The organism is Aurantimonas sp., assembly GCF_964217435.1.
Lineage (GTDB): Bacteria > Pseudomonadota > Alphaproteobacteria > Rhizobiales > Rhizobiaceae > Aurantimonas > Aurantimonas coralicida.
The window spans coordinates 1-334425 of sequence record NZ_CAXPJM010000008.1 but is presented as its reverse complement, the minus strand read 5'-3'; the positions used below and the strand labels follow the sequence as shown (position 1 = coordinate 334425).

The 334425-nt window shown below is 65.7% G+C and carries 331 protein-coding genes, 5 tRNA genes, 1 rRNA gene and 2 pseudogenes; 139 read left to right on the top strand and 200 right to left on the bottom strand.

The window, feature by feature from the left end; all coding sequences use genetic code 11:
• Window positions 1-151: 151 nt before the first annotated feature.
• From ACEQX1_RS04855 to ACEQX1_RS04810, 10 genes are all read right to left on the bottom strand, one after another.
• Window positions 152-418, bottom strand: a complete 267-nt coding sequence (locus tag ACEQX1_RS04855; RefSeq protein ID WP_370194842.1) for a hypothetical protein — start codon at window positions 416-418, stop codon at window positions 152-154.
• Window positions 418-1008 (bottom strand): head-tail connector protein, encoded by a 591-nt coding sequence (locus tag ACEQX1_RS04850; RefSeq protein WP_370194843.1) that lies wholly within the window; start codon window positions 1006-1008, stop codon window positions 418-420. The genes ACEQX1_RS04855 and ACEQX1_RS04850 overlap by 1 nt, the downstream gene beginning before the upstream one ends.
• Window positions 1008-1322, bottom strand: coding sequence for a hypothetical protein (locus tag ACEQX1_RS04845; protein ID WP_370194844.1), 315 nt, complete (start codon window positions 1320-1322; stop codon window positions 1008-1010). Before ACEQX1_RS04845 ends, ACEQX1_RS04850 begins: the two co-directional genes overlap by 1 nt.
• A 28-nt stretch (window positions 1323-1350) precedes the next feature.
• Window positions 1351-1560, bottom strand: coding sequence for a hypothetical protein (locus ACEQX1_RS04840; RefSeq protein ID WP_370194846.1), 210 nt, complete (start codon window positions 1558-1560; stop codon window positions 1351-1353).
• Between the two features lie 66 nt (window positions 1561-1626).
• Window positions 1627-2862, bottom strand: coding sequence for a phage major capsid protein (locus ACEQX1_RS04835; protein WP_370194896.1), 1236 nt, complete (start codon window positions 2860-2862; stop codon window positions 1627-1629).
• Window positions 2863-2979: 117 nt separating this feature from the next.
• Window positions 2980-3672 carry an HK97 family phage prohead protease gene (locus tag ACEQX1_RS04830; protein ID WP_370194848.1) on the bottom strand — a complete coding sequence of 231 codons (693 nt, stop codon included), beginning with the start codon at window positions 3670-3672 and terminating at the stop codon, window positions 2980-2982.
• A gap of 4 nt (window positions 3673-3676) precedes the next feature.
• The gene (locus ACEQX1_RS04825) at window positions 3677-4909 is read right to left on the bottom strand and encodes a phage portal protein (RefSeq protein ID WP_370196555.1); all 1233 of its coding nucleotides are present in this window, start codon (window positions 4907-4909) and stop codon (window positions 3677-3679) included.
• The gene (locus ACEQX1_RS04820; RefSeq protein ID WP_370194850.1) at window positions 4906-6618 is read right to left on the bottom strand and encodes a terminase large subunit; all 1713 of its coding nucleotides are present in this window, start codon (window positions 6616-6618) and stop codon (window positions 4906-4908) included. The genes ACEQX1_RS04825 and ACEQX1_RS04820 overlap by 4 nt, the downstream gene beginning before the upstream one ends.
• Window positions 6587-7051 carry a P27 family phage terminase small subunit gene (locus ACEQX1_RS04815; protein WP_370194851.1) on the bottom strand — a complete coding sequence of 155 codons (465 nt, stop codon included), beginning with the start codon at window positions 7049-7051 and terminating at the stop codon, window positions 6587-6589. Before ACEQX1_RS04815 ends, ACEQX1_RS04820 begins: the two co-directional genes overlap by 32 nt.
• Before the next feature lie 64 nt (window positions 7052-7115).
• Window positions 7116-7466, bottom strand: a complete 351-nt coding sequence (locus ACEQX1_RS04810) for an HNH endonuclease (RefSeq protein ID WP_370194853.1) — start codon at window positions 7464-7466, stop codon at window positions 7116-7118.
• 93 nt (window positions 7467-7559) lie between these two features.
• Here ACEQX1_RS04810 and ACEQX1_RS04805 point away from each other — a divergent pair, with 93 nt between their 5' ends.
• Complete coding sequence (locus tag ACEQX1_RS04805) at window positions 7560-8012, top strand: avidin/streptavidin family protein (RefSeq protein ID WP_370196554.1); 453 nt, start codon at window positions 7560-7562, stop codon at window positions 8010-8012.
• Window positions 8013-8831: 819 nt separating this feature from the next.
• Here ACEQX1_RS04805 and ACEQX1_RS04800 read toward each other — a convergent pair.
• From ACEQX1_RS04800 to ACEQX1_RS04775, 6 genes are read right to left on the bottom strand one after another with little or no spacing between them, the layout of a single operon-like run.
• The gene (locus ACEQX1_RS04800; RefSeq protein WP_370194854.1) at window positions 8832-9512 is read right to left on the bottom strand and encodes a transcription termination/antitermination protein NusG; all 681 of its coding nucleotides are present in this window, start codon (window positions 9510-9512) and stop codon (window positions 8832-8834) included.
• On the bottom strand, window positions 9512-11368 hold the full coding sequence (locus ACEQX1_RS04795; RefSeq protein ID WP_370196553.1) for a DnaB-like helicase C-terminal domain-containing protein: 1857 nt from the start codon (window positions 11366-11368) through the stop codon (window positions 9512-9514). The genes ACEQX1_RS04800 and ACEQX1_RS04795 overlap by 1 nt, the downstream gene beginning before the upstream one ends.
• Entirely contained in the window at window positions 11296-12042 is a 747-nt protein-coding gene (locus ACEQX1_RS04790; RefSeq protein WP_370194855.1) for a DUF1376 domain-containing protein, read from the bottom strand. The genes ACEQX1_RS04795 and ACEQX1_RS04790 overlap by 73 nt, the downstream gene beginning before the upstream one ends.
• Window positions 12039-12254 carry a hypothetical protein gene (locus ACEQX1_RS04785; RefSeq protein WP_370194857.1) on the bottom strand — a complete coding sequence of 72 codons (216 nt, stop codon included), beginning with the start codon at window positions 12252-12254 and terminating at the stop codon, window positions 12039-12041. Before ACEQX1_RS04785 ends, ACEQX1_RS04790 begins: the two co-directional genes overlap by 4 nt.
• On the bottom strand, window positions 12251-12949 hold the full coding sequence (locus ACEQX1_RS04780; protein WP_370196552.1) for a hypothetical protein: 699 nt from the start codon (window positions 12947-12949) through the stop codon (window positions 12251-12253). The genes ACEQX1_RS04785 and ACEQX1_RS04780 overlap by 4 nt, the downstream gene beginning before the upstream one ends.
• On the bottom strand, window positions 12949-13134 hold the full coding sequence (locus ACEQX1_RS04775; protein ID WP_370194860.1) for a helix-turn-helix domain-containing protein: 186 nt from the start codon (window positions 13132-13134) through the stop codon (window positions 12949-12951). The genes ACEQX1_RS04780 and ACEQX1_RS04775 overlap by 1 nt, the downstream gene beginning before the upstream one ends.
• Before the next feature lie 122 nt (window positions 13135-13256).
• Here ACEQX1_RS04775 and ACEQX1_RS04770 point away from each other — a divergent pair, with 122 nt between their 5' ends.
• The 5 genes from ACEQX1_RS04770 to ACEQX1_RS04750 all read left to right on the top strand — a co-directional run bounded on the left by ACEQX1_RS04770 (window position 13257) and on the right by ACEQX1_RS04750 (window position 16384).
• Window positions 13257-13685: an Arc family DNA-binding protein gene (locus ACEQX1_RS04770; protein ID WP_370194861.1), complete on the top strand. Its 429-nt coding sequence runs from the start codon at window positions 13257-13259 to the stop codon at window positions 13683-13685.
• On the top strand, window positions 13682-14872 hold the full coding sequence (locus ACEQX1_RS04765; protein ID WP_370194863.1) for a tyrosine-type recombinase/integrase: 1191 nt from the start codon (window positions 13682-13684) through the stop codon (window positions 14870-14872). Before ACEQX1_RS04770 ends, ACEQX1_RS04765 begins: the two co-directional genes overlap by 4 nt.
• A 299-nt stretch (window positions 14873-15171) precedes the next feature.
• The gene (locus ACEQX1_RS04760) at window positions 15172-15528 is read left to right on the top strand and encodes a hypothetical protein (protein WP_370196551.1); all 357 of its coding nucleotides are present in this window, start codon (window positions 15172-15174) and stop codon (window positions 15526-15528) included.
• 218 nt (window positions 15529-15746) lie between these two features.
• Window positions 15747-16001, top strand: coding sequence for a hypothetical protein (locus ACEQX1_RS04755; RefSeq protein WP_060576900.1), 255 nt, complete (start codon window positions 15747-15749; stop codon window positions 15999-16001).
• Between the two features lie 116 nt (window positions 16002-16117).
• Window positions 16118-16384 (top strand): hypothetical protein, encoded by a 267-nt coding sequence (locus ACEQX1_RS04750; protein ID WP_370196550.1) that lies wholly within the window; start codon window positions 16118-16120, stop codon window positions 16382-16384.
• Window positions 16385-16419: 35 nt separating this feature from the next.
• Here the strand turns inward: ACEQX1_RS04750 and ACEQX1_RS04745 are convergent, their stop codons facing one another.
• Window positions 16420-17820 carry a TrkH family potassium uptake protein gene (locus ACEQX1_RS04745; RefSeq protein ID WP_370194868.1) on the bottom strand — a complete coding sequence of 467 codons (1401 nt, stop codon included), beginning with the start codon at window positions 17818-17820 and terminating at the stop codon, window positions 16420-16422.
• 280 nt (window positions 17821-18100) lie between these two features.
• Between ACEQX1_RS04745 and ACEQX1_RS04740 the strand changes: the two genes are divergently transcribed.
• The 3 genes from ACEQX1_RS04740 to ACEQX1_RS04730 all read left to right on the top strand — a co-directional run bounded on the left by ACEQX1_RS04740 (window position 18101) and on the right by ACEQX1_RS04730 (window position 19157).
• Complete coding sequence (locus ACEQX1_RS04740; protein ID WP_148233791.1) at window positions 18101-18283, top strand: hypothetical protein; 183 nt, start codon at window positions 18101-18103, stop codon at window positions 18281-18283.
• Between the two features lie 125 nt (window positions 18284-18408).
• Entirely contained in the window at window positions 18409-18624 is a 216-nt protein-coding gene (locus tag ACEQX1_RS04735; RefSeq protein ID WP_024350662.1) for a hypothetical protein, read from the top strand.
• A gap of 110 nt (window positions 18625-18734) precedes the next feature.
• The gene (locus tag ACEQX1_RS04730) at window positions 18735-19157 is read left to right on the top strand and encodes a DUF4864 domain-containing protein (RefSeq protein ID WP_370194870.1); all 423 of its coding nucleotides are present in this window, start codon (window positions 18735-18737) and stop codon (window positions 19155-19157) included.
• A gap of 36 nt (window positions 19158-19193) precedes the next feature.
• Here ACEQX1_RS04730 and tgt read toward each other — a convergent pair whose 3' ends face one another.
• The 5 genes from tgt to coaD all read right to left on the bottom strand — a co-directional run bounded on the left by tgt (window position 19194) and on the right by coaD (window position 23109).
• A complete protein-coding gene (gene tgt, locus ACEQX1_RS04725) occupies window positions 19194-20327 on the bottom strand; it encodes a tRNA guanosine(34) transglycosylase Tgt (protein ID WP_370194871.1) in 1134 nt (377 codons plus the stop codon).
• The gene (gene queA, locus ACEQX1_RS04720; RefSeq protein ID WP_370196549.1) at window positions 20324-21415 is read right to left on the bottom strand and encodes a tRNA preQ1(34) S-adenosylmethionine ribosyltransferase-isomerase QueA; all 1092 of its coding nucleotides are present in this window, start codon (window positions 21413-21415) and stop codon (window positions 20324-20326) included. The genes tgt and queA overlap by 4 nt, the downstream gene beginning before the upstream one ends.
• A gap of 20 nt (window positions 21416-21435) precedes the next feature.
• Complete coding sequence (locus ACEQX1_RS04715) at window positions 21436-21906, bottom strand: peptidylprolyl isomerase (RefSeq protein ID WP_024350658.1); 471 nt, start codon at window positions 21904-21906, stop codon at window positions 21436-21438.
• A gap of 125 nt (window positions 21907-22031) precedes the next feature.
• Window positions 22032-22589, bottom strand: coding sequence for a peptidylprolyl isomerase (locus ACEQX1_RS04710; RefSeq protein WP_370194876.1), 558 nt, complete (start codon window positions 22587-22589; stop codon window positions 22032-22034).
• Window positions 22590-22626: 37 nt separating this feature from the next.
• Window positions 22627-23109: a pantetheine-phosphate adenylyltransferase gene (gene coaD / locus ACEQX1_RS04705; RefSeq protein ID WP_228240540.1), complete on the bottom strand. Its 483-nt coding sequence runs from the start codon at window positions 23107-23109 to the stop codon at window positions 22627-22629.
• Between the two features lie 160 nt (window positions 23110-23269).
• On the opposite strand from coaD, the gene ACEQX1_RS04700 reads away from it, so the two are divergent.
• Window positions 23270-23398 (top strand): hypothetical protein, encoded by a 129-nt coding sequence (locus ACEQX1_RS04700; RefSeq protein ID WP_266102134.1) that lies wholly within the window; start codon window positions 23270-23272, stop codon window positions 23396-23398.
• Window positions 23399-23546: 148 nt separating this feature from the next.
• On the opposite strand, the gene gyrA is transcribed toward ACEQX1_RS04700, so the two are convergent.
• Window positions 23547-26318, bottom strand: coding sequence for a DNA gyrase subunit A (gene gyrA / locus ACEQX1_RS04695; protein ID WP_370194900.1), 2772 nt, complete (start codon window positions 26316-26318; stop codon window positions 23547-23549).
• Between the two features lie 350 nt (window positions 26319-26668).
• Between gyrA and ACEQX1_RS04690 the strand changes: the two genes are divergently transcribed.
• Window positions 26669-27319: a MarC family protein gene (locus tag ACEQX1_RS04690; RefSeq protein ID WP_370194878.1), complete on the top strand. Its 651-nt coding sequence runs from the start codon at window positions 26669-26671 to the stop codon at window positions 27317-27319.
• Between the two features lie 158 nt (window positions 27320-27477).
• Here the strand turns inward: ACEQX1_RS04690 and ssb are convergent, their stop codons facing one another.
• Window positions 27478-28005: a single-stranded DNA-binding protein gene (ssb, locus tag ACEQX1_RS04685; RefSeq protein ID WP_370196548.1), complete on the bottom strand. Its 528-nt coding sequence runs from the start codon at window positions 28003-28005 to the stop codon at window positions 27478-27480.
• 271 nt (window positions 28006-28276) lie between these two features.
• Between ssb and uvrA the strand changes: the two are divergent.
• Window positions 28277-31126 (top strand): annotated as a pseudogene (gene uvrA, locus ACEQX1_RS04680) (excinuclease ABC subunit UvrA); the annotation flags it as partial.
• Window positions 31127-31184: 58 nt separating this feature from the next.
• A complete protein-coding gene (locus ACEQX1_RS04675; RefSeq protein ID WP_370194882.1) occupies window positions 31185-31991 on the top strand; it encodes a DUF72 domain-containing protein in 807 nt (268 codons plus the stop codon).
• A gap of 53 nt (window positions 31992-32044) precedes the next feature.
• Here the strand turns inward: ACEQX1_RS04675 and ACEQX1_RS04670 are convergent, their stop codons facing one another.
• Complete coding sequence (locus tag ACEQX1_RS04670; protein ID WP_370196547.1) at window positions 32045-33574, bottom strand: NAD(P)H-hydrate dehydratase; 1530 nt, start codon at window positions 33572-33574, stop codon at window positions 32045-32047.
• Between the two features lie 292 nt (window positions 33575-33866).
• Here ACEQX1_RS04670 and ACEQX1_RS04665 point away from each other — a divergent pair, with 292 nt between their 5' ends.
• From ACEQX1_RS04665 to ACEQX1_RS04650, 4 genes are all read left to right on the top strand, one after another.
• Window positions 33867-34205, top strand: a complete 339-nt coding sequence (locus tag ACEQX1_RS04665; RefSeq protein WP_024350649.1) for a P-II family nitrogen regulator — start codon at window positions 33867-33869, stop codon at window positions 34203-34205.
• A 52-nt stretch (window positions 34206-34257) separates the two neighbouring features.
• The gene (gene glnA / locus ACEQX1_RS04660; protein WP_009209532.1) at window positions 34258-35667 is read left to right on the top strand and encodes a type I glutamate--ammonia ligase; all 1410 of its coding nucleotides are present in this window, start codon (window positions 34258-34260) and stop codon (window positions 35665-35667) included.
• A gap of 341 nt (window positions 35668-36008) precedes the next feature.
• On the top strand, window positions 36009-38033 hold the full coding sequence (gene parE / locus ACEQX1_RS04655) for a DNA topoisomerase IV subunit B (protein ID WP_187389718.1): 2025 nt from the start codon (window positions 36009-36011) through the stop codon (window positions 38031-38033).
• Between the two features lie 50 nt (window positions 38034-38083).
• On the top strand, window positions 38084-38674 hold the full coding sequence (locus ACEQX1_RS04650) for a hypothetical protein (protein ID WP_370194890.1): 591 nt from the start codon (window positions 38084-38086) through the stop codon (window positions 38672-38674).
• 9 nt (window positions 38675-38683) lie between these two features.
• Here ACEQX1_RS04650 and ACEQX1_RS04645 read toward each other — a convergent pair whose 3' ends face one another.
• Window positions 38684-39355 (bottom strand): alpha/beta fold hydrolase, encoded by a 672-nt coding sequence (locus ACEQX1_RS04645; protein ID WP_370194891.1) that lies wholly within the window; start codon window positions 39353-39355, stop codon window positions 38684-38686.
• 178 nt (window positions 39356-39533) lie between these two features.
• Here ACEQX1_RS04645 and ACEQX1_RS04640 point away from each other — a divergent pair, with 178 nt between their 5' ends.
• Window positions 39534-41096: a DEAD/DEAH box helicase gene (locus ACEQX1_RS04640; protein WP_370194892.1), complete on the top strand. Its 1563-nt coding sequence runs from the start codon at window positions 39534-39536 to the stop codon at window positions 41094-41096.
• 21 nt (window positions 41097-41117) lie between these two features.
• On the opposite strand, the gene hflX is transcribed toward ACEQX1_RS04640, so the two are convergent.
• The 8 genes from hflX to dusB form a co-directional block, all read right to left on the bottom strand.
• Window positions 41118-42506 (bottom strand): GTPase HflX, encoded by a 1389-nt coding sequence (hflX, locus tag ACEQX1_RS04635; protein ID WP_370196546.1) that lies wholly within the window; start codon window positions 42504-42506, stop codon window positions 41118-41120.
• The gene (hfq, locus tag ACEQX1_RS04630) at window positions 42507-42755 is read right to left on the bottom strand and encodes an RNA chaperone Hfq (RefSeq protein WP_024350643.1); all 249 of its coding nucleotides are present in this window, start codon (window positions 42753-42755) and stop codon (window positions 42507-42509) included. It lies immediately after the preceding gene.
• A 307-nt stretch (window positions 42756-43062) separates the two neighbouring features.
• On the bottom strand, window positions 43063-44439 hold the full coding sequence (gene trkA / locus ACEQX1_RS04625; RefSeq protein ID WP_024350642.1) for a Trk system potassium transporter TrkA: 1377 nt from the start codon (window positions 44437-44439) through the stop codon (window positions 43063-43065).
• A 142-nt stretch (window positions 44440-44581) separates the two neighbouring features.
• A complete protein-coding gene (locus ACEQX1_RS04620; RefSeq protein WP_187389723.1) occupies window positions 44582-45946 on the bottom strand; it encodes a sigma-54 dependent transcriptional regulator in 1365 nt (454 codons plus the stop codon).
• 19 nt (window positions 45947-45965) lie between these two features.
• Window positions 45966-48185 (bottom strand): ATP-binding protein, encoded by a 2220-nt coding sequence (locus ACEQX1_RS04615; protein ID WP_370196545.1) that lies wholly within the window; start codon window positions 48183-48185, stop codon window positions 45966-45968.
• 78 nt (window positions 48186-48263) lie between these two features.
• Window positions 48264-49709, bottom strand: coding sequence for a nitrogen regulation protein NR(I) (gene ntrC, locus ACEQX1_RS04610; RefSeq protein ID WP_370194943.1), 1446 nt, complete (start codon window positions 49707-49709; stop codon window positions 48264-48266).
• Window positions 49710-49718: 9 nt separating this feature from the next.
• Window positions 49719-50861 (bottom strand): nitrogen regulation protein NR(II), encoded by a 1143-nt coding sequence (locus ACEQX1_RS04605; RefSeq protein ID WP_187389725.1) that lies wholly within the window; start codon window positions 50859-50861, stop codon window positions 49719-49721.
• Window positions 50862-50864: 3 nt separating this feature from the next.
• The gene (dusB, locus tag ACEQX1_RS04600) at window positions 50865-51890 is read right to left on the bottom strand and encodes a tRNA dihydrouridine synthase DusB (RefSeq protein WP_370194944.1); all 1026 of its coding nucleotides are present in this window, start codon (window positions 51888-51890) and stop codon (window positions 50865-50867) included.
• 181 nt (window positions 51891-52071) lie between these two features.
• Here dusB and ACEQX1_RS04595 point away from each other — a divergent pair, with 181 nt between their 5' ends.
• Window positions 52072-53262 (top strand): bifunctional 2-C-methyl-D-erythritol 4-phosphate cytidylyltransferase/2-C-methyl-D-erythritol 2,4-cyclodiphosphate synthase, encoded by a 1191-nt coding sequence (locus ACEQX1_RS04595; RefSeq protein ID WP_370194945.1) that lies wholly within the window; start codon window positions 52072-52074, stop codon window positions 53260-53262.
• Window positions 53259-53768, top strand: a complete 510-nt coding sequence (locus ACEQX1_RS04590) for a CinA family protein (protein ID WP_370194946.1) — start codon at window positions 53259-53261, stop codon at window positions 53766-53768. The genes ACEQX1_RS04595 and ACEQX1_RS04590 overlap by 4 nt, the downstream gene beginning before the upstream one ends.
• Here the strand turns inward: ACEQX1_RS04590 and ACEQX1_RS04585 are convergent.
• The 10 genes from ACEQX1_RS04585 to ACEQX1_RS04540 form a co-directional block, all read right to left on the bottom strand.
• Entirely contained in the window at window positions 53753-54229 is a 477-nt protein-coding gene (locus tag ACEQX1_RS04585; protein WP_187389727.1) for a type II toxin-antitoxin system RatA family toxin, read from the bottom strand. The two genes, ACEQX1_RS04590 and ACEQX1_RS04585, sit on opposite strands and share 16 nt — an antisense overlap.
• An 11-nt stretch (window positions 54230-54240) precedes the next feature.
• Window positions 54241-55215 (bottom strand): lipoyl synthase, encoded by a 975-nt coding sequence (gene lipA / locus ACEQX1_RS04580; RefSeq protein WP_370196562.1) that lies wholly within the window; start codon window positions 55213-55215, stop codon window positions 54241-54243.
• Between the two features lie 71 nt (window positions 55216-55286).
• Complete coding sequence (locus ACEQX1_RS04575; RefSeq protein ID WP_024350632.1) at window positions 55287-55541, bottom strand: GlsB/YeaQ/YmgE family stress response membrane protein; 255 nt, start codon at window positions 55539-55541, stop codon at window positions 55287-55289.
• Window positions 55542-55623: 82 nt separating this feature from the next.
• Window positions 55624-57078 (bottom strand): dihydrolipoyl dehydrogenase, encoded by a 1455-nt coding sequence (gene lpdA / locus ACEQX1_RS04570; protein WP_370194947.1) that lies wholly within the window; start codon window positions 57076-57078, stop codon window positions 55624-55626.
• Between the two features lie 126 nt (window positions 57079-57204).
• Complete coding sequence (locus ACEQX1_RS04565) at window positions 57205-57852, bottom strand: SGNH/GDSL hydrolase family protein (protein ID WP_370194949.1); 648 nt, start codon at window positions 57850-57852, stop codon at window positions 57205-57207.
• Window positions 57853-57861: 9 nt separating this feature from the next.
• Complete coding sequence (locus ACEQX1_RS04560) at window positions 57862-59265, bottom strand: pyruvate dehydrogenase complex dihydrolipoamide acetyltransferase (protein ID WP_370196544.1); 1404 nt, start codon at window positions 59263-59265, stop codon at window positions 57862-57864.
• Window positions 59266-59278: 13 nt separating this feature from the next.
• On the bottom strand, window positions 59279-59761 hold the full coding sequence (locus tag ACEQX1_RS04555) for an SRPBCC domain-containing protein (protein ID WP_370194953.1): 483 nt from the start codon (window positions 59759-59761) through the stop codon (window positions 59279-59281).
• 4 nt (window positions 59762-59765) lie between these two features.
• Complete coding sequence (locus ACEQX1_RS04550; protein WP_370196543.1) at window positions 59766-61208, bottom strand: pyruvate dehydrogenase complex E1 component subunit beta; 1443 nt, start codon at window positions 61206-61208, stop codon at window positions 59766-59768.
• 11 nt (window positions 61209-61219) lie between these two features.
• Window positions 61220-62338 (bottom strand): pyruvate dehydrogenase (acetyl-transferring) E1 component subunit alpha, encoded by a 1119-nt coding sequence (gene pdhA / locus ACEQX1_RS04545; protein WP_370196542.1) that lies wholly within the window; start codon window positions 62336-62338, stop codon window positions 61220-61222.
• A gap of 287 nt (window positions 62339-62625) precedes the next feature.
• Complete coding sequence (locus ACEQX1_RS04540; protein ID WP_187389733.1) at window positions 62626-62934, bottom strand: septum formation initiator family protein; 309 nt, start codon at window positions 62932-62934, stop codon at window positions 62626-62628.
• Window positions 62935-63124: 190 nt separating this feature from the next.
• Between ACEQX1_RS04540 and ACEQX1_RS04535 the strand changes: the two genes are divergently transcribed.
• The gene (locus tag ACEQX1_RS04535) at window positions 63125-64102 is read left to right on the top strand and encodes a formate/nitrite transporter family protein (protein ID WP_370192299.1); all 978 of its coding nucleotides are present in this window, start codon (window positions 63125-63127) and stop codon (window positions 64100-64102) included.
• Window positions 64103-64215: 113 nt separating this feature from the next.
• Window positions 64216-65124, top strand: coding sequence for a formate/nitrite transporter family protein (locus ACEQX1_RS04530; protein WP_370192300.1), 909 nt, complete (start codon window positions 64216-64218; stop codon window positions 65122-65124).
• Between the two features lie 82 nt (window positions 65125-65206).
• On the opposite strand, the gene eno is transcribed toward ACEQX1_RS04530, so the two are convergent.
• The 6 genes and pseudogenes from eno to tpiA form a co-directional block, all read right to left on the bottom strand.
• Entirely contained in the window at window positions 65207-66487 is a 1281-nt protein-coding gene (eno, locus tag ACEQX1_RS04525) for a phosphopyruvate hydratase (RefSeq protein WP_024350622.1), read from the bottom strand.
• Between the two features lie 127 nt (window positions 66488-66614).
• The gene (gene kdsA, locus ACEQX1_RS04520) at window positions 66615-67451 is read right to left on the bottom strand and encodes a 3-deoxy-8-phosphooctulonate synthase (protein WP_370192301.1); all 837 of its coding nucleotides are present in this window, start codon (window positions 67449-67451) and stop codon (window positions 66615-66617) included.
• Complete coding sequence (locus ACEQX1_RS04515) at window positions 67448-68314, bottom strand: VOC family protein (protein WP_370192302.1); 867 nt, start codon at window positions 68312-68314, stop codon at window positions 67448-67450. The genes kdsA and ACEQX1_RS04515 overlap by 4 nt, the downstream gene beginning before the upstream one ends.
• A 158-nt stretch (window positions 68315-68472) precedes the next feature.
• A complete protein-coding gene (locus ACEQX1_RS04510) occupies window positions 68473-70101 on the bottom strand; it encodes a CTP synthase (RefSeq protein ID WP_024350618.1) in 1629 nt (542 codons plus the stop codon).
• A 287-nt stretch (window positions 70102-70388) separates the two neighbouring features.
• Window positions 70389-70883 (bottom strand): annotated as a pseudogene (gene secG, locus ACEQX1_RS04505) (preprotein translocase subunit SecG); the annotation flags it as partial.
• A 116-nt stretch (window positions 70884-70999) separates the two neighbouring features.
• A complete protein-coding gene (tpiA, locus tag ACEQX1_RS04500; RefSeq protein ID WP_370196541.1) occupies window positions 71000-71755 on the bottom strand; it encodes a triose-phosphate isomerase in 756 nt (251 codons plus the stop codon).
• A 182-nt stretch (window positions 71756-71937) separates the two neighbouring features.
• Here tpiA and ACEQX1_RS04495 point away from each other — a divergent pair, with 182 nt between their 5' ends.
• Genes ACEQX1_RS04495 through lexA form a run of 6 tightly spaced genes read left to right on the top strand, consistent with a single transcriptional unit; the run spans window position 71938 to window position 78165 of the window.
• On the top strand, window positions 71938-73827 hold the full coding sequence (locus ACEQX1_RS04495; protein ID WP_370196540.1) for a peptidyl-prolyl cis-trans isomerase: 1890 nt from the start codon (window positions 71938-71940) through the stop codon (window positions 73825-73827).
• Window positions 73824-74855 (top strand): anthranilate phosphoribosyltransferase, encoded by a 1032-nt coding sequence (gene trpD / locus ACEQX1_RS04490; protein WP_370192308.1) that lies wholly within the window; start codon window positions 73824-73826, stop codon window positions 74853-74855. The genes ACEQX1_RS04495 and trpD overlap by 4 nt, the downstream gene beginning before the upstream one ends.
• A complete protein-coding gene (gene trpC, locus ACEQX1_RS04485) occupies window positions 74852-75667 on the top strand; it encodes an indole-3-glycerol phosphate synthase TrpC (RefSeq protein WP_370192309.1) in 816 nt (271 codons plus the stop codon). The genes trpD and trpC overlap by 4 nt, the downstream gene beginning before the upstream one ends.
• The gene (gene moaC, locus ACEQX1_RS04480) at window positions 75664-76164 is read left to right on the top strand and encodes a cyclic pyranopterin monophosphate synthase MoaC (protein WP_370192310.1); all 501 of its coding nucleotides are present in this window, start codon (window positions 75664-75666) and stop codon (window positions 76162-76164) included. Before trpC ends, moaC begins: the two co-directional genes overlap by 4 nt.
• Window positions 76161-77402, top strand: a complete 1242-nt coding sequence (gene glp, locus ACEQX1_RS04475; RefSeq protein WP_370196539.1) for a gephyrin-like molybdotransferase Glp — start codon at window positions 76161-76163, stop codon at window positions 77400-77402. The genes moaC and glp overlap by 4 nt, the downstream gene beginning before the upstream one ends.
• Window positions 77403-77445: 43 nt before the next feature.
• Window positions 77446-78165: a transcriptional repressor LexA gene (lexA, locus tag ACEQX1_RS04470; protein WP_188076808.1), complete on the top strand. Its 720-nt coding sequence runs from the start codon at window positions 77446-77448 to the stop codon at window positions 78163-78165.
• A 94-nt stretch (window positions 78166-78259) separates the two neighbouring features.
• Here the strand turns inward: lexA and ACEQX1_RS04465 are convergent, their stop codons facing one another.
• A complete protein-coding gene (locus tag ACEQX1_RS04465; RefSeq protein WP_370192314.1) occupies window positions 78260-80635 on the bottom strand; it encodes a ComEC/Rec2 family competence protein in 2376 nt (791 codons plus the stop codon).
• A gap of 113 nt (window positions 80636-80748) precedes the next feature.
• Here ACEQX1_RS04465 and gltX point away from each other — a divergent pair, with 113 nt between their 5' ends.
• Window positions 80749-82170, top strand: a complete 1422-nt coding sequence (gene gltX, locus ACEQX1_RS04460; RefSeq protein ID WP_370192316.1) for a glutamate--tRNA ligase — start codon at window positions 80749-80751, stop codon at window positions 82168-82170.
• A gap of 144 nt (window positions 82171-82314) precedes the next feature.
• Window positions 82315-83607 (top strand): citrate synthase, encoded by a 1293-nt coding sequence (gene gltA, locus ACEQX1_RS04455; RefSeq protein WP_009209493.1) that lies wholly within the window; start codon window positions 82315-82317, stop codon window positions 83605-83607.
• Between the two features lie 50 nt (window positions 83608-83657).
• On the opposite strand, the gene lpxB is transcribed toward gltA, so the two are convergent.
• The 14 genes from lpxB to ACEQX1_RS04385 form a co-directional block, all read right to left on the bottom strand.
• Complete coding sequence (gene lpxB / locus ACEQX1_RS04450; protein ID WP_370192317.1) at window positions 83658-84833, bottom strand: lipid-A-disaccharide synthase; 1176 nt, start codon at window positions 84831-84833, stop codon at window positions 83658-83660.
• Window positions 84830-85729 carry an LpxI family protein gene (locus ACEQX1_RS04445; RefSeq protein WP_370192318.1) on the bottom strand — a complete coding sequence of 300 codons (900 nt, stop codon included), beginning with the start codon at window positions 85727-85729 and terminating at the stop codon, window positions 84830-84832. The genes lpxB and ACEQX1_RS04445 overlap by 4 nt, the downstream gene beginning before the upstream one ends.
• 2 nt (window positions 85730-85731) lie before the next feature.
• Window positions 85732-86538 carry an acyl-ACP--UDP-N-acetylglucosamine O-acyltransferase gene (lpxA, locus tag ACEQX1_RS04440; RefSeq protein WP_009209490.1) on the bottom strand — a complete coding sequence of 269 codons (807 nt, stop codon included), beginning with the start codon at window positions 86536-86538 and terminating at the stop codon, window positions 85732-85734.
• 2 nt (window positions 86539-86540) lie between these two features.
• Window positions 86541-87008, bottom strand: coding sequence for a 3-hydroxyacyl-ACP dehydratase FabZ (gene fabZ / locus ACEQX1_RS04435; RefSeq protein WP_370192319.1), 468 nt, complete (start codon window positions 87006-87008; stop codon window positions 86541-86543).
• Window positions 87001-88059 carry a UDP-3-O-(3-hydroxymyristoyl)glucosamine N-acyltransferase gene (lpxD, locus tag ACEQX1_RS04430; RefSeq protein WP_370192320.1) on the bottom strand — a complete coding sequence of 353 codons (1059 nt, stop codon included), beginning with the start codon at window positions 88057-88059 and terminating at the stop codon, window positions 87001-87003. Before lpxD ends, fabZ begins: the two co-directional genes overlap by 8 nt.
• Before the next feature lie 42 nt (window positions 88060-88101).
• Entirely contained in the window at window positions 88102-90558 is a 2457-nt protein-coding gene (gene bamA, locus ACEQX1_RS04425) for an outer membrane protein assembly factor BamA (protein WP_370196538.1), read from the bottom strand.
• 204 nt (window positions 90559-90762) lie between these two features.
• Window positions 90763-91902, bottom strand: coding sequence for an RIP metalloprotease RseP (gene rseP / locus ACEQX1_RS04420; RefSeq protein ID WP_029703115.1), 1140 nt, complete (start codon window positions 91900-91902; stop codon window positions 90763-90765).
• 194 nt (window positions 91903-92096) lie between these two features.
• Window positions 92097-92948, bottom strand: coding sequence for a phosphatidate cytidylyltransferase (locus ACEQX1_RS04415; RefSeq protein ID WP_188076815.1), 852 nt, complete (start codon window positions 92946-92948; stop codon window positions 92097-92099).
• A 4-nt stretch (window positions 92949-92952) separates the two neighbouring features.
• Window positions 92953-93693 carry an isoprenyl transferase gene (locus tag ACEQX1_RS04410; RefSeq protein WP_024350601.1) on the bottom strand — a complete coding sequence of 247 codons (741 nt, stop codon included), beginning with the start codon at window positions 93691-93693 and terminating at the stop codon, window positions 92953-92955.
• 35 nt (window positions 93694-93728) lie between these two features.
• On the bottom strand, window positions 93729-94286 hold the full coding sequence (gene frr, locus ACEQX1_RS04405) for a ribosome recycling factor (RefSeq protein WP_029703112.1): 558 nt from the start codon (window positions 94284-94286) through the stop codon (window positions 93729-93731).
• A 37-nt stretch (window positions 94287-94323) separates the two neighbouring features.
• Window positions 94324-95043: a UMP kinase gene (pyrH, locus tag ACEQX1_RS04400; RefSeq protein WP_024350599.1), complete on the bottom strand. Its 720-nt coding sequence runs from the start codon at window positions 95041-95043 to the stop codon at window positions 94324-94326.
• A 255-nt stretch (window positions 95044-95298) separates the two neighbouring features.
• On the bottom strand, window positions 95299-96225 hold the full coding sequence (tsf, locus tag ACEQX1_RS04395) for a translation elongation factor Ts (RefSeq protein ID WP_228240499.1): 927 nt from the start codon (window positions 96223-96225) through the stop codon (window positions 95299-95301).
• A gap of 141 nt (window positions 96226-96366) precedes the next feature.
• Window positions 96367-97221, bottom strand: a complete 855-nt coding sequence (gene rpsB / locus ACEQX1_RS04390) for a 30S ribosomal protein S2 (protein ID WP_370192326.1) — start codon at window positions 97219-97221, stop codon at window positions 96367-96369.
• A gap of 210 nt (window positions 97222-97431) precedes the next feature.
• Complete coding sequence (locus ACEQX1_RS04385; protein WP_370192327.1) at window positions 97432-98358, bottom strand: EipB family protein; 927 nt, start codon at window positions 98356-98358, stop codon at window positions 97432-97434.
• A 138-nt stretch (window positions 98359-98496) separates the two neighbouring features.
• On the opposite strand from ACEQX1_RS04385, the gene ACEQX1_RS04380 reads away from it, so the two are divergent.
• From ACEQX1_RS04380 to ACEQX1_RS04365, 4 genes are all read left to right on the top strand, one after another.
• Window positions 98497-98964, top strand: coding sequence for a RidA family protein (locus ACEQX1_RS04380; RefSeq protein WP_024350595.1), 468 nt, complete (start codon window positions 98497-98499; stop codon window positions 98962-98964).
• 1 nt (window position 98965) lies between these two features.
• Window positions 98966-99694, top strand: coding sequence for a glycerophosphodiester phosphodiesterase family protein (locus ACEQX1_RS04375; RefSeq protein WP_370192329.1), 729 nt, complete (start codon window positions 98966-98968; stop codon window positions 99692-99694).
• Window positions 99695-99732: 38 nt separating this feature from the next.
• Complete coding sequence (locus ACEQX1_RS04370; RefSeq protein ID WP_370196537.1) at window positions 99733-100962, top strand: GNAT family N-acetyltransferase; 1230 nt, start codon at window positions 99733-99735, stop codon at window positions 100960-100962.
• 77 nt (window positions 100963-101039) lie between these two features.
• Window positions 101040-101462, top strand: coding sequence for an HIT family protein (locus ACEQX1_RS04365; protein WP_370192332.1), 423 nt, complete (start codon window positions 101040-101042; stop codon window positions 101460-101462).
• Between the two features lie 83 nt (window positions 101463-101545).
• Here ACEQX1_RS04365 and clpA read toward each other — a convergent pair whose 3' ends face one another.
• The 3 genes from clpA to ACEQX1_RS04350 all read right to left on the bottom strand — a co-directional run bounded on the left by clpA (window position 101546) and on the right by ACEQX1_RS04350 (window position 104999).
• A complete protein-coding gene (gene clpA, locus ACEQX1_RS04360; protein WP_370196536.1) occupies window positions 101546-104011 on the bottom strand; it encodes an ATP-dependent Clp protease ATP-binding subunit ClpA in 2466 nt (821 codons plus the stop codon).
• 8 nt (window positions 104012-104019) lie between these two features.
• Entirely contained in the window at window positions 104020-104388 is a 369-nt protein-coding gene (gene clpS / locus ACEQX1_RS04355; RefSeq protein WP_009209473.1) for an ATP-dependent Clp protease adapter ClpS, read from the bottom strand.
• A 215-nt stretch (window positions 104389-104603) separates the two neighbouring features.
• Window positions 104604-104999, bottom strand: a complete 396-nt coding sequence (locus tag ACEQX1_RS04350; RefSeq protein WP_370193626.1) for a phasin family protein — start codon at window positions 104997-104999, stop codon at window positions 104604-104606.
• 373 nt (window positions 105000-105372) lie between these two features.
• Between ACEQX1_RS04350 and ACEQX1_RS04345 the strand changes: the two genes are divergently transcribed.
• The gene (locus ACEQX1_RS04345) at window positions 105373-106851 is read left to right on the top strand and encodes a serine hydrolase (RefSeq protein ID WP_370193627.1); all 1479 of its coding nucleotides are present in this window, start codon (window positions 105373-105375) and stop codon (window positions 106849-106851) included.
• A gap of 115 nt (window positions 106852-106966) precedes the next feature.
• Complete coding sequence (locus ACEQX1_RS04340) at window positions 106967-107236, top strand: hypothetical protein (protein ID WP_024350588.1); 270 nt, start codon at window positions 106967-106969, stop codon at window positions 107234-107236.
• 47 nt (window positions 107237-107283) lie between these two features.
• On the opposite strand, the gene ACEQX1_RS04335 is transcribed toward ACEQX1_RS04340, so the two are convergent.
• On the bottom strand, window positions 107284-107721 hold the full coding sequence (locus ACEQX1_RS04335; protein WP_277026132.1) for a DUF1489 family protein: 438 nt from the start codon (window positions 107719-107721) through the stop codon (window positions 107284-107286).
• A gap of 243 nt (window positions 107722-107964) precedes the next feature.
• On the bottom strand, window positions 107965-108090 hold the full coding sequence (locus ACEQX1_RS04330) for a hypothetical protein (RefSeq protein WP_266102132.1): 126 nt from the start codon (window positions 108088-108090) through the stop codon (window positions 107965-107967).
• 266 nt (window positions 108091-108356) lie between these two features.
• On the opposite strand from ACEQX1_RS04330, the gene ACEQX1_RS04325 reads away from it, so the two are divergent.
• Window positions 108357-109040 carry a DUF599 domain-containing protein gene (locus tag ACEQX1_RS04325; RefSeq protein WP_244877510.1) on the top strand — a complete coding sequence of 228 codons (684 nt, stop codon included), beginning with the start codon at window positions 108357-108359 and terminating at the stop codon, window positions 109038-109040.
• Between the two features lie 17 nt (window positions 109041-109057).
• On the opposite strand, the gene ACEQX1_RS04320 is transcribed toward ACEQX1_RS04325, so the two are convergent.
• Genes ACEQX1_RS04320 through ACEQX1_RS04310 form a run of 3 tightly spaced genes read right to left on the bottom strand, consistent with a single transcriptional unit; the run spans window position 109058 to window position 112046 of the window.
• Window positions 109058-109849: a YdcF family protein gene (locus ACEQX1_RS04320; protein ID WP_370193628.1), complete on the bottom strand. Its 792-nt coding sequence runs from the start codon at window positions 109847-109849 to the stop codon at window positions 109058-109060.
• A 17-nt stretch (window positions 109850-109866) separates the two neighbouring features.
• Window positions 109867-111216 carry a mechanosensitive ion channel family protein gene (locus ACEQX1_RS04315; protein ID WP_370193629.1) on the bottom strand — a complete coding sequence of 450 codons (1350 nt, stop codon included), beginning with the start codon at window positions 111214-111216 and terminating at the stop codon, window positions 109867-109869.
• Complete coding sequence (locus ACEQX1_RS04310; RefSeq protein ID WP_024350583.1) at window positions 111216-112046, bottom strand: aldo/keto reductase; 831 nt, start codon at window positions 112044-112046, stop codon at window positions 111216-111218. The genes ACEQX1_RS04315 and ACEQX1_RS04310 overlap by 1 nt, the downstream gene beginning before the upstream one ends.
• A gap of 93 nt (window positions 112047-112139) precedes the next feature.
• On the opposite strand from ACEQX1_RS04310, the gene ACEQX1_RS04305 reads away from it, so the two are divergent.
• A complete protein-coding gene (locus tag ACEQX1_RS04305) occupies window positions 112140-113102 on the top strand; it encodes a heparan-alpha-glucosaminide N-acetyltransferase (protein ID WP_370193630.1) in 963 nt (320 codons plus the stop codon).
• 12 nt (window positions 113103-113114) lie between these two features.
• Here ACEQX1_RS04305 and ACEQX1_RS04300 read toward each other — a convergent pair whose 3' ends face one another.
• The 3 genes from ACEQX1_RS04300 to ACEQX1_RS04290 all read right to left on the bottom strand — a co-directional run bounded on the left by ACEQX1_RS04300 (window position 113115) and on the right by ACEQX1_RS04290 (window position 115335).
• Window positions 113115-113516, bottom strand: coding sequence for a MerR family DNA-binding transcriptional regulator (locus tag ACEQX1_RS04300; RefSeq protein WP_009209463.1), 402 nt, complete (start codon window positions 113514-113516; stop codon window positions 113115-113117).
• Between the two features lie 114 nt (window positions 113517-113630).
• Window positions 113631-115043 (bottom strand): magnesium transporter, encoded by a 1413-nt coding sequence (mgtE, locus tag ACEQX1_RS04295; protein ID WP_188076830.1) that lies wholly within the window; start codon window positions 115041-115043, stop codon window positions 113631-113633.
• Between the two features lie 207 nt (window positions 115044-115250).
• Window positions 115251-115335, bottom strand: a tRNA-Leu gene (locus ACEQX1_RS04290).
• 168 nt (window positions 115336-115503) lie between these two features.
• On the opposite strand from ACEQX1_RS04290, the gene lipB reads away from it, so the two are divergent.
• Complete coding sequence (lipB, locus tag ACEQX1_RS04285) at window positions 115504-116256, top strand: lipoyl(octanoyl) transferase LipB (protein ID WP_370193631.1); 753 nt, start codon at window positions 115504-115506, stop codon at window positions 116254-116256.
• Window positions 116257-116779: 523 nt separating this feature from the next.
• Here lipB and ACEQX1_RS04280 read toward each other — a convergent pair.
• Window positions 116780-117055 carry an acylphosphatase gene (locus ACEQX1_RS04280; protein ID WP_370193632.1) on the bottom strand — a complete coding sequence of 92 codons (276 nt, stop codon included), beginning with the start codon at window positions 117053-117055 and terminating at the stop codon, window positions 116780-116782.
• Window positions 117056-117098: 43 nt separating this feature from the next.
• A complete protein-coding gene (locus ACEQX1_RS04275) occupies window positions 117099-119114 on the bottom strand; it encodes an acetyl-CoA carboxylase biotin carboxylase subunit (protein ID WP_370196535.1) in 2016 nt (671 codons plus the stop codon).
• Window positions 119115-119285: 171 nt separating this feature from the next.
• Here ACEQX1_RS04275 and ACEQX1_RS04270 point away from each other — a divergent pair, with 171 nt between their 5' ends.
• The 3 genes from ACEQX1_RS04270 to ACEQX1_RS04260 all read left to right on the top strand — a co-directional run bounded on the left by ACEQX1_RS04270 (window position 119286) and on the right by ACEQX1_RS04260 (window position 121467).
• Window positions 119286-119642 carry a helix-turn-helix domain-containing protein gene (locus ACEQX1_RS04270; RefSeq protein WP_187391807.1) on the top strand — a complete coding sequence of 119 codons (357 nt, stop codon included), beginning with the start codon at window positions 119286-119288 and terminating at the stop codon, window positions 119640-119642.
• A 64-nt stretch (window positions 119643-119706) separates the two neighbouring features.
• Window positions 119707-120171, top strand: coding sequence for a YaiI/YqxD family protein (locus tag ACEQX1_RS04265; RefSeq protein ID WP_370196561.1), 465 nt, complete (start codon window positions 119707-119709; stop codon window positions 120169-120171).
• Window positions 120172-120555: 384 nt separating this feature from the next.
• Window positions 120556-121467: a diguanylate cyclase gene (locus tag ACEQX1_RS04260; protein ID WP_246716174.1), complete on the top strand. Its 912-nt coding sequence runs from the start codon at window positions 120556-120558 to the stop codon at window positions 121465-121467.
• A gap of 404 nt (window positions 121468-121871) precedes the next feature.
• Here the strand turns inward: ACEQX1_RS04260 and ACEQX1_RS04255 are convergent, their stop codons facing one another.
• Window positions 121872-123236 (bottom strand): PleD family two-component system response regulator, encoded by a 1365-nt coding sequence (locus ACEQX1_RS04255; RefSeq protein WP_277025810.1) that lies wholly within the window; start codon window positions 123234-123236, stop codon window positions 121872-121874.
• Window positions 123237-123245: 9 nt separating this feature from the next.
• Window positions 123246-123617, bottom strand: coding sequence for a response regulator (locus tag ACEQX1_RS04250; RefSeq protein ID WP_024350574.1), 372 nt, complete (start codon window positions 123615-123617; stop codon window positions 123246-123248).
• A gap of 146 nt (window positions 123618-123763) precedes the next feature.
• On the opposite strand from ACEQX1_RS04250, the gene ACEQX1_RS04245 reads away from it, so the two are divergent.
• Entirely contained in the window at window positions 123764-124039 is a 276-nt protein-coding gene (locus ACEQX1_RS04245; protein ID WP_228240475.1) for a DUF3572 domain-containing protein, read from the top strand.
• Window positions 124036-124698, top strand: coding sequence for a hypothetical protein (locus tag ACEQX1_RS04240; protein WP_370196090.1), 663 nt, complete (start codon window positions 124036-124038; stop codon window positions 124696-124698). The genes ACEQX1_RS04245 and ACEQX1_RS04240 overlap by 4 nt, the downstream gene beginning before the upstream one ends.
• Before the next feature lie 153 nt (window positions 124699-124851).
• Here ACEQX1_RS04240 and dnaE read toward each other — a convergent pair whose 3' ends face one another.
• Window positions 124852-128313 carry a DNA polymerase III subunit alpha gene (gene dnaE, locus ACEQX1_RS04235; RefSeq protein WP_370196091.1) on the bottom strand — a complete coding sequence of 1154 codons (3462 nt, stop codon included), beginning with the start codon at window positions 128311-128313 and terminating at the stop codon, window positions 124852-124854.
• A 422-nt stretch (window positions 128314-128735) separates the two neighbouring features.
• Between dnaE and ACEQX1_RS04230 the strand changes: the two genes are divergently transcribed.
• Entirely contained in the window at window positions 128736-129341 is a 606-nt protein-coding gene (locus ACEQX1_RS04230) for a DUF922 domain-containing Zn-dependent protease (protein WP_277025801.1), read from the top strand.
• A gap of 138 nt (window positions 129342-129479) precedes the next feature.
• On the opposite strand, the gene ACEQX1_RS04225 is transcribed toward ACEQX1_RS04230, so the two are convergent.
• Window positions 129480-129800 carry a 2Fe-2S iron-sulfur cluster-binding protein gene (locus ACEQX1_RS04225; RefSeq protein WP_009209451.1) on the bottom strand — a complete coding sequence of 107 codons (321 nt, stop codon included), beginning with the start codon at window positions 129798-129800 and terminating at the stop codon, window positions 129480-129482.
• 169 nt (window positions 129801-129969) lie between these two features.
• Complete coding sequence (locus ACEQX1_RS04220) at window positions 129970-130353, bottom strand: Hpt domain-containing protein (protein ID WP_370196534.1); 384 nt, start codon at window positions 130351-130353, stop codon at window positions 129970-129972.
• Window positions 130354-130770: 417 nt separating this feature from the next.
• On the opposite strand from ACEQX1_RS04220, the gene ACEQX1_RS04215 reads away from it, so the two are divergent.
• Together ACEQX1_RS04215 and ACEQX1_RS04210 are read left to right on the top strand one after the other, a co-directional pair.
• Window positions 130771-138798 (top strand): hypothetical protein, encoded by an 8028-nt coding sequence (locus ACEQX1_RS04215; RefSeq protein ID WP_370196533.1) that lies wholly within the window; start codon window positions 130771-130773, stop codon window positions 138796-138798.
• A 610-nt stretch (window positions 138799-139408) separates the two neighbouring features.
• On the top strand, window positions 139409-140011 hold the full coding sequence (locus ACEQX1_RS04210; RefSeq protein WP_370196095.1) for a transglutaminase-like cysteine peptidase: 603 nt from the start codon (window positions 139409-139411) through the stop codon (window positions 140009-140011).
• 92 nt (window positions 140012-140103) lie between these two features.
• Here ACEQX1_RS04210 and ACEQX1_RS04205 read toward each other — a convergent pair whose 3' ends face one another.
• From ACEQX1_RS04205 to ACEQX1_RS04190, 4 genes are all read right to left on the bottom strand, one after another.
• A complete protein-coding gene (locus ACEQX1_RS04205; protein ID WP_024350566.1) occupies window positions 140104-140313 on the bottom strand; it encodes a DUF3126 family protein in 210 nt (69 codons plus the stop codon).
• 71 nt (window positions 140314-140384) lie between these two features.
• Window positions 140385-141209, bottom strand: coding sequence for a serine O-acetyltransferase (gene cysE / locus ACEQX1_RS04200; RefSeq protein WP_370196097.1), 825 nt, complete (start codon window positions 141207-141209; stop codon window positions 140385-140387).
• A gap of 143 nt (window positions 141210-141352) precedes the next feature.
• A complete protein-coding gene (locus ACEQX1_RS04195; protein ID WP_370196098.1) occupies window positions 141353-142228 on the bottom strand; it encodes an alpha/beta fold hydrolase in 876 nt (291 codons plus the stop codon).
• Window positions 142225-142983 carry an alpha/beta fold hydrolase gene (locus ACEQX1_RS04190; RefSeq protein ID WP_370196109.1) on the bottom strand — a complete coding sequence of 253 codons (759 nt, stop codon included), beginning with the start codon at window positions 142981-142983 and terminating at the stop codon, window positions 142225-142227. The genes ACEQX1_RS04195 and ACEQX1_RS04190 overlap by 4 nt, the downstream gene beginning before the upstream one ends.
• Window positions 142984-143123: 140 nt before the next feature.
• On the opposite strand from ACEQX1_RS04190, the gene ACEQX1_RS04185 reads away from it, so the two are divergent.
• From ACEQX1_RS04185 to ACEQX1_RS04175, 3 genes are all read left to right on the top strand, one after another.
• Complete coding sequence (locus ACEQX1_RS04185) at window positions 143124-143369, top strand: zinc-finger domain-containing protein (RefSeq protein ID WP_024350562.1); 246 nt, start codon at window positions 143124-143126, stop codon at window positions 143367-143369.
• Between the two features lies 1 nt (window position 143370).
• Window positions 143371-144531: an FAD-dependent monooxygenase gene (locus tag ACEQX1_RS04180; RefSeq protein WP_370196560.1), complete on the top strand. Its 1161-nt coding sequence runs from the start codon at window positions 143371-143373 to the stop codon at window positions 144529-144531.
• Window positions 144532-144713: 182 nt separating this feature from the next.
• Window positions 144714-146801: an OmpA family protein gene (locus tag ACEQX1_RS04175; RefSeq protein ID WP_370196532.1), complete on the top strand. Its 2088-nt coding sequence runs from the start codon at window positions 144714-144716 to the stop codon at window positions 146799-146801.
• A 101-nt stretch (window positions 146802-146902) separates the two neighbouring features.
• On the opposite strand, the gene ACEQX1_RS04170 is transcribed toward ACEQX1_RS04175, so the two are convergent.
• From ACEQX1_RS04170 to ACEQX1_RS04150, 5 genes are all read right to left on the bottom strand, one after another.
• Window positions 146903-148021 (bottom strand): AI-2E family transporter, encoded by a 1119-nt coding sequence (locus ACEQX1_RS04170; RefSeq protein WP_210310258.1) that lies wholly within the window; start codon window positions 148019-148021, stop codon window positions 146903-146905.
• A gap of 204 nt (window positions 148022-148225) precedes the next feature.
• Window positions 148226-148972, bottom strand: coding sequence for an amino acid ABC transporter ATP-binding protein (locus tag ACEQX1_RS04165; RefSeq protein ID WP_187391889.1), 747 nt, complete (start codon window positions 148970-148972; stop codon window positions 148226-148228).
• A 53-nt stretch (window positions 148973-149025) separates the two neighbouring features.
• Window positions 149026-150525 carry an amino acid ABC transporter permease gene (locus ACEQX1_RS04160; RefSeq protein ID WP_370196101.1) on the bottom strand — a complete coding sequence of 500 codons (1500 nt, stop codon included), beginning with the start codon at window positions 150523-150525 and terminating at the stop codon, window positions 149026-149028.
• A 17-nt stretch (window positions 150526-150542) separates the two neighbouring features.
• Window positions 150543-151733, bottom strand: coding sequence for an amino acid ABC transporter permease (locus tag ACEQX1_RS04155; RefSeq protein ID WP_370196102.1), 1191 nt, complete (start codon window positions 151731-151733; stop codon window positions 150543-150545).
• A gap of 111 nt (window positions 151734-151844) precedes the next feature.
• On the bottom strand, window positions 151845-152864 hold the full coding sequence (locus ACEQX1_RS04150; protein WP_040325598.1) for an amino acid ABC transporter substrate-binding protein: 1020 nt from the start codon (window positions 152862-152864) through the stop codon (window positions 151845-151847).
• Window positions 152865-153122: 258 nt separating this feature from the next.
• Here ACEQX1_RS04150 and metC point away from each other — a divergent pair, with 258 nt between their 5' ends.
• A complete protein-coding gene (gene metC, locus ACEQX1_RS04145) occupies window positions 153123-154265 on the top strand; it encodes a cystathionine beta-lyase (protein ID WP_370196105.1) in 1143 nt (380 codons plus the stop codon).
• A gap of 80 nt (window positions 154266-154345) precedes the next feature.
• Here metC and ACEQX1_RS04140 read toward each other — a convergent pair whose 3' ends face one another.
• The gene (locus tag ACEQX1_RS04140; RefSeq protein WP_024350553.1) at window positions 154346-154549 is read right to left on the bottom strand and encodes a hypothetical protein; all 204 of its coding nucleotides are present in this window, start codon (window positions 154547-154549) and stop codon (window positions 154346-154348) included.
• Window positions 154550-154914: 365 nt separating this feature from the next.
• Here ACEQX1_RS04140 and cysC point away from each other — a divergent pair, with 365 nt between their 5' ends.
• Window positions 154915-155538: an adenylyl-sulfate kinase gene (gene cysC, locus ACEQX1_RS04135; protein ID WP_187391821.1), complete on the top strand. Its 624-nt coding sequence runs from the start codon at window positions 154915-154917 to the stop codon at window positions 155536-155538.
• A 187-nt stretch (window positions 155539-155725) separates the two neighbouring features.
• Entirely contained in the window at window positions 155726-158305 is a 2580-nt protein-coding gene (locus ACEQX1_RS04130) for a GSCFA domain-containing protein (protein WP_370196107.1), read from the top strand.
• Between the two features lie 19 nt (window positions 158306-158324).
• Here ACEQX1_RS04130 and ACEQX1_RS04125 read toward each other — a convergent pair.
• The 5 genes from ACEQX1_RS04125 to ACEQX1_RS04105 form a co-directional block, all read right to left on the bottom strand.
• A tRNA-Arg gene (locus ACEQX1_RS04125) sits at window positions 158325-158400 on the bottom strand.
• A 36-nt stretch (window positions 158401-158436) separates the two neighbouring features.
• A complete protein-coding gene (locus ACEQX1_RS04120; protein ID WP_024350550.1) occupies window positions 158437-158742 on the bottom strand; it encodes an ETC complex I subunit in 306 nt (101 codons plus the stop codon).
• 66 nt (window positions 158743-158808) lie between these two features.
• Window positions 158809-158885: transfer RNA gene (locus ACEQX1_RS04115), tRNA-Pro, on the bottom strand.
• A 53-nt stretch (window positions 158886-158938) separates the two neighbouring features.
• A complete protein-coding gene (locus ACEQX1_RS04110; protein WP_370195053.1) occupies window positions 158939-159403 on the bottom strand; it encodes a DUF192 domain-containing protein in 465 nt (154 codons plus the stop codon).
• A 15-nt stretch (window positions 159404-159418) separates the two neighbouring features.
• The gene (locus tag ACEQX1_RS04105; protein WP_370196531.1) at window positions 159419-159997 is read right to left on the bottom strand and encodes a cold-shock protein; all 579 of its coding nucleotides are present in this window, start codon (window positions 159995-159997) and stop codon (window positions 159419-159421) included.
• Window positions 159998-160354: 357 nt separating this feature from the next.
• Between ACEQX1_RS04105 and ACEQX1_RS04100 the strand changes: the two genes are divergently transcribed.
• The 3 genes from ACEQX1_RS04100 to ACEQX1_RS04090 all read left to right on the top strand — a co-directional run bounded on the left by ACEQX1_RS04100 (window position 160355) and on the right by ACEQX1_RS04090 (window position 162313).
• Entirely contained in the window at window positions 160355-160795 is a 441-nt protein-coding gene (locus ACEQX1_RS04100; protein ID WP_370196530.1) for a VOC family protein, read from the top strand.
• 228 nt (window positions 160796-161023) lie between these two features.
• Window positions 161024-162055: a YcbK family protein gene (locus tag ACEQX1_RS04095; RefSeq protein ID WP_370195047.1), complete on the top strand. Its 1032-nt coding sequence runs from the start codon at window positions 161024-161026 to the stop codon at window positions 162053-162055.
• A gap of 183 nt (window positions 162056-162238) precedes the next feature.
• A tRNA-Glu gene (locus ACEQX1_RS04090) sits at window positions 162239-162313 on the top strand.
• 259 nt (window positions 162314-162572) lie between these two features.
• On the opposite strand, the gene ACEQX1_RS04085 is transcribed toward ACEQX1_RS04090, so the two are convergent.
• The 4 genes from ACEQX1_RS04085 to ACEQX1_RS04070 all read right to left on the bottom strand — a co-directional run bounded on the left by ACEQX1_RS04085 (window position 162573) and on the right by ACEQX1_RS04070 (window position 166108).
• Window positions 162573-162926 carry a 2Fe-2S iron-sulfur cluster-binding protein gene (locus ACEQX1_RS04085; RefSeq protein WP_370195046.1) on the bottom strand — a complete coding sequence of 118 codons (354 nt, stop codon included), beginning with the start codon at window positions 162924-162926 and terminating at the stop codon, window positions 162573-162575.
• 59 nt (window positions 162927-162985) lie between these two features.
• The gene (locus tag ACEQX1_RS04080) at window positions 162986-164350 is read right to left on the bottom strand and encodes a selenium-binding family protein (protein ID WP_370195044.1); all 1365 of its coding nucleotides are present in this window, start codon (window positions 164348-164350) and stop codon (window positions 162986-162988) included.
• Between the two features lie 613 nt (window positions 164351-164963).
• Window positions 164964-165461, bottom strand: coding sequence for a transcriptional regulator LdtR (ldtR, locus tag ACEQX1_RS04075; protein ID WP_370195042.1), 498 nt, complete (start codon window positions 165459-165461; stop codon window positions 164964-164966).
• A gap of 224 nt (window positions 165462-165685) precedes the next feature.
• Complete coding sequence (locus ACEQX1_RS04070) at window positions 165686-166108, bottom strand: DUF6163 family protein (protein ID WP_024350543.1); 423 nt, start codon at window positions 166106-166108, stop codon at window positions 165686-165688.
• A 281-nt stretch (window positions 166109-166389) separates the two neighbouring features.
• Here ACEQX1_RS04070 and hemB point away from each other — a divergent pair, with 281 nt between their 5' ends.
• The 5 genes from hemB to ACEQX1_RS04045 all read left to right on the top strand — a co-directional run bounded on the left by hemB (window position 166390) and on the right by ACEQX1_RS04045 (window position 171762).
• On the top strand, window positions 166390-167424 hold the full coding sequence (hemB, locus tag ACEQX1_RS04065) for a porphobilinogen synthase (RefSeq protein ID WP_187391828.1): 1035 nt from the start codon (window positions 166390-166392) through the stop codon (window positions 167422-167424).
• Between the two features lie 109 nt (window positions 167425-167533).
• Complete coding sequence (locus tag ACEQX1_RS04060; protein WP_370195039.1) at window positions 167534-168007, top strand: RDD family protein; 474 nt, start codon at window positions 167534-167536, stop codon at window positions 168005-168007.
• A 161-nt stretch (window positions 168008-168168) separates the two neighbouring features.
• On the top strand, window positions 168169-169989 hold the full coding sequence (locus ACEQX1_RS04055; RefSeq protein WP_024350540.1) for an SLC13 family permease: 1821 nt from the start codon (window positions 168169-168171) through the stop codon (window positions 169987-169989).
• A gap of 16 nt (window positions 169990-170005) precedes the next feature.
• Window positions 170006-170755 (top strand): arginyltransferase, encoded by a 750-nt coding sequence (locus ACEQX1_RS04050; RefSeq protein WP_024350539.1) that lies wholly within the window; start codon window positions 170006-170008, stop codon window positions 170753-170755.
• Between the two features lie 77 nt (window positions 170756-170832).
• Window positions 170833-171762: a DMT family transporter gene (locus ACEQX1_RS04045; RefSeq protein ID WP_370193713.1), complete on the top strand. Its 930-nt coding sequence runs from the start codon at window positions 170833-170835 to the stop codon at window positions 171760-171762.
• A 53-nt stretch (window positions 171763-171815) separates the two neighbouring features.
• Here ACEQX1_RS04045 and parC read toward each other — a convergent pair whose 3' ends face one another.
• The gene (parC, locus tag ACEQX1_RS04040) at window positions 171816-174068 is read right to left on the bottom strand and encodes a DNA topoisomerase IV subunit A (protein ID WP_188076852.1); all 2253 of its coding nucleotides are present in this window, start codon (window positions 174066-174068) and stop codon (window positions 171816-171818) included.
• Window positions 174069-174275: 207 nt separating this feature from the next.
• Here parC and ACEQX1_RS04035 point away from each other — a divergent pair, with 207 nt between their 5' ends.
• Window positions 174276-175457, top strand: a complete 1182-nt coding sequence (locus ACEQX1_RS04035; RefSeq protein ID WP_370193714.1) for a hypothetical protein — start codon at window positions 174276-174278, stop codon at window positions 175455-175457.
• 110 nt (window positions 175458-175567) lie between these two features.
• Here ACEQX1_RS04035 and aspS read toward each other — a convergent pair whose 3' ends face one another.
• Window positions 175568-177355, bottom strand: a complete 1788-nt coding sequence (gene aspS, locus ACEQX1_RS04030) for an aspartate--tRNA ligase (RefSeq protein ID WP_370196529.1) — start codon at window positions 177353-177355, stop codon at window positions 175568-175570.
• Between the two features lie 179 nt (window positions 177356-177534).
• Between aspS and rnd the strand changes: the two genes are divergently transcribed.
• The gene (gene rnd, locus ACEQX1_RS04025; protein ID WP_024350534.1) at window positions 177535-178686 is read left to right on the top strand and encodes a ribonuclease D; all 1152 of its coding nucleotides are present in this window, start codon (window positions 177535-177537) and stop codon (window positions 178684-178686) included.
• A 16-nt stretch (window positions 178687-178702) separates the two neighbouring features.
• On the opposite strand, the gene ACEQX1_RS04020 is transcribed toward rnd, so the two are convergent.
• Genes ACEQX1_RS04020 through ACEQX1_RS04000 form a run of 5 tightly spaced genes read right to left on the bottom strand, consistent with a single transcriptional unit; the run spans window position 178703 to window position 185223 of the window.
• On the bottom strand, window positions 178703-180247 hold the full coding sequence (locus tag ACEQX1_RS04020) for a Ppx/GppA family phosphatase (protein ID WP_370193716.1): 1545 nt from the start codon (window positions 180245-180247) through the stop codon (window positions 178703-178705).
• Window positions 180210-182732 carry an RNA degradosome polyphosphate kinase gene (locus tag ACEQX1_RS04015; RefSeq protein ID WP_370196528.1) on the bottom strand — a complete coding sequence of 841 codons (2523 nt, stop codon included), beginning with the start codon at window positions 182730-182732 and terminating at the stop codon, window positions 180210-180212. Before ACEQX1_RS04015 ends, ACEQX1_RS04020 begins: the two co-directional genes overlap by 38 nt.
• Window positions 182733-182755: 23 nt before the next feature.
• Window positions 182756-183448, bottom strand: coding sequence for a DnaA ATPase domain-containing protein (locus ACEQX1_RS04010; RefSeq protein ID WP_370193718.1), 693 nt, complete (start codon window positions 183446-183448; stop codon window positions 182756-182758).
• 12 nt (window positions 183449-183460) lie between these two features.
• Window positions 183461-184621 (bottom strand): AI-2E family transporter, encoded by a 1161-nt coding sequence (locus ACEQX1_RS04005; RefSeq protein WP_370193719.1) that lies wholly within the window; start codon window positions 184619-184621, stop codon window positions 183461-183463.
• Window positions 184618-185223: a CDP-alcohol phosphatidyltransferase family protein gene (locus tag ACEQX1_RS04000; RefSeq protein WP_370196559.1), complete on the bottom strand. Its 606-nt coding sequence runs from the start codon at window positions 185221-185223 to the stop codon at window positions 184618-184620. Before ACEQX1_RS04000 ends, ACEQX1_RS04005 begins: the two co-directional genes overlap by 4 nt.
• Before the next feature lie 92 nt (window positions 185224-185315).
• On the opposite strand from ACEQX1_RS04000, the gene purM reads away from it, so the two are divergent.
• The 4 genes from purM (at window position 185316) to ACEQX1_RS03980 (ending at window position 188925) form a co-directional block, all read left to right on the top strand.
• On the top strand, window positions 185316-186380 hold the full coding sequence (gene purM / locus ACEQX1_RS03995) for a phosphoribosylformylglycinamidine cyclo-ligase (protein WP_370193721.1): 1065 nt from the start codon (window positions 185316-185318) through the stop codon (window positions 186378-186380).
• Window positions 186377-187078: a phosphoribosylglycinamide formyltransferase gene (gene purN, locus ACEQX1_RS03990; protein WP_370193722.1), complete on the top strand. Its 702-nt coding sequence runs from the start codon at window positions 186377-186379 to the stop codon at window positions 187076-187078. The genes purM and purN overlap by 4 nt, the downstream gene beginning before the upstream one ends.
• Window positions 187079-187243: 165 nt before the next feature.
• Window positions 187244-187681, top strand: coding sequence for a PACE efflux transporter (locus tag ACEQX1_RS03985; protein WP_024350527.1), 438 nt, complete (start codon window positions 187244-187246; stop codon window positions 187679-187681).
• A gap of 425 nt (window positions 187682-188106) precedes the next feature.
• A complete protein-coding gene (locus tag ACEQX1_RS03980; RefSeq protein WP_024350526.1) occupies window positions 188107-188925 on the top strand; it encodes an outer membrane protein in 819 nt (272 codons plus the stop codon).
• A gap of 225 nt (window positions 188926-189150) precedes the next feature.
• Here the strand turns inward: ACEQX1_RS03980 and ACEQX1_RS03975 are convergent, their stop codons facing one another.
• Window positions 189151-191265 carry a molybdopterin-dependent oxidoreductase gene (locus ACEQX1_RS03975; protein ID WP_370196527.1) on the bottom strand — a complete coding sequence of 705 codons (2115 nt, stop codon included), beginning with the start codon at window positions 191263-191265 and terminating at the stop codon, window positions 189151-189153.
• A gap of 150 nt (window positions 191266-191415) precedes the next feature.
• Window positions 191416-192528, bottom strand: a complete 1113-nt coding sequence (locus ACEQX1_RS03970; protein ID WP_370193724.1) for an alkene reductase — start codon at window positions 192526-192528, stop codon at window positions 191416-191418.
• A gap of 184 nt (window positions 192529-192712) precedes the next feature.
• Here ACEQX1_RS03970 and ACEQX1_RS03965 point away from each other — a divergent pair, with 184 nt between their 5' ends.
• The 3 genes from ACEQX1_RS03965 (at window position 192713) to ACEQX1_RS03955 (ending at window position 194774) form a co-directional block, all read left to right on the top strand.
• On the top strand, window positions 192713-193558 hold the full coding sequence (locus ACEQX1_RS03965; RefSeq protein ID WP_370193726.1) for a 23S rRNA (adenine(2030)-N(6))-methyltransferase RlmJ: 846 nt from the start codon (window positions 192713-192715) through the stop codon (window positions 193556-193558).
• A 62-nt stretch (window positions 193559-193620) separates the two neighbouring features.
• Window positions 193621-194154: a hypothetical protein gene (locus tag ACEQX1_RS03960; protein ID WP_024350522.1), complete on the top strand. Its 534-nt coding sequence runs from the start codon at window positions 193621-193623 to the stop codon at window positions 194152-194154.
• 14 nt (window positions 194155-194168) lie between these two features.
• Window positions 194169-194774, top strand: a complete 606-nt coding sequence (locus ACEQX1_RS03955) for a glutathione S-transferase (protein ID WP_370193728.1) — start codon at window positions 194169-194171, stop codon at window positions 194772-194774.
• 18 nt (window positions 194775-194792) lie between these two features.
• On the opposite strand, the gene ACEQX1_RS03950 is transcribed toward ACEQX1_RS03955, so the two are convergent.
• On the bottom strand, window positions 194793-195464 hold the full coding sequence (locus tag ACEQX1_RS03950; protein WP_370193729.1) for an outer membrane protein: 672 nt from the start codon (window positions 195462-195464) through the stop codon (window positions 194793-194795).
• A 369-nt stretch (window positions 195465-195833) separates the two neighbouring features.
• Here ACEQX1_RS03950 and uvrC point away from each other — a divergent pair, with 369 nt between their 5' ends.
• From uvrC to ACEQX1_RS03930, 4 genes are all read left to right on the top strand, one after another.
• Window positions 195834-197906, top strand: a complete 2073-nt coding sequence (gene uvrC / locus ACEQX1_RS03945) for an excinuclease ABC subunit UvrC (RefSeq protein ID WP_370196526.1) — start codon at window positions 195834-195836, stop codon at window positions 197904-197906.
• A 91-nt stretch (window positions 197907-197997) separates the two neighbouring features.
• Window positions 197998-198579, top strand: a complete 582-nt coding sequence (gene pgsA, locus ACEQX1_RS03940) for a CDP-diacylglycerol--glycerol-3-phosphate 3-phosphatidyltransferase (protein WP_024350518.1) — start codon at window positions 197998-198000, stop codon at window positions 198577-198579.
• Between the two features lie 71 nt (window positions 198580-198650).
• On the top strand, window positions 198651-198902 hold the full coding sequence (gene moaD / locus ACEQX1_RS03935) for a molybdopterin converting factor subunit 1 (protein WP_024350517.1): 252 nt from the start codon (window positions 198651-198653) through the stop codon (window positions 198900-198902).
• Between the two features lie 2 nt (window positions 198903-198904).
• A complete protein-coding gene (locus tag ACEQX1_RS03930; RefSeq protein ID WP_370196525.1) occupies window positions 198905-199402 on the top strand; it encodes a molybdenum cofactor biosynthesis protein MoaE in 498 nt (165 codons plus the stop codon).
• Window positions 199403-199494: 92 nt separating this feature from the next.
• On the opposite strand, the gene ndk is transcribed toward ACEQX1_RS03930, so the two are convergent.
• Window positions 199495-199917, bottom strand: coding sequence for a nucleoside-diphosphate kinase (gene ndk, locus ACEQX1_RS03925; RefSeq protein WP_009209396.1), 423 nt, complete (start codon window positions 199915-199917; stop codon window positions 199495-199497).
• Between the two features lie 195 nt (window positions 199918-200112).
• Between ndk and ACEQX1_RS03920 the strand changes: the two genes are divergently transcribed.
• From ACEQX1_RS03920 to ACEQX1_RS03910, 3 genes are all read left to right on the top strand, one after another.
• Window positions 200113-200622: a DinB family protein gene (locus tag ACEQX1_RS03920; protein WP_370194903.1), complete on the top strand. Its 510-nt coding sequence runs from the start codon at window positions 200113-200115 to the stop codon at window positions 200620-200622.
• 99 nt (window positions 200623-200721) lie between these two features.
• A complete protein-coding gene (locus ACEQX1_RS03915; protein ID WP_370196524.1) occupies window positions 200722-202632 on the top strand; it encodes an ABC-F family ATP-binding cassette domain-containing protein in 1911 nt (636 codons plus the stop codon).
• Between the two features lie 241 nt (window positions 202633-202873).
• A complete protein-coding gene (locus ACEQX1_RS03910; RefSeq protein WP_370194906.1) occupies window positions 202874-203623 on the top strand; it encodes a hypothetical protein in 750 nt (249 codons plus the stop codon).
• Window positions 203624-203646: 23 nt separating this feature from the next.
• Here ACEQX1_RS03910 and ACEQX1_RS03905 read toward each other — a convergent pair whose 3' ends face one another.
• Together ACEQX1_RS03905 and ACEQX1_RS03900 are read right to left on the bottom strand one after the other, a co-directional pair.
• Window positions 203647-204099: a DNA polymerase III subunit chi gene (locus tag ACEQX1_RS03905; protein ID WP_370194907.1), complete on the bottom strand. Its 453-nt coding sequence runs from the start codon at window positions 204097-204099 to the stop codon at window positions 203647-203649.
• A gap of 12 nt (window positions 204100-204111) precedes the next feature.
• Entirely contained in the window at window positions 204112-205611 is a 1500-nt protein-coding gene (locus ACEQX1_RS03900; RefSeq protein ID WP_370196523.1) for a leucyl aminopeptidase, read from the bottom strand.
• Window positions 205612-205897: 286 nt separating this feature from the next.
• On the opposite strand from ACEQX1_RS03900, the gene ACEQX1_RS03895 reads away from it, so the two are divergent.
• From ACEQX1_RS03895 to rsmA, 6 genes are all read left to right on the top strand, one after another.
• Entirely contained in the window at window positions 205898-207076 is a 1179-nt protein-coding gene (locus ACEQX1_RS03895; RefSeq protein WP_370194909.1) for an LptF/LptG family permease, read from the top strand.
• Entirely contained in the window at window positions 207073-208155 is a 1083-nt protein-coding gene (gene lptG, locus ACEQX1_RS03890; RefSeq protein ID WP_370194911.1) for an LPS export ABC transporter permease LptG, read from the top strand. The genes ACEQX1_RS03895 and lptG overlap by 4 nt, the downstream gene beginning before the upstream one ends.
• Window positions 208156-208298: 143 nt before the next feature.
• Entirely contained in the window at window positions 208299-210746 is a 2448-nt protein-coding gene (locus ACEQX1_RS03885) for an LPS-assembly protein LptD (protein ID WP_370194912.1), read from the top strand.
• 205 nt (window positions 210747-210951) lie between these two features.
• Window positions 210952-211896: a SurA N-terminal domain-containing protein gene (locus ACEQX1_RS03880; RefSeq protein ID WP_024350508.1), complete on the top strand. Its 945-nt coding sequence runs from the start codon at window positions 210952-210954 to the stop codon at window positions 211894-211896.
• Between the two features lie 25 nt (window positions 211897-211921).
• On the top strand, window positions 211922-212956 hold the full coding sequence (gene pdxA / locus ACEQX1_RS03875) for a 4-hydroxythreonine-4-phosphate dehydrogenase PdxA (RefSeq protein ID WP_370194914.1): 1035 nt from the start codon (window positions 211922-211924) through the stop codon (window positions 212954-212956).
• A complete protein-coding gene (gene rsmA, locus ACEQX1_RS03870) occupies window positions 212953-213792 on the top strand; it encodes a 16S rRNA (adenine(1518)-N(6)/adenine(1519)-N(6))-dimethyltransferase RsmA (protein ID WP_370194916.1) in 840 nt (279 codons plus the stop codon). The genes pdxA and rsmA overlap by 4 nt, the downstream gene beginning before the upstream one ends.
• Window positions 213793-213838: 46 nt before the next feature.
• Here rsmA and gmk read toward each other — a convergent pair whose 3' ends face one another.
• From gmk to fabD, 7 genes are all read right to left on the bottom strand, one after another.
• Window positions 213839-214504: a guanylate kinase gene (gene gmk / locus ACEQX1_RS03865; RefSeq protein ID WP_024350505.1), complete on the bottom strand. Its 666-nt coding sequence runs from the start codon at window positions 214502-214504 to the stop codon at window positions 213839-213841.
• On the bottom strand, window positions 214501-215388 hold the full coding sequence (locus ACEQX1_RS03860; RefSeq protein WP_370194917.1) for a YicC/YloC family endoribonuclease: 888 nt from the start codon (window positions 215386-215388) through the stop codon (window positions 214501-214503). The genes gmk and ACEQX1_RS03860 overlap by 4 nt, the downstream gene beginning before the upstream one ends.
• Window positions 215389-215427: 39 nt before the next feature.
• Entirely contained in the window at window positions 215428-216519 is a 1092-nt protein-coding gene (gene mltG, locus ACEQX1_RS03855) for an endolytic transglycosylase MltG (protein ID WP_029703065.1), read from the bottom strand.
• A 103-nt stretch (window positions 216520-216622) separates the two neighbouring features.
• Window positions 216623-217888, bottom strand: coding sequence for a beta-ketoacyl-ACP synthase II (gene fabF / locus ACEQX1_RS03850; RefSeq protein WP_024350503.1), 1266 nt, complete (start codon window positions 217886-217888; stop codon window positions 216623-216625).
• A gap of 40 nt (window positions 217889-217928) precedes the next feature.
• Window positions 217929-218165 carry an acyl carrier protein gene (locus ACEQX1_RS03845; RefSeq protein ID WP_009209380.1) on the bottom strand — a complete coding sequence of 79 codons (237 nt, stop codon included), beginning with the start codon at window positions 218163-218165 and terminating at the stop codon, window positions 217929-217931.
• A 184-nt stretch (window positions 218166-218349) separates the two neighbouring features.
• Window positions 218350-219087: a 3-oxoacyl-[acyl-carrier-protein] reductase gene (gene fabG, locus ACEQX1_RS03840; protein WP_188076882.1), complete on the bottom strand. Its 738-nt coding sequence runs from the start codon at window positions 219085-219087 to the stop codon at window positions 218350-218352.
• A gap of 68 nt (window positions 219088-219155) precedes the next feature.
• Window positions 219156-220088, bottom strand: a complete 933-nt coding sequence (fabD, locus tag ACEQX1_RS03835; protein ID WP_370194173.1) for an ACP S-malonyltransferase — start codon at window positions 220086-220088, stop codon at window positions 219156-219158.
• A 408-nt stretch (window positions 220089-220496) separates the two neighbouring features.
• Here fabD and rpsF point away from each other — a divergent pair, with 408 nt between their 5' ends.
• The 7 genes from rpsF (at window position 220497) to alr (ending at window position 227337) form a co-directional block, all read left to right on the top strand.
• Window positions 220497-220937 carry a 30S ribosomal protein S6 gene (gene rpsF, locus ACEQX1_RS03830; RefSeq protein ID WP_009209377.1) on the top strand — a complete coding sequence of 147 codons (441 nt, stop codon included), beginning with the start codon at window positions 220497-220499 and terminating at the stop codon, window positions 220935-220937.
• Between the two features lie 6 nt (window positions 220938-220943).
• Window positions 220944-221192: a 30S ribosomal protein S18 gene (rpsR, locus tag ACEQX1_RS03825; RefSeq protein WP_024350500.1), complete on the top strand. Its 249-nt coding sequence runs from the start codon at window positions 220944-220946 to the stop codon at window positions 221190-221192.
• A 165-nt stretch (window positions 221193-221357) separates the two neighbouring features.
• Complete coding sequence (locus tag ACEQX1_RS03820) at window positions 221358-222323, top strand: hypothetical protein (protein ID WP_370196522.1); 966 nt, start codon at window positions 221358-221360, stop codon at window positions 222321-222323.
• 33 nt (window positions 222324-222356) lie between these two features.
• Window positions 222357-222965, top strand: a complete 609-nt coding sequence (gene rplI / locus ACEQX1_RS03815; RefSeq protein WP_024350498.1) for a 50S ribosomal protein L9 — start codon at window positions 222357-222359, stop codon at window positions 222963-222965.
• Between the two features lie 215 nt (window positions 222966-223180).
• Window positions 223181-224470: a class I SAM-dependent methyltransferase gene (locus ACEQX1_RS03810; RefSeq protein WP_370194171.1), complete on the top strand. Its 1290-nt coding sequence runs from the start codon at window positions 223181-223183 to the stop codon at window positions 224468-224470.
• Between the two features lie 213 nt (window positions 224471-224683).
• Window positions 224684-226171, top strand: coding sequence for a replicative DNA helicase (locus ACEQX1_RS03805; RefSeq protein WP_370196521.1), 1488 nt, complete (start codon window positions 224684-224686; stop codon window positions 226169-226171).
• An 11-nt stretch (window positions 226172-226182) separates the two neighbouring features.
• A complete protein-coding gene (gene alr, locus ACEQX1_RS03800) occupies window positions 226183-227337 on the top strand; it encodes an alanine racemase (RefSeq protein WP_370192349.1) in 1155 nt (384 codons plus the stop codon).
• Here alr and ACEQX1_RS03795 read toward each other — a convergent pair.
• Entirely contained in the window at window positions 227334-227651 is a 318-nt protein-coding gene (locus tag ACEQX1_RS03795; RefSeq protein WP_370192351.1) for a DUF1294 domain-containing protein, read from the bottom strand. The two genes, alr and ACEQX1_RS03795, sit on opposite strands and share 4 nt — an antisense overlap.
• A 173-nt stretch (window positions 227652-227824) precedes the next feature.
• Between ACEQX1_RS03795 and radA the strand changes: the two genes are divergently transcribed.
• The 4 genes from radA to ACEQX1_RS03775 all read left to right on the top strand — a co-directional run bounded on the left by radA (window position 227825) and on the right by ACEQX1_RS03775 (window position 232298).
• A complete protein-coding gene (gene radA / locus ACEQX1_RS03790) occupies window positions 227825-229213 on the top strand; it encodes a DNA repair protein RadA (protein WP_024350493.1) in 1389 nt (462 codons plus the stop codon).
• A gap of 120 nt (window positions 229214-229333) precedes the next feature.
• Window positions 229334-229948 carry a CvpA family protein gene (locus ACEQX1_RS03785; RefSeq protein ID WP_009209369.1) on the top strand — a complete coding sequence of 205 codons (615 nt, stop codon included), beginning with the start codon at window positions 229334-229336 and terminating at the stop codon, window positions 229946-229948.
• Window positions 229949-230070: 122 nt separating this feature from the next.
• Window positions 230071-231522: an amidophosphoribosyltransferase gene (purF, locus tag ACEQX1_RS03780; protein ID WP_009209368.1), complete on the top strand. Its 1452-nt coding sequence runs from the start codon at window positions 230071-230073 to the stop codon at window positions 231520-231522.
• A 35-nt stretch (window positions 231523-231557) separates the two neighbouring features.
• The gene (locus ACEQX1_RS03775; protein WP_187391867.1) at window positions 231558-232298 is read left to right on the top strand and encodes an SDR family NAD(P)-dependent oxidoreductase; all 741 of its coding nucleotides are present in this window, start codon (window positions 231558-231560) and stop codon (window positions 232296-232298) included.
• Between the two features lie 8 nt (window positions 232299-232306).
• Here ACEQX1_RS03775 and ACEQX1_RS03770 read toward each other — a convergent pair whose 3' ends face one another.
• The 4 genes from ACEQX1_RS03770 to ACEQX1_RS03755 all read right to left on the bottom strand — a co-directional run bounded on the left by ACEQX1_RS03770 (window position 232307) and on the right by ACEQX1_RS03755 (window position 238745).
• Window positions 232307-233137, bottom strand: coding sequence for a phosphatidylcholine/phosphatidylserine synthase (locus ACEQX1_RS03770; protein WP_024350491.1), 831 nt, complete (start codon window positions 233135-233137; stop codon window positions 232307-232309).
• Window positions 233138-233142: 5 nt separating this feature from the next.
• Window positions 233143-233841, bottom strand: coding sequence for a phosphatidylserine decarboxylase (locus tag ACEQX1_RS03765; RefSeq protein WP_187391868.1), 699 nt, complete (start codon window positions 233839-233841; stop codon window positions 233143-233145).
• A 111-nt stretch (window positions 233842-233952) separates the two neighbouring features.
• Entirely contained in the window at window positions 233953-235767 is a 1815-nt protein-coding gene (locus tag ACEQX1_RS03760; protein ID WP_370196558.1) for an ABC transporter ATP-binding protein/permease, read from the bottom strand.
• A gap of 230 nt (window positions 235768-235997) precedes the next feature.
• Window positions 235998-238745: a LysM peptidoglycan-binding domain-containing protein gene (locus ACEQX1_RS03755; RefSeq protein WP_372521421.1), complete on the bottom strand. Its 2748-nt coding sequence runs from the start codon at window positions 238743-238745 to the stop codon at window positions 235998-236000.
• Between the two features lie 415 nt (window positions 238746-239160).
• On the opposite strand from ACEQX1_RS03755, the gene ACEQX1_RS03750 reads away from it, so the two are divergent.
• From ACEQX1_RS03750 to ACEQX1_RS03740, 3 genes are read left to right on the top strand one after another with little or no spacing between them, the layout of a single operon-like run.
• On the top strand, window positions 239161-239403 hold the full coding sequence (locus tag ACEQX1_RS03750; RefSeq protein ID WP_370195223.1) for a hypothetical protein: 243 nt from the start codon (window positions 239161-239163) through the stop codon (window positions 239401-239403).
• Window positions 239403-239810: a thermonuclease family protein gene (locus ACEQX1_RS03745; RefSeq protein ID WP_370196557.1), complete on the top strand. Its 408-nt coding sequence runs from the start codon at window positions 239403-239405 to the stop codon at window positions 239808-239810. The genes ACEQX1_RS03750 and ACEQX1_RS03745 overlap by 1 nt, the downstream gene beginning before the upstream one ends.
• The gene (locus ACEQX1_RS03740) at window positions 239801-240046 is read left to right on the top strand and encodes a hypothetical protein (RefSeq protein ID WP_370196519.1); all 246 of its coding nucleotides are present in this window, start codon (window positions 239801-239803) and stop codon (window positions 240044-240046) included. Before ACEQX1_RS03745 ends, ACEQX1_RS03740 begins: the two co-directional genes overlap by 10 nt.
• A 64-nt stretch (window positions 240047-240110) precedes the next feature.
• Here the strand turns inward: ACEQX1_RS03740 and ACEQX1_RS03735 are convergent, their stop codons facing one another.
• The 5 genes from ACEQX1_RS03735 to ACEQX1_RS03715 are packed head-to-tail and all read right to left on the bottom strand — an operon-like array spanning window position 240111 to window position 241817.
• Window positions 240111-240434 carry a hypothetical protein gene (locus tag ACEQX1_RS03735; RefSeq protein WP_370195220.1) on the bottom strand — a complete coding sequence of 108 codons (324 nt, stop codon included), beginning with the start codon at window positions 240432-240434 and terminating at the stop codon, window positions 240111-240113.
• Between the two features lie 15 nt (window positions 240435-240449).
• A complete protein-coding gene (locus tag ACEQX1_RS03730; RefSeq protein WP_370195219.1) occupies window positions 240450-240923 on the bottom strand; it encodes a hypothetical protein in 474 nt (157 codons plus the stop codon).
• Complete coding sequence (locus ACEQX1_RS03725; RefSeq protein ID WP_370195217.1) at window positions 240899-241144, bottom strand: hypothetical protein; 246 nt, start codon at window positions 241142-241144, stop codon at window positions 240899-240901. The genes ACEQX1_RS03730 and ACEQX1_RS03725 overlap by 25 nt, the downstream gene beginning before the upstream one ends.
• Window positions 241141-241497: a hypothetical protein gene (locus ACEQX1_RS03720; RefSeq protein WP_370196518.1), complete on the bottom strand. Its 357-nt coding sequence runs from the start codon at window positions 241495-241497 to the stop codon at window positions 241141-241143. The genes ACEQX1_RS03725 and ACEQX1_RS03720 overlap by 4 nt, the downstream gene beginning before the upstream one ends.
• A gap of 2 nt (window positions 241498-241499) precedes the next feature.
• Window positions 241500-241817 carry a hypothetical protein gene (locus ACEQX1_RS03715; protein WP_370195213.1) on the bottom strand — a complete coding sequence of 106 codons (318 nt, stop codon included), beginning with the start codon at window positions 241815-241817 and terminating at the stop codon, window positions 241500-241502.
• Window positions 241818-241864: 47 nt separating this feature from the next.
• On the opposite strand from ACEQX1_RS03715, the gene ACEQX1_RS03710 reads away from it, so the two are divergent.
• Window positions 241865-242392 carry an HNH endonuclease signature motif containing protein gene (locus ACEQX1_RS03710; RefSeq protein ID WP_370195211.1) on the top strand — a complete coding sequence of 176 codons (528 nt, stop codon included), beginning with the start codon at window positions 241865-241867 and terminating at the stop codon, window positions 242390-242392.
• On the opposite strand, the gene ACEQX1_RS03705 is transcribed toward ACEQX1_RS03710, so the two are convergent.
• The 17 genes from ACEQX1_RS03705 to ACEQX1_RS03625 all read right to left on the bottom strand — a co-directional run bounded on the left by ACEQX1_RS03705 (window position 242382) and on the right by ACEQX1_RS03625 (window position 254338).
• A complete protein-coding gene (locus ACEQX1_RS03705) occupies window positions 242382-243104 on the bottom strand; it encodes a peptidoglycan-binding protein (RefSeq protein WP_370195209.1) in 723 nt (240 codons plus the stop codon). The two genes, ACEQX1_RS03710 and ACEQX1_RS03705, sit on opposite strands and share 11 nt — an antisense overlap.
• Before the next feature lie 183 nt (window positions 243105-243287).
• Entirely contained in the window at window positions 243288-243578 is a 291-nt protein-coding gene (locus ACEQX1_RS03700) for a hypothetical protein (protein WP_370195206.1), read from the bottom strand.
• A complete protein-coding gene (locus ACEQX1_RS03695; RefSeq protein ID WP_370195205.1) occupies window positions 243575-243988 on the bottom strand; it encodes a hypothetical protein in 414 nt (137 codons plus the stop codon). The genes ACEQX1_RS03700 and ACEQX1_RS03695 overlap by 4 nt, the downstream gene beginning before the upstream one ends.
• The gene (locus ACEQX1_RS03690) at window positions 243988-245028 is read right to left on the bottom strand and encodes a hypothetical protein (protein ID WP_370195203.1); all 1041 of its coding nucleotides are present in this window, start codon (window positions 245026-245028) and stop codon (window positions 243988-243990) included. The genes ACEQX1_RS03695 and ACEQX1_RS03690 overlap by 1 nt, the downstream gene beginning before the upstream one ends.
• Window positions 245025-245930: a hypothetical protein gene (locus tag ACEQX1_RS03685; RefSeq protein ID WP_370195202.1), complete on the bottom strand. Its 906-nt coding sequence runs from the start codon at window positions 245928-245930 to the stop codon at window positions 245025-245027. Before ACEQX1_RS03685 ends, ACEQX1_RS03690 begins: the two co-directional genes overlap by 4 nt.
• Before the next feature lie 19 nt (window positions 245931-245949).
• Window positions 245950-246747, bottom strand: coding sequence for a DUF2612 domain-containing protein (locus ACEQX1_RS03680; RefSeq protein WP_370195201.1), 798 nt, complete (start codon window positions 246745-246747; stop codon window positions 245950-245952).
• Window positions 246744-247631 carry a hypothetical protein gene (locus ACEQX1_RS03675; protein WP_370196516.1) on the bottom strand — a complete coding sequence of 296 codons (888 nt, stop codon included), beginning with the start codon at window positions 247629-247631 and terminating at the stop codon, window positions 246744-246746. Before ACEQX1_RS03675 ends, ACEQX1_RS03680 begins: the two co-directional genes overlap by 4 nt.
• A complete protein-coding gene (locus ACEQX1_RS03670) occupies window positions 247628-248002 on the bottom strand; it encodes a hypothetical protein (protein ID WP_370195197.1) in 375 nt (124 codons plus the stop codon). The genes ACEQX1_RS03675 and ACEQX1_RS03670 overlap by 4 nt, the downstream gene beginning before the upstream one ends.
• Entirely contained in the window at window positions 247999-248670 is a 672-nt protein-coding gene (locus ACEQX1_RS03665) for a Gp138 family membrane-puncturing spike protein (RefSeq protein ID WP_370195196.1), read from the bottom strand. The genes ACEQX1_RS03670 and ACEQX1_RS03665 overlap by 4 nt, the downstream gene beginning before the upstream one ends.
• Complete coding sequence (locus ACEQX1_RS03660; RefSeq protein WP_370195195.1) at window positions 248667-249575, bottom strand: hypothetical protein; 909 nt, start codon at window positions 249573-249575, stop codon at window positions 248667-248669. Before ACEQX1_RS03660 ends, ACEQX1_RS03665 begins: the two co-directional genes overlap by 4 nt.
• Window positions 249575-249895 carry a hypothetical protein gene (locus ACEQX1_RS03655; protein ID WP_370195194.1) on the bottom strand — a complete coding sequence of 107 codons (321 nt, stop codon included), beginning with the start codon at window positions 249893-249895 and terminating at the stop codon, window positions 249575-249577. Before ACEQX1_RS03655 ends, ACEQX1_RS03660 begins: the two co-directional genes overlap by 1 nt.
• Before the next feature lie 18 nt (window positions 249896-249913).
• Window positions 249914-250528: a phage baseplate protein gene (locus ACEQX1_RS03650; protein WP_370195193.1), complete on the bottom strand. Its 615-nt coding sequence runs from the start codon at window positions 250526-250528 to the stop codon at window positions 249914-249916.
• Window positions 250525-252540 carry a tape measure protein gene (locus ACEQX1_RS03645; RefSeq protein ID WP_370196515.1) on the bottom strand — a complete coding sequence of 672 codons (2016 nt, stop codon included), beginning with the start codon at window positions 252538-252540 and terminating at the stop codon, window positions 250525-250527. Before ACEQX1_RS03645 ends, ACEQX1_RS03650 begins: the two co-directional genes overlap by 4 nt.
• A gap of 79 nt (window positions 252541-252619) precedes the next feature.
• Window positions 252620-253030, bottom strand: a complete 411-nt coding sequence (locus ACEQX1_RS03640) for a hypothetical protein (protein ID WP_370194365.1) — start codon at window positions 253028-253030, stop codon at window positions 252620-252622.
• Window positions 253030-253197 (bottom strand): hypothetical protein, encoded by a 168-nt coding sequence (locus ACEQX1_RS03635; protein WP_370194366.1) that lies wholly within the window; start codon window positions 253195-253197, stop codon window positions 253030-253032. Before ACEQX1_RS03635 ends, ACEQX1_RS03640 begins: the two co-directional genes overlap by 1 nt.
• 74 nt (window positions 253198-253271) lie before the next feature.
• Window positions 253272-253568 carry a hypothetical protein gene (locus ACEQX1_RS03630; protein WP_370194367.1) on the bottom strand — a complete coding sequence of 99 codons (297 nt, stop codon included), beginning with the start codon at window positions 253566-253568 and terminating at the stop codon, window positions 253272-253274.
• Entirely contained in the window at window positions 253568-254338 is a 771-nt protein-coding gene (locus ACEQX1_RS03625) for an antA/AntB antirepressor family protein (RefSeq protein WP_370194368.1), read from the bottom strand. Before ACEQX1_RS03625 ends, ACEQX1_RS03630 begins: the two co-directional genes overlap by 1 nt.
• Before the next feature lie 347 nt (window positions 254339-254685).
• Here ACEQX1_RS03625 and ACEQX1_RS03620 point away from each other — a divergent pair, with 347 nt between their 5' ends.
• Window positions 254686-255078, top strand: coding sequence for an Arc family DNA-binding protein (locus ACEQX1_RS03620; RefSeq protein ID WP_370194369.1), 393 nt, complete (start codon window positions 254686-254688; stop codon window positions 255076-255078).
• Between the two features lie 925 nt (window positions 255079-256003).
• On the opposite strand, the gene ACEQX1_RS03615 is transcribed toward ACEQX1_RS03620, so the two are convergent.
• From ACEQX1_RS03615 to ACEQX1_RS03605, 3 genes are read right to left on the bottom strand one after another with little or no spacing between them, the layout of a single operon-like run.
• Window positions 256004-256438: a phage tail assembly chaperone gene (locus ACEQX1_RS03615; RefSeq protein WP_370194370.1), complete on the bottom strand. Its 435-nt coding sequence runs from the start codon at window positions 256436-256438 to the stop codon at window positions 256004-256006.
• Between the two features lie 8 nt (window positions 256439-256446).
• Window positions 256447-256875 (bottom strand): phage protein, encoded by a 429-nt coding sequence (locus tag ACEQX1_RS03610; protein ID WP_370194371.1) that lies wholly within the window; start codon window positions 256873-256875, stop codon window positions 256447-256449.
• Window positions 256876-256890: 15 nt separating this feature from the next.
• Window positions 256891-258054 (bottom strand): DUF3383 family protein, encoded by a 1164-nt coding sequence (locus ACEQX1_RS03605; protein WP_370196514.1) that lies wholly within the window; start codon window positions 258052-258054, stop codon window positions 256891-256893.
• A gap of 207 nt (window positions 258055-258261) precedes the next feature.
• Between ACEQX1_RS03605 and ACEQX1_RS03600 the strand changes: the two genes are divergently transcribed.
• On the top strand, window positions 258262-258813 hold the full coding sequence (locus ACEQX1_RS03600) for an HNH endonuclease (protein ID WP_370194373.1): 552 nt from the start codon (window positions 258262-258264) through the stop codon (window positions 258811-258813).
• Here ACEQX1_RS03600 and ACEQX1_RS03595 read toward each other — a convergent pair.
• Genes ACEQX1_RS03595 through ACEQX1_RS03560 form a run of 8 tightly spaced genes read right to left on the bottom strand, consistent with a single transcriptional unit; the run spans window position 258810 to window position 263476 of the window.
• On the bottom strand, window positions 258810-259304 hold the full coding sequence (locus ACEQX1_RS03595; RefSeq protein ID WP_370194374.1) for a hypothetical protein: 495 nt from the start codon (window positions 259302-259304) through the stop codon (window positions 258810-258812). The genes ACEQX1_RS03600 and ACEQX1_RS03595 overlap by 4 nt on opposite strands.
• The gene (locus ACEQX1_RS03590; protein WP_370194375.1) at window positions 259301-259639 is read right to left on the bottom strand and encodes a head-tail adaptor protein; all 339 of its coding nucleotides are present in this window, start codon (window positions 259637-259639) and stop codon (window positions 259301-259303) included. The genes ACEQX1_RS03595 and ACEQX1_RS03590 overlap by 4 nt, the downstream gene beginning before the upstream one ends.
• The gene (locus ACEQX1_RS03585) at window positions 259632-260123 is read right to left on the bottom strand and encodes a hypothetical protein (protein ID WP_370194376.1); all 492 of its coding nucleotides are present in this window, start codon (window positions 260121-260123) and stop codon (window positions 259632-259634) included. Before ACEQX1_RS03585 ends, ACEQX1_RS03590 begins: the two co-directional genes overlap by 8 nt.
• Entirely contained in the window at window positions 260123-260530 is a 408-nt protein-coding gene (locus ACEQX1_RS03580) for a DUF4054 domain-containing protein (protein ID WP_370194377.1), read from the bottom strand. The genes ACEQX1_RS03585 and ACEQX1_RS03580 overlap by 1 nt, the downstream gene beginning before the upstream one ends.
• Window positions 260531-260533: 3 nt before the next feature.
• The gene (locus tag ACEQX1_RS03575; protein WP_370194378.1) at window positions 260534-260911 is read right to left on the bottom strand and encodes a hypothetical protein; all 378 of its coding nucleotides are present in this window, start codon (window positions 260909-260911) and stop codon (window positions 260534-260536) included.
• Between the two features lie 3 nt (window positions 260912-260914).
• A complete protein-coding gene (locus tag ACEQX1_RS03570; RefSeq protein ID WP_370194379.1) occupies window positions 260915-261844 on the bottom strand; it encodes a DUF2184 domain-containing protein in 930 nt (309 codons plus the stop codon).
• A gap of 12 nt (window positions 261845-261856) precedes the next feature.
• The gene (locus tag ACEQX1_RS03565) at window positions 261857-262318 is read right to left on the bottom strand and encodes a hypothetical protein (protein WP_370194380.1); all 462 of its coding nucleotides are present in this window, start codon (window positions 262316-262318) and stop codon (window positions 261857-261859) included.
• A gap of 3 nt (window positions 262319-262321) precedes the next feature.
• Entirely contained in the window at window positions 262322-263476 is a 1155-nt protein-coding gene (locus ACEQX1_RS03560) for a DUF2213 domain-containing protein (RefSeq protein WP_370194381.1), read from the bottom strand.
• Window positions 263477-263511: 35 nt separating this feature from the next.
• On the opposite strand from ACEQX1_RS03560, the gene ACEQX1_RS03555 reads away from it, so the two are divergent.
• Complete coding sequence (locus tag ACEQX1_RS03555; protein ID WP_370194382.1) at window positions 263512-263790, top strand: hypothetical protein; 279 nt, start codon at window positions 263512-263514, stop codon at window positions 263788-263790.
• On the opposite strand, the gene ACEQX1_RS03550 is transcribed toward ACEQX1_RS03555, so the two are convergent.
• Genes ACEQX1_RS03550 through ACEQX1_RS03530 form a run of 5 tightly spaced genes read right to left on the bottom strand, consistent with a single transcriptional unit; the run spans window position 263787 to window position 268584 of the window.
• Window positions 263787-264614, bottom strand: coding sequence for a minor capsid protein (locus ACEQX1_RS03550; RefSeq protein ID WP_370194383.1), 828 nt, complete (start codon window positions 264612-264614; stop codon window positions 263787-263789). The two genes, ACEQX1_RS03555 and ACEQX1_RS03550, sit on opposite strands and share 4 nt — an antisense overlap.
• Window position 264615: 1 nt before the next feature.
• The gene (locus tag ACEQX1_RS03545; protein ID WP_370194384.1) at window positions 264616-264819 is read right to left on the bottom strand and encodes a hypothetical protein; all 204 of its coding nucleotides are present in this window, start codon (window positions 264817-264819) and stop codon (window positions 264616-264618) included.
• Window positions 264820-264821: 2 nt separating this feature from the next.
• Window positions 264822-266666, bottom strand: coding sequence for an anti-CBASS protein Acb1 family protein (locus tag ACEQX1_RS03540; protein ID WP_370194385.1), 1845 nt, complete (start codon window positions 266664-266666; stop codon window positions 264822-264824).
• Between the two features lie 3 nt (window positions 266667-266669).
• A complete protein-coding gene (gene terL / locus ACEQX1_RS03535; protein WP_370194386.1) occupies window positions 266670-268148 on the bottom strand; it encodes a phage terminase large subunit in 1479 nt (492 codons plus the stop codon).
• Window positions 268108-268584: a hypothetical protein gene (locus tag ACEQX1_RS03530; RefSeq protein WP_370194387.1), complete on the bottom strand. Its 477-nt coding sequence runs from the start codon at window positions 268582-268584 to the stop codon at window positions 268108-268110. The genes terL and ACEQX1_RS03530 overlap by 41 nt, the downstream gene beginning before the upstream one ends.
• 216 nt (window positions 268585-268800) lie before the next feature.
• Here ACEQX1_RS03530 and ACEQX1_RS03525 point away from each other — a divergent pair, with 216 nt between their 5' ends.
• The gene (locus ACEQX1_RS03525) at window positions 268801-269004 is read left to right on the top strand and encodes a hypothetical protein (RefSeq protein ID WP_370194388.1); all 204 of its coding nucleotides are present in this window, start codon (window positions 268801-268803) and stop codon (window positions 269002-269004) included.
• A gap of 49 nt (window positions 269005-269053) precedes the next feature.
• Here the strand turns inward: ACEQX1_RS03525 and ACEQX1_RS03520 are convergent, their stop codons facing one another.
• On the bottom strand, window positions 269054-269350 hold the full coding sequence (locus ACEQX1_RS03520; protein WP_370194389.1) for a hypothetical protein: 297 nt from the start codon (window positions 269348-269350) through the stop codon (window positions 269054-269056).
• Between the two features lie 63 nt (window positions 269351-269413).
• Here ACEQX1_RS03520 and ACEQX1_RS03515 point away from each other — a divergent pair, with 63 nt between their 5' ends.
• Window positions 269414-269611, top strand: coding sequence for a hypothetical protein (locus ACEQX1_RS03515; RefSeq protein ID WP_370194390.1), 198 nt, complete (start codon window positions 269414-269416; stop codon window positions 269609-269611).
• Between the two features lie 830 nt (window positions 269612-270441).
• On the opposite strand, the gene ACEQX1_RS03510 is transcribed toward ACEQX1_RS03515, so the two are convergent.
• From ACEQX1_RS03510 to ACEQX1_RS03425, 18 genes are all read right to left on the bottom strand, one after another.
• Window positions 270442-270645 (bottom strand): hypothetical protein, encoded by a 204-nt coding sequence (locus ACEQX1_RS03510; protein ID WP_370194391.1) that lies wholly within the window; start codon window positions 270643-270645, stop codon window positions 270442-270444.
• Window positions 270645-271310: a hypothetical protein gene (locus ACEQX1_RS03505; RefSeq protein WP_370194392.1), complete on the bottom strand. Its 666-nt coding sequence runs from the start codon at window positions 271308-271310 to the stop codon at window positions 270645-270647. Before ACEQX1_RS03505 ends, ACEQX1_RS03510 begins: the two co-directional genes overlap by 1 nt.
• A complete protein-coding gene (locus tag ACEQX1_RS03500; protein WP_370194393.1) occupies window positions 271307-271831 on the bottom strand; it encodes a hypothetical protein in 525 nt (174 codons plus the stop codon). Before ACEQX1_RS03500 ends, ACEQX1_RS03505 begins: the two co-directional genes overlap by 4 nt.
• Window positions 271828-272727 carry a site-specific integrase gene (locus tag ACEQX1_RS03495; RefSeq protein WP_370196556.1) on the bottom strand — a complete coding sequence of 300 codons (900 nt, stop codon included), beginning with the start codon at window positions 272725-272727 and terminating at the stop codon, window positions 271828-271830. Before ACEQX1_RS03495 ends, ACEQX1_RS03500 begins: the two co-directional genes overlap by 4 nt.
• Before the next feature lie 50 nt (window positions 272728-272777).
• On the bottom strand, window positions 272778-273143 hold the full coding sequence (locus tag ACEQX1_RS03490; protein WP_370194395.1) for a hypothetical protein: 366 nt from the start codon (window positions 273141-273143) through the stop codon (window positions 272778-272780).
• Window positions 273143-274636: a replicative DNA helicase gene (locus tag ACEQX1_RS03485; RefSeq protein WP_370196513.1), complete on the bottom strand. Its 1494-nt coding sequence runs from the start codon at window positions 274634-274636 to the stop codon at window positions 273143-273145. Before ACEQX1_RS03485 ends, ACEQX1_RS03490 begins: the two co-directional genes overlap by 1 nt.
• On the bottom strand, window positions 274633-275715 hold the full coding sequence (locus ACEQX1_RS03480; RefSeq protein ID WP_370194397.1) for a hypothetical protein: 1083 nt from the start codon (window positions 275713-275715) through the stop codon (window positions 274633-274635). Before ACEQX1_RS03480 ends, ACEQX1_RS03485 begins: the two co-directional genes overlap by 4 nt.
• A complete protein-coding gene (locus ACEQX1_RS03475) occupies window positions 275712-276308 on the bottom strand; it encodes a hypothetical protein (protein ID WP_370194398.1) in 597 nt (198 codons plus the stop codon). Before ACEQX1_RS03475 ends, ACEQX1_RS03480 begins: the two co-directional genes overlap by 4 nt.
• Window positions 276305-276967, bottom strand: a complete 663-nt coding sequence (locus tag ACEQX1_RS03470) for a methyltransferase (RefSeq protein WP_370194399.1) — start codon at window positions 276965-276967, stop codon at window positions 276305-276307. The genes ACEQX1_RS03475 and ACEQX1_RS03470 overlap by 4 nt, the downstream gene beginning before the upstream one ends.
• Window positions 276967-277449, bottom strand: coding sequence for a hypothetical protein (locus ACEQX1_RS03465; RefSeq protein WP_370194400.1), 483 nt, complete (start codon window positions 277447-277449; stop codon window positions 276967-276969). Before ACEQX1_RS03465 ends, ACEQX1_RS03470 begins: the two co-directional genes overlap by 1 nt.
• Window positions 277449-278012, bottom strand: coding sequence for a hypothetical protein (locus ACEQX1_RS03460; RefSeq protein WP_370194401.1), 564 nt, complete (start codon window positions 278010-278012; stop codon window positions 277449-277451). The genes ACEQX1_RS03465 and ACEQX1_RS03460 overlap by 1 nt, the downstream gene beginning before the upstream one ends.
• 319 nt (window positions 278013-278331) lie before the next feature.
• Window positions 278332-278856: a hypothetical protein gene (locus ACEQX1_RS03455; RefSeq protein WP_370194402.1), complete on the bottom strand. Its 525-nt coding sequence runs from the start codon at window positions 278854-278856 to the stop codon at window positions 278332-278334.
• A gap of 35 nt (window positions 278857-278891) precedes the next feature.
• Window positions 278892-279200 (bottom strand): hypothetical protein, encoded by a 309-nt coding sequence (locus tag ACEQX1_RS03450; protein ID WP_370194403.1) that lies wholly within the window; start codon window positions 279198-279200, stop codon window positions 278892-278894.
• Window positions 279201-279203: 3 nt separating this feature from the next.
• Complete coding sequence (locus tag ACEQX1_RS03445; RefSeq protein ID WP_370194404.1) at window positions 279204-279326, bottom strand: hypothetical protein; 123 nt, start codon at window positions 279324-279326, stop codon at window positions 279204-279206.
• Entirely contained in the window at window positions 279323-279538 is a 216-nt protein-coding gene (locus ACEQX1_RS03440; protein ID WP_370194405.1) for a DUF551 domain-containing protein, read from the bottom strand. Before ACEQX1_RS03440 ends, ACEQX1_RS03445 begins: the two co-directional genes overlap by 4 nt.
• Window positions 279535-279786 (bottom strand): hypothetical protein, encoded by a 252-nt coding sequence (locus ACEQX1_RS03435; RefSeq protein ID WP_370194406.1) that lies wholly within the window; start codon window positions 279784-279786, stop codon window positions 279535-279537. The genes ACEQX1_RS03440 and ACEQX1_RS03435 overlap by 4 nt, the downstream gene beginning before the upstream one ends.
• The gene (locus tag ACEQX1_RS03430) at window positions 279783-280493 is read right to left on the bottom strand and encodes an HNH endonuclease (protein ID WP_370196512.1); all 711 of its coding nucleotides are present in this window, start codon (window positions 280491-280493) and stop codon (window positions 279783-279785) included. Before ACEQX1_RS03430 ends, ACEQX1_RS03435 begins: the two co-directional genes overlap by 4 nt.
• Window positions 280493-280744, bottom strand: a complete 252-nt coding sequence (locus ACEQX1_RS03425) for a helix-turn-helix domain-containing protein (RefSeq protein ID WP_370194408.1) — start codon at window positions 280742-280744, stop codon at window positions 280493-280495. Before ACEQX1_RS03425 ends, ACEQX1_RS03430 begins: the two co-directional genes overlap by 1 nt.
• Between ACEQX1_RS03425 and ACEQX1_RS03420 the strand changes: the two genes are divergently transcribed.
• From ACEQX1_RS03420 to ACEQX1_RS03320, 21 genes are all read left to right on the top strand, one after another.
• Entirely contained in the window at window positions 280728-281561 is an 834-nt protein-coding gene (locus tag ACEQX1_RS03420) for a helix-turn-helix domain-containing protein (protein WP_370194409.1), read from the top strand. The two genes, ACEQX1_RS03425 and ACEQX1_RS03420, sit on opposite strands and share 17 nt — an antisense overlap.
• Window positions 281562-281833: 272 nt before the next feature.
• Entirely contained in the window at window positions 281834-282103 is a 270-nt protein-coding gene (locus ACEQX1_RS03415) for a hypothetical protein (protein WP_370194410.1), read from the top strand.
• Between the two features lie 781 nt (window positions 282104-282884).
• Entirely contained in the window at window positions 282885-283232 is a 348-nt protein-coding gene (locus ACEQX1_RS03410; RefSeq protein ID WP_370196511.1) for a hypothetical protein, read from the top strand.
• 33 nt (window positions 283233-283265) lie between these two features.
• Window positions 283266-284561 carry a hypothetical protein gene (locus ACEQX1_RS03405; RefSeq protein ID WP_370194412.1) on the top strand — a complete coding sequence of 432 codons (1296 nt, stop codon included), beginning with the start codon at window positions 283266-283268 and terminating at the stop codon, window positions 284559-284561.
• 23 nt (window positions 284562-284584) lie between these two features.
• Window positions 284585-285007: a hypothetical protein gene (locus ACEQX1_RS03400; protein ID WP_370194413.1), complete on the top strand. Its 423-nt coding sequence runs from the start codon at window positions 284585-284587 to the stop codon at window positions 285005-285007.
• 4 nt (window positions 285008-285011) lie between these two features.
• Entirely contained in the window at window positions 285012-285197 is a 186-nt protein-coding gene (locus ACEQX1_RS03395; RefSeq protein ID WP_370194414.1) for a hypothetical protein, read from the top strand.
• Window positions 285198-285357: 160 nt separating this feature from the next.
• Complete coding sequence (locus tag ACEQX1_RS03390) at window positions 285358-285684, top strand: hypothetical protein (RefSeq protein WP_370194415.1); 327 nt, start codon at window positions 285358-285360, stop codon at window positions 285682-285684.
• The gene (locus ACEQX1_RS03385) at window positions 285681-286010 is read left to right on the top strand and encodes a hypothetical protein (RefSeq protein WP_370194416.1); all 330 of its coding nucleotides are present in this window, start codon (window positions 285681-285683) and stop codon (window positions 286008-286010) included. Before ACEQX1_RS03390 ends, ACEQX1_RS03385 begins: the two co-directional genes overlap by 4 nt.
• Window positions 286007-286945: a PD-(D/E)XK nuclease-like domain-containing protein gene (locus ACEQX1_RS03380; protein WP_370194417.1), complete on the top strand. Its 939-nt coding sequence runs from the start codon at window positions 286007-286009 to the stop codon at window positions 286943-286945. The genes ACEQX1_RS03385 and ACEQX1_RS03380 overlap by 4 nt, the downstream gene beginning before the upstream one ends.
• A complete protein-coding gene (locus ACEQX1_RS03375) occupies window positions 286945-287637 on the top strand; it encodes an exonuclease domain-containing protein (RefSeq protein ID WP_370194418.1) in 693 nt (230 codons plus the stop codon). Before ACEQX1_RS03380 ends, ACEQX1_RS03375 begins: the two co-directional genes overlap by 1 nt.
• Window positions 287634-288911, top strand: a complete 1278-nt coding sequence (locus ACEQX1_RS03370) for a hypothetical protein (protein ID WP_370194419.1) — start codon at window positions 287634-287636, stop codon at window positions 288909-288911. The genes ACEQX1_RS03375 and ACEQX1_RS03370 overlap by 4 nt, the downstream gene beginning before the upstream one ends.
• Entirely contained in the window at window positions 288904-289341 is a 438-nt protein-coding gene (locus ACEQX1_RS03365) for an ASCH domain-containing protein (protein WP_370194420.1), read from the top strand. The genes ACEQX1_RS03370 and ACEQX1_RS03365 overlap by 8 nt, the downstream gene beginning before the upstream one ends.
• On the top strand, window positions 289342-289809 hold the full coding sequence (locus tag ACEQX1_RS03360) for a hypothetical protein (RefSeq protein WP_370194421.1): 468 nt from the start codon (window positions 289342-289344) through the stop codon (window positions 289807-289809).
• Window positions 289809-290198, top strand: a complete 390-nt coding sequence (locus ACEQX1_RS03355; RefSeq protein ID WP_370194422.1) for a hypothetical protein — start codon at window positions 289809-289811, stop codon at window positions 290196-290198. The genes ACEQX1_RS03360 and ACEQX1_RS03355 overlap by 1 nt, the downstream gene beginning before the upstream one ends.
• Entirely contained in the window at window positions 290195-290554 is a 360-nt protein-coding gene (locus tag ACEQX1_RS03350) for a hypothetical protein (RefSeq protein ID WP_370194423.1), read from the top strand. The genes ACEQX1_RS03355 and ACEQX1_RS03350 overlap by 4 nt, the downstream gene beginning before the upstream one ends.
• Window positions 290555-290731: 177 nt before the next feature.
• Entirely contained in the window at window positions 290732-291799 is a 1068-nt protein-coding gene (locus tag ACEQX1_RS03345; RefSeq protein ID WP_370194424.1) for a tyrosine-type recombinase/integrase, read from the top strand.
• A gap of 121 nt (window positions 291800-291920) precedes the next feature.
• Window positions 291921-292010: transfer RNA gene (locus tag ACEQX1_RS03340), tRNA-Ser, on the top strand.
• Window positions 292011-292390: 380 nt separating this feature from the next.
• Window positions 292391-293077, top strand: a complete 687-nt coding sequence (locus ACEQX1_RS03335) for a transcriptional regulator domain-containing protein (protein WP_370194425.1) — start codon at window positions 292391-292393, stop codon at window positions 293075-293077.
• 89 nt (window positions 293078-293166) lie between these two features.
• A complete protein-coding gene (locus ACEQX1_RS03330) occupies window positions 293167-293373 on the top strand; it encodes a hypothetical protein (RefSeq protein WP_370194426.1) in 207 nt (68 codons plus the stop codon).
• Window positions 293374-293906: 533 nt separating this feature from the next.
• Entirely contained in the window at window positions 293907-295052 is a 1146-nt protein-coding gene (locus ACEQX1_RS03325; protein WP_370194427.1) for a hypothetical protein, read from the top strand.
• A 3-nt stretch (window positions 295053-295055) separates the two neighbouring features.
• Complete coding sequence (locus ACEQX1_RS03320) at window positions 295056-296510, top strand: phage/plasmid primase, P4 family (protein WP_370194428.1); 1455 nt, start codon at window positions 295056-295058, stop codon at window positions 296508-296510.
• A gap of 193 nt (window positions 296511-296703) precedes the next feature.
• Here ACEQX1_RS03320 and ACEQX1_RS03315 read toward each other — a convergent pair whose 3' ends face one another.
• From ACEQX1_RS03315 to ACEQX1_RS03300, 4 genes are all read right to left on the bottom strand, one after another.
• A complete protein-coding gene (locus tag ACEQX1_RS03315; protein WP_370194429.1) occupies window positions 296704-297870 on the bottom strand; it encodes a hypothetical protein in 1167 nt (388 codons plus the stop codon).
• Window positions 297867-298301 carry a response regulator gene (locus ACEQX1_RS03310; RefSeq protein WP_370194430.1) on the bottom strand — a complete coding sequence of 145 codons (435 nt, stop codon included), beginning with the start codon at window positions 298299-298301 and terminating at the stop codon, window positions 297867-297869. The genes ACEQX1_RS03315 and ACEQX1_RS03310 overlap by 4 nt, the downstream gene beginning before the upstream one ends.
• Window positions 298295-301249 carry a hypothetical protein gene (locus ACEQX1_RS03305; RefSeq protein WP_370196510.1) on the bottom strand — a complete coding sequence of 985 codons (2955 nt, stop codon included), beginning with the start codon at window positions 301247-301249 and terminating at the stop codon, window positions 298295-298297. Before ACEQX1_RS03305 ends, ACEQX1_RS03310 begins: the two co-directional genes overlap by 7 nt.
• 301 nt (window positions 301250-301550) lie before the next feature.
• Window positions 301551-302765, bottom strand: a complete 1215-nt coding sequence (locus ACEQX1_RS03300; protein WP_370196509.1) for a tyrosine-type recombinase/integrase — start codon at window positions 302763-302765, stop codon at window positions 301551-301553.
• 1007 nt (window positions 302766-303772) lie between these two features.
• Here ACEQX1_RS03300 and ACEQX1_RS03295 point away from each other — a divergent pair.
• The 5 genes from ACEQX1_RS03295 to ACEQX1_RS03275 are packed head-to-tail and all read left to right on the top strand — an operon-like array spanning window position 303773 to window position 311820.
• Entirely contained in the window at window positions 303773-307219 is a 3447-nt protein-coding gene (locus ACEQX1_RS03295; RefSeq protein WP_370194433.1) for an AAA family ATPase, read from the top strand.
• The gene (locus tag ACEQX1_RS03290) at window positions 307219-308175 is read left to right on the top strand and encodes a hypothetical protein (protein ID WP_370194434.1); all 957 of its coding nucleotides are present in this window, start codon (window positions 307219-307221) and stop codon (window positions 308173-308175) included. Before ACEQX1_RS03295 ends, ACEQX1_RS03290 begins: the two co-directional genes overlap by 1 nt.
• 24 nt (window positions 308176-308199) lie before the next feature.
• Complete coding sequence (locus ACEQX1_RS03285) at window positions 308200-309513, top strand: hypothetical protein (protein ID WP_370196508.1); 1314 nt, start codon at window positions 308200-308202, stop codon at window positions 309511-309513.
• Between the two features lie 3 nt (window positions 309514-309516).
• Window positions 309517-309951: a hypothetical protein gene (locus ACEQX1_RS03280; protein WP_370196507.1), complete on the top strand. Its 435-nt coding sequence runs from the start codon at window positions 309517-309519 to the stop codon at window positions 309949-309951.
• 9 nt (window positions 309952-309960) lie between these two features.
• Window positions 309961-311820, top strand: a complete 1860-nt coding sequence (locus ACEQX1_RS03275; RefSeq protein ID WP_370194437.1) for a GMC family oxidoreductase — start codon at window positions 309961-309963, stop codon at window positions 311818-311820.
• Window positions 311821-312323: 503 nt separating this feature from the next.
• Here the strand turns inward: ACEQX1_RS03275 and ACEQX1_RS03270 are convergent.
• Both ACEQX1_RS03270 and ACEQX1_RS03265 read right to left on the bottom strand, forming a co-directional pair.
• On the bottom strand, window positions 312324-313643 hold the full coding sequence (locus tag ACEQX1_RS03270) for an MmgE/PrpD family protein (RefSeq protein WP_370194438.1): 1320 nt from the start codon (window positions 313641-313643) through the stop codon (window positions 312324-312326).
• Window positions 313643-314800, bottom strand: a complete 1158-nt coding sequence (locus ACEQX1_RS03265; protein WP_370196506.1) for an acyl-CoA dehydrogenase family protein — start codon at window positions 314798-314800, stop codon at window positions 313643-313645. The genes ACEQX1_RS03270 and ACEQX1_RS03265 overlap by 1 nt, the downstream gene beginning before the upstream one ends.
• 370 nt (window positions 314801-315170) lie before the next feature.
• On the opposite strand from ACEQX1_RS03265, the gene ACEQX1_RS03260 reads away from it, so the two are divergent.
• Window positions 315171-315968, top strand: a complete 798-nt coding sequence (locus tag ACEQX1_RS03260) for a CoA ester lyase (protein ID WP_370194439.1) — start codon at window positions 315171-315173, stop codon at window positions 315966-315968.
• Between the two features lie 20 nt (window positions 315969-315988).
• On the opposite strand, the gene ACEQX1_RS03255 is transcribed toward ACEQX1_RS03260, so the two are convergent.
• Window positions 315989-316807: a MaoC family dehydratase N-terminal domain-containing protein gene (locus ACEQX1_RS03255; RefSeq protein ID WP_370194440.1), complete on the bottom strand. Its 819-nt coding sequence runs from the start codon at window positions 316805-316807 to the stop codon at window positions 315989-315991.
• Between the two features lie 154 nt (window positions 316808-316961).
• Window positions 316962-317915 carry a LysR substrate-binding domain-containing protein gene (locus ACEQX1_RS03250; RefSeq protein ID WP_370194441.1) on the bottom strand — a complete coding sequence of 318 codons (954 nt, stop codon included), beginning with the start codon at window positions 317913-317915 and terminating at the stop codon, window positions 316962-316964.
• 102 nt (window positions 317916-318017) lie between these two features.
• On the opposite strand from ACEQX1_RS03250, the gene ACEQX1_RS03245 reads away from it, so the two are divergent.
• The 9 genes from ACEQX1_RS03245 (at window position 318018) to ACEQX1_RS03205 (ending at window position 326844) form a co-directional block, all read left to right on the top strand.
• Window positions 318018-318920, top strand: coding sequence for a LysR family transcriptional regulator (locus tag ACEQX1_RS03245; protein WP_188076903.1), 903 nt, complete (start codon window positions 318018-318020; stop codon window positions 318918-318920).
• Between the two features lie 158 nt (window positions 318921-319078).
• Window positions 319079-320416: an amidase gene (locus ACEQX1_RS03240; RefSeq protein ID WP_370194442.1), complete on the top strand. Its 1338-nt coding sequence runs from the start codon at window positions 319079-319081 to the stop codon at window positions 320414-320416.
• Window positions 320413-321591: a CaiB/BaiF CoA transferase family protein gene (locus tag ACEQX1_RS03235; RefSeq protein WP_370194443.1), complete on the top strand. Its 1179-nt coding sequence runs from the start codon at window positions 320413-320415 to the stop codon at window positions 321589-321591. Before ACEQX1_RS03240 ends, ACEQX1_RS03235 begins: the two co-directional genes overlap by 4 nt.
• A 3-nt stretch (window positions 321592-321594) precedes the next feature.
• Window positions 321595-322407: an enoyl-CoA hydratase gene (locus tag ACEQX1_RS03230; RefSeq protein ID WP_370194444.1), complete on the top strand. Its 813-nt coding sequence runs from the start codon at window positions 321595-321597 to the stop codon at window positions 322405-322407.
• A gap of 28 nt (window positions 322408-322435) precedes the next feature.
• Window positions 322436-323437 (top strand): ABC transporter substrate-binding protein, encoded by a 1002-nt coding sequence (locus tag ACEQX1_RS03225; RefSeq protein ID WP_370194445.1) that lies wholly within the window; start codon window positions 322436-322438, stop codon window positions 323435-323437.
• 66 nt (window positions 323438-323503) lie between these two features.
• The gene (locus ACEQX1_RS03220) at window positions 323504-324397 is read left to right on the top strand and encodes an ABC transporter permease (RefSeq protein WP_187392594.1); all 894 of its coding nucleotides are present in this window, start codon (window positions 323504-323506) and stop codon (window positions 324395-324397) included.
• A 13-nt stretch (window positions 324398-324410) separates the two neighbouring features.
• Window positions 324411-325190 carry an ABC transporter ATP-binding protein gene (locus tag ACEQX1_RS03215; protein WP_370194446.1) on the top strand — a complete coding sequence of 260 codons (780 nt, stop codon included), beginning with the start codon at window positions 324411-324413 and terminating at the stop codon, window positions 325188-325190.
• Window positions 325187-326074, top strand: a complete 888-nt coding sequence (locus tag ACEQX1_RS03210; protein ID WP_370194447.1) for a polysaccharide deacetylase family protein — start codon at window positions 325187-325189, stop codon at window positions 326072-326074. Before ACEQX1_RS03215 ends, ACEQX1_RS03210 begins: the two co-directional genes overlap by 4 nt.
• On the top strand, window positions 326074-326844 hold the full coding sequence (locus tag ACEQX1_RS03205; protein WP_370194448.1) for a short-chain dehydrogenase/reductase: 771 nt from the start codon (window positions 326074-326076) through the stop codon (window positions 326842-326844). The genes ACEQX1_RS03210 and ACEQX1_RS03205 overlap by 1 nt, the downstream gene beginning before the upstream one ends.
• Before the next feature lie 34 nt (window positions 326845-326878).
• On the opposite strand, the gene hydA is transcribed toward ACEQX1_RS03205, so the two are convergent.
• The 8 genes from hydA to rrf all read right to left on the bottom strand — a co-directional run.
• Window positions 326879-328306 carry a dihydropyrimidinase gene (gene hydA / locus ACEQX1_RS03200; protein WP_370194449.1) on the bottom strand — a complete coding sequence of 476 codons (1428 nt, stop codon included), beginning with the start codon at window positions 328304-328306 and terminating at the stop codon, window positions 326879-326881.
• Window positions 328307-328384: 78 nt separating this feature from the next.
• Entirely contained in the window at window positions 328385-329605 is a 1221-nt protein-coding gene (locus tag ACEQX1_RS03195) for a cysteine desulfurase-like protein (protein ID WP_370194450.1), read from the bottom strand.
• Between the two features lie 50 nt (window positions 329606-329655).
• A complete protein-coding gene (locus tag ACEQX1_RS03190) occupies window positions 329656-330399 on the bottom strand; it encodes an amino acid ABC transporter ATP-binding protein (RefSeq protein ID WP_024350449.1) in 744 nt (247 codons plus the stop codon).
• Window positions 330399-331073, bottom strand: a complete 675-nt coding sequence (locus ACEQX1_RS03185) for an amino acid ABC transporter permease (protein WP_009209351.1) — start codon at window positions 331071-331073, stop codon at window positions 330399-330401. The genes ACEQX1_RS03190 and ACEQX1_RS03185 overlap by 1 nt, the downstream gene beginning before the upstream one ends.
• A 66-nt stretch (window positions 331074-331139) precedes the next feature.
• Window positions 331140-331934 carry a transporter substrate-binding domain-containing protein gene (locus ACEQX1_RS03180; protein WP_024350447.1) on the bottom strand — a complete coding sequence of 265 codons (795 nt, stop codon included), beginning with the start codon at window positions 331932-331934 and terminating at the stop codon, window positions 331140-331142.
• Window positions 331935-332460: 526 nt separating this feature from the next.
• Window positions 332461-333156 carry a GntR family transcriptional regulator gene (locus tag ACEQX1_RS03175; RefSeq protein WP_370194451.1) on the bottom strand — a complete coding sequence of 232 codons (696 nt, stop codon included), beginning with the start codon at window positions 333154-333156 and terminating at the stop codon, window positions 332461-332463.
• Window positions 333157-333306: 150 nt separating this feature from the next.
• Window positions 333307-334191 carry an aldose 1-epimerase family protein gene (locus ACEQX1_RS03170; protein WP_370196505.1) on the bottom strand — a complete coding sequence of 295 codons (885 nt, stop codon included), beginning with the start codon at window positions 334189-334191 and terminating at the stop codon, window positions 333307-333309.
• Window positions 334192-334318: 127 nt separating this feature from the next.
• Window positions 334319-334425, bottom strand: a 5S ribosomal RNA gene (rrf, locus tag ACEQX1_RS03165); the annotation flags it as partial.

Sequence of the window (334425 nt, the reverse complement as noted above, 5' to 3'; positions counted from 1 at the left end):
GTTCCGCCACCAGTGCGCTCTACGTACAGCGACGCAACGTCCTGTATGTCCCACGTATAGACCGGGAGGCCAACGTCGCTCGGCACGAACGGCGACACCCCCCCGCCCCGACGCACCGACAGGCCGGTAAGAGACAGGCCAAGGCCGAGCATTAGGCGAGGCCGACAATGTCGGTCGCCGTCGAAGCCGCGCGCACCTGAGTGACCCGAACGGGCAGCGTGGTTCCGGCAGCGACGCCAACGAAGGTCACATCATCACCGCCGTCTGCGGGACGAACGACCAGATCGCCAGCGCCACCAACGTAGAGGCCGCGCGTGACATAGGCGAGGTCGGCATCGGCAGCCGTGATGGCGAAAAGGGTTCCGCTCGAAGCGCTCGAACCCATCGAGTGGCTTCGGTAATTGTCGATGATCGGCATCAGATTGTCATCCTTCGATAGGGCGCGATCAGCGCGTTGACCGTCAAGCTCATGTCGATCCGACCAGAGCCCCGCTCCGAGACGGTGGCACGGTTCTCATACAGATCGCCGACCATCAGCAGGATCGCAGAACGCAGCGATGCCGGAACGTCAGCAGGTTCATCGCCGAAGCCAGCAGTGAACGTCACGCGGACAGACCCCGCGTCCATGCGCGCCGAAGGCCAGACGGTATCCAGCGAGGCTGCAACGTAGGCGCTCATGTGGTCGGATAGGATGCGGAACGATCCGCTGTCCACCGTCTGCTCAACGCCATCGGCATCGTCGTATGTGACCGCTGCTGCCGAGACGTTCGGCAGAGGCAGTCGAAGGATTCGACAGAAGCCGTCGAAGTCCTGGCGCCATTCCTGATTGATCAGCGCGCGGCCGAGGGCGCCGCTGTAGCCGTCGAGGTGCGCCGTAGCTGCCTCGATGTAGGCGGTGATCAGGCTGTTCTCGTCGTCATGATCGACGCGGAGGTGCTGCTTCACGTCGGCCAGCGCGACGGGGAGCGCCGCCGGCGCCGTGATGAGAACCGGCGGACGCGAGATCATTACGCTGCCGCCACTGCGGCGGTAGCCGCGCTCGTTTCGGACGCGGAGCCGGTCCAGTTCGTGCCGGTAACCGTCACAGTGATGACCGCGCCCACATCGTCGGCAACGAGGTCATAGGTCGATCCGGTCGCGCCTTCTATCGCCGCGGCGTCGCGCTCCCACTGATAGGTCAGCACCGGCGCCTCTCGACCGGTCCAAGTACCGCCGACCGCAGTCAGGGTCTCGCCCTCTGTCGCAGTGCCAGTGATGCTCGGCGCGACCGTGTTCTCGGGTGCGAGAGGTAAGCCGCCAGTGGCGCCGATGAAGCCAGCCATCGTGCGCTGCTTTGAATACCGCATAGCCCTAGCGCCTCTTGCTTTTCGATGCCCGCGCGGCCTTGTTCGCCGGGGCTGCTTCCATCTTGTTTTTCAGCGCCGGCTCTGCCTTCTTGCCCGGCTCCTTGAGGACGCCATTCCGCACAAGCGCAGCGGCCTCGCCCTCCGAAATTTCACGCTCGTCGCCGGGCATATACATCCGGTCCCCGAGGTGCTGTCGGATCACTTCGTACTTCATGGCAGTGACTCCTTCGGTTCATGAAGAGGGCGCCCCGTAGGCCGCCCTCCGTGATGAGCCGAACGATTAGGCGACGAAGCCCAGATCGCCGTAGATGAAGGCCTCGGGCCGATACACGGCCAGCGCCAGACGCTCTTCGGCGAGGATCGTGACGAGGTTCTTCGTGAAGTCGTCGTTCACGTAGCCCGTTTCGACGCGAGCATCCCAGCGATCGAAGACCTGCGCGCCGAGCTGGAACGCGCCGGTCAGGAACTTGTCGATCGAGATGGCCTGGGTCGTCACCACCGGCAGGCTCCAGAGCGTCGGCTGAGCCGTGCCCTGCGGAACGCCGATGATGTAGTCGCCTCCGGCATTCTTGGTCAGTTCGATGCGCGCCCAATCGGTGGGGTGCATGACGTGACCGGTCGCCGGGTATTCGGCCAGCGCCGCCTGGAGCATAGCGAGACGCATCGTGTCGATGGCCGTCGCCGCCGAAGGCGTGAACGGTGCCGAGTAGGCAGTCGCCTGCGGGATGATGCCGTTCAGGTTCTGGCCGGTGCCGTCGCCGTTGAGAAGCTGCGCTTCCTCGACATAGGCGAGGCCGTACAGCAGACGCTGGTCGATGATCGAGCGAATCTGCGACACGTCCGACAGAGCCTGACGCGAAGCCTTCATCCAGTGCGCGATCACCTTCGCCGAGGTCGAGACCAGATCGAACTTCAGATCCGATTCCGGCTTGGCAGCGCCTTCCGCGACCGGCGCCGCGCTGTTCGTGAAGCCCGTCTCCTTGACGTACTCCAGCGTGTTGCCGTCCATCTGGCCCTGGGTGAGCAGATCGCGGACAGTCATGCGGCGCTGCGCGAGCGGCATAATGCCCGGCAGCCGGGTCTGGTTTACCGCGTCGCCGACCGAGCCGGCGGCATCGGTGGTTGCCGTGGTCAGCGTCGCCTTGACGTTGAGATCGGCAGCGCGGGCGCTCTTGGAGAAGCCGGTTGCCTCGAATGCCTTGTAGCCCTCGCTCTCGACGAACTGCTCACCGATCGACTTGCGACGCTCGTGCTCATCGCCACCGCCGCGGGACATCTTCTGCTCAATGCCCGAAGCCTGTTCGGCCAGCTCGTTCATCTTGACGAGGGCTTCATCGACCGTCTGCTTCAGCGAGGCCGACAGTTCTTCGCCGGCCTTGGCCTTGCCGAGCGCTTCCTCGGCGACCGCCTTCACCTTGTCGACGGCTTCGCTGTGTGCGGCCTTGACTTCGGCTGCGAGCTGCTCGGCCGTCTTCTGGCCGCCACCGTTCGGCTTGTCCGGTGCCTCGAAGGCAATGCGGGGCAGAAAGCGGTGGGTGTCTGCGAAACTGGCGACGCGCGCCAGGGAGCCGCCGGTCAGGGCAGCGTGCTTGAGTTCCGTCACGGGAACCTCCTTACTTGGGGAAAATGGCCGTCAGGCCGTGAGAGCGCGCAGGAATGCGAGCCCGTCGTTCTCCGCTTCGGCAGGTTCCCCCTGCCCCTTCAGGTGGACGCGCGCGGCACGCTCCGCCTGTGAATTCGAGAAGCCCAATCCCTTGAGCCAAGTCTCGAATTCGCGCTCTGTCAGCCGGTCCCCGGCCTTCAGACGATCGTTGAGTTCATGCGCCGCCTTCGCAGCTTTCACGCTGGAGACGACGGCATTCTCATTGGCGCCGATCGACACGACGGACACCTCATGCAGATCGAGCTTTTCCAGCGTCCAGATCCCGGTATCCGTGTCGACGGAGTATTCCTTGATGCGATAGCCGATCGACAGGCCATCGATGTCGCCTTCCTTCAGAAGCGCATAGGCTTCCTTGGCGCGCTGCACGTTCATGTTCAGCTTGCCACGCATCAGCAGGCCGCGGTCGTCTTCCTCGGCAGCAAGCCACTTGCCGATCGGCTCCGATGGGTCGTGCTGCCAGAACATCTTCGGCATCGTGCCCTTGGCCGAATGAGCCGCAAGGCTCTCTGCGTAGGCACCGGCCGCGATCACGTCGCCGTAGCTGTCGGGCTCGCCGCCGAAGGTCGAACCGTAGCCCTCGAATTCGCCGCTCTTGTCCAGCGCCTTGATGTCGAGCACCGGCGCCGCCTGCTTGATCAGCAGGGCTGCATCCTTGGTCTTCATCTCGTCAATTCCCTTGAGGCTGCGGTAGCGCTGCTGGCGCCTGCCCGGCGTCAGTGATCGGCACGTTCTGGGACTGCATCCGGGGCACGTCGCCACCTTCGACCGGCGGCAGGTTCTCGCGAGAACGGACCTCGTTGATGGTCATCGCGCCCATTTGCGTCATCTCGCGATAGAACTCGGCACGGCCCTTGCTGTCGGCCCGTAGAAGGCCTTCGATGTTGAACTCGATGATAATGCCGGCAGCGCGATCTGCGGGCGTCAGAAGCTGTTTCTCGAAAGCCTGCTCTATGCGCTTGAGCCGATGGCGAAGCGAGAACTTCAGGAAGCCGAGCGTCTGCTGTTCAAGGCCGGTGCCCCAACTTGTCGACTTCTCGGTGTGGCCGATCATGAACGGCGGCACCCCGAAGAACCGGCAGATCTCTTCGACAGAGAAGGACCTGCTCTCCAGCATCTGTGCGTCTTCGGCGCTCAGCGAAACCGTGCTGAGATCGGTGTCGCCTTCCAGGATGAAGGGGCGCCCGGCGTTGACCGCGCCGAGGTACTTCTCAGCGAGGCGGGTTTCGGTGAGATCGCGCTGTTCCTTCGTAAGCCAGTTCTTGAACTTCAGCACGACCGAAGGGCGGAGGCCATTGCGGAACATGCTGGCCGCGGCTCGATCCGTCGCGGTCGCCAGAGAAAATGCGTTGCGCCCGAACTGAAGCGTTGACATGCCACTGATGGAGTCGCCGCCCGGCCCGCGAACATGCAGGATATTCGTCTCTGCTTCAGTGAACTGGCGGCCTTTGTCATCGGTCCAGCGGTACTCGAGAGCGCCGCTTGGGAGCCGACGAACCGCCATCCTGTCCGGCGGAATCGGGACCAGCGAGACGATGCGAGCGCCCTCGCGGCGAACCCTTGCGTAAGAATTGCCACGCAGCTCGATCGACGAGCACAGGAAATCGAGGAAGTCGACCGCCGTCTGCTCGAAGTTCGGGCTGTCATGGAGAATGCGATAGAGCGGGTGATTGCGCGCCACCTCGCGGGCGCCGTCTGCTCGTGTGCGATAGACCATCAACGGCAACGAGGCGACGGTGCCGCAAAGCAGATTGCGACAGGCCCACACGGCCGACAGCGAGAGCGCGGTGTGGTCGTTGACCACCTCGCCCGCATCGCCGCGATGAGAGCCATCAACCCATGCGTCGGGTTCTCGAATGACGAGGCTGCGAACATAGTTCGCCATCTTGCGAAGCACGTTCACGCCGCATCCACCAAGCTTGCGAAGAAGTCGTTCATCTTGCCGGCTCCCTCGTCAATCGTCATCCATCGAGCCAGCGCCATCATGTGCGCCACCGGCCCGTCGATCTTGTTCTCTGGCCGGTTCTTGCGAGGATAGACGTTGTCCTTCGCATCCGGCTTGGCGACTACGTTGGACAGCATCCACGTGAACACCGGATCGCCGTTGTGGGCGATCTTCCGCGACCGGATCAGGCCGTCCATCTGCTTCATCGCAGGCGAGAAGTTCAGCACCAGAGGCCGGACTTCGACGACCGGAACGCCCTCTTGCGAAAGCTCCGACATCATCATCATCGCCTGGTGCGGATCGAAGGCGATCTCCTCGACCTGGAACTGTTTCGCCAGCCCGAGCAGGTCATCGCGGATCGTCACATAGTCGATCATGTCGCCATCGGTTTGGGTCAGCCAGCCGGCTTTCTCCCATCCGCGATAGTGCTCGTTCTCGCCCTGCTCGATTGTCGCTTCCGGCAGGTAGTAGCGCCCGAAACGGGCGAAGCCGTCGCCGTGCTGGAACGTGATCTCGACGGCGGCAATGTCGATCGTCGAGGCAAGGTCGACACCGATGCGGCACGGCTGGCCGGCGAAGTCTTCGATCTTGAGCGAAGGGTCTGCGCTCTCCGTCCAGCGCTGGATGTTGAAGTAGGCGTCTCGCGCCTGCACCCAGAGGTTCAGATGCTTGGTCTTGAAGATGCCGACCTTGCGCGGGTTGTTGATCGCGTCGCGCTGCCGAGCGCGCAGGAACTCGCCCTTCACGCTCACATCGAGGTTTGGGTTCGCCTTGCGGAGAGCGGCTTCGCTCGTCCAGTCGTCATCGGGATCCACTGTGTAAATCAGAGCGAAGAGTTCGTTGTTCTCGACCAGCCCTTCCAACACCTTCTGCGCGTCTTCCATAGCCGCGAAGCATGGCCCGGCAAGGTTGTCGCCCGCAGTCGTGATGATTAGCAGCAGCGGCTGCTCACGGGCGCCCATGCCCGTCTCCATCGTGTCGACCTGAACGTCTGTGTCGTGCTCGTGGTACTCGTCGATGATCGCGCAGGTCGGGGAAGAACCATCGCCCGGCTTGCCGATCACCGGCTCAAACTTCGATCCGTTCCCCAGGATATGCAGGTTCGATGCATTGACCGAGAGGCCAAACGCCGACTGAAGCGCTGGGGTTTTCTGCGCCATCAGGCGCGCAGGCCCGAACACCTCCCAAGCCTGCCGCTCTGTCGTAGCGCCCGAATAGACCTCTGCGCCATGTTCGCCGTCCGCTGTCAGCATGTAGAGGCCGACACCGGCAGCCCATGTCGACTTTGCGTTCTTGCGCGGCTCCAGAATGAGCGCCTTGCGGAACCGCCGTAGACCGTCCCGCTTGCGGACCCAGCCGAACAGAGCCGATGTCTTGAAGCACTGCCATGGCTCAAGCTGGAGCTTCAGCCCCTTGCGAGCCCACTCGCCTTTCGAATGAGGCAGCAGCTCCAGAAACCGACAGACCTTCTCAGCCTTCGCCGGATCGAACCGGTAGGGGAACGCCTTGTCCTTCTGCTTCGCAAGGTCGTCGAGATGCCGCTGGCAAGCGAGCCGCACCCATTTGCAGGCAAGGGTCTTGCCGGCGGCGACATCGCGGGCGTAGCTGTTGGCCCTGCCGACGTAACTCGCCGGCTTATCCGAGCGCGTTGAACGGGTTGTCTTCATTGCGCTTCGATGCCGATACCCTGGATTTTGCCGCCGGCCCGAGCCCCAATTCAGCGCGCAGCGATTGCGCCCGCTTCATCGCGTCCGATCGCATTGCCACTTCCGGCCGTGGGCGGAACATCGTGTCGCCGGCTGCCGTCGTCGTGGTGTAGGTTCGCCCGAGGTCTTCAATGATGCCGGTGGTGATCTCGACTTCCTCGACGCACGAGGCGTAGTCGGCGATGACGTTTCCCCACTCCAGGCTCAGCGTGCCCATGCGCTCCATCGAGGCGCAGGTCTCGAAGAAGATCACCGTCGCCCGCTCTGAAAGCCAGTCCGCGGGCTGCGGTGTGCCGACTTCCGCCTGCGGCTCATCCGGGTTCATGCGGCACTTCTGCGCCGTGCCCGACACGACCTTCAGGTGCGTCGGTTTGCGTGGTCGTCCACCGGCCATGTTCGGGTTCCAGTTTTGCACGTGCAGAAAAGAGTGTACCGCACCGGTCTTTAGCGAAGAGACCCTAGACTTTAGACGGCCCCCCGGTTGCTCGTTCGTCGGACTGGATCGGTCCATCGTGGCATGGCTGGCAGACCGCTTCCCAGTTGTCCCGCTCCCAGAACAGTGTCTTGTCGCCTTTGTGTGCGATCCGATGATGGACGACGGTTGCAGAGACTACGCGCCCCGAAGCCTCGCACCGCGCGCATAGAGGGTGAGCATCGAGGAAGGTGCGTCGTGCCTTCTGCCATCGGCTGTCATAGCCGCGTGATGCAGCGGAGCCGCGCCATCTGTCGTTGGCTTTGTCTCTCTCCCTCTTGGCTTCTCTTCCAGATAATGAGCCGAAAGTGCGATGCGTCGACGGGCGATATGGCACGAACTGACCTTCTGACGAACGCGTATTTGTCCATCGACTTTGCCAGCCGAAGCCGGTTATATTACCTTAAGTAATCACGCTCGGGAGGTTCTCATGATGGGTATAAGACTCGCAGCTTGTATGGTCTTGCTCGCTTCGCCGGCGCTTGCGGAATCGGCGCCAGACCCATCGTCGATCTTTCCCGGAAAGTGGTGGAATGAGCGGTGTTCGACGATCGACTTAACCGTCACAGAGACAGCGCCCGATCAGTTCGAAGTCGGCGGGACGTTCACAACCGGTGTAGGGTCGGGAGTAGGAAATTCTGTCCCGATCACGGGCTATGTCGCGGGTGATCTGATTGCGTTCTCTGCCGCACTCGGAGCTACTGGCTCACTTACGAGTTGGTCAGGACAACACACGCTGAATGGCGGAGAGGATGTCATCTTAACTCAGTGGCTACTAGCCGCAAATCTGTCTGATGACGAAGACGAAAAAGAGACGCTCTGGAGATCGCTTTGGACGGGTTCGGACAATTTCAAAAAGACAAAGCCATCCGACTGCAAATGAGGCTAACATTCTCGCGGCAGAGATTCTTCTATATTCGTCGGGCGTAAAATATGCAGATGAGGGACTTGCTGATTGGATCCGGTATTGGACTAGCAGCTCTTAGCTGGGGCATAACGGCTGAGCTACGCATCCAACGCTTCAGCGAGAAGATCGAAGAACAGCAAGAAAAAATTGGTCTCATAGCAGTCGCGCCGGCTGTTCAACGTCAAGGCGAGCCCAGCCCAATCGAAAACCCTCTCCATAAAGCATGCGCCGATTTGGCAATCCGATCATCCGACGCTAGCGCTGCAATCAAAATATCCGTTGTATCCGACATTGAGAGGCTTATGGCGAACTTGGGATGCAATGACGTTTTGCGGAAGCAAACCGATTGACCGTACCGGTCGGCGAAACTTGCACACCATACCGGTGGATAAGCTGCCTCGTCCCAAACGTTCCCTTGCGTTCCAGCCTGCCGCAATCAATCCTGCGGTCGTGACCATAGGAGATGCAAGTGGCAAAGAAGCAATCAAGTTCAAGCACGTCGACGCTGGCATCTAAGGTGCTTAGCGGAGCGAAGAAGGCTACGGCTGCTGATTCCAAGAAGCTCGCAGCCTCAGTCCTGTCTCAGGATGAGAAGAAGGGGCAGAAGTAAGCTCAGCACCGTTAGTGAAATGCGAGGCGCAGACTCCGTCTAGATACTGCGTCTCGCCATTTGTAGATGCAAGAGGCCCGCCGAAGCGAGCCCATAAACCTTCAGGAGTGCCGGTCCACTTGGCGGGATGGCTGGGTCCGGGTGATGCCGCAATGGCAGGGACCCGGATCGTCCTGTAACCATATCTACTCCGCTGCCACGAGGATTTCAAGCGGCACCTCCAGTTCGTCCACAAGACCGCCGAACAACGCCAAGGCCACCTTTGCCTTATTGCCTGCGATCGACTTCACCGGAACTGTCTGGCCGGCGAATGGGCCATCAATGACCTCAACCAGATCGCCCTCGGCAAACTCATGGTGGGTGTGCATGAAGCGGTGCGCGGCCGGCGAATTGAGGCCGCTCCCGGTGGAGCGTAGGAGCGCACGCATGGCAGGCGCCGGGATCTGTACCGGCGTACCGCTGATGCCGACCACGGCGCTGATGACCGGCAGGTTGAACAGGTCGAACCAGAGCGGAAGTCCGGGTCGGAAGCCCGCGAACACATACCGCGGGGCCACGGCATAGCTGCGAAGCTCCTTCTCCTTTGAGAACTTGCTGCGCCGGCGCCATTCGTGGCGTGTCGGAACGTATGTCGGCAGCCCGTAACGCTCCAGAATGACCTGCGCGACAAACTCCTTCTGAGGCGGCACCTGCAGCGCGTACCAGTGGAGCGCGTCGGCCATCGCCAGCAGCTCGTCCAGCCGCGGCTTTGCCGTCTCGCGCAGCCGAAGGCGTGAAGAGGGACGCTCCCTCGCCTTCTGGCGCGTCGGCACTTCCACGGATTCCTTGGCCTTAGCCGATGTCGGGCACCATGAGATCTTCCGCATCAGGCCGCCTCCGCCGATGTGCCAAGGCGCGAATAGGTCTGCGGGATCTCCTCGAACCGGCGACAGGCGCCGAGGAACTCGAACTTCACCGTGCCCGGCTCTCCGCAGCGCGGCTGGAAGCGGATCTTCTTCGAGATCACCAGCGTCTGGTCCCGCGCATAGTCGCGGTAGACGACGAGGCCGGCATCGGCCTTGTTGCGCCAATGTGCGGAGCCCGCGAGGTCGTATAGCGTCGGGATCGGCTCTCGGCTTTCTCCCGGTGCTGCCCGGATCTTGGTCGGGTGGACGATGATCCAGACGGTGACATCGTGGTGCGCAGCAAAGCGTTTGCACTTCGAAATGAACTGGCTGATGAATTCGGTCTCCGTCAGCTTCGTGGGCCGGCTGGCCTCGATCTCGTTGTACGGGTCGATGATCAGGTGGCGGACACCCTGGCGGATGACGGCGGCCTTGGCGCGATCCAGAACCCAGTCGATTGCCGGGGTGTGGTCCTTGGCATTTATGAACACGAAGCGGTCCCTCACCCACGCCATCGCGTCGGCGAGTTCCTTCGGGGTCATGCGCTGCGTCGGGCCATCGTGGAATGGGAAGCCCGCCCAGATCTCGCAGAGGTCGGCGATATGGTTGGCGTCTCCCGTCTCCGGTGAGAAGACAGCCCAGCGGTCGCCGTTCATCCGCGCTGTCTGGACCGCCACCTGATCGAGCCAGCGGCTCTTGCCGTGGTTCGGAATGCCGGTGACGACGATGAACTGCCCCGGCTGATAACGGAAGGCGCGGTCCATCTCGGGGAAGCCCGTGGACTTCGGCTGAGGGCCGCGGCCGTGGTAGAGGTCCAGCACCTCGTCAGCGAAGTCTCCGGCATCGTGCAGGCCGTCGATTGGCCATGGCTCCGCATCCGTCACGCATTGGCGCACTGCGTCGGCGCCGTGATGCAACAGCGTGTCGTTGGCGTCCTTATCTTGGATGTCGTCTCGGTTCGGAAAGCGCACCCGCCAGCAGCGATCCTTGCCAAGACGGCGCGCGAGCTCGTTGGCCAGCATCTCGCCCGGGCCGTCCATGTCGGTGGCGATGAAGACGCGGCTGACAGCCTCCAGAGCGTCGGCGTGCGTCGCCAGTGGCTCGTATCGCCGTTCGCTCGCCTCGGGCTTCGACGGGGCGCCATTGGGCAGCGAGACCACACGCTCGAAGCCGGCCTCGATGAAACTCAGCACGTCGATCTCGCCTTCGCAGATGATCAGGTCCTGCCCGACGACGATGCTGTCCGCGTTGTAGAGGACCGGCTCTGGGTCCTTCTCCTGGCGGAAGTGCTTCTCCGCCGAGCGGTATTTCACGTTCCGCAGGGCGCCGGCCCACTCATAGGGGAACGCGATACAATCCAGTTCACCGTTGGTCTGCGGAAACCAGATCTTGGTCCGATAGATGCCGGCCGCCATGACGGTCTCAGCCGAGATGCCGCGTCCGGAGAACCATTCGAGCAGCTTGTCCGGCCGCTGCGGGTTCTCCACCGGCTCGGGACGGCGGTAGCTGCGAGAACCACGAGTATTGGCTGATGGCCGATGGTCCCGGCCACCGGTCGCCCCGGCGAAGCCGCAGTGGTGGCAGTTCCAGACCGCCCTGCCCTCCGGCTCCACCGTCACCGACAGGCACGGTTCTGTCTTCTTGCGCCGCTGGTGCGAGCATGCCGGGCAGATCACCTTGTGGGTTCCGGCAGCCGCCGAGCGGAGCTTGATGCCCTGCTCTCCGAGAGCGCTGATCACGTCTGTCATGGGGATTATCGCGCCGTTCAAAACGATTGCCTCATCTGGCGTTCGACGGGATCTGTCGACCAGCCGGGTTTGATCGCTTCGCCGATCCACGGCACCGGATCGGCGACCCGATCCACCTCCGCCTGCCGGATTTTCGTCAGGACGACACGGCAGTCGTCGCGGCTGGCCTTCAGCCATTTGCCGATCAGCGCCCGGCAGCGGCTATCCGGTTTTCCGGTCTGCCGGATGAGGGACCTGATGCCTTCGTCGAACAGCTCTTTTCGGATGTCCGGCGGCGCGTTTGCGCCCGATCCGTCAGGATCGGAATAAGAACCGTCAGGTTCTTCTCTGGCTTCTGGCTTCTGGAACGCGCGCGTATAGCTTGAACTTTGCTGCAGCTCTTGCTGGCCCGGCACATTGATATTGCTGCGCTTTTTCCGGACTTCGGCAGATTTTACTCCGCCTCTCGATCCGTTTTCGGCGCGTTTTCGAGAGGTTTTCGAGGAGTTTTCGCGCTCTTTCTGGAAGCGCGCGTTCGTCAAACGGCCGTCGGCAAGACGGATGATCTTGCCGCTCACGATCAGTTTGTCACGCAGGATGCGATACCGGCGGAGCGACACCTGCATCCATCCAGCGATCAGGCGCTCATTGTCCACGACCGGCTCACCGCTCTGGTACATGAGATCGAGGAGCGTGGTGTACGCTCCCCGCTCCTCCAGGCTGAGGCCCATGTAGCCGTTGAGCGCATCCGAGTGGTAGCGCTTGTGCCACGGGTTGCTGCTCACGGCCGCGCCTCCGGATGCTGAACGGAAAGGACGGTGCAAGACGCAGGCTCACCGAGCCGCCGATCAGACGGCAGGTAGAGGTCCATGAAGCGTCGCCACGCTGCACCCGCGGCTCTTGCATCCTCGAAGGACGCCGTCTTCTCGACGAGAGCCTTGGCAGCGAGATAATCGTCGAATGCCTCGCGCTGCCTTTGATCGCTGCTGGTAATCATGCTGCGGCCCTCGCGTCCGCTTCGACGAATACGGCCCGCACGTGATCCGCTGCGGCCTGGAGGTCCGCGTCGTTGACCTCATTCGGTGCGAGCCGGTCGCGGATGCTTGCAGCGATCTGCTCGCGCTCCGTGAGACCGTCGTCGACGATCGCGTTGACGATCATCTTGCCGATTTCGTTGATATGGCGCCGCTGCCGCTTGGCGGCGTCCCGCGCCGTCACCATCTGCGACGTCAGGTCGAGGAGGTTGCCGACCGGCTCGCCGCACTCGACGAGGTAAGCGACGATGCAGCGGATCCGCTCTTCGTCGACATACCCGCCATCAAAAGGCCGGCGCTGCATTTCCTCCATCGCCATTTCGCGGATGGCGCCAAGACGCTCCATCTCGGAGTCCAGCCAACAGTGTGATGCGCTCTCCCCTTGGCACCGGGGCATGTTCACGATGGAGAGGTACGCTCCCATGGCCGCAATGAGACCGTCCACGAGGATGATCATCTCGCCGCATTCCATCTCTCGGATCTTCGCGGCTTCGGCTGGGTACTCAGCTTCGAAGCGGTAGGGTTCAGTTGCGATCCTGCCGGTTGCCGTGGTATTGGTTCCGTCGTTCATTTCCTGATCCATTTCCTGGTGGGTTGAACCTTGGCTCGGCGAGGACTGCCATCCCGCCGGGCCTTTTGCTTTCTGAGCCGCCGCCATCACGCCGCGGTCTCCATGAAGAAGGCTGCGAGCTTGGAACGTTCGATGACCCACCGACCGCCAACTTTGCGTGCGGGGAGTTCGCCCTTCTCCAGCATGTGAAATGTCGAACGGGAACTGCGGCTTATGATCTTCGCGATTTCGGCAGCGCCCCAAACGAGGTCGATGGTCGTCGAGCTTTCCATGTGATCCGTTCATCCTTTCTCAATCCCGCTCCATTACGGTGATGTGACATTACCGTAATTGCGTTGCTCGTCAAGCGCAGCCACATTACGGTGATTGCGAACGTTTACGCAGGAGATGGAAGATGGCCGCCGGAAGCAGACACGGACGCGGAGCCGATCAGGTGTCGCTTCGATTGCCAGAGGGTATGAGAGACTCGCTTAAGCGGATCGCCGACCTGAATGCGAGATCGATGAACGCCGAGATCATTGACCGGCTGGAAAAATCTCTTACCCGGTGGTTCTATATCGACCTACCACAAGATCTTTTTGATAAGATTGGAAGGTTACCGGCACCGCTTTTGAACGAACTAGAAGAAACTGTCACTGCTTATGCCATAAATCGTGTTGAAGACACTCTAGAAAGGCACGATTACTCCCGGATGAATATGCTCCACGATTTCAACAAGCTGCTGAAGGATCTACCTGACAGCCAGAGGGCCAAGCTAGAAGCAGAGTTTGCGCGTCTTCTGAAACGTGCTGGTCTTGACGAAAAAGACGACAAAGAAGAATGAGCGTCCGCAAGCGTTCCTGGACGACCGCTACCGGCGTTGCCAAAACCGCCTGGATTGTCGACTACACGGACGGCGCCGGCAGGCGCCGGCTGAAAACATTCAAGCTGAAGAAGGAAGCCGATGCCTTCGCCGCCACTGCGACGGTCGAGGTTCGGGATGGCGTCCATGTCGCCGACAGCGCCAGCGCCACGGTCGGGGCAGCAAGCGCTCTATGGCTCAAGTCAGCCGAACGCCGCGTTGAGCGGGGCACCCTCGCCCAATATGGCCAGCACGTGAAGCTGCACATCAACCCACTACTCGGGACCACCCTGCTGTCCCGGCTAACTGTGCCCGTCGTGCGGCAGTTTGAGGAAGACCTCCTCGACGCAGATCGATCACCGGCTATGGTGCGCAAGGTGCTAGTCACGCTCGGCTCGCTGATCGCCGATGCGCAGGAGCGCGGACTTGTAGTGAGGAACGCCGTCAGAGAGAAAGGTCGCACCCGACAGAGGGGCCGAGACCGTCGCCTGGACAGACGCCAGAAGGGCCGCCTGAAGGTCGGAGTGGACATCCCGACGAGGGAAGAGATCAAGAGGCTCGTGAGTGCTCTGGAAGGCCGCTGGCGCCCGATCTTGCTCACGGCCATCTTTACTGGCCTGCGCGCATCCGAGCTTCGCGGTCTGCGGTGGAGCGATGTGGATCTGGACCGCGGCGTAATCCACGTCCGCCAGCGAGCGGATTACCTGAACGAGATCGGCAGCCCGAAATCAGAGGCAGGCGAACGGGCGGTCCCTGCCCCGCCCATCGTCATCAACGCACTGCGCGAATGGAGGCTGGCTTGTCCGAAGGGCGGAGCCGGCCTGACGTTCCCGAATGGCGCCGGCAAGGTCGAGAGCCACGCAAACATCGTTCAACGCGGATTGCAGCCCGCCATGATCGCGGCAGGCGTCACCACGGTCGAACCATCGCCGGACGGGAAGGACATCATCGTGGCGAAGTACCCGGGCCTTCACGCGCTGCGCCACTTCTACGCGTCCTGGTGCATCAATCGGAAGGAAGATGGCGGGCTCGGCCTGCCGCCGAAATCGGTTCAGGAGCGCCTCGGACACTCGTCGATTGCGCTGACGATGGACACCTATTCCCACCTGTTCCCGGCGAGCGATACGGCCGAAGAGATGGCCGCTGCCGAGGCCTCGCTTCTGGCATGAACGCGACACAGATGCGACATAGACAGGCCAGCGCCATATAACGCAGGGAGTATTTGCGGACTTTTAATCTGTAGGTCCAGGGTTCGAGTCCCTGCGCGCTCACCACAATTCTAGCACCACAATTACTGATGCATCGGACGCAGATTTCGCGCGCCGGTCCTTCGGTTTCCTGAACCGAAAACATGTTTCTGACGGTCGTCAGTACACGAGTACGGCGCCCTTTCGTTGCCGAAACAACCCCTGATTGACTCTCGGATAGCTCCGCCACAGTGTCGCCTTGTTTAGAATCGGAGATACATGTGAAGCGAGTTTTATCTATTGCTTGCGTGGGGTTAGCTGTCACAGGCTGCGCAAAGCGGCCCGATGCGATTCTACCGGTCGACGTGCCGATGGCTGCATACGGCAACCTGAATTGCGAGGCTCTCTTGCAAGAGCATCTCCGTGAGCAAAGCGCTCTTGCGACCATCTCGCAGCAGCAGAATCAGGCCGCTACCGGCGATGCGGTTGGAGTGTTTATGCTCGGGGTCCCCGTTTCGAGTACGTTCGGCGGGGACAAGGAAGGTCAGGTCGCTGTGAGCAAGGGCAAGGTCAACGCGATCGACGCAAATCTGCGCGCCAAGAATTGCCGCGCTTCAGCCGCGGGTGCGGCGAGTTAGGGATCGAGATGTCGGCGCCGCGCCAATGCGGCGCCGATTTTACCCTTACAGGTCGAGGGCTTCTGCGAGCACCGGCTCCCTGTAAAATTCGTCACTTGCCTCGTTCGGAACCGGCAATCGACCGAGTCCTCTCGCGACCGGCGCTAGTACCGGTCGCATGCCAGGCCGAAGAGGCGTAATCGGTACGGTCGAAGGTGATCACCACCGAGGGAACGACCATGTCCGCCAGCAAGCTCTTCATCGTGCAGCAATTCGTCAAGCAGGGCCGCCGCCTCGGCAATGGCCAGACGATGCAGTTCAAGACCGCCGAGGAAGCCCGCCAGCGCGCCGATCGCGACGGAACGCGCCTCGGCCATGTCGTCGGCGTCGTGGCGGTCGAGCAGACCGTCGACGTGGAGACCGGCGAGGTTCTGGAAGAGCCGGTCGTGCTGACCCGCCACGGCGAGGTGCCGGCCGAGGTCGCCGGCGAGTAGCACCGACCGCTTCGCGACACGCCATCGGGCGCGGCAACGTCGGTCTCCATTGCGCGGGCGGCCCGGTGCCAGCGTCGTTCTCGCTTTCCATTGGAGCCGAAGCGCCGGCCCGCACGTTGCTGCGCGAGAACCGGGGCAACCTGTTCGACGGATTCGTCGGCAGCGCGTTGCCCGACATCGTTCGCCAAGGGGGAGCCGACATGGACAATCGCGAGGAAAGCCCGCGCGAGCGCAGCCGCAACCACGCCGCGATCGGGTGGCTGGCCGTGATCGTCACCCTGGCCGCGATCGGCGCCTTCGTCCTCGCCGAAGGCAGTGGCGATCCGTCCGACGGCCTGCAGCCGGGGGCCGCGGCGCCCGCCCCGACCGAACCGGCGCAGTGACCGGTCCCGCCGAGCGCGCGAAACGTTCGGCCGTCTCAGTCCACCCAGACGGATGGGAACAGCAGGATCAGCACGGTCACCAGTTCGAGGCGGCCGAGCAGCATGTTGATCGAGAGAATCCACAGCGCCGGATCGGGCAGACTGCCGAAATTGCCCGCGGGCCCGATGATCTGGCCGAAGGCCGGGCCGACATTGGCGACGGTGGCCAGCGACCCGGTGAAGGCGGTGGTGAGGTCCAACCCGCACATCGACAGCGCCACCGTGCCGGTGAGCAGCGTGCCGAAGAACAGGAAGAAGAAGATCGTCACCGTCTGCAGGACATCGGTCGAGATCACCTGATTGCCGTAGCGCAGCCGTTGCACCGCATGCGGGCGCACCAGCCGGTGCAGGCTGGCCCGCACCAGGAGATAGAGGATCACCAGCCGGTTGGCCTTCACGCCCCCCGAGGTCGACCCGGCGCAGCCGCCGATGAACATCGCCGTGAAGAAGATGCCGATCGCCGCGTTCGACCACAGCGTATAGTCCTCCGACGCATAGCCGGTGGTGGTGATCACCGAGACCAGGTTGAAGGTGGACGAGATCAGCGCCTCGCCGAACGGCGTGTCGTTGATCGTCCGCCGGCTGGCCGCCAGCGTCAGGCTGAGCACCGCGCAGATCACCAGGAATACCGGGATCTGCGGATCGCGCCAGCGCTGGAAGCGCCGTGGCAGGAAGGCGCGGATATAGATGACGAAGGGCAGCGCCCCGAGAATCATGAAGACTGTCGCGGCGATCAGGATGGCGTCGCTCTCGAAAAAGCCCATCGAAGCGTCGTGGGTGGAGAAGCCGCCGGTCGCCACGGTCGTCATGGCATGATTGATCGCGTCGAACGCGCCCATGCCGAGCATCACATAGGTCGCCATGCAGGCGATGGTCAGCGCCACATAGGCGCCGAGCAGTCCGGCGGCGAGTTGGTTCACCCGGGGCAGGACCTTGTCCGAACGGTCGGAGTTTTCCATCTGGAACAGCGACAGGCCGCCGGCGCCGAGCGACGGCAGGATCAGGATCGCCATGCCGATGATCCCGATGCCGCCCATCCACTGCATCAGCGAGCGCCACATCAAGAGCCCGCGCGGCAGGACGTCGAGACCGGAGATCGCCGTGCCACCCGTCGTGGTGAGGCCCGACATCGCCTCGAAGAAGGCGCCGGCATAGGAGAGCTCCAGCGACGAGAAATACAACGGCAGCGACGCGACCGTCGGCGCGAAGACCCAGATGGTCGTGACCAGCAGGAATCCATATCGCTGGCTCAGCCGGGCCTGGCTCTTCCTCCGCGTCGCCGTCGCCACGAGGGTGCAGAACGCCCCGATAAGGAAGGCCGAGCCGATGAATACCTGCCAGTCGTCGTTCTCGTCGCCGAGATCGACCAGGGCCGGCACGAGCATGGCAGCCGCCACAGCCAGCCCGAAGATCGCCGCGACATGAAAAATGGACTGAAGAATGCCGGCTCCCCCAAGCAGCTTGCGGCATCCGATCCGGCTGCCGAGCGATAGGATTGTCTAGCCAAGCCTGCGCGGATGAGCAATCTGCCCTGTGCCGGCCCGCCCCCATGCCAGTCAGCGGCGGAGAAACCTCTTTGCGATGACGGCCTTGGCTCCCGCGCCGCGGCATGCCGCCCTCTTGCTTTGGCGGCCGCAAAGGCCGACACCGTGCATATTCCCAAGAAGGACGAATTCCATGGCGTTGCCACGCATGACCCCCGAGAGCCGCGCGCTGCTCGTTCAGCTCAAGCGCGAGCCGGTCGATCTCCCCGCGACGGGCCTCATTCCCGACCTCAAGCAGCTCGGCTTCATCGAGCACCGCGATTCCAAATGGCGCCCGACCCGCACGGGCAAGGATTATCTCAAGACGCAGCGCTGAGGTTCTTCCGGCGGGCGCCAACGCCCGCCAAGCCCGGTCCCGCCGGCTGATCCGGCGGTAACCCGGCATCTGCATCGGAAGGGCCGTTCCTTGTCTTGATGCGCGTCTGCGCTCAATTACGAGGGATGACCCTCGCACCCCAAAGCCCAGAGCATCAGCACATTCTCGACCGGATCCAGACCGGCGCGGATGCGCTGAACCGTGCCCTCGAAGACGCCGCAGCCGCCGGATTGCGGATCGATCTCCGCCTCACCGATGCGCCGGTCCGGGTCGTGGCGGCACTGGCCACCCATGAGGAAGGCCGTCGTCCCTGCGACCTCAACTCGGCCAATGACGGCTGAGAGGTCATCCGACGCAATGTAGTGGCCGGCCTCACGGTAAGTTGCGTGGCGGCCGCTTCCCCCTTGCGGCGTTCGCGCCGATCCTTTCGGTCCGACGGAAGGAGTGCAGGATGCGACGACGCGTGATTTTGGCCGCAGCGGCGGCATTGACCTGGACCGCCGCCTTTGCCGGGCCGGCCGCGGCCGGCGATGCCGAGGACATCCAGGCGACGATAGGCGCCCAGCTCGACGCCTTCCGCGCCGGCGACGGTGCCGAAGCCTATTCCCATGCAGCCCCGAACGTCCGGGCTCTCTTCCCCTCGCCGCGATCCTTCATGGCGATGGTGAAGCAGGGCTACGATCCGGTCTATCGGTCCGAGAGCGCCGTCTTCGGCGCGTTGAAGCCAGAGGGCGCCGGCTTTCGCCAGGAGGTGAACCTCACCGATTCGCGCGGGCGAAGCTGGGTGGCGAGCTATACGCTGGAGCGCCAGCCGGACAGCACGATGAAGATCACCGGCTGCACGATCCGCAAGGGCGACGATCTGGCCGTCTGACGTGGCGCCGAGGGGCTGCCGCCTGCTTGTGCCGGCTCAGCCGTATGGCGGCAGGTCGCCGCGCGCCCAGCCGGCCTTGGTGGCGGCGGCAAAGTCCTCGAAGCCGCCCGCCTCGATCGCCGCGCGCATGCCGGCCATCAGCGACTGGTAATAGGCCAAATTGTTCCAGGTCAGCAGCATCGAGGCCAGCGCTTCGTTGGAGCGCACCAGATGGTGCAGATAGGCGCGCGAATAATCGCGGGATGCCGGGCAGTTGGAGGCTTCGTCCAGCGGCCGCGGGTCGTCGGCATGGCGGGCGTTCTTCAGATTGACCTTGCCGAAGCGCGTATAGGCGAGACCGTGGCGACCGGCCCGGGTCGGCATGACGCAGTCGAACATGTCGATGCCCCGCGCCACCGATTGCAAGATGTCGTCCGGCGTGCCGACGCCCATCAGGTAGCGCGGCTTTTCCGTCGGCATCACCGGCAGCGTCTCGTCGAGGGTCGCCAGCATCACGTCCTGTGGCTCGCCGACCGCCAGTCCGCCGACCGCGTAGCCCTTCAGGTCCATCGCCGCCAGCCGTTCGGCCGAACGGACCCGCAGGTCGATCAGGTCACCGCCCTGGACGATGCCGAACATCGCCTTGCCCGGCTGGTTGCCGAAGGCCTTTGCCGAGCGTTCGGCCCAGCGCAGCGACATTTCCATGGCGCGCTCGATCTCCGCGCGCTCGGCCGGCAGGCGGATGCATTCGTCGAGCTGCATCTGGATGTCGGAATCCAGAAGTCCCTGGATCTCGATCGAGCGTTCGGGCGTCAGCTCATGCTTCGAGCCGTCGATATGCGAGCGAAACCGCACGCCCGTCTCGTCGAGCTCGCGCAGGCTGGCGAGCGACATCACCTGGAAGCCGCCCGAATCGGTCAGGATCGGATGCGGCCAGAGCGCGAAGTCATGCAGGCCACCCAGCCGGGCGACGCGCTCGGCGCCGGGCCGCAGCATCAGATGGTAGACATTGCCGAGGATGATGTCGGAGCCGAGGTCACGCACCTGGTCGAGATACATCGCCTTGACCGTGCCGGCGGTGCCGACCGGCATGAAGGCCGGCGTGCGCACTTCGCCGCGCGGCATGGTGATGACACCCCGACGGGCCTTGCCGTCGGTGGCGATCAGCTTGAACTGGAAGGTCTCGCTCATGCCGCGGCCCGGTCGAGCAGGCAGGCGTCGCCATAGGAATAGAAGCGATACTCGTTGGCGATGGCGTGGGCGTAGGCGGATTTCATCGTGTCGATCCCGCTGAATGCGCTGACCAGCATGAACAGGGTCGAGCGCGGCAGGTGGAAATTGGTCATCAGCCGGTCGACCGCCCGGAAGCGGTAGCCCGGCGTGATGAAGATGTCGGTGGGGCCGGAGAAGGGCCGGATCGTCCCATCGGCGTCGGCCGCGCTCTCCAGGAGCCGCAGCGATGTCGTGCCGACGGACACGATGCGGCGACCCGCGCGGCGCGCCGCGTTCAGCCGTTCGGCGCTCTCCTCGGTGACGCGGCCGATCTCGCTGTGCATGCGGTGGTCCGCCGTGTCCTCGGCCTTGACCGGCAGGAACGTCCCCGCGCCCACATGCAGCGTCAGATATTCCGTGGCGATATCGCGGGCGGCAAGGCGCGCGAACAGATCGGGGGTGAAATGCAGTCCCGCCGTCGGCGCTGCGACGGCGCCGTCCTCGCGGGCATAGACGGTCTGGTAGTCGGTGCGGTCCTGGGAATCGTCGGGACGCTTCGAGGCGATATAGGGCGGCAGCGGAATATGCCCGACGGCAGCGATTGCCTCGTCCAGCGCCGGGCCGGACAGATCGAAGCGCAGCGAGGCTTCGCCGCCCTCGCCGCGGGTTTCCACCGTGGCTTCCAGCGTGCCGGCGAGGCAGGCATTGCCGCCATGGCCAAATGCGATGCGGTCGCCGACCTTGACCCGCTTGCCGGGTCGCACGAAGGCCACCCAGCGGTCCGGCGCCTCGCGCATGTGCAGGGTGGCAGAGATCTGGGCAACGCCCTCGCCCTCAACCGAGCCCGGGCGCCGGCGCAGCCCTTCGAGCTGCGCCGGGATCACCTTGGTGTCGTTGAAGACCAGGACATCGCCCGGTGTCAGCAGCGACGGCAGGTCGCCGACCGTCTGATCGGCCAGCGCACCGGCCGGATCGACGCAGAGCAGGCGCGCGCTCTCACGCGGAGAGACCGGCCGGAGCGCGATCCGCTCCGGCGGCAGCTCGAAATCGAACAGGTCGACGCGCATGCCGGATCGTGTCGCCGGGCCTAGAGGTCGGCTGCGACGCGCATGGTGGTGATGGAGTCCGGATCCTGGACCGGCTCGCCCTTCTTGATCTTGTCGACGTTGTCCATGCCCTCGATGACCTCGCCCCAGACACTGTACTGGCGGTCGAGCCACGGCGCGCGGTCGAAGCAGATGTAGAACTGCGAATTGGCGGAGTTCGGGTTGGCGGTGCGGGCCGCGGAGACCGTGCCACGCTTGTGCGGCTCGGCGGAGAACTCGGCGCGCAGGTCCGGCTTGTCGGAGCCGCCGGCGCCGGTGCCCGTCGGGTCGCCGGTCTGGGCCATGAAGCCGTCGATGACGCGGTGGAAGACGACGCCGTCGTAGAAGCCCTCGCGAGCCAGTTCCTTGACGCGGGCGACATGGTTCGGAGCCAGATCGGGCCGCAGCTTGATGACCACCTGGCCCTTGGTCGTCTCGAGGACCAGCGTATCTTCCGGATTGTCGTAGGCCATCTCGTTCTCCTTCGATTCAAACATGCAAAACAGGCGGCTCCGATCACCGGAACCGCCATTCATGCCCTTACTTGGGCGGATTCGCCTGTGGGCACAAGCCTCGGCGAACCGCGGGAGCGTCAACCTCAGCCGGCGTCGCCGCCGACGGTGACCTTGACCATCGCATCGGGCTCGTCGACCGAGCCGTTCTGGGCCGGATCGCCCTTCTTGATCGCGTCGACGGTCTCCATGCCCGAGACGACGTCGCCGACCACGGTGTACTGGCCGTCGAGGAAGTCGCCGTCGGCGAGCATGATGAAGAACTGCGAATTGGCCGAGTTCGGGTCCTGCGAGCGCGCCATGCCGACGGTGCCGCGGTCGAAGGTCTCGTCCGAGAACTCCGCCTTCAGGTCCGGCTTGTCGGAACCGCCCATGCCGGTGCCCGTCGGATCGCCGGTCTGGGCCATGAAGCCCTCGATGACGCGGTGGAAGACGACGCCGTCATAGAAGCCTTCCTTGGCGAGTTCCTTGATCCGCTCGACATGGCTGGGGGCGAGGTCGGGCCGCAGCTGGATGTCGATGTCGCCATTCTTGGTGGTGATCACCAGCATGTTGTCCGGATCGGACGACTGGGCGCCAGCAGGCATGGCAAAGGCGGTGGCGGCCAGGGAAACGGCCAGTCCCAGCGATGCGAAAATCTTCATGTCGGACTTACTCCAGCTCTCGCGCCTGCGCTCGGCGTCAGGCGGTCTTTCCTCGTATCGCCTCGGCGACATTGGCAGGAACGAACGCACTCACGTCCCCTCCCATGCGGGCGATCTGCCGAACCAATGTGGCGGTTATGGGCCTTGTCGCAGGCGACGCGGGAAAGAACACCGTCGTCACCTCGGGCCGCATGACGCCGTTCATGCCCGACATCTGCATCTCGTAATTCAGGTCGGTGCCGTCGCGCAGGCCGCGCACGATCGCCGTCGCGCCGGCCTCGACCGCCGCATCCACCGCCAGGTTGTCGAAGGCGACGACGCGCAGCTCGGCATTCGACGTGCCACCGGCGCAATCGGCAATCAGCCGGGCCCGCTCGTCGAAGCTGAACATCGGCGTCTTGCCCGGATGCACGCCGATGCCGACGACGACCGCGTCGAAGACCGCCAGCGCCTGGCGGAGAATGTCGAGATGGCCGTTGGTCATCGGGTCGAACGACCCGGGATAGAAGGCGCGTGTCATGTCGTCCTGTCCCCTCGCATGCGGCATTCGTGAGACGCCGCGGACCGCCCGCCGATGAACGGATGATGAACCACGGCTTCCGGCATCGTTCAGCGAAACGCTGCTATCTGGAACGAATTGCAACGCGGTCCGTTGTCAAGTCGAATAATGGAGAAACACGATGCTGGTCTTCGCCCTGTCCATCGCCATGGTCGTCACCCTCGCAACGGCGACCGCGATCACCCTGCACAATGAATCCCAGGCGCAGCGCCTCCGCGTGACCGCCAATCGCACGCGCACCATGCGCTGAGCCGGTTCGGCCGTTGACGGAGCCGGGTGTTGAAGCACCGGTTCCGGAGTAAGCGACGAACGGACTGGCCTGTAGCCGAGCCCTGATGCGAAAAGGACTGCCGCGATACGATCGCGGCAGTCCTTTTTTCGTTGCACGGGCGGCGGGTCTATTCCTGCGGCGGAACATCACCGTCGGGCGCGGCATCGTCCGGACCCGTTCCGTCCGGCGTCGAACCGTCGATGCCGCCGTCTTCGATGTCCCCGTCGATCATGTCCGCCTCGGCTTCGCCGGCCTCGTCGGCGCCCTGATCAGGGATGCGCTCGACCGAGACGACGCGCTCGCCGTCGGCCGTCTTGAAGATGGTGACGCCGCGTGTCGCGCGACCGGCGGTGCGAATGCCCTCGACCGGCACGCGGATGAGCTGGCCGCGATCGGTGACCAGCAGGATCTGGTCGCCGCTCTCCACGGGGAAGCCCGCCATGAGCTGGCCGATCTCGGAGGCCCGGCTGGTGTCGGTGGCACGGATGCCCTTGCCGCCACGGCCGATCACCCGGAACTCGTAGGACGACGACCGCTTGCCGTAGCCGAACTCGCTGACCGTGAGGATCATCTCTTCCGCGGCGCTCAGATAGGCGTAGCGCTCCTGATCGATGGCGACGTCGCCGGCGCCCTCTTCCTCGACTGTCGGTTCTGCGGTGAGATCGGCATCGGACGCGCCTTCGACGGCACGGCGCATCTTCAGATACGAGGCGCGTTCGGCCGGGGTCGCATCGACATGGCGCAGGATTGCCATGGAGATGACCCGGTCGCCCTCGCCCAGCGAGATGCCGCGCACGCCGACCGAGTTACGGCCGGCGAAGACGCGCACGTCTGTCGCCTGGAAGCGGATGCACTGGCCCGACGCCGCGGTCAGAAGAACGTCGTCGTCCTCCGAGCACGTCGCGACGGCAAGGATCTCGTCGCCGTCCTCGTCGAGCTTCATGGCGATCTTGCCGTTGCGGTTGACCTGGGTGAAGTCGGACAGCTTGTTCCGGCGCACCGTGCCGCGGGTCGTGGCGAACATGACGTTCAGCTCGGCGGCTGCGTCCGGATCGCTCGGCAGCGGCAGGATCGAGGTGATCCGCTCGCCCTTTTCCAGCGGCAGCATGTTGATCAGCGCCTTGCCGCGCGACTGCGGCGAGGCCAGCGGCAGCCGCCAGACCTTCTCCTTGTAGACGATGCCGCGCGACGAGAAGAACAGCACCGGCGTATGGGTGTTGGCGACGAACAGCCGGGTGACCGAATCCTCGTCGTTCTTCAGCGACATGCCGGCGCGGCCCTTGCCGCCGCGACGTTGCGACCGGTAGGTCGCCAGCGGTACGCGCTTGATGTAGCCGCCGTGGCTGACGGTGACGACCATGTCCTCGCGCGGGATCAGGTCCTCGTCGTCCATGTCCGCCGCGCCCTCGGAGAGCTCGGTGCGGCGCGGCGTCGCGAATTCGTCGCGAACCGCGATCAGCTCTTCCTTGATGATCTCGCGAACGCGGACGCGCGACGACAGGATCTCCAGATATTCCCGGATCTCCTCGCCGATCTTGTTCAGCTCGTCGCCGATCTCGTCGCGGCCGAGCGCCGTCAGGCGCTGCAGGCGCAGGTCGAGAATGGCGCGGGCCTGTGCCTCGGACAGACGATAGGTGCCCTCTTCGGTGATGCGGTGGCGCGGATCGTCGATCAGCCGGATCAGCGGCGCCACGTCCTTGGCTTCCCAGGCGCGGGTCATCAGCTGCTCGCGGGCGGTCGCCGGATCGGGCGCGGCCCGGATCAGCTTGATCACCTCGTCGATATTGGCGACGGCGATGGCCAGGCCGACGAGGACATGGGCGCGCTCGCGCGCCTTGCGCAGCAGGTACTTGGTGCGCCGGTTGACCACTTCCTCGCGGAACGAGATGAAGGCCGACAGCATGTCGGGCAGCGTCATCTGCTCGGGACGGCCGCCATTCAGCGCGACCATGTTGGCGCCGAAGGTCGTCTGCAACGGCGTGAAGCGGTAGAGCTGGTTCAGGATGACGTCGGACGACGCATCGCGCTTCAACTCGACGACGACGCGGTAGCCGTCGCGGTCACTCTCGTCGCGAATGTCGGAGATGCCCTCGATCCGCTTCTCGCGGACCAGATCGGCCATCTTCTCGATCATCGTCGACTTGTTGACCTGGAACGGCACCTCGGTGATGACGATCGCCTCGCGATCGTTGCGCATCGGCTCGACATGCGCCTTGCCGCGCATCAGGATTGAGCCGCGACCGGTCGAATAGGCCGACAGGATGCCTGCACGGCCCAGGACGATGGCGCCGGTGGGGAAGTCGGGCCCCGGAATGAAACCCATCAGCTCTTCCAGCGTGATCGCCGGATTGTCGATCATCGCCACGCAGCCATCGACGATCTCGCCGAGATTGTGCGGCGGGATGTTCGTCGCCATGCCGACGGCGATGCCGCCGGAGCCGTTGACCAGGAGGTTCGGGAACCGCGCCGGCAGGACGACCGGCTCCTGCTCGCGACCGTCGTAATTGTCCTGGAAGTTGACGGTTTCCTTGTCGATGTCGGCGAGCAGCGCCTCCGACACCTTGTACAGGCGCGTCTCGGTGTAGCGCATGGCGGCCGGCGGATCGCCGTCGATCGAGCCGAAATTGCCCTGCCCCTCGATGAGCGGCGCGCGCAGCGACCAGTCCTGCGCCATCCGGACCAAGGCGTCGTAGATCGAGGAATCGCCGTGCGGATGGTACTTACCCATCACCTCACCGACGACACCGGCAGACTTGCGGTACGGTCGGTTGAAGGTCAGGCCCATGCCGTGCATCGCGTAGAGGATGCGCCGATGCACCGGCTTCAGTCCGTCGCGCACATCGGGAAGCGCACGGCTGACGATCACGCTCATGGCGTAATCGAGATAGCTGCGCTGCATTTCCTCGATGATCGAGATGGAATCGATACCGGTGGGTCGCTCCGGCGGCGTCGTGATGTCGTCTTCGGCCAAGACTGTGTCCCGATTGACTCAAAATTCGTGTTCTGCCTATAGCCCGAACAGCCCGCAGGAGCAATTGCAGCGCCCATTTGCGCGGCCTCGAAAGGCCAATGTTGCCAGCCGCTTACGCGCTATCCAAAAGAAACCGCGACATGCGCCCGGCGCCCAGCCGCCGAAAACCCGGCTGCGCGGCGGGAATCAGCCGATTCGGCGGTTTTCCACCCGACGGCCTTTGACCGGCTGGCGCCACCTGTTATCGATGGCCAAGGCTTCACGGGATCGCGGAACCCATGTTCGATCTTCTCCTGTCGGGGTTCGTCACCCTCTTCGTCATCATCGACCCGCTCGGGCTGGTGCCGCTGTTCCTCGCCCTGACGCCGGAGATGAACGAGAAGGAGCGCCAGCGGACCGCGCTGCGCGCCTGCCTGATCGCCTTCGCGATCCTGACGGTCTTCGCCCTCTTCGGCCTCGGCATCCTGCGCACGCTCGGCATCACCCTCGGCGCCTTCCGGGTCGCCGGTGGCCTGTTCCTGTTCTGGATCGCCTTCGAGCTGGTGTTCGAGAAGCGCAATGAGCGCAAGCAGCGCAGCGCCAACAAGGCCGTGGACGATCCCGACGCCGCCGACGTCGCCGCCTTCCCGATGGCGATCCCGCTGATCGCCGGTCCGGGCGCCATCTCGGCGGTGATCCTGCTGTCGGGCTCGCTGCCCAGCCTCGGTGGTCAGGCGGCGCTGGTCGGGGTGATCTTCACGGCGCTCACCGTCAGCTTCGCCTTCCTTGCCCTCGCCCACCGGGTCGACCGGTTCCTCGGCGTTACCGGGCGCGCGGTGATCTCACGGCTGCTCGGCGTTCTCCTGGCCGCCCTCGCGGTGCAGTTCGTCGCCGACGGCGCCGCGGAGCTCATCCGCACCAGCCAGCAAGGCGCGACGGCCCTGAGCTGATCGCGACGCGACGCCGGCAGGGCACCATGGGCCTCGGCGCGTCACGTCGGGCGGAGCGCTCCGCAGTCCGTCGCCACGTCCCGTTCGCCCCATCCTCACAACGAAAAGGGCACCCGGCTTTCGCCGGATGCCCTCTCATTCTGCGATCGGTTTGGCGATCAGAACGGGATTTCGTCGTCGAGGTCACGGGACGAGCCGCCACCGCCGCCGCCGCCATAGCCCCGGTCGCCGCCGCCACCGCCGCCCTGCTCGATACGGCCACCGCCGCCGCCGCCGCCGCCGCGGTCATAACCGCCGCCACCGCCAGCACCGCCACCGCCGCCGCCGCCTTCGTTGCGGCCGTCGAGCATCTGCAGCTCGCCGCGGAACTTCTGCAGCACGACCTCGGTGGTGTAGCGCTTCTGGCCCGACTGGTCTTCCCAGCTGCGGGTCTGCAGCGCACCCTCGATATAGATCTTCGAGCCCTTCTTCAGGAACTGCTCGGCGACCTTCACCAGGTTCTCGTTGAAGATCACGACGTTGTGCCATTCGGTGCGTTCGCGACGCTCGCCCGACTGGCGGTCGCGCCAGGATTCCGAGGTCGCGATCCGCAGATTGACGACGGCGTCGCCGGAATTCAGGCGGCGGATCTCGGGATCGGCCCCGAGATTGCCCACCAGAATGACCTTGTTGACACTGCCTGCCATGACGAAACTCCAAATCTGAAAATCGGCGCGACCCTATCCGACCGCGCGACTGGACGAAAGCAGCCCGGGCCCGTCGTCCACCGCCTTGTCCGCCGCCGCTGAACCGCGATCTTCGGGCGGCGCCATTGCGCCGGCTCGGCCTTGACTGGAACAAAAAAAGAACATCATCTGACCGGAGTCAAGCAGAACGGTTCGGACCCCGCCTTGGAAGAGTCCGGTCCCGCACCTAAGTAGGGTCCGTTTCCCACCCGCAAGGACTGCATTTCGCGTCATGGCCGAACTCAAGACGATCTCCATTCGCGGCGCGCGCGAACACAATCTCAAGAATGTCGACCTGGAGATTCCGCGCGACAAGCTGATCGTGATGACCGGCCTGTCGGGTTCGGGAAAGTCGTCGCTCGCCTTCGACACCATCTATGCCGAGGGCCAGCGCCGCTATGTCGAGAGCCTGTCCGCCTATGCGCGGCAGTTCCTTGAAATGATGCAGAAGCCCGACGTCGACCAGATCGAGGGTCTGTCGCCGGCCATCTCCATCGAGCAGAAGACGACGTCGAAGAACCCGCGCTCGACCGTGGGCACGGTCACCGAGATCTACGATTATCTGCGCCTGCTCTTCGCCCGGGTCGGCGTGCCCTATTCGCCGGCCACCGGCCTGCCGATCGAGAGCCAGACCGTCAGCCAGATGGTCGACCGGGTCATGGCGCTGGAGGAAGGCACGCGGCTCTATCTGCTGGCGCCCATCGTGCGCGGCCGCAAGGGCGAGTACCGCAAGGAACTGGCCGAGCTCCAGAAGAAGGGCTTCCAGCGCGTTCGCATCGACGGCGAGTTCCACGACATCGCCGACGCTCCGGCGCTGGACAAGAAGTACAAGCACGATATCGACGTGGTCGTCGACCGCATCGTGGTGCGTGACGACCTGTCGTCGCGGCTGGCCGATTCCATTGAGACCGCGCTCGGTCTTGCGGACGGTCTGGCGATTGCCGAATTCGCCGACGGCGTCGACGAGAACGGCCATGCCAAACAGCTCGTCTTCTCGGAAAAATTCGCCTGCCCGGTCTCCGGCTTCACCATCCCCGAGATCGAGCCGCGGCTGTTTTCCTTCAACAATCCCTTCGGCGCCTGCCCGCGTTGCGACGGCATCGGCTCGCAGCAGGCCGTCGACCCCAAGCTGGTCGTGCCGAACGACGCCCTGACCCTGAAGGGCGGCGCCATCGCGCCTTGGGCAAAATCCTCCTCGCCCTATTACGGCCAGACCCTCGATGCGCTCGGCCGGCAATACGGCTTCAAGCAGAGCGATCGCTGGACCGAGCTGTCGGAGGAGGCCCGCAACGCCATTCTCCACGGCACCGGCAAGCAGAAGATTGAGTTCCGCTACAATGACGGCCTGCGCTCCTACAAGACCACCAAGGTCTTCGAGGGCGTCGTCACCAATCTGGCGCGTCGCTGGAAGGAGACGGAATCGGCCTGGATGCGCGAGGAGATCGAGCGCTTCATGTCGGCGACCCCCTGCCCGGCCTGCAACGGCTACCGGCTGAAGCCCGAGGCGCTGGCGGTGAAGATCGCCGGCTGCCATGTCGGCGAGATCACCGAGCAGTCGATCCGCGCCGCCGCCGGCTGGTTCGAGGAGCTGCCGTCCAAGCTCACCGACAAGCAGAACGAGATCGCCGTCCGCATCCTCAAGGAGATCCGCGAGCGGCTGCGCTTCCTCAACGATGTCGGCCTCGACTATCTGACACTCTCGCGGGCCTCAGGCACGTTGTCGGGCGGCGAGAGCCAGCGCATCCGGCTGGCTTCGCAGATCGGCTCGGGACTGACCGGCGTTCTCTATGTCCTGGACGAGCCCTCGATCGGCTTGCACCAGCGCGACAATGCGCGGCTCCTGGAAACGCTCAAGCATCTCCGCGACATCGGCAACACCGTGATCGTCGTCGAGCATGACGAGGACGCCATCCTCACCGCCGACCATGTGGTCGATATCGGTCCGGCTGCCGGCGTCCATGGCGGCGAGATCATCGCCGCCGGCACGCCGGGCGAGGTCATGGCCAATCCGCGCTCGCTGACCGGTCGCTATCTGTCGGGCGACCTCGGCGTGCCGGTGCCGGAGAAGCGCCGCAAGCCGCAGAAGGGCAAGCAGCTCAAGGTCGTCGGCGCGCGCGGCAACAATCTCAAGAACGTCTCGGCCGAGATCCCGCTCGGCCTGTTCAACTGCGTCACCGGCGTGTCGGGCGGCGGCAAGTCCACCTTCCTGATCGAGACGCTCTACAAGGCGGCATCGCGGCGCATTTCCAACGGTCGCGACATTCCCGCCGAGCACGACCGGGTCGAGGGGCTGGAGCATCTCGACAAGGTCATCGACATCGACCAGTCGCCCATCGGCCGGACGCCGCGCTCGAACCCGGCGACCTATACCGGCGCCTTCACGCCGATCCGCGACTGGTTCGCCGGCCTGCCCGAAGCCAAGGCCCGCGGCTACCAGCCCGGCCGCTTCTCCTTCAACGTCAAGGGCGGCCGCTGCGAGGCGTGCCAGGGCGACGGCGTCATCAAGATCGAGATGCACTTCCTGCCCGATGTCTACGTCACCTGCGACGTCTGCCACGGCAAGCGCTACAATCGCGAAACGCTGGAGGTCACCTTCAAGGAGAAGTCGATCGCTGACGTTCTCGACATGACGGTCGAGGAAGGCGTCGACTTCTTCGCGGCCGTCCCGGTCGTGCGCGACAAGCTTGCGACGCTGAAGGAGGTCGGGCTCGGCTACATCAAGGTCGGCCAGCAGGCGACCACCCTGTCCGGCGGCGAGGCGCAGCGCGTCAAGCTGGCCAAGGAGCTGTCGCGCAAGGCGACCGGCCGCACGCTTTATATCCTCGACGAGCCGACCACCGGCCTGCATTTCCACGACGTCGCCAAGCTTCTGGAAGTGCTGCACGACCTCGTCGACCGCGGCAACACGATCGTCGTCATCGAGCACAATCTCGAGGTCATCAAGACCGCCGACTGGGTCGTCGACATCGGACCCGAGGGCGGCGATGGCGGCGGCGAGATCGTCGCCACAGGCACGCCCGAGGACGTGGTCAAGGTCGAGCGCTCCTATACCGGCCATTTCCTGCGCGAGCTGCTGGAGCGGCGGCCGGGCATCAAGCGCGAGGCGGCCGAATAGCGACCGCGGCTGAGAGGGGACCGACATGGCAGGACGCGGCACGATCCGCACGGGCATCGGCGGCTGGACCTTCGAGCCCTGGGAAGGAAGTTTCTACCCGGACGACCTGCCGAAGAAGCGTCAGCTCGAATATGCCGCATCGAAGCTGAAAACGATCGAGGTCAATGGCACCTTCTACCGGAGCCAGAAGCCGGAGACCTTCGCCAAATGGGCGAGCGAGGCGCCAGAGGGCTTCGTCTTCTCGCTGAAGGCGCCGCGCTATGCGGTGAACCGCAAGGTTCTGGCCGAGGGCGGCGAATCCATCCAGCGTTTCGTGGAGTCCGGCATTGCCGAACTCGGCGACAAGCTGGGACCGCTGCTGTGGCAGCTGGCCGCCACCAAGCAGTTCGACCCGGACGATTTCGGCGCCTTCCTGAAACTGCTGCCGGCCAGCGCCGGCGGCATCGCCCTGCGCAATGTCGTGGAACTGCGTCACGAGAGCTTCGCCTGCCCGCAGGCCGTGCAGATGTGCCGCGAGGCCGGCGTCGCCATCGTCTATGCCGAGAGCGCCGACTACCCCGAGATCGCCGACGTCACCGCCGATTTCGTCTATGCCCGGCTGCAGAAGGGCGACGCCGGGATCGCGACCGGCTATCCGGCCGACGCGCTCGATGCCTGGGCGGAGCGCGCCAGGCACTGGGCGTCGGGCGGCCAGCCCGCCGACCTGCCGCGGCACGATCCGGAGACGGTCGCGGCAGAGGCGCCGCGCGACGTCTTCGTCTATTTCATCCGCGAGGGAAAAGTCCGCGCGCCGCAGGCCGCGATGGCGCTGCAGGAGCGCCTGGACGACTGAGCCGTCACGCCTGCGCCACTCTCGTTGACATGAGCGCCGCGCGCTCCGGTCCGTCAGGCTGACGGCACCGCCGCCAGTTCGGCATGGACCCGCGGCAGCATCGGCGCCAGATCCTCGGCGATCAGGCCGGGCCCGAAATGCTCGGCGGCACGAGCGTGCATCCAGACCCCAGCGCAGGCAGCCTCGAAGCTCGGGGCGCCCTGCGCCAGTTGCGCGGCGACGATCCCCGACAGAACGTCGCCGCTGCCGGCGGTCGCCAGCCAAGGAGTACCGTTGGCATTGATCGCGGCCCGCCCGTCCGGTGCGGCGATGACCGTATCGCGCCCCTTCAGGATGATGACGGCGCCGGCGCGCCGGGCCGCACTCCGCGTCCGCTCCAGCTTCGACAGGCTCTCGTCGCTCGCAAGGTCGGGAAACAGCCGCTTGAACTCGCCGGCATGGGGCGTCAGCACCAGCGGCGTCCCGTCGTCGCTTGCCGCCGCCTTTGCCGCGGCAAACAGCGTCTCCGGTTCATCCTGGAACGACGTGATCCCGTCGGCATCGAGCACCAGCCGCCGGCCTGCTGCGAGAACCGTACGGGCGTAGCAACGCGCATCCTCGCCGATCCCGAAACCGGGTCCGAGCACGAAGGCGTTGGTGCGCGCATCGCTCAAGAGTGCGTCGAGATCCGCAGCATCGTTGCAGCGCTCCAGCATGATGGCGGTCAGATGCGCGGCATGGGCCATCAGCGCCGCGCCCGGCGCATAGACGGTGACGAGCCCTGCCCCGCCGCGCAGCGCGGCCATGGCGGCCAGCCGGGCTGCCCCGGTCCGGGCCATGCCGCCGGAAAACACCACGGCATGGCCGCGATCGTATTTGTGACCGGCATCGCGCGGCGATGTCGCCGGGTTGCGGAACAGGCCCGGCCCGTTGGCGAAGACCCGCGGCGCGATCATTTCGAGGACGGCGTCGGAGATGCCGATGTCGGCAACAACCACACGGCCGCAGGCGCTTCGCCCTGGCTCCAGCAGATGGCCCGGCTTTCGCCGGAAGAACGTCACCGTAAGATCGGCCCGGAGCGCCGTGCCCAGCGGCTCGCCGCTCGCACCGGAAATGCCCGACGGCAGATCGATGGCGACGACCGGTATCTGCACGGCGTTCACTGCCGCGATGGCCCGCGCCGCCTCGCCCTCCACGGGACGCGCCAGCCCGGCGCCGAACAGGCCGTCGACGACGAGATCGAAACCAGCATCCGGAGCAAAAGCCTCGAGCTTCTGCCACGGGCCGCCATAGCCGGCGGCCGCCAGTGCCGCATCGCCGTTGAGCGTATCCGGCGCGACGAGGCTGTAGACCGTCGGCTCGCAGCCGGCCTCGCTCAAGAGCCGCGCGGCGGCCCAGGCATCGCCGCCATTGTTGCCGGGACCGGCCAGCACCGCGATGCGCCGCGCCTTCGGAAAGGATCGGCGGATGGCCCCCGCCACCGCGGCCGCCGCCCGCTCCATCAATGCGATCCCGGCCATGCCACCGGCGATCGTCAGACGGTCGGCCTCGGCCATCTGCACCGGGTCGAGCAGCGCCAGATCATGTGCAGCAATTTTCGTCATGGAGTGTGCCTAATAAATGGACATTCTGATCACGGGATGTGCAGTCTGGGTGACATGGCGGGTGCCCTCGTGTAGCCATTCCGAGCACAGAGCAATCGGCGCTCCTGGGAGCCATCCACCGTGGATCATAGGACAGGAAGGCGCCGGTAACCGAAATTTCCGCTTTCCCGATCGTTCCGGTGGACTATTTCGAAGCGTTCACCGTAGGAGGTCGTCTTTGGCACGCGACCTGCTACAGCGGGTTCGACGGGCCGGCGGCCCGTGACGGGGACAACGTCGAGAAGGAATGTCGATGAAGAAGGTTGAGGCCATCATCAAGCCCTTCAAGCTGGATGAGGTGAAGGAGGCCCTGCAGGAAGTGGGGCTTCAGGGCATCACCGTCACAGAGGCCAAGGGATTCGGGCGGCAGAAGGGCCATACGGAACTCTACCGCGGGGCCGAATACGTCGTCGATTTTCTGCCGAAGGTGAAGGTCGAGATCGTCCTTGCGGACGAGACCGTCGCTGCCGCCGTGGAAGCCATCCGCAAGGCGGCCCAGACCGGCCGCATCGGCGATGGCAAGATCTTCGTCTCCAACATCGAGGAAGCGATCCGCATCCGGACCGGCGAAGCCGGCACCGACGCGATCTGATCCAGCAGCTTCCCACACACAGTCTCAGAGTTCGATAATAGGAAGGACCGCCATGACGAGCGCCAACGACATCCTGAAGCAGGTCAAGGACAACGACGTGAAATTCGTCGACCTGCGCTTCACCGACCCCAAGGGCAAGTCCCAGCACGTGACCATGGACGTCACCCTGGTCGACGAGGACCTGTTCTCCGAGGGCACGATGTTCGACGGTTCGTCGATCGCCGGCTGGAAGGCGATCAACGAGTCCGACATGGTTCTCATGCCGGATCCCGAGACGGCCTACATGGACCCGTTCTTCGCCCAGTCGACCATGGCGATCGTCTGCGACATTCTCGACCCGGTCTCCGGCGAGGCCTACAACCGCGACCCGCGCTCGACCGCCAAGAAGGCCGAAGCCTACCTGACCCAGTCGGGCACCGGCGACACGGCGTTCTTCGGTCCGGAAGCCGAGTTCTTCATCTTCGACGACGTCCGCTACAAGGCCGACCCGTACAACACCGGCTTCAAGCTCGACTCCACCGAGCTGCCGTCGAATGACGACGCCGAGTACGAGACAGGCAATCTCGGCCACCGTCCGCGCATCAAGGGCGGCTACTTCCCGCTGCCTCCGATCGATTCCTGCCAGGACATGCGCTCGGAAATGCTCACCGTCATGGCCGAGATGGGCGTCGCGGTCGAGAAGCATCACCACGAGGTCGCCGCGGCCCAGCACGAGCTTGGCATCAAGTTCGACACGCTGACCCGCAACGCCGACAAGATGCAGATCTACAAATACGTCATCCACCAGGTGGCGAACGCCTACGGCAAGACGGCGACCTTCATGCCGAAGCCGGTCTTCGGCGACAACGGCTCGGGCATGCACGTCCACCAGTCGATCTGGAAGAACGGCAAGCCGACCTTCGCCGGCGACGAATATGCCGGTCTGTCGGAGAGCGCGCTGTTCTACATCGGCGGCATCATCAAGCACGCCAAGGCCCTGAACGCCTTCACCAACCCGTCGACCAACTCGTTCAAGCGCCTGGTCCCGGGCTACGAGGCTCCGGTGCTGCTGGCCTATTCGGCCCGCAACCGCTCGGCCTCCTGCCGCATCCCGTTCGGCCAGTCGCCGAAGGCCAAGCGCGTCGAGGTCCGCTTCCCCGATCCGACCGCCAATCCGTATCTCGCCTTCGCGGCGATGCTGATGGCCGGCCTCGACGGCATCAAGAACAAGATCCACCCGGGCTCGGCCATGGACAAGGATCTGTACGACCTGCCGCCGGAAGAGCTGAAGGAAATCCCGACGGTCTGCCGCTCGCTGCGCGAGGCGATGGAAGCGCTGGATACCGATCGCGACTTCCTCAAGGCCGGTGGCGTCTTCGACGACGACCAGATCGACGCCTTCATCGACCTGAAGATGGCCGAGGTCCTGCGTTTCGAGATGACCCCGCATCCGGTCGAGTTCGACATGTACTACTCGGTCTGATCCGAACCGGTCGCCGGCTGCCGGCGGCGACCATCGGGTCTTCACGGACCGAACGGGAGGGGGTGCCATCGGCGCCCCCTTTTTGTTGCAGTGAAGACGCTGGTCATGCGGGGCGCCGGAGACGCTGCCCCGGAGCCGTTCGGGCGGCGGCCATCTCACCTGTCCCGGTCGCAACGCCGGAAACCGTGGATAAATCCGACAATCGGCGCTTTCCCTGCCCCCGGCAGAACCGGGCGCTTGAAGAACATTTCGTGAAAGTATAGGCATCACGGCATGGTTTACGAGCGCTCGACCCCAACGACGCGCGTCATGTGGCGATCCGCCAGGGAGTTCGCCGCGCGATGAGCGACGATCTGTTTTCCGGCAACGCCGCGCGCCAGCCGCGAGCGCCGAAGCCCAGCGCCAAGCCGCGCCCGGCAGCCAATCTCCAGGAACCGGCCGAATACACCGCGGCGGACATCGAGGTTCTCGAAGGGCTCGAGCCGGTCCGTCGTCGTCCCGGCATGTATATCGGCGGCACCGACGAAAAGGCGCTGCATCACCTCTTCGCCGAGGTCATCGACAATTCGATGGACGAGGCGACCGCGGGGCATGCCAATTTCATCGAGGTGGCGCTGGAAGCCGACGGCACCCTGTCGGTCGCCGACAACGGGCGCGGCATCCCCATCGATCCGCATCCCAAATATCGCGACAAGTCGGCGCTCGAAGTCATCATGACGACGCTGCATGCCGGCGGTAAGTTCGATTCCAAGGTCTACGAGACCTCCGGCGGCCTGCACGGCGTCGGCGTGTCCGTCGTCAACGCCCTGTCCGAGACGCTCGAGGTCGAGGTCGCCCGCAACCGCAGGCTCTATCGCCAGACCTATTCGCGCGGCCACGCCCAGACCGGGCTGGAGGAGATCGGCGACGTCCAGAACCGCCGCGGCACGCGGATCCGGTTCCGGCCTGACCCGGAGATTTTCGGCGCCGGCGCCCGCTTCCGTCCGGAACGGCTGCTCGCCATGGCGCGGTCCAAGGCCTATCTCTTCGGCGGCGTCGAGATCCGCTGGGCCTGCGACCCGTCGCTGCTGCCGGTCGACGGCAGCGTGCCGTCCCGCGATACCTTCCACTTCCCCGGCGGCCTGAAGGACTATCTCGACGGAACGCTCGACAAGCAGGGCCGCGTCACCTCGCAGATCTTCGCCGGGCGCACCGAGAAGGTCTCCGGCCACGGCGCGGTCGAATGGGCGGTGAGCTGGACCGCCGACGACGGCTTCGTCCGCTCCTACTGCAACACCATCCCGACGCCGGAGGGCGGCACCCACGAAGCGGGCCTCCGCTCGGTGCTGCTGCGCGGCCTCAAGGCCTTCGCCGAGGTGTCCGGCAACAAGCGTGCCGCCGTGATCACCGGCGACGACATCATGCTGACGGCGTCGGCGATGCTGTCGGTCTTCATCCGCGAGCCGGAATTCGTCGGCCAGACCAAGGACCGGCTGGCCACGGCCGAGGCCCAGCGTATCGTCGAGCAGTCGATGCGCGATTCCTTCGACATCTGGCTCGCCTCCTCGCCGCAGGACGCGGCGCGGCTGATCGACTGGGTGGTCGAGCGCGCCGACGAGCGGCTGCGCCGCCGCCAGGAAAAGGAAGTCAGCCGCAAGAGCGCGACCCGCAAGCTGCGCCTGCCTGGCAAGCTGGCCGACTGCTCGCAGAGCGGTTCGGTCAATGCCGAGATCTTCATCGTCGAGGGTGATTCCGCCGGCGGCTCGGCCAAGCAGGCCCGCGACCGCAAGGTGCAGGCGATCCTGCCTTTGCGCGGCAAGATCCTGAACGTCGCTTCGGCGGGCCGCGAGAAGTTCGGCGCCAACCAGCAGCTCGCCGATCTCATCCAGGCTTTGGGCTGCGGCACGCGGTCGAAATACCGCGAAGAGGATCTGCGCTACGAGCGCGTGATCATCATGACCGACGCCGACGTCGACGGCGCCCATATCGCCTCGCTGCTGATCACCTTCTTCTACCAGGAGATGCCGGAGCTGATCCGCGGCGGTCACCTCTTCCTCGCCGTGCCGCCGCTCTACAAGCTGACCCAGGGCGGCAAGACCGCCTATGCCCGCGACGACGCCGACCGTGAACGCCTGATCGCACGTGACTTCAAGGGCCGCGGCAAGGTGGAGATTTCGCGCTTCAAGGGTCTCGGCGAGATGCTGCCAGCGCAGCTCAAGGAAACCACCATGGACCCGCGCAAGCGCACGCTGCTGCGCGTCCACATGGATGAAACGCCCGAAGCCGGCACCTCCGGGGCGGTCAATGCGCTGATGGGCAACAAGCCCGAGGCGCGCTTCCGCTTCCTGCAGGACCGCGCCGCCTTCGTCGAGGATCTGGACATCTGACGGGCACGCCCCGTAAGAGAGCGACCAGATCCGGCACAGGGAGTCCGAAGATGGTCATTCGTTCCGCAAGCACCTTCGCCGGCGTCAGCCTGGCGGCCCTCATGATGGTCCAGAACGCGGCTCTGGCGCAGGCGACCGACGCCGCACCCGCCGCGGCCCCGGCTGCCGAACAGGCCGCCCCCGCCGCCTCGGCTGCCACGAATGAAGCCGCCCCCGCAGCACCCGCGACCGCTGCACCGGCGGCCGGCGGCGCCAACGATCCGGCGGCCGCTGCCGAAGCGCTCTCGCCGCTGATCGAGGACGTGCAGATCGTCGGCCCGTGGTCGGACGGCGACGTCCAGGGCGTTTGGCGCACGATCATGGTCCAGTCCCCGGCCGACGAGACGGATTACCATTTCTTCGTCCAGCAGCTCGAAGGCAGCGGCACCAATCTGACGCTGCGCTCCAGCACCGAGATCCGGGAACTCAACCAGATCGAGGGCGCCGTCGTCGGCTACCGGGCCGACGAACCGAGCGAGACCGAGCCCAACAGCCTGTCGCTGTTCTTCGATCTCCTGCCCTCGGATGGCGAGATCGCCGAGACCTACGAACTGCACTTCTTCCCGGACCAGCCTTACATGTTCGGCCCGGCGACCAACTGAGCCGGCGGCTCAGCCTGCGGCGGCCTCGGCGAGGCTGCGCCGCAGGATCTCGCTGGTGCGGTCCGGCCGCTCCATCGTCACCATGTGCCCGGTCGCCGGCAGCATCTCCAGCCGCGCGCCCGGGATCGCCGCGGCCATTTCGCGCGCGCGCTCCGGGGGGATGATCGCATCCGCCTCCCCGGCGACGACCGTCACCGGAACCTTGATCGTCGGAAGTCGGTCGCTCTGGTCCGGCCGGTCGATGATCGCCTGCTGCTGGCGAACGAAACCCTCGACACCGATTGACGTGGCCATTTGAACGATGCGCTCCCTGAGCGTCGCACTCGCCGTCTCCGGCGCGACGAGGCGCTCACAGAGCAGACGCGCGACCGGCTCGATCCCCTCTTCCCGTGCCGTCGCGATGAGCTGGTGGCGCATGGCGGTCTGCTCGGGCGTGTCGGCGCGGTGGCTCGTCGCCATCAGGGCCGCCGCCAGCACGCGCTCCGGCGCCAGTCGCAGCACCTCCAGCGCCACGTAGCCGCCCATGGACAGACCGCAGAGCGCGAACCTGTCGGGCGCATCGGCAAGGAGCCGCTCCGCCATGGCGGTGACCGACGCGTCGCTGGTGGTATCGGCGATCCGGATCGGATGTCCGGCCAGGGCCGCGATCTGATCGCGATACAGGTCGTCGGTGCACAACAAGCCCGGAATCATGACAATTGAGACGAAATTCACGATTTCTGCCCTGTAAATCCCGGTGAAAAGCCCCATTTGGGGCGTATCGGTTGACTCGCGCTCGTGCTCGCCCTATCGCCCCCATGAGATGGGCTTTCAAACGCTACCGAACGCAACCTCCCATTTACCCAAGAGAACAGCTAGCTTGAAACTCTTTTCCGAACTCGGCCTGAGCGCCAAGGTTCTGGCTGCCGTACATGCAGCCGGATACAATGAACCGACGCCGATTCAGGAACAGGCCATTCCGCATGCGCTTGAGCGCCGCGATGTCCTGGGAATTGCGCAGACGGGAACCGGCAAGACCGCGTCCTTCGTCCTGCCGATGTTGACCATGCTCGAGAAGGGGCGCGCGCGGGCCCGCATGCCCCGCACCCTGATCATAGAGCCGACGCGCGAACTCGCCGCGCAGGTCGCCGAATCCTTTACCCGCTACGGTCTCGACCAGAAGCTCAATGTCGCGCTGCTGATCGGTGGCGTCTCCTTCGCAGATCAGGATCGCAAGATCGACCGCGGCGCCGACGTCCTGATCGCCACGCCGGGCCGCCTGCTCGACCATTTCGAGCGCGGCAAGCTGCTGATGACCGCGGTGGAAGTGCTCGTCATCGACGAAGCCGACCGCATGCTGGACATGGGCTTCATCCCGGACATCGAGCGCATCTGCAAGCTGCTGCCGGTCTCGCGTCAGACCCTGTTCTTCTCGGCCACCATGCCGCCGGAGATCACGCGCCTGACCGAGCAGTTCCTCCAGAACCCGGTTCGCGTCGAAGTCGCCAAGCCGGCCTCGGCCGCGCTGACGGTGACGCAGCGTTTGGTCGCCACCAAGAAGGACGACTTCGAGAAGCGCGATACGTTGCGCCGAGTCATCCGCGACCAGACCGAACTGACCAACGCCATCATCTTCTGCAACCGCAAGCGGGACGTGGCGACACTGTTCCGCTCGCTGGAGCGCCACGGCTTCTCCGCCGGCGCGCTGCATGGCGACATGGACCAGCGTTCGCGCACCGCGATGCTGCAGGGCTTCCGCGACAACAAGATCCAGTTGCTGGTCGCTTCCGACGTCGCCGCGCGCGGCCTCGACATCCCGGCCGTCAGCCACGTCTTCAATTTCGACGTGCCGATCCATGCCGAGGACTATGTCCATCGCATCGGCCGCACCGGCCGGGCCGGACGTTCGGGTGCAGCCTTCACCCTGGCGACCAAGGCCGACAAGAAGCATCTCGACGCCATCGAGAAGCTGATCGGCAACGAGATCGAGTGGCTCGGCGAACCGGTCAGCGCCGTTTCCGACGACGAGACCAGCGAGAAGCCGGCGCGTCGCAGCGGCAGTGGCCGACGCTCGGGGTCCTCGACACGTCGTCGCGGTGGTGCCGCCGCAGCGGAGCCGGCAAGCGAGACGGCGCCGGAACAGGCGATCGAAGCGGAACCGGCCGTGGTTCGCGCCGAAGCCGGCGAGCTGGATGTGCCCGTCGAGGCGATCACGCGCGATGCTCCGGTGGAAACCGTCGAAGAGGATGTGGCACCGGTCCAGAAGCCGAGCCGCAGCCGTGCAGCCTCCAGCGATCGGGCGCGTCCCGCCGCATCGTCCTCTCGGACCCGTGGTGCCAAGCCCGCCGCGCCGCGTGGCGGCCGCAACGACGACAACGGCAAGTCGCCGGTCGGTTTCGGCGACGACATTCCCGCCTTCATGCTGATCGGGACCGGCACCTGACGGTGCCGGCCTGACCCGCTCTCAGCGCTGAAACGAAACGCCGGATGCGTGCTCGCTCATCCGGCGTAATTCTGTCCGGGCCTGCTTGGTGATGTCCATCGTCAGCGACACGGCGCCGTCCTCGCGGTCGTCGCGCGCCGTCACCGTGGCGTTCTCGTAGATCCACGGCACGAAGCCCATGGCGTCGGGCGCCACGTCCACGGTCAGCGTCACCGTGCCGCCGCCGATCCGCCGCTCGATATCCACCAGCAACGTGTCCACGCCGAAGCCGGTCACTGCCGACACGACATGCACGGCGTCGGTATCCGGCAGGCTCTCGCGCATCGTCGCCAGATGCTGGAGGCCGGCCTCGTCGAGCAGGTCCACCTTGTTCCAGATCTCGACCACGTGGTCGCTGTCATCGACGTCGATGTCGAGGTCGCGCAGGATCTTGCGCACGTCCTCGGCCTGGGCCAGCGTGTCGGGATCGGCCACGTCGCGCACATGTAAAACGATGTCGGCCTCGATCACCTCTTCCAGCGTCGCCCGGAAGGCCGCCACCAGATGCGTCGGCAGGTCCGAGACGAAGCCCACCGTGTCGGAGAACAGGATCTCGGTGCCGTGCGGCAGGGTCGTGCGACGCAGGGTGGGATCAAGCGTGGCGAAGAGCAGATTCTTCGCCATCACGTCGGCGCCGGTCAGCCGGTTGAACAGCGTCGACTTGCCGGCATTGGTATAGCCGACGAGCGCGACCACCGGATGCGGCGCCTTCTTGCGCTGGGCGCGGTGAAGCTGCCGGGTCCGCCGGACCTGTTCCAGGTCCTTCTCGAGCCGCTTGATCTTCTCCTGCAGCTGCCGCCGGTCGGATTCGATCTGGGTCTCGCCCGGACCGCCGAGGAAGCCGGCACCACCGCGCTGACGCTCCAGATGGGTCCAGCTGCGCACGAGCCGGCCGCGCTGATAGTTCAGATGCGCGAGTTCGACCTGCAGGCGTCCTTCCTTGGTGCGCGCCCGCTCGCCGAAGATCTCGAGAATGAGACCGGTCCGGTCGAGAACCTTGACGTTCAGCTCCCGTTCCAGATTGCGCTGCTGCACCGGGGTGAGCGGATGGTCGAAGACGACCAGCCCGATCTCCTCGCTGGCGATCACGCCCTTCATTTCCTCGACCTTGCCGGTGCCGATCAGTGTCGCCGGACGCGGCCGCTGGCCGCTGACGATACCGCTGGCGACGATGTCGAGCCCGATGGCCGCGGCGAGGCCCATGGCCTCGGCCAGGCGCGCATCGTGGCTCCGACGCGGCGCCTCAGCCGCGCCCGCCACATCGTCCTGCACGGGATATTGCTTGAACACGGGGACGTAGACCGCCGCACGGGTCGGAACGGTCTTGTGTTCGATCGGGCCTCGCGGCCCCACTTCTCTATGTTCGGCCAATCAGTCTTTCCTGTCTTCGTCGCTGCCATCGTACATGTGCACGGGCTGGGACGGCATGATGGTGGAGATGGCGTGCTTGTAGACCAGCTGGGAATGCCCGTCGCGGCGCAGCAGCACGCAGAAATTGTCGAAGGAGGTAACGACGCCGGTCAGCTTGACGCCGTTGACCAAGAAGATCGTCAGCGAAATCTTCTGCTTGCGGACGGTGTTGAGAAAGAGATCCTGAAGGTTCTGCGTGCGTTCGGCCATGTGGTCCTTGTCCTGTTCTTATTGGCGTCGGCTGAACCGGTCTTCGCCGGTCGTTCCGCGCATTGTCCTGCACCCGTCGACCCGGGCAATACGGCTTCGTCGTCTCTCGCAGGTCTCGCCGCCGGACCTGCGGATGCTCACCTCTCCTGCGTGCAGAATCTGCCAAGCCGGCGATGGCCGGCTCTGCCGCAAGGAGAACTCCCTTCGGACATGACACCGGCGCAGGCCGGACATCAAGCGCAGTCAGGCTCTCACGCCGACATTTATGTCGGCGCGGCCGTGCGCAACAGGGGGCGTCCCGCGCCGATCAGAAGAATTCGAGGCTGACCCGGAAAAGCTGCTCGACATGGCGCACGGCACCGGCCGCGGCGAAGATCACCACCCGGTCCTTCGCCTTGATCTTGGTCTGGCCGTCCGGGCGCACGAACTGGCCGTTGCGATAGATCGCGCCGACCCGCAGATTGTGCGGAAGGTTCAGGTCGCGCAGCGGCGTACCGACCAGGGGCGAGGTTTCCAGCGCCTCGGCCTCGATCGCTTCGGCCAGGCCGTTCTGGATCGAGTGCACGGCGCGGATGCGTCCCCGGCGCACATGCTGCAGCACGCGCGAGATCGTCACCGAGCGCGGATTGATGAAGGCGTCGATGCCCAGCGTGCGCGTGAAGGTCTGGTAGTCGGGATCGTTCAGCAGGGCGAGATTGCCCTTGCAGCCCAGCCGCTTGGCCATGACGCTGGAGAGGATGTTCACCTTGTCGTCATTGGTCAGCGCAACGAGCAGATCGGCCTCGGCGATGTCGGCCTCGTTGAGAATGGTCTGGTCGAGGCCGCTGCCATGCAGGACGATGGTGCGCTTCAGGCTGTCGGCGATGGTCACCGCCCGCTCGTGCTTGGTCTCGAGCACGCGGATCTTGGCGCCAAGGCTGCGCTTTTCCATCTGCTGGGCGACGTAGAAGCCGATATTGCCGCCGCCGACGATGACGATCCGCCCGGCTTCCGGCTCTTCGTGGCCGAACAGGCCCAGCGTCCGCTTCACATGGCTGCGCTCCGCCACGACATAGGCGATGTCGCCGGCCACCATCTGGTCCGACGAGGCCGGTACGAACAATTTGTCGCCGCGCAGGATGCCGACGACGGTCGCCTTCAGGTCGGGAAACAGATCGGTAAGCTGGGCAAGCGGCGTGTCGACCACCGGGCAGTCGTCCCGGCACTCGATGGCGACCATGGCGATGCTGTCGTCTGCGAACCGCACGACATCCATGGCCCCCGGCAGCGCGATCCGGCGCAGCGCCATCTCGCCGACCTCGACTTCCGGCGAAATGATCACGTCGATCGGCATGTTGTCGGTCGAGAACAGATCCTGCCAGTGCGAGCGCAGATAGCTCTGCGAGCGGATGCGGGCGATCTTGGTGGGTACGTTGAACAGCGAGTGGGCCACCTGGCAGGCGACCATGTTCACCTCGTCGTGCAGCGTCACGGCGATGATCATATCGGCCTGCTCGGCGCCCGCCTCGGCCAGCACGTCCGGATGGGCGCCGTGGCCGACGAAGCCCCTTGCGTCGAGATTGTCGCGGATGTTCTGGACAAGCGAACGAGAGGTGTCGATCACCGAGACGTCGTTGCGCTCGGACGCCAGTCGTTCGGCAATGCCGTACCCGACCTGGCCTGCACCACAGATCACGACTCTCATCCGTTCCGCCCTTCAAACGCCGAACTCTTCAGAGCCGCGTTCCTAATGCTTCGCGAGGACAAGCGCAAAGGCTGCTCGCGGCACCCTGCCCGCCCGTCCGGCATCGACGGGCCCCGGCGGGTCGGATCGGCGGATGAAGAGCCTAGATGCCGAGCGACTTCAGCTTGCGATGCAGTGCCGAGCGCTCCATGCCGACGAATTCCGCGGTGCGCGAAATGTTGCCGCCGAAGCGATTGATCTGCGCCACCAGATATTCCTTCTCGAACACCTCGCGCGCGTCGCGCAGGGGCAGGGCCAGGATCTGCCCGTCCGACTGGCTCGGCGTCTGCGGCAGCATCTCGCCGACCTCGCGCGGCAGCATGTCGGCCGAGATCGTCGTCTCGGCGTCGCCTTCGCGCGACAGGATCATCAGCCGCTCGACATTGTTGCGGAGCTGGCGGACGTTGCCGGGCCATTCGCTGGATTGCAGCACCGCCATCGCCTCCGGGCTGATCGCCCGCGGCTTGATGCCGGTCTGCTCGCTGATCTGCGTCATGAAAGCTTCGATCAGCAGCGGGATGTCCTGGCGCCGCTCGGCAAGCGGCGGAACCTGGACCGGGACCACGGCGAGGCGATGGTAGAGGTCCTCGCGGAAGGCGCCCTCGGCGATCATCGATTCCAGGTTCTGGGCCGTCGACGAGACAATGCGGACATCGACCTTCACACGCTTCGAGCCACCAACCCGCTCGAAGGTCTGTTCGGTCAGCACGCGCAGGATCTTGTTCTGGGTTTCGCGCGGCATGTCCCCGACCTCGTCGAGGAACAGGACGCCGCCATGGGCCTCCTCCAGCGCGCCGACCTTGCGCTCGACGCCGGGAGGCGCCTCGGTGCCGAAGAGTTCGACCTCCATGCGGTCGGGCGTGATCGCCGCGGCGTTCAGCGCTACGAAGGGCGCATCGGCACGGGCCGACCCGGCATGGATTGCCCGCGCGACCATTTCCTTGCCGGACCCCGACGCGCCGAGGATCATCACGCGGCTGTTGGTCGGCGCAACGCGCTCGATCAGCGTGCGCAGCTGGTTCATCGGATGCGACTTGCCGATCAGCTCGGCGAAGTCGGACGAGCGCCGGCGCAGTTCGGAAACCTCGCGCTTGAGCTTGGAGTTCTCCAGCGCCCTCTCGGCCACCAGGATCAGGCGATCGGCCTTGAACGGCTTCTCGATGTAGTCATAGGCGCCGCGCCGGATCGCCGAGACGGCGGTCTCGATATTGCCGTGACCGGAGATCATCACCACCGGGACTTCGGGATGCTGCGCCTTGATGGCGTCGAGCAGGTCGAGGCCGTCGAGGCGGCTGCCCTGCAGCCAGATGTCGAGGAAGACCAGGCGCGGCACGCGCTCGGCGATCGACTGCAACGCGGCGTCCGATCCCCCCGCTGTCCGGGTCTCGTGCCCCTCGTCCTCGAGGATTCCCGCCACCAGTTCGCGGATGTCGGCTTCGTCGTCGACGATCAGGATGTCCGATGCCATCGATCTCACCAATCCTTTCTCATGTCCCGGCATTCTCCCGGATGTCCGCGTCTGCAAAGCCATCCGCCGGCAGGGTGATGCGGACCATCGCCCCCTGCGGCTGATCGGGCGCGTCGTCGAGTTCGATCGTCCCGCCGTGTTCCTCGATGATCTTCCGCACGATGGCGAGGCCCAGCCCGGTCCCCTTCTCGCGCGTGGTCATGTAGGGCTCCAGAAGCCGATCTCGATCCTCCCGGGGAAATCCCCGGCCATTGTCGCTGATCTCGACCAGATGCCGCTCCCGGCCCGGCACGGCCCGGATGCGGATCTGCCCGTCGGCGACCTCGGCGGTCTCGAGCGATTCCACCGCATTCTTGACGAGATTTCCGAAGGCCTGGGAGAGCAGGCGAATATCGAAGGAGCCCAGCAGCGGCTCGTCGGGAATCTCGGCAACGAACGAAATACCGTGATCCCCCATTTCCCGCATGAACACCGCTTCCCGCAACGCTTCGCGCAGGTCCTTTGGTTCCATGCGCGGCTTCGGCATCCGGGCGAAGGTGGAGAATTCGTCCACCATCCGGCCGATGTCGGAGACCTGCCGGATGATTGTCTCGATGCACCGGTCGAAGACCTCGCGGTCGTCCTCGATGCGCTTGCCGTAGCGCCGCCGGATGCGCTCGGCCGAAAGCTGGATCGGGGTTAGCGGGTTCTTGATCTCATGCGCGATGCGCCTTGCGACGTCGGCCCAGGCGGAGGATCGCTGCGCGTCGACGAGATCGGTGATGTCGTCGATCGTCACGACGCTGGAGCGCGCGCCCTCGCTCTCCTCCGACGAGGTGATGCGGATGGCCAGGACGCGCTCGCGATCGCGGATGCGCAGCTTCACCTGCTCTTGGAATTCGGGGCGCGACGAGGCGGTCGCGGCCTCGAAGACCTGGCCGATGGTCGGGAACGTCTCGGTGAGTGACCGGCCGACGACGGCCTTGGCGTCGACGTGCAGGATCCGCTCGGCGGACGGGTTCAGCATCGACACCGAGCCGTCGCGCTCGACGCCGATGACGCCCACCGTCACGCCGGACAGCACCGCCTCGGTGAAACGCCGGCGTTCGTCGATGACGTCCTTGGCGTGGACCAGCTCGGAGCGCTGGCTGCGCAGCTGCAGGATCATGTTGTTGAAGGTGTTGGACAGGGAGCCGACATCGCCGTCCGAGGTCCGCACCGGCACCGAGACGGCGAGGTTGCCGCTCGAAACCTCGTCCGCTGCGCCCATCAGCAGCCGGATCGGCCGCACCAGCCGGTCGGCGACGCCGATGCCGGTCCAGATCGCCGACAGGAGCACGATCAGCATGATGCCCAGATAGAGCAGCGCGAAGGCCACCTGCAGCCCCAGACGGTTGGCCTGCAGGCTGGAATATTCTGCCGAACGCTCCTCCATCAGCCGCAGCGCGTCGAGCACTTCCGGATCGACGGCCCGCACCGTGTAGAGATAGCTGTTGGGCAATTGCCGCAGCTTGATGATCGCACCGACGAGATTGGTCACGCCGGGCGGGATGAACACCAGATTGCCGTCGGCTGCGCGCTGCAGCGCGTCCTCCGGCGGCACAGGCAGCGGCCGCTCGACCGCCACGTCGGCCCGCAGGAAGGGCGTGCCGTCGGCCCGCAGAATCTGCGCGCCGAGCAGCGAGCGCCCCTTGGCCTGATCGGTCATCAGGTTCTCGAAACCGTTCTGGTCGAGATCGAACAGCCGTCGCTGCTGGTCGAGATCGTAGGCCATCGACAGGGTCGAGCCCTGCAGATTGCGGGCGTTCTCGTTCACATAGGCGCGGGCGACGCTGATCGACGATTCCACGATGGTGCGCGTGCGGATCTCGAACCAGCGATCCAGTCCGAGATCGAGCGTCACGCCGGCAACGATCGCCACCAGCAGCGCCGGCAGGGCCGCGACGATCGAGAACAGGGCAACGATGCGCACATGCAGGCGGGAGGCCGCCCTGCCCTGGCGGCGAGCCCGGACCATGCGCAGCACCTCGCGCCCGATCAAGACGCAGAGCAGCACGACGAAGGCGCCGTTCACGATGGTGGCGATGGTGACGATCGTGTCGGTCGGCGCGATCGGCGTCAGTCCCATCAGGACGACGAAGGAGATGGCGCCGGTGATCAGCGCGCCGACCACCGCGATCAGCCCCGGAACCAGCATGAAGCGACGGCGCTCCATGAGGAACGGAACCTCGGGCGCGCTCTGTTGGGGTGTCAGGCTCATGAATCACTGCAACCGGTCATCACGTTGCTACAATGCAACGGAATGTGGCCAAAGTGCAACGAGGCTGGAAAATGCCGCTCAGCGGATCGCGCGAATCACCGAGATGTCGAGATCGCGGATCTTCTTGCGAAGGGTGTTGCGGTTGACCCCCAAGAGATCGGCCGCCTTCACCTGATTGCCGCGCGTGGCCGCCAGTGCCGCCGCGATCAGCGGATACTCGACCTCCCGCAGGATCCGCCCGTGCAGCCCGGGCGGCGGAAGATCGTCGCCGAAGGAAGCGAAATAGTCGGACAGATAGCGCTCGACCGCGGCGCTCAGATCGATGGGCTTGCCGCCGTCGCCGTCGAGACCCGGTGTCTTGGCCACGTCGTTCGACAGCTCGTGCTCGACCAGCTCGGCCGAGATTTCATCCTGCGGATAGAGCGCCGACAGACGCCGGATGAGGTTTTCCAGTTCGCGGACGTTGCCGGGCCACGGATAGCGCCGCATCACGTCCAGCGCGCCCTGGCTCAGCACCTTGCGCGGCAGTCCCTGCTTCTCGACCTCGGTGAAGAAGTGGCGCGCGAGATCGGCCAGATCCTCGATGCGCTCGCGTAGCGGCGGCAGGCGCAGCGGCACCACGTTGAGGCGATAGAACAGATCCTCGCGGAACAGGCCACGAGCGATGAGCTGGCGCAGATCCTTGTTGGTCGCCGCGACGATCCGCACGTCGGTGGCGATGGGCGTGCGCCCGCCGACGACGGTGTATTCGCCCTGCTGCAGCACCCGGAGCAGACGGGTCTGGGCCTCCATCGGCATGTCGCCGATCTCGTCCAGGAACAGCGTGCCGCCTTCGGCCTGCTCGAAGCGGCCGCTGGTGCGGGCCTGCGCGCCGGTGAAGGCGCCCTTTTCGTGGCCGAAGAGCTCGGACTCGATCAGTTCGCGGGGGATTGCCGCCATGTTGATGGCCACGAAGGGGCCTTTGCGGCGGCGCCCGTAATCGTGCAGCGCGCGGGCGACCAGCTCCTTGCCGGTGCCCGATTCGCCCGTGATGGTCACCGTCAGGTCGGTCTGCATCATCCGGGCCAGCGCCCGGTAGATATCCTGCATGGCCGGCGAGCGCCCCACCAGCGGCATGGAATCATGCAGTTCGTCCGGCGCGTCCGGGCGCCGGCTCTCCTTCGGCTCCGACAGCGCCCGGCGCACGATGGCGACGAGCTCGGTCAGGTCGAAGGGCTTGGGAATGTAGTCGTAGGCGCCCTTCTCCGACGCCTTGATGGCGGTCATGAAGGTGTTCTGCGCGCTCATCACGATGACCGGCAGATCGGGCCGCGAGTTCTTGATCTTCGGCAGCGTGTCGAAGGCATTGCCGTCGGGCATCAGCACGTCGGTGATGACGAGATCGCCCTCGCCCGCCGCGATCCAGCGCCACAGCGTCGCGATGTTCGAGGTAACCCGGACTTCGAAGCCCGCCCGCATCAGGGCCTGTGAGACCACCGTGCGGATGGCGGAGTCATCGTCGGCAACGAGAATCTGCATGCTCATTCCAATTCCTCAGACTTCCGATGCCGGATGGGGCGCGTCTGCCGGCGTTTCCGCGATCTCGCGCCAGGCCGGCATGAGAATGCGGAAGCTCGTATGCCCTTCGTGGGACTCGCACTCGATGACACCGCCATGGTCGCCGACGATCTTGGCGACGAGGGCGAGGCCCAGTCCTGAGCCGCTCGGCTTGGTGGTCACGAAGGGGTCGAAGATGTGCTCGCGGATGTCGTCGGGGATGCCCGCGCCATTGTCCTCGACGGTGAATTCCAGCGGCAGCGTGACGCGATCGCGGGTGCCCGGCACGGACAGGCGCACCCCCGGCTTGAAGGCGGTGATAAGCCGGATTTCGCCACCCTCGCGGTCGCCCACCGCCTCGGCGGCGTTCTTCACGAGGTTCAGGAAGATCTGCACCAGCTGGTCGCGATTGGCGAAAACTGGCGGCAGCGACGGATCGTAGAGCTCGATGATCTTGATCTTCCGGGCAACGCCCGAACGCGCCAGCGTCTTCACATGTTCGAGGACCGAATGGATGTTCACAGCCGAACGCTCGATCGGCCGCTGGTCCGAGAACACCTCCATTCGGTCGACGAGCTTGACGATCCGGTCGCTCTCTTCCTGGATCAGCCGCGTCAGGCTGCGATCCTCGTCGCTGGCCGAGGTGGCCAGCAATTGCGCCGCGCCCTTGATCCCCGACAGCGGATTGCGAATTTCATGGGCGAGCATGGCGGCAAGGCCGGTGACCGAGCGCGCCGCCGAGCGGTGGGTGAGCTGGCGGTCCATCTTCTCGGCGATGGAGCGCAGCTGGATCATCACCACCACGAGATCGGGATCGTCGGGCAGGTTCGAGACATAGAGATCCACCAGCCGCTCGCCGCCGAGCCGCGGCGACGACACGTCCACCCGGTACTCGCTGATCCGGCCCTGCTGCTCGCGCACCTGGTCGATCAGCGCAAAGAGCGGGCTATCGGCCGGCACGAAATCCTGCAGGCGCCGCTTGGCGAGATACGACATGCCGGCGGAGAAGAACTGCTCGGCGTCGGAATTGGCGAAGCGGAACCGGCCGCTGCGGTCGATGACCACCACCGGGTGCGGCAGCGCGTTGAGAATACGTGTCTGTGTCGCCGCCAGATCCATGGGGGCCGCTTCATCGTTCATGGTTCAGGCTGCTTCCTGCATGGCGGAGGGCGCGAGGCTCGGCTCGACGTCCAGAAGGCGGGTCTCGGCGAAAAGGTGGCGCAGAACGCTCAGCACGGCCTGCGGGTCCTGGCCGGCCATGACCGCCATCCGGTCGGCTTCCGGCACCGATCCGGTGGCGGCGATGAAACGGTCGAGATACCAGCCCAGATGCTTGCGGGCATGGCGCACACCGATGCGCGCGCCATAATGATCCAGCATCGCCGCATAGTGCTCGGCCACGAGATCGCCGAGCGAGAAGCGGGCCAGTTCGTCCGCCCCGATCGCACCGGCCATCAGGCCCGGCAGCCACGGACGCCCCTGCGACCCGCGGCCGACCATCACCGCGTCGGCGCCGCTCTGGGCGAGCATCGCCGCGATCTGTTCCGGTGAGACGAGATCGCCATTGGCGACCAGCGGCACGGACACGGCGGCCCGGACGGCAGCAATGGCGGGCCAGTCCGCCTGGCCTTCGTAGAAGTCGCTGCGGGTGCGTCCGTGAACCGTGATCATGGCGACACCGGCGGCCTCGGCCGCGGCAGCCAGTTCGGGCGCGTTGATCGACTCGCGGTCCCAGCCGAGCCGCATCTTGAGGGTCACCGGCACGCTGCCGGCCCCGGCCACGGTCGCCTCGACGATCCGCAGGGCGAGGTCCGGCTCGCGCATCAGCGCCGAACCCGACAGCCCGCCCACGACCTTCTTGGCGGGGCAGCCCATGTTGATGTCGATGATATCCGTGCCGTTGTCGGCCAGTTGCGCGGCGGCGCGCCGCATCCAGGCCGGATCACGCCCGGCGAGCTGCACGACGTGCAGTCCCGGCCCGTCGCGCATGGCCCGAAGCGCGCTCTCGTCGCAGCCTTTGACGAACTCGCCGCTGGCGACCATCTCCGACACCACCATGCCGGCGCCGAAGCGCCGCGCCAGCCGCCGGAACGGCACGTCGGAGATCCCTGACAGAGGCGCAAGGAACACGCGGTTCGCCAGCCTGTGGCCACCGACATGAAGCGGCATCCGGACGCAGGACTGGGTCGGGCCGGAACCGCCCAATGTTTGGGCGTCTACTGAATGTGTCGTTTCTTTCGCCATTTGGCTGTAACTTATCCGGGCATGCACAAAAGACAAGCACGTGCCTTGCATAGCTGCTTCCCTCTATGGTTCACGCGGGCGAGGCAAACGTGACGGGGATCGAACGATGAAGCGGAGCGTGGCTGCGGTCATCGTCGCGGCCGGACGCGGCGAACGCGCAGGCCAGTCGGTGGAGGGCCCCAAGCAGTACCGTTCGCTGGCCTCACGGGCGGTGATCGCGCACACCGTCCGCGTCTTTCTCGACCATCCCGGCATCGACCGCATCGTGATCGTCATCCACAGGGATGATCGCGCGCTGCTCGCCGCGGCCCTCCAAAACGACCTCGACCGCGTCCAAGTCACCCTCGGCGGCGCGACTCGCCAGGAATCGGTATGCCGCGGACTGGGGGCGCTGGCGGACCCTGCCCCCGATGTGGTGCTGATTCACGACGCCGTCCGGCCCTTCGTCGACGCCGGTCTGATCGACCGCACGCTTGCTGCCATTGGCGAGACCGAAGGAGCCATCCCGGCCATCGCCGTCCCCGACACGTTGAAGAAGGCGGCCCCCGACGGGCAGATCGCCGCCACGGTCGACCGGCGCGACCTGTACGCGGCGCAGACGCCGCAGGGTTTCCCCTTCGCGGCCATCTGCGCGGCCCATGAGGCTGCCGCGACATCCGGGCGCGACGATTTCACCGACGACGCCTCCATTGCCGAATGGGCTGGCCTTCCCGTTCGTCTCGTCGAAGGGCTGGCGGAAAACGTGAAACTGACGACGGCTCGTGATATCGCGCTGGCCGACGAACGGATGCGGGGAATACGGCCGATGATCGATGTCAGGACAGGCAATGGCTACGACGTGCACCGCCTCGTCGCGGGCGACCACGTCACCCTCTGCGGGATCGCCATTCCGCACGACCAGGCACTGGACGGCCATTCCGACGCCGATGTGGGCCTGCATGCCTTGACCGACGCCTTGCTGGCGACCTGCGGCGCGGGCGACATCGGCGACCACTTCCCGCCCAGCGACCCGCAATGGCGCGGGGCGCCGTCGCGCATTTTCGTGGAGAAGGCGGTGGAGATCGTCCGGGCCAAGGGCGGCCGGATCATGAATGCGGATATCTCGCTGATCTGCGAGGCGCCGAAGATTGCGCCGCATCGCGCTGCCATGTGCGCAGCGATCGCCACGATGACCGGGCTCGACGCGGAGCGGGTATCGGTGAAGGCGACGACCAACGAGACCATCGGCTTCGTCGGCCGGCGCGAGGGCATCGCCGCGATCGCGACGGCCAGCGTGTCCTATGGAGAGACCCGGTGAGTGCCGATGCGACGGTGATCGCGGCGAAGGCACGCGGCGTCATCGATGCCTATGCGAAGGCCGGCCTGACCATTGCGACGGCCGAATCCTGCACGGGCGGAATGATTGCGGCGGCCCTCACCGACATTGCCGGCTCGTCCGCCGTGCTCGACCGTGGCTATGTCACCTATTCCAATGCCGCGAAAATCGAGATGATCGGCGTCGATGCCGCGACCCTGGCAGAACACGGTGCGGTGTCCGAACCGGTAGCGTGCGAGATGGCCGAGGGGGCGCGCCGCGCGTCCGGCGCGAGCGTCGCAATCTCCGTCACGGGGATTGCCGGCCCGGGCGGCGGCTCGGCCGACAAGCCGGTGGGCCTCGTGCACTTCGCCTGCGCGGGGCCGACAACCACCCGCCATCGGGAATGCCGCTTCGGCCCGCTCGGTCGGGCGGACATCAGGAGCGCCAGCGTCGGTGTCGCGCTGGACATGCTGCTCGATGCGCTCGCGGATCAGCCGGCGCTCTGAGCGCTCCGGGCACCGTCGCCATAGATCACGTCCGCGCGCGCCTCGAAGGCCTCAGCAAAGCGCCGGAAGGCGTAGTCGAACATCGAGCCCATCAAAAGCCCCAGCGTGCGGCTCTTGAACTCGTACTCGATGTCGAACTTGACGTCGCAGGCATCCTCGCCGACCGGCACGAAATCCCAGCGATTGTCGAGATAGCGGAACGGGCCCTCGACATATTTCACGTCGATGCGGCGCTCGTCCGGCTTCAGCAGCACCTGCGTCGAGAAGGTCTCGCGGACCATCTTGTAGGCGACGGTCATGTCGGCCACCAGCAGCGTCTTGCCGTCGCGTTCGCGCCGCGAGCGCACGTTCAGCTGCTGGCAGAGCGGGAGGAACTCGGGGTATTTCTCGACATCGGCGACCAGCGCGAACATCTCGTCGGCGGAGTGGTGCACGCGCCGGGTGGTCTGGAAGTGAGCCATAATCGTCGCTGTCAGGCGGCCGCGCGACGGGCGAGCCGCGCCGCCTTCAGCCGTTCGAAATCCTCGCCGGCGTGATGCGACGAACGGGTCAGCGGGCTGGCCGACACGACCAGGAAGCCCTTCGACAGGGCCACGGTCTCGAAGGACTTAAACTCCTCCGGCGTGACGAACCGCATCACCGCATGGTGCTTCTTGGTCGGCTGCAGGTACTGGCCGATGGTCAGGAAGTCGACATCGGCCGAGCGCAGATCGTCCATCAACTGCAACACCTCGTTCCGCTCCTCGCCGAGACCGACCATGATGCCGGACTTGGTGAAGATCGTCGGATCGAGTTCCTTCACCCGCTGCAGCAGCCGGATCGAGTGGACGTAGCGGGCGCCCGGGCGCACCGTCAGATATTTCGACGGCACGGTTTCCAGATTGTGGTTGAAGACGTCGGGCCGGGCCGCGACCACGGCCTCGAGCGCGCCCGGCTTGCGCAGGAAGTCCGGCGTCAGGATCTCGATGGTCGTGCCGGACGCCGCGGCGCGAATGGCGCGGATCGTCTCGACGAAATGCTGGGCGCCGCCATCGGCCAGATCGTCACGATCGACCGAGGTGATGACGACATGGTTCAGCCCCATGGCCGCGACGGCCCGGCCGACGCTCTCCGGCTCGCTCTCGTCGAGCGGCTTCGGCATGCCGGTCGCCACGTTGCAGAAGGCGCAGGCGCGGGTGCAAATCCCGCCCATGATCATGAAGGTCGCGTGCTTCTTCTCCCAGCAGCCGCCGATATTGGGGCAGCCGGCCTCTTCGCACACGGTGATGAGGTTGTTGGACCGCGCGATCTCGCGCGTTTCCTGGTAGCCCTTCGAGCCCGGCGCCTTGACGCGCAACCAGTCCGGTTTGCGCAGGGTCGTCGCCTGATCCGGACGATGGGCTTTTTCGGGATGCCGCGGTCGAGGCTTGGCCTCGACCGCAAGGCGGTTATCGAGCACGGTGACCATGGGCTTCAATTAAGCTCCCGGGCGCCCCGGTGCAATCCACCGCGGCGCAGTCATTCGTGCGGGACCGGTGACTAGCGCCGGAACAGACGCACGATGAAGATCAGCAGGCAGGCGCCCACGAATCCGACGATCAGATATTCCCAGGAGAAGGAAGCGCTCGCACCGGAGCCCAGCCCTGTCAGACGCAGGATGAGGCTCAGCACGATGGCGCCAACCACGCCGAGGATGATGTTCATGAGGACGCCCATGTCGCTCTTCATGACTTTTTCTGCCAGCCAACCTGCAATGCCGCCAACGATAATGGCTGCGAGAAAACTACCGATCATTCCTGAGACTCCTTGTCGCGTTTGACTTCTCGGACGGTAGCTAGCGCGGGCGAAAACGAGGCAAGAGGGCAGCGGGCGGAATCTACATGTGGATGACGCGGCCATAGGCGTCGAGAACGCTCTCATGCATCATTTCCGACAGGGTCGGATGCGGGAAGACCGTGTGCATGAGCTCTTCCTCGGTCGTCTCCAGCCCCATGGCAATGACAAAGCCCTGGATCAGTTCGGTGACTTCGGCGCCGACCATATGGGCGCCGAGGAGTTCGCCGGTCTTGGCGTCGAAGACGGTCTTGACCAGCCCCTCCGGCTCGCCGAGCGCGATCGCCTTGCCGTTGCCCTTGAAGTTGAACCGGCCGACCTTGACCGCGTGCCCGGCTTCCTTGGCCCTGGCTTCGGTCAGGCCGACGCTGGCGACCTGCGGCTGGCAATAGGTGCAGCCGGGAATCTCGGTCTTCTTCATCGGGTGGACGTCGAGACCCTTGATCTTCTCGACGCAGATCGTGCCCTCATGCTCGGCCTTGTGCGCCAGCATCGGCGGGCCGGCGACATCGCCGATGGCGTAGACGCCCTCAACATTCGTCTTGCCGTAGCCGTCGATCTTGACGATGCCGCGCTCGATGGCGACGCCGACATCCTCGAGGCCGAGCCCTTCGGTGTTGCCCTGCACGCCGACGGCGGAGATCAGCCGCTCGGCCTTCAGAACCTGCGACTTGCCGTCCTTGGTCTCGACGGTGACGGACACGCCGTCGCCGCCCTTCTCGACCTTCGCCACCTTGGCGTCGGTGAGGATCTTCAGGCCTTGCTTCTCGAACTGCTTGCGGGCGACGGCGGCGATCTCGGCATCCTCGACCGGCATGATCTGCGGTAAGAGCTCGACCACCGTCACATCGGCGCCCATGGTGCGGTAGAAGGAGGCGAACTCGATGCCGATGGCGCCGGAGCCCATGACGATGAGGCTCTTGGGCATCGCCTTCGGCTTCATCGCCTCGAAATAGGTCCAGATCCGGTCACCGTCCGGCTCGATCCCCGGCAGCACCCGCGGGCGGGCGCCGGTGGCGACGATCACATGCTTGGCCTTGTAGCTGCCCTCGCCGAGAACGCCCTTCGGAACCGGGTTCTGCGGCTCGACGACGGGCTTCTTCATCTTGCCGACCGAGACCTCGACCGGGCCACCCTTGCCGGCCTTGGTGATCTTCGCCTCACCCCAGATGACGTCGATCTTGTTTTTCTTCATCAGGTAGCCGACGCCGCCGTTCAGCTGCGCCGAGACGCCGCGCGAACGCTTGACCACCGCTTCCATGTCGAAGTCCGGATTGGCGATCTTCAGGCCGTAGGCCGTCGCATTCTCGGCATAGTGGAAGATCTCGGCCGAGCGCAGCAGCGCCTTGGTCGGGATGCAGCCCCAGTTGAGGCAGATGCCGCCGAGATGCTCGCGCTCCACGACGGCCGTCTTGAAGCCCAGCTGCGCGGCACGGATCGCCGCGACATAGCCGCCGGGGCCGCCGCCGATGATGAGGATGTCGTAGGTGTCAGCCATGGGTGGTCTCCTGGGACGCCGGAACTTCGTGGGCCGGGTGTGCGGGCGCGAACCGTGCGTCACCAGGCCGGATGGGTGCGGCCGCGAAGGCTGCCCTGCGCCGGACGCAAGGCAGCTGCGGCTGGCTCATGCCGTTTCGTCGAGCAATGCCTTGACCGGCGCGATCAGCGCCTCGCCGAGCGCGCGGGTATGCTCCGCCGACAGATGGATGCCGTCGAGCGGCGTCGTTTCGCAGACCTCGGACGCGTCGAACATGGCGCATCCATATTCCTCCGCGACCTTCGTGCAGGCCGAACGGAAATGCTGGGATTCCTCGAGCGCATGGCCGAAGAGCAGCGTGAAGTCCGGCTCCGTGGTCGCGCAGAACATCGGCGGCGCGACGATCAGGATCTTCGGTGCCTCATAGCCCCGCTGATAGGGGAAGGTCAGGATGATCTCGACCAGCCGCTCCATGCCCTGACGCGACTCGAAGACCCGGCCGCCGCCGGTGTGCCGCTTCAGATCGTTGGTGCCCAGCATCAGGACGACGAGGTCGAGCGGCTGATGCGCGCCCAGCGCCGTCGGCAGGGTCTTCACCCCGTTGCGCTCGGCCATCACCATCTGGTCGTCAAAGACCGTGGTCCGGCCGTTCAGCGCATCGGTGATGACCACCACGTCGTCGCCCAGCGCACTGGCCAGCACGTTCGGCCAGCGGCTGTCGTAGTCGTGGCGCAGTCCGGTCTCGGGGTTGTAGCCCCAGGTCAGCGAGTCGCCGTAGCACAGGACGGTTTTCATCGGCCCGCCCTAGACCAGCATCGACATCGGGTTTTCAATCAGCTGCTTGAACGCCACCGCCAGTTCGGCGCCCAGCGCGCCGTCCACGGCCCGGTGGTCGGTCGACAGGGTCACGCTCATCATGGTGGCGACGGTCACGGCGCCGTTCTTGACCACCGCCCGCTGCACGCCCGCGCCGACCGCCAGGATCGTCGCATGAGGCGGATTGATCACCGCGGCGAAGTCCTTGATGCCGAACATGCCGAGATTGGACACGGCCGTGGTGCCGCCCTGATATTCCTCGGGCTTCAGCTTGCGGGCCCGGGCGCGCTTGGCGAGATCCTTCATCTCGTTGGAGATGGCCGACAGGGTCTTCTCCTCGGCGCGCCGGATGATCGGGGTGATCAGGCCGCCCTCGATCGACACCGCGACGCCGACATCGGCGTGCTTGTGCTGCAGCATGGCCGATTCGGTCCAGGACACGTTGGCCGTCGGCACCGCCTTCAGCGCCAGCGCCATCGCCTTGATGATCATGTCGTTGACCGACAGCTTGTAGGCCGGCTTGTCGCCCGCATCGGTCTTGATCATCGGCGCCGCCTCGTTGAGCTGCTTGCGCAGCGCCAGAAGCGCATCGAGCTCGCAGTCGAGCGTCAGGTAGAAATGCGGGACCGTGGACTTGGCCTCGACCAGGCGCTTGGCGATGGTCTTGCGCATGCCGTCATGCGGGATCTTCTCGTAGGAGCCCTCTTCGAACAGCTTGAGAACAGCCTCGTCGCTGGTGCCCTTGGCGACAGGCGCCGCTGCCGGGGCCGGCGCGGCCTCGCTCTTGGCAGCCGGCGCATCAGCGGCCTTGCGAGCGCCACCCGATGCCTTCGCGCTCTCGATGTCGGCCTTGACGATCCGGCCATGCGGACCGGAGCCCTGCACTGTGCCGAGATCCAGCCCGGCATCCTTGGCGAGCCGGCGCGCGAGAGGCGACGCGAAGACGCGATCACCCGAACCGCCCTGCCCGGACGATGCGCTCTTGGCATCGGCCGCCGGACGGCTGTCGCCACGCTTTTCGGCATCCTTCGCGTCGGCTTCCGAACCGGTCACGGCCGCGTCGGCTTTCGGATCGGCGACCATCGTACCGCCCTTCTCGTCCGACGCCTCAACCGAGCCGCCGCCCTTGGCGGCGTCCTCGACGCTCTCGCCGTCGGCGGCCAGAATGGCGATGACGGCGTTGACCTTCACGCCCTCGGTGCCGGCGGCAACGACGATCTTGGCAATTTTGCCCTCGTCGACGGCCTCTACTTCCATGGTCGCCTTGTCGGTCTCGATCTCGGCGATGATGTCACCGGCTGAAACCGTGTCGCCCTCGGCCACCAGCCACTTGGCGAGGTTGCCCTCCTCCATCGTCGGCGAGAGCGCGGGCATCGTCACATTGATGGGCATCCGGAACGTCTCCTCAATGGCCCTTGCGCCGGGCATCATGTTCGTGTGCGTGGTCGGTCAGCCTGGACAGGTGATGCGACCAGCCATTCCTGTGGTCGAGCAGAAGGGCCGCGCGATCCGCTTCGGGCGCAGCCTGCCAGCCCTGATGTTCGATCGTCACCCGCGTGCCGTCCCCCAGCGGCTCCAGCGACACCGAGACGACGGTGTCGAAGCCCCAGTCCGCGTCGGCCCAGACCATCACCAGTCCGTGCGGCGGGTGGTAGGCGGTGACTTCGGCCCGGGTCAGATGCTCGACGCCGTCGGCATCCGTCCATGGCTCCAAGAGATGGCCGCCGAGCCGCGGCTCGAACTCCACCGTCTCGCGCCACCAGCTCCTGAAACAGGCCGGCTCGGTCAGGCACTCCCAGACGGCTGCCGGCGACGCGTCGATATCCTGAACCAGGACAAGGCCCGCATCGTCGCCTGCCGCACCGGGATGAGCCGTACCGCTCGCCATGGCATCAGTCCCGATAGGTCACGGCCTTGACCGCATCGATCACGTCCTTGACCGACGGCAGCGCCAGTTTCTCGAGATTGGCCGCATAGGGCATCGGCACGTCCTTGCCGCAGACCTTGAGCACCGGCGCGTCGAGATGATCGAAGGCGCGGACCATCAGTTCGGAGGCGATATGCTCGCCGACCGAGCCCTGCGGCCAGCCTTCCTCGACGGTGACGCAGCGATTGGTCTTCTTGACCGACCGCACGACGCTGTCGATGTCCATCGGACGGATCGTGCGCAGATCGATGACCTCCGCGTCGATGCCCTCGGCCGCCAGTTCCTCGGCGGCCTTGACCGCATAGGTCATGCCGATGCCGAAGGAGACGATGGTGACGTCCTTGCCCTTGCGGTGGATGCGGGCCTTGCCGATCGGCACGGTCCAGTCGTCGATCGCCGGAACGTCGAAGCTCTGGCCGTAGAGGATCTCGTTTTCGAGGAAGATGACCGGATTCGGGTCACGGATCGCCGACTTCAGCAGACCCTTGGCGTCGGCCGCCGTATAGGGCTGCACCACCTTCAGACCCGGAATGTGGCTGTACCACGCCGCGTAGTCCTGGCTGTGCTGGGCCGCAACGCGCGCCGCGGCGCCGTTCGGACCGCGGAACACGATCGGGCAGCCCATCTGGCCGCCGGCCATGTACAGCGTCTTGGCCGCCGAATTGATGATCTGGTCAATCGCCTGCATGGCGAAGTTGAAGGTCATGAACTCGACGATCGGCTTCAGGCCACCGAAGGCCGCGCCGACGCCCAGACCGGCAAAGCCGTGCTCGGTGATCGGCGTATCGACAATGCGGCGGGCACCGAATTCGGCCAGCAGGCCCTGAGTGATCTTGTAGGCGCCCTCGTACTCGGCAACCTCCTCACCCATGACGAAGACGTCGTCGTCGCGGCGAAGCTCCTCGGCCATGGCGCTGCGCAGCGCCTCGCGGACCGTGGTCGACACCATCTCGGTGCCCTCGGGGATCTCCTGGCCGAACGCGCCGACCTCGTCCTCGGGCTCGGGGTGAACCTTGCCCTCGGCGGGCACCCGGCGCGCTTCCATGTCAACGCCCGAAGATGCGGACGTCTCGGCGGCCGCCGGCGCCTCGTCGTGCTTCGCAGACTCGTCGGGCGCGGACTTCGCCGCGGTCGCGGCACCGTCCTCCAACGCGCTTTCGTCCTCGCCCTCGGCCAAGAGCAGGGCGATCGGGGCGTTCACCCGCACGCCTTCGGTACCGGCCGGGACCAGGATCTTGCCCAGCGTGCCTTCCTCGACGGCTTCGACTTCCATCGTCGCCTTGTCGGTCTCGATCTCGGCGATCACGTCGCCGGGCGATACGGTGTCGCCTTCCTGCTTGATCCACTTGGAGAGGTTGCCCTCCTCCATGGTCGGGGACAGGGCGGGCATCAGGATTTGAATCGGCATGGTCGGTTCCCCTACTCGGCCGCCTGCGGAAGCACGTCCGCATAGATGTCGGTCCACAGCTCGGAGACGTCCGGCTCGGGATCATTCTGGGCGAAATCGGCCGAGTCGGCGACGATCTCGCGGACCTTCTTGTCGATGTCCTTGACGTCGTCCTCGGACATGCCCTGCTCTTCCATGAGCCGGCGCTTGACCTGTTCGATCGGATCGGACTCCGACCGCATCTTCTGGACCTCGTCGCGGCTGCGATACTTGGCCGGATCGGACATGGAATGGCCGCGATAGCGATAGGTCATCATCTCGAGGATGATCGGCCCCTCGCCCGAGCGGCAATGCTCCGCGGCCAGATCGCCGGCGGCCTTGACCGCCCGCACATCCATGCCGTCGACCTGGATGCCCGGAATCTTGAACGACAGGCCGCGATGGGCGAAATTCGTCTCCGCCGAGGCCCGGTTCACCGAGGTGCCCATGGCGTAGCGGTTGTTCTCGATCACGTAGACGACCGGCAGCTTCCACAGCGAGGCCATGTTGAAGCTCTCATAGACCTGGCCCTGGTTGGCCGCGCCGTCACCGAAATAGGTGATCGAGATCGAATCATTGCCCTTGTAGCGATTGGAGAAGGCGAGCCCGGTGCCGATCGGCACCTGCGCGCCGACGATGCCGTGCCCGCCGAAGAATTTCTTCTCCTTCGAGAACATGTGCATCGAGCCGCCCTTGCCCTTGGAATAGCCCGAGCGGCGGCCCGTGAGCTCGGCCATCACGCCGCGCGCTTCCATGCCGGTGGCCAGCATGTGGCCGTGATCTCGATAGCCGGTGACGACCTCGTCGCCTTCCTTCATCGCCATCTGCATGCCGACAACGACCGCTTCCTGACCGATATAGAGGTGGCAGAAGCCGCCGATAAAGCCCATGCCGTAAAGCTGGCCGGCCTTTTCCTCGAAGCGGCGGATGAGGAGCATGTCGCGATAGGCGCGAATCTCCTCGTCCTTGGAAAAGGTTGCGGGCGCGGGCGCGTCGAAGTGCTCGAGCGTCTTGACGATCTCCGCGGACGAAGCCGCCGTGGAAACCGCGCCGTCGCCCGAGGGGCCTGCGGCCTTCTTGGATGCGGGTGTCTTGCTCTGCCTGGCCGCCAATGCTGCCTCCGGGTCTTGATCCGCCAATTCGCGGCTACAATTCACCCCGAGTATAGATGCTCCGCACCACCCATCAAGCGACGCCGCGCGCTTTAATCGGATTCCGGTTTACTTGCTGCAATGCAGCAAATTCAACCGAGATTGCGTTTAAGTCTATGATGGGTCGTTTTCGTGCGCGCAGGCGGTCGTTCGGCACGCGAATTCGGGCCGAAATACACCGTCCGGCGGCACTGCCGCCGGTCAAACCCGCCATCATTGTGCAGATGCAATATCGGCTGGCGTCCTGCCTATCGCAGGATGACGATCTCTTCGGGCGTCGTCACGTTGAGCGCGCGCCGCGCCCGCTCGTCGATCATGTCGCGTTCCAGCGTCCCGTCATGCAGCAGCTGCACCCGGCGCTCGAGGCGTTCGCGGCGGTTCTCGAGTTCGTCGAGACGCGCGCTCTTCACCGCGAGGTCGCGTGTCAGTTCGGCCTTCGCCTCGATGCCGTATTTGCCGCTATGGGCGTGAATCGCGAAATAGGCGAGGAAGCTGACGGTGATCGCCGGCACGATGAGGCCGCCGATCCGGCTTTGGCGTTTCTGGATGGTGCGCATCGGGCCCTCCTTTTCCCGACCCTTCGCATGTTCCGCTTAAGGCCGCGTAAACCACGGCACGCGCGGTGCAATCTGCGCTGCCGGCGCGGAATCAACGCCGGCATGGACGGGGGATCTTCCGCAATCGCGCGGCGGCGCTAGATGAGCCGCACCGGCGCCCATCCGCCGCGACCCTACCGAGGATACATGCATGGCTCACGAAGAGGACGACCCGAAGGCACGCCGCCACCAGGAAGAAGAGGAGGCGATGCGCCGGGCCGATCCCGAGGATTCGCTCGACAATGCGCCGTCCGAAGGCGAGACCCTGTCGGACTTCTTCGCCTTCGAGGAGATCTTCGCGCGGGTGCTGTCCACCGCCGATGACGAACTGGATGCCAACAACCGCTATCTCTTCTGGAGCGGGATCGGCGCCGGTGGCGCCCTCGGCCTGACCTTCCTCGCGCGCGTCGTCTTCACCGAGGCCTCTGGCGAGGCGACACCCGGCCTGTTGGGCAATCTGCTCTACCCGGTCGGCTTCCTGATCATCGTTCTCGGCCGCTACCAGCTCTTCACCGAGAACACGCTGACGCCGGTCGTTCTGGTCCTCACCAAGCTCGCCAGCCTGCGCAACCTCCTGCGGCTGTGGGGTGTGGTGCTGGTCGCCAACATGATCGGCGCCGTCGGCGCCGCCGGGCTGCTGGCCTATTTCGACGTGATGACGCCGGAGCGGCTGGAAAGAGCCCTGGAGATGGGCCACGAAGCCTACGAGACCGGCTGGTTCTCGCTGTTTTCCAAGGGCGTCATCGCCGGCTGGATCGTCGCGGCCATGGTCTGGCTGGTCCATGGCGGCCGCGACACGGTGTCGAAGATCCTGTTCGTCTGGCTGCTGATGTATTTCGTCGGCGTCGGCGGCTTCTTCCACGTCATCACCTCGTCGGTGGAGGTGTTCTTCCTCAGCTTCCGGCTGGAGGAAGTCGCGTTCCTGCCGCTGTTCCCGATGTTCGTACTGCCGGTCCTGCTCGGCAACACCATCGGCGGCGTCACCTTCGTGGCCGTCCTGAACTATTCCCAGTTCGCTGCCCACGAGGATTCGGCACTGTTCGAGCGTTACGGCGAGCGCCTGTCCTGGCGCGAATGGATGCTGGGCGCCAAGGGTCGGCCGCCCGGCGAGCGTCCGAAGGTGAGCTGACGCAAAGGGCGGTGACCCGCTGTTCACCGCCCGGCTCTGTCGTCGCGGGCGCTCGGTCCCATGTTGGGGACAATGGCCGTCCCGCGGCGGCATCACCGAACGCGAAGATGGACATGGATGAACAGACATCGGCGAAAGCCGTCCATGATGCCGGCAAGCGCCGGCATTCGAATGACGTCACCGAACAGCGGATCGAGAAGGAAGGCTCCACCCTCACCGAGGGCGAACTGCACCAGATCGACGATCGGCTGAAGCTGCGCCCGCTGGCGGTCTACGAGATCGTCCGCCAGGAGGGCGAGGACGAACTGACCCGGCCGACGGCCAGCCTCTGGTGGTCGGGCCTTGCCGCCGGCCTGTCGATCGGCTTTTCGGTCTACACCATGGCGGCGCTCAGGGCGTATCTGCCCGATGCGCCCTGGCGGCCGCTGCTGGAATCCTGGGGCTATTCGGTCGGCTTCCTGATCGTCATTCTCGGCCGCCAGCAGCTCTTCACCGAGATCACCCTCAGCGCCACCCTGCCCGTCCTGGCGCGGCGACGCTGGAAGGGCGTCGTGGCCCTGGTGCGGCTGTGGGCGGTGGTTCTGGCCGCCAACATGGTGGGAACCGCGGTGTTCGGCGCCGGCATCGCCTACGATGTCCTCAATGCGCCGGAGATTCGCGAGGCGGCGCTCACCCTCTCCGCCGAGGCGATGGAGCCGGCCTTCCACTACATGCTGCTGCGCGGTATCGCGGCGGGCTGGCTGATGGCGACGGTCGTCTGGCTGCTGCCCTCGGCCGACCGCTCGGGCTTCCTGGTCATCGCGCTCCTGACCTACCTGATCGCCCTCTTCCACCTCGCCCATGTGGTCGCGGGTTCGGTGGAGGCGATGGCGCTGATGTTCGCGGGCCGGATGTCGGTGCAGGACGCGCTTGTCGGCTTCTACCTGCCGGCCCTGCTCGGCAACGTCCTTGGCGGATCAGCGCTGTTCTCGCTGATCAGCTACGGCCAGGTCGTCAACGAGCTCGATCAGCGCGGCAACTGACCGCCGGACACGAAAAAGGGCGCCGGCTTTCGCTGGCGCCCTATTTCCATACGTTCTCTGCGCCGCCGAAGCGGCAGGCTGGTCAGCCCCGCGCGCGCAGGATCGAGCGACCGGCATAGACCGCCTGGTCGCCCAGTTCCTCTTCGATCCGCAGAAGCTGGTTGTACTTGGCGAGCCGGTCCGAACGGGCGAGCGAACCGGTCTTGATCTGCCCGCAATTGGTCGCGACCGCGAGATCGGCGATGGTCGAATCCTCGGTTTCGCCCGAGCGATGCGACATGACGGCGGTGTAGCCGGCCCGGTGTGCGACATTGACCGCGTCCAGCGTCTCGGTGAGCGTGCCGATCTGGTTGACCTTGACGAGGATCGAATTGGCGACGCCCTTGGCGATGCCGTCGCGCAGGCGCTCCGAATTGGTCACGAAGAGATCGTCGCCAACGAGCTGCACGGTGGCGCCGGTCTTCTCGGTCAGCGTCTTCCAGCCAGCCCAGTCGTCCTCGGCCATGCCGTCCTCGATCGAGATGATCGGATAGGCGCCAGCGAGCTCGGCCAGATAGCCGGCCATGTCGTCCGGCGACAGCTTCCGGCCCTCGCCTTCGAGGTCGTAGACGTCGTTCTTGAAGAACTCGGTCGAGGCGCAGTCGAGCGCCAGGAACATGTCCTCGCCGGGCTTGTAGCCGGCCTTCTCGATCGCCCGCATGACGAAGTCGAGACCGTCCTTCGCAGATGCCAGACCCGGCGCGAAGCCGCCTTCATCGCCGACATTGGTGTTGTGGCCGGCGTCCTTCAGCATCTTCTTCAGCGTGTGGAAGACTTCCGCGCCCATCCGCAGCGCGTCCGAGAAGCGCTCGGCGCCGACCGGCATGATCATGAATTCCTGGAAGTCGATCGGGTTGTCGGCATGGGCGCCGCCATTGATGATGTTCATCATCGGCACGGGCAGCACATGCGCCGAGGCGCCGCCGACATAGCGGTAGAGCGGCAGCGCCGAGGCATCGGCCGCGGCCTTGGCGACGGCCAGCGACACGCCAAGGATCGCATTGGCGCCGAGCCGGCTCTTGTTCGGGGTGCCGTCGAGTTCGCGCATGGCGGCGTCGATGCGGATCTGGTCCTCGGCCTCGTAGCCGCCGATCGCCTCGAGGATCTCGCCATTCACCGCGTCGACCGCCTTCTGGACGCCCTTGCCCATGTAGCGGCTGCCGCCGTCACGCAGCTCGACCGCCTCATGGGCGCCCGTCGAAGCGCCGGACGGCACCGCCGCGCGGGCCAGCGTGCCGTCTTCCAGGATGACGTCGACTTCGACCGTGGGGTTGCCCCGGCTGTCGAGAATTTCGCGTCCGATGATGTCGATGATCGCGGTCATGCGGGGTGCCTCCAAATGTGGTTCTGCCAGCCTTCTAGACCAGGCATGTGACGGATTGAACTGATTCTGGTTGCGGGTCGGCCGGCGATGGCGCTGACGGCCCTGCCGACGCCCGGCATGGAGTGGTTCAGTCGAAGCCCTTGGCCACCGCATCCAGCGCCTGCAGGCGCTTCAGGAGTTCCGGCATGCGGTCCAGCGGCACCATGTTGGGGCCGTCCGACGGCGCATTGTCCGGATCCTCGTGGGTCTCGATGAACAGGCCAGCGACGCCGACCGCGACGGCGGCCCGCGACAGCGTCTCGACGAAGCGGCGCTCGCCGCCAGACGACCCGCCCTGTCCGCCCGGCTGCTGCACCGAGTGGGTGGCGTCGAAGACAACCGGCGCCCCCATCCCGGCCATGATCGGCAAGGCGCGGAAATCGGAAACCAGCGTATTGTAGCCGAAGGACGCGCCGCGCTCGGTCAGGAGCACGTTGGGATTGCCGCTTTCGGTAACCTTGGCGAGCACGTTGCTCATGTCCCAGGGTGCCAGGAACTGGCCCTTCTTGATGTTGACCACCCGGCCGGTCCCGGCCGCCGCGATCAGAAGGTCGGTTTGCCGGCAAAGAAAGGCCGGGATCTGCAGGATGTCGCAGACCGTTCCTGCTTCGCGGCACTGTTCCTCTGTGTGGACGTCGGTCAGCACCGGCAGGTCGAAGGTCCGCGCCACTTCCTCGAAGACCGGCAGCGCGTCGGCCAGGCCGATGCCGCGCCGGCCCTTCAGGCTGGTACGGTTGGCCTTGTCGAAGCTTGCCTTGAAGACGTAGCCGATGCCCAGATCGTCGGTGATCCGCTTCATCTTCTCCGCGATCATCATCGCGTGGTCGCGGCTCTCCATCTGGCATGGGCCGGCGATCAGCGCGAAGCGCCGGGAATTGTCGAACACGGTATTGCGAGCCGCGACGGTGCCGTTGGGCGCTGTCATGATGGTCTCTCCTCGAAGGCGATGAAGGGGGTGCTGGCGGGACCAAGCGTCGCGACGATCCGTCCGTCCCGCTCCGTCATGAGATCCGGCACGAGCGCGGCGCGGGCCTGATCGAGATCCGCCACCGCCAGCACCATCCCGGCGAGCCGCAGCCGCTCGTCGCCCGGCGCGACGCCGTAGCGTGCCTGGGCAAGGGACGGCGTCAGGAACTCCAGAACGACATTTGCCAGGGCCAGTGTCGCGCCGCCGCTGCCGTCGCTTGTCAGTGTTGATCCGGCGATTGTCTCCAGAAGCCTGCGCGTCGCCTCATCCACCGTCCCGACGAGGACGATGCGCAGGAGACCATCGGCCCCATTGGCATGGCGCGACAGGGCCGAGCGATCCGGAGCAACGCTGTGGCGAGCCTCGCAGAAGAACAGCGACGCGACGAAACCGGGCAGCAGGCGGGCGAATGCCAGGCGAAACGACAGGGTCGCCTCGGCGCCGTCGCCCTGTCGGAACGTGCGGGAGAAATCGACGGTCGCCGGTTCGGCGAGGTCCTGCGCCGTCAACGCGTCGCGATCACCCAGCGCATCGGCCGACCGGAACGCCAGGCCCGAAAAGCCCGGCAGATCGTGTTCGGCCCGGAACGCCGCGTCCCGCGCGACGAAGAAATTCCCTGCCGCCAACGCTTCGGCCTGCGCTGCCGCGTCCACGACCGCCAGCGGTTCGAGATAGACGCCGTCTGCGAGAAACACGCAGGCATTGCCGGTGCCGAAGGGATGGACGGCATCAGGTGCGACGGTGAAGCCGAGCGCGCCCAGCCGTTCGCGGGCCGTGGCGAGGTCATCGAAGGACAGGACGAGATGATCGATCGCGCGCATCGTCACGGCCTATTCGATCTCCCCCGGCATTTCCAGATGCATGGCGCCCGGCCCGTCCGAGCCCGCATGCCGGACATCGCCGGCGACCGGCATTCCCCGAAGAGCGGCTTGCTCATCACGGGGACGCAGCCGCACCGGACCGGCACGGCTGCAGAGGCCTAGACCAGCCGCGAACGCTCGACGGCGGCGGCGATGAAGCTGGCGAACAGCGGATGCGGCTCGAACGGGCGCGACTTCAGCTCCGGATGGTACTGCACGCCGATGAACCACGGATGGTCGGCCAGCTCGACCGTTTCCGGCAGAAGGCCGTCCGGCGACATGCCGGCGAAGCTCATGCCGACGGCCTCCAGCGGCTCGCGATAGGCGCGGTTGACCTCGTAGCGGTGACGATGGCGCTCCTCGATCGTGGTGTCGCCATAGATCTCGGCGATCTTCGAGCCTTCCTTGAGGCTCGCCGCATAGGCGCCGAGACGCATGGTGCCGCCGAGATCGCCCTTCTTGGCGCGCTGCTCCAGCTCGTTGCCCTTCAGCCATTCGGTCATCAGGCCGACGACGGCTTCCTCGGGATCGCCGAATTCGGTCGAGCCGGCGTTCTGGATGCCGGCCAGCGAACGGGCCGCCTCGATCACCGCCATCTGCATGCCGAAGCAGATGCCGAAATACGGCACGTTGCGCTCACGGGCGAACTTGGCCGCGAGGATCTTGCCTTCCGAGCCGCGCTCGCCGAAGCCACCGGGCACCAGGATGCCGTTCACCCGCTCCAGATACGGCGTCGGGTCCTCCTGCTCGAAGACCTCCGATTCGATCCAGTCGAGCTTGACGCGCACCTTGTTGGCGATGCCGCCATGCTGCAGCGCCTCGATCAGCGATTTGTAGGCGTCCTTGAGGCCGGTATATTTGCCGACGATGGCGATGGTCACCTCACCCTCGGGATGGCGGATGCCGTCCGTCACCTGGTGCCAGAGCTGCAGCTGCGGCTTGGGCGCCGGATCGATGCCGAAGGCGGCCAGCACTTCGGTGTCGAGACCTTCGTGGTGATAGGCGATCGGCACATCGTAGATCGTCGCGACGTCCAGCGCCTGGATGACCGCCGTTTCCCGCACATTGCAGAACAGGCTCATCTTGCGGCGCTCTTCCGCCGGCACCTGCCGGTCGGCGCGCACCAGCAGGATGTCTGGCTGGATGCCGATGGCGCGCAGTTCGCGCACCGAATGCTGGGTGGGCTTGGTCTTCAGCTCGCCGGCGGTCGGAATGTACGGCATCAGCGTCAGATGGACGTAGATCGCGCCGCCCCGCGGCAGGTCGTTGCCGAGCTGGCGGATCGCCTCGAAGAACGGCAGCGCCTCGATGTCGCCGACCGTGCCGCCGATCTCGCAAAGAACGAAATCGAAATCCTCGTTCCCGTCGAGAACGAATTCCTTGATGGCGTCGGTGACATGCGGGATGACCTGGACCGTCGCGCCGAGATAGTCGCCCCGGCGCTCCTTGGCGATGATCTCCTGGTAAATCCGCCCGGTGGTGATGTTGTCCATCCGGTTGGCCGAGCGGCCGGTGAAGCGCTCGTAATGGCCGAGATCCAGGTCGGTCTCGGCGCCGTCGTCGGTGACGAACACCTCGCCGTGCTGCGTCGGGCTCATCGTGCCCGGATCGACGTTGAGATAGGGGTCGAGCTTCCGCAGCCGCACGCGATAACCGCGTGCCTGCAGGAGTGCACCGAGTGCGGCCGATGCAATGCCCTTGCCGAGAGAAGAGACCACGCCGCCGGTGATGAAGATATATCGCGCCATGGGCCTTCCCGATATCGCGGCGGAGATGATTCCGCCAGTCACTTTTTACACATGCGAAAAACCAGCGGGGCACCCGAAGGTGCCCCGCCGATGACGTTCAATGGGCGAACGAAGCGCTACTGGCCGTTCTGCGGCGTGGCCGGCTCGTCGGACGGACGCGTCGTGCCTGCGGCCGGTTCCTCGACGGGCGGCACGGTCGGCGCGTCTTCGACGCCCGGTGCATCCTCGGCCGGGTTGGCGGGAATTTCCTCGACGGGCGCCGCCTCGGTGGCCGGTGCGGGAGCTTCCTCGGCCGCCGGTGCCGGCTGCGCCGGAGCTGCGGTGGTCTCGCCGGTCGGGGCTGCCGGTGCCTCGTCGGGCAGCGACGGAGCCGCGCTCGGTGCGTCGGCGGCGACCGGTGCCGTCTCGGTTGCGGTGTCGCCGGCGGGAGCCTGCGGCTGCTCCGGGAGACCGCCCAGCTGATCCAGGAGGCTGCCACCCTGATCGCTACCGTCACCGGCCGGCGCGCCCTGGCCGCTTTGATTGACCGGCAGGCGGTCCAGGATGTCTGTCGGCTGGGCGCCGTAGCGTGCCAGGATGCCGAGGGAGAGCGAGGTGACGAAGAACGCCGCTGCCAGGATGCCGGTCGTGCGCGTCAGCGCATTGGCGGCACCGCGGGCCGACATCATGCCGCCGCCACCGCCACCGATGCCGAGCGCACCGCCTTCGGAGCGCTGCAACAGAACGACGACGACGAGCGTCACGACGATCATCAAGTGGATGATGATGAGAATGGTTTCCATGGAACTTTCGCAACGCGTCTATTCGATAATTGCGCGCCTTCTACAGAAGCGACGCCCGCTTTCCAACCGTATTCGGCATTTGCAGGCGATTGGGCGCGCGGCCCGTGTCGTTCCGGTCAGGCTGTCGGCGACGCCTGACATATCGCGATGAAGTCCGACGCCTTCAAGCTGGCCCCGCCGACAAGGGCACCGTCGACATTGTCGGTGGCCAGGAGTTCGGCCGCATTGCCCGGTTTCACCGATCCGCCGTAGAGGATACGGACCCCGTTTCCGGCCTCGCCGAAACGCTCGACCAGCGTCCGGCGGATGAAGTCGTGGATGTGCCGCACGTCGTCCGCTGTCGGCGTCTTGCCGGTGCCGATCGCCCAGACCGGCTCGTAGGCGACGACGACCCGGTCGCCGTCCATGTCGTCCGGCAGCGAGCCGGCCAGTTGCCGCGCCAGGACGTCCGTCGTCGCGTCGGCATCGCGTTCCGCCTCGGTCTCGCCGATGCAGATCACCGCGACCAGGCCGGCGGCCATCGCCGCCTCGGCCTTGGCGCGGACCAGTTCGTCGCTCTCGCCATGATCGGCGCGGCGCTCGGAATGGCCGACGATCACGTAGCGCGCGCCGACATCCTTCAGCATCGCAGCGGAAATGTCGCCGGTATGGGCCCCGCTTACGGCCGGATGGCAATCCTGGCCGCCCACGGCGACATGGTTGCCGAGAATGCCGAAGCTCGCCGACAGCATCGTGGCCGGCGGGCAGATCAGGATGTCACGGCCCTGGTTGAGGCCGGCGCCGGCGGCTTCGGCCAGCGTCTGCAGCTCACCCAGTTCCTTCAGGAGCCCGTTCATCTTCCAGTTTCCGGCAATCAGCGGCGTCGGTGCCATCGTGTTTCCTCAGCTCTTTGTCAGGTGCCCACGGCCCCGCGCGGACCTTACGCATCGAAGGGCGTAAATCAATCGTGCGGGTCGCTTGCGTCCGATGGGCCCGGTTTCCTAAAAGGCACGGAACAGAATGCCCAGGATCGCCTCGCGCGCGACGATCCTTGTCGGGCGAACGGGAGACCATCATGCTCAACACGCTCCGCGGCAGCATTTCCGGCTGGACGGCCAAGATCCTGCTCGGCCTTCTCGTGCTCAGCTTTGCCGTCTGGGGCATCGGCGACGTCTTTCGCGGCGGGGTGGCGAATGCCGTGCTGACCGCCGGCGAGACCGAAGTGTCGCTGCAGGACTATGCGCTGGCCTACAACCGGGCTCAATCCCGCCTCGCCCAGCAGATCGGTCGCCGGCCCACCGCCGAGGAAGCCGAGATGTTCGGCATCGGCCAGTCCGTCATCAGCCAGCTCGTCGCCGGCGCCGTGCTCGACGAGCAGGGCCGCCGCATCGATCTCGGCCTGTCGCAGGACCGCCTCGCCCAGGTGATCGCCGAGGACCCGACCTTCCAGGATGCCTCGGGCAATTTCTCCCGCGCCCAGTTCCAGAACGCGCTCTACAACGCCCGGATCAGCGAGGCCGACTACATTCGCGGCCAGGAGAACCAGGCGGTGCGCAGCCAGATCGTCGACGCGGTCTCCGAAGGCATCGCCATTCCCGACGCCTTCTCCACGGCGCTTGGCCTCTACAATGGCGAGCGGCGCACGATCGAATATGTAACCCTGACCCCCGCCACCATTCCCCCTGTCGCCGACCCGACGGACGAGGTTCTGGCGACCTATTTCCAGGAAAACAGCGAGACCTACGCCGCGCCGGAATATCGCTCGGTGGCCTACGCGCTGCTGACGCCCGAGGCGATGGCCGACCCGACGACGATCACCGACGAGGCGGTCGCAGCGGATTACGAGCAGTACAAGGAGCGCTACACCACCGCCGAGCAGCGCCGGGTGCAGCAGATCGCCTTCCCCGATGAGGCCGCTGCGCAAGCCGCCAAGGCCAAGCTCAAGGCGGGCACCAGCTTTGCCGACGTCGCCCGGGATGCCGGTCGCAGCCCGGCCGATATCGATCTCGGCCTCGTCACCCGGTCGCAGATTCCCGATGCGACCGTCGCCGAGGCGGCCTTCTCGCTCGCCGAGGGCGAAGTATCGGACGTGGTCAGCGGCGCCTTCGGCCCGGTGCTTCTGCAGGTCACGGAAATCCAGCCGGAAACCGTGCAGACGCTGGAAGAGGTTTCCGACGAGATTCGCTCGGCACTGGCTCTCGTGGCGGCCAGCGATACGGCCAACAGCGCCTACAACGCGTTCGAGGATGCCCGCGCCGGTGGCGCGACCTTCGCCGAAGCGGCGCAGAGTGCCGGCCTGACGGTGCAGACGATCCCGGCCGTCGACCGCGAGGGCAACGGCCCGGACGGCCAGCCCGTCGCCGAACAGCCGTCGGCGCAGGAATTCCTGCCCGGCGTCTTCGAGACCGAGCCCGGCCTCGACAATGTCCCGATCAACTTCCAGTCCAACGGCTACGTCTTCTATGACGTGATCAGCATCGACCCGGCCCGCGAGCGTACCCTCGACGAGGTGCGCGACCGGGTACTGGCCGACTGGAAGGCCGCCGAGACGGACCGGCAGCTCGCCGAGCGCGCCGAGCAGATGAAGACCGAGCTGCAGGCCGGCCAGAGCATGGCGGATGCGGCGGCCGCGGTCGGCGCCGAAGCCCGAACGGCAGCGGCGATCTCGCGCCAGTCCGGCGTGTCGGAACTCGGCCAGGCCGGCGTCAATGCGGCGTTCTCCGGCGGAACCGGCACGGTCGCCACGGCCTCCGGTCGCGAGGCCGGCTCGCAGATCGTCCTGCGCGTCGTCGAGGTTGCGCCGCCGGCGGACCCGGCGGCCAACGTCGCCGCCAACGAGCGCAGCCAGATGACCGGCATGCTGGAGAACGACATTCTGGAGACCTACGTGTCGCTGCTCCAGAACGACACCGCCATCGCCGTTCACCCGGCGGGCATCGAGCGGGCGAAGGCGCTGATCCGTTGAGCCAGAGCCTGAAACCCTTCATCGCCAAGGTCGCGGCGGGCGACACGCTGGACCGCGTCGAGGCCGGCGAGGCCTTTTCGGTCATGATGTCCGGCGAAGCGACGCCGTCGCAGATCGGCGGCTTCCTGATGGCGCTGCGCGTGCGCGGCGAAACCGTCGACGAGATGGCCGGCGCGGTGGACGTCATGCGCGCCAACATGCTGCGCGTCGAGGCGCCGGCGGGGGCCGTCGACATCGTCGGCACCGGCGGCGATCACGCCGGCACGCTGAACGTCTCCACCTGCTCGGCCTTCGTTCTGGCCGGCTGCGGCCTCGTCGTCGCCAAGCACGGCAACCGCGCCCTGTCGTCGAAATCCGGCGCGGCCGACGTCCTGATGGCGCTCGGCGTCAATGTCGACCTGAAGCCAGATGCTATTTCGCGGGCCCTCGCGGATGCCGGCATCTGCTTCATGTTCGCGCCGACCCACCACGCCGCCATGCGGTTCGTGGGCCCGAGCCGCGTCGAGCTCGGCACCCGCACAATCTTCAACCTGCTCGGACCGATGTCCAACCCGGCCGGCGTCGGCAAGCTGCTTCTTGGCTCGTTCTCGCGTGAATGGCTGGTGCCGATGGCCGAGACGCTGCGCGCCCTCGGCACCGAATCCGCCTGGCTCGTCCATGGCGACGGTCTCGACGAGATGACGGTCTGCGGCACGACCGAAGTCGCGGCTTTGGAGAATGGCGAGATCCGCCAGTTCGCCATCGAGCCGGAGGATGTCGGCCTGCGCCGCTGGCCGCTGGCCGACATCAAGGGCGGCGACGCCGCGACCAACGCGACCGCCTTGCGCGCGGTTCTTGACGGGGCAGACAACGCCTATCGCGAGATCGTCCTCCTGAACGCGGCGGGCGCTCTGGTCATGTCTGGCCATTCGGCCGATCTGCGCGAGGGCATCGCCAAGGCGGCCGACGCCATCGACAGCGGCCGCGCCCGCGCCGCGCTGGAGCGGCTGGCCGCGGTCACCCAGGCGATTGCGGGGGAAACCAAATGAGCGACATCCTGCAGAGGATCGAAGCCTACAAGCGCGAGGAGATCGCCGCCGCCAAGCAGCGGATCTCGCAGGCCGATCTCGAAGGCCAGTTCGCCTCCGTCGAGCCGCCGCGCGGCTTTGCGGCGGCACTTGGCGCGCGCCACCGCGCCGGCGAGTTTGCGCTCATCGCCGAAGTGAAGAAGGCCAGCCCATCCAAGGGCCTGATCCGCGAGGATTTCGATCCGCCCGCGCTCGCGGCCGCCTATGAGCGCGGCGGCGCCGCCTGTCTCAGCGTCCTCACCGACACCCCGTCCTTCGAGGGCGATCCGTCCTTCCTGACGGCGGCGCGCGCGGCGACGAGCCTGCCCGCGCTGCGCAAAGATTTTCTCTACGACACCTATCAGGTGGCCGAGGCCCGGGCCTGGGGCGCGGATGCGATCCTCATCATCATGGCCGCGGTCGACGATGCGCTCGCCCGCGACCTCGAAGCTGCGGCCGTTGCCTATGGCCTGGACGTGCTGGTCGAGGTGCATGACGAGGCCGAGACCGAGCGGGCCCTTGCCCTCGCATCGCCGCTGCTGGGCATCAACAACCGCAATCTGCGCACCTTCGAAACCTCGCTGGACACCGCCGAACGGCTCGCCGCCCTCGTGCCCGACGATCGCGTCCTGGTCGGCGAGAGCGGCATCTTCACCCATGCCGACTGCCTGCGCCTCGCCGGGCACGGCATCCGCACCTTCCTCGTCGGCGAGAGCCTGATGCGTCAGGACGACGTCGAGACGGCGACACGCGCCCTGATCGGCGGCGATCCTGCCATCACGGTGCCCGCATGAGCGATCCGCGCGACGCCACGCTGACCCATCTCGACGCCACCGGCGCCGCGTCGATGGTCGATGTCGGCGACAAGGAGCGCACGCGCCGTGTCGCGGAGGCCGAAGGCTTCGTGATGATGGAGCCGGCGACGCTCGACCTGATCCTGGCCGGCGAGGCCAAGAAGGGCGACGTCATCGGCATTGCCCGCATCGCCGGCATCATGGGCGCCAAGAAGACCCACGAGCTGATTCCGCTCTGTCATCCGCTGATGCTGGAGAAGATCGGCGTCGAGATCACCGCCGAGCCCGCGCTGCCCGGCCTTAGGGTCACCGCGACGGCGCGGGTCGGCGGCAAGACCGGCGTCGAGATGGAGGCGCTGACGGCCGTCTCGGTCGCCTGCCTCACCATCTACGACATGGCCAAGGCGGTCGACCGCTCCATGACCATCAGCGGCATCCGCCTTCTGGCAAAATCCGGCGGCCGCTCCGGCGACTGGTCGGCGGACGCCGCGTCGTGAGTCTCATCCCCGTCGAGGAGGCCTATCGTCTCCTCGTCGAGGACGCCCGCCCCCTCGAGCGAACCGAGACGCTGCCGCTGCGCGACGCCTCGGGCCGCATTCTGGCGGCGGACCTTGCCTCGCTGCGCACCCAGCCGGCCTTCGACGCCTCCGCCATGGACGGCTACGCGGTCCGCGCCGCCGACCTTGGCGACGAAGCGCCCTTCCCCTCCCTGCGGCTCGTCGGCGAATCGGCCGCCGGCCACGCCTATGGCGGCACGCTGCAGCCGGGCGAGACCATTCGCATCTCCACCGGCGCGCCGGTCCCTGCCGGTGCCGACGCCATCCTGATCCAGGAAAACGCCAACCGGCAGGACGGCACCGTCACGGCAACGGCGCCGGTCGTGGTCGGCCAGCACATCCGCCCGGCGGGGATCGATTTTGCCGCGGGCACGCCGCTTCTGACCGCCGGCACCGTGCTGACCCCGGGCGCCATCGCGTTGGCCGCGAGCGGCGGCCATCCGGCGATCCCGGTTCGCAGCCGGCCCCGCGTCGCGATCCTGGCGACCGGCGACGAACTCGTCCTGCCCGGCGAACCCATCGGTCCGTCGCAGATCGTCGCCTCCAACACCTTCGGTGTCGCCGCACTGGTGCGCGAGGCCGGCGGCCTGCCGCTGAATTGCGGGATCGCGCCCGACCGCGAAGCGGCCATCGATGCCCAGCTGACACAGGCGATCGCGGACGGCGCCGACATCTTCGTCACCATCGGCGGCGCATCGGTCGGCGACCACGACCTCGTGGGCAAGGTGTTCGCCGCCCATGGCGTCTCCCTCGACTTCTGGAAAGTGGCGATGCGCCCCGGCAAGCCGCTGATGGCCGGCAGGCTGGGCGACATGCGGGTCGTCGGCCTGCCCGGCAATCCGGCCTCCTCCATGGTCGCCGCGACCCTGTTCCTGGCACCGCTGGTCCGGCGCCTCGCGGGCCGTCCTGCGCGTCCGCTCTACCGCCGGGGCGTTCTCGCCGCGCCGATGCCGGACAATGGCGAGCGCACGGATTTCGTCCGCGCCCGGATCGAACCGGACAGCGCCGGCCTGCCCCGCATCGTGCCGTTGTCGCGGCAGGATTCCTCGCTGCTGTCGATCTATGCCGCGGCCGATGCGTTGCTCGTGCGTCCGGTCCGCGCCGCACCGGCCGAAGCGGGCGATCCCTGCGATTACGTCCCCCTGACGGCTATGGAGCCACTTGCGGAACACAACTAGAACAGATAGGTTTGTTCAGGTTTTGTTTTGAGGAGTCGCCCGGATGCTGACGCGCAAGCAGCACGATCTTCTGGTCTTCGTGAACGATCGGGTGCGCGAGACTGGTGTACCCCCGTCCTTCGATGAAATGAAGGACGCGCTGGACCTGCGGTCCAAGTCCGGCATTCACCGCCTGATCACCGCGCTCGAGGAGCGGGGCTTCATCCGCCGCCTGCCCAATCGGGCCCGGGCGCTGGAAATCCTGAAGCTGCCGGAGTCGATTCAGGGCAGCCGCCCGGCACCTGTCGGGCGCACCGGCTTCAAGCCGAGCGTCATCGAAGGCAGCCGCGACACCGCCCGGCCCGCACCCGCGGCGCAGCCGGCACCGGCAAAGGCGTCCGCTTCGACGGCCATTCCGGTCATGGGGCGCATCGCCGCCGGCGTGCCGATCTCGGCCATCCAGCACAACACCCACTCCATCGTCGTTCCGCCGGACATGCTGGGCAGCGGCGAGCATTACGCTCTCGAAGTGAAGGGCGACTCGATGATCGAGGCCGGCATTCTCGACGGCGACACGGTGGTCATCCGCCGGGGCGACACGGCGACGCCGGGCGAGATCGTGGTCGCCCTCGTCGACGACGAGGAAGCGACCCTGAAGCGCTTCCGCCGTCGCGGCGACACCATTGCGCTGGAGGCGGCCAATCCAGCCTACGAAACCCGCATCTTCGGCTCGGACCGGGTCAAGGTCCAGGGCAAGCTGATCGGCCTGATCCGCCGCTACTGACCGCTCCGGACGGAACGCGGTCGGTGCAGAACGGGTGATAGGTCCTCGCGACTCGCGCCCGAAGCGTTGAGGCCCGAAACCGGCTCGTCCTCGCTCAGGGCCCAACCGTCGCGGTTCGGCCTGAACCGGCCGTGACCCCATTGCTGACGGTCGCCGAGGCCGGCTGCGTGACAGGTGCCGGCGGGTTCGGCGCAGCGGGCTTGCGCCAATATTCCGGCCAGGGCGCCAACCGGTGGACGTTCCAGCGTTCGGGCGGATCGCTGACGGCCTGCACGATGCGGGGCCGGCCTGTCGCCGCCTCCCGGCCGATCGCCAGCGAGCCGGTCCGCCGCAGCGTGCGCAGCGTTACCAGAACGGCGCCGGATCGGCATTCGGCAAGCCGGATCGCGCGCGAGACGATGGCGACATCCGCCTCGTCGCAGGCATCGCCCGTGCGGGCATAATCCTCCGTCCAGATCACACGCAGGCCGCCACGCGTGGTGAAGCGGCAATATTTGGCCGCGCACTCCGCGGGAATCGTCGCCCGGATCCGCTCTGTGTCGGTGCCCCGCGGCGCCCGCGCCTCGAAGGCCCGTTCCCATTGTTCCGCGATGAAACTGCTGGGCCGTGCGCGCAGGAAGGCGAGCTGGCCGTCCGCCGCGAGCGTCGCGACCTCCTTGCCGTCCTCGAAGATCAGGAGTTCCGGTGGGGCCGTCCTGTCGGGCGCAGCAATGAATCCGGCCAGTGCCAGCGGCAGGCCAAGCCACCGCAGCCGGCTTGCCAGACAGGACGCGGTGAGGATCGCCGCGGTCAGCAGCAGAAGGCCCAAGGCGGTCATGCGTCCGATCGCCTGGTCCGGCAGCCAGGCATAGACGTTGCGCGCGATCTCGAGGACGAGCCAGAGGCCGGCGCCCATTGCCTGGAACGGCCAGGCGTCGAGCCCGAACGGAATCAGCAGCGTTCCCACCAGCGCCAGCGGCATGATCCACAACGTGAACAGCGGCATGGTCAGGAGATTGGCGACGAAGCCGAAGGCCGCCATCCGGTGGAAGTGATAGGCAGCATAAGGCGCGGTTGCCGATCCCGCGAGAAGCGACGTGACCATGATTGCGGAGAGCGCCACGAGGATCTTGCCGGCGATGCCCCTGTCCGTCTCGCGGCCGCGTTCGCGCCCCGCCCGCCATTGCGAGAGGGCCGCATAGCCGCCGATCAGCGCCACGGTCGCCGCGAAGCTCATCTGGAAGCTGGCGGTCATCACGGCATGCGGCGCGACGAGGATGACGACGATGGCGGCGATCGCCACGTTGCGAAGCGTCAAGGCGGGGCGGTCGATCAGCACCGCTCCGAGCATGATCGCCAGCATCACGAAGGAGCGCTGGGTCGCGACATTGGCGCCCGAGATCGCCAGATAGATCGCCGCGACGACGAGCGCGACGATGGCGGCGATTTTCTTGGCCGGCAGGCGCAGCGAGATGACCGGCACGAGCGACAGCGACGACCGCACGGCGAGCATGGCGAAGCCGGCGACGATCGCCATATGCAGGCCCGAGATCGACAGGACATGGGCGAGCCCCGTGCCGCGCAGCCATTCGCGGGCATCGTCGGGGATACCGGCGCGCTCGCCGGTGATGAGGGCCGCGGCGATGGCGCCCTCGCGGCCGCCGATCACCGTGCTGATGCGCTCGGTCAGGGCGAGGCGCGTCTGCGTCTGCACATGCCGCAGTTCGGCCAGAAGGCCGCGTCCGTTGCCGCTCGCCGCGGGCGGCGTCGGCTCGGCCTCCGGCGCGCCGAGCGAATAGCCATAGGCTCCGATCCCGGCGAAGAACGGCGCCATGGCAAAGTCGTAGCTGCCGGGAAAGGCCGGACCGGACGGCGGCCCGAGCCGGACGAGACCACGATAGACGCCGCCGGGCGCGATCGGCTCGTGTCGGCTGCCGACGACGATGCGAACACGCTCCGGCGGTCGCGACAGGACCGGCCGCTCGGTTTCCGCGACGGCGATCACATAGCGATAGCGTCCGTCCTCTGTCCGCTCCCGTGAGACGACGGGTCCGGCGATGCGCACCGTCGCCTGGCCGGACAGGATCGTCGTTTCGGTGCGCTGAATCTCGCCGATCGCGAGGGCGGTACCGACGAGGGTGAAGCCAGCGAGGATCAGCACCGGGTGCAGAACGGGGCGCCCCATACGGCGCAGCGCGAGGCCAAGGCTGGCGATGGCCGCAAGAACGGTCAGCCAGACATTCGGAGCCCAGCCGGCGCCGTGGACGAGCGCCACACCGATCATCAGGCCGAGCGGGACCAGGAGGAAACCGGTGCGGGCGCGGGTCTCGGCGGCAAGCTGGTCGGCAAGCCATTCCCGGCCGAGACGTCGCCAGCGGGCGCGCGGCGGCAGCGCGATCGTCGCCCGCCAGCGCCGAAACGCTGCCCGAACGGCATCGCGCCGCCCGAAGGCCGCGCCTGCGCGTTCGTCGCGATCGCTGGCGCTGTCCATGCCGTCCGGTCCCGTCGGCTTGTCTCTCCCCTCGCCTATGGTACACAGCCGCCAAGCGAAAGCGATCCACGCCGACCGCTCCCAACACTCAGCGTATCAATATCGGAGAGACCATGACGGACGCCGTCGTGACCCGCTTTGCCCCCTCGCCGACGGGCTTCCTGCATATCGGTGGCGCGCGCACGGCGCTGTTCAACTGGCTCTACGCCAGGGCAACGGGCGGCAAGATGCTGCTGCGGATCGAGGACACCGACCGCGCCCGCTCGACCGAGCCGGCGGTCCAGGCGATCATCGACGGCCTCGACTGGATGGGCCTGACCGCAGACGAGCCGCCGGTGTCGCAGTATGAGCGGGCGGACCGCCACCGCGAGGTAGTCGAGGAGATGCTCGCCAAGGGCGAGGCCTATCGCTGCTACGCCAGCCAGGCCGAACTGGAAGAGATGCGCGAGACCGCGCGCGCCGAGAAGCGTCCGCCGCGCTATGACGGCCGCTGGCGCGACCGCGACCCGTCCGAGGCCCCCGAGGGCGTCAAGCCGGTGATCCGCCTGCGAGCGCCGCTGGAGGGCGAGACGATCGTCCGTGACAAGGTGCAGGGTGACGTCCGCTTTCCCAACAAGGATCTCGACGATCTGGTGCTGCTGCGCTCAGACGGCAGCCCGACCTACATGCTGGCCGTGGTCGTCGACGATCACGACATGGGCGTTACCCACATCATCCGCGGCGACGACCATTTGACCAATGCCGGCCGCCAGACGCTGATCTACAAGGCGATGGGCTGGGACGTGCCGGTCATGGCGCACATCCCGCTGATCCATGGCGCCGACGGCGCCAAGCTGTCGAAGCGCCACGGCGCGCTGGGCATCGAGGCCTACCAGGCCATGGGCTATCTGCCGGTGGCACTGCGCAACTACCTCGTGCGGCTCGGCTGGAGCCATGGCGATTCCGAGATCATCTCCACCGAGGAGATGATCGAATGGTTCGATCTGGGCGAGATCAACAAGGGCGCCGCACGCTTCGACTTCGCCAAGCTGGAAGCGCTCAACGGCCACTGGATCCGGCGCAGCGACGACGCGGAACTGGTCGACATGCTGATGGCCGAGCGCGACGTGCTGCCCAATGGCGGCATCCTGAAGACCCGCTCCGACGACGAGATCCGATCCAAGCTGACCGCAGCCATGCCTGGGCTGAAGGAGCGCGCCAAGACCCTCGTCGAGCTCACCGAGAGCACCGCCTATCTCTTCGCCGACCGGCCGTTGTCGTTCGAGGACAAGGCGGCGGCGATTCTCGACGATGACGGCCGCGAGATCGTCGGCGCGCTCGCCAAGCGCTTCGAGGCGGCCCCGGACTGGTCTGCGGCGGAGCTGGAGGCCATAGTACGCGCCTATGCCGAGGAGAACGGCCTGAAGCTGGGCAAGGCGGCACAGCCCCTGCGGGCGGCCCTGACCGGCCGCACCACCTCCCCGGGCGTGTTCGATGTACTGGCCGTGCTGGGCCGGGACGAATCGCTGGCGCGGCTGGGCGACCAGTCGGCCTGACCAAGGACAGGACTATTGCGGCGCAACACATTGCGTGATCGGAAACTTGTCGCACTCCTGGGTTTGGAGTAGTCAGGCATCTGAACAATCTGTGTGCGCTGCGAGAGGTCGATACCTGAGCGGCTATCATCGAAGGGAAAACGCATGACGGAACAGTCGGCGAAGCTCACATTGGGTCAGAAAGATGCGGATCTGGCCGTTCGCAGCGGCAGCATCGGACCGGACGTCGTCGACGTCACCGCGCTGTACAAGCAGACCGGTCTCTTCACCTACGACCCGGGCTTCTCCTCGACGGCGTCCTGCGAATCCAAGATCACCTACATCGACGGCGACGAGGGCGTGCTGCTGCATCGCGGCTACCCGATCGACCAGCTCGCCGAGCGCGGTGATTTCCTCGAGACCTGCTACCTGCTGCTCTACGGCGAGCTGCCGACGACCCGCGAGAAGGACGATTTCGTCTACCGCGTGACCCGGCACACCATGGTCCACGAGCAGATGAGCCGGTTCTACACGGGCTTCCGCCGCGACGCGCATCCGATGGCCGTGATGGTCGGCTCGGTCGGCGCCCTGTCGGCCTTCTACCACGACTCGACCGATATCGCCGATCCGCACCAGCGGATGGTGGCGAGCCTGCGCATGGTCGCCAAGATGCCGACCATCGCGGCGATGGCCTACAAGTACCATATCGGCCAGCCCTTCGTGTATCCGCGCAACGATCTCGCCTATGCCGAGAACTTCCTGCACATGTGCTTCGCGGTGCCCTGCGAGCCCTACCGGATCAACCCGGTGCTGGCGCGGGCCATGGACCGGATCTTCATCCTCCATGCCGATCACGAGCAGAACGCCTCGACCTCGACGGTCCGGCTGGCCGGTTCTTCGGGCGCCAACCCGTTTGCCTGCGTTGCCGCCGGCATCGCCTGCCTCTGGGGTCCTGCCCATGGCGGCGCCAACGAGGCCGCGCTCAACATGCTGATGGAGATCGGCACCAAGGACCGCATCCCCGAGTTCATCGCGCGGGCCAAGGACAAGAACGATCCGTTCCGCCTGATGGGCTTCGGCCACCGGGTCTACAAGAACTACGATCCGCGCGCCAAGATCATGCAGCAGACCTGCCACGAGGTTCTCGACGAGCTCGGCATCAAGGACGATCCGCTGCTCGAAGTGGCGATGGAGCTCGAGCGCATCGCGCTGACCGACGAGTACTTCATCGAGAAGAAGCTCTACCCGAATGTCGACTTCTACTCGGGCATCACCCTGAAGGCGCTCGGCTTCCCGACCACCATGTTCACGGTGCTCTTCGCCGTGGCGCGCACGGTCGGCTGGATCGCGCAGTGGAAGGAGATGATCGAGGACCCGCATCAGCGGATCGGCCGTCCCCGGCAGCTCTATACGGGCGCCGAGATGCGCGACTACGTCGCCGTCGACGAGCGCGGCTGAGGCTTAGCCGCTTCGAGATCAACGAAAAACGGGCGCTGCGGCGCCCGTTTCTATGTCTGGATGGACGTCCTGCCGCGCGCGATGCAATCGAGGACGATCGCGGCGGCCGCCTCGCCCGGCGCCACATCGATCCGCATCATTTCGCGGATGTCGGCGAAGCCGGCGCGCTGCGCCGCCCGCTCCGGCGTCGGCGTCATCAGCCGCTCGAGCCGACGGGCCAGCATTTCCGGCCGCACGAATTCGTGGAAATGCTCCGGCACCAGCGCATGCCCGACGATGAAGTTCGGCATCGCCGCCGTCCAGGCCGAGATCAGGTGGCGGAACTGGTAGGCCACCCGGTCGAGCCGGTAGGCCAGCGCCATCGGCACGTCGGCCAGCGCCAGCTCCAGTGACACCGTGCCGGAGGCCGCGAGTGCCGCATCGGCTTGCGCGAAGGCCGCCCACTTCGCCGCCTCGCCGGTGACGATCTCGGGCTTCACCTCCCAGCCGGCGATCTTCTGTTCGATCAGAGGACGATGCCGTTCGAGCGCAGGAATGACCGCCGTGACGCCCGGCATACGCCCGCGCAGGACATCGAAGGTACGGCCGAAATCGTCGATCAGCCGGTTGATCTCGCCGCGGCGCGACCCCGGCAGGATCAGGAGACGCGGCGGCGATGCCGGAGCGCGGTCCGGCGCGGTGCGCGCCGGGTCCGCGATCATCTGCGCCAGCGCCGGCACCCGCATCAGCGGATGGCCGACATAGGTCGATGGCGGCCCATCCAGCCGTTCCATGGTGGCGGGTTCGAAGGGCAGGATACAGATGGCGCGGTCCACATAGGCCCGCATCTTCTGTGCCCGCTCCTCGCGCCAGGCCCAGACCGTCGGCGGCACGTAATTGACGATCGGCACATCGGGCAGCTTCTCGCGCACACGCTTCGCCACCCGGTGGGAGAAGGTCGGGCTGTCGATGATGACGAGGACATCAGGACGCGCGGCGATCACCGCGTCGGCCACCTGCGACAGTCGGCGCATCAGCTGCGGCAGCCGCGCCAGGATCGCGCCGATCCCGATGATCGACAATTCGTCGATGTCGAACAGGCTGTCGAGACCCTCGGCCTGCATCGCCTCGCCACCGAGCCCCACCAGTCGCAATTCGTCGCCGAGTTTCGGACGAAGGGCGCGGATGAGATCGGCCCCGATCCGGTCCCCTGACGCTTCCCCGACCACGAAGGCGATGGTCGTCATGGCCGGTCTCCCCCGTCGTCGCCGTTTGCCGTTCCGGTATCCTCTTCGAGCCCGACAATGGCGATGCCCGCGGCTTCGGCGGCCTCCAGCACGTCGTCGATCCCGAGGATCAGACTGCGCCCGGCCGTCGCCCCGATCACCGTGATGCCGGCAGCGGCCGCCTCCTCGATGGTGGCGCCGCCGATGCTCGGCAGGTCGAAGCGCTCGTCCTGGGCTGGCTTGACGCTCTTCACCAGCACGCAGTGCTCCGAACGCCCGATGCGGCCGCGAATCTTGAGATCGGCGACCCTTTGGAGCATCTCCCGCGTGCCCTCGATCCCTTCCAGCGCGATCACCCGGTCCCGGGACGCAACGACCGCCTGTCCGATGTCGAGCTCGCCCAGCCGCGCCGCGGCTCGGGCCGCGAGCACCAGCGCCTGTTCTTCATCCGCGTCGGGCATGCGGCGGGTCAGGGTGCCGCCGGGCGTCAGGAGCTGCGGAACGATGTCCTGCACCGCCAGCATCTCGAAGCCCTGGCGCTCCATGTAGCGAGAGAGGGCGCGCAACAACCGGTCGTCGCCGCCCCGCACGATCTTCAGCGCCGCCGGCAGCCGGATCAATGTCTGGAAACTGGGAATGAGCGAGCGGAAATCGGGACGGTGGCTGACGGTGCCGCAGAACACCATGCGCCGCACCCCGCAGGACTTCATGTAGGCGATCGCGTCGCCGGTACGGCCCCAGGGATAGGCACCGCCTTCGTAACCCGCCCAGTCGTCGGCCATGCCGTCGCCGATGCGCACCACGATGACCCGCCAGCCCGAGGCGCGCGCCGCTTCCGCCACCAGTCGCGGCAGCGATCCGCCCCCCGCCACCAGACCGAGAGCGTCGCCCGGCCGAACGGGAGCCAGTCCGGGCATTGTCAGCTTAGCTGGGGATGGCGCGGAAAGCACAGGGCGCGATCGCCGCCCGAGCGGATGAACCCGAGGAGATCCTGCACGAGCGGATCGTTGGGGAACTCGCTCTGCACCTCGTCCATGTTCTCCTTGAACGTCAGATCGAAGGAAAACAGCATCCGGTAGGCGCGGCGCACATTGCGGATCGCCTCGCGATCGAAGCCGGCCCGCTTCATGCCGATGACGTTGAGGCTCGACAGATAGGCACGATTGCCCAGCACCATGCCGAAGGGGATGACGTCCCCCTCCACCGCCGCGAGGCCGCCCACATAGGCATGGTGGCCGATACGGGTGAACTGGTGAATGCCCGAGCCGCCGGCGATCGTGGCATAGTCGCCGATCGTGCAGTGACCGGCGAGCATGACGTTGTTGATCACCGTGACATTGCGCCCGACAATGCAGTCATGGGCGACATGGGCGCCGGTGAAGAAGGCGCAATTGTCGCCGATGGTCGTTTCGGAGCGCCCCTGCACGGTGCCGGGGTTCATCGTCACATGTTCGCGGATCAGGCAGTCGCGGCCGATCACCAGCCTGGTGTCCTCGCCGCGATATTTCAGATGCTGCGGCGCATGGCCGAGCGAGGCGAACGGCCAAATCTGCGCGTTCTCGCCGATCACCGTGTTGCCCCACAGCGCCACATGCGAGCGCAGGCGGCTGTTGGCGCCGAGCTGCACCTGCGGCCCGACATGGCAGAACGGGCCGATCTCGCAGCCGTCACCGATCACCGCGCCGTCCTCGATGACGGCGCTCGGATGAATGGTCGTCTCGGCCATGGTCAGTTCGGGCCGCGGGGCGACAACATTGCGCTGACGACCGCCTCGGCCACCTTGACCCCGTCGACCTGCGCGACGCAGTCGAACTTCCAGATGTTGCCGCGCTTCTTGGACTGGATCACGTGGTATTCGACCCGGTCGCCCGGAACCACCGGCTTGCGGAACTTGGCGCCGTCGATGGTCATCAGATAGACGAGCTGCGGCGTGCCGCCTCCGGTCGCACGGGTGCAGATGGCGCCGGCGGTCTGGGCCATGCCCTCGAGAATCAGCACACCCGGCATCACCGGAGCCGTCGGGAAATGTCCCTGGAAATGCGGCTCGTTCGCGGTGACGTTCTTGATCCCGATCGCACTGCGGTCCCCGTCGATGTCGATGATACGATCGACCAACAGGAACGGATAGCGGTGGGGTAGAAGCTCCATGATCTCCAGGATATCGGCGCTTTCGAGTACCATCGCGTCGTCACTCATCTGTCTTCCTTGGAGAACGTCCCCGTTGGGCAAGCTCAGATAACGTCATGAGCTCGCGAAACCAGTCCCGAACGGGTTTTGCGGGCGTACCGCCCCAGCGCGCGCCCTTCGGCACGTCGCCGGCGACCGACGACACGGCCGCGATCTGGGCGCCGTCGGCGATCGTCAGATGGCCGTTAATGCCGGTCTGGCCGCCGATCATCACGCCGTCGCCGAGTGTCGTGCTGCCGGAAATGCCGACCTGCGCGACGATCACGCAGTGCCGCCCGATCCGCACATTGTGGGCAATCTGGACCTGGTTGTCGATTTTGGTGCCTTCGCCGATCACCGTATCGCGAACGCCGCCGCGATCCACGGTCGTGTTCGCGCCGATCTCGACATCGTCCTGGATGATGACACGGCCGATCTGCACCGCCTTGACGAGGCCTGCGGGCCCTGCCGTGTAGCCAAAGCCGTCCTGCCCGATCCGCACGCCGGGGTGCAGGATCACCCGATCGCCGACCAGCGCATGGGTCAAGGTCACGTTCGAGCCGATCCGGCAATTGCGGCCAATGCGGCATCCGGCACCGATGACGGCACCCGCACCGACGATCGTCCCGCGGCCGATCTCGACGCCGGGACCGATCGACGCGAAGGCTTCCACCGTCACGCCGTCTTCGAGCTTGGCTTCGCGGTGGATGTCGGCCTTGAGCGAGACACCGTGCGATCCGGTGGCCGGCGTCGGCAGGACGGCGCCGGGAAACAGCGCCCGGCCCGCCTCGGTGAAGGCGATCGCGGCACTGTGGGTCACCAGGGCCGGCATGCCCGACGGCAGCAGCCCGACATTCTTGGGAGAGACGAGAACGCAGCCGGCCCGCGTTGCCGCGAGCTCGGCGCTGTAGCGCTTGCTGTCGAAGAAGGACAAATCCTGCGGCCCTGCCTCGGACAGGGCAGCGATGCCGGTGATCCGCAGAGCCGGGTCGGCCCCCTCGCCCAGGCTGGTGCCCGTCAGGCTTGCCAGCTCCGCAAGGGTGAGACCGTCGCCGCGCGGGAAGAAAGTCAATTCATGCATCGGGACGGTCTGGGCCGGACAAGCCGGCCCCCACATTGTCGATCAGAAGCGGGACGAGAATCCGAAGGAGAATTCCTGCAGCTCGTCGAAATCTTCCTTGGCCAGCGGATGGGCGTAGTTCACCCGCAGCGGACCGAAGGGCGATGCCCAGATCAGGCCGACGCCCGCAGACGCGCGCAGCGAGGCATCGACGCCGATGACACCCGGATCGTTCTCGTACTCACTGCCCCAGAGCGAACCGGCATCCGCGAAGACCGCACCCCGGAAGCCGAGGTCACGCGAGATACCCGGCAGCGGGAAGGTCGCTTCCGCCGAGGCGTTGGCATAATTGTTGCCGCCGATCGACACGCCGTTCTGGCGCGGGCCGATGCCCTTGTAGTCGAAGCCGCGAACGATGTCCTGGCCCTTGAAGAAGTTGTCGAACACCCGCAGGCCGTCGCCGCCGAAGGAGGTGACGTTACCGCCGCCCGCATTGAGCGAGCCGATCACGTCGTATTCCTCGTTCAGGAGGTGGAAGTAGCTGGCCTTGCCGGTCGTCTTGACGAAGTTCGCATCGCCGCCGACACCGGCGAATTCCTGCCCGGCCTGGATGAAGAAGCCATTGCGCGGATCGTTGGTGTTGTCGAGCGTGTTGTAGGTCAGCGTGTAGGAGACCGACGACGTCAGATACGGGCTTTCGCAGATCGCCTGGTTGATGATCGGCGAGTCCGTATAGGGCGGCGCCACGGCGGCGTTGCCGTTCAGATCGACGATATTGCTGTTCGGGTTCGGCGTCCCGCAGGTGCTCTCGAAGAGATTGCCGCTTCCGTCGACCAGCTGCGCATTGGTGAACTGGTTGTAGGTCGTGCCGTTATCGTCGCCGAACTTTTCCTGCTTGATGTTGTAGGCGATCTGGGCCGTCAGATCCTCGGTGATCGGCGCCGCGATACGGATGTCGCCACCGGTGCGCTCGGAGTCGTAATCGCCCGAGCTGCTCTCGCTGTGATAGACATCGAAGCCGGCGGCCAGACGACGACCGAGGAAATACGGCTCGGTGAAGGACAGGCTGTAGTTCCGGGTGTCGGCACCGAAGCCGGCGGAGACCTTGATGAACTGGCCGCGGCCGAGGAAGTTGCGCTCGGTGACGCCGATCTCGGCGACCGGACCGGAGCTCTCGCCACCGGTCGTGTAGCCACCGCCCAGCGACAATTCACCGGTGGCCTTCTCGACCACGTCGACGATCACGATGACGCGGTCCGGCTCGGCGCCGGGCGCGGTCGAAACCGAGACCTTCTCGAAATATTTCAGGTCCTCGAGGCGCTGCTTGGCGCGCTGCACCAGCACCTGGTTGAACGCGTCGCCCTCGGACACGTCGAACTCGCGGCGAATGACATAGTCGCGGGTCTTGGTGTTGCCGCGGATCTCCAGACGCTCGACATAGGCCCGCGGACCCTGGTCGATGACGTAGTCGATGGCGATCGTGCGGCTGGCGAAGTCGCGGTCGCCGCGCGGGGTGACCTGCGCGAAGGCGAATCCGGCATTGGCGAGGCTGTTGGTCAGGTTGACCAGCGTGTCCTCGACGTCCTTGGCGCTGTAGACCTCGCCCGTCTGGGTCTCGATCTCGCCATAGAGCGACTCGGTGTCGACGCCGGCGACGGTGCTGTCGATCGTGACGTTGCCGAAGCTGTAGCGCTCACCCTCGTCGACGGTGATCGTGATGAAATAGCTGTTCTGGCTCTCGTCGAGCTCAGCCACCGACGACACGATGCGGAAATCCGCATAGCCGCGGTTGTAGTAGAAGCGGCGCAGCGTCTCCTCGTCGGTGCGCAGGCGCTCCGGATCGTAGATGTCATTGCGCTGGATGAAGCTCAGGATGCCGCTCTCGCGCAGCGCGATGACCTGCTTCAGCCGGCTGTCGCCGAAGGCGTTGTTACCGACGAAGCTGATGCTCTCGATCTTGGTGCGGTCGCCTTCCTGGATGTCGTAGATGACATTGACGCGGTTCTCGCCGATCTCCTGCGTGCGCACGGTGACGATGGCGTCGCTGCGGCCGATGCTGGTGTAGGCGGCCTGGATGGCTTCGACGTCGGCCTGCGTGGTCGCGCTCGAATAAGCTGCGCGCGGCTGCGTCTGGACGGCGGCGATGAGCTGCTCGTCCTTCACCTTGGAATTGCCCTGGAAGAGAACCTGGTTGACGATCTGGTTCTCGTCGACCTGCACGATCAGCGTGCCGCCGGACTGGCTGATGCGCACGTCCGAGAAGAGGCCCGTGGAGAACAGGCGACGGACCGCCTGATCCTGATCGGCCTCGGAAACGTTCTGTCCGGCCGAGATCTGCATGAAGCCGCGGATCGTGTCCGCTTCCACCCGGCTGTTGCCGCGAACGTCGATGCGATTGACGACAGCCGCCTCGGCGACCGTGACAGCGGCAAGCTGGGCCCCGAGGGTCGCAGCTGCAAGAACCGTCGAGGAAAGCGCGACAGCGGAGACCGCGCGCATGATATTCGTTCCAGCCCTCATTGGCCCAGCCACCTTTTCATCATTGTATCGAGACGCAGTGGGAGCAATGCGCATCGTTGCCTTGTACCGGCTTTCCGAGTCCGTTCAAGCAAACTGGCCCGAGTCCCTTTAGGAATCGGAAAAGCCGTTGCAACGTTGTCACGGACATCGTCGCTTTGGTTAACAGTTTGCAAGCCCCCAAGTCCCCCGACCCGGCGGGACTCATCAGACGAGTCCCGAAATATCGTTCCAGAAGGCGAATACCATAAGCAGCATCACCAGTGCGAGCCCAATTCGGAAGCCGACTTCCTGCACCTGTTCGCTCAGGGGCCGGCCACGGATCGCCTCGAATGCGTAGAACAGCAGATGTCCGCCGTCCAGCATCGGAATCGGCAGAAGGTTGAGCAACCCGATGGAGACCGACAGCAGCGCCGCCAGATTGAGCAGCGCGCCCAGTCCTATCGTCGAAACCTGACTCGACACTTGCGCGATTCGGATCGGACCGCCGATCTGGTCGGCGTTCTGGCGACCGGTGATCACCTCGCCCATGAAGTCCACGGTCCGTGTCGTGACGAACCAGGTCTGCGAGACGCCGTAGGCGACCGCCTCCACAGGCGACAGGCTCTCCACCCGGAAGGACGAGCCGTCATTGTTGGCCACCAGTCCGACGACCGGCACCTTGAACTCGTTGCCGAACCCGTCCGTCTGGACCTCGCTGCGCGGTGTCACCGTCAGCTCGACCGGCGAGCCGTTGCGCTCCACCGTCATGCGGATCGGCGTGTCGGCCCGCGAGGACACATAACGCTGCAGGTCGGAGAAATAGCGAATCGTCTCGCCGTCGGCGGACAGCACCTTGTCGCCCGGCTTGAAGCCGGCGGCCGCGGCGGGCGAACCGTCCCTCACCTCGGCCACGACCGGATCGCCGACGACGCGTCCCTCGACATAGGCGACGCCGGCGAAGATCACGATCGCCAGGATGAAGTTGGCGATGGGGCCCGCGGCCACCGTGGCGGCACGGCGCCCGACGCTCTTGGCCGGAAACGCCCCGCTGCGCTCGGCGTCCGACATCGCGTCCACCGCGGCACGGTCCGGTACCGAGGCGGCGTTCTCGTCCCCGAGGAATTTGACATAGCCGCCCAGCGGCACCGCCGCGAGCTTCCAGCGCGTGCCGCGCCGGTCGTTGAAGCCGATCAGTTCGGGGCCGAAGCCGACCGAGAAGACCAGCGCCTTGATGCCGCACCAGCGACCGACGAGGAAATGCCCCAGCTCGTGGAAGAAGACGATGATCGTCAGGACGAACAGGAACGGGACGATGTAGATGAGGCCTCCGCTCCAGATCTGGGCGAGCCCGACAGGCGATTCCATTCCGCACCCTTTCGCGTTCCAACCCGGACCGCCGGTTCCGGACCGGCATCGACATCCGGTCGGGACGATGCCGTATTCAAATGATCAGACAATGCCCGTGGCTGCGCGCTTTCGAGCGGCGCCGCGGGACCCTTTCCATAGCAGTTGACGAACAAGTCGCAATGATGACGGCGCCCGCGCTGCAATCGATGCGCTCAGAGGGCAAATATGCCACGGGCCGGCTCGCCGAATCCGGCGATCGCCACGCCGACCGCCCAGGTCACGGCCATCGCCACGACGAGCGCGTCGATACGGTCCATCAGTCCGCCATGGCCGGGAATGAGACGGCCCGAATCCTTCACGCCGAAACGCCGTTTGATCCAGGATTCGAACAGGTCGCCCGCCTGCCCGACCACCGACAGGATCGCCGCCAGGACGATGATGAAGGCCCCGACCTCGCCGCTGACGAAATGGGCATAGACCGCACCAAGGATCGTTCCGGCCAGGAGGCCCCCGGCCGCGCCCGACAGCGTCTTCTTCGGCGACACCGCCGGCAACAGCTTCGGCCCGCCGAGCGTGCGACCGGTGAAATAGGCGAAGATGTCCGTCGACCACACGACGACGATGATGAAGCCGAGCGTCGCAAGGCCGGCGGGATCGGAGCCGCGCAGCATGCCGGGCGCCAGCGCCGCGGCGCCAGCGTAGAAGAGGCCCCAATGCACCCAGCGCGCGCTGCGCTCGTCGCGGTCCGTCGCGGCGATGAAGATCATCGCCGCACCGACGATCGCGACCGCCAGCAGGCCGAGATCGAAGACCAGCGCGACGACGGCGACGATCAGGGCCCCGCGGGCAAAGTGGTAGATCGGCCGGACGCGCTTGGCGCGGGTCATGCGGGCCCATTCGTCGAAGACGATGATGCCGGTGAGCGCGCACAGCACCCGGAACGGCCAGCCGCCGATGGCGGTCAGGGCGATGACGATGATGCCGAGGATCAGCGCGGAGATGACGCGCGACTTCAGGTCGGACCAGCTGCCGGCGAGAAAGAACCGTCGAAGTTCCAGGCCCATCGGATCAGGAAGCGATTTCGCGCGACAACCCGCCGTAGCGACGATCCCGGCTGAAATAATCGGCGATGGCCTCCTCGAACGCCTTGCGGTCGAAATCGGGCCACAGGCACGGCAGGAAGACGAATTCGGAATAGGCTGCCTGCCAGAGCAGAAAATTCGACAGCCGCAGCTCGCCGCTGGTGCGGATGATCAGGTCGGGATCGGGAATGCCGGCGGTATCGAGATGCTCGTCGAGATACTCGGCGGTCAGCCCCTCGAGCTCGACCTCGCCCGCCGCGTATTTGGCGGCGACGCGGCGCATGGCCCGGGCGACCTCGTCGCGGGCGCCGTAATTGAAGGCGACCACCAGGGTCTGGCGCTGGTTGTCGCGCGTCAGGTTCTCGGCTTCCTCGAGCAGCGCGCGAATGTCCGACGACAGGTTCTCGCGCTCGCCGATCACCCGGACGCGCACGCCCTCCTTGTGCAGTTCGGCGAGGTCGCGGCGGATGAAGTGCTTCAACAGCCCCATCAGCTCCTCGACCTCGGCCTCGGGACGGCGCCAGTTCTCCGAGGAGAAGGCAAACAGGGTCAGATACTGGATGCCGAGCTCGCCCGCCGCGCGGACCGCCTCGCGCACGGCCTCGACGCCCCGACGGTGCCCCATGCTGCGCGGCAGGCCGCGGGCATTCGCCCAGCGACCATTGCCGTCCATGATGATGGCGACGTGTTGGAGATCCCGCACCGTATCAGCCCTTCCCTCGATCATTCCGCCGCGACGACGAGGTCGACGCCCATGGCAGGCTAGACCTGCATGATTTCCGCTTCCTTGACGGCGAGCGCCGAGTCGATCTCGGCGATCGTCTCGTCGGTCATCTTCTGGACGCGGTCCGACTGCTGACGGCTCTCGTCCTGACCGATATCGCCGTCCTTTTCCAGTTTTTTCAAGGTTTCCATGCCGTCGCGCCGCACATGCCGGACCGCGACCTTGGCGCCCTCGGCATACTGGTGCGCCACCTTGACCAGTTCCTTGCGGCGCTGCTCGTTCAGCTCCGGCAGGGGAATGCGCAGCGTCGCGCCGTCGGTGATCGGGTTCAGGCCGAGATTGCTCTCGCGGATCGCGCGCTCGACCTTGCCCACCATCTGTTTGTCCCAGACGGTGACGGTGACCATGCGCGGTTCCGGCACCGAGACGTTGGCCACCTGGTTGAGCGGCATCTTCGAGCCGTAGGCGTCGACATAGATCGGATCGAGCAGGCTCGGCGAGGCGCGGCCGGTGCGAAGGCCCGTCAGGTCGCCCTTCAGGCTGGCGATGGCGCCATCCATGCGGCGCTTCAGTTCGTTCAGATCCATGTCGGCCATGATGTCCTCTTTTCGGCTCTCGACTGCGCGGACGCAGTTATTCGGTAACGATCGTCGCCCGGCCGCCGCCGGACAGGATCTTGGCGAACTCGCCCTTCTCGTGGATCGAGAAGACGACGATCGGGATGTCGTTCTCGCGCGACAGCGCGACGGCTGCCACGTCCATCACGGCCAGGCCCTTCTGCAGGACCTCGTCATGGGTCAGCGTGTCGTAGCGCACCGCGTCGGGATGCTTCTTGGGATCGGCGGAATAGATGCCGTCGACCTGGGTGCCCTTGAACAGGGCCGCCGCCCCCATCTCGGCAGCGCGCAACGCGCCGGCGGAATCGGTGGTGAAGAACGGATTGCCGGTGCCGCCGGCGAAGATGACCACCCGGCCCGCGGCCTGGTGCGCCAGCGCGCTGCGCTGGGAGAAGCTCTCGCAGATCTCGGGCATCGCGATCGCCGACAGGACGATGGTGTCGACGCCCAGCTTGATCAGCGAGGTCCGCAGGGCCAGCGCGTTGATGACGGTGCCGAGCATGCCCATGTGGTCGCCGGTGACGCGGTCGCCGCCCTTGGAGGCCACCGCCACGCCGCGGAAGATGTTGCCGCCGCCGACGACGACGGAGACCTGGACGCCCAGCCGATGCGCCTCGGCGATGTCGGAGGCGATCCGATCGGCCACCGCGACGTCGATCCCGAAGCCCTGCGACCCCATCAAAGCTTCACCGGACACCTTCAGAAGCACCCGCGGGTATCGTATCTCGGAGGCCATTGCTCACCTTGCCTGCGTCCGGTGGCCCGCCCGTCAAGGCAGCGGCGACGGCAACGAAGCCGTGCTGCCGGGAGGGCATCTGCGGACGACGCCGCGCCGGACCGGCGGGCGCATGTGGAAATCCGGCGGCAGGTCGTTCTCGCAAACGCCTGCCACGCTTGGGGGATGCGATACAATAAGGGCGCCCGCTTGTGAAGCGGACGCCCTCGATCGGTCGGTCGTGTCGCCGCCGGACAGGCGTCCGGCGCGCAGGACTTACTTCTTGCCGGCGGCGGCGGCGACTTCGGCTGCGAAGTCGGTCTCTTCCTTCTCGACGCCTTCGCCGAGGGCGAAGCGCACGAAGCCGGTGATCTTGGCCGGCGCGCCGAAGCTGCCTTCGGCCTCGGCCAGCGCCTTCTCGACGGTCAGGTCGGGATTGATGACGAAGTTCTGCTTCAGAAGGACGACTTCCTCGTAGAACTTGCGCAGGCGGCCTTCGACCATCTTCTCGATGATGTTCTCCGGCTTGCCCGACTGGCGTGCCGAATCGCTGAAGATCGCCTTCTCGCGCTCGACGGTGGCCGCGTCGACTTCCTCGGCGGTCAGGGCCAGCGGGTTGGTCGCGGCGATGTGCATGGCGACCTGACGGCCGAACTGCGCCAGCGCGGCCTTGTCACCGGTCGATTCGATCGCGACGAGCACGCCCAGCTTGCCGAGGCCGTCCACGACCTGGTTGTGGATGTAGGACGCCACGACGCCGTCATTGACGCTGAGCATGGCCGAACGGCGCAGGGTCAGGTTCTCGCCGATGGTGCCGATCGTGTCCTTGATCGTGTCGTTGACGCTCTTGGTGCCGCCCGGATAGGCAGCCCCGCCGACCGCCTCGACGCTGCCGTCGGTGGTCAGAGCGACCGACGCGACGTCGCGCACGAGACCCTGGAAAGCTTCGTTGCGGGCAACGAAGTCGGTCTCGGAATTGACCTCGACGACGACGGCCTTGGTGCCCTCGGACGCCGAACCGACGAGACCCTCGGCGGCGGTGCGGCCGGACTTCTTGTCGGCCTTGGCAATGCCCTTGGCGCGCAGCCAGTCGACCGCCTCTTCCATGTTGCCGTCGGTCTCGGACAGCGCGGTCTTGCAGTCCATCATGCCTGCGCCGGTCTTGTCGCGCAGTTCCTTCACCATCGAAGCGGTAATTGCCATTTTTGCCTCTTCAGAAATGATTGGGCGCACCGGCTCGGATGGAACGGGTGCGCCAGAATTGTGACGCCGTGATTACGGCGCCGGAGACGGGCGCGGGCGGCGGTCGGACACCAGCCCGACCGCGCCGTTCGCCGCCTCGCCTCAGGCGGCGGGCGTTGCGTTCTCGGCCGGAGCCTCGGCAGCCGGAGTTTCCGCGGCCGGAGCCTCGGCTTCGGCAGCCGGTGCTTCCTCGGCGACCCGCTCGGCCTCGACGGCCTCTTCCACCGGCGCTTCTTCCATCGCACCGACATCCATGCCGGAATCGCCCTGCTGGCGCGCGATGCCGTCGACGGCGGCGCGGGCGATCAGGTCGCAATACAGGGTGATGGCACGGGCCGCGTCGTCATTGCCCGGGATCGGGTAGTCGATCGGTGCGGGATCGCAGTTCGAATCGACGACGGCGACGATCGGGATGTGCAGGCGCTTGGCTTCCTCGATCGCGATCGACTCCTTGTTGGTGTCGATGATGAAGATCATGTCCGGCACGCCGCCCATGTCCTTGATGCCGCCGAGGGCGCGGTCGAGCTTGTCGCGCTCGCGCTGCAGCGTCAGGCGCTCCTTCTTGGTGAAGCCCTGGGCTTCGCCGGCCAGCATCTCGTCGAGCTTGCGCAGGCGCTGGATCGAGTTGGAGATGGTCTTCCAGTTGGTCAGCATGCCGCCGAGCCAGCGGGCGTTGACGTAGTACTGGGCCGAACGGTTCGCCGCATCGGCGACGATGTCGGATGCCTGGCGCTTGGTGCCGACGAAGAGCACGCGGCCGCCACGGGCCACGGTGTCGGAGACCGCCTGCAGCGCACGATGCAGCAGCGGCACGGTCTGGCCGAGGTCGAGGATGTGAATATTGTTGCGCGCCCCGAAGATGTAGGACGACATTTTCGGGTTCCAGCGATGCGTCTGGTGACCGAAATGCACGCCTGCCTCGAGCAGCTGGCGCATGGAATAGTCTGGCAATGCCATGGTTTTTTCCTTTACCGGTTGAGCCTCCACGGAAAAGAAGCGGCCGAATGCCGCCACCGGTGGATCGCGGCGTCGGGACATGCCCGAACGTCGAAACCCGAGTTCCGTGTGTGGAATGGAAGCGCCGATACACCAAAAGCCCACGCGAGGCAACATGGCGACGGCGTTCAGGGTCGATATGGGGATCGTGGGCGCTCGGTGCCAGCCCCGTCAGGGACAGGTTGGCACGTCGAGAAGATCGAGGCTCGCAAGGCCGCCGGCCAGGCGGTAGCCGTCGAAGCTCAGCACAAGATCGTCCGAGATACCGTTCTCGTAGAGCGTATAGGCCGTCTCGAAGACCGGCATGCCGTCGGCATCGCTGTCGCTGTCATAGAAGGATTCGCTGATCCGCCAGGAGCGCAGACCCGACAGCTGGCTGGCCGGGGACACATCGGCCGCCATCGGGGCTTCGGCTTCGCCGCGGTCGTCATCCTCCTCGCGCATGTCGCCCTCGGCGGTCTTTGATCGCGTGTCCACTGCCGGTGGCGTTTCATCCGCGAGCGAAGCGCCGTCCTCCGCATCCCTGGGCTCTGCCGGGCTGTCCGGCGCTGGCCCGATAATCGCAGTCGTGGACAGGCCCTTTTCCGGTGTCGGGTCGCCATCATAGAGCGGCGACTGGACGATCCGCTCGCCGGCCTCCGCCTTCTCGATCAATGCCAGCGTATGCTGCATCGGAAAGGCCGCCAGCGGCACGCTCACCGAGCGGCTCTCCGGCTCGACAAAGGCGACATGCGTCTCCTCGCCCGTATTGACGGCGGTGCCCCGCACGACCTGCTGCTCTGTGCCGTCGACCAGCGTCCGCGTTTTGAAGGCGAGCGTTCCGTCCGCGAGGTTTTCCAGCGTCTGGGTCTGCTGGTCGGTGACCACCAGTTCCTGCTCCTGCTGGAACCGGGCCACGAAGCGGTAGTCGATGTCGTAGCTGTCGCAATCCGGCCGCGTGATCTCGACGGCGATCCGCGCCTGGGCGTCCACCAGATCACCACTGCCGTCCATCGCCAGTTCGTAGGAGGCGCGGTGCGGCGCGATCGTCGCGGCGGCCGCAAGAGCCGGTCCGGCGACAAGGCCGATCGCGAGAGGGGCTACGAGGCTGGCGCGCATGGCGGGACGATCTTTCACTGGGTCTGCGGATGGGCTACGCCTCTGCGGAACGGCGCGTCCGGAACGGGCTTGCGGCCATCTGGCCGGCACAGCCCCTCCCCGGCGCTCCTATCCGTCGAGCTAAAGGAAGACAACAACATGGCCGATACCATCGCAAGCCGCCTCGAAGCCGCCGGCGTCACCCTTCCCGAAGCGGCGGCGCCCGCCGCCAACTACGTGCCGAGCGTCATCTATGGCGGCCTGCTGCAGACCTCGGGCCAGTTGCCGCTCGACGGCGGCAAGCTGGCCGTGTCCGGCAAGCTCGGCGCCGGCGTCTCGCTCGAAGACGGCCAGAAGGCTGCGCGGCTGTGCGCCATCAACATCCTCGCCCAGGCGAAATCCGCCGTCTCCGGCGACTGGAGCCGCCTCGGCCGCCTTCTGAAGCTCACCGTCTTCGTCGCCAGCGACGCCGGCTTCACCGAACAGCACAAGGTCGCCAACGGCGCGTCGGACTTCCTGGTCGAGATCCTCGGCGAGAACGGCCGCCATTCCCGTTCGGCCGTCGGCGTGCCGGCCCTGCCGATGGATGCCGCCGTCGAGATCGAAGCCCTGTTCGAGGTCGCCTGACATGGCGGCCTTCGATGGCGCGCTCGGCTGGCTGACCGCGAACCCGATCGCCCATCGCGGGCTCCATGACGGCAACAAGACGGTGGCGGAGAATTCGATTCCCGCCGCCGAAGCGGCCATCGCCGCCGGCTACGCGATCGAATGCGACGTGCAGCTTTCGGCCGACGGCACGCCCTTCATCTTTCACGATCACACGCTGCAACGGCTGACCGGCCGCGAGGCCGACTTTCGCGGGCTGGGCGATGAAGCGATCGCCGCCCTGCGGCTCGCCGGCACTGATGCCGTCATCCCGACCGTCGCGGACTTTCTTGCAACGGTCGCCGGCCGCGTGCCGGTGGTCATGGAACTGAAGGGCATCGCGCCGGACGTCGATGCCGACTATTTCGCCCGTCTGCAGCCGGTTCTGGAATCCTACCGCGGCGAACTGGCCCTGATGTCGTTCGATCCCTGGCTCATCGACCAGATGCTGGCAGCCCGCCCCGGCCGTCCCATCGGGCTGACCGCCACGGGACACACGCCGGACGCCTTCGCCGCCCATCGGCAGGTGTTCGAACGCGGCTGCGATTTCTCGTCCTATGACATCCACCACGTGCCGAACCCGTTCACCGAATGGGTCCGCGGCAAGGGTGCGCCGCTGATCTCCTGGACCGTGCGCACCGAGGCGCAGATCCGCATCAGCCGGGACCATTGCGATCAGATGACCTTCGAAGGCATTGCGCCGCAGCAATGACGCCTTGCGCTGCCGGGGGACCGGCATAAATTCATCGCATGACACGCGAATCCGCCGCCGCCCCGACCACCAGCGAAGAGAGCTTCACGATCCGGGTGGTCGATCGGCTCAGCGCGATCGACGCCGCGCGCTGGGACGCGCTGGCCGTGGAGCCTGCGCCAACGTCGCCCGCCTCCACCGCGACTCCATCGGGCGTCGCCAACCCCTTCGTATCGCACGCCTTTCTCTCCGCGCTGGAGGATAGCGGCTGCGTCGGCGAAGCGACGGGCTGGCTGCCCCAGCATCTGGTTCTGGAAGATCCGCAAGGGGTGCCGATCGCAGCCGCCCCGGCATATTTGAAGGGCCACAGCCAGGGCGAATATGTCTTCGACCAGGGCTGGGCGGACGCCTTCGAGCGTGCCGGCGGGCGCTATTACCCGAAGCTGCAAATGTCGGTGCCCTTCACCCCGGCCACCGGGCCGCGGCTGCTCGTCGGAACCGCACCCGGCGCGGCGATCCGGCGGCAGGCGCTGGCCGAGGGCGCCAGGACCTATGCGGCCCAGACGGGCGTCTCCTCGGTCCACGCCACCTTCCTCAAGCCCGCGGACCGCGATGTCCTGACCGAGGCCGGCTGGCTGCACCGCACCGACCAGCAGTTCCATTTCCGCAATCGCGGCTATGCGACCTACGAAGAGTTTCTGGAGACGCTGGCATCGCGCAAGCGCAAGGCATTGCGCAAGGAGCGCCGCGAGGCGCTGGCCAACGACATCTCCATTTCATGGCTGACCGGCAGCGACCTCACCCAGGCGGCCTGGGACGCCTTCTACGATTTCTACATGGACACCGGCAGCCGCAAATGGGGCCGGCCCTATCTCAACCGCGCGTTCTTCAGCCTGATCGGCGAGCGCATGGCCGACCAGACGCTGCTCGTCATGGCCTCGCGAAACGGTCGCTACATCGCCGGGGCACTGAACTTCATCGGCGCCGACACGATTTACGGCCGCAACTGGGGCTGTATCGAGGACCATCCCTTCCTGCATTTCGAGGTCTGCTACCACCAGGCCATCGACTTCGCGATCACGCGCGGCCTCGGCGTCGTCGAGGCAGGCGCGCAGGGACAGCACAAGCTAGCGCGCGGCTATGAGCCGGTAACCACCCATTCGGCTCACTGGATCGCCCATCCCGGTCTGCGCCGTGCGGTCGACGACTATCTCGACGCCGAGCGCGCCGAAATCGCCCATGTAAGCGACGTCCTGTCCGAGCATACACCCTACAAGAAGGGTGGCTGACGGCGGGCTCAGCCGTCGACAATCTCGGCAATCTGCCTATCGTCCGGTCTGATTCTGATTGTGAAGGACCGGACACCATGAGCGGCTACGACGACGGCAACATCTTCGCCAAGATCCTGCGCGGCGAGATCCCGAGCCAGAAACTCTACGAAGACGACACGGCGCTGGCGATCATGGACGTGATGCCGGAATCGAAGGGCCATTGCCTCGTCATTCCGAAGGCGCCGTCGCGCAACATCCTCGATGCGGCGGATGAGACGCTCGGCAAGGTCATGCCGGTGGTCGCCAAGCTCGCGCGTGCCGTGAAGAAAGCCTTCGACGCCGATGGCGTCCGCATTGCGCAGTTCAACGAGACCGCCGGCGGGCAGACGGTGTTTCACCTGCATTTCCACGTGCTGCCGGTCTATGCCGGCGTGCCGCTGAAGAAGCATTCCGACGGCATGGCCGATCCGGACATGCTGGCCGAGCACGCGGCCCTGATCCGCGCCGCCCTCGACTGAGTTCGGCCGTGGGGCCCTGGCCCCGCAGCACGATCCGCCACAACGAAAAAGGGCCGCCCCGAGGGCGGCCCTTTCTGTTTCGATCAGCGCGACTTGCGCGGGACCTTGGGAACGGTCCCTGCCCGCTTGGCGGCGGCAGATCCCGTGGAGCCCGGTTCGGGCGCATCGCCCGCCGGCTCGTCGTCCTCGATGTCCGAGCCGTCCGGCGCCACCTTGGCGCGCTTCTTCGCTGCGGGCTTCTTGGGCTTCGGCGGCAATTCGTCGGCAATGGCTTCCAGATTCAGCGCTTTGGCGCCGTCCTCGCCATCGACGACGGACACCTTCACCGTGCCGCCGTTCTTCAGCTTGCCGAAGAGCACCTCGTCGGCCAGCGGCTTCTTGATGTGCTCCTGGATCACCCGGCCCAGCGGCCGCGCGCCCATCGCCTCGTCGTAGCCCTTGTCGGCGAGCCACGTGATCGCGTCCTCCGACAGTTCGAAGGTCACGCCGCGTTCGGACAGCTGCGCCTCGAGCTGCATGACGAACTTCTGCACCACCTGGTGGATGACCGGCGTCGGCAGCGGGCCGAACGGGATCGTCGCATCGAGACGGTTGCGGAATTCCGGCGTGAACAGGCGGTTGATCGCCTCCTCGTCGGCCCCGGTGCGCTTGGAATGCCCGAAACCGATCGTCGCCTTGGCCATCTCCGACGCACCGGCATTGGTCGTCATGATCAGGATGACATTCCGGAAATCGATCTGCTTGCCGTTGTGATCGGTCAGCTTGCCGTGGTCCATCACCTGCAGGAGGATGTTGAACAGGTCCGGATGCGCCTTCTCGACCTCGTCCAGCAGCAGCACGCAATGCGGATGCTGGTCGACGCCATCGGTGAGCAGGCCGCCCTGGTCGAAGCCGACATAGCCCGGAGGAGCGCCGATCAGCCGCGAGACGGTGTGCCGCTCCATGTATTCCGACATGTCGAAGCGCAAAAGCTCGACCCCGAGCGCCGCCGCGAGCTGGCGGGCCACCTCGGTCTTGCCGACGCCGGTCGGGCCGGAGAACAGGTACGAGCCGATCGGCTTGTCCGGTTCGCGCAGGCCGGCACGGGCCAGCTTGATCGCCGAGGCAAGGCTGCCGATGGCGGCATCCTGGCCGTAGACGACGCGCTTGAGCTGGGCGTCGAGATGCTCCAGCACCTCGGCATCGTCCTTGGACACGGCCTTGGGCGGGATCCGCGCCATGGTGGCGACGGTCGCCTCGATCTCCTTGACGCCAATCTGCTTCTTCCGCTTGCCGGCCGCCAGCAGCATCTGCGACGCGCCGGTCTCGTCGATCACGTCGATCGCCTTGTCCGGCAGCTTGCGGTCGTTGATGAAGCGGGCCGACAACTCGACCGCCGACTTGATCGCCTCGTTGGTGTATTTGACCCGGTGGAAATCCTCGAAATAGGGCTTCAGGCCCTTCAGGATCGACACGGCGTCGTCGATGGACGGCTCCTTGACGTCGATCTTCTGGAACCGGCGCACCAGCGCCCGGTCCTTCTCGAAGAACTGCCGGTACTCCTTGTAGGTGGTCGAGCCGATGCAGCGGATCGCGCCGGAAGACAACGCCGGCTTCAACAGGTTCGACGCGTCCATCGCGCCGCCCGAGGTGGCGCCCGCGCCGATCACCGTGTGGATCTCGTCGATGAACAGGACCGCGCCCGGATACTCCTCGAGCTCCTTCATCACCTGCTTCAGCCGCTCTTCGAAATCGCCGCGATAGCGGGTGCCAGCGAGCAGCGTGCCCATGTCGAGTGCGAAGATCGTGGCGTCGGCCAAGACGTCCGGCACGTCGCCTTCGACGACGCGCTTGGCGAGCCCTTCCGCGATCGCGGTCTTGCCGACGCCCGGATCACCCACATAGAGCGGGTTGTTCTTGGACCGGCGGCACAGCACCTGGATCGTGCGGTTGATCTCCTCGGCCCGCCCGATCAGCGGATCGATCTTCCCGTTGCGCGCCTTCTCGTTGAGATTGCTGCAATAGGCCGTGAGCGCATCAGGGGCGTTCTTGCGCTTGCCCTCGTCATCCTGTCCCACTGTCGACTGCTCATCCTCGGCGCCGCGCAGCGGTCTGGTCTCGGAGGCGCCGGGGCGCTTGGAGATTCCGTGCGATATGAAGTTCACCGCATCGTAGCGCGTCATCTCCTGCTCCTGCAGGAAATAAGCGGCATGGCTCTCGCGCTCGGCGAAGATCGCCACGAGCACGTTGGCCCCGGTCACCTCTTCGCGGCCGGACGACTGGACATGGATCACCGCGCGCTGGATCACCCGATGGAATCCGGCCGTCGGCTTGGAATCCTCGTCATGTCCCGTGACGAGGTTGGAGAGTTCGCTGTCGATGTAGGTCGTCAGATTGCGGCGCAGGATGTCGAGGTCGACACTGCATCCCTGCATCACCGCCGCCGCGTCCTTGTCGTCGAGAAGCGCCAGCAGCAGATGCTCCAGCGTCGCAAATTCCTGTTGCCGGTCGTTTGCGAGCGTCAGGGCCGAGTGCAGCGACTTCTCAAGGCTTTGCGAAAATGTCGGCAAGCTTCACCTCAGTTCTTTTCCATCACGCATTGCAGCGGATGCTGGTGCTGGCGGGCGAAGTCCATGACCTGGGTCACCTTGGTCTCGGCGACCTCGTAGGTGAACACTCCGCATTCGCCAACGCCGTGATTGTGCACATGCAACATGATTCTGGTGGCTGCCTCGCGGTCCTTCTGGAAGAACCGCTCGAGGACGTGGATGACGAACTCCATCGGAGTGTAATCGTCGTTCAGAAGGAGCACTCTGTAAAGGCTCGGCTTCTGGGTTTTGGGTTTCGTTCGCGTGATGACCTCGGTCCCGCGATCGGGGACCTGATCGTCGTCCTTCCCGGCCTGGGACCGCACGGCAGGAGCGCCGTTGCCGGGAAACGCGTGCATGCTCAATTCAACCACCTTCGTCATCGCTCTGTATGTATGTGCCGTGGCACGGATTTTAAGACGCAACGCCGGCATGGCAAAGCATCATCGTGCGGCGTCTCGTCCCTGCCCGCCCCAAGGCATGGCCCGGACATGAAAAAGCCCGGCGGGAGAGCCGGGCTTTTCCTCGTACCGAATATGTGGTGCCCGCGGCCGCGGGACAACCGAGGCGCCGATCAGGCGGCCTTGGTCTCGGCGGCCTGCTTGGTGGCAGCGGCCGGCTTGGTCGCCACCGACGTGCCGGCGGCCGACAGGGTCGCGAGCGACTGCTCGAACGGCTTGTAGGTCTCCTTGGCGACGTCGGTGTAGATTTCGCCCATGCGCGTCGCCTGGCTGACCCAGCCCTGATAGGCGGTCTTGGCGTATTCGCTCTGCAGCGCGATGGCCTTGTCCGGCGAACGCACCTGGAAGAGCTTCTCCATGAATTCGGTCTGCTGCTCATAGGCGCGCTTGGCGAATTCGGACGTTTCCGACGCGACCTGTTGGAAGCCCTTGGTCATGGCCGACACCGACTTCAGCGCGCTGTCCATCGCGTCCTTGGAGAACTTGCTGGCATCTTCATATGCGTTCATCTGGATTTCCCTCGGATTGGTGGTTTGTGGAAGGACGTCCATTCAGCAGGAAGTGCCGGTCCGACCGGTGCCCTGAGCTGCGCCCCGCCCGAAGATATTGCACTGCACAATAAGATTCAAGCGGAATGACGCGCCGCACGCTTCCCATACGGAATTTCACCTCACTCCTGCCCGTTTCGTTTGGCAGGGTACGAGAAATTTCGATCCGGGATGGGAACGGTCCGGCAACCATAAACCGATTGGTAAGCCCGCCGGCATTAATCTGCGGATCGACACCCGAGGGAGTTGCCCGCTGATATTGCACGGCCTTTCCAAGCGCTGCGACGATATCGACCGGCTTCCTCGCCCATTGCCCGAGCCAGAGAGTTGCTGCGTGCGTAACCCGTTCCCCCGCCTCACCACCGCCGCCAGATCGCTCAGCAGGTTCGCAGGCGTCGTCGCCTTCGGCGCCGGCATGCTGCTGACCGGCGCCGGCCATGCCGAAGCCAACGCCAAATATGCGGGCTTCGTTATCGACGCCAACAATGGCCAGGTCCTCTACAACGACCGCGCCGACGAGTACCGCTACCCGGCGTCGCTCACCAAGATGATGACGCTTTACATGACCTTCGACGCGCTGAAGAGCGGTCGGATCTCCATGAAGGACAAGATGCCGGTGTCGGCCTATGCGGCCGGGCGTCCGCCGTCGAAGATCGGCCTGAAGACCGGCTCGACCCTCACCGTCGAGGAAGCCGTCTATTCGCTGGTCACCAAGTCCGCCAACGATGCCGCCGTGGTGCTGGGGGAGTTCCAGGCCGGCTCCGAATCGGCCTTCGCCGCCCGCATGACCGCCAAGGCGCGTCAGATCGGCATGCCGAAGACCACCTTCCGCAATGCCAACGGCCTGCCGGATTCCGGACAGAAGACCACGGCCCGGGACATGGCGACGCTCGGCATCGCCCTGCGCGAGCATTTTCCGGAATATTACAAGATCTTCTCCACCCGCTCCTACAGCTTCCGTGGCCGGCGGCTCGGCAACCACAACCGGGTCCTCGGCCGGGTGAAGGGTGTCGACGGCATCAAGACCGGCTACATCAACGCCTCGGGCTTCAACCTCGTCACCTCCATCGAACGAGACGGCAAGAGCCTCGTCGCCGTGGTCATGGGCGGTCGCTCCGGCCGTTCGCGCGACGATCACATGGTCGAATTGCTGACGCGCTATCTGCCGAAGGCCAGCACCCGCGATTCCGGCATGCTGCTCGCCGCCCGCTCGGCCAGCCCGGCCATCGTCGCTGCGCTTCCCAAGCAGGGCCCGGTTCCCGATTCCCGCCCGGCCATGACCGAGATCGACCAGCGCATCGCAATGGCCTACGGCTCCGAGGCCGCCCCGGCCGTGGCCCGCATGGTCCAGCCGCAGTCCCGTCCGATCGTCGGCCGTGATGCCCTGAAAGCGGCCCTCGTCGCCGAGCGTCCGTCGGTGCGCATGCCGATCCCTGCCGCCAGCCGCGTGCCGAGCGCAGGCGTCCGCCTGCCGCCGGCAGCGGTCCCGGGTGGCCGCGATCTCGATCCCTCGACGACCGGTGCAATAAAGGTTGCCAGCGTCTCGGAGACCGTTCGCACGCCGACCTCGCCCTGGGTGGTGCAGATCGCCGCCACGCCGGAAGCCGATGCCGCCATGGAGATGCTGGCCACCGCCAAGCGCAAGGTCGGCAGTGAGCTGGCGGATGCCGAGCCCTTCACCGAGACGGTGAAGAGCGGTTCGCAGACGCTCTACCGCGCCCGCTTCGCCGGCTTTGCCAGCAAGGACCAGGCCTGGTCGGCCTGTGCCGCGCTCAAGCGCAGCTCGTACAGCTGCTACGCCGTCGCCAACTGACACCGGGCCGGCGGCCCTTGTTCCGGGCCGCCGACCTCCTTGTCGCCGCCGTGCGACCGACCAGCCCGTCCGTTCAGACGGACCCTAAGATGTATCGCGTAGGAAGGGTTCCAGCATGACGACCGAGCACCAGGCAGCCAGCTTCGCCAACACGCTCGCCTTCGCCGGCAGCGCGCGGGCCGCCAATCCCCACCCGCTGCAGCAGGCCGCGCTTCGCCTCGGCGAAGCCCGCGACGGCCGTTCGCGGCTGAAGGCAAAGGATCTCGTGGGGCTGCTTCTGTCCCATGGCGCCCGCGCCTGGCGGGCGTCGCAGCCGATCGCCTACACGCGGATCAGGACCATTGCGCCCGAGGGACACGCGGCGATCCACATGCGCTTCGGTTGACGACGAGACAATATGAGTTTCAGGCGACCGCCGGGTTCGGCGTCGCCTCAGAACAGCCCGAGCTCGATGAGTTCGCGCTGCATGTCCACGGGCAGGTCGCCCTCGCCCGCATCGCCGGTTCCGATGTCCCGCGGCACGTCGTCGGGCGTCAGGTAGCGCCAGCCCTGAAACGGGCGGCGCGGCTGGCGGGCGGTCCGCACGAAAGTCGGCTCCAGAACGAGCCGGCAACGCCCGACGCCTTCGGCATCCTTGAACGGCGTGACGGCGACGAGCGGCTGACGGACCTGGATCTGGCCCTTGATCACCCAGTAGAGCGAGCCGCCATCGAGCAGTTCGTCGATCCGCTTGGGAACCATGCGCGTCACATGCGCCTGTTCGGCAGGCCGCCCCTGGAGACGCGCCGCGTCAAGACGTGCGGCGACGTGCTCCTCAAGTTCCTCGACGCTGCCGATTCCGACGCACAGCTTGATCAGATGCAAAGGCATGGCTGCTTCTCGAAGCAAACGGCCCGCCGCGTCAAGCCGGATCGGGCACCCGCGGCTGCGACCTCAGGCCGCCGCGGGTCCGATTCCCCACCAGACGCCCGACACGCCATATCCTGTCCGGCCGTGCCGAACGAAAGCGTCGGCAAGGTCAGGACGTCCCGGCACTGGCGTGCCGAAGCGAAGCGGAACGGATCTGTCGGAAAAAGGTCTGCGTCGGTGGGCGCCTGGCGCCGACCGGTTCGGTCAGCTGGCGGCGATGGCGACGGTCTCGGGAACCGTGAAGAGGAACCCCAGAACGAGGAGCGTAGAGAAGATCGCGACCGTCCATACGGTCACGCCCCAGCACGACTTGCGCACGCTGTCATCCATGTAACTGAATATCCTGAATCGAGATGGCTTGCGAACCGGTCATGACCCCCGTCCAGCGGTTGCAGCTCTTAAATATCCGTTAAGCGACGACGCCACAAGGCGGGTGCGATGCATATTTCCTCATGGCTGCTATGTTCCACGGCAACCTTGTCCCGGACTGATGCCGGCGTGTCGCGCGCCATCTGGCCTGCGTTCCGTTGCCGCGCTATGAAAACCTCATGGAAATCCGGCCCCTCGCCCAGAGGGGCCAAGTGGGGCGTGGCATTGTGACGATCGATACGGGGGATGGCGCCGCACTCGCATTCTTTCTGGCGGTGTGGCTCGTCTACAATATCGTGACGGAGCACGGGCCGCTGGCGGCCCGCGGCCTGTCCCAGGCGATGAACCGGCAGCGCGAATGCTGGATGCAGGTGATGCTGCTGCGCGATCTGCGGATGATCGACACGGCGATCATGGCCGGGCTGCAGCAGGGCACCGCCTTCTTCGCCTCTGCCTGCATCTTCGCCATCGGCGGCTGCTTCGCTTTGTTCAGCTCCGCCGACCAGATTGCCACCATCGCCGCCGAACTGCCCTTTCATGCGCGGCTCGACCGCGCGCTGGTGGAGATCAAGCTGCTCGGCCTTGTGACGATCTTCGCCTATGCCTTCTTCAAGTTCGGCTGGGCCTACCGGCTGTTCAACTATTGCTCGATCCTGATCGGCGCGATTCCCATGCGCGCGGAAGCCGATCTCGACCCGGACGCCGCCGAGCGGGCCCTCGCCAAGGCCACGCGGCTGAACCAGCTCGCCGGCAAGCACTTCAACTCCGGACTGCGCGCCGTCTTCTTCGCCATCGCCTATCTCGGCTGGTTCCTCGGCCCGACGGCACTCGTCGCCGCGACGATCCTCGTCGTGGTGATTCTCGCCCACCGGCAGTTCATGTCGAATGCCCGTCGGGCGCTGCTGGACTGAACCGGCCGCTTGCCGGCTCAGGGCGCTGGAAACAGCGCGTCGGTGCGTCCGCTCAGACGGTAGGCGACGAGCCCCAGATATTCGCGAATGGCGAAGTGCACCTTTTCCAGGTTGCGGGTCGTCGTGCTGGAGGGGCGGTACAGGGCCGGCCCCGACGGCGTGCGGTAATCCACCGGATAGGGCACGATGTCGAAGCCGGCGACGCGAAAGCAGCCGACGGCACGCGGCATGTGCGACGCCGAGGTGACCAGCATCCACACCTCGCCCGGCTTCGGCTGCGCCAGTTCCTTGGCGAAGACGGCGTTCTCGAAGGTGTCGCGCGCGCGCCCGTCGAGAAGCAGGCGGTCCGGTGCCAAGCCTAGCCCCCGGTACAGCGTCTCGGCGGCTTCGGTCTCGGGAATGTCCTCTTCCAGGAGCGCCGCCACGCCGCCGCTGAACAGCAGCTTCGCTTCCGGGTAACGCCGCGCCAGCTCCATGCCGGCGGTGACCCGGTCGGCGGCATCGTTCAGCTCGTTCATGCCCCGCGTGCGCGCCACGCGCGTGTCAAAGGCCCCGCCGAGGACGATGATCCCGTCGATCTCCGGCGGCAGGTCGGGACGCGGAAACCGGTCCTCCAGCACCGCCGTCATCACGAGACCCAGGGGCGTCAGGCTGCACACCGCCAGCGTCACCGTGGCCAGCAGGAACAGACCCGCCGCGATGCGTGGGCGGCCGAGCCATCCGGCCAGAAGCCCGAGTATCGCGACCAGCAGGATGGCGGCCAGCGGCTGCAGCACGAACCAACCGATCTTGGCGGCATAGAAGAACAATGGCAGGCCCTCTCCGGTCAGCTCTCGTCGCCATCCCGGCGTGACGCCACCGGCGAATCCTGGCGCGGCTCCGTCTGCACGACGACCGGTGTGCGCATGAGGATTTCGCGATGCGGGAACGGGATGGCGATGCCGTTCGCCTTGAAGGCATCCCACAGGGCCAGCAGCACGTCACCCCTGACATTGGTGAGACCGGCCTGCGGATCGCGAATCCAGAACCGCACGACGAAGTCGATCGACGACGCCCCGAAGCCGGTCATCCAGCAGACCGCCGGCTTGTGGGAGACCACCCGATTGCAGCTCTCCGCGGCCTCCTTGGCGATCCGGATCACCGCATGCGGATCGCTGTCATAGGCGACGCCGAACTCCACATCGATCCGCACCAGATCGTTCGAGAACGACCAGTTGATCACCTGATTGGTGATGAAGTCCTCGTTCGGGATCAGATATTCGCGGCCGTCGCGGGTCACCACCGAGACGAAGCGCGCCCGCAACTCGCGGATCCAGCCGAAGGTATCGTCGAGCGAGATCGTGTCGCCCGGCTTGATCGAGCGGTCGAGGAGAATGATGATTCCCGAGATGAAGTTCGAGACAACCTTCTGCAGGCCGAAGCCGAGGCCGACGCCGATGGCACCCGACAGGACGGTCAGCGCCGTCAGGTCGACGCCGATGGACGCCAGTGCGATGGCGAGCGCCACCAGGATGAGGCCGATCTTCAGGAACTTGCCAATCAGCACCCTGAGGGTCGGCGTCAGTTCCTGATTGCGCTGGACGCGGGTGTCGAGGAAATTGCCGGCGACCGAGGCGAGCCACAAAGTGATGCCGATCACCGCGATCGCCTTGATCACCAGAAGCGCCGAGATCCGGCTCTGGCCGACGGTGATCGCCGATTCGTCCAGCACCGACGCCACGGGCTCCAGGAGGTCGAGGATCGAGAGGCCCGCGAGCAGCGAGGCAACGATGGTGATCAGCCGGGCCAGAAGCCGGTTGCGCACGATGCGCGAGGCGACCGCGATCACCAGATAGGCCAGCGCCAGGTCGAAAATAACGGCAATAATCTGAGAGCGCGGCCCGCCGGCCGCCAGGTCGATCCGGGTCGCCAGCCACAGAAGCAGCACGAAGAAGATCAGCCCCATGCGGCGGCGCACGGCGACGACCAGCCGCAGGATCCGGGGCGCGCCCTTGATCCTGCGGGCCTGGACCTCGATCGGTTCGCGGGTCAGGCGATCGAGCACCCAGGCAAGGCCGAGACAGGCGACGACGACGGCGATCTGGAACAGCGATGACGGCTCATAGAAGAAGCCGAGCGCATCGCCCGCCCAGTTGGCGAGCGACTCGCCTGTCCGCCGCAGCGTCGCCTCGTCCATCAGGCGCGGTCCCAGTGGGGCGCGAAGGACGGATCGATCAGGCGTTTGCGCTGCAGGGTCAGCTGGTTGAGCGCCGTCCGCTCGGTCTCGGTCAGCTCGAAATCAAAGATGTCGAGATTCTCGCTGAGCCGCTCCGGCGTGCTCGTGCGTGGGATCGCGCCGACGATGTCCTGCTCGACCTCCCAGCGCAGGACGATCTGTGCCGGGCTCTTGCCATGGGCCTTTGCCGCTTCGGTGATCACCGGATCGGCCAGCAGCTCACCGCCCTTGCCGATCGGTGAATAGGCGATCATCGCCATGTCGTGACGACGGCAGGCTGCGAGGACGTTCTCCTGGCTGAGATAGGGATGGTATTCGACCTGGTTGCAGACCAGCGGGGCCGAGGACATGGCGGCCGCCTCGTCGACCATCGCGCTGGTGAAATTGGCGACGCCGATGTGGCGGGTCAGCCCCTCGCCGATCGTCGCGTTCAGCGCATCGATCGATTCTTCCAGCGGCACGTCGGTGTTGGGCCAATGAATCAGCAGGAGGTCGACCGGCCCCTGCCCGATCGCGTCCACCGCCGCCCGGGCGCTGTCCATCAGCTTGTCTTCGGTGATATCCGTCCACCAGATCTTGGTGGTGACGAACAGCTCCTCGCGGGCGATCCCGCTGGCCGCGATGCCGGCGCCGACTTCCTTCTCGTTCCCATACATGCGGGCGGTATCGATATGGCGGTAACCGGCATCGATGGCTTTTGCCACCATATCGACGCAAGTCTGGCCTTCGAGTGTGAATGTGCCAAATCCGATTGCGGGGATGCGGGCTCCGCCTGCCTCGATGATCTTCATGAACTGCCTTTCCGGATTGCGGCGTGCCGGGTCGCTCCGGCCGCTGTCCGTCCTGAAAGATAGGCGGACGGCAAGTGTGTCCAGCGTCAAGGAATGTACGTGAGCCAGATAGACAACCCGCCCGTCAGCCGCGGGCGCATCGACATCATCGACATCGCGCGCGCCGTCGCGCTGTTCGCGATGGTGATCTACCACTTCACCTGGGATCTGGAGTACTTCAACTATGTCGAGCGCGGGCTGACGGGCCATGGCGGCTGGCGCATCTTCGCGCGCGCCATCGCGTCGTCCTTCCTGTTCCTGGTCGGTGTCAGCCTGGTGCTGGCCAACGGCCGCGGCATTCGCTGGCAGCCCTTCGGCAAGCGCCTCCTGCAGGTCGTGGCCGGTGCGCTCGCCATCACCGTCGCGACGTACTTCGCGACGCCCAACAGCTTCGTCTATTTCGGCATCCTGCACCACATCGCGGTCGCCAGCGTGCTCGGTCTGCTCTTCCTGCGATTGCCCTGGTTCGTGACGGCGGCGCTGGCCGTCGCGGTGGTCGCCCTGCGCAGCTTCGTCGCGACGCCGCTACTCGATCCGAAATGGCTCAACTGGATCGGCCTGTTCCAGACCCCGCCGCTCTCCAACGACTTCGTGCCGCTGTTTCCGTTCTTCGGGGCGGTCCTCGCCGGGATCGCGGCCGCGCGACTAGCCGTCGACACTGGCTGGGTAGCACGCATGCGCACGTGGAATGCGGGTCTGGCGCCGTTGTCGCCGCTGGCCACCATCGGCCGCCATTCGCTGCTGTTCTACCTGTTGCACCAGCCGATCCTTTTCGGCCTGGTCTTCGTCTTCGCCCAGATCGCGCCGGCCGATCGCACGGCGGTCTTCCACGCCGACTGCCAGCGCTCCTGCATCGCCGAGCGCGATGCGGCCTTCTGCGAACGCTATTGCGGCTGCGCGCAACGCGAACTGCAGCGCCGGGACCTGTTCGACGTGTTGATGGGTGGCGATCCGAGCGAGACGCAGATGTCGGCCATCCGCGACGTGACCCGCGAGTGTTCGTTCCGGTCGGAGTGACCGGAGGTACCGTCAGCCGGTTCGCACGCTCTGGCCGACGCCCAGCTCGGCCATGCGGGTGAGGCAGGCTTCCTCGGCGGCGTCGAGTTCGCGCAGCAGATCCTCGATGTCGCGGCGCTTCTGCTCGAGCTCGCGCCGCTTGTCGCTGACCCGTCCGATGATCGCCTTGAGCTGGCCGGCCTCGCCGGGCGGGCTCTTGTACATGCTCATGATCTCGCGGATTTCCGCGATGGAGAAACCGAGGCGCTTGCCGCGCAGGATGTTCTTCAGGAGCTGGCGGTCGGAATGCCGGAAGAGCCGGGTGCGCCCGCGACGGATCGGCGCCAGCAACCCCTCGTCCTCGTAGAAGCGGATCGTCCGCGTCGAGATGCCGAACTCACGGGTGAGCTCCGTGATCGTATAATAGTCTCGCATTCGACGTTCCGTATCCCTCGGTCGGCGCCCTCAGGGTGATGCATGCCGCCAGATTTACGTAAAAGTCAATCCGGGAACTGCCCCATGGTTACCTGACCGGGGGCATCTCTGACGTCAGCCGAGGCCGAACCAGAAGGCGGCCAGCCCAAGAAAGGCGAAAAAGCCCACCACGTCTGTGACGGTGGTCACGAAGGTACCCGACGCGATCGCCGGATCGGCGCCGAACCGGTCGAGAATCAGCGGAATCAGGATGCCGGCGAGCGCAGCGGCCATCATGTTGACCACCATGGCGACCGCGATCACCCCGCCGAGCCCGGCGCTTTCGAACCAGACGGCGGCGACGAGCCCGATGATCAGGGCGAACAGCACGCCGTTAAGGAGGCCGACCAGTGCCTCGCGTCGGATGATCCGGCCGGCATTGTAGAGGTCGATGTCGCGCGCCGCGAGCGCACGCACCGCAACCGTCATGGTCTGGGTGCCGGCATTGCCGCCCATCGAGGCGACGATGGGCATCAGGATCGCCAGCGCCACCATCTGCTCGATCGTGGCGTCGAACAGGCCGATGACGCAGGACGCCAGGATCGCCGTCGCCAGGTTGATCAACAGCCAGGAGAAGCGCGACCGCGCCGCCGTCAGCACCGTATCGGAAATCTCTTCGTCGCCGACACCGCCGAGACGCTTGATGTCCTCGTCGGCCTCCTGCTGCAGGATGTCGATGACGTCGTCGATGGTCAGGATACCGACGAGACGCTCGTTCTCGTCGACGACCGCGGCCGACAGAAGATCGTACTGCTCGATGATCTGGGCGGCTTCTTCCTGGTCCATCTCGGCCGGGATCGCATGCCGCGTCTCGTGCATGATGTCTTCGATCTTCTCCGGCCGCTTGGCGCGCAGGATGCGGTCGAGATCGACGGCGCCCTGAAGCTTGAAGCTGGGATCGATGACGAAGATCTGCGCGAAGGATTCGGGAAGCTCCTCCTCGTCGCGCATGTAGTCGATGGTCTGGCCGACGGTCCAGAAGGGCGGCACCGCGACGAATTCCGTCTGCATGCGCCGGCCGGCCGATTCCTCGGGATATTCCAGCGAGCGCCGCAGCCGGATGCGTTCGCGAAACGGCAGCCGGTCGAGGATTTCCTTGCGGTCCTCCTCGTCCAGATCCTCCAGGATGTAGACGGCGTCGTCGGAATCCAGCTCGCGCAGCGCCTCGGCCACCTGCGCATTCGGCATCGCGTCGACGATGGACAGGCGGATCGCCTCGTCCACCTCGGTGAGCGCGGTGTAGTCGAACTCGTCGCCCATGAGCCGGACGAGCGACTGCCGGGCGTCGTTGTCGAGCGCTTCGAGAAGGTCGCCGAGCTCGGATTCGTGCAGCCGGCCGACTTCCTCGCGCAGATAGGCGGGGTTCTCGCCCTCGATCGCCGCTTCGATGCGCTCAAGAAACGCCCCGTCGACGAAGCCGCCCTCGTCGTAGATGCCCGACAGTGCTTCGGGCTCGGGCACATCGCTTGTGAGCTGTGTGTCAGCCATGCACCCTCCGATTCTTGGGGTTACCAGAGAAACCCGTCGGCAGGGACGGTCGAGACGCGTCTAGAGGAAATGTCCGTCATTCGGAAGCCGCCAGCGGCAGGCATTCCGACGAATGTCGCAATCGAAGCCAGTCGTCAGGCCGCGACCTGAGGGTGCCGCAGACGGGGGCGGCAAAGCCGCATGACTGTCCGATTGTCGAAAGAAGGCTGGTGCGGTCGAGAAGACTCGAACTTCCACGGGTTGCCCCACAGCGACCTCAACGCTGCGCGTCTACCAATTCCGCCACGACCGCACGCCGTGTAACCGAGGGCCGGTAATGCCGTCGGTGGCGGGCATGTAACAAGAGTCGCGGAACCGCACAAGGGCTTTTCCTGTCGCGACGCCGGCATTTGTCGGATCATAGCACGCCGCCGCGCCGGGCCTGCTTTTCGCGCCCTCCCCGAGCCGCTACATAGCAGCCATGACGACGTCTTCCGAAGCCCCGCCTGCGATCCCCCGCCTTGCCACCGTCACCGAACGATTTGCCGCCAGGGCAGGGTCGGGCCCGGTCGAATGGCGCGTCGTCGACGGTCTTCTGCCCTATCCGGACGCGCTGCAGATGATGGAACGCCGGGTGGCCGAAATCGCCGCCGGCACGGCGCCCGAAACCGTGCTCCTGGTCGAGCATCCGCCCCTCTATACGGCCGGCACCGGCGCCCGGGACGACGATCTCGTCGATGCCCGGCGGTTTCCCGTCTTCAAGGCCGGGCGCGGCGGCGAATACACCTATCACGGCCCTGGCCAGCGGGTGGCCTATGTGCTGCTCGACCTGAAGCGCCGCCGCGAGGACGTCCGCGCCTTCGTCGCCGCACTGGAAGCCTGGATCATCGGCACGCTCGACGGCTTCCAAATCCGCGGCGAGCGCCGCGAGGACCGCGTCGGCGTCTGGGTGCAACGGCCCGAGCGCCCGTGCGCCGCCGATGGCACGATCGCCGAGGACAAGATCGCCGCCATCGGCATCCGGGTGCGCCGCTGGGTGACCTTCCACGGCATCTCGCTGAACGTCGATCCGGACCTCGACCATTTCACCGGCATTGTGCCCTGCGGCATTCGCGGCCACGGCATCACCAGCCTCGCCGATCTCGGTATCCTGGTGTCCATGCCCGAGGTCGACACGATGCTGCGCACGCAGTTCGAAGCGGTGTTCGGGGACACGGCGGACGCGCGGCTGTAGGCGGCGAGGCGTCGGGCGCGCATCTTTTCCACGCTGACTGCCGAGCGGTGGTGCCGCTTTTCGGTCGCGGCATGTCGGCAACGGACAGGCGTGTGGCACACCGTCACCGGACAGGCGTTGCGATGTCGAGGCATGGGTCCTCGGGTCAAGCCCGAGGATGACGCTCTGTGGGGGTTGGGATCGCTACACGCACAGGCCGCGGGTGACAGGGAGGCCGGAGCGGACGCGGTAGAGGACAGGATCGAGCCTCCCTGACACCGTGCCTGTCCCGCGCATGTGTCGCGAGCCTGGTGGCCATGCAGACGGATAAGCCTGCCTTCGGCCCGCCCGCGATCTACACGGCCCAGCCGCTTTGAAGAGGCCGATCAAACGCGGCGCATGGTGATTGGCGAAACCCTATATCAAGGTCGTCATCCTCGGGCTTGACCCGAGGACCCATGCCAAACCGGTCCCGCTGCACCGACGGATACAACCAGGCGACGATACCTGCCGCACCACCGGAATACGTCCGTACGCCCCTGCCCTACGCCGTCCCGCGCACGGCGAATTCCCCCTCCGGGGCCGCATCGCTCTGCGCAACATCGACCGCCGACACGGATGCGCTGGACGGCCCCGTCCACAAAGCCGCCAGCATGTCGTCGACGATTGCGGGCTCTCCGGCGAGGACTGTCTCGACGTCGCCCAACGCGCGGTTGCGCACCCAGCCGGACAGGCCGCGCCGCACTGCCTCGTCCCGGCACCATGCGCGGTAGCCGACGCCCTGCACCCGGCCGGCGACAGTCACGTGAACGGATTTCATCGGCGCCTCGTCAGTGCTTGCGGATCCCGCCGGCAAGCCGGCCCTATTCGAACTCCATGATCACCGCGTCGACGGCGAGGCTGTCGCCCGGCTTCGCGTTGATCTTGGTCACCGTCGCGTCGCGCTCGGCCCGCAGGATGTTCTCCATCTTCATCGCCTCGACGACGGCCAGCGTCTCGCCGGCCTTGACCTCCTGCCCCTCCGAGACGGCGATCGAGACGACAAGCCCCGGCATCGGGCAGAGCAGCATTTTCGAGGTGTCCGGCGGCGTCTTTTCGGGCATCAGCCGGTCGAGTTCGGCAATGGCCGGCGACAGCACCTTGGCCTCGACCCACAGGCCGTCGACGAAGATCGCCGTCACGTTCTCGCGCGAGCGCACCTGCGCCGCCAGTTCCTCACCGTCGAGCATCCCGAACCAGGGCGACTGGCCCGGCTCGTAGTCGGTCGTCAGCACGCATTCGGCGCCATCGACACTCATGCGATACTGCACCGGGCCACCCGCGGTCCCGGCCTCCGGCACGACGGTCACGGCCAGATATTCGCCGTCGATCTTGGCGACCCAGTCGCGCTGGATCGCGCCGGAATGGACGCGCAGACGGTCGATATGCCGGTCGAGCCGGGCCTTGCGGGCCATCTCGATGGTGGTTGCCACCAGCGCGGCCCGGCGAAGCGTCTCCGCCGACGGGGTCGGCCGCGCGAAGCCGTCGGGATATTCCTCGGCGATGAAGGCCGTCGACAGCCGCCCCTCGCGCCAGCGCGGATGCTCCATCAGCGCGGCGAGGAACGGGATGTTGTGTTCGATGCCCTCGATCTCGAAACGCGACAGCGCGACGCTCATCGCGTCGATCGCCGCCTCGCGCGTCGCCGCGTGGGTACAGAGCTTGGCGATCATCGGGTCGTAGAACATGGCGATCTCCGAGCCCTCGGTGACGCCGGTGTCGTTGCGCACGGTGGCGTCGCCGAGCGCACCCTCCTGCGGCGGCCGGTAGCGCGCCAGACGCCCGATCGACGGCAGGAACCCGCGAAACGGGTCTTCGGCATAGATCCGGCTTTCGACGGCCCAGCCCTCCAGCCGCACCGCGTCCTGCGCGATCTGCAGCGTCTCGCCCGCCGCAACACGGATCATCTGCTCGACGAGGTCGATGCCGGTGACGAGTTCGGTCACCGGATGCTCGACCTGCAGTCGGGTGTTCATTTCGAGGAAGTAGAAATTGCGCTCCGCGTCGACGATGAATTCCACCGTGCCGGCGCTCTGGTAATCGACGGCCTGGGCCAGTGCGACGGCCTGTTCGCCCATGGCGCGCCGCGTCTCGGCGTCGAGATAGGGCGACGGCGCCTCCTCCACGACCTTCTGGTTGCGCCGCTGGATCGAGCATTCCCGCTCACCCAGATGGATCGCGTTGCCGTGCGAATCCGCCAGCACCTGGATCTCGATATGGCGCGGATCGACGATGAACTTCTCGATGAAGACCCGGTCGTCGCCGAAGGAGGAACTCGCCTCCGATCGTGCCCGGTCGAAGCCGTCGCGGCACTCTTCGTCGTTCCAGGCAATCCGCATGCCCTTGCCGCCGCCGCCGGCGGACGCCTTGATCATCACCGGATAGCCGATCTCACCGGCAATCCGAACCGCCTCCGCCGGATCCTCGATGATCCCCAGATGGCCGGGGACGATGTTCACGCCGGCCTTCTCGGCGAAGAGCTTCGATTCGATCTTGTCGCCCATCGCCCGGATCGCCCTCGGCTTGGGGCCGATGAAGACGACGCCGTTCTCCTCCAGGAGTTCGCAGAAGCTGGCCCGCTCGGACAGGAAGCCGTAGCCCGGATGCACCGCTTCGGCGCCGGTGGCGCGGCAGGCCTCCAGGATCTTCTCGGCGACGAGATAGCTCTCGCCGGCAGGCGACGGGCCCACATGCACGGCCTCGTCGGCCATCGCCACATGGACGGCACGGCGGTCCGCATCGGAATAGACCGCCACCGTGGCGATGTTCATCGCCCGCGCCGTCTTGATGACCCGGCAGGCGATCTCACCGCGATTGGCGACCAGAATCTTCTTGAACATGATGGGGTGCTACTCCGGAACAGATCGTGCATCCTGCAATCGCGTCCGTTTTGACCTCTGGGCCGTCCGACTGCAAGCCGCATGCCCCGTCCGCGCCGCGGACCTCGCCTGCGGCCCGCAGTGCTGCGACGGGTCCGGATGCGAACCGCGCCAGGAAGGAAGCAAGGGCCGATGACGGATATCATGCAGATGGATGGCGACACGATGGGCGGGCGCATTCAGCGCGGCCGCGAATCGCTGGGCATCACCACCGCCGAACTCGCGGCGCGTCTCGGCGTGAAACCGGAGACCATGCGCGGCTGGGAGCGCGACCGGTCCGAGCCGCGGGCGAACCGCCTGATCACCCTGTCCGGCATTCTCGGCGTCAGCCCGGCCTGGCTGCTCGGCGGCTATGGCGAGGTCCCCGATACCGTCGATCTCGACGAGGACGGCATGGCCGCCCGACTCGACAATCTGCGCGCCCGGCGCGATGTGCTGGATCGCGAGATCGCCCGGCTGGAAGCCGCCATGGCAAGCGCATCCGCATGACGATATTCGCTACCTCGAAGCTCTGGCCGAGCCTCTGCCTCGCCGCGCCCATGTCCTCCCGCGGATCCCTGGCCCGATGATCAAGGTTCTGATCGACGCCGACGCCTGTCCGGTCAAGGACGAAGCCATCGAGGTCGCCGGCCGCTACGGCGCCGAAGCCGTGCTGGTGTCGAATGGCGGCATGCGCCCGTCGCGCTATCCCGACGCGCGGATCGTGACGGTGCCCGAGGGCCCCGACGCGGCGGACGACTGGATCGTAGAGGCGATCGAGGCCGGCGACGTTGTCGTTACCGCCGACATTCCGCTTGCGGCGCGCTCTCTGGAGAAGAGCGCCGCGGCCCTCGGGCCGACCGGCCGCGAATTCACGCCCGAGTCGATCGGCACGGCGCTGTCGATGCGCGCTTTCAAGCAGCATCTGCGCGAGACCGGCGAAAGCAAGGGCTACAACGCCTCTTTCACCAATGCCGACCGCTCCCGCTTTCTGCAAAGCCTCGACCAGATCCTGCGACGGCCGCCGGCCCGCAACTGACACGGAGCGACAATCGCGCCCGCAAGTTCCGCGCGCGAACTGCCTGCCCGGTCAATGGGTTGCGACAACGCCAACCATCCCCAGCCTGGCAAAGAGAACAGCCACGAAAACCGGCGGCGTTTCTTTCGAATTTGCTTCAAATTCAAGCGGATGGCGAGACAAGGGCAACATATTGCCTGCAACGTGGCAGGCCGCAGACTTGCTGCATTGCAAAAGTATTGTGCAGAACAATTAATTCGTCAGGAATCTTTATATTCGACCAAGTTGGTTACCGGTCGTTAGGAAAGGGCCACTATCTTCCCTTTACGGAAGTTTCAGGGGCACGAAAAATCGGTGTAGATCATTATGTTGGAGTATCGCGAGCAAGGGTTCGCCGTCCAGTTGATGGAACACCTGGTTGTTCCCACCTTCGTCCTGGATGCCAGCGGACATGTCACGATCTGGAATCGCGCCTGTGAGCGGCTGACCGGCGTGCGCGCCGCGGAGGTAATCGGGACCAAACTGCACTGGAGCGGCTTCTACGAGAGCGCTCGCCCGTGCCTCGCCGATCTCGTCCTCAATGGCGAGGACGATCTGGTCGACGAACTCTATCTGGCAAATCGCAGCGAGACCTACCAGCACGGCGCGCTGTCCGCCGAAAACTGGTGCGTCCTGCCGCAATGCGGCGCCCGCCGCTATCTGGCGATCGACGCCGGTCCGATCTATTCGCCGAGCGGCTCGCTGATCGCCGTCGTCGAAACACTGCGCGACATCACCTCCCAGAAGGAAGCCCAGACGGCGCTCGAGACCCTCGCCAGCCAGGACGGGCTCACCGGCGTCGCCAATCGCCGCATGTTCGACCAGCGGCTGGCCGCCGAATGGCAGCACCCGGCGCATCTGTCGCTGCTGATGATCGATATCGACCACTTCAAGCCCTACAACGATGCTCTCGGCCATCAGCGCGGCGACGAATGCCTGCGGCGCATCGCCGATCTCATCGTCTCGGAGACCCGGCAGGAATGCGATCTGGTGGCCCGTTACGGCGGCGAGGAATTCGCGGTGATCCTGCCTCATGCCGACATGCAGATCGCCCTTGCGGTCGCCCGGCGGATCCTTGCGGCCCTGAAGCGGGCTGCGATAGAGCATCCCTGCCCGGCCTGCCCGCCCTTGGTCTCGCTGAGCATCGGCGCGGCCTGCCGCAGCGATCGCTCCGTCACGCCCGACGCGCTCATCGCCGCCGCCGACGCCTCGCTCTACCGCGCCAAGCAGCTCGGCCGCGACCGGATCATCATCGGCGAAACCGAGATCGCCGCCTGAGGGCGGGACAGTCTACTAGGATCATCGACCCGCGCGACCGGATCGCGCGCATCGCATGACGTAAAAAATTCCAGATGAAGAGAGACGGTCCCTGGTCACAAAACCAAAGTGGCCGGCCGGTCTTCGTGCGACGGTACGAGGAAACCGCCATTGCACTTGACCGACCGACCGCCCCACGGGACCCAGGAGATGCGGCGGACCTGAGCATTCCATGGGGTAACTGCGAAGATGCCGGGTTAACCCCTTGACCTTCGGTGTAAAGGCAGGTTCGCGCAGAACCTCGCCAAATGCAACGATGTCACGTGCTCACCGCGCATGAAGTTTTAAACAATGGTTAAGACAAGTGCATTCGCGGCACTCCGTGGAGCGCCGGCCCTTGCCGCAAGGCGCTGCGCCGGCCCGACTCAGGCGGCTTTCGCCAGCCCGACCCGGTTTCGCCCGTCGCGCTTGGCTTCGTACAGCGCCTGGTCGGCTCGCTCGATGAGCGTGGCGGCATTGTCCCGCCCCGCGTCGAAGACCGCGAGCCCTTCGCTGACCGTCACCGTCAGAAGTTCGCCGGCAATCTGGAACGGCATGTCGCACACGCTCCGGCGGATCCGGTCGGCCACCGCCATTGCGGTGGTCTCGTCGGCACCGATCATCAGCACGGCGAATTCCTCGCCGCCGAACCGGCAGGCGAGATCGCTGGCCCGCAGGCAGCCGCTGAGCCGCCGAGCGAAGTCCTTGAGCACCAGGTCTCCGGCCGCATGGCCCCAGCCATCGTTGATGCGCTTGAAATGGTCGATATCCGCCATCAGCACGGAAAAGCTGATCCCGGTCTCGCGCGCCCGCACGACCGCCTTGTCCAGATGCGTCTCCATGAAACGCCGATTGTGCAGGCCCGTCAGCGGATCGGACAGCGCCATGGCGAGGGTTTCCTCGACGGAGCGGCGCAGGCAATCGTCATAGCGACGGCGGCGCAGCTGCGTGCGAATGCGCGCGACCAGCTCGTTGCGGTCGAGCGGCCGCTGGAGATAGTCGTTGGCGCCGAGTTCCAGGGCCTTGGCCGCACCGACATCGTCGCCGGCCGCCGCAATGCCGATGACCGGCAGATGGCGGGTCGCCGCATTGGATCGGAACTGCGAGACGAGCCGCAGCGGATCGCCCGCGCTGGCCGCCAGATCGACGAGGATGACGTCCACCTGGCCGGCGGTGGCCGCCGCCAGCATGGCCGCCGCATCGTCGGTGACCTCGACGGTCGCGATTCCCTTGAGGTGCTTCTGCAGGCGACGCACTTCGTCGGCGCTGTCGGCGAACAGGGCCAGCCGCGTCGATGACGGGAAGACGCCGCCGCCCGCATCGTCCTGGCTCACCAGGCTGGCCGCGGTTTCGGCGCGCCTGCGCAGCTCGTCGGTCGTCAGCTTCAGCCGCGTCAAGCTGCGCACGCGCGAAAACAGCGGCAGGTCACGGACCGGCTTGGTCAGAAAATCATCGGCTCCGGCTTCCAGCCCCGCCACCCGGTCGGATGGCTGGTCCAGCGCCGTGATCAGCACGATCGGAAGATGCATCATCTCCGGATCGTTCTTCATCAGCCGGCACACTTCGAAGCCGTCCATCTCGGGCATCATCACGTCGAGAAGAACGAGGTCGATGCTCTGGTTGCGGCAGATCTCCAGCGCGGCAGCCCCGCTGGTGGCGGTTACCACGTCGTAATATTCGGCCGTCAGGCGCGCTTCCAGGACCCGGAGATTGATCTCGAGGTCGTCGACGATCAGGATCCGTGCGGTCATGACAACTCCTCAGGCGTCGCCGAGAAACGAGCGGATCGTCTCGATGAACTTGGTCACGGAGATCGGCTTGGAGATATAGGCTTCGCAGCCACCCTGGCGGATCCGTTCCTCGTCGCCCTTCATCGCAAAGGCGGTGACGGCGATCACGGGGATGCGGAACAGCTCGGGGTCCTCCTTGAGCTGACGGGTCACGTCCAGCCCGGAAATCTCCGGCAGCTGGATGTCCATCAGGATCAGGTCGGGTCGATGTTCGCGGGCCAGCTCCGTGGCGGTCAGCCCGCTGCGGGTCTGGACCGTCCGATAGCCGTGCGCCTCGACCAGGTCGCGGAAGAGCTTCATGTTCAGCTCGTTGTCCTCGACGATCATCACGGTTTTCGCCATTGACGGCACTCCTTGCCTCGACCAGCCCTCATGCTTCGGCTATCGATGGCCTCTTCTACTCGGATTTGATTTAAGAAGTGGGAATGGACAGGTTGCCATCTCTTAACGATAACAAATGGTTGCGGAACGGCGCGCGGGCGCCTGCAATGGACCGGGCCGCGGCCGAGACACTCGCCGTCACGGCCCTCTCCTTCCTTGCCGCCGACCCGAAGCTCTTCGACCGGTTCCTCGCCCTGACCGGCATAGAGATCGGCGCGATTCGCCAGGTGGCCGCCTCGCCCGGCTTCCTGCTCGGCGTCTTCGACTTTATTCTCGGCCACGAGCCGACGCTGTTCGCCTTCGCCGAGGATGCCGAGATCGATCCGGCCCGCGTCGTGGCCGCGCGGCAGGCGCTCGCCGGTCCGGGCGAGCCGACCGAATGAGCCGCCCCCTCGTTACCGCAGGCCCGGCCATCGCCAGTCTCGAGCAGCGAAGCGATTCGCTGCTGATCCTCGACATCGACGAGGTGGTGTTGGAGTTCATCGCGCCCTTCGGGGCCCTGCTGGAAGAGCACGGCGCGCGCCTCCACCCGGAGAGCTTCAAGCTGACCGGCAATGTACGCTCGATCTCGACCGGGACCGCGCTCACCGGCCACGAACTCGATCAGCTGACCGTCCGGCTCTACGAAGAGCAGGAAACCCGCCAGCGTCCCGTCGCCGGCGTGTCCGACACGCTGCACCAACTGGCCCGCCGCACCGACATCCTGTTCCTGACGGCCATGACGCCGAGCTACTACGATGTCCGCCGCGCCCTTCTCGATCGGGAGGGCCTGGCCTATCCGATGATCGCCACCGAGCGCTCCAAGGGCGCCGTCGTCGCCGAACTGCGCGAGCGCTGGCGCGGCACCAGCATCTTCGTCGACGATCTGCCCCCCAATCTCGCCTCGGTCCGCAAGAGCGCGCCCGACACCCATCTCCTCCACCTCATGGCCAACGACGTCTTCCGCCAGCATCTGCCGGCCCTGCCGGCCGGTGCCCGCGCCGCGACCAACTGGCAGGAGGCGAGCGGCATCATCGACGAGATTCTCGGCGCCGCCGCCTGAACGGTCCGCCCGGCTTCGTCCACCACGCGGAAACGAAGCGCCACTGCGCGCATTGACCGTCGCGATCCCCAAGGATCGTGATCCGCGTCGCCGCACTCACCATTACCGGCCGCCAAGGCGGCGGCGGGCGGTGCCCGTATCCGCCGCTCTCGCCTACAGAAGCTCGACGTCGAGGACGCCGGGCGCCGCCTTCACCACGCTCGCCATCTGCGGCGAGACCCGGTAGCGGCCCGGCAGCGTGATCTCCACCTCCCGCTCGCCGCCGTCGCGGACCAGAACCAGCGAAATCTCGCTGTCGCCGTCGGCACGCAACTGGCTCCTGAAGGCCTGCAGCGGATTGGCGTCCCGCATGAACACCCGCAGCGCCTTCTGCATGCGCACGGCCTCGTCCTCCAGCGACTGCACCGACTGGACGCGGAACGACACCCCCTCCGGCCGCTCCTCGGCCGACACGCCGACGATCACCGAGGAACCCGGCTCGAGCTGGTCGCGAAAGGCATAAAGCGCTTCGGAGAACAGGACGACCTCGTACTGGCCGCTTGGATCGGACAACTGGATGATGCCGAGCTTGCCGCCGCTGCGGGTCTTGCGCTCCTGGCGCGAGGTCACCGTGCCGGCCAGCTTGCCGGCGGTGGCGCCGCGCTTGACCGCATGGATCACCTCCGCATGGGTCTGCACCCGCAGACGCTTCAGCGTCGTCTTGTACTCATCCAGCGGATGCGCCGAGAGATAGAAGCCGATCGCCTGGAATTCGCGCAGCAGCTTTTCCGACGAGGTCCAGAGCTGCGCGGGATTGAGATGCAGCGGCTCGGGCTCGCTGCCGGCCCCGCCGAACATGTCGTGCTGGCCGGATGTGCGGCCCTCGTGCACCCGCAGGGCATAGGACGCCATCAGGTCGATATTGGCGCATAGCAGCGCCCGCTCGTGGCCGAAACAGTCCAGCGCGCCGGCGGCGATGAGGAATTCGAGCGTCCGCTTGTTGACGATCTTCGGGTCGATGCGGGCGCAGAAATCCTCAAGCGACTGGAAGCTGCCGTCGCCGCGCGTCGCCACGATGTGGTCGACCGCCTGCTCGCCGACGCCCTTGATGGCGGCCAGCGCATAGAAGATCTTGTTCTCGCCGACCTCGAACTGCCGAAACGAGGTCTGCACCGACGGCGGCACGATCTTGATGCCCAGCCGCATGGCGTCCATGCGGAAATCGTTGAGCTTTTCCGTATTACCGGCGTCCAGCGTCATCGACGCGGCGAGGAACTCGACCGGGTGGTTCGCCTTCAAATAGGCCGTCTGGTAGGCGACCAGTGCGTAGGCGGCGGCGTGGCTCTTGTTGAAGCCGTAGTCGGCGAATTTCGCCAGAAGGTCGAAGATCATGTTCGACTGGGCCTTGTCGAGGCCGTTGGCGACCGCGCCCTCGACGAAGCGGACGCGCTGCTTGTCCATCTCGGCGCGGATCTTCTTGCCCATGGCGCGGCGCAGGAGATCGGCTTCGCCGAGCGAGTATCCCGACAGGACCTGGGCGATCTGCATCACCTGTTCCTGGTAGATGATGACGCCCTGGGTCTCCTTCAGAATCGGCGCGATCTTGTCGTGGATGAAGTCCGGCTCTTCCTCGCCGTGCTTGCGCGCATTGTAGGTCGGAATGTTCTCCATCGGGCCGGGCCGATAGAGCGCCACCAGCGCGATGATGTCCTCGAACCGGTCCGGGCGCATGCCGATCAGCGCCTTGCGCATGCCGACCGATTCCACCTGGAACACGCCCACGGTCTCGCCGCGGGTCATCATCTCGTAGGTCCTGGCGTCGTCCAGCGGGATGGCCGACAGATCGATGGTCGGCCCGGTGCGGGCGATCAGCTCGACCGCCTTCTGCAGCACCGTCAGGGTCTTCAGGCCGAGAAAGTCGAACTTCACCAGCCCGGCCGGCTCGACCCATTTCATGTTGAACTGGGTGACCGGCATGTCCGAGCGTGGATCGCGGTACATCGGCACGAGCTGCGACAGCGGCCGGTCGCCGATCACGATACCCGCCGCATGGGTCGAGGCGTGGCGGTAGAGCCCTTCGAGCTTCAGCGCGATCGAGATCAGCCGGTCGACGATCTCTTCCTTCTCGCGCGCCTCCTGGAGACGCGGCTCCTCCACCAGGGCCTGCGCCAGCGTCACCGGATTGGCCGGGTTCTGCGGCACCAGCTTGCAGAGCTTGTCGACCTGGCCGTAGGACATTTCGAGCACGCGGCCGACGTCGCGCAGCACGGCGCGCGCCTGCAGCGTTCCGAATGTGATGATCTGGCCGACCTGCTCGCGCCCGTACTTCTCCTGGACGTAGCGGATCACCTCCTCGCGCCGGTCCTGGCAGAAGTCGATGTCGAAGTCGGGCATCGAGACGCGTTCGGGATTGAGGAAGCGCTCGAACAGCAGCGAGAAGCGCAGCGGATCGAGGTCGGTGACCGTCAGCGCATAGGCGACCAGCGAGCCCGCGCCCGAACCACGACCGGGACCGACGGGAATGCCCTGCGCCTTGGCCCATTTGATGAAGTCGGCAACGATCAGGAAGTAGCCCGGGAACTTCATCCGCTCGATGATCGACAGCTCGAATTCCAGCCGCTCGCGGTAGCTTTCGGCGGTCTCGCCGGGCGCCAGCCCGTGCGCGGCAAGCCGCGCCTCCAGCCCCTCGATGGCCTGGCGCCGCAATTCGGCGACCTCGGCCGCCTCGGCTTCCGCCGCGTCGGCATCGGCGCCGGCAAAGCGCGGCAGGATCGGCGCACGAGTCCGCGGCCGGTAACTGCAGCGCTGGGCGATCTCGACCGTGTTGTGCAGGGCTTCGGGCAGGTCGGCGAACAGCACCGACATCTCGTTCTGGGACTTCAGGCTGTGATCGCGCGACAGCCGGCGCCGGTCTTCCTGGCTGACCAGACGGTTGCTGGCGACGGCGATCAGGGCGTCATGGGCTTCGAAATCGTCGGCCTTCAGGAAGAAGGGTTCGTTCGTCGCGACCAGCGGCAGCGCCATGTCGTAGGCGAGTTGCAGCGTGTCCGCCTCGACCTTGCGGCTGCGCCCCTCGTGGCGTTGCAGCTCGACATAGAGCCGGTCGCCGAAGACCGGCACCATCCGCTCCATGCGGCTGCGGGCGAGATCGGCCCGGTCCGCCGCGATGGCAGCCCCGATCGGACCGAGCGGGCCGCCGGTCAGGGCGATGATTCCCTCGGACCGCGTTTCCAGCCATTCGAACAGCACATGCGGGCGCGGATTGTCGGCATGCCCGAGATAGGCGAGCGAGACGATCTCCACGAGATTGGCGTAACCGGCTTCCGTCGCCGCGATCAGCACCAGCGCCGCGATCGAGGACAGGCTTCGTTCGCGGCGCCCGCCCCGGCTTTCCTCGCAATCGGAGAACTCGACATCGATCTGGCAGCCGGTGATCGGCTGGATGCCGGCTTTCGACGCCTTCTCGGAAAACTCCAGGGCGCCGAACAGATTGTTGGTGTCGCAGATGCCGATCGCCGGCGCGTCGTCACCCTTTGCGAACTTGATGATCTGGTCGAGCTTCAGCGCGCCTTCGAGCAGGGAGAAGGCGCTGTGGACCCGCAGATGGACGAATTTGGGTTTGGTATCCGACGCCATGCTGCTGCTCCATCATTCCCGAGCTGGCCATCCACCGCGGCCGGCTCCGCCTCCCGGCGCTGGCAATTGGCCATCCCCCGTCAAGGCAACCCAACGACTAGGCCGAGTGGCCGCCGGAGGAAACCGCCGAGCCGCAACGGTGCACAGGAAAGCGGTGGCTACACCACATGAACGAGAAGGCTGAGGCTGAATACGAAACCGGACACGACGGCGAGCGACAACAGGTCCTTGGCGATATCGAGCATGATGTTCCTCCTATGTTCTGTGTTCCTCATATGTTCTCGTTTGTTCCAGATTGTCAACCTCCCGGACGGAACGACGGGCGCGCATCCGTCGCGCCCCCCCCGCAGGCAAGAGACTTGTGTCGCCGCGCCAAACGGTTAGCGTGGACGGACGGCGACCTTCGACATGGTGAGGAAGAGATGACGCGTAGGGCAATCTTACTGCTGGCCGGCCTCGCCGTCCTTGCGGGCGCGTCGGCAACGGCCGAGACACTGGACGAGACGACGCGCTACTTCGCCATCCGCGGCACGACGCTGGCGGAGCTCGATCGCGATCTCAATCGCCGCGGTCCCTTCGTCGCCGAAACCGGACTGCGCCATCCCGGCGCGACGGAGGTGAAGTTCGACGGACACGTCACCTACAAGCGCGTCTCGGAAGGCTGCGCCGTCGACATGGCCAATGTGAAGCTGACGCTCAACATGCTTCTGCCGAAATGGGCGCCGCCCCGCGGTGTCGCGCCGGAGACGATCCTGATCTGGCGAACGCTGGAATCGGATATCGAGCGCCACGAGAAGCATCATGCAGACATCGCCAAGAGCTGGCTGAAGCGCATGGAGATGGCGCTGCGCAATTTGCGGCCCGAGCCGAGCTGCGCCCGGATGGAGGCGCTGGTGAACCAGGTGACCCAGCGCTATCTCGCCGGCCACGAGCGGGCCCAGGTCGAGTTCGACACCATCGAGGGACGCGAGGTCAATTTTCGCCTGCGCCGGGCACTCAGCCGGGCCGTATCGGACTACCGGCGCTGACCGCACGCCGGACCGGCTCAACCGATCTTGGACAGGCGATCACGATAAGGGCCCGCGACCACGAAGCCGCGAGCCCTTATCGAGTCTGAACATGCGGCCGCGTCCGGCGCGCCGGCCGCAATGCCGCGAAGGTGGTGATCAGGCCTGCTGCGCCGGGACCGTCAGGACGAGACCGTCCAGATCGTCGCGCATCTTGATCTGGCAGGAGAGACGGGAATTCGGCTGCGGTTCGTAGGCGAAGTCCAGCATGTCCTCCTCCATCGGCTCCGGCTCGCCGGTCTTCGCCGTCCAGGCCTCGTCCACATAGACGTGGCAGGTGGCGCAGGCGCAAGCACCGCCGCATTCGGCCTCGATGCCGGGCACGTCGTGCTTGACCGCGTTCTCCATGGCGGTGGTGCCGTTCGGCGCATCGATCTCAAAGCGTTCACCCTCCGGGGTGAGGAAAACGAGCTTGGGCATGAATGAGGCTTTCGGCTTGCGGGGTCGGGTCGGCGGCGGGCGCGTCGTGGCGAGGGCCGGACGGGCATGGCCTGCGCCGCCGCTGATGGTCGCGCTTGGTTAGAGTTCGCACGGGTCGGAAGTCAACCGGTCGCGGTGCCGCTGCGCCGCTCGGCCGGAGGCCGGCGACCTATCGTGCGAGGCGCGTGACGAAGCCGAGCGTCTCGTCCACTTCGGCCCGAAGCGCCGCCAGACTGGCCGCGTCGAAGCCCGATCGCTCGCTCGCCTCGGCGGCGTCCGCCAGCGGAAACGCCCCGACATTGCGGCACGCTCCCTTCAGCGTATGGGCGATCTGCCGCAGCTCCAGCCCGCCGGCGGTCTCCAGCCGGACGCCGACCAGTTGCAGGTGCCGCACGAACAGCCCGAGCACCTCCCGCTCCAGGCTGCGATCGCCGGCCGTCTGCCGGGCGAGATGCACCAGATCGATGGGCCGCTGACCGGAGGGTGAGCGCAGGGCGCCCTCGCCTGCCGGGGTGAAGGCATCGTCGGGAAGTGAATGCGCAAGCGAGACCATGGGACCATCCGAACAATCGAGCGATGCGGTCCGGAGCTCGTAACATCGAGCTCCGTCCTGGACGCAGCTTCGATCATCCGCCGCCGGAATGGAGGAAGCGTTAAGCGCGCTGACCGGAACCTGCCCCAAAGCGTTGCAGATGTGCCATGTCGGCCTAGAATTGGACTCCAGCGGGCCCGGCGGGAATTTCGGTTTATCGTTAACCTTATGTTTAAACTTGTAGGGATCGGGCCCTTTTACGGTTTCTTTCGACGCGGTCGCTAACTAGCATCAATCGTGCGAAACTGTCCGATGGCCTCTGGCCGGGTGTTGACGGTTGACTGCGTCCGAATTCGGCGAGGCCTGAAAACCTGTCGCCGCTTCGGTGGCCCATATGCCGAGCGGGTCCAGAGTAACGAGTATTGAGGCGCGACGGAAATGTCCCAGACCAAATCCATCGACCAGCTTTCAGACGATACGGTCAACGAGATCGAGGAAGCCCTGCGTGAGGATTTCGAGGCCGGTTCCGACGATGGCGCGACAGTCGCTTCGGGACAGCTCGACCAACCCTCCGCCGCCGACCGCACCGATGTCGAGTTCTCCTTCGATGATTTCGAACGGCAGATCAGCGAGACCGCGGGCGAGCTGAGGACCGAGAGCGCCGAGGCCAGGCCCGCGACGGGTGTGCGCCGCGCCTCGCTGGCCGATTTCGTCGCGTTCGACACGCCGACCGAGGAGCAGGCGCCGCGCACCGAGACCGAGTACGAGCCGCATACGGCCCGCCCGGCCCCCCGGCGCAGCCCTGCCCCCACGCCCCGCCAGGCACCGCCGGCCGCATCGCGCCCGGCCCGCCAGCCTGCCGCCGACCTGCCGCGCCAGAAGGCAGCGCCGTCGCCGCAGCCAAGCCCGGCCGCCGCTCCGGCCCGCGAACGTCCGGCCGCGCAGGCCGCGCCGCGCCCCGAAACCGCCGAGCGCCGGCCCGAGCCGAGCGAAGCGCCCCGCGCCTATTCCCAGCCCGCAGCCAATGACGAGGAGCGCCGCACCTCGGTGATGGCCGACGCCCTCCTCAGCCGTCGCGCCTCGATGCTGCCGGTCTGGATCGGCGCCGCCGTCTCGGCCGCCTGGGTCGGCATCGTCGGCTATATCAGCTACGATCTCTACGGCTCGGACATCGCGACCCTGTCGGATGGCATTGCCGACCCGTTCCGCCAGTCGGAACTGGCGGTCATGGCCGCCGTGCTGGTCATTCCGGTGCTGCTGATCATGGCCTTCGCCGTGATGGTCCGCCGGTCGGCCGACATGCGCCTGATGAGCCGGTCCATGGCGGAAGTCGCCCTGCGACTGGCCGAGCCGGAATCCATCGCCACCGAGCGCGTCATGAGCGTCGGCCAGGCCGTGCGCCGCGAGGTCGCCGCCCTCGGCGAAGGCGTCGAGCGCGCTTTGGCGCGCACCGCCGAGCTGGAGAATGTCGTCCACAACGAGGTGAGCTCGCTGGAGCGCGCCTATGCCGACAACGAGGCCAAGATCCGCGGCCTCGTCAACGATCTCGGCGCCGAGCGCGACGCGATGCTGTCCCATGCCGAGCGCCTGCGCTCGGCCGTCGTCGGCTCGCATCAGCGCCTCGTCGAGGATGTCGATGGCGCCTCCGACCATATCCTGTCGCGGATCGAGGACGCTTCCCGCCGCTTCACCACGCTGCTCGATGAGCGCGGCGACGCCCTCGCCCGCGACTACACCCGGCGCAGCGACGAGTTCGTCAGCCTGGTGGACGAACACACCCGCAACGCACGGGAAAGCCTGGCGAAAGACAGCGACAGCCTGATCGCGCGCATCACCAAGAGCGCTGACGACGCGACCAGCCGTCTGAGCGAGAGCGGCGACGAGGTTGCCCGACTAATCGAACTGCGCACGGCCGATCTCGACGACCGCAGCCGCAACCTGATCGAGCGCATCTCCGTCGCCGGCGAAGCGATCTCCGGCCTGCTGCAGACGCGCGGCGACACGCTGGCGGGTGACAGCGAGAAATTCCTCACCGACCTGACCGGCGTTCTCGACGACCGCGCCATCGGCATCGCCATGAATGGCGAGACCTTCCTGTCCAGCCTCGACGGCGCCTTCGAGGAACGCCTGCGCGAGATCGACGAGCGCTCCAACGGCTTCGTCGGCCGCCTCTCCGATGTCGGCAACGACATCACCGCCCGCCTGTCCGCCTCCGGTGACGCGGTCACCGGTCTCCTCAAGGCCCGCGGCGAAGCGGTTGCCGGCGAGAGCGAGAAGTTCCTCGCCGATCTCACCGGTGTTCTCGATGATCGCGCCATCGGCATCGCCATGAATGGTGAGACCTTCCTGTCCAGCCTCGACGGCGCCTTCGAGGAGCGCCTGCGCGAGATCGACGAGCGCTCCAACGGCTTCGTCAACCGCCTGTCCGACGTTGGCAATGACATCACTGCCCGCCTCTCCGCCTCGGGCGACGCGGTCACCGGCCTCCTCAAGGCGCAGGGCGACGCGGTCGCCGGCGAGAGCGAGAAGTTCCTCGCCGACCTCACCGGCGTTCTCGACGACCGCGCCATCGGCATCGCCATGAACGGCGAGACCTTCCTGTCCAGCCTCGACGGCGCGTTCGAGGAACGCCTGCGCGAGATCGACGAGCGCTCGAACGGCTTCGTCGACCGTCTGTCCGACGTCGGCAACGACATCACCGCCCGCCTGTCCGCATCGGGCGATGCGGTCACCGGCCTCCTTAAGGCGCGCGGCGAAGCGGTCGCCGGCGAGAGCGAGAAGTTCCTCGCCGACCTCACCAGCATTCTCGACGACCGTTCGCTCGGGCTCGCGATGGACAGCCAGACCTTCCTGGCGAGCCTCGACGAAGCGTTCGAGACCCGCATGCGCGAGATCGGCGAGAAGAACGGTCTCTTCCTGTCCAGCCTGACCGAGGACATCGACAGCCGCCGCGACCGGCTCGAAGAGGAATCCGGCCGCTTCCTGCAGACGCTGGAATCGAGCCTCGGCGAGCGCACGGAACAGGCGGCGCGGATGCTGTCCGACACGTCCAGCCGCACCCTCGGCGATCTCGACAGCCGCCTGGCGGCGATCGATCACACGCTGACCGAGACCGGCGGTTCGCTGGTTGCCACCATCGAGGCGCGGGCCGAGGCCGTCGACCGGTCGACCGACCGCGTTTCGCAGGTGCTGGCCGAACGCTCGCAGGAGTTTGCCGGCGCCCTTGCCGAGCGCTCGCGCGAGATCATGGAAGCCTTCGAGCGCGGCCATACCGAACTGACGATGCGCGCCGGTGACGCCGTGACGCTCAGCCAGTCGGCGCTGGAGGAACGCACCGGCCAGCTCCGCACCCTCTTCGACGAGCGCATTGCGGGCCTCAACGCCATCATGGACGAACGCGCCGGCATGCTTGCCGGAACGCTCGACGATCGCCTTCTCGCCTTCGATCTCGCCAGCGACAGCCGCGTAGAGAACATCCAGGCGCGGGCCGGCGAAATGGATGCCGCGCTCGAGCGGACCGCCGCGCGCCTCGAGGAACTGCTCGGGCAGCGCCGCGAGGAGATCGAGGCCATGGTCGAACGCAGCGCCGAAGGCCTGCGCGCGGCCCTCGACGGGCGCGTCGGCGCCATCGAGAAGAGCATTGCCGACCATAGCGAGGATATCGAAGCCGCCTTCGCCTTCTCCCAGCAGAGTCTCATCGGCAGCCTGGACGATCGCGGAGCCTCGCTCACCCAGGCCATCGAGGCGACCGTTGCCAAGATGGAAAGCCTCGTCGGCAGCGCCCAGGGCGCCATGGCCGAGGGCGTCGACGAGAAGACCCGCGAAATGGCCCGTCTCCTCGACGAGCGCCGCGAGGCCATCGAGAGCCTGGTCGCCGACAGCCGTGACGGCCTGGTCAACGGGCTCGACCAGCGCATCGACGCCATCGCCAGCCTTCTGGCCGACCGGGTCGGCCGCTTCCACCAGTCGCTGCAGTCGGAATCCGTCCGCTTCATCAGCGGGCTGGAGGAACAGGGCGGCCGCCTGATCGGCGACATCGACGCCCGGACCGGCAATTTGACCGCCGGCCTCGCCGATCGCATCGCCGCCAACCAGACCCAGATGGCAAGCGCACAGGATGCCCTGCTCGCCGGTCTCGACGACCGTCACGCCGCCATCCGCACCACACTCGACGAGCGCACCAGCGTCCTGCGCTCGCTGTCGGAGGAAACCCACGGCGCCCTTCTCTCGGCGCTCGACGAGCGCATTGCCGGCATCACCGGCGGGTTCGACGACGCCGTCCGTCAGGTGGCAGACGACCTCTCCGAGCGGGTTCAGGCCCTGCGCAACGTGGTCGAGGAATCGCGCACCGCGATCGTCGGCGACGTCGACAGCCAGACCGAGCGCCTGCGCCAGGAAATGGCCGATCGGACCCAGTCCTTCGGCGACGACATCGCCATCAATGCCGGCGCGCAGCTCGTCGCGATCGAGAATGCCCTGTCGATGGTCGTGGAAGGGCTCGAAGAGCGCACCAGCCATCTGCGCAGCGCGGCCGAATCAGTCGAGGCGTCGCTGGGCCAGAGCCTGGACGGCCGCTTCGACCGGATCCGCACCGTTATGCAGGAAGGCCGCGACAGCCTGATCGGCGAACTCGACGGCCGCACCTCCACGCTGAACGAGGAAGTCAACGAGCGCGTCATGCGCGTCACCGAGGGCCTTGATGCCCGCACCGCCGCCATGCGCGGATTGCTGGAGGAAGCCCGCACCGTCCTCATCGACGGGCTCGACGAGCGGATGGCCGCCATCCATGGCATGGTCGACGGCTCGCAGAACTCGATCCTCGACGGCCTCGACGAGCGCACCGCGCGGATCAGCCAGGAATTCGAAGCCGGCCGCACCTCGATCGCCGCGGCGATCGAAGAGCGCGTCAACGGCATGACCGAAGCCCTGTTCGAAGCCGACATGCGGCTGTCGGCAGCCCTCGAAGAGCGGCGCGACAGCCTCGCCTCGATCGTCGAGGAGGCCGCACGCTCGGCCTCGGCGACCCTGGGCGACCGGGCCGACGACGTCCGCCGGGCCATCGAGCAGAGCGTCGGCGACGTTTCGACCTCGCTGGAAGCGCGCCGCGACGACCTGCTCAGCGCGCTGGAATCGGGTTCCAGCAACCTGACCGGCGCCATCGACCAGCGCTCCGACGCCATCTCGTCGGCACTGGAGCGCGGCCTCGGCAATGTCGAACGCACCCTCAACACCTCGACGGCCAAGATCGCCGACTCGCTGCGCCATGCGATCGCCGAGGCGACCACGGCCATGAGCCTTGAAGCCAGGCAGGCCCGCGAAGGCCTCGAAGGCGAAACCGCGAAGATCGCCGAGAGCGTCTCCGGCATCGACCGCCTGTTCCAGGCCTCCGGCGAGGAAGCCCGTCTGCGCATTGCCGGCGAGGCCGATCGTCTGGCCGAACGGCTGTCATCGCTCGCCGACGATCTGGCGGGACGCGCGGCCGAAGCCAGCACCACGCTGGTCGGCGAAGGTGGCCGGATCGCCGAGAACATCAGCGGCGCCGCCGAGGTCATCCGCTCCCTGTCGGAGCAGTCACGTTCGCGCTTCGCCACCGAGGCGGAGGAGCTCGCCCGCTCGATCACCGAGATCTCGGGCACCCTGCGCAGCGAGACCGAAGAGGTCCGCGAGAGCCTGGCGGGGCAGCGCGTTGCGCTGGCCGACAGCCTCTCGGGCATCACCACCACCATTGCCAGCGAGTTCGAGCGCAACACCCGCGACTTCGCCGCCCAGTTCGGCGAGGCCAGCGAACAGATCCGCTCGGCCGGCGACGAAAGCCGCCAGCGCTTCGTCTCCGATGCCGGCGCGATCGCCGAGCAGGTCGAGGCGGCCACGGCGCGCATGCGCGAGATGACCGAAGCGGCCGAAGTGGCGCTGCGCGAGAACACCGAAGGCTTCACCCGCCGCCTCTCGGGCGCCTCCTACCAGATCCGCGGCGAGACCGAACGCGTCGCCGCGACCCTGGAAGAGCGTGCCGAGCGCTTCAGCGAAGAGCTTGGCGGTGTCACGACCCAGCTATCGGAGATGCTGGCCAGCAACGCCCTGCGCGGCGAACTCGAAGAGGCGACCCGCCTCATCCGCGACGAGCTGGCCAATGCCTCGCAGTCGATGCGCGACGGCGTCTACGCCGTGGCCACGCAGCTGCGCGGCGATGTCGACAACGCCTCCCAGACCCTCAGCCGCGATGCCGAAAGCGCCCGCGAGCTGATGCTCGCCCAGGGCGGTGAACTGGCCAGCCAGTTCGCGTCGATCTCCGCCGCGATCCAGCTCGAGACCGAGCGGGCCCGCCAGGAGCTTCTCGACAGTGCCGGCTCGCTGGGCCAGGACCTGTCGACGCGCATGGGCGAGGCCGACCGCATTATCGCGGCCCGGGCCCGTGTCATGGGCGAGGATATCGACGAGCGGACCCGTACCCTCGCGACCCTGCTCAGCTCGCGCAGCGCCGAGATCAGCCGCATCCTCGACGAGGAAGCCCGGCCAGTGTTCGAGCGCCTCGGCGAGAACGGCACCGAACTCGCCCGGATGATCGAGACGACGACGCGCGACGCGTCCGACAAGCTGCGCAGCGAAAATGCCGCGCTGGTCTCGGCCCTCGGCCGCCGTGCGAGCGAAGTGGTGGAAACCCTCAACCGCTCGTCGGGCGACATCATCGGCAGCTTCGAGGAGAAGACCGCCAGCGCCGTCGGCGCCGTGTCCGACATCCGCGACAGCCTGCAGCAGGAGATCGGTTCGCTGGTCGGCCGGCTGTCCCAGACCAGCGGCTCGCTGCGCGGGCTGGTCGACGAGGCCGTCGAGAACCTCGGCGCGATCGATCAGACGCTGCGCGAATCCGGCGCCCGCTTCAGCCAGGAGACCGAGGAAGCGTCCAACTCGATCTCGCTGTCCTCGCGCCTTCTGGAGAGCAATGTCGAACGCCTCGACAAGCTGTCCATGACGGCCTTCTCCAAGGTCTCGGCGATCGCCGACCGCTTCCAGGATCACGGAACGGTTCTCGGCGAGGCAGTTCGCCTCATCGAGACCGGCGAAGCCAACCTCCGCGCGACCCTGGAAGCCGGCCATGGCGGCATCGAGGAACTGTCGGCAGGTCTCGTCAAGCGCTCCGAGGAGATCGGCTCGCTGCTCCATTCCTTCGAGGAACTGATGGGCGGCCTGTTCGATCGCACCGAGCAGCGTTCGCGCCTCATCTCCTCGCGTCTGTCGACCGAGATGGGCGAGACGCTGGTCGAGGCGGACCGTCAGCTGCAGACCACCGAGGAGCGCTCCCGCGCCACGGCCGAGGCGATGCGTCAGGCGATCCAGTCGGTCATCGAGGACGCCAGCGCGCGCTTCGACGGCGCGACCGCGGAGATCCGTCGCACTGCCGAGGAAATCCGCCAGGAGCTGGAAACGGCGCGCGCCGACATCAAGCGCGGCGTGTTCGAGCTGCCGGACGAGGCGCGCGAGAGCACCGAGGCCATGCGCCGTGCCGTCGCCGACCAGATTCGCGCCCTGCGCGACCTGTCGGATGTCGTCTCGCATTCGGGCCGTGCCTTCGACGTGTCGAGCCGTGGTCCCGAGCGGAGCCAGGCACCCGCCGAGCCGCGGGCCCGGACCGCGCCGCCGAGCTACAGCCAGTCCGCACCGCGGCAGTCGGCAGCGGCCGCCGTGGCGCGCCAGCCCGATGCCCCGGTGTTCACCGCCGAGGAAGAGCAGGATGTGGAGGACCAGATCGCTGCGTCCTTCATGACCGACGGCAATTTGGCGCATGATCTGCGTGGCTCGAACTACGACACGCCGCCGCGTGCACAGGCTCCGGCCGCCGAGCCGCGGAGCGAGGCCCCGGCCCGTCCCGCACCGGCACCGGCACAGCAGCGCACGCCCGCGGCACCGCTGCGTGCTCCGGCCCGTCCCGCCGCACCGGCACCGGGCGCTGCGCGCAGCGAGCCGGCCGCCGATCGCGGAACCGGCGAGCCCGGCGGCTGGGTCTCCGACCTTCTGCGCCGCGCGTCGCAGGATGAGGACGACAACGCTCCCGTCCAGCCGGCAGCGCCTGCCGCGAGCCAGGACCGCAACCCGACGGCGCCGGAAGGCCGTTCGCCGGACCATGTGGTGGAATCCCTGAACTCGCTGTCGGTGGATATCGCCCGGGCAATCGACCACAAGGCGTCGATCGAATTGTGGGAGCGCTATCGCAAGGGTGAGCGCAACGTCTTCACCCGCCGCCTCTACACGATGAAGGGGCAGCAGACCTTCGACGAGATCCGGCGCAAATATCAGCGGGACACCGAGTTCCGTGCCGCGGTCGATCGCTATATCGGCGATTTCGAGACGCTTCTGGCCGACATCGCCAAGAGCGACCCGGACAATGCCCGCAGCCGGACCTACCTCACCTCGGACACCGGCAAGGTCTACACGATGCTGGCCCATGCCTCGGGCCGCTTCGACGCCTGATCCAGACGAACAGGCGGCCGCCACCCGGCGGCGGCTCCCGATACATCTTCGGCCACGGACGATTTTTTCGCCCGTGGCCGAAGTTTTTTTGGCGGGCGAAAGCGCCATGCCGCGCTCCGTTAAGAGCTGAGGCCACACCCGAAGGCGCCGGGGCGCCAGCGAACGGCCTGGTGCCGCCGCTACAGGGTCGTCGCCAACAGGCACACACCGGGCGCGGTGCTCACGTCCGGCAACTGGTTCGTCATCCACAGCGCGGCGTCGGCGTTGCAGCTCGCAACCAGTGCTGCCCCGCCCGCAATCCCCTCGGATTCCGGCTTTCCCGTGCAGATCCCACGATCGAAAGCTCCGACGGGCCCGGCACCTAGCGACCCGTCCCGGGCGCAGCCACCCCACTGTCCGCCACCCTGACGCGCCCCCGCGAGTTCCCGGCCCCGCCAGCGTGGTTGCCGAAAGGCAAACGACGACGCTGCAATTTGGCCTGACGGCTTCAACATCGCGAAAGTATATCCTGTAACAAACCGCCTAAAATTCGATGCAAATGCGGTGACTACATTTCGCTTCAAAGTAAAATTGAACGCGCATTGTCTCCTCACGAACGAGGAGAAAGCACATGCAGAACGTCATCAAGCAGGTCGCGATCGCAGCAGGGTTCCTCCTCGCCATGGGCGCGGGGACGACGAACGCCGCAGCGGCCCCCGCCATGGCCACGACCAGCCAGACCTCCCAGCCGGTCGGCCATTACGAGTTCTGCAAGAGCTATCCCAGCACCTGTACCCGCAACGCCTCGGTCGCAGTGGTCAAGCTGACCCGCGAAGTCTGGGCGCAGATCGTCGAGATCAATACGGCGGTCAACACCAACATCTTCCCGCGCACCGACGCGGAAATGCACGGCGTGCCGGAGCTCTGGTCCTATCCGACCGTTCAGGGCGATTGCGAAGACTTCGTTCTGCTCAAGCAGTACATGCTGGAGCGGGCCGGCATTCCGAGCTCGGCGGTGCTGATCACCGTGGTGCGCCAGCCCAACGGCGAAGGCCATGCGGTGCTGACCGTGCGCACCGACCAGGGCGACTACGTTCTCGACAATCTCGACGACCGCGTTCTGGCGTGGACCGACACCGACTACCAGTATCTCAAGCGCCAGTCCGAGCGGAACGCCGGCAAATGGGTGGCCATCGCCGACGACCGCAACCTTCTGGTCGGCAGCGTTCGCTGAGGCGAGCCCGGCGCGAGGCCTGACAGATACGAAAAGAGCCGGCCGTTTTCACGGCCGGCTCTTTCGTTTGCCGGGTCGAATCGACGGGACGTCTACTCGAGGTCGATGTCCAGGATCGTCATGGTGAGGTGGTAGGACAATTCGCCCTCCTCGGTATCCTTCGCGAGCAGTCCGACGAATTCGTCGTTGAGATAGACTTCCGCCGAGTCGGCACTCTTCGGCAGCGCGCGGACCTTGATGTCGGCGGTCTTGAAGCTGCTCCTGAGGTAGGCTTCGAGCTTGCGGATTTCGTCGGGCTTCACAGCATTCTCCTGGATCGTCTGGGACGCCTGTAGCTAGGCGCCGGTCACTCGTTTCAATCCTCGGACGCCGCTCAGTCGTTCCGTTCGAAGCACTGGTCCATCGCCCGGGCCGGCTCGTCGCAATCGCCGGCCGATCCGATGACCCGCGCGGGAATGCCGGCCACAGTGGTATGCGGCGGCACTTCCTTCAGCACCACCGAACCCGACGCGATCTTCGAGCATTCGCCGACGCGGATATTGCCGAGGATCTTCGCACCTGCCCCGATCAGGACGCCGCTGCCGATCTTCGGATGGCGGTCGCCGAATTCCTTGCCGGTGCCACCGAGCGTGACGTCCTGAAGAATCGAGACGTTGTCGCCTATCACGGCGGTGAAGCCGACGACCAGCCCCGTCGCGTGATCGAGGAAGATCCCGCGCCCCATGCGCGAGGCCGGATGGATGTCGGTCTGGAAGACCGCCGACGAGCGCGCCTGCAGATAGAGCGCGAAGTCGCGCCGCCCGGCGTTCCACAGCCAGTGGGCCAGCCGGTGCGTCTGGATGGCGTGGAAGCCCTTGAAGTAGAGCAGCGGCTCAAGATAGCGCTCGCATGCCGGATCGCGGTCGTAAACCGCCTGGATGTCGGTCCTGAGCGTCGCGCGGAAGCTCTCGTCGGCATCCAGCATGTCGGCGAAGGCCTGGGCGATGGTGACCGCCGGCAGATCCGGATGGTCCAGCCGCTGCGAGACGCGATGAATCAGCGCCGCCTCCAGGCTGCGCTGGTTGATGATCGTCGGATAGACGAATCCGGACAGAACCGGTTCACGCGCCGCGACGTCCTCCGCCTCCAGCCGGACCTGGGCCCAGATCGGATCGACGGCCTGAAGGGTCTCGTGGGAATGCGAGCTCATGCTGCTCATGGAAGTCTCCCGGTCGGGATGCGCCGAAACGGCGCCTTGTCAGTGTCAAAGATCGGCGCGCGCGGCCGTCCGGGGACGCCGCGGCGGCGGAACGCTGCGTCCCGCCGCCGCGATCGGTCCGCGCGGGGGGCTCGGTGCGCGCCTCAGCCAGCCGGCGTTGCAAAGCCGTGCCGGGTGAGAAAATCGAGGATCGCATCGCCGAACACGTCGTTGCGATCGCCCGCCACCATATGCCCCGCGCCGGCGATGTCGACAAACTCGGCCGCAGGGACGAGGGCGCGGAATTCGTCGATCTCGGCGCTCGTGACCATGTCCGAGCGGCCGCCGCGCACCAGAAGCGTCGGAATGGTCAGCGCCTGCGCGGCAGCAATCATCGCAGTGCGCGCCGCGTCCCGGCGCATGGCAACGCTGTTCGGCCCGTCGATGAATGCCGGGTCCCAGTGCCAGCGATAGCGGCCATCAGTCGAACAACGCAGGTTCTTGGCCAGGCCCTTCGACGAGCCCGAAGGCCGCCGGTTGGGCAGATAGGCGGCGACCGCCTCAGCCGCTTCCTCGAGGCTGGCGAAGCCGTCGGCTAGCCGGTCGGTCATGAAGCGATGGACACGGGCGACACCGTCCTCGTTGAGGCTCGGCGTCACGTCGACGAGGATCAGCGCGGCGAAGCGGTCAGCCTCGCCCTGCGCCAGCAGGCTGGCAATGCCACCCAGCGACGCGCCGACCGCCACCGGCTTTGCCCCGGTCTCACGAGCTATCGCATCCGCCAGCGCGCTGGCATCCGCGCCGAAATCGAAGAAGCTGTAGCCACCGCCGGCGATCCATTCGCTGTCGCCGTGGCCGCGCTGGTCGACGGCGATCGGCGACAGGCCGCGCCCGGCCATCCGGCCGGCGACATGCGACCAGGCCTGCCGTGTCTGCCCGCCGCCATGCAGCAGCAGCACCGGATGGCCGTCCGCCACCGGACGGTCGCCGGCGAGACGATGTCCGCCGGCCCCCGCCCATTCCACACGGCGCGTGGTCACGCGGCTTCGCCCAGGAAGCGCAGGACCTCCGCCTTGAAGGTGCGGTCGCCGACAGAGAGCATGTGATCCCGGCCGTCGATGGCGAAGACCCGGGCATTCGGCATCAGCGCGGCGAGCGCGTCGGGCGAACCGGCAATGTCGTCGGTGGTGCCGACGCCGATCAATGTCGGCTGGGCGATCTGCCCGACCTCCGCCTCGGTCAGTTCCTGCCGCGAGGTGGAGATGCAGGCGGCCAGCGCGTGCCGGTCGCTGCGGGTGCGGTCGGCAAAGGCCCGGAACATGCGCCCGCGCGGATCGGTGACGTCGTCGAGGGAGGGTGCCAGCAACGCCGCGGCGATCGGGTCCCAGTCGCCGACGCCCTCGACGAGGCCGATGCCGAGACCGCCGAAGACGATCCTCGAGATGCGCTCCGGCGCCGCCAGCGCGGTGAAGGCCGACACGCGCGCGCCCATGGAATAGCCGAAGATCACGGTCTCGCCGATGTCGAGATGATCGAGCAGGTTGACCACGTCGCCGGCCATCTTCTGCGGTGTGTAGGCCGCCTCGTCCTGTGGCTTGGCGCTCTGGCCATGGCCGCGATGGTCGAAGGCGACGACGCGGTAGCCGGCCTCGTTCAGGGTCTTCACCCAGCCCGTGTCGATCCAGTTCACCCGCATCGACGAGGCGAAGCCGTGGACGAGCAGCACGGCGGGCCGGTCGCGCTCGCCGGTATCGGTGAAGGCCAGTTGCAGACCGTCGCTGGTGAAGGTGTCCATGGCTGCCATTCTCGTGTTTTTCCGATCGGACGTCACAGGCGCATTAGAGCCATGACGGAGGTTTCGCCACCCCCTGTTCATTCGCGACCGGCGCCATTATGGTCCGCCCCATAGCGCAACCGAGCCGAGGGCGAGCCGCAATGGCCGGGCACACGATCCCCCATTTCCAGAACGATGCCGGACATGATCTGATCGAGGTCGGCGTCAACGAATTCATGTGCTGCGGCGCCAACCCGCCGCACGACCATCCGCATGTCTATCTCGACATGGGCGACGAGGGTGAGATGGTCTGCAGCTATTGCTCGACCCTCTACCGCTACAATTCCTCGCTGAAGGGCTGGGACACGATTCCGCCCGGCTGCCAGTTCGAAGAGAAGGCCGCCTGACATAGGCGCCATCGGCCGGACGCGGCCGGTCGTCATCATCGGTGCCGGCATGGCCGGCCTGACGATGGCGCTGGAACTGGCGCGCCGCGATCGTCCCTCCATCGTCATCGAGCGCGCCCCCCGGCTGGAAGAGGTCGGGGCCGGCCTGCAATTGTCGCCCAACGCGCTGCGGGTTCTCGCCCGTCTCGGCGATCTGGACGATCTGAAGACGCGCGGCACGGTCGCCGAAACGGTGACCCTGCATGCCGCCCGGACCGGGCGTCCGATCGCGTCGGTGCCGGTGAGTTCTTCCGACGGAACGCCCTACCTTTCCATTCACCGCGCCGATCTCCAGGCCTGGCTCGCACGCGCCGCTGCAGCCTCGAGCCGGATCGACCTTCAGCTCGGCCGGGACATCGGCGCCATCGCACGGGACGGCGATGATCTGCGCGTCGAGGCCATCAGCTCGGGCGGCACCGAAATCCTGCAGGCGCCGCTGGTCATCGCCGCGGACGGCGTGAACTCGCCCACGGCCCTGCGCCTCGGCCTAAGCGGACCCGCGGCAACAGGCGCCCTCGCCTGGCGCGGTCGTGTTGCCGACAGCGCCGCCATGCCGCCTGCCGGTATCGAAGCCTGGCTGGGCCCGCAGCGTCATGCGGTCGCCTACCCCATCGCGGGCGGACGGGAGACCAATCTCGTCCTCATCGAGCCTGCGGGCGGTTCGGCGGACCCGGCAGACCTTCCGGCGCGCTTCTCGAAATGGGACCGGCGGCTCGGCGGCCTGATCGCGTCAGTCGACGCCTTCACCGCCTGGCCGCTGAAAGCGGTGCCCGGCGCACGGCCCTGGCGCCATCTCGATGACCGCCTGGTCCTGATCGGCGATGCGGCCCACGCCATGCTGCCCTATGCGGCGCAGGGCGCGGCCATGGCAATCGAGGATGCGGCGGTGCTCGCCGCCCATCTCGACCGCGCCGCCGACTTGAGCGGTGCACTGCGCGGCTACGAGACAGAGCGTCGGCCAAGGATCGACAAGGTCCGGTCGCGGGTCGGCTTTCACCGCTTTGTCTATCACCTGCCGTTCCCGCTCAGCCTCGGCCGCAATGCAGTGCTGGCATCGCGCTCGGCGGCCAGCCTCGCCGGCGATCTCGCCTGGCTCTACGACTGGCGCCCGCCCAGGGATTAATCAGCCGGACATCGCCCGTCGCGGAACAGCGGCACCGGTGGAACGTTCCTGCCTCGCCTCGACATGGGTGCACCGGCCAGCAGGCCGGCAGCCATGGCGGGCGGGAGGACTGGCACCGGACCGCGAAACCGGCCGTGCGACCTCTCAATGCTGCAAGGGACGGTTTCGAAAAGGTCATTTACATGCCGAAAAGTAACAGGACCGGCAGGTTCGTCGGTGTCGCCGCGCTGGCGGCCTCGACAGCCCTCTCAGGGCCCATCGCCGCTTACGCACAGGAGGCGGCAACCATCCGCGTCGCGCAGGCCGAGGAATTGCTACCGCAGGATGCGGCTCCCGCGCCGGAAGCGCCGGCTGCGCAGGAACCCGCCCCGGTAGAGGAAGCCGCCCCGGTCGAGGAGCCCGCCGCCGAGCCGCAGCCCGCCCCCGTCGAGGAGCCGCCGGCAGAGCCGGCACCGGAACCCGAGGCACCGCCGGCCGAAGCGCCGGCAGAACCCGTCGCGCCGGAGCCGGCAGCCGAAGCCCCCGCCGAAGAACCCGAGGCTGAAGAGCCCCAAGCCGAAGCACCGGAGGCCGAGCCGGCTCCCGAGGAAGCGGCCCCGGTCGAGGCCGAAGCCCCGGCGGACCCCGTCGAGGAAGAGGCTCCTGCAGCCGAGCCGCAGGCCAGTGAACCGGCAGCCGAGACGCCCGTAGAGGAGCCCGCCGCCGAACCCGAAGCCCCGTCCGAGCCTGCGGCGGAAGCCGCGCCTGAGGACGTGGCACCCGAAGCGCCTGCGGCAGAGGATACCGACGCCACGCCGGCCGAGCCGGCCGCCGAGCCCCAGCCGGACGCACCTGCTGAGTCAGCGGCCCCAGAGAACACGGACGGCGACATCACTGCGCCGACCGATGACGCTGCGCCCGCGACCGACACCGGCGAACAGCCGGCGGAAACGTCGCCCGACCAGCCGGCCGACGCCGCAACCGGGGAGCAGCCTGCTGCCAACGAGCAGCCCGCTGCCGAAGAGCAGCCCGCGACCGAAGCGCAGCCTGCGGCAGAGGATCAGCCCGCCGCCGAGACCGCCGCGCAGCCCGAGCCGACCGCTCCGGAATCGCAGCCCGAAGCAGTGGACGAATCCGTCCAGACCGAGGCCGTGCCGGAAGGCGGCGTCGCCGCGAGCGATGCCCGCGTCCAGCAGCTCGCCGAGCCGGTCGAGGTGACCCCGATCACCGCCGAGGAAGGCGAACGGATCGAGGCGCCGAACGCCGCGGCGGCGGACGGCAGTGCCGGCAGCACCACGACGAACAATACGGTGATCAACAACAGCACGACCACCAACAACACCGTCGTGAACAACACCACCGTCAACCAGCAGGCGCCACTGCCGCCGGGCGTCGAGGTCGTCTACCGCGTCGGCAACCGCGACATCCTGTCGATCGTCGGTGCCGGCGCCGTCGGGGCGCTCGCCGGCGGCGCCGCGGCGTATTTCATCCGCGGCAATGACGACGACCGCATCGCGGTCGATGCGCAGGAGCGTTACTACGACCGCCTGCGCGGCGATCGCACCCGCGAGACGGTGGTCCGCCCGAACGGCGTCCAGGTGGTCACGATCACCAACCGCTACGGCGACGTGGTGCGCCGCTCGCGCATCATGCCGGACGGCAGCGAAGTCGTGCTGTTCTACGATCCGTATCAGGACGACGAGCGTCAGGACGACTATTACTACAGCGACGTCGGCGCCGACCTGCCGCCGCTCGACCTCCGCATCCCGCGCGAGGACTACATCGTCGACGTGACGGATCCCGACGAGGAGCTCTACTACCGGACCATCGTCGCCCCGCCCGTCGAGACGGTCGACCGCATCTACTCCCTCAACGAGGTCCGCCGGTCGGAGCGCGTGCGGGACAAGGTGCGCCGCATCGATCTCAGCACGATCAACTTCAACTTCGGATCGGCGGAGATCACCCAGGAGGAAGTCGGCGACCTGCAGGCGCTGGCCGATGCCATCGCACGGGTCATCGCCGAGAACCCGGACGAGACCTTCCTGATCGAAGGCCATACGGACGCAGTGGGCAGCGAGCGGGCCAATCTCGCCCTCTCCGACCGGCGCGCCGACGGCGTCGCCACGGCACTGACCCAGTATTTCGACGTGCCGCCGGAGAACCTCGTCACCCAGGGCTATGGCGAGCAGGACCTGAAGGTCGATACGCAGGCGGAGAACCGCGAGAACCGGCGGGTCACCGTCCGGCGCATCACGCCGCTGGTCAAGCCGGTCAACACCGCCCAGCGCTAGGCTGGACGCTCACACCCGGACAGGAAAGGGCGGCCCTCGGGCCGCCCTTTTTCGTTTCCGCAATGATGGGATGGGAACGGGCCGACCCGCCGCTAGACCCGTCAGTCGTCGTCGTCGTTCGTCGGTCGTTTGGAGCCGACCGACAGGAAATCGCCGAAGGGTCCGAGGGGCTCGACATAGCTCGCCAGCACCTTGAGAGCGACCATCACCGGCACGGCCAGGAACATGCCGACGACGCCCCAGATCCAGCCCCAGAACGCCACCGACAGAAAGACCGCAGCTGCGTTCATCTCCAGCCGGCGGCCGACGATCATCGGCGTCACGAGCTGGCCCTCCACCGTCGTGCAGGCGAGATAGACCAGCACCGGCGCCAGCGCGTTGGACAGGCTGCCGAACTCGGCCAGCGCGATGACGCCGACGAGGAACATGCCGATCAGCGCGCCGATATAGGGGATGAAGTTCAACAGCGTCGCCAGTGCGCCGAAGATGATCGGTGTCGGCATGCCCACCCACCAGAGCAGCGTGCCGATGGTCAGGCCGAGGGTGACGTTGATCAGCGTGATCGTGAACAGGTAGCGCGACAGCTCGCGCTCGATCTCGTGGGCGATGTTGAGCGCCCGCTTCTTGTCCGACAGGGTCGGCATGGCACGGACGAGCTTCTGGTAGAAGAGGTCGCCCGATGCCAGGAGGAAGAACAGGAAGACCAGCGAGAAGCCCACAGAAGCGACGATCTGCGGCGCGGCGGTGGTCACATTGTCCAGAAGCCCCGGGTTCTTGACGACGACCTCGTCGGGCTGGCCGTCATTGGGCGCATTCCGCCCCGCGGCCTGTTCGACATTCTGCTGCGCCGCCTCCAGCCGGGCGAACCGCTCCTGCACCGAGCGCAGTTCCTGGTCCACGGCGGCGGCGTAGCGCGGTGCATCGTTGACGATGTTCGTGATCGGGTCGCTCAGCATGTAGAAGCCGAGCACCATCGTCACCAGCGCGCCGACGACGAGGAAGAAGGCCGAGATCGGCTCCCAGATCTTCAGCCGCCGCCGCATGAACCGCACCACCGGGCTCATCACCAGCGCGAAGAGCAGCGCGATGATGACCGGCAGGACGAAGCTCGCCGTCAGATACAGCGCCCCGAACAACAGGATGAAGAAGATGCCGATCACCGCCCAGCGCGGGCCGGCTTCGATATGCTGGTTGGTGACGAGGCCGATCGTCGGGGACAAGGTAGTGGAACGCTTGTCTTCACGCCCCTCGCTCGATCGTTCAGACAATGGCGCATCCCCTCGGGTCAGATATGCACCAACGGCCTGATCACAATGAGGTTCCCTTGCCGTGACGCAGGCGGCAACGGGCAGGCCGGCGCCGTCCACCCTGCTCCATGGGCCTCCAGCGCGGCCGATGCCGGCCGCGCTGTGTCAGGCAGCGTCCTAGTGCAGGATCTGCGACAGGAAGAGCTTGGTGCGCTCGTGCTCGGGATTGGTGAAGAACGCCTCCGGCTCGTTCTGTTCGACGATCTGGCCGGCATCCATGAAGATGACGCGATTGGCCACCTGCCGCGCGAAGCCCATCTCGTGGGTGACGCACAGCATCGTCATGCCCTCTTCCGCCAGCCCGACCATGACGTCGAGCACTTCCTTGATCATCTCGGGATCGAGCGCCGAGGTCGGCTCGTCGAACAGCATGATCTTCGGGCTCATACACAGCGAGCGGGCGATGGCCACGCGCTGCTGCTGGCCGCCGGAAAGCTGGCCCGGATATTTGTGGGCCTGCTCGGGGATCTTGACCCGCGAGAGGTAGTGCATCGCCACCTCCTCGGCCTTCTTCTTGGGCATCTTGCGGACCCAGATCGGCGCCAGCGTGCAGTTTTCCAGGATCGTCAGATGCGGGAAGAGGTTGAAGTGCTGGAACACCATCCCGACCTCGCGGCGCACCTCGTCGATCTTCTTCAGATCGTTGGTCAGTTCGATCCCGTCGACGGTGATGGTGCCCTTCTGGTGTTCCTCCAGCCGGTTGATGCAGCGGATCATCGTCGACTTGCCGGAGCCCGACGGCCCGCAGATGACGATCCGTTCGCCGCGGCGCACGGTCAGGTTGATGTCACGCAGCACGTGGAATTCCCCGTACCACTTGTTGACGCCCAGAAGCTCGACCGCGATCTCGTCGGAGATAGCCATGCGGTCTGCATTGCCCGGCTTGGTGTCGATGTCGACGGCCATGGGAGATTCCTTCAGCTTTTGTGTCCGGTATCCAGTCGCCGCTCGGTGTAGATCGAGTAGCGCGACATGGAGAAGCAGAACAGCCAGTAGATGAACGCGGCGAAGACCAGGCCGGTCGCCGGTGTGGTGGGGGTGATCCAGTCGGGATCGTTGAAGCCGCGCCGGACCGTGCCCAGAAGGTCGGCCAGGCCGATGATGTAGACGAGGCTGGTGTCCTTGAAGAGGCCGATGAAGGTGTTGACGATCCCCGGGATCACCAGCGTCAGCGCCTGCGGCAGGATGATCATCCGCATCTTCTGCCAATAGGTGAGCGCCATGGCGTCGGCGCCCTCATACTGCCCCTTCGGGATCGCCTGCAGCCCGCCGCGGATGACCTCGGCCATGTAGGCCGCCGAGAACAGCGCCACACCGACCAGCGCCCGCAGGAGCTGGTTGAAGGTCACGCCCTCCGGCAGGAACAGCGGCAGCATGAAGTTCGCCATGAACAAGACGGTGATCAGCGGCACACCGCGCCAGAACTCGATGAACACGATGCAGAACAGGCGGACCGCCGGCATCGACGACCGCCGGCCGAGCGCCAGCAGGATACCCAGCGGCAGCGACGCGGCAATGCCGCTGACCGCCACGACCAAGGTCACCATCAGGCCGCCCCACAGATTGGTGGGAACCGGCCGGAGCCCGAAATCGCCGGTCATCAGCACCATGAAGGCGAGCGCCGCGAGGGTCGGAACCAACAGCCCGAAGACGCCGGCGCCCTCGGACCCGGCACGGAAGCCGGCCCAGACCGCAAGAGCGATCGCCGCGAGCGACGCGAAGAACGCGGCGACCGAGAGGATCGAGAAGCGGTAGCCGAGGAAGCGGAACAGATCCGGATCCACCGCCGCCGAGACCAGCAGCAGCAGGAGCGCAAGGCCTGCGAGGCCGGCGGCGAGCTTGACCGGCATCTGCGAGATGTCGACGTCGGGCTTGGCCAGGACGCTGCTCAGCGTGGCAACGGCCGCGACCAGGAAGACCAGCGCCACCGTGCCGCCGGCGAAGCGGAACTCGCCGCCAGTCAGGAGCACCAGCGCCACGAACGGGAACACGGCGAACAAGAGGATCGCGTTCAGCCGCTTGTGGGGCACCCGCGGGATCGCCAGACCTGCCACCAGCAATGCCAGCAGCACCACCGTGACGTCGATGCGCCAACGTTCGCCGAAGGGATAGACGCCGTACATGAACTGGCCGAACTTGGCGCTGACGAAGGCCCAGCAGGCGCCGCCATGGCCACCGCCCTCGACCAGGCACGCGGTGCGATCGCTGCCGGTGAAGACCGCGTCGAGCCAGGCCCAGTTGAAGATGTTCATCGCGGCCCAGACGATGAAAGCGCCGGCGATCACGCTGAGGACGCTGTCGAGCGGCGTCGCGAAGAGGTTGCGGCGGACATTGCCGATGAACCCGACCTCGCTGGGCGGGGGCGGCAGCGGCAGCTTTTCCTCGGTGGAAACGAAACGGGCGACTTGTTCTTCCATGATCTATTCGCCCCCGATCATCGCTCGACGAGCGCCATTTTGGCGTTGAACCAGTTCATGATGAGCGACACCGTGATGGAGAGGCCGAGATACACCGTCATCCAGATCACCACGACCTCGATGGACTGGCCGGACTGGTTGAGGACGGTCGAGCCGACGGCGACGAGTTCGGGATAGCCGATCGCCAGTCCGAGGGACGAGTTCTTGGTCAGGTTGAGATACTGGCTGGTCAGCGGCGGAATGATCACCCGGAACGCCTGGGGCACGACGACCAGCCGCAGCAGCTTGCCGCGCGTCAGTCCGAGCGCCGAGGCGGCCTCGGTCTGTCCCTTGGAGACGGACAGGATGCCGGCGCGCACGATCTCCGCCACGAAGGCCGCGGTGTAGATCGACAAGGCCAGCCACAGGGCGATGAATTCCGGCCGGATCTGGATGCCGCCGGCGAGGTTGAAGCGCGTCGCGGTGGGAAATTCCAGCGTCGCCGGAATTCCGGTGGCCACGAAGACCAAGAGCGGCAGGCCGACGATCATGCCGATGGCCGGCCACAGCACCGGCCGGCGCTCGCCGGTGGCCATCTGATGCTTCTTGCTGCGCCGCGCGTAGAGCATCGTGGCGACGGTCCCGACGGCGAAGGCCGCAAGGGTGGCCCAGGCGACCGGCTCGAACAGGATGGCCGGAATCTGCAGGCCGCGATTGGTCAGATAGACGCCGACCGGGCTCTCGTCGATGCCGCGCGGCCCGCTCAGAACCGACAGCACGCCGAAGTACCAGAACAGGATGACCAGCAGCGGCGGGATGTTGCGGAAGGTCTCGACATAGACGGTCGAGATCGAGCGCACGAGGAAATTGCGCGACAGGCGCCCGATGCCGACGAGAAAGCCGACGATGGTCGCGAGGATGATGCCGCTGATCGCCACGACCAGCGTGTTCGCGATACCGATGAGGATCGCGTCCCCATAGGTGGCGTTGCTCGAATAGGTGAAGGGCGTGATGGCGATGTCGAAGCCCGACCGCTCGGCGAGGAAGCCGAAGCCGGACGCAATATTGGCGGCTGCGAGGTTCCGCGCCGTGTTGTCGACGATCCACCACGTGAAGAGCGCGAGACCGACCACCAGGGCGACCTGGATGACGATGCTGCGGACGGTCGGATTGTTCAGGAAACTGGCCCCGCCGCCCTGACGCGGCACGGAATGGGTTTCGACGGTCATCTACGCTCCCGGGCGTTGCGGAAGTTGACGATCCCCGGCGGCCGCAAGGGGCAAACGGGCCACGCCGGGCGAGCCGGACGCGAAAGACGCGCCCGGCCCGGCTTGATCAGCTCAGCGGATCGGCATGCCGTACTGCAGGCCGCCCTTGGTCCACAGGGCGTTCTGGCCACGGGCGATTTCCAGCGGCGTATCGACACCGATGTTGCGCTCGAAGATCTCGCCGTAATTGCCGACGGCCTTGATGATGTTCACGGCCCAGTCCTGCGACAGGCCGATGGACTCGCCGAAGTTCTTGTCTTCGCCGAGCAGACGCCGGATCTCGGGATTCTCCGAGGTCTTCATGTCTTCGACGTTCTCCTGGGTGACGCCCAGCTCTTCGGCGTTCAGCAGCGCGTTGTGCGTCCACTTGACGACGTTGAACCATTCGGTGTCGCCCTGGCGCACGGCAGGTCCGAGCGGCTCCTTGGAGATGATCTCCGGCAGGATGGTGTGCTCGTCGGCATTGCCCATCTCGAGGCGCGAGGCCGCCAGACCCGACGCATCGGTGGTCAGCACGTCGCAACGGCCGCTGTCATAGGCCGAGTTCACGTCCGACTGGGACTCGATGACGACCGGGTTGTATTCCATGTTGTTGGTGCGGAAATAATCCGCCAGGTTCAGCTCGGTGGTCGTGCCGCTCTGCACGCAGACCGTCGCGCCGGACAGTTCGAGCGCGGAGTTTACGCCGAGATCCTTCTTCACCATGAAGCCCTGGCCGTCATAGTAGTTCACGCCGGCGAAGGTCAGGCCGAGCGTGGTGTCGCGGTCCATCGTCCAGGTGGTGTTGCGGGCCAGAACGTCGACTTCGTTGTTCTGCAGCGCCGGGAAGCGCTGAACGGCCGACAGCGGCGAGTATTCGACCTTGGACGGGTCGCCGAAGACGGCGGCGGCGATTGCCTTGCAGTAGTCGATGTCGAGACCCTGCCAGGCACCCTGATCGTTCTGCGAGGCGAAGCCCGGCAGACCGGTGTTGACGCCGCAGCGCAGAACGCCGCGATCCTTGACCGTCTGCAGCGTCTGGGCGGACGCACCGCTGACGGCCACTCCGGCGACGGTCAGACCCAGCACGGCAGTCAAAAGTCTCAATTTCATCAGGAAACCTTTCCAGGCATGGTTTTCAATTCAATTCTTTTCTTTGTCGTTGAGAGACGCACCCATGCAGCAAAAGCCGCATCGCAAACGCATCTTCACGAGGCGGCTTGATCTCATGTCATAAATTTGTGCAGGTCAAGCATGTGACGCTTTTCTCCCGCCGATTTTGACGATTACGGCAATCCACGTCTCGCAAACAATCAGGAAGCCCAACAATTGAGCACTCGATCCGCGCAGCCCGGTGACACGCGTCTGGGGATGAATACGCAGCTCGCGCACGGCCCGTTCGACCCGTCCACGCAGCATGGTTTCGTCAATCCCGCCGTCGTGCACGGCTCCACCGTGCTGTTTCCCACCGCCAAGGAGCTGAAGAACCGGGCCAAGGCGCCGTTCAGCTATGCCCTGTCCGGAACCCCCACGACCAAGGTTCTCGAAGATGCGCTGAGCGAGCTCGAGGGCGCCGCGGGCACGATCCTCGTCCCGTCGGGGCTGGCCGCCGTCACCGTGCCGCTGCTGGCGTTCCTGTCCGCCGGCGATCACTGCCTGGTGGTCGATTCGGTCTATTTCCCCACCCGCCGCTTCTGCGACGGCACGCTGCGGCGCATGGGCGTCGACGTCGAATATTACGACCCGCATATCGGCGCGGACATCGCCAGGCTGATGCGGCCGGAGACGAAGGTCGTCTTCCTCGAGGCGCCCGGCTCCAACACCTTCGAGATCATGGACGTCGCCGCGGTCTGCGAGGCGGCCCATGCCGGCGGCGCCGTAACGATGCTGGACAATACCTGGGCGACGCCGCTGTTCTTCCGGCCGCTGGAGCATGGCGTCGATCTGTCGATCCATGCGCTGACCAAATATCCGGGCGGCCATTCCGATTTGATGATGGGCAGCGTGTCGGCGAACGCGGCGACCCTCGCCCAGCTCCGCGACACGCAGATGCAGCTCGGCGTCAACGGCGCGCCCGACGACACCTATCTCGTCCTGCGCGGCCTGAAGACCATGGGCGTGCGGCTGGAGCGGCACCAGGCGTCCGCCCTGGCGCTGGCGCAATGGCTGGAGGGTCGCGACGATGTTCTCGAGGTGCTGCACCCGGCCCTGCCCTCCTTCCCCGACCATGCCCTGTGGCAGCGTCAGTTCAGCGGTGCGAGCGGCCTGTTCGGCTTTATTCTCGACGGCGATGCGGCTGCAGCCGAGCGCTTTCTCGACGCGCTGCGCGTCTTCGGCCTCGGCTATTCCTGGGGCGGGCACGAGAGCCTCGCCGTGCCGGCGTCGCTCGGCGACCGGACCATCGCGAAGGGACCGGCCGCAGGCAGCCTGATCCGATTGCAGATCGGGCTCGAGGATGTGGCCGACCTGCAGGCGGACATGGAAGCGGGCTTCGCCGCCGTTCACGACCGCTGATCGTCAGGGCCCCGCGTCGCGATACCGATGCGGGGCCGGCCTGGCTGGATACCGGGCCTGCGGGCTGGCCGCGGCGCGGCTCAGCCGATGGCGCGGACGTAGGACGGCAGTCCCCGCGGGACGTTCGTGCATCCATGGAAGACGCGGACGTCCACGCGCGGATCGTCCTGCGCGTATTCGTAGTCGATCCCCAGCATGTTCATCACACTGGCCGGATGGCGAAAGTCGCCCGCCATGGCCGCCTTGCAATGATCCACCAGGATCGTCGAGCGTGCCTGTAACATCGTCTGCCTCCAAGCGTGTCTGCCTGTCGATGATGCCCACACCCGCCTCACTAGCCGATGAAGATTGTTGGTGGCTGGAGTGTGAAGGGTGCGAAAACAATCATACGTCCGGATCCGCTTTGCGGCTGTGCCCTTCCCGCCGCAACCGGCGCGAAAACCGTCCCGGGGCGCGGGCAAACGCCGCTGCACGGGCCATGGGCGTCCCGCATCTCCTTGACCGGAGAGCAACCATCCGGCACGCGGTGATGCCACGACGACGTTCGAAACCGGCATTGCCGGCGAACGGATAGAACCGGGCATGCAGACCGCACGCTCTGCATCGCCCTTCCAGCGGGTCACGGCCTGCCGACATTGATGGTGCCGACATGGCCGAAACCGAACGCTCCCATGCGCCCAATGTGCGATGGCAAACCTTCGATCTCGACAAGCAGCGCCGTGCGGCCGCCATGGGGCAGACGCCGGCGGTGATCTGGTTCACGGGGCTCTCCGGCGCCGGCAAGTCGACGATCGCCAATCTGGTGGAGAAGAGCCTCTTTGCGCGCGGCCGGCACACCTATCTTCTGGACGGCGACAATCTGCGCCACGGCCTCAACCGCGACCTGGGCTTCTCCGAGGCCGATCGCGTCGAGAACATTCGCCGCGTGGCGGAGGCGGCACGCCTGTTCGTCGATGCCGGCCTGATCGTCCTCGCCTCCTTCATCTCGCCCTATCGGTCGGACCGCAGGATGGCGCGCAGCCTGTTCGAGGATGGCGAATTCATCGAGGTCTTCGTGGACACCCCACTGGAGATCGCCGAGCAGCGGGACCCGAAAGGCCTCTACAAGCGCGCCCGCGCCGGGCTGATCAAGGATTTCACCGGCATCGACAGCCCTTATGAGGCACCCGAGCAGGCGGAGATCCGGCTGGAGGCAGGAACACGAGAACCGGACGTTCTGGCCGACCAGATCATGCGCTATCTCGAAACCCACGGATATCTCGCCCCCCGCTAACGAGGCGGGTGATGCGGAGGTCATCCAAGGACCGGACAATCCACGATCTGAAGGTTGAAGTCACCGCGAGGTGTCGGGCAAGGTCGAGGTTCGTGGACACGTCGAAATACGGGCACATTTATTCGCGCCCGGCGAATACGTCACCCTGGCCTGCCACTGGTGGCCTCAGAGCGGATCGAAGAATCGCATGACGACAGAACCGGGAAACACTCCCAACTCCCCCGTTTGTTTCATGCATATCGGCAAAGTGGGTGGCCATTCCATATCGCAGGAGCTTCTGAGCCGGTTTGACCTGTCAGAGGCGGTCAATGCGTCCCCCGAACAGTTCGACAATTTCACGCCCGAGACTTTTGCCGGCAAACGTCTGGTGATCGGCCACTACGCATACAATCACACGCTCCTCCTTCCCCCGAGCCGGTTCCTGTTCTCGATTGTTCGCGAACCGGTCGACCGGGTATTGTCCAACTACTGGTTTCTGCGCGCCCACGCGGACGTGGAGGACACCCGCGCGCAGAAGATGATCGACCTTGCACGCCGATGGCCCATCGAGGAGTTCGTCCGGATCGATGACCCCGCCGTTCGGCAGGTCGCGGACAATCATCAAACCTGCTTCTTCGCGCATGACTGGCGCCATAGCGATCCTGTGACCGAACAGGATTTCAGTCTGGCGATGGCACATCTCGACGATTTCGACCTGATCGGCGTGCATGCCGCCTACGACGATTCGATGCAGATGCTCTGCACGATGCTGGACTGGCTTCCATGGCCAAGTGACAACCGCTTCAACACGACAGCGAGCCGCGTGGCGACGGACGCCCTCAGTCCCACGGTCAGGAGGCAGTTGGAGGAGCTCAACCGGTTCGACGTCGCTCTGTACCAGGAAGTCCATCGCCGCTTCTGCGCAAAACGCAGCAACTTGCTGCGTACGATGGCAAGGCAGGCTTGGCGCAAACGCCGGGAAGCTGTCGGGAAGGCTCCAGAGACGGCGTTGCCGACGGCTGTCGAACTCCACGGCAGTCAAACCGTCGAGGGGGACAACTGGCATGTCCGCCAGATCCAGAACGGCAGCTATGCACGCTGGCTAGGTCCTGCCACAGAGACGCGGCTGTTCACCGCGATCGCCGCATCGCCATGCTACGACGTCGAGATTCATCTCGTCGGCTGGATCGACAGGGAAACGCTCGACAGCCTCACCGTGGCGATGACCGGCTGGGATTGCGAAGAGACAGGCTATCATGTGTCGATGGAGGACATGCGTGCTGTCAAACGTTGGCGATTGCGGGCGACGGACACTGCCAAGGCCGGCCCCTTGCTGGAACTGGATATCGACGCGCTGCGCACCGGACGCCTCTCCGATCACGGCGTCGAGAGCACCCATGATCTGATCGCATCGGTCGCGGTAAGCTGCGTCAAGATTTCAGCTGTTTCCGAGGCAGAAGCAACGGCATTCGCCAGCGGTCAGGATCAGGCGTCCGCGACCGTATCCGACGATGTCATCGCCAAAGGTGTCTCGCTGCTGCACGGGGCCGCTGGCAAGGTTTCCAAGATCGTCGCTGCGGAACGGCTATTCCGTTCCGCCGTCGAGGACGATCCGGAGTCCGTGACCGCTCACGTCTGGCTCGGTGAGGCATTGTGCTACCAGGGACGCTCGCCAGAAGCAGTCGGGATTTTCGAGACGGCGTTGGCGCTCGAAAAGGCGTCGGCGACGGTTCAGCTCGACGAGCGGACACGGGCGCATCTGCTTGAGCGACTCGGTGAAGGGCTGATCCTTGCCGAGACGCGTCTGGACGATGCCCGCGCCTATCTGACCGAGTCAGTCAGGCTTGCGCCGGTGACGGAAGCCGAGAGCCACCGCCTGAACGGTGCCGCCTACATGCTCGACGGACTCACACGGCTGGATTCATCGGCGCCGAAGCGCAAAATCGCGCGGTGGCCCGTACAAAACGCCGCATTCCAGGACCTCGATGAGGTCGCACGGCAGTTTGCGGACAATACGAAGGCTGCGGGCACCCGCCCGATCGGCCGCGACACGAGAGTCGTGACCCTCGGTTCATGCTTTGCCGGCAACATTGCCATCGCATTGAAGGATCGAGGCGTCGAGACGACTGCACTCGGCCTCGGCGAACTGATCAACAGCACGTTCGCGAACCGCGCCCTGATCGAATGGGTGAACAATGATCGGCTCGATCGCTACAGCCCGGAAACCATAGAGACGCTGAAAGTCTATTTCGGCGCATCCCCGGACACGCTCCGCGCGACACTGACGAGTGCGAACACCATCATTTACACGCTCGGCGTGGCACCGGGTTTCTTCGACAAGCGCACCGGCCTTTTCCACCTCACCCAGGCTGGCAAGAACACGCTGCACCTGCTCAAAACGAACGATTTCAGAACCACGACCGTGGAAGAGAACGCCGACAACATCGAGGCGGTGATCGCAGGCTTGCGTCGGTGCAATCCCAACATCAACATCGTTTTCACCGTATCGCCGGTGCCGCTCTACTCGACCTTCGAGTACGATTCAGCGATTATTGCCGACTGCGTGTCCAAATCTGTGCTGCGGGCTGCAATTGATGTCGTTTTGAAGCGGGCACATGCAGGCGTCAACTACTGGCCGGCTTTCGAGATGGTGCGATGGGTCGGCGCATACCACCCAAATCTCTTCGGAGAAGAGGACGGCACGACGCGGCACGTGTCCGAGCGCGCGGTTTCAGCCATCGTCAACGGCTTCATCCACGCTTTTGGCGACGAAGCGTTGAAACAGTAAGGCGTATTGTCGGTGGTTCTGGCGACCCCGGCAGGATTCGAACCTGCGACCATCGGCTTAGAAGGCCGGTGCTCTATCCTCTGAGCTACGGGGCCGTAGGCGACCTGGCACCGGGACGGACGGTTCGACCGTCAGTGCGTCCAGGGCTGGCGCCGGTCATAGCGGAAATTGTCCGCATAGGCGATCTTCGGGCGCCGCGTTTCCTTCGGCTCCTCGACCCGGTACGGAATGTCGTTGCGCTCGGCGTATTCGACGGCCTGCTCGCGGGTCTCGAAGGAGAGTCTGAGCTGGGAGAGCATGTCGCCGGACGAGGTATAGCCCATCAGGGGCTCGACGCGCTTGGGCTGCTCGGGTTCGTAGACCAGCATCCAATCGCGCGTCTTCGCCTTGCCCGACTGCATGGCGGTACGGGTCGGACGATAGATTCTCGCAACCATCTGGGCCTCGTCGGCGGCGGCGCGGCTTCGCCACGCCCGTGTCAAAAACCGGTGTCCGTCGACCATTGGTCGGAGCGGCAGGATTCGAACCTGCGACCCTCTGGTCCCAAACCAGATGCGCTACCAGGCTGCGCTACGCTCCGGACACTGGTGACGTGCCTGTCGATGCGGGGTTTGGCGGGCAATGGTCGGGAAGTCAAGGCTGCGGAATGATCGGGTGACGAAGTCGGTCGCCGGCGACCACGCCGAAGCGGGCCGCGGCGCCGCCATTCAGCTCCAGAACGTATTTCACCGGCGCCCCGGACGGGATCGTCTCGAGCGACAGCGGCTGGGCGTTGGTCTTCACCCGCTTCACCACCCCGTCCGGATCGATGAACAGCATGTCGAGGGGAATCAGCGTGTTCTTCATCCACATGGCGACCGGACGGGTCTCGTCGAACTCGAACAGCATGCCCTGGTCCGCCGGCATCGATTCGCGGTTCATCAGGCCGGTGGCGCGAGTCTCCGGTGTCTGCGCCAGTTCGACCTTGATGGCATGGCTGCCGGTCGCCGTCTCCAGCGTCGCCGTCGACAGGCCGTTGCCCGCCGCCGCGTAATAGGCCGCCCCGATGACGGCCGCCGCCGCAAAGCCGGCCGCCAGGATCGCGCGTCTCATTGCCATCGGATCTGCCTCAACTCAGTGGGACGGCGGCTGGACGGGACCCGTCCCGGGATGGATCTCCGCCGCCATGCGTCCCTTGTCGCCCTGCCCGAAACGCACCAGCACGTCCTGGCCGGGCCGCAGCTCGGTCATGCCGAAACGGCGCAGGGTTTCCATGTGGATGAAGATGTCCTCGGTCCCCTCGCCGGTCGTCAGGAATCCGTAGCCCTTGGTCCGGTTGAACCATTTCACCACGGCCGAGACGAGGTCGCCGCTGGCGGTGACGACCGAATGGGTGCGCGGGGCCGGCAGCTGCGAGGGATGGACGGCGGTGGACTGGTCCATCGACAGGACCCGGAACGCCTGCAGGCCGCGCTCGCCCTGCTGCACCTCGCAGACGACGCGGGCGCCCTCGAGCGCCGTCGCATGGCCGTCTCGCCGCAGGCAGGTGACATGAAGCAGAATATCCGCGCCCCCGTCGTCGGGCACGATGAAGCCGAAGCCCTTCGAGACGTCGAACCATTTGATATGGCCCGAGACGACGGACAGGCCGACATCCGCAGTGTCGGACCGACCGGCCCGGTCCTCGGCGTTTTCAGATATTCTGTCCGGCATTCGGGGTTCCGCCTGTACTTCCGCCATCCGAATCGCAATGGCCGAACTTAGCATCAATGAGCCCGACCGGGGCAAGGCCACCGGCGGGCTTTTCCAAGGATATGCCGGTTGTCGCCCAGACATGGCGGCGTTCTATTGCCGCGACGACAGCAACGACGGCGCCGGCTGCGGCCACCAACTAACGCCGTCTGCGATGCCGCTCCGACAGACGTATCGCTGCCATGGACGGCCGGCAGCGCCCTGCCCGATCCGGGACCGAACCCGTGTCCCGTCGTCGCTTTTTCTGCGCCGCAAGGGTTGGCTCACCGGTCAAACACGCTACCATCGGCGCCATCACCACAAGAGAGGCAAGACCGAATGCGCTATCTGCACACGATGGTTCGCGTCGGCGACGTGGACGCGTCGCTCGACTTCTACTGCAACAAGCTGGGAATGGTGGAAACCCGCCGTGTCGAGAGCGAAAAGGGTCGCTTCACCCTGATCTTCCTCGCCGGGCAGGAAGACATGCCGGGCGCCAAGGAGACCCGTGCGCCGCTTCTGGAACTCACCCACAACTGGGACCCCGAGGAATATTCCGGCGGGCGCAATTTCGGCCATCTCGCCTATGAGGTCGACGACATCTACGCCACCTGCCAGGATCTGATGGACAAGGGCGTCACCATCAACCGCCCGCCCCGCGACGGTTACATGGCCTTCATCAAGTCGCCCGACAACATCTCGATCGAGTTGCTGCAGAAGGGCGAGGCCAAGGAGCCCGCGGAGCCGTGGGCCTCGATGCAGAACACCGGCAGCTGGTAAGCTTCCACCGGGACATGCGGCGACCATCGTGCCGCCGCATTCCCACCATAGACGGCAGAGCGTTATTGAGAGACAATGCTTTCGCCGTGCACGACCTGACGCTTGGTAAGATCATCGAGACTGTCAGTGGCGACACATGGTGGGGACCATGGAGACGCGGCAGGATGGCCGGGTCGTTGCAGGACTGACGTGGCGGGTTCGCGAACACGCTGCCGAGAGGGGAAACGATTGAAAACTGACCGCCCGGGCCACCGCCGCCTTGCGATGACGCCGCATCTCCTGGTGCTGGCGCTTCTGTCGACCGCGCCGATCCTGTCGGGATGCGTCTCCGCCATCGACGATACCTCGGCCTTCGGATTTGCCGGCACCGCTACGGCGCCCGAAACCGAAGACGCGGCTGCCGTCGATGTCGCGGCTGCATCCGAAGCCGACGCCGGGACGTCAGCGACCGGCGAAGCCCAGGGCACGGAGGCTGCGAGCGCAGCGGCCGATACCAATGCGCCGGCGACCGAGACGGCCGAAGCACAGACGCCGCCGCCCGCCATTGCCGACATGCCGGCCACCTCCCCGCTGATTCCGACCGGCAGCGAGAACAAGGCCATGGTCGCCTATGCGACCGAGGCATCGACCAGTGGCGCGGCAGGCCGTTCCTCCGACCGTTCGCTGTTTTCCTCGCTCTTCGCCCGCTCGGAAGCCCGCACGCCCATCGCCAATGTCGACAAGGGCAAGTCGCGGCGCGTCGTCCTGCAGCGCGAGGGCGCGGCGGCCGGCACCGACGCACTGCCCGGCGTGGACCCCTCCTCGCTGTTCGAGATCGGCCAGCGCGCCTCGGCCGACGAGGACATGATCGAGGACGTGGAGACCTCCTACCGGGTCGCCTCCCTGTCGACCGGCATGGCCCGGCTCGCACCGAACGGCCTGATGGTTCAGCGCGAAAGCGTCGAGACCTCCTGCTTCCCGTCGAACCTCGTGCGCATCCTGCGCAGCGTCGAGCGGCGCTACGGCACCAAGGTGATCGTCACCTCCGGCTATCGCAGCCCGACCCACAACAAGCGGGTCAACGGCGCGCGCCGCTCCCAGCACATGGGCTGCAAGGCCGCCGACATCATCATCCCCGGCGCCGACAACATGGCCGTTGCCGCCTATGTGCGCTCGCTGCCGGGCCGCGGTGGCGTCGGCACCTATTGTCACACCAAGGCGATCCACGTCGATGTCGGGCACAAGCGCGACTGGAACTGGTCCTGCCGCGGCCGCAAATAGCCAACCCACTGGTTCCATAGGTGGATCGGCGCACCGGCCAAGGCCGGCGTGGCCAGCTTTCCGGTCCTCGCCGACCGGCAAAGGGCAGAATTCCGGCCTGTCGCAAAAACTTCTCGCAACAGCGAAAAACCCCTTTTCCGGCTCTTGCGGTCGCCGGAGACTCACCGTATACACGCCGTCGCTGCGCCCATCGTCTATCGGTTAGGACGCCACCCTTTCACGGTGGAGAGAGGGGTTCGATTCCCCTTGGGCGTACCATTCCCCCTTTGAATCGCCTGCCACATGGCAGGCCCCATCCAGCGCCTCCGGCGTGTGTTCGCGACCTCTATGTCAGGCCGCTGACAGCTGGCCTGCGGATCGCAACGAACGTGCCGCGTCCGGCCGTCACCCGGATGCCGTTAGCCTGGCGCAAGCGACGTGACGAGCGCATGGCGGCCAGCAACCGATCAGTGCCCTCAACGCTCCCGTATCATTCAGCGCGACCGGCGCCCCGCTTTCCGAATCCCCACTCACACAGTCATCTGTCCTTCGCGCGCGCCAACTGGTCCGCTGCGGCGGCGCTGGCGAACGGATTGACGTAGAGCCGGTCATGGCTCTCCACGCCGACATCAAGGACACAATCCTCCTTCGGGCGCGCCACGCAGAGCAGCACGTAGCCCGCCTCCGACTGGCGCCGGTTCAGCGCCGTGCCATTCGGCTGACGGACCGAGCCGGAGATCAACCGGGCGGCGCAGGTGATGCAGCCGCCATAGCGGCAGCCGATCGGCAGGACATGGCCGGCCGCCTCGACGGCGTCGATGATCGGCTCGTCCTCGCCCACCGAAAAGGCCAGCCCGCCGCGATTGCGCAATGTGACCATGTGCCTGCGCATGCCGGCGCTCCCGCAAAACGCCGCATCCGGCCTCGCCGGACGCGGATGACCGCCGCCCGTCAGACCCAGATGTCCGACGAGCAGTCGCCGCCTGGATAGCGGGTTTCGTGGGCGCGGGCCGGTCCGTGCGGTTCGTCGTTGAAATCGATGATGAAATCGTCGCGGATCGTCATGCCGCCCTTATCGGTGTCGCAGTCCACGATCAGCATAATCCCGCCCTTCTCCTTCATCGACGGATAGAACTGGTTGTCCCAGGTCGAGAAGAGCGACGTCGTCACGTAGAGCCGCTTGCCGTCGAGCGACAGCTGGATCATCTGCGGCGCGCCGTCCACCGTGCGGCCGTTCACCTCCGGCGCCTTGCCCAGCATCCCGCCGATCCAGACCTGGCCGGTCAGTTTCGGGTTTGCCGGGTCGGAGACGTCGTACTGCCTGAGGTCGCCATGCAGCCAGTTCGAGAAATAGAGAAACCGGTCGTCCATCGACACCAGGATGTCGGTGATCAGGCTGGGCATGGGAACCGGGAAGCCTTCAACATCCACGGTGGGCACGTCGATGACTTTCTCGATTTCGATCGTGCCGTTGTCCTTGTGGTAGTGGAAGATGTTCGAGGCCAGCGCCGCCCCGACGAAGCCGTGCGTGCTGTCGGGGTTGTGGTGGAACCGCGCCTCCAGCGGGATCATGCCCTCCGCGCCCAGATCGATGCTCTGCTCGACCCGGCGATTCGCGAAATCCCAGAAATGCACATGCTGGCCGTATTTGCCGCGCGCCACGTCCTCGAGATCAAATCCCGGCATGAAGGTGTTGGGCGACGCCCATTCGGTCGAGATCATCATGTTGTGGCGCGGCTGGTACCAGAAGTCGTAATTGTACCGCATCTCGCCGAGATCCTCCTCCCAGCGCCCGATGATGTTGAAATCCTTGTCTAGATGCAGGAAGCCGCCCGGCCCGTTGCCCTCGGCGTCACCGAGCATCGACACGATGATGTCGGCACCAAGGCAATGCACCGTGTGCGGCGCCGAGAGGTTCGTCTTCGCCTTGATCTCGCTTCCGTCGATCGTCTTGAACAGCGTCGGCCGGCGCGGATCGGTGGCGGTGTCGACGATGTAGAAATTCGTCGTGCGCACGCCCGGAATGATCAGGTACTTGCGCTCCATGCTGCCGTCGGTGTTGCAGGAGGAGCAGGCATTCCAGCCCATGTGGTGGAGTTCGTCCCCGACATTCGGCATTTCGGTCCGGTGGATCACCTCGCCATAGGTCGCACTGTCTGGGTCGACGTCGATGGTGGCCAGATAGTCGGGCTTCTCGATCCCGGTCCCGGTGTAGATGCAGATCGTGTAGACGACCGTTTCGCGCGGCGCCTTCATCGCCTCCTGCGGCGATGCATAGCCCGGACCTGCGCAGCAGCTCCCATTGGTCTTGGACATGAATTCCTCCCTTGGCTCTGGCGTGGTGATGCGTGTCCCTATGCTTGCGTCCGCTTCGAGAGCGGGAGCTTCCGATCCCGCGAATGGATGATGTTGCCGCACCGAACTGCGGCCCTGTCCCTTGGGAAAAGCAAGTTCGAGATGTAACCGAGGGATCTGCGGTGCGGCGAGACGTGGATGGGACGCGCGGCGGTCAGGCGATGCGCGTGTGGGTCCGGCACGGCGGTTCGCCGGCGATCCGCGGAAATCAGCGACAGACGGAAGATCCCGGCGCGTCGCGGACTGTTTGCTCCCTGAACCCGGACAGGCGCCCGGCCGCAGCCCGTCATGGCGGCGGCGTCCAGCGTGGTCACGAGGCGGTCCAGATACACCGGCATGGCTCACGATCCGAGTTCCTGCCGCCATCCTGAGCACTCTTGACCGGTTCGCACAACGACAGAATCGGCGGCCCGGCCCCGGAACCGGCTGCGAACTCGGGCGCCAGGTTGTCGCCGGGACGGCGAGCCCCTGCCCTGCGCGATCCCGAACACCTCGCCTCGCGGTGTCCGAACGGCAAAGGCCCCGCTGACCCGAGGGTCGCGAGGCAAATGCGCGGAGGTCTGTAGGACTGGGTCTAGAGGCGGTACAGGATCTGGTCGTTCCAGAAGCGGTCCAGCCGCTGCAGCGAACGGTTCATCTTCTGGAATTCCTGCTCGTCGAGGCCACCGACCTTGTCGATCGAGCCGATATGACGGTCATAGAGCTCGGCGACGATCGCGGCGACTTCCCGGCCCGTGTCGGTCAGCGACACCTTCACCGCGCGGCGGTCGACCCGCGACTTCTGGTGGTTGATGAAGCCGAGATCGACCAGCTTCTTCAGATTGTAGGAGACGTTGGAGCCGAGATAGAAGCCGCGGGTGCGCAGCTCGCCGGCGGTCAGCACCGAGTCGCCGATGTTGAAGAGCAGCAGCGCCTGGACCGCGTTGATGTCGGTGCGGCTGTTGCGGTCGAACTCGTCCTTGATGACGTCCAGCAGGCGGCGGTGCAGCCGCTCGACCAGCTGCAGCGTCTCCAGGTAAAGCGACTTCAGTTCATCCTTCGGACCGACCTGCGGGGCGGCGTCTGCCTTCATCTGAGCGTTCATAGTAGTCTCCGCTGTTGAGCTGATGGATGTTCTCTATCGACCCCATCTTGAGACCCAACATAGGCAGCGCATCTAAAATTCGACTTAAACCGCAGGCTTAATGCGCCCTTACACTTGCGCATCCAAAGTCTTGATTAACAAGACCTATCCCCGATCTGAACAATTCCTTTCGGCCTCCCGGCAGGCCACGGAGGCGGGGTATGGAGGCCACCTCAATAGCCGCGCAGGCGCCGCCGTTCGTACAGCCCGACGGCGCGGATCACCGCCAGCATGCCGAGCCCCCACAGATGGAAGCCGAGCCACAGGAGGTTGGGGCCGAACAGTTCGGGAAAGCCGAGATGCATCACCGCTTCGATCAGGGCGATGAGCACCCAGACGACAGCGCCCCAGCCGACCGTCAGCCACAGGCCGATCCCGGCGACGGGATAGAGCACCGCCAGCGCCGGTGCGGCGATCTTCCACCACAGCGGCATCAGGTCGAAGCGGTTGAGCGGCCCCTCGTCGATGCCGACGAGCCGGATCCAGTAGCCGACGCCGGCGACGAACATCACGATGGCCGCCAGGCGGTAGAGCCAGACCGCCAGCGCGCGATTGAACGCTTCGGCCTTGGCGCGCTGGGCAAATCCCTTGATCACGAGGCTCCACCTTCCGGACCGTTCGGCGCCCTTGCCGCCTTGCATGCGGTCGCGCGGGGAGACATGGCGTGCGGCTGACCGCATGCGGGCCGGGCGAGCGCCCGACGCGCCGGAACCTACGGTGGACGCGAAGAGCGCGTCAATCTTGAAGTCGCGGCGCCGAGGGCATACGCAGAAGCCGACCGCGCGGCGATCGGCCCCGCGCATGATGGACGCCGTCCTCGCCTCTCCATGAAAGGCGCGGGACGGAGGCGCCCGACAGACAGATAGGATGCTGCCGCATGACACGGACCGGCGATTCTGGAGTTTCGATCACCACGCGGATCGATGCGGCGACGGCAGGCCTGCGGATGCGGCGGCTGCGCCAGTCCGACTGGTCGCGCCGGCTGGTGCGCGAGACCAATCTGACCGCCGACGATCTGATCTGGCCGATCTTCGTGCGCGAAGGCGGCGGCGCGCCGGAACCGGTGCCATCCATGCCCGAGGTCTTCCGCCTCTCGGTCGAGGGCTGCGTCGAGGCCGCCAGGCGGGCGCGGGATCTGGGCATCCCGGTCGTCGCGCTGTTTCCCTATACCGATGCCGACAAGCGCGACGAACGTGGCAGCGAGGCCTTCAACGAGGGCAATCTCGTCTGCCGGGCAAGCCGGGCGATCAAGGCCGCCGTGCCGGAGGTCGGCATCCTCTGCGACGTCGCGCTCGATCCGTATACCTCCCACGGCCACGACGGCATCATGGAGGGCGACCGGATCCTCAACGACGAGACCGTCGAGGCGCTGTGCCGACAGGCCGTCGTGCAGGCCGAGGCCGGCTGCGACATCATCGGCCCCTCCGACATGATGGACGGGCGGGTCGCCTGCATCCGCCAGGCGCTCGACGAGGTCGGCCATCGTGACACGCTGATCATGTCCTATGCGGCGAAATACGCATCGGCCTTCTACGGCCCGTTCCGCGACGCGGTCGGCTCCGGCGGTATGCTGAAGGGTGACAAGCGCACCTATCAGATGGACTACGGCAACAGCGACGAGGCCGTGCGCGAGGCCGCACAGGACATCGCCGAGGGCGCCGACATGATCATGGTCAAGCCCGGCATGCCCTATCTCGACATCGTCTCGCGGCTGTCGCGCGAATTCGGCGTTCCGACCTTCGCCTACCAGACCTCCGGCGAGTACGCGATGATCATGGCGGCGGCCGGCAATGGCTGGCTCGATGGCGAGCGGGCGATGATCGAGAGCCTGACCGCGTTCAAGCGGGCCGGTGCGTCCGGCATCCTCAGCTACTTCTCGCCGACCATCGCCGCGCGCATGCCCCGCCGCTGACGGGCCGCGCGCGCCTCGCACGAAAGGCGCCCCTGCGGCACCGGCGTTGCACGCGGCCGTGATCGTCACCATCTGGAGGACGACAGGAAACCGCGACGAAGGACAGCCCGTGTACGACGACACCATGACCCGGACGGCCGAAACGCGCGCGACGGATCTCGACGCGCCGCGGCTCTATGATGGCGTGCGCACCCGGCGGATGATGTCCTTCGTGGTCGATTACGCGCTGGTGCTGCTTCTGTCGGTGCCGGCGGCCATCGTCGTCTTCATCCTCGGCATCGTCTCCTTCGGCCTCGCCTGGGGCCTCTACGCGATCCTCCTGCCGGTGATCGCCATCATCTACATCGCCTTCACCATGGGCGGCACGAAGCAGGCCACGCCGGGCATGCGGGTGGCCGGCCTGCGTGTCGCGCGGCTCGACGGCGCAAGGGTCGACCCCACGCTGGCGGTCCTGCACGGCGTCCTGTTCTGGGCCTCCGTCTCGGTCCTGACGCCCTTCGTCCTGCTGGTTGCCCTGTTCACCCGCCGCAAGCAGCTGCTGCACGACCTCTTGCTCGGAACCGCGGTCGTCCGCGACCGCTGAACCTGCGACCTTCCTGCGCGGACGCCCTCGCCGTCCGCCCTCTCTCCGCTGCTGATCGCGCCGAACTCCGCTTCGGCCGATCCTGTTCGATCGACCCCACGGGTTGCCATTCGCCGCCACGACACGGATAAGGTCAGGCGGACAACGGAACGCGGCGGTTTATGGATTCGCTACACGTCTGGGTCACTTACCTTTTCATCCTGGTGAGTGTGATCGGGTATTCGCTGGAACGCTGGCCGATCGAGGCCGTGGCCGCGGCATCTCTCAGTGCATTCCTGCTGTTCTTCGCCCTGTTCCCCTATCGGGACGCGGCCGGCTTCGCGGTCACCAGCGGCGACCTGCTCGCCGGCTTCGCCAATCCCGCACTGATCACCGTTCTGGCGTTGCTGATCGTCGGCCAGGGCCTCTTCGCCACCGATGCCATGGCGCAGCCAACGCAATTGCTGTCGCGGATCGGCGGCACGGCCGGCGCCGGTGCCATCGCCGTGGTCCTGCTCACGGCCGCCGTCCTGTCGGCCTTCCTCAATAACACGCCGGTGGTGGTGATCTTCATCCCCATCCTCACCATGCTGGCGACCCAGCGCGGCATCTCGCCCTCGCGGGTGTTCATGCCGCTGTCCTTCCTGTCGATCCTCGGCGGCGTCACGACGCTGATCGGCTCGTCCACCAACCTCCTTGTGGCGGGCGTCGCGGCCCGCTCGGGCATCACCCTCGACTTCTTCGACTTCACCATACCGGGCCTCGCCATCGCCGTGGTCGGCGGCATCTACGTGATCAAGGTAATGCCGCGCATCCTCACCCCGCGCGAAGGCCCGCAGGGCCGCGTCGTCGATGCCGGCGGCAAGCAGTTCCTCGGCGAGATCGACATTACCGAGGAGCACGCCTTCGTCGGCAGCACGGCGCGGGCCGGCCTGTTCACCGATCTCGGCGATCTGATGCCGCGGATGATCCTGCGCGACGACGAGACCTTCCTGCCGCCCTTCGACGGGGTCTCGCTGCAGCCCGGCGACCGGCTGATCGTCACGGCGACGCGCCGGGCCTTCTCCAAGGCGCTGGCGGCCGGCAATCTGACCATCAAGACCCTCGACCCGTCCGGCTACTCGGCCGAACAGCGCAAGATCGGGCCGGACATGGTGATGGCCGAGGCAGTGGTGGCGCCGGGCTCGCGCTATGCCGGCCGCACGATGCAGTTCTCCGGCCTGCGCACCCAGTTCGGGATCACCCTCTTCGGCCTGCAGCGCAAGAGCCGCATGGCCCGCTCGGCGCTCTCGGAAATTCGGCTCGAGCCCGGCGACACGCTGCTGCTGTGCGGCCGCGAGGCGGCGATCTCGTCGCTCAAGGGCAACCACGATCTGCTGCTGCTGGAATACAGCGCCCAGGCGATCCCGCAGAGCACCAAGGCCAAGCTCGCCGTCGCGATCTTTCTCGGCATCATCGCCGGCTCGGCCACCGGCCTCTTGCCCATCGACGTCCTCGCCGTGACCGGTGCGGTGCTGATGGTCGCCACCGGCTGCCTCACGGTAGGCGAAGCCGCGCGTTCGGTCGATCGCTCGATCTTCATGCTGGTGGGCGCGGCGATCGCCGCGGCGACGGCGCTGGAGCGCACCGGCGGCGCCGCCATGATCGCCGAAGGCACGGTCGCCGCGCTGGACGGCCAGTCTCCGACGATCATTCTCTCGGCGCTGTTCCTCGTCATCGCGATCATGACGAACTTCCTGTCGAACAACGCCACCGCCGTGCTGTTCACGCCCATCGCGCTCGACATCGCCAACCGGCTGGGCGCGCCGCCGCAGGCCTTTCTCGCCTGCGTCATCTTCGCCGCCAACGCATCCTTCGCCACACCGATCGGCTACCAGACGAATCTCATGGTCATGGGCCCGGGACGCTATCGTTTCGTCGACTTCGCCAAGGCCGGTGTTCCCCTCGTGATTCTGGTGTGGTTAACATTTTCGATCGTGGGCCCATGGTATTATTCGTTGTGAGACGGGAGGCTCGGCCGTGACGGTCCATCATCCGCAGACGCCGCAATTCTTCCTCACGTCGCCCTCGCCCTGCCCCTATCTGCCGGGGCAGTCCGAGCGGAAGGTGTTCACCCATCTGACCGGCGAGCGCGCGCCCTCGCTGCTCGATCTCCTCAGCCAGGGCGGTTTCCGCCGCAGCCAGAATATCGCCTACCGACCCGCCTGCGAGCGCTGCCGCGCCTGCGTGTCGGTGCGCATCCTGGTGGACGAGTTCCAGCCGACGCGCTCCATGCGCCGTGTCGCGACCCGCAACCGCGACCTGATCGGCCGGATGGACCAGGCCGAACCGTCGAGCGAGCAATATTCGCTCTTCCGGCGCTATCTCGACCACCGCCACGCCGAGGGCGGCATGGCCGAGATGAGCGTTCTCGACTACGCCATGATGGTCGAGGACAGCCAGGTCGATACGCGGCTGGTGCAGTACCGCCGACGCGGCGCGGATTCGGCCTTCAGCCCGCATTCCGACGGCGAACTGGTCGCGGTCGCGCTCAGCGACGTCATGGCCGACGGCGTGTCGATGGTCTATTCGTTCTTCGAGCCCGACGAGAGCGAGCGCAGCCTCGGCACCTTCATGATCCTCGACCATATCGAGCGCGCCCGGAAGCTCGGCCTGCCCTATCTCTATCTCGGCTACTGGGTGAACGGCTCGCGCAAGATGGACTACAAGATCCGCTTCCGCCCGCAGGAACACCTGCTGCCCAAGGGCTGGGAACGCTACGAAGGCTGAGGCCGGACGTCGCGCCGGTTGCCATGCTGGGTCCGGCACGATAGCCGGTCAGGGTAACTTACCAATCGCAGGTTCCCATGTCCGCCGTCTCGTCCCAGACCGAAGCCGCCGCTTCGGCCCAGTCCTATGGCCAGGGCCTTGCCATCGTCGGCATCGGCGGGCTGGTCCTGTCCTTCGACATTCCGCTGATCCGCATGTCGGAGAGCGCTTTCTGGACCGTGCTGGCGGTCCGCGGTCTGCTAACCGGCCTCGCCGTGCTGCTGATCTGGCAGGTCGACCGGATGCGCAATCCGCGCGGCCAGAAGCTGATCGCCGGCTGGACCGGCCTTTTGATCGTCGCGGTCTTCTCGGTAGCGGCCACCACCTTCGTCTTCGCCGTCTTCAACACCAGCGCGGCGAATGTCGTCTTCATCCTCGCCTTCAACCCGATGTTCGCGGCGATCCTGTCTTGGTGGCTGATCGGCGAGCGTCCGCCGCTGGCCACCGTGCTGGCGATCCCCGCGACGCTCTTCGGCGTGCTCCTGATCATCGGCGCGGGCTTCGAGACCGGCAACTGGACGGGCGACCTCTCGGCGCTGGCAACCGCCTTCCTGATCGCCCTCGCGCTGACCCTGTCGCGGCGCTCGCGCACCGACATGCGCTACACCGCAGCGCTCGGCGGTCTGCTGCCGGCCATCATCGCCCTGCCCTTCGTCGCCGGTGAAGGGCTCCATTCCGATGCGATCATCTGGCTGATCCTGAATGGCGGCGTGCTGATCCCCGTCGCCATGATCTGCCTGGCGATCGGGCCGATGTTCGTACCCGCCCCGGTCGTCTCCATGGCCTTCCTGATCGAGACCGTGCTGGCCCCGGTCTGGGTCTGGCTGATCTTCGGCGAGCAACCGGTCGATCTGGCGATGGCAGGCGGCGGGGTGGTGATCGCGACGCTGGTCGCCCATTCGATCGCCGAGCTGCGGCGGGTGCGCGGTCAGCGGCGGCGCCTTGCCGGGCCTAACCGCGCCGACTGAGGCGCTGGGAGCTTCGCGCGTCGCCTCGCCCGCATGCCGGGCAAGGCCGATGGCTAGCCGTCGAAGCGGTTGGTCTTGGGGAAGCCCTTCGGCACCAGCCGGCCGGCTTGGGCGCGGTCGCCGCGCCATTCCAGGAGCTCGGTCTCCGAGCGGGTAAAGCTGCGGCCGGCAGAATCCGTCCAGGTCAGCCCGTCCGCCATGGCGAAGACGCGGGCATCCGACAGGCCCCCATCCTTGTAGCGCTGCAGCCGCACGCCCTTGCCGCGGGTCATCTGCGGCACCTGCACGAGCGGGAAGACCAGCAGCTTGCGGTTCTCGCCGACGATGGCCACGTGGTCGCCTGCGCCGACCGGCGCGGCCAGCGCGAGCTTGGTCTTGCCGGCAACGTTCATCAGCTGCTTGCCCTTGCGGGTATTGGCCAGCATGTCGGCCTCGCTGGCGACGAAGCCATTGCCGTCGGAGGAGACCAGCAGGCGGCGGCGCTCGGGATCGGCGACGAAGGCCAGCGCGATGTCCTGATCGTCCTCGAGCTCGAAGGCCAGCCGGATCGGCTCGCCCTGCCCGCGCCCGCCCGGCAGCTTGTCGGCGCCATGGGTGAAGGCGCGACCGCCGGTCGACAGGAACAGCAGCTTGTCCGTGGTCATGGCATGGAAGGCGAGCTGCAGCCCGTCACCCTCGCGGAAGGCCAGCGAGGAGAAGTCGGCCAGATGGCCCTTCATGCCGCGCAGGAAGCCCTTCTTCGACAGGACGACCGTGATCGGCTCCTTCTCGATCAGCGCCACCGTGATGTCGTCGAGCGCCCGGTTCGGCGCGTCGGCGAACAGGGTGCGGCGACGACCGATCTTGGTCTTCTTCGAATAGGTCTCGCGGACCTCGCGTACTTCGGCGGCAATGCCCGCCCACTGGCGTTCGTCCGAAGCCAGCAGCGCTTCCTTCTCGGCCTTTTCCTCGGTCAGCGTGTCGAACTCGCGCTTGAGCTCGAATTCCTCCAGCTTGCGCAGGGAGCGCAGCCGCATGTTGAGGATCGCCTCGGCCTGGGTGTCGGTCAGCTCGAAGGTCCGCATCAGGACGGCCTTGGGCTCGTCCTCCTCGCGGATGATCCGGATCACCTCGTCGAGGTTCAGGAAAGCGATCAGATAGCCGGAGAGGATCTCCAGCCGCCGCTCGATCTGCGCCAGCCGGAAGCGCGAGCGCCGCACCAGCACCTCGCGCTGATGCGCCAGCCATTCGGCCAGAACGTCCTTGAGCGACATGACCCGGGGCACCTTGCCGCCGGACAGGACGTTCATGTTGAGCGGAATGCGCGATTCCAGATCGGTCAGCCGGAACAGCGATTCCATCAGCAGCTCGGGATCGACCGTGCGGCTCTTCGGCTCGATCACGATGCGCACGTCCTCGGCCGATTCGTCGCGGATGTCGCCGAGCAGCGGCAGCTTGCGGGCCAGAAGCAGCTCGGCGATCTTCTCGATCAGACGCGACTTCTGGACCTGATACGGAATCTCGGTGACGACGACCACGTAGCCGCCGCGGCCCTGGTCCTCGGTCTCCCAGCGCGCCCGCACCCGGAACGAGCCGCGCCCGGTGTCGTAGGCCTCGCGGATCTGCGCCTGGTTGTCGACGATGACGCCGCCGGTCGGCAGATCCGGCCCCTGCACGAAGCGCAGCAGCGCGTCGGTGGTGGCGTCCGGGTTCTCGATCAGCTTGAGCGCCGCGTCGCAGAGCTCGGCCGCGTTGTGCGGCGGGATCGACGTGGCCATGCCGACGGCAATGCCCGACGAGCCGTTGGCGAGGAGGTTCGGGAACGCGCCCGGCAGGACGATCGGTTCCTCTTCCTCCTCGTTGTAGGTCTTCTTGAAGTCGACCGCGTCCTCGTCGATTCCGCGCAGCAGCAGCGTCGCGACATCGGTCATCCGCGCTTCGGTGTAGCGCATGGCCGCCGGGCTATCGCCGTCGATATTGCCGAAATTGCCCTGCCCGTCGATCAGCGGGTAGCGGATGGCGAAATCCTGCGAGAGCCGGACCAGGGCATCGTAGATCGACGCGTCGCCATGCGGGTGGAACTTGCCCATCACGTCGCCGACGATGCGGGCGCATTTCTTGTAGCCCTGGCCGGGATCGAGCCGCAGGATGCGCATGGCATGGACGATGCGCCGATGCACCGGCTTCAGGCCGTCGCGCACATCCGGCAGCGCCCGGCCCATGATGGTCGACAGCGCATAGGCAAGGTAGCGCTCTTCCAGCGCTGCCTTCAGATCGATCGGTTCGATGTCGCCGCCACCAGCCGGCGGTTCGGTAGCCTTGCCCATGCGGTTTCCTCTAGGCCATGCACCGGATGGGAACAACACCGGAACGGGCTTATCCCGAACTTTGTCGGCGCCGGCCAGACGGGCAAATGCCGCATGCCGCCGCGCCCCCCTTTAACGGCGAAGCGACTTGGCCATATGTGTCGCGCAGGGCACGACGACCGGGCACCGGACGGATCGGCTCACCGGCTTCCAGCGAAAGGTTTTCCCATGCGCGCCACGACAGGCATTTCCGCAGCCGCGACAGCCGTGCTGCTTCTCTCCTCGACCTCGGCCTTCGCGGTCGATGCGCAGGCCTTCGGCGAGCGCCTGAAGACGCTCGTGCAGAACGGCGAGCATTCGATGTCCTATTCGAGCGCCGAAGCCGACGGCGAGAACGTCATCCTGAAGGACGTCTCCTTCGGCAAGGATTCCGATGTCGGCGACCTGACCTTCGAGAACGTCGCCGGGTCGACGCCCGAGGGCTGGACGGTCGAGCGCCTGGCCTTTCCCGAGCTCGACCAGACGGAAGACGGCAAGCGCGCCCGGATCAGCGATGTCAGCATCGAGGGCCTGATGCTCGCCGGCACCGATACGGCCAACGCCCCTGCCGCCATGAAGCTCTCCAGCTTCTTTTTCGACAAGGCGACGATCGGCAGCATCAACCTCGCAAGGGACGGCAAGACCGTCTTCGAACTCTCCGACGCGTCGATGGAAAACGAGGTCGGCGACAGCGGCAGCCTGGCCACCGAGGTCAATGTCGGCGCCTTCACCGCCGACCTGACGACGGGCGACTCGCCCGAGGCGACCCAGGCCATCCGCGACGTCGGCTACGAGACCATCAGCGGCTCGCTGAACGGTTCGGCGAACTGGGAGCCCGAGAGCGGCCTCCTGGAGCTCAACCCCTTCCTGCTGTCGGTCGAGGACGCGGGCGAGCTGTCCTTCACCTACGCGATCTCGGGCTACACGACGGCCTTCGCGGATTCGCTGTCGCAGCTGCAGGAGCAGATGGCGAGCAATCCCGACAACCAGCAGGCCACCGGCATGGCGGTGATGGGTCTGATCTCGCAGCTGTCGCTGAACTCGGCCGACATCACCTTCACCGACGAATCCCTCACCGGCAAGCTGCTCGACTATTACGCCACGGAGAACGGCCAGAGCCGCGAGGAGCTGGTGCAGAACCTGACGGCGATGCTGCCGGCGGTGCTCGGCTATCTGCAGAACCCGGAGTTCCAGGAAGAGGTCACCGGCGCCGTGACGACATTCCTCAACGATCCGCAGGCCCTGTCGATCACCATCGCGCCGGAGAACCCCATCGCCGCCACCCAGATCATGGGCGCCGCGATGGGCGCGCCGCAGACCCTGCCGAAGGTCCTGTCGCTCACCGTCGATGCCAACGCCGACGCGAAATAACCCGCCGATCCCGGCGGTTCGAACGACAAAGGCCCCGTGCTGGACGCACGGGGCCTTTTTTCATGGCCGTTCGAAGATGCGCCGGACGGAGTGCCCGCCCGGCGGCTTCCTCAGCTCTTCGCCTGCGGCGCGATGCGCAGGCCGAGGTCGCGCAGCTGCGCCGGCGAGGCCTCGTTCGGCGCGCCCATCAGAAGGTCGTGCGCCTGCTGGTTCATCGGGAACATGGCGATCTCGCGCAGGTTCTTCGCCCCGCAGAGCAGCATGACGATGCGGTCGACGCCGGCGGCCATGCCGCCATGCGGCGGCGCGCCGTACTGGAAGGCGCGATAGAGCCCGCCGAAGCGCTCCTCGACCGTCTCCTTCGAATAGCCGGCGATCTCGAACGCTTTCACCATCGTCTCGGGAAGATGGTTGCGGATGCCGCCCGAGGCAATCTCGAAGCCGTTGCAGACGATGTCGTACTGGAATGCCTTGAGCTTCAGTGGCTCTTCGCCCTGCAGCGCTTCCATGCCGCCCTGCGGCATCGAGAACGGATTGTGGGCGAAATCGATCTTCTTTTCCTCTTCCTGCCACTCGTAGAAGGGGAAATCGATGATCCAGGCGAGCTCGAACCGGTCGCGATCGACGAGGTTCAGCTCTTCGCCGACCCGCGTGCGGGCCGCGCCGGCAAAGGCCGTGAAGGCCTCCGGACGACCGGCGACGAAGAAGCAGGCATCGCCCGCCTCGAGGCCGAGCTGGGTGCGGACCGCCTCGGTGCGCTCCTCGCCGATGTTCTTGGCCAGCGGCCCGGCGCCGGAAACGGCACCCGCCTCCTCGCGCCAGAAGATGTAGCCGAGGCCCGGCTGGCCCTCGCCCTGCGCCCAGGAATTCATCCGGTCGCAGAAGGCGCGGCTGCCGCCGGTCTTGGCCGGGATCGCCCAGACCTCGACCGCCGGATCGCCGGCGATCATGTTGGCGAAGACCTTGAAGCCCGAACCGGCGAAATGCTCGGTCACGGCCTGCATCTCGATCGGGTTGCGCAGGTCGGGCTTGTCGGAGCCGTATTTGCGCATGGATTCGGCGTAAGGGATGCGGCGGAAGGTCTGGCTCACCGGCTTGCCGTCGGCAAACGCCTCGAACACGCCGCGGATCACCGGCTCCATGGTCGACAGGATATCCTCCTGCTCGACGAAGCTCATCTCCACGTCGAGCTGGTAGAACTCGCCATAGAAGCGGTCGGCGCGCGGGTCCTCGTCGCGGAAGCACGGCGCGATCTGGAAGTACCGGTCGAAGCCGGACATCATGATCAGCTGCTTGTACTGCTGCGGGGCCTGCGGCAGGGCGTAGAACATGCCGTTGTGCAGCCGCGACGGCACCAGGAAGTCGCGGGCGCCCTCGGGCGACGAGGCAGTCAGGATCGGCGTCTGGAACTCGAAGAAGCCGGCATCGCCCATCAGCGTGCGCATCTTCGAGACGATCTGCGTGCGCCGCATCATGTTCTTGTGCAGCGTCTCGCGGCGCAGATCCAGGAAGCGGTACTTGAGGCGGATGTCCTCCGGATAATCCGGCTCGCCGAAGACCGGCAGCGGCAGCTCCTTGGCGGCCGACAGCACCTCGATCTCCTTGGCGAAGACCTCGATCGCGCCGGTCGGCAGCTTCGGGTTGACCGTCTCGGCCGAGCGCGCTTTCACCTCGCCGTCGACGCGGATCACCCACTCACCGCGCACCGTCTCGGCAATGGCGAAGGCCGGGGAATCGGGATCCACGACGACCTGGGTCAGGCCGTAATGGTCGCGCAGATCGATGAACAGCAGGCCGCCGTGGTCACGAATGCGATGGGCCCAGCCCGACAGGCGAACCGTGTTGCCGACATCCTCCTTGCGGAGGGCGGCGCAGCTGTGACTGCGATAGCGATGCATGGCGTTCTTCCTAATGGCTGGTCCGCGCCGACGCTGCGTCGATGCGCGCGCAGGCGGGTCGTTCTCGATCGGCGGAATCGCCGCGGACAAGCGCATGCGTCATGCCCCATGTCAAGATTCCGTCCGCGCGCGACGCTTCCGGGTTTCGCCCGCGCCGCGGATCGGTCTAAAGGATGGCCATGCATACGATCACCACCACCGCCGAATTGTCCGAAGCCTGTTCGCGGCTCGCCGCCGCCGAATTCGTCACCGTGGACACCGAATTCATCCGCGAGACCACCTTCTGGCCCGAGCTCTGCCTCATCCAGATGGCGTCGGACGATCTGGCCGTGCTGGTCGATCCGCTGGCGGACGGCCTCGACCTGGCGCCCTTCTTCGATCTGATGCGCGACGAGCGCATCGTGAAGGTCTTCCACGCCGCCCGGCAGGACGTCGAGATCATCCACAAGCTCGGCAACATCATCCCGGTGCCGCTGTTCGACACCCAGGTCGCCGCCATGGTCTGCGGCTTCGGCGAGTCGATCGCCTACGACCAGCTCGTGGCGCGCACCACCGACGGCCGCATCGACAAGACCTCGCGCTTCACCGACTGGCGCCGGCGTCCGTTAAGCGACCAGCAGCTCGCCTACGCGCTGGCCGACGTGACCTATCTGCGCGACGTCTATCGCTTCCTGTCCGCACAGCTCGCCGAAAAGGGGCGTACGCGCTGGGTGGACGAGGAGATGGCGGTCCTCACCGATCCGGCGACCTACGATCTGCATCCCGACGACGCCTGGCGCCGCCTGAAGCTGCGGGTGCGCAAGCCCATCGAGCTGCAGATCCTCAAGGAAGTCGCCGCCTGGCGCGAGCGCGAGGCGCGCGAGGCCGACAAGCCGCGCGGCCGCATCCTCAAGGACGACGCGATCTACGAGATCGCCCAGCAGGCGCCGACCGACGAACAGTCGCTGTCGCGGCTGCGGACCATCCCGCGGGGCTTCGAACGCAGCAATGCAGGCCGCGAGATCGTCGCCGCCGTGCAGCGCGCACAGGCCGTGCCGCGCGCCGACCTGCCGTCGATCCCGCGCCCGCCACAGCTTCCCGAGGGCACGGCGGCAGCCGTCGAGTTCCTCAAGGTGCTGCTGAAGATCGTCGTCGAGGAGAATGGCGTCGCCGCCAAGATGATCGCCTCGGGCGACGATCTGGAGAAGCTCGCCTGGAAGGGCGACGAGGCCCCCATCGCCGCGATGGACGGCTGGCGCCGCGAGATCTTCGGCGACCGCGCGCTGAACCTCCTGAAGGGCGAAACCGCCCTCGTCTATCGCAACCGCAAGGTGGAGATCGTCGCGCTCTGACGCGGCGATCGGGCCCTCAGCGCACTTCCATACGCAGGGTCTTCTCCACGACCTTGGCAAATTGCTGCAGGCGCCCTTCGGGGCGCTCGCCGACGAGATCGGCCAGATGCTGCGGGATCACCAGCGTGAAGCCGCCGCGCGGGTCCTGGGCCCATTTGATCTGGTCGAGGACGCCGGGCATCGAGGCGGTCAGCAGATAGGCCACCCGGAACAGCGAGCCGAGAATGCGCGCCCGGCGCATCAGGCGGTCGTCCACGAGACGTTCGATCTCCGGCAGGTGCACCTGCTCGAAGCTGCCTTCGTGACGATAGTAATTGGTCAGTCCGAGATAGACGCGCCCGCGATGGTCGACCGCCGGGAACGCGGCATGGGCGATGATCGACAGCGACTGCTTGCCGCGATAGTCGGGATGCGCCCGCCAGCCGATGTCGGCGAGGAGGCAGGCCGCCTGCCGCAGCCGTTCCTCCGCCGGCGTCTCGTCGATGCCGAAGGCCTCGAAGGTGCGCCGGCTCCATTCGACCAGTTCCCGGGCATGATCGGGCGAGCGTGAGCGCAGGATCGACAATTCGCGGGCCGATTCCAGCAGCGGGTCCTTCGCCCGCTCTTCCGGCGACAGCAGCGAGTGCAGATAGCCCTCGCGCACCCCGAGCGCCGACAGGACGATCTTCGACGGCTTCAGGTGCCGTATGATGCTCTTCAGCGTCACCGCGCCATAGGCCAGCAACGGCCGGCGCGACTTCGAGACCGCGCCGATGCCCGGCAGCTTGTCGGCCGGCGTGCGTACGACCATGTCGAGGAAACCGTCGATGCCGGCGGCGTCGATCTCGTAGCCATGCATCACATGCAGGGGATATTTCTCCTGCTCCATGTGCAGCTTGGCGAGGTTGCGCCAGGTGCCGCCGACGGCGAAGAACGGCCGCCCCTCGCCCTTGCCGGCCAGAGCGCAGGCCGACAGATGGCTCTCGGCCACCGCCTGAGCGCGCGTCAGATCGCCTTCCGACAGGTCGCGCAGGCGCAGCCCGCCCAGCGGCAGGGTTAGCCCGCCCTGAAAGCCGCCCGCGTCGATGTCCACCAGTTCCAGGCTGCCGCCGCCGAGATCGCCGCCGATCCCGCTCGGATTGTGGAACCCCGACAAGACGCCCTCGGCCGCGTAGCGGGCCTCGTCTTCCCCCGACAGGATGACGATCTCGCAGCCGATCGCGGCTTCCGCCGCCGCGATGAAGTCCGGCCCGTTCTGGGCCTCGCGGGCGGCGGCCGTCGCGATGGGATGGATCTCGCGCACATTGGCCTGCGCGGCGAGCCGGCGAAAGCGCGACAGCGCGGCGAGCGCACTGTCGACGGCCTTTGGGTCGAGCCGGTTGGTCCGCGCCAGCCCCTTGCCGAGACCGCTCAGGACCTTCTCGTTGAAGAGCACCGTCAGCGAGCGGCAATTGCCTTCGTAGATGACCAGGCGAACCGAGTTCGACCCGATATCGACGACCGCGACCGGCTGACGGTCCTGCAGCCGTCCCTGCGCGATCGGCTCAGTCGAACCGGGAATGTTCTGCCCGTTGTCTTGCAATGAGTTTTGGAGCATCCGTCTTCAGTGCTTTACCGCGCCCCGACAGACTCGGATTTGTCATGAAATAGCGTTGGGCATTGAACGGCTGTTCGCCCGGCGAGGGTACGATATGGCGCGATGTACCGTCCGCGGCTACCGACCAGCTCTGCTGATTGTCCAGAATATTCCCCAGCATGATCTGGGACAGGATCTGACTGTGGACCGTCGGCGTGGAAATCGGCACCAGCGTCTCGACCCGCCGGTCGAGATTGCGCGGCATCATGTCGGCCGAGCCCAGATACACGATCGCCCCCTCCGAGGGCAGCCCCTGGCCATTGCCGAAGCAGAAAATGCGGCTGTGCTCCAGGAAACGGCCGACGATGGATTTCACCCGGATGTTGTCGGACAGGCCGGTGACGCGCGGGCGCAGGCAGCAGATGCCGCGCACGATCAGGTCGATCTCCACGCCCACCTGGCTGGCGCGGTAGAGGGCATCGATGATCGCCGGATCGACCAGCGAGTTCATCTTCATCCAGATCTGGCCGGGCCGGCCGGCCTTCGCATGCTCGGCCTCGGCGCGGATCAGGTCGACGATCCGGTTGCGCATCGTCAGCGGCGAGATCGCCAGCTTCTTGACCTCGGTCGGCTCGGCGTAGCCGGTGATGTAGTTGAAGACGAGCTGCACGTCGTGGGCGATGGCCGGGTCCGCCGTGAAGTAGGACAGGTCCGTGTAGATCCGCGCGGTGATCGGGTGGTAGTTGCCCGTGCCGATATGGACGAAGTTGACGAGCTTGCCCTCTTCGCGTCGCACCACCAGCGACAGCTTGGCGTGGGTCTTCTTCTCGATGAAGCCGAACACCACCTGCACGCCGGCCCGTTCCAGGTCGCGCGCCCAGCGGATGTTGGCCTCCTCGTCGAAGCGGGCCTTCAGCTCGACCAGCGCCGTCACCGACTTGCCCGATTCGGCCGCGTCGATGAGCGCCCGCACGATCGGGGAATCGTTCGAGGTCCGGTAGAGCGTCTGCTTGATGGCGATGACATTGGGGTCCTGCGCCGCCTGGCGCAGGAACTGCACCACCACGTCGAAGGATTCATACGGGTGGTGGACGATGATGTCCTTCTCGCGGATCGCCGCGAAACAGTCCCCATTGTGTTCGCGGATGCGCTCGGGAAAGCGCGGGATGTAAGGCGTGAACTTCAGATCGTCGCGCGGCAGCTTGCAGAGCTGCGACACCGAATCGAGCGCCAGCATGCCATCGAGCACCGAGACCCGGGAATCGGGCACCTCGAGCTCGTTGGCGACGAAGTTGCGCAGTGATTCCGGCATCACCGAATCGAACTCGATGCGGATCACCGAGCCGCGCCGGCGGCGCTTCAGCGCGCTTTCGAACAGCCGCACCAGGTCCTCGGCCTCTTCCTCGACCTCGATATCGGAGTCGCGGATGATCCGGAACGTGCCGGCGCCGCTGACCCTGTAGCCTGGGAAGAGCTTGCCGATGAACAGGGCGACGACGCTCTCCAGCGGCACGAAGCGGGTCATGCCGGCGGCGTTCGGCTCCATCTGGATGAAGCGCTGCAGCGCGACGGGCAGTCGCAGCAGGGCGTTCATCTTCTGCGAATCGCGCTCGCGCACCAGCGCCAGCGCGATCGAAAAGCCGAGATTGGGGATGAACGGGAACGGATGCGCCGGATCGACCGACAGCGGCGTCAGCACCGGGAAGATCGTCTCGTTGAAATGGTTCTCCAGCCAGGCGCGGTCCTCGCGCTTGAGATCGCCGGCGCCGACGATCTGGATGCGCTCCTCGCGCAGCGTCTTCACCAGTTCAGCGAGCGAGGCCTGCTGCTCTTCCTGCAGATTGTGAACGTCGACCAGGATCTGGTTGAGCTGTTCCTGCGGGGTCAGCCCGTCGATGCTGCGCACCGAGATCTTCTCGCGCACCTGACCGGCAAGGCCGGCGACGCGGACCATGAAGAACTCGTCGAGATTGTCGGCCGAGATCGACAGGAAGCGCACGCGCTCCAGGAGCGGATGCGCCGGATTGAGCGATTCCTCCAGCACGCGGCGATTGAACTGCAGCCAGGAGATCTCGCGATTGACGAAGCGGTCGGCCGGCAGCTCGGTCTCGGCCGCCAGGTTCTGCGCCGCCGTGCGGGCCTCGACCTCGGCCGTCGGGGCCTCGAGGATGACCGAGGCTTCGCTGACCCGTGTGTCGGTCGAGGCGGCGGCCGGGGCGCCCTCCTCCGGCTTGCGCGCGCCGGAGCCGGCATCCGCCGGCTTCACGCTGTCGGCGGTCCGCTGCTCTGTCAGCGCGGACTTTGCCGGAGCCTTCGCAGGCCTGCGGCGGATCGGCGTGCGCGCCAGATCCTTCGCTTCCCCGTTGCCGGGCGCTGTATTTTCAGCGGGCGTCGCCGTGGCGGATGCCCTGGTATTGCTGCGCGGGGTCGCCGTACGGCGCCGCGGTGCGCGCGGCTTGCGTTCCGGTCGGGGCGGTGTGGTGTCGTCCATGCAAACTCCTCCGTCGCCGCCGGTTAGCGGCCGGATGCGACAGTCGCATGACGCATCGCGGCGGTGCCGCGGTCAAGCACCCGTTTGATCAATCGCGTGCCGATCCGCTCGCGCGTCGCCAGCGCCTCCCGGTCGATCTCCGCCACTAGGAAGCCGGCCGCATCCAGCGAGCGCTCCATGCGCTGCACGAGGTAGTTCACCGCCCTCGGCGACACCGCGATCTGGCGATCGGCGAAGAGCTTGATCAGTACGCCGGTCAGCAGCGCGTCGTCGGGCGCGCCGAGTTCGGCGATGGTCGCTGCGGCGAGGCGCGAGCGCAGATCGGCGGTCGCGACATTCATTGCCTGCGGCATCACCCGCGACGTCAACAGAAGGCTGCCGCCGCCAAGCCGGGCCGCATTGACGAGGCCGAACAGTTCGGCCTCCGACAGGGCCGTCCGGTCGGCATCGTCCACCACCACGCGAAAATCGTCGGCCGCAAGGCTCACCTCGGTCGCGCCGGGCCGCGCCACCGTCGCCCCGGCCCGTTCGCTCCAGGCATTAGCCAGATGGGTCTTGCCCGATCCCGGCGGTCCGACGATCAGGAGCACCGAATGCCGCCAACGCGGCCAGGAATCGATCGCCTCCACGGCGAGCCGGTTCGACGGCGACATGATCAGGTCCTCGCGGGCGAGCGAGGCCGCATGCGGCAGTTCGAGCGGGATCTGGGTCGGCATCGCGATCGCGTCCTACTCGCCCGCCTCGCCGCGCGGCACGGTGCCGACGGCGGGCGGCGCCGATTGCGTCTCGATCTGGACGGCGGGCTGCTGCGGCTGCGTGCGACCGTAATACATCTCGCTCTGCAGATATTGCGACAGGGCAAAGCGCACCAGCACTCCGACAGCCGCGGCGGCCGGCACGGCAATCAGCAGGCCGACGAAGCCGAACAGGGCACCGAAGGCAAACAGGGCGAACATCAGCCAGACCGGATGCAGGCCGACCGACGCCCCGACGAGCTTGGGCTGCAGGATGTTGCCCTCGAAGAACTGGCCGACGAAGAACACCACCGCGACCATCAGGATCGAGACCCAGTCGGGCCAGAACTGCACCAGAGCCACGCCCAGCGCCAGGATCAGGCCGATCGCCGACCCGACATAGGGGATGAACGAGATCAACCCGGCGAACAGGCCGATCAGCAGTCCGAAATTCAGTCCCGTCAGGGTCAGGCCGACGCCATAGATCGTGCCGAGGATCAGGCAGACGCTGCCCTGCCCGCGCACGAAGCCGGCCACCGACCGGTCGATCTCCCGCGCCAGCCGCCGGACCGTGTCGACATGCTGGCGCGGCGTCCAGGCATCGATCTTGTCGACCATCCGGTCCCAGTCGAGCAGCAGGTAGAAGGCGACCACCGGCGCGACGATGAACAGCGAGACGAAATTGACGACGGCGAGCGACGACGACCACAGCCCGCCGAGGAAGCTCGTGACGATGCCGGTGCCTTCGCTGGCGAACTGGGCGAAGTCCTGCTTGAAGTTCATCTCCTCCCCGGTGAACAGGAAGGCCAGCGGCCCGCTGCGGGCCGAGACCGCGATCGCCTGCAGGCGATCGAGATAATCGGGGATGCGCTCGACGAAGCTGGCGATCTGCGAACCGACCACCGGCACGACGACGAGGATCGCCGCGGCGAAGAACAGGACGAACAGGATCAGGATGACGATGGTCGCCATCAGCCGCGAGAAGCCGCGCCGCTCAAACCAGTCGGCGACCGGATCGAGGAAATAGGCGATCACCATGCCGACCAGAAACGGCAGCAGGATTCCGGAGAACACCCACAGCAGGAGAATGGAGACCAGCGCCGCCACGCTCCAGAACAGGACCTGCCGCCGGATCAGCGCGCTTCGATCGGTCATTGGGGGTCGCCTCTGCGGTCGGACGGATCGTCGTTGGGGTTCATGTGTCGAAGCCAATCAACGAGATAGGCGGCGGCCGACACACCGGTCAAGACCACGGTGACCGCCACCAGGAATTCGATTTCGGCGGTCAGCGACAGGCCGAACGCCGGCTCGCCGAGGGCCACGCCGGCCAGCACGATCTGCGACACGGTATTGAGCTTGGAGACGAGCAGCGGCCGCACCGTGACCGGCCGCCCCATGACGTAGGACAGGAGCACCGCGGCGACGATCAGCAGGTCGCGGCTGACCACCGCGATCGCCAGCCAGCCCGGCAAGCGCTCCAGCAGCGCCAGGCCAACGAAGACCGAGACCAGCAGCACCTTGTCGGCAATGGGGTCGAGATAGAGGCCGAGTTCGGATTGCTGGTTCCAGCGCCGCGCGATCACGCCGTCGACCGCGTCGGAGAGGCCGGCCACGACGAAGATCGCGAAGGCCAGCGTCCAGTCGCGTTCGATCAGCGCCCAGATCAGCACCGGCACGCCGCAAAGCCGGGCAATCGTGATGATGTTGGGCAGCGTCAACGGGTGCCCGGGGCCGTGTTTTGTTCCGTCGCCGGTCATTGTCGTACCATGGCGACAATCCTTAGCATTGGAAGCCGGGTCTTGCTCACAGCCGGCGATCATGTCAACTCGACCAAAACGGTGCGGGGACCATGGCCGAAACGACTCCACTGACCTATCGCGACGCCGGCGTCGACATCGACGCGGGCAACGATCTCGTGCAACGCATCAAGCCGCATGTGCGCTCCACGGCGCGGCGCGGTGCCGATGGCGAGATCGGCGGGTTTGGCGGCCTGTTCGACCTGAAGGCCGCCGGCTTCAACGATCCGCTGCTGGTCGCTGCCAATGACGGCGTCGGCACCAAGCTGCGGATCGCCATCGAGACCGGGCTGCACGACACGATCGGCGTCGACCTTGTCGCCATGTGCGTCAACGATCTCGTCGTGCAGGGCGCCGAACCGCTTTTCTTCCTCGACTATTACGCCACCGGAAAGCTCGATCCGAGCGAGGGCGAGGCCATCGTCAAGGGCATCGCCGAGGGCTGCCGGCAGGCCGGCTGCGCGCTGATCGGCGGCGAGACCGCCGAGATGCCGGGCCTCTACGCCGACAAGGACTACGATCTGGCCGGCTTCGCCGTCGGCGCGGTCGAGCGCGACCGCCTCCTGCCGGCCGGCAATATCGAGTCCGGCGACATGATCCTCGGCCTCACCTCGTCAGGCGTCCATTCCAACGGCTACTCGCTGGTCCGCCGCATCGTCGAGCGCTCCGGTGTCGGCTATTCTGACCCGGCGCCCTTCGATGCCGATCGCAGCCTCGGGGAGACACTGATCGCGCCGACCCGCATCTATGTGAAGCCGCTGCTCGCCGCCTTTGCCGAGACCCGCGGCATCAAGGCCCTCGCGCACATCACCGGCGGCGGCTTCGTGGAAAACATTCCGCGCGTCCTGCCCGACACGATGCGCGCCGACATCGACCTCTTCGCGGTTCCCGTGCCGCCGGTCTTCGGCTGGCTCGCCCAGGCGGGCGGCGTCGCCGAGGCCGAGATGCTGCGCACTTTCAACTGCGGCATCGGGATGGTCGTGGTGGTCTCCGACGCGGACGCCGCGGCCGTCAGCGCCATTCTCCAGAGCGCTGGCGAGACGGTCGTGCCGCTCGGCCGCATCCGCCCGCGCCAGGACGCCGCGGTGACCTTCAACGGCGCACTGGCGCTGGCATGAGCGCGGTGCGGCGCAAGAAGATCGCGGTCCTCATTTCGGGCCGCGGCTCGAACATGAGTGCGCTGATCGCCGCCTGCATGGACCCGGGCTATCCCGGCCAGATCGCCGGCGTCGTGTCCAACCGGCCGGACGCGCCCGGGCTCGACACCGCGCGCCGCTACGACATTCCCGCCGTCGCCATCGACCAGACCGCCTATGCGGACCGCGCCGCCCACGAGGCAGCGTTGATCCGGGCACTCGACGAGATGGCGCCGGACGTGGTGTGCCTCGCCGGCTACATGCGGCTGCTGTCGGCCGATTTCGTGCGACGCTTCGAGGGCCGGCTGATCAACATCCACCCGTCCCTGCTGCCCCTGTTTCCCGGCCTCGACACCCACAAGCGTGCCATCAATGCCGGCATGCGCATCCATGGCTGCACGGTGCATTTCGTCACCGACCGCATGGACGAGGGCCCGATCATCGCGCAGGCGGCCATCGCCCTCGTGCCGGGCGACACGCCGGAAACCGTCGCCGAGCGGCTGTTGCGGGCCGAACACCGGCTCTATCCGCATGCGCTGAGGCTCGTTCTGGACGGGGCTGTGCGCATGTCCAACGGACGCGCCATCGTCAAGCCGGCGCCGCCGGTGGAAGACGAGACCATGCGCCTCGGCGATGGCGACCCGATCCTCGTGTCGCCGGATGCCCGCCGCAACGGCTGATCCGTCGCGACGCAACGCCGTGGCGATGACGGCCTGACCCGGCTCGCGCCGGGGCATGCCCGTTGCGATTGGCGCTCCGCGGTGCCATATGCGCCGCGAAGGACGACCTTCCTTTCCTCCCATCATATCGCCGGGACGACCCGGCACAGGACAAGCAGGGTCGCCATGCGCTCAACTCCCGACCGTATCCGTCATGCCGTCAGCTTCGAGATCGTAGGGCTGGCCCTCGTCACCCCGGCCGGAGCGTGGCTCTTCCACGTACCCTTCGCCGACATCGGCGTCGTCACGGTCATCGGCGCGACCATCGCGACGCTGTGGAACTACGTCTACAATCTGGGCTTCGACCATCTGATGCAGCGCGTGCGGGGCACCACCCGCAAGACGCCGCTGATCCGGGTCGTCCATGCGATCGTGTTCGAGGCCTGCCTGCTCGCCTTCCTGCTGCCGGTGATCGCGCTGTATCTGGAGATCGGCATCGTTCAGGCCTTCCTGATGGATGCGAGCTTCGCGGCGTTCTATGCGGTCTACGCCTTCGCCTTCAACTGGGCCTATGACCGGATCTTCCCGCTTCCCGAATGGCGGGAGGCGGCGGCCGAAGGCTGAGAGCCGCGGACCGCGTGCCGGACCATTCGCTCGCGGATCGTCCGTGCGACCGCACGGCGGGATTGCCCAGGCACATCCATCAGTCCCGACTATTCCACTGAGCTCCCGTCGCGCGACGACGGCGTGAGCATACGGCTGGCCTCGCAGGTCACGCCTTGGATCGCTTGGCCTCCGTTATGCGCCGTCGCAATATTTCTTAGGCGGGAACACTTCGTATCACGCCTCTGTAGCAAGAATGTGATCGCCGTTTTACTATTCTTTTCGATCTTCCGCATTACCGCCGCCTCGGACTCCGGGTGTTTTATTTCTCCATCACAAATGAGTGATGCAAAGATAGTCGGCGAATACGCAGGTGTGGCAGAGCGGGCATAGGCGAACAAAGTACAACGCCGCATAAGCATGGACATCAACAAACGAGGAATTCCATGCGCACCTACCTTCTCTCGATCCTGACCGCCTCCACCGCCCTGACCTTCGCGACCTACGCCCAGGCCGCCGACGTGATCTACGAAGAGCCGATGGCTCCGGCACCGATGGAGATCAGCCCGGTCGCGTCCGGCTGGACCGGCATATATCTCGGCGTCCAGGGCGGCGGCGCGTTCAACCCGCAGGATCCCGACAATGTCGACCTGCGCACCAACGGCTTCGCCTTCGGCGGCTCGGCCGTGCAGACCGCCTTCGGCTCGAACTTCGACTCGAATGTCGACTCGAGCTTCCTCGGCGGCGCGCATATCGGTTACGACTACCAGATGGACAGCGTCGTCTTCGGTGTCCTCGCCGACATCAACGCCATCGACATCACCCGTTCGTCCAACGCCGATTCCTCGACGCCGGCCTATTACCGGACCGACCGCGAGCTGAACTATCTGGGCACCGTGCGCGCCCGCGTCGGTTACCTCGTGACCCCGGGCGCCCTCGCCTATGTCACCGGTGGTCTGGCCTATGGTGACGTCGACTATTCGTTCTCGACCAACTCCCCGGCCGTGACCGGCGCGACGCCGGCCGTCGTTTCCGAGGACGAGGACAGCTTCGGCTACACCGTCGGCGGCGGCATGGAAGTGAAGTTCACCGACAACATGTCCTTCGGTGCCGAGTATCTCTACACCAACCTCGGTGGTTCGGGTTACACGCGCCTGAACGGCGGCCCCTTCGCCGGTGGCGTCGGTGGCTCGACCGATTTCGCCGTCGACGACGATTTCGACTTCCACACCGTGACCGCCAAGGTCTCCTACAAGTTCAACTGATTTCAGCGGACCATCCGGTCCGTTCGAACAGGAAAGCCGGCGCTCCTCGCGCCGGCTTTTTTGTGTCCAGACGAAACTGGGCTACATCGAGAACGCAAGTATGGTCTGTATTTTCAGCGCGTTACCGGCATGAACGGACTCTGATTCAGAACCTCAGCTTCACTGCCCAAGCCACTGCAGACGGCGCGAGACTCTGGCCTCGACGCCGCGCGCCTACCCGGCCGGCTATGCCCGGGCGGTCCGCAGCCAGACCCGGTTGTCGTGGAACGCCGCGCCGCCGAAGGGGGCGACGGGATCGGCTCCGGTCAGGACGTTGATGCCCTCGCCGTCGAGAAAGTCGGTATTCGCCCACAGGCCCTCGTGGATCAGCACCCCGGGTTTGACCGTATCGCTGACCTTGACCGGCAGTCGGACGCTGCCGCGGCTGTTGCCGATGGTGACGATTTCCCCGTCGCCGAGGCTCTCGCGCAGCGCATCCTCGGGATGGACGATCAGCTCCGGCGCGCCCTCGCGCGAGCGCGATCCGCGGGTTTCCGCGAAGGTCGAGTTGAGGAACTGGCGGGCCGGCGACGTTGCCAGCCGGTAGGGATGCGCGTCGTCCACGGTTTCGATCAGCGTGACATGGTCGGGAAACTCCGGCAGACCGGCAACCGGCCCCTGCGGGCCCATGCTGTCCGGCGGCCGGTTCGGCGCCTGCCCCCCGGTCCAGTCCGGCCTGAAGCGGAACCTGCCGTCCGGCCAGGCAAAGCCGTTCAGGAAATGCGCTTCCTCGAAGGGCGGCTGCCGGTCGATCCAGCGCTCGCGCTGCAGGCCGTCGAACCCCTCCGTATCGCCCGCAGCCTTCAGCATGTTGTCGATCAGCGTCCTCTCGTCGAGGCCGAAGCCCGGATGATCGGCGACGCCGAGGCGCTTGGCCAGTTCCTCGATGACGAAATGATTGGTGCGCACCGTCTCCGGCGCATCGACCAGCTTGGGCCCGAGAACGATGTGGTTCTGCCCGCCGCCGCGATAGATGTCGTCATGCTCCAGGAACATCGTCGCCGGCAGCACCAAGTCGGCGATCTGCGCCGTGTCGGTCATGAACTGCTCGTGGACGCAGGTGAAGAGATCGTCCCGCAGAAGCCCCTGCCGCACCAGCCGCTGCTCGGGGCAGACATTGGCCGGATTGGTGTTCTGGATCAGCATGGCCGCGACCGGCGGCCCCCCGGCGAGCGCGTCGGCATCGCCGGTCAGGACGGCGCCGATACGCGACTGGTCGAGATAGCGGATCGACCGGTCGCGATCGGCTGCCCCCATGATCTCGGACTTGTCGAGGCCGAAGATGTCGGAATTGGAGTGGAACGCGCCGCCGCCCTCGTGGCGCCAATGGCCGTAGACAGCCGGCACCGACATGGCGGCGTGCATCGCCACCGCGCCGTTGCGCTGGCGGGTGAAGCCGTAGCCGAGGCGGAAATAGCTGCGCGGCGTCCGACCGACCAGCGCGGCGAAGGCTTCGATGTCGGCGACGTCGAGGCCGGTGATCGCGGCCGCCCATTCGGGCGTGCGGGTGGCCAGATGCGCCTCCAGCCCGGCCGGATCGTCGGTGTAGCGGGCGAGATAGTCCCGGTCCGCCGTGCCGTCCCGGAACGCGATGTGCATCAGCGCGCAGGCGAGCGCCGCGTCGGTGCCCGGCCGCAGCTTCAGGGCCATGTCGGCCTGCTTCATCGTGGCGTTGTCGTAGATGTCGATGACGATGATCTTCGCGCCGCGCTCCTTGCGGGCCTTTGCGGCGTGGGTCATCACATTGACCTGGGTGGCGACCGCGTTGGTGCCCCAGATGACGATGCAGTCAGATTTCGACAATTCGCGCGGATCGGCGCCGCGCATGACGCCGGCACCGACGAACCAGCCGGTCCAGGCCATGTTGGTGCAGATCGAGTCGAACTGGCCGGAATAGCGCTTGGCATGGCGCAGCCGGTGAATGCCGTCGCGCTGCACCAGCCCCATCGTGCCGGCATACTGGTAGGGCCAGACCGCCTCCGAGCCGTAGCGGGTCTCGGCCTTCACGAACTGTTCGGCGACGAGGTCGAGCGCGTCGTCCCAGGCGATCTCGCGCCAGCCGCCCTCGCCCTTCGCGCCGACCCGCTGCCGTGGTGTCATCAGCCGGTCGGGATGATGAATGCGCTCGGCATAGCGCGCGACCTTGGCGCAGATGACGCCGGCCGTGTAGTCGTTCGCCGCAGCCCCGCGCACCCGGCCGATCGTCCGGTTTTCGAGGATCTCGACGTCGAGCGCACAGGTGGAGGGGCAATCATGCGGACAGGCGGAATGTCCGATGGCGACGGGAAGCGGTTTGTTCATGGCGCGACGATACCGCAAGAGCGGGTCGGGCCCCAATTCATTTTCACGATCAAGACCATCGACCCCGGCGATCGGCTGCCCCCATACGCAGGGAAGGGCCGGACCCGACGGCCCGACCCTTCTCTCGTTTGCTGTCTGTGTGGTGTTCGACTACGCCGCCTTTGCCAGTCGCGAACGCTCGTCGTCGCTCAAGGCCGGGTAGTCGATGAACCCCTTCTCGTCGCCGCCATACATCGTCGCCTGGTCCCATTCGGCCAGCGGCGCGTCGAGCTTCAGCCGTTCGACGAGATCCGGGTTGGAGATGAACGGCCGGCCGAAGCAGGCGAGATCGGTCTCGCCGTTTGCCACGCGCTCGATCGCCATCGTCCGGTCATAGGCGTTGTTGCCCATGTAGAGACCGTCGAACTTGTCCTTCAGCGACCAGGCCTTGAACTCCTGCGGATCGCGGGCCCCTCCGGTCTCGCCCTCGACGACGTGGAGATAGACCAGCTTGCGCTTCGACAGCTCCTCCACATAGCGGGTGAACAGCGGCTCGGGATCGCTGTCGGTCAGATCGTTGGCCGGGCTGACCGGCGAGATGCGGATGCCGACGCGCTCCGCGCCCCAGACGCCGACCACGGCATCCACGACCTCGAGCGGGAACCGGATGCGGTTCTCGATGGAGCCGCCATATTCATCCGTGCGCTGGTTGGCGCCGTCCCGCAGGAACTGGTCGAGAAGATAGCCATTCGCCGAATGCACCTCGACGCCGTCAAAGCCGGCGGCCTTGGCATTCTCGGCCGCCTTGACGTAGTCGGCGACGACACGCGGCAGTTCGTCCTTGTCCAGCGCCCGCGGCGCCGGAATGTCCTTGAAGCCGTCGACCGTGAAGGCCTTCATGTCGGGCTTGACCGCCGAGGGCGCCACCGGCAGCGCGCCGCCCGGCTGCAGGTCGGGGTGCGAGATGCGGCCGACATGCCAGAGCTGCAGGAACATCTTGCCGCCCTTCGCGTGGACGGCATCGGTCACCTTCTTCCAGTCCGCCACCTGGCGGTCGGTGAAGATGCCCGGCGTATAGGCATAGCCGCGCGCTTCCGCCGAGATGTTCGTCGCCTCGGTGATGATCAGGCCGGCGCCGGCCCGCTGGCGGTAATATTCGACATGGATGTCGCGCAGATCGCCCTCGTCGGTGGCGCGGCTGCGGGTCAGCGGCGCCATGACGACGCGATTGGCCAGATGGGTGGGGCCGAGATCGAGCGGCTCGAACAGTTTCTCGTCAGCCATTGCGGTGTCCTCTTCCGGATGCAAAGACGGCCGGCATGTGCCGGCGTTGCCGCGAGAGATGGGGACTTGCCGCAGCGCGGTAAGGCGGATGAACACTGCGTTCGCCAGCCGCGATCCGGCATCGCCCCACGCCGCTGGAGAGTGTTCGCGCGCGGGCACCTGCACCGAAGGAACACGACGCCCGATGAACTATCGCCACGCCTATCACGCGGGCAATTTCGCCGACGTGGTCAAGCACGCCCTGCTGACCCGGCTGATCGCCTATCTGAAGCGCAAGGAGAAGCCGTTCCGCGTCTTCGACACCCATGCGGGCCGCGGCAGCTATTCGCTCACATCCGACGAAGCACAGCGGACCGGCGAGCATGCGGATGGCGTCGGCCGGCTGGTCCAGGCCGCGGCCGACGTCATGGACAATCCGCTCCTGGCCGAATACCGCGAGGCGCTGGCCTCCGATCTCTCCGAAGACCGCTATCCGGGCTCCCCGCTCATCGCCCGGCGCCTGCTGCGCCCGCAGGACCGCCTTTCCGCCTACGAGCTGCATCCCGCCGATGCCGCGGCGCTGAAGACGCTCTTTGCCGGCGACATCCAGACCAAGGCAATCGCCCTCGACGGCTGGCTGGCCCTCGGCTCCCACGTGCCGCCGAAGGAGAAGCGCGGCCTCATCCTGATCGACCCGCCCTTCGAACGCACCGACGAGGTCGACGCCATCGCTGAAGGACTTGCCAAGGCCCTGCAGCGCTGGGCCGGCGGCATCTACGCCGTCTGGTATCCGCTGAAGCGTCCGGCCCTGGTCGCGGCCCTGCACGAGCGTCTCGATGCCCTGCCCGTCAGCGAGCGCGTGACGGCGGAATTCTTCCGCGAGCCCTATTCGGCGGACGAACGCTTCGTCGGCACCGGCCTGACCGTCATCAACCCGCCCTTCGTCTTCGCTGCGGAGGCCGAAGCGGTGCTGACGACCCTCGCGCCGTTGCTGGGAAGCGGCGCCGCGGCAACATTTTCGGTTTTTACGTCGTCGTCGCCGCGCCCGTGAGGTCGCCCGCCGCGATTTCGTGCTACCGAAACCCAAACGGATCCGACGTGGAAGGCTGTCCCATGTATCGTGCCATCGCTGCCGCCCTTGCCCTGTTCGTCGCCGGTGTGGCGGCCCTGCCCGCCCAGGCGGCCGATCTGCGCTACGGCGAGCCCGCTCCGTTGCGCGCCGCGCTGGTCCCGGCCTGCGACGATGCCGACGTCCTCGGGCAGGTCGAGGACCAGTTCGAATACGGCGCGCCGACCATGGTCGGCGTGAAGCTGGAGATCCTCGAATTCAGCGGCATGTTCGAGAAGGCCTATTTCCCGCAGCGCGCCGGCGAGCCGCTGCCGGCTGAGCCGATCGAGCGCCGCTACTGCCAGGCAACCGCGCTTCTGTCCGACCATGTCAGCCGCACCGTCTACTACGTCATCGAGCATCCGATGGGCTTCGCGGCAGCCGGCGAATATCTGGGCGGCTTCTCGCCGGTCGCGTCCTGGCGGGCCGAGGGCTGCGTTCTGGGTCTCGACGAGTGGCACGTCTATGGTGCCAATTGCGAATCGCTGCGCCGCTTCCCGGAGGAGGGACGCACCGGGTATGGCTACGTCTCCAAATAGGATCGTCGAACAGCATGCGTCTCTACTATTCCGCCCCGTCCCCCTTTGCCGCCAAGGTCCGCATGGCCGCCAGCCATTGCGGCATCGCCATCGAGACCGTGCCGGTCGACACCACCGCCGAGCCCGATGAGCTGCTCAGGGCCAATCCGCTCGGCAAGATCCCCGTGCTGGTCGTGGATGACGGCGCGACGGTCTACGACAGCCGCGTGATCTGCGCCCTGTTCGACCGCATGAGCGGCAACCAGATGGTGCCGCAGGCGATCGAGCCCTGGCGCATCGCCGCCACCGTCGAGGCGACGGCCGACGGCATCGTCGATGCCCTGATCCTGTCTGTCTACGAAGTCCGCTACCGGCCCGAGGACAAGCGTCACCAGCCCTGGGTGGACAAGCAGCTGCGCAAGGCCGACCGCGGCCTGGCATCGTTGGAACAGCAGATCCTGGAACTTCCCGAAGACCTGACCATCGGCCACTTCGCCGTCGCGGCGCTGCTCGGCTGGGCCACCATGCGCTTCCCGGGCAAGATCGAGGGCGAACGGCCGCAGCTTGCAGCCTGGCTGCAGCGCTTCGAGCAGCAGTTCCCGGCCTATGCCGATCTCAAGCCGTCCATGCCGGCGAGCTGATTCCGACCGGGCCGGCCGCTAGAATTTCAGCGCGATGCCGGCCCGGATCGAATGCTCGTCGAAGCCCGACGAGATACTGGTATTGCCGAGATCGTAGGTCTCGCTGCCGAAATCCGAATAGCGATATTCGAGGCGCGTCGTCACATCGTCGCTGACGCGCGCTTCGACACCGGCTCCGAGCGTGTAGCCGATGCTCGTCTGGCTGTCGGAAAACCCGTTGAGCGACAGCTCGTTGCGTGCTGCGGCCACGCCGCCAGTCGCGAACACGAGGAACGGATCGACCGCGACGCCGGCCCGTGCCCGGAACGAGCCGAAGATGTTGTTGTCGGCATCGATCTGCGCACCGGTGGTCGCATTGGTTCCGCTGGCATCGACGTTCGACCCGCCGAGATCGGCTTCCAGACCATAGACGAACTGATCGGTCTGCCAGTTGTAGCCGGTGTAGACGCCGCCGACGAAGCCGTCGCCGTCGAAGCTCGCACCGGTCGACTGGTCGAAATTCGACGTGTTGTAGCCGACGAAGGCGCCCGCATACGGTCCCGACCAGACATAGACCGGCGTGGAGGGAGCGAGCGGCGCCACCACCGGCGGCTGCGGCTCTTCATAGATCACGTCGGCTGCGCGCGCGGCAGGCACCAGAGCAACGGCCGCAGCGGTTCCGACCGCGAGACTGCGAAGCAGGTTCAGCATGCGCCTTCTCCTTCCCGATCCCGCCGGCAAAGGTCCCGGCCGGCGATCGTGGCGCCTGCGGGCCCGTTCGGCGCGCGGCAGCCACATGGCTCTCGATCCGATGTGGGGATCGTTCCAAAAGGAAACAGCCGGCGTCGCGAATGGCTGCATCGTTTCGGCGCGTTTTCCAGCGATAGTTGCCGAATCGCGACACCTGCCAAGATGCGCTCTCGCCAGATGCGCGGAAGTGATCGCGCCCCCCTGCATTCTCGCCGGTGCGGAATCATATAGAAGGGGCGCAACCGCACCGGCATCCCTTGGCCGACGCATGGCGGACCCTGATTCTAGATATCCGGAAGCGGCGCCAAGCCCCTCTCCGGCCAGGATAAAATGATCGACGAGCCTGAAGAGACAGACGACGATTTGATCGACGCCGCCGAGTCCGATCCGTTGGACGAGGGCAGCGAAGCCCCGGACGGCGATGCCGCCGCGGCGAGTGCCGCGCTGCTGGCCTCGATCGACTGGGACGATGCCGGCCAGCAGTTGGCGGGCGAACTCACCGGGGCCGAGCTGATCGCCGCGCTCGCCAAGCGGCTGCCGAACCAGCCGGGCGTCTACCGCATGTTCGGCAAGGACGGCGACGTCCTCTATGTCGGCAAGGCCCGCTCGCTGAAGAAGCGCGTCGCCAATTACACGCGGCTGGGCGGCCACACCCAGCGCATCGCGCGGATGATCCGCGAGACGCGGCAGATGGAATTCGTGACGACGCGCACGGAGACCGAGGCACTGCTGCTCGAGGCCAACCTCATCAAGCGCCTGCGCCCGCGCTACAACGTGCTGCTGCGCGACGACAAATCCTTCCCCTACATCCTGGTGAGCGAGGATCACGAAGCGCCGGCGATCATGAAGCATCGCGGTGCGCGCTCGCGAAAGGGCAGCTATTTCGGCCCCTTCGCCTCGGCCGGCGCGGTCGGGCGCACGATCAACTCGCTGCAGCGGGCCTTCCTGCTGCGCACCTGCACGGATTCGGTCTACGAGAGCCGCACCCGGCCCTGCCTGCTGCACCAGATCAAGCGCTGCTCGGCGCCCTGCACCGGCGAGATTTCGATCGCCGACTATGACGGTCTCGTGCGGGAGGCCAAGGCGTTCCTGTCCGGCCGGTCCAACCAGATCAAGAACGGCATGTCGGCGGCCATGCAGGAAGCCTCAGACGATCTCGATTTCGAGCGCGCCGCGATCTACCGCGATAGGCTGGCCGCCCTCTCCCACGTCCAGAGCCATCAGGGAATCAACCCGACCGGGATCGAGGAAGCCGACGTCTTCGCCATCCACCAGGAAGGCGGCATGACCTGCATCCAGGTGTTCTTCTTCCGCACCGGCCAGAACTGGGGCAACCGCGCCTATTTCCCGAAGGCCGATTCCTCGCTGGAGCCGGGCGAAGTGCTGGGGGCGTTCCTCGCCCAGTTCTATGACGACAAGCCGGTGCCGCGCCTCGTGCTGCTGCCGCTGATGGTCGACGACGGCCCACTGCTGGCCGAGGCGCTGAGCCTGAAGGCCTCGCACCGGGTGCAGATCGGCGTGCCGGCCCGCGGTCTGAAGCGCGATCTCGTCGACCATGCCACGGCCAACGCCCGCGAGGCGCTGGGGCGCCGGCTGGCCGAGACCTCGTCGCAGGCGCGGCTCCTCAAGGGCGTCGCCGAGACCTTCGGGCTGGCGCGCACGCCGCGTCGGATCGAGGTCTACGACAACTCCCACATCATGGGCACCGCCGCCGTCGGCGGCATGATCGTCGCCGGTCCGCAGGGCTTCGCCAAGAATCACTACCGCAAGTTCAATATCCGGGGCGACGACATCACGCCGGGCGACGATTTCGGCATGATGAAGGATGTCATGCGCCGGCGCTTCTCGCGGCTGATCAAGGAGCACGGCGATGCTCCGGTGGACCTCTCCGCCCAGACCGAAGACGAGGAGGATCCGCAGGATGCCCTGTCCGACTCGTCCATGCCCGCCTGGCCGGACCTCGTCCTGATCGACGGTGGCAAGGGCCAGATCTCGGCGGTGCGCGAAATTCTCGACGAGCTCGGCATCGCCGACCGGGTCACCACGATCGGCGTCGCCAAGGGCGTCGACCGCGATGCCGGCCGCGAGCGTTTCGTCACCGGCGAGCGCGAGCCCTTCTCGCTGCCGCCCCGCGATCCGGTGCTCTATTTCCTGCAGCGGCTGCGTGACGAGGCCCACCGCTTCGCCATCGGCACCCATCGGGCGCGGCGCAAGAAGGAGCTGGTCAAGAATCCGCTCGACGAGATCGGCGGCATCGGTCCGTCGCGCAAACGCGCCCTGCTCCACCATTTCGGGACGGCCAAGGCCGTGTCGCGGGCCGCCCTCAGCGACCTGCGCGAAGTCGAAGGCATCTCGGCGGCCATGGCGAAATCGATCTACGACCACTTCCACGAGCGTGGATGAACTGACCGTCATGTGTCATGCGGACAATGGCGGTTGACGAGAGCCCGGCTTGCGGGCTTGTACTGACACGCACAGCCGAAGCGGACTTTCCATGGCATCTCGCGCCTACAGCCTACCCAATCTCCTCACCTATGCGCGCATCGTCTGCGTGCCGCTCGTTGTCCTCTGCTTCTTCCTGGAAGGGACGCTGCGAAGCCCGGACTATGCGCGCTGGTCGGCGCTGTTCATATTCCTGGCGGCCAGCGTCACCGATTTCCTCGACGGCTATCTGGCGCGCGCCTGGCAGCAGACCTCGACCATCGGCCGCATGCTGGACCCGATCGCCGACAAGCTCCTCGTCGCCGCGGCGCTGCTGCTGCTGGCGGCCGACGGCACCATCGCCGGCTGGAGCCTGTGGGCGGCCATCGTCATCCTGTGCCGCGAGATCCTCGTCTCGGGCCTGCGCGAATATCTCGCCGAACTGAAGGTCTCGGTGCCGGTCACCCAGCTCGCCAAATGGAAGACGACCATCCAGATGGTGGCGATCGGCTTCCTGCTTGCCGGGCCTGCGGCCGACGATATCTACCCCCTCGCCACCGAGACCGGGATCGTGCTCTTGTGGATCTCGGCGATCGTGACGCTCTACACCGGCTATGATTATTTCCGTGCCGGTCTGAAGCACATCGCGGACTGACGACGGCCGAGCCGCGCCCGTCGCGGCCACTCGCGCGCGACAGCCCGATGTCCATTGCAGGAGGTTCTCCCATGAAACTCGCCTATTTCGCATGGGTGCGCGAACGCATCGGCGTCTCTGACGAAGAGGTCGAACTTCCGGCGGGGATCGTCACGGTCGCCGATCTCCTGGCCTGGCTGAAGGGGCGCGGCGAGACCTATGCGGCAGCGCTCCAGTCGCCGGAATTCATCCGCGTCGCTATCGACCAGGAACACGCGGACCATTCCGAACCCGTCGCCGGCGCCCGCGAGATCGCGCTCTTCCCGCCGATGACCGGGGGCTGAGAATGGCTGAGGGAACCGCCGCCCCGGCCTCGTCCGATGACATCGAGCCGGTGGTCCGGATCCAGGCGGAGAACATCGACATCGCCGCCGAGATCGCGGCCATGACAGGCGGCGGTGCCGTCGGCGGCCTCGTCACCTTCTCTGGCTATTGCCGCGACGAAGGCGGCCGCCTCGCCGCGCTGGAACTCGAACATTACCCCGGCATGGCCGAACGCGAGATCGCGCGGATCGCCCGCGAGACCCTGGCCCGCTGGCCGCTCTTCGGCTGCCGTGCGATCCATCGCTACGGCCGGGTCGCGCCCGGCGAGGAGATCGTCTTCGTCGCCTGTTCCTCCGCCCATCGGCAGGCTGCCTTCGAGGCGGCGTCTTACCTCATGGACTTCTTGAAGACCCAGGCGCCCTTCTGGAAGCGCGAGCACCTCGTCGACGGCAGCACCGGCGGCTGGATCGAGGCAAAGGACACCGACGACGCCGCAACCGATCGCTGGCACCGGATCTGACGCCCGGGACAACGAGCGCACCCCTGTCCTGGAACGAAAAAAGGGAGGCCATCGGCCTCCCTTCTTCATTCAGTCACCTGAAACGTCGACGATCAGCCGACGATTTCGGTCTCGGAGAACCAGTAGGCGATCTCCTGCGCAGCCGTCTCCGGCGCGTCGGAGCCGTGCACCGAGTTCTCGCCGATCGACAGGGCGAAGGCCTTGCGGATGGTCCCCTCGGCGGCGTCGGCCGGGTTGGTGGCGCCCATGATCTCGCGGTTGCGCGCAATGGCGTTCTCGCCCTGCAGCACCTGGACGACCGTCGGGCCCGACGACATCGACTCGACGAGTTCGCCGAAGAACGGACGTTCCTTGTGGACGGCGTAGAAGCCCTCGGCTTCGCGGCGGCTCATCCACACGCGGCGCGATGCCACGACCGTCAGGCCGGCCTCTTCCAGCATGGCGGTGATCGCGCCAGTCACGTTGCGACGGGTCGCGTCGGGTTTGATCATAGAGAACGTGCGTTCGACCGCCATGTCCTAGTCCTTTTCGATTGGATCGGGGAAAGTGGGCGACCTATAGCGACGCGCCTTGGCCGGAGCAAGGCGTTGCAGCGCACCCGCCCCGTCCCCGGCGCGATTTCGCAAGCTGCGCCTTGCCAGCTTCGGTCAGGCGCGGAATTCTCGGCGACCATGGTGGCCCTCGCCACTATCCGATGCCGGAGACCCGCGATGCTCTCGACCGACACCGCCCGCCTGCTGGCTGGCTACAATCGCTGGTGCAACGAACGGCTCTATCGTGCCACAGGCGATCTCACCGGCGCGGAGCTGCGGGCCGACCGCGGCGTCTTCTTCGGCTCCATGCTGGGCACGCTCAACCATCTCCTCGTCGCCGACCGGATCTGGCTGCGGCGCTTCACAGGCACCGGCGACGCGCCGGACCGGCTCGATGCCATCCTGTTCGAGGATTTCGCCGAATTGCAGCAGGCGAGACAGGCCGAGGATGCCCGGATCGCTCGCTGGATCGACGGCCTGTCCGATCACGACCTTGACAGTCCCATCTCCTACCGTTCGCTTACCGACCCGCGGGAATTCAGCCAGAGGCTCGGCGCCGCGCTCCTGCATGTCTTCAATCATCAGACCCACCATCGCGGGCAGGCCCATGCGATCCTTACCGGATTCGGCCGGGTGGCACCGGGGTTCGACCTCGTCACCTACCAGCGCGAGACCGGTCACGGTTAGCGCCGGAGCCATCGTTGCGACAGTCGCGAACAGCTTGGCGCGCAACTGTCTCCCATCGTCCCCTTCCGCACTGCGTCATGGCGTGGCAAAAGCTGCGCCATGCTTCAGATCACCAATCTTTCCGCGCGCGTCGCCGGGCGCCTTCTCATCGACAATGCCAGCCTGTCGCTGCCAGCCGGCAGCAAGGTCGGCCTCGTCGGCCGCAACGGCGCGGGCAAGTCGACGCTGTTCAAGGTCATCACCGGCGAACTGGCGGCCGAGACCGGCACTGTGTCGTTCCCGAAGAACACGCGCCTCGGTCAGGTCGCCCAGGAGGCCCCCGGCACCGAGGAGTCGCTGATCGAGATCGTGCTGAAGGCCGACCGCGAGCGCGTCGATCTCCTGGCCGAAGCCGATACGGCGACCGATCCGGGCCGGATCGCCGACATCCACACCCGCCTTGCCGATATCGAGGCGCATTCCGCGGAAGCCCGCGCCTCGTCCATCCTGTCCGGCCTCGGCTTCGACATGGCGGCGCAGGCCCGTCCCGCCTCGTCCTTCTCGGGCGGCTGGCGGATGCGCGTCGCGCTGGCCGCGGTGCTGTTCTCGCGGCCCGATCTGCTGCTTCTCGACGAGCCGACGAACTATCTCGATCTGGAAGGCACGCTCTGGCTCGAGAATTTCGTTTCGCGCTATCCCTACACCGTGATCGTCATCAGCCATGACCGCGACGTCCTGAACAATGCGGTGAATGCGATCGTCCATCTCGACCAGAAGAAGCTGGTCTTCTACCGGGGCGACTACGACCAGTTCGAGCGTCAGCGGGCCGAGAAGCTGGAGCTCCTGCAGAAGTCGATCGTCAAGCAGGAAGCCGCCAAGAAACACATGGAGGCCTTCGTCGAGCGCTTCCGCGCCAAGGCGTCCAAGGCCCGGCAGGCCCAGTCGCGCCTGAAGGCGCTGGAACGCATGCAGCCGCTGCAGGGCATCGTCGAGGAGCACGTCACGCCCTTCGTCTTCGAGGGGCCGGAGAAGCAGGCCGCCTCCCCGATCATTCGCATGGAACATGTGACGGTCGGCTACGAGCCCGGCCGGCCGATCCTGTCGGGCCTCGATCTGCGGATCGACACCGAGGACCGGATTGCCCTGCTCGGCCAGAACGGCAACGGCAAGTCCACCTTCGCCAAGCTCCTCGCCCAGCGCCTGCGCGAGCAGAGCGGCACCATCACCCGGGCGCCGGGGCTGAAGATCGCCTTCTTTGCCCAGCACCAGATCGACGATCTGCGCCCGGCCGAAAGCGCCGTGCAGCATGTGCGCCGGCTGATGCCCGACGCCACCGAGCCGAAGGTGCGCGCCAAGGTGGCGCAGATGGGCCTGCCGACCCAGAAGATGGACACCGCCGCCGAGAAACTGTCGGGCGGCGAGAAGGCCCGCCTGCTGATGGGCCTCGCCACGCTGGACGCCCCCAACCTTCTGATCCTCGACGAGCCGACCAACCATCTCGACATCGAGGCCCGAGAGAGCCTGGTGCGGGCGCTCAACGACTATCCCGGCGCCGTCATCCTGATCAGCCATGACCGCCACATGGTCGAGGCGACGATGGACCGCCTGTGGATCGTCGCCGACGGCACGGTGTCGCGCTACGACGGCGATCTGGAAGACTACAAGAAGCTGGTCCTGTCCGGCGCGACCAAGGGCAGCGGCGTTCCGGCCGTGGGCAGCACCGGCGAGGCCGCCCCCGCGCCCGCGCCGGTCTCCAAGGTCGACCAGCGCCGCCAGGCGGCCGAGCGCCGTGAGGCCCTGAAGCCGCTCAGGAAGAAGATCAGCCAGCTCGAGATCCAGATCTCGCGGCTGCAGAAGACCATCGAGGCCTTCGACGAGAAGCTCGGCGATCCGGCGCTCTACACGAGCGATCCGGCCAAGGCGAGCGAGCTCAACAAGCAGCGCGCCGCGGCCGCCAAGACGCTCGCCGCCTGCGAGGAAGACTGGCTCGGCCTGACCGAGGAACATGATTCCGCAATGGCCGCCGAATAACGCCACCGACCGCCGCGAGACGCCAGTCGGTGAACGGATAGTCGTTGTCGCAAGCAACTTCCCCGGCTTGCGGCGGGCGTCACGAAAATGACATCTTGGCTGCACACGCCTGCAACACGTCGTTGCCGGCGTTCGGTCGGCGCTGGCTGTCCCAGCGGGGCGGCCCCGCCATGTCGAAGCCGCCCTCTGGCCGCCAGTCCCTTCGGACAGTCATGGAGAGCGCTTCAGGAAAGCACCTTGCATGCGCATCTCATATGCCGGCCTGTCAGGCCTCCCCGGAGACATCCTGCATGTCGTGCGACAACGGCTGCATTGGCGTGAGCTGGCGGTGTTCGCCGCCGTCGCAGCGGGGGCGATTCTGGTCGCTGTCGCCTGCAGCCTCCTGCTGGTGGGCGCCTCCGCCGGCGATGCGACGATTCCCGAGAACAGCCCGCATGAACTGCTGCAGGTCGCGACCGTCGCGCTGGCCGCCATCGGCTTCCTGATCGCCGCTCTGCGGTTCGACTTCGAGACCTTCTACGTGACGCTGCTCGGCAGCTTCGGCTGCGCCATGGCCAGCATGCGCGAGACGCCGGCCTGCTCCAGCAGCTTCTACGAGGGTGGTCCGTGCCTGACCGGCACCTACAAGGATGTCATCCCGTTTGCCCTGGCGCTCGGCGCCGTGGCGCTGCTGCTGTATCGCCGGGTACCGCTGGCTCGTAGCATCCGAGAGGTCACCCTGTTCTGGCTCGTGCCGGTGGGTGCCAGCACGCTGATGCTCGTCGGCGCCGAATGGGCCGAGGCTCGCAACGCCGTCTGGATCGAGGAAACGCTGGAGCTGGCGAGCTTCGCCAATCTCCTCGCCTTCGCCCTGATCGTCCATCTGCGACCGGGCTGGTACCGGGCGACGCTCACCGCGGCGAAGACGGTGCCGGCCCATCTGGCGCAGCGGACCGAACCGGCCGATGGGCGCGACGAACGCTGGCTCGGTGGTCACAGCAGCGAACGCTGACATCCGGCAAAGCTATCGTCGGCTCAGACCTTCTTGATCCAGCGGCTGTCGTCGTTCTGCTGCCAGTAGGTAACCGCGTGCCCGGCGGCCTTCTCCACCTTCCAGCGCGAGCGCGCCAGGTCGAGCTGTTCGGCATCGTGGCCGTCGAAGAGGTAGACCGCCCGCACATAGCCCTCGAGGCTCGCCGGCACGGCCCCGTCGACGAGGAACCGCACTTGCGGGTCGTTGGCCTTCTGCTCGGCTTCGACGGTCAGCAGGATCGGCTGCAACGCACCGCTGCTGTCTGAATCGCTGCCATGCGGCAGGAAGCTCTCGTCGCGATAGACCCAGAGATGATGATCGAGGGCGTCGCGGCGTTCCTCCGAGGAGAACTGCACCACGACGCGCCACCCCCGCCCCAGGCTCTTTTCGAGAAGGTCGGGCAGCGCCTCCTCGAGCCGGCTCTGGGTCAGGTGGTAGAACAGGACCTCGGTCATCAAGCCTTGTCCCTAGCCGGCCTGGTAGTGGTCGGACACCAGCCGGTCCAGGAGGCGCACCCCGAAGCCCGACGCCCAGGACTGGTTGTACTCGTTGGCCGGCGAGCCCATCGCCGTTCCGGCGACGTCGAGATGCGCCCAGGGCACGTCGTTGACGAAGCGCTGCAGGAACTGCGCCGCGGTGATCGCACCGGCTGCCCGTCCGCCGCCGATGTTCTTGATGTCGGCGAACTTGCCCTCGATCATCTTGTCGTATTCCGGCGCCAGCGGCAGGCGCCAGACCTTCTCGCCGGTGCCGATGCCGGCGGCCAGCAGCCGGTCGGACAATTCGTCATTGTTGGAGAACAGGCCGGCATGCTGGTTGCCGAGCGCCACGATGATGGCGCCCGTCAGCGTCGCCAGATTGACCATGAACTTCGGCTTGAAGCGGTCCTGGCAGTACCAGAGCGCGTCGGCCAGAACGAGCCGGCCCTCGGCGTCGGTGTTCAGCACCTCGATCGTCGTGCCGGACATCGCGGTGACGATGTCGCCCGGCCGCTGGGCATTGCCGTCGACGGAATTCTCGACGAGGCCGACAATGCCGATGGCGTTGACCTTGGCGGACCGGCCCGCCAGCGCCCGCATCACGCCGACCACGGCGGCCGCACCACCCATGTCGCCCTTCATCTCGTCCATCGAGCCCGCCGGCTTGATCGAGATGCCGCCGGTGTCGAAGACGACGCCCTTGCCGACAAAGGCGATCGGCGCCTCGTCGTCCGGGCCGCCGTTCCAGCGCATGATGGCCAGACGCGGCGGCCGCGGCGAACCCTGCGCGACGCCGAGAAGCGCGTCCATCTTCAGCGCCCGCAATTCCGCCTCGCCGAGGATCTCGACGTCGATACCCTGCTGCGACAGCGCGGCGATGCGATCGGCGAACTCGACCGGCCCGAGAACATTGGCTGGCTCGTTGACGAGGTCGCGGGCAAGCATCGTGCCGGCGGCGATCGCCTCCTGGACCGTGTAGGCGTCCTTTGCCGCGGCGATGTCGGCGACGGCCAGAGCGATCTTGGAAGCGACCTTGGGCTCGTCGTCGCCGTTCTTGCGGGACGACTTCGTCTTGTAGAGGTCGAAATCATAGGCCCGCAGGCTGGCGCCCGCGGCGAGCATCGCGGCTTCGGCGGCCGAGACGTCGCCGTCGGCGCGCTCGCAGCGGATCGTCACCTCTGGCGCGCCCTTGGTCTTCGAGGCGATGACGCCGCCGAGCTTCAGCCAGTCCTCGTCGGTCAGCGGCTTGTCGGCATGCGTGCCGACGACCAGCAGCCGGTCGGCATCGACATCGGCGGGTGCCAGGACGTCGAGTGTCGCAAGGTGCTTGCCCTTGAACCTGGCGACGCCCGCGGCGCGCGATACGAGGGACCGAACCGCGTCGCCCGCACTCGCCGCCAGGCCGGCATCCTTGCCGGCGAGGACGACCAGCACACCCTTGGCTGGTGCATCCTTTGCGACGAACTCGATCGAGGGAAGGCTGGCCATGACGTCTCCTGCGGGTCGAATGAAATCGTGTCGCGGCGGAACAGCCGTCCGGGGGCGGCATGCGGCGACGCGGGCAATGATGGTCGGGACGGGCCGCATTGCAAGGCCCGCGGCCGAAGATACGCCCTGTTCACCATCGTTCTTCGCCCTTCTTTAGCCAAGCTGGTGTAATCTTCCTTCCACGACGAGAGCCGGCCGCCGGCTGTTTCTCCAGGCCCGCGCCGGCCGCAAGTGAAAAATCGAGCGAGGCAATGGGCCAATCTGCAGCCGCGGGAACCGGAACCGCATGACGATTCTGGAACGCTACATCTTCAAGCGGGCCTTCGTGTATGCGGCCTCGTCGCTGACCTCGCTGGTGCTGATCGTCTGGATCGTCCAGGCGCTGTCGCGCATCGACGTGGTCAAGACCAGCGCCTCGGCCGCCAGCAATATCTTCTGGATCGCCCTGATGCTGCTGCCGGACCTGTTCGCCGGGGTCCTGCCCTTCGCGCTTCTGATCGGCGCGATCCAGGCGCTGAACTCGCTGAATTCCGATTCCGAACGCGCCGTCATCTCGGCTGCCGGTGCCTCGCAGGCCGTCATCGCGCGTCCCATCGTCGCCCTCGGCCTTCTGGGCGGCCTGATCATGCTCCTGATCGGCAATGTCGTCGGACCGGCCTCGATGAGCGCGTTCCAGAACGGTATCCGCTCGATCAACGCCGACATGATCACCCTGTTTCTGAAGCCCGGCCGCTTCGAGCAGGTGCAGGACGGCATCGTCATCAGCATCGGCGACGTGAACGGCGCGACGGTCGAGAGCCTCGTCATCGCCGACACCCGCGACCCGGCCAGCGACCTCACCTATTTCGCCCGCGAGGCGAAGATCATCGACGAGGACGCCAATTCGCTGCTGCTCCTGTTCGACGGCCAGCTGCACCGCCGCAACACCGCCGACAACAGCGTCTCGGTGATCCAGTTCCAGACCTATGCCTTCGATCTCGCCGCGCTGCGGCCGGCGACCGACAACAGCTGGGTGCGCGCCTCCGAGCGCAGCACTTCCGCGCTGATCTCGCCCGATCCCAATGACGGCCTCTACCAGGAACGGCCGCACAGCTTCACCGAGGAACTGACCGACCGGATGACCAACTGGCTCTTCGCCATCGCCTTCGTCCTGTGGGCGATCGTCGTTGCCGGCCAGCCCTCGACCAACCGCCAGGGCACCGGTCCCGCGATGACGCTGGGCTTGTGCGGCGGGCTGGCGCTGAAAGCCGCCGGCTTCGTCACCCTCTCGCAGATCGAGCAGGGCGTCTTCTGGGTGGTGATTTCCTATCTGCTGCCGCTGGCCGCCATCGCCCTGAACAGCGTGCTGATCTGGCGCAATTTCGACCTTGCCGGCTGGGCGCCGCTGCAACAGGCGACGACCGCCCTGCAGGACAGCTATGCCGCCCTGTTCGGCCGGCGCCGGGCCGCGGGGGCCGCCCGATGAGGAACTGGACCCTCAACCGCTATTTCTTCCGCATGTATGTCGTCAGCTTCCTGTCGACGCTGCTGACGGTCTTCGCGCTGATCTACCTGATCGACCTGATCGAGGTCAGCCGCCGCAGCCGCTTCGAGGACCTCGGATTCGGTGCGACCGCCCTCTTCTCGTTGTTGCGGGTGCCGAGCTTCATCGGACAGGCCTTCCCCTTCATCGTCCTGTTCTCGTCGATCTACACCCTGCTGACCCTCAACCGGCGCCTGGAGCTCGTCGTGGCGCGTGCCTCCGGCGTCTCGATCTGGCAGATCCTTCTGCCCTTCGTGGTGGGCTCGTTCCTGATCGGGATCGTGGCGACCTTCGTCTATAATCCGCTGACCGCCTATACGAAGACCCTGTCCGAGGACATGCAGACCACCATGACCGCCGGCGGCGACGTCTCGAGCTCGGACCGCGTTCCATGGCTGCGTCAGGAGGGCGACGGCGTCCAGTCGATCCTCGGCGCCAAGACGGTGGCGCGCGGCGGCACGGTTCTCGGCGACATCACCGCTTTCGTCATGAACGACGAGGGGATCGTGAAGGAGCGCATCGACGCGGCGCGCGCGGTTCTCAACGACGAGTACTGGCTTCTGGAGAAGCCGCGGGTGACGCGGGTCGGCTACCGGCCGGAATTCCCGCAGGAATACAAGCTTCCCACCAGCCTGCGCCCCGAATATGTCGAACAGCGGATCGCCGATCCCGAGGCGATCTCCATCTGGCAGCTCGGTTCGAAGATCGACGTTGCCGCAAGTCTGGGCTTCAACACCGACGCCTTCCGGATGCAGTACCACACGCTGGTGGCGCAGCCGGCCCTGTTCATCGCCATGACTTTGCTCGCCGCGACCGTCGCCACGAGGTTTTCGCGCACGGGCCAGTCTGGTAGGACGATTGCGGGCGGTGTAATGGCCGGATTCGTGCTTTACGTCGTCACGTTCTTGGCGAAAGCTCTCGGAAGCAATGACGTGGTACCACCGGTTATGGCAGCGTGGTTTCCGGTCTTGGCGGCAGGATTGTCTGGGGTGACGATCCTGCTCCATCAAGAGGATGGTTGAGTATGGTTGCGAGGGGGGCCAGTCGCGCAGAACGCCGCGACGCGCAGGCCGGCATACGGGCGGTTCTCCTTGCGGGAACAGCCATTTGCGGCCTCGGCTTCGGGGGCCAGGCAGCGTGGGCACAGGCGGTCATTCCGGCCGACATGTCAGTGCCGGACGACGCCCAGATGTTCCTGGAAGCCGATACCGTCACCTACAATACCGACAACTCCATCGTCACCGCTTCCGGCGGTGTGCGGATCGACTATGGCAGCTACAAGCTGGTCGCGCGGAACGTCACCTACGACCAGAACACCCGTCGTCTGGTGGCTTCGGGCGATGTGGAATTGCAACAGCCGGACGGAAATAAGGTCTACGCGGACAGCATCGACATCACCGATGATTTCCGCGACGGCTTCGTCAAGGCGCTGCGGATCGAGACCCCGGACAACACCCGCTTCGCCGCCCGTGACGCCGTGCGTCAGGACGGCAGCGTCACGACTTTCCAGCAGGGTGTCTACACGGCCTGCGAAACCTGCCGCGAGAATCCGGATCGGGCGCCGCTCTGGCAGGTGAAGGCCCGCAGGATCGTCTGGGACCAGACCGAGAAGGAAGTGCGCTACTACGGCGCCAAGTTCGAGCTGCTCGGCGTGCCGATCGCCTACATGCCGTACTTCCAGTCGCCGGACCCGACGGTCAAGCGCAAGACCGGTTTCCTGACCCCGACCTTCAAGTCGTCGAGCAATCTCGGCTACGGCCTGCGCACCCCGTATTTCATCGACATTGCCGACGACAAGGACGTGACCCTGTCCGGCACCTACTACACCAAGCAGGGCTTCCTGGCCGAGGCCGAGTACCGCCAGGCCTTCGAGAACGGCTTCTTCACGCTGCAGGCCGCCGGCATCAGCCAGAACGACCCGGACGCCTTTGCCGGCGACAACGTCTACAACACGACGACCGGCGAACTCACCAGAGCCTCACCCGACTTCGACAACACCGAACGCGGCATGATCGGCTCGAAGGCGCAGTTCGCCCTCAGTGAGCGCTGGACGCTCGGCTGGGACGTCATGGTGCAGTCGGACGAGAACTTCTCCGCGACCTACGAAATCCCCGGCTACGGCGACACCGTGAAGACGTCGGAGATTTATCTGACCGGTCTCGGCGACCAGAGCTATTTCGACCTGCGCGGCCAGAAGTTCCAGTATCAGTCGGTCAACCCGGATGCCGCCGACACCCAGCCGCTGGTGGCGCCGAGCTTCGACTATGAGCGCATCGAGCAGGAAAGCGTTCTCGGCGGCGAAGTGAAGCTGGAGATGAACGTCGCGTCGCTGCATCGCGACGACGGTTCGGTCGATCCGATCTGCGCGACCTCGCTCTACCTCGTCGACGACATGAACGAGGCCTGCCGGACGCCGATGAACGGCTACCAGTATCGCTCCGACCTTCTGCGCTACAACGCGCTGGAAGGCGACTATACCCGCGCCTCGGCCGATCTCGCCTGGCGTGACTCCTACACGCTGGAGACCGGTCTCGTCCTGTCGCCGACCGCCTCGGTGCGCGGCGATTTCTACACCGCCGACATGCGCTCCGACGGCTTCGCGAACTATTTCTACGAGCCCTACACTTATACCGACCCCGCGACCGGCCGGCCGGTGACGATCCCCAACCCGGTGACGCCGGCGGCCTACAATCTGGTCCCGAACGATCAGAAGGGCGACTGGCTGGCCGATTACTACCGTCAGGGCGCCCTGTCGCTGGACGATACCGGCACGCGCGGCATGGCGACCGCGGCGATGGAAGCGCGCTACCCCTATCTGATCGAAACCGCCAATTCCTCGCATGTGATCGAGCCGATCGGCCAGGTCATCCTGCGGCCGGACGAGCAGAAGATCGGCCTTCTGCCCAACGAGGACGCGCAGACGCTGGTGTTCAACACCGCCAATCTGTTCGCGCTCGACAAGTTCTCCGGTTATGACCGGATCGAGGGCGGCTCGCGCGCCAATGTCGGCGTCAAATACGCCGGCAATTTCGACGGCGGCTACTCGGTCAATGCGGTGTTCGGCCAGTCCTACCATCTGGGCGGCGTGAACTCCTTCGCGCAGACCGATCTGGCGCTGGTCGGCTACGATTCCGGTCTGGAGTCCGATCGCTCCGACTATGTCGGCTCGATCGCCGTCGGCACGCCGATCGGCATCACCCTCGGCACCCAGGCCCGCTTCGACGAGGAGAGCTTCGCGGTCCGGCGCACCGACGTCTTCGGAACCTACGGCTCGTCCGATGCCACCGCGACGGTGACCTACACCAACATCGACGCCCAGCCGATCTATGGTTCGATCGAGGATCGCAGCCAGATCACCGGTTCGGGCACGCTGAAATTCGCCGAGAACTGGAGCGCCTTCGGTTCGGTCGGCTACGACATCAAGAACCAGTCGGTGGTCGAGAAGACCTTCGGCATCGGCTATGCCGACGAGTGCTTCAGCCTGCTCGTCTCCTACCAGGATACGGTGAACCGCTATTCGCAGGAATCGGATTCCTCGCGGCTGATGTTCACCATCGGGCTCCGCACGATTTCCGATTTCGGCTATTCCTACGATCTCGGCGACGACGGCTGACATCCGTTCGCCCCGCCGCCGGGCGAACGGCCGACCAGATCACGGTTTCGCCAAAGCTGCACGCTACGAGCAGTCCGGACTTGCAGGCGAAACGGCTTTGCGGGAGCCTTGCCCTGTGCGACATCCGGGCGGATGGTCGCCATGAGCGGGCGAAGGACAGGGCGCGGGAGCGGGACGCGCCGCCATTCAGGGAGTTGAAGCAGTCATGATCGTTGGAAACGTCGCCAGACGCGCGGCCCTCGCATTCGTCCTTGCCGGGTCGGCCGCGGCCACGCTGCCCGCCACCACCGTATCGGTACAGGCCGCCAGCGAGATCAAGGCGGTGGTGAACGGCATGCCGATCACCAGCTACCAGATCCGCCAGCGGGCCGCCTTCCTGAAGCTGCGCCGCGTCGGCGGCAATGCCACGCAGAAGGCGACCGACGAGCTGATCGACGAGGCGCTGAAGAAGCAGGAAATCGGGCGCCGCGGCATCGCCATTCCGGACGAGGCGGTCGACGAGGCCTTCGGCCGCTTCGCCGCCGAGAACAAGCTGACCCGCGAGCAGCTCGGACAGGTGCTGTCACGCGCCGGTTTCTCGTCGGATGGCTTCAAGGACTACATCCGCGTGCAGATGGGCTGGGGCCAGGCCGTCCAGGCCAACATGCGCAGCACCGAGCGACTGAGCGAGCAGGACGTGGTCCAGCGGATGCTGGCCCAGGGCGGCGAGAAGCCGAGCACCACCGAATACACGCTCCAGCAGGTGATCTTCGTCATCCCCGACGCCCAGCGTTCGGCCCTTATGGCTCAGCGCAAGCGCGAAGCCGAGAGCATGCGCTCGCGCTTCCGCTCCTGCGATTCCACCTATGAATTCGCCAAGGGCCTGCGTGACGTGACCGTGCGCGACCTCGGCCGCGTCGCCCAGCCGGAACTGCCGCCGCGCTGGAAGAAGGACATTCAGGCGACCTCCGTCGGGCGCGCCACGCCCGCCCAGGCCACCGAACGCGGTGTCGAGTTCATCGCCGTGTGCAACACCCGCAACATCTCCGACGACAAGGCGGCTGCCCTCGTCTTCCAGGCACGCGAGATGGAAAAGCTCGGCGAACAGGCCGAACCCGACGCAGCCTATCTGAAGAAGCTGCGCGACAGAGCCCAGATCGTTCGCCGCTAAGGGGCAGCTCATGCGGGACTTTGCGATGGATGCACCGATCGCGGTGACGCTCGGCGATCCGTCGGGCGTCGGCCCGGACATCGTGATCGCCATCCATGGCGACCACCGGGCCGACCTGCCGGCTTTCTTCGTCATCGGCGACCCCGACGTCCTCGCCTCGCGGGCCCGCCGTCTCGGCCGCGAGCTGGCCATCGCGATGATCCACAATCCGGCGGAAGCGCATGGCGTGCCCGCCGGCACCCTGGCCGTCCTGCCGCTGGTCAACCGCCAGTCCAATGCGCCCGGCAAGACTGACCCGGCCAATGCCGCCGGCACGATTGAGGCGATCGACCGGGCGACCGCTTTGGTGCTGGAGGGGAGCGCCGCGGCGGTCGTCACCGGCCCGATCGACAAGAAGGCGCTCTACGACGCCGGCTTTCACCATCCCGGCCATACCGAATATCTGGCGCATCTGTGCCAGTTGCGGCTCGGACGTCCCTTCACGCCCGTCATGCTGCTGACCGGTCCGGACCTCTCCTGCGTCCCCGTGACCATCCATATCCCCATCGCGGACGTGCCGGCCCAGCTCACCGCGGAGCTGATCGAGACGACCTGCCGGATCGTTGCCGCGGACTACAGCGCCCGCCTCGGCATTGCGCGCGCGCGCCTGGCGATCGCCGGTCTGAACCCGCATGCCGGCGAAAAGGGTGCGATCGGCACCGAGGACGAGACGGTGATCCGCCCGGCCGTCGCGCGCCTGCGCGCCGCCGGCATCGACGCGGTCGGGCCGCTGCCTGCCGACACGATGTTTCATCCCGAGGCCCGGGCCCGCTACGACGTTGCCGTCTGCATGTATCACGACCAGGCCCTGATCCCGGCCAAGACGCTGGCCTTCGACCAGACGGTGAACGCCACACTCGGCCTGCCGATCATCCGGACCTCGCCCGATCACGGCACGGCCGCCGACATCGCCGGCTCGGGCGACGCCCGGCCCGACAGCTTCCTCGCGGCGATCCGGCTGGCCGGTCGCATGGCCGAAATCGGCACGGGTGCGGGCAGCGCCGCGACGGCCAACGCGTGAGCCCCATCGACAGCCTGCCGCCCCTGCGTGCGGTCCTGGAAGAGCATGGCCTCGATCCCAAGCGCAGCCTCGGTCAGAACTTCCTTCTCGATCTGAACCTCACCGGTCGGATTGCCCGCCAGGCACTGCCGCTGGAGGGGGCGACAATCGTCGAGGTCGGCCCCGGTCCCGGCGGCCTCACCCGTGCGCTGCTCGCCGAAGGCGCGTCGCGTGTCGTGGTCGTCGAGAAGGACAGCCGCTGCATTCCGGCGCTCGAGGCCATCGCGGCGCACTATCCCGGCCGGCTGGAGATCCGCCGCGCCGATGCGCTGGATTTCGATCTGGCGGAGGTTGCACACCCCGCCGGCGCCGACACGCTGAAGATCGTCGCGAACCTGCCCTACAATGTCGGAACCCAGCTGCTGCTCAACTGGATCGCGACGCCGCAATGGCCGCCGCTCTGGTCGAGCCTGACCCTGATGTTCCAGCGCGAGGTGGCCGAACGCATCGTCGCGGTGCCCGGCTCGAAGCATTACGGCCGTCTCGGCGTTCTCGCCGGGTGGCGGACGCAGGCCAAGATCCTCTTCGACGTACCGCCGGAAGCCTTCACGCCGCCGCCCAAGGTCACCTCCTCGGTCATCCAGCTCCGGCCGCGCGCCGAGCCGGAGCCGGCGAGCCTTGCCGCGCTCGAACGCGTGACCGCCGCCGCCTTCGGCCAGCGCCGCAAGATGCTGCGCCAGAGCCTCAAGAGCCTTGGCGGCGAAGCGCTTCTCGTGGCGGCGGACATCGATCCGCAGCGCCGGGCCGAAACCCTTTCGATCAGCGAATTCGTTCGCCTTGCCAACAGGTTGGACTAGCCGGCTGACTCAGATTGTCAGCCGGTGACGGGCGCAAGCGCTGGTCTCAGCAGACGGTCTGGGAGAGAAGTTCGGCGGTGAAGTCGAACAGGCCCGGCCGCCGGTCGCGGCGCAACCGCTCGGCATTGATGATCGACCGTACGGCCGAAAACGCCTTGTCCAGATCCTCGTTGACGACGACGTAGTCGTAGTCGCGCCAGCGCTCGATCTCGACCTTGGCGTTCTTCAGGCGGACCGCGATGGTCTCTCCGGAATCCTCGGCGCGCCGCAGGAGGCGGGTCTTCAGTTCCGTCATGGACGGCGGCAGGATGAACACCGAGACGACGTCCGCCTTGGCCTGCTCCTGCAGCTGCAGCGCGCCCTGATAGTCGATGTCGAACAGCATGTCGCGACCGTCGCGCATGGCCTTTTCGGCCGCCGCCCGGGGCGTACCGTAGAAATTGCCGTGAACCTCGGCCCATTCCAAGAGCGCGCCCCCGTCGCGCAGCCGCTCGAACTCGGCGCGGTCGATGAATCGGTAATGCACGCCGTCGATCTCGCTGGCCCGCCGCTTGCGCGTCGTCACGCTGACCGAAAGCTGGAAGCCGGGATCGGACTCCAGGAGATTGCGCGCGATGGTCGACTTGCCGGCGCCGGACGGTGACGACAGCACCAGCATCAGCCCACGGCGTGCGATCGGCGCCCCCGATTCCGTTTCGAAAATCGACGTCATTCTATGTTCTGCACCTGCTCACGGAATTGATCGACCGCCACCTTCAGTTCCAGTCCGATGGCGGTCAGCGAAGTCGCATTCGACTTGGAGCAGACCGTATTCGATTCGCGGTTCAATTCCTGCGACAAAAAATCGAGGCGTCGGCCGATCGGCCCGCCGTTCGACAGCAGCGCCCGCGCCGCCGCCACATGGGTCTGCAGCCGGTCAATCTCCTCGCGGATATCGGCGCGGGCGGCAATCATCGCCGCCTCCTGGTGCAGGCGCTGTTCGTCGAGCCGCTCGTCGGCACCCATCAGTTCGGCCACCTGCGCGCGCAGCCGCTCCCGGCAGGCCTCGATGCTGCGGGACGGGTCGGCCTCGGCCGCATTGGCCAGCCGTTCGATCTCGGCGAGCCGCTCGGAGAGAATGTCGGCAAGGGCGGCGCCCTCGGCCTGCCGCGCGGCGGCAAGGCTCTCGACCGCGGCGACAAAGGTCGCCCTGGCGGAAGCGAGCTGCGCCTCGCGCTCCTTGGGGTCGAGACGGCTTTCCGCGACCTCGACGATCCCCTTGATCGCCAGGATGCCGTCGGCGCTCGGCGGGCCGGCGTGACCATCGGCGACCAGCCGGCTGGACAGTGCCAGAAGCTGGCCGAGCATCGCATCGTTGATGGTGAAGGCCGGCGCCGTGTCGTCGCGCCGGATCTGGAGATTGGCCTGGATGTTGCCGCGGCTCAGCCAGGTGGCGGCCGTGCGCTTCAGATCCGCCTCGATCGCTTCGAAGCCCTGCGGCAGACGCAGCCGCAGGTCGAGCCCCTTGCCGTTGACCGAGCGCAGCTCCCAGACGAACTCGGCGCCGGCCTGCGTCGACTCGTGGCGGGCAAAGCCCGTCATGCTCTGCACCGGCATCGCGGTTCTCCCCCTCGCGCCGCCGGGACGGCGGCGTTGCTACTGCTCGGCCCGGTTCTGGCGCTCCAGCGCCCGGTAGTCGCGGACGTTGCGATTGTGCTCGTCCAGCGTCTCGGCAAAGACATGGCCGCCGGTGCCGTCGGCCACGAAGTAGATGTCCTTGGTCTCCAGCGGATTGGCCACGGCCTCCAGCGCAGCCCGGCCAGGCAGCGCGATCGGACCGGGCGGCAGACCCTTGATCTTGTAGGTGTTGTAGGGCGTGTCGCTGTCGATGTCGGACTGGGTCACCGGCTTGCCGGACGGTTTGCCGGCGCCACCATAGACGCCATAGAGGAATGTCGGGTCCGACTGCAGGCGCATGCCCTTGCGCAGCCGGTTGACGAACACCGAGGCGACATGCGGGCGCTCGCCGGCGATGCCGGTCTCGCGCTCGACGATCGAGGCGAGGGTCAGGAACTGGCCGATATCGTCGATCGGCAAATCGTCGGCCCGCGTCTCCCAGATCTCGGCGACGAGCTTGTTCTGCGCCTCGCGCATCCGCCGCACGATTTCCTTGCGGGTCAGGCCGCGCTGGAACAGGTAGGTGTCGGGCATCAGCGTGCCTTCCGGCACCATCTCCGGCATGTCGCCGGTCAGGGACGGCTCGGCGGCAATCCGCTCGAAGGCCCGTTCCGCCGTCCAGCCTTCCGGAATGGTCACCGAATGCATGATGGAGCGTCCCTCGCGGAGCTTCTCCATCACCTCGCGCATCGAGGTGCCCGGCGCGAAGGCGTATTCGCCGGCCTTCAGGTCACCCGCGGTCCCGGCGAAGCGTACGCCGTATTCGAACACGGTGGCGTCGCTGATGACGCCTTCCCGCTCAAGCCCGCTGGCAATCGTCTGCAGACCGCTGTTGCGCGGCACGACATAGGTGGTTTCGGCCTGCAGCGGGCCTGCGCCCTCGAACTGGCCGACGCCCCAATAGATCAGCGCACCGGCCGCGAGCATCACGAAGAGCGCGGTAGACAGGCAGAAATTCAGGAAGATGACGAGCTGGTTGCGGGAAGCCCGCGAGCGTTTGCGCGCCGGAGCCGGACCCCGGCCACGACGGCCCTTGCCTGAGCGAGCGCCCTCGCCGCGTTCGTCGGTCACCGCATACCCCCGAATGAAATTGCCTCGTGGCTGCCGAAGCACCATCGGATTGTGGCGAAAGCCCGAACGGCAGCGGCGGCATCATGCGCCGCCGCCATCGTTGTCAGTCGGCCACGCGTCGCAGCACGAGCGAAGCGTTGGTGCCGCCGAAGCCGAAGGAGTTCGACAGCGCCACGTCGATGCGCTTTTCGCGCTTCTCGTGCGGAACGAGATCGATCTTGGTCTCCACCGACGGATTGTCGAGATTCAGCGTCGGCGGCGCGACATTGTCGCGGATCGCCAGCGCCGAGAAGATCGCCTCGACGGAGCCCGCCGCACCGAGCAGATGCCCGATCGCGGATTTGGTGGACGACATGGTGATACCGCTGGCGGCATCGCCGACCAGCCGCTCGATCGCCCGGAGCTCGATCTCGTCGCCCAGCGGCGTCGAAGTGCCGTGCGCGTTGACATAGTCGAGCTCGGACGGCTGCACGCCGGCCCGCTTCATCGCCGCCGACATGCAGCGGAACGCGCCGTCGCCGTCGGAGGCCGGAGCCGTGATGTGATAGGCGTCGCCGGACATGCCGTAGCCGATGACCTCGGCGTAGATTTTCGCGCCGCGCGCCTTGGCGTGCTCGTATTCTTCCAGAACGACCACACCGGCGCCCTCGCCCATGACGAAGCCGTCACGGTCGCGGTCATAGGGCCGGGAACCGGCCGTCGGGTTGTCGTTGAAATGGGTGGACAATGCCTTGCAGGCGGCAAAGCCGGCCATTGCCAGGCGGCCGACCGGTGATTCCGCACCGCCCGCCACCATCACGTCGGCATCGCCGAGCGCGATCAGTCGCGACGCGTCGCCGATCGCATGCGCGCCGGTCGAGCAGGCCGTGACCACCGAATGATTCGGGCCCTTCAATCCATTGCGGATCGACACATGGCCGGAGGCCAGGTTGATCAGGCTGCCGGGAATGAAGAACGGGCTGATGCGCCGCGGGCCCTTCTCGGCCAGGATCAGCGACGTGCGCTCGATCCCCTGAAGGCCGCCGATCCCCGAACCGATCAGAACGCCGGAAGCGATCTGGTCCTCGTAGGTCTCGGGATGCCAGTTGGCATCGTCGAGGGCCTCGGACGCGGCTGCGACAGCGTAGATGATGAAGTCATCGACCTTGCGCTGCTCCTTCGGCTCCATCCAGTGGTCCGGATCGAAGGTGCCGTCCTGGCCGTCGCCGCGCGGAATCTGCCCGGCGATCTGACACGCCAGGTCGTCGACCTGGAAGTTGTCGACACGCTTCAGGCCGCTTTCGCCGTTCAGCAGACGTTTCCATGTGACGCCGGCACCCGCCCCGAGGGGCGTGACCATGCCGACGCCTGTAATGACTACTCGTCTCATCAATCGCTCTTCGCCCAGGCGGTTAGGCCGCCCGATTGGGTCAGGCCTGGTTCTTCTCGATGAACTTGACCGCGTCGCCGACCGTCAGGATGGTCTCGGCGGCATCATCGGGAATCTCGACGCCAAACTCTTCCTCGAAAGCCATGACGAGCTCGACCGTATCGAGGCTGTCGGCGCCCAGATCGTCGATGAAGCTCGCGTTGTCCGTGACCTTCTCCTGCTCGACGCCCAGGTGTTCGACGACGATCTTCTTCACTCGCTCAGCGGTATCGCTCATTGTCAGTCCTCTATTGCGATTGGTTTCGCCGCTTTCGTTAGACGTGGCACGACGCATTATCAAGCGTTGTGGTCATCCTCGTCGCGGCCAGTCCGCAGGCAACGACAGCGGAAAATTCGAAGTGCCGGCGCATAGCATGCCCTGCCGCGGTGGCCAAGCGGCCAGCGGCGTGGCAGCGGTGCCCTCAGATCATGGCCATGCCGCCGTTGACGTGCAGGGTCTGGCCGGTGACGTAGCCGGCCTCGTTGGACGCCAGATACACCGCCGATGCGGCGATTTCATCGGCTTCGCCCATGCGCTTCATTGGGATCGCGCCCATGATCGCGTCCTTCTGCTTGTCGTTCAGCTTCTCGGTCATGGCGCTGGCGATGAAGCCGGGCGCGATGCAGTTCACCGTCACCGAGCGCGAGGCGATTTCCTGGGCAAGCGATTTCGACAGGCCGATCATGCCCGCCTTCGCCGCACAATAATTCGCCTGGCCGGGATTGCCGGTGACGCCGACGATCGAGGTGATGTTGATGATTCGCCCGAAGCGGCGCCGCATCATCGGATGGGTCACGCCGCGCGTGAGGCGGAACGCCGCCGTCAGATCGACCTCCAGAACCGCGTCCCAGTCCTCGTCCGACATGCGCACGAACAGCCCGTCGCGGGTGATGCCGGCATTATTGACCAGGATGTCGACGCCCTGCATCTCGGCCTCGGCGGTTTCGGCCAGCCGCTTCTGCTCGGCCCGGTCGGACAGATCGGCGGGAAACACCATCGCCCGCTCGCCCAGCGAAGCGGCCAGGTCGTCCAGCTTCTCGCGTCGGGTGCCGTGCAGGCCCACGGTCGCACCGGCGCCGTGCAGGGCGCGGGCGATCGCCTCGCCGATGCCGCCGCTGGCGCCGGTCACGAGCGCCTTGCGCCCGGTCAGATCAAACATGTCGGATTCCCTCCGTTATGGTCTGCTCCGCAACGCCAGGCGCCTGCGGCTCTCTCTAGATAGGATGATCAGCCGGCGGTGAAAGCGCGGACATCGTCCGCGGTGCCGATGGCGCGACCTTCGAGGCTGCGATCGATTCGGCGCGCGAGCCCGGTCAGGACCTTGCCGCTGCCGATCTCGACCAGCGAATTCACGCCGTTGGCCGCCAGCCATTCGATGCTTTCGCGCCAGCGTACCTGGCCCGTCACCTGCCGCACCAGCCGCTCGCGGATCTCGGCGGGATCGGATGTCGGAGCGGCCGTCACATTGGTGACGACGGGAACGCGCGGAACCAGGATCTCGGCATCGGCCAAAGCTTCCGCCATGCGATCGGCCGCCGGCTGCATCAGCCGGCAATGGAATGGCGCGGACACCGACAGCGGCAGCGCCCGCTTCGCGCCCCGCTCCTGCGCCAGCGCGATCGCCCGGTCGATCGCTGCGGCATTGCCGGAAATGACGATCTGGCCGCCGCCATTGTCATTGGCCGGCTCGCAGACCTCGCCCTCGGCGGCGTCCTCGCAGAGCTTGGCGACCGCCTCGGCATCGAGGCCGATGATCGCCGCCATCGAGCCCGCACCGCTCGGCACCGCCTCCTGCATGGCATTGCCGCGGATGCGCAGCAGCTTTGCCGTCTGCCCGATCGACAGCGCGCTGACGGCTGCAAGTGCCGAATATTCGCCGAGCGAGTGGCCGGCGACATAAGCCGCCGTTTCCACCGAGAAGCCTTCGGCCCCCAGGGCGCGGATCGCCGCCATCGACACCGCCATCAGGGCCGGCTGGGCATTCTCGGTCAGCGTCAGCCGGTCCTCGGGTCCCTCGAAGATCAGCTCCGACAGCTTTTCGCCGAGCGCCTCGTCGACCTCGTCGAAGACGGCACGGCTGGCGTCAAAGCTGTCATAGAGAGTGCGGCCCATGCCGACGCTCTGACTGCCCTGTCCCGGAAAGACCAGTGCGGTGGTCATGCGGCTCTCCCTTGTGTTGCTGGTTGCAAAACGAGTGCAGGCAATGGTTTGGTCAAGCCCGTCCTGTCAAGCAGGCGGCCCGATCCGTGCTCGAGCCCGGGCGCGACAGCCCGGCCGAGGCGCGGCGCCCGCGTCGCGAATGTCCGGCGGGACTTGCCAAACGCCGCGCAAGCGGGTAGTGGCACCCTCCTCATTGTCCGGGTCTCAGCTGGGGGCTGAACGGAAAGCTGTCGATGTCGTCGACAACAGATGCCAAAAGGTATCGGTTTCCCGTGTCTCCGCTCTCGACCGTTCTTGTACTGACGCCTTTCCGATCGTCCTGCTTCCCGCGGGTTTCGCACGAAAGTCGTTGAGGCTTAGCCGCTGTACCCGGGCGAATGCGAACGTGAAACGGAAAGGCGATAGCGCATGGCTCTGTACGAGCACGTATTTCTCGCGCGCCAGGATATCTCGAACCAGCAGGTCGAGCAGCTCGTCGAGCAGCTCCGCGGCATTCTCGAGACCAATGGCGGCAAGATCGGCAAGGTGGAAAACTGGGGTCTGAAGACCCTCACCTTCCGCATCAAGAAGAACCGCAAGGCGTATTACACGCTGATGAACATCGACGCCCCGTCGGCGGCGGTGCAGGAGATGGAGCGCCAGATGCGCTTCAACGAAGACATCCTGCGCTACATGACGATCCGCGTGGAAGAGCACGAGGAAGGCCAGTCGGCCATGATGCAGAAGCGCGACGATCGTCCGCGCCGTGGCGATCGTGGCGACCGCCCGCGTCGTGACCGCGAAGACGGCCCGCGCCGCGACCGCGACGACGACCGTCCCCGCCGCCCCCGCGACACCGATTCGGAGTAAGCCAAGATGGTCGATATCGCCCAGCTTCCCACCCGCCGGCCCTTCCATCGCCGTCGCAAGTCCGACCCGTTCGCCGGCACCGACTCGCCGAAGATCGACTACAAGGACGTGCGTCTCCTGCAGCGCTACATTTCCGAGCGTGGCAAGATCGTGCCGTCGCGCATCACGGCCGTGTCGCAGAAGAACCAGCGGGCTCTTGCCCAGGCCATCAAGCGCGCGCGCTTCCTCGGCCTTCTGCCCTACGTCCTGAAGTAGGACCGACCGCATCTCCGGCGGCGCTCATGGCGCCGCCGGCTTTCCGGACGCATCAGGCGGCGCCGGAATGACGGGACGACAGCCGGCATGGTGCCGCGACCGTCCGCCAAGCCGAGTTGGGGCATCTGGCCTCTAACTGCCACGAGCAGGACAGCGAACGAGTTCATGCAGCCCACCGCAATCATCATCGCGATCATATCCGGCCTTGCCAGCGCGCTGCTGTTCGCCGGTATCGTGCTGCAGTCGAGCTCCGCCGTCAGCCTTGCGCTGGCCGCCCCCATTCCCATCGCCATTGCCAGCCTCGGCTGGGGATCGACCGCCGGTTTCGTCTCCGCCGCCGTCGCCACCGCGGCGATCTATGCCATCGCCCAGTCCGTGCCGAGCGCGCTGACGCTGCTCGCCTCCATGGCGCTGCCGACGGCCGTCGCCGGTCATCTCGTTGGACTGGCCCGCCCGCTGGCCGACGATGCGGCGCGCCCGCTGGGTGCCGCGAACGCCGCCCCGTCCCTCGACTGGTATCCGCTGTCGCGCGTGCTCATGGCGATCACGCTGATGGCGATCGGCTCCTGCATCTTTCTCGGCTGGTATCTCGGCTTCGATCCCGAAGACTTCATTCCTGCCGTCGTCGACGCCCTGCGCCAGAGCGGCGGCGCCATGGACACGGCGACCGACGACGAGCGCCGCGCCATCGCGCAGCTGATCATCGGCCTCGTCCCCTTCGTTCAGCCGGCCGTTCTGGCGATCTCGCTGATCGTCGGGCTGTATCTCGGCGCCGCCATCGTGCGCGTATCGGGCCGCCTGCCGCGGCCGAAGGACGACATTCCGACGAGCGCGCAGCTGCCGCAGATCAGCCTCGTGATCTTCGCGGTGGCCGCCGGCGCCGCTTTCGCCGGCGGCACGATCGGCCTCCTCGGCGACGTGCTCCTCGGTGGCTTCGCCGCCGCCTTCACGCTGGTCGGCCTCGCGGCACTGCATCGCCGAACCCGCGGACGCCAGGGCCGTTTTCTGGTCCTGTTCTCCAGCTATGCGGCGCTGATCCTGCTTTCCTTCCCGATCGTCCTGTTTCTGGCGATGGGGATCTACGAAACCTGGCGGCGCCCGGAGGATCCGGCGCCGACCGGTCGCAACTGATCCAAGAACCAAACCTCCTGAAAGGACAGACCAATGGACGTCATTCTTCTCGAACGCATCGCAAAGCTCGGCCAGATGGGCGAGACCGTGAAGGTTCGCGACGGCTTCGCCCGCAACTTCCTGCTGCCGTCGGGCCGTGCGCTGCGCGCCAACGAAGCCAATGCTGCGCGCTTCGAAGCGCAGAAGGACCAGCTCATCGCGCGCAACGAAGAGCGCAAGGCCGAAGCACAGGGCGTCGCCTCCTCGCTCAACGGTAAGAGCTTCATCGTCGTGCGCCAGGCCGGTGAGACCGGTCAGCTCTACGGTTCGGTCTCCACCCGCGACATCGCCGACCTGCTCGCAGCGGCCGACTTCAAGGTCAACCGCAACGACATCCAGCTGAACCAGCCGATCAAGACCATCGGCGTGCACCCGATCACGATCGCGCTGCATCCCGAGGTGGACGTCAGCATCTCGATCAACGTCGCCCGTTCGCAGGACGAAGCCGAGCGCCAGGCGCGCGGTGAAGACCTGACCTCCGCCGATGCGATCTACGGCATCGACGAGGAAGAGGAAGAGCTGGACGAGGACGAGCTGGACGGCGAGGAAGTCGAAGCCGGCGAGACCGACGAAGCGACCGCAGAGTCCGACGAGACCAACTGATCGGCAGTCGTCGGCGGGCCCTGCCCGCGCCGTCGATCCTGCAGCGATCCGTAACGAGAGGGGCCGGCATTGATTGCCGGCCCCTCTTGCGTCGGGATCGCGCCCTCTTCCCATCGCGCCGCAGGCTCATAAGATAAGGAAGGCAGTGCATACCAAGCGATAAGTTCCCGTGACGCCGCGAGCCGTCAGGCTCAGGCCGACGCAGGAGTGGTGACATGAACCGCATACTCGCGACGTATCTGAAGCATCTTCTCGTCTTCGGCGATCTCACCGTGACCGACAGTGATGGCGGCGTGACCCGTTGGGGCGACGGCACCGGCGATCCGGTGCATCTGCGCTTCAACACGGCCGCCGCCGAACGCGGCGTGGCGATCAATCCCGGCCTGAAATTCGGCGAAGCCTACATGAATGGCGGCGTCGACATCACCGAGGGCACGATCTTCGACATGCTGGCGCTGGTCTTCCGCAATGCCGGCAACAAGGCCCAGAACGAGCCGTGGATGCGGGCGATCGCCCGGCTGCGCCTGATCTATCGCCGGGTGATCCAGAACAACACGCCGCAGCGGGCGCGCCGGAACGTCAAGCACCACTACGATCTGTCGTCGGAGCTCTACGACCTGTTCCTCGACGTCGACCGGCAATATTCCTGCGCCTATTTCGACCGGCCCGGCGCCGGGCTCGACGAGGCGCAACTCGCCAAGAAGCGCCATATCGCCGCCAAGCTGGCCTTCGATCGGCCGGGGCTGAAGACGCTGGACATCGGCTGCGGCTGGGGCGGCATGGGCCTGTATCTCGCGCGCCATCTCAAGGCCGACGTCACCGGCATCACCCTGTCCGACGAGCAACTGGGTATCGCCCGGTCGCGGGCCGACGAGGCCGGGCTCTCCGACCATCTGCGCTTCGAGATCGCTGATTACCGCGACACCGCCGGCCCGTTCGACCGGATCGTCTCGGTGGGCATGTTCGAGCATGTCGGGGTCGACTTCTACGACGATTATTTCCGCCAGTGCGCCCGCCTGCTCGACGAGGACGGGGTGATGCTGCTGCACACGATCGGGCGCTGGGACGAGCCGGCCAACACCAATGCCTTCATCAACAAGTACATCTTCCCCGGAGGCTATCTGCCGTCCCTGTCGCAGATCGCCCATTCCGTCGAGCGCGCCGGCCTGATCATCAGCGATGTCGAGGTGCTGCGGCTGCACTACGCCGAGACGATCCGCCACTGGCGCGACCGCTTCGCCGCTCGCCGCGACGAGGCCAAGGCGCTGTATGACGAGCGCTTCTGCCGGATGTGGGAGTTCTACCTCGCCGCCTCGGAAACCGCGTTCCGCTGGCAGGATTGCGTCGTCTTCCAGGTCCAGTTGACGAGGAAGGTCGACACCCTGCCAATCACCCGGGACTACATGCTGGACGCCGAAGTCCGGCTGCGCGAACTGGAGCAGCGGGACACCGTCCGCCCGATCGCCGCCGAACGGACCGAAATGGAACGCCAGGCCGCAGAATAGCCATCCGCGCCGAAGAGACAGCCGGCGCACCCGTCAACAGCCGCGCCGGTTATCCCCGATATTATCCACCGTCACGCCGCCTATCGTGGCGGTTTCGGCGATGCGGGTCGCTCGCCGCCGGATCGACGTCACACGCGGTGCGAATCGCTGGCAGCAAGCGGCCCTCTGGTGTAGTCAGAACGCTTCCTGAAGCGATGGCAGAGGTGACGCGGCATGGCGGATGCAGCGCGCAAGATGGACGACGACGCGGCGGCGCTCTATCGCGAGGCTCCGAGCAACATCGAGGCCGAGCAGGCGCTGCTGGGCGCCATGCTGGTCAACAACGACGCCTATTACGTCGTCCACGATTTCCTGAAGCCCGACCATTTCTTCGAGCCCCTGCACAGGGAGATCTTCGCCAAGACGTCCGAGATGATCCGGATGGGCAAGATCGCCAATCCGGTGACGATCAAGACGTTCCTGGCCGCCGGCGACAAGGTCGGCGACCTGACCGTGGCGCAGTATCTCGCCCGTCTGGCCGCCGAGGCGACCACGATCATCAACGCCTCGGACTACGGCCGGGCGATCTACGACCTCGCCATCCGGCGGTCGCTGATTCGCATCGGCGAGGATGTCGTCAACATCGCCTTCGACGCGCCGCTGGACATGGAGCCCAAGGCGCAGATCGAGGACGCCGAGCGCCGGCTGTTCGAATTGGCCGAGACCGGCCGCTACGATGGCGGTTTCCAGTCCTTCACCGAAGCTGTGACGCTTGCCGTCGAGATGGCGACCGCCGCCAAGGACCGCGATGGCGGCCTGTCGGGCGTCTCGTCCGGCATCAGCGCCCTCGACCGCAGCATGGGCGGCCTGCAGGCGTCGGATCTGATCATCCTTGCCGGCCGACCGGCCATGGGCAAGACCTCGCTCGCCACCAACATCGCCTTCAACATCGCCGCCGCCTACGAGCCCGCCGAGCAGGCGGACGGCTCCTTCAAGGCCAAGAACGGCGGCGTCGTCGGCTTCTTCAGCCTGGAAATGTCGGCCGAGCAGCTCGCCACCCGCATCATCTCCGAGCAGACGGAGATCTCCTCCTCGAAGATCCGGCGCGGCAACATCAACGATCAGGAACTGGTCAAGCTCGTCGGCTGCTCCGAGACCATGCAGCGGATCCCGCTCTATATCGACCAGACCGGTGGTATCTCGATCGCCCAGCTCTCGGCGCGGGCACGGCGCCTGAAACGCCAGCGCGGCCTCGACGTCATGGTCATCGACTATGTCCAGCTGATGCAGGGCTCGAGCCGCACCCAGGGCAACCGCGTGCAGGAGATCACCGAGATCACCACCGGCCTCAAGGCGCTGGCGAAGGAGCTGGCCGTCCCGATCATCGCTCTGTCGCAGCTCTCGCGTCAGGTGGAAAATCGCGACGACAAGCGCCCGCAGCTCGCCGATCTGCGCGAGTCGGGCTCGATCGAGCAGGACGCCGACGTGGTGATGTTCGTGTATCGCGAGGAATATTACCTCGCCAACCGCGAGCCGAAGCCGGGCACGGACGACCATCTGAAATGGGAGCAGGCGTTGAACGAGACCCGCGGCAGGGCAGAGGTGATCATCGCCAAGCAGCGTCACGGCCCGACCGCAACGGTGCCCCTCGCCTTCCAGGCCGAATACACCCGCTTTACCGATCTCGCCGACGACAGCTATCTGCCGGAACGGTTCGAATAGCCGGTGCGGCCGTGACTGCTCCGCACCATTTTGCGCGCATGCCCGTGGTCGAGATCGACCGCGCGGCGCTGGCCGCCAACTGGACCCTGCTTGCCGCACGCAATCCCGGTGCGCGGACCGGCGCCGCGGTCAAGGCCAACGGCTATGGCCTCGGCGCTGCCGAGACCGCCCGCACGCTCCACGCCGCGGGCTGCCGCGACTTCTTCGTCGCCTGGGCCGAGGAAGGCCGGATCGTGCGGGCCGCGCTCAATGCCCTGACGCGTCCCGGTGACGTCACCTCGCCGACGCGCATCTTCGTCCTGCAGGGGCTCGAACCCGCCGGCGTTCCCCTGCATCTCGACGCCGGTCTGATCCCGGTCCTGTCGACGCCCGGCGACATCGCCGTGTGGCGTGACGGTCTGAAGGCCGCCGGGCGGCGCGCCCCGGCGGCGATCCAGCTCGAAACCGGCATGAACCGGCTCGGCCTCGATCGCGCCGATGCCGAAGCCGCAGCTGACCTCGCCGCATCGGGCGCACTCGATCTGGCCCTGGTGATGAGCCACCTCGCCTCGGCCGACGAACCGACGGACCAGAGCGCCCGGCAGCATGCCCGGTTCCTGGAACTGGCCGCGCTGTTTCCCGGCATTCCGCGTTCGCTCGCCAATTCCGCCGCGGTGTTTCTCGGCAGCGAATTCGGCTTCGACCTCACCCGTCCGGGGATCGCCCTTTACGGCGGCGAGGCGGGGCCGGCGTCACGAGGGTTGCTGCGGCCAGTCGCGCGCCTGACCGCGGCCATCCTGCAGCTCCGCACAGCACATGCCGGTGAGGCCGCCGGCTATGGCGCCGCCGCGCCGCTGACACGTGACACCCGGATCGCGACGGTCGGCCTCGGCTATGCCGATGGTTATCACCGCGCCGCCTCGGGCACCGGGGTGGCCGTGCGCGACGTGCGTCCCGGACCCCAGGCCGTCGTCGCCGGGCAGCGCGTGCCCGTCCTTGGACGCGTTTCGATGGATCTGACCCTTCTCGATGTCACCGATGTCCCCGATGACGCACTCGCGCCCGGCGACCGGGCCGAGTTCTTCGGCCCGAACCTGTCGATCGACGCGGTGGCAAATGCGGCCGGTACGATCGCCTATGAATTGCTGACCGGCCTCGGCACGAGGGTCGAGCGCCGCTGGGTCTAGCCGATCTGCCCCACGATCCACTGCTGCACCGTATCGCCCCCCACCACGAGAATTGCCATGCCGAACCCCACCATCAGGAGCACCTGCATGGCCGCGATCGCCCAGAGCTGCGTGCGGAACGGTTCCTTGCGGGTCTTGTGACGGATGATCTGCTGCGCCGCGATCGCTCCGACGCTGCCGCCCATCAGCGCGTAGCGCAGAAGCGTGCTCTCCGGCGTCCGGCGCACCCCGGCCCGCGCCTTGGTCTTGTCGAACACGAAGGCCCAGTAGGCGGCGATATTCACCGCCACGAGATAGAAACCGATGATCAGCATCGTCGCCTCGCGCTCAGGTTGCGGCCACGATCATCGCATCGCGAGATTGCCGAACCCTTGCCGGCTTAACGATAGCGCGCAGCTCCTGAAATCGCCTCTCGATGCCGGGTCGACCGTGGGCTTGTTTTTGTTTTGTTCTTGACTGACGGGCGCCTGGAAACCAAGAAGGCGCCATGGCCAAAGCGAAACCTTCCTTCATCTGCCAGAGCTGCGGCGCGGTCTACACGCGCTGGCAGGGCAAGTGCGAATCCTGCGGCGAATGGAACACCGTCGTCGAGGAGAACGCCTCCGGCGGCATCGGCGGCGGGCCCCAGCGCGGTCGCCGCAAGGGCACGCCCTCGGCGCTGCTGCCGCTGTCCGGCGAACTCGAAGAGGCGCCGCGCATTGTCTCCGGCATCGACGAGCTCGACCGGGCGACCGGCGGCGGCATCGTGCGCGGCTCCGCCCTCCTGATCGGCGGCGATCCCGGTATCGGCAAGTCGACCCTCCTGATGCAGACCGCCGCCGCCCTGTCGCGGCGCGGGCACAGCGTCGTCTACGTCTCGGGCGAGGAAGCGGTGGCGCAGGTGCGGCTGCGCGCCCAGCGGCTCAACGCGGCCGATACCGACGTTCAGCTCATGGCCGAGACCAATGTCGAGGACATCCTGGCGACCCTCGCCGAGGCGCGGCGTCCCGACCTCGTCATCATCGATTCGATCCAGACCCTGTGGAGCGACCTCGCCGAATCGGCGCCCGGTACCGTGACCCAGGTGCGGGTCGGCGTGCAGGCGATGATCCGCTTTGCCAAGGCCAGCGGCGCCGCCGTCATCCTCGTCGGCCACGTCACCAAGGAAGGCCAGATCGCCGGCCCGCGGGTGGTCGAGCACATGGTCGACGCCGTCCTCTATTTCGAAGGTGAAGGCGGGCATCACTACCGCATCCTGCGCACCGTCAAGAACCGCTTCGGTCCCACCGACGAGATCGGCGTCTTCGAAATGGGCGATCTCGGCTTGCGCGAGGTGCAGAACCCGTCCGAGCTGTTCCTCGGCGAGCGCAACGAGAAGGCCGCCGGGGCCGCCGTCTTCGCCGGCATGGAGGGCACCCGGCCGGTGCTCGTCGAGATCCAGGCCCTCGTCGCGCCGTCGGCCCTCGGCACGCCGCGCCGCGCCGTCCTCGGCTGGGACCAGCCGCGGCTGGCCATGGTGCTGGCGGTGCTGGAGGCCCATTGCGGCGTCCGGCTCGGCCAGCACGACGTCTATCTCAACGTCGCCGGCGGCTTCCGTATTTCCGAGCCGGCGGCTGATCTGGCCGTCGCCGCAGCGCTGGTCTCCTCGCTCAGCGGCGCGCCGCTGCCCGCCGATTGCGTCTATTTCGGCGAGATCAGCCTGTCCGGCTCGGTGCGCCCGGTCGGCCAGGCGGCACAGCGGCTGAAGGAGGCGGAAAAGCTGGGCTTCCGGCAGGCCGTCCTGCCGTCGGGCAGTCCCGACCTGCCGCGCACCCGCGACATGGTTGCCAATGAGATCGAGGCCCTGCCCGATCTCGTCGCGCGGGTCGCGGCGGGCGGCAATGGAAGCGAGGCTTGATTTTCCGGCAAGTCCCTAGTGTAAAACTGTCATGAAAAGCGCTACAGCGTGGGCGAGCGGGGCAGCCCGGACGATCCCGCGCCCGCCCGCACGATCCATATGCCTACGGGGCCATCCTTCATGACCGTCACGCTTCTCGATGCGATTCTCTTCGCGATCATGCTGGTCTCGGCGCTGCTCGCCATGGTCCGCGGCTTCTCGCGGGAGATCCTGTCGGTCGTCTCATGGCTCGTCGCGGCGGCTGCGGCCTTCTTCTTCTACAAGCCGCTGACCCCCTATGCCGCCGAGTACATCGCCTCGGACACCGTCGCCATGGTGGCAGCCGCCGCAGCGATCTTCCTCGTCGTCCTGATCATCGTCTCCTTTATCACCCTGCGCATCGCCGACTTCATCATCGACAGCCGCATCGGTGCGCTCGACCGCACGCTCGGCTTCATCTTCGGCGCCGTGCGCGGCCTGCTCCTCGTCGTCGTGGCGATGCTTTTCTTCAACTGGCTTGCCCCCGAGAACCAGCCGGACTGGATCGCCGGCGCGCGCTCCAAGCCCTTCCTCGACAATCTCGGCCAGCAGCTCGTGGCCGCCCTGCCCGACAACCCGGAAGAGGTCATCCTCGACAGCATCCGCGGACCGCAGGATGCGGATGGCGTTCCCGAGGGCACGGCGACGCCCGGCGAGCCGACCTCGATCGAAGGTGTCATTGAAGGCACCGACACCCCCGCGCAGCCGGCGAACTAGCCGGCATTGCGGCCGCGGCATGATCTCTTCGCTCACCGCCTCGCATGCGACGACATAAGCGCGTATAGGGTGGGGCATCTAACGGACGGCCGACCGACAACGGCAAACGGCGGATAAAATCGATGGATGACACGCCTTTCGGCGATGACTCGCTGCACGAAGAGTGCGGCGTTTTCGGCATTTTCAAACGGACCGATGCGGCCGCACTGACCACGCTCGGCCTGCATGCCCTGCAGCACCGGGGCCAGGAGGCGGCCGGCATCGTCTCCTTCGACGGGAGCCAGTTCCATGTCGAGCGCCACGCCGGCCTGATCGGCGATACCTTCACCAAGCAGGCGGTCCTCGAGCGCCTGCCCGGTTCCTCGGCCATCGGCCACACCCGCTACGCCACCACCGGCGGCGGCGGCCTGCGCAACGTCCAGCCCTTCTTCGCCGAATTGTCGGCCGGCGGTTTCGCCGTCGCCCACAACGGCAACATCACCAACGCCATGACCGTGCAGCGCGAATTGCAGCGCCGCGGTTCGATCTTCTCCTCCACCTCCGACACCGAGACGATCCTGCACCTGGTGGCCACCAGTGCGGCCCGGCTGTTCGTGGAAAAGCTCGTCGACGCGCTGACGCGGCTCGAAGGCGCCTTCTCGCTGGTCGGCCTGTCGTCGAAGAAAATGGTCGGCGTGCGCGACCCGCTGGGCATTCGCCCGCTGGTCCTCGGCGATCTCGAAGGCTCGCCGATCCTGGCGTCCGAGACCTGCGCCCTCGACATCATCGGCGCCGACTTCGTGCGCGACATCGAGCCCGGCGAGATGGTCGTCATCAGCGACGACGGAATCGAGAGCATCTTCCCGTTCCAGGCGCGGCGCGCCCGCTTCTGCATCTTCGAATATGTCTATTTCGCCCGGCCCGATTCCACCGTCGAGGGCCGCAACGTCTACGAGATCCGCAAGAAGATCGGCGGCGAACTGGCCCGCGAGAGCCATCCCGAGGCCGATCTCGTCGTGCCGGTTCCCGATTCGGGCGTTCCGGCGGCAATCGGCTACGCGCAGGAATCCAACCTGCCCTTCGAGCTCGGCATCATCCGCAACCACTATGTCGGCCGGACCTTCATCCAGCCGACGGATTCGATCCGCCACATGGGCGTGAAGCTCAAGCACAACGCCAACCGGCGCATGCTGGAGGGCAAGCGGGTCATCCTCGTCGACGATTCAATCGTGCGCGGCACCACCAGCCAGAAGATCGTCCAGATGGTCCGTGAGGCCGGCGCGACCGAGGTGCACATGCGCATCGCCTCGCCGCCGACGCGTGCCAGTTGCTTCTACGGCGTCGACACGCCGGAAAAGGCCAAGCTGCTCGCCTCGCGCATGACGGTCGAGGAAATGGCCGACTTCATCAAGGTCGACTCCCTCGCCTTCCTGTCGATCGACGGGCTCTACCGGGCGACCGACGAGCCGTCGCGCAACAAGATGGCCCCGCAATTCTGTGACGCCTGTTTCACCGGCGACTATCCGACCTCGCTGACCGATCAGGAAGGCGTCGAGAACGTCCGTCCCCTGACGCTGCTCGGCGGCGCCGGCTGAGACCCCAGACCATATCCATTACCGGCAGACAGCAGATGACAAAGCAGCTTCAAGATCGCGTCGCACTGGTCACCGGCGCCTCGCGCGGCATCGGCTACCAGATCGCCAAGGGCCTTGCCGCCGAGGGCGCGCATGTGATCGCGGTCGCGCGCACGGTGGGCGGTCTCGAGGAACTCGACGACGAGATCAAGGCGCTGGGCGGCTCGGCCACCCTGGTGCCGCTGGACCTGACCGACATGGGCGGCATCGACCGTCTCGGTGGGGCAATCCACGAGCGCTGGGGCAAGCTCGACGTGCTGGTGGCCAATGCCGGCCTCCTGGGCGTCCTGGCGCCCATCGGCCACATCGAGGCGAAGGTCTTCGACAAGACGATGACGGTGAACGTCAACGCCACCTGGCGGCTGATCCGTACCACCGACCCGCTGCTGCGCAAGTCCGACGCCGGACGCGCCATCATCATGTCCTCGGGCGCGGCGCATTCGGCCAAGGCCTACTGGTCGCTCTATGCGGCCACCAAGGCCGCCTGCGAGGCGCTGGTGAAGTCCTGGGCCAACGAGACCGAGAACCTGCCGCTGCGCGTCAACTCGGTCAATCCGGGCGCCACCCGCACCGCCATGCGCGCACTGGCCATGCCGGGCGAGGACGCCAAGACCCTGCCGACCCCGCGCGAGGTCGCGGCCAAGATCGTGCCCCTTGCCTTCGCCGACGTTACCGCGACGGGCAAGCTGTTCGACGTGCGGCAGGATCGCTTCCTGGATTATCGCGACCCCGCCTGAGGGTTGCGCTACAGCGACATGCCGGACATGCTGCGTCCGGCTTCGCGGCTCTGCCGCTGGCGATAGGCGCGGACCGAGAAGAAGATCGACGCGCCATAGACCAGCACCGTCAGCGTCGCCGTCGCCCAGAAGAAGCTCAACAGCACCGCGATATAGCAGACGACCGCCAGCATGATCGGGATGGCGTAGTCACGCCGCACACGGATGCCGGCGCCCTTGCCCGACCAGGTCGGAATGCGGCTGGCCATCAGAAGCCCGATGAAGACCAGATAGACCGAGGCGACGACCGCGGTGACCTCCGGCAGGCCGGATTCGAAGCCCGCGAGACTCAGATAGATCGGGAACATCGCCATGCCCGCCCCCGCCGGCGCCGGCACGCCGACGAAGAAGGCCGACTGCCATTTCGGCCGCTTGGGGTCGTCGAGCATGGTGTTGAAGCGGGCCAGACGCAGCGCGCTGGCACTGGCGTAGAGCAACGCGGCGATCCAGCCGAGCGAGCCGGCATCGTGCAGCATGTAGGCATAGAGCACGAGCCCGGGCGCAACGCCGAAATTGACGATGTCGGCAAGCGAATCCATCTCGGCGCCGAACCGGCTCTGCCCCTTGAGGAGGCGCGCCACGCGCCCGTCGATGCCGTCGAGCAGGGCCGCGCCGAGCACCATGCCGACGGCCAGCTCGAACCGGCCCTCGAAGGCCAGCCGGATGCCGGTCATCCCGGCGCAGATCGCCAGGATGGTGATGAGGTTAGGCACGATATGCCGGAACGGGATGCGCCGGCGAACCTTGTCATCCTCGGCGTCCGGCTTGCCCGGATCGAAGGGCGGAAACGGCGACTCGATCGCCATCAGTCGCGCCTCGACGGCCACGTCTTCAGGTTCTCGCCGAACTCGGCGATGATCGTTTCACCCGCCACGGCGCGCTGGCCCTCGGCCACCCGCGGCACGAAGCCGTCCGGCAGATAGACGTCGAGGCGCGAACCGAAGCGGATCAGGCCGAAGCGCTCGCCGGCCTCGATCCGGTCTTCGACATTCGACCAGCAGATGATGCGGCGAGCGACCAGCCCGGCGATCTGCACCACGCCGATCTCCCCGCGTGGTCCCTCGATCACCATTGAGGAGCGCTCGTTGACCTCGCTGGCCTTGTCGAGCTCGGCATTGCGGAACTCACCTTCGCGATAGGAGATCAGCCGCACCCGGCCGCGCATCGGCGCGCGGTTCACGTGGCAGTCGAAGACGTTCATGAACACCGAGATACGCAGCATCGGCTCGGTGCCGAGGTCGAGCTCCGCCGGCGGCATGACGTGGCCGACCAGCGACACATGGCCGTCGGCCGGGCTGATTACCAGATGCTCGGCGACCGGCGTGACGCGCTCGGGATCGCGGAAGAAATAGGCGCACCATGCAGTCAGCACGAGGCCAGCCCAGAACAGCGGCTCCCATAGGAAGCCGAGGACCAGCGAGACGACGAAGAAGCCCGCGATGAACGGATAGCCCGCCCGGTGGATCGGAACGAGCGCGTTGCGGATCGAGGTGAAGATGGTCACTGGCTGTCTGGTTCCTTCAAAACTGGCGACGCGGCTGCGCCTGCCGGTCGGATAAGGGGCAATGGCGGCAAAGCAAAGACGGTTCCTCTGCGCCACTTACGAGAACCGAAATCACGTCTCCGGCGTGCGCCGGCGATCGACGATCCCGAACTCGTCCGCCTCGCGGGCGCGCCGCAGGGCTTCCTCGGCCTCGCTGGCCTCGCGCTGCATCGCCCACATTTCGGCGTAGAGCCCCGCATTTTCAAGCAGTTCGCGATGGGAACCGCGTTCGACGATCTCACCGGCCTTCAGGACGATGATCTCGTCGCAGTCGATGATCGTCGACAGGCGATGGGCGATCGTCAACGTCGTGCGCTCCCGCGAGACGAGATCGAGCGCCGTCTGGATTTCCTGCTCGGTATGGGTGTCCAACGCCGAGGTCGCCTCGTCCAGGACCAGGATCGGCGGCGCCTTCAGGATGGTCCGGGCGATGGCGACACGCTGCTTCTCGCCGCCGGACAGTTTCAGGCCGCGCTCGCCCACCATGGAGTTGAAGCCCTCCGGCAGTTCGCGGATGAAGCCGGCGATCTGCGCCAGTTCGGCCGCCCGCAGCACTTCGTCCTCGGTGGCCGTGATCCGGCCGTAGCGGATGTTGTAGAGAACCGTGTCGTTGAACAGCACCGTATCCTGCGGGACGATGCCGATGGCGCCGCGCACCGACGCCTGCTGGACCTTGGCAATGTCCTGGCCGTCGATCAGGATGCGGCCGGACTTCACATCGTAGAAGCGGAACAGCAGTCGCGAGATCGTCGACTTGCCGGCGCCGGACGGTCCGACGATCGCCACCGACTTGCCCGGCGGCACCTCGAAGGAAATGCCCTTCAGGATCTCGCGCGCCGGATCGTAGCCGAAGCGCACGTCCTCGAAGCGGATCGCGCCCTCGGTGACGGTGAGCGCCGGCGCGCCTGCCGGATCCTTCACCTCGGCATCGACCTCGAGCAGGCCGAACATCGCCTCGATGTCGGTCAGCCCCTGCCGGATCTCGCGATAGACGAAGCCGATGAAGTTCAGCGGCACCGAGAGCTGCATCAGCATGGCGTTGATGAAGACGAAGTCGCCCAGCGTCTGGGTGCCGGCCCGCACTTCCATCGCCGACATCACCATGGCGATCGCCATGCCGACGCCGAAGATCACGCCCTGGCCAAAATTCAGCCAGCCGAGCGAGGTCCAGATTCGGGTCGCCGCCGTCTCGTAGCGCGCCATTGAATGATCGAAGCGCTCCGCCTCCATGCCCTCGTTGCCGAAATATTTGACGGTCTCGAAGTTCAGGAGCGAGTCGATCGCCTTGGTGTTGGCGTCGGTGTCGGAATCGTTCATGTCGCGGCGGATCGCGATCCGCCAGTCGCTGGCCTTGATGGTGAACCAGCCATAGAGCCAGACCGTCGCCGCAATGACCGCGAGATAGGACAGGCCGTAGGCGAAGCCGAAGATGATCGCGACCAGCGCGAATTCCAGGATCGTCGGCAGCGTGTTGAGAATGGTGAAGCGGACGATCGCCTCGATGCCCTTGGTGCCGCGCTCGATGATCCGCGACAGGCCGCCGGTGCGCCGTTCCAGATGGAAGCGCAGCGACAGGCGGTGCATGTGCACGAAGGTACGGTAGGCGAGCCGCCGCACGGCATGCTGGCCGACCCGCGCGAACAGGGCGTCGCGCAACTGGTTGAGCCCGACCGAGATGATCCGCGCGACATTGTAGGAGACGACCAGCGTGATCGCGCCGGTCAGCGCCAGCGGCAGCCATTCCGTCGCCGTATCCGCGCCGTCGAGGGCGTCGGTCGCCCATTTGTAGAAATACGGGACGAGGACGGTCAGGAGCTTGGCAAGGACGAGGAAGATCGTCGCATAGGCGACGCGCATCCGCAGGTCCGGGCGCTCCGACGGCCACATATAGGGCCACAGATTGGCCAGCGTCTCGAAGGTCCGGCCGCTATCGCCGGACACGCGTTTACCGGGGTCTGACGCCACGTCGATCCTTTCCAACGAAGCGGCGCGCCGGGCTGTCCCGCCGCGCCGTCGACGTCTGGTCTGTGTCCGCCCGCGTCTAGATCACCGCCCGGCCGAATACAACGACGCCGCGCATCTTGCGGCCTTGCGCCGCCCTGCGCGACGCGGCGCGATCAGCCTTCGCCGTCGCCCTTCGCCTCGATGGCACCGGCATTGTCCCCGGCATCGCCGTCCGCCGGCGTCTCCGGCAGGCGGAACACCTGCGCCGGATAGATCAGGTCCGGATCGCGGATCTGGTCGCCATTGGCGAGATAGATGACCGTGTAGCGCTGGCCCTCACCATAGGTCCGCCGCGAAATCTCCCAGAGCGTATCGCCCTTGCGGATGATCACGCGCCCATCCGCATTGGCGAGCGCCGGCTGCCGGTTGACCGGGACGTCGGCCTCCTCGCCGTCGACCGCCGCCTCGGCTTCCGGCTGATCCCCGGCGCTGCTGCCCGCGGGATCGGTCTGCGGCGTCTGCGCGTCGGCCTGCTCCGGACCGGTGGCAGCGACCGCACTCTCGAGAGCCTCGGACGCCACGACCGTCGGCGAAGAACCGTCCGACGCGCCCGCCGCTGCATCGACGGCGGCGCCGGTTTCCTCACCGGTGGTGTCGCGCGCGGCCACCCGGCCTGCGTCCGGCACGCCGGCCCCAGGTTCAGCCGGAGCCGCAGCGGCTGCATCCGGCGTACCGGCAGCAGTCTCGTTGGCGTCCGCAACCGTCACCCGGCCGGATTTCTCGGTCCCGGCCTCGGGAGAGGTCTCGCTCATATCCACGGGCCCGGCGCTGTCCGCCGCCCGGCTCGCATTCCCAGCATCCGCCATCGACGACGCGTCCGGTTCGCTTGCCGACGAAGCCTCTTCATTGCTCCCGGCCGCGTTCGAAGCCGAACTGTCCTGCGACGCTTTCTCCTGCGGCGCGCGATCTTGCGCCGGCGCCACGGCCGCGGCGGTCGCGCCCTCGGGGCGCGTGAACGGCACCTCGGCACGGGCCACGACGCGGCCGTCCGGCGAAATCTGGTCGGCGCGCACCAGATGCTCGCCAACGCTCATGCCGGTATCGCCGGTGACCAGGAACCGATCGCCGAAGCCGGCCTCGTCCTCGGCCAGGAAGACGTTGTCGACATAGACCCGCACGCGGGCCCCGCGCTCGGCGGCCCCGGCGATATAGACCTGCGAACCCTCGACCTCCACCGCCTCGACCCGCAGCAGCGGCACCGTGGACGGGCGCGACGGTACGGCGTTGGCACTCGTGTCGCGCGGCAGCATGACGGCGCCGCCCGGCTGCACCGGCGCATCGGTCCCGGCCACATCCGTTTCGCCCGACGTGCCGGCTGCATTGTCCGCTGCAATCTCCGCCGGGACCGCAACTGACGGGGTACCGTCCGCGACCGTGTCCGCAGGCGCGGATCCGCCTTCCGCACGCAGACGCGCAACTGTCTCGCTCGGCGTGGGAGATGCACCGGCCGCATCCGCCGGCTCAGGCGTCTCGGCCTCGGACTCGGACGCTGCAGCCGCCTCCGATGGCAGAGCCGGTTGCGCTGCTTCAGAAGCAGCGCCAGTCGCGGCGGCGTCTGCACCCGCGGCCGGCATCTCGATGAGCCGGGTCGGCGCATTCGGCGCCTCGACCATTGCCAGCAGTTCGCCCGGACGATCGCGCGGCGGAACACTGACGATCGCGGTTTCCTGCGAGCGCGTGACGGTGCCGTCCGGTGACGTCGCGCGAATGGTGATCGCATGATCGCCCGGCGGGAGCGGCGCATCGAGAACCACCGCGAAATCGCCACCGATCCCGGCCGTATCGCCGCCGAGCACCGTCTCGCCCGACATCAGCGCGATGCGGCTGTCGGCCGGCGCGCGCCCGGCAATGATAGTGGAGCCATCGGGCTCGACCCGCAGCAGGTCGAAACGCGGCGCATCCGCAGCCAATTCGGCCCCGCCGTCGGCGCGGCCAGCGTCACGACTTCCGGCATTCGCGGCAGGGGCAGCGGCAGCCTCGGCTGAATCGGCCGCCGCCGGATTCTCCACGGCGCCGGTCTCATTGGCGGCCGTCACCGGATCGCCGCTCGCCCCGTCCTCCGTACGACCGTTGCCAGACGTCTCCGATACATCGGCAACGTCCGCACCGGCTGTCGGGGTCGCGGCCGCGTCGCCATTCTGCGCCGAACCGGCATCGCGCGCCTCCGCGACCGTTCGGTTGTCGCCCTCAGATTCGGTTCCGGCGGGACGCGCCGTTTCATTCGCATCAAGGCCGCCGCTCGAATTAACGCCGCCGCTCGAATTAACGGCACCGACCTCGTCCGCGTTCGCCGCCGCATCCGCGACAGACTTCGCAGCGCTCGCGTCCGAATCGCCGGCATCATCACTGACCGACGGCGTCGAGCCTGCGGTGGTCGTGACATCCGACCCCGTGACCGCACCGGCTTCGGTGGAAACCGAGGGATCCTCGACAGATCCCTGATCCCCCTCGCCCGCACTCGCGACCTGCGCCTGTGCCGTCTTCGGCTGTCGCTGCGCCTCGGCGTCTTGCCCTGCCTCTTCGTTCCCCTCGACGGACAGCGTCGCATCGGACGTTGCCGAAGCGGTCGCGTCTTCCTCGGCGGTCGACCGCTCGTCCGCTCCTTGTGAAGCAGGCGACGCAGTGTCCGCATCCGCTTCGGAATCGGCCGCGGCCATCTCGGTCGAATCGTCCTGGACCGGCGCGGCATCAACTGCCTCGCTGCCAGCGTCCGCCCCGGCATTCTCGTCCGTCACCTCGGCCGGATCGCCGCGTTGCGCCACCCGCAGCTTTTCACTGCTCAGCATGTCCCAGTAGCCGGCGACGATCGCCGCCAGGAGCACGAGACAGACGAGGACGATTCCGAAAGCTTTTTTCTGCATGATCACACCATTGCCGCCGCCCCGATCGCACGGCCGCTGAACCGCGGGGACAACTCCCTGTGATCTTTAGCGAAGCCCCGACCCGGTCACAAGCGAACCCCGTCGCGCCCAACTGCGCCGGCCCGGCGCGCAGGCCCGCCGCCACCCGTCGCCCCATGTCCGAGAACGCACGAAATTGCCGAAGACGGCGATTCCCCACGAGTTTTCTCGCCCACGCCCTTGCAAGCACGTGCCACGACGGGTAATCCGCGCAATTGGAGAGGTGGCCGAGTGGTCGAAGGCGCTCCCCTGCTAAGGGAAGCCATACGAGCCCGCCACCTTTCGATTTCCCTTTGCCGAACAGCACTTTACATTCGGTCCCTAGCGCACCGCAGTCCGCACTTTGCGGATTTCCTGCGAAAAGGGGGAAATGCCGATGCCCAGCAGCCCATGGTCCGGTGACCCAGATCAACCACACGACGACCCGTCGTCCCGCTTCGAACTTGAGCATGCCGACACCCGCGAGAAGGCGATCGCCGAACTCCATCTGATCGCCAAGGTCGCGGATCCTGCCGTGGCCCGCTCCGACAGCGCCCAGGTGATCGACGAGTTGCTGCGGGCGATCGGCTATGCTGACGTCGCCGACGCATGGAATGCCGTGAACAGGGAATGGGATTGATGCGGACAGCCCTCACGATCATCCTGACGATGATGCTCTCGCCCGCCCTCGCCGGCACCATCCCCGTCTGCTCCGGCGGAGATCGGGCGGCGCGCAAGCTGACCTGCATTGTCGATGGCGACACAGGATGGGAGAAGGGCGTGAAGTGGCGCGCCCTGAACGTCGACACCCCAGAGATCAGCCAGCCGGAATGCGCCGCGGAAAAGCGGCTCGGGCTCGAAGCGCGCGACCGCTTGCGGCAGTTGATGGCCGGCGGGTATCGTATCGAGTGGACCGGCGGCCGCGGGCGCTACGGGCGCGAGCTCGCCAACGTCATCCTGTCCGATGGCCGGGATGCTGGTCAGGTGCTGATCAAGGAGGGCCTGTCGCAGCCGTGGCCGAACCAGGGCAATCGCTGGTGCAGGTAGAGCCGTCACCCGATCCGGGCGTCATCGACTGCCTGGGGAAGCTGGCCGACAACGGCATGGGGATCGCCTACGCCTGCGATGACTGCCATCGGACGCTCGCATTGGATCTCGACAAGGCCATCCGGCTTTGGGGGCGCAATCAGGTGCACATCAACTGGCGACCGCCGATCAAATGCGCTGCCTGCGGAAGCAAGAACGTCAGCGGGCGGGTTCAGGCGAAGGTGCCGGGGCGCTGAACGCAGAAAAAGGCCCGGCTACCCACGAAGGGCAGCCGGGCCGGTATGGTTTGACGATGGACGGTCAGCGGCGTCGGCTCATCTCGTGGCGCAGCTCCTGGACTTCCTCCTTCAGCGACAGAGTGGCGCGTGACGATTCCCGGATGGCCTCGGTCTGCGCCTTGATCGCGACGCTCTGTTCGGTGATGGCGATCGCCTGGCCGGTGACCTCCCCGGACAACTGCCGCACGGCCGCACTATCCACGAGCGCACCGGCCACCTCGACGGTGTGGCCATCGTTCTCCTGCGAACGGGACGGAGCGCGAAGCCCCTTTCGAATTCCGAAGTAGCCCAAGAGGCCGGTGACGAGAATGAGGATGCCGTTGGCCGCCTTCTCGAAGTCGATCACGCTCCAGTCCATGCACTACCCGCCCCGGATGTCTTTGCCGATGTCGGAGCCCGACCGGACGAGGTTCGCAAGCTCCATGGCGCAGAACGTCCCATAGGCGACGACCGCGGACGGGGCGCCTTGGCCGGTGAGCCATGCGATGAGAAAGCCGAGCGTGAACTGCGACCAGAAGACGATACCGGCGAGCGACGCCCCGAACCGCAGATGCGGCGAGAAGCGGAAGCCCTTGAACGTCCCGTTGATGGTCAGAGCCGCCAGTCGCACCACGCCGCAGGCGAGCACTATCAGCCCCCAGGTCGCCTCCTCCGCCCATCGCCCGAGCAGATCGAATGACGGCGACACAGCGAACATATCGGGCGAAGCCTTGAATGCGGCCGCCATACCGAAGGTCGGCAGCATCATCACCCATTCGGTGAAGCGGATCGGGAAATGGTCCGCGATGCCGCGATAGACCCGGAAGACAATCATCGCGGCACCCAGATTGACCACCGGACGCAACCGCGCCCGTCTCGCCAGGAGACCTCCATCCGCCCCTCCCGATCGAGCCGGATCGCCGGCACGGTTCCGGCGCGGTCGCAATCGAGGTCGGCCAGGCGCAGCGGCTGCCGCGGCGTCGGCGCTGCCGGTACGGGCTGACTGGCAAGCGCGAGGATGGCGATGGTCGCCAGCCCTGCCACCATGCCCCAGAACAGCCAGGACAGGACGCTCACCGCGTCACCCTGTCGATCTGCCGCTGGATATGCGGAACGACGAGATCGGCGATCTTGCTGTCGGACAGCCCAAGCGTCTTCACCGTGTCGGGCACTGAGGACTTCACGTAGGCGATCGCAGCCCCGGTCGCGTCCGAGGTCACCGCCGGGATGACGCGCGCGCCCCCTGCCCGCGCAATGGCCGTCAGCGCCGCATTCTCCAGCGCCGACTGCAGCAGATTTGCCCGCGCCTCGTCCTTGATGACGTTGTTCGCCTTCAGCCAGGCGATGGCCGCCGGGATGGCGATCGTCGTCAGCACCGTGGCAAGCAGCGGCAGGACGATGGCGAGCGTGATGTCGAGAACGTTGTCCATGGTCAGACCTCCTTCTGTGCGAGAGCCTGCGCCGCCAGCACGTCGGCATAGGCGGCCGAGGCTGCAGCGAGAGCGGTCGCGGCATCGGTCGGCGGATCGGCGCAGATGCGGGTGACGACGATGTGCGCGTTGCGCTCGGCCGCGATGATCCGAGGCGAGACCGCCCTGTTCTGCGTCAGGACGACGAAGGCGGTGTGCGCCAACGGCTCGTACTGGCAGATGCGGGCGAGCTGCGCCGACACCGGAACCGGGATCTGCGGGTTGGCCGAGACACAGCCGGAGAGAGCGGCAGCGCAGGCAACCAATGCGAACGGCTTCATGGCCGGTGTTCCTTGAATTATGATTGTGACACGTACAGAATGGCGCTATGTCAAAGCGCCCATTCAGCCGCCGCAACGAGATTGCGAAAGACTTGGAATCCGCGTTCGGGTTCTTCATCAGTCCGGAGCCAAACAGCGGCTGCTGGTTGTGGTCCGGCCCGGTCTTCAAGCTTCGCGGCGGATATGGATGCTTCACCATGCGGCCAGCCGGAATTATTCAGCATCGGGCGCATCGTGTTTCGTGGACGCTTTACCGAGGCGAGATACCGGAGAAGGCGCACGTCCTGCACAAATGCGACAACCCGCTCTGTGTGAACCCAGACCACCTGTTCCTCGGCGACCAGCCCGGGAACATGGCCGACAAGGTTGGCAAGAGCCGTCAGGATCGCGGCGAGACCCACGGAATGGCTAAGCTCACCGAGGATCAGGCAAAGTCGATCATTGCCGACGACCGCAGGCTGATTGAAATTGCAGCCGACTATGGAGTTTCCGTGCCGACAGTCAGTGACATTCGGCGCGGGTACAGTTGGAAGCATCTCGGCGGGCGGAAGGGATCAGGCCGCGCTAGAGCCTAGCTGCCTGTATGTGCATCCAATCCATGTCCCGGGCGCGGCCGAGCGACAGCCAGCCCTCGTCCTCCCAGCACTTCCAGAAAGGCACGGCGTCCGCCTGAGAGAGACGGGCGCGCGGCGCTTTCCATTTCAGCTGATTGCGGATCGGATCGAAGTCGATCGCGATGCCCCATGAGTGCATCGAATAGGCGGAACCGCCGCGCATCCGGCGCACGTTGAGCGAGCCCCCGAACAGATGGAGGCCGAGGTCTTCGCGCTCGCGGGTGGAGTAGAGGCCGGCGAGCCGCTGGAACACGCGCTCCGCCGATTCCGCGACCTTCTCGTGCATGGTGATCCGACGGATACGGACACTCTTGTCCCACGCCAGAACCATGTCGAACGGGATCTCGACCCGTGTCTGCCGGGTGCCGACGGCGCCATAGAAGCTCGACACGTCCCGCTGGCGCGGCCAGCTGTTCTTGACCGTTCCGGGTGCCTCGTCCTGCTCGGTATCGCGATCGGGGAGATCCGCCATTGTCGCGGGCGATACGGCCGATGCCGAAGCCCGGAGCGCCTTGACCACCTTCGGGTCGGCCGTGCCGTCTGCCGTCAGGCCGTGCGCCCGCTCGAATGCCTTGAGAGCGGCCAGCGTGACGGGGCCGATGATGCCGTCGATCGCGCCACACGGGAAACCGTGCGCGGTCAGACGGCTTTGCAGCCACTGTTCAAAGGTCATGGACCATCTCCGTTGCGGGCATGAAAAAGCCCGCCGCGGATGGACCGGGACGGGCATGAGAAAGGCGCCTCGCGGGCGCCGGATGGTGTGTTACGGTGAGGCAGTCGCTTGACGGATAATCCCCCCGGCTTGCGATCAGGCCCGGTAGCGCCCATGCCCAAACATGACGCTGTCGGGCCGCCTTTACTCGACCGGCTGCCAGATCAGGACATCTTCCGGCGCCGCCGTGATGGCCGCGATCGCCGCGACGTTCTGGGTCGGCGTGCCGACGACCGGCGCATCCGTGAAGTCGCAGGCAATGACGCCGGGCACATTGCTGACCGCGGGCCACGTCCAGAACTTCTTGCCTGCACCCGGCCGCACCGGCAGCGCGAAGGGCAGCGCCTGCGCCGTCGTGGTGTAATTGCGCAGCACGGTTTCGCCGTTGACAGTTTCCTCGTAGAACACCTTCGCCATGGTCTTTTCCTCGCTCATAGCTTGAACACCTGCAGGCTGAAGCCGTCCGGGTCGGCGAGAACGCCGTCGGAGCGCGCTTCGATCGTCATGGAATAGGCGTCGGCCGCAGTGGCGCTCATCGCCACCGAGCCGCCCGCCATGAAGACGGGCGCATAGCGCCCCTCGATCGGCTGGATGAAGAACACCAGGTACTCACCCGGGCCGAAGTAGATCGCCCCGCCGATATTGAAGCCGCCGTCGAGGCCGCTGATGTCGCCATCCGCCACGGCCAGGCCGAAGGCCGCCGCCGCAATGGTCGGCGCCGAAGGGGGGGCGAGAGGCGGCGCCATGCTGACCGGACCCTCTAGCAACTCCTCAGCGAAGCCCGGCTGGGCGTTGGCATAGACGCCGACGATATTACCGGCCTCGTCGCGCTCGACATAAGGCATCAGGCGTCCCTCCCGCGGCGGTCAATGTAGCCCTGCGTTTCGGTGGAATTCGAACTGAGCGAACCGCCAGAGAACGAAACCTGGATGGCGAGTTGTGCCGATGTGTTCGTGACGAACAGCCCGTCCACCGGGGCCACGGCAAAATGATCAACCAGCGTCGTGGCGACCACTGGCCGCTTCAGCGCCCCGGCCACGCCATCGGCGAAGAACGTCACCGCCTGCCCTGTCGTGGCCTGCCTCTGCGATTGCCTGAAGATCGGCCAGACCACGATGCCGGTGGGCACACTCATCGTCAGCGCGGTGTCCGCCGCCGCCGTGGAAGTGCGGTCGACGATTTCGGTCTTGTAGAGGAACCGATCGCCGATCTGGTAGAATGGCCGGATCACCCCGCCTGACCGGATGAAGGAGCCGATGCGGCGACGGAACGTGTAGCCGCTCGGCATGGTCGGGGCCGTCGGCGATGCCGACAGAAGGACATCGGTCGTCCCGTCTGCCTTGCCGATCAGATGGGAAAAGTAGGTTCCGTCCGCAATCGAGCCGGTATCCAGACCGCCATTGCCCGAGCCCGCAGCCCACGGCGCGTCGAGGCGCTTGGTCATGGCGGCAGGGAGGACAAGCCGAACTTCGTTCGACACGTCGGCCGCATACCCCAGGGCAACGTCGATATCGTTGGTTGGATCGGCTGCGTTGTTTCCGGTCGTCAGTCCCCAGATGTGTCCCGGCAGCGTGTCAGCCAGGATATTGGCGCGCGCCTGCCGCTTCTGTGCATCGGTCAAACCCTGCGCTGCATCGACGCGAACCCGGTTCGCTAGCGCAGCCGCGGTTGACGCTCCGAAGTCGGGATCATCGCCGAGAGCGGCCGCCAGTTCGTTCAGCGTGTCGAGCGTCGCAGGCGCGGCATCGACCACCGCCGCCATGATCAGCGTTTTCACCTGATCCACGGTCAGCTTGACCGCGAGCCCATCCCGCATAGCCGGGAAGACGTGCTGCGCGCTCGGATTGACGGTGGCCGGGAGTTCGTCGATCCGCAGATTGCTCATGCGTCGAGCTCCAGCTTGAACGTGCCGTTGACGTAGTTCGAGCCCGGCGGGTTAGCCGGGACATAGCCGAGCGTGCGCGCCGTTCCGCCATAGCGGTTGACGGTCCGGGTGAAGCCAATGATGTGCTCGGCGTTCGGATCGGAGGCCGGGCTGACGTCGGTCTCGGACAGATAGGCGCGCGGCGTGCGCGCGAAGTTGCAGGTGTAGCCGACGGCGCCAGTGGGCGCGGCCGTCACCTCGACCGTCGTTTTCTCGACCATCAGGCGGAGCCGAGCCTTGTTCGCGAGGTTGGTGATCGTCGCGACGTTGGACGAATTGGTGATCACCCGCGCGATCAGCATGTCGTCGTAGGTGGAGTCGAAGGCCGCGTTCGTCTCGACCAGCGCCGTGGGGTTGTACGTGCCCGATGCGGTGTCGACGAGCCGGAACCCGTTCACCTGATCCCAGCGCAGGTGATAGGTCTTCGACGGATCGGTCAGGAAATCGGTCTGCGCCGTGGTGACACTGAAAATCCCTCGATGGAGGAAGTCCACGCCGCCGGGCAGCCGCACGGTTCCCGTGGATGGCGCCGTGACGACGATCCGGCCGTCGGTATTCAGCACCTCGGGATAGACCGGCAGCCGTGCCCGTGCCTGCGTCATCAGCACGTATCCAGCGGGGTTGCCGCCGGTCGCCGCGGCGATCAGCGCGAGGATCGCATCGACGGTTGTGCTGGACGTGGAGTCGTCGCCGGCGATGCCCGCCTCGTCATGGATTGCCCCAAGCTCCGCCTGCAGCTGCCAGATCAGCCCGTTGAACAGGGACTGATCGGCGGCGCCACACGGGAAGCCGTTCTCGCGTTCGGTGGACGTGGGAAAGCGGCGCTCGGAATCCTGTCCGAACGGGACGTCGAAATCGGCCATCTAGGAGCCCTCTGGAAGGTCAGTTGCAGGAATACGGGTGGACGTCGATCGGGCAGACCCAATCCGCACCCTGGGTGATCGGGCCGACGGAGATCGCATTACCGTTGTCGTCGGTGATCAGGTCGCCGCTCTCGGTGACAAGTGCCGGGTCATCGAGGAACGGCTCGCAGAAGCCGCCCCAGCCTTCGCCGAAGCCGAACACCGGAAACCGCGTGCCGAAATGGAAGCGGATCTTCATCCCGAGCGCGATCGGCAGGACGCGGGGATAGAGCTGCAGGACCGCTATCTCTGCGGCGGTCAGTTCCCGGCCGGGCGCGATCACCACTCGGCGGTTCGCGTCGTCGATGATGAATGCCGTCTCGCCCCAGAGCGTCTGGATCGCGGCCGTCAGGCTGGCCCGATCGAACTGCCGCATGAACTGGTAGCGGCGTACCTTGAGGAACTTCCGGTAGAGATCGTCGTCCTCAAGCGTGACGTCGGAGAAGCCGCGCTCATCGCAGGCGGCCCACGTCGAATTGTCGTCGCAGAAGCCGGCGATCAGATAGCCAAGCTCCACACCCTCGCATTCGAAGCCGAACACCGGCTGAACGTCGCAGACGCAATGCGTGCGCGGCCAGCCGAGCGCCTTGCCGATCAGCGTCAACTGGTCGCCGACTGCGGTCTCGATCTCGAAGAACGACGGGATGGCGTCGATGGCCTCGGCGGCCTCCTGCACCTGACGGAGCGCGGTGCGGATCACATGCAGGAGCTTCGGCGATTCCCGATACTGGGTGAGGACTCGGTCGATCCGCGGCTCGACCATATCGCCGACACTCACGCGACAACCTCGACGGTGGTCAGGTCGGTGGTCAGCGATGCGATCTCGATAAACCCGATGCTGGCCACACCCAGCGGATCGAGACCGTCACGGGACGCAGAGATGCCGACCACTTCGACGCCATCGTGCCGGCTCTCGATAAGCTGCCGCACAGCATAGAAGGTGACGTCCTTGCCGTTCGTCCGGGTCGCCATCCAGTCGGCGACGAGGCCGTTGCGGACGGCGGTCGGCGACGGCGCCGGGCAGTTGAAGCGGTCGGCGGAAACCCGAACCTGGACGTTCAGCGTCACCGGGATATCGATCGGCCGTACGATGTAGAGGGATCGGCAGTAGCCATCGATCTGCGAGTCCACCACGGCGTTGCCGTAGGTGACGGTGCCGGGAACGAGGAAGCTGCGTATGGTGTTCGCGACGTCCTCGTCATCTCCCCCGATGACCGCGATGGCCAGGCCACCGGGCGGGACGCCGTTCTCATCGATCTCGCCGCCGCCGTTTACGAAGACCATGACGTAGGAGACGCCGGGGATGCTCGCGACGGCGGCCTCGATGTCCTGCACGTCCACCCTCGCCTGCCCGGCGTTGGTGATCCGCTGCCGATAGGCCTCGTCGGATGCGCCGTTGCGACTGACGAGCCGATAGCGGCCGAGCGCGTCGAGGTTGACCTGCTCCGCCTGGTCCGGGTCGCGCGCCTGATAGGCCTGCAGCCCGATCTCCCAGAGCTCGGTGATGATGTCGGCCAGAAGCCCGTTCAACTGACCGAAGGGGCTCTGCGGCGTCTGGATCACGCCGGGGCCGAACTCGGTCACCATCTGCTGTTCGATCTCGGACAGGATGGTAGCGAGGTTCTTGCGGACGAAGCCGGTGGGCTGGACGCCGTAGCTCATACCTGGGCCTCTTCATCGTATTCGGTCGCGAGCGTCGCGCGGGTGACGTTGATCCCGCGAAGCGTGCGGTTGAACGAGAGCGAAAACGCCTCGATCGCCGTCACGCCGTCGGTCTCGATCAGCTCTTTCTTGATGACGCTCTCGGACAGCGCCGGGTCGAACTGCCGACCCATGATCTGGTCGAGCCAGGGCACGCCGCACGTCGTGTCGATGAACCACTCGCCAGCATAGGTCATCACCCGCTGCCGGGCGTGCTGGCCGATAGCCTCGGCGTCTTGCACCATGTCGAGGTCGCCGTCAGCGGTCAGTGCGAGGTCGTGGATGCCGTTCTCGTTCGGGCGCAACGCGAGGCCGATGCGGGAGACCGTCATAGTGCCATCGCCCTCACCTTCGCCGCCAGGTCCATCAGCGCTGCGCGGTTCTGCAGCGCGTGTCCGGTGCCGGCTGACGAGCCGTAGGCGATCGCCAGTTGATCGGAAGCGACGAGCTCCATGAACGTCGCCAGGATGTCGTAGAGGTTGCCCTCGCTGCCCTCGATCTTGAACTTGCCGTCGGCCGAGCCGCGGAGCCCGAACGATCCATCCTCGCTGAACCGAATGTGCGTGTTCGCAGGGTCGAAGTTCTGGATCGGGCTCGAGATGCTGTCGCCGCCGACGACCGTCCCCGTCATGTCGGACAGGTTGAACGACCGCTCGGACGCCGCATCGTAGGCGCCGCCATCGACGTCATAGCTGGTGCTGTCCCGCATCTTCGGCGTAAGCCGGACACGATCGCCGACCTTCACCGGATGCGTGATGGCGCCGTTGCCGGCCCGCGGGAACTCGATCGGGACTTCCTGCAGGTCCGCCACCTGTGTCGGGACGCCGGCTAGGTTCTTCTTGTAGAAGGGCCGCACGGTGGCGGTCTGTTTGGCTGGGTCGAAGGCGACGATCTCGCCATCCATCGGCCCCCACTGGTCCTCGCGCTCGTTCCTGATGCGTGTGTCGATCAGGTCTTCCAACAGGGTGTTGGTCTTGCCGATATAGCCGTGGCCGCTCATCGCTTCAGCTTCTCCTTCGCCACGCCCTCGTCGACCTTGCCGCCGGCCACGCGCTCGCCATGGATCGACACCTTGAAGTCGCCGTTCCGGTTGTTGCCCTGGAAGTCGCAGGAGCCGACGCGGTACATCCCGCCTTCGGCATTCATCTCCAGCGTCTCGCTCTCGATTTGCACCCGGCGGCCGGGCCGGATCTGCGGGTTGAGAAAAGCGTCGGCCTTCACGCCGTTGTCGGTGATGGACGGCACGCCGATGAGGCCGGTCGATGGCGTCAGGAGCGCGATACCGCCGAGATAGCCATCGCCGGGCACCACCTCGAACGTCTCGTTCTGGATCGACCAGTGCAGCTTGTTGCTGCGACCGATCCGGTCCATCTCCCGCGAGCAATCCCCGCAGGCCGAATAGGGTCGCTTGAACGCCGGAAGATCGTCCAGCCCCTTCACCTCGCCGCGGGCGATGCCTTCCTTCTCGAACTGCGCCTGCAGCTCATCCACGACCTCGCCAACCTTCGTCCCGGCCGGAAAGGTCTTGTTGATCGTCGCCCGGCGGATCGCGGCGTCCCCATCGCCGCACTGGACGGTGCTTATGATGTCGTCGCCGTCGCGCTTGTGCTCGACGTCCCGCAGCGTCCCAGCGAAGATGACACCGACGTTCGATCCACCTTCTGGCGGGATGTAGCCGGCCTCCAGGACGATGCCGTCGAACTCCTTGCCCATCGCGTTCCGTGTGCCTTCGGCGAGGTTCCAGATATCGATCAGCGCGGTGTTCGCGGTCGAGGACAGGCTCTTGGAAATGGCGAACTGGATCTGGATCTGCTCGTCGGTCTCGTCGCCCGGGTTAATGGTGTGGACGACCTTGCCGTTCTTGCGCAGGTAGACCCGCGCCTTCCGCAGATAGAAGGCCGACATCAGCCCCTCGCCGCGATGGCCATTGCGATATCCGCATCGGTGAAGTGGTAGAGCCGCACCACGCCGTTCGGCAGTTCGTCGCGACCGGGCGCCGCCGTACCGCCCTCCTGCGCAGTGGCGGCCACCAGATGGCCGATGCCGAAGTTGAACGCCGCCAGGAGATCGACCCCCAGCACGATCCGGCGCCCGTGCAGGACCGGCTCGTCATCGAGGGACAGGTCCAGCGACCAGCGATCCGAGAACGGCGCATAGCGCAGCCGGAACGTCGCCCGGCGGTTCAGCAGCACGACGGAGAACTCCTGATCCGCCGCGTCAATCACTGGAAGCTCGATCATAGTCTATGGCCCAAACAGATCGTAAGCGATGGATGAGCCCCGGCCGCTGTCAGCAGGGACCGGAGTGGTGCGCGCGTCGCCGCGATTGACTGTGCCTGATGCCCGATCGACCGTTGCCGGCCCGGATGCTCGGGACGCCGCAGGCGTGGCCGCGCGGCGCGATTTCGCCCCGCCGGGGTTCTTGCCACCGCCGGATGACGCTTCGCTGCCCCTGCGCCCGCTCTCGCCGCTGGCGGACGCATCGCCGGGCACCGAAGCCGACGAGACGATCAGCACCTTCTGGAACTCGACCTTGCCGCGGAACACCCGGCTGAACTGCGAGGTCCGCTCGGGGGCGATGCGCTTGATCAGGAGATCTGTATGGACATCGAAGCCGGACACGACGGTGAACGGGATGCGCGCCGCCTGCCATGCCTTCAGCGCCTGCCAGGTCACCGCCGCGTTGTCCGTGACGACGTTCCAGGCCAGCCGCTCGGGCTCCATGTGCGCATGGTCTGTCGCGACGGCACCGTTCTCGAGGGGAATCTCCGTGATCGACAGCACGCTTTCCGGCTGCTCGGACTCCACCACGGCAATCGGCACCGGGCCTATGGCTCGGGAGAAGAGGATCGCGCTCATGGCGCTGCCGCCGACTGTGCGACCTGCGGACGGGACTGCACTGCCGCCTGCCCGATTGCCGCGGATGTTGCCCGAGCCGCCGCTGCCGGCGCCTGACTGGCCTGTTGCACCGTCTGGTTGACCGTCGAGTTTACCGTCACCGGGAACTGGCGGTTGTCCTGACGTGCATCGGTGATGGTCGCGTTGACCTTGGCCGCCTCGCTCGCGCCGCCGTTGATCGTCTGCATCTTGGCGAGGAAGGCCGGCATTGCATCGGCCAATGCGCCCTGCCCGGCTTTCGCCTGCGTATCCTTGAACGCGGCCTCGATCTTGGATGAGGCATTGTCCACGATGCCGTTGATGCTGTCGCGGATGCTGGACATGAGGCCGTCGCCGGATCGGCCATCGTCGAACCCGCCGCCGCTCCATCCCTGATTATCGTTTCGGGGCCGGCTGCTGCGCTCTTCGTGGCGCTTGCGGAGCAATTCCCGCTGTTCGTCGGTGAAGGGCTGAAGCTGGACGCCGCTCCATGGCGAGCCCGGAGTTGCGGCGAGAACGCCGATCCGACCGATGAGGCCCCGAAGGAAGGTTCCGACAGCCGCTGCGGCCGTACCTGTGGCCGCTGCTGCGCCTCCCGCTGCCGTGCCGCCGGCGGTCGCCCCGCCTGCCGCTGCTGCCGCGCCTGCGGCTCCTGCCGCCGCTGCGCCCCACCGGAGGCCCGTGAGCGCGGACAGAATGCCAACAGCGCCCTTGGCGAGGATGATCAGCCCCATAGCAGCGCTGAGAGAACGGAGCGCACTGGCAAGGAGACTTATTCCCAGCCCGGCAGCTATAAACCACCCCGCGCTTTCGGCTATATCCCCAAGGACTGTCGCCACCCGCTCCGGCTCTACTCCGAGGAACTCCGCGATTGCATCAACGAACGCGCCGATCACGCTGTCGGCGCCTTGCATGTACGCCAGCCAGTCGTTCAGAGCCACAGCGGCCCCCGCAAAGAGAGCTGTCACCGGGAACATAGCCGCGAACAGAAGGACGAGAGCCCAAATGAACGGCTGGACTTTCTCCGACCACTCGCCATCGGACCAAAGCTTCGCCAGCGTCTCGATATCGGCTTTCATTTGCTTGGCGAGATATGCCACGCCGTCGGCCGCCTTCGTGAAGCCCCACGACAGGCCACGCGACCAGCGGTCAAGGGTGCCATCCCCGTCGAGCACGTCGAGGTAGTCGAGGAAGTCCGCCAGCCGGTTCTTGACCGTATCGAAGAAGCCGCCTCGCCCGATTCGACGCTGAAAATCCTCCCAATAGTCGACCAGGTTCGACATCATGCCGCCGAAGGTCGTGGACTGGCGCAGCATCGCGCCGCCGAACCGGCCTTCAAGATTGTTCTTCACCCACGAGGTGACAGCCTCGCCGGTCTTCTTCACCGTCTCCTGTACGGTCTTGCCGTCCTTCTGGAACTGGAAGGTGACGTTTTCGCCTTCCTGCTTGGCGGTGATGCCGAACTCCCGCAGGCGCTCGAACTGGAAGGAAGCCGCGTCGGCGAACATTTCCACTGCCGCGTCGAGCGGCTTGTTCATGGCCGAGGCGGCATCGCCCAGCGTGCGCAGCGACCCTTGCGTCGGATCGATGCCGTAAGCCTTGAGCTTCGTGAAGGCTCGGACGGTCTCCGCAAGCTGGTAGGGCGTCTTCTTGGCGAAGTCGGCGATCCAGTCGAGCGACTTCTCGGCGGCTTCTGACGATCCCTCCAACGTGGTCAGCGCAGCAGTGAACCCTTCCCACTCGGCTGATGCGTCGATGATGCCCTTGCCGAACGCCACGCCAATGCCTGCGCCCAAGGTGCCGGCCACAATCGTCGCGCGGCGCATGGAAGCAAATATCTTGTCGCCGAGGTTCGCTACGGCGGTCGTCGCCCGGCCCGCGAACGCTTCCATTTTCGCAGCGGACTTGTCGAGTTCACGCTGGAAGGTCTGGGCGTTCTGCCGGCCCTGCAGGTCGAACCGGAACAGTGCGACAAGCTCGTCTACAACAGCCATGGAGCCCTCATGAAAAAGGCCGCCCCGAAGGACGGCCCGATGTATTTGCGGTTTGCGCCGCAGTGGCTCGACATTGCCGCTAGGCGGCGCGTCTCGCGTTGATCGCGGCTGCTCTCGCCCGGCGTTTAGCGCCAAGCACCCACTCAACGACTTCTTCCGGCGATACTGCCCCTGTCTGCATCTCCCAAGATGCTACCAGCCGGAGCAGACCTTCGTCCGTGTCGATGTCACCGCTGAATGGGCGGGATTTCGCCTCCGCCATGACCATCTCGTGCAACTGGCCCAGCCGCTCCATCTCCTGCTCGAACCAGTTGGAGACGGCGGAGTTGATATCGCACTTGGGCGAGTTCTGGGTCGCTTCGAATGCCTCGATAGCGCGGAACAAACCCTCTGCTGCAATCACCAGTTCCTTGCCACTGAGCCTGCCGAGACGCTCGGCGGCGTCAGGATGATCGGTGTGCCAACGGCGTTCCATCTGTTGACTGTCCATCACGCTGCCTCCAGCACGCGGACGACGGCGCCACCAGATAGAACCGGCTTGGGTGCGTCTGCGATGACCAGGGCGCCGCTGGCGTCGTTCTCGATGCGGCGGAAAGCGTCAGCGACGACAGGATTTGTGAAAAGCGTGGAAACGCGGGTATATTCGGCCTTAGCCATAACTGATCTCCTCAGTAGATCGGTTGGGTAAGGCCCGGCGGGAAGGTGCAAGCTCCCAGCCGGGCCGCTATTTGTCAGTTGTCGTAGAGCACCGCGTTCACGACCTTTCGGGACGTTTCGCCGATCAGGTCCGCCATCTCGCGTCCCCCGACGGTATCGTGGAACGACGCCAGCCGCTCGACCATGTGGTCATCGATGACGAGAACGTGGATCGCGTCGTCACCGTCCCGAGTAGCCAAGACGACTTCCGGGCCATCATTCTCTCGATCGCCCATGTAACTCTTGATCTGGCGATACTGGACGACGCTCTCTTTCGGGACGCCGGCCTTGCGTGACGGGAAGTGGATGATGGTGCTATCGAAGTCGGCCATCACGCGGCCTCCTCGGCGCGCAGCGTGACGTTCAGCATCTTCGCGATGCGTATCAGACCTGCCATCGAGAAGACGAGTTGGTCGCGAACGCCCTCGCTGCCGTCCTGTTTCGTGTAGGTGTGCGGGGCGTTCTTGAGATAGCCCTTCTTCTGCTTGTCGGAGTAGCCGAGAAGGGTACGCGAGCCGTTCTGACGGAAAGCCCAACCCATCCGCTGCAACCAGTCGGTGAACTTGCGTTCCGGCATGTCGAGCATCTTGGCTGAACGACGCACGCCGAACCAATCATCGGCGCGACCGAGGCGATCAACTACGGCAACGTCCGCCTGCATGACGGTCATGTCACGCTTCATGTCCTCGATCTGGAGTGCGTAGCCCTGAGCGATGGCGAGGAGTTGGCGAGGGTTGCCGAGAAGATCGTCGGCAGTGATCCCCTGCTTGGCCCTAAGCTCGCACTGAATGAAGTAGCGGCGAGCCCGCTTGCCCTGCTCATTGCGTTCCACCATCGACAGCTCTTTAGCCATGTCGAGAGTGATGGCGTACTCCTTGGATGGACGACCTCCCCGGAGGTTTTCCCCGGTTTCGGTGAAAACTACGAAGTCGCTGTTTTCGCTGAAACCGTACTGATCGATGCGGTCCTTCAACCAAGACGAAAAGTCTTTGCCGACCCTCAGGAATTGATGGAGGTCCCGCCCGTCAACTGTCTGTACGAGATTGTCGCCGATCTGGCCTTCCGCGACCATCGGGAAGTCGCTATCTGTGTCATTGTCCATTCCGGTTCTCCTTAAACCGTGGTGGGAACTGACCAGCGGTGAGACGCTGGCCGGGAACGTGCGGCGAGGCTGGGTTTCCTAGGCCGGTTGCCTCGCCGCTTCCTGATCTCGCCGAAGGGCTTGAATGATCAGGGTATTTTGGGAAGCGGACTCGCGCTTTGCTCTCTTCTCCAACCAGAGCTTCAGGTCCGCCGGCAGGCGGAGCGTCAACTTCGGCATTTCATCGCTTGGGTACATCTGAGCCTCATTAGTGGGTGCGACTTGCACTCACCCACTTAAGGCCAACTCGACTTGGCGTCAACTCGCACCCATTGTTTTTCGAGTGCTAGTCGCATTCATCATCGCGAATGAGCGACGAGACCAAATACCCCAGCCAGCTTGCCGAGCGCTTCCAGGTCCGAATGCCTGATGGGTTGCGCGATCGGCTGCGTCAGGCCGCCGAGGCCAACAAGCGCTCTATGAACGCCGAGATCGTGGCGAGGCTCGATGCGTCTTTCGATGATCTGGAGCCTATCGATGATGCGAAGGCATCTCTCCGTGACGTGCTGCAAAGCCAGCGGGAGGTTCGCAAGGCACTGCTGCAGATGTCCGCGACCACTCGCGAACTCTCGGCGATCGTCTATGGCCGTAATCGCAGTGTCGCCTCGCCCGATGAACAAGCTCGGCGCGAAGCTGCAGAGATCGACCAACGAGACCGAGAGTCGCGAAAGCGGGGTACGCCCCACGACGACGATCAATGATCTTATCGACTGCCATGGAAGCCCGTATGATCCGTCGCGCAATAGCTTTGTCACTGATGCTGGTGGCCGCACCGTCTGCCGCATCCGAGGACATGACCGATCCACAGCGAGGGTTAGGCCTTATGATCGCAGCGCAGGACGTGTGCAGCTTCCGGCTTAGGGATGAGGCGGTCGCCGAATACGTCAGAAGCCAAGGATGGGACGCGCCCGGTATCCTTTCCCGAATCCATTGGTGGGCTGGCGTCCAGCGGAGAGTCATCAGAGACGGGCTTTCCCCGGCCGAGTGCGCCATGTCTAAACAAACGGCAGAAACCATCGGCATTCTGGACTGAGCGCAAGCCTATCGCTTTAGCCGAACGCCGTGCTTCACCATCTCCATGTAGTCTTGATATTTCTGGAGATACGCTTGCTGGTCTCGCTTTCGGAGCGCCGGATGAGGCCTCCTCCACCTTTCAGGGGCCGTGGCGGGACCGGGCTTCGCAGTGAAGTCCTCTCCATCGATGATGACCGGGAACCGCAACATGCAGAGGCATCTATCCGATGTGCACTGCGGGAGCGGGATGTCGACTTCCGAGGTCGCAAGCATCCGTCCGTGGACGATCGCTGATGCGGGGCAGTCCCGCTCATCGCCCACGGCCAAGAAGTAGCCCCGCTCTTCGGTGCGCCCCCCAAATAGGCGCCTGATCCAACTCATCATCCGCAATGGATCGGCCGCAAAGGTGCGGCTGTCAACCGGCGCTGGAGTTGTCCTTCCCAGCCTCCGCCAGCGCCTCCTTCAAGTCCAACGCCTCATTGGCGTCGGCCACGTCCATCAGCGTCACCCACTCCCGCATATCCCGCATGGTGTAGAGAGGCGGTTCCGCGATGACCGGACGCCAGAGCCATAGGTGAAGGTTCGGAGCGACCTCCTTGATCTTCTCTTGGCTCAGCCCGCCTTTGCCGCTTGGAGCCCAGCGGCCATCCGCTCGCGAAAAAAACCGCCGAACGTCTCCATCAGAACGAACCCGCAAAGCTGGTAGGCTTCCACCAGGTTCTCGGTCGTGAAGTCCTGATCGAAGATCACGCGCCGATAGCGAGACCCTTCACGGACCTCCGCGATCTCGCATATCTCGACCATGAGGTTCGTGACCTCTTCGGCGTCGTTCTTCTCGAACACGGCAGCGAATGCCCGAACAAGGGCGGCGGTCGCCGCCTGCTTCTTCGCATCGGGAGCATTCTCGGACGCGCCACCGAGGATGGTGGGAAGCTCATCGATCGCCGGGCCGACGACCTTGCCCAGCCGCATCTGCAGATTGATGGCGCGGGTCGCGAGGATGCTGCCCACGCTGTAGAGGGTCGAATTGATTTTGCGCTCAGCCACGGATCACCTCAACCGTTCGGGATGCTGCGGTCGTACTGCGACGTCCACAGCACCCATTCCCGCATGGTCGCGGCCTTGCCCTTCTCGGTGGCCGGCGCCTGCATGATGAAGCACTTGTCGGCCGTACCGCCTTCGCCCGAGCGCCGATCCTGGACGGTGAAGGGCACGCCGTTGAGCCCGCCTTCCCGCTGCTGTTCGAGAAGCTGCGTCAGGTAGCGATGCGTCGGCGACGTGTGCTGCAGCTTGATCGAGATCTGCGCACCCTTGCCGGCGTGCTGGGAGAAGATACCGGAGCCGTCGGCGCCGATCAGCCCGGTGCCGATATCCTCGCCCTCGGAAACGGCGATCGCGTCGTCGCCCTCCCACATGCCGAGGATGGACCGCTGATTGATCGTCGCGGTGACGTCGATGTAGCTGTACGCGGAGGTCTGTGCCATGTTCCGAGGCCCCTATCAGTAGCGGACGTTGATCTGGGCCTGCGCGTAATGCACAGCGCCGGCAGCGCGGTAATTGACGACGATCGGCGGGGCGATGCGCGCCTTGCGCTGCGATGCCGGGACCGAGAACACGTCCGGGACGATGATCTCGTAGGGCGGCAGGCGCTCGTCGGTTTCCTCGTCGTAATCGACCGCCACGAGCCCGGCCCGGTCTGCCTGCTGCATGACGGTGCGAGCGCCCGAGGCCAGAAGGTTCAGGCCCGGATTGTCGAACGAGACGCGATCGTTGTTGAGCAGCACGCCGAGGATCTCCTCCTCCATCCGCGCTACCATCCAGTCGCCCGAATGGATCTCGTCGATGAAGACGTTCGGGGTCAGGGTCGTGCCGAACTGGGTATGGTTCCGGCCGCCGATATCGACATAGGCGTTGGCGACGTGTCCGCTGATCTTGTCCTCGCCCAGCGCCGGCACGAAGCCGGTGATCGCCTGGAGCGCCGCCGAGCCGATATTGGACGCCGGGAGTCCGCGGATGAACTTGAAGGCGCCGGTGTAAGCCGAGTTGGCGTTGTCGAAGCTATAGGTGCCGAGGAAGGCAGCCAGAGCGAAGCCGGGGAAATAGGCGGCGTTGTCGTGCCAGAAGATCGCCGTGCGCTCCACGGTGCCCTTGTAGCGCGCCGCGACGTTTGTCGTGTCGGTCTCATCCTTCATCAGCGCATCGTTGGACGTGATCAGCGCCATCTTGCGATGCGCCTCGATCCACGGAATGACGCCATCGAGCAGCGGGCTGTCGCGGAGATCGGTCTCAACATCGAGCCAGTACCAGCCCGGGTCGACGTCCTGGATCGCGTCCAGTGCATCGGTGAGCAGCGCTGCCTTGGCCGGAGCATCGGCGCCGGCATCGACCGCATCGGCATCATAGTAGCCGGCCTTGATCTGGAGCGGCGACGGGCGCTGCGAGAACGCCTGCTGGGCGGCCAGATAGAAGTCGTCGGCCGCATCCCAGTCGGCGGCAACCTCTTCCATCGATCCGTAGACCTTGGTGAGGTTCGTTGCGTCCAGTTCGCCGGCGACTGCCGTGGAGGTCAGGAACAGCGGAACGCCGAAGCCGCGCCGGCTCGGGAATGCGTCCTGCCGAGTGAGCTGCACGTTGACGACGCGCGAATACGGAAGTCGTGCCATGGAGGGAACCTCATGGTTGAAGCCCTAACCGGGCCAGGCTTGATGATGGGAGGGCTGTTGCCCGGTTAGACCCGGCTCACGTCGACCGGGGCAAAGTCGCGATAAAGCATCGCGAATTTCATGTTCTGTGGTAGAACAAGACGGCCCGGACGCAGTGCTTGCAACACTGGCCGGGCCTAACCGAAACGAACCTGTCATGAGGCTCGAATGGCTACCCTTAAACTACCCACTTCCGATGTTCTGAACAAGCTACTGCGCTATGAACCCGAAACAGGGCTGCTGTTCTGGCGCGAGCGCGAGCCCGCAGTTTTTGAAGCCTCAAAACGCAGCCGCGAGATGAAATGCATCCTCTGGAACGCCAAGCACGCCGGCAAAGAGGCTTTGATCTTCGAGAACAAGGCCGGCTATCGATGCGGCGCCATCCTTAAACGGCGGTATTTGGCCCATCGCGTGATCTGGATGATGATGCACGGCGAGGCGCCGGAATATATCGATCATGCGAACGGCATCAGAAACGACAACCGTCTCCTAAATCTTCGGGACGCCACAAGGCTCGATAACAGCCGCAATGCTAAGAAGCGGCGCGACAACAAGAGCGGCGTGACGGGCGTGTTCTTCGAGCGCGGCAAGTGGCGCGCCTACATCCGGGTCGAAACCGTCTCCATTTTCCTCGGCTACTTCACGGACTATGACGAAGCCGTGCTGGTCAGGCGTGCCGCCGAAAAGCAGCATGGCTTCGACCCGCGGCACGGCACCTAAACGCGAGTGACATCCACAGGGGCGGCTTCCACGACATCCACAAGCAAGCCGTCCCTCACGATCCCCCTTATTTCCAGATCCATCTGCGCCCGCGCCTGCCATTCCTCGTTCAGGAGCTCGGTCGCGTCGCGGATTTGCGATGTCTCGAACAGGGACAGTGGCGCGAGGCTTTCCAGCGCCGTGGGCACGTGCTGCGCCGTCTTGATCTTGCGCAGGACCGTCTTCCCGCCGTCGCCATAGACGTTGATCGAGAAGCGCCAGAACCAGTCTCGCACCGGCGCCTGGCGGATCGTCTCGTCTTCTGTGCCTTCGTCCGTGACGGGGTACTCGTATTCGATCGGGTGCTCGTGCACCGCGTCCGACATCGTCAGGTTGATGACGCCGTAGGGTTCTGCCGGTGGCGGTGCGCCCTGATAGCTGTCGATCCATTCGATGCCGGTAACGGTGGCGATCCAGTTGCGGGTGGCGTCCAGGACCTCGGCCTCGGTCATCGCAGAGCCCCAAGAATGACCCGCGTGTACCCGCCGAGCTTCTGCCAGTCGTCAGCCGACATCACCTTGTAGGTCGTCGCGCCGTCGATGATCCGGTCGCCGGATTTGAGCGCGGTGCGCGTGATGCACTTGGCCCGCGCCTCGTTGCGGATGGTCGATGGGAGGTTGTCGAATTCCTTCCCGGCCAATGGCTGCACCGATGCACGGATCGTGGTGGAGACCGGCGGCGCTGGCACCCATTTGCCGTTCACATAAGACCCGGCGTTCGGATCGCTGCGCTCGTGCGTGACGAGCGTCGTGGTGTGCCCGTTGAAGGCGGCGGCGAGGTTAAGCATCGTCCACCTTCCACGTCACCTTCTGGCGCATCTCACCGGTGTCGATGAGAGGTGACGACGACCCCTTGAGGCGGATCGTCGTGGGGCTGTTGGGGGGCGATTGAAGGCTCGTGATCTCAGACTGAATATCGCCTTGTGCGATGATGCCGAGGCGGGACAGCACCGATCGAAGCGATGACCCGCTCTGGAGGATTTCCCGCGCGCCTGCAGACATTGCCCTTTGATACTTGCCCCGATTGGCGCGCATTGCTCCGCGCATAAACGGCCGTTCGGGGATGGGGCCGCCGAAGCCTCCGCCTCGATCTGTCATGAAGGCTTGGCCGCTACCCCTCGTGCCGAACTCGTTCCAGATCGCGCGCATGACTATGTCGCCATCGGCCTTGCCGTCCGGGAAGCCGACCTTGACCTTCGACGGCCCCTTCAGCTTCAGCGCCAGATCGCTGACATCCCGAGAGGTCCGCCGCTGCACCTTGGCCGTGAACATCAGGCCACCATCGGCCCGCCGAAATTGGCCCGCCGCAGCGCCAGGAAGCGCTTCCCGTATTCGGTGGCGGAAAGGCCAGACAGATCGCCCGACGCGGCTCCTGCCCCCTCGCTTGTCCCGGCATAGCTGACCTGCACCTCGCCGACGCGGTAGGACTTCACCGCCCCCGTCGTCGTCATGCTGGACGTGCCGTTGCCGTTGGGGTCAGCCCGCTCGACAGCCCCCTCCGTGACCAGCATGTGCGCCGTCAGAAGCATGATGGCCGGGGCATAGTCCCGCTCCAGCCATGAGGTTGAAACCGACCGCTGTGCGTCCTCGATCACCGCCGAAACGGTCTCCGTGGGCACATTGGCGAATTCAGCGTACCGAGCTTTGAGATCGGCAGCGGTCGGCGCGGTGTAGGCCATGGGTCAGTCCTCGGCCTTGTTCGCCTCGACGAAGGCGGTCTTATCGGCATCCGAGAACTCGTCGAAGCCGGAGACGTCGTCCTTGCGCAGGCCCTTGGTGACCTGCTCGTCGCCCTGGAAGACGGCGAACCAGCCCGGCGAGGTCTGCTTTACGGAATAGGCGCCGCCAGTGACGTCGGGATCGTTGACCACGGCCGGGTCCTGCGGCGTGGGTATGTCGCCATCGACCGAGATAACCTTGAGCTTCAGCCAGGTCTTGATCGTGGAACTGCCCTTCACGGCATCCCAGCGAGCGACCGCAGCCGTGCGACCGGCGGGGATGGTGACCCCGCCGACCGACATCGGCCCGTAGTGATGGTTGGTGACGTTCTTCGCAGCCATGGCTCACACTCCGTCCATGTAGCGCATCGCACCAGGGCGACGGACCTCGACACCTCCGAGGCGAAAGATGCCGGGGATCTCGTACTTCAGCAGCCGGCGCTCGGCCGGGAGCCACCGGAGCGGCATCGGCACGTGGATCTTCACCACCGCCGGATCACGGCGATAGAAGACGGCGCGGGTGATGCCGCCGGCGCCCGCGGTTTCCAGCCCCCAGACGGCGCGGATGGTCGGCGCGCGCCCAGTGCGCATCGTGTAGACGTTCGTCCGCATGATGTGCTGGAGGATCGTGGTCTCGCTGGTCGGATCGAGGCGGCGGGTTGCGATCGCCTCATACTGCGCCTGCGGGATCAGCAGGGTGTCGGCCTGCTCGATGCCGTTAGACCCGATGAAGATCGCCGAGAACCCGGCGTTGACGTCCGCGAGGATCTGATCCGGGGTCGTGGCCGGGTTCGCCCAGTCACCGGTCGGCGCTGGGATGACCGTGACGTTGCCCGAATTGACCAGGCCCGTCTTGCCGAGCTTCGGACGACCGAGGAACGCCGTGTTGTCGACATACCGCTCATAGGCACGCCGGGCTGCGTCGGCCCGCTCGTCAGTCAGGCGGATGCCGTACTGCTGGGCGTGCGACAGCTCCTCGAGATTGTAGCGATAGCCGATCGCCGCCATGGTGACGCGGCTGTCGCCCTTGTCGATCTGGAAGTCGACGAACGGGATGTCGTCACCCTCGGCGGCGAACTCCCGCGCCTCGCCGAGATCGTCGCCCATCGAGAAGAACTCGATCTGCTTGATCCACTCCGGCGCCGAGTTGTCGACGGGGACCAGCTCCCGGTACTGGAAGTCGGGATACTGGCGGGCGTAGATGCCCGGCTCGATGTAGTTCTGCGCGGTGCGCAGGAAGTTCAGCGCCAGCGAGGGCGCGTCCGTGGTGAACATGGTCGTGCCCCCTTACTTGGTGACGTTCAGACGGATGCGAGCGAGGGCGTTGGTGCCCGTCGTCGTGTCCATCCATTCGGCGCCGGCCAGCAGCGCATTGCTGGTTGCGACATTGGTGAGGCCGCCGGTCGGCGTCATGTAGACCGGGTCGCCCTGGGCAACGGCGACGAGCGCCGTGACGAAGATCGTGCCGTTCCGCATGCAGCCGAACTGGTCGTACTGCTTGAAGACGGTGCCCTGCGCATTCGGAACGGTGCGATCAGCCACCGCGATGCCGGCGAACTTGCCGCCTGCGGTCGGCTTCTTCACCGTGTCGTCGATGGCGCCGTAGACAACGGCCGAGCCGAAGGGGATATCGCCAGTGCCGGCCTCACCGATCATCGACGTGATCCAGTGCGGCTCGGTGGTGGCGATCATGCCCGGATAGCCCTTGGCCGTGGGCTCGCGGTTGTAGTTGACGGTCGGGAACGCCATGGATCAGGCCTCCTTCTTGCCGGCGGACTGCCAGGCGTTGCGGTCACGATCGAGCATGGCCTGGTAGGCCTTGTCGGCGTCGTTGAGATTGGCCGGATTGGCATCCTTGAGGGCATTGGCGACCGGGTCGACTTTCGCGTCCTTCGCCAGCGCCTTGAACATGCCGGCGATCTCGCCTTCGGATGCGTCGCCCACGAAGCCCGCGCCGTACTTGGCGACGACGACCGACTTGCGGAGATCCGCGTCGGAGACGCTCTCGGTCTTCACGTCGGCGAAGATCGCCTTGGCCGTGCTCTCCAGCGAGACGCGATCGGCGACGAGCTTCGTCACTTTGTCCGGCGTCATGGCCGCGTCTTCGAGCTTCTTCTTGTCGGCCTTGAGCGTGCCGATCTCCTCGTCCTTGGCGGCGATGGCCGTCTTGTGAGCGGTCTCGGCGTCGGTCAGCTTCGCCGTGAGGGCGTCCTTGTCCTTCGTCAGCTTCTCGATGGCCTGAGCGCCTGCGTCGGTCGTTTCGACCTGCAGCCCGTCGACCATCACCTTGCGCAGTTCGGCCATCTGGCCCTCCTTGTATGTCGCGTCGGTGGTGAGAGGGGCAGCGCCCCATCGTGTGCGGTTGCCCGCGTCGTCCGCACTGTCGCCAATGCGAGCCTCGTCACCTGCGCGCGCTCGATCGACGAGGGCGAGGTGGTTGATCTTGATGCCGACCTGTCGGCCGTCATACGCCTCGCCTTCGGGCGTTTTGCCGGGCGTCATGTCGAGCTGACAGACGTAGCCTGCCGAAAGCTGCCGCTTGCCGCTGTCCAGCGCAGCGATGGCCTTCGCGTCCTTCAGGATCAGCGGGAGGGACACCCATTTGCCGTCGACCTGCGCCGCAGTGCTCACTTCGCCGACGGCCAGCTCGCGCCAGTTGTCGGCCGATACCTGTTCGCTGGGATGGTCGATCGTGACCGGAGCATGGGAGAACGACTGGAGGCTGTCCTGCGAGAACACCTCCTCGGGGCTGCGATAGATGCGGACGATGGCCTTGTCAGCCACGCCGCATTCGTGCCCGGCGTAGTGCTGAATTCCGACCCGGACACTCTTGGCCGTGGCGACGAGAAAACCATCGGCCGTCCGGCGGGTTGCGCCAGACACCGTTACGGCGTCGATGAACTGCATGGGCTTTGCCCTCGATTGTGGTATTGTCCGCGCCGATGACGACCGAACCCGACCGCCTTCAAGAACTTGAAACCCTCGTGCGAAGGCTGCGCAGCGATGTGCTGGACAGCGCCTTGAAAGTGCACGAGCTGGAGTTTCATCTGCAGCGTCAGGACGAGCGGATGGAAGCCATCATGTTGAAGCTATTCGACTGGTGCGCCCCGCAGTCTCTCAAGGACGAGATCGCGTCGATTAACGGCGTCGGTTTCGATGAGACCAAGACACCGGACGACGTCGCCAGCGCACTGGACGAGTGGATGAAGCGCGGACGCTAGAACCTCTCCCCGTCGATCACCACGATGCCGCGCGCGACGCACCTGCACTGAATGGGCTGGCCCGGCGGAAGTCCCTGCTCCGCACCCGTGGGCTCGCCGTATTTATATTCCTTGCCGTCCAGCGCGCGATGACGCTCGCGCACTCTCTCGTCCCGGCTGCTCATCCAGACGTAGGAGGTGACGCCGGCCTGCTCATGCCGGCGGCGGTTGAGGTCCGACGTCAGCTTTGACACCTGATCTCGGGCGATCAGCTTCGCCCGGCTGTCGAGCACACCGAACTCTTCCGTCATCCGTTTGCGAAGCTGCGCCGCCGTCTGGCCCTGCAGGATGGCCTGATAGGTTGCCTGCTCCACCCGCTTGATGGCGTCATCCCCGAGCGACTTGATCAGGCTCGCATTCCGCGCCGCCGCAGTGGTCAGATACTCCGCCAGATCCTCTTGGCTCACCACCGCGGCGAGATCGATCCCGATGGTCGACCGGACCGACGCCAGCCACTTCTTCGTGTGCCGCTCGCTCTCCAGCCGAAGGATGCGCCCGACCATGCCCTCGGCAATGACGCCCAGCCGGACAGCCAGTTGCTTCAGCCCCTCGAATACGAACTCGCCAAGCGCGTCCTGCGTCATCGCTGACCGCTGACGGGCGATCTCGGCTTCTGCGGCCGGAAGCACGTCGGAACGCACCGTGGCCGCCAGTGAGCGCAGCATAGCGCGGAGAGCGCGAAGGTATTCGGTCTGGGCGCCCTTGCTGTCCTGAATGGGCGGCAGGGTGATCGTTGGCCGCTTGGTCTTCGTCGCGGCCATGCGGGCGAGGCTGTAGGACTGCACGTCAGCGCTGCGGAAGGAACAGCCCCATCGCCTTCAGACGATCGCGGGCGGCCTGCTCTCGATCCTGTCGCATGGCGCGCTCCTCAAGGTCCGCGATCCGCCGTTCAAGCTCGGCGTAGTCCGGCTTCGGAAAAGGGAGCGGATAGGCCTCATGGTCAACGAGATGCCCGCTAGGCGAGAATGTCTGTACGATGCGGTGACCCATGGTCAGTCCTCCTTGATCCCCGCTTGCCGATCTTCCTTGACCTCTTCGAACCGCTCCGGCCCGAGGATGATCTCGCCCTGGTACGGCTCGACAGCTTCAATGTCTCCGCTGAAGCCGTAAGAAATGGTGATGTGAGGCTGGTATTCGGGATGATCCCAAGAGGCGCCCGCGGCTTCAATCGCCTCGTGGCGCCACTCCAGTTCGCTTGCCTTGAACAGAAGGACCGTCGCCTCGCCGAAGCGTTCCATCAAGCGTGGGCCGCCGGCCGCAATCTTCAGTTCCGAACTCCATGCCTCCCCAACTTTCATCCAGTCGACGGGAGTCCGGCTGAAGGCGATGGTGACATGGATATCGTCTGCCGAGAGCGTCGTTTCGAAACCTTGGCTTTTCGCCCATGCGATGATCTCCGATCCGTTCACCACGTCCCGCCGCACATACAGCGTCCGGGGCGCGGCATCGTTCGCGGCGGCCTGCATGCGTGTCACGGTGGCTGCTGCCGGCGCTTGCTGCGCTGCCCGTGCCGCCTCTTCCGCTGCCGTCGCCTTCTCCGAGAAGTCGATCTCGTCGCCTTCCTTCTTGGCCTCTGACAGTGCGTTCTCGAAGCCCGGATAGAGCCCGTCCTCGATGATCTGGTTCTGCCTGCCCTTGGCGAGCGCGCTGTCTGGCATGACGCCGGAGTTGATGTCGATCTGGAAGGCCTGTGCCTTCTTCAGGGCGACGTCTGCTTTGTCCTTCTCGGACATCTGCGACAGCGGTGCCCAGTCGTAGTAAATCTCCGCCGGCCGGTCGCCGAGCGCCGACCTGATCAGCGCCTCGTCCAGCCCATAGATCGCCGGCTGCAGTTCCAGCTTCTGCATGCTCTCGATGCGGTCGTGATAGTTTTTCATGTCGCTCTCGCCGGTGGCGTTCATGCCAGCGGGCGACTGCCCCAGAAGGCGAGTGGCCGGAATGTCGGCCGCACCTGAGACGATGATGAGGAACTGCTGCAGCACCTCGGGCAGCTGAGAGAACGCAACCTGCTTGCGGTCGTAGGTCTCGCCCGCGTCCATGATCAGCGCGCGGTTCATCGACTTGCCGACGTTCGCCAGCGTGAACCGCTCCAGCAGCCGGCTGCGATACTCCGGGTCGGCGACCATCGACATGAAGTCCGGCACGCCGAAGACGTCGATGTTGGCCTCGAAAACCAGGCTCGCGATGTTGGCCGCCGTGCTGTCCGCGTTCTTGACCGCGTCGAAGACCGCCTGCAGCGCGCTCTCGCCCCAGCCGCGGTTCACGCCCTGCGAGAGCCACACGTCCGGGTGCGGTTGCCCGACGAACACCACCAGCCGCGACGGGTGGATCTTGGCGAGCATGGTGGCGCCGGTGACTTGGTAGTCCTTCGGCCGCCCATAGGTTTCGGCGAGTGCGTCCTGATCAAGCTCACCGGCGATCACCTCACGGCGCGAGAGCACCGTCAGATACTTCAGGCCTCCCTTGCCGAGCCCGTCCAGCCGCAGCGGCGTCTCCGGCGACTGATCCGTGCCCATGTAGATCGCGGCGCCGCCCCACAGCCGCGCCTTGATCCGGGCGTCGAGCAGCTTCTGCCACAGCCCGAGCCGCTTTTCCTCGGCCTCGATTGCCTCGATCTGCTTGTTCTCGGCCTGCCAGTCCCGGCCCTTGCGGATCGAGTCCATCGCCGGGATGTTGACGATCTTCTGCGGCAGCCAGGAGCCCTGATAGGCGTAGAGCAACTGCTCGTCCGTCAGGAAGGACGGGCCGTAGTAGGTGGCCGCCTTGTCCCGGGTCGGGTCCCCCATGCCGGAGGTCAGCGCCAGAAGGCTATCCGTCTGAAGCTGAACAGCGGTCATCGATCACCTAACGTTGTCGAGCGAGTACGTGCTCAGGCCGGCCATCTCGCCGACGGCATCGATGAACGGGTCGACTTGGTCGTCGAACGATCCATCGGGGAACGCCGCGACCTCCGCCTCGAATTCCTTGAGCCACGGCGCCGACTTCGGCAGCACCACCAGCCCGGAGGCGCAAGACGGAACGACGTCGAGCGCGCGGGTGTATTTGTCCTTCTCGCGCTGGATCGCGATGACCGGGATCGACTTGCGCTGCAGCGACTGGATGAGCCCGGTGCCCGAGACCTTGTCCTCGATCGCCATCTTGCGCAGGTGGCCGTACCGGTCCGCGTCCATCGCCTTGCAGCGGGACCACAAGGCAAGGGCCGTGCTTTCCAGTTCCGGCGCCTCGAAACGTCCCCGCACGAGGTCGAGGAGATAAGCCTTACCGTCTCTGCCCGCGCCCCAGTGCTCGAACACGGTGTAGTCGTTGCGTTCCTTGGTCTTCTGGGCCGTGTCGACGAAGATGCCCCGCCAGGCCAGCGCCGGCGTCTCGTCGTACCGGCCCCACCATTCGGTCTTGAACAGGTTGCCGCCGGCCACGACCGGATCCTGCATGGACTGGCCTGCGAAGACCTGCGGCGAACTCTGCAGGACCTTGATCTGGTCGACGGTGTGCTTCTCGGCCCATAGCGGCCCCGCCGGCAGCCCGTGCCGGATCATCGTCACATCGCCCGCCGGCGGCTCGTCCTCGCCATCGATGAGGATCGGCAGCTTCAGCAGATGCCAGTGTTCGCCCGAGTTCTGCAGGAGGTGAGCGGTGAAGTCGTCGACATGCAGCCGCTGCATGATGACGATCACCGGCACGTCTTCATGCGCGAGGCGAGACCGGAAGGTGTTCTCCCAGCGCTCGTTGATGAACCGCCGCGTGGTGTCGGACGAGGCGTCATCGGGCTTCAGCGGATCATCGATAACCAGCGCGCCGGTGAAGCCGGGCTCGGCCAGGATGCCAGCACGAAAGCCCGTGATCGGCTCGCCCGACGCCGCGGCGCGAAGGTGGCCGCCATCAGTGGTCCGCCACAGCCCCTTCGCATTGGTGTCGATGCGCATTCGAACGGGCCAGTGAGCCTGATACCCGTCGAGATTGATAACGTCCTTCACCTTGGACGAGTTGTCCAGCGCCAGCGCCTGCGCATAGCTGGCATGGATGAACCGAGCGCGCGGGTTGATCGCAAAGCCGCGGGCGATGAAGTTCACCACCGCGAGCTCGGTCTTCCCGTAGCCCGGCGGCACGTTGATGATCAGCCGGCGAATGGCGCCGGTGAAGACCTGATCGAGCGCATCGCAGATGACCTGGTGGAACGCTGCGACCGAGAACGGCTGGCCCTCTTTCTCGACGAAGAACTTCCGCGTGAAATCGAGATGCGAGGCCAGCAGAAGCTTCCGCTCGGCCGCGCGGTCGTCCTCAGTCTTCCTCGCGTCCCTCTCCGCCCGGATCGCCGTCAACAATGCCGATCTGGACAAGTGCACGTTCAAGGGCCTCGAGCTCCTGGTCCGTCATCCCCTTCAGCTTGGTGACGTCGATGGTCTGGATCGGGCCACCGTTAGCGCCGGCATGCTGATGCCTCGCCGGGGCGTGGCTGCCCTGCATCTTGTTCGCTTCGGCGATTGCCGAGACCGCTACGCGGGGATCACCCTGTGCGCTGCGGTCGGCGATCTCTGCGAGCATCCGGAGCCTGTCGGCGGCGGTCCACTCTGCCTTCTCTGCGGACCGCTCCTGCAATTCCCTGACGCGCTTCATCACGCTGTCATTTGCTTTCAAGCGTGTCGCGTTCCCTCGGTTCGCCTTGAACCCGGCGAAGACATAGGCGTCGTCAGCCGTCCGACCTTCGGCGAGGCCCCGGGCGAACGCCTCATGCCGTGGATTGCGAAGCGTCGGCATCGTGATCTCGTTTCAGCTTCGGCGGGTTCGCGACCAGGTGCCTACCCACGCTCGGAACCGCCTTCACCGCGCCCTTGATGCCGCCCTTGGCATAGCCGGCGGCGAGGAGGCGGCGGCGGGCAGCGCACGATTTGCACGGCATCTCAACCTCGGATTGGTAAAAGCCCGGTGATCTGGTCCACAATGCGCCAAGTTCTGCAACCGGAGTGAGATCAAATGACCCGCCGGACACTCTCTATCGACGGCATGGATGGCTTCGAGATCGATGATGACGACCGCCTGTACTGGAAAGGCAGAGCCGTCCGTTTTGAGCAGAGGGTCAGCCTACAGGCCTACCAGATCGTGCTCGCGACCATGGCCGCTGTTGGAGCGGTACTGGCCGGCCTTCACCCTTTCGGCCATTCCTTTGGGTTCTGGTGAGGCCGCGGATAGCCCGCGGCGCTCGTATCTCATGTAATCGCGTCTGCCGCTAACATCGCCGGCGGTAGGAGCGGAGGCTGCGGCCGTCGGTCTGGAAGCTCTCGGCGTACACCGGCTTCAGGATGCCAGGACTTCGCTGCTTCTCGCGGACGGTGGCCGCCGGCTTGTCGACGATCGCCAGATGATCCGACGCGGCAATCGCCTCGGTGAAGACGGCGTAGTCGAGATAATCGACGGACACCGTGTAGAGGCCGGGATCGGTCGTCGACGCGATGCTCGGGACGCTGAACATGGCGCAGGCCACAAGGGCCAGGCCGGCGAGGACCATACTTCGCAGGTAGCGCATGGGATCTCCTTTTTGCGCGGGGGAACACTATTCAGATGCCGGGGACTGACGTATTTCGAAGCGATGAGACACGACCGCTACATCATCCGGCCGAACCCAGTCGGGCGGTCCAGCATCATCGACATCTTCACCGATGAGCCCGCAACCATCGGGCGCTTGCACCTCATCAATCTGCACCCCGACGAGGCGGCCGATATGGTGAAGATATTGAACGATTTAGATCGTCTGGAACGTCGTCTGCGGTCGTTCACAGGAGGCTGACTAAAGCCCCTGCCGCTTCACAGCCCGCACCAGCATCCAGGCGATGAGCCATCCGATGGCGTTCACGATCCGGCGGCGGATGCGGTAGCGGTGCATGGCCTGCCTCTTGCGCTGGAAGTGATGGGCCTCCCCGCCCCGGGTCAAACACACCCCCGTATGAACGGAAGCCCTAACCGGGGCAGGGATATGAAAGGGAGCGGTGGGGCTTCCACCCAGACGGTCGACTAGCCAGCCTGACCGATGCCTTTGAGCGATCCCGCTCCCTACTCGTGCGAGAGGCTTGCTCTCGAATACCTGCGCCCGGCGATCAACCCGAGCGGCCCCCTGCGGCGGGGTCTTAGATTAGGTGGGCATATCGCCGATCCAGACTGAGCCACAGAGCCCAGGGGCCTATTCATCTGGCAACACCTAGACCGAGAGGCTTGCTCTCGGATGCTTGAGGCGGGCGAGATACCGCGACCCGGACACGCCGGACGGCTCGTCAGCACCATCGGATCAGGCCCCCGGCCTTTGGACTTACGGGCGTTCCGTCTCGCGCTAGCAGCGAGGATACCTGACTTGCCGCCGCCTCTCCCTTGCGGGATGTGGAATCAGTAAGAGGCGGCCCCCGGCGCATGATGGACATCGAGGCCCAGTGCTGCGTTGTTCCGGCGCTTGCCGCCTCTATTCGACAGGGCCTGCCTGCCGAGTGGATGAGTGGACCGGCGACCCTTCAACCGAAGAGCCCTTGGCTATCCCGGCCTTGGCAGTGCCTGTCCCGAGACCGCTCCATACTAACGAGGGGCTTACCCTCGGATCCGATGACCATTCTGCCGGCGCCGGGAATATGGTCAGCCGACCAGATACGACGCCAGGTCCCGCATCATCGCAAAACCGCACCAGCTCGTCATGATCGACATGAACAGCAGGCAGATGACCAAGATGCGGTCGCCGAACATCGCGGCCGATATCGATGCCGTCGCCATCTGGACCGACGTGAGAAGCAGCAGCGGAATTGCCGCCAGCCACAAACAGACGAGGGTGGCGTCCGCCATTACCCGGCCTTGCGCTCGGCCATCCGCCGACGGCGCTCCGCCTGTTGCTCGGCCCAGGTGAAGTCCTGATTGTCGGGATCGTTGGCCGGGACCGCGTCTGCCGCTCGCCATGATCCGATGCCATCTCGGCTCTCGAATGACGCTTCCGACGCACGCTCCCTGACCTTACCCAAATCGATACCCGAATTCTGGGCAAGCTGTCCAACCCTAGACCAATCAGGGGCTTGCAACGATTTTCCGTTTTTTCGGATTAACGCGGAAACGATAGAGAACGCAGCCAGCAGCCGGTGGTTTGCCGTACTACGCGCGCGGCCCGATTTCTTGCACCAGCGGGCAAACGAGCCGTACTTCTTTGGCCGGGCCATGCTCGCAGACCATGCCAGGATGAGCCTACGATGCTCCAGATCGGGCACGAAGTCGATCAGCCACTGGTGCATCACCTCGTGGGATCGGGAGATCGCCAGCGCACTCGGGCGCCAGATGTTCGGAACCGGATCGTTCTCGCTGCCGATCGATTGCGTGGCCGGCCAGAGGGAGCGGACAGCCGGCGGGCATTCCAGCCGGGTGCTAACCTGCTCATCGGTGTCGATCGCTTCTACGAACCGGGCTTTGACCACGATCATCATGTCGGCGATGAGGGCCGCGTCTTCCGAGATGTCTTTCACGCCGCTTCCTCTCCAAATAGATCGCCGTCAATGGCCGTGTCGAGCCGCTGACGCAGTTCCATGAACAGAAAGGCCCGGAGCGTCTTCCGGACCTCCCATGGCCGCAGGCGGGTTGCCTGGAGCCGCATGGCGCGAAGATCGATCGTGTCGAAGGCGTCGAGCAGAGCCCCGCCCCGTTCGATCCAGCGCGGCCGCTGCTCCAGCACGTCGCTCACGGCACCAATCGTTTCTGACCAGAGCTCATTCTTGTTCGAACCCGTCTGGCGGATGCACCGCACCGTCGTCACCAGATGACCTTCTCCGAGCCGGTTGTAGATTTCCCACATGGTGCCGCGCGCGTGGCTCTCCGCGTTCTGACGGCGCCGATAGACCGGAACGAGTCGGACGCCCATACCGTCCATCAGGACGTCTAGGCGACCTTTCGGGCGCGACCTCGAAGGCGCGCCACCCTCGTGCAAGGTCGCCCCTTCGAACCACTCGTCGGTCAGCTCCGGCGCGTCGTCCTCGTCATCTATCGTCACAGAAAGCCCTCCCCCGAATGCTCTCGGAACAGGTTGCCGCGCTCGACGCACTGGCGGATGGAATCGATCTTCTTGAAACGGCCTTGATCCATGATCCGCCGCGCGAGGACGCCCATGTCGAACGCCGTCGTGATGTAGCCGGACCTTAGTGACTGCCCGGAGAACTGCTTGGGATTGAGGCCTGACGCCTTGGCGTAGTGCTTCACCAGGTTCGCCACCGATCGATCCGACAGGCGCGAATCCTGCAGGCGGCCGCCCTTCCCGATCGGACGGAAGATCGCACCCCCCTCGATCCCGGATGCCTCCAGCCACGCCGTCACGGCCTCCACCGGGCGCAGCTTCGCGCCGTTCGGGATGCCGATGATCTGCCCTGCCCCTTCCTGGTCAGTCTTCGATCGCCGGATGGTCAGCACGATCCAATCTGGGCCGATCACCAGATCCGCGACATTGAGCCCGACCAGCTCCGACCGCCGCAGCGCGCCGGCAAAGCCGAGGAGCAACAGCGCCCGGTCCCGCTTGCCCTTGAGCGTGTCCCCCGGGATGATGGCCACCATGCCGGCGACGAGCTCGGCCGTGGCCGCCTTCTTCTTCACCGGCGCCGTGCCGATCTCCCGGCGGATGCCTGCAAGCTCCTCCTTCACCGCATAGGATTCACATGGCGACGGGTGGCCCTTCCGCTGATGGAAATGCCGGATCGCCGCTCGCTTGCTCTCAATCGTCGACGCCCGCATTCCCCGCTGCCGCTCAGCTTCCAAAAAGAGGATCACGGTCTCATTGCTCGCGGGCATAGAGACCAGATGATGGCGCCGGCACCAAGCTTCGAAAGACCGCCAGCATGACGCATAGGCTCGCAGTGTCCCGGACGCCTTTGAGTGCCGACGCGTCGCCCGAGCCATGGCGTGAAGCTGTGCCAATGTCGGCTCGGCTGGGACCGGGAATACCTGGTTCATCCTGCCCTCCGCTTTGTTTCCACGACCACGGCGCGCTTTCCCGCCCGGCGCATGGTGAAGGTCTCCGACCGCAGCTTGCGATCATTCTCGGCCCGCAGGTCCTTGAAGGTGGCGACCTCGGCGGCGAGCTTTGCCGCCATCGGATCCTCGGCTGGGCTCGCTACGATGTCCGGCTCACACCGCTTGCGGACCTGAAGCTGCGCCGCCTCGATCGCCTGCAGGTAGTCTGGGAACTGGACGGGCTTGCCGTCGGGATGCCGCAGGTAGCGGGTCCGCTTGTTGCCGGGATAGGCGAAGACGGCGAGGTAGCCCCGGCCGAACGGCATGAACCAAGCGAAGCTCTTTCCGGGTTCGTAGCGCATCAGAACAGCTCCGGCGCGGCGCGGCGCATCGACTTGTACCTTGTGAAGCGACCCTCGAATTCGACGAACCGAGACGAGACCTTGGCGTAGCGGGTCTTGATTGACCCGATCTCGGCCTTCCCCTCCGGATCGATCGGCTCGCTGTCCCATGACTCGCGCATCATGAATCGATCCCTGATCTTGCCGGCCTCGGCGCCGTCCTTCGCGATCCGCAGTTGTTCATCACGCCATCGCTCCGGGCGGTAGACGTAGAGGACAGCGTCATAGTCCTGACGAGCGCCCTCGCCTCCGTAGAGGTCCGACGCGATCGGCCGCGGCACGTACCGCTTCGATCCCTCTCCGTTTCTCTGGTTCAGTAGCAGGCAGGCAGCGTCGATCTCCTGCGCCAGCGCCTTGAATGGGCGGTTCACGCCGGCGGCCTTCGTGCCAGCGTCGGCACGGGGATCTTCCGGGGTGACGGCCGATACATGGTCGAGGATCACCAGCGGGACGCCCCACGCGCCCCCATCAGGACGCCGCGTCTTCCGGACGGTCTTCACCCACGCCTTGGCGATCGAAAGGGCACTTCCGATCTTGTGCCTGTCCAGCTTCCGGACCTGCAGCGGAAAGGCCCGAAGCTTCTCGGATGCATCCGCGATCAGTCCGGCTTCATGGGCATTGATCGTCGCATTGTTCGGCGGGTTGTGCCGGATCATCTGCGGAACGGATATCCCCGAATCCTGACTGATCATCTGCCGGGCGACCTGCTCGAAGGTCTGGTCGTAGGAGAGGATCAGCGTCGGGTGTCCGGTCTCGCAGGCGGTGCGGGCCATCTGCAGCGTCAGGGACGTCTTGCCCTCGCCGGAAGCCCCCAGAAGGCCATAGAGATTGCCGGCCTGGAAACCGTCGTCGTCGAGCACCTCCGCAATTTCGGCCAGCGGCACCGGGATGACCTTGCCCGCGGCCTGCCGGCTTTCGGACAGGCTGTGCATAAGCGATCCGATGACGTCGCTGATGCTCTCACGCTCCTTCACCGACGGCGCCAGTGCCCGCACTGCGCCGAGCTCGTCCTCCAAGCCCGCAACGAGGTCGGTGATGCCTTTGGACGGATCTCGGGCCAGGAACCTGCCGGCATAGTCGTCGCATGCCCGTGCCGCCTTACGCGCGGCGTGGCTGTCGATCACAGCCAGCGCATATTCCCGCGCGAGCGATGCCGGGACTGCGGCTGCGACCAGCCGGGCGAGATACTGCGAGACGGTCATGTCCTCGCTGACCTTCTCGTCGGCCAGATAGTCTTTCAGCGTCACCGGGTCGGCTCGGCGGCCGCGGCTGGTCAGATCGACGATCGCCCGGAAGGTGGTCTCGTGCAGATTCTCGCCGAAGTGCTCGGGCTCGAGGAAGCTGACCTCGGACGCGACCAGTGCGTTGTCCATCAGGAGCACGCCGAGAATGGCCTGTTCGGCTTCGATGTTGACGGCGCCGGCGAAGTCGATGGGATCGGCTTGCGCGTTCATTCGGCGGCCTCGGCGATCGGGAGCACCCGAACGGTGACATTCATCTTGTCGCGGTGCGTGACCTCGATGGCCCGGCGACTGCCGAGTTCGGCCAGCGCATGATCCACCGGCAGGAAGTCGCCCTTGGCCGCGCCTGCGAATTCGATCAGGAACTCCCGGCCGAACATGACGGTGTCGGTGTTCTGCTTTGCGGCGACGGCGGCGAACTTCTCCAGGAGCTGATCAGCGAGCGCGGAGACGACCTTCGGGCGAGCCGGCGGCACGGCCGGGGTCTCGGCCTTCTGCATGGGCGGGAATGATCCGCCCTTGTCGGAGACGCGATAGGCGCCGCCGCTGGAATGAACGATCCGCCGCGCCTTGAGCAGCCGGAGGACGCAGGAACCGGCGGTCGCCTTGTTCAGGTCCGCGATTGCGCAGATGTCGAACGGCTTGAGCTTGCACAGCCCGTTCCGGTCAAGGTTCATCCGCATCACGTCGAGGAACCGCTGATCGTATTCCGTCAGGCCCTCGGCTTCCGGGGTGACCGACAGACGTGGGACGAGGCGTTCTTCCATCGGCGACTGCGCTTCGGGCGCGGCAGGACTTTCATCGGTATCCGCCGTGTCATCCTGAACCGAAGACGCTGCACCGGCAGGCTCGGGAACCGGCCTCTCGGGTTCCTTGGCATCCCCAGCATCGTTATGTTCGGCCCGGGTGCCGGGAAGAACGGCAGCTTCGTCATGACGTAATGGCGCGTCACCTTCGTCCGCCAGACGATCCGCGTCTCCCCCTCCAGAAACCACGCCGCATTCCGGTGACACGGCATCGGCTCGGTCATCCACCGGGGCCGGCTCGGGAGCGGGCTCGGCTTTGACCGAGGCGCTGATCTCGATTGCGAGACCCGACGGCGCCTGCAGGAGGTATTCCCGCAGCCCGCGGATCCGCACGGCCGCGCGGTCGCAGAACACCGCGACTTGCTTGTTCCGTTCCGCCTCGTCTTCATGGCGTGCCTTCTCCGAGAGGTGCCGGTTCGCCTGCTCGGTCGCATGGCCGCAGCGGGCGTCGAGGAAGGCTTCCAGTTGCATCAGATCCATGGTCATGCCGCTTGCTCCCGCTGCTGCGATTGCTGGTGTCGGATCATCCGGTAGGTGTCGGTGGCGGTGGCCGCGAAAGCGATGCCGCAAGCCTCGGCAGCATCATCCGACGTGACCGCGATCTTGAGCGCCGCGCACCGCTCGCGCGCCGCCTTCTTCCATGCCGTCCGGTCAAAAGCCGGGTTGCGGCCGAAGCCGAGGAATTGTCGGCGCCAGGTTCCGCTGGCGATCATCACGAATGGGATCGCCTTGAGCCCGCAGAGCGCAATGATGCCGCCGACGATCTGGTTGGACGAGATCATGGCAGCCGATCCGCCGACGGAGCCCTCGACCTCCTGCTCCTCGCCCATCATCTTGACCTTGCGCTTGCCGGCGCCGGGCATCTGGCGAAGTGGAGCCTCGATCGCGACGAGATCGGGCCGGGTCTGCCGCATCCGGCCGCCGATCTCACGGGCGATGCTGTAGACCTTCTCCTCGATCGGGACGCCCTTGCCTGCCGGGGCCTTGATCAGCAGCGGCGTCATGGCTGCGAGGCTTCGCGCGTCATCGTAGATGCAGAGCCCGCAGTGCTGGCCGGGGTCGATGCCGAACAGAATCATGCCGCCACCTCCGCGACCGGGTAATCACCCTCGCGCTCGAGCTGCTTCCTGCAGGGAGGAATCCAGACGAAGCGCGTGTTCGGCTCGCCATCGATCCACACGAGCCAGCAGTAGGCGGTCGCCGTGGATCCGGTCGCCGTCAGCCGGCCCTTCACCATCGGGACGCGCTCGGAAAACTGAGCGATGATCGACGGTGGATCCTTGCTGAACAGGTTCGTGTAGCGCCCGACGCCCTCAAGGAATGAGGTGCGGACGATCATCGCGAAGCCGACATTCGCCACCTGACTCGCGCGCTCGATGAACTGTTCGGCGAGGCGGAACGGCGGATTCGTGATGACCCAGTCGACGCCGTTCGCGTCCATGCACGGCGAGGTGCTGAAGGGAAACAGGAAGTCGACCACGCGCTCCTGGCCATCGAACTGGAAGCCATAGTCGTGAATGTCCGATGCATAGACGCGGCGGAAATACTCCTGCAGGGGGCGAACCATGTGGCCGCGGTTGCAGGCCGGCTCCCAGACCGAACGCGCCTGCAGGTCCGCCTTCGGCAGCACATGCTCGCACAGGGCGCGAGTCGCCCACGGCTGCGTCGGGAAATCGTCGAGGCTGTCGTGCACTTCGTGCCGCTGTGCCATCACCGCGTGGGAGGTGTTCTGCGCCATCAGGCTGCCCTCGCCTCAAGCCCGCCAGCCGGAACGACCAGCCCAAGCACTTCCCCGGCCTCGCGCGATGTCAGGCTCTTCCGATAGACGAGGAAGTCGTATTCGGCCTGCAGCTCGGCAGGGATATCGAACCCGCGCGCCGCCCGGCGATTGAGCCTTGCGAGTTCGGCCCCGCGACCGGACTTGAACTCCTCGCTCAGCCGAGCGCGAAACTCGATGAACCGCGGGTCCTCACGGAACTGCCTTTTGCGGGTGGCCGACAACCGCTTGCGGGTTTGCTTCGGCATCTTCGAGCCGGTCATCCGGCGACGGCGAAGCTCCGTCACTTCCTCGACGCTGACCAACTTGTAGACCCGCATCAGGTTCGTGATGACGTTGATGGAAACGCCGAACCGCTCCGCGACTTCCGCATTGGTGAACGTGCACAGACGAAGACGGCGCATCTCCGCGAGGTCTTCGTCGGACCACTTGCGCGCCGGCATCACGCGGCGTCCTGCTGCTCGTCGTCGAGGTCTTCGCCGTCGCTGCCCTTGATGAGCTCGGCGGTAGGCTCCGCGCGACTAGCGACGATCTCCGTCATCACGCCGTGCCCCCGCTGCCAGCCGCGGATCCAGTCCTCGCCGTCGGAGGTGCTCTCCGGATACGGGCTTTTGCAGGGCTCGTCGTCCATGCCGGCAATCTTGCCCTCGTGGAATGCAGGGGTGTCCGTCGGCTTCTTGCCATCCGAGAACATGTCGAGCTGGCCGTCGGGATTGGTGGACCATGCGATGGCCTCGGCGCGAGCCTGGAGTTTCGCCCGGACCTTCTCCTCGCCTTCCGGCGTCTCCATCGCGATCATGTCCTTGATCTGATCGAGGCCGTGGTCGCCGAGGTCGGACTTCAGCACCTTGCAGACGTTTTTGAGCGCCGCGTCGGTCAGCTTCTTCGCCGCCATCGCCTTCTTGTATGCGCGGAGGTGAATGCGGCCGAGCGCTTGCCGCTGATCGGCGGTGAGGTCGCCATTGTGCCCGATGCCGGGCGCGTTCTCGTTCGATGCGGTGGCCATGGTCATATCCTTTCGCCAGGGCGGGGGGATTGAGGGCGGGTGTAGGTTCCGCCGCCCGCGAGATCGCTTTCGGCTCGCATGTCGATCAGCCGTTCGATGACGCGGTTCAGGGATTCACGAAGAGGACGGAGCGGGGAAGCCGAAGCCTCCCCGTCCACACGGGCTTCTGCCGATTGCCGGGATGATATGACTTGCCCATTCCCCTGCCCGGCGCGCATCGGCGGTGTGACGAGACGCCCGTTGCGCCCCGTTTGACTACCAAGGGATGGGTGTTCGTTTGCCGCTGTGGCGGCGTTCGTATTGGCTGGGCGGAGGGCGCTCATCGTGCACCGGCCTTCATCGGCACGACCGTCGCCGGTTCCGCATCTTCCGCGATCGCCTTCAGGTGCAGATCATGTGCGGCCAGAACTGCGATTGCAGAGGCGATGTGCTCGCGCATGTGCAGCGCCGCGACTTCCGGCCTGTCGATCTTGCCGTTGTCTTCCAGCGCCCTGGTAATGTCCGACGCGACGGTCTGCAGGCCCTCGCCGATCTCCCGCAGCGTCCGCATGTACCGGGCATCGCCCTTGGTCGCATCGAGCGGGACGAACACACCACCGGCCAGCCGCGCCATGTGCTCGGCGGGAACCGAAACCCCGAACCGATCGACCAACTGGCAGAGCTTCAGATAGCTGATCTCGCCGTCCTGGCCGTCATCGGTCCACTTGTAGACGGTGCTCTTGCTGACGCCGAGGAAGGACGCGACGATCTGCGTCCCGTCGCTTGCGTGGCCGCTTTCCTTCTCGCCGATGGCCTCGATGACCTCTTCGACGATGCGGTGGATGCCGGCGCGAGGCTTGTTCATGGTAATGCTTCCTCGTTTTTGCCAATGACGCTTGGTCAGACGTGCGGCAGGTTGTCGCCATGGATGACGAGAGCGATCAGGACTGGATGACGATCGGCGAGGCGGTGGACGCCGTGCTCGAAGGCCTTGGAATGGGCGCGGGAACGACCGGGAGGGAGGATGCCGTTCCCGCTATCCGCGACCAAGAGGAGGTGCTCGCGAATGGCTGCGTTCGCCGGCTCCGCACACCGGACGATCGGGAGGACCGCCGCAAAGACCATGATCCACGCGATGAGGTTCACGGCGAGCGCAATGCGGCGAAGCGATGCGCTGGAAAGGTGCTGGTGTTCATGCCAAGGGCGCATCGGTCAGCCCCTCGCCTTGCGGATGCGGTCGACCGTCTCGATGACCGAGATCGCCAGCCCGAGGAGCGTCACCGTCAGGGTGCCGTAGCCGACGGCTGTGAGGACGGAGAGGATGGTCGGGCTCATGCTGCCCCCCTCGGTGCGGCTGGGAGCGGCATCCAATGAGTGGGCATCCAAGCTTCGTTGAACTCGCCAAGGCCGATGTACCCGGCCTCATCCTCGGCCTGACGCCAGTACGTGACCTGCATGTTTCCGAAGCGGCCATAGTGGTCGTGTCGATATGCAAGGAACGGCGTGCCGTCCTTCGGCGCGGTCTTGATCGGGTGCCAGTCGCTCACGCTGCCACCTCGGCCGCGTCATGAGCGCCCTTCGCCTTCCGGGCCGCTGCCGCTTCCATGCGGGCAATGACCTTGGCCTCGCTCTTGTCGATCACGTCCTGGCGGAATGCCTCGGCCTTGCCGATCGCATCGTGCCGGCTCTTGGCGCGGAAGAACGGATACCCATTCCCGGTGCCGATGAGCGCAAGCCATTCCCGCTCGCCGCAGTAGGCGTTGATGGGGAGATCGCGGATGGGGTGGTGGGTCATGCGGCGCGCCCTCCGACGACGCGGAAGGGCCGCTTGTCTTGAGCCTCGTATTCCTCCCACGCTGGGGTCCCGGTGAATTCGCGCTTCTCTGCGGCGTGGTTCTCGGCGGCGATCGCTACGTCGGATTCAGAGCACCCGTAAATGCCTGCCGCCTCGGCGATGTGGCTGCGATAGTTGTCGCGGAACCGGCTGACGTGCTCGGTGATCGCGGCTTGGAAGAAGGGCCGCATCGGATCGCGTACGCCGGCCATTGCTCCGTCGAAACCGGAGAGGCCTTCACGCTCGAACCAGAAATTGAAAACCGGCACGCCCTCGAATATCGGGGCGCCTTTTTCCTCAAGCCATTCCGCCTGCTGGCGGGTGAAGCTGGGGATCTTGCCCAGATCGTAGCCCATGCGAACGCGCTTGAAGTAGCGCCAGGATGCGAGGCTGCTGTTGCCCTTGGACGAGTTGCAGCTTTTGCAGCACGGGGCGAGGTTCGCGATCTCGTTCGAACCGCCCTTCGACCGGGCAATGATGTGGTCGACGGACGCGGTGAGCATCACGCACCGGCCGCAATAGGCGCAGTTGCCGTTGGTCTTGTCGAGGACGTCGACGCCGATCGTGTCGCGATACTTCGACCACGCATCGGTGAAGACTTCCTGCTCCGTCGGCACCGGGCGCGAGAGCCAGTAGGATGCGCTGGTGATGTGGTCTTTGGCCGACATCATGCGGCAACCTCATCCGTGACATCGCGCCGGATCGGCTGGTCGGGGACAACGATCCCGTTCTCATCGGCGATCTGGCTGATGAGGATTATTTCAGGGCCGGTGATTTCCTCGGCCTGCTTGCGCTCCAGCCGGAACACGACCGGCTGCGAAACTGCGAGCCGCGCCGCGAACACCGCCTGGCTTTCGCCCAGCATGTTCCGAATGAACTTCACCTGATCGCCGGTGAGCTTGATGTCTTTGCCGACCATCGCGGACAAACCTCCTACGCTTCGTATTGTTAAATACGCTTCGTATTTGTCGCCGTCAACACCCTTCGTATTGGAAAATCTGCGATCCTCGATTCTGATGGATAAGCGGACGAAACAGGAGCGCCTGAAAGAGGCGCGGATAGCGGCGGGCTACGGCAGCGCAGCGGAGGCGGCGAAGGCCCTTGGGGTTGGCGTGTCGACGTACACGTCGCACGAGAACAACACGCGCGACTTCGATAATGAGCTCGCGCTGAAATATGCCCGGCGCTTCAAGGTCACCCCGGAATGGATCGTGTTCGGCGTCAGGGTGGCGCACCAGGACATGCCGCCCGACGCTATGGCCGGCAACGTGCGCGAGATCGACTTTCGGGCCGGGGCCGGCGGTGGCGGCGTCGAGATGATACCGAACGCCACGACGCAGAACGGGATCACCGTGTCGGAAGATGTGGTCAGGGATCGATGGTCACTGCCGGACAGCTTCCTTCGCGGCGAACTGCGGGTCGATTCCCGCGCGGCGTTCATCGCGGAGATCTACGGCGACTCGGGCTACAACCCGGATAACCCCCATGCTCCCGGCTCGCTTCACCCCGGCGATCGCGTCATCATCGACACGCTGGACCGACGGCCATCGCCGCCCGGTCTGTTCGCTGTGTTCGACGGGTCAGGTCTTGTCGTGAAGATGGTTGACCTGGTGCGCGGCGCTGAGCCCGCTCGGATACGCCTCTCGAGCCGCAACCCGTCCTACGAACCGTATGAAGTCGTCGAGGACGAAGGTTTCATCGTCGGCCGTGTGCGAGGGCGCATCAGTGCCATGTGATGCGACCGGCCGCGTGCGAAGGGTGATCACCGATGTCTGAGGGGCGCGGATCGGGAAGCCCGGAATAGCAGGCTCTCCAGGAATTTTGGAAATTCCTTCTTTTCAGTCGGAATGGTGAATTTTGGAGATTTCTTAACCGATTGTTCGCACTGATCATTCTCAATCGGTGCGCGTCAATTATTTCCGATAACGCGCTGCTACGGTTGTGGTGCTTCCGATCCAGTCGGCCTATTTTGGAGCCATACGGGAGTACCCGTCTCAAGGAGACGACAATGACGAACACTCGCAATGAGATCACGGTCTACACGATCCGGCACCGGAAGACTGATCTGCTCATTGCCATGAGCGATGAGATGAAAGGCCTGTATGTTCACGGTCGTTCGTTCGACGAACTGCAGGAGCGCATACCTCAGGCGATCACCGCCCTCCTCGAAGCCGAGGGGCATTCGGACGTGAATGTGTGGGAGATCAAGGAAGATTCCGTTCCGGGCTTCGAGCCCCGGAAGCTCTCCTATCAGATCCAGGAGCGTGAGGCGGCTTAGTGACTTCTGATGAATACCGGGCGTGCGTGCGAGCCTTTGGCCTCACGCCGATAAAACCCGCATACGCAGGCTCGACCATTCATCAGGACAAAGATGGGATGCCTCACTCGATCCCCGATCCCGAGGATCTATCCGAAGATGAACGTCGTGACTTCATCGAGATACTGAAAGTCCGCCTCGGGCACACCAACCACTGACCTTCTGGCCTCGCTTCGGCGGGGCCTTCTTTTGGGCTCGCGTCCGTGCGGGGGGAGCCTACCCTTCTACCGTTGAGCCTCTGTTTCGTCTGAGGTTTTCTAGGGGTTGAGCCAGAGGGAGGGAGGGAGCGAAGGCAAAGACCCCCCTACCCCCACAGACCGAAGTCTACGAAGGCAGGGAGGTCATGCCCGTAGCGTGACCCGTCAGTCGGTCGGTCGCATACGGCAGGACGCCTCTCGGCAATCCGTCCTCTGTTTCCGGGCGCACCGTAGGACTTTCGACCCCCGCGCGTGGCGGCTGTACCGGCAGACCCGTTGCAGAGCCCGTCGCCGCCTTCACCCTCCGAGGTCCCGCATAGACTTGCCTTTCGAGGCGAAATCCTTTAACCGAAATCCTGTTCACAGATATCGGCATGCGAGACGCGAAGGCCCCGGTTCACCGCCGGGGCTTTTCGCGTTCTAGACCTCTGCGGTCATGACGGTCAACTACCTATCGTATTTTCTAACACGATACGTATTGACGGATCAGAATACGAAGCGTATTTGTGGCTCATCGAAACGCACTCGCGCCGATGGAGCCCACCATGCCCCTCCCGTTCTACGCCCCCGCCCCGACGCCCAGCTACCTGGCCGCTCCGCATGTGGAGATGGACCTGACGATCGCGGTCGAACTGGCCGGCGTATTGGTCGGTGAGCCGGAAGCCAACGTCGTCATCGGCTGGTCCAACGGCGATCTCGACATCGTGGAATACGCGATCGATGGCGTCCGGGTGGATGCCTATCGCTGGAACGCGGCGAGCAAGGCCGAACGCGCCGAGCACCCCGACATCGCGGTTTTCGTGGCGTCCTGCGAGCGCGCCTTTGATGGCGCTGCCCGGCTGGATGCTGCCGACCGCATGGCCGAGGCCGCGTCCGAACGCGCCGCCGCCTGAACAATCACCCCGCCAGCAAAAAGGAACATCGACATGAGCGCAGTGCGTGAACTGGATCTCGGCGACCGGCAGATGAGCCTGGTCAAGCAGGTCGAAGCCAACCCCGTGATGGTGTTGCTCGACGAGAAGAAGTTCGACGAGTTCTATTCGGAGATCGAGCGGGAGGTGAAGGCATTCGAGCCCGACCTTTCGACCGTCACCAGCCGCAAGGAAATCGCCTCCCTCGCCTACAAGGTGGCGCGGACGAAGACGGCGATTGACGAGGCCGGCAAGCTCCTGACCGAGGACAAGCGGAAGGAGATCAAGATCGTCGACGCCTCGCGCAAGACGATCCGCGATCGGCTGGACGCGCTCCGCGACGAGGCCCGGCGTCCGCTGGACGAATGGGAGATTGCCGAGAAGGCGCGTGTCGAGAAGCACGAAGCCCTCATCGCCGAGATCGAGATCGCCGCCATCGTGGCGCCGGAAGATACGACACACACCATCGGCGCCCGCCTCGACATGCTCCGCCAGATCAGCGTCGAGAGCATTGACGAGTTCAAGCCGAAGGCCGATGCAGCCCGGAAGGCCGGCATCGCGGTTCTCGAAGCCAACCTCGCTCGGATCGAGAAGGAAGATGCTGACCGGGCCGAACTCGCCCGTCTCCGCGCCGAAGCAGCCGAGCGCGACCGGATCGAACAGGAACGCCTTGCCGCCGAGCGGGCCAAGCGCGAGCAGGCCGAAGCTGCCCAGCGTGAAGCCGAGCGCCAGGCCACGGTAGCCGAAGCCGAACGCCATCGCATTGCCGCCGCCGAGGAACGTGCCCGCCGGGAAGCCGCGGAAGCGGCAGAGCCCTACGCCATCCTCTCCGCCGCCCCCCAGCCCGCCGCATCCGGCGTGCCCCATGACGTGGTGCGGGAGGCACTGCTCTCGGCTATCGCCGCATTGGAAACGGCAGACCAGACCGTCGAGATTAGGGGCGCTCAATTGGTCGCCAGAGAAGCCCTCGCCACCCCCGCCCCATCCACCTCGACAGAGGAAGTCGTCAAGCTCGACGACGCCGATGATCCTGTGAAGGCCGCCTATGTCGCAGGATGGCAGACACATAAGGCGGTCGCAGAGGAAGCGCTGAGGGCAGAGAACGCGCTGGAGCCGAGCTTGGATTCGTGGGCCTACGCCTACGCGAATTACCGGCAGGGACAGCGTTCAGAGCCACGATGCGAGGCACCGGGAGCGGCTGACATTCGCATCTGTCGCGATCTCATCGAGGGCATGCTCGCGTGTCGCGACACTGCGCACGAGATCGACCGCCGCAAGGCTGCCCGCACCGCCCTTTCCGAATCCCGCTGAACGCCAGAGGAAGGAACCCGACCATGGCACACTGGACCGATAAGCCTCATGCCACCATCGAGATCGGCGTACCGCTCAAGGTCGCGGGCATCGAAATCGCCGATCTGGAATGCCTGATCACCGTCACTGACGACGGCGAGAACGCGCTGGAGATCGTAGAGTATTTCGTCGATGGCGTCGAGCGCGAGGGCAAGGCCTTCAAGCGCAACCCCGATGGGACAACGACGAAGCGGCGTAAGTTGAACCCGTCGCCTCGCACCCTCAACGGCGTGCTGCACCCGACGACGGACGACATGCTCCGGTCGGCGATCGACGAGGCCTTCAGCAACGATGACGGAGCCCAGGAGCGGGCAGCCGATGCGCTGCTCGACTTCGAGGCCAGCGCCCGCGCGGATTACGGCATGTCGCCGAGGCTGCCGCGCATGTTCCACGAAGCGGCGGAGTGAATCGATGGCCTACCGCCTGATCAGACTGACTGACGAAGTGCGCGCCGGGATCAACGGCAGCGGCGAGCTTAACATCGAGATCGACCAGCTTGGCGGCGATGACGGCAAGGAGGTCGTCTCGACCACCGATGTCTTCATCCCCGCCGATGCGATCTCCGAACTGTTCGAGTTCCTGCGGAGGCACGCATGACCCCCGCCGTCGCCCGCGTTCGCCTCACCGAGTGGCAGAAGCAGCTACCCGCTGTGACCCGCTCCGGCTCGCGCATCGTCCTTGAGAAGATCCACGCAGACATCACCCGCGCAGAGGCTGTCCTACGGGACGCCGAGATGCGCGAACGGAGGGCAGCGTAATGGACCTGTCGAAGTTCATCACCCCCATTGTTCGGCGAACGGTTCTGGACACCATCGAAGCCAGACTGCCGGCGATGATCGAAAGCCATCTCAGCAGACGCTTCGCAGAAGCGCCGAACCTGCCGCTTACGAACACCGGTTTCCGCTGGGCTTTCTTCCTCGCGTTGCGGTCGCACTGGCCGGACATCGATCTTGCGACTTCTAGCCGCTGGCTTGCCGATTACATCGGCGGCGAAACGATCGGAAGCGACGCCGAGCAGACCCCTTCCGCCGCTGCAATCATCGCCCGCGATTACGTCGATGAGTTTGGGGAGCACCAGTCATGAGCGACCTGTCGAAGCTGACCAATGCGGAACTGTCAGCGCTTCTGGAAAGCTGCTCACAGTCTGCCGACTTCCACGCGATGGGCCATATTGCGCCGGCCATCCGCGAAGCCGCCTCTCGGCTCCAGGCACCGGCAGTAGCCGAGTGGCAGCCGATCGAGACCGCGCCGCAGGACGGGACGCAGGTTCTTGCTCCATGCGGCTACGGCTTCCTCGATGTGCTGACCTATAGCGATGGTGCATGGCGCGAAACCAGCAACCTATTGCGCGCCCGCCATCAGCCTACCGTATGGCAGCCGCTTCCAGCAGCGCCGGGAGGCTCCGAATGAGCGCCGAGCGCCAGTACCAAGGCGGCACGATCACGCAGCCGGGGATCTATCGGGGGATCAGCCTAGCCGAATACCACGAGAACCCGGACCTGTTCGACGGACCGTCGGTTTCTAAGAGCGCGCTGAAGTGGCTCCTGCCGTTCATGGGCGGATCGCCCAAGGCTTTCTGGGGCCGGTGGAAGCACAACCCTGCGCACATCACGCCGAAGACGACCACGGCGCTGGATTTTGGGAAGGCCGCACACTGCCTGATCCTTGGAGACGAGGTGTTCGCCGATTCCTTCACCGTCCGTCCCGACAAGGCGCCCGACGGTCGCGCGTGGAACGGCAACAACAAGTCGTGCGTGGAATGGCTCCAGGAGCAGGAGAAGGCCGGCTTGACCGTCCTCACGGCGGAGCAGATCGACACCATCCGGCGCATGGCGGATGACGCGGCGAAGCACCCCCTCGTCAAGCAGGGCATCCTGAACGGCGCGGTCGAGCGGACGATGGCATGGAAGGACCCGGCGACGGGCATCTGGCTCAAGTGCCGGCCGGACGTGCTGGCGGCTGACGGCTATTTCGCGGACCTGAAAACGGCTTCCAAGTTCAGCGAGGATTTCCTCGAGAGACAGGCCTTCGACGCCGGTTACTGGCTGCAGGGCGCGATGACGCGAATGGTCTGCCGCGAGCTCGGCGTTCCCTTCGAGACCTTCGTCCTCGTCTACGTGCTGAACGACGACGTGCCGGACACGACCTGCGTCGAGCTATCCCCGCACGAGCTCGACCGCGGCGAGCAGGTGATCCGCTGGTGCATCGACACGATCGGCCGCTGCCTCGCATCGGGGGAATGGCCCGGTGCCCGCCCGTTCGGCGACGGCGCGCACGCGATCCAGCTCAAACCGTGGGCAAAAACCCAGGTCGACGACTTTCTTAAAATCCAGGAGGCAGCGTGATGCAGAAGATCCGCGTGATCGATTTCGAAACGACAGGCATGCCCGGAGATCAGGTGCGTGGCATCTGCGAGGTTGGCTTCGTCGACATGACATCCGACTGGAAGATCGGAGCGGTTCGTTCCGCATTGGTCAATCCGGGCCACCCGATCCCGCCCGTCACCCGTGCCGTCCATCATCTCAGCGATGCGGACGTAGCCGACGGTATCAGCCCGACCGATGCAGCCGCGATGCTGATGGACGGGATGGAGCCCGGCGACGTGTTCGCGGCTCACAACTGCGCCTTCGAGCAAGCGTTCTTCGGCGGCGGCGACCATCGTTGGATATGCACGATGGCTTGCGCCAAGCACATCTTTCCTGATGCGCCGTCCTTCTCGAACCAGGCCCTTCGCTACTGGCTGAACGTCGATGCGGATGGGCTCGACTTCGAAGCGTCCATGCCGCCGCACCGAGCCGGTCCCGACGCCCTTGTCACGGCATTCATCCTCGCGCGCCTCGTGATGGCGGTGGGCGTCAACGAGCTCGTGAGGCTCACCACGGCGCCCGTCCTCCTCAAGACCATCAGCTTCGGCAAGCACCGGGGCATGAAGTGGGCCGACCTGCCCTCAGATTACCTCCGGTGGATTGCTGACAAATCCGATCTCGGCGCCGACGAGAAGCATACCGCGCGCCACTACCTTGGAGCATCCCGATGAGCACCGTAGTCGCCACCCTTCCCGATCGGCCGCGCCGCGAGATCGCCCGTACCGATGACATCGTGCCGATCCTCGACACGGCCAAGTTCGAACACATGCAGCGCGTGGCCAACGTGATGGCGTCGACATCGATGATCCCGGACGCGCTCAGCATGGCCAAGGTCGCCGGCCAGCGTGACCCGGTTCCTCTGCCCATGGAGAAGGTCGTCGCGAACTGCTTCCTCGTCGTGAACCAGGCGGTTCGCTGGGGTATGGACCCTTTCGCCGTCGCGCAGTGCGTCTCGGTGGTGCACGGCAAGCTTTGCTATGAGGGCAAGCTGGTCTCCGCCGTCCTCGACGCGAAACTCGGAGTGAAGCTGCACCACGCTTTCACCGGCGAGGCCGGCAAGGAAGATCGCCGCATCTTCCTCAGCGACGAGCCCTTCAACGCTGAGACGATCGCCGAGCTGCGCCCCGGCTTCCGGTGTCCGGACCGCCGCATCTTCGATGGCTCGGTTGCCGAGTGGAAGACGACCGGCACGGGCACGCCTTGGACGGCGAAGAACTTCGACCGGATGCTGATCTATCGCGGGACCCGCGACTGGTGCCGCATCTATGAGCCGGCGATCATGCTCGGCGTCTACACGCCCGACGAGATGCTGGACCTCTCCGAGAACGCCCGGGCGAACCGCGCGCGAGACGTGACGCAGGAGCGCCCGTCACTCGCCGACCGCATGGCGGCAGCAAAGGCCACTGGCGCGACGCAGGACAAGCCGGAAGGCTTCGACCGCTCCTTCATCGACGGGGAGCTTCGCGCCTCTCCTGAGACAGCCACGGCCGAGGAAACGGCATCGGCGGGTGAGAGCGGCCAGGAGGATGTCGGTGAGCCCGATACCCTTGAGACCAACTCCCCAGACACCGATGCGAACTCCCCAGATGATGGGGACCAGGAGACTGGCGAAGTCGATCCCGCCGACGAGCGCGAAGAGCCGACGGTTTCCGAAGCCGACCGCAAGCGGATCGCCACCTATGCCCGCGATCTGTTCACGATCGTCTCGTCCGGTGATGACCAAGGCATCCGCAAGGACCGGCTCGGCAAGTCGCACACCCGCTGGAAGACGGACATCGAGAAGATGCCCGAGGAAGCGCAGGAAATGGCGAAGCGGGTTCTGGGATCGGCGCAGGCGATCAATCGCGGGGATACCAGCGTCGAGGGTGCGGCCAGCTTCTATGCCGACATGCTCGCCCTGCCGCTGGATACCGTCATGCCGAAGGGAGGCGAGGCCAATGGCTGACACCCTCCCGACCAAAGCCATATCGATCCGCCATCCGTGGGCATGGGCGATCGTTCACGCTGGCAAGGATATCGAGAACCGCGATTGGCCGACCCGCTTCCGGGGGCCGGTATGCATCCATGCCAGCCTCTACAAGCCGCGTCAGGACGATGTCGACGACTTCAACGATACGTTCTGCAGGGCTGTGCCCGATGAGGTTGAAAGGCGGCTGATCTGCCCCCGGTTCACGGAAGCTCTGTCGCTTGAGAAAGGTGGCATCATCGCCGTGGCCGAGATCATCGACTGTGTCGATGCGAGCGACAGCCCGTGGTTCTTCGGGCGCTATGGCTTGGTCCTGCGCAACGTGCGGCGGGTCCCGTTAATTCCGGTCAAAGGCGCCCTTGGCTTCTTCGACTGGCGGAAGAATCTACCGGTGCAGGAGGCTGCATAGATGGCCTACGCCGAGAAGACGTCTGTCTCGATCGAGAAGAGCGAGGCCGAGATCAAGGCCCTCCTGCGCCGATATGGCGCCGACCGGTTCATGTCCGGCGAGGATCGGGCCGGCGCCGTCGTCTCGTTCGAGATGCAGGACCGCCGGGTGACGTTCCGATTGCCGCTGCCGGATCGCGCCGACCGCAAGTTCCAGATGGACGGCCGCGGCGCGCGGAGGTCGAAGGAGAAGGTTCTCTCGGCGTGGGATCAGGCCTGCCGGTCCCGCTGGCGCGCCCTCCTCCTGTGCATCAAGGCCAAGCTGGAATCCGTCGATAGCGGCATCGAGACATTCGAGGATGCCTTCCTTGCGCAGATCGTCATGCCGGATGGCTCGACGGTCGCCGACCACGTGCGACCGCGGATTGAGGAAGCCTATCGCACCGGAACCATGCAGCCGCTGTTGCCGCCACCGGGAGGGCAGAACTGATGGCCTTCATGATCGCACGCGACCCCGGCGCGTTCTCGCTGGACCCATCGGACAAGACGCAGAAGCGGATCAAGGACGCGGCGCACCTCGCGTTCATCCGCAAGCTGCCGTCCGTCGTCTCTGGCGCCTACGGGTGCGAGGCCTGCCATATCCGCATGGGATCGCCCCAGCACCGCAAGGCGCGCACTCCAGCGGGCAGGAAGCCGGATGACGCATACTGCCTCCCGCTGTTGCCCGACGAGCACCGGGAACAGCACTCTGGTGCCGAGATGGCATTCTGGACGCGGAACGGGATCAAGGACCCCTGCGGGCTCGCCCTGGCGATCTACGCCGTCACCGGCCAGCAGGACGAGGCCATCAAGATCATCATGGCAGCGAGGCGCAAATGACCGGCCCCGAGATCGACCTCGTCACCCGGCTTCGCAATCTCGCGAACTGGATCAGGCTCATCGCCCGGACGGAGGTGCGGAACACCTGCGACGATGCGGCCGCACGCATTGCCGAACTGGAGGCTGAAGTGACGACGGCTCGAGATGTGGGGCGGCGCGAAGGTCGGATCGCGGAGCGCGAACGAATGCAGCGGAAGGAAATGCGCCGCGTCGTGACATGGCTTCATGCGTTTGCGGACCGGATGAACGACCCGCACGCCAAGCAGGTGGCGAACCTGGCGGCCGACGAATACGGGCGCGAGACAGCCGCAGTCATCCGTGCGCTTGATGGGCCGAAGGGTGACGACAATGCTTGAGCGCCCGATCTCGCTTGATGAGGCCGCACGGGCTCTAGGCGTGGACGAAGAGAGCGAGAACCCATCCCGCTACGTCCGCGATCTCATTCGTCGCTACGGTGTCCCCTTCACCCGCGTCGGTCGATCTGTAAAGTTGCGTCCTGATCAGTTGCGCCTTCTTGGCGAGAGGATGGTGGAATGCCCCTCACAATCGAGCCCGACCCGAAATCCGGCATCTACCAAATCCGCGGCACCGTCACTGTCTGGCGAAGTGGTGAGCCTCATAGCGTTGAAGTCCGGCGCTCAGCGAGGACGCGTGACAAAAACGAAGCTGACGGCATCCGCATCGGCATCGAAAGGAAGATCCGCGAGCAAAACGGCTCCGGTCGAGAACCCGCTATCTCGTTCAGCGAGGCGGCGCGGCTCTACGAACTGAAAGGCGGCGAGGCCCGGTTCCTCGCCAAGCCAGTGGCCCACCTGGGGCGGCTTCGGATCGACGATATCGGACAGGCGGAAATCGATGACGCCGCCCTCCGCGCCTACCCAACCGCTGCCACCGCCACCCGGCGCCGCCAGTTCTACGCCCCCGTCCTCGCCGTGCTTCGCTCCAATGGGCAGAACCCATTCGTGAAGCGTCCCGAGGACAGCGCCAAGCGCACATACTTCTTCCTGCCGAAGCAGGCCAACGCGATGGTCGAGACCGTCATGCGCGGGCGCTGGCCGAACCCTTGGACCCCTGCCCTCGTCACGTTCCTGTTCGGCCAAGGTGTCCGCGTGTCGGAGGCGCTAGCGATCGACGGCCGGAACGACGTCTCGCTTGAACACCGCTATGCGATCCTGCGTGATCCGAAGAACGGTCTGCAGCGCACCGTCACGCTGATCCCCCGCGTCGTGGCGGCACTGTCGGCCATCCCGAACATCGGCAGCCCCGGCCCGCTTTTCCTGCGATATGACGGGCGCCCCTATGCGCAGCGCGAGAACAGCGGCAACCCGCTTCGGTTCTGGGGCGCCGCCTGCAAGCGCCTCGAAATGGACGAGCGCCTATTCACGCCGCACACCGCCAGGCATTCGTGGGCGACCTGGTTTCATGCGCAGACGCACGACGTGGTGCGCCTCAAGGACGAAGGCGGATGGCAGTCGAACGAGTGGCAGCGCTACGTGAAGCTGGGCACGCCAGAGCTCGGCCATGATGCGTGGGAGCGCGGATGGCGCTTCAAGAACGAACCGGGAAGAGACTCTGCGGATTTCTTGCGGGAGCGGGGCTGAAAACCGCGTATGTTCGCGTCTGTTCTCGTCACGAGCCGTCAGATGAGATCGTCCGAAAAGATGCCGGAAACCGCTCAACACCCCTTGAACAATAGGCACCCGGCAGATAGGAACCGTCCCCGGAGAGGTGGCCGAGTGGTCGAAGGCGCTCCCCTGCTAAGGGAGTATACGGGAGACCGTATCGAGGGTTCGAATCCCTTCCTCTCCGCCATTATATGGCTTCAACCCATTGCTTTTCCTATGTATTTACACCTGAGCTCGCAGGTTATCCCAATATCTACCCCAACATGTCGCGTAGATGTGTGAGGAAGTCTTGACACGTTCGGGCTCCTCGTCGTCGCTCTAAGGGTCGGCTGTACCCCCGTCGGAGGTTGCGAAGAGCGTCACGTGTTTTTGGCGCCTCGAACAGTGCTGCCGAGGTGTGAAAGCGCGGGTATCAAAGTGATCGCTCATCACACTCCGCGAGCTTGAAGGCTCGCCTGAGATCGAGATACGCTGCGAGCTGTTGAAAAGCCGTAAGAAACGCGGTGGCTATCGTCCCATAGCACTGCGCTTCACACACCTTACGCTGCAGATCGCGGATCGACCGTAGTGGCTAATTCAAAGTCCTCACCTCGCGACTGGACGAAGTCGGAGAATTATCCTCCTGTCGAAAATATGTCTCTCGGTGAAATCCGATGGGGGTTCCTGCGCCGAGATGAACGCTATCAGCGCGAGTGGGCTGAACATTCATCGAACCGTTTTCCATATCGGTACACTGGCAGCCTCAGCGAGAAATGGGGCATCGATGTGCTCACCGACCCATGGGGCGAGGAGATGCCGGTATTCTTCAACGATCCCGCAATCGAACTAGCTTCAGCGTCCAGCAAGCGCATTCTGCATAAAGACAGATACACGCTGTCGCACTCCGTCACCGACTTCGTTCAGACTGCGATCGATCACGGTCAGATCCTCGTACGATTGGCGGCTGACTTGCCCTTCGAGGCCCAGTTAGCCGAAGTCAAACGGCAACTGGAACAGATGGCATCGGAGTTAGGTGTCGATCGGGAGGAACTGGTCGGCTCGAAATGGCGAGATGCCCGCAAGACCGTTCGTCGTTCTTGGCGCGTACTCGACGCTGTGGCGGCAGGAGTTTCCTATAACGACATAGCAGAAAGGTTCGCTGAGGATCCTCTCCCCGGGGATTCCGCCAACGTTACCTACGCAGATATCCCAGCGATGGTGCGTCAGGCGCGCGAGTCCACCAAACGCTGGACGACCTCGGTTGGGAAAAACTGAGAAGAAAATAGAGGCACGCCCTAACTGCCATGTGAGGCCGATCAGCGGATCGCTACAAGAGCGTCAACTTGAACAAAAGGAGACGCCACATGGCCCCAAACGCTTACACAGTGAACCACTTCTGCAATGCCTATAGCCTCAGCCGCTCGATGCTCTATCGCCTCTGGAGCGAACGCCTAGGTCCGGATTGCTACCAGGTTGGACGTCGTCGCTACATTTCTGCCCAAGCGGCAGAAACCTGGCAACGCGAACGTGAAGCCTATCAATCCGATCAACGCATGGAAGGCGCCAGCTGAACGGCAACCGTCTAACCGGCCGGGAAAAGAGCGTCCGAAGCAGGCTTCCGTACAACGCCCGGCAAGCTGAACAGCCGGCCGCTCGCCCACGCCTTACTCGTGCGGACTGGTAAACAGTTGGCCACGCCCGAGCAGAAAGAGGCAACATCAAATCCATCAGATGTAAAGAAAGAAGCATTTCTATCTCCGGCGCACATCGCATCATCTGTACATATACTCCAAGACGTTGAGGAGACTTGCACCTTTCCGCCTGCCAGCATGGGGCGTCACCGTCTCTGCGTCCACGGGCTCGATACAGGATTAATCAGCAATATCAATCATATAGACACAGGGACGTACTGATGCGTATAGAAAAGTAGAATATATAGTATTGCTGCCTACTACAGCGCTTGGGTTTTCCGTAGCTCTGCGTCCGTCCGTACGTCCTGCGCGGCGATAAGCAGGACAAAACCATCTAGACAATACCGCCGGTCTGCAGAACGTCTTCTGTGACGAACGGCGAAGCTATGTCTGAATACACATGGAAACGAACAATGAATCATTATTCTCATCCTCAATACTTACCCATGGCGAGTTATGAGCCGACACGCGTCATTGACGTTTGCGAAGGCAACCATCCGCTCGCGACCGAAAACGAGATTATCGCTTTTTCCCAGCGCAAGACACTTCAAGTGAAGACCTTTGAGCGGGGTGAAGGTAGCGCGGTCCGGTCACTTGGGTACAAATCCGCATATAAAGGGCGGCCCGTACGCTACTTCATAGCAGATATCATCGACCTCAGCCATTTTCTAAAGTGGGCCGAACAGTATCCGAAGATGACGGTGCTGCGTGGAAATCCGCTTACGCCGGGAAAGCGTGTGCGCCGGTTGATACATGGGCGTGAGGGCAACGCACCCTCTTTCGAGGACACCGCCCGCTCGTGGATTTGCGTCGACATCGATGATCTCTCGATGCCGCCAGGCTTGTCCTACGAGTGCCCTGTAGACCTCGCTGAATATGCCGTGTCGCAGCTGCCACGCGAGCATTTCTCAGACGTGTCTTACGTCTGGCAACTTTCATCGTCGGCCGGCGTCACAACACAAGATGTAATAAAATTGCACCTTTGGTTCTGGCTCGACGAGCCCCGGACGAGCATCCAACTGAGAGGCTGGGCGAAATCGTTGGGCGGCTTGATCGATCCGGCCCTCTACAACCCGGTCCAACCACACATTACCGCACGCCCCGTCTTCATTGGAATGGATGACCCATTCGCGATCCGGACGGAGCTTGTCCTGAAGCATTTCGCCTCCGTACCGGGGGCGGTCAACCTCCAAGCACCGCCTCCTACAACTGCCACCAAACTCCCTCGGTTCAGGTCGCCCCCCCGTCCGCCGAAAAGCAACTACACCGGTCGCATCTCGCCTTCGCAGGGAGGCGATCAATTTGCCGGTTGGCCACCCATTCTCGCCGATATCAAGCGCGAACAGCATTTTCACAATCATATCTGGCGGCTGCTGTTGAGTTATTTCAGCCGGGGCGGATCACGCCCCGACGAAGTAAAAGCGGCTCTTCGGCTGCGGATACCCCCACAGAACACGAGCAACAGAGGAGATGTCCATGACATATACCTAGGCGATACATATCTCGACAAGCAAATTACCGAAGCACTTCGCTTCACTCAGACGCAAAAGGATTCTTGAAAAATGACGAATATTGTTCAAATGAAGACCGGATCAGAGCATGCTGTGCCTCAGGCCGCGATTTCACCAATTTATCATATCGGGCACTCTGTCCCGTTGAAGATCGTGAGTGATGATCACCTCCAGCATCTCTTCATGGAGAAACACAAAAGCAGGTTCCGCTTTGACAGCTCCTCAAAGCGCTGGATGGTTTACGAAGCCGGAATCTGGGAACACGTGACCAAGGCGCAGGTCGAAAATGACTTACAGACATTCCTGCGCGAGAACCTAGTTTCGATCATTGAAGAGTACGGTCCGCCGAAGGACGAGAAAGGCAATTGGACCGACGCCCACTACCGGCTAGCGTCGCGCTACTCAAGCCCGAGCGGCCAGGCAGCGGTTTTGCGGATGGCAGCCTATGTGAGCGCAAATCACGTGTCGTCGTTCGATTTCGACCGCGATCGGCATCTGCTGAATACCCCAACCTTCGTTATTGACCTGAAGACTGGGAAGAAGGAGTTGCACACACCGGAACGCATGATGACGAGGCGCACCAGCGTCGCGCCATCGGGGATGGAAATCCCAGTGTTCAGGACATTCCTAGAGGACTACACGCAGGGTGACAGCGAACTCGCATTGTTCCTCCAGCGCTTCTTTGGGTTGTGCCTTACCGGAGAGACGCGGGAACACAAGCTCCTGTTCCTCTGTGGCCCCGGAGGTAACGGGAAGTCCGTGCTGCTCAATGTGGTGCGGGAGATCCTCGGTTCTTATGCTCGGATGTCTAACTCCACGATCCTAATGAGAGGAGCGGAGAGCCGCCACACGACGGAAGTCGCTGAGCTTGTAGGTGCCCGCATGGTCACTATGAGCGAGGTCCCTGCAGATGGAATGTGGAGCCAGCAACGGCTGACGAGCCTCACCAGCGGAGATACGCAGACAGCGCGTTTTATGTACCAGGACAACTTTCAATTCGATCCCCAATTCAAGCTGGTTTTGGCTGGAAATCATCGGCCGGTCATTCAGACACCCGATCAGGCGTTCTTGCGCCGGATGCTCTTTCTCACCTCTACCTTCCGGCCAGAGGTGCCCGACGTGGCACTTCCGGAAAAGCTAAGGCGTGAGTACGGCGGTATTCTCCAGTGGATGATCGAAGGCGCAGTCGCGTATTACGAGGATGGACTCGATATTCCGGCTCGTATTAGCGAGGCGACTAAGGACTATGCTGCGGACGAAGACGATGTCGGCCAATGGTTCGACGAATGTTGCGAAGCGGAGGAAGGCGGCTGGGTGTCTATCCAAGAGCTCTATACCAGCTACACAGAATGGGCCGAAGACAATGGCGCTCGCGATTACAAAAAGCGCGGGCTGTCTGAACGGATCGTCGCATTCGGTTACAAACGCGAGAAACGCGCAAGCAAACGCGGTGTGCTTGGATTGCACCTAATAAGGACTGCGCATCCGTTTACGTCACTGAAGTAAACGGGCCAACTGCTGGCTAGATAGAACGATCTACGTCAGCGTATCCCTTGATCCTCCGGCGGCGACGGTGTACGGCGGCTCGCCGCCGGTGTTTCATCTTCTGACCGATTAAATCCAGATGGTCTGAGATCTCCTAAAGATTGCCCACGGACTATTTCTTTGTTCTCCAGGCGCCTTTGTTCGCAACGAGCTACTACCGGAATAAGCCTACATCAATCAGCCTATCAATAGCAGCGACACAGAAACGCGCCGAGACTACAGAACCGGCCTCGTGGTATTGATCGCCCTTACGGCTGTCGGCAGTATCGACAACTGTCTTTGCCCCAAATACAAAAGGGTTCAGACGCGATAAGGCAGCCGCGCGATAGACCCCATACATTTCCATATCAATGGCGGCGAGCTTGCGATGCTGCCCGTTTATTTCTTCCAGTCTCGCCTTGTTAGCGATTACCGCCGAACCGGTTGCCATAGGAGCGAATTTTATGCCGGCTTCTTTCACCACACTATCGAAAAATCCCTCCTTCAACTTACCGTTCTTCTTCAGATCCGCAGCGAGTGTCTTAATCTCCTGTGTATAGTTCGGCCGCATATTCTCCTGGTACATATCCAATTTGAAGTCGTCGTTAGACCATTTACCGCTTTGATACTCCCAGACGGGATCGGCTACGACCAGTGTCCCCAAGGCCGCCTCTTCTTCGACCCCCCCACAAATCCCTCCCATCGCCACGCAGGCCGGCGCGAACGTAGAAATTGCCGTTGCCGTAACAACCGCACTATCAACCAACCCCATCCTGGGAAGCTTGATGCATACCCCCCTCACACCCCTGACGGAAATGTATTGGCAATCCAGACCATTGAGGACAGCCAGATCGCCAATCTCTGCATCAGAATGGCGGAATGCATCCCTTTCTTTCGCAAGCGCTGTGATTATTATGAAAGGAAACGAAATCTTTTCATCCGTACGCTTCAGTATAGCCTTCACAGCGGATTCCCAAACACGGCTCCCGCTTACATATTCAACCGTCGCCATCCCCGCCGAGACAAGACGATCTCTGTTGAGCTCGAATATCTCCGGATAACCACTTAATACTATTACAGAAGCTCGTGCATTATCTTCGGAAGTTATTAGGGCATCGAGTAACGTATCGGTTTCATCGGTGGGCAGTGAATCACTAACCCCCGGCACATTTAAATCTACTACGATAACGCTCGCTGGCCAATTATAGATATCACGGAGCGCTTCATTTCTCGTCGACGCTCTTCGTATTTCCAGATTTGCGCTGTCGTAGTATTCCTCCAGTATTCTCCTTACATCGTCAAATTTATCATCTTCATCTTCGATTATTAGCGCTCTCGTCATACCTTAATCGCCCTGACCAATAACTCCTCCCATTCTTTCGCACGATCCATATAATATATCACCTCACGAACGTCAAAACTACATTCATCTGCTATACTTTTCTTCACATCCCGAACTGGTACAAGTCGGTTTTCGATTTCGACCTCAGGGTACTGGGTTACGATAACAACTGCCGCCGCTATCTCACGGACACTCATATGCATAATCACTTCGATACCACCAGACAGCAGCGATGTTGGGGATACATCACCACGGCGAATCGGGTGTCCGGGCAACGACATGTCGAGTATCAATACATCTACATCCCGCTCCTCCAGGCGTTCTATTGCTTCACTTACTGACGTAACTCTCTCGACATCCTCGACACCGCTCTGAAGCAGAACGTTTAAGATCCGTTCGTACTTAAAATCATCGTCCTCAACGACTAGCATTCGGACACCTCACGCAGGAAGAGATTGAATTCAAACGAAACGGAGAGCCGGCCGTCGTTCATCCTGATACCGACGCTTTGGACTTCGCGAAGCTGTGCCTCCATCTGCTTCAGCTTCCGAAGGCCACTCTTTCCTTCCTCGATAAACGCGTTTACCGGGGCGTTAGAGAGCGTTCTCTCAATCTCCGCTGATACGGACGCTTCGGTATCGCCCTCCTTCAGCTCTGACGTGATCTCAACCTCGATACGTTGTTCGTTCTCTGTGATCTGACGCAACTGCATGCGGATTCTGATCTCGCCATCGGGCTTCCCATGTCGCGACGCGTTTGTAACAATGGGCGATATGAGATCATAAAGATGGTGATACGCTCCACCTATGATCTCGATTTCCTCCAACCCCTCCTTCACTACCTTTGGCTTGAACGAAGGGTTGTGCTCCTCTGCTTCAGCGAAAGTGACATCGAAAAGCTCGGAAAGCTTCGCGGTATTTGCGGTCGAGCGCGGACGGTGGAACCATGAAGTCAGGATTGCAAATTGCTGGTCGACTGTTTGGTTCAACACGGATATGAGCGTTTGGACTTCCCGTTGAGTGACGTTAGGCGAAGAAACAGGCAAATCTAGCGCGGTGATCCTACCCCATGAAGTTCGGTGGTCAGACAATTTCTGTCGGATCCTCCGAAGATCAACCTCCAACAGTTGCCAGCACCCGTCAGTCATCAACGCCGATGCGAGCGCGATGGATCGATGGTCCAGATATAGGGCAACCATCCGTCTCAGTGCACTATAAACCACATCCTTTTTCTCCGGATCCAAAAGGCTAGCATGTATGAGTCCCTTGGGCTTCTGAGGCGAGCGAATTTGAAGTTCGTTAGCAGCCAAGAAACGAACTTTTGTCTCGAACTGGCTTATCCAGTGGTCAACCGCCTCCTTAATAACGGGGTTCTCTCTGTAGACGCGAGCGTCATCGCTGCGAAGCACCGCGAATAGGGGCCCAGACATGGTGCCAATCAATGTGCCATGACGGATACGCCGACCGAGATATGAGTCGACCCCGTACTGAGCATTCCCACAGAACTCGGTGAAAGCGTCTTCCAAAGAGCTCGCCAGGAGCCCAGTCGGCGTACGTCTCTCCGCGAAATTTCCCAGGTTCAGTCCTGTTTCCAGTTGCTGATCGGCGCCATCGAATGCCCCGAATCCGGCTGCTAGTTGGCTGTAGAGATTCTCTTCTACCCACTGGTTAAATCTTAGTGTATCGACGAAAATCCTCGTTTCATTGATCTGCCCCCGTCGTATTTGCAACCGCCTGTTGAGACGGATTGAACGAGCTCGCTCCCGAGCGCGAGGCTCATCGAACTCATCGGCGAACCACTCTTGAATCGCGGCCCGTGCCTCACTCACCTCAGATGCCGTCGCATATAGTCTGAATAGCAGCCCTAAAAATTCATCCGTACATAGGCCGTGGAAGTGGCGTGCAATATGAGCTCCAGCACGAGCAAGCAGTCGTGCAAATGCGATTAAATCACCATCACAACGTTCGAAGACGACATCCTGAAGACAATTTATCAATTTTGTTCGATCGATATTACGACTTGTCTGATCAAATACGAGAGCAGCAACAATATATTTATACAGGAGGCTGTCTGTATTCGCTTCGGAAAGTCGGCGCAGTTCATCTGAGGTAGAGAAATCCGATACTGAATACGTCGCGTTCAGTATGGCTAGTAAGTCTTCCTCCGACAGAGATGACAATACATCTGTTTGCCGCAGCACCCTAATGAAGGCGGCGGTCATTATAGTCACCCCGACGTCCTTAGCGTTGTAATCAGTAAACTGGGATGCGGTTCTGCGCGCGATCTCCTGCAGGTTAGGCAACCCGGCTTCATTCACGAAATATTTGTTTGCGTTATCGTAGATTACTGGCGGGACGACGAGATAAGTATCGCTTGGATCGCGCACGTAGGGATCAACCGCCAGTCGGAAGTCCCGAAATTCGTTCAATTCCTTGAATGCAACGCCGATCCGATACTCGTAAAACTGTTGGAACCACTCTTCATCGTCGTATTTGAATTTTGGCATTGGTGCGCCGCTTAACTCTTCCCACGTCGACAATAATTCAGACGGAATATCGCTCAACGTGCTAGCGTCTATGCTCAGCGCTTCTCGCAAGACAGGACTAGATACGTGAGACATTAGATAGACGGCAGTGTCTATAAGAGAGGAATTCAAAAGAGAGTTCAAACTGCTTGTGAAGCGTTCCGGATCCCACGAATACGGATACATAGTAGTACGAACCAGGTCATAACCGTAGCGTTCATCTGCCTCCCTCGGAGGGAAATACTTATTTACGCCATAGTAGGCAATCGTGTTTTCTCGAAGAGAGTCGTATTCGTACTCAGCTCCAATTGTATCGTTGATCGCAAGCGCAGATATATTCCGGCTAAGCACCCCATACTGTCGCAGCAGCGCGTGTATATTACCAGGAACCTTTTCAGCCTTTGTGAATCTGCTAATTAATGACGCCTTGGAGAGAATTATTAGAGATTCGCCGTATTCTGCTCTGAATCCGTCCACAAGATCGGATGCATTACCCCATTGGGAGCGCGTCATACTATCGTTTATTTCACGTATCGCGACGAACGCTTCGGACAGTTTTTGCTGAGACCGCTCAATACGGTTTTTTGCAATTGCCAGCTCTACGCCCATATCGCGATCATCAATACGATAAAAGCGCGCGTAGGTGGGAGGCTTCCGTGGAAAATCGTCTGGAAGACCCAAATGCTTATACAGCGGACTTTCGTAAAGCTCGGTGTAGACTCCTCCCACCTCATTCCCGGCAATGGTTTTCTTGAGGTTTTTTAAGGTTCTTAATAAAATTGCTGCGTCGGCATTTCGAGTTTGAAGCCCTCGCAATAGGCCTGCGGTTCTTGCCGTTCGGGTCTTTTTTGTCATTTAGTATGCTCTACGCGCACATTAAGACTCATATTGTCTTGCAGTAAACAGGATTATGACCGCTATCACAACGTGGAATAACGGTGACCATGATTAGATGCTCACCGCCGCGAAGGATACTCTCGTCAGAGGCATCCCATGTATACTAACGGGCGTATACCCGGCCCTCCCCCCTTGGGTCCCCCTCAGGATAAATGTTTCGAAGAATGCGGCGTCGGAGCTCGGTGCAAATTACGAGGGCAGCTCGTTGAGAAAGCTATATGGGTTCACACGAACCGCTGATTAGCATGCCTCGCAGCGCTTAGTGCGATTCATCGGCTCTAGTGGCTTGGCTCCGCGAAAACGGGTTCCCACAATGGTTCGCCCAAGTGTCCATCAGCACTCGCCTCTTTTCCAAGGCATCTCCACGTGAGTATGCCCGTTCGGTTGCGTCTCCTACCGTGTGCGCAAGAGCCAGTTCCGCTAGCTCCCGTGGAAAGTCTGTCGTCTCGCCTACCCAATCGCGGAAGGCAGAGCGAAATCCATGAACAGTGAAGTGCCCCCTACCCATCCGCCGCATCATCATCTGCATGGCCATATTGGAAAGCGGGCTATCCGCCTTCTGGCCTGGAAAGATATAGTCGCTCACTTTCGCTTGCTCCATCTCTTTCAAAATTTCCAGTGCCCGCGGCGACAGCGGCACTCTGTGCTGCCGGCCGGCCTTCATCCGTTCGGCGGGGACGGTCCACAGCTTCGCCTCCTGATCCATCTCAGACCAAAGCGCGCCTAGCACCTCTCCGGAACGTGCAGCGGTCAATATCCCGAACTCAAGCGCGAGCGCGGCTAAAGCCTTGCGAGAGTGCAGGTCTGCCATGAAGCAAGGAATGTCCTGATACGCCATAGCGGCGTGATGACCCCGCTGAAGTTTCTGGCGTTTCGGAAGCAGCATTTCGAGGTGACCACGCCAGCGTGCTGGGTTCTCACCTGAACGAAGCCCTCTTGCCTTTGCTGCATCCAGCACCCGCTCGATGCGTCCACGCAGGCGTGATGCGGTTTCGTTCTTCGTCTGCCAGATGGGCTTCAGCACCTTCAGTACGTCGTCTGTCGCGATATCCTGCAGAGGCATTTTACGCAGCGGCGCTGCGTAGTTGGTAAGTGTCATTGTCCACTGGGCTATATGCTTCTCGTTGCGAAAGGCGTGTGCCAGATCCTTGACCAGTTCGTCGGCAAAGGCGCCGAAGGTGACCGCAGCTTCGCGTTCTTCCCGTCCTGCACGCCGCTCATCGATCGGATTGCGCCCCTCTGAGAGCACCTGCCGAGCCTCATTAGCGCGCACTCGTGCCTTAGCGAGCGTGACTGACGAGACGCCTCCGAGCCCCATCTCTTTCAGCTTGCCCTGCCACCGAAACATGAAGAGCCAACGGCGGGAGGATCCGGGTCCGACTACGAGATAGAGGCCGTTGCCGTCAGAATGGCGCCCTGGCTTGGTGATCGTCGCGACCGCCCGCGCACTCAGCTTGTTTGCCGTTCTCGCCATTTGCTTCGACTTACCCCAACACCTATCCCAACAGATTGACAAGATTGTAGCGGACGTAGATGGACAGAGGTAGATCGATTCACAAATAAGACACGGATTTATATGGCACTCTCGTACAACGCGAAACGATCAGCGGCATGAGTTCGACGGACTTCCTCTCCGCCATTGGATGGCTTCAAGCCGTTGTTTCCCCCAGATCCTCACTCCCATCCCGGTGTATTTCGATCAACGGCGGATACGATTGATGTTCTTGTTCTTTTCCAATCGCTTGGGCTGCTTGGGATCCATTGTCATCTCCATCGTCCTCAGTGTCGTGGTGATGGCCCTGCTCGGCCTGATCTGAGCGGGGCACGCAGGACACCCTGCCCCGCTGATTCAGGTAGATCACAGACTGGGTAGGAGGCAGCAGATGACAGCTCGCCCGCCCTGGGACACGCCCAACTCTCGCGTGTTGCAAGCTCCGTCCGGAAATCGGCGACCGCTTTCTGTAGCGCAACGACCTTTGCCTCCGATCCAGACTGGCCTCCCGAAGCTGCATCTCTCGGTGAGCCGCCTCCGCCAGCGCTGCCCGGAGGCTGATGCCCCGGTCAGGTTCACTTTCGTATAGCTCCTGCGTCCGGACGACCTCGGACTTGACGCCGAGATCGAACGCCTCGCGCTGTCGGATTATCTCTCCCGCTTCCGCTACAAGGGCCCGTCGCGACTGGACCCGGACGGGCATAAGAGAAGCTGAACGAGGTGTTGCGGTTTCAACGCCGACACTCAGGAGCTTTGCGGGGAGAGCTTTGGTGCCGTCAGCTCGCTCCCGAGGTGAAGAAACGCGGCCCGGGCTAATTCGGCAGGCCGGCGTCCCTTTCCGCAACGTCTTATCGGATGCTTGCTAAAGCTATACAATGCTGCGTACACTATCGCCATATAATTCCTCAGGGGAATACATACGCCGAATTCTACCGAGAGGCTGGCCCAAAATTTAAATATCCGTGTTCTCACCAAAGGACTACGAAGTTATGAATGTCGCCGCTTGGCTGGATGGCATCGGTCTCGGCCTTTATGCGGATTTGTTCGCTGAGAACGCAATTGACGACGATGTCCTGGGCGAACTGACGGAAGAGCACCTGAAGGAACTGCAGGTGCCGCTCGGCCACCGCCTCAAGCTGCTGAAGGCGATTGCCCAGCTGCATGGTGTCCCGCGGTCCGTCGCGTCTGCCGCCGAGGCGCATAATGGGCTGGAGCCCGCATCCGAGCCGTCAGCCGGTGTACCGTCCACCGAGGCGGCATCCGCCGCAGAGCGCCGGCACCTGACAGTGATGTTCTGCGATCTCGTCGGCTCGACGGCCTTATCCGCCGGGCTCGATCCAGAGGACATGCGGGATCTGATCCTCGCCTACCAGGACACGGTGGCCGGTGTCGTGGCCCGCTTCGAAGGCCACGTCGCCAAATTCGCGGGCGACGGCGTGGTGGCCTATTTCGGCTGGCCGCGCGCACATGAGGACGCTGCCGAACGGGCCGTGCGGGCGGCGCGCCTGATCGTCGAGGGCGTCGGCGAAATCCAAACCCCGTCTCTAAAGCCGCTGGCGGTGCGAGTGGGCATCGCCACAGGCCTTGTCGTGGTCGGCGATCTCGTCGGAGAGGGAGAAGCGCAGGAGCGCTCCGTCGTCGGTGACACGCCGAACCTGGCAGCGCGGCTGCAGGGGGTGGCGGAGCCGGGCGAAATTGTCATTGCCGCGAGCACGCGTCGGCTGATCGGCGATATCTTCAGCGTCGAGGATCTTGGCGTGAGCGTTTTCAAGGGGATCCCGCAACCGATGCACGCCTGGAAAGTGCTCGGCAAAGGTGACGCCGAAGGACGCTTCGAGGCTCTGCACGGCAAGTCGCTGGTGCCGCTCATCGGACGGGAGGAGGAAATCGATCTGTTGCTGCGGCGCTGGAGTCTTGCCAAGGCCGGCAGCGGACAGGTCGTCATGCTGACCGGCGAGCCCGGCATCGGCAAGTCGCGCTTGACCCAGGCGCTTCTCGAGCGCCTGAGCAGCGAAACCAAACGCGACGTGCGGATGTTCTGCTCGAACTACCACGCCAACAGCGCGCTGTTTCCCACGATCGAGCACTTCGAACGCGCCGCCCGCTGGCAGCCGGGCGAGACGCCCGAAGTCAGGCTCAGGAAGCTCGAGACCTTCGTCGAAGCCTCTGGCTGCGACCTTGCCGAAACCGTGCCGCTGGTCGCCGCGATGATGTCCGTGCCGACCGGAGACCGATACCGGCTACCCGAAGGCGATACGCGTATGCTGAAACGCGAGACGCTTGCCGCGCTGGTCCGTCTGATCGAAGGGTTCAGCAGCGACCGGCCGATCCTGATGATCGTCGAGGATGCCCACTGGCTGGATCCGACCTCGATCGAAATGTTCAACCTGGTCATCGAGCGGGCGCCGGAACTACGGCTGCTGCTGATTGTCACGTTCCGGCCGGAATTCACGAGCCACTGGGACGGTCAGGCGCATATCTCCTCGATCACGCTAAGCCGACTGGGGCGGACGGAAGGCACAGCCATCATCAACCGCGTCGCCGAGGGCAAGACGTTGCCGGCGGAGTTGGTCCAGCACATTCTATCGAAAACCGACGGTATCCCACTATTCGTCGAGGAATTGACCCGAACGGTGCTCGAAACCGGACTGCTGATCGACGCCGGCGATCACTATGATCTGAGCGAGCCGCTGTCGGCCTTCGCGATTCCAGACAGCCTGCAGGACTCGCTCATGGCGCGGCTCGACCGGCTGGCGCCGGCGCGCGACGTGGCCCAGATCGCCGCCTGCATCGGGCGGGTTTTCGACTACGCCCTGCTCGCTGCCGTCGCTGAGCCGAAGACCGCGCAGGAGCTCGACTCCGCCCTCGCCTCCCTGGCCGAGTCCGAGCTCATCTTCGCCTATGGCGTGCCGCCGGAATCGACCTACAAGTTCAAGCACGCGCTGGTCCAGGATGCTGCCTATCAGACTCTGCTGAAGAGCCGCCGGGTGTTCTATCATCTGCGCATCGCCCGGATGCTGGAGACGATATCGCCGGACATCGCCGCTGCCGATCCGGAAGTCCTGGCCCACCACTACACACGGGCGCGCCAGCCCGACAAGGCGATCTTCTATTGGGTGCGCGCCGGGCAGAAGGCGATGGCCGGATCGGGTAACCGCGAGGCGATCGATCATTTTACCAAAGCGCTCAAGCAGATCGACGCTCTGCCGCCCTCGCCGGAGCGCGATCACCAGGAACTGAAGATCCTGATCACGGTTGCCGTCCCGCTGGCCTCGGCCGAGGGATACGCGTCGAATCAACTGGAGCAGACTTACACACGGGCGCGCAAGCTGTGCGGCGGCATGGGAGAACCCCCCGATCTGTTTCCAGTGGTCTACGGCATGTGGCGCTTCTACCTGTTGCGGGCGAACTACCGGGAAGCGCTCGAATTGACGGACCAACTGTCGAACCTGGCGCGGCAATCCGATGATCTCGTGTTCGACATCGCCGCCAATCGCGCGATCGGCGCGACGCTGTTCTACATGGGCGAAATCGAACGGGCCAGGTTGCATTTGCAGCACGTCATCGACACCGAGGCGACGCCGCAGGCGCGCGCCCGGCTGCTGACCTTCGATGTCGTCGATCCCTGGGTCGCCTCGTATGCCTATGCCGGCTGGGCCGACTGGCTGCTCGGCTATCCCGACCGGGCGCGGCGCGAGAGCGAGTGCGCCATCGAAATCGCCCACGACATCGAGCACAAATTCAGCATCGCCCTGTCGAAAAGCTTCGCCGCTTGGACCTATCAGTTCTGCGGCGACCGCAAACGCACGGCCGAGTTGGCGGAAGAAGCGCTGAAATTTTCCAAGGACCGCGCTTTCCAGTTCTGGGTCGGCTGGACGGAAGTGCTGCTCGGCTGGGCTGCCTCGAACTCGCACGAGCCCGCGGCCACGTCGGAACGCATCCGCCGCGGCCTGACCCATTGGCAGGAAACCAATTCACGGCTGGGACTGAGCTATTTCCTCAGCCTGCTCGCGGAGGCGGACAAAGATCACGGCCAGACGGAGGCGGCGCTCCGCTCGATCGAGGAAGCGGTCGAGTTCATCGCTCGCACCGGGGAGCATTGGTGGGCGCCGGAAATCGAAAGGGTACACTGCCAGTTGCTACTGGACCGGTCGGACCTCGACAACGAGGCGGTCGTCGTGCGCCTGTCGGAGGCGATAGCCGACGCGAGATCGCGTAAGGCCCGCGCGCTCGAACTCCGCCTGGCACTGATGCTGGCACGACTGCAGATGCAAAGCCAAGACTTCGCCGGCGCGCGCGCCGCGCTCTCGGATGTCTTCGCAACATTCACCGAAGGCTTCGACACCGACGACCTTCGGTCCGCGCGCAGCCTGCTACGGGAAACCCAGGAAGGCGTATTGCCGGCGACGGCAGCGAATATCGGAGGGAGAAAGTGATGACAGAGTCCGGCGGCGTTCACCGCACCATGCCGACACCCGGCAATCCGCCGTTCTGGTACGGCACGTTTTCGGCCCTCTGGGTCTATTACGCCGTGCCGATCGCGGTCCTCGATCCGATCCTGGCGACCCAGTCGGCGAGCCTGAAGGCCTTCGCCTTCGACGACCTGGCGACCGACGAGCCGATGGGGATGATGAACATCAACTTCATGGCCTACAGTTCCGATTCCGGCGTCAACGATCCGCAGGCCTATGCCGACATCACCAAGCCGATCGCCTACGGCGACAAGCCACCGGCGAGCCTCGGCACCGAGCCGACGCATGAATGCGAGATCAACATCGTCTCATACGGCGCAGAGCGCCGCGCGCAGACGCCCTTCGGATTGAGCAGTTCGGATTTCATCCTCGGCCGCGACCACACCAAGACGATCGGCAACTACCGGCTGTGGGTGCCCTGCGACGACCGTATTGCGGTCTATTGGGGGATGCATAATTTCGGCGAAAACAAAGTGATGACCCACCCGTTTACCTACACGACCCCGGCGTTGAACAACCTCACATGTACCCGCTGGGACTTGACGATTCCGGCGCCGGTTACGGAACCGGCGGGGGGCAAGCTGTTCAGCCTCCAGATCGACGATCTCGACGGGCGCGCGGGTGTCGTCGCCTCCAACCAGTCGGAAATTCTCGACTTCAGCCTCTACCCGCATCGCGAGGAGGGCGTGGGCCAGCGCCTCGTCGGTTCGCGCAGGAACATCTTCGGAGCGTTCAGGTGCATGACCAGGACCGGCGGCGGCACCATGCCTACCCCGGATTTCGACATCGGGTCCTCCAGTCACGGGATTGTCAGGGATCTCAAGAAAGTCTTCAGCGCCAAGCGAGAGACGTGCGGCGTGATGACCTACGCGACGCCGCCCGCGATCGCCGAAAGCTCGCTTTACTACGCCGACATCTGATCGACACAGCCAAGGCGCCGAGCCATGCAGATTTCCAAAGCGGGGTATATCGCCGGAGCCGCGATCCTGGTCGCGGCGGCGGCGGCGGGGTTCGGGTTGTTCGCGGGGAGTCCGAGCGCGCCGGACTCGATGCTGGACGGCGCGGTGGCGCTGAGTAGCCGCGTCCCCGCCGATGTGGCCGCCGAAAATCCGGTGGGCGACCATTCCTACTACGACACCTTTTCCTGGAAGAGCTTCGTCTCGCTCAACTGGCCGGTGCGAGCCGACGGCCGGGCTGACGCGCAAACGATCGGCGCGAACGGCGACAACGCCACCGTCTGGGGCACCTGGATGGAGGATTACCGGATCCTGGTCGCGGACGGCGAGACGCCGCCCGCCTGGGGCACTCCGCAGGTCCCTCCGCCGGCCTGCCAGGCCATCGGGGCCGCCGAAACGGCGCGCGTGCTGTATCGCGCCACCAAGGCGGAAGGCGTTGTGTCGAGTTCGGTCCAGGCCCAGGCCGGGCCGCTGATCGATCTGAACGCCAGCTACGTGCGTTACGAGATCGTCGTCAACCGGCTGATGTACGACTATATCGTCGACAACCGGCTGTACACGCAGGCCGGACTGAAAGCGTTCGGCACCATCGACTTCCCGGCCCGGTCGCGCGCCATGGGCGCGGAAGGCGCTACCATGGTCAAGGCGGCGTGGAAACCGCTCGGTGACGGCGACGATCCGGCGCGCTTCCACACCATCGACGCCTATGTCGTCAGCGGCGACCAGTGCACCCGCATGCGGCTTGGCCTGGTCGGCATGCACATTTCGACCAAGACCGAATCCGCACCGCAATGGATCTGGTCAACTTTCGAGCATGTCGACAACGCGCCCGACGCCGGCGCCGAAAAGACCGGACACTACAATTTCTACGATCCCGACTGTCTGCAGAGCGGATCGGGGGAGTCCTGCACCCCGAACGCGCTGCCGGACACACCTTGGGACCCGACACGCCCGGGCCAGGTTCCGGTCCAGGTGGTGCGCGTGACCCCGGTGGATGCCGAGACCGCCGCCCTCAACGCCAAATTCCAGGCCGAGCTGAAAAAAGCAAACCCAGATACGGTCTGGGCCAACTACATGCTGATCGGCACCCAGTACCCGCAGAAACCGACCGACACCACCGACCCGACCGGCCGGCCGTTTCCGCCGTATCTCGCCAACACTGCCATCGAGACCTTCATGCAGGGCGACACGCCGATGGTGTCGTCGAGTTGTATCGGCTGCCACAACCGCGCCACCGCGACGCCCGCGGCGAAGCTCTCAGACTTCACCTACATCCTGTCGCGCGTCATGGCGAAGGAGTGAGCGATGACCACCGCCCCGCCCAAGGAATTCTTCGCGCTGTCCAGCCTGCTGACCGGATTCTCCGAACAGACGCTGCAGTTCGCGCAGCAATCGGCGGATTTCTACGGCGAGTTCGTCAGGATCTACGGCAGCGCCGCCGACGATCTCCTGGGCCTCTACCGGACGGGTCTCGCAAGCGGCCAAACGCCCGACGACATCGCCCGAGGCATCCTGGACGATGAGGCGGACAAGGCCGTGGCCGACACCGCCCGAGCGTTGATCTTGTTCTGGTACCTGGGTCAGATCGCACCGCCGGGCGGCGATGCCGCGATCCCGTCGGCCAACATTTATGCCGAGGGCTTGGCGTGGCGGGCGATCCAGGCCCATCCCACCGGAGTCAGCCACCAGAAATTCGGCTACTGGGCTACGCTTCCCGCGCCCCTCGACGACTTTCTGTAGGAGCCCGCCATGCCCGCGAACGCGACTTACGACGTGGTCATCGTCGGTGCCGGCATCGCCGGCGCGATCATGGCCAAGGAACTCGGGACGCAGGGCAAGCGCGTGCTCATTCTGGAATCCGGTCCCCTTGATCGCGACAATCGCAAGGCGTTTCACGGCACCTATCTGACGGCGACCGGCAAGCTGCCGGAGACCCCGTACCCGCCCTATGCCGATGATCCGGCGTCCGAAGCGGCCCCGCGCGCGACGACGGCGATGACCTTCGGCTGGCCGACACTGAATGACAAAGACAGGCCGAAGCGGATCGCCGCCCTCAACCAGAAAAGCTACCTGACCTATCCGGTCAGCTCGGACCTGCCGTTCCTGTCGACCTACGAACGGCTGGCCGGTGGCACCACCTGGCACTGGCTGGGAACGTGCCTGCGCCTCGTGCCCAACGATTTCCGGATGAAGTCGGCCTATGGCGTGCTGGTCGACTGGCCGCTCGATATCGCCGATCTGTTCGACGACTACGCCAGGGCGGAGGACGAGATTGGCGTCTCTGCCGACATCGCCGACCAGCGCGCGCTGCAGCCCTATCTCGGCGAGCAGTTTCCGCCCGGCTATGAATATCCGATGGCGCGTATTCCGCAGAGCGTCTCCGACACCCGGCTGGGCGAGGATATCGCCGGCCTGACAGTCGACGGTCAGCCGCTCGAAATGACCTGCACCCCGCAGGGGCGCAACTCGCAGTATCGCAACGACCGGCCTGCCTGCCAGGGCAATTCCAGCTGCATCCCGATCTGCCCGATCCAAGCCAAGTACGACGCACAGGTAACGCTGCGCGCGGCCGAGGCGACCCAGAACGTGACGACGCTCACCCAGGCGGTCGCCTGCGATCTGACGGTCGGCGCCGACGGCCGTATTTCTAGCGTCAGCTACCTGAAATATACCGGCGAGCCGGGAAACTATGCCGTGAGCCGCGAGCAGGCGACGGCGAAGATCGTCGTTCTGGCGGCTCATGCCGTGGAAACGGTGAAATTGCTGCTGATGTCGAACGGCCGTCGCGGCGTCGCCAATTCGTCCGGCCAGGTCGGCCGCAACCTGATGGATCACCTGTGCTATCTCGGATGGGGACTGAGCACGCGGCAATATTTCCCCTATCGCGGTCCGCGCAGCGGCTCCGGCGTCGAGAGCCTGCGCGACGGACCGTTCCGCAAGGAGCGCTCGGCCTGGCGGATCGATGTCGGCAATGTCGGCTGGGAATGGGCCGACGACGATCCTGCGACCTCGCTCCGGGACTTCGTCCACGGCAGCAACAAGTCACAGCTCAACCCGGACCGCGACAAGCTCTACGGGCGGGCGCTGATCGACCGGCTGAACGACTTCAACACCCGGATGGTCCGGCTGTGCTATCTGGTCGAGCAGGAGCCGCAAGAGACCAATCGTATCACCCTGTCGGCCCGCTACACCGATGGACTCGGCCTGCCGCGGCCGGAGGTCAACTATTCGATTTCACACAGCGAGTACACGCTGCGCGGCTTGGTCTCGGCACAAATTACGACCGAGAGGATCTTCAGGCAGATCGGGAAAAATTACACCCGCTTCATCGATGATGTCGGCCTTCCTGCAGTCGCGTTCGACATGGATGGGAAGCACTACGACATCAACTTGTACGGCGCCGGCCACATCATGGGCACATACCGGATGGGCGCGACGGCGGCCGACTCGGTGGTCGGTTCCAATCTGCGCAGTTGGGACCATAAGAACCTCTACCTGCTCGGCAGCGGCACCTTTCCCACCGTCGGTACCGGCAACCCGACGCTGACCATCGCCGCCCTGACCTATCGGGCGTCGCGCTCGGTGCTGAAGGATCTCGCCGGCCTGTAGCCGGAGCGGCAACCGAAGCGGATCCCGACGCGCTCTACGCCGCGGACGACGGCACGCAGCAGCCGCAATTCGCGGGCTCCTGCTTCAGTTGGTACAGCGCCGATTCCGCTTCGAAGCCGATGCCCGGGATCGATGGCAAGCCGACGTAACCATCCGCCAGGGCACTACCCATCGGCGAAGTCGCGGAAACACGGTAGGTTGGCTTTCATCGCTGCCAAGATGCAGACCCGCCGTGATGTTCAACGACATTTGGCGGCCGCCATGCGGCACCACGCGGCGCAAGGATAAGCCAAGCTGGCGCATCACATCGAGCCTGCGCAAATACTCGATGAGGCCGTAGGATACCGCAGGTGGAACCGGACATGTGATGGCGAGCGCCATCCCCGCGCGAAGGCATCGCGCTGGGGTTGCTGTCAGGGCGAAGCCGGGACGGCAGCAGCCATGATAACGCGCCGCCCGGGCCTGCCGTGGATCATCAACCACAAATCGTTCGCGAGGACGGGTCAGTCGGCCGGCGCCTTCGTTGCGAGAAGCGTCGCCAGTGCATCGACGCTGTCCGCCTCGCCGAGGCCGTCGACCGCCTGCAGGAGAGCGCCCGACAGGTCGCCGCCGAGGAGCGTCGCGGATTTTGCGGCAAGCCGGGTCTCGATGGTGTCCGGATCGGCGGCGGCCAGGAGGTCGTGGCGGGCGGTCAGTTGCCGGCCGTCTTTCGTTTCTAGGGACACGCGGGACTGCGTGTCGGTCAGTGACGCATCCGCCTCGACCGTGACCCGGTCGCGCAGGGCCACGAGATCGGGGCGCACGCAGTTGGCTGCGTCGTAGACGGCGAGATCCGCCGTATCGAGCCCGTGAAGGGCCATGGCGGTAACGAGGCGATAGCTGAACTTCGCTTCCAGACCCGTCGCCGGTTCCGGCTTGTTGCAGACGTCGAACCAGCGCGGGTTGGTGCAGATCGTCACGCTGCGAATGGCCTCGGATGTCAGGCCGTCGTCCCGCAGGCTTTGCAGTGCCTCGAGCGTCGCGTGAAGGCCGTGGCAGCAGGCGTGGAACTTGTAGGAAATGTCGGGAAAGACCCAGGTCTCGCCGAGCCCGTCGAAGGCGGCCATGTGTCCGCTTCCTGCATGGGTCGGCCCGAAACCCTGGCGGTCCTCGAACCCGTTCGGATTGGAGGCGACGCCGGCCCGCGCGAGGAGCGCGCAGGTCACGCCGGCCTCGGCGGCAAAGCCCGCGTTGAGCGGTTTCGCCATCGTCCCCATCTGGCTCTTCAGCCCCGATGCGCGTGTCGTCGCGAGGCCCAGTGCGAAGATCATCGCGGCCTCGTCGAGCCCGGCAAGGCGCCCGGCCGCCGCGGTTGCGCCGAAGGCGCCGGCGGTGCCGGTCTGGTGGAAGCCGGCCTCGTAATGCGACCGGCCCAGCCAGTCGCCCACCCGGCAGGTCGCCTCGAGCCCGACGACCAGCGCGTCGAGAAAGGCCTGGCCGGACGAACCTTCCATCTCTGCCATCGCAAGGGCTGCCGACATCACGACGACGCTCGGATGGCCGATATGGAGGAAATGCGTGTCGTCGTAATCCAGCGCGTGGCTGGTCGTGCCATTGGCGAGCGCCGCCGCGCGCGGCGTCGCCGTCCCGCCGCCGATGAGGCTTGCGCCGGCACCTGCTTCACTCGCCGCCATGCGCCGCGCCGCGATCGCCACCGGCTCGCTGCGCCCGGCCAGTCCCGCCGTCGCCCAGTCGAGGAGCGACAGCCGGGCGAAGCGGCGGGCCGCCGGCGAGCCGGGATTTTCGGCGAGCGCGAAACGGGCGAGACGGGCGGCGATCGACATCAATAGCTCCGCGGCATGCCGAGAACGTGCTCGGCGAGGTAGGAGAGGATGAGATTGGTGGAGATCGGCGCCACCTGGTAGAGGCGCGTCTCGCGGAACTTGCGCTCCACGTCGTATTCCTCGGCAAAGCCGAAGCCGCCATGGGTCTGGACGCAGGCCTCGGCCGCCTCCCAGCTCGCCTCGGCGGCCAGCATCTTGGCCATGTTCGCCTCGGCGCCGGGATTCTCGTTCGCCTCATAAAGCCTTATCGCCTCGTGCAGCATCAGCTCGGCCGCCCGCATGCGGGCATAGGCCTTGGCAATCGGGAACTGGAGGCCCTGGTTCTGGCCGATCGGCCGGCCGAAGACGACCCGCTCGCCGGCATAGGCGGCGGCCTTGTCGATGAACCATTTGGCGTCGCCGATACATTCGGCGGCGATCAGGATCCGCTCGGCATTCATGCCCGAGAGGATGTAGCGGAACCCCTTCCCTTCCTCGCCGATCATGTTGGCGGCCGGCACCGGCACGTCGTCGAAGAAGAGCTCCGTCGTGGCGTGGTTCATCATCGTGCGGATCGGCCGGATGGTCAGGCCGTTCGCCTTGGCCTCGGGCATGTCGACGAGAAAGACCGACAGTCCTTGCGTCTTCTTCTCGACCTGGTCCAGCGGCGTCGTGCGGCAGAGCAGGATCATCAGGTCGGAATGCTCGGACCGCGAGATCCAGATCTTCTGGCCGTTGATCCTATAGACGTCGCCGTCGCGGCGGGCGGTGGTGCGCAGCGAGCCGGTGTCGGTGCCGCTGGTGGGCTCGGTGACGCCGAAGGACTGCAGCCGCAGCGTCCCCTCGGCGATCTGCGGCAGATAGGCCTGCTTCTGGGCGTCCGAGCCATGCCGCAGCAGCGTGCCCATCGTGTACATCTGCGCGTGGCAGGCGCCAGCATTGCCGCCCTGACGGTGGATTTCCTCGAGGATCACCGCGGCGGCCGAAAGCGGCAGCCCCGATCCGCCGAATTCTTCCGGGATCAGCGCCGAGAGGAAACCGGCCTCGGTCAGCGCCTTCACGAAATCGGTCGGATAGGCGCGGCGCTCGTCCAGCTCGCGCCAGTAGCTGCCCGGGAAATCCTGGCAGAGCCGGCCTACCGCTTCGCGGATCTCGTCATGGGTGTCGATCGTGGTCATGCTGCGCTCCTGTGCTCGGGACAGCATAGCGTCCGGCGCGGAAACCGGCAGATCGCGCCGGCGATGGAGGCGATAGCCCCCTCCTATGGAGGCCGCACGATCGTCTGCGATAGAGGCTTGCCGCTTCCAGTTCTGATCGAACCGGCTGAATCACTTTCGCAAGGGTTGGCGACAAGCCCCTGACGTCACTCACGATGGAGGGACCGCGCCAGCTGCCCGGCCGTCAGCGGGTGGATAGGGCCGGACTATCGGGTCGATAGACGTCCAGCCCGTTCCGAAGGGCGGTTCGGCTAGGTAGGATCGGCCTTCGGATGCAGCCGCGTCATGCCAGCGGCCCGCCCTGCCCGCCAATGTCGAGACGAGACCTTTCATGCGTGATCCCGCCACTGCCCGCAGCTTCCTCTTCGTCCCGGCGACCCGCCCCGAGCGGATAACCAAGGCGTTCGCCTCGGGGGCCGATGCGGTCATCGTCGATCTCGAGGATGCGGTCGCACCGGCGGATAAGGAGGCGGCGCGGGCCGGCCTGCTCGCCGCGCTCGCCGCCGACGCCGGGGTGTTCGTGCGGATCAATGCCGCCGGCACGCCATGGCATGATGCCGACATGAAGTGTCTCGACCATCCGGGCATTGCCGGCGTCATGCTGGCCAAGGCCGAAACGGCGGATGACGTCGCCCGGATGCCGAAGCCGGTCATTCCACTGATCGAGACCGCGCGCGGCCTCGCGGCAGCGCGCACAATTGCAGAAATCCCCGGGGTCGTGCGCCTGGCTTTCGGCACCATCGACTTCATGCTCGATCTCGACCTGCCCGAGGACGCAGAGGCGATGGCGATCTACCGCGCCGAACTGGCGCTGGCCTCCCGGCTCGCCGGCCTTGCTCCCCCTATCGACGGAGTGACCCCGGCAATCGACAATATCGACCGCGTCATCGCGGAAACCCGCCGGGCCCTTGCCTTCGGTTTCGGTGCGCGGCTCTGCATTCACCCGGCGCAGATCGGTCCCGTCCACGACGCGATGCGGCCCGGTGACGACGCAATCCACCGGGCGCGCCGCATCGTTGCGGCGGCGGAGGCGGCCGGCGGCGGGGCGATCCAGCTCGACGGCGCCATGCTGGACCGGCCACTGGTCGCCCAGGCCGAGGCCCTTCTCGCCCGCGCCGGAGAGCAATAGGGCCGTTGGAAGGCCGTTGGTCAGGCGGTTTCGAGCGTCGCCTGCATGGAGATCACGCCGTCGGAGCGCTCGATGCGCCCCTCGCCGCCCGTACCGGCGGCCGGGTGAACCAGCCGGATCGGCGTCGTGTCGAAGACCGGCGCCAGCGCCCGGAAGGCAAAACGGCGGACGGACGCGGTGCCCGCCATGGCGTCGCAGAGCTTCGTTGCCATCAGCGGGCCGTGGACGATCAGCCCCGGATAACCCTCGACCTCGCGGCAGAAGTTCCGGTCCCAGTGAATCCGGTGGCCGTTATGGGTGAGCGCCGAATAGAAGAACAGCTCCATGTCCGGGTGGACGACATAGCCGTCCGGCACCGGATCGCCCGGCGCGCGCAGCGCCTTTTCCGGCAAGCCGCGGTCGCGATAGACGATGGTCTGCCGTTCGGCGACCCCGAGCCCGCCATCCTGTTCGATCGCATGGTCGACGGTCACGAAGCAGAGGTCGCCGGTCCGCCCGCTCTTGAAGGCGACATCCGTGATGGTCGAGCGCCGCGTCGCCGGCACGCCGATGCGCAGGGGACGATGCACCGTCACGTCGCCGGCCGCCCACATGCGGCGGTGGAACGGCGCCGGCGGCAGGAACAGGCCCAGCCGCTCATGGCCGTCCTCGCCCTGGTTCGAAATGGGAAAGCCGTGGTTGAAATAGGCCCAGTGCCAGGTCGCCGGCAGTTCGGCCTCCGGCGCCGCGACGCCAAGGACATGCGCCTGCTTCGCCGCCGTCTCGGGCGCCATGCTGTCGGTCGCTTCACGCTGGCGCCCGACATAGGCCATGCATTCCCTGCGGATCCCCTCGTCCATCGATCGTCTGCCTTTCCTTGCCGCCGGACCGCCAGCGCGACTTGCGCAAACCGGTGATCTTCCGCCCTGACGGTGTATTGAGGGGATCGCCCCTATGAGGGCGCAAACTATTGCGCGGTGGGGAGCGCCGTCCAATAGGCCGTCTTCGCGGCTGTCATAGGCTCGCGCTCTGACTGTCGGGGAACTCGGCCTGCCAGATCCGGCGTCGCACCAGATCCTCGATGACCCGGATGCAGTGGGTTTCGATGGCCCGGGTTGCCGCCGAGACGGGCCGCCTGGCCGAGCGCACCAGATAGACTGGGCGGCGCATGCGGGGCGAGACGATCTGGCTGCCCAGCAGCCGGCCGGTCTCGGCCAGATCGTGCACCGCCGCCGGCGACAGGATGGTGTGCCCGCTGCCGCGGGCGACCAGCGCCTTGATCTGCTGCAGCGAATCCATCTCGGTGACGACCCGCGTCTGCAGCCGCTCGGCCTTGACCACCCGGTCGATCAGTCGCCGCAGGCCGTGACGTTGCGACGGCAGGACCAGGTCGAGCGCCATCACCTCGGCCAGCGGCACCGGAACGCCGGGCGGCGTCGCAAAGGGCCAGTCGTCCGGTGCGGCGTAGAACCAGAGATCCTCCATCAGGATCAGCCGCGAAGGGCAATCGCCGATCCCGTCCTGGTCGTAGAGCAGTGCCAGGTCGATCTCCCCGCTGGTGACGAGTTCGCGGATATGACCGCTCATCGCCTCGGTGGCGCAGAAGCGCACCTGCGGCATCTCCACCCGCACCGTCTCGGCGAGGGGGATCGACAGCGCCATGGACACCGAGGCCGGCATGCCGAACTCGACCCGGCCCGACGGTTCCGCTCCGATCGCCCGCACCGCGTCCTCGGCCTCAGCCATCAGGCTGCCGATCCGGCAGGAATGGTCGTAGAGCACCTGCCCCGCCTCGGTCGGCACCACGCCCCGCGCGGTCCGCGACAGGAGTTCGGTGCCCAGATGGGTTTCCAGATTGCGGGTCTGCTGCGACAGCGACGGCTGGGCGATGCCGAGCACCCGCGCGGCCGCGCTCATCGATCCGCTGTCGACGATCTGGCGGAAATAGGCGAGCTGGCGTGAGTCCAAGGAAGGCTCCGGGAAATAGGAACATCCTATTGGTAGCGCCCGCGCGCACGATCTGTACAGGCCCGCTTCCGCCGGCCGCCTCGCTGCTCTCTAATGAGCGCCATGCGAAACCACGACCTCTTCTCCCTCGCGCTCTTCGTGAACATCTGCGAGACGCGCAGCATCAGCCGGGCCGCCGAGCGGATGAACATCGTCGCCTCGGCCGCCAGCCGGCGCGTCGGCCTCCTGGAGCACGAGGCTGGCCTGCCGTTGCTGCTGCGCCGGCCGCATGGGGTGGAGCCGACCGCCGCCGGCATGATCGTGCTGCGCTATGCCCGCGACGTCATGCATCTCGGCCAGCAGGTGGAGGCGGCGCTGGAGGATCACCGCTCCGGGGCGAGCGGCATCGTCCGCGTCTTCGCCTCCAGCTCGGTGCTGGTGGAGTGCCTCGCCTCGCATCTGGCGGAATTCGCCAAGGCGCATCCCGGCATCAAGATCGATCTGGAGGAGCGGCCGACCAGCGACACGCTGCAGGCGCTCTATCACAAGCAGGCGGATGTCGGCGTCGTGGTGGCCGGCAGCGAGATGTCGGGTCTGGCCAGCTATCCCTATGCCAGCGACATGTTGGCCGTCGCCGTGCCCTGCGACCATCGGCTTGCCGCCGCGCGCCGGCTGAGATTCGACGAGCTCTTCGAGGACGATCACATCGCCCTGGAGCCCGGCACGGCCGTGCATCGCCTTCTGTCCGAGCAGTCGCGGGTGCACGGCCGGGCGCCCCGGGTGCGGGTCCAGGTCCGCAGCTTCGAGGTGATGTGCCAGATGATCGGGCGCGGGCTCGGCATCGGCATCATGCCCCGTCGGGCGATCGGACCGCTGGCGGCAGCGCTGCGGCTGTCGCTGGTGCCGCTCGACGAGCCCTGGGCGCAGCGCCGTTTCACCATCTGCGCCCAGCCCTCCGACACGCCCAATGCGTCGACCCAGCGCCTGATCGCCTTTTTGCGCGAGCGCGCCTCGACCGCCGGTTAATCGGCCTTCCGGGAAGTCGCGACCAGAACGAAAGCAACCCGCACCCCCGGTTTCACCAAATTCGAAACCAGACGACGCTGAATTCTCATTCCCCGAACCAGATTTCGCACATAGGCTGAACAGGCTCAAGAAACAGGCATCCGAAAGGCGCCTCGTTGATGTCCCTGCCGACGCTTCCCCAATGGACCGCTTTGACGCCGCAACGCCGCGTCGCCGAAGCGGAGCGTTGCCGGGTCGCGCGGGAAAAACTCGATGCGGCGTTCAGCCTGTTCGTCGCGGATGGCGACACCTGCGCCTCCGGGGCGGCTCCCTCCACCGACGGAGCTCTGGCCGGCCTGCCCTTTGCCGCGAAGGACATGTTCGACCGGCCCGGCCGCGCGCCGTCCTGCGGCATGGCAGAACCCTTCGCTGCCCCGCTCAAGCGTTCGGCCACGATCCTCGACCGCATGGACGCGGCCGGGGCCGACTGTATCGGGCTCGCCCGGATGGCAAAGCTCGCCTACGAGCCATCCGGCTTCGCCACCGCCCGCAATCCCTGGAACCCGGACTTTGCGCCGGGCGGCTCTTCATCGGGCTCCGCCGCAGCCGTCGCCAGCGGCGCCGTCTTCGTTGCCCTCGGTTCCGATACCGGTGGCTCGGTACGCATCCCTGCCCATTGCTGCGGCGTTACCGGCTGGAAGCCCTCCGCCGGCCTCGTGCCGGCCGACGGCGCCATGGCGCTGGCCCCGAGCCTCGATACGATCGGCATTCTTGCCCGCGGCGCCGCCGACATCCTGATGGTAGCCGAGGCGACCGGCCTTCTGCCGTCCGGCGATGCCGGAACGCCCCACCGCGGCATCGCAGTCGCCGAAGACCTCCTGCAACGCGCGGAGCCGTCTATCCGCGTCGCCTGCGAGGCTGGCATCGACCACTTTCTCGGCCTCGGCTACCCGCTGGAAGGCCGTTCGGCCGGCCCGGCCGTCGACGCCAATGGCGACGCCGCCCTGCGGGTCCTGCAGGCCGAAGCCGCACGCGGTCTCGGCGCCTCGACCGCACTGGCCGAACAGGACCCGGAACTGGCGCGCCGGCTGGCGAGCGGCGGCCGGATCGACGACGCCACGCTCAGACGCGACCTTGATGGGCGCGACGCGGCTCGGGCGGCCTTCCTTGCATCTGTGTTCGGCGACAGCGCGTTTCTTCTGACCCCGGTCATGGCGATCCGCACCCCTACGCTGGCGGAGGTCGATCCTGGCGCGCCGGGCTTTTCCGGTCGCACGCTCTACGCCCTCAGCGCCTTCCTGCGCTTTGCCAATTATCTCGGCCTGCCGGCCCTCGCGCTGCCGACCGGCATCGACGATCGCGGCATGCCGGTGGGGCTTCAGCTCGTCGGCCGGCCGGGCAGCGACCGCGCGCTTCTGGAACTCGGCGCCGCTTTCCAGGCGACGTCCTCCTGGCACGGCCGGATGCCGCCGCTCGCCCAACCGATCCTGCAATCTACCGAGAGTCTCGTCGCATGAGCTCCGCCCTCTCCCATCTCCGCGTGCTCGACCTGACCCGGGTGCGTGCCGGGCCGACCTGCTGCCGGATTCTGGCCGATTTCGGCGCCGACGTGATCAAGGTCGAGGCCCCGGTGGGGGTCGATCCGAACGCCAATATGAGCGGCGCGCGGCATGGCTACGACATGCTCAACCTGCACCGCAACAAGCGCTCGCTCACCCTCAACCTGAAGACTCCCGAGGGACATGCCGTGTTCATGCGGCTGGTGCGCGATGCCGACGTTGTGGTCGAGAATTTCCGTCCCGACGTGAAGGACCGGCTGAAGGTCGCCTACGACGAGCTGAAGGCGGTCAATCCGCGCATCATCCTCGCCTCGATCTCGGGCTTCGGCCAGACCGGCCCTTACAGCATGCGCGCTGGCTTCGACCAGATCGCCCAGGGCATGGGCGGCCTGATGGGCGTCACCGGCCTGCCGGGTCAGGGTCCGGTCCGCGCCGGCATCGCGGTCGCCGATTCCTCGGCGGGCGTGTTTGCCGCCTGCGGCATTCTCCTGGCGCTGCAGGAGCGCGAGACATCCGGCGAAGGCCAGTGGCTGCATACCTCGCTTCTGGAAGCGATGATCTCGATGATGGACTTCCAGGCCGCGCGCTACCTCATCGATGGCGAGGAACCGGCCCAGGCCGGCAACGACCATCCCTATGTCACGCCGATGGGCGTGGTGCAGACCGCCGATGGCCACATCAACATCGCGGTCGGCGGCGAGAACCAGTGGCGCCCCTTCTGCGAGGCGATCGACAGGCCCGCCCTGGCCGACGATCCGCGCTTTCGCACCCAGCCCGACCGCTTCGCCAACCGCCCGGCGCTGAATGCACTGCTGCAGGAGATATTCACGAGCCGCAACTCGGCCGAATGGCTCGATCTTCTCGACCGTCACGGCGTGCCCTGCGGCCCGATCAACGGCCTCGCCGACGTCTTTGCCGACGAGCAGGTACGCCACCTCAACATCGCGGTCCCGCTGGAACATCCGGCCCGCGGCCCGATCAGGGTCGTCGGCCAGCCGATCACCATGACCCGCACGCCCGCCGCCTTCCACAGCGCCGCCCCCGATGCCGGCGAGCACAGCGACGCCATTCTCGGCGAAGCCGGGCTGTCGGCGGACGAGATATCGGCCCTGCGCGCCAAGGGAGTGGTCTGAGCCATGGCCGGTTCGATCGACCTTCGCCGCGACGGCCACGCCGCCATCCTGACGATCAGCCATGAGGCGCGCCGCAATGCGCTCAGCCTTGCCATGTGGCGGACGCTGCCGACCCTCGTCGCCGAGGCATCGGCCGATCCGGAGATCCGCGTGATCGTCCTCGAAGGCGCCGGACCGAAGGCGTTCTGCGCCGGAGCCGACATTTCGGAATTTGCCACCCTGCGCGAGACGCCGGAACAGGTCGAGGCCTACGAGGTCGCTGTCGACCGGGCACTGACGACGTTGGCCGCCTGTCCCAAGCCGACCGTCGCCGCCATTCGCGGCGTCTGTTTCGGCGGCGGCCTGGAACTCGCGCTCGCCTGCGACCTCCGGCTGGCCGACGACAGCGCGCTCTTCCGTATGCCGGGGGCCCAGCTCGGGCTCGGCTACACCCTCTCGGCAATCGAGATGTTCGTGCAGCGGATCGGCCAGGCCGCCACCGCCGAGATCATGTTCGCCGGGCGTGCCTTCGGCGCCGCCGATGCACTGCGCTTCGGCGTCGTCCAGAACGTCTATCCGCGCGAAAGCTTCGAGAGCGAGCGCGACGCCTTGGTTGACACCATCGCCGGCAACGCGCCGCTGACCCTCGTCGCCACCAAGCGGGCCCTCATCGAGCTGGCCCGCCCGGCCGGCGCGCGCGACGCCGCGGCGGTCGATGCCCTCGTCGCGGCCTGCTTTGCCAGCTCCGACTACGCCGAAGGCCGCAAGGCCTTCAGCGAGAAACGCCGTCCGCTCTTCAAGGCCGCTGCCGAGACGGCCCCGATTGAGCGAAAATGACCTCTTCCTCGGCGCGATAGGTGACGACATGAACAGACGCAGCATCATACGCCACTCCCTCGCAGTGGCGGCCAGCCTCGCGGTCGGCCTCGTGCCGCTCCGGGCTTTCGCGCTCGGACCGGCGCCCGAGGCTCTCGCCGATCCGGTGGAGCTGACGGTCGGCTATCAGAAGGTCGGGCATCTGGCGCCGATCACCCTGATCTCGGACGAGCTCGAAAAGCTCGGCGTGACCCTCAAGACCGTCGAATTCGCGCGCTACGCCGATGCCCGGACCGCGCTCCTGTCCGGCTCCCTCGACATGGCCACCGTCGGCCCTGCCGACCTCGCGATCTCGCTGTCGCAGGGCTCCAAGAACGTCGTCGGCCTGATGGGCGTCGGCTCTTCCAAGAAATACGTCATCGGCCGCAAGGGCGTCGAGCTGAACTCCTGGGAAGACCTGAAGGGCAAGAAGGTCGGCATCGCGCCGGGCTCGGCCGTCTGGTTCCAGTTCGCCGCGACGGTCACCGAGAACGACATCCCCTATGACAGCTTCACCGCGGTCAACATCCAGGGTGGCGGCGCCAATTTCGACCAGGCGCTCAAGCGTGGCGAAGTCGATGCCATCGTCACATGGGAGCCGTTCGAATCCGTGCCGGTGATCGAGGATTACGGCTACTTCGCCAAGAACCTCGAATACAGCGCATCGGAAGCCGTCGGTGCCGAACTCGGCATGCTGATGGCGACGAAGGATGCGCTGGAGGAAAAGCGCGGCGCCGTCGAGCGCTTCGTCTGGGCCTATCTGAGCTCGCAGGAAAAGCTCGCCGCCGACCCGGCCGCCTTTGCCGCCGCCTATGCCGACCTGACCGGTCTCGCACCGGACGTGGCAGCCGAAGCGGCCAAGCCGATCACCCTCGGCTCGGTGGTCGACCAGGCGCAGATCGAGCGCCAGGCCAAGGCCTTCGCCGAACTCGGCGTGATCCAGCAGGACGTCTCGGACCAGATCGCCGATCACTGGGATCCGTCCATCGTCGAAGCCGCCAAGGGTCAGTAAGCCCTGTCGCCTCGCCCCGCGATCCGACGCGGGGCGAGGCACCCGTCCCGCAGCCAGGAGACCGCCATGTCCGATACCTCCGTCAAGCAGCCCGTTCCGGACGGTGCCGGACTCGCCGCCCCGGGCGCGCGAACGCTGGGCAGCACGTTGCCCCAGCTCATTCTCGCCAGCAGTGTCGGCCAGTTGCTGCTCGGTCTTCTGCTGCCGGTCGCGATCATCGCCATCTGGCAGTTTTCCGGCACCGACGGCTCGCTCTTCGGCGGTGTGCTGCCGACCCCCGACCGGGTCGTCTCGGCCTGGTGGGTCTGGGCCTTCGGCGAGGCCGGCATGGGGCTGAACCCTTATAGCGGCACGTGGTTCGCCAATGTCGTCTTCTCCACCCAGCGCGTCGCCCAGGGCTTCTTCGTCGCCATCGCCGTCGGCGTGCCCGCCGGCATCCTGATCGGCTGGAGCCGCCTCGGCGCCCAGATCCTCGATCCGACGGTCCAGATCATGCGCCCGGTGCCGATCACCGCCTGGCTGCCCTTCTCCGTCGCCGTCTTCGGCATCAGCGGCTTCAGCGCCATCTTCCTGATCGCCCTCGGCGCCTTCTATCCGATCGTCATCAACACCACTCAGGGCGCCCGCCATGTCGAGCGCAATCTGATCCGTGCCGCGCTGATGATGGGCGCCAACCGTTTCGACATCCTGCGGCGCGTCGTCCTTCCGGCTGCCCTGCCCTCGATCTTCACCGGACTGCGGATCGGCCTCGGCATCGGCTGGACCGCCGTCATCGTCTCCGAGATGATCGCGGTGAAGTCCGGCCTCGGCTATGTCCTGTGGGACGCCTACTACGTCGGCCGCATGGACGTGGTTATCGCCGACATGGTGTCGATCGGCGTCATGGGCCTCCTGAGCGACCAGCTCATCCTCCTCGCCGAACGCTGGGCCCTGTCCTGGCGCCTCGCGCAGACCCGCTGAGAAGGAATTCCCGATGGCCGAAATCAAGCTTCGCCAGGTCGCCAAGGTCTATCATGCGGCCACCCCGATCCGGGCGCTGGACTGCGTCGATCTGGATATTGCCGAGGGCGAGTTCGTCGCCCTGCTCGGCCCGTCGGGCTGCGGCAAGTCCACCCTCCTCAACATCCTCGCCGGCTTCGAGGACAACAGCGAGGGCAGCGCGCTGATCGATGGCAGCACCATCGGCCGACCCGGCCCCGATCGCGGTGTCGTCTTCCAGGAAGCGGCACTGTTTCCGTGGCTGACGGTCTGGGAGAACGTCGTCTTCGGCCCCAAGATGCAGGGCGTGGCGCGCGCCGACTACGAGGAGCGCGCCCGCGAGCTTCTGGAGATCGTCGGCCTGCAGGATTTCGCCAAGGCCTATCCCTCGCAGCTCTCCGGCGGCATGCGCCAGCGTGTCGGCATCGCCCGGGTGCTCGTCATGCGGCCGCGCGCGCTCCTGATGGACGAGCCCTTCGGCGCCCTCGACGCCCAGACGCGGCTGGCCATGCAGGAATTGCTGCTGAAGGTCTGGGAGAAGCTGAACACCACGGTCGTCTTCGTCACCCATGACATCGACGAGGCGATCCTCCTGGCCGACCGGGTCTGCGTGATGACCGCGCGGCCGGCGCGGATCGGCCGCGAGATTCCGATCGAACTCGCGCGTCCGCGCTCCATCGACGACCTGATCACCCCCGACTTCACGCGCTACAAGGCCGAGATCATGGCCGAGATGCGCAGCGCCCACAGACACGCAGAGACGCAGGCCGCATGAGCAATCCCCGCATCCCCTACCGCATGTCGTCCGAGCGACCGTCCCTGCCGCCGATGCAGGGCCGGAAGATCCTCGTCAATCTGGTGGTCAATGTCGAAAACTGGCAGTTCGACCAGCCGATGCCGCGCACCATCATCACCCCGCCGCACGGCAAGGAAACGGTGCCGGACGTGCCGAACTTCAGCTGGGCCGATTACGGCATGCGCGCCGGCCTGCCGCGCATCCTGAAGCTGTTCGCCGATCTCGGCCTGCCGGCCTCCACCTCGATCAATGCCGGCGTCATCGCCGCCTATCCGCAGGCGGCCCGGGCCATGCGCGACGCCGGCTGGGCGTTCATCGGCCACGGCCTGCACCAGCGCGCGCTGAACCATGCCGGCGCCAGCGAGGAGGCGCTGGTCATCGAGACCCTGCGGCTGATCGAGGAATTCACCGGCGCGCCGGCGCGCGGCTGGCTCAGCCCGGGCCTGCGCGAAAGCCTGGAGACCCCTGACATCCTGCGCCGCGCCGGCGTCGATCATGTCTTCGACTGGGTGGTGGACGACCTTCCGTCCTGGATCGCCACGCCGGACGGGCCGCTGATCGCGATGCCCTACAATCTCGAGATCAACGATTCCATCGTCTACGCCATCGAGAAGCATGCGACCGGCGAGATGCTGAACCGGCTGCAGCGCACGCTCGCCCTTTTCCGCAGCGAGATCGACACCAATCCCCGCGTCCTTGCCATCGGCCTGCATCCGCATCTGATGGGCGTGCCGCATCGCCTGCAGGAACTTCGCGACATGGTGGAACTGTTGAAGGCCAGCGACGACGTGCTGTTCACCAGCGGCTCCGAGATCGCCGACTGGTACGCCGCGGCCGAGCCCTTTGGCGCAGGTGCGGGCTGATGGACCTGCACCTGTCCGGCAAGCATGTGCTGATCACCGGCGGCACAAAGGGCATCGGCTTTGCCATCGCCGATCTCGTGGCCGCCGAAGGCGCCGCCGTGACCATCGTCGGCCGCGATGCCGACCGCCTGGCCGATGCGAAAGCGCGGCTGGCGCGCCATGGTACGTTAGTCAACGCGATCGTCAGCGACCTCGCCGAGGCCGGCGCCCGGGCGGCTTTCGTTGCGGAAGCCGGCGATGTCGATATCCTGGTCAATTGCGCCGGCGCCATTCCCGGCGGCGACCTCTTCGCCCTGCCGATCGAGACCTGGCAGGAATCCTGGCAGCTCAAGGTGTTCGGCTATATCGACCTGACGCGGCTCTATCTGGAGCGGATGAAGGCGCGCGAGAGCGGCACCATCGTCAACATCATCGGCGATCTCGGCCGGTCGCCGCGCTTCGACTATGTCTGCGGCTCGACGGCCAATGCGGCGCTCATCGCCTTCACCGAGGCGGTCGGCGCCAAAAGCCCCGACTGGAACGTCCGCGTCTTCGGCGTCAATCCGACGGCGACTCGGACCGAGCGGATCGTCACCGTTGCCCGCGGCCGCGCCGAAAGCGCGCTCGGCGATCCCGAACGCTGGCACGAGATGATCGCCAACCGCCCCTTCGGCCGCCTGTCGGAACCGGAAGAAGTCGCCCGCATCGTCGCCATGCTGGCGTCGCCCGCGGCCGGCTATCTGTCGGGAACGGTGGTCGATCTGGATGGCGGCATGCGCCATCGGGGCTGAGCCCCTCGCGCGGCCCATTCCTCCGGTCGACGGCTCAGAGCGCCGTCGGACGATCCTGCCGTGTTGCCAGATAGGAGCGGTCGCGGCTGCGGTACTGCCCGTCGCCCTTGCGGCCGACGAGGGCCCCGTCGGACACCATCAGCTTGCCACCCAGAACCACGATCGTCGGCCAGCCGGTGAGCTCCAGCCCCTCATATGGCGTGTAGTCGGCGCCGTCGTGCATCTCGGCGTGCCGGACCGTGCGGGTCATCGCCGGATCCCAGATCGCGATATCCGCATCGGCGCCGATGGCGATCGTACCCTTGCGGGGATAGAGGCCATAGGTCTTGGCCTGGTTGGTCGCCGTCAGCGCCACGAAGCGCGGCAGGTCGATCCGGCCCTTGTTCACCCCTTCCGAGAACAGGATGGGCAGCCGCAATTCGACGCCCGGAATGCCGTTCGGAATGTGCCGGAAGCTGGTCATGCCCTTCGGATTGCGCTTCCCGGCCGGGTCGTCGTAGCGGAACGGGCAATGGTCGGATGAGAACAGGTCGAAGACGCCGCGTTCGAGCCCGTCCCAGCAGGCCTCCTGGCTCTCCGCGTCCCGCGGCGGCGGCGAGCAGACGAACTTGGCGCCTTCCCAGTCCATCCCGTCCAGATCGTCGGCGGTCAGCATCAGATATTGCGGGCAGGTCTCGCCGATCACCTTGCGGCCGCGGCGGCGCGCCCGCTCGATCTCTTCCATGGACTCCCGGTTCGACACATGGACGATCACCAGCGGCACGTCGGCGACCTCGGCCAGCGACACGGCGCGATGGGTCGCCTCGCGCTCCACCGCCATCGGCCGGGTCGTCGCATGGGCGCGCGGCGCGACGTCGCCTTCCGCCTCGTGGCGACCGATGAGATAGCGGATCGCGTCCTCGTTCTCGCAATGGACCATGACAAGGGCGCCGGTACGGCGCGCCACATCCATCGTGTCGAGGATCTGGCCGTCGCTGAGCCGCAGATCCTCGTAGGTCATGAACACCTTGAAGGAGGTATAGCCGTCCTCCACCAGCGCCGGCAGTTCCTGGCCGAGCACCGCGACAGACGGGTCCGAGACGATCAAGTGGAAGCTGACATCGGTATAACAATTGCCGTCGGCCAGCGCGTGATAGGCCTTCAGCGCCTCGCGCAGCGGCCGGCCCTTCTCCTGCAGGCAGAACGGCAGGATGGTCGTGTTGCCGCCGAACAGCGCCGAGCGGGTGCCGCTCTCGAAATCATCGGCCATGACGATCCCCTCGCCCGAGGGCTGGGCGATGTGCACATGGCTGTCGATCCCGCCCGGCAGAACGTAGCGCCCGGTGGCGTCGATGGTCTCGAGCGCCTCACCAAGGTCGCGGCCGATCTGCACGATCACGCCGTCGCGGATGCCGATATCGGCCTGGAACACGTCGGATGCGGTGGCGATCGTGCCGTTCTGGATGACGAGGTCGTAGGGCATGGGCGGTCCGGATCGATGAAACGAAGGAAGGGCTGCCCGGCGCGATCGCGGCCGGGCAGCGGGATAGGACAAGCGCGGCTAGAGCGCCGGTTCGAGGGCAGCGATCAGCCGGTCGACCTCGTCCAGCGTGTTGTAGTGGACCATCGACACCCGCACGACGCCGTTCTGCGGTGCAAGGCCGAGTTCCTGGATCAGCCGCTTGGCATAGAAATCCCCGTGCCGGATGCCGATCATGTGCGGATCGACCTGGTCGACGATGGCCTTGGAATCGCGATCCCCGGCGATGAAGCTGATCGTGGCCACCCGGTCCTCGACGGCGCTCGAATTGCGGCCGACAATGCGGATCGAGTTGCGGCTGCCGAGGAAATCGAGAAGCCGTGCGGTGATCGCCCGCTCCTGCTCGGCGATGTCGCGGAAACCGGCTTCGATCGCGCCGCGTCCCGCGGTCGCGCCCGCCATGATGCCCAGTTCCTCGACATAATCGATGGCGCCGACCGCGCCATGGGCGAGTTCGTAATTGATGTTGCCCGGCTCCAGCTTGTGCGGCACGGCGTCCTTGCCGAAGAAGAAATGGTAGATGTTGTCGAGCTCGAGAAGCCGGTCCCGCCGGCCCCACATCACCCCGAAATGCGGGCCGAAGACCTTGTAGGCGCTGAAGATGTAGTAGTCGGCGCCGAGCGCCTGGACGTCCACGGCGCGGTGCGGCGCGTAGGCGACGCCGTCGACGCAGACCTGGGCGCCGCTTGCATGGGCGATCTCCGAGATTTCAGCGATCGGGTTGATGGTGCCGAAGATGTTCGAGGCATGGGTGACGCAGACGAGCTTCGTGCGCTCGCTCATCAAGGCCTTCAGGTCGGCAAGATCGAGCTCCAGCGTTTCCGGATTGCAGTTCCAGAACCGGATGACGACGCCGCGGGCCTCGTGCTTCAGCCACGGGCCTATATTGGCCTCGTGGTCGGTGTTGGTCACGATGATCTCGTCGCCGGCGGACAGGCGGCCGGTCATCGCTTCTGACAGCACCCGGATCAGCATGGTGGTCGAGGCGCCCATGACGATCTCGCCGGCATCGGCGGCATTCAGATAGCGGGCAAAGGCATTGCGCGCCTCGCGCACCCGTTCCGTCGAGCGCTGGCTCGGCGCGTAGGTCGCCCCGGTCTGGACATTGGACGTCAGGAGGTAGTCGGAGATCCGGTCGGCAACCCGCGACAGCACCTGGCTGCCGCCGGCATTGTCCATGAAGACCCAGTCGCCGGAAAGCGCCGGAAACTGCCGGCGGACGAAGTCCATGTCGAGTGCCATCGGATGTGCCTTTCGGTCTCTGCCAGAATGGGCGGGCTTGCCCGCGCGCGTCAGTGGTTGAGGACGGCGTCGAGGAAGGCGCGGGCGCGCTCGTTCCGGGTCGCCGTGAAGAAGGTTTCGGGCGTCGAGATCTCCTTGATCTCGCCGGCTTCCATGAAGACGATGCGATCGGCCACCTGCCGGGCAAAGCCCATCTCGTGGGTCACCAGCATCATGGTCACCCCCTCGCCCGCCAGCCCCTTGATGACGTCGAGCACCTCGCCGACCATTTCCGGGTCGAGCGCCGAGGTCGGCTCGTCGAAGAGGAGGATGCGCGGCTCCATGGCCAGCGCCCGGGCAATGCCGACGCGCTGCTGCTGGCCGCCGGAGAGCTGGACCGGATATTTCTCCGCCTGTTCGGCAATGCCGACCCGTTCGAGCAGGCGTCGGGCGCGGGCGCGGCTCTCCTGCCAGCTGAGTCCGCGCACCCGCACCGGGCCGAGCGCCACATTGTCGAGGACGGTGTGGTTGGGAAACAGGTTGAAGGCCTGGAAGACCATGGCGACTTCCTGGCGCACGCTCTGCAGCCTGCGGCCGGCCTCGACCCGCGTGCCGTCGACGACGACGTCGCCGGCATCATATTGCTCGAGAAGATTGATGCAGCGGATCAGCGTCGACTTGCCGGAGCCGGACGGCCCGAGCAGCACCACCACCTCGCCGGCGGCCACCTCGAGGTCGATGTCCTTCAACGCCTCGAACTTGCCGAAGCGCTTGCCGACGCCGCGCATCTCGATGATCGGCCGGGTCGCCTCCATCAGCGGGCTCCCTTCCTGGCATGGCGCGCCTCGAAGACGGCGACGAGACGCACCAGCGGCAACAGCAGCAGGAGATAGAGGATCGCCGCGCCGATCAGCGGCGTCGGGTTGGCGGCCAGCGCCTGTGCCTGTGTCGCCTGCTTCAAGAGGTCCGGCAGCGCCACTACCGAAGCAAGCGCGGTGTCCTTCATGACGTTGATCGAATTGTTGGTGAGCGGCGGAATGACGATGCGGATCGCCTGCGGCAGCACCACGTCGCGCATCAGGAACCACTGGCTGAGGCCGATCGACTGGGCCGCCTCGAACTGGCCCCGCGGGATCGCCTCGATGCCGGCACGATAGATCTCCGCCGTATAGGCGCTGGAGATCATGGTCAGCGCCGTCGTCGCCGAGGCGAAGGCCGACAGTCGGATGCCGACGAAGGGCAGCGCGTAATAGACGATGACCAGCCAGACCAGCACCGGCAGCGCCCGGAACACGTCGACATAGGCGACGACCAGGAATTTCAGGATCGGGTGCCCGTAGATCCGCATCATCGCCAGCACGAGGCCGCCGACCAAGCCGAGCACAATGGACAGTGCTCCGAGCGCGATCGTCCGCCACAAACCTTCCAGGAGCAGCGGGTAATAGCGCAGGAGAACGTCGATGTTGAAGAAGGTGTGGACGATATCCATCAAGCCGCCGACTGTTCCGGAAGAAGCGTCGGGGCCGGACGCGGAGCGCCCGGCCCTACCGTCGGATTACGACTTCGGCTTCGGCATCTCGCGCACTTCCACCGTGCTGGTGGTGGCTTCCGGCTGCATGCCGAACCATTTCTCGTGCAGATCGGCGATGTAGCCTTCGTCCTTCAAGGTGGTCAGCACCTCGTTGGCCTTGCCGGCCAGTTCGCTGTCCTTGGCGAACATCATCGAATATTGCTCGCCGGTGGCCAGCCGCTCGACGACCTTCATCTCGGGCTTATCCTTGAGATAGTAGGCGACCGCAGGGATGTCGGAGACGTAGGCGTCGATGCGCCCCGCCGCGAGATCGAGCATGGCCGGGCTCAGGCCCTCGTAGCGGCTGATGCCGGCCAGTCCCCACTCGCTCTCGCGCTCGGTCGAATAGATGTCGCCGGTCGAGCCCGTATCGACGCCGACGGTCTTGCCCTTCAGGTCGCCGCTGCCGGCGATGCCGGAATCGGCTCGGGTGGAGAGCGACTGGTCGCTGTCGTAATAGGGCTGCGCGAAGGACACCGACTGGAGCCGCTCGTCGGTGATGGTGATCGAGGAGATCGCCACGTCGATGCGGCCGGACTGGACGGCGGAAAACAGGCCGTTGAACGGCACGTTCTGGATGTCGACCTCGTCATAGCCGAGGCGGTCGGCGACTTCCTTGAGCAGATCGACCTCGAAGCCGACGATCTCGGAATTCTCGTCCTGGAACTCCCAGGGCACGTTGCCGATATTGGCGCCCGCCGTCAGCGTTTCGGCGAGCGATGGACCGGCGACCAGAAGGAGCGCGGTGGTGGCGGCGGCGATCATGTGGGTCCGGATCATGCAAGTCTTCCCTGTCTCGTTGGTGGAGCGCACCGGCGCGCGGCCGGCCTGGAGATCGAACTGGATGGCGTGACGTCCCGCGGCACCTGCTTCTACCGTCGGCATGCAGATGCCTATATTTTTCGCATGCACTTTAGAGCACAAATTGTATGCGAATTATCCCGGCGCGCAATCCCGCAGGGCGATTTTCTCCAGATTCTGGGAATGATCGGCGAAAGCACCTTCAGGATGCGGTTCCGGGCTCGAACGTCGCGATGGCGACAGGGAAGCGTCCGGCGCCTGCTCACAGGGAAGTCCGGCGACGAGCGAACCCGCGGTCAATGCTGGCGCTCCGGATGCCGGGAGCCTTAACCCGGGGGGCGCCACTTCGAAGCCAATCCGCTCGGCGCCGGTGGTCATTGGGGGCAGAAAACCAGCGAGCGCGGCCTGCACGAGATCGCACGACCTCTCCAACCGCGCGCGCCATTGGGCCCGCCGGGCCAGCATCTGCGTTCGAATGCCGACCGGCTGACGCGTTCGCGCCGCGTCAGTCCTCGACGTAGGGCGCCAGAATATCGACGAGGTTCTTTGTGCCCCGGTCGGCATCCGGCAGGAACGCCCGGTCGGCCACGGCCTCCAGATGCCCGGCCATCAGCCGCATGGCCGCGTCGCGATCGCCCTTGGCTAGGGCCTCCACCAGCGAGCGATGCTCGTTGACGGCGCATTCGGGCGAATGCGGGCGGCCATAGGCCGAGAGCGACAGGCCGCTGCGATAGGCCACCTCGCTGACATAGCGAATGAGGATCGGCTTGCCGGTCATCCGGGCCAGCAGCACGTGGAAATCCGTCGCGAGCCGGATCGACGCCGCCTCGGGGCCACCGGCGGCCTTGTCCTGCGCCGCGATATGGGCGTTGAGCTCCGCGATCTGCTCGGGGCCGAGCGCACCGGCCAGATGACGGACCACCAGCCGCTCCAGCTCGACGCGAATGTCGAAGGTGTCCCGCGCCTCCTCGAAAGTGGGAGTCGCCACCACCGCGATCCGGTTGCGCCGCAGATCGACCAGCCCTTCGCCGGCCAGTTGGCCCAGCGCCTGCCGCGCGATCGTGCGACTGACGCCAAAGCGTTCGCCGAGCGCGTCCTCGGGCAGCTTGTCGCCCGGCGCCAGGGCGCGTTCGATGATCGCCCGCCGAATGGCGAGGCAGATCCGATCGACGCGGCTGGCGGAATCCCGTGACAATGCCATCGGCGGATGATGCTCCTCTTCGCAGTTCCCACCCGATCGCATACCACACGGTATCGAAAGTCCATACGTGTTGCCGCGCTGGAAGCCGCCTGTCTTCACGCGATGCCGGATCGGTTCACGGGTCCGGGCTATCTCCGAAACCGCAGAATGTCACGCATCGACGCCTACGCGCCAAGTGAAGTCGCGGCTGGCGCCGGGCGGCAGGACCAGGATCCCCGGCTTGTCGATGAAGGCACCATCCCAGCCGACCGGGCTCGCCATAGAGAACCAGGGCTCGATGCACACAAACGGCGCACCGCCGGATCGCGACCAGATGCCGAGATCCTTGTAGCCGTCCCAGCTAACGGTAATCGAACGAACAATCTCCCCCTCCGGCGCATGCGCAGCATAGGTCACGCTGCGGCTGGCGACATCCGGCATCACCAGCGCGTCACGCGCAAACAGCGCTTCCGACAGGGGCAGTCTCCGGCCATCGAAGGGCAGCGGCTTTTCTGCACCGAGCAGCGCATCGCTGACCGACAGGGCGACGCCCGTCTCCTGCCGGTCAAAGTGGATTGCGTGGTCCGTCTTGGCCGCGCCGTCGACAAGCGGCCAGCGAAACCCGGGATGCCCGCCGACGCCGCAGGGCAGCGGCTCCTCACCGGGATTGCTCACCCGGGTCGTCACGGCCAGGGTCGCCTCCGTCACCTCGTAGATGAGTTCAAGGACGAAGGGATAGGGATAGGCGCGCCGGGTCACCGCGTCGTCGGTAAGGCGGAGCACGCACCGCCGAGACGATTGCTCGATCCAGGTGAAGCGGCAATCCCGGGCAAAGCCATGCTGCCCGAGTGTGTACGTCTTGTCACCGTCGCGCAGGACATCGCCCGCGAGCTTGCCGACGATGGGGAACAGGACCGGCGCCTGCCGCGGCCATTCGGGGCCGCCCTGCCAGAGAAGTTCATCCCCTGCCGCGTCGCGCAGGCTGACCAGTTCGGCCCCTGCGTCACGGATGACGGCGCGAACGCCCTCGGCTGCGAGCTCATGCATTTCTGTCATCACAAAACTCCCCCGCTAAACCCCCCGAACGCAAAAAGCCCCTCGGCTGGTGAGCGCGAGGGGCTTTGCGTGGTGTGGTGTGGTGTGGTGTGGTGTGAAGATTTTACGGACAACTTGCGATTTGCAGACCTGGCGGCGACCGACTTTCCCGCGTCTTGAGACGAAGTATCATGGGCGCTGGGGCGTTTCACGGCCGAGTTCGGAATGGGATCGGGTGCGGCCGCCCCGCTAGAA

Bases quoted from the DNA above. Each gene is read 5' to 3' on its own strand.
- ACEQX1_RS04855 (WP_370194842.1), bottom strand. From the start codon at position 418: ATGCCGATCATCGACAATTACCGAAGCCACTCGATGGGTTCGAGCGCT.
- ACEQX1_RS04850 (WP_370194843.1), bottom strand. From the start codon at position 1,008: ATGATCTCGCGTCCGCCGGTTCTCATCACGGCGCCGGCGGCGCTCCCC.
- ACEQX1_RS04845 (WP_370194844.1), bottom strand. From the start codon at position 1,322: ATGGCTGGCTTCATCGGCGCCACTGGCGGCTTACCTCTCGCACCCGAG.
- ACEQX1_RS04840 (WP_370194846.1), bottom strand. From the start codon at position 1,560: ATGAAGTACGAAGTGATCCGACAGCACCTCGGGGACCGGATGTATATG.
- ACEQX1_RS04830 (WP_370194848.1), bottom strand. From the start codon at position 3,672: ATGAAGACCAAGGATGCAGCCCTGCTGATCAAGCAGGCGGCGCCGGTG.
- ACEQX1_RS04820 (WP_370194850.1), bottom strand. From the start codon at position 6,618: ATGAAGACAACCCGTTCAACGCGCTCGGATAAGCCGGCGAGTTACGTC.
- ACEQX1_RS04815 (WP_370194851.1), bottom strand. From the start codon at position 7,051: ATGGCCGGTGGACGACCACGCAAACCGACGCACCTGAAGGTCGTGTCG.
- ACEQX1_RS04805 (WP_370196554.1), top strand. From the start codon at position 7,560: ATGATGGGTATAAGACTCGCAGCTTGTATGGTCTTGCTCGCTTCGCCG.
- ACEQX1_RS04800 (WP_370194854.1), bottom strand. From the start codon at position 9,512: ATGCGGAAGATCTCATGGTGCCCGACATCGGCTAAGGCCAAGGAATCC.
- ACEQX1_RS04785 (WP_370194857.1), bottom strand. From the start codon at position 12,254: ATGATTACCAGCAGCGATCAAAGGCAGCGCGAGGCATTCGACGATTAT.
- ACEQX1_RS04780 (WP_370196552.1), bottom strand. From the start codon at position 12,949: ATGGCGGCGGCTCAGAAAGCAAAAGGCCCGGCGGGATGGCAGTCCTCG.
- ACEQX1_RS04775 (WP_370194860.1), bottom strand. From the start codon at position 13,134: ATGGAAAGCTCGACGACCATCGACCTCGTTTGGGGCGCTGCCGAAATC.
- ACEQX1_RS04770 (WP_370194861.1), top strand. From the start codon at position 13,257: ATGGCCGCCGGAAGCAGACACGGACGCGGAGCCGATCAGGTGTCGCTT.
- ACEQX1_RS04765 (WP_370194863.1), top strand. From the start codon at position 13,682: ATGAGCGTCCGCAAGCGTTCCTGGACGACCGCTACCGGCGTTGCCAAA.
- ACEQX1_RS04755 (WP_060576900.1), top strand. From the start codon at position 15,747: ATGTCCGCCAGCAAGCTCTTCATCGTGCAGCAATTCGTCAAGCAGGGC.
- ACEQX1_RS04740 (WP_148233791.1), top strand. From the start codon at position 18,101: ATGGCGTTGCCACGCATGACCCCCGAGAGCCGCGCGCTGCTCGTTCAG.
- ACEQX1_RS04735 (WP_024350662.1), top strand. From the start codon at position 18,409: ATGACCCTCGCACCCCAAAGCCCAGAGCATCAGCACATTCTCGACCGG.
- ACEQX1_RS04730 (WP_370194870.1), top strand. From the start codon at position 18,735: ATGCGACGACGCGTGATTTTGGCCGCAGCGGCGGCATTGACCTGGACC.
- tgt (WP_370194871.1), bottom strand. From the start codon at position 20,327: ATGAGCGAGACCTTCCAGTTCAAGCTGATCGCCACCGACGGCAAGGCC.
- queA (WP_370196549.1), bottom strand. From the start codon at position 21,415: ATGCGCGTCGACCTGTTCGATTTCGAGCTGCCGCCGGAGCGGATCGCG.
- ACEQX1_RS04715 (WP_024350658.1), bottom strand. From the start codon at position 21,906: ATGGCCTACGACAATCCGGAAGATACGCTGGTCCTCGAGACGACCAAG.
- ACEQX1_RS04710 (WP_370194876.1), bottom strand. From the start codon at position 22,589: ATGAAGATTTTCGCATCGCTGGGACTGGCCGTTTCCCTGGCCGCCACC.
- coaD (WP_228240540.1), bottom strand. From the start codon at position 23,109: ATGACACGCGCCTTCTATCCCGGGTCGTTCGACCCGATGACCAACGGC.
- ACEQX1_RS04700 (WP_266102134.1), top strand. From the start codon at position 23,270: ATGCTGGTCTTCGCCCTGTCCATCGCCATGGTCGTCACCCTCGCAACG.
- gyrA (WP_370194900.1), bottom strand. From the start codon at position 26,318: ATGCAGCGCAGCTATCTCGATTACGCCATGAGCGTGATCGTCAGCCGT.
- ACEQX1_RS04690 (WP_370194878.1), top strand. From the start codon at position 26,669: ATGTTCGATCTTCTCCTGTCGGGGTTCGTCACCCTCTTCGTCATCATC.
- ssb (WP_370196548.1), bottom strand. From the start codon at position 28,005: ATGGCAGGCAGTGTCAACAAGGTCATTCTGGTGGGCAATCTCGGGGCC.
- ACEQX1_RS04675 (WP_370194882.1), top strand. From the start codon at position 31,185: ATGGCAGGACGCGGCACGATCCGCACGGGCATCGGCGGCTGGACCTTC.
- ACEQX1_RS04670 (WP_370196547.1), bottom strand. From the start codon at position 33,574: ATGACGAAAATTGCTGCACATGATCTGGCGCTGCTCGACCCGGTGCAG.
- ACEQX1_RS04665 (WP_024350649.1), top strand. From the start codon at position 33,867: ATGAAGAAGGTTGAGGCCATCATCAAGCCCTTCAAGCTGGATGAGGTG.
- glnA (WP_009209532.1), top strand. From the start codon at position 34,258: ATGACGAGCGCCAACGACATCCTGAAGCAGGTCAAGGACAACGACGTG.
- parE (WP_187389718.1), top strand. From the start codon at position 36,009: ATGAGCGACGATCTGTTTTCCGGCAACGCCGCGCGCCAGCCGCGAGCG.
- ACEQX1_RS04650 (WP_370194890.1), top strand. From the start codon at position 38,084: ATGGTCATTCGTTCCGCAAGCACCTTCGCCGGCGTCAGCCTGGCGGCC.
- hfq (WP_024350643.1), bottom strand. From the start codon at position 42,755: ATGGCCGAACGCACGCAGAACCTTCAGGATCTCTTTCTCAACACCGTC.
- trkA (WP_024350642.1), bottom strand. From the start codon at position 44,439: ATGAGAGTCGTGATCTGTGGTGCAGGCCAGGTCGGGTACGGCATTGCC.
- ACEQX1_RS04620 (WP_187389723.1), bottom strand. From the start codon at position 45,946: ATGGCATCGGACATCCTGATCGTCGACGACGAAGCCGACATCCGCGAA.
- ACEQX1_RS04615 (WP_370196545.1), bottom strand. From the start codon at position 48,185: ATGAGCCTGACACCCCAACAGAGCGCGCCCGAGGTTCCGTTCCTCATG.
- ntrC (WP_370194943.1), bottom strand. From the start codon at position 49,709: ATGAGCATGCAGATTCTCGTTGCCGACGATGACTCCGCCATCCGCACG.
- ACEQX1_RS04605 (WP_187389725.1), bottom strand. From the start codon at position 50,861: ATGAACGATGAAGCGGCCCCCATGGATCTGGCGGCGACACAGACACGT.
- dusB (WP_370194944.1), bottom strand. From the start codon at position 51,890: ATGCCGCTTCATGTCGGTGGCCACAGGCTGGCGAACCGCGTGTTCCTT.
- ACEQX1_RS04595 (WP_370194945.1), top strand. From the start codon at position 52,072: ATGAAGCGGAGCGTGGCTGCGGTCATCGTCGCGGCCGGACGCGGCGAA.
- ACEQX1_RS04585 (WP_187389727.1), bottom strand. From the start codon at position 54,229: ATGGCTCACTTCCAGACCACCCGGCGCGTGCACCACTCCGCCGACGAG.
- lipA (WP_370196562.1), bottom strand. From the start codon at position 55,215: ATGGTCACCGTGCTCGATAACCGCCTTGCGGTCGAGGCCAAGCCTCGA.
- ACEQX1_RS04575 (WP_024350632.1), bottom strand. From the start codon at position 55,541: ATGATCGGTAGTTTTCTCGCAGCCATTATCGTTGGCGGCATTGCAGGT.
- lpdA (WP_370194947.1), bottom strand. From the start codon at position 57,078: ATGGCTGACACCTACGACATCCTCATCATCGGCGGCGGCCCCGGCGGC.
- ACEQX1_RS04565 (WP_370194949.1), bottom strand. From the start codon at position 57,852: ATGAAAACCGTCCTGTGCTACGGCGACTCGCTGACCTGGGGCTACAAC.
- ACEQX1_RS04560 (WP_370196544.1), bottom strand. From the start codon at position 59,265: ATGCCCATCAATGTGACGATGCCCGCGCTCTCGCCGACGATGGAGGAG.
- ACEQX1_RS04555 (WP_370194953.1), bottom strand. From the start codon at position 59,761: ATGGCGAGCGGTACGGCTCATCCCGGTGCGGCAGGCGACGATGCGGGC.
- ACEQX1_RS04550 (WP_370196543.1), bottom strand. From the start codon at position 61,208: ATGCCGATTCAAATCCTGATGCCCGCCCTGTCCCCGACCATGGAGGAG.
- ACEQX1_RS04540 (WP_187389733.1), bottom strand. From the start codon at position 62,934: ATGCGCACCATCCAGAAACGCCAAAGCCGGATCGGCGGCCTCATCGTG.
- ACEQX1_RS04535 (WP_370192299.1), top strand. From the start codon at position 63,125: ATGGCTCACGAAGAGGACGACCCGAAGGCACGCCGCCACCAGGAAGAA.
- ACEQX1_RS04530 (WP_370192300.1), top strand. From the start codon at position 64,216: ATGGATGAACAGACATCGGCGAAAGCCGTCCATGATGCCGGCAAGCGC.
- eno (WP_024350622.1), bottom strand. From the start codon at position 66,487: ATGACCGCGATCATCGACATCATCGGACGCGAAATTCTCGACAGCCGG.
- kdsA (WP_370192301.1), bottom strand. From the start codon at position 67,451: ATGACAGCGCCCAACGGCACCGTCGCGGCTCGCAATACCGTGTTCGAC.
- ACEQX1_RS04515 (WP_370192302.1), bottom strand. From the start codon at position 68,314: ATGCGCGCGATCGATCATCTCGTCCTGTCCTTCGATGACCTCGCCACG.
- ACEQX1_RS04510 (WP_024350618.1), bottom strand. From the start codon at position 70,101: ATGGCGCGATATATCTTCATCACCGGCGGCGTGGTCTCTTCTCTCGGC.
- tpiA (WP_370196541.1), bottom strand. From the start codon at position 71,755: ATGGCACCGACGCCGCTGATTGCCGGAAACTGGAAGATGAACGGGCTC.
- ACEQX1_RS04495 (WP_370196540.1), top strand. From the start codon at position 71,938: ATGCTCAACACGCTCCGCGGCAGCATTTCCGGCTGGACGGCCAAGATC.
- trpC (WP_370192309.1), top strand. From the start codon at position 74,852: ATGAGCGACATCCTGCAGAGGATCGAAGCCTACAAGCGCGAGGAGATC.
- moaC (WP_370192310.1), top strand. From the start codon at position 75,664: ATGAGCGATCCGCGCGACGCCACGCTGACCCATCTCGACGCCACCGGC.
- lexA (WP_188076808.1), top strand. From the start codon at position 77,446: ATGCTGACGCGCAAGCAGCACGATCTTCTGGTCTTCGTGAACGATCGG.
- ACEQX1_RS04465 (WP_370192314.1), bottom strand. From the start codon at position 80,635: ATGGACAGCGCCAGCGATCGCGACGAACGCGCAGGCGCGGCCTTCGGG.
- gltX (WP_370192316.1), top strand. From the start codon at position 80,749: ATGACGGACGCCGTCGTGACCCGCTTTGCCCCCTCGCCGACGGGCTTC.
- gltA (WP_009209493.1), top strand. From the start codon at position 82,315: ATGACGGAACAGTCGGCGAAGCTCACATTGGGTCAGAAAGATGCGGAT.
- lpxB (WP_370192317.1), bottom strand. From the start codon at position 84,833: ATGACGACCATCGCCTTCGTGGTCGGGGAAGCGTCAGGGGACCGGATC.
- ACEQX1_RS04445 (WP_370192318.1), bottom strand. From the start codon at position 85,729: ATGCCCGGACTGGCTCCCGTTCGGCCGGGCGACGCTCTCGGTCTGGTG.
- lpxA (WP_009209490.1), bottom strand. From the start codon at position 86,538: ATGGCCGAGACGACCATTCATCCGAGCGCCGTCATCGAGGACGGCGCG.
- fabZ (WP_370192319.1), bottom strand. From the start codon at position 87,008: ATGAGTGACGACGCGATGGTACTCGAAAGCGCCGATATCCTGGAGATC.
- lpxD (WP_370192320.1), bottom strand. From the start codon at position 88,059: ATGCATGAATTGACTTTCTTCCCGCGCGGCGACGGTCTCACCCTTGCG.
- bamA (WP_370196538.1), bottom strand. From the start codon at position 90,558: ATGAGGGCTGGAACGAATATCATGCGCGCGGTCTCCGCTGTCGCGCTT.
- rseP (WP_029703115.1), bottom strand. From the start codon at position 91,902: ATGGAATCGCCTGTCGGGCTCGCCCAGATCTGGAGCGGAGGCCTCATC.
- ACEQX1_RS04415 (WP_188076815.1), bottom strand. From the start codon at position 92,948: ATGGGCCTGGAACTTCGACGGTTCTTTCTCGCCGGCAGCTGGTCCGAC.
- ACEQX1_RS04410 (WP_024350601.1), bottom strand. From the start codon at position 93,693: ATGATCGAGGGAAGGGCTGATACGGTGCGGGATCTCCAACACGTCGCC.
- frr (WP_029703112.1), bottom strand. From the start codon at position 94,286: ATGGCCGACATGGATCTGAACGAACTGAAGCGCCGCATGGATGGCGCC.
- pyrH (WP_024350599.1), bottom strand. From the start codon at position 95,043: ATGGCCTCCGAGATACGATACCCGCGGGTGCTTCTGAAGGTGTCCGGT.
- tsf (WP_228240499.1), bottom strand. From the start codon at position 96,225: ATGGCAATTACCGCTTCGATGGTGAAGGAACTGCGCGACAAGACCGGC.
- rpsB (WP_370192326.1), bottom strand. From the start codon at position 97,221: ATGGCATTGCCAGACTATTCCATGCGCCAGCTGCTCGAGGCAGGCGTG.
- ACEQX1_RS04385 (WP_370192327.1), bottom strand. From the start codon at position 98,358: ATGCGCGCCAGCCTCGTAGCCCCTCTCGCGATCGGCCTTGTCGCCGGA.
- ACEQX1_RS04380 (WP_024350595.1), top strand. From the start codon at position 98,497: ATGGCCGATACCATCGCAAGCCGCCTCGAAGCCGCCGGCGTCACCCTT.
- ACEQX1_RS04375 (WP_370192329.1), top strand. From the start codon at position 98,966: ATGGCGGCCTTCGATGGCGCGCTCGGCTGGCTGACCGCGAACCCGATC.
- ACEQX1_RS04370 (WP_370196537.1), top strand. From the start codon at position 99,733: ATGACACGCGAATCCGCCGCCGCCCCGACCACCAGCGAAGAGAGCTTC.
- ACEQX1_RS04365 (WP_370192332.1), top strand. From the start codon at position 101,040: ATGAGCGGCTACGACGACGGCAACATCTTCGCCAAGATCCTGCGCGGC.
- clpS (WP_009209473.1), bottom strand. From the start codon at position 104,388: ATGCACGCGTTTCCCGGCAACGGCGCTCCTGCCGTGCGGTCCCAGGCC.
- ACEQX1_RS04350 (WP_370193626.1), bottom strand. From the start codon at position 104,999: ATGAACGCATATGAAGATGCCAGCAAGTTCTCCAAGGACGCGATGGAC.
- ACEQX1_RS04340 (WP_024350588.1), top strand. From the start codon at position 106,967: ATGACGACCGAGCACCAGGCAGCCAGCTTCGCCAACACGCTCGCCTTC.
- ACEQX1_RS04335 (WP_277026132.1), bottom strand. From the start codon at position 107,721: ATGCCTTTGCATCTGATCAAGCTGTGCGTCGGAATCGGCAGCGTCGAG.
- ACEQX1_RS04330 (WP_266102132.1), bottom strand. From the start codon at position 108,090: ATGGATGACAGCGTGCGCAAGTCGTGCTGGGGCGTGACCGTATGGACG.
- ACEQX1_RS04315 (WP_370193629.1), bottom strand. From the start codon at position 111,216: ATGGACGAGGCGACGCTGCGGCGGACAGGCGAGTCGCTCGCCAACTGG.
- ACEQX1_RS04310 (WP_024350583.1), bottom strand. From the start codon at position 112,046: ATGAAGATCATCGAGGCAGGCGGAGCCCGCATCCCCGCAATCGGATTT.
- ACEQX1_RS04305 (WP_370193630.1), top strand. From the start codon at position 112,140: ATGTACGTGAGCCAGATAGACAACCCGCCCGTCAGCCGCGGGCGCATC.
- ACEQX1_RS04300 (WP_009209463.1), bottom strand. From the start codon at position 113,516: ATGCGAGACTATTATACGATCACGGAGCTCACCCGTGAGTTCGGCATC.
- mgtE (WP_188076830.1), bottom strand. From the start codon at position 115,043: ATGGCTGACACACAGCTCACAAGCGATGTGCCCGAGCCCGAAGCACTG.
- lipB (WP_370193631.1), top strand. From the start codon at position 115,504: ATGACGACGTCTTCCGAAGCCCCGCCTGCGATCCCCCGCCTTGCCACC.
- ACEQX1_RS04280 (WP_370193632.1), bottom strand. From the start codon at position 117,055: ATGAAATCCGTTCACGTGACTGTCGCCGGCCGGGTGCAGGGCGTCGGC.
- ACEQX1_RS04275 (WP_370196535.1), bottom strand. From the start codon at position 119,114: ATGTTCAAGAAGATTCTGGTCGCCAATCGCGGTGAGATCGCCTGCCGG.
- ACEQX1_RS04270 (WP_187391807.1), top strand. From the start codon at position 119,286: ATGACGGATATCATGCAGATGGATGGCGACACGATGGGCGGGCGCATT.
- ACEQX1_RS04260 (WP_246716174.1), top strand. From the start codon at position 120,556: ATGGAACACCTGGTTGTTCCCACCTTCGTCCTGGATGCCAGCGGACAT.
- ACEQX1_RS04255 (WP_277025810.1), bottom strand. From the start codon at position 123,236: ATGACCGCACGGATCCTGATCGTCGACGACCTCGAGATCAATCTCCGG.
- ACEQX1_RS04250 (WP_024350574.1), bottom strand. From the start codon at position 123,617: ATGGCGAAAACCGTGATGATCGTCGAGGACAACGAGCTGAACATGAAG.
- ACEQX1_RS04245 (WP_228240475.1), top strand. From the start codon at position 123,764: ATGGACCGGGCCGCGGCCGAGACACTCGCCGTCACGGCCCTCTCCTTC.
- ACEQX1_RS04240 (WP_370196090.1), top strand. From the start codon at position 124,036: ATGAGCCGCCCCCTCGTTACCGCAGGCCCGGCCATCGCCAGTCTCGAG.
- dnaE (WP_370196091.1), bottom strand. From the start codon at position 128,313: ATGGCGTCGGATACCAAACCCAAATTCGTCCATCTGCGGGTCCACAGC.
- ACEQX1_RS04230 (WP_277025801.1), top strand. From the start codon at position 128,736: ATGACGCGTAGGGCAATCTTACTGCTGGCCGGCCTCGCCGTCCTTGCG.
- ACEQX1_RS04225 (WP_009209451.1), bottom strand. From the start codon at position 129,800: ATGCCCAAGCTCGTTTTCCTCACCCCGGAGGGTGAACGCTTTGAGATC.
- ACEQX1_RS04220 (WP_370196534.1), bottom strand. From the start codon at position 130,353: ATGGTCTCGCTTGCGCATTCACTTCCCGACGATGCCTTCACCCCGGCA.
- ACEQX1_RS04215 (WP_370196533.1), top strand. From the start codon at position 130,771: ATGTCCCAGACCAAATCCATCGACCAGCTTTCAGACGATACGGTCAAC.
- ACEQX1_RS04210 (WP_370196095.1), top strand. From the start codon at position 139,409: ATGCAGAACGTCATCAAGCAGGTCGCGATCGCAGCAGGGTTCCTCCTC.
- cysE (WP_370196097.1), bottom strand. From the start codon at position 141,209: ATGAGCAGCATGAGCTCGCATTCCCACGAGACCCTTCAGGCCGTCGAT.
- ACEQX1_RS04190 (WP_370196109.1), bottom strand. From the start codon at position 142,983: ATGGACACCTTCACCAGCGACGGTCTGCAACTGGCCTTCACCGATACC.
- ACEQX1_RS04185 (WP_024350562.1), top strand. From the start codon at position 143,124: ATGGCCGGGCACACGATCCCCCATTTCCAGAACGATGCCGGACATGAT.
- ACEQX1_RS04175 (WP_370196532.1), top strand. From the start codon at position 144,714: ATGCCGAAAAGTAACAGGACCGGCAGGTTCGTCGGTGTCGCCGCGCTG.
- ACEQX1_RS04165 (WP_187391889.1), bottom strand. From the start codon at position 148,972: ATGGCTATCTCCGACGAGATCGCGGTCGAGCTTCTGGGCGTCAACAAG.
- ACEQX1_RS04160 (WP_370196101.1), bottom strand. From the start codon at position 150,525: ATGGAAGAACAAGTCGCCCGTTTCGTTTCCACCGAGGAAAAGCTGCCG.
- ACEQX1_RS04155 (WP_370196102.1), bottom strand. From the start codon at position 151,733: ATGACCGTCGAAACCCATTCCGTGCCGCGTCAGGGCGGCGGGGCCAGT.
- ACEQX1_RS04150 (WP_040325598.1), bottom strand. From the start codon at position 152,864: ATGAAATTGAGACTTTTGACTGCCGTGCTGGGTCTGACCGTCGCCGGA.
- metC (WP_370196105.1), top strand. From the start codon at position 153,123: ATGAATACGCAGCTCGCGCACGGCCCGTTCGACCCGTCCACGCAGCAT.
- ACEQX1_RS04140 (WP_024350553.1), bottom strand. From the start codon at position 154,549: ATGTTACAGGCACGCTCGACGATCCTGGTGGATCATTGCAAGGCGGCC.
- cysC (WP_187391821.1), top strand. From the start codon at position 154,915: ATGGCCGAAACCGAACGCTCCCATGCGCCCAATGTGCGATGGCAAACC.
- ACEQX1_RS04130 (WP_370196107.1), top strand. From the start codon at position 155,726: ATGACGACAGAACCGGGAAACACTCCCAACTCCCCCGTTTGTTTCATG.
- ACEQX1_RS04120 (WP_024350550.1), bottom strand. From the start codon at position 158,742: ATGGTTGCGAGAATCTATCGTCCGACCCGTACCGCCATGCAGTCGGGC.
- ACEQX1_RS04110 (WP_370195053.1), bottom strand. From the start codon at position 159,403: ATGGCAATGAGACGCGCGATCCTGGCGGCCGGCTTTGCGGCGGCGGCC.
- ACEQX1_RS04105 (WP_370196531.1), bottom strand. From the start codon at position 159,997: ATGCCGGACAGAATATCTGAAAACGCCGAGGACCGGGCCGGTCGGTCC.
- ACEQX1_RS04100 (WP_370196530.1), top strand. From the start codon at position 160,355: ATGCGCTATCTGCACACGATGGTTCGCGTCGGCGACGTGGACGCGTCG.
- ACEQX1_RS04085 (WP_370195046.1), bottom strand. From the start codon at position 162,926: ATGCGCAGGCACATGGTCACATTGCGCAATCGCGGCGGGCTGGCCTTT.
- ACEQX1_RS04080 (WP_370195044.1), bottom strand. From the start codon at position 164,350: ATGTCCAAGACCAATGGGAGCTGCTGCGCAGGTCCGGGCTATGCATCG.
- ldtR (WP_370195042.1), bottom strand. From the start codon at position 165,461: ATGAAGGCAGACGCCGCCCCGCAGGTCGGTCCGAAGGATGAACTGAAG.
- hemB (WP_187391828.1), top strand. From the start codon at position 166,390: ATGACACGGACCGGCGATTCTGGAGTTTCGATCACCACGCGGATCGAT.
- ACEQX1_RS04055 (WP_024350540.1), top strand. From the start codon at position 168,169: ATGGATTCGCTACACGTCTGGGTCACTTACCTTTTCATCCTGGTGAGT.
- ACEQX1_RS04045 (WP_370193713.1), top strand. From the start codon at position 170,833: ATGTCCGCCGTCTCGTCCCAGACCGAAGCCGCCGCTTCGGCCCAGTCC.
- parC (WP_188076852.1), bottom strand. From the start codon at position 174,068: ATGGGCAAGGCTACCGAACCGCCGGCTGGTGGCGGCGACATCGAACCG.
- ACEQX1_RS04035 (WP_370193714.1), top strand. From the start codon at position 174,276: ATGCGCGCCACGACAGGCATTTCCGCAGCCGCGACAGCCGTGCTGCTT.
- aspS (WP_370196529.1), bottom strand. From the start codon at position 177,355: ATGCATCGCTATCGCAGTCACAGCTGCGCCGCCCTCCGCAAGGAGGAT.
- rnd (WP_024350534.1), top strand. From the start codon at position 177,535: ATGCATACGATCACCACCACCGCCGAATTGTCCGAAGCCTGTTCGCGG.
- ACEQX1_RS04015 (WP_370196528.1), bottom strand. From the start codon at position 182,732: ATGGACGACACCACACCGCCCCGACCGGAACGCAAGCCGCGCGCACCG.
- ACEQX1_RS04010 (WP_370193718.1), bottom strand. From the start codon at position 183,448: ATGCCGACCCAGATCCCGCTCGAACTGCCGCATGCGGCCTCGCTCGCC.
- ACEQX1_RS04005 (WP_370193719.1), bottom strand. From the start codon at position 184,621: ATGACCGATCGAAGCGCGCTGATCCGGCGGCAGGTCCTGTTCTGGAGC.
- ACEQX1_RS04000 (WP_370196559.1), bottom strand. From the start codon at position 185,223: ATGACCGGCGACGGAACAAAACACGGCCCCGGGCACCCGTTGACGCTG.
- purM (WP_370193721.1), top strand. From the start codon at position 185,316: ATGGCCGAAACGACTCCACTGACCTATCGCGACGCCGGCGTCGACATC.
- purN (WP_370193722.1), top strand. From the start codon at position 186,377: ATGAGCGCGGTGCGGCGCAAGAAGATCGCGGTCCTCATTTCGGGCCGC.
- ACEQX1_RS03985 (WP_024350527.1), top strand. From the start codon at position 187,244: ATGCGCTCAACTCCCGACCGTATCCGTCATGCCGTCAGCTTCGAGATC.
- ACEQX1_RS03980 (WP_024350526.1), top strand. From the start codon at position 188,107: ATGCGCACCTACCTTCTCTCGATCCTGACCGCCTCCACCGCCCTGACC.
- ACEQX1_RS03975 (WP_370196527.1), bottom strand. From the start codon at position 191,265: ATGAACAAACCGCTTCCCGTCGCCATCGGACATTCCGCCTGTCCGCAT.
- ACEQX1_RS03970 (WP_370193724.1), bottom strand. From the start codon at position 192,528: ATGGCTGACGAGAAACTGTTCGAGCCGCTCGATCTCGGCCCCACCCAT.
- ACEQX1_RS03965 (WP_370193726.1), top strand. From the start codon at position 192,713: ATGAACTATCGCCACGCCTATCACGCGGGCAATTTCGCCGACGTGGTC.
- ACEQX1_RS03960 (WP_024350522.1), top strand. From the start codon at position 193,621: ATGTATCGTGCCATCGCTGCCGCCCTTGCCCTGTTCGTCGCCGGTGTG.
- ACEQX1_RS03955 (WP_370193728.1), top strand. From the start codon at position 194,169: ATGCGTCTCTACTATTCCGCCCCGTCCCCCTTTGCCGCCAAGGTCCGC.
- ACEQX1_RS03950 (WP_370193729.1), bottom strand. From the start codon at position 195,464: ATGCTGAACCTGCTTCGCAGTCTCGCGGTCGGAACCGCTGCGGCCGTT.
- uvrC (WP_370196526.1), top strand. From the start codon at position 195,834: ATGATCGACGAGCCTGAAGAGACAGACGACGATTTGATCGACGCCGCC.
- pgsA (WP_024350518.1), top strand. From the start codon at position 197,998: ATGGCATCTCGCGCCTACAGCCTACCCAATCTCCTCACCTATGCGCGC.
- moaD (WP_024350517.1), top strand. From the start codon at position 198,651: ATGAAACTCGCCTATTTCGCATGGGTGCGCGAACGCATCGGCGTCTCT.
- ACEQX1_RS03930 (WP_370196525.1), top strand. From the start codon at position 198,905: ATGGCTGAGGGAACCGCCGCCCCGGCCTCGTCCGATGACATCGAGCCG.
- ndk (WP_009209396.1), bottom strand. From the start codon at position 199,917: ATGGCGGTCGAACGCACGTTCTCTATGATCAAACCCGACGCGACCCGT.
- ACEQX1_RS03920 (WP_370194903.1), top strand. From the start codon at position 200,113: ATGCTCTCGACCGACACCGCCCGCCTGCTGGCTGGCTACAATCGCTGG.
- ACEQX1_RS03915 (WP_370196524.1), top strand. From the start codon at position 200,722: ATGCTTCAGATCACCAATCTTTCCGCGCGCGTCGCCGGGCGCCTTCTC.
- ACEQX1_RS03910 (WP_370194906.1), top strand. From the start codon at position 202,874: ATGCGCATCTCATATGCCGGCCTGTCAGGCCTCCCCGGAGACATCCTG.
- ACEQX1_RS03905 (WP_370194907.1), bottom strand. From the start codon at position 204,099: ATGACCGAGGTCCTGTTCTACCACCTGACCCAGAGCCGGCTCGAGGAG.
- ACEQX1_RS03900 (WP_370196523.1), bottom strand. From the start codon at position 205,611: ATGGCCAGCCTTCCCTCGATCGAGTTCGTCGCAAAGGATGCACCAGCC.
- ACEQX1_RS03895 (WP_370194909.1), top strand. From the start codon at position 205,898: ATGACGATTCTGGAACGCTACATCTTCAAGCGGGCCTTCGTGTATGCG.
- lptG (WP_370194911.1), top strand. From the start codon at position 207,073: ATGAGGAACTGGACCCTCAACCGCTATTTCTTCCGCATGTATGTCGTC.
- ACEQX1_RS03885 (WP_370194912.1), top strand. From the start codon at position 208,299: ATGTCAGTGCCGGACGACGCCCAGATGTTCCTGGAAGCCGATACCGTC.
- ACEQX1_RS03880 (WP_024350508.1), top strand. From the start codon at position 210,952: ATGATCGTTGGAAACGTCGCCAGACGCGCGGCCCTCGCATTCGTCCTT.
- pdxA (WP_370194914.1), top strand. From the start codon at position 211,922: ATGGATGCACCGATCGCGGTGACGCTCGGCGATCCGTCGGGCGTCGGC.
- gmk (WP_024350505.1), bottom strand. From the start codon at position 214,504: ATGACGTCGATTTTCGAAACGGAATCGGGGGCGCCGATCGCACGCCGT.
- ACEQX1_RS03860 (WP_370194917.1), bottom strand. From the start codon at position 215,388: ATGCCGGTGCAGAGCATGACGGGCTTTGCCCGCCACGAGTCGACGCAG.
- fabF (WP_024350503.1), bottom strand. From the start codon at position 217,888: ATGAGACGAGTAGTCATTACAGGCGTCGGCATGGTCACGCCCCTCGGG.
- ACEQX1_RS03845 (WP_009209380.1), bottom strand. From the start codon at position 218,165: ATGAGCGATACCGCTGAGCGAGTGAAGAAGATCGTCGTCGAACACCTG.
- fabG (WP_188076882.1), bottom strand. From the start codon at position 219,087: ATGTTTGATCTGACCGGGCGCAAGGCGCTCGTGACCGGCGCCAGCGGC.
- fabD (WP_370194173.1), bottom strand. From the start codon at position 220,088: ATGACCACCGCACTGGTCTTTCCGGGACAGGGCAGTCAGAGCGTCGGC.
- rpsF (WP_009209377.1), top strand. From the start codon at position 220,497: ATGGCTCTGTACGAGCACGTATTTCTCGCGCGCCAGGATATCTCGAAC.
- rpsR (WP_024350500.1), top strand. From the start codon at position 220,944: ATGGTCGATATCGCCCAGCTTCCCACCCGCCGGCCCTTCCATCGCCGT.
- ACEQX1_RS03820 (WP_370196522.1), top strand. From the start codon at position 221,358: ATGCAGCCCACCGCAATCATCATCGCGATCATATCCGGCCTTGCCAGC.
- rplI (WP_024350498.1), top strand. From the start codon at position 222,357: ATGGACGTCATTCTTCTCGAACGCATCGCAAAGCTCGGCCAGATGGGC.
- ACEQX1_RS03810 (WP_370194171.1), top strand. From the start codon at position 223,181: ATGAACCGCATACTCGCGACGTATCTGAAGCATCTTCTCGTCTTCGGC.
- ACEQX1_RS03805 (WP_370196521.1), top strand. From the start codon at position 224,684: ATGGCGGATGCAGCGCGCAAGATGGACGACGACGCGGCGGCGCTCTAT.
- ACEQX1_RS03795 (WP_370192351.1), bottom strand. From the start codon at position 227,651: ATGCTGATCATCGGTTTCTATCTCGTGGCGGTGAATATCGCCGCCTAC.
- radA (WP_024350493.1), top strand. From the start codon at position 227,825: ATGGCCAAAGCGAAACCTTCCTTCATCTGCCAGAGCTGCGGCGCGGTC.
- ACEQX1_RS03785 (WP_009209369.1), top strand. From the start codon at position 229,334: ATGACCGTCACGCTTCTCGATGCGATTCTCTTCGCGATCATGCTGGTC.
- purF (WP_009209368.1), top strand. From the start codon at position 230,071: ATGGATGACACGCCTTTCGGCGATGACTCGCTGCACGAAGAGTGCGGC.
- ACEQX1_RS03775 (WP_187391867.1), top strand. From the start codon at position 231,558: ATGACAAAGCAGCTTCAAGATCGCGTCGCACTGGTCACCGGCGCCTCG.
- ACEQX1_RS03760 (WP_370196558.1), bottom strand. From the start codon at position 235,767: ATGTGGCCGTCGGAGCGCCCGGACCTGCGGATGCGCGTCGCCTATGCG.
- ACEQX1_RS03755 (WP_372521421.1), bottom strand. From the start codon at position 238,745: ATGCAGAAAAAAGCTTTCGGAATCGTCCTCGTCTGTCTCGTGCTCCTG.
- ACEQX1_RS03750 (WP_370195223.1), top strand. From the start codon at position 239,161: ATGCCCAGCAGCCCATGGTCCGGTGACCCAGATCAACCACACGACGAC.
- ACEQX1_RS03745 (WP_370196557.1), top strand. From the start codon at position 239,403: ATGCGGACAGCCCTCACGATCATCCTGACGATGATGCTCTCGCCCGCC.
- ACEQX1_RS03720 (WP_370196518.1), bottom strand. From the start codon at position 241,497: ATGGACAACGTTCTCGACATCACGCTCGCCATCGTCCTGCCGCTGCTT.
- ACEQX1_RS03715 (WP_370195213.1), bottom strand. From the start codon at position 241,817: ATGAAGCCGTTCGCATTGGTTGCCTGCGCTGCCGCTCTCTCCGGCTGT.
- ACEQX1_RS03710 (WP_370195211.1), top strand. From the start codon at position 241,865: ATGTCAAAGCGCCCATTCAGCCGCCGCAACGAGATTGCGAAAGACTTG.
- ACEQX1_RS03705 (WP_370195209.1), bottom strand. From the start codon at position 243,104: ATGACCTTTGAACAGTGGCTGCAAAGCCGTCTGACCGCGCACGGTTTC.
- ACEQX1_RS03700 (WP_370195206.1), bottom strand. From the start codon at position 243,578: ATGAGCGAGGAAAAGACCATGGCGAAGGTGTTCTACGAGGAAACTGTC.
- ACEQX1_RS03695 (WP_370195205.1), bottom strand. From the start codon at position 243,988: ATGCCTTATGTCGAGCGCGACGAGGCCGGTAATATCGTCGGCGTCTAT.
- ACEQX1_RS03690 (WP_370195203.1), bottom strand. From the start codon at position 245,028: ATGAGCAATCTGCGGATCGACGAACTCCCGGCCACCGTCAATCCGAGC.
- ACEQX1_RS03685 (WP_370195202.1), bottom strand. From the start codon at position 245,930: ATGGCCGATTTCGACGTCCCGTTCGGACAGGATTCCGAGCGCCGCTTT.
- ACEQX1_RS03675 (WP_370196516.1), bottom strand. From the start codon at position 247,631: ATGAGCTACGGCGTCCAGCCCACCGGCTTCGTCCGCAAGAACCTCGCT.
- ACEQX1_RS03670 (WP_370195197.1), bottom strand. From the start codon at position 248,002: ATGACGGTCTCCCGCATCGGCCTCGCGTTGCGCCCGAACGAGAACGGC.
- ACEQX1_RS03665 (WP_370195196.1), bottom strand. From the start codon at position 248,670: ATGAGCGGCCACGGCTATATCGGCAAGACCAACACCCTGTTGGAAGAC.
- ACEQX1_RS03660 (WP_370195195.1), bottom strand. From the start codon at position 249,575: ATGTCGGCCTTCTATCTGCGGAAGGCGCGGGTCTACCTGCGCAAGAAC.
- ACEQX1_RS03650 (WP_370195193.1), bottom strand. From the start codon at position 250,528: ATGAGCGCGATCCTCTTCTCCCGAGCCATAGGCCCGGTGCCGATTGCC.
- ACEQX1_RS03645 (WP_370196515.1), bottom strand. From the start codon at position 252,540: ATGGCTGTTGTAGACGAGCTTGTCGCACTGTTCCGGTTCGACCTGCAG.
- ACEQX1_RS03640 (WP_370194365.1), bottom strand. From the start codon at position 253,030: ATGGACAGTCAACAGATGGAACGCCGTTGGCACACCGATCATCCTGAC.
- ACEQX1_RS03635 (WP_370194366.1), bottom strand. From the start codon at position 253,197: ATGGCTAAGGCCGAATATACCCGCGTTTCCACGCTTTTCACAAATCCT.
- ACEQX1_RS03630 (WP_370194367.1), bottom strand. From the start codon at position 253,568: ATGGCCGACTTCGATAGCACCATCATCCACTTCCCGTCACGCAAGGCC.
- ACEQX1_RS03625 (WP_370194368.1), bottom strand. From the start codon at position 254,338: ATGGACAATGACACAGATAGCGACTTCCCGATGGTCGCGGAAGGCCAG.
- ACEQX1_RS03620 (WP_370194369.1), top strand. From the start codon at position 254,686: ATGAGCGACGAGACCAAATACCCCAGCCAGCTTGCCGAGCGCTTCCAG.
- ACEQX1_RS03610 (WP_370194371.1), bottom strand. From the start codon at position 256,875: ATGGCACAGACCTCCGCGTACAGCTACATCGACGTCACCGCGACGATC.
- ACEQX1_RS03605 (WP_370196514.1), bottom strand. From the start codon at position 258,054: ATGGCACGACTTCCGTATTCGCGCGTCGTCAACGTGCAGCTCACTCGG.
- ACEQX1_RS03600 (WP_370194373.1), top strand. From the start codon at position 258,262: ATGGCTACCCTTAAACTACCCACTTCCGATGTTCTGAACAAGCTACTG.
- ACEQX1_RS03595 (WP_370194374.1), bottom strand. From the start codon at position 259,304: ATGACCGAGGCCGAGGTCCTGGACGCCACCCGCAACTGGATCGCCACC.
- ACEQX1_RS03590 (WP_370194375.1), bottom strand. From the start codon at position 259,639: ATGCTTAACCTCGCCGCCGCCTTCAACGGGCACACCACGACGCTCGTC.
- ACEQX1_RS03585 (WP_370194376.1), bottom strand. From the start codon at position 260,123: ATGTTCACGGCCAAGGTGCAGCGGCGGACCTCTCGGGATGTCAGCGAT.
- ACEQX1_RS03580 (WP_370194377.1), bottom strand. From the start codon at position 260,530: ATGGCCTACACCGCGCCGACCGCTGCCGATCTCAAAGCTCGGTACGCT.
- ACEQX1_RS03575 (WP_370194378.1), bottom strand. From the start codon at position 260,911: ATGGCTGCGAAGAACGTCACCAACCATCACTACGGGCCGATGTCGGTC.
- ACEQX1_RS03570 (WP_370194379.1), bottom strand. From the start codon at position 261,844: ATGTTCACCACGGACGCGCCCTCGCTGGCGCTGAACTTCCTGCGCACC.
- ACEQX1_RS03565 (WP_370194380.1), bottom strand. From the start codon at position 262,318: ATGGCGTTCCCGACCGTCAACTACAACCGCGAGCCCACGGCCAAGGGC.
- ACEQX1_RS03560 (WP_370194381.1), bottom strand. From the start codon at position 263,476: ATGCAGTTCATCGACGCCGTAACGGTGTCTGGCGCAACCCGCCGGACG.
- ACEQX1_RS03555 (WP_370194382.1), top strand. From the start codon at position 263,512: ATGACGACCGAACCCGACCGCCTTCAAGAACTTGAAACCCTCGTGCGA.
- ACEQX1_RS03545 (WP_370194384.1), bottom strand. From the start codon at position 264,819: ATGGGTCACCGCATCGTACAGACATTCTCGCCTAGCGGGCATCTCGTT.
- ACEQX1_RS03540 (WP_370194385.1), bottom strand. From the start codon at position 266,666: ATGACCGCTGTTCAGCTTCAGACGGATAGCCTTCTGGCGCTGACCTCC.
- ACEQX1_RS03530 (WP_370194387.1), bottom strand. From the start codon at position 268,584: ATGCCGACGCTTCGCAATCCACGGCATGAGGCGTTCGCCCGGGGCCTC.
- ACEQX1_RS03525 (WP_370194388.1), top strand. From the start codon at position 268,801: ATGACCCGCCGGACACTCTCTATCGACGGCATGGATGGCTTCGAGATC.
- ACEQX1_RS03520 (WP_370194389.1), bottom strand. From the start codon at position 269,350: ATGCGCTACCTGCGAAGTATGGTCCTCGCCGGCCTGGCCCTTGTGGCC.
- ACEQX1_RS03515 (WP_370194390.1), top strand. From the start codon at position 269,414: ATGAGACACGACCGCTACATCATCCGGCCGAACCCAGTCGGGCGGTCC.
- ACEQX1_RS03510 (WP_370194391.1), bottom strand. From the start codon at position 270,645: ATGGCGGACGCCACCCTCGTCTGTTTGTGGCTGGCGGCAATTCCGCTG.
- ACEQX1_RS03495 (WP_370196556.1), bottom strand. From the start codon at position 272,727: ATGGCTCGGGCGACGCGTCGGCACTCAAAGGCGTCCGGGACACTGCGA.
- ACEQX1_RS03490 (WP_370194395.1), bottom strand. From the start codon at position 273,143: ATGCGCTACGAACCCGGAAAGAGCTTCGCTTGGTTCATGCCGTTCGGC.
- ACEQX1_RS03485 (WP_370196513.1), bottom strand. From the start codon at position 274,636: ATGAACGCGCAAGCCGATCCCATCGACTTCGCCGGCGCCGTCAACATC.
- ACEQX1_RS03480 (WP_370194397.1), bottom strand. From the start codon at position 275,715: ATGACCATGGATCTGATGCAACTGGAAGCCTTCCTCGACGCCCGCTGC.
- ACEQX1_RS03475 (WP_370194398.1), bottom strand. From the start codon at position 276,308: ATGATTCTGTTCGGCATCGACCCCGGCCAGCACTGCGGGCTCTGCATC.
- ACEQX1_RS03470 (WP_370194399.1), bottom strand. From the start codon at position 276,967: ATGGCGCAGAACACCTCCCACGCGGTGATGGCACAGCGGCACGAAGTG.
- ACEQX1_RS03465 (WP_370194400.1), bottom strand. From the start codon at position 277,449: ATGCCGGCGCGCAAGTGGTCCGACGAAGACCTCGCGGAGATGCGCCGT.
- ACEQX1_RS03460 (WP_370194401.1), bottom strand. From the start codon at position 278,012: ATGGCCACCGCATCGAACGAGAACGCGCCCGGCATCGGGCACAATGGC.
- ACEQX1_RS03455 (WP_370194402.1), bottom strand. From the start codon at position 278,856: ATGAACAAGCCTCGCGCCGGCATCCACCGCATCGTCGAAGAGGTCATC.
- ACEQX1_RS03450 (WP_370194403.1), bottom strand. From the start codon at position 279,200: ATGCGCCCTTGGCATGAACACCAGCACCTTTCCAGCGCATCGCTTCGC.
- ACEQX1_RS03445 (WP_370194404.1), bottom strand. From the start codon at position 279,326: ATGAGCCCGACCATCCTCTCCGTCCTCACAGCCGTCGGCTACGGCACC.
- ACEQX1_RS03435 (WP_370194406.1), bottom strand. From the start codon at position 279,786: ATGACCCACCACCCCATCCGCGATCTCCCCATCAACGCCTACTGCGGC.
- ACEQX1_RS03430 (WP_370196512.1), bottom strand. From the start codon at position 280,493: ATGTCGGCCAAAGACCACATCACCAGCGCATCCTACTGGCTCTCGCGC.
- ACEQX1_RS03420 (WP_370194409.1), top strand. From the start codon at position 280,728: ATGTCTTTGCCGACCATCGCGGACAAACCTCCTACGCTTCGTATTGTT.
- ACEQX1_RS03425 (WP_370194408.1), bottom strand. From the start codon at position 280,744: ATGGTCGGCAAAGACATCAAGCTCACCGGCGATCAGGTGAAGTTCATT.
- ACEQX1_RS03415 (WP_370194410.1), top strand. From the start codon at position 281,834: ATGACGAACACTCGCAATGAGATCACGGTCTACACGATCCGGCACCGG.
- ACEQX1_RS03410 (WP_370196511.1), top strand. From the start codon at position 282,885: ATGCCCCTCCCGTTCTACGCCCCCGCCCCGACGCCCAGCTACCTGGCC.
- ACEQX1_RS03405 (WP_370194412.1), top strand. From the start codon at position 283,266: ATGAGCGCAGTGCGTGAACTGGATCTCGGCGACCGGCAGATGAGCCTG.
- ACEQX1_RS03400 (WP_370194413.1), top strand. From the start codon at position 284,585: ATGGCACACTGGACCGATAAGCCTCATGCCACCATCGAGATCGGCGTA.
- ACEQX1_RS03395 (WP_370194414.1), top strand. From the start codon at position 285,012: ATGGCCTACCGCCTGATCAGACTGACTGACGAAGTGCGCGCCGGGATC.
- ACEQX1_RS03390 (WP_370194415.1), top strand. From the start codon at position 285,358: ATGGACCTGTCGAAGTTCATCACCCCCATTGTTCGGCGAACGGTTCTG.
- ACEQX1_RS03385 (WP_370194416.1), top strand. From the start codon at position 285,681: ATGAGCGACCTGTCGAAGCTGACCAATGCGGAACTGTCAGCGCTTCTG.
- ACEQX1_RS03380 (WP_370194417.1), top strand. From the start codon at position 286,007: ATGAGCGCCGAGCGCCAGTACCAAGGCGGCACGATCACGCAGCCGGGG.
- ACEQX1_RS03375 (WP_370194418.1), top strand. From the start codon at position 286,945: ATGCAGAAGATCCGCGTGATCGATTTCGAAACGACAGGCATGCCCGGA.
- ACEQX1_RS03370 (WP_370194419.1), top strand. From the start codon at position 287,634: ATGAGCACCGTAGTCGCCACCCTTCCCGATCGGCCGCGCCGCGAGATC.
- ACEQX1_RS03365 (WP_370194420.1), top strand. From the start codon at position 288,904: ATGGCTGACACCCTCCCGACCAAAGCCATATCGATCCGCCATCCGTGG.
- ACEQX1_RS03360 (WP_370194421.1), top strand. From the start codon at position 289,342: ATGGCCTACGCCGAGAAGACGTCTGTCTCGATCGAGAAGAGCGAGGCC.
- ACEQX1_RS03355 (WP_370194422.1), top strand. From the start codon at position 289,809: ATGGCCTTCATGATCGCACGCGACCCCGGCGCGTTCTCGCTGGACCCA.
- ACEQX1_RS03350 (WP_370194423.1), top strand. From the start codon at position 290,195: ATGACCGGCCCCGAGATCGACCTCGTCACCCGGCTTCGCAATCTCGCG.
- ACEQX1_RS03345 (WP_370194424.1), top strand. From the start codon at position 290,732: ATGCCCCTCACAATCGAGCCCGACCCGAAATCCGGCATCTACCAAATC.
- ACEQX1_RS03330 (WP_370194426.1), top strand. From the start codon at position 293,167: ATGGCCCCAAACGCTTACACAGTGAACCACTTCTGCAATGCCTATAGC.
- ACEQX1_RS03325 (WP_370194427.1), top strand. From the start codon at position 293,907: ATGAATCATTATTCTCATCCTCAATACTTACCCATGGCGAGTTATGAG.
- ACEQX1_RS03320 (WP_370194428.1), top strand. From the start codon at position 295,056: ATGACGAATATTGTTCAAATGAAGACCGGATCAGAGCATGCTGTGCCT.
- ACEQX1_RS03315 (WP_370194429.1), bottom strand. From the start codon at position 297,870: ATGACGAGAGCGCTAATAATCGAAGATGAAGATGATAAATTTGACGAT.
- ACEQX1_RS03310 (WP_370194430.1), bottom strand. From the start codon at position 298,301: ATGCTAGTCGTTGAGGACGATGATTTTAAGTACGAACGGATCTTAAAC.
- ACEQX1_RS03305 (WP_370196510.1), bottom strand. From the start codon at position 301,249: ATGACAAAAAAGACCCGAACGGCAAGAACCGCAGGCCTATTGCGAGGG.
- ACEQX1_RS03300 (WP_370196509.1), bottom strand. From the start codon at position 302,765: ATGGCGAGAACGGCAAACAAGCTGAGTGCGCGGGCGGTCGCGACGATC.
- ACEQX1_RS03295 (WP_370194433.1), top strand. From the start codon at position 303,773: ATGAATGTCGCCGCTTGGCTGGATGGCATCGGTCTCGGCCTTTATGCG.
- ACEQX1_RS03290 (WP_370194434.1), top strand. From the start codon at position 307,219: ATGACAGAGTCCGGCGGCGTTCACCGCACCATGCCGACACCCGGCAAT.
- ACEQX1_RS03285 (WP_370196508.1), top strand. From the start codon at position 308,200: ATGCAGATTTCCAAAGCGGGGTATATCGCCGGAGCCGCGATCCTGGTC.
- ACEQX1_RS03280 (WP_370196507.1), top strand. From the start codon at position 309,517: ATGACCACCGCCCCGCCCAAGGAATTCTTCGCGCTGTCCAGCCTGCTG.
- ACEQX1_RS03275 (WP_370194437.1), top strand. From the start codon at position 309,961: ATGCCCGCGAACGCGACTTACGACGTGGTCATCGTCGGTGCCGGCATC.
- ACEQX1_RS03270 (WP_370194438.1), bottom strand. From the start codon at position 313,643: ATGTCGATCGCCGCCCGTCTCGCCCGTTTCGCGCTCGCCGAAAATCCC.
- ACEQX1_RS03265 (WP_370196506.1), bottom strand. From the start codon at position 314,800: ATGACCACGATCGACACCCATGACGAGATCCGCGAAGCGGTAGGCCGG.
- ACEQX1_RS03260 (WP_370194439.1), top strand. From the start codon at position 315,171: ATGCGTGATCCCGCCACTGCCCGCAGCTTCCTCTTCGTCCCGGCGACC.
- ACEQX1_RS03255 (WP_370194440.1), bottom strand. From the start codon at position 316,807: ATGGACGAGGGGATCCGCAGGGAATGCATGGCCTATGTCGGGCGCCAG.
- ACEQX1_RS03245 (WP_188076903.1), top strand. From the start codon at position 318,018: ATGCGAAACCACGACCTCTTCTCCCTCGCGCTCTTCGTGAACATCTGC.
- ACEQX1_RS03240 (WP_370194442.1), top strand. From the start codon at position 319,079: ATGTCCCTGCCGACGCTTCCCCAATGGACCGCTTTGACGCCGCAACGC.
- ACEQX1_RS03235 (WP_370194443.1), top strand. From the start codon at position 320,413: ATGAGCTCCGCCCTCTCCCATCTCCGCGTGCTCGACCTGACCCGGGTG.
- ACEQX1_RS03230 (WP_370194444.1), top strand. From the start codon at position 321,595: ATGGCCGGTTCGATCGACCTTCGCCGCGACGGCCACGCCGCCATCCTG.
- ACEQX1_RS03225 (WP_370194445.1), top strand. From the start codon at position 322,436: ATGAACAGACGCAGCATCATACGCCACTCCCTCGCAGTGGCGGCCAGC.
- ACEQX1_RS03220 (WP_187392594.1), top strand. From the start codon at position 323,504: ATGTCCGATACCTCCGTCAAGCAGCCCGTTCCGGACGGTGCCGGACTC.
- ACEQX1_RS03215 (WP_370194446.1), top strand. From the start codon at position 324,411: ATGGCCGAAATCAAGCTTCGCCAGGTCGCCAAGGTCTATCATGCGGCC.
- ACEQX1_RS03210 (WP_370194447.1), top strand. From the start codon at position 325,187: ATGAGCAATCCCCGCATCCCCTACCGCATGTCGTCCGAGCGACCGTCC.
- ACEQX1_RS03205 (WP_370194448.1), top strand. From the start codon at position 326,074: ATGGACCTGCACCTGTCCGGCAAGCATGTGCTGATCACCGGCGGCACA.
- hydA (WP_370194449.1), bottom strand. From the start codon at position 328,306: ATGCCCTACGACCTCGTCATCCAGAACGGCACGATCGCCACCGCATCC.
- ACEQX1_RS03195 (WP_370194450.1), bottom strand. From the start codon at position 329,605: ATGGCACTCGACATGGACTTCGTCCGCCGGCAGTTTCCGGCGCTTTCC.
- ACEQX1_RS03190 (WP_024350449.1), bottom strand. From the start codon at position 330,399: ATGGAGGCGACCCGGCCGATCATCGAGATGCGCGGCGTCGGCAAGCGC.
- ACEQX1_RS03185 (WP_009209351.1), bottom strand. From the start codon at position 331,073: ATGGATATCGTCCACACCTTCTTCAACATCGACGTTCTCCTGCGCTAT.
- ACEQX1_RS03180 (WP_024350447.1), bottom strand. From the start codon at position 331,934: ATGATCCGGACCCACATGATCGCCGCCGCCACCACCGCGCTCCTTCTG.
- ACEQX1_RS03175 (WP_370194451.1), bottom strand. From the start codon at position 333,156: ATGGCATTGTCACGGGATTCCGCCAGCCGCGTCGATCGGATCTGCCTC.
- ACEQX1_RS03170 (WP_370196505.1), bottom strand. From the start codon at position 334,191: ATGACAGAAATGCATGAGCTCGCAGCCGAGGGCGTTCGCGCCGTCATC.